Annotated in this window: 412 protein-coding genes, 3 tRNA genes, 1 pseudogene and 2 riboswitches (1 of these 418 only partly in view); of the genes and pseudogenes, 247 read left to right on the top strand and 169 right to left on the bottom strand. The window is 68.8% G+C overall.

Features of this window, described 5'->3' with window-relative positions; translation table 11 throughout:
* Positions 1-412: 412 nt before the first annotated feature.
* Genes DMP23_RS26400 through DMP23_RS26390 form a run of 3 tightly spaced genes read right to left on the bottom strand, consistent with a single transcriptional unit; the run spans position 413 to position 3,137 of the window.
* A complete protein-coding gene (locus DMP23_RS26400) occupies positions 413-1,336 on the bottom strand; it encodes a formylglycine-generating enzyme family protein (RefSeq protein WP_443111288.1) in 924 nt (307 codons plus the stop codon).
* Positions 1,321-2,139 (bottom strand): PfkB family carbohydrate kinase, encoded by an 819-nt coding sequence (locus DMP23_RS26395; protein WP_337822847.1) that lies wholly within the window; start codon positions 2,137-2,139, stop codon positions 1,321-1,323. Before DMP23_RS26395 ends, DMP23_RS26400 begins: the two co-directional genes overlap by 16 nt.
* On the bottom strand, positions 2,136-3,137 hold the full coding sequence (locus DMP23_RS26390; RefSeq protein WP_337822846.1) for a nucleoside hydrolase: 1,002 nt from the start codon (positions 3,135-3,137) through the stop codon (positions 2,136-2,138). Before DMP23_RS26390 ends, DMP23_RS26395 begins: the two co-directional genes overlap by 4 nt.
* Before the next feature lie 58 nt (positions 3,138-3,195).
* On the opposite strand from DMP23_RS26390, the gene DMP23_RS26385 reads away from it, so the two are divergent.
* Together DMP23_RS26385 and DMP23_RS26380 are read left to right on the top strand one after the other, a co-directional pair.
* On the top strand, positions 3,196-4,719 hold the full coding sequence (locus DMP23_RS26385; protein WP_337822845.1) for a sulfatase family protein: 1,524 nt from the start codon (positions 3,196-3,198) through the stop codon (positions 4,717-4,719).
* 34 nt (positions 4,720-4,753) lie between these two features.
* Positions 4,754-5,506: a GntR family transcriptional regulator gene (locus DMP23_RS26380; protein ID WP_337822844.1), complete on the top strand. Its 753-nt coding sequence runs from the start codon at positions 4,754-4,756 to the stop codon at positions 5,504-5,506.
* Positions 5,507-5,548: 42 nt separating this feature from the next.
* Here DMP23_RS26380 and DMP23_RS26375 read toward each other — a convergent pair whose 3' ends face one another.
* Complete coding sequence (locus DMP23_RS26375; protein WP_337822843.1) at positions 5,549-6,874, bottom strand: MFS transporter; 1,326 nt, start codon at positions 6,872-6,874, stop codon at positions 5,549-5,551.
* Positions 6,875-7,000: 126 nt separating this feature from the next.
* Here DMP23_RS26375 and DMP23_RS26370 point away from each other — a divergent pair, with 126 nt between their 5' ends.
* Complete coding sequence (locus DMP23_RS26370; RefSeq protein WP_337822842.1) at positions 7,001-9,244, top strand: arylsulfatase; 2,244 nt, start codon at positions 7,001-7,003, stop codon at positions 9,242-9,244.
* Between the two features lie 1,351 nt (positions 9,245-10,595).
* Here DMP23_RS26370 and DMP23_RS26365 read toward each other — a convergent pair.
* A tRNA-Ala gene (locus tag DMP23_RS26365) sits at positions 10,596-10,671 on the bottom strand.
* A gap of 910 nt (positions 10,672-11,581) precedes the next feature.
* Here DMP23_RS26365 and DMP23_RS26360 point away from each other — a divergent pair.
* From DMP23_RS26360 to DMP23_RS26350, 3 genes are all read left to right on the top strand, one after another.
* Positions 11,582-13,189, top strand: a complete 1,608-nt coding sequence (locus tag DMP23_RS26360; protein ID WP_337824451.1) for a coagulation factor 5/8 type domain-containing protein — start codon at positions 11,582-11,584, stop codon at positions 13,187-13,189.
* A 108-nt stretch (positions 13,190-13,297) separates the two neighbouring features.
* Positions 13,298-14,950 (top strand): FAD-dependent oxidoreductase, encoded by a 1,653-nt coding sequence (locus tag DMP23_RS26355; RefSeq protein ID WP_337822841.1) that lies wholly within the window; start codon positions 13,298-13,300, stop codon positions 14,948-14,950.
* On the top strand, positions 14,947-16,374 hold the full coding sequence (locus DMP23_RS26350; RefSeq protein WP_337822840.1) for an ATP-binding protein: 1,428 nt from the start codon (positions 14,947-14,949) through the stop codon (positions 16,372-16,374). Before DMP23_RS26355 ends, DMP23_RS26350 begins: the two co-directional genes overlap by 4 nt.
* Positions 16,375-16,674: 300 nt before the next feature.
* Here the strand turns inward: DMP23_RS26350 and DMP23_RS26345 are convergent, their stop codons facing one another.
* Entirely contained in the window at positions 16,675-17,178 is a 504-nt protein-coding gene (locus DMP23_RS26345; protein WP_337822839.1) for a DUF2993 domain-containing protein, read from the bottom strand.
* A gap of 1,034 nt (positions 17,179-18,212) precedes the next feature.
* Here DMP23_RS26345 and DMP23_RS26340 point away from each other — a divergent pair.
* From DMP23_RS26340 to DMP23_RS26330, 3 genes are read left to right on the top strand one after another with little or no spacing between them, the layout of a single operon-like run.
* Positions 18,213-18,836 (top strand): pentapeptide repeat-containing protein, encoded by a 624-nt coding sequence (locus DMP23_RS26340; protein WP_337822838.1) that lies wholly within the window; start codon positions 18,213-18,215, stop codon positions 18,834-18,836.
* A 47-nt stretch (positions 18,837-18,883) separates the two neighbouring features.
* Positions 18,884-19,483, top strand: a complete 600-nt coding sequence (locus DMP23_RS26335) for a sulfite oxidase-like oxidoreductase (protein ID WP_337822837.1) — start codon at positions 18,884-18,886, stop codon at positions 19,481-19,483.
* Positions 19,453-20,196: a ferredoxin reductase gene (locus DMP23_RS26330; RefSeq protein ID WP_337822836.1), complete on the top strand. Its 744-nt coding sequence runs from the start codon at positions 19,453-19,455 to the stop codon at positions 20,194-20,196. The genes DMP23_RS26335 and DMP23_RS26330 overlap by 31 nt, the downstream gene beginning before the upstream one ends.
* A gap of 13 nt (positions 20,197-20,209) precedes the next feature.
* On the opposite strand, the gene DMP23_RS26325 is transcribed toward DMP23_RS26330, so the two are convergent.
* Together DMP23_RS26325 and DMP23_RS26320 are read right to left on the bottom strand one after the other, a co-directional pair.
* Entirely contained in the window at positions 20,210-22,867 is a 2,658-nt protein-coding gene (locus DMP23_RS26325) for a helix-turn-helix transcriptional regulator (RefSeq protein ID WP_337822835.1), read from the bottom strand.
* On the bottom strand, positions 22,864-24,006 hold the full coding sequence (locus tag DMP23_RS26320) for a molecular chaperone DnaK (protein ID WP_337822834.1): 1,143 nt from the start codon (positions 24,004-24,006) through the stop codon (positions 22,864-22,866). Before DMP23_RS26320 ends, DMP23_RS26325 begins: the two co-directional genes overlap by 4 nt.
* 304 nt (positions 24,007-24,310) lie before the next feature.
* On the opposite strand from DMP23_RS26320, the gene DMP23_RS26315 reads away from it, so the two are divergent.
* The 3 genes from DMP23_RS26315 (at position 24,311) to DMP23_RS26305 (ending at position 29,471) form a co-directional block, all read left to right on the top strand.
* Positions 24,311-25,684 (top strand): IniB N-terminal domain-containing protein, encoded by a 1,374-nt coding sequence (locus tag DMP23_RS26315; protein ID WP_337822833.1) that lies wholly within the window; start codon positions 24,311-24,313, stop codon positions 25,682-25,684.
* Positions 25,685-25,781: 97 nt separating this feature from the next.
* Positions 25,782-27,554: a dynamin family protein gene (locus DMP23_RS26310; protein WP_037811989.1), complete on the top strand. Its 1,773-nt coding sequence runs from the start codon at positions 25,782-25,784 to the stop codon at positions 27,552-27,554.
* 717 nt (positions 27,555-28,271) lie between these two features.
* A complete protein-coding gene (locus DMP23_RS26305; RefSeq protein WP_337822832.1) occupies positions 28,272-29,471 on the top strand; it encodes a GTPase in 1,200 nt (399 codons plus the stop codon).
* Positions 29,472-29,880: 409 nt separating this feature from the next.
* On the opposite strand, the gene DMP23_RS26300 is transcribed toward DMP23_RS26305, so the two are convergent.
* Positions 29,881-30,267, bottom strand: a complete 387-nt coding sequence (locus DMP23_RS26300; protein WP_337822831.1) for a pyridoxamine 5'-phosphate oxidase family protein — start codon at positions 30,265-30,267, stop codon at positions 29,881-29,883.
* A 99-nt stretch (positions 30,268-30,366) separates the two neighbouring features.
* Between DMP23_RS26300 and DMP23_RS26295 the strand changes: the two genes are divergently transcribed.
* From DMP23_RS26295 to DMP23_RS26270, 6 genes are read left to right on the top strand one after another with little or no spacing between them, the layout of a single operon-like run.
* On the top strand, positions 30,367-31,314 hold the full coding sequence (locus tag DMP23_RS26295; protein ID WP_337822830.1) for an ABC transporter substrate-binding protein: 948 nt from the start codon (positions 30,367-30,369) through the stop codon (positions 31,312-31,314).
* Positions 31,301-32,194, top strand: a complete 894-nt coding sequence (locus tag DMP23_RS26290) for an amino acid ABC transporter permease (protein WP_275292116.1) — start codon at positions 31,301-31,303, stop codon at positions 32,192-32,194. The genes DMP23_RS26295 and DMP23_RS26290 overlap by 14 nt, the downstream gene beginning before the upstream one ends.
* The gene (locus DMP23_RS26285) at positions 32,187-32,954 is read left to right on the top strand and encodes an amino acid ABC transporter ATP-binding protein (protein WP_037812163.1); all 768 of its coding nucleotides are present in this window, start codon (positions 32,187-32,189) and stop codon (positions 32,952-32,954) included. Before DMP23_RS26290 ends, DMP23_RS26285 begins: the two co-directional genes overlap by 8 nt.
* Positions 32,951-34,675 (top strand): aminotransferase class V-fold PLP-dependent enzyme, encoded by a 1,725-nt coding sequence (locus tag DMP23_RS26280; protein ID WP_337822829.1) that lies wholly within the window; start codon positions 32,951-32,953, stop codon positions 34,673-34,675. The genes DMP23_RS26285 and DMP23_RS26280 overlap by 4 nt, the downstream gene beginning before the upstream one ends.
* Positions 34,672-35,199, top strand: coding sequence for an aminoglycoside phosphotransferase family protein (locus DMP23_RS26275; RefSeq protein WP_337822828.1), 528 nt, complete (start codon positions 34,672-34,674; stop codon positions 35,197-35,199). Before DMP23_RS26280 ends, DMP23_RS26275 begins: the two co-directional genes overlap by 4 nt.
* Positions 35,163-35,561, top strand: coding sequence for an aminoglycoside phosphotransferase family protein (locus tag DMP23_RS26270; RefSeq protein WP_337822827.1), 399 nt, complete (start codon positions 35,163-35,165; stop codon positions 35,559-35,561). The genes DMP23_RS26275 and DMP23_RS26270 overlap by 37 nt, the downstream gene beginning before the upstream one ends.
* Here the strand turns inward: DMP23_RS26270 and DMP23_RS26265 are convergent.
* On the bottom strand, positions 35,521-36,687 hold the full coding sequence (locus DMP23_RS26265) for a macrolide family glycosyltransferase (protein ID WP_337822826.1): 1,167 nt from the start codon (positions 36,685-36,687) through the stop codon (positions 35,521-35,523). The two genes, DMP23_RS26270 and DMP23_RS26265, sit on opposite strands and share 41 nt — an antisense overlap.
* A gap of 275 nt (positions 36,688-36,962) precedes the next feature.
* Here DMP23_RS26265 and DMP23_RS26260 point away from each other — a divergent pair, with 275 nt between their 5' ends.
* The 6 genes from DMP23_RS26260 (at position 36,963) to DMP23_RS26235 (ending at position 42,118) form a co-directional block, all read left to right on the top strand.
* Positions 36,963-37,865 (top strand): ABC transporter ATP-binding protein, encoded by a 903-nt coding sequence (locus tag DMP23_RS26260; RefSeq protein WP_337822825.1) that lies wholly within the window; start codon positions 36,963-36,965, stop codon positions 37,863-37,865.
* A complete protein-coding gene (locus tag DMP23_RS26255) occupies positions 37,862-38,596 on the top strand; it encodes an ABC transporter permease (RefSeq protein ID WP_037811977.1) in 735 nt (244 codons plus the stop codon). The genes DMP23_RS26260 and DMP23_RS26255 overlap by 4 nt, the downstream gene beginning before the upstream one ends.
* 54 nt (positions 38,597-38,650) lie before the next feature.
* Complete coding sequence (locus tag DMP23_RS26250; protein WP_337822824.1) at positions 38,651-39,298, top strand: hypothetical protein; 648 nt, start codon at positions 38,651-38,653, stop codon at positions 39,296-39,298.
* Positions 39,291-39,596, top strand: coding sequence for a transcriptional regulator (locus DMP23_RS26245; protein WP_037811975.1), 306 nt, complete (start codon positions 39,291-39,293; stop codon positions 39,594-39,596). Before DMP23_RS26250 ends, DMP23_RS26245 begins: the two co-directional genes overlap by 8 nt.
* A 1-nt stretch (position 39,597) precedes the next feature.
* Positions 39,598-40,917 (top strand): DNA polymerase IV, encoded by a 1,320-nt coding sequence (locus DMP23_RS26240; protein ID WP_043839278.1) that lies wholly within the window; start codon positions 39,598-39,600, stop codon positions 40,915-40,917.
* 79 nt (positions 40,918-40,996) lie between these two features.
* Positions 40,997-42,118, top strand: coding sequence for a CapA family protein (locus tag DMP23_RS26235; protein ID WP_443111287.1), 1,122 nt, complete (start codon positions 40,997-40,999; stop codon positions 42,116-42,118).
* 13 nt (positions 42,119-42,131) lie between these two features.
* Here the strand turns inward: DMP23_RS26235 and DMP23_RS26230 are convergent, their stop codons facing one another.
* On the bottom strand, positions 42,132-43,277 hold the full coding sequence (locus tag DMP23_RS26230; protein WP_337822822.1) for an MFS transporter: 1,146 nt from the start codon (positions 43,275-43,277) through the stop codon (positions 42,132-42,134).
* Positions 43,278-43,402: 125 nt separating this feature from the next.
* Entirely contained in the window at positions 43,403-44,425 is a 1,023-nt protein-coding gene (locus tag DMP23_RS26225; RefSeq protein ID WP_134663228.1) for a family 2 encapsulin nanocompartment cargo protein polyprenyl transferase, read from the bottom strand.
* Between the two features lie 515 nt (positions 44,426-44,940).
* Here DMP23_RS26225 and DMP23_RS26220 point away from each other — a divergent pair.
* From DMP23_RS26220 to DMP23_RS26210, 3 genes are all read left to right on the top strand, one after another.
* Positions 44,941-45,702 (top strand): bestrophin-like domain, encoded by a 762-nt coding sequence (locus DMP23_RS26220; protein WP_337822821.1) that lies wholly within the window; start codon positions 44,941-44,943, stop codon positions 45,700-45,702.
* Positions 45,703-45,705: 3 nt separating this feature from the next.
* Entirely contained in the window at positions 45,706-46,968 is a 1,263-nt protein-coding gene (locus DMP23_RS26215; protein WP_337822820.1) for a DUF6923 family protein, read from the top strand.
* Positions 46,969-47,059: 91 nt separating this feature from the next.
* Positions 47,060-48,619: an esterase-like activity of phytase family protein gene (locus DMP23_RS26210; RefSeq protein WP_337822819.1), complete on the top strand. Its 1,560-nt coding sequence runs from the start codon at positions 47,060-47,062 to the stop codon at positions 48,617-48,619.
* A gap of 6 nt (positions 48,620-48,625) precedes the next feature.
* Here the strand turns inward: DMP23_RS26210 and DMP23_RS26205 are convergent, their stop codons facing one another.
* On the bottom strand, positions 48,626-49,639 hold the full coding sequence (locus DMP23_RS26205) for an autoinducer 2 ABC transporter substrate-binding protein (RefSeq protein WP_337822818.1): 1,014 nt from the start codon (positions 49,637-49,639) through the stop codon (positions 48,626-48,628).
* 222 nt (positions 49,640-49,861) lie between these two features.
* Here DMP23_RS26205 and DMP23_RS26200 point away from each other — a divergent pair, with 222 nt between their 5' ends.
* Positions 49,862-50,320, top strand: a complete 459-nt coding sequence (locus tag DMP23_RS26200; protein ID WP_037811965.1) for a DUF4396 domain-containing protein — start codon at positions 49,862-49,864, stop codon at positions 50,318-50,320.
* A 3-nt stretch (positions 50,321-50,323) separates the two neighbouring features.
* On the opposite strand, the gene DMP23_RS26195 is transcribed toward DMP23_RS26200, so the two are convergent.
* Together DMP23_RS26195 and DMP23_RS26190 are read right to left on the bottom strand one after the other, a co-directional pair.
* Complete coding sequence (locus DMP23_RS26195; RefSeq protein ID WP_337822817.1) at positions 50,324-51,112, bottom strand: hypothetical protein; 789 nt, start codon at positions 51,110-51,112, stop codon at positions 50,324-50,326.
* Positions 51,113-51,164: 52 nt separating this feature from the next.
* A complete protein-coding gene (locus tag DMP23_RS26190) occupies positions 51,165-54,041 on the bottom strand; it encodes an AfsR/SARP family transcriptional regulator (RefSeq protein ID WP_337822816.1) in 2,877 nt (958 codons plus the stop codon).
* 956 nt (positions 54,042-54,997) lie between these two features.
* Between DMP23_RS26190 and DMP23_RS26185 the strand changes: the two genes are divergently transcribed.
* On the top strand, positions 54,998-56,959 hold the full coding sequence (locus tag DMP23_RS26185; RefSeq protein ID WP_443111286.1) for a S53 family peptidase: 1,962 nt from the start codon (positions 54,998-55,000) through the stop codon (positions 56,957-56,959).
* 105 nt (positions 56,960-57,064) lie between these two features.
* On the opposite strand, the gene DMP23_RS26180 is transcribed toward DMP23_RS26185, so the two are convergent.
* Positions 57,065-58,285, bottom strand: coding sequence for an MFS transporter (locus DMP23_RS26180; RefSeq protein WP_337822814.1), 1,221 nt, complete (start codon positions 58,283-58,285; stop codon positions 57,065-57,067).
* Between the two features lie 101 nt (positions 58,286-58,386).
* Between DMP23_RS26180 and DMP23_RS26175 the strand changes: the two genes are divergently transcribed.
* The 7 genes from DMP23_RS26175 (at position 58,387) to DMP23_RS26145 (ending at position 65,380) form a co-directional block, all read left to right on the top strand.
* Positions 58,387-59,760 carry a purine-cytosine permease family protein gene (locus DMP23_RS26175; protein WP_337822813.1) on the top strand — a complete coding sequence of 458 codons (1,374 nt, stop codon included), beginning with the start codon at positions 58,387-58,389 and terminating at the stop codon, positions 59,758-59,760.
* 43 nt (positions 59,761-59,803) lie between these two features.
* A complete protein-coding gene (locus DMP23_RS26170; RefSeq protein WP_337822812.1) occupies positions 59,804-60,478 on the top strand; it encodes an SDR family NAD(P)-dependent oxidoreductase in 675 nt (224 codons plus the stop codon).
* The gene (locus DMP23_RS26165; RefSeq protein WP_337822811.1) at positions 60,475-61,500 is read left to right on the top strand and encodes an S-adenosylmethionine:tRNA ribosyltransferase-isomerase; all 1,026 of its coding nucleotides are present in this window, start codon (positions 60,475-60,477) and stop codon (positions 61,498-61,500) included. The genes DMP23_RS26170 and DMP23_RS26165 overlap by 4 nt, the downstream gene beginning before the upstream one ends.
* Positions 61,501-61,614: 114 nt before the next feature.
* Complete coding sequence (locus DMP23_RS26160) at positions 61,615-62,670, top strand: ABC transporter substrate-binding protein (protein ID WP_037811955.1); 1,056 nt, start codon at positions 61,615-61,617, stop codon at positions 62,668-62,670.
* Between the two features lie 25 nt (positions 62,671-62,695).
* Positions 62,696-63,472, top strand: a complete 777-nt coding sequence (locus tag DMP23_RS26155) for an ABC transporter ATP-binding protein (RefSeq protein WP_037811954.1) — start codon at positions 62,696-62,698, stop codon at positions 63,470-63,472.
* Positions 63,459-64,343 carry an ABC transporter permease gene (locus tag DMP23_RS26150; protein WP_134727774.1) on the top strand — a complete coding sequence of 295 codons (885 nt, stop codon included), beginning with the start codon at positions 63,459-63,461 and terminating at the stop codon, positions 64,341-64,343. Before DMP23_RS26155 ends, DMP23_RS26150 begins: the two co-directional genes overlap by 14 nt.
* A gap of 47 nt (positions 64,344-64,390) precedes the next feature.
* The gene (locus DMP23_RS26145; RefSeq protein ID WP_337822810.1) at positions 64,391-65,380 is read left to right on the top strand and encodes a YdcF family protein; all 990 of its coding nucleotides are present in this window, start codon (positions 64,391-64,393) and stop codon (positions 65,378-65,380) included.
* Here the strand turns inward: DMP23_RS26145 and DMP23_RS26140 are convergent, their stop codons facing one another.
* From DMP23_RS26140 to DMP23_RS26130, 3 genes are all read right to left on the bottom strand, one after another.
* Positions 65,381-65,596, bottom strand: a complete 216-nt coding sequence (locus tag DMP23_RS26140; RefSeq protein WP_337822809.1) for a cold-shock protein — start codon at positions 65,594-65,596, stop codon at positions 65,381-65,383.
* Between the two features lie 62 nt (positions 65,597-65,658).
* Positions 65,659-67,113, bottom strand: coding sequence for a tachylectin-related carbohydrate-binding protein (locus tag DMP23_RS26135; protein WP_337822808.1), 1,455 nt, complete (start codon positions 67,111-67,113; stop codon positions 65,659-65,661).
* Between the two features lie 127 nt (positions 67,114-67,240).
* Positions 67,241-67,777: a hypothetical protein gene (locus DMP23_RS26130; RefSeq protein ID WP_051173163.1), complete on the bottom strand. Its 537-nt coding sequence runs from the start codon at positions 67,775-67,777 to the stop codon at positions 67,241-67,243.
* A 347-nt stretch (positions 67,778-68,124) separates the two neighbouring features.
* Between DMP23_RS26130 and DMP23_RS26125 the strand changes: the two genes are divergently transcribed.
* The 3 genes from DMP23_RS26125 to DMP23_RS26115 all read left to right on the top strand — a co-directional run bounded on the left by DMP23_RS26125 (position 68,125) and on the right by DMP23_RS26115 (position 73,374).
* Positions 68,125-72,357 carry a hypothetical protein gene (locus DMP23_RS26125; protein WP_337822807.1) on the top strand — a complete coding sequence of 1,411 codons (4,233 nt, stop codon included), beginning with the start codon at positions 68,125-68,127 and terminating at the stop codon, positions 72,355-72,357.
* A gap of 57 nt (positions 72,358-72,414) precedes the next feature.
* Positions 72,415-72,753 (top strand): hypothetical protein, encoded by a 339-nt coding sequence (locus DMP23_RS26120; RefSeq protein WP_337822806.1) that lies wholly within the window; start codon positions 72,415-72,417, stop codon positions 72,751-72,753.
* A 231-nt stretch (positions 72,754-72,984) separates the two neighbouring features.
* Complete coding sequence (locus tag DMP23_RS26115) at positions 72,985-73,374, top strand: hypothetical protein (RefSeq protein ID WP_337822805.1); 390 nt, start codon at positions 72,985-72,987, stop codon at positions 73,372-73,374.
* A gap of 32 nt (positions 73,375-73,406) precedes the next feature.
* Here the strand turns inward: DMP23_RS26115 and DMP23_RS26110 are convergent, their stop codons facing one another.
* A complete protein-coding gene (locus tag DMP23_RS26110; RefSeq protein ID WP_337822804.1) occupies positions 73,407-74,960 on the bottom strand; it encodes a DEAD/DEAH box helicase in 1,554 nt (517 codons plus the stop codon).
* 278 nt (positions 74,961-75,238) lie between these two features.
* Between DMP23_RS26110 and DMP23_RS26105 the strand changes: the two genes are divergently transcribed.
* Positions 75,239-76,567, top strand: a complete 1,329-nt coding sequence (locus DMP23_RS26105; RefSeq protein ID WP_337822803.1) for a serine hydrolase domain-containing protein — start codon at positions 75,239-75,241, stop codon at positions 76,565-76,567.
* 12 nt (positions 76,568-76,579) lie between these two features.
* Complete coding sequence (locus tag DMP23_RS26100) at positions 76,580-78,307, top strand: acyl-CoA dehydrogenase (protein WP_337822802.1); 1,728 nt, start codon at positions 76,580-76,582, stop codon at positions 78,305-78,307.
* 55 nt (positions 78,308-78,362) lie between these two features.
* Here the strand turns inward: DMP23_RS26100 and DMP23_RS26095 are convergent, their stop codons facing one another.
* The gene (locus DMP23_RS26095; RefSeq protein WP_337822801.1) at positions 78,363-80,786 is read right to left on the bottom strand and encodes a Tex family protein; all 2,424 of its coding nucleotides are present in this window, start codon (positions 80,784-80,786) and stop codon (positions 78,363-78,365) included.
* Positions 80,787-80,912: 126 nt separating this feature from the next.
* Here DMP23_RS26095 and DMP23_RS26090 point away from each other — a divergent pair, with 126 nt between their 5' ends.
* Entirely contained in the window at positions 80,913-82,409 is a 1,497-nt protein-coding gene (locus DMP23_RS26090) for a chitinase (RefSeq protein ID WP_337822800.1), read from the top strand.
* Here DMP23_RS26090 and DMP23_RS26085 read toward each other — a convergent pair.
* Both DMP23_RS26085 and DMP23_RS26080 read right to left on the bottom strand, forming a co-directional pair.
* Complete coding sequence (locus tag DMP23_RS26085; RefSeq protein ID WP_337822799.1) at positions 82,381-83,856, bottom strand: flavin-containing monooxygenase; 1,476 nt, start codon at positions 83,854-83,856, stop codon at positions 82,381-82,383. The genes DMP23_RS26090 and DMP23_RS26085 overlap by 29 nt on opposite strands.
* Before the next feature lie 80 nt (positions 83,857-83,936).
* Positions 83,937-85,028 (bottom strand): winged helix DNA-binding domain-containing protein, encoded by a 1,092-nt coding sequence (locus DMP23_RS26080; protein WP_337822798.1) that lies wholly within the window; start codon positions 85,026-85,028, stop codon positions 83,937-83,939.
* A gap of 79 nt (positions 85,029-85,107) precedes the next feature.
* Here DMP23_RS26080 and DMP23_RS26075 point away from each other — a divergent pair, with 79 nt between their 5' ends.
* The gene (locus DMP23_RS26075; RefSeq protein ID WP_337822797.1) at positions 85,108-86,124 is read left to right on the top strand and encodes an AraC family transcriptional regulator; all 1,017 of its coding nucleotides are present in this window, start codon (positions 85,108-85,110) and stop codon (positions 86,122-86,124) included.
* On the opposite strand, the gene DMP23_RS26070 is transcribed toward DMP23_RS26075, so the two are convergent.
* Positions 86,121-86,723, bottom strand: coding sequence for a TetR/AcrR family transcriptional regulator (locus DMP23_RS26070; protein WP_200864558.1), 603 nt, complete (start codon positions 86,721-86,723; stop codon positions 86,121-86,123). The genes DMP23_RS26075 and DMP23_RS26070 overlap by 4 nt on opposite strands.
* 163 nt (positions 86,724-86,886) lie before the next feature.
* Here DMP23_RS26070 and DMP23_RS26065 point away from each other — a divergent pair, with 163 nt between their 5' ends.
* On the top strand, positions 86,887-87,177 hold the full coding sequence (locus DMP23_RS26065) for a hypothetical protein (protein WP_037811929.1): 291 nt from the start codon (positions 86,887-86,889) through the stop codon (positions 87,175-87,177).
* Positions 87,178-87,255: 78 nt separating this feature from the next.
* On the opposite strand, the gene DMP23_RS26060 is transcribed toward DMP23_RS26065, so the two are convergent.
* Positions 87,256-88,569, bottom strand: coding sequence for an MFS transporter (locus DMP23_RS26060; RefSeq protein ID WP_337822796.1), 1,314 nt, complete (start codon positions 88,567-88,569; stop codon positions 87,256-87,258).
* On the bottom strand, positions 88,566-89,792 hold the full coding sequence (locus DMP23_RS26055; protein WP_238607954.1) for a M20 metallopeptidase family protein: 1,227 nt from the start codon (positions 89,790-89,792) through the stop codon (positions 88,566-88,568). The genes DMP23_RS26060 and DMP23_RS26055 overlap by 4 nt, the downstream gene beginning before the upstream one ends.
* Positions 89,793-89,911: 119 nt before the next feature.
* Here DMP23_RS26055 and DMP23_RS26050 point away from each other — a divergent pair, with 119 nt between their 5' ends.
* A complete protein-coding gene (locus DMP23_RS26050) occupies positions 89,912-90,943 on the top strand; it encodes an Lrp/AsnC family transcriptional regulator (protein WP_337822795.1) in 1,032 nt (343 codons plus the stop codon).
* On the opposite strand, the gene DMP23_RS26045 is transcribed toward DMP23_RS26050, so the two are convergent.
* Genes DMP23_RS26045 through paaI form a run of 4 tightly spaced genes read right to left on the bottom strand, consistent with a single transcriptional unit; the run spans position 90,912 to position 94,812 of the window.
* On the bottom strand, positions 90,912-92,513 hold the full coding sequence (locus DMP23_RS26045) for an SMI1/KNR4 family protein (protein ID WP_337822794.1): 1,602 nt from the start codon (positions 92,511-92,513) through the stop codon (positions 90,912-90,914). The two genes, DMP23_RS26050 and DMP23_RS26045, sit on opposite strands and share 32 nt — an antisense overlap.
* Before the next feature lie 39 nt (positions 92,514-92,552).
* Positions 92,553-93,143 (bottom strand): TetR/AcrR family transcriptional regulator, encoded by a 591-nt coding sequence (locus tag DMP23_RS26040; protein ID WP_037811921.1) that lies wholly within the window; start codon positions 93,141-93,143, stop codon positions 92,553-92,555.
* Positions 93,140-94,420 (bottom strand): phenylacetate--CoA ligase PaaK, encoded by a 1,281-nt coding sequence (gene paaK / locus DMP23_RS26035; RefSeq protein ID WP_337822793.1) that lies wholly within the window; start codon positions 94,418-94,420, stop codon positions 93,140-93,142. Before paaK ends, DMP23_RS26040 begins: the two co-directional genes overlap by 4 nt.
* Positions 94,417-94,812: a hydroxyphenylacetyl-CoA thioesterase PaaI gene (paaI, locus tag DMP23_RS26030; protein ID WP_037812143.1), complete on the bottom strand. Its 396-nt coding sequence runs from the start codon at positions 94,810-94,812 to the stop codon at positions 94,417-94,419. Before paaI ends, paaK begins: the two co-directional genes overlap by 4 nt.
* Positions 94,813-95,012: 200 nt before the next feature.
* Between paaI and paaZ the strand changes: the two genes are divergently transcribed.
* The 6 genes from paaZ to paaE are packed head-to-tail and all read left to right on the top strand — an operon-like array spanning position 95,013 to position 100,687.
* Positions 95,013-97,040 (top strand): phenylacetic acid degradation bifunctional protein PaaZ, encoded by a 2,028-nt coding sequence (paaZ, locus tag DMP23_RS26025; RefSeq protein ID WP_337822792.1) that lies wholly within the window; start codon positions 95,013-95,015, stop codon positions 97,038-97,040.
* Complete coding sequence (gene paaA, locus DMP23_RS26020) at positions 97,037-97,978, top strand: 1,2-phenylacetyl-CoA epoxidase subunit PaaA (RefSeq protein ID WP_043839221.1); 942 nt, start codon at positions 97,037-97,039, stop codon at positions 97,976-97,978. The genes paaZ and paaA overlap by 4 nt, the downstream gene beginning before the upstream one ends.
* Positions 97,975-98,259, top strand: coding sequence for a 1,2-phenylacetyl-CoA epoxidase subunit PaaB (paaB, locus tag DMP23_RS26015; protein WP_009073848.1), 285 nt, complete (start codon positions 97,975-97,977; stop codon positions 98,257-98,259). The genes paaA and paaB overlap by 4 nt, the downstream gene beginning before the upstream one ends.
* Positions 98,260-98,267: 8 nt before the next feature.
* Positions 98,268-99,125 carry a 1,2-phenylacetyl-CoA epoxidase subunit PaaC gene (paaC, locus tag DMP23_RS26010; RefSeq protein WP_337822791.1) on the top strand — a complete coding sequence of 286 codons (858 nt, stop codon included), beginning with the start codon at positions 98,268-98,270 and terminating at the stop codon, positions 99,123-99,125.
* Positions 99,119-99,610, top strand: coding sequence for a 1,2-phenylacetyl-CoA epoxidase subunit PaaD (gene paaD, locus DMP23_RS26005; RefSeq protein ID WP_037811915.1), 492 nt, complete (start codon positions 99,119-99,121; stop codon positions 99,608-99,610). Before paaC ends, paaD begins: the two co-directional genes overlap by 7 nt.
* Positions 99,611-100,687 (top strand): 1,2-phenylacetyl-CoA epoxidase subunit PaaE, encoded by a 1,077-nt coding sequence (paaE, locus tag DMP23_RS26000; RefSeq protein ID WP_337822790.1) that lies wholly within the window; start codon positions 99,611-99,613, stop codon positions 100,685-100,687. It begins immediately after the preceding gene.
* A gap of 177 nt (positions 100,688-100,864) precedes the next feature.
* Here the strand turns inward: paaE and DMP23_RS25995 are convergent, their stop codons facing one another.
* From DMP23_RS25995 to ccrA, 4 genes are all read right to left on the bottom strand, one after another.
* Positions 100,865-101,980: an adenylate/guanylate cyclase domain-containing protein gene (locus tag DMP23_RS25995; protein ID WP_134663193.1), complete on the bottom strand. Its 1,116-nt coding sequence runs from the start codon at positions 101,978-101,980 to the stop codon at positions 100,865-100,867.
* Between the two features lie 4 nt (positions 101,981-101,984).
* Positions 101,985-102,434: a universal stress protein gene (locus DMP23_RS25990; RefSeq protein ID WP_037811913.1), complete on the bottom strand. Its 450-nt coding sequence runs from the start codon at positions 102,432-102,434 to the stop codon at positions 101,985-101,987.
* Between the two features lie 57 nt (positions 102,435-102,491).
* Positions 102,492-103,772: a chromosome segregation protein gene (locus DMP23_RS25985; RefSeq protein ID WP_443111356.1), complete on the bottom strand. Its 1,281-nt coding sequence runs from the start codon at positions 103,770-103,772 to the stop codon at positions 102,492-102,494.
* A gap of 129 nt (positions 103,773-103,901) precedes the next feature.
* Positions 103,902-105,242 carry a crotonyl-CoA carboxylase/reductase gene (gene ccrA / locus DMP23_RS25980; protein WP_337822788.1) on the bottom strand — a complete coding sequence of 447 codons (1,341 nt, stop codon included), beginning with the start codon at positions 105,240-105,242 and terminating at the stop codon, positions 103,902-103,904.
* Positions 105,243-105,441: 199 nt separating this feature from the next.
* Between ccrA and DMP23_RS25975 the strand changes: the two genes are divergently transcribed.
* Positions 105,442-105,810 (top strand): SPW repeat domain-containing protein, encoded by a 369-nt coding sequence (locus DMP23_RS25975; protein WP_051173160.1) that lies wholly within the window; start codon positions 105,442-105,444, stop codon positions 105,808-105,810.
* Positions 105,811-105,844: 34 nt separating this feature from the next.
* Positions 105,845-106,438 (top strand): TetR/AcrR family transcriptional regulator, encoded by a 594-nt coding sequence (locus DMP23_RS25970; RefSeq protein ID WP_037811911.1) that lies wholly within the window; start codon positions 105,845-105,847, stop codon positions 106,436-106,438.
* 199 nt (positions 106,439-106,637) lie between these two features.
* On the opposite strand, the gene mce is transcribed toward DMP23_RS25970, so the two are convergent.
* Positions 106,638-107,099 carry a methylmalonyl-CoA epimerase gene (mce, locus tag DMP23_RS25965; RefSeq protein ID WP_037811910.1) on the bottom strand — a complete coding sequence of 154 codons (462 nt, stop codon included), beginning with the start codon at positions 107,097-107,099 and terminating at the stop codon, positions 106,638-106,640.
* Positions 107,100-107,239: 140 nt separating this feature from the next.
* On the opposite strand from mce, the gene DMP23_RS25960 reads away from it, so the two are divergent.
* Together DMP23_RS25960 and meaB are read left to right on the top strand one after the other, a co-directional pair.
* Positions 107,240-108,427 carry an acetyl-CoA C-acetyltransferase gene (locus DMP23_RS25960; RefSeq protein ID WP_037812139.1) on the top strand — a complete coding sequence of 396 codons (1,188 nt, stop codon included), beginning with the start codon at positions 107,240-107,242 and terminating at the stop codon, positions 108,425-108,427.
* Position 108,428: 1 nt separating this feature from the next.
* On the top strand, positions 108,429-109,391 hold the full coding sequence (gene meaB / locus DMP23_RS25955; RefSeq protein WP_037811909.1) for a methylmalonyl Co-A mutase-associated GTPase MeaB: 963 nt from the start codon (positions 108,429-108,431) through the stop codon (positions 109,389-109,391).
* Here the strand turns inward: meaB and DMP23_RS25950 are convergent.
* Positions 109,388-110,362 carry a trypsin-like serine peptidase gene (locus DMP23_RS25950; RefSeq protein ID WP_337822787.1) on the bottom strand — a complete coding sequence of 325 codons (975 nt, stop codon included), beginning with the start codon at positions 110,360-110,362 and terminating at the stop codon, positions 109,388-109,390. The genes meaB and DMP23_RS25950 overlap by 4 nt on opposite strands.
* Positions 110,363-110,479: 117 nt before the next feature.
* Here DMP23_RS25950 and DMP23_RS25945 point away from each other — a divergent pair, with 117 nt between their 5' ends.
* From DMP23_RS25945 to DMP23_RS25930, 4 genes are all read left to right on the top strand, one after another.
* A complete protein-coding gene (locus DMP23_RS25945) occupies positions 110,480-111,217 on the top strand; it encodes a peptidylprolyl isomerase (protein WP_043839211.1) in 738 nt (245 codons plus the stop codon).
* Positions 111,218-111,297: 80 nt separating this feature from the next.
* Positions 111,298-111,507, top strand: a complete 210-nt coding sequence (locus tag DMP23_RS25940) for a DUF6886 family protein (protein ID WP_337822786.1) — start codon at positions 111,298-111,300, stop codon at positions 111,505-111,507.
* Positions 111,508-111,573: 66 nt separating this feature from the next.
* Positions 111,574-112,032, top strand: a complete 459-nt coding sequence (locus DMP23_RS25935) for a carboxymuconolactone decarboxylase family protein (RefSeq protein ID WP_043839588.1) — start codon at positions 111,574-111,576, stop codon at positions 112,030-112,032.
* The gene (locus DMP23_RS25930) at positions 112,029-112,769 is read left to right on the top strand and encodes an isocitrate lyase/PEP mutase family protein (RefSeq protein ID WP_337822785.1); all 741 of its coding nucleotides are present in this window, start codon (positions 112,029-112,031) and stop codon (positions 112,767-112,769) included. Before DMP23_RS25935 ends, DMP23_RS25930 begins: the two co-directional genes overlap by 4 nt.
* Positions 112,770-112,827: 58 nt before the next feature.
* Here the strand turns inward: DMP23_RS25930 and DMP23_RS25925 are convergent, their stop codons facing one another.
* The 11 genes from DMP23_RS25925 to DMP23_RS25875 all read right to left on the bottom strand — a co-directional run bounded on the left by DMP23_RS25925 (position 112,828) and on the right by DMP23_RS25875 (position 123,983).
* Complete coding sequence (locus DMP23_RS25925; protein ID WP_134669956.1) at positions 112,828-114,459, bottom strand: solute symporter family protein; 1,632 nt, start codon at positions 114,457-114,459, stop codon at positions 112,828-112,830.
* Entirely contained in the window at positions 114,456-114,806 is a 351-nt protein-coding gene (locus DMP23_RS25920; RefSeq protein WP_337822784.1) for a DUF485 domain-containing protein, read from the bottom strand. The genes DMP23_RS25925 and DMP23_RS25920 overlap by 4 nt, the downstream gene beginning before the upstream one ends.
* A 72-nt stretch (positions 114,807-114,878) precedes the next feature.
* Positions 114,879-116,591 (bottom strand): sodium/solute symporter, encoded by a 1,713-nt coding sequence (locus tag DMP23_RS25915; RefSeq protein WP_337822783.1) that lies wholly within the window; start codon positions 116,589-116,591, stop codon positions 114,879-114,881.
* A 125-nt stretch (positions 116,592-116,716) separates the two neighbouring features.
* On the bottom strand, positions 116,717-117,067 hold the full coding sequence (locus tag DMP23_RS25910) for a membrane protein (RefSeq protein WP_043839204.1): 351 nt from the start codon (positions 117,065-117,067) through the stop codon (positions 116,717-116,719).
* Between the two features lie 154 nt (positions 117,068-117,221).
* On the bottom strand, positions 117,222-117,977 hold the full coding sequence (locus DMP23_RS25905) for a LytR/AlgR family response regulator transcription factor (protein WP_337822782.1): 756 nt from the start codon (positions 117,975-117,977) through the stop codon (positions 117,222-117,224).
* On the bottom strand, positions 117,974-119,023 hold the full coding sequence (locus tag DMP23_RS25900; protein ID WP_337822781.1) for a sensor histidine kinase: 1,050 nt from the start codon (positions 119,021-119,023) through the stop codon (positions 117,974-117,976). The genes DMP23_RS25905 and DMP23_RS25900 overlap by 4 nt, the downstream gene beginning before the upstream one ends.
* A 99-nt stretch (positions 119,024-119,122) precedes the next feature.
* Positions 119,123-120,124: an ABC transporter substrate-binding protein gene (locus DMP23_RS25895; RefSeq protein WP_275293080.1), complete on the bottom strand. Its 1,002-nt coding sequence runs from the start codon at positions 120,122-120,124 to the stop codon at positions 119,123-119,125.
* Between the two features lie 31 nt (positions 120,125-120,155).
* Positions 120,156-121,199, bottom strand: coding sequence for an ABC transporter permease (locus tag DMP23_RS25890; RefSeq protein ID WP_037811892.1), 1,044 nt, complete (start codon positions 121,197-121,199; stop codon positions 120,156-120,158).
* Positions 121,196-121,960 carry an ATP-binding cassette domain-containing protein gene (locus tag DMP23_RS25885; RefSeq protein WP_275293079.1) on the bottom strand — a complete coding sequence of 255 codons (765 nt, stop codon included), beginning with the start codon at positions 121,958-121,960 and terminating at the stop codon, positions 121,196-121,198. The genes DMP23_RS25890 and DMP23_RS25885 overlap by 4 nt, the downstream gene beginning before the upstream one ends.
* A 5-nt stretch (positions 121,961-121,965) precedes the next feature.
* Entirely contained in the window at positions 121,966-123,003 is a 1,038-nt protein-coding gene (locus DMP23_RS25880) for a class I mannose-6-phosphate isomerase (protein WP_337822780.1), read from the bottom strand.
* Positions 123,000-123,983: a LacI family DNA-binding transcriptional regulator gene (locus DMP23_RS25875; RefSeq protein WP_337822779.1), complete on the bottom strand. Its 984-nt coding sequence runs from the start codon at positions 123,981-123,983 to the stop codon at positions 123,000-123,002. Before DMP23_RS25875 ends, DMP23_RS25880 begins: the two co-directional genes overlap by 4 nt.
* A gap of 317 nt (positions 123,984-124,300) precedes the next feature.
* On the opposite strand from DMP23_RS25875, the gene DMP23_RS25870 reads away from it, so the two are divergent.
* The 3 genes from DMP23_RS25870 to DMP23_RS25860 all read left to right on the top strand — a co-directional run bounded on the left by DMP23_RS25870 (position 124,301) and on the right by DMP23_RS25860 (position 130,706).
* Complete coding sequence (locus DMP23_RS25870) at positions 124,301-127,558, top strand: GH92 family glycosyl hydrolase (protein ID WP_337822778.1); 3,258 nt, start codon at positions 124,301-124,303, stop codon at positions 127,556-127,558.
* A 77-nt stretch (positions 127,559-127,635) separates the two neighbouring features.
* Positions 127,636-130,023: a GH92 family glycosyl hydrolase gene (locus DMP23_RS25865; protein WP_337822777.1), complete on the top strand. Its 2,388-nt coding sequence runs from the start codon at positions 127,636-127,638 to the stop codon at positions 130,021-130,023.
* A 314-nt stretch (positions 130,024-130,337) separates the two neighbouring features.
* Entirely contained in the window at positions 130,338-130,706 is a 369-nt protein-coding gene (locus tag DMP23_RS25860) for a DUF3817 domain-containing protein (RefSeq protein WP_037811885.1), read from the top strand.
* A 51-nt stretch (positions 130,707-130,757) separates the two neighbouring features.
* On the opposite strand, the gene DMP23_RS25855 is transcribed toward DMP23_RS25860, so the two are convergent.
* A complete protein-coding gene (locus DMP23_RS25855; RefSeq protein ID WP_037811883.1) occupies positions 130,758-131,258 on the bottom strand; it encodes a MarR family winged helix-turn-helix transcriptional regulator in 501 nt (166 codons plus the stop codon).
* Between the two features lie 71 nt (positions 131,259-131,329).
* Here DMP23_RS25855 and DMP23_RS25850 point away from each other — a divergent pair, with 71 nt between their 5' ends.
* Entirely contained in the window at positions 131,330-131,635 is a 306-nt protein-coding gene (locus tag DMP23_RS25850) for a thiamine-binding protein (protein ID WP_043839187.1), read from the top strand.
* 1 nt (position 131,636) lies between these two features.
* Here DMP23_RS25850 and DMP23_RS25845 read toward each other — a convergent pair whose 3' ends face one another.
* Positions 131,637-132,098, bottom strand: coding sequence for a hypothetical protein (locus DMP23_RS25845; protein WP_337822776.1), 462 nt, complete (start codon positions 132,096-132,098; stop codon positions 131,637-131,639).
* 102 nt (positions 132,099-132,200) lie between these two features.
* Here DMP23_RS25845 and DMP23_RS25840 point away from each other — a divergent pair, with 102 nt between their 5' ends.
* A complete protein-coding gene (locus DMP23_RS25840) occupies positions 132,201-133,121 on the top strand; it encodes a tetratricopeptide repeat protein (protein ID WP_199817577.1) in 921 nt (306 codons plus the stop codon).
* 56 nt (positions 133,122-133,177) lie between these two features.
* On the opposite strand, the gene DMP23_RS25835 is transcribed toward DMP23_RS25840, so the two are convergent.
* Entirely contained in the window at positions 133,178-134,620 is a 1,443-nt protein-coding gene (locus DMP23_RS25835; protein ID WP_337822775.1) for a neutral zinc metallopeptidase, read from the bottom strand.
* 128 nt (positions 134,621-134,748) lie between these two features.
* Here DMP23_RS25835 and glgP point away from each other — a divergent pair, with 128 nt between their 5' ends.
* On the top strand, positions 134,749-137,292 hold the full coding sequence (glgP, locus tag DMP23_RS25830; protein ID WP_337822774.1) for an alpha-glucan family phosphorylase: 2,544 nt from the start codon (positions 134,749-134,751) through the stop codon (positions 137,290-137,292).
* Positions 137,293-137,436: 144 nt separating this feature from the next.
* Here the strand turns inward: glgP and DMP23_RS25825 are convergent, their stop codons facing one another.
* From DMP23_RS25825 to DMP23_RS25815, 3 genes are all read right to left on the bottom strand, one after another.
* Positions 137,437-138,327 (bottom strand): transposase family protein, encoded by an 891-nt coding sequence (locus DMP23_RS25825; RefSeq protein WP_238603392.1) that lies wholly within the window; start codon positions 138,325-138,327, stop codon positions 137,437-137,439.
* Positions 138,328-138,484: 157 nt separating this feature from the next.
* A complete protein-coding gene (locus DMP23_RS25820; RefSeq protein ID WP_337822773.1) occupies positions 138,485-138,880 on the bottom strand; it encodes a rhodanese-like domain-containing protein in 396 nt (131 codons plus the stop codon).
* Complete coding sequence (locus DMP23_RS25815; RefSeq protein ID WP_037811876.1) at positions 138,877-139,422, bottom strand: cysteine dioxygenase; 546 nt, start codon at positions 139,420-139,422, stop codon at positions 138,877-138,879. The genes DMP23_RS25820 and DMP23_RS25815 overlap by 4 nt, the downstream gene beginning before the upstream one ends.
* Before the next feature lie 282 nt (positions 139,423-139,704).
* On the opposite strand from DMP23_RS25815, the gene DMP23_RS25810 reads away from it, so the two are divergent.
* The 5 genes from DMP23_RS25810 (at position 139,705) to DMP23_RS25790 (ending at position 144,327) form a co-directional block, all read left to right on the top strand.
* A complete protein-coding gene (locus DMP23_RS25810) occupies positions 139,705-140,517 on the top strand; it encodes an ABC transporter ATP-binding protein (protein ID WP_037811875.1) in 813 nt (270 codons plus the stop codon).
* Between the two features lie 73 nt (positions 140,518-140,590).
* Positions 140,591-141,370, top strand: coding sequence for an enoyl-CoA hydratase/isomerase family protein (locus tag DMP23_RS25805; protein ID WP_337822772.1), 780 nt, complete (start codon positions 140,591-140,593; stop codon positions 141,368-141,370).
* Complete coding sequence (locus tag DMP23_RS25800; protein WP_037811873.1) at positions 141,367-142,332, top strand: class I SAM-dependent methyltransferase; 966 nt, start codon at positions 141,367-141,369, stop codon at positions 142,330-142,332. The genes DMP23_RS25805 and DMP23_RS25800 overlap by 4 nt, the downstream gene beginning before the upstream one ends.
* 1 nt (position 142,333) lies before the next feature.
* The gene (locus DMP23_RS25795) at positions 142,334-143,542 is read left to right on the top strand and encodes a class I SAM-dependent methyltransferase (protein WP_337822771.1); all 1,209 of its coding nucleotides are present in this window, start codon (positions 142,334-142,336) and stop codon (positions 143,540-143,542) included.
* Positions 143,543-143,565: 23 nt separating this feature from the next.
* Positions 143,566-144,327, top strand: coding sequence for an HAD family acid phosphatase (locus tag DMP23_RS25790; protein WP_037811871.1), 762 nt, complete (start codon positions 143,566-143,568; stop codon positions 144,325-144,327).
* Positions 144,328-144,384: 57 nt separating this feature from the next.
* Here the strand turns inward: DMP23_RS25790 and DMP23_RS25785 are convergent, their stop codons facing one another.
* The 3 genes from DMP23_RS25785 to DMP23_RS25775 form a co-directional block, all read right to left on the bottom strand.
* Positions 144,385-145,365: a chitinase gene (locus DMP23_RS25785; protein ID WP_275293069.1), complete on the bottom strand. Its 981-nt coding sequence runs from the start codon at positions 145,363-145,365 to the stop codon at positions 144,385-144,387.
* Positions 145,366-145,484: 119 nt separating this feature from the next.
* Complete coding sequence (locus DMP23_RS25780; protein ID WP_337822770.1) at positions 145,485-146,039, bottom strand: dihydrofolate reductase family protein; 555 nt, start codon at positions 146,037-146,039, stop codon at positions 145,485-145,487.
* 52 nt (positions 146,040-146,091) lie between these two features.
* Positions 146,092-146,529 (bottom strand): MarR family winged helix-turn-helix transcriptional regulator, encoded by a 438-nt coding sequence (locus tag DMP23_RS25775; RefSeq protein WP_337822769.1) that lies wholly within the window; start codon positions 146,527-146,529, stop codon positions 146,092-146,094.
* Positions 146,530-146,585: 56 nt separating this feature from the next.
* Between DMP23_RS25775 and DMP23_RS25770 the strand changes: the two genes are divergently transcribed.
* Entirely contained in the window at positions 146,586-146,912 is a 327-nt protein-coding gene (locus DMP23_RS25770; RefSeq protein ID WP_337822768.1) for a putative quinol monooxygenase, read from the top strand.
* Between the two features lie 165 nt (positions 146,913-147,077).
* Here DMP23_RS25770 and DMP23_RS25765 read toward each other — a convergent pair whose 3' ends face one another.
* Positions 147,078-148,751 carry a bifunctional NAD(P)/FAD-dependent oxidoreductase/class I SAM-dependent methyltransferase gene (locus DMP23_RS25765; protein ID WP_337822767.1) on the bottom strand — a complete coding sequence of 558 codons (1,674 nt, stop codon included), beginning with the start codon at positions 148,749-148,751 and terminating at the stop codon, positions 147,078-147,080.
* 90 nt (positions 148,752-148,841) lie between these two features.
* On the opposite strand from DMP23_RS25765, the gene DMP23_RS25760 reads away from it, so the two are divergent.
* The 3 genes from DMP23_RS25760 to DMP23_RS25750 are packed head-to-tail and all read left to right on the top strand — an operon-like array spanning position 148,842 to position 150,298.
* Positions 148,842-149,432 (top strand): helix-turn-helix domain-containing protein, encoded by a 591-nt coding sequence (locus DMP23_RS25760; RefSeq protein WP_205673046.1) that lies wholly within the window; start codon positions 148,842-148,844, stop codon positions 149,430-149,432.
* A gap of 30 nt (positions 149,433-149,462) precedes the next feature.
* Positions 149,463-149,807 (top strand): ArsR/SmtB family transcription factor, encoded by a 345-nt coding sequence (locus DMP23_RS25755; RefSeq protein ID WP_134669912.1) that lies wholly within the window; start codon positions 149,463-149,465, stop codon positions 149,805-149,807.
* On the top strand, positions 149,804-150,298 hold the full coding sequence (locus DMP23_RS25750) for an SRPBCC family protein (RefSeq protein WP_337822766.1): 495 nt from the start codon (positions 149,804-149,806) through the stop codon (positions 150,296-150,298). Before DMP23_RS25755 ends, DMP23_RS25750 begins: the two co-directional genes overlap by 4 nt.
* A gap of 609 nt (positions 150,299-150,907) precedes the next feature.
* Here DMP23_RS25750 and mptB read toward each other — a convergent pair.
* Positions 150,908-152,899: a polyprenol phosphomannose-dependent alpha 1,6 mannosyltransferase MptB gene (mptB, locus tag DMP23_RS25745; RefSeq protein ID WP_337822765.1), complete on the bottom strand. Its 1,992-nt coding sequence runs from the start codon at positions 152,897-152,899 to the stop codon at positions 150,908-150,910.
* A gap of 518 nt (positions 152,900-153,417) precedes the next feature.
* On the opposite strand from mptB, the gene DMP23_RS25740 reads away from it, so the two are divergent.
* Positions 153,418-154,077, top strand: a complete 660-nt coding sequence (locus DMP23_RS25740; RefSeq protein ID WP_037811855.1) for a response regulator transcription factor — start codon at positions 153,418-153,420, stop codon at positions 154,075-154,077.
* Between the two features lie 38 nt (positions 154,078-154,115).
* The gene (locus DMP23_RS25735; RefSeq protein WP_337822764.1) at positions 154,116-155,123 is read left to right on the top strand and encodes a sensor histidine kinase; all 1,008 of its coding nucleotides are present in this window, start codon (positions 154,116-154,118) and stop codon (positions 155,121-155,123) included.
* A gap of 1 nt (position 155,124) precedes the next feature.
* Here the strand turns inward: DMP23_RS25735 and DMP23_RS25730 are convergent, their stop codons facing one another.
* On the bottom strand, positions 155,125-155,988 hold the full coding sequence (locus tag DMP23_RS25730) for a 3-hydroxyacyl-CoA dehydrogenase family protein (protein ID WP_337822763.1): 864 nt from the start codon (positions 155,986-155,988) through the stop codon (positions 155,125-155,127).
* 99 nt (positions 155,989-156,087) lie between these two features.
* Here DMP23_RS25730 and DMP23_RS25725 point away from each other — a divergent pair, with 99 nt between their 5' ends.
* Positions 156,088-156,498 carry a hypothetical protein gene (locus tag DMP23_RS25725; protein ID WP_337822762.1) on the top strand — a complete coding sequence of 137 codons (411 nt, stop codon included), beginning with the start codon at positions 156,088-156,090 and terminating at the stop codon, positions 156,496-156,498.
* Here DMP23_RS25725 and DMP23_RS25720 read toward each other — a convergent pair.
* From DMP23_RS25720 to DMP23_RS25710, 3 genes are all read right to left on the bottom strand, one after another.
* Positions 156,482-157,387, bottom strand: a complete 906-nt coding sequence (locus DMP23_RS25720; protein ID WP_337822761.1) for a carboxymuconolactone decarboxylase family protein — start codon at positions 157,385-157,387, stop codon at positions 156,482-156,484. The genes DMP23_RS25725 and DMP23_RS25720 overlap by 17 nt on opposite strands.
* A gap of 1 nt (position 157,388) precedes the next feature.
* Positions 157,389-158,015 (bottom strand): TetR/AcrR family transcriptional regulator, encoded by a 627-nt coding sequence (locus DMP23_RS25715; RefSeq protein ID WP_337822760.1) that lies wholly within the window; start codon positions 158,013-158,015, stop codon positions 157,389-157,391.
* 100 nt (positions 158,016-158,115) lie between these two features.
* Positions 158,116-158,859: an SDR family oxidoreductase gene (locus DMP23_RS25710; RefSeq protein ID WP_337822759.1), complete on the bottom strand. Its 744-nt coding sequence runs from the start codon at positions 158,857-158,859 to the stop codon at positions 158,116-158,118.
* Between the two features lie 91 nt (positions 158,860-158,950).
* Between DMP23_RS25710 and DMP23_RS25705 the strand changes: the two genes are divergently transcribed.
* Positions 158,951-159,559 (top strand): TetR/AcrR family transcriptional regulator, encoded by a 609-nt coding sequence (locus DMP23_RS25705; protein ID WP_337822758.1) that lies wholly within the window; start codon positions 158,951-158,953, stop codon positions 159,557-159,559.
* A 3-nt stretch (positions 159,560-159,562) separates the two neighbouring features.
* Here DMP23_RS25705 and DMP23_RS25700 read toward each other — a convergent pair whose 3' ends face one another.
* A complete protein-coding gene (locus DMP23_RS25700; protein ID WP_337822757.1) occupies positions 159,563-160,087 on the bottom strand; it encodes a TetR/AcrR family transcriptional regulator in 525 nt (174 codons plus the stop codon).
* A gap of 58 nt (positions 160,088-160,145) precedes the next feature.
* Here DMP23_RS25700 and DMP23_RS25695 point away from each other — a divergent pair, with 58 nt between their 5' ends.
* Positions 160,146-161,105 carry an SDR family NAD(P)-dependent oxidoreductase gene (locus tag DMP23_RS25695; protein WP_337822756.1) on the top strand — a complete coding sequence of 320 codons (960 nt, stop codon included), beginning with the start codon at positions 160,146-160,148 and terminating at the stop codon, positions 161,103-161,105.
* 177 nt (positions 161,106-161,282) lie between these two features.
* Here DMP23_RS25695 and DMP23_RS25690 read toward each other — a convergent pair whose 3' ends face one another.
* Both DMP23_RS25690 and DMP23_RS25685 read right to left on the bottom strand, forming a co-directional pair.
* On the bottom strand, positions 161,283-162,383 hold the full coding sequence (locus DMP23_RS25690; protein WP_337822755.1) for a C40 family peptidase: 1,101 nt from the start codon (positions 162,381-162,383) through the stop codon (positions 161,283-161,285).
* Between the two features lie 515 nt (positions 162,384-162,898).
* On the bottom strand, positions 162,899-163,846 hold the full coding sequence (locus DMP23_RS25685; RefSeq protein ID WP_337822754.1) for a nucleoside hydrolase: 948 nt from the start codon (positions 163,844-163,846) through the stop codon (positions 162,899-162,901).
* Positions 163,847-163,898: 52 nt separating this feature from the next.
* Here DMP23_RS25685 and DMP23_RS25680 point away from each other — a divergent pair, with 52 nt between their 5' ends.
* Together DMP23_RS25680 and DMP23_RS25675 are read left to right on the top strand one after the other, a co-directional pair.
* Complete coding sequence (locus tag DMP23_RS25680) at positions 163,899-164,654, top strand: acyltransferase (protein WP_037712791.1); 756 nt, start codon at positions 163,899-163,901, stop codon at positions 164,652-164,654.
* A gap of 66 nt (positions 164,655-164,720) precedes the next feature.
* Positions 164,721-165,065 (top strand): nuclear transport factor 2 family protein, encoded by a 345-nt coding sequence (locus DMP23_RS25675; protein WP_337822753.1) that lies wholly within the window; start codon positions 164,721-164,723, stop codon positions 165,063-165,065.
* Between the two features lie 108 nt (positions 165,066-165,173).
* On the opposite strand, the gene DMP23_RS25670 is transcribed toward DMP23_RS25675, so the two are convergent.
* From DMP23_RS25670 to DMP23_RS25660, 3 genes are all read right to left on the bottom strand, one after another.
* A complete protein-coding gene (locus DMP23_RS25670) occupies positions 165,174-165,698 on the bottom strand; it encodes a GrpB family protein (RefSeq protein WP_337822752.1) in 525 nt (174 codons plus the stop codon).
* An 86-nt stretch (positions 165,699-165,784) separates the two neighbouring features.
* Complete coding sequence (ilvA, locus tag DMP23_RS25665; RefSeq protein WP_043839134.1) at positions 165,785-167,041, bottom strand: threonine ammonia-lyase IlvA; 1,257 nt, start codon at positions 167,039-167,041, stop codon at positions 165,785-165,787.
* Positions 167,042-167,102: 61 nt separating this feature from the next.
* Positions 167,103-168,527 carry a short-chain fatty acyl-CoA regulator family protein gene (locus tag DMP23_RS25660; protein WP_037811830.1) on the bottom strand — a complete coding sequence of 475 codons (1,425 nt, stop codon included), beginning with the start codon at positions 168,525-168,527 and terminating at the stop codon, positions 167,103-167,105.
* A 229-nt stretch (positions 168,528-168,756) separates the two neighbouring features.
* Here DMP23_RS25660 and aceA point away from each other — a divergent pair, with 229 nt between their 5' ends.
* The 6 genes from aceA (at position 168,757) to DMP23_RS25630 (ending at position 174,901) form a co-directional block, all read left to right on the top strand.
* Complete coding sequence (aceA, locus tag DMP23_RS25655; protein ID WP_037811829.1) at positions 168,757-170,046, top strand: isocitrate lyase; 1,290 nt, start codon at positions 168,757-168,759, stop codon at positions 170,044-170,046.
* A gap of 69 nt (positions 170,047-170,115) precedes the next feature.
* On the top strand, positions 170,116-171,720 hold the full coding sequence (aceB, locus tag DMP23_RS25650) for a malate synthase A (RefSeq protein ID WP_043839131.1): 1,605 nt from the start codon (positions 170,116-170,118) through the stop codon (positions 171,718-171,720).
* A gap of 836 nt (positions 171,721-172,556) precedes the next feature.
* Positions 172,557-172,874: a DMT family transporter gene (locus tag DMP23_RS25645; RefSeq protein ID WP_037811827.1), complete on the top strand. Its 318-nt coding sequence runs from the start codon at positions 172,557-172,559 to the stop codon at positions 172,872-172,874.
* Between the two features lie 34 nt (positions 172,875-172,908).
* Complete coding sequence (locus DMP23_RS25640) at positions 172,909-173,313, top strand: DMT family transporter (RefSeq protein ID WP_051728875.1); 405 nt, start codon at positions 172,909-172,911, stop codon at positions 173,311-173,313.
* Between the two features lie 132 nt (positions 173,314-173,445).
* Positions 173,446-174,237, top strand: a complete 792-nt coding sequence (locus tag DMP23_RS25635) for an alpha/beta fold hydrolase (protein WP_337822751.1) — start codon at positions 173,446-173,448, stop codon at positions 174,235-174,237.
* A gap of 202 nt (positions 174,238-174,439) precedes the next feature.
* A complete protein-coding gene (locus tag DMP23_RS25630) occupies positions 174,440-174,901 on the top strand; it encodes a MarR family winged helix-turn-helix transcriptional regulator (protein ID WP_134665620.1) in 462 nt (153 codons plus the stop codon).
* A gap of 68 nt (positions 174,902-174,969) precedes the next feature.
* On the opposite strand, the gene DMP23_RS25625 is transcribed toward DMP23_RS25630, so the two are convergent.
* The gene (locus DMP23_RS25625; RefSeq protein WP_337822750.1) at positions 174,970-176,223 is read right to left on the bottom strand and encodes a glycosyltransferase family 4 protein; all 1,254 of its coding nucleotides are present in this window, start codon (positions 176,221-176,223) and stop codon (positions 174,970-174,972) included.
* A 530-nt stretch (positions 176,224-176,753) separates the two neighbouring features.
* Between DMP23_RS25625 and DMP23_RS25620 the strand changes: the two genes are divergently transcribed.
* Positions 176,754-178,568 carry a glycoside hydrolase family 2 protein gene (locus tag DMP23_RS25620; protein ID WP_337822749.1) on the top strand — a complete coding sequence of 605 codons (1,815 nt, stop codon included), beginning with the start codon at positions 176,754-176,756 and terminating at the stop codon, positions 178,566-178,568.
* Between the two features lie 500 nt (positions 178,569-179,068).
* Here DMP23_RS25620 and DMP23_RS25615 read toward each other — a convergent pair whose 3' ends face one another.
* Genes DMP23_RS25615 through DMP23_RS25605 form a run of 3 tightly spaced genes read right to left on the bottom strand, consistent with a single transcriptional unit; the run spans position 179,069 to position 181,877 of the window.
* Positions 179,069-179,560 (bottom strand): glutathione peroxidase, encoded by a 492-nt coding sequence (locus DMP23_RS25615; protein WP_037811822.1) that lies wholly within the window; start codon positions 179,558-179,560, stop codon positions 179,069-179,071.
* 17 nt (positions 179,561-179,577) lie between these two features.
* A complete protein-coding gene (locus tag DMP23_RS25610; protein WP_037811821.1) occupies positions 179,578-181,107 on the bottom strand; it encodes a 1,4-alpha-glucan branching protein domain-containing protein in 1,530 nt (509 codons plus the stop codon).
* Positions 181,104-181,877, bottom strand: a complete 774-nt coding sequence (locus tag DMP23_RS25605) for a class I SAM-dependent methyltransferase (protein ID WP_337822748.1) — start codon at positions 181,875-181,877, stop codon at positions 181,104-181,106. Before DMP23_RS25605 ends, DMP23_RS25610 begins: the two co-directional genes overlap by 4 nt.
* A gap of 53 nt (positions 181,878-181,930) precedes the next feature.
* Here DMP23_RS25605 and DMP23_RS25600 point away from each other — a divergent pair, with 53 nt between their 5' ends.
* The gene (locus tag DMP23_RS25600; protein ID WP_037811819.1) at positions 181,931-182,362 is read left to right on the top strand and encodes a hypothetical protein; all 432 of its coding nucleotides are present in this window, start codon (positions 181,931-181,933) and stop codon (positions 182,360-182,362) included.
* Here DMP23_RS25600 and DMP23_RS25595 read toward each other — a convergent pair.
* A complete protein-coding gene (locus tag DMP23_RS25595; RefSeq protein WP_337822747.1) occupies positions 182,340-183,179 on the bottom strand; it encodes a DegV family protein in 840 nt (279 codons plus the stop codon). The two genes, DMP23_RS25600 and DMP23_RS25595, sit on opposite strands and share 23 nt — an antisense overlap.
* Positions 183,180-183,422: 243 nt before the next feature.
* Here DMP23_RS25595 and DMP23_RS25590 point away from each other — a divergent pair, with 243 nt between their 5' ends.
* From DMP23_RS25590 to DMP23_RS25575, 4 genes are all read left to right on the top strand, one after another.
* The gene (locus DMP23_RS25590) at positions 183,423-184,208 is read left to right on the top strand and encodes an electron transfer flavoprotein subunit beta/FixA family protein (protein WP_037811817.1); all 786 of its coding nucleotides are present in this window, start codon (positions 183,423-183,425) and stop codon (positions 184,206-184,208) included.
* Positions 184,209-184,236: 28 nt separating this feature from the next.
* The gene (locus DMP23_RS25585; RefSeq protein WP_037811816.1) at positions 184,237-185,196 is read left to right on the top strand and encodes an electron transfer flavoprotein subunit alpha/FixB family protein; all 960 of its coding nucleotides are present in this window, start codon (positions 184,237-184,239) and stop codon (positions 185,194-185,196) included.
* Between the two features lie 177 nt (positions 185,197-185,373).
* Entirely contained in the window at positions 185,374-186,156 is a 783-nt protein-coding gene (locus tag DMP23_RS25580) for a GNAT family N-acetyltransferase (protein WP_337822746.1), read from the top strand.
* Positions 186,153-187,040 carry a lysophospholipid acyltransferase family protein gene (locus DMP23_RS25575; protein ID WP_337822745.1) on the top strand — a complete coding sequence of 296 codons (888 nt, stop codon included), beginning with the start codon at positions 186,153-186,155 and terminating at the stop codon, positions 187,038-187,040. The genes DMP23_RS25580 and DMP23_RS25575 overlap by 4 nt, the downstream gene beginning before the upstream one ends.
* A 426-nt stretch (positions 187,041-187,466) precedes the next feature.
* On the opposite strand, the gene DMP23_RS25570 is transcribed toward DMP23_RS25575, so the two are convergent.
* On the bottom strand, positions 187,467-188,372 hold the full coding sequence (locus DMP23_RS25570; protein ID WP_337822744.1) for an NADP-dependent oxidoreductase: 906 nt from the start codon (positions 188,370-188,372) through the stop codon (positions 187,467-187,469).
* Between the two features lie 357 nt (positions 188,373-188,729).
* Here DMP23_RS25570 and DMP23_RS25565 point away from each other — a divergent pair, with 357 nt between their 5' ends.
* The 3 genes from DMP23_RS25565 (at position 188,730) to mnmA (ending at position 192,454) form a co-directional block, all read left to right on the top strand.
* A complete protein-coding gene (locus DMP23_RS25565; RefSeq protein ID WP_337822743.1) occupies positions 188,730-190,094 on the top strand; it encodes an MFS transporter in 1,365 nt (454 codons plus the stop codon).
* A gap of 64 nt (positions 190,095-190,158) precedes the next feature.
* Positions 190,159-191,355, top strand: coding sequence for a cysteine desulfurase family protein (locus tag DMP23_RS25560; RefSeq protein ID WP_337822742.1), 1,197 nt, complete (start codon positions 190,159-190,161; stop codon positions 191,353-191,355).
* Between the two features lie 4 nt (positions 191,356-191,359).
* Positions 191,360-192,454, top strand: coding sequence for a tRNA 2-thiouridine(34) synthase MnmA (gene mnmA / locus DMP23_RS25555; RefSeq protein ID WP_337822741.1), 1,095 nt, complete (start codon positions 191,360-191,362; stop codon positions 192,452-192,454).
* Between the two features lie 5 nt (positions 192,455-192,459).
* Here mnmA and DMP23_RS25550 read toward each other — a convergent pair whose 3' ends face one another.
* The 4 genes from DMP23_RS25550 to DMP23_RS25535 all read right to left on the bottom strand — a co-directional run bounded on the left by DMP23_RS25550 (position 192,460) and on the right by DMP23_RS25535 (position 196,354).
* Positions 192,460-193,734 (bottom strand): DUF222 domain-containing protein, encoded by a 1,275-nt coding sequence (locus tag DMP23_RS25550; RefSeq protein WP_337822740.1) that lies wholly within the window; start codon positions 193,732-193,734, stop codon positions 192,460-192,462.
* A 151-nt stretch (positions 193,735-193,885) separates the two neighbouring features.
* Positions 193,886-194,329 (bottom strand): GNAT family N-acetyltransferase, encoded by a 444-nt coding sequence (locus tag DMP23_RS25545; RefSeq protein WP_443111355.1) that lies wholly within the window; start codon positions 194,327-194,329, stop codon positions 193,886-193,888.
* Between the two features lie 52 nt (positions 194,330-194,381).
* Positions 194,382-195,425, bottom strand: coding sequence for an MBL fold metallo-hydrolase (locus DMP23_RS25540; RefSeq protein ID WP_337822738.1), 1,044 nt, complete (start codon positions 195,423-195,425; stop codon positions 194,382-194,384).
* A gap of 104 nt (positions 195,426-195,529) precedes the next feature.
* On the bottom strand, positions 195,530-196,354 hold the full coding sequence (locus DMP23_RS25535) for a hypothetical protein (RefSeq protein ID WP_337822737.1): 825 nt from the start codon (positions 196,352-196,354) through the stop codon (positions 195,530-195,532).
* A gap of 20 nt (positions 196,355-196,374) precedes the next feature.
* Between DMP23_RS25535 and DMP23_RS25530 the strand changes: the two genes are divergently transcribed.
* The 5 genes from DMP23_RS25530 (at position 196,375) to DMP23_RS25510 (ending at position 201,577) form a co-directional block, all read left to right on the top strand.
* Positions 196,375-197,409 (top strand): methionine synthase, encoded by a 1,035-nt coding sequence (locus tag DMP23_RS25530; protein ID WP_337822736.1) that lies wholly within the window; start codon positions 196,375-196,377, stop codon positions 197,407-197,409.
* Positions 197,410-197,481: 72 nt separating this feature from the next.
* On the top strand, positions 197,482-198,192 hold the full coding sequence (locus DMP23_RS25525; protein ID WP_337822735.1) for a hypothetical protein: 711 nt from the start codon (positions 197,482-197,484) through the stop codon (positions 198,190-198,192).
* A gap of 11 nt (positions 198,193-198,203) precedes the next feature.
* Entirely contained in the window at positions 198,204-200,363 is a 2,160-nt protein-coding gene (gene ligA / locus DMP23_RS25520; protein WP_337822734.1) for an NAD-dependent DNA ligase LigA, read from the top strand.
* Entirely contained in the window at positions 200,356-200,850 is a 495-nt protein-coding gene (locus DMP23_RS25515; RefSeq protein WP_037811794.1) for a GNAT family N-acetyltransferase, read from the top strand. Before ligA ends, DMP23_RS25515 begins: the two co-directional genes overlap by 8 nt.
* 322 nt (positions 200,851-201,172) lie before the next feature.
* Positions 201,173-201,577: a PASTA domain-containing protein gene (locus DMP23_RS25510; protein ID WP_337822733.1), complete on the top strand. Its 405-nt coding sequence runs from the start codon at positions 201,173-201,175 to the stop codon at positions 201,575-201,577.
* A gap of 228 nt (positions 201,578-201,805) precedes the next feature.
* Here the strand turns inward: DMP23_RS25510 and DMP23_RS25505 are convergent, their stop codons facing one another.
* A complete protein-coding gene (locus DMP23_RS25505) occupies positions 201,806-202,459 on the bottom strand; it encodes an amino acid-binding protein (RefSeq protein ID WP_037716711.1) in 654 nt (217 codons plus the stop codon).
* A 221-nt stretch (positions 202,460-202,680) separates the two neighbouring features.
* Between DMP23_RS25505 and gatC the strand changes: the two genes are divergently transcribed.
* The 4 genes from gatC to DMP23_RS25485 are packed head-to-tail and all read left to right on the top strand — an operon-like array spanning position 202,681 to position 206,515.
* Positions 202,681-202,980 carry an Asp-tRNA(Asn)/Glu-tRNA(Gln) amidotransferase subunit GatC gene (gatC, locus tag DMP23_RS25500; RefSeq protein ID WP_037811790.1) on the top strand — a complete coding sequence of 100 codons (300 nt, stop codon included), beginning with the start codon at positions 202,681-202,683 and terminating at the stop codon, positions 202,978-202,980.
* Positions 202,977-204,494, top strand: coding sequence for an Asp-tRNA(Asn)/Glu-tRNA(Gln) amidotransferase subunit GatA (gene gatA / locus DMP23_RS25495; RefSeq protein WP_337822732.1), 1,518 nt, complete (start codon positions 202,977-202,979; stop codon positions 204,492-204,494). Before gatC ends, gatA begins: the two co-directional genes overlap by 4 nt.
* Positions 204,491-205,996: an Asp-tRNA(Asn)/Glu-tRNA(Gln) amidotransferase subunit GatB gene (gene gatB / locus DMP23_RS25490; RefSeq protein WP_337822731.1), complete on the top strand. Its 1,506-nt coding sequence runs from the start codon at positions 204,491-204,493 to the stop codon at positions 205,994-205,996. Before gatA ends, gatB begins: the two co-directional genes overlap by 4 nt.
* On the top strand, positions 205,997-206,515 hold the full coding sequence (locus DMP23_RS25485; RefSeq protein ID WP_043827810.1) for a hypothetical protein: 519 nt from the start codon (positions 205,997-205,999) through the stop codon (positions 206,513-206,515).
* Between the two features lie 377 nt (positions 206,516-206,892).
* On the opposite strand, the gene DMP23_RS25480 is transcribed toward DMP23_RS25485, so the two are convergent.
* Positions 206,893-208,101: a PQQ-dependent sugar dehydrogenase gene (locus DMP23_RS25480; protein WP_337824450.1), complete on the bottom strand. Its 1,209-nt coding sequence runs from the start codon at positions 208,099-208,101 to the stop codon at positions 206,893-206,895.
* 58 nt (positions 208,102-208,159) lie between these two features.
* Here DMP23_RS25480 and DMP23_RS25475 point away from each other — a divergent pair, with 58 nt between their 5' ends.
* Positions 208,160-209,068, top strand: a complete 909-nt coding sequence (locus tag DMP23_RS25475) for a 2-hydroxyacid dehydrogenase (RefSeq protein ID WP_043827837.1) — start codon at positions 208,160-208,162, stop codon at positions 209,066-209,068.
* A gap of 105 nt (positions 209,069-209,173) precedes the next feature.
* Complete coding sequence (locus DMP23_RS25470) at positions 209,174-209,749, top strand: DoxX family membrane protein (RefSeq protein ID WP_043827811.1); 576 nt, start codon at positions 209,174-209,176, stop codon at positions 209,747-209,749.
* 584 nt (positions 209,750-210,333) lie between these two features.
* Here the strand turns inward: DMP23_RS25470 and ilvD are convergent.
* Both ilvD and DMP23_RS25460 read right to left on the bottom strand, forming a co-directional pair.
* Positions 210,334-212,178 (bottom strand): dihydroxy-acid dehydratase, encoded by a 1,845-nt coding sequence (ilvD, locus tag DMP23_RS25465; RefSeq protein ID WP_134665597.1) that lies wholly within the window; start codon positions 212,176-212,178, stop codon positions 210,334-210,336.
* 72 nt (positions 212,179-212,250) lie between these two features.
* A complete protein-coding gene (locus DMP23_RS25460; protein WP_238607918.1) occupies positions 212,251-212,841 on the bottom strand; it encodes a PH domain-containing protein in 591 nt (196 codons plus the stop codon).
* 324 nt (positions 212,842-213,165) lie between these two features.
* Between DMP23_RS25460 and DMP23_RS25455 the strand changes: the two genes are divergently transcribed.
* The 4 genes from DMP23_RS25455 (at position 213,166) to DMP23_RS25440 (ending at position 216,974) form a co-directional block, all read left to right on the top strand.
* A complete protein-coding gene (locus tag DMP23_RS25455) occupies positions 213,166-215,052 on the top strand; it encodes an acetolactate synthase large subunit (RefSeq protein WP_337822730.1) in 1,887 nt (628 codons plus the stop codon).
* Positions 215,049-215,555, top strand: coding sequence for an acetolactate synthase small subunit (gene ilvN, locus DMP23_RS25450; RefSeq protein WP_037811774.1), 507 nt, complete (start codon positions 215,049-215,051; stop codon positions 215,553-215,555). Before DMP23_RS25455 ends, ilvN begins: the two co-directional genes overlap by 4 nt.
* A gap of 42 nt (positions 215,556-215,597) precedes the next feature.
* Positions 215,598-216,611: a ketol-acid reductoisomerase gene (gene ilvC / locus DMP23_RS25445; protein ID WP_037811773.1), complete on the top strand. Its 1,014-nt coding sequence runs from the start codon at positions 215,598-215,600 to the stop codon at positions 216,609-216,611.
* Positions 216,612-216,710: 99 nt separating this feature from the next.
* The gene (locus tag DMP23_RS25440) at positions 216,711-216,974 is read left to right on the top strand and encodes a DUF397 domain-containing protein (protein ID WP_337822729.1); all 264 of its coding nucleotides are present in this window, start codon (positions 216,711-216,713) and stop codon (positions 216,972-216,974) included.
* A gap of 147 nt (positions 216,975-217,121) precedes the next feature.
* On the opposite strand, the gene DMP23_RS25435 is transcribed toward DMP23_RS25440, so the two are convergent.
* Both DMP23_RS25435 and DMP23_RS25430 read right to left on the bottom strand, forming a co-directional pair.
* Positions 217,122-217,946, bottom strand: a complete 825-nt coding sequence (locus DMP23_RS25435; protein ID WP_337822728.1) for a M55 family metallopeptidase — start codon at positions 217,944-217,946, stop codon at positions 217,122-217,124.
* Positions 217,947-218,184: 238 nt separating this feature from the next.
* The gene (locus tag DMP23_RS25430; protein WP_337822727.1) at positions 218,185-218,745 is read right to left on the bottom strand and encodes a TetR/AcrR family transcriptional regulator; all 561 of its coding nucleotides are present in this window, start codon (positions 218,743-218,745) and stop codon (positions 218,185-218,187) included.
* 104 nt (positions 218,746-218,849) lie between these two features.
* Here DMP23_RS25430 and DMP23_RS25425 point away from each other — a divergent pair, with 104 nt between their 5' ends.
* The 3 genes from DMP23_RS25425 to DMP23_RS25415 all read left to right on the top strand — a co-directional run bounded on the left by DMP23_RS25425 (position 218,850) and on the right by DMP23_RS25415 (position 221,192).
* Entirely contained in the window at positions 218,850-219,389 is a 540-nt protein-coding gene (locus tag DMP23_RS25425) for a cupin domain-containing protein (RefSeq protein ID WP_337822726.1), read from the top strand.
* Positions 219,390-219,486: 97 nt separating this feature from the next.
* The gene (locus DMP23_RS25420; protein ID WP_337822725.1) at positions 219,487-220,167 is read left to right on the top strand and encodes a HEAT repeat domain-containing protein; all 681 of its coding nucleotides are present in this window, start codon (positions 219,487-219,489) and stop codon (positions 220,165-220,167) included.
* A complete protein-coding gene (locus tag DMP23_RS25415) occupies positions 220,161-221,192 on the top strand; it encodes a HEAT repeat domain-containing protein (protein ID WP_337822724.1) in 1,032 nt (343 codons plus the stop codon). The genes DMP23_RS25420 and DMP23_RS25415 overlap by 7 nt, the downstream gene beginning before the upstream one ends.
* A gap of 288 nt (positions 221,193-221,480) precedes the next feature.
* Here the strand turns inward: DMP23_RS25415 and DMP23_RS25410 are convergent, their stop codons facing one another.
* The 4 genes from DMP23_RS25410 to DMP23_RS25395 all read right to left on the bottom strand — a co-directional run bounded on the left by DMP23_RS25410 (position 221,481) and on the right by DMP23_RS25395 (position 225,785).
* Entirely contained in the window at positions 221,481-222,377 is an 897-nt protein-coding gene (locus tag DMP23_RS25410; protein WP_337822723.1) for a nuclear transport factor 2 family protein, read from the bottom strand.
* Between the two features lie 91 nt (positions 222,378-222,468).
* Positions 222,469-223,956, bottom strand: a complete 1,488-nt coding sequence (locus DMP23_RS25405) for an ankyrin repeat domain-containing protein (protein ID WP_443111285.1) — start codon at positions 223,954-223,956, stop codon at positions 222,469-222,471.
* Positions 223,957-223,972: 16 nt separating this feature from the next.
* On the bottom strand, positions 223,973-224,599 hold the full coding sequence (locus DMP23_RS25400; protein ID WP_238607912.1) for a DUF1345 domain-containing protein: 627 nt from the start codon (positions 224,597-224,599) through the stop codon (positions 223,973-223,975).
* A gap of 352 nt (positions 224,600-224,951) precedes the next feature.
* Positions 224,952-225,785 carry a TIGR03620 family F420-dependent LLM class oxidoreductase gene (locus DMP23_RS25395; RefSeq protein WP_337822722.1) on the bottom strand — a complete coding sequence of 278 codons (834 nt, stop codon included), beginning with the start codon at positions 225,783-225,785 and terminating at the stop codon, positions 224,952-224,954.
* A 206-nt stretch (positions 225,786-225,991) separates the two neighbouring features.
* On the opposite strand from DMP23_RS25395, the gene DMP23_RS25390 reads away from it, so the two are divergent.
* The 9 genes from DMP23_RS25390 to DMP23_RS25350 all read left to right on the top strand — a co-directional run bounded on the left by DMP23_RS25390 (position 225,992) and on the right by DMP23_RS25350 (position 239,751).
* On the top strand, positions 225,992-226,591 hold the full coding sequence (locus DMP23_RS25390) for a TetR/AcrR family transcriptional regulator (protein ID WP_337822721.1): 600 nt from the start codon (positions 225,992-225,994) through the stop codon (positions 226,589-226,591).
* Between the two features lie 80 nt (positions 226,592-226,671).
* Entirely contained in the window at positions 226,672-228,270 is a 1,599-nt protein-coding gene (gene serA / locus DMP23_RS25385) for a phosphoglycerate dehydrogenase (protein ID WP_134665574.1), read from the top strand.
* Positions 228,271-228,521: 251 nt separating this feature from the next.
* Positions 228,522-231,854, top strand: a complete 3,333-nt coding sequence (locus DMP23_RS25380) for a S8 family peptidase (protein WP_337822720.1) — start codon at positions 228,522-228,524, stop codon at positions 231,852-231,854.
* 263 nt (positions 231,855-232,117) lie between these two features.
* On the top strand, positions 232,118-233,158 hold the full coding sequence (locus DMP23_RS25375) for a 3-isopropylmalate dehydrogenase (protein WP_337822719.1): 1,041 nt from the start codon (positions 232,118-232,120) through the stop codon (positions 233,156-233,158).
* A gap of 27 nt (positions 233,159-233,185) precedes the next feature.
* Positions 233,186-233,267: riboswitch (cobalamin riboswitch) on the top strand.
* A gap of 700 nt (positions 233,268-233,967) precedes the next feature.
* On the top strand, positions 233,968-235,041 hold the full coding sequence (locus tag DMP23_RS25370; protein ID WP_205670073.1) for a FecCD family ABC transporter permease: 1,074 nt from the start codon (positions 233,968-233,970) through the stop codon (positions 235,039-235,041).
* Positions 235,042-235,830, top strand: a complete 789-nt coding sequence (locus DMP23_RS25365) for an ABC transporter ATP-binding protein (RefSeq protein ID WP_337822718.1) — start codon at positions 235,042-235,044, stop codon at positions 235,828-235,830.
* Entirely contained in the window at positions 235,823-236,827 is a 1,005-nt protein-coding gene (locus tag DMP23_RS25360) for an ABC transporter substrate-binding protein (RefSeq protein ID WP_337822717.1), read from the top strand. Before DMP23_RS25365 ends, DMP23_RS25360 begins: the two co-directional genes overlap by 8 nt.
* 210 nt (positions 236,828-237,037) lie before the next feature.
* Positions 237,038-238,702, top strand: coding sequence for a citramalate synthase (cimA, locus tag DMP23_RS25355; protein ID WP_337824448.1), 1,665 nt, complete (start codon positions 237,038-237,040; stop codon positions 238,700-238,702).
* A gap of 278 nt (positions 238,703-238,980) precedes the next feature.
* The gene (locus tag DMP23_RS25350; RefSeq protein WP_037811749.1) at positions 238,981-239,751 is read left to right on the top strand and encodes a fumarylacetoacetate hydrolase family protein; all 771 of its coding nucleotides are present in this window, start codon (positions 238,981-238,983) and stop codon (positions 239,749-239,751) included.
* A 656-nt stretch (positions 239,752-240,407) separates the two neighbouring features.
* Here DMP23_RS25350 and DMP23_RS25345 read toward each other — a convergent pair.
* Positions 240,408-241,646 (bottom strand): FAD-dependent oxidoreductase, encoded by a 1,239-nt coding sequence (locus DMP23_RS25345; RefSeq protein ID WP_134665566.1) that lies wholly within the window; start codon positions 241,644-241,646, stop codon positions 240,408-240,410.
* A gap of 1,254 nt (positions 241,647-242,900) precedes the next feature.
* On the opposite strand from DMP23_RS25345, the gene DMP23_RS25340 reads away from it, so the two are divergent.
* From DMP23_RS25340 to DMP23_RS25330, 3 genes are all read left to right on the top strand, one after another.
* Positions 242,901-243,647 (top strand): HAD family hydrolase, encoded by a 747-nt coding sequence (locus DMP23_RS25340; protein ID WP_443111354.1) that lies wholly within the window; start codon positions 242,901-242,903, stop codon positions 243,645-243,647.
* A 49-nt stretch (positions 243,648-243,696) separates the two neighbouring features.
* Positions 243,697-243,768 (top strand) — tRNA-Gln (locus DMP23_RS25335).
* 91 nt (positions 243,769-243,859) lie between these two features.
* A tRNA-Glu gene (locus DMP23_RS25330) sits at positions 243,860-243,932 on the top strand.
* 76 nt (positions 243,933-244,008) lie between these two features.
* Here the strand turns inward: DMP23_RS25330 and DMP23_RS25325 are convergent.
* Entirely contained in the window at positions 244,009-245,064 is a 1,056-nt protein-coding gene (locus tag DMP23_RS25325) for an FAD-dependent monooxygenase (protein WP_337822715.1), read from the bottom strand.
* Between the two features lie 85 nt (positions 245,065-245,149).
* Between DMP23_RS25325 and DMP23_RS25320 the strand changes: the two genes are divergently transcribed.
* Entirely contained in the window at positions 245,150-245,638 is a 489-nt protein-coding gene (locus DMP23_RS25320) for a TetR family transcriptional regulator (protein WP_337822714.1), read from the top strand.
* Here DMP23_RS25320 and DMP23_RS25315 read toward each other — a convergent pair.
* The 6 genes from DMP23_RS25315 to DMP23_RS25290 all read right to left on the bottom strand — a co-directional run bounded on the left by DMP23_RS25315 (position 245,635) and on the right by DMP23_RS25290 (position 252,539).
* Positions 245,635-246,135 (bottom strand): MarR family winged helix-turn-helix transcriptional regulator, encoded by a 501-nt coding sequence (locus DMP23_RS25315; RefSeq protein WP_051728872.1) that lies wholly within the window; start codon positions 246,133-246,135, stop codon positions 245,635-245,637. The genes DMP23_RS25320 and DMP23_RS25315 overlap by 4 nt on opposite strands.
* A 156-nt stretch (positions 246,136-246,291) precedes the next feature.
* Positions 246,292-247,200 carry a glycine betaine ABC transporter substrate-binding protein gene (locus DMP23_RS25310; RefSeq protein ID WP_337822713.1) on the bottom strand — a complete coding sequence of 303 codons (909 nt, stop codon included), beginning with the start codon at positions 247,198-247,200 and terminating at the stop codon, positions 246,292-246,294.
* Between the two features lie 33 nt (positions 247,201-247,233).
* Complete coding sequence (locus DMP23_RS25305) at positions 247,234-248,118, bottom strand: ABC transporter permease (RefSeq protein ID WP_037811739.1); 885 nt, start codon at positions 248,116-248,118, stop codon at positions 247,234-247,236.
* Complete coding sequence (locus DMP23_RS25300) at positions 248,111-249,337, bottom strand: quaternary amine ABC transporter ATP-binding protein (protein ID WP_051728871.1); 1,227 nt, start codon at positions 249,335-249,337, stop codon at positions 248,111-248,113. The genes DMP23_RS25305 and DMP23_RS25300 overlap by 8 nt, the downstream gene beginning before the upstream one ends.
* Positions 249,338-250,066: 729 nt before the next feature.
* A complete protein-coding gene (locus DMP23_RS25295; RefSeq protein ID WP_037811736.1) occupies positions 250,067-250,690 on the bottom strand; it encodes an HU family DNA-binding protein in 624 nt (207 codons plus the stop codon).
* A 1,147-nt stretch (positions 250,691-251,837) separates the two neighbouring features.
* Positions 251,838-252,539, bottom strand: coding sequence for an IclR family transcriptional regulator (locus DMP23_RS25290; protein WP_009074079.1), 702 nt, complete (start codon positions 252,537-252,539; stop codon positions 251,838-251,840).
* Positions 252,540-252,684: 145 nt separating this feature from the next.
* Here DMP23_RS25290 and leuC point away from each other — a divergent pair, with 145 nt between their 5' ends.
* The 3 genes from leuC to DMP23_RS25275 all read left to right on the top strand — a co-directional run bounded on the left by leuC (position 252,685) and on the right by DMP23_RS25275 (position 255,619).
* Positions 252,685-254,109, top strand: a complete 1,425-nt coding sequence (gene leuC / locus DMP23_RS25285) for a 3-isopropylmalate dehydratase large subunit (RefSeq protein WP_037811734.1) — start codon at positions 252,685-252,687, stop codon at positions 254,107-254,109.
* 23 nt (positions 254,110-254,132) lie between these two features.
* A complete protein-coding gene (gene leuD, locus DMP23_RS25280) occupies positions 254,133-254,735 on the top strand; it encodes a 3-isopropylmalate dehydratase small subunit (RefSeq protein ID WP_037811732.1) in 603 nt (200 codons plus the stop codon).
* A gap of 242 nt (positions 254,736-254,977) precedes the next feature.
* On the top strand, positions 254,978-255,619 hold the full coding sequence (locus DMP23_RS25275; protein ID WP_337822712.1) for an HU family DNA-binding protein: 642 nt from the start codon (positions 254,978-254,980) through the stop codon (positions 255,617-255,619).
* Positions 255,620-256,726: 1,107 nt separating this feature from the next.
* On the opposite strand, the gene DMP23_RS25270 is transcribed toward DMP23_RS25275, so the two are convergent.
* The 3 genes from DMP23_RS25270 to cofC are packed head-to-tail and all read right to left on the bottom strand — an operon-like array spanning position 256,727 to position 260,773.
* Positions 256,727-257,674: an NUDIX hydrolase gene (locus DMP23_RS25270; RefSeq protein WP_037811730.1), complete on the bottom strand. Its 948-nt coding sequence runs from the start codon at positions 257,672-257,674 to the stop codon at positions 256,727-256,729.
* The gene (locus DMP23_RS25265) at positions 257,671-260,085 is read right to left on the bottom strand and encodes an RNA degradosome polyphosphate kinase (protein ID WP_337822711.1); all 2,415 of its coding nucleotides are present in this window, start codon (positions 260,083-260,085) and stop codon (positions 257,671-257,673) included. Before DMP23_RS25265 ends, DMP23_RS25270 begins: the two co-directional genes overlap by 4 nt.
* Positions 260,086-260,140: 55 nt before the next feature.
* A complete protein-coding gene (cofC, locus tag DMP23_RS25260) occupies positions 260,141-260,773 on the bottom strand; it encodes a 2-phospho-L-lactate guanylyltransferase (protein ID WP_337822710.1) in 633 nt (210 codons plus the stop codon).
* Between the two features lie 176 nt (positions 260,774-260,949).
* Here cofC and DMP23_RS25255 point away from each other — a divergent pair, with 176 nt between their 5' ends.
* From DMP23_RS25255 to DMP23_RS25245, 3 genes are all read left to right on the top strand, one after another.
* Positions 260,950-261,663, top strand: coding sequence for a lysophospholipid acyltransferase family protein (locus DMP23_RS25255; RefSeq protein WP_240691229.1), 714 nt, complete (start codon positions 260,950-260,952; stop codon positions 261,661-261,663).
* The gene (locus DMP23_RS25250) at positions 261,663-262,688 is read left to right on the top strand and encodes an NAD(P)H-dependent glycerol-3-phosphate dehydrogenase (protein WP_043835439.1); all 1,026 of its coding nucleotides are present in this window, start codon (positions 261,663-261,665) and stop codon (positions 262,686-262,688) included. The genes DMP23_RS25255 and DMP23_RS25250 overlap by 1 nt, the downstream gene beginning before the upstream one ends.
* 541 nt (positions 262,689-263,229) lie before the next feature.
* On the top strand, positions 263,230-263,709 hold the full coding sequence (locus DMP23_RS25245; RefSeq protein WP_337822709.1) for a cysteine dioxygenase: 480 nt from the start codon (positions 263,230-263,232) through the stop codon (positions 263,707-263,709).
* On the opposite strand, the gene DMP23_RS25240 is transcribed toward DMP23_RS25245, so the two are convergent.
* From DMP23_RS25240 to DMP23_RS25230, 3 genes are read right to left on the bottom strand one after another with little or no spacing between them, the layout of a single operon-like run.
* Entirely contained in the window at positions 263,710-264,696 is a 987-nt protein-coding gene (locus DMP23_RS25240) for an asparaginase (protein ID WP_337822708.1), read from the bottom strand. It lies immediately after the preceding gene.
* A 10-nt stretch (positions 264,697-264,706) separates the two neighbouring features.
* Complete coding sequence (locus tag DMP23_RS25235) at positions 264,707-265,528, bottom strand: class I SAM-dependent methyltransferase (protein WP_337822707.1); 822 nt, start codon at positions 265,526-265,528, stop codon at positions 264,707-264,709.
* On the bottom strand, positions 265,525-265,899 hold the full coding sequence (locus tag DMP23_RS25230) for a VOC family protein (protein ID WP_337822706.1): 375 nt from the start codon (positions 265,897-265,899) through the stop codon (positions 265,525-265,527). Before DMP23_RS25230 ends, DMP23_RS25235 begins: the two co-directional genes overlap by 4 nt.
* 138 nt (positions 265,900-266,037) lie before the next feature.
* On the opposite strand from DMP23_RS25230, the gene DMP23_RS25225 reads away from it, so the two are divergent.
* Positions 266,038-266,739, top strand: coding sequence for a response regulator transcription factor (locus tag DMP23_RS25225; protein ID WP_134727838.1), 702 nt, complete (start codon positions 266,038-266,040; stop codon positions 266,737-266,739).
* The gene (locus tag DMP23_RS25220) at positions 266,736-268,187 is read left to right on the top strand and encodes a sensor histidine kinase (protein ID WP_337822705.1); all 1,452 of its coding nucleotides are present in this window, start codon (positions 266,736-266,738) and stop codon (positions 268,185-268,187) included. Before DMP23_RS25225 ends, DMP23_RS25220 begins: the two co-directional genes overlap by 4 nt.
* Here DMP23_RS25220 and DMP23_RS25215 read toward each other — a convergent pair.
* Positions 268,159-268,833 carry a pyridoxamine 5'-phosphate oxidase family protein gene (locus tag DMP23_RS25215; RefSeq protein ID WP_238607897.1) on the bottom strand — a complete coding sequence of 225 codons (675 nt, stop codon included), beginning with the start codon at positions 268,831-268,833 and terminating at the stop codon, positions 268,159-268,161. The two genes, DMP23_RS25220 and DMP23_RS25215, sit on opposite strands and share 29 nt — an antisense overlap.
* 89 nt (positions 268,834-268,922) lie before the next feature.
* On the opposite strand from DMP23_RS25215, the gene pdxR reads away from it, so the two are divergent.
* The 4 genes from pdxR (at position 268,923) to DMP23_RS25195 (ending at position 274,466) form a co-directional block, all read left to right on the top strand.
* Positions 268,923-270,293 (top strand): MocR-like pyridoxine biosynthesis transcription factor PdxR, encoded by a 1,371-nt coding sequence (gene pdxR / locus DMP23_RS25210; RefSeq protein WP_037811720.1) that lies wholly within the window; start codon positions 268,923-268,925, stop codon positions 270,291-270,293.
* 106 nt (positions 270,294-270,399) lie between these two features.
* Positions 270,400-271,926: a serine hydrolase domain-containing protein gene (locus DMP23_RS25205; RefSeq protein ID WP_337822704.1), complete on the top strand. Its 1,527-nt coding sequence runs from the start codon at positions 270,400-270,402 to the stop codon at positions 271,924-271,926.
* 6 nt (positions 271,927-271,932) lie between these two features.
* Positions 271,933-273,030 (top strand): D-alanine--D-alanine ligase family protein, encoded by a 1,098-nt coding sequence (locus DMP23_RS25200; protein WP_337822703.1) that lies wholly within the window; start codon positions 271,933-271,935, stop codon positions 273,028-273,030.
* 95 nt (positions 273,031-273,125) lie between these two features.
* A complete protein-coding gene (locus tag DMP23_RS25195; protein WP_037811717.1) occupies positions 273,126-274,466 on the top strand; it encodes an MFS transporter in 1,341 nt (446 codons plus the stop codon).
* Here DMP23_RS25195 and DMP23_RS25190 read toward each other — a convergent pair.
* Positions 274,447-274,986, bottom strand: coding sequence for a DUF3515 domain-containing protein (locus tag DMP23_RS25190; RefSeq protein WP_134727841.1), 540 nt, complete (start codon positions 274,984-274,986; stop codon positions 274,447-274,449). The genes DMP23_RS25195 and DMP23_RS25190 overlap by 20 nt on opposite strands.
* Positions 274,987-275,005: 19 nt before the next feature.
* Positions 275,006-275,239: an Lrp/AsnC ligand binding domain-containing protein gene (locus tag DMP23_RS25185; RefSeq protein ID WP_037811714.1), complete on the bottom strand. Its 234-nt coding sequence runs from the start codon at positions 275,237-275,239 to the stop codon at positions 275,006-275,008.
* Between the two features lie 146 nt (positions 275,240-275,385).
* Between DMP23_RS25185 and DMP23_RS25180 the strand changes: the two genes are divergently transcribed.
* The 5 genes from DMP23_RS25180 (at position 275,386) to DMP23_RS25160 (ending at position 278,973) form a co-directional block, all read left to right on the top strand.
* Positions 275,386-276,345, top strand: coding sequence for a thiamine-phosphate kinase (locus DMP23_RS25180; protein ID WP_037811712.1), 960 nt, complete (start codon positions 275,386-275,388; stop codon positions 276,343-276,345).
* A 20-nt stretch (positions 276,346-276,365) separates the two neighbouring features.
* On the top strand, positions 276,366-276,854 hold the full coding sequence (locus tag DMP23_RS25175) for a GNAT family N-acetyltransferase (protein WP_037811710.1): 489 nt from the start codon (positions 276,366-276,368) through the stop codon (positions 276,852-276,854).
* A gap of 17 nt (positions 276,855-276,871) precedes the next feature.
* Positions 276,872-277,402, top strand: coding sequence for a gamma carbonic anhydrase family protein (locus tag DMP23_RS25170; protein WP_037811708.1), 531 nt, complete (start codon positions 276,872-276,874; stop codon positions 277,400-277,402).
* Between the two features lie 31 nt (positions 277,403-277,433).
* The gene (locus DMP23_RS25165; RefSeq protein WP_037811706.1) at positions 277,434-278,111 is read left to right on the top strand and encodes a uracil-DNA glycosylase; all 678 of its coding nucleotides are present in this window, start codon (positions 277,434-277,436) and stop codon (positions 278,109-278,111) included.
* A gap of 73 nt (positions 278,112-278,184) precedes the next feature.
* Positions 278,185-278,973, top strand: coding sequence for an alpha/beta fold hydrolase (locus DMP23_RS25160; RefSeq protein ID WP_337822702.1), 789 nt, complete (start codon positions 278,185-278,187; stop codon positions 278,971-278,973).
* Positions 278,974-279,025: 52 nt separating this feature from the next.
* On the opposite strand, the gene rpmB is transcribed toward DMP23_RS25160, so the two are convergent.
* Entirely contained in the window at positions 279,026-279,217 is a 192-nt protein-coding gene (gene rpmB / locus DMP23_RS25155; RefSeq protein WP_009074135.1) for a 50S ribosomal protein L28, read from the bottom strand.
* A gap of 134 nt (positions 279,218-279,351) precedes the next feature.
* Here rpmB and DMP23_RS25150 point away from each other — a divergent pair, with 134 nt between their 5' ends.
* Positions 279,352-280,938, top strand: coding sequence for a DAK2 domain-containing protein (locus tag DMP23_RS25150; RefSeq protein WP_037811702.1), 1,587 nt, complete (start codon positions 279,352-279,354; stop codon positions 280,936-280,938).
* Between the two features lie 2 nt (positions 280,939-280,940).
* Positions 280,941-283,094, top strand: coding sequence for an ATP-dependent DNA helicase RecG (recG, locus tag DMP23_RS25145; protein WP_037811700.1), 2,154 nt, complete (start codon positions 280,941-280,943; stop codon positions 283,092-283,094).
* Between the two features lie 60 nt (positions 283,095-283,154).
* On the opposite strand, the gene DMP23_RS25140 is transcribed toward recG, so the two are convergent.
* Positions 283,155-288,122, bottom strand: a complete 4,968-nt coding sequence (locus DMP23_RS25140) for an RHS repeat-associated core domain-containing protein (RefSeq protein ID WP_337822701.1) — start codon at positions 288,120-288,122, stop codon at positions 283,155-283,157.
* 293 nt (positions 288,123-288,415) lie between these two features.
* Between DMP23_RS25140 and DMP23_RS25135 the strand changes: the two genes are divergently transcribed.
* Complete coding sequence (locus DMP23_RS25135) at positions 288,416-288,940, top strand: GNAT family N-acetyltransferase (protein WP_337822700.1); 525 nt, start codon at positions 288,416-288,418, stop codon at positions 288,938-288,940.
* A 745-nt stretch (positions 288,941-289,685) separates the two neighbouring features.
* Here the strand turns inward: DMP23_RS25135 and DMP23_RS25130 are convergent.
* Positions 289,686-290,318: a TetR/AcrR family transcriptional regulator gene (locus DMP23_RS25130; protein ID WP_337822699.1), complete on the bottom strand. Its 633-nt coding sequence runs from the start codon at positions 290,316-290,318 to the stop codon at positions 289,686-289,688.
* A 31-nt stretch (positions 290,319-290,349) separates the two neighbouring features.
* Here DMP23_RS25130 and DMP23_RS25125 point away from each other — a divergent pair, with 31 nt between their 5' ends.
* From DMP23_RS25125 to DMP23_RS25110, 4 genes are all read left to right on the top strand, one after another.
* Positions 290,350-291,567 (top strand): erythromycin esterase family protein, encoded by a 1,218-nt coding sequence (locus tag DMP23_RS25125; protein ID WP_337822698.1) that lies wholly within the window; start codon positions 290,350-290,352, stop codon positions 291,565-291,567.
* A 246-nt stretch (positions 291,568-291,813) separates the two neighbouring features.
* A complete protein-coding gene (locus DMP23_RS25120) occupies positions 291,814-292,746 on the top strand; it encodes a S8 family peptidase (protein ID WP_107051010.1) in 933 nt (310 codons plus the stop codon).
* Between the two features lie 142 nt (positions 292,747-292,888).
* A complete protein-coding gene (locus DMP23_RS25115; RefSeq protein WP_134727847.1) occupies positions 292,889-296,266 on the top strand; it encodes a pyruvate carboxylase in 3,378 nt (1,125 codons plus the stop codon).
* Between the two features lie 119 nt (positions 296,267-296,385).
* Complete coding sequence (locus DMP23_RS25110) at positions 296,386-297,183, top strand: arginase family protein (RefSeq protein ID WP_037811692.1); 798 nt, start codon at positions 296,386-296,388, stop codon at positions 297,181-297,183.
* A gap of 146 nt (positions 297,184-297,329) precedes the next feature.
* On the opposite strand, the gene DMP23_RS25105 is transcribed toward DMP23_RS25110, so the two are convergent.
* Positions 297,330-297,716, bottom strand: coding sequence for a GntR family transcriptional regulator (locus DMP23_RS25105; RefSeq protein WP_037811690.1), 387 nt, complete (start codon positions 297,714-297,716; stop codon positions 297,330-297,332).
* Positions 297,717-298,442, bottom strand: a complete 726-nt coding sequence (locus DMP23_RS25100) for a hypothetical protein (protein ID WP_337822697.1) — start codon at positions 298,440-298,442, stop codon at positions 297,717-297,719.
* A gap of 350 nt (positions 298,443-298,792) precedes the next feature.
* On the opposite strand from DMP23_RS25100, the gene DMP23_RS25095 reads away from it, so the two are divergent.
* A complete protein-coding gene (locus DMP23_RS25095; protein WP_238607886.1) occupies positions 298,793-300,100 on the top strand; it encodes a PucR family transcriptional regulator in 1,308 nt (435 codons plus the stop codon).
* Between the two features lie 398 nt (positions 300,101-300,498).
* Here DMP23_RS25095 and DMP23_RS25090 read toward each other — a convergent pair whose 3' ends face one another.
* Positions 300,499-301,947: a DUF6801 domain-containing protein gene (locus DMP23_RS25090; protein WP_337822696.1), complete on the bottom strand. Its 1,449-nt coding sequence runs from the start codon at positions 301,945-301,947 to the stop codon at positions 300,499-300,501.
* Between the two features lie 243 nt (positions 301,948-302,190).
* Between DMP23_RS25090 and DMP23_RS25085 the strand changes: the two genes are divergently transcribed.
* Positions 302,191-303,225, top strand: a complete 1,035-nt coding sequence (locus DMP23_RS25085; RefSeq protein WP_337822695.1) for an RCC1 domain-containing protein — start codon at positions 302,191-302,193, stop codon at positions 303,223-303,225.
* A gap of 334 nt (positions 303,226-303,559) precedes the next feature.
* Here DMP23_RS25085 and DMP23_RS25080 read toward each other — a convergent pair whose 3' ends face one another.
* The 15 genes from DMP23_RS25080 to DMP23_RS25010 form a co-directional block, all read right to left on the bottom strand.
* Positions 303,560-304,171 carry a DUF6801 domain-containing protein gene (locus tag DMP23_RS25080; RefSeq protein WP_337822694.1) on the bottom strand — a complete coding sequence of 204 codons (612 nt, stop codon included), beginning with the start codon at positions 304,169-304,171 and terminating at the stop codon, positions 303,560-303,562.
* A 332-nt stretch (positions 304,172-304,503) separates the two neighbouring features.
* On the bottom strand, positions 304,504-305,139 hold the full coding sequence (locus tag DMP23_RS25075; RefSeq protein ID WP_037811678.1) for a hypothetical protein: 636 nt from the start codon (positions 305,137-305,139) through the stop codon (positions 304,504-304,506).
* 34 nt (positions 305,140-305,173) lie between these two features.
* Positions 305,174-305,644 carry a hypothetical protein gene (locus DMP23_RS25070; RefSeq protein WP_337822693.1) on the bottom strand — a complete coding sequence of 157 codons (471 nt, stop codon included), beginning with the start codon at positions 305,642-305,644 and terminating at the stop codon, positions 305,174-305,176.
* Positions 305,645-306,048: 404 nt separating this feature from the next.
* The gene (locus DMP23_RS25065) at positions 306,049-306,666 is read right to left on the bottom strand and encodes a hypothetical protein (protein WP_337822692.1); all 618 of its coding nucleotides are present in this window, start codon (positions 306,664-306,666) and stop codon (positions 306,049-306,051) included.
* Positions 306,645-307,850, bottom strand: a complete 1,206-nt coding sequence (locus DMP23_RS25060; RefSeq protein WP_337822691.1) for an MlaD family protein — start codon at positions 307,848-307,850, stop codon at positions 306,645-306,647. The genes DMP23_RS25065 and DMP23_RS25060 overlap by 22 nt, the downstream gene beginning before the upstream one ends.
* Positions 307,850-308,902, bottom strand: coding sequence for an MCE family protein (locus DMP23_RS25055; RefSeq protein ID WP_337822690.1), 1,053 nt, complete (start codon positions 308,900-308,902; stop codon positions 307,850-307,852). The genes DMP23_RS25060 and DMP23_RS25055 overlap by 1 nt, the downstream gene beginning before the upstream one ends.
* Positions 308,899-309,897: an MCE family protein gene (locus tag DMP23_RS25050; protein ID WP_337822689.1), complete on the bottom strand. Its 999-nt coding sequence runs from the start codon at positions 309,895-309,897 to the stop codon at positions 308,899-308,901. The genes DMP23_RS25055 and DMP23_RS25050 overlap by 4 nt, the downstream gene beginning before the upstream one ends.
* A complete protein-coding gene (locus DMP23_RS25045) occupies positions 309,894-310,877 on the bottom strand; it encodes an MCE family protein (protein WP_337822688.1) in 984 nt (327 codons plus the stop codon). Before DMP23_RS25045 ends, DMP23_RS25050 begins: the two co-directional genes overlap by 4 nt.
* Positions 310,874-311,875: an MCE family protein gene (locus tag DMP23_RS25040; protein WP_337822687.1), complete on the bottom strand. Its 1,002-nt coding sequence runs from the start codon at positions 311,873-311,875 to the stop codon at positions 310,874-310,876. Before DMP23_RS25040 ends, DMP23_RS25045 begins: the two co-directional genes overlap by 4 nt.
* Positions 311,872-313,113: an MCE family protein gene (locus DMP23_RS25035; RefSeq protein ID WP_337822686.1), complete on the bottom strand. Its 1,242-nt coding sequence runs from the start codon at positions 313,111-313,113 to the stop codon at positions 311,872-311,874. The genes DMP23_RS25040 and DMP23_RS25035 overlap by 4 nt, the downstream gene beginning before the upstream one ends.
* A complete protein-coding gene (locus DMP23_RS25030) occupies positions 313,110-313,952 on the bottom strand; it encodes an MlaE family ABC transporter permease (RefSeq protein ID WP_037712855.1) in 843 nt (280 codons plus the stop codon). Before DMP23_RS25030 ends, DMP23_RS25035 begins: the two co-directional genes overlap by 4 nt.
* Positions 313,952-314,725 (bottom strand): MlaE family ABC transporter permease, encoded by a 774-nt coding sequence (locus tag DMP23_RS25025; RefSeq protein WP_037811666.1) that lies wholly within the window; start codon positions 314,723-314,725, stop codon positions 313,952-313,954. The genes DMP23_RS25030 and DMP23_RS25025 overlap by 1 nt, the downstream gene beginning before the upstream one ends.
* Positions 314,726-315,014: 289 nt before the next feature.
* Complete coding sequence (locus DMP23_RS25020) at positions 315,015-315,818, bottom strand: alpha/beta fold hydrolase (protein WP_337822685.1); 804 nt, start codon at positions 315,816-315,818, stop codon at positions 315,015-315,017.
* Positions 315,818-316,813 carry an LLM class flavin-dependent oxidoreductase gene (locus DMP23_RS25015; protein ID WP_205673051.1) on the bottom strand — a complete coding sequence of 332 codons (996 nt, stop codon included), beginning with the start codon at positions 316,811-316,813 and terminating at the stop codon, positions 315,818-315,820. The genes DMP23_RS25020 and DMP23_RS25015 overlap by 1 nt, the downstream gene beginning before the upstream one ends.
* A gap of 39 nt (positions 316,814-316,852) precedes the next feature.
* Entirely contained in the window at positions 316,853-318,976 is a 2,124-nt protein-coding gene (locus DMP23_RS25010) for a HelD family protein (protein ID WP_337822684.1), read from the bottom strand.
* A gap of 125 nt (positions 318,977-319,101) precedes the next feature.
* On the opposite strand from DMP23_RS25010, the gene rsmD reads away from it, so the two are divergent.
* From rsmD to mutM, 8 genes are all read left to right on the top strand, one after another.
* Positions 319,102-319,668, top strand: coding sequence for a 16S rRNA (guanine(966)-N(2))-methyltransferase RsmD (rsmD, locus tag DMP23_RS25005; RefSeq protein WP_199817561.1), 567 nt, complete (start codon positions 319,102-319,104; stop codon positions 319,666-319,668).
* 52 nt (positions 319,669-319,720) lie between these two features.
* A complete protein-coding gene (gene coaD / locus DMP23_RS25000; RefSeq protein WP_037811658.1) occupies positions 319,721-320,203 on the top strand; it encodes a pantetheine-phosphate adenylyltransferase in 483 nt (160 codons plus the stop codon).
* 141 nt (positions 320,204-320,344) lie between these two features.
* Positions 320,345-321,064 carry a ribonuclease domain-containing protein gene (locus DMP23_RS24995; protein WP_337822683.1) on the top strand — a complete coding sequence of 240 codons (720 nt, stop codon included), beginning with the start codon at positions 320,345-320,347 and terminating at the stop codon, positions 321,062-321,064.
* Positions 321,065-321,218: 154 nt separating this feature from the next.
* A complete protein-coding gene (locus DMP23_RS24990; protein WP_037812104.1) occupies positions 321,219-321,944 on the top strand; it encodes a DivIVA domain-containing protein in 726 nt (241 codons plus the stop codon).
* 147 nt (positions 321,945-322,091) lie between these two features.
* Entirely contained in the window at positions 322,092-322,709 is a 618-nt protein-coding gene (locus DMP23_RS24985) for a YceD family protein (RefSeq protein ID WP_037811654.1), read from the top strand.
* 74 nt (positions 322,710-322,783) lie between these two features.
* On the top strand, positions 322,784-322,966 hold the full coding sequence (rpmF, locus tag DMP23_RS24980) for a 50S ribosomal protein L32 (protein ID WP_009074209.1): 183 nt from the start codon (positions 322,784-322,786) through the stop codon (positions 322,964-322,966).
* A gap of 14 nt (positions 322,967-322,980) precedes the next feature.
* Positions 322,981-323,721, top strand: a complete 741-nt coding sequence (rnc, locus tag DMP23_RS24975; protein ID WP_182892148.1) for a ribonuclease III — start codon at positions 322,981-322,983, stop codon at positions 323,719-323,721.
* A gap of 81 nt (positions 323,722-323,802) precedes the next feature.
* A complete protein-coding gene (gene mutM, locus DMP23_RS24970; protein ID WP_037811650.1) occupies positions 323,803-324,663 on the top strand; it encodes a bifunctional DNA-formamidopyrimidine glycosylase/DNA-(apurinic or apyrimidinic site) lyase in 861 nt (286 codons plus the stop codon).
* Positions 324,664-324,829: 166 nt separating this feature from the next.
* On the opposite strand, the gene DMP23_RS24965 is transcribed toward mutM, so the two are convergent.
* Positions 324,830-326,311, bottom strand: a complete 1,482-nt coding sequence (locus tag DMP23_RS24965; protein ID WP_337822682.1) for a nitrilase-related carbon-nitrogen hydrolase — start codon at positions 326,309-326,311, stop codon at positions 324,830-324,832.
* A gap of 138 nt (positions 326,312-326,449) precedes the next feature.
* Positions 326,450-327,031 (bottom strand): TetR/AcrR family transcriptional regulator, encoded by a 582-nt coding sequence (locus DMP23_RS24960; protein ID WP_134727859.1) that lies wholly within the window; start codon positions 327,029-327,031, stop codon positions 326,450-326,452.
* Positions 327,032-327,191: 160 nt separating this feature from the next.
* On the opposite strand from DMP23_RS24960, the gene DMP23_RS24955 reads away from it, so the two are divergent.
* Together DMP23_RS24955 and DMP23_RS24950 are read left to right on the top strand one after the other, a co-directional pair.
* Complete coding sequence (locus DMP23_RS24955; RefSeq protein WP_037811647.1) at positions 327,192-327,515, top strand: PadR family transcriptional regulator; 324 nt, start codon at positions 327,192-327,194, stop codon at positions 327,513-327,515.
* 45 nt (positions 327,516-327,560) lie between these two features.
* The gene (locus DMP23_RS24950; protein ID WP_037811645.1) at positions 327,561-328,781 is read left to right on the top strand and encodes an HAAS signaling domain-containing protein; all 1,221 of its coding nucleotides are present in this window, start codon (positions 327,561-327,563) and stop codon (positions 328,779-328,781) included.
* A 141-nt stretch (positions 328,782-328,922) separates the two neighbouring features.
* On the opposite strand, the gene DMP23_RS24945 is transcribed toward DMP23_RS24950, so the two are convergent.
* Positions 328,923-329,444: a general stress protein gene (locus DMP23_RS24945; RefSeq protein WP_009074217.1), complete on the bottom strand. Its 522-nt coding sequence runs from the start codon at positions 329,442-329,444 to the stop codon at positions 328,923-328,925.
* A gap of 238 nt (positions 329,445-329,682) precedes the next feature.
* Here DMP23_RS24945 and DMP23_RS24940 point away from each other — a divergent pair, with 238 nt between their 5' ends.
* From DMP23_RS24940 to DMP23_RS24895, 10 genes are all read left to right on the top strand, one after another.
* Positions 329,683-331,047, top strand: a complete 1,365-nt coding sequence (locus DMP23_RS24940) for a glutamine synthetase family protein (protein WP_275293301.1) — start codon at positions 329,683-329,685, stop codon at positions 331,045-331,047.
* A complete protein-coding gene (locus DMP23_RS24935) occupies positions 331,028-331,741 on the top strand; it encodes a gamma-glutamyl-gamma-aminobutyrate hydrolase family protein (protein ID WP_337822681.1) in 714 nt (237 codons plus the stop codon). Before DMP23_RS24940 ends, DMP23_RS24935 begins: the two co-directional genes overlap by 20 nt.
* A complete protein-coding gene (locus DMP23_RS24930) occupies positions 331,738-333,102 on the top strand; it encodes an aldehyde dehydrogenase family protein (protein ID WP_337822680.1) in 1,365 nt (454 codons plus the stop codon). Before DMP23_RS24935 ends, DMP23_RS24930 begins: the two co-directional genes overlap by 4 nt.
* 6 nt (positions 333,103-333,108) lie before the next feature.
* Entirely contained in the window at positions 333,109-333,876 is a 768-nt protein-coding gene (locus tag DMP23_RS24925; protein ID WP_037811639.1) for a 3-oxoacyl-ACP reductase, read from the top strand.
* A 254-nt stretch (positions 333,877-334,130) separates the two neighbouring features.
* Positions 334,131-334,230: riboswitch (glycine riboswitch) on the top strand.
* A 43-nt stretch (positions 334,231-334,273) separates the two neighbouring features.
* Entirely contained in the window at positions 334,274-337,105 is a 2,832-nt protein-coding gene (gene gcvP, locus DMP23_RS24920; protein ID WP_443111353.1) for an aminomethyl-transferring glycine dehydrogenase, read from the top strand.
* 35 nt (positions 337,106-337,140) lie between these two features.
* Positions 337,141-338,229: a glycine cleavage system aminomethyltransferase GcvT gene (gcvT, locus tag DMP23_RS24915; protein WP_312872138.1), complete on the top strand. Its 1,089-nt coding sequence runs from the start codon at positions 337,141-337,143 to the stop codon at positions 338,227-338,229.
* A 14-nt stretch (positions 338,230-338,243) separates the two neighbouring features.
* Positions 338,244-338,621, top strand: a complete 378-nt coding sequence (gcvH, locus tag DMP23_RS24910) for a glycine cleavage system protein GcvH (RefSeq protein ID WP_037811636.1) — start codon at positions 338,244-338,246, stop codon at positions 338,619-338,621.
* Positions 338,621-339,898, top strand: coding sequence for a serine hydroxymethyltransferase (gene glyA / locus DMP23_RS24905; RefSeq protein WP_337822678.1), 1,278 nt, complete (start codon positions 338,621-338,623; stop codon positions 339,896-339,898). Before gcvH ends, glyA begins: the two co-directional genes overlap by 1 nt.
* The gene (lipA, locus tag DMP23_RS24900) at positions 339,895-340,899 is read left to right on the top strand and encodes a lipoyl synthase (RefSeq protein WP_337822677.1); all 1,005 of its coding nucleotides are present in this window, start codon (positions 339,895-339,897) and stop codon (positions 340,897-340,899) included. The genes glyA and lipA overlap by 4 nt, the downstream gene beginning before the upstream one ends.
* Before the next feature lie 16 nt (positions 340,900-340,915).
* Positions 340,916-342,289: an L-serine ammonia-lyase gene (locus tag DMP23_RS24895; protein WP_037810147.1), complete on the top strand. Its 1,374-nt coding sequence runs from the start codon at positions 340,916-340,918 to the stop codon at positions 342,287-342,289.
* A gap of 31 nt (positions 342,290-342,320) precedes the next feature.
* Here DMP23_RS24895 and DMP23_RS24890 read toward each other — a convergent pair whose 3' ends face one another.
* Both DMP23_RS24890 and DMP23_RS24885 read right to left on the bottom strand, forming a co-directional pair.
* The gene (locus DMP23_RS24890) at positions 342,321-342,521 is read right to left on the bottom strand and encodes a hypothetical protein (RefSeq protein WP_337822676.1); all 201 of its coding nucleotides are present in this window, start codon (positions 342,519-342,521) and stop codon (positions 342,321-342,323) included.
* Positions 342,521-343,105: a winged helix-turn-helix domain-containing protein gene (locus tag DMP23_RS24885; RefSeq protein ID WP_337822675.1), complete on the bottom strand. Its 585-nt coding sequence runs from the start codon at positions 343,103-343,105 to the stop codon at positions 342,521-342,523. The genes DMP23_RS24890 and DMP23_RS24885 overlap by 1 nt, the downstream gene beginning before the upstream one ends.
* A 72-nt stretch (positions 343,106-343,177) precedes the next feature.
* Between DMP23_RS24885 and DMP23_RS24880 the strand changes: the two genes are divergently transcribed.
* Complete coding sequence (locus DMP23_RS24880) at positions 343,178-343,900, top strand: FadR/GntR family transcriptional regulator (RefSeq protein WP_337822674.1); 723 nt, start codon at positions 343,178-343,180, stop codon at positions 343,898-343,900.
* A gap of 52 nt (positions 343,901-343,952) precedes the next feature.
* Positions 343,953-345,776 carry a transglycosylase domain-containing protein gene (locus DMP23_RS24875; RefSeq protein WP_337822673.1) on the top strand — a complete coding sequence of 608 codons (1,824 nt, stop codon included), beginning with the start codon at positions 343,953-343,955 and terminating at the stop codon, positions 345,774-345,776.
* 1 nt (position 345,777) lies between these two features.
* Here the strand turns inward: DMP23_RS24875 and DMP23_RS24870 are convergent, their stop codons facing one another.
* Positions 345,778-346,587, bottom strand: a complete 810-nt coding sequence (locus DMP23_RS24870) for an ABC transporter ATP-binding protein (protein WP_037810152.1) — start codon at positions 346,585-346,587, stop codon at positions 345,778-345,780.
* 116 nt (positions 346,588-346,703) lie between these two features.
* Between DMP23_RS24870 and DMP23_RS24865 the strand changes: the two genes are divergently transcribed.
* Positions 346,704-348,035, top strand: a complete 1,332-nt coding sequence (locus DMP23_RS24865) for an aminotransferase-like domain-containing protein (RefSeq protein WP_337822672.1) — start codon at positions 346,704-346,706, stop codon at positions 348,033-348,035.
* A gap of 43 nt (positions 348,036-348,078) precedes the next feature.
* On the opposite strand, the gene DMP23_RS24860 is transcribed toward DMP23_RS24865, so the two are convergent.
* Both DMP23_RS24860 and DMP23_RS24855 read right to left on the bottom strand, forming a co-directional pair.
* Positions 348,079-350,040: an SDR family oxidoreductase gene (locus DMP23_RS24860; RefSeq protein WP_337822671.1), complete on the bottom strand. Its 1,962-nt coding sequence runs from the start codon at positions 350,038-350,040 to the stop codon at positions 348,079-348,081.
* A 64-nt stretch (positions 350,041-350,104) separates the two neighbouring features.
* Entirely contained in the window at positions 350,105-350,341 is a 237-nt protein-coding gene (locus DMP23_RS24855) for a hypothetical protein (protein ID WP_037810157.1), read from the bottom strand.
* Between the two features lie 180 nt (positions 350,342-350,521).
* Here DMP23_RS24855 and DMP23_RS24850 point away from each other — a divergent pair, with 180 nt between their 5' ends.
* Positions 350,522-351,766, top strand: a complete 1,245-nt coding sequence (locus DMP23_RS24850) for an NAD(P)/FAD-dependent oxidoreductase (protein WP_337822670.1) — start codon at positions 350,522-350,524, stop codon at positions 351,764-351,766.
* Here DMP23_RS24850 and DMP23_RS24845 read toward each other — a convergent pair.
* Positions 351,720-352,916 (bottom strand): multidrug effflux MFS transporter, encoded by a 1,197-nt coding sequence (locus DMP23_RS24845; protein WP_337824446.1) that lies wholly within the window; start codon positions 352,914-352,916, stop codon positions 351,720-351,722. The two genes, DMP23_RS24850 and DMP23_RS24845, sit on opposite strands and share 47 nt — an antisense overlap.
* Before the next feature lie 1,342 nt (positions 352,917-354,258).
* Between DMP23_RS24845 and DMP23_RS24840 the strand changes: the two genes are divergently transcribed.
* From DMP23_RS24840 to DMP23_RS24815, 6 genes are read left to right on the top strand one after another with little or no spacing between them, the layout of a single operon-like run.
* Positions 354,259-355,113, top strand: coding sequence for a fumarylacetoacetate hydrolase family protein (locus DMP23_RS24840; protein ID WP_337822669.1), 855 nt, complete (start codon positions 354,259-354,261; stop codon positions 355,111-355,113).
* Between the two features lies 1 nt (position 355,114).
* Positions 355,115-356,416 carry an enolase C-terminal domain-like protein gene (locus tag DMP23_RS24835; RefSeq protein ID WP_337822668.1) on the top strand — a complete coding sequence of 434 codons (1,302 nt, stop codon included), beginning with the start codon at positions 355,115-355,117 and terminating at the stop codon, positions 356,414-356,416.
* Positions 356,413-357,171, top strand: a complete 759-nt coding sequence (locus DMP23_RS24830; protein WP_134665473.1) for an SDR family NAD(P)-dependent oxidoreductase — start codon at positions 356,413-356,415, stop codon at positions 357,169-357,171. The genes DMP23_RS24835 and DMP23_RS24830 overlap by 4 nt, the downstream gene beginning before the upstream one ends.
* Before the next feature lie 39 nt (positions 357,172-357,210).
* Positions 357,211-358,251: a sugar ABC transporter substrate-binding protein gene (locus DMP23_RS24825; protein WP_037810163.1), complete on the top strand. Its 1,041-nt coding sequence runs from the start codon at positions 357,211-357,213 to the stop codon at positions 358,249-358,251.
* Positions 358,248-359,750 (top strand): sugar ABC transporter ATP-binding protein, encoded by a 1,503-nt coding sequence (locus DMP23_RS24820; protein ID WP_337822667.1) that lies wholly within the window; start codon positions 358,248-358,250, stop codon positions 359,748-359,750. The genes DMP23_RS24825 and DMP23_RS24820 overlap by 4 nt, the downstream gene beginning before the upstream one ends.
* Positions 359,743-360,759: an ABC transporter permease gene (locus DMP23_RS24815; RefSeq protein WP_134665469.1), complete on the top strand. Its 1,017-nt coding sequence runs from the start codon at positions 359,743-359,745 to the stop codon at positions 360,757-360,759. Before DMP23_RS24820 ends, DMP23_RS24815 begins: the two co-directional genes overlap by 8 nt.
* 575 nt (positions 360,760-361,334) lie before the next feature.
* Here the strand turns inward: DMP23_RS24815 and DMP23_RS24810 are convergent.
* Positions 361,335-362,051, bottom strand: coding sequence for a FadR/GntR family transcriptional regulator (locus DMP23_RS24810; RefSeq protein ID WP_037810166.1), 717 nt, complete (start codon positions 362,049-362,051; stop codon positions 361,335-361,337).
* A gap of 74 nt (positions 362,052-362,125) precedes the next feature.
* Here DMP23_RS24810 and DMP23_RS24805 point away from each other — a divergent pair, with 74 nt between their 5' ends.
* From DMP23_RS24805 to DMP23_RS24795, 3 genes are read left to right on the top strand one after another with little or no spacing between them, the layout of a single operon-like run.
* Complete coding sequence (locus tag DMP23_RS24805) at positions 362,126-362,458, top strand: L-rhamnose mutarotase (RefSeq protein ID WP_337822666.1); 333 nt, start codon at positions 362,126-362,128, stop codon at positions 362,456-362,458.
* Positions 362,455-363,429 (top strand): aldo/keto reductase, encoded by a 975-nt coding sequence (locus DMP23_RS24800; RefSeq protein ID WP_337822665.1) that lies wholly within the window; start codon positions 362,455-362,457, stop codon positions 363,427-363,429. Before DMP23_RS24805 ends, DMP23_RS24800 begins: the two co-directional genes overlap by 4 nt.
* The gene (locus tag DMP23_RS24795) at positions 363,426-364,256 is read left to right on the top strand and encodes an amidohydrolase family protein (protein WP_337822664.1); all 831 of its coding nucleotides are present in this window, start codon (positions 363,426-363,428) and stop codon (positions 364,254-364,256) included. Before DMP23_RS24800 ends, DMP23_RS24795 begins: the two co-directional genes overlap by 4 nt.
* A 100-nt stretch (positions 364,257-364,356) precedes the next feature.
* Here DMP23_RS24795 and shbA read toward each other — a convergent pair whose 3' ends face one another.
* Positions 364,357-365,013: an RNA polymerase sigma factor ShbA gene (shbA, locus tag DMP23_RS24790; RefSeq protein WP_037810171.1), complete on the bottom strand. Its 657-nt coding sequence runs from the start codon at positions 365,011-365,013 to the stop codon at positions 364,357-364,359.
* Between the two features lie 325 nt (positions 365,014-365,338).
* Positions 365,339-365,755, bottom strand: a complete 417-nt coding sequence (locus tag DMP23_RS24785) for a GtrA family protein (RefSeq protein WP_337824445.1) — start codon at positions 365,753-365,755, stop codon at positions 365,339-365,341.
* Between the two features lie 1,272 nt (positions 365,756-367,027).
* Here DMP23_RS24785 and DMP23_RS24780 point away from each other — a divergent pair.
* Both DMP23_RS24780 and DMP23_RS24775 read left to right on the top strand, forming a co-directional pair.
* Positions 367,028-367,351 (top strand): hypothetical protein, encoded by a 324-nt coding sequence (locus tag DMP23_RS24780; protein WP_337822663.1) that lies wholly within the window; start codon positions 367,028-367,030, stop codon positions 367,349-367,351.
* A 144-nt stretch (positions 367,352-367,495) separates the two neighbouring features.
* Positions 367,496-367,801 (top strand): hypothetical protein, encoded by a 306-nt coding sequence (locus tag DMP23_RS24775; protein WP_009074268.1) that lies wholly within the window; start codon positions 367,496-367,498, stop codon positions 367,799-367,801.
* Positions 367,802-368,034: 233 nt separating this feature from the next.
* Here the strand turns inward: DMP23_RS24775 and DMP23_RS24770 are convergent, their stop codons facing one another.
* The gene (locus DMP23_RS24770) at positions 368,035-369,162 is read right to left on the bottom strand and encodes a glycerate kinase (protein WP_337822662.1); all 1,128 of its coding nucleotides are present in this window, start codon (positions 369,160-369,162) and stop codon (positions 368,035-368,037) included.
* Positions 369,159-370,106 carry a 2-hydroxyacid dehydrogenase gene (locus tag DMP23_RS24765; RefSeq protein WP_337822661.1) on the bottom strand — a complete coding sequence of 316 codons (948 nt, stop codon included), beginning with the start codon at positions 370,104-370,106 and terminating at the stop codon, positions 369,159-369,161. Before DMP23_RS24765 ends, DMP23_RS24770 begins: the two co-directional genes overlap by 4 nt.
* Positions 370,107-370,539: 433 nt before the next feature.
* Here DMP23_RS24765 and DMP23_RS24760 point away from each other — a divergent pair, with 433 nt between their 5' ends.
* The 22 genes from DMP23_RS24760 (at position 370,540) to DMP23_RS24655 (ending at position 394,928) form a co-directional block, all read left to right on the top strand.
* Positions 370,540-371,349, top strand: a complete 810-nt coding sequence (locus DMP23_RS24760) for a CoA transferase subunit A (RefSeq protein ID WP_337822660.1) — start codon at positions 370,540-370,542, stop codon at positions 371,347-371,349.
* Positions 371,346-372,101 carry a CoA-transferase subunit beta gene (locus DMP23_RS24755; protein WP_043833033.1) on the top strand — a complete coding sequence of 252 codons (756 nt, stop codon included), beginning with the start codon at positions 371,346-371,348 and terminating at the stop codon, positions 372,099-372,101. The genes DMP23_RS24760 and DMP23_RS24755 overlap by 4 nt, the downstream gene beginning before the upstream one ends.
* Positions 372,098-373,279, top strand: a complete 1,182-nt coding sequence (locus tag DMP23_RS24750; RefSeq protein ID WP_337822659.1) for a thiolase family protein — start codon at positions 372,098-372,100, stop codon at positions 373,277-373,279. Before DMP23_RS24755 ends, DMP23_RS24750 begins: the two co-directional genes overlap by 4 nt.
* A 15-nt stretch (positions 373,280-373,294) precedes the next feature.
* The gene (pcaH, locus tag DMP23_RS24745) at positions 373,295-374,029 is read left to right on the top strand and encodes a protocatechuate 3,4-dioxygenase subunit beta (protein WP_037810181.1); all 735 of its coding nucleotides are present in this window, start codon (positions 373,295-373,297) and stop codon (positions 374,027-374,029) included.
* Positions 374,026-374,577 carry a protocatechuate 3,4-dioxygenase subunit alpha gene (gene pcaG / locus DMP23_RS24740; RefSeq protein ID WP_337822658.1) on the top strand — a complete coding sequence of 184 codons (552 nt, stop codon included), beginning with the start codon at positions 374,026-374,028 and terminating at the stop codon, positions 374,575-374,577. The genes pcaH and pcaG overlap by 4 nt, the downstream gene beginning before the upstream one ends.
* Positions 374,578-374,606: 29 nt before the next feature.
* On the top strand, positions 374,607-375,386 hold the full coding sequence (gene pcaD, locus DMP23_RS24735; protein WP_337822657.1) for a 3-oxoadipate enol-lactonase: 780 nt from the start codon (positions 374,607-374,609) through the stop codon (positions 375,384-375,386).
* Positions 375,383-375,784: a 4-carboxymuconolactone decarboxylase gene (pcaC, locus tag DMP23_RS24730; protein ID WP_337822656.1), complete on the top strand. Its 402-nt coding sequence runs from the start codon at positions 375,383-375,385 to the stop codon at positions 375,782-375,784. The genes pcaD and pcaC overlap by 4 nt, the downstream gene beginning before the upstream one ends.
* Positions 375,785-375,794: 10 nt before the next feature.
* A complete protein-coding gene (locus tag DMP23_RS24725) occupies positions 375,795-376,601 on the top strand; it encodes an IclR family transcriptional regulator domain-containing protein (protein WP_337822655.1) in 807 nt (268 codons plus the stop codon).
* A gap of 9 nt (positions 376,602-376,610) precedes the next feature.
* Positions 376,611-377,201, top strand: a complete 591-nt coding sequence (locus tag DMP23_RS24720) for a nucleotidyltransferase family protein (RefSeq protein ID WP_337822654.1) — start codon at positions 376,611-376,613, stop codon at positions 377,199-377,201.
* Between the two features lie 137 nt (positions 377,202-377,338).
* Positions 377,339-378,217 (top strand): AAA family ATPase, encoded by an 879-nt coding sequence (locus DMP23_RS24715; RefSeq protein ID WP_051172312.1) that lies wholly within the window; start codon positions 377,339-377,341, stop codon positions 378,215-378,217.
* A gap of 1,360 nt (positions 378,218-379,577) precedes the next feature.
* On the top strand, positions 379,578-380,693 hold the full coding sequence (locus DMP23_RS24710) for a vWA domain-containing protein (RefSeq protein ID WP_337822653.1): 1,116 nt from the start codon (positions 379,578-379,580) through the stop codon (positions 380,691-380,693).
* Positions 380,686-381,798, top strand: a complete 1,113-nt coding sequence (locus DMP23_RS24705) for an XdhC family protein (protein WP_037810189.1) — start codon at positions 380,686-380,688, stop codon at positions 381,796-381,798. Before DMP23_RS24710 ends, DMP23_RS24705 begins: the two co-directional genes overlap by 8 nt.
* A 987-nt stretch (positions 381,799-382,785) precedes the next feature.
* A complete protein-coding gene (locus tag DMP23_RS24700) occupies positions 382,786-383,310 on the top strand; it encodes a (2Fe-2S)-binding protein (protein ID WP_043833048.1) in 525 nt (174 codons plus the stop codon).
* Positions 383,310-385,748, top strand: a complete 2,439-nt coding sequence (locus DMP23_RS24695) for a xanthine dehydrogenase family protein molybdopterin-binding subunit (RefSeq protein WP_337822652.1) — start codon at positions 383,310-383,312, stop codon at positions 385,746-385,748. Before DMP23_RS24700 ends, DMP23_RS24695 begins: the two co-directional genes overlap by 1 nt.
* Positions 385,745-386,599, top strand: coding sequence for an FAD binding domain-containing protein (locus DMP23_RS24690; RefSeq protein WP_037810193.1), 855 nt, complete (start codon positions 385,745-385,747; stop codon positions 386,597-386,599). Before DMP23_RS24695 ends, DMP23_RS24690 begins: the two co-directional genes overlap by 4 nt.
* 134 nt (positions 386,600-386,733) lie before the next feature.
* Positions 386,734-387,435: an SRPBCC family protein gene (locus tag DMP23_RS24685; RefSeq protein ID WP_336160246.1), complete on the top strand. Its 702-nt coding sequence runs from the start codon at positions 386,734-386,736 to the stop codon at positions 387,433-387,435.
* Positions 387,436-387,656: 221 nt separating this feature from the next.
* Positions 387,657-388,871, top strand: coding sequence for a GGDEF domain-containing protein (locus DMP23_RS24680; RefSeq protein WP_337824444.1), 1,215 nt, complete (start codon positions 387,657-387,659; stop codon positions 388,869-388,871).
* 38 nt (positions 388,872-388,909) lie between these two features.
* Positions 388,910-389,965, top strand: coding sequence for an NAD(P)-binding domain-containing protein (locus tag DMP23_RS24675; RefSeq protein ID WP_337822651.1), 1,056 nt, complete (start codon positions 388,910-388,912; stop codon positions 389,963-389,965).
* A gap of 247 nt (positions 389,966-390,212) precedes the next feature.
* Positions 390,213-391,856 (top strand): discoidin domain-containing protein, encoded by a 1,644-nt coding sequence (locus DMP23_RS24670; RefSeq protein ID WP_337822650.1) that lies wholly within the window; start codon positions 390,213-390,215, stop codon positions 391,854-391,856.
* 9 nt (positions 391,857-391,865) lie between these two features.
* Positions 391,866-393,101, top strand: a complete 1,236-nt coding sequence (locus DMP23_RS24665; RefSeq protein WP_037810198.1) for an MFS transporter — start codon at positions 391,866-391,868, stop codon at positions 393,099-393,101.
* Positions 393,098-394,042 (top strand): hypothetical protein, encoded by a 945-nt coding sequence (locus DMP23_RS24660; RefSeq protein WP_337822649.1) that lies wholly within the window; start codon positions 393,098-393,100, stop codon positions 394,040-394,042. The genes DMP23_RS24665 and DMP23_RS24660 overlap by 4 nt, the downstream gene beginning before the upstream one ends.
* Before the next feature lie 67 nt (positions 394,043-394,109).
* Positions 394,110-394,928: an alpha/beta fold hydrolase gene (locus DMP23_RS24655; RefSeq protein ID WP_337822648.1), complete on the top strand. Its 819-nt coding sequence runs from the start codon at positions 394,110-394,112 to the stop codon at positions 394,926-394,928.
* 1 nt (position 394,929) lies between these two features.
* Here DMP23_RS24655 and DMP23_RS24650 read toward each other — a convergent pair whose 3' ends face one another.
* The 4 genes from DMP23_RS24650 to DMP23_RS24635 are packed head-to-tail and all read right to left on the bottom strand — an operon-like array spanning position 394,930 to position 398,626.
* Positions 394,930-395,700: an ATP-binding cassette domain-containing protein gene (locus tag DMP23_RS24650; RefSeq protein ID WP_337822647.1), complete on the bottom strand. Its 771-nt coding sequence runs from the start codon at positions 395,698-395,700 to the stop codon at positions 394,930-394,932.
* Positions 395,697-396,725 carry an ABC transporter permease gene (locus DMP23_RS24645; RefSeq protein WP_337822646.1) on the bottom strand — a complete coding sequence of 343 codons (1,029 nt, stop codon included), beginning with the start codon at positions 396,723-396,725 and terminating at the stop codon, positions 395,697-395,699. Before DMP23_RS24645 ends, DMP23_RS24650 begins: the two co-directional genes overlap by 4 nt.
* Positions 396,722-397,723, bottom strand: coding sequence for a sugar ABC transporter substrate-binding protein (locus DMP23_RS24640; protein ID WP_037810206.1), 1,002 nt, complete (start codon positions 397,721-397,723; stop codon positions 396,722-396,724). The genes DMP23_RS24645 and DMP23_RS24640 overlap by 4 nt, the downstream gene beginning before the upstream one ends.
* Before the next feature lie 30 nt (positions 397,724-397,753).
* The gene (locus tag DMP23_RS24635; RefSeq protein WP_337822645.1) at positions 397,754-398,626 is read right to left on the bottom strand and encodes a sugar phosphate isomerase/epimerase family protein; all 873 of its coding nucleotides are present in this window, start codon (positions 398,624-398,626) and stop codon (positions 397,754-397,756) included.
* A gap of 100 nt (positions 398,627-398,726) precedes the next feature.
* Here DMP23_RS24635 and DMP23_RS24630 point away from each other — a divergent pair, with 100 nt between their 5' ends.
* Positions 398,727-399,737, top strand: a complete 1,011-nt coding sequence (locus DMP23_RS24630; protein WP_337822644.1) for a LacI family DNA-binding transcriptional regulator — start codon at positions 398,727-398,729, stop codon at positions 399,735-399,737.
* Positions 399,734-400,735, top strand: a complete 1,002-nt coding sequence (locus tag DMP23_RS24625) for a Gfo/Idh/MocA family protein (RefSeq protein WP_337822643.1) — start codon at positions 399,734-399,736, stop codon at positions 400,733-400,735. The genes DMP23_RS24630 and DMP23_RS24625 overlap by 4 nt, the downstream gene beginning before the upstream one ends.
* Before the next feature lies 1 nt (position 400,736).
* On the opposite strand, the gene DMP23_RS24620 is transcribed toward DMP23_RS24625, so the two are convergent.
* Positions 400,737-401,333 (bottom strand): TetR/AcrR family transcriptional regulator, encoded by a 597-nt coding sequence (locus DMP23_RS24620; protein ID WP_037810210.1) that lies wholly within the window; start codon positions 401,331-401,333, stop codon positions 400,737-400,739.
* 61 nt (positions 401,334-401,394) lie between these two features.
* Between DMP23_RS24620 and DMP23_RS24615 the strand changes: the two genes are divergently transcribed.
* Positions 401,395-402,054, top strand: a complete 660-nt coding sequence (locus DMP23_RS24615; protein WP_337822642.1) for an SDR family NAD(P)-dependent oxidoreductase — start codon at positions 401,395-401,397, stop codon at positions 402,052-402,054.
* A 53-nt stretch (positions 402,055-402,107) separates the two neighbouring features.
* Positions 402,108-402,611, top strand: a complete 504-nt coding sequence (locus tag DMP23_RS24610; RefSeq protein WP_037810212.1) for a GNAT family N-acetyltransferase — start codon at positions 402,108-402,110, stop codon at positions 402,609-402,611.
* A 479-nt stretch (positions 402,612-403,090) separates the two neighbouring features.
* Here DMP23_RS24610 and asnB read toward each other — a convergent pair whose 3' ends face one another.
* The gene (asnB, locus tag DMP23_RS24605) at positions 403,091-404,932 is read right to left on the bottom strand and encodes an asparagine synthase (glutamine-hydrolyzing) (RefSeq protein ID WP_037810214.1); all 1,842 of its coding nucleotides are present in this window, start codon (positions 404,930-404,932) and stop codon (positions 403,091-403,093) included.
* Positions 404,933-405,356: 424 nt separating this feature from the next.
* Between asnB and kdpF the strand changes: the two genes are divergently transcribed.
* From kdpF to DMP23_RS24575, 6 genes are read left to right on the top strand one after another with little or no spacing between them, the layout of a single operon-like run.
* Positions 405,357-405,458 carry a K(+)-transporting ATPase subunit F gene (gene kdpF, locus DMP23_RS24600; protein WP_037358287.1) on the top strand — a complete coding sequence of 34 codons (102 nt, stop codon included), beginning with the start codon at positions 405,357-405,359 and terminating at the stop codon, positions 405,456-405,458.
* A 1-nt stretch (position 405,459) separates the two neighbouring features.
* Positions 405,460-407,121, top strand: coding sequence for a potassium-transporting ATPase subunit KdpA (gene kdpA / locus DMP23_RS24595; RefSeq protein ID WP_337822641.1), 1,662 nt, complete (start codon positions 405,460-405,462; stop codon positions 407,119-407,121).
* Entirely contained in the window at positions 407,118-409,211 is a 2,094-nt protein-coding gene (kdpB, locus tag DMP23_RS24590; RefSeq protein WP_337822640.1) for a potassium-transporting ATPase subunit KdpB, read from the top strand. Before kdpA ends, kdpB begins: the two co-directional genes overlap by 4 nt.
* A gap of 1 nt (position 409,212) precedes the next feature.
* A complete protein-coding gene (locus DMP23_RS24585; RefSeq protein WP_134668034.1) occupies positions 409,213-409,824 on the top strand; it encodes a potassium-transporting ATPase subunit C in 612 nt (203 codons plus the stop codon).
* A 4-nt stretch (positions 409,825-409,828) separates the two neighbouring features.
* Positions 409,829-412,387, top strand: a complete 2,559-nt coding sequence (locus tag DMP23_RS24580) for a DUF4118 domain-containing protein (RefSeq protein WP_238607842.1) — start codon at positions 409,829-409,831, stop codon at positions 412,385-412,387.
* Positions 412,384-413,082, top strand: a complete 699-nt coding sequence (locus DMP23_RS24575; protein ID WP_134727891.1) for a response regulator — start codon at positions 412,384-412,386, stop codon at positions 413,080-413,082. The genes DMP23_RS24580 and DMP23_RS24575 overlap by 4 nt, the downstream gene beginning before the upstream one ends.
* Here the strand turns inward: DMP23_RS24575 and DMP23_RS24570 are convergent.
* Complete coding sequence (locus DMP23_RS24570) at positions 413,045-413,740, bottom strand: hypothetical protein (RefSeq protein WP_337822639.1); 696 nt, start codon at positions 413,738-413,740, stop codon at positions 413,045-413,047. The genes DMP23_RS24575 and DMP23_RS24570 overlap by 38 nt on opposite strands.
* A gap of 181 nt (positions 413,741-413,921) precedes the next feature.
* On the opposite strand from DMP23_RS24570, the gene DMP23_RS24565 reads away from it, so the two are divergent.
* The 7 genes from DMP23_RS24565 to DMP23_RS24535 all read left to right on the top strand — a co-directional run bounded on the left by DMP23_RS24565 (position 413,922) and on the right by DMP23_RS24535 (position 420,662).
* Entirely contained in the window at positions 413,922-414,191 is a 270-nt protein-coding gene (locus DMP23_RS24565; RefSeq protein ID WP_337822638.1) for a hypothetical protein, read from the top strand.
* Between the two features lie 18 nt (positions 414,192-414,209).
* Positions 414,210-414,491 carry a hypothetical protein gene (locus DMP23_RS24560; protein WP_078870323.1) on the top strand — a complete coding sequence of 94 codons (282 nt, stop codon included), beginning with the start codon at positions 414,210-414,212 and terminating at the stop codon, positions 414,489-414,491.
* Between the two features lie 271 nt (positions 414,492-414,762).
* Complete coding sequence (locus tag DMP23_RS24555; protein WP_063697666.1) at positions 414,763-415,059, top strand: acylphosphatase; 297 nt, start codon at positions 414,763-414,765, stop codon at positions 415,057-415,059.
* 179 nt (positions 415,060-415,238) lie between these two features.
* Positions 415,239-418,841, top strand: coding sequence for a chromosome segregation protein SMC (gene smc / locus DMP23_RS24550; protein WP_336160369.1), 3,603 nt, complete (start codon positions 415,239-415,241; stop codon positions 418,839-418,841).
* A 136-nt stretch (positions 418,842-418,977) separates the two neighbouring features.
* Complete coding sequence (locus DMP23_RS24545; protein ID WP_337822637.1) at positions 418,978-419,520, top strand: hypothetical protein; 543 nt, start codon at positions 418,978-418,980, stop codon at positions 419,518-419,520.
* Between the two features lie 161 nt (positions 419,521-419,681).
* The gene (locus DMP23_RS24540; protein WP_134668037.1) at positions 419,682-420,023 is read left to right on the top strand and encodes a beta/gamma crystallin domain-containing protein; all 342 of its coding nucleotides are present in this window, start codon (positions 419,682-419,684) and stop codon (positions 420,021-420,023) included.
* A 135-nt stretch (positions 420,024-420,158) separates the two neighbouring features.
* On the top strand, positions 420,159-420,662 hold the full coding sequence (locus tag DMP23_RS24535; protein WP_337822636.1) for a hypothetical protein: 504 nt from the start codon (positions 420,159-420,161) through the stop codon (positions 420,660-420,662).
* A gap of 51 nt (positions 420,663-420,713) precedes the next feature.
* Here DMP23_RS24535 and DMP23_RS24530 read toward each other — a convergent pair whose 3' ends face one another.
* Entirely contained in the window at positions 420,714-422,279 is a 1,566-nt protein-coding gene (locus DMP23_RS24530) for a sodium:solute symporter (protein ID WP_337822635.1), read from the bottom strand.
* 9 nt (positions 422,280-422,288) lie between these two features.
* A complete protein-coding gene (locus tag DMP23_RS24525; protein ID WP_337822634.1) occupies positions 422,289-423,503 on the bottom strand; it encodes an anhydro-N-acetylmuramic acid kinase in 1,215 nt (404 codons plus the stop codon).
* A gap of 139 nt (positions 423,504-423,642) precedes the next feature.
* Between DMP23_RS24525 and ftsY the strand changes: the two genes are divergently transcribed.
* From ftsY to DMP23_RS24510, 3 genes are all read left to right on the top strand, one after another.
* Complete coding sequence (gene ftsY, locus DMP23_RS24520) at positions 423,643-424,998, top strand: signal recognition particle-docking protein FtsY (RefSeq protein ID WP_337822633.1); 1,356 nt, start codon at positions 423,643-423,645, stop codon at positions 424,996-424,998.
* Positions 424,999-425,120: 122 nt separating this feature from the next.
* Positions 425,121-425,438, top strand: coding sequence for a DUF4333 domain-containing protein (locus tag DMP23_RS24515; RefSeq protein WP_337822632.1), 318 nt, complete (start codon positions 425,121-425,123; stop codon positions 425,436-425,438).
* Positions 425,435-425,929 (top strand): GNAT family N-acetyltransferase, encoded by a 495-nt coding sequence (locus DMP23_RS24510; RefSeq protein ID WP_337822631.1) that lies wholly within the window; start codon positions 425,435-425,437, stop codon positions 425,927-425,929. The genes DMP23_RS24515 and DMP23_RS24510 overlap by 4 nt, the downstream gene beginning before the upstream one ends.
* On the opposite strand, the gene DMP23_RS24505 is transcribed toward DMP23_RS24510, so the two are convergent.
* Positions 425,922-426,686 carry an IclR family transcriptional regulator gene (locus tag DMP23_RS24505; protein ID WP_043833101.1) on the bottom strand — a complete coding sequence of 255 codons (765 nt, stop codon included), beginning with the start codon at positions 426,684-426,686 and terminating at the stop codon, positions 425,922-425,924. The two genes, DMP23_RS24510 and DMP23_RS24505, sit on opposite strands and share 8 nt — an antisense overlap.
* Before the next feature lie 108 nt (positions 426,687-426,794).
* On the opposite strand from DMP23_RS24505, the gene aceB (DMP23_RS24500) reads away from it, so the two are divergent.
* Both aceB (DMP23_RS24500) and DMP23_RS24495 read left to right on the top strand, forming a co-directional pair.
* On the top strand, positions 426,795-428,369 hold the full coding sequence (aceB, locus tag DMP23_RS24500) for a malate synthase A (RefSeq protein ID WP_037810234.1): 1,575 nt from the start codon (positions 426,795-426,797) through the stop codon (positions 428,367-428,369).
* Positions 428,369-429,565, top strand: coding sequence for a DUF6986 family protein (locus tag DMP23_RS24495; protein WP_337822630.1), 1,197 nt, complete (start codon positions 428,369-428,371; stop codon positions 429,563-429,565). The genes aceB (DMP23_RS24500) and DMP23_RS24495 overlap by 1 nt, the downstream gene beginning before the upstream one ends.
* 19 nt (positions 429,566-429,584) lie before the next feature.
* On the opposite strand, the gene DMP23_RS24490 is transcribed toward DMP23_RS24495, so the two are convergent.
* Positions 429,585-430,010 (bottom strand): nuclear transport factor 2 family protein, encoded by a 426-nt coding sequence (locus DMP23_RS24490; RefSeq protein WP_443111284.1) that lies wholly within the window; start codon positions 430,008-430,010, stop codon positions 429,585-429,587.
* A gap of 121 nt (positions 430,011-430,131) precedes the next feature.
* Between DMP23_RS24490 and htpG the strand changes: the two genes are divergently transcribed.
* Positions 430,132-432,018 (top strand): molecular chaperone HtpG, encoded by a 1,887-nt coding sequence (htpG, locus tag DMP23_RS24485; protein WP_037810239.1) that lies wholly within the window; start codon positions 430,132-430,134, stop codon positions 432,016-432,018.
* A 69-nt stretch (positions 432,019-432,087) separates the two neighbouring features.
* On the top strand, positions 432,088-433,425 hold the full coding sequence (locus tag DMP23_RS24480) for an 8-oxoguanine deaminase (RefSeq protein WP_337822628.1): 1,338 nt from the start codon (positions 432,088-432,090) through the stop codon (positions 433,423-433,425).
* Positions 433,426-433,429: 4 nt separating this feature from the next.
* Here DMP23_RS24480 and DMP23_RS24475 read toward each other — a convergent pair whose 3' ends face one another.
* The gene (locus DMP23_RS24475; RefSeq protein ID WP_337822627.1) at positions 433,430-434,824 is read right to left on the bottom strand and encodes an FtsW/RodA/SpoVE family cell cycle protein; all 1,395 of its coding nucleotides are present in this window, start codon (positions 434,822-434,824) and stop codon (positions 433,430-433,432) included.
* 162 nt (positions 434,825-434,986) lie between these two features.
* On the opposite strand from DMP23_RS24475, the gene DMP23_RS24470 reads away from it, so the two are divergent.
* On the top strand, positions 434,987-435,661 hold the full coding sequence (locus DMP23_RS24470) for a DUF998 domain-containing protein (protein ID WP_337822626.1): 675 nt from the start codon (positions 434,987-434,989) through the stop codon (positions 435,659-435,661).
* Here DMP23_RS24470 and DMP23_RS24465 read toward each other — a convergent pair whose 3' ends face one another.
* The 7 genes from DMP23_RS24465 to DMP23_RS24435 all read right to left on the bottom strand — a co-directional run bounded on the left by DMP23_RS24465 (position 435,662) and on the right by DMP23_RS24435 (position 440,284).
* On the bottom strand, positions 435,662-436,021 hold the full coding sequence (locus DMP23_RS24465) for a Sec-independent protein translocase subunit TatB (protein ID WP_037810243.1): 360 nt from the start codon (positions 436,019-436,021) through the stop codon (positions 435,662-435,664). It lies immediately after the preceding gene.
* A 36-nt stretch (positions 436,022-436,057) separates the two neighbouring features.
* Entirely contained in the window at positions 436,058-436,666 is a 609-nt protein-coding gene (locus DMP23_RS24460; RefSeq protein WP_134733139.1) for a TetR/AcrR family transcriptional regulator, read from the bottom strand.
* Positions 436,663-438,009, bottom strand: coding sequence for a nucleobase:cation symporter-2 family protein (locus DMP23_RS24455; protein ID WP_051728724.1), 1,347 nt, complete (start codon positions 438,007-438,009; stop codon positions 436,663-436,665). Before DMP23_RS24455 ends, DMP23_RS24460 begins: the two co-directional genes overlap by 4 nt.
* 25 nt (positions 438,010-438,034) lie before the next feature.
* Positions 438,035-438,925 carry a factor-independent urate hydroxylase gene (gene pucL / locus DMP23_RS24450; RefSeq protein ID WP_337822625.1) on the bottom strand — a complete coding sequence of 297 codons (891 nt, stop codon included), beginning with the start codon at positions 438,923-438,925 and terminating at the stop codon, positions 438,035-438,037.
* Between the two features lies 1 nt (position 438,926).
* Complete coding sequence (gene uraH / locus DMP23_RS24445) at positions 438,927-439,244, bottom strand: hydroxyisourate hydrolase (RefSeq protein ID WP_037810248.1); 318 nt, start codon at positions 439,242-439,244, stop codon at positions 438,927-438,929.
* Positions 439,241-439,726, bottom strand: a complete 486-nt coding sequence (gene uraD, locus DMP23_RS24440; protein WP_337822624.1) for a 2-oxo-4-hydroxy-4-carboxy-5-ureidoimidazoline decarboxylase — start codon at positions 439,724-439,726, stop codon at positions 439,241-439,243. Before uraD ends, uraH begins: the two co-directional genes overlap by 4 nt.
* Positions 439,727-439,807: 81 nt before the next feature.
* Positions 439,808-440,284 carry a helix-turn-helix domain-containing protein gene (locus DMP23_RS24435; protein ID WP_043833120.1) on the bottom strand — a complete coding sequence of 159 codons (477 nt, stop codon included), beginning with the start codon at positions 440,282-440,284 and terminating at the stop codon, positions 439,808-439,810.
* 108 nt (positions 440,285-440,392) lie between these two features.
* On the opposite strand from DMP23_RS24435, the gene allB reads away from it, so the two are divergent.
* Positions 440,393-441,721, top strand: coding sequence for an allantoinase AllB (allB, locus tag DMP23_RS24430; protein WP_037810251.1), 1,329 nt, complete (start codon positions 440,393-440,395; stop codon positions 441,719-441,721).
* A gap of 4 nt (positions 441,722-441,725) precedes the next feature.
* The gene (gene alc / locus DMP23_RS24425; protein WP_037810253.1) at positions 441,726-442,745 is read left to right on the top strand and encodes an allantoicase; all 1,020 of its coding nucleotides are present in this window, start codon (positions 441,726-441,728) and stop codon (positions 442,743-442,745) included.
* Between the two features lie 68 nt (positions 442,746-442,813).
* Here alc and DMP23_RS24420 read toward each other — a convergent pair whose 3' ends face one another.
* The 3 genes from DMP23_RS24420 to DMP23_RS24410 all read right to left on the bottom strand — a co-directional run bounded on the left by DMP23_RS24420 (position 442,814) and on the right by DMP23_RS24410 (position 445,454).
* Positions 442,814-444,823, bottom strand: coding sequence for a hypothetical protein (locus DMP23_RS24420; protein ID WP_337822623.1), 2,010 nt, complete (start codon positions 444,821-444,823; stop codon positions 442,814-442,816).
* A complete protein-coding gene (locus DMP23_RS24415) occupies positions 444,820-445,152 on the bottom strand; it encodes a type VII secretion target (RefSeq protein WP_051171583.1) in 333 nt (110 codons plus the stop codon). Before DMP23_RS24415 ends, DMP23_RS24420 begins: the two co-directional genes overlap by 4 nt.
* 125 nt (positions 445,153-445,277) lie before the next feature.
* Positions 445,278-445,454 carry a hypothetical protein gene (locus DMP23_RS24410; protein ID WP_167441866.1) on the bottom strand — a complete coding sequence of 59 codons (177 nt, stop codon included), beginning with the start codon at positions 445,452-445,454 and terminating at the stop codon, positions 445,278-445,280.
* A 69-nt stretch (positions 445,455-445,523) separates the two neighbouring features.
* On the opposite strand from DMP23_RS24410, the gene DMP23_RS24405 reads away from it, so the two are divergent.
* Genes DMP23_RS24405 through DMP23_RS24395 form a run of 3 tightly spaced genes read left to right on the top strand, consistent with a single transcriptional unit; the run spans position 445,524 to position 446,834 of the window.
* Positions 445,524-445,688: a ribbon-helix-helix protein, CopG family gene (locus DMP23_RS24405; protein ID WP_134668052.1), complete on the top strand. Its 165-nt coding sequence runs from the start codon at positions 445,524-445,526 to the stop codon at positions 445,686-445,688.
* 1 nt (position 445,689) lies between these two features.
* The gene (locus DMP23_RS24400) at positions 445,690-446,016 is read left to right on the top strand and encodes a glyoxalase (protein ID WP_037810255.1); all 327 of its coding nucleotides are present in this window, start codon (positions 445,690-445,692) and stop codon (positions 446,014-446,016) included.
* Positions 446,013-446,834, top strand: coding sequence for a class I SAM-dependent methyltransferase (locus DMP23_RS24395; protein ID WP_337822622.1), 822 nt, complete (start codon positions 446,013-446,015; stop codon positions 446,832-446,834). Before DMP23_RS24400 ends, DMP23_RS24395 begins: the two co-directional genes overlap by 4 nt.
* A gap of 94 nt (positions 446,835-446,928) precedes the next feature.
* On the opposite strand, the pseudogene DMP23_RS48085 reads toward DMP23_RS24395, so the two are convergent.
* The 5 genes and pseudogenes from DMP23_RS48085 to DMP23_RS24370 all read right to left on the bottom strand — a co-directional run.
* A pseudogene (locus DMP23_RS48085) lies at positions 446,929-447,183 on the bottom strand (DUF6228 family protein); the annotation flags it as partial.
* 69 nt (positions 447,184-447,252) lie between these two features.
* A complete protein-coding gene (locus tag DMP23_RS24385) occupies positions 447,253-447,729 on the bottom strand; it encodes a CoA-binding protein (protein WP_037810257.1) in 477 nt (158 codons plus the stop codon).
* The gene (locus DMP23_RS24380; RefSeq protein ID WP_337822620.1) at positions 447,726-449,012 is read right to left on the bottom strand and encodes an O-acetylhomoserine aminocarboxypropyltransferase/cysteine synthase family protein; all 1,287 of its coding nucleotides are present in this window, start codon (positions 449,010-449,012) and stop codon (positions 447,726-447,728) included. Before DMP23_RS24380 ends, DMP23_RS24385 begins: the two co-directional genes overlap by 4 nt.
* 11 nt (positions 449,013-449,023) lie before the next feature.
* Complete coding sequence (locus tag DMP23_RS24375; RefSeq protein WP_337822619.1) at positions 449,024-449,533, bottom strand: GNAT family N-acetyltransferase; 510 nt, start codon at positions 449,531-449,533, stop codon at positions 449,024-449,026.
* A complete protein-coding gene (locus DMP23_RS24370) occupies positions 449,530-450,363 on the bottom strand; it encodes a putative RNA methyltransferase (RefSeq protein ID WP_337822618.1) in 834 nt (277 codons plus the stop codon). Before DMP23_RS24370 ends, DMP23_RS24375 begins: the two co-directional genes overlap by 4 nt.
* A gap of 174 nt (positions 450,364-450,537) precedes the next feature.
* Between DMP23_RS24370 and DMP23_RS24365 the strand changes: the two genes are divergently transcribed.
* The 4 genes from DMP23_RS24365 to DMP23_RS24350 all read left to right on the top strand — a co-directional run bounded on the left by DMP23_RS24365 (position 450,538) and on the right by DMP23_RS24350 (position 455,105).
* Positions 450,538-451,905 carry an ammonium transporter gene (locus DMP23_RS24365; protein WP_238607822.1) on the top strand — a complete coding sequence of 456 codons (1,368 nt, stop codon included), beginning with the start codon at positions 450,538-450,540 and terminating at the stop codon, positions 451,903-451,905.
* Complete coding sequence (locus tag DMP23_RS24360; RefSeq protein ID WP_043827775.1) at positions 451,902-452,240, top strand: P-II family nitrogen regulator; 339 nt, start codon at positions 451,902-451,904, stop codon at positions 452,238-452,240. The genes DMP23_RS24365 and DMP23_RS24360 overlap by 4 nt, the downstream gene beginning before the upstream one ends.
* Positions 452,241-452,243: 3 nt before the next feature.
* Complete coding sequence (locus DMP23_RS24355; RefSeq protein WP_037810260.1) at positions 452,244-454,547, top strand: [protein-PII] uridylyltransferase; 2,304 nt, start codon at positions 452,244-452,246, stop codon at positions 454,545-454,547.
* 180 nt (positions 454,548-454,727) lie between these two features.
* A complete protein-coding gene (locus DMP23_RS24350) occupies positions 454,728-455,105 on the top strand; it encodes a hypothetical protein (protein ID WP_037810443.1) in 378 nt (125 codons plus the stop codon).
* Positions 455,106-455,304: 199 nt separating this feature from the next.
* Here DMP23_RS24350 and DMP23_RS24345 read toward each other — a convergent pair whose 3' ends face one another.
* The gene (locus tag DMP23_RS24345; protein WP_037810262.1) at positions 455,305-455,757 is read right to left on the bottom strand and encodes a MarR family winged helix-turn-helix transcriptional regulator; all 453 of its coding nucleotides are present in this window, start codon (positions 455,755-455,757) and stop codon (positions 455,305-455,307) included.
* A gap of 9 nt (positions 455,758-455,766) precedes the next feature.
* Entirely contained in the window at positions 455,767-457,560 is a 1,794-nt protein-coding gene (locus tag DMP23_RS24340) for an ABC transporter ATP-binding protein (RefSeq protein ID WP_337822617.1), read from the bottom strand.
* A gap of 209 nt (positions 457,561-457,769) precedes the next feature.
* Between DMP23_RS24340 and ffh the strand changes: the two genes are divergently transcribed.
* The 3 genes from ffh to DMP23_RS24325 all read left to right on the top strand — a co-directional run.
* Complete coding sequence (gene ffh, locus DMP23_RS24335; RefSeq protein ID WP_037810264.1) at positions 457,770-459,311, top strand: signal recognition particle protein; 1,542 nt, start codon at positions 457,770-457,772, stop codon at positions 459,309-459,311.
* Positions 459,308-460,381 carry an amidohydrolase family protein gene (locus tag DMP23_RS24330; protein ID WP_337822616.1) on the top strand — a complete coding sequence of 358 codons (1,074 nt, stop codon included), beginning with the start codon at positions 459,308-459,310 and terminating at the stop codon, positions 460,379-460,381. The genes ffh and DMP23_RS24330 overlap by 4 nt, the downstream gene beginning before the upstream one ends.
* Before the next feature lie 221 nt (positions 460,382-460,602).
* Positions 460,603-461,373 carry the 5' portion of a transposase family protein gene (locus DMP23_RS24325; protein ID WP_337822615.1) on the top strand. The gene runs 63 nt beyond the window's last position, so the window shows 771 of its 834 coding nt (coding positions 1-771); its start codon is at positions 460,603-460,605; its stop codon lies off the right edge, out of view.

Genomic DNA, 461,373 nt, shown 5'->3' with positions numbered 1-461,373 from the left:
ACGGTCGCCATACCGCTGGCTGTGCCGCGAAACCGGTCGATGGACCGTGTTGAGACCGAGAGCGCGCATTTCCCGCCGAGCGCGCTTCACCAGTCGGTGGCTGAAATCCGGGGTCCCGGCCTGGATGCCCTCGTCGAACTGCAGTTCGGTTCTGCCGCGAGCTCCGGCGGCAGGACCCAAAGCCCAACGTCGCTGCCGCGGGACGGATGGGGATACCCCCACATGAATGACGCCAGTCCAGGTTCCTGCGCCTATACCCCGTCTGCAACTGTCGGCAGCGTTCAGCTGAGGGCGCAGACGAGGCCGACCGGAAAGATCAGCCCGCAACCCGAGAAAGCCCTGAGGCCAGCATCAACTGCGTGATCAAACGGATGCCCCGAACGGGCGTCCGGGATGTGTCGGAGTGGCGGCTTTACGTTGCGGCGACGCGAAACCCGACGTTGCCGGAACTGCTGTCGGCCGTGTTGCTGGTGCGGGCGGCGACTCGGTAGCGGTTGCAGTACGAGTCATGGCACAGGTACGAGCCGCCCCGCATCACGTGTGCGTCGGGTTCCGAGTCCGGTGCGCGGAACGTGTCCGCGCACCACTCCCACACATTCCCGGCCGTCTGGTAGAGGCCGAATCCGTTGGGCGGGAACGCTTTGGCCGGTGCGGTGCCGACGAAGCCGTCGTCGCCGGTGTTGTGCTCGGGGAAGCGACCCTGCCAGATATTGCAACGGTGCTTGCCGCGCGGGGTGAGTTCGTCGCCCCACGGGTAGCGGGCTTGGACCAGGCCTCCGCGGGCGGCGTATTCCCACTCGGCTTCGCTGGGCAGCCGGGTGCCGCTCCACGCGCAGTACGCCTGTGCGTCGTTCCAGGACACGTGCACTGCCGGGTGTTCGGGCCGGTCGCCGATGGTCGACCCCGGCCCCTCCGGACGCTTCCAGTACGCCCCGTCCACGGGAAGCCACCATGGCGCGGCGGCGGGTGCCTGCGTGATGGTCTTCTGCACCGTCGGCGGGACGAACAGGTGGAAGACGAAGGACCATCCGTAGCGTTCGGCATCGGTCACGTAGCCGGTGTCTTTGACGAAAGCGGCGAAGCGCCGGTTGGTGACGGTGGTGGCGGCGATGCGCATCGCCGCGACCCGGACTGGGCGCACTGGTCCTTCGCCGTCGGCGGGGTTGGCGTCGGGGTCGTCAGTGCCCATCAGAAATTCGCCGCCGGGAAGCCGGATCATGCCGCGCTGGAGCCGGTTGCGCACTTCCTCATTCGCTGCCGGCACCGGCTGGGCGGAGTGTGCGGCCGGGGTTTCTCGGGCAGCCGCGCAACAGGTGTTGTTCACGAGAACTCCCATCCCTGTGCCCCGTGCCAGGTAGTGGCTTGCGCCCCCGCCGCGACCGCGGCCGCCAGCGCGGGTTGTTCGCTGACCCCAGCGGCGAGCAGACCGGCGAGCGTTCCCGCGAACGCATCGCCGGCACCGGTGGTGTCGACGACGGCCGTCCGCGGCGGTCGTTCGCTGTGCTCGCCCCAGCGGGCTCCGGCCGCACCCAGTGTCACACACACGGACCTGGGCTGAACGCGCAATCGCCGATGCTCGTGCTCGTTGACGATGACCGGATCCGCGAGCTGGAGAAGCCAGTCGGGCAGCGTCTCCGCGGGAGAGGCGTTGAGAACCAGTCGTGCCCCGGCTTCGGCAGCCAGTTCCGCGGCTCGCGCCACTGCGGCCGGAGGGCTCTCCAACTGGAGCAACACGACGGAGGCAGTGCGAATCGACTCGGCAGCCGCGGTCACCCCGTCGGCAGTGAGCGTGTCGTTCGCGCCGGGAATGACGACGATCGAATTCTCCCCGGCGTGGTCGAGCGTGACGTGGGCCCTGCCGGTGACGGACCCGGGCGTGCGCAGGACTGCGGAAGTGTCGACCCCGCGCCGGCGGAGACCGCGCAGGTACCGCCTGCCCTCCGGATCGTCCCCGACGCGGCCGATCATCCGGGCGGTGGCACCAGCGCGCGCGGCGGCAGCTGCCTGGTTGGCTCCTTTGCCGCCGGGCAGAATCCGCAGGCGCCCGCCGAGCACGGTTTCGCCCGGAGCGGGATGTTGAGCGACGGAAACGACGTGATCGATGTTGAGCGATCCGACGACGCTGACGATGCCGTTCACAGCGCGCCTTGCTCGCCCATGAGGGTGGACAGGAACAGGTCGCGGTAGCGGTCGGCGGCCACGTCGATCGCGACCTCGATCCGTGCGGCCGGATCGGCCATCCCGTGAAGTTCCTGCTCGCCCGGCCTCACCCGGCGGTCGACGAGCGTCTGGCCGCGGCTGTGTCCAGGGGCGAGTTCCACCTGGACGGGAAGGAGCGCGGTGCCGAGACCTGCTGGATCAGCGACCGCGCAGACCGCGCCGGCGTCGCCGATTGTGGCGGTGCCAGGCTCAGTGCGGCCCTCGCCGGCGCAGAAACGGAGTTGGTGGCGCAGCAACTGTTCGGCGAGGCGAGCACCGCGATCCTCGTGCGTGGCCAGCTTTTCGCAGTCGGCCGTGCGCACCCCGACGCGGTAGAACACGTCGAGCCCGTACATCGTCACGGGCACCCCGGCGGAGAAGACGATGGCGGCGGCCTCGGGATCGTGCCACGTGTTGAACTCGGCTACCGGCGTCGCGTTGCCTGTCGAGGCGGAGCCGCCCATCACGACAATCCGCTCAAGTCGTTGCAGCGCTTCGGGATAGATCCGAGCCAGCAGGGCGAGGTTGGTCAACGGGGCGAGCGCGATGAGCGTGATCGGTTCGGGCGCGTCGAGGATGGTGTCCCGCAGCAACTCGACGGCATGGCGGGGATCCGGTGCGCGAAGCGGGGCCGGCAGCCCGAGGCCGGCCAAGCCGTCGCTGCCGTGGACGTGGCTCGCGTCGTGCGGTGCGGCGATCAGCGGACGCCGGGCTCCCGCGGCGACGGGTATCGCGGGCGCATCGGCGTGGTCGAGCACGGTGAGCGTGTTCCGGACGACCTGGTCGACGGCGGCATTGCCGGCCACGCAGGTGATCGCCAGCACCCGGAGCCCCGGATGCCGGACAGCGAACAGGAGGGCGAGTGCGTCGTCCACCCCGGTGTCGACGTCGAGGATGACGGGCGAGCGTCCGTTCTGCTTGACAGGTCCCAGCGGCATGACTTCACTATGACAGGGAATAGGAAGGACGTCTAGACGTCTTGCGAAGGGTGGAACGGTGCGACCGGACATAGTGCTCGTGATGGTGGATCAGCTTGCCGCTCGCTGGCTGGAGCGGGCGTTCGAAGGGGTCGTCGCCGTGCCGAATCTGCGCAGGCTGGCCGAGAGCGGGGTCCGGTTCGCCAATGCCTTCACCCCCAACCCGGTCTGCAGCCCCGCGCGGGCGAGCATCGCGACCGGCCTGAGCAGCCAGGGGCACGGTGTCACCGAATGCGGTTACCGCCTCAGTCCTGACGTGCCGACTTTCATGCACGCCCTCCAGGGGGCAGGCTGGCGGACCGGCGCGTTCGGCAAGCTGCATTTCCAGCCGCAGCTGGCGGGCGTGCGCCCCGACTACCGGCCCTACGGCTTCGAGGTCACGCGGATCAGCGAGGACCCGCGTGCCGGGGAGTGGCTGGACTGGGTGCGGCGGGTCCATCCTGAGCACTACCGTGCCGCGCAGGCGACGGTGTGGATGACGATGATCCCGGAGCTGGCCGACTACGGGCCCGAGCACATCGACCTTGCCGAGGAAATCCGCCGCGCCAGGGAGTACTACCCGCAGACGGCGGGCGAGGCGTACCCGCTGCCTTTTCCCGCCGAAGTGTCCCAGACGGCCTGGATCACCGGCCGAGCGTGCGACTTCATCCGCGAAACCCCCGTCGACACGCCGCTGTTCGCGCAGGTCAGCTACGTGCAGCCGCACAACCCTTTCACTCCGCCGCAGGAATACGTGCCGCTGGTCTGCGACGCGTTGATCCCCGAACCGGTCGGGGCGGAATGGCAGGACGACGCGCGCGTCCCGTATTTCGCACAGGAGCGGTATGCCCGGCCGAGTTACGACATCGCGGACTGGAAACGCGACCGGAAGCTGTACTTCGCCGACCTCGCCCACCTCGATCACGAGCTCGGCGTGCTGCTGGACTGCCTGGCCGAGACCGGCAGGCTCGCCCGCACGCACGTTATTTTCACCTCGGATCACGGCGAATTGCTGCACGATCACGGTCTTCTCGGGAAATGGGAGCGCCATTACGACCCGTGCATCCGGGTTCCGCTGATAGTGTGCGGTCCCGGGGTCGAACCGGGCGTCCGCACCGATCTGGTCGACCTGTGCGATCTCGCTCCGACCGTGTTCGACTTGGCCGGACTGCCCCAGCCCGTGCTGCCGAAGCCCGATCTCGGGCGGCCGTACGAACCGGACACCCTGCCCCGGTTCGCCGGACGGTCGCTGTTCGCCTCGTCTTCGGAGTCGGAACCGCGCGACGCGGTTTACGTCCAGAGCAACAACAACCACTGGTCGGCGACACCGGGAAACTGGGCACGGACGTTGCGCACCGCGCGCTATCGCTACACGAGCTTTCTGGCCGGCGGCGGCGAGCAGCTGTTCGATCTGGAACGCGATCCCGACGAACAGCACAACCTTGCCGGCAAGCCGGAATCCGAGTGGATCCAGCGGGATCTGCGTGATCGGTTGTTCGAACGGATTGCGCTGGAGGGCTATCCGAACAGTCCGCGCGGGCTGTTCGGGATCGGGACATGGTGAGCCGGTGCGGGCCGGTGGGCTTTAGGGTGGCCGGGTGATTAAGCCCCCGAAGCGCGCCGCGACGGCCGCACAGGCGATCCGGCAGTTCATCGCCGACGAGCTGCAGGCGGGCGACCAGCTTCCCTCGGAGGCCGAGTTCGCCCGCCGCCTCGGCGTCAGCCGCGTCACGGTGCGCGAGGCGCTCGGCCAGCTCTGGGTCGAAGGACTGGTGACGCGTCGCTGGGGTGTCGGCACGTTTGTGCGCGATACTTCCGCGCCGCTCGGCGGTGCGGTGACGAACATTTACGTCGACATCGCCGACGTCGGGTCCCTGCCGCACAAGATCGAGGCCGCCGGCCACACCCCGGCGCTTTCGCACGCCAAGGTGGACCGGATCGACGGTGCGGACGAAGCGGCGCGCGAGCTGGGTCTTCACTCCGGCGACCCGATCTGGCGCGTCGAACGGTGCTTGACCATCGACGGCGTGCCCGCCATCGTCCTGCGGGATCACATTCCGCTTCGCCTCAACGGCGTCGACTTCCCGGCCGACCGGCTCACCGACCTCGACGCGGACCTGCCGAGCCTGATGCAGCGCATCGGGCTTCGCGTGGTGCGGGACGAGGCTCGGCTCGACGCGGTCGCGGCCGACCCGGGCGTCGCGCGGCTGCTCCGCCTCGCCGACGGAGCGCCGGTTCTGCATGCCCGCCAGGCCAGCCACGCGGACACCGGGGAGATAGTCGTTTCCACATCCGGGTACTACCGGTCCGACGTCTTCACTTTCATGCTGGTGCGCACGACCGGCACCTGAGAGGGAGAGGGGGAACACCGAACGGCCTTCCCCCTCTCCTTCTCAGGACCCTTGCTTTTCCGTCACCGCCGGATCGGTTTCCGCCGCGCCTGAGGAGCCGGCGAATCCGCGGGTCCGCACAAGCCCGACGCAGATCACCGTGACGACGCACAGTGCGGCGATGTACGCGGCGATTCCCCAAGGCTGGCCGCCGTTCGCGGACAACAGCAGCGTCGCGATCGTCGGCATGAGCCCGCCCCCGAGGACGGTCGCGGCCTGGAAGCCGAGCGAGATCCCGGTGTATCGGACGCGCGCCGGGAACAGCTCTGTGAACAGTGTCGCTTGGATGCCGTAAGCCAGGCCGTTGAACAGATTCACCAGGATCAGAGCGAGGAACAGCGCACCGGCGGTCCGTGCTTCCAGCACCGCGAAGAACACGAACGCCAACGGCACACGGCACAGCGCGACGATGACGAAGGAACGGCGCCGCCCGATCCGGTCGGAGAGCAGTCCTCCGAGCGGTGCCGCGAGCAGGTTCACGATATTGCCCACGAGCAGGGCGTCGATGACCATCGACCGGGAGAAGCCGAGCGGGGAAACGGCGTAGGAGGTCACGAAGACCATCAGGAACCCGAACGCCGCGACCGAGGTGTAGATCCCGATCGACAACAGCACGGTCGCCGGGTGGTGCCGCACCGTTTCCCACAGCGGCGAGCGCGGGCGCGTTCCGGTTGCCTTGATCCGCTCGAACTCCGGCGATTCGGCGATCCGCAGCCGTGCCCACAAGCCGACCCCGATCAGGCCGACACTGATCAGGAACGGGATGCGCCAGCCCCAGGCGAGCAGCTGGTCGGTCGTCAGCACGGCGAGCAACACTGTGATCGTCAGCGAGGAGAGCACCAGGCCGAAACCGCTGCCGGTTTGCACGAGACTGCCGTAGAGCCCGCGGCGCTTCGCCGGCGCGTGCTCGGTGACCAGCGTGACCGCGGCTCCCCACTCCCCGCCGATCCCGAAGCCCTGGACGAACCGCAGCACGGTCAGCAGAACCGGAGCCGCGATGCCGATGCTGTCGTACGTCGGAATCGCTCCCATCAGGACGGTCGCGCCGCCCATCACCATCAGCGTCCAGATCATGACCGGTTTCCGTCCGAACCGGTCGCCGAGATATCCGAAGAGCGCGCCGCCGAGCGGCCGGGACACGAACCCGACCGCGAACGTGCCGAATGCCAGCAGAGTGCCTGCCACGGGGCTGGCAGCAGGGAAGAAGAGGTGCGCGAACACCAGCGCGGTCATCGTCCCGAAGGTGTTGAACTCGTAGAACTCGATCGTGTTCCCGATGACGCTGGCCACGACGAGCCTGCCGTGACCACGAGCAATGAGGCGGTCCATCCGGACTCCTTCGACAATGGACGTCTAGACGTCTGTCAGTAGCTGGTTCATACTGAGACGGCGGTCACGGATAGTCAAGCCCGGCTGGGCGAGACGGTGGCGCGGAAACGACGGCGAGGAGGAACGGTGGCGGAACTGACCGGTGTGCCCGGGTACGGAACGGACCCGGCGTGGCAAGGACGGATCGGGCGCACCGTCGCCGAGTCGTCGTCGTACTGGCCGGAGCCGCCGAGCCGCCCGGGTGCGCCCAACGTGGTCCTGGTGGTGCTGGACGACACGGGATGGTCGGACTTCGGGTGTTTCGGCTCCGAGATCTCCACGCCCGCGATCGACCGGCTCGCCGCGGGTGGTCTGCGCTACACGAACTTCCATGTCACGCCGCTGTGCGCGCCGACCCGCGCGAGCTTGCTGACCGGCCGCAACCATCACGCTGCCGGGATGCGGTTCCTGCCGAGCGCCGACACCGGGTTCCCGAATTCCCGGGGTCGCGTCCACCCCGGCATCGAGCTGCTGCCGTCCCGGCTGCGCAGGGACGGATACGGCACCTACTTGGCCGGCAAATGGCATCTCGCGCCCCTGCCGGAGATCAGCCCGGCCGGACCGTTCGGCAACTGGCCGCTGGCCAAGGGCTTCGACCGCTTCTACGGTTTCCTGGACGGCTGCACCGACCAGTACGTTCCCGAGCTGTACGAGGACAACCATCCGGTCGACCCGCCGGGCGGCGCGGACTACCACCTGTCGGCGGATCTCGCGGACCGGGCGATCGGGTTCGTCCGCGACCACCTCGCGTTCCGGCCGGGCAGCCCGTTCTTCCTGCAGCTGGCTCTCGGCGCGACCCACGCCCCGTTCCAGGTCCCGCGCCCCTATCTGGAGCGCTACCTCGGCGTCTTCGAGAAAGGCTGGGACCGCACGCGCGAGGACCGGCTGCGCCGGCAACGGAAATCCGGCCTGGTGCCGCCGGAGACCGAGCTGACCGAACGCAATCCGGGCGTGCCGGCGTGGGACACCCTCAGCGCCGAACAACAGCGGCTCGCAGTCCGCCTGCAAGCCGCGTTCGCCGGCTTCCTCGAACACGCCGACGCACAGGTGGGCCGGGTGCTCGACGCGCTGCGCGACTGGGGCATCCTGGACGACACGATCGTGCTGGTGCTGTCCGACAACGGCGCGAGCCCCGAGGGCGGTGCCGCCGGAACCGCGGACCTCAACTCGGCTTACGGGCGGGTAGAACAAACTCTCGACCAGGAACTCGCCCGGCTGGACCGGATCGGCGGACCGGACGGCCCAGCGCACTATCCGCAGGGATGGGCGAGCGCCGGCAACACCCCGTTCCGCCGGTACAAGCAATTCGTCGACCTCGGCGGCATCCGGTCGCCGCTGGTCGTGCATTGGCCGGCCGGCATCGACGGGGGCGGGCAGACGCGGACGCAGTTCGTCCACGCGATCGACATCATGCCCACGTTGCTCGAACTCGCCTGCCTCGAACCGAGCGGTCCAGTCGACGGGCGCAGCATCGCAAAAACCTTTGCCGACCCGGACGCCCCGTCCGCGCGGGACACGCAGTACTTCGAAATGCTCGGCCACCGCGCCATCTGGCACCGCGGCTGGAAAGCCGTCACCATCCACACTCCTGGCGCCTCGTTCGACGCCGATACCTGGCGGCTCTACGACACCGCCGCTGATTTTTCCGAGTGCCACGACATCGCCGCCCATCGTCCCGAGCTTGTGAATGAACTGCGGCGATTATGGGAACGGGAAGCAGAAGCCAACGACGTTTTTCCGCTCGACGACCGGCCCCTCGTCACGTTGCTCGGCCTGCGGGCACCGCAGGGGCTGATGGCGCTGCGGCGTCTGGTGCTGCGTCCCGGGCAGAGTCACGTTCCCCTCGCCAGCCGGATCACCGGCACCGACCGGTCCATGCGAGTCGACGCACGAATCCGGCCAGACGCCTGGCCCGCGGAAGGCGTCATCCTCGCGAGCGGCGGTTCGTACGGAGGGTACGTGCTCTACCTGCTTCGCCAGGAGCTGGTGTTCGAACACCTGCTTCTCGACGAGCGGATCACCTGCCGGTCCGGACCGATCGCGGAAGCGCCCCGGCAATTAGGGTTCACCCTCTCCCGGAAACCGGATCGCACCGCGAAAGTGGAGCTGTTCCTCGGCTCCGAGACGGTCGGCGAAGCGCTGATTCCGGTCGCCGCAGGCCGCCTCTCCTGCTACGGGCTGGACGTCGGCCGCGACAAGGGAAGCCAGGTATCGACGGCGTACCAAGGAGAATTCGCGCTGCCCGACGGCGTGCTCGAAAGCGTCACCCTCGAATACCTGGACTCGTCTCAAGCCGAGGAGATCGCAGAGGGCCTGGAACGGGAACAATAGCCCGCCTTCCGGCCGGGAGCGCAGGCGCGCAACGACGTCGGCCTGGAACGTCGCTGCCAATTCCGCCCCGGCGCGCTGCAGGTGGCTTGTCCTGTCATCCGATCCTCGGCAGGCTGGGTTTTGGTTGCCGTGCACTCCGTGCGTACTCGGATCCGCTGCACGGTGACCGGGGCGGATCGAGAAAATGCCGGGTGCGTAGGCCAGCCCTGCGGAAACAGCAAGAGCGGCGGTGCACCCTGACCGGGATGCCGGATACCCATGCCAGCTCCGCCATGTTCATTCCGGTTCGGTGTCAGGCCCCTTGCGCAAGAGGACCACGACCACGCGGGACTGACCCGGCCGCATCGGTACCTCGTTGACGGCTGGGTGCCGAATGAGGCCCTCCCGAGCTTGGCGGACAGCTACCGGCAGGCGTCGCGGATCCAGTCTCTGAGCAATGGGCGGCTGGCGCGCGGGCCGATGATGTCCTGGACTCCGAATTGTTCGGCGGCCAGAACGGCGACGACAACGCCGAGCGTTCGGCTGGAATGCGAACCGGTTCGGTCGCCGGGTCAGTCTGCTCGACCTGCGCACGGAAGGCTGCCTCGATGCCGCCTTGCGAGGGAAGCCAGCCCCGAGCTCCGGACGGCCGAGCCCAGCTTCGGCTGGCTCGATGCCGGTTGGCGATCAGGAGGTGGAAGGTCTCGCACAGGTCTGTCAGACAAGTGACGGCCAGGGCTCCTCGGGCCGACGTGTCGGCCCGAGGGCCGGGTCCGCGGCGACCACGCCGAATGGAGGTCCGCCGAGCCGGGGCAGCACAGGCAGGGGCCGTCCCCGTCCCCGGCATGCCGCGGCGGCGTCGAAGATCGCGTTCAACCCCGCAGAGCGTGACGCCGATGGGCGTGGGGCCGCAGTCCATGCGAAGACGCCATTTCTGCGACCACCACCGAATGCTTGCAACCTGAGTTCGCCGAGAACAGCGGCCAGCGCGTCGGTGCCAGCCGTCAGCTTCTCGCACGCGGAGCGTGCCGGCGCGCAGGCGGCGAGCCAGTCGGCGGCAGCGGCGTGCTCACGGTGGCTAGCAACCGTGGTTGTTTGTTTCGGCCTCGTGGTTTTGGCTCAGCACGTATCGGCATGAACTGTGGTGCGGCGGCCTTGCTCACCCGCATTCGGAAGGGACCTCCGATAATCACCCGTTGGGCGAGATGCTCTGGAGCCTTGCGTGCGCCTGAACCGAAACGGGGCCGGGACTGCTCCCAGGATTGCTCAGCTACTGAACGGCAGCTGAAGTGTGGTGCCTCAAACTCAAGATCCATCTATGCGAAAAAACCGCCCTGCCTGGATTTTGCATCCGGCGGGCGGTGTTTCGTCGTGGTGGAGCTAAGGGGACTCGAACCCCTGACCCCCTCACTGCCAGTGAGGTGCGCTACCAGCTGCGCCATAGCCCCGAAGCAGAGGTGAACTCCGCATCTCGTATGGACATACAGTACACCCCGCCTTCGGTCCCTTCGTCAGGGGGTCGGTTACGCGCCGCAGCCACGCCGGAACGGCGTGCCAAGCTGCCCAAACCCGCCTCCCTGCGACCTGTGCCGAGCGCATTAGTGCAGGTCGCCTGCCCTATCTGACTTTTATTCAGGTTTGCGTTGAGTGTCAGTGTGCCCGCGATTACATTCCTCCGCAGTCGCGACGTCGAGCCGACCCTCGCCACGAGGCGAACCCCACCTCCGGCCGAGGTCGCCCAGCGGTCCCGTCTCGGCAAGGGAGGTGACGATGAACCCCGAATCACGGAAAGTGGCCGCGCTAGCGCCGACCCCTCCGAGTCCGGCGGACTACCCCTGCGGCCGGAACAGCGGAACGCCGTCCCGCCATCCCCTCGAGACCAACGCTGGTGCGTGGCCCGCCCAAACAGGGACCGCGAACGCCCGGCGAACCGCTGCTCGTCCGCCCGTCCCGCTGGCCCGCCCGTACACCGGAACCGGAACAAACGCGCACGATTGGCACTTCCACCTCACCCGCAAGGGCGATGCAGAGACGTCCACCTACCCCTCCTGGCACCCCGCGTTGGAACACGAGAACACCTCGGAAACCCACGACACCGCAGCCCCGCCGCGACTGCCGTCCACCGAGCCCGACCCGCAATGGCCAGCGCATCCGACTGCTGCAGTTGTCGATCTTCCCTCCGGCCAAGACCGTGAACCGCACCCGGCCGGACTGGCTGCCAGTCACGAGAAGCCGCAGCAGCACGGCCGTAATGACGCCGCCAACCGGTCGTTCACACTGATCTCCGTGGGTGGCACTACTTCTCCGCCGCCGGGACAAGTGGACCTGGGGCCGAACGTCGTCGTTTTCGATCCGTCGATGCCGAGCGCGAGCATCCAGCGCAAGCTCGACGCGATCTTCGCGGAGCAGGAGAAGAACCAGTTCGGCAGTCAGCGCTACGCCGTGCTGTTCAAACCTGGCACGTACTCCAACGACGTGAACGTCGGCTTCTACACGCAAATCCTCGGACTAGGCAGCACGCCCGACGCCGTGACGATCAACGGTGCGGTGCACGTGGACGCGGACTGGTTTCCCCCGAACAACGCGACCCAGAACTTCTGGCGCGGCGCGGAAAACCTGTCCGTGAACCCCGTCGGGGGCGCGGACCAATGGGCCGTATCGCAGGCGAGCCCGTACCGGCGCATGCACGTCCGCGGCGACCTCCGCCTCGACGACGGCGGCGGCTGGTCGAGCGGGGGCTGGATCTCGGACACGAAGATCGACGGCCGGGTCCGTTCCGGGTCGCAGCAGCAATGGATCTCGCGCGATTCGCACTTCGGCGGCTGGACCGGGTCCACTTGGAACATGGTGTTCGTCGGCGTGGACGGCGCTCCCGCCGGCGCCTTCCCGGACCCGCCGTACACGACGATCGACCAAGCCCCGATCGTCCGCGAGAAGCCGTGCCTCCAGGTCAACGAGTCCGGTCACTACCGGGTGTTCGTGCCCGCCCTGCGAAACAACACCTCCGGCGTCACCTGGGAACACGACAGCGCACCAGGCGTTTCGCTGCCGATCGACCAGTTCTTCATCACGAAGCCGGGCACTACCGCGTCCGAGATGAACGAGGCACTGACGGCGGGCAAGAACCTGCTGATCACCCCAGGCGTGTACCACCTTGATCAGCCTCTTCACGTGACTCGCCCGGACACCGTCGTCCTCGGCCTTGGCATCGCGACCTTGATCCCGGACGGCGGGATCACCGCGATCAACGTCGACGACGTGGACGGAGTGAAGATCGCCGGCCTGCTGATCGACGCCGGAACGACCTCGTCGGCCACGCTCATGCAGGTCGGCGATCCCGAGTCGAACGCGGACCATTCGGGGAACCCGACCTCGCTGCACGACGTGTTCTTCCGCGTCGGCGGCGCTGCCGCGGGCAAAGCGCACACCAGCCTCGTCATCAACAGCAACGACGTGATCGGCGACCACCTCTGGCTTTGGCGAGCCGACCACGGCGCCGACGACAGCCACGTCGGCTGGAACTCCAATACCGCCGACACCGGCCTGGTCGTGAACGGAAACGGCGTGACCGTCTACGGGCTGTTCGTCGAGCACTTCCAGAAGACGCAGGTGACCTGGAACGGAAACGGCGGGCGCACCTACTTCTTCCAGAACGAGATGCCCTACGACGTCCCCGATCAGGCAGCCTGGATGAACGGCGAGAGCGCGGGCTACGCCGCGTATCAGGTCGCCCCGGACGTGACCAGCCACGAAGCCTGGGGTCTCGGCAGCTACTGCTTCTTCAACACGAACCCCTCGGTGTCCTGCTCGCACGCCTTCGCCGCTCCTGTCGCCCCTGACGTGCAGCTCCACGGCATGGTGACGGTTTCGCTCAACCACCAGGGAACGATCACCCACGTGATCAACGACCTCGGTGCGGCCACCCCGTCGGGGACGAAGCCGGTGAACTTGGTGCGCTATCCATAGCCGCCACCTGAACAACCGGTGCCCGCCGCGGTGGCGGCCGCGACGGGCACCGGTCCCTGGTTCTGTCGTTTGCCACGACAGCCGACGGGACACCGTAGGCTGTGCCGTGTGAGCCAGCCGATCCTGATGACCGTCGACGACGACCCCGCCGTTTCGCGGTCGGTGGCGCGCGACCTGCGTCGCCGCTACGGCAAGGACTACCGCGTCATCCGTGCCGACTCGGGCGCCGACGCCCTCGACGCACTTCGCGAGATCAAGCTGCGCGGCGACGCCGTCGCGGCGATCCTCGCCGACTACCGCATGCCGCACATGGACGGCATCGTCTTCCTGGAGAAGGCGATGGACCTCTTCCCGAACGCCCGGCGCGCACTGCTGACGGCCTACGCCGACACCGACGCCGCGATCCAGGCGATCAACGTGGTCGACGTCGACCACTACCTGCTCAAGCCCTGGGACCCGCCCGAAGAGAAGCTGTACCCGGTCATCGACTCGCTCGTCGAGACCTGGCTCGCGGTCGGCGATCGTCCGGTGGAAGAGACGAAGCTGATCGGGCACCGGTACTCGGCGCCGTCGTTCCGGATGCGCGACTTCCTGGCTCGCAACGCCGTCCCGTACCGCTGGTACTCGGTCGACGACGAAGAAGCCGGCCGCATCCTCCAAGCCGCCGGCGCGTGCGAGACCGACATCCCGGTCGTGGTGACGCCGGACGGCACGGTGCTGAAACAGCCATCGGGAAGCGAGATCGCCGATGCGGTGGGCCTTTCTACGCAGCCCGCGCAGGACTTCTACGACCTGGTGGTGATCGGCGGCGGTCCGGCCGGACTCGGCGCCGCCGTTTACGGCGCTTCCGAAGGACTGCGGACCGTGCTGGTCGAGCGCAAGGCCACCGGCGGCCAGGCCGGAACCAGCTCCAGGATCGAGAACTACCTTGGCTTCCCGGACGGAGTGTCGGGCGCGCAGCTCACGGACCGAGCCCGGCGCCAGGCGCAGAAGTTCGGTGCCGAAGTGCTTACGGCTCGCGATGTCGTGGGTCTGGAAGCGCGCGGCTCGAGCCGGGTCGTGACCTTCGGCGACGGATCCGAGATCGCTGCGCACTCCGTGATCCTTTCCAGCGGCGTCAACTACCGAGCGCTGGAAGCCGAGGGAATCGCGGAGTTGACCGGCCGGGGCGTTTACTACGGCTCTGCCGCGACGGAAGCACCTGAGTGCTCGAACGATCACGTGTACATCGTCGGCGGCGCGAACTCCGCCGGTCAGGCGGCTGTGTTTTTCGCCCAGCACGCCGCCGACGTGACGCTGCTGGTGCGCGGCGCGTCGCTGGAGTCGTCGATGTCGCACTACCTCATCGAGCAGATCGCTGCCATCGAGAACATCCACGTTCGCATGCACACCACGGTGGTCAAGGCGCATGGGGACGATCACCTCGAGTCCATCACGGTCTGCAAAGACGGCGTGACCGAGAAACTGGACACGGAACACCTCTTCATCTTCATCGGAGCCGCTCCGCGCACGGAGTGGCTGGGAAAGAGCGTCCTCCGGGACGCCCACGGATTCGTCCGGACCGGCCCAGACCTCGTGGAGGACGGACGCAGGCCGCCGGGATGGAGCCTGGACCGCGACCCGCATTACCTGGAGTCGTCAGTGCCCGGCGTGTTCGTGGCCGGAGACGTGCGCTCGCAGTCGGTGAAACGCGTCGCGTCCGCCGTCGGCGAGGGCGCCATGGCCGTGACCCTGGTCCACCGTTACTTGGAGGAACAGTGACTCAGCCCGCCTTGTCGCGCGAGGAACTGCGCGGACTGTTCTTGTTCGAACATCTCTCCGACACGCAGCTCGACTGGATCGAGCAGAACGCGGTGCGCGAGGAGTTCAAGGCCGACTCCGTGGTGATCCGCGAAGGCGACCCGGCGACGTGCTTCTACGTCCTGCTCAACGGAGCGTTGCGGATGACCCGCGTGGTGGCCGGCGCAGAGGTCGAGATGAAGCGGTCCGATCAACGCGGTTCCTACTGCGGCGCAACGCAATTCTTGGCCTACCAGGACAGCGAAGCCACCTACGGCGCGACGATCTACGCCGTCAGCGACCTGACGTTCCTCACGCTTCCCGCCGCGGAGTTCGCCGTCGAATTCCGGCAATGGTTCCCGATGGCGGCGCACTTGCTGGAGGGCATGTACCTCGGCTGGCGCAACACCGACGCGCTGGTGTCGTCGCGCCGCAGGCTCGTCGCCCTCGGCGAGTTGTCCGCGGGGCTCATGCACGAACTCAACAACCCGGCCGCAGCTGCGGTGCGGGCCACGGCCGCGCTGCGCGAGCGAGTCGCTGGCATGCGGCACAAACTCGCGATCCTGGCGAAGAAAGACATCGACCCGAACCTGCTCGAGTTGCTCCTCGACGTGCAGGAACGCTTGGTGAAGCAGGTCGGCGACGCACCCAAGCTCTCCGCGATGCAGCAAGCCGACCGCGAGGACGAGATCGGCGACTGGTTCGACGACCACGGCATCGACCAGGGCTGGGACCTCGCCAGCATCTTCGTCGCTGCCGGACTCACGCCGACGAACCTCGACCACGTGCTGGAGTCGGTGGGCGAAGGACTGCTCGACGGCGCGATCCGCTGGCTCGCGTACGCGCTCGAAACCGAGATGCTGATGGGCGAGATCGAGGACTCGACCAGCCGGGTGTCCACGCTCGTGGGCGCGGCGAAGCAGTACTCGCAAATGGATCGCGCCCCGCACCAGTTCATCGACGTCCACGAAGGACTCAACTCCACGCTGGTGATGATGTCGGGCAAGCTCGGCGAGGGCATCCGCGTGGTCAAGGAATACGACTGCTCGATCGACCGGGTTCCTGCCTACGCCGCCGAACTGAACCAGGTGTGGACCAACATCATCGACAACGCCGTCGGCGCCATGGGCGGCGAGGGAACGCTGACCCTGCGCACGTGGCAGGTCGGCAAACAGGTGCGCGTCGAGATCGGCGACACCGGCCAGGGGATCCCGGAAGAGGTGCGCCAGCGCATCTTCGAGCCGTTCTTCACGACCAAAGGCGTGGGCGAAGGCACCGGTCTCGGGCTGGACATCTCGTGGCGGATCGTCGTGGAACGGCATTCGGGCGACATCAAAGTGACGTCGGAACCGGGCGACACGCGGTTCGAGGTCTGCCTTCCCGTGGAGGAGCAAGCGTCGCTCTGAACGCGCGGTTGCCCGCGGATGCCCGGCATGAGGCTGGGATCTTCGGGTTCTTCGGAGCAGTTCTGCGGTGGTTGTCATCGGCGGTATCCCCTCGGAGCGAACTGACGGCTCGATTCCGAGGTTAGCCGACCGCACCGACAGGATTTCGGGCTGTTTTCGAGTTTCCCTTGTGCGCCAACGGTTTTCGATCTTTCCCTGATCGGGTGATGATTGGGAACGCATGTTCGAGCACTCTGGAACACGGCAGCGCCGCGCCCATTGCTCGGACCCGCAGGGGGTCCGGTGGGCGCCGCCGCCGGTTCAGGGGAGGGACCGTGATCCGAATCCGGGAAGTGTCAGTGTCATTGCCGCTGTCGTCAGCCAGGTCAGCAAGTCCGGCAACGGAATCCGGGCGAGCCGTCCAGGCCATTCGTCGGCTGCGATCGTCAGTGCGAGCTCATCTTCGCCAGGCCGGATTCCGGTCAGGCGCAAGCCTTTCGGCAGATCCGGGAGGGGAAGCACGATCGGCTGGATCCGCTTCGGCGGGCACCTCGTCCACCGTCCGAGGCAGAGCGAGGTCGGGGTCAGCACTATTGCTTCGTCTTCGATGTCTGCGACGAGAGTCAAATATCCCCAGCGCGGACGTTTCCGCCAGCGCACTCGGAACCCGTCCGGATGCGGTGTCGCGATCAGGTCCGGACGTGCCGCGGCGACCCGATCCCGCACCACGGTTCCGCTCACTTCTATCTCGAGTTCGACAGATCCGGGAATCGCCGCTGGCGAAGGCAATCCTCGAAGCCGCACGTCCTTGGCGAGCACGGTCACGCGCCGCAACGGAATGCGTTCGACGTCTGGCTGCGCAGGCGGTCCGGCAGTGGGCCGCGTTTCAGGACTGGCTTCGCGAGCAGCGGACGCCCGTCCGGAGCTGCGTCGAGAAGTCGGTCGCTCGGATTCGTGCGGTCCCGCGTGTCCTGCGTCAGGTCCCGAGGTGGGTTTCCATGCTGCGGCACCTGGTGTGGCTTCCGCGATTCGGCGATCGCCTTGCGCCTGAACAGAATTCGACGATGCCGTGTTCTCTCGTGGACCGGATGGGCGTGCGTCAGTTCGGCCGTCGGCGGGCCGCGCGAGGTGACCAGGCGCAAGCCCAGCCGCATCCAGCGGGCCGTCCGTCTTGCGCGTTTCGCCGACGGGGGTGTCCGTCGCAGCAGGCATGCCGGACGCGTCCGCGATGGTCGGGTCCTTCGTTTCGCCACGCGCGTTCGACGCTGCTGAGGCCGCTGCAGTTCGAGACGAGCGGGCATTGCCGGCAAGGCTGCCAGCGCCGTGCGCAACGGGGTCCGCCGAGCTGTTCGGAACGGGCCAGTCGACATCTTCCGCGACGATACGGACGTCTCCCACTCGACCGGTGGCGAGACGAAGCGAGTCCGCTGGATAGTCGAGTTCGGTGAGAGTCAGGCCCACCTCGTGGCCTTGCACTGTGGTCGTAAGGCGACGACCCACCAGTTGCTCGGTGACGGTTCGGGCGAGCGCGGCCGGGGTCGCGGGCACTGCGGGCAGCAGTGCCCGGCCCGCGGCTGCCAGCCCCGACAGTTCGGGCCAGGGCACCCAGGCATCGAACCATCGGCCTTCGCTCATTCGGCCATCGTATGGCTGTCCCGAGGAGACCGCTCCTCGCTGTGGCATGAGCCGCGTAACGGACGGCAAGGGGCCGATCACTCAAGCCATCGGAGCAGCCAGCAGCCCGGAAGTTGCTCCGGCCTCGGTGATCCTGGCCGCCACCAGCCAGAATTCCGTCACAGCGAGCCGCTTGACGTCGCGTCTGGCACCCGATCCGCTGGGCGGCGAACTAGGCTTGCCGAATGTCCGAACCCGACCACGAGCCGTCCGGCATCGAGACAGTCGAAGACCGCGTTTACCGGCGAGAAGACTGGTACGCGGAGGAGTTCACCGCGCGTCGGTTCCTGCGCTGTGAGTTCCATCAGGTCGACCTGACCGAGGCAGTCACCCGCGGTGTCTCCTTCCTGGACTGTGTGTTCGGAAACGTCCAGTTCAACGCCTCCCGCCACACCGACTCTGCGTTCACGGGCTGCGTGTTCAAAGGATGCAACCTGTTCGATGCCGAGTTCACCGGCTGCAAGCTGGTCGGCAGCCGATTCCAGGACTGCGACCTGCGTCCGTTGCGCGTGACCGGCGGAGACTGGTCTTTCGTCGGCTTGAATGGTGCCGACCTGCGTGGAGTCACGTTCCAACAGGTGCGGATGCGCGAAGCGGACCTCACCAAGGCGAAGTGTTCGGGAGCAGTGCTCACCGACGTGGATCTGTCCGGCGCAGAGCTGCAGGACATCGACCTCACGCGCGCCGAACTCCGGGGCAGCGACCTGTCGTCACTCGATCTGACTCGTTCGTCGCTGACCGGCGCGATCGTGTCCCCGGAGCAGGCGGCGGTGCTCGTCACGTCGCTCGGACTGCAGGTCCGCGGGTAGTCTCGCTTCTGGGAACCGAGCCGTCGGGTATGTCCGGAGGGAGCGCGATGGGAGTCGTCACACCAGGCTTCACCGGACGCGCCCGCGGTGCCAACCCGCGGCTGCCGCCAGGGCAGTATCTCGCCGAAGACTTCCCGGTTCTCTCAGCCGGGCCGACTCCTCGAGTGAGCACAGAGCGGTGGGAGTTCGCGGTAGTGACCGAGAGCGGCGAACGTCGCTCATGGTCGTGGCCGGAACTCATGGCGCTGCCGAGCGAGAAGATCACTGTTGACATCCACTGCGTCACCCAATGGTCCAAACTGGACACTCGTTGGCGCGGCGTCCCAGTGGACGCGCTCGTCGGGGATCTCGATACGGCCGCTGATTACGTTATGGCGCATTCCTACGGCGGCTACACCACAAACCTTCCGCTCGCGGATCTCCTGGGCGGACAAGCCTGGATCGCCTACGAGTACGGCGACAAGCCGCTCACTCCGGAACACGGCGGCCCGGCTCGGCTGTTGGTGCCGCACCTCTACCTTTGGAAGTCCGCGAAGTGGGTGCGCGAGCTGCGGCTCGCTACGAAGGACGATCCGGGCTTCTGGGAAGCTGCCGGCTACCACGACTACGGAGATCCATGGCGGGAACAGCGGTATCAGGGAGACTAGCGTGGCGCGTCGCCCGGCTCGCCGAGATCCGGGAGGAGACACCGACCGCGCGCACCTTGGTCTTCGATATCCCAGGGTGGCCAGGCCATCTCGCGGGACAGCACGTCGACGTTCGCCTCACCGCAGCTGACGGCTACACGGCACAACGCAGCTACTCACTTGCTGCACCGGCGAACGGAGACCGGATCGAACTGACCGTGCAACGGGTGGCCGACGGCGAAGTGTCCGAACACCTCACCGGCCCCTACGCGGTCGGTGACCCGGTCGAAATCCGCGGCCCGATCGGCGGTTGGTTCGTGTGGCGTCCCGCCGAGTCGGCTCCGGTGCTGCTCGTGGCGGGTGGCGCAGGCATCGTCCCGCTGATGTCGATGGTTCGGGCTCGTCGCGAAGCTGGCAGCAAGGCACTATTCAGGCTGGTCTATTCGCTGCGTACCCCCGCAGAGCTGTACTACGCCGAGGAGCTCCGCCGACCCTACGCAGGCTTGGACATCACTTACGTCTACACGCGGGAGCTCCCGGAAGGGCGATCCGGCATCCCGCGGCGCATCGACGTCGCCACATTGAACACCGCTGCGTGGCCGGTTGACTTCGGTGCCACCACGTACATTTGCGGGCCGACCGGCTTCGTGGAGACCGCAGCGGACATCATGCTCGCGCTGGGACACTCGCCGCAGTCGATTCGGACTGAGCGTTTTGGCCCCAGCCGGGACTGAGGCCGTCAACGAATCAGTGCACGGTCGGTTTGGCGAGGAGTTCGCGCAGAGTCGCGAGCAGTTCGCGACGGTCTGCTGCACCGAGTTTGCCGCGGATGCGGGCCATGTGGTGTTCGACAGTCTTGCCGGAAATGAAGAGTTTGCTGCCGGCTTGTTTGTAAGTCAGGCCGTCGACGACCAGGCGGGCGACCTCGAGCTCGCGTTCGCTGAGTGCGCTTAAGCCGGTCGCCGCGCCCGGTGCCGGGGCGGCGGACTCAAGACGTCCAGTCGTGCCTTGGAACTGCCGAGCTGCTTCGAGGAGTTGGACCATCGCCTTGCGATCGGAGGTGCGAATCGCGGCTTGGCCCGCCAGCCTGGCCGCGTCCCAGCACAGGTCCAGTTCATGAAGTTCCGCAGCTGCCGCGGAGATTTCGCCTGGATCGAACGTGCTGCTGAGAACCGCAAGCCAGCATCCAGCGGCGCGCGCGAGCGCTGCCGGGTAGCGGCCGCAGTCGGCGAAGTGGTTCAGCGCTGCCAGTTGCTGCTCGGCAGTGGCGCGGTCTTCTGTGGTGATCGCGGCGTGCAGTTCATGCCAGCACAGCGACACTGTCCACAAAGGAGGGTTGCCCAGGCGATCAAGCATCGCGTGCGCGCGTTCTAGTCGGCGGGACAGCTTGGCGTGCGCACCGGTCCGAGCGGCTGCGATTGCCAGTTCTCCCAACGGCAGCAGCGTAAACAGGTCCACTTGCTGACGCATGGACGCCTGATACGCCCGTTCCCACGACTGTTGCAGTCCGACCAGGTCGCTCGCTCGCCGGGCGAGGCCGAGTTCCAGTGTCGCGAAGAACAGTTCGTCACGGGCCTCAAGTTTGGTGCCGGCGACGGCGTCGCGGTGTTCCGTTGCGGCGGCGAGATGGCCGCCGGTCATCGCGACCCAGCCGAGCAGCAGCCGGTGCCGGGTGGCAAGCAGGTCGCCGCCGACGCTGCTGGCTAATGCTCGTTCCAGCACCGATTCTGCGAGCGCCAGTTCGCCTGCGTGCAGGCCCGCGAGTGCAGCGAGTGCGGCCGGACTGTCCGGCAGGGGTGCGCCGCCGACTGCTGGTTCGAGCATTGCTGCGGCACCCACAAGCGTCGGCAGGGCCTCTGTTCCGCAACCGAACACCGATTCCACGATCCCGTTTGCTGTTCGCGCAGCGGCACCGGTGAACAATGTCGGCGCGGCTCCAGGCATCGGGACGTTGGAGACAGCTTGACCGTCGGTGGTCTGGCCGGTTCCGACGAGGGCGATCGTGGCGAATGCGTCCACCGCGCCAGGGCCCACCCAGCGATAGCTTTCGCCATTCGGTTGGGGCTGTCCGGAGAACGCGGGATTGCCGTTGGGTGCGGCGGGAGCGGGATCGGTCGGGGTTCCGGCAGCGTCCGCGCGGCGGGGGAGCGCGGAGGCTTGAGAGTCTGTCGAGCTGGCTAGCGTCCGTTGGGTTGCCGCTTGGTGGTTCGTTGCCGCGGCAGTGGGACTTTCGTTGCTGGAGTCATAGCCGCCGGAGTTGGATGACGGAGTTGCCGCATGTTGACGAGACCAGTTGTCCGTGGCTGCGGCCCAGCGGTACAGCTCAGCGGTTCGGGCCAGTTCGCCGCGGTGAGCCAGGACTGTCGCGGCGATCTCGGCGCCGGCGGCTCGTGCTTCCGGATCTTCGCCGGACAGCATGCCGTCGCCAAGGCGGAGGGCGGTGTCCAGGTCTCCGGACAGTGCGGCGGCGCGGGCCCAACCCGTCGTGGTCGCGGCGTCGCGGGCACCAGCTTCGGCGGCGGCTTCGAAGAGTCGTGCGGCGTGCTTTGGGTCGGTGGGGAGTGCTTCGCTCGCAGCGGTTGCGAATGCGGTTGCTGCGGAGGCACCGGAGCTGCCGGCGTCGAGCAGTGACGTCGCGAGGTCAAGTACGGGCAGGCCCCGAGTCAGTTGTGCTTCCACGAGTTGCTGCAACACAGCTAGGCGTCGAGCGGGTGGTCCGTAAGCGCGTACTGCTTCAGCGGCGGCAGGCAGGAGAATGTCTTCAGCATCAAGGAGGCCCGTCGCGCGGGCACCGTCGACGACTTCGGGCAGTTCGTCTGGTGTGCGCTCCAGCAACGAACACAGCAGGTCGAGGTTGCGGGCCGCGCCGGCTTCGGCGGCGATGAGGTAGCGGAGGACGTCGTCGTCCAGTGCTGCTAGTTCGGCGCGGAAGTCGGCGAGACGGCCGGTGACGACACGTTCCACGAGACGGGGGACACCGCCGGTGCTCGCGTGCAGGGCGGGAGCGTCCGCCGTGCGGCCTGTGAGTTCTTTCGCGAGCTTTCCGACTTCGTCGACGGTCAGCGGTGGCAGCAGCAGCGTTTCGCCGAGGGACCGCAACGCTTGCGCGCGAGGGTTCGGACGGTGTGCCACCACGAGTGGTCCCTCTTTGGCGGCCGCGAGCATGGTGAGCCTGGTCAGGTCTTCGTCGTCGAGCTGGTCTGCGTCGTCGACGACCGTGGCCTCGACGCCTGCTTCGCGGTAGCTGCGATCGAGGGCACCCAACAAGGCAGTCTTGCCGTAGCCGCCCGGCGCGACGACCACGAGCCGGACTGGGGCCGCGGGGGTGTCGGCGAGTTGTTCAAGGAGGCGGCGGGCTGCGGGGTGGACGGCGTCGTTGCCGGTTTTCGCCAGCAGTGCGTTCAACAGTGACCTTCACCGGAGGGAGCTGTGGCTGGGTGGGCGCACGAGCTCAGGACAGGGGGACGGGGAGAAACGGGTTCCTTGTCGGCGGTCGCTTCGTGTGACGTGAGGACCGCGATCAGGATCGAGGAGCTGATCGCCAGTACTGCCGCCGCGGCGGCGAGCGGTCGCCATCGACGCAACAGTTTGGCAGCGCCCTCGGGCTCCGGCAGCGTGAATGGAGTGATCTCCACCGGCGGCCGCTCGGGTCTTTCCGGAAGTTCGGGTTCGCGGTCGACTCGCGGCAGCAACGTGGTTTCGGGGGCGGGGGCTTCCCTTCGCGCGAGAGGCCTCGTCCGTTGGCTGGCGAGGATCCCGGCCCCGATGGCCGCCGTATCGGCAGGTTGAGGGCCGGTGAAGAACGGGCAGGGCAGACGTCCAGGGCGAGTGCCCGGGCCAGGTTCGCCGCAGAACACGATGCCGGCCAGTGACTCGGGGGCGACGTTGGCCGCCTGCGCGAGGCCGAACGCGGTCTTGACCGCGGAACCCGGCGCGACGCCTTCCGTGCTGTTCCGGGCGATCCAGCCGCTGGCTCCCGAAGCGGTCGCCAACGTGACGGTGACGCCGTCCGGGCCGAACTCGCACACTGCGGCTGTTCGGTCGCCTGCGCCGGGTTCCGGGAGGTGGGCGTAGAGCGCGGCGACCGCACTGGGAACGAGAGTGACCGCGGAGAAACCTGACTCCGCTAGCGACTGGCGCAGGAGTTCACGTCGGTAACCGCCCCAGTCACCGGGGTGGGTGACGACCAGCTGGCGCGGCGGTTCGCCGGTCTGGCTGGCTGCGACGTCGGCGATGCCTTCGATGAAGACGGTGGTCAGGGACTCCGGAGTGAACGGTTCGCTGCCGATGAAGGCCGGCACGTCGTCGCCGATGCGGCGATGGAAACCGGTGATCAGGCGGGAGGGCACGGCGGCGCCGGCTTGAGTTGCCGCGTCGCCGGTGAGCAGGTATCCCTCGTCGTCGAGGAAGAGTGCGGTCGCGGTCGCCGGGGACGTCTCGCCCAGCCACAACGGCTCGGGATCGTCCCACCGGTCACCTTGCCTGCGACGGAGCGCGGCGTGGGTCCGGGCAGCGCCGAGGTCGATGCCGAGCACGTAGGGCACCGCCGCTTCCTCCCTTCGTCGCAGTCAGGGTTCGGCCAAGGGGCGTAACTCACTGAACGGATACGCATCCTCACCCGTTCGGGTCAGACGGGCAAGAGTGGGGTGGGATTTAACCCAACCGGGTTCCGCGTGTCCGATCCCCTAACTCCCTAACGATCTCATATCGACCCCCTAACGGCTGAGCGAGGCGCGACTGGGTGTAAACCCCGATGTGAGCGGGGGTGCCCCGTCCCTACCTTGGGCGCCACGCCCGGCCGGGGAGGGCCGGGCATTCCCCGTAATCACTACAAGTGGAGATCCCCCCATGGATTCGGTGCAGACTCTGCACGACTTCACGCTCACCTTGCTCCAAGACCCGTCCGCGCTCGCCGCTTTCGGCCAGGACCCGCAGGCCGCGCTGGCCGCTGCTGGGCTGGGCGACATCAGCGCCGCCGACGTGAACGAGGTCGCGCCGCTGGTGCTCGACTACGTGCCGGTGGACCACCTGGCCTCGCTCGGCCAGCTGCCCCAGGCGGGCGACCTGACCACTGCGCTCGGCGACGGCCCGCAGGGCGCGATCGAGCAGCTGCAGGCACTGACCGCTTCGCTCGGCGTCTCGGCCGGTGGCGCGGAAGCGTCCGCGGCTACGCCTGGGCTGCCGGGCCTCGGCGAGCTGCCGGCGGTGCCGGGCGTGGGCGAGCTGCCCGGTCTCGGCGAGCTGCCGGGTGCGGGCGCGCTGCCTGCTGTCGGCGACGTTCCGGGTCTCGGTGACCTGGCGGGTGCGGTGCCCGCCGGAGACCTTCCGGGCCTCGGCGAACTGCCCGTCGTGAGCGACGTGGCTGGTGCTTCGGCGCTGCCCGCGGCCGGTGAGCTGCCGGGCCTTGGCGAGCTTCCGGCAGTGCCGGGTCTCGGCGAGCTGCCGGGTGTCGGCCAGCTGCCCGGACTCGGTGAGCTGCCGGGTGCCGGTGCTCTTCCGGGTGTCGGTGCGCTGCCTGGTGTCGGCGACGTCGCCAGCGCGGTTCCGGCGCTTCCGACGGCCGGCGAGCTGCCGTCGGTTCCGGCTGTGCCGGGTGTCCCGGCCGTTCCGGGGCTGCCCTCGGCGCCGGGTCTCGGCGACGTGCAGAACGCTGCCGCGTCCGTCACCGCGCTGGTGCAGAACCCGACCAGTGCACTCGCCCTGGGCAACGATCTGGCCAGCGGCCTGGACTCCAGCGCGGTCGCGCAGGCGAGCGGGCAGGCGGCCACCGCGGCCGACGGTGCCATCTCGCAGGTGCAGCACGTCGGCGGCGAGCTCGCGGCGGCTTCCCCGGTGAACGTCAGCGACCTGCCGGTCGCGAACTCCGGCTCGCAGGTCGCCGACCACGCGACCGAGGCCGGCGGCGGGATTGCCGGGCACGTCAGCGACGCGGTCGGGACCGTCACCGAGAACGTCGGCAGCCTGAGCAACACGCTCAGCGCCAACGGGCTGAACCACGCGGTGAACGGCGTGACCCAGCAGGCGCACTCGCTCATCTCGCACGGCGAGTCCGAGCGTTCCGACGCCGCGACCGAGACGCACACCGGGACCGACGCCGGCGTCGGCATGGTGCACGACACCGTCTCGACCGTCTCCGACCTCGGGCACCAGGGCCTCGGCCTTGACCTGCACGCCGGTGCGGAGACCTCGCACGGCGGCGGTGAGCTGCACATTTCCCTCTGAGCAAGGGTAATTCGGGGGTGGCTCCGCGGTCTGGGTGCGACCGCGGAGCCACCACCCGGTTCGGATACTCCCCGTACACGGGGGACACTGGTTCGCCGTGACGGCTCCAGCTTGGCTCGAAGTGCTCGCCGAGACCTCGGATGCCTGCCGGACGCACGGCCGCGAAGACCTGGCGCAACGCCTTCGCCGGCGTCAGGACCGGCCTCCGGGGGGCACGCGGGTCGCTGTGCTCGGCTTTCCCAAGCAAGGCAAGGGCTACCTGGTCAACGCGGTGCTCAACGCGCCGGTCTGCCCGGTCGGCGACGCGGCGACTCCCGCGGTGCCGATCGAAGTCGGGTACGCGGCCGAACCCGGCGCGACGCTCGTCGGACGCGCCGACGAACGCATCCCGGTCGAGATCGAGAAGCTGACCGGCGAGGTCGGTGCCCGGCCCGCCGGGTCGCTGCGACGAGTCGAGGTCGGCGTCCCGCGCGATCTGCTGTCCGCAGGCCTGGTGCTCATCGACACCCCCGCGATCGGCGACCCGAGGTCGCCGCGCACAGCTGCCGCTCTCGACGTTCTCGCGGACGCCGACGCGGTCATTCTTGTTTCCGACGCAGCCGCTCCGCTGGATCAGGCCGAGCTGGCGCTGGCGCATCACATCCGGACTTGGTGTCCGCACGTGGTCATCGCGCTGACCAAGATCGATGTCAGCGCAGGATGGCGCACGGTCGCCGAACAGAACCGGACCGCGCTCTCCGCGGCCGGGATCGACTCGCCGGTGCTGCCGGTGTCGGCGACGGTTCGGTTCGCCGCGGCCAAGGGCGGTGACCAAGACCTCAACGCGCGGTCCGGCTTCCCGGAGTTGCTTTCCTGGATCGCGACGCAGGTTTCGCGACCGGCGGAGAGTACGGCCGCATTGCTCGCCGCCGTGAGTGTGCGCGCTGCGGCGGCCGAACTGGTCGAGACGTTGCGAGCACGCGCCGAGGCGGCCGGGCAGGAAGCCGGCGTCGACCAGACGACGTTGCTGCAGCGTTCGCAACGTCGCGCCGATGAGCTGCGCCGACGCAACAGTCGCTGGCAGAACCTGCTGGCTGACGAGATCGCCGACCTGCAGTCCGACGCGGAATACGACCTGCGCGAACGCACCCGGAAGATCGTCGAGAGCATCGACGAGACCTTCGACCGCGGAGACCCGGTGAAGGTGTGGGACGAGTTCGGGCCGTGGCTGGACAGCACGCTCGCGGAAGCCGTCGAGACGACCTACACGTTCGCGGCCGAACGCGCGGAGTGGATCGCGCAGGCGGTCGCGGTGAGCTTCGGTGCGCAGTACGACCTGCCGGAATTGGCTTTGACCGACTCCGGCGCGGACCGGATCGCCGAGGTGCGGCAGCCGCGGATCGAGCGGTTCAAGATCGGGCAGAAGGCGTTCACCGGTCTGCGCGGTTCGTACGGCGGCGTGCTGATGTTCGGTCTGGTGACCGGGTTGGCGGGGCTGCCGCTGATCAACCCGGTGTCGATCGGCGCCGGCGTCGCGTTCGCTGCGAAGACGATCAGCGACGAGGGCGGGATGCGGCTGCAACGCCGGCAGGCGGTGGCCAAGATGACCGCGCAACGGCACGTCGACGACGTGTTCCTGCGGTTCAGCAAGGAATGCCGCGACGCGATCCGCCACGTGCAGCGACGATTGCGGGACCACTTCACCGAGCTCGCGGACAGTCTCGCCGACGAGCTGACACGGGAACGCGAGATGATCATCGCCGGGTCGGCCGAGCGGGAACGGCGCAGCGCGGCGCTGCGGCGGGAGATCGACCGGCTGGCTGGGTTGCACAAGCGGGCTGGAGAGCTGGGAATGCTGGCTAATCGGGTGCCCAAGGAGTTGCCTGCGTGACCTTGGCCTGGCGGCGTGGGTTGTGGCGGCGTTCGCGGCTGGACGGATCGGTGATGCTCGGCCGGTCAGGGGCGATGGAGTTGCCTGCGTGGTTTCGACTTGGTGGGCTGGGTGCGGTGTGCTTTTGGCGGTGCTGGCGGCTTTTTGGTGGGCTGGTGATGCTGGCCGGTCGTCTCGTATGCGGAGGGTGCGGCGGTTAGTTGTTGTCTGCGTGACATCGGATGGGAGAGCCGGGCGTCGCGCGCGGCGGCTCTCTGGGGCGGGCTGAGTTCTTCGGGTGGGACAGCTGAGGGGAAGCTGGCCAATCGGTCGTTATGGAGATGGTTGCGACTTCGGGTGGCTGTGGCGTTTGGTGCTGGACGGAAGAAGCGGGCTCTGAGCACTGGCGGCTGTGGTCGTGAGCGGGGTTCCGCATGGTGAGAGTGAGTTGGTCTTTGGCGCGTTGAGGCGTTTTGCTGCGGTGAAGGCGGTTTGGTGGGCGGGATCGGTTAGTGACGGCATGCTTCGGCGGGGTCGAATCGCGGGAGCGGAGCCGGGAGACGTGGCCGCGTGGTGGAAGATTCGGAAAGTGCCCTTCTTGGGCGGTTGAGGGCGTTTCGGGAGACATCTGCGGGGTTGATGGCGGCGGGCTTTGGGATTCGGTGAGCGGTGCGTTGCCGGGTAGTCGAGGATGTTCGGGGCTGTGCCGGGTGAGTCGAGTGAGGAGTGGTGTCGCGCGTGGGTGAGGACGTTCGGGCTCTTCTGGCGGATGCTTGTGCGTACTACCGCGACAGTCCGAGGGCTTCGGCGTTGCTGGGCGAAGCGCTTGACCATCTCGACGAGCCGCTTCGGGTGAGTATCGGAGGGCCTGCGGGGACGGGGAAGTCCACGTTGGCTGCGGCGTTGGGCGATTGGCCGACGCGGGCGTTGCGCGATCTGGAGTTTCTCGATGCGCCGCCGCCGTCGACGCTCACTGACGCATCCGTACGGCTGCTTCGTCACCTAGAACCCGACCAGTTGGCGACGTTGCGTCCGACAACGCCTTCAGCGTTCGCGCGGCAGACGGCCGTCGACACGATCCTTGTGCTTGCGCGCGCGGACGAGACTGGCGCGGGGCGGATTGACGCACTGCTTACCGCGAAGCAGATTGCGCGGCGCGCGTGGCGCGAAGATCCACTGTGCAGCGGGTTCCAAGGCGTGATCGCGGTGGCGGCGCAGCTTGCGTACGGGGCGCGCGCGTTCACCGATGACGAGTTCGAGCTTCTCGCTGCCTTCGCGGCTGTGCCTCGTGAGGAGTTGGAGCGGTATCTGCTTTCGGTGGATTCCTTTACTGATCCGGCGTTCCCGGGGCCGGTGTCCGTCGAGACGCGACGGTCGTTGGTGGTTCGTTTCGGGCTGTTCGGGGTGAAGCTTGCGCTGACGCTCATCCGTACGGGCTGCGATGACCGGGTGAAGCTGTCGACGGAACTGGTGCGGCGCAGCGGTCTTGGCGAGCTTCGCGACACTATTGCGGGTTGTTTCGCTGCGCGTGCGGACGCGTTGCGCGCTCGGACTGCGTTGATTCGGTTGGAGACGGTGTTGAACGCGGAGCCGCGACCGCACAGTGATCGGCTTGCTGCGCGGGTGGAGCGGTTTTCGGCCGGTGCACATGACTTCCGCGAGTTGCGGCTGATCGCGGACATCCGTGGCGGGCGTACGGCTTTAGCGGGGGAGTCGGCGGAAGAGGCTGTGCGGTTGCTGGGCGCGGAGGGGACGGCGTCGGAGGAACGGCTGGGACTTGCGGCGGGTACGGATCCACGCGAGATGTATGAGGCCGGTCTTGACGCGGTGATGCGGTGGCGGCATGAGGCGGAGCGGCTGGACCGGGCATTGGCGGAGCGCGCGGCGGCGCAGGTTGTGGTGCGGAGCGCGGAAGGGTTGCTGGCGCAGTTCGTTTGACCGGGGCAGTCGTCCGGGACGATCGCCCAGGACGGTTGGCCGGGACGACTGACCGAGGCGGCTGACCGGAGAGGGCGGCCAGGGCGGTCGCCCGGGATGACTGACCCGGGCGGACGACTGGGACGGTCGCCCGGGGCGACTGACCGGGGTGGACGCCTAGGACCGTTTGGTCAAGGCGACCGACCTACGCGACTTGACTGGGCAGTCGATCAGGGCGGGCGCCCGGGACGACCGACCGACTGAAGCAACGGGCTGGTGCGGCCGATGGTGTGGCTGATCAGGGCAACCAGCCAGGACAACCGACCAGGATGGCCGACCGGGGCAGCCGACCAGGGTGGCTGACCGGGACAACTGACCAGGGCGATTGACCGGGGTGACTGACCGGGGCGGTTGGCCGGATCTCGGAACCTCAGGCGTTGCCCAGCACCCGTCCGATGGTGAGTTCCAGGACTACTCGCTGCGGGTTTTCCCGCGGCTTCCGGTACCTCTGGGCGTAGCGCTCTTCGGCGTCGCGGACGGAAGCGGCGTCGTCGAGGAGGCGGATTCGACCCTCCAACGTGGACCAGGTCCGGCCTTCGAACTGGCATACCGCGGCGGCCAATCCGGTGTCGCCGGCGGCGCGGATGAGGCGGGCCTTGTACGAGGTCCCGGAGGCGATCACGCGGGCGATGCCTTGGTCGAAGTCGACCGTCACGCCGACCGCTACGACGTGTGGCGTTCCGTTGGGGCGGACCGTCGTGAGGGACGCGAGCCGTCGTTCGGTCCAGAACTGGCGGAAGCTCTCGTCGAGGGGCATGTCCGCACGCTAGACGAGACAGAAATTCAACTGGTTGTTGACCTCTTTAACAACCAGTTGTAGCGTTCCGCGGAACCAACGACGTCCTGGAGGATCCGCATGTCGTCGCTTCGTTCCCGTGCCTGGCAAGCCGCTTTGCTGGGCGGTCTGCTCGTGTTCGCCACCGCCTGCGGAGGAGGTCCTGACGGGGCCGGCGGCGGGCAGCAGCAGAAGCCGAGCGCTGTTCCGGACAACACCGCGTTGCTCGGGGCGATCAAGGCCGACCCGCAGCTCGCCGCGGGGTTGCCGCCGGCTGTTGTGCAGGCCAAGACGTTGCGGCTGGCGTCCAATATCCAGTCGGCGCCGAACAACTTCTACGCCGCGGACGGCAAGACGCCGATCGGCTACGAGGTCGACCTGGCCAAGGCGGTCGGGGCGAAGCTCGGGGTGACCGTCGCGTACCAGGACCTGGCGTTCGGTTCGCTGATCACGAGCCTGCAGTCCGGCCGCGTCGATCTGACCATGGCGGCGATGAACGACACCAAGGAACGACAGCAGCAGATCGACTTCGTCGACTACTTCTCGTCCGGCATCACGATCATGATCCGCAAGGGCAACCCGGACGGCATCACCGGGCCGGACACGTTGTGCGGCAAGAACGTGGCAGTCGTACAGGGCACCAGTCACCAGAAGTTCGCCACGGCGCAGAGCGCGAAATGCACCCAGGCGGGCAAGCCTGCCATCACGGTCACCGCGACTGACAGCGACAACCAGAACCAGAATCAGCTGCGCACCGGTCGCGTCGCGGCGATCCTGAACGACCTGCCGAGCGCGGTCTACATCTCGCGCACCGCGGGCGACGGCAAGTTCTTCGAGGTCGTGCCTGGCCAGCCGATCGAAGGCGGGCCGTACGGGATGGGCTTCGCGAAGAACAACTCGAAGCTGCGCGACGCCGTCAAGCAGGCGTTGCAGTCGCTCGTCACCGATGGCACGTACGGCAAGATCCTGCAGTCCTGGGGCGTCGAGCAGGGCGCGATCAAGGAGGCGGCCGTCAATGGCGGAAGCTGAACCGCTGCCGATCGTCCGGCTGCGGCATTGGGGTCGCTGGGTCAGTGCGGTGGTGATCGTCGCGCTCCTGGTACTGCTGGGTTTCGCGCTCGCGCAGGCGCAGATCGACTGGGGTTCGGTACCCGACTTCGTGTTCTACCGCGTGATGGCGCTCGGCCTGCTCAACACCGTTGTGCTGGCGGTGATCGCGCAGGCGGTCGCGATCGTGCTCGGCATCCTGATCGCGTTGCTCCGGCTCAGCGCCAACCCGGTCGCGAAATGGTTCGCGGCGGCCTACATCTGGCTGTTCCGCGGGCTCCCGGTGTTGTTGCAGATCCTGATTTGGTACAACCTGGCGCTGATCTTCCCGACCGTCTCGATCCCGCTGCCCTTCGGCGGCTACCTCGTGCACGAGCCGACGAACGTGCTGATCAGCGCGTTCACCGCGGCGCTGCTCGGGCTGGCGCTGAACGAGAGCGCGTACATGGCGGAGATCGTCCGCGCCGGGCTGACGAGCGTCGACGCCGGGCAGACCGAGGCCGCGAAATCCATCGGCATGACGCCTGGCGCGACGCTGCGCCGGGTCGTGCTGCCGCAGGCGATGCGCGTGATCATCCCGCCGACCGGCAACGACTTCATCAACATGCTCAAGGGCACGTCGATGGCGTCGGTGATCGGCGTGACCGAGCTGATCCACGCGGCCAACAACATCTCGTCCAACAACCTGCTGGTGATGGAGACGCTGATCGCGGCGGCGATCTGGTACATGGTCGTGGTGACCGTCGCCGGGGTCGGCCAGCATTACCTCGAACGGTCGTTCGGGGCGGCTGACCGGAGTCCCGTCGTGCGGGTCGGGAAGGCGTTCAAGGGGATGCCGCTGGTGAGGGGTGCGCGTGTCTGAACCGCTGCTGAAAGCTGTCGGGGTCCGCAAGAACTACGGGCACACCGAGGTGCTCAAGGGCATCGACCTGGAGGTCCGCAAAGGACAGGTGGTGTGCCTGCTCGGGCCGTCGGGAGCGGGGAAGAGCACGTTTCTCCGCTGCCTCAACCATCTCGAGACGATCGACGGCGGCCAGGTCTGGGTGGACGGCGAGCCGATCGGGTTCAAACTGCGCGGCGGCAAGCTGTACGAGCTGCGGGAGAAGGACGTCGCCCGGCAGCGCCGGGACATCGGCATGGTCTTCCAGCGGTTCAACCTGTTCGGGCACCGCACAGCGCTGGAGAACGTGGTCGAGGGACCGGTGCGGGTGCTCGGCGTCGACCCGGCGAAGGCCCGGAAAGAGGCGCTGGACCTGCTCGACCGGGTCGGGCTCGCGGACCGAGCGGGCGCTTACCCAGGGCAACTGTCCGGCGGGCAGCAGCAGCGCGTCGCGATCGCCCGGTCGCTGGCGATGAAGCCGAAGCTCATGCTGTTCGACGAGCCGACGTCCGCGCTGGACCCGGAGCTGGTCGGGGAGGTGCTCGCGGTGATGGGTACGTTGGCTCGGGAGGGGATGACGATGGTGGTCGTGACGCACGAAATGGCTTTCGCCGCGGAGGCCGCCGACGAGGTGGTGTTCCTCGCCGACGGCACGGTGGTCGAAACCGGGCCGCCGGAGCGCGTGCTGAAGTCCCCGGAACACGAGCGGACGCGGCAGTTCCTCGCGCGGGTCCTGTCGTGACCCGGATCCCGCCCCGGTACCTGCTCCAGTTCGACGAGCCCGCGGGCTACCTGGACTTCGCGCGGTTCGGGCCGCCGTCGCACGCCGTGCTCGACACCACCGCGCGGTTGCTGGAGGCCACGACCAAGGCCGGTCCGTCCACTGTGGACGAAGTGATGCGGCAGGAGATCCGCGCGAAGGCAGCGGCCGCGCGGCTCTGCGGCAGCGACACCGACCACACCGTCCTGCTCCCGCACACCAGCCTCGGTCTGTTCCAGGCGGCGTTCAACAGCCACGGCGAAGTGCTCGTTTCGGCCGCGGAGTTCCCGGCCAACACGTACCCGTGGGCACGCGCCGAGCAGGCCGGACGGGTGCGGATGCGGCGGCTGGAAGGCGGTTACGTCACTCCCGATCGGCTCGCGGAAGCTCTTACGCCGGAAACCACTGTCGTTTCGGTGAGCGCGGTCGATTTCCGCACTGGTTACCGGGCTGATCTCGCCGCGTTGCGCGAGGTGGTGGGCGATCGGCTGCTGGTGGTCGACGGGATCCAGGGCTTCGGGGTCGTCGACGCGCCGTGGGAGGTCGCCGACGTGCTCGTGGTCGGCGGGCAGAAGTGGCTGCGGGCGGGCTGGGGCACCGGGTTCGCGGTGCTGTCCGACCGGGCGCTGGCGCGGATGGACCCGATCCTGTCCGGCTGGACCGGCGCGCGCGACCCTGGTTTGTTCGACAACGAGATCCACCCGGCCGACCCGACCGCGGCGAGCTGGTCGATCTCGAACCTCAGCCCCGTCACGTCCGGCGCGTTCGCGGCGGCGCTCGAATTGGTCGAGGAAACCGGCGTCGCGGCGATCGCGGGCCGGATCGGCGAACGCGTCGGCGAGCTTGAGGACGTGCTGCGCTCACTCGGCGCGGAGATCGTCTCGGCGACTGAACGGCGCGCCGGGATTCTCGCGTTTTCGTTGCCGGACAAGCCGGCGGAGCAGGTCGGGGCGGCGTTGACGGCAGCGGGGATCGCGGCAACGGTGCGTCCGGAACATGTCCGATTGTCGCCGCACGCGTCGACCCCCGCCGCGGCTGCCGAGCTGGTACGGGATGCGCTGGAAACACTGCTGCGCCCGCGCCGGGTCGTGCCGGTCGCGTCGGCTGCGGGCACGGCGACGCATGAGCTGCTCACCGCGCTGATCCCGGCGGTGGACGGACTGGCGGCGATGCTCGGGCCGGGCAACGAGGTGCTGCTCCACGACCTGTCGCGGCTGCCGGATTCGATCGTCGCGATCGCGGGGAAGCTCACCGGCCGTTCGGTCGGCGGGCCGATGACGGATCTGCTGCTCGGGCTCGTCCGGCGCGGCACGACGCAGGACCTGTCCAACTACCGCACGCACAGCCCGGACGGGCGCGAGATCCGTTCGTCCACGTTGTTTCTGCGCGACGCCGACGGGGCGGCGATCGGGTGCCTGTGCGTGAACAGCGAACTGCCCGCGGCGGCGCAGACGTCGGAGGAACGGCGGGACGAGACGTTCCTGCCGGACGTCGACAGCCTGCAGCGGTTCCTCGTCGGACGCGCGATCGGGAAGTCCGGGATCCCGGTGGAGCTGATGAAGAAGCGGCACAAGTCGGCGGTGGTCCGGGAGCTGGACGAGGCCGGGTATTTCCTGATCAAGGACGCGGTGGACCACCTGGCCGGGCAGCTCGAGGTGACGCGGTACACGATCTACAACTACCTCAACGAGATCCGGGGATGACGAGGTTCGCCGTGCCGCCTGGATTGGCTGCGGCGGTGCGGCGGCGGGAGGGCAGCGCGGGCGAGGCTTGGCTGCGGGAGCTGCCCGAGGTGGCCGCGGCGGCTTGCGCGCGGTGGAGGTGTCGGATCGCAGGGGCTCCGCTGCATGGGGAGACCGCGCTGGTGCTGCCCGTCGAACGCGGCGGGCAGGCCGCCGCGCTCAAGATTTCGTTTCCCCGTCCGCGTTGTGCTGAGGAAGCGGCGGCGTTGGAGCACTTCGACGGTGCCGGAGTCGTGCGGCTGCTGGCGGTCTCCGCGGATCGTGCCGCACTTTTGCTCGAACGCGTCGGCCCCGCGACGCTGGAAACGGTGCGCGCGGAGGAAGCGACCGAGATCGCTGGCGAGCTGGCCCGTCGGCTCGCGGTGCCCGCGCCGGCCGGGACGCGGTCGCTCGCCTCGACGCCCGGTCGTGGCTCGCGCAGCTGGAACAACTGGCAGCACCAGGGCTGTTGCCGACGCGCGAGGTGGACTGGGCACGCGAACTGATCACCCAGCTCGCCGAGGACCGGACTGCCACGATGTTGCACGCCGATCTGCATTTCGGGAATGTGCTGCGGGCGGAACGGGAACCGTGGCTGGCGATCGATCCGATCGGGTGGCGTGGGACAGCGGCTTTCGACGCGTTCACCGTGGTTGCGAAAACCACGCCGACACGCGACCTGGCCGGGTTGATCACGCGGTTTTCCCATGCCGCACAAGTGGATCCGGAGCTGGCGGAGCGATCTTGCCATGCCCGGGCGGGCACTGCTTATCTGCACCAGGAGCACGTCGGCGGTGAATGGTTCGACCGCGACGTGCTCCTCGCGCTTATTTCAGGAACCTCTCCACCGCGTCCGTGGCCGCGGTAATCCCGCCGTTGGCTCGGATTTCCGCGCGCAGCTCAGCCAACCGCGTGGCGACGTCCGGCGAACTGCTGACCTCATCGACCGCTTCGCGCAGGGATTTGGCGGTCACCTGGTCCGCGGGCAGATGCTTGCCGACTCCCAACGCTTCCAGCTGCGCGGCGTTGCCGAACTGGTCGACGGCTTGCGGGATGGCGACCGTCGGGACGCCGTACCACAGGGATTCCGTGCAGCCGCCCATGCCGGCGTGCGTGATGAAGGCGGACGCGACGTCGAGAATTGCCAGCTGTGGCACCGTTTCGTGCACCTCGACCGACTCCGGCAGCGGGCCTAGATCGTCCTTCGAGACGTGCTTGCCGATGGAGAGCACGACGTGCCAGTCTTCGAACTCGGTGATGCAGTGCCGGTAGACGTCCAGTTGGTCGTTGTATGCGGTGCCGAACGACACGAGCAGCACGGGTTTGCCGTCGGACGGCGGCGTCCAATGCTCCGCTGCGCGCGCCGGGTCGAGGCACGGGCCGACGAACTGGACCCGGTCTTCCGGCACACGGTCGGCGTTCGGCTGCATCGCGCGCGGGATCAGCGACAGGATCGGCACCGGTCGCGCGAGCCACGTCCAGGCGTCTTCGGTCACTCCGTTTTCCGCCAGCCACTCGGTAAAGGCGCGGTGGTAGTCCACTCCGGACGGTGAGGTGCGGATCGGTTTGAGGATGTCGGCGAGTTCCTCCTCGTAGCCGTCCCAGGCGACGTAGGTGGGGGAGAGCTGCACCGCAGGCACGTCGTAGCGGAGGCCGAGCAGCGGTGCGCCGAGGCCGCCGATGTCGTAGAGCAGCAGGTCCGGGCGGTCGTGGTCGAAGGTTTCGATCAGCCGCGGGTGGATCGCGACGGCCTCGTCGAGGAAGACGCGCATCGCTTCGGCCGGGTCTTCCGGCCATTCCGCGTCCGGGCCGAGCGGGAAGATCGTGGGATGCGCGACGACGTCCGCGCCGGTCGCTTCGACGAGTTCGGCGAGCGGTTCGCCGACGACGTAGCTGACCCGGTGCCCGCGCCGCACCAGTTCGCGGACGATCCCCAGCGACGGGTAGACGTGGCTCGGCGCGGAGCAGCCGACCATGACGATGTGCTTGCCCATAAGGCGAAAGTGTCCTTTCCGGACGAGAGGCGGTCCGGCACGCAGAGCGGGGGCCGCCGGGTGGCGGGTGGCCCGGAAAGTCGTGCCGGGATCAGGACAGGCGGCAGCGGGCGAAGATCGTCATGAATCCGGACGGTAGTGCGGCTGATCTCGGGGAGCAACCGGATTAACCGGGCCGGACTTGCCATCGTGAACGACTCGGCGTCGCCCACTACTTTTCAACACAGTCGACTTTGTGTTACAAAGTTCAGGACAGCGAAGCACTGGGGGACGAGATGACGGAAGCGTTCAGGCTGACCGGCCTGGTGAAGCAGTTCAAGCAGGTCCGTGCGGTCGACGGCGTGTCGGTGGCCGTGCGGCGGGGTGAGGTTGTCGCGTTGCTCGGGCCGAACGGCGCGGGCAAGTCGACCACGATTGACATGTTGTTGGGGCTTGCCTCGCCGGACGAGGGGAGCGTGCGGGTGTTCGGCGGTTCGCCCCGGGCGGCGCTCGATTCCGGGCGGCTCGCGGCGATGGTGCAGAACGGGTTCTTGCTGCGGGATGTCACACCGGCCGAGCTGGTGGAGTTGCATCGGTCGATGTTCGAGAATCCGCTGCCTGCCAAGGAGGTTTACGCGCGGGCCGGGATCGGGGAGTTCGCCAAGAGGCGGTGCGGGAAGCTGTCCGGCGGGCAGCTTCAGCGGGTCCGGTACGCGCTCGCGCTCACCGGTGACCCGGAGCTGTTGGTGCTCGACGAGCCGACGGCGGCGCTGGACGTCGATGCTCGGCGTGAGTTCTGGGCATCGATGCACGAGTTCACCGCGGCGGGGCGGACTGTTCTGTTCGCGACGCATTACCTCGCCGAGGCGGAGGACTACGCGGACCGGGTCGTGTTGATGCGGCACGGGAAGGTCGTCGCGGACGGGGCAGTCGACGAGGTGCGCGCGAATGTGTCCGGGCGAGTGATCAGGGCAGTCGTACAGGGCGCTCGCCCGGAAGCCTTGGCCGCGCTCGACGGGGTCGCCAGGGCACGTGTACAGGGCGATCGTACGGAACTGGCCTGCACGGATTCCGACCTGGCGATCCGGGCGCTGCTCACGGCGTTTCCCCAGGCCAGCTCGATCGAGATCACCTCCGCGGGGCTGGAGGAAGCGTTCCTCGCCCTCACCTCCGACGAGCCGCAGGGAGCGCTCCGATGAACCTCGTCTACCTCCGCCTGGAGATCCTGCGCATCGTCCGCAGCCCGCAGTTCGCGTTGTTCACCATCGTGGTCCCGCTCGGCATGTTTCTCCTGTTCGGCGGGTTGTTCGGCGACCAGGTCGGACCGGACGGCATCAAGGCGAGCGTCACCACGATGATCAACATGGGCGCGTACGGCGCGATGAGCGGCGCGTTGTTCACCGGCACCCGCGTCGCGACCGAGCGGACGGACGGCTGGCAGCGGCAACTGCGGCTCACGCCGATGCGCGGGCCCGGCTATCTCGCGGTGAAGATCGCGTCCTCGATGGCGATGGCATTGCCGGTGGTTCTGGTGATCTTCGTGGCCGGTGCGGTGCGCGGGGTACAGCTCACCGCCGCGCAGTGGCTGCTCAGCGGGGTCTCGTTGTGGCTGGGCGCGCTGCCGTTCGCGGTGCTCGGGCTGCTGCTCGGGTTGTTCGGCAAGGGCGACACGGTCGGCGCGATGACCGGCGCGTTGATGCTCCCGCTCGGTGTGTTCGGCGGGTTGTGGATGCCGCTGTCGATCTTGCCGGAATGGATGTCCGCGCTCGCGCACTTCTTCCCCACGTACTGGCTCGGCCGCGTCGGCACGCTCCCGGTGGATCACGCCGGCGGGCTCGGTCTCGCGGTCGGCGTGCTGGCGGCGTGGCTGGTCGTGCCCGCGCTCGTGGTGGTGCGGCGGTTCCGGCTGGGCCCGGTGAAGGTCGCGTGACGTGTTAGCTTCCGTGCTGCATGCGGGGTCAGTACGGGGGAAGGGCGGTCCGGGGTGAACAACGACGCGGGGGACCCCGTCGAGGACGAAGGCGAGCCGCTGTCCGTGGCGGAATCGCTGGAGCTCATCGCCCGGCAGAACGAACGGACGCGCCGGGAGCTGCGAGTCAGCCCGGCGCGTCTGTTCGCCGTCTGGGCCTTCGCCTGGCTGGTCGGCTGGGGGCTCGTCTACCTCTCCGACGAGCGGTCGGCGGCGCTGCTGCCCGGGTGGGTCGCGGGCATCGTCGTCGCGGTGCTCATGGTGGGCGCGATCGTCTACTCCGCTTGGCACGGCAGCAAAGGCGGCCGCGGAATCCGCGGGCCGTCCCGGCGGATCGGCGCGATGTACGGCTGGGCGTGGATGATCTCGTTCGCCGGGATGAGCCTGATCGACATCCGGATCACCAAACTCCTCCCCGAAGGCTCGGACCTCGTGCCGCTGCTGTGGTCCGGCGCGTCGCTGCTGCTGACCGGCGCGCTCTACCTCGCCGGCGGCACGCTGTGGCAGGACCTGCGGCAGTACTTCCTGGGCGGCTGGATCATCGTGTGCAGCGGGGCGAGCGTCCTGGTCGGCGTGCCGGGCAACTTCCTCGTCCTCTCGCTCGCCGGCGGCGGCGGATTCGCGGTCGCGGCGCTGGTCTACGTGGTGCGGCCCCGTGACTGAGCTGCCGGAGCTCGACCCCGTCATCCACGCCCAGGCGCGGCTGCGCGTCACGGTCGCGCTCGCCGGGCTCCGTCCGGCCGACCAGATCACCTTCCCGCGGCTGCAGCAGTTGCTGGAGATGACCGCGGGCAACCTCTCGACGCATCTGCGCAAGCTCGAGGACGCCGAGTACGTCGAGATCACCAAGGCTTACGAGCACCGCACGCCGGTCACGCTGGTGCGGCTCACGAGCACGGGCCGCGCCGCGTTCGAGACCTACACCAAGGCGCTGCAACGGCTCCTGGACGCTGGAACCTGACATGTCTCGCTGGGTCGTGCACTTGGACCTCGACGCGTTCTACGCCTCCGCCGAGCAGCTCACCCGGCCGACGCTGCGCGGACGCGCGGTGGTGGTCGGCGGCACCGGGCACCGCGGCGTCGTCGCCGGGGCAAGTTACGAATCCCGCGAGTACGGCGTGCGGTCCGCGATGCCGATGTCCCAAGCTCGACGGCTGCTGCCGGCTGGCGGCGTGGTGCTGCCGCCGAGGTTCCGGTTGTACGAAGTCTTGAGCAAGCAGGTTTTCGACGTCGTCGGCGAGGTCGCGCCGGTGCTGGAACGGATTTCCCTCGACGAGGCCTTCGCCGAACCGCCCGCGCTCGCGGGTGCGTCGGTCGAGCAGGTGACCGAATGGGCCGAGGAGTTGCGGGCGCGGATCCGGGAACGGACCGGGCTGACTGCGTCGATCGGGGCGGGGACCGGCAAACAGGTCGCGAAAATCGGCTCGGATCGCGCGAAGCCGGACGGCCTGCTCGTCGTGCCGCCGGGCACCGAACGCGAGTTCCTGGCTCCGCTGCCGGTGCGCGCGTTGTGGGGGATTGGGCCGGTGGCGGAAGCGAAACTGCGCACGATCGGCGTCCTCACCTTGGGCGAGCTGGCGGCGTTGCCGGAGCCGGACGCGGTGTCGACGCTCGGTGGCGTGGTCGGCCGCGACCTGCGGCGGCTGGCGAGCGGGTTCGACGACCGTCCGGTCGCGGAACGGGGCGAAGCCAAGCAGGTGAGCGCGGAGACGACCTTCGACGTCGACGTGGTCGATCTCGTCCGATTGCGTGCTGAGGTAAGGAAGATCGCGGCTGGCGCGCATGCTCGGCTGGTGAAAGCGGGGCGAGTCGCGCGCACGGTGGTGATCAAGCTGCGGCATACCGACATGAGCACGGTGACTCGCTCCGAGACCACCGCGTCGCCCACCGACGACCTCGAACAGCTTGCGGCTACCGCGGAACGGCTGCTGCTCGACCCGCAGGAGTTCGGCGGAGTGCGGCTGGCGGGCGTCGCGTTCAGTGGGCTCTCGGTGCCGCATCAGGACGCGTTGTTCAGCTTGACCGTGCCCGCCGCGACCGAGGAGCCGGTAGTCACTTCGGCGCCGTCGCCGGGCGGGAGCGCGCCGGTGTCGTCGTCGGGATGGCGTCCGGGCGACGACGTGGTGCACGCCGAGTACGGGACGGGCTGGGTGCAGGGCGCGGGGCACGGCCGGGTGACGGTGCGGTTCGAGACGCGCACGTCCGGTCCGGGCGTCGCGCGGACGTTCGACCAGACCGACCCCGCGCTGACTCGCGGCGAGCCCGCTGACTGCCTAGCCTGAGCGTTTCGCCTGGTCACGACCGGGGTGCTAACCCACAAGAGTGATGAGGAAGGATGTGCCGGGCAGTCGGGCAAAGGGGATGATCATGACGAACATGCGCCGCGCCGCCGCCCTCGCCGGGGTCGCGCTGATGCTGACGGCGTGTGGGAGCGAAGCCGCCCCGCAACGGCCCTCGGCCGGACCGTCGTCGGCGGCGGCCGCATCGCCGGACTCGTTCACCGTCGTGGCGACCGGGGATGTGCTGATCCACCCGCGGCTCACCGAGCAGGCCGAGGCGGACGGCGGCGGGAAGATCGACTACCGGCAGCTGTTCGCCGGGGTCAAACCGCTGGTGTCCGGCGCGGATGTGGGGATCTGCCACCTCGAAACGCCGCTCGCGCCGGAAGGCGGGCCGTACAGCGGGTATCCGTCGTTCAGCGCGCCGCCGGAGATCGCGGACGCGTTGAAGGACACCGGGTACGACACCTGCTCCACCGCGTCGAACCACACGCTCGACCAGGGCGCGGCGGGTGTTCAGCGGACGCTGGACAAGCTCGACCAGACCGGGCTGAAGCATACCGGGTCCGCGCGTTCGGCCGAGGAGGCGGGGAAACCGCTGATCCTGGACGTGCACGGGGTGAAGGTCGCGCAGCTATCGTATTCGTTCGGGTTCAACGGGATCAAGCGGCCGGCTGGGAAACCGTGGCTGGCCAACGAAATCGACCCCGACGAGATCCTTTCCGCGGCGCGCGAGGCGAAGGCGGCCGGGGCGGAGGTCGTGATCGCGAGCCTGCATTGGGGCGTCGAATATCAGCACGACGTGACTGCTGAGCAGAAGCAGTTGGCGCAGAAGCTGACGGCGTCGCCGGATCTCGACCTGATCGTCGGGCATCACGCGCATGTGGTGCAGCCGTTCCAGAAGGTCGGCGGCAAGTGGGTGGCGTTCGGGCTCGGCAACGAGGTCGCGCGGCACGACGAACCTCGCGGATCCACCGAGGAAGGGGTCGCGGCCCGGTTCCGGTTCAGCCGGACGGGCGGGAAGTGGACGGTGGACAAGGCCGAGTACGTGCCGACGCTGATCGACCTCGGGCCGCCGATCCGGTTGCGGGACCTGACGACCGCGCCGCCGACGGAGCGCGGGAAGGAAGCGCTCGGGAACACCGACCAGGTGGTGCTTTCCCGGGGTGCCGGGGATGACGGGTTGAACCGACCGGGGCGGTGACCGGTCCGCGGCTTCAGGCGGCCGACGGCACGGGTGCTTTCAAGAACAACACCAGGCCGCCGGTGATGGTGCCAGCCATCACCAGTAAGCCCAGCGCGTCGAATCCGGACCAGGTCAGCAGCGCCCCACCCAGCGCGGCTCCCAAGAGGTACCCGGTTTGAGTAATCGCGGTCCTCGCGGTCATCATCGCGTCTGTTCGAGTCGGTTCGACCTGTGTGCCGATAAAACTGGCGACGGGGGTGCGAACTCCGCAGAACGCCGACATGACGCAAAACAGGACGGCTAGCAGTGCGGCGGGAAGAGGGAGTAAAAAGAGCGCTCCTCCCGTTATCGACATGCCTGCGGAGGAAGTGATGATGGCTGCTTTCGCGCTCGTTCTGGAGAGAAGGTTCTTGACGCGGCTGGAGATGATGAAGAACATGCTGGCACCGAGACCCAGGCAGACGCCTGCGAGGGTTTCCGGCAGCTGACCTCGTTGGATCAAAAGCGGGCCGACGAAAGTCATGGTGGCCGTCCAGGCGGTGTAGGCGGCCAGTTCGGCGAGAATCCACATTCGAGCTGGCTTCGCGGCCAGCAGTTGCCATACTGTTGATCTTTCGCTCTGGCTTTGCGTCTTGGTTGGGGGTACGTATCGTGCGCACCACATGGCGGTCAGGGCAAATCCTGCTGGCAGCAAGAAGGAAAACCGCCAGCTGAGCGTCTGGGCGAACAGTCCGGAAAGCGGGTTGATCGCTACCCAGGCCAGTGAGTTTGCCGCTGCCACGAGGCCGAGTGTCCGAACGGGGGACTCAGCGGCAGCGGCACCCGAGAACGAGGCGGAAAGAAGAAACGACACCGCCAAACCAACGATGAGATGTGCTAGCCAGAAAATCCACAGCGACGCGGAAAGTCCTACGACGAGGCAAGCGGCAAGCGAGAGCAAGCCGCCTGTTTGAATTGCTCGCCGTACTCCGATCTTGCTCAACCTCGGGCTGAGCCAGAAAGACGAGACAACTGCCGCGACGGCCGCTACTGCGCGAGCTTGGCTCACCGTGCCTACTGACGCGTGGAACGATTCGGCTATGCGAACCATTGCTGGTGCCAGAACAACCATGAGAGATTGCGACGCCATCGAGGCAAGCATGAGTCCGGCAATGCGACGCGACTCGAGATTGGCCACTGGCGAACCCTACCGCAGGCGAGGCCTTATCCGCCGCGTCTCAGCGGCCTGCGGCGGCTCGGTATGAGCTCCGAGCGGCAACCCTGGTGAAAGGGTGTCTGCCCGGATGCTGCGGTTTGCTCCCTTCAGTGGTCCCGGCGGGTGATGAGCTGGGCGATCGCGGTCAGTTCGGCCGTCGCGCGGGCGGCTGGGTGGGCGGCGGTGAGGGCGGTCAACGCGTCGGTGAGCAGTTCGTCTGCTTGGGCGTGGCTCCAGGAGCGGCCACCGGCTTCGTCGATCAGGGCAGCGGCTTTCGCGAGGCAGTCGTCCGGCAGCGGCTGTCGGTACAGCATTGCCAGTTCCTGTCCGGCTGACGTGCCTGACGTGAGCGCAGCGACCACGGGGAGGGATTTCTTGCGGCTGCGCAGGTCCGAGTAAACCGGCTTTCCGGTGACTGCCGGGTCGCCCCAGATGCCGAGGAGGTCGTCGACGTGCTGGAAGGCCAGGCCTAGTGATCGGCCGAAACGGCTGAAACGTTCGACGTGTTCGCCGCGGCCTCCGACTACCAGCACGCCGAGGGTGCAGGCCGCGCTCAGCAGGGCTGCCGTTTTGCCTTGGGCCATTCGGACGCATTCCGCCACTTCGACGTTCGTTCGCTGCTCGAACGCCAGGTCTTCGTGCTGGCCGTGCAGCAGGTCCAGCACCGCGGTGCTCAGCAGGCGGGCGGCGGCTGGGCCGTCCGCGGACAGGACGTCGAAGGCCAGTGCGAGCAGGGAATCTCCGGCCAGCACGGCTTGTCCGGTGCCGAACACGGTCCACGCGGTGGGGCGGTGCCGCCGGGTGCGGTCGCCGTCCATGACGTCGTCGTGCAGCAGCGAGAAATTGTGGGCCAGTTCGACGGCCACCGCGGCGGGGATCGCGTCTTCCGGGTCTCCGCCGCAGGCTTCCGCGCACAGGAGCACCAGCGCCGGGCGCAGGGCTTTGCCGCCGGAGGCGCTCGTGGCCGTTCCGGTTTCGTCCCACCAGCCGAGGTGGTAGCCGGCGATCCGGCGCATCGACCCGGGCAGCCGGTCGACCGCCGCCCGCATCGCCGGTTCCCAGCGGCCCCGGCTCCAGTCCAGCACCTCGGCCACGGAGCGGGCCCCGGTGCGCGCGTCCACCGTCGTCATCGTTCTTCCGCTTCCGGACGCCGCGCGGCGGCCACAGTGGACAGTGCGGAGGGGCTCGGGACGATCACTGCGAAACCACCTAACGTCGAAAACGCCGGAACACGGCGGAGCGGTGTTTTCCGGGAGAGGAATGCGAATGGTAAGCGGCGCCGTGCATCAACTTAGCAAGAAGGATGACCTCGATAATCACTCGATCGGGTAGGCGCGTTCGATTCACCTGTTTGCCGAAGCTCCTTTTCGGACATTGCCGGTGCTGTTGTCCGGCCGACAACGAGAAGCGCGTCACGGTGGGTCTGCTGCCGTAACCCGGTCGAGTGCGCGCCAGCGGTATCCGAGGCGTTTCCCTTGCCGAGCAAGAGCAATCGAGGGAACGCGTACCCGGCCCGCTGCTCCGATCCGGCGAACCGCGCGGGCGGTGGACGGCCACCCGGCTGAATCGCGGGTGGCGCCGTTGTCCGTTCCGGAATCGGCTGGATAGCGTCGGCCAGCGTATTCACCCGCGCGAAAGGAACCGGATGAACGTCTACGTGACCGGGGTGTTCTGGGTCGTCGGCGCGGCGATCGCGGCGGCGGTGATCGGCTATCTCGTCCGGCGCTTCGGCTGGGACGAGGGCCGCCGCGACAACAACGACGCCGCGGGCCAGGTGTTCACCATCGTCGGCGGGCTGCACGCGGTGCTGGTCGCGTTCGTGCTGATCTCGCTCTTCGACGCCGTCACGGCCACGCGCGAGGGTTCCTACACCGAGGCGGAGGGCCTGGTCGCCGCCACCTGGTCGGCCGAGGCGCTGCCCGGCGACTCCGGCGAGCAGGTGCGGCGCCTGGCCATCGCGTACGCGACGACGGTGTCGAAACAGGAATGGCCCCGGCTCATCGACAACGGACCAGTCCCGGACACCGGCTGGACGCAGCTCGACCAGATGCGCCGCGTCGTCGCCAACGCGCAAGCCAGCGACGACTGGACGAACGACCGGAAGAAAGACGCCGCCGCCCAGCTCTGGCAGGTGTACCAGGCCCGGCAGACCCGGCTCACCGGCGCGGAAACCGACGGCGTCGGCTCGGTCATGTGGTTCGCGCTCATCCTCGGCAGCGTCATCTCGATCCTGCTGCCCAACCTCTTCGGCGGCACGCGGATGGCCGCGCACCTGGTGATCGTGTCGACGCTGGCCGGCACGATCGTGCTGTTGTTGTACGCGATCTTCCAGCTGCAGAACCCATACGCCGGCGGCGCGAACGTGCATCCGGACGCGTTCACCTCGGCGATCTCGCGGCTCGGCTGACCGGTGCGAGGTTCCCGGTACCTGACTGTGGCGGCGACCGCGGCCGCGGTCGCCGGGCTGCTCGTCGCGTCGGGGTGGCTCGCTCCGGCTCGCCAGCGCGCGGCCGCGACGTCCTGCCGGATGCTCCAGGTCGAAAGCCGCGACGGGCAGTCGTCCGACATCGTGCGGTTGACCTTGCCCTCCGGTGCGCGACATCTGTTGCACCACAGTCCCTTCGCGCTGAATGCCATCGCGTATTCGGCGGCGCAGGACGTGACGTATGGCGTCGCCGACGGGCGCTTCCGCGACGGCTGGCACGCGGTGCGGATCGACTCCGACGGCGAGTTGACCGACCTCGGCGGGGTCGGCCGTGACACGCACCACGGAGTATGGAGCTGGGTGACTGGCGCGACGGCCGGGGCGATGTCCGGCAACTCCTGGTACGTGAAGCGGGCGACCAGTCTGTACACAGTGGACGTCGACCCGCACAGTTCCGGTTATCTCACCGCGACTGGGCCGGTGTTGCTGCATCCGTGGTGGCTCGCGTCCGGAGTGGACGATTTCGCGTACAACTCCGAAGACGGCCTGCTGTATGGGGTTTCGTCCACAGGGGAGGGCGCGGTGGTCACGGTGAATCCGGTGACCGGGAAGGTCGCGAAGGTGCCGGGGGAGCGGTTTCCGGAGGCGACTTACGGTGCGGTCGTGTTCGGGCCGGACCGCAAGCTTTACGCGACCGCGAACTGGGTCGACGGGCGGAGTGTCACGTACCGGCTGGACGGCGGATCCGCGGTCGAGGTGAGCACTGGGCCGCCGATGGTCATGTCCGACGGTGCCGGGTGTTTGGCAGAACCCCCGCCGCCACCGCCTCCGCCGCCACCGCCTCCGCCTCCGTCGTCCTCGGCCCCGCCGACGACCTCGTCCACGCCGACGCCACCACCACCCTCGACGTCGTCTCCATCCCCGACGCCATCGACCTCGGCGAGCCCCACGCCGTCGTCCACTCCACCGTCCCCACCGTTCTCATCGTCACCGCCACCCATCACGCCGAATCCGGTCACCCCCACCCCGTCCCGGCAACCGCCGGACGCGATCATCCCGCCCATCCCGATGCCGCAGCCCCCGGCGCCGTCGCGCGCCGCCCCGGTGAAGGCCATCCCGAAACTGCCCGAGAAACGCGCGGCGAGAGCACACGACAACGTCAAGAAGCAGCGGCGTTGGGGCATCACCGCGGTCCTGCTGATCGTCGGAGGAGGTGCGGTAGCGGCTCGAGCACGGCGCGCTCGTTAACGCGGCAGTCGTCTCGATGACGGACGCTGTCCAACTCGGCCGTCAAGACTCCCCCAGGCGTCGAAACGACGCCAGAGGAGGAGAAAGCCGAATGAAAAGCGTGAAGATCGGGTTGGTCGCGCTGGTGCTGCCGCTGGCCGCCGCGGGACCGGCCGAGGCCAAGGGCCGTCCGGACGACCATTACCGGGTGCGGGCCGGGCACACGCTGCAGGTGCGCGGCGACGCGCAGCGCGACGGTGCGGTGGTGCGGCACACCGATCCCGGGCACGGCGCGCTGACCATCGGCCCGGACGGGTCGTTCCGCTACACGCCCGCCGCCGGGTTCACCGGACACGACACGTTCACCTACACGGTGAGCGACGCGGTCCGGCTGTATCCGACGGACTTGCCGCCGCTCGGCACTGTCGGCGGCGTCAAGATCACCGGCGGCGGATACGGGTCCGCGCTCACCCCGGTGCCGGGTTCGCGGGACGAGTTCTACGGGCTCACCGACCGCGGCCCGAACGTCGACGCGCCGGACGGGTCCAAAGTGGAGCCGCTGCCGTCGTTCACGCCCGCCATCGGCAAGTTCCGGCTCAAGGGCGGGAAAGCTGTGCTGGAGCGGAACATTCCACTGCGCGCGGCCGACGGATCGCCGTACAACGGCCAGGTCAACACCCTGGCGAACACCGGCGAGACCATCGTGGACCGCGACGGCGCGAAACTGCCCGCGTCGCCGAACGGTTACGACTCCGAAGGGCTCGTCGCGCAACGCGACGGGACGTTCTGGGTGTCGGACGAGTACGGCCCGTTCATCACGCACTTCCGCGCGGACGGCCGGGCGATCGAGCGGCTCTCTCCGTTCGACGGGTCGCTGCCGAAGGAACTCAAGAACCGCGTGCCGAACAAGGGCATGGAGGGGCTCGCGCTCACTCCGGACGGCCGGACGCTCGTCGGCATCATGCAGTCCGCGCTGCAGCAGCCGGATCTCACGAAGAAGCCCAGCAAGGTTCCCGCGCTGCGGATCGTGACGGTCGACCTGAAGACCCGCGCCACGCACGAGTACGCCTACCTGCTCGACAACCCGGACGAGACCGGCACCGCGGTCTCCGAGATCACCGCGCTGTCGGCGACCCGGTTTCTCGTGGACGAGCGCGACGGCAAGGCTGAGCCCGGCGCGTACAAGAGGCTGTTCGAGATCGACCTGAGCAAGGCGACCGACCTTGGACCGGTGGCGAAGGTGCCGGGCGCGACCTACGACGCGGCGAAGGGCGGGCTGCTGGTTGACGGCGGCAAGAGCATCGAGGCGTACGTCGGCAAGGCCAGTACCGCGGAGGCTCAGGATGCGCTGGCGAAGGTCGGGGTGACTCCCGCGGCGAAGAAGCTGTTCCTCGACGTCGGCGGCCTGGTGACCGGGCTCGACCCGAGGGGCGGTTTCTTCGGGCACGACAAGGTCGAAGGCGTCGCGACGACCGACGGCGGCCGCACCGTGGTGATCAGCAACGACAGCGACTTCGGCATTGACGGCGTCGCGAACTCGGCGGCTCCCTACACCCTGCACGCCAAGACGCAGCCGAACGGCCGTCAGGACGACGGCGAGTACCTGAAGGTGGACATGACGAAGCTGCCGGCGCGGACGCGCACGTTGACCGTGACCATTGACGTGCGCTGAGGACCGTCAGTACTTGAACTGATCCACGTTGTTCTGCGTGATCAGCAGGGGATCGCCGAGCAGGACCGTCTGGGTGGCCGCGTCGTAGCGCACCGCGGGGAGCTCCGGGCTCACGTTGTTCTTGGGCCGGAGCGGGGCGCCGGTCGCGAGCTGCTCGGCGGTCCAGGCGGTGAGGTAGCCGAGGGATTCGACGTTCCACAGCACCGTCATGGAGCAGGAACCGTCGACCAGGTACGGCTTCATCGTCTGCGGCGTGCCCGTGCCGACGGTGAAGACCTGGCCGATCCTCTGCTGATCACGCACCGCTCGCGCGATGCCGGGCGTCGCCGTGGTGCATTGGCCGATCATGCCGGTGAGCTTCGGATGCCGGTTGAGGATCTCCTTCGCAAGCTTTGTGGCGGTGGTGGTGTCCTCGTCGGCGTACACCGTCTCGACCAGCTTCGCCTGCGGATAGCGTTGCGCCGCATACGTTTTCTCGGCTTCGATCCACGAGTTGAGGTTCGCTGCGGCGCGCCCGCACGAGACGATGGCGTACTCGCCAGTGCCGCCGGTTTTCTTCATCAGCGAGTCGACCAGCGCCGAACCGATGCCGTCGGCCGTCGTCTGGTTCACGAAGACCTCGCGCTGGGAGCCGGCGGCGTCGGTGTCGGTGGTGAGCACGTGAATGCCCTTCGCGCGCGCCTCCGCGATCGTCGGGGCCAGCTGCGCCGGATCGTTCGGGGCGACCGCGATGACGTCCACGCGTTCGGCGATGAGCTGGCGCAGGATCGCCGTCTGCGCGGCCGGATCGACTGACGCCGGGGCGCGGAGGAGCCACTTCGCGCCGAGCCGGTTGGCGGCCGCCATGCCGCCGGCGTTCATCGCGTCGAAGTACGGGATGCCGCCGATTTTCGGCACGAAGGCGATTTTCGCCTGCTCCGGGGGCGAGTCCGACAGAACCGGCGAGCAACTGGCCGCCATCGCCGCCGCGGTCGCCACGAGCGCCGCACCCAGCACGAGCGTTTTGGTCCGCCCTCGCATCCCCCACCGTTCCCCGGCTATGTGACCTGGCAGCCGAAGGTAGGGCCAGTGACGGCAGGGGGTCAACCGAACGCGACCAAACGGTTACGCAAGCGAGTTCAACCGCCGGACGGCGCAGCCTCGCCTCCGCCCGTCGGCTGGTTGGCGCGGCGGTGCCGGGCGACAGTCATCACATCGGGCGACCTTGCGTTCTTGATACCCCCAAGGGGTATAGTCGCCAGCATGAACGAACACCAGCACGGAGCGTCTTGGTCCACCGCCGCCCAGGCGACGCTGCACTGCCTCACCGGTTGTGCCATCGGCGAAGTGCTCGGCATGGTTCTCGGCACCGCGCTCGGCCTGCACAACGCGGCCACTGTGGTGCTGTCCATCGTGCTGGCGTTCGTCTTCGGCTACGCGCTCACCATGCGCGGCGTGCTCAAGTCGGGCCTTGCGCTCGGTGCCGCCTTCAAGGTCGCGCTCGCCGCCGACACGGTGTCGATCGCGGTCATGGAGGTCATCGACAACACCGTGGTCGTGGCGATCCCGGGCGCGATGGACGCGGGATTGTCGAGCGGCTTGTTCTGGCTGTCGCTGGCGTTGTCGCTCGCGATCGCTTTCGTGGTCACGGTTCCGGTCAACAAGTGGATGATCGGCCGCGGTCGCGGGCACGCCGTCGTGCATGCCCACCACCAGCACTGAGCCTCAGCAGGACGGCACGGCCGCGTCGGCTCGGAGGTAAGCCCCGGACACATAGTGCCCGGGGCCGATCCGGTTCCAGCGCGTGGTTCCGTCCACCGGATCGCCTTGCACGGAACACTCGATCGGCACCTGCGCGGAGTCGGCGGCCAAGCCGGCCGAGGGCGCGTCGTTGCTCGCGGACGTGCGCACGACCAGCGGGGCGCCGCCGGTCACCACGCCGGTGGCCGGAGCGCTGCCGGTCCACAGGAAAGTGACGTCCACGTAGCTGCTGCCTTTGAGGCCGAGACCGTCCCAGAACGTGCCGTCGGCCAGGTCGAGACCGGCTGGATTGCGCACGGTGCGGCCGCGTTCGTCCTTGCCGCCGTTGAACCCGTCTTGGTACGCCGCTTGCGCTTCCGGCACGCCTTGCGGCAGCGAACCGAACGTCGCGCGCCGGTCGGCGGGGTTCCAGTAATCGTCGTGTTCGTTCCACGGCCCGACATCCCACACCGGCGCGTACTCGCAGCGGGTGCCGTCGGTGCGGCAGACCCGGACGGTGAAAGTCCCCCTTCCCTTCGAGGACACCGTTTTCGTGGACGGGAGCGCGACGAAATGGTCCCGTTCCGTGATCCGGTGCCCGCTCGAAGTGGTGCCACCGACGAGTCCTTCTCGGGTCGCGTAGAGGCGGTAGGTCAGCGGTCTTTCCAGCGCTCTCCTGCCGTGCTTGGGTTTGGCGCCAGCGGGAGCCGGAGTCGACAAAGCGATAACCGCCACTGCGAGAAGGACGTGACCGGCCGCTTTCCTGGTGTTCATCTGCGCATCGTGGCCCGGCGCGCGGGTTTGGCCGCGCAACCGGGCCCGCGCGTCAGGCGGACACGATCCGGTGCGGTCCGGTCTTGCGGGGCTGGTCGTCGACCGGGGTGCCGGCGGATAGTTCGCGGCGGATGGCCCGGGCGCGTTCGGCGTAGCTGCGGGACCGTTCCGGCTGGCTGAGCGCGGAGTGAAGTTCGCCGAGGAGCTGGGACACCTCGGCCTCGGACCGGCGGTCGCCGTTGCGGCGGTGCACGCTCAGCGAGTTCACCAGCAGCAGTTGCGCGTGCGCGAGATCGCCGCTGTACAGGCACAGTGCGCCCAGGTTCTGGTTCGCGTAGCCGACACAGTGGTCGTCGCCGAGATCGGTGAACACGGCGATGGCGCGCGTGACGTGTTCGCGGGCTTCGGCGAGGTTGCCCTCGCGCTGGTTCAGGAGCCCGAGCCGTTGCAGCGCATGGGCTTCCCGGTGCCGGTCGCCGATTTCGCAGGACAGCTCGAGCGCGTCGGTGTACCAGCGGCGCGCGGTCGCGTAGCACTTGCGCGCGACCCAGATCGATCCGATCGCGATCCGGATCACCGCTTCGCCGTGCGGATCGCCCGCCTCGCCGAACAGCCGGAGCGCTTCGTGGCACGGTTCGAGCGCGCGGTCGGTTTTGCCTTGCATCCGCAGTACGGTGCCGAGACCGGCGTACGCCTCGCCGAGCCCTTGCTGGTCGCCGATCCGTTGGTACAGCTCGCGTGCTGCCTCGAAGGCGACCATCGCGTCCGCGTCGTTGTCTTGGTACAGCAGGACTTGGCCGAGGTTGCGCTGAACGACTGCCTCGCCGCGGATCGCGCCCGCCCGGCGTGCCGCTTCCAGTGCGATCAGGTGAGTGGCGTGCCAGTCGTCTTGGTGGCCGCGGAGGTCGAAGTACGGCGTGAGGGCCACGGTGAGCCGCCAGGTCAGGTCGTCGAACCCGCGTTCGGCGGCAAGCGCGACGGCGGCGACGCAGGTGGCGCGTTCGGCGGCGAACCAGGCGGCGGGGTCGGTCAGCAGACGGTCGGCTTCCGGCGGCAGGGCCAGGTCGGTGTCGTCGTGGTACTGGCCGAAGAAGTGGATCGGCATGCGTTCGGCGGCTTCTACTGCCAGCGCAAGGTATCCCTCGAGCACGCGGCCGATCGCGGCGCGGGTTTCGCCGGGCTCGGCCAGTTCCGCGGCGTAGACGCGCAGGAGGTCGTGCAGCCGGTAGCGCGGCTGTCCCGCGACGTCGGTGGCGACTAGCTCCACGAGGTGGGCGTCGACGAGCACGTCGAGGACGTCGTCCGCGGACGGGCGGCTCAGGACCGCGGCGACTGCCCAGGCGGGGAATTGCACGGGGCCCAGTGCGCCCAGGCGACGGAAGGCTGCGGCGGCGGACATCGGCAGGAGGTCGTAGCTCAGGGTCACGCTCGCCCGGACGGCCAGATCGCCGACGCGCAGCTCGTCCAGGCGGCGGTGCTCGTCGTGGAGGCGGTCGGCGAGGATGCGCAACGACCAGGTGGGCCGGTGGGTGAGTTTGGCTCCGGCTACCCGGATCGCCAGGGGCAGATGTCCGCATTGGCGCAGGATCGCCGCGGCGTCTTCGGGTTCGGCGGCTACTCGTTCGTGGCCGACGATGCCTTCCAGCAGCCGCGCGGCTTCCGGCTCGGGCAGGAGGTCGACGTCCACCGGGACCGCGCCGGCGAGGTCGGGCAGGCGGATCCGGCTGGTGACCAGTACGGCGGACGCGCCCGCGCCGGGGAGCAGCGGGCGTACCTGGGCGGCGCTGCCCGCGTCGTCGAGGACGATGCACATCCGGCGGCCGGCGAGCTGGGAACGCAGGAGCGCGGCGCGTTCGGCCAGGTCCCGGGGGAGGCCGGAGTCGGGAATGCCCAGGGCGCGCAGGAGTTCGGCAAGGACGCTCATGGGCGAGCGCGGCGACGACGAGGTTCCGGCGAGGTCCACATGCAACTGTCCATCCGGGAAAACGGTGCGGACGGCGTGCGCTACCCGTACGGCGATTGAGGATTTGCCGATGCCTGGTGCGCCGGAGAGGACGACGATCGTGGGGCGTTCCGCTTCGGCGTGGTGGCGGAGTTTCGCGACCAGGTGCTCGATGACTTCGCCGCGGCCGGTGAAATCGGGCAGATCCAAGGGGAGTTGGCAGATCGGCGGGATTTTGGCGCAGGGGACTTCGAGGGTGGTGCGGAGTTCGCGGAGTGCGGCGCCGGGGCTCGCGGACAGTTCGTCGGCGAGGGTTTGTTCGACCAGTTCGTACGCTTCCGCGGCTTCGGTGGTGCGGCCTGAGTCGCGCAGGGCGGTGATGAGGTGGTGCCAGAGTTCTTCGCGCAGCGGGTGCTCGGTGACGAGGGCGCGGAGTTCGGCGATGACTTCGTTGTGGCGGCCCAGATCCAGGCGGGCGCGCAGGCGTTGTTCCTGCACTGCCAGGCGCAGTTCGTCCAGGCGGGCGACGGTGGGTCCCCAGGTGGGGTCGTGGGGGAGGCCTTCCAGTACTTCGCCGCGCCAGAGGGAGTGGGCTTGGTCCAGCAGGGCCAGTGCGGTTTCCGGGTCGTCTTGGGATTCCCAGGCTTGGGTGGCCAAGCGGGTGAAGACGAGGTGGTCGAGTTCGTCTTCTTCGACGGTGAGGAGGTAGCCCGACGCTCGGCTGGTGATGCGGTCGGCGAGGTCGGGGGAGGTTTCCGCCAGGCGTCTGCGCAGGGAGTGGACGTAGGTGCGGATGTTGGCGGCCGCGGAGCGGGGGGCGGTGGTCGGCCAGAGGACTTCGACCAGGGCTTCGGTGGACACGACGATGTTGGGCTGGAGGGCCAGCGCGGCCAGCAGCAGACGGGGCTTCGGGCCGCCCAGCGGTACGGCCCGGCCCTCGGCGACGACCTCCAACGGCCCCAGGATCCGGAAGGTCAGCGAAATCAATTTACCCGCCTTGGCGGCAAGGTCCCCATGGTCGGCATGCTAGGAGCGTTTGGGGCGGTTGCCTAGATCCACTGGGGGAGGAATACCCCATATGGGGTGATATCGGGGGTGGATGTCACTTAGTGTTCGGCTGGGGTGGGGTGAATTGTTTTCATGTGCGGGGGCGATGGGCCTCGTCGCCTGGCGGCGACATTGGCCTGAGCGTGCGTGGGGCACCCCGAAGGTTGATTGTGCTGACGGTCTGGGGGTGCTTGTCAAGGCGGGAAAGATGCCTTGACAAGCACCCCCAGACCGCAGATGGGCTTCGTATCGGGGTGCGGGGGAGGGGCTGGGTGCCTCGCTCGTTGGGTGCACCGGTGCGGGTTTGGTGGGGGTGGGGCTAGCGCCCCAATGTGGCATTGGGTGCGTCAGATGCACCCAATGTGGCGTTCGGTGCGTGGGATGCACCCAATGCCGCATTGGGGCGGAACCCGAGCGGGCGCGCGGGTGGCGGGGTGGTCCGTGAAGGGCTCCTTGAGGGAATCCAGGTCCGGGAAGGGGTCCCTCACGGACCGCAGAAGGGTCGTGAGGGGAACCCTCACGGAATCAGAGTCAATGTGGGTGGCCCTCATGGCGACTTGGGCAGTGCGCTCGGCAGATGGGTGAGGTTCTGGTGTTGCTGAATGGGATTGTGCGACCTTCGTAGGTGGTGTTGCTGGCCGTCTAGTGCTGGGAGGGGGTTGTGGGGGAACGGGCATTCTTCTGATTTCTGGACATTCCGCTGTGGACAGTGCGGATGAAACGGACTTTGGTCGCAGTTGTCCCTTTGGTCGCGATGAGGGGAGCAGATAACGGTTCCGCACCGGGGAGCCGGACGCTTCCCTGGCGGGCCGGGCAGTCCTAATCTCGTTCCGGCGGCAGGCGGGGGTCGAGGGGCCGCGCAACACGAGGGAGTTGCTGTGCGTAGAAGCGTCACCATGTTTCTTTCGCTTGCGGTGGTGGGCGGTTTAGCCGCTTCACCCGCCGTGGCGTCGGCTCAGGGGCGGGCGGACATTCCGCAATCGCACCCGGTTTGGGCCAATCCGCAGTCCAAGGTGGCCGACACGGCCGGGTCGTCCACTATGGACTTTCGGGTTTACTTGAACCTCAAGGACCAGGGCGCGGCCGAGGCCGCGGCGCAGTCGGTGTCCGATCCGAACAGTCGCAACTACCGGCATTACCTGTCGCCGGACCAGGTGCGGGACCAGTTCGCGGCTACCGACCAGACCGTGTCCGCCGCGAAGAACTGGCTGTCCGCAAGCGGATTCGGCATCGGTGAGGTGCCGTCCAACCGGGCGTACGTCGAGGCGACCGGTACCGCCGATCAGGTCCAGCGCGCGTTCGCCGTCACCCTGGGCAAGTACCAGGTCAAGGGGCAGACGCTGCGGGCGGCGGACAAGGACCTGTCCGTTCCGGCTTCGCTGGCGAACGACGTGCTCGGCGTCGTCGGCGTCGACCAGGCGACGAACCTCTTCAAGCCGGACCACACCGACGGTGCGGACCCGACCGCGAAGAAGCAGTCCCGGGCACAGGCCAGCCCGTCGACCGCGCCGCCAAGCAACGGGTTCCGCAATTCTGGTCCGTGCAGCGCCTACTACGGCGAAAAGACCGACACGACTGACCCGGCGTACAACGGCAAGCAGCTTCCGTACGCGCCGTGCGGCTACACGCCCGCGCAGTTGCGTTCGGCCTACGGGCTGGACCAGGTCGCGAAGTTCGGTGCGGACGGCCGCGGCACCACGATCGCCATCGTGGACGCCTTCGCGTCGCCGACGATCTACGCCGACGCCTCGGAGTACGCCAAGCGCAACGACCCGGCGCACCCGCTCACCCAGCAGCAGTTCAAGCAGCACATCTTCCCGCCGAACCCGGTGCTCGAGCCGCCGGACCAGTGCGACGCTTCCGGCTGGTACGGCGAGGAAACCCTGGACGTCGAGGCCGCGCACGGGCTCGCGCCGGGCGCGAACATCCTGTACGTCGGCGGGCAGGACTGCGAGGACCTGTCGCTCGACACCGCGCTGAACTACGTCGTCGCGGGCCACAAGGCCGACATCATCTCCAACTCCTACGGCGACACCGGCGAGGACATCCCGGCCGCCGAGGTCAAGGTGTTCAACCACATCTCGCTGCAGGCGGTGCTCGAGGGCATCGGCGTGTACTTCTCCTCCGGCGACAACGGCGACGAGGTCGCGCGCCTCGGCACGCCGTCGCCGGACTTCTCCGCCTCGGCTCCGTGGGTGACCGCGGTCGGCGGGACGTCGCTGGCGGTCGGCAAGGACGGCAAGCGGATCTTCGAAACCGGCTGGGAGACCGGCAAGTCGACGCTGACCGACGGCACGTACGCCCCGGCGTTCCCGGGCGCGTTCAACGGCGGCGCGGGCGGCGGCACCAGCCGGCTGTTCGGCCAGCCCTTCTACCAGAAGGGAATCGTGCCGGACGCGCTGTCCACGAAGAACCAGACCGGCGGCGCGAAGGGCCGGGTCGTCCCGGACATCTCCGCGATCGCCGACCCCAACACCGGCTTCCTGGTCGGCCAGACGCAGACCTTCCCGGACGGCGTCTACTACGACCAGTACCGGATCGGCGGCACGAGCCTCGCGTCGCCGGTGTTCGCGGGCGTGATGGCGGTGGCCGACAGCCTCGACCACTACCACCACGGGTTCATCAACCCGGTGCTGTACCAGCTGACGTCGCGCACGTCGGCGATCCACGACGTGCAGCACGTCGACGGCGCGGTGCAGCGCGTGGACTTCGCCAACGGGGTCGACGCCACGGAGGGGCTGAAGACCTCCGCCCGGGTGCTCGACTACCCGAACCTGACGATCCACACGACGAAGGGCTACGACGACGTGACGGGCCTCGGCTCGCCCAACGGAGTGGCGTTCCTGTTGCTGGTGTGACCGAGGGGTGAAGGAAGGGCCTGCCGGGATTCCCTGGCAGGCCCTTCCTTGCGTATCGGTCCGTGAAGGACTCCTTGAGGGAATCAGATTCCCGGAAGGAGTCCTTCACGGCACGCGGACCGGCGGATGCCGCAGCGCGCGGACGGCGGGCGAGCGCAGCGGGGACAGCGCGGCGACGGCGATGACGATCCCGCCGACCAGCACCACCTGCGGCGCGCCGAACGCCGCCCCGAGCGGTCCGGCCAGCAGTTCGCCGAGGGGGATGCCCGCGTAGGAACCGAAATCGTCGAAGGCGGCCATCCGCGACAGCAGATGCCCGGGGATGTTCTCCTGCATCGTCGTGTCCCAGGCGACGCCCATGACGCCCGCGCAGAACCCGGCGGCGAAGGTCGACCCCGCCAGCACCGCGAACCCCGCGTGCAGGCCGAGCGCGATCAGCGGCAGCACGGTCAGCGCGGCACTCGCCAGGCCCAGCGGCAGCAGCCGGCGCGGCGCGAGCCGGTACATCACCAGGCCCGACAGCAGTGCGCCCACCGCGCGCACGCTCAGCACCACGCCCCAGCCGGCCGCGCCGATCGTGTCCTGCGCGATTCCCGGCCCGAGCACCAGCCAGCCGCCGGTGAACACGATGTTGTAGACGGTGAAGGCGCTGACCACCCGCCACAGCCACGGTATCCGCCAGAACTGCCGCCAGCCGGTTCGCACACTGCGCAAGACGCTGTCCGGCTCGGAGTGCTCCGCCGGGGGCAGCGTGATCGCCTGGTAGAGCAAGGCGGCGAGCACGAACGACACCCCGTCGGCGGCGATCGCCCAGCCGCCGCCGACCGTGCCGACCAGGACCCCGGCGACGGCCGGACCGGCCACCTTGGTGAGGTTCCGCCCGGTGGCCAGCAGCGAGTTCGCCTGCCGCAGCGATTCCGCCGGGACGATCTGCGGCACGATCCCGCGCAGCACCGGCGTGGTGAACGCGGTGCAGACCCCGCCGAGGAACTCGGTGCCGGCGAGGGCGGCCAGCGAGTAATTGCCGGTGAGCAGGATGGCCGCGGCGACCAGCTGCGCCGCGCCCGCGCCGAGGTTCGACAGCCGCAGCACGCGGTTGCGCGGGAACCGGTCGCCGACCGCGCCGCCGACGAGCAGGAACGCCAGCCGCGGCACGATCCCGGCGGCGAGCACGACGCCGAGGTCGGTCGGACTGCGGCTGCTGCCCAGCACGGCGAACGCGAGCGCGACCGGGGTCATGGCGCTGCCCAGCAGCGAGACCAGTCGTCCGGTGTAGAAAACGGCGAATGCCCGATGGCGCAGCGGAGTGCGCGGTCTTTCCCCCACCCCGCGATCTTGGCGAGAACGGGTCGGGAACGCCACAGAGTATTGGCGAGGCTGGGTACTCCGGTTCAGACTCACGGGTCAGCCGGGAGAAAGGGCACGAAATGAGCGGGATCGACGCCGAGGTCTTCGGGGGCCGAATGCCGTCTGGAGCAGGGGATTTCGCGATCGAAACGCACGGAATCACCCCGATCCCGCACGCGAACCGGTTCGGGCGGCCGTGGCGGCTCGCGGGCGTGTGGTTCGCCCCGAACCTCACCATGACCGCCGTCTTCACCGGCACCCTCGGCGCGACGCTCGGGCTCGGTTTCACCACCGGGTTCGTCATCGCGCTGATCGGCACCGTGCTCGGTTCGCTGCCGGTCGCGTGGCTGTCCACCTGGGGGCCGCGCACCGGAACCGGGCAACTGCCGCTCGCGCGGCTCCCCTTCGGCCGCGGCGTCGTGCTGCCCGGCCTGGTGCAATGGCTCGGCTCGATCGCGTGGGACGCGCTGGTCGGGCTGTTCGGCGGCGAGGCGCTGGCGCAGCTGACCGGGCTGCCGTTCTGGGCGGCGGTGCTGGTGGTGCTGGTGTTGCAGTGCACGCTCGGCGTGTTCGGCTACGCGGTGATCCACCGGGTCCAGGCCGTGATGAGTGTGGTGCTGGTTGTCGCATTTGTCGCGCTGGCGGTAAAGGTGGTGCTTGATCATCCGATTACGTTCACCGATTCCGCGACCGGCGGCGATTTCGCCGGAGCCGTCGTGCTGTTTTCCACCATTACGCTCAGCCTCGCTATTTCGTGGGCTCCTTATGCGTCGGATTTCAGCCGTTACCTGCCCGCCACGACCCGGTCGAGCGGCGTCTTTTGGTACACGCTGCTCGGACTGACCGCGTCGTACGCGATCGGCGAGGGGATCGGTCTCGCCCTCGGCACGGCATTGGGCGACCAGACCGCCGCCGGGGTGTCGACGCTGCTCGGCGGCGGCGTGCTGGGTGCGGTGGCGCTGCTGGTGATCGCGCTGGCGGCGGTGTCGTCCAACGCGATGAACGACTACAGCGGCTCGCTCGCGTTGCAGACTGTCGGCGTGCGGGTGCGTCGTCCGGTTTCCGCGGTGGTCGTGACGGTGCTGGCGTTCGCGTTGATCCTCTGGATGCACAGCGGCGATCTGGCGGCGAAATTCCAGAACGTGCTGCTGGTGGTGAGTTACTGGATCCCGCCGTTCCTCGGTGTCGTCGTGCCGGACTGGCTGCGGCGCACGCGTCGCGGCCGCGAGGTCGACGTGCTGGCTGAGCTGCGCCGACCGGTTCGCGGCTGGGCCGCGCTGGTGGCGTTCGTGGTGGGCTTCGCGGCGGCGGTGCCGTTCATGAACACGACTGTCTACACCGGACCGGTCGCCGCGGCGCTGCACGGGGCGGATCTGGCCTACTACGCCGGCTTCGTGGTTTCGCTCGTGGCGTATTTGGTGCTGCGCGGCCGCCGACCGGTTGACCTCCAGTAAGGTAGAGGTCGCACGCTGGCAGGCGCCTACTTCTGGAGGGACCATGCCAGTAGCTGTTGTCACCGGCGCTTCCGCCGGTCTGGGCCGGGCACTCGCCTCGGCTCTCGTCCGTCGCGATTGGACAGTGCTGGGCACCGGACGCGACCCGGGGACGCTGCGTGCGGCCGCCGCGGACCTCGGGTTCACCCCGGTGCCCGGCGACGTCACCGATCCCGCGCACCGCGCCCAGCTCGCCGACGCCGCCGGATCCCGGCTCGACCTGCTCGTCAACAACGCCAGCACGCTCGGCGTCAGCCCGCTGCCGCCGCTGGCCGAGTATCCACCGGACGAGCTGGAAACTGTCTTCCGCACCAACGTTTTCGCGCCGCTCGCGCTCGCCCGGCTGCTGCTGCCCGCGCTCGCCGCGGCAAAGGGAGTGCTGGTGAACATCAGCTCCGACGCCGCCGTCGAGGCGTATGAGGGCTGGGGCGGCTACGGTTCGGCGAAGGCCGCGTTGGACCACGTGAGCGCGGTGCTGGGCGTGGAAAACCCGGACATCGCGGTGTATGCCGTCGATCCCGGGGATCTGCGCACCGCCATGCACCAGGCCGCATTCCCCGGCGAGGACATCTCGGACCGGCCGTTGCCGGAGACCGCGGTACCGGCTTTCCTGCGGCTGCTGGACGAACGTCCGGCGAGCGGCCGCTTCCGGGCAGCGGATCTGCAGGTGCAGCCATGACCGCACCGCGCGCCCGGTTCGACCTGGCCGAGGACCGCAGCGCGTCCGCGCCGCCCGAAGCGCGCGGCCTCGCCCGGGACGAAGTGCGGCTGCTCGCTGCCGGTCCGGAAGGCGTGCAGCATGCCGTTTTCCGTGATCTGGCAGCGTTCTTGAATCCCGGCGATCTGCTGTTGGTCAACACTTCCGGCACGCTGGCCGCCGCGGTCGACGCTGTCCGGGACGACCACGTCATCACCATCCATTTCTCCACCGAGCTGGATGACGGCACCTGGGTGGTCGAGCTTCGCGCTCCCGGCGGCCCACTCCTCGACGGACGCGCGGGGGAGCGGCTCCGGCTGCCCGCCGGCGCCGTCGTCACGTTGTGCGAGCCGCACGTAGCCGGGGCGCAACGGTTGTGGCGCGCGAAGATCGAATTAGAAGGCGAGGTCCCGCGGTATCTTGCGAAGGTCGGGCGGCCGATCCGCTACGGCTATGTCCCGCGCGCGTGGCCGCTGCCGAATTACCAGACGGTGTTCGCCCTTGATCCGGGTTCGGCGGAGATGCCGAGCGCGGCGCGGCCGTTCACTGCGGAATTGGTCACACAACTCGTCTCGCGCGGTGTGTTGTTCGCACCGATCTTGTTGCACACCGGCGTCTCGTCGCCGGAAGCCGGGGAACCGCCGTACGGTGAGCGATTTCGCGTTCCGGCCACGACTGCGGCGTTGGTCAATTGGGTGCGTGACCAGGGTGGACGCGTTATCGCAGTAGGGACAACGGCGGTGCGCGCGATCGAATCCGCCGCGAATCCCGGCGGACTCGTCACCGCGGCTGCGGGCTGGACCGAACTGGTTCTCGGCCCGGACCGGCCGGCACGCGCGGTCGACGGTTTGCTCACCGGCCTGCACGCGCCGGAGGCTTCCCACCTGCTGCTTCTCGAAGCGGTGGTGGGTCCGGAGCTGGTGCAGCGGGCTTACGACGCGGCGGTGCGACGGGAGTATCTGTGGCACGAGTTCGGCGATGTCTCGCTCCTGACAAGCAGGTGAGGCCCAGGCCTGTCAAGTAATCCCGCACAATTTCCCGGGATGCGGATGCATATGCAGTCTCGCGGGTGAACGTGTCATTCTCGCCCCGTTCCGCTGACCGCGAAAGGGCCATTTGTGCGTACATTTCCGCGAACCCGATTGCTCGCTTCCGCACTCGCCGCTGTGACGGTGCTCGGGGCGCTCGCCGGGTGCACCCGCGCGGACCGCACCGAGGCCGCGACCAACCAGGGCGCCGCCGGGGAGGTGCGCGTCGGCTTCTTCCCGAACGTGACGCACACGCCCGCGCTGATCGGGGTCAAGAAGAACTTCTTCGCGCAGAACCTCGGCGGCACCAAGCTCACGACACAGACGTTCAACGCCGGTCCGTCCGAAGTGAACGCGCTGCTCGGCGGTTCGCTCGACGTCGCGTTCATCGGCTCCGGGCCGGCGATCAACGCCTTCACCAAGTCCAAGGGCGCGATCCAGCTGGTGTCCGGCGCGGTCACCGGCGGCGCGCAGCTGGTGGTCAAGCCCGGGATCACCTCGGTCGACCAGCTCAAGGGCAAGACGATCGCGACGCCGCAGCTGGCCAACACCCAGGACGTCGCGCTCAAGAAGTTCCTCGCCGAGAAGCACCTGACCGGCCAGGTCAACGTGACCAACCTGGACAACCCGAAGACGCTCGACGCGTTCCGCAAGGGCGAGGTCGACGGCGGCTGGCTGCCCGAACCGTGGTCGTCGCGGCTGATCGCCGACGCGGGCGCGAAGGTGCTGGTCGACGAGAAGTCGCTGTGGCCGCAGGGCCGGTTCCCGACGACCGTCGCGATCGTGCGCAGCGAATTCCTCAAGCAGCACCCAGACACCGTGCGCGCGCTGCTGAAGGGCGAGCTGCAGGCGATCGACTGGGCGAAGAAGAACCCGGCCGAGGCGAAGACCGTGGTCAACGGAGCGCTCAAGGAGCTGTCCGGCAGCTCGCTCAGCCCGGCCGTGCTCGACCGCGCGTTCGCGAACATCGAACTGACCGCCGACCCGGTGCCCGCGCAGTTCCCGCAGCTGGCCAAGGACTCGGTGACCGCGGGCGTGGTCGACCAGGTGGTGGACCTCAAGGGGTTCGCCGACTTCGGCCCGCTCAACGAGGCACTCAAGGCGCAGCAGCTGCCCGCCGTCAACGCGCCCGAACTGGCCAAATGACGTCCCGACCGGAAGGCGATCCGCGATGACCACCACCCTGGCCCGGCCAGTGACCGCCGCCGTCCACCTCGACCGCGTGGGCAAGGTGTTCGGCTCCGCCGGCAACGCCGTGACCGCGCTCGACGGGGTCGACCTCACCGTCGAACCGGGCGAGTTCGTCTGCCTGCTCGGTGCCTCCGGCTGCGGCAAGAGCACGCTGCTGAACCTCGTCGCCGGCCTCGACCAGCCGTCCGCCGGCGAGATCACTCTCACCACCTCGCGGCCGGCGGTAATGTTCCAGGAGGCCGCGCTGATGCCGTGGCTGACCGCGTCCCGGAACGTGGAACTGCCGCTGCGGCTCGCTGGCTTCGGCCGTTCCGAGCGTCGGGAAAAGGCCGCTGAGCTGCTGGACCTGGTGCGGCTGAGCGACGCGGCACGCAAGCGTCCGCACGAGCTGTCGGGCGGGATGCGGCAGCGGGTCGCGCTGGCCCGCGCGCTGGCCGCGACCCACCGCGTCGGCGGTGACGACGGCAACGCGCTGCTGCTCATGGACGAACCGTTCGCGGCGCTCGACGCGATCACCCGCGACGTGCTGCAGAGCGAGTTGCTGCGGGTGTGGCGCAGCACCGGTACGTCGGTGCTGTTCGTGACGCACGACGTGCGCGAGGCGGTCCGGCTCGGGCAGCGCGTGGTGCTGCTGTCGTCGCGTCCGGGCCGCGTGGTCCGAGAGTGGGACGACGTGCCGTCTGCCGACGCCGAACTGCTGGCCGAGGAGATCACGGCCGATCTGCGAAAGGTGATCAGCACCCATGCCGCAGCCTGATCAGGCGGCCCCCGAGCTCGACGAAGCCGTCGGCGCCGGCCTGGACCGGCTCGACACCCCCACCGGCGCGCGGCCGGCTTCGCTGCGCCGCCGGTTCGTGCGCGGATTCCTGCCGCCCGTGGGCGCGCTCGTGCTGCTGGTGATCCTCTGGCAGATCCTGTGGGCCGCCGCGTTCTGGCCGGAGACCACGCTGCCCGCGCCGCTGGACGTCTGGGCCGAGTTCTGGAGCACGGTCACCGACGGTTCGGTCTTCGGCTTCATCTGGACCTCCGTGCACCGCGCCGCCTTGGGTTTCGCCGCCGGGGTCGTGCTCGGCACGCCGCTGGGCATCCTGGTGGCGAAGGTCCGCGTGGTGCGCGCCGCGATCGGACCGCTGCTGAGCGGGTTGCAGAGCCTGCCGTCGGTGGCGTGGGTGCCCGCCGCGGTGATCTGGTTCGGCATCAACGACGCGGCGATCTACTTCGTCGTGCTGCTGGGCTCGGTCCCGTCGATCGCGAACGGCCTCGTGTCCGGCATCGACCAGATCCCGCCGATCCTGCCGCGCGTCGGCAAGGTGATGGGCGCCGGCCGCCTCGCCGCGGCCCGGCACATCCTGCTGCCCGCCGCGCTGCCCGGGTTCCTGGCCGGGCTCAAGCAGGGCTGGGCGTTCTCGTGGCGTTCGCTGATGGCCGCGGAACTGATCGCGCGCTCGCCGAGCCTCGGCGTCGGGCTGGGGACGTATCTCAACGACGGGTCGTCGTACAACTCGATGCCCAAGGTGATCGCGGCGATTTTCCTGATTTTGTTCGTCGGGGTGGCGATCGAGCTGATCGTGTTCCGTCCGCTGGAACGGTCGGTGCTGCGCGCGCGGGGCCTGACGACGTCACTCTGAGTACCTGCCCGAGCGCCGCTCGCGGGTGCCAGACAGAATGCTGGACCATGACTTCCGGGCTGTTCGCGCTGGCTTCCGCGCTCGTGTTCGTCGTACGGTTCGCGCGCGAGCCGCGGCGGGTCGGCAACGCGGTGTGGTTCCTGATCGCGCTCGGCTTCACCGGATTGTGGCTGCTGTCGTTTTTCAACCACGTCGAATGGGCGCAAGTCGCGATCATCGTGGTGGTGGCGCTCGTCGGCGGGCTCGGTGCTTTGGCCCTGCCGTGGGCACTGATCGCGAACGGCGTCGTAATGCTGCGCCGGGAAGGACGGCGGCTCGCGAACCTGTTGTCGCTGCTGGCCGGGCTCGGTCTGCTCGCGGTGTTCGCTCTCGCGGTGAGCTCGCTCATCTTCGACGATCAGCCGCTGCTGCGCGTGGCCGCGATGGCGGTGCTGCTCGTGACCGGTTATCTGGCGTTCCTGTTCACGGCGCTGTTGCTGTACTCGATCCTCTACAGCCGGGTCACCCGCCGCGCCAGTGCCGGAGCCGTAGTCGTCCTCGGCTCCGGGCTGCAGGGCGACCGGGTGCCGCCGCTGCTGGCCAGCAGGCTCGACCGCGCGGTGCAGGTGCAGCAGCGGTCGCCGGGAGCGTTGCTGGTGGTGTCCGGTGGGCAGGGCGCGGACGAACTGACGTCGGAAGCGGACGCGATGGCGCGCTATCTCCTCGCGGCGGAGGTTCCGGCGGAGCAGATCGTGCTGGAGGACCGGGCGACGACTACGAGCGAGAACCTGCGATTCAGCGTCGCTTTGCTTGCGCAGCGAGGCTTTTCCGGGCCGATCCTGGCGGTGACGAACAACTACCACGTGTTCCGGACCGCGGTGCTCGCGCGGCAGCTGGGATTGCGGCTCAACGTGATCGGCGCGAAGACGGCGTCGTATTTCGTGCCGAGCGCGTTCTTGCGGGAGTTCGTCGCACTGCTGCTGGAGTACCGGAAGACGAACGCGGCGGCGTTGCTGGTTTTGGGCGTGGGGCCGTTTTTGCTGTACCTGATGAGCTGATCAGACGACGCGCACCTGGATCGCGCGCCAGTGGCAGCCGTCCTGCTCGGCCCGTTCGACGGTGAACCGCACCTGGTCGCCCGCGGTCAGGAACCGGAACCCCTCAGCCTCGATCATCGAGTAATGCGCCCAGACCGGCCCGTCGACGGCCGCCGATTCGAGGATGCCCCAGCCCTCGTCGACTTCCCAGCGCACGACCTTCCCGAGATGCTCCACGACGGCCAGCTTAGGCAAGGACCGCCGCGCCGCACAGGGAATTACGGCACGGCGATCCTGTTCTAGCGAACCAAGGTGCAGGAATTGCGTTGCGCCTCGACGTCGGAGAACTGCTGCCACCCGCCGTCGCCGATCACGGTCGGGCCGGGGGACCAGGTGTCGCTGTAGGGCAGATAGCGGTACCAGCGCAGCTCGCCCTTGCCGGTGACGGTGTAGAGGACATCCGCGCCCGCGGAGGTGATGCGGGTGAACGCGTTCCAGCCGCCGTTGCCGACGAGCTTCTTTTCCTGTGCCCACTTGTGCCCGGCCTCGTCCCAGGCGTAGCGGTACAGGAAGCCGTCGGTGCTGCGGGCGTAGAGCACGCCGTCGCCGCCGCCGGTGATGAGGTTGTAGGAATTCCAGCCGGTGCCGAGGGTTTCGGACGACCAGGTCTTGGCGGCGGTGTCGTAGCGGCGGCGGGAGAGCGAGCCGTCCGCGTTGACGACGTAGATGTCGCCGCGGCTGTCGATGGTGATGCGGTTGTGGTTGGCCGCGTTGTCGAACCCGGTCCAGCCGGTGGCGACAACGGTGCGCGAGTCGGGTGTCCAGCCGGTGCCGTTCCACTGGTAGCGGTAGACGTCGCCGTTCGCGCGGATGCCGTAGAGCAGCCCGTCGGGTCCGGCGAGGAGCCGGACGTAGCCGTTCCAGCCGCCGGTGCCGATCGTGGACTGGCGGGGATCCATCGGACCGCCGTCAGTCGGGTTCGGATGCGGGTAGAGCTGCAGGTCGCTGGTGACGGCGAAGAGCGGAACCGTTGTCCGGCACTGGATGGCCAGCTCGGGTGCCTGCGCACGGATCCAGTCGACGAGGTCGTCGGTGCGGGTTTCGACGCTGCCCTGGCGGGGTTCGGTGACGGCGAGGCAGCCGTGCTGCCACGACCGCGAGCTGATCCCGACGAGCTCGGGAGTGTTGTTCGCCGTGGTGCGGATCGCGGGACCGCCCGCGTCGCCGAGGCAGGTGTCGTGCCCGTCGGCGTTGGTGATGCCGAAGGCGGTGGCAGCGACCGACGAAGTGGTGAACGGCGAGGTCGTGGCTTTGTCCGGAACCCAAGTGTCGGAGGTGCGGCCGAAGCCGGCGACGGTGAGCGTTTCGCCCGCTGTCGGCGCGGTCCGTCCCAAGGAGATCGGGGTGACGTTGGCGATCGGGGTGGCGAGCTTGGCCAGCACCAGATCCCGATCCGGTCGCGGAATCAGGGTTGCGACCTTCGCCGTGGCAGCGCCCGCCGTGACGGTGACCGGGCTTGCCGGTGTCCCGGAACCGGCTGGCACGCAACCGCTGGCGGTGACGATCCACTGCGGTCCGAGGAGAACGCCGCTGCAGCCGTGCCCATCGGCAGCGACGCGAACGACGAAGTCGAAAGCCTTGTCGGGGGCGGGAGTTCCGCCGCTGATGGCGTCCGCGGGCGGGACGATCAACAGGCCTGCCGCGACTGCGGCCGAGGCAGCGACGGCCAGCCTGAGGCGTGGGGGAGTAGTCACGGCTACGCTATCGATCTTGGGACCGCGGCATTACCGGATGTGCCGGTGAGCGGGAGTGCTATTCCCGGCTGCCGGGGCCGTCGAACGGAAACTGCCGGAGAAACAGTTTCCGCTCGACGGTGCTCGATCACGAGGAAGCGTCTAATTGGAGCAAGGTGGTCGGCGCGCCGGGCGGATTGGTTCCGACTCCGACCTGCGTCGTTCCGCTCGGATTAACGTCGACGGTGCTGTGCTGCCCGCTGTCGGTGGTCAGTTCCGCGCGCACCTTGTGCCCCGCCCCGGAATTGATCCCGTCGCCGCGGATGGAATAGACGGCCGGGATTTTCATCGTGAGATGACCGGTCGGCGCGATGACGTGGAAGCACACCCGGCCGTCGCTGCCCTGCCCGACCGGCTCGCTGGTCCGGACCTGGATCAGGCCGACCGTGTCCGGGCCGGAGGGGCAGGCGGCGAACAGAATGTGCCCGTCGCCGGAGAGCAGCTGGACGTGGTAGTCGGCGAGGATCTGGTCCGCACCGGGATAATGGAAGTCCTCGACGATCGCGGGCTGCTGGTCCTCCGCGGTGGCGGCGGACCCGGTGCCCAGGGTCAAGGTCGTGGCCGCGGCGGCGCAGACCGCTGCCGCGGCGGTGGCCGCGATGCCGGACTTCGTTCGGGTCGACAAGCTCAAAGGTTCCCCCTTGCGGACTAATAAACCGTGGCAAAGCGAGTAGTGAACCCGGTTCGGCGTGCTGGTTCCGGCGATCCTGGCGCGCGTTTTTCGGTGGAATCGGTCCCGGTGTTAGCAAGAATGTGATGCGGTTCACTTCTATTATTTTGGAAAAGGAATCGTAAAGTGTTCTTGACCGGGTTTCGGTTGGTAACTTTATGAATTCGAAATCGCTCGCGGGTGCTCGCGGCTGGCTAGTCTCGGGCGGAGACGCGTGGTGATCGGACGGTCACCGGGGATCGCGTGGCATTTCACAGGGGGAATCGATGCGTACGGCGAAAGCCCGCTTTCGTGCTGCTCTGATGACGTTCTTGACCGCCTCCTTGGCCGCGGGAACGGTGCAGGCCCCGGCCGTCGCGGCCGAGGCGCCGCGAGCAGCGGCTTCCGCCGCGCCGGCGGGCAGCACGGATACCGATCGGGCCAAGACCTGGCGGTTGTGGCAGTTCGGCGGTCCGGCGACCAAACGGGACGCGGCGGTCGCGCTGGTCGGTTCCGACGCAGACGTCACGCGATTCCTCACCGCGCAAAAGGATGTCGACGCGTCCATCGACCGGAGCATCCACGTCAACCAGCTGATGTCCTCCGGCGGTGTCGCGACCCGGACGGCCGCGCAGAAGGCACTGGACGCCAACAGCGACGACGCACTCGAAACCTTCCTCGACACCGGCTGGGAAGGCGCGCACGAGAACGATCTCGCGCTGCGCGTCAACCAGATGATGGCCGCGGGCGGACCGCAGCTGAAGCAGGCCGCTCAGAAAGCCCTGGACGCCAACAGCGAAGAAGCTTTGCGGACCTTCCTCGCCACCGGCTGGAAGGTTCCGTTCGGGACCGACCAGGCGGTCAAGGTCAACCAGGAAATGGCCGCAGGCGGACCGGAGGTGAAGAAGACCGCGCAGCAGGCGCTGGACGCCAACACCGACGACGCCCTCACCCAGTTCCTGGCCATCGATCTTCCGGTCGCGCAAGCTCGCGACGCTGAAACAGCGACCATCGCCGACCTCGTCGCCACCGCCAACTCGGCTTCGGCGCAGGCAGCGACCCAAACTGAGCTGGCGAAACAGGAATCCGACCGCGCAGTCGCCGAAGCTGCTGCGGCGGCGAAGGCCGCGCAAGCCGCCAAGGACGCTGCTGCGGCCGCGCAGGGACATGCCGGTCAGGCGACCGAAGCTGCTTCGCAGGCTGCGTACGCCGCAAACCAGGCCGCGATCACCGCTCGAGAGGCGATCGGGGCCGCGAACGCTGCTTCGCGCGCCGCACACACTGCGGCCGCGGCGGCGTCTCGTGCTGCCGCGGCGGCTTCCCGCGCGGGACAAGCTGCGTCGAATGCGTACGACGCAGCTGCGCAGGCATCGCTCGATAAGGAGCACGCGGACGTCGCGCGCAATGCCGCGCAGACCGCGCGCGATGCCGCTGTAGGTGCGGAGAAAGCAGCTGGTGCTGCCCGCGCGGCGCGGACGGCGTCGCAGCAGGCGGAGAACGCGGGTGCCGCTGCACACGATGCTGCACTGCAGTCAAGCAACGCTGCCGCTGCCGCCACGGATGCCGCTAACAACGCTGCTGCCGCAGGCGCGGACGCACGTCAGGCGCAAGCCGCGGCCGCGACGGCTCGCGCGCAGGCGGCCCGCGCCGTCTCGGCGGCGAACGCGAGCCAGTCGTGGGCACACCAGGCGAGCGATGCCGCTGATCAGTCTGCGAACGCAGCGCACGCGGCTGCCCTCGACGCGAACGCCGCTGCGCAAGCGGCCGACGACGCGGCGGCACACGCGGGCGAGGCAGCGGACGCGGCGAAGAAAGCCACCGAGCACGCGAACGCCGCGACAGCCGCCGCGAACGCGGCGGTCACCGCGGCGAACCAGGCCATCCACATCGCGCAAGCCGCGCGCAAGGCGGACGACGACCGGATCGCGCAGGCCAGCCAAACGGCTGACGACGCCGCCAAATCAGCGTTGGCCGCTTACGCCGCACAGCCGAAACCGAAGCGGTGGGACGTCGACCAAGTCAGTACCTGGGACGCGGAAACCACCCGGTTGATCGCCGAAGCGACGGCGGCAGGCGCTCCGCGGGCCACGGTGCTCGCCGACGCGCGCAAGGTCGCGCTGACCCTGGCCGACACCGGAGGACAGTGGACGAAGGCGGCCGCGCAGGCGGCGCTCGCCGCGACCGACGACGAGGCGATCGACTTCGTCACCACCGGTGTGCAGGCCGCCGCCGGACAGGACGACCGGTCGATCCTCCGGCAACTGTGCGAAACAGCGACGACCGGTTTCCAGAACGCGGCGAACACCGCGCTCGCCGGCAGCGACGCTCAGGTGCGCGACTTCCTGCGCAGCCGGGATTACGCGGGCCGGGAGCAGGACGACGCGCTGCAGGTCAACCAGATCATGTCGGGCGCTCGCACGGCCGGGCGCACGATCGTCGTCCAGTACGCGCAGAAGGCGCTGGACGCGAACACCGACAAAGCTCTGCGCGACTTCCTCGATGCCGGCCAGTACACGGCTCTCGGAATCGACGACCAGGTCAAGGTCAACCAGGTCCTCTCCGGTGCCCGGAACGCCGGGCAGCGCGAGGTGGCCGCCGGAGCGCAGGCCGCGCTGGACGGACCGCCGACCCTGGCCCACGAGTTCTTGGCCGTCGGGCAGTACAGCGCGGCGCGGCGCGACCAGAACACTGCCGCGCACAACGCTGCGATCGATTCCTTGCTGGCCCAAGCGTCCCGCGCGGCCGCGAACGCGACTCACGACGCCAATGAAGCCCAGGCCGCAGCCGCCCGCGCCCGTAACGCGGCGGACGACGCGAACAGGTACGCACAAGAGGCCAACGCGGCCGCCGCCCAAGCCGCGGACTACGCGAAGACCGCGCAGGCGGCCGCCGACCGCGCAGCCGCGTCCGCCAAGCAGGCGCAGGATTCCGCGAACGCCGCCGCCCGGGCAGCGGCCTCCGCGGTCGCTTCCGCGGACGCGGCCGGCCGCTCGGCGGCCTGGGCGCAGCATTCCGCGCAGGTAGCCGCGAACTATGCCCGCGAGGCAGCGGATTCAGCCGCGACCGCGCATCAGATGGCGGTCGACGCGGGCAAGGACGCCCACGATGCCGCGGTCGCCGCTCAGCAGGCCTGGGAGGCCGTCGCCACCAAGGCGAAGGCGGAGAAACAGCAAGCGATCCAGGACCGGCAAGCGTCCTGCCGAGACCAGTACCGGTCGCACGACTCGCTGCTCTACCTGAACAACCAGGACTGCAACCTGCTGTTCTCCGGCAGCAAGGCCGACCAGGAGCGCATTCTCGCGCACCTGCAAGAGGTCTGCCGGAACATGAACCCGGCAGGCAGCGCCGACACCGCGCGCTGCCTCGACCCGCACAACCTGCTGAGCTCCAACTTCGCGGCCCGGCCGTTCGACGGCTCCGGCCAGGAACTCTCCGAGTACGGCGGCTTCGTCCTGATGGGCTTGGTCGCACTGGCCTGCCCGGAATGCGACCTGGTCGAACTCCTGGGCGGGGCGGTCGCCGACCTGGCCGACGGGGTCGGGCTCGGCGAGATCTTCGCCGGGGACCTGCTCGACGCGGCCATGGGCAGCGCGCTGGACGCAACGAGTGTCCGCGTGACCGCCGAAGCGGGTGAAGCAGCGGACCTGGCCGCTGAGGCGGCGGCCGAGGAATCGCAACTTGCCAAGACAGCCGAGGAACTCTCGGAAGAACCCGTTCCGTGTGTGGGCAACAGCTTCCCTGGCGAAACTCCGGTCCTGCTGGCTGATGGCACCACCAAGCGGATCAGCTTGGTGAAACCGGGCGACGCCATCGCCAACTCCAGGCCGTACACCGCGCAGCTCCAGAAGCACGTGGTCACCGGTGTGCATGTGTCCGACGACGATAAGAGCTTCGTCCGGCTGAGCATCTCCGCAGGCCAGGGGAACGGGGTTGTCAACGTTACTTCCGGGCATCTGCTGTGGAACGACACGTCCAGGAAATGGATGCCAGCGGCGAGCTTCAAGGTGGGCGACTATCTTCACGTGCCGAACGGCGGCCGGGCAAAGGTCTCCGGCATGCGCGGTTACGTCAACCATCTCAGGACCTACAACCTGACTGTTTCCGTAACTCCGACATTCTATGTTCTTGCCGGTCGCACTCCGATTCTTGTGCACAATGGTGCTCAGTGCATCAAGGACCTCGGAAACGGGGTCAAACTGTACGATGACGGTTCGGTGAGAATTCAGGGCAGGTGGGCGGGCAGTACTGGTTCTGTCGTTGGCGCGGCCAAGGAGGCGCAGGCGTGGGATCAGCTGGAAACACAGGGGATGAAGGTGATCCGGGGCCGCATCTACACTCGGGGAAACGGTGTGCAGGTGCGAATCTACGACGGAGCGGTCGACCTGGGCAACGGCAAGTACCTCGGCATTGAGGTGAAGCCTACGGCGGACTACCGCGTGGAGCCCTGGCAGAAAGCTTTTGACGCCTGGGTCGAATCTGGCAATGTCGCGAAGGGGTATGGTGGGGCGGACGGGTACGACATCGTCGGCGTACTACCGGTGGTCGTGGTGCCTTAGCGGGCTGATGTCCGGCTGGTTGCTATGCGTTGGCCGATCGACGGGAGGCGTCACGGGATGAAGGCCACACTGCAGGCTTCGAATGGTGTGATCATCAAAAACCCCGTGGAAGCGAATGTGGTCGCAGTGCTCGAGTCGATGGCGCGCGGCGGAAATGCTGTCGTCTCCAGCGATGGCGACCCAACATTGGTATTCATTCAGGTATGGCTTCGAGATAACGGGGTATACCAGCTGGAATACCGTGACGGGAGGCCGACTCGGCAGTATCAGACCTTGACGGTGTCCCGGGAGAAGGTCTGTGCCGCTATTGTTGCCTGGCTCGCTGACGATGATTCCTGGAAGTCGTCTTTTCAGTGGAAATTCATCGGCGACTGGTTTGCGGACGAAGAGGAGTAAGCGGCTCGCATCGCTCGGGAGTCGAAAGCCGCAAAGTTCTGGGCGGATCGGGGGACTGGCAAGATTCTGGCTCCCGACCTATCCAGAGCAAACTGGGAATGATCATTGCCGGAGTTCGCGACGCGAACGTCTGAGCCGCGGGCGTCCCGGTGGAACGGGCGAGTTGTTCCGCTCGGGCCCCCGGGTATCTTGGGCAGGACTACGCAACCGAGGCGGCTGAACGCGACGATGATGCAGATTACCCGGGGGGCGGTTCGGCGGTACCTCCTCGAATACGGCGAGGAGTCCGCGGCGGAATGGATTGTCTCCACCTCTGACGACGAATTCATTCAAGTCTGCGGGATCGGTTCCTGGCTGCTCGTGGCCGGTCCGTCGACTCCGTCCGGCGCGAGCATGACCCTGGCCAACGCGGCGGCGATCGCCGCGGTGTGCGTGCACGACGGGCATCCGCGGAAACTGGCAAGGTCGCGACGGAGGAAACTGCCGGAATTGTCCGCGGAGGAAGCTCGCCGCATTCGTGCGGAGCCGTATCCGATGGAGTTGTCCTTCAGCGTTCCGAGTCATTACGGCGTGACTGAAGAGATCAAGGAATTCTGGGCGGACCCGGGGCCGGGCGCGTAGCCGGTCCCGGATCCGCCCGTCGGATTCTGTGCTCAGGCGCCCGGCTGCCGACGCCCGCCCGACGAGCCGTTGCGGCGGTTCCGCGGAGGCTGACCACCCGAGGCACCGCGGTCAGCACCGCCGGCGGCCCGGCGGCCGGTCGAGCCCGACCCGCGTCGCCCGGCCGAGGCCGAAGCACCCGAACCGCGGCGCTGGTCTTCCCGGCGGGCCTGGCCTGGCTGCCGTTCCGTGGAACGGGCCTCGCCGCCCTGTCGAGGTCCGCCGCGGCCGCTGGAGCGGCGGGGCTGCGAACCAGTCCGCGCGCCGAGTCCGCCTCGGTTTTCCGAGGGGGCGCCGCGGCGGCGGCCGGTGCCCGGTGCGGCACCGGAGGCGGTGACCGTCTTCGGGCGGTTGTCCACTACGGGGCGACGCGGCGAAGCGGTGAACGAGCGGTCCCCGGGGGCGAGTTCGGCCAGCAGCGGGTGGGTCGGCGAGATCCGCGTGGTGGTCGGCGAGATCCCGGCCTTTCGGGTGAGCGCACGGACGTCCGAGACCTGCTCGTCGGTCATCAGCGTCACCACGGTGCCCGACGCGCCCGCCCGGGCGGTGCGGCCGGAGCGGTGCAGGTACGCCTTGTGCTCGACCGGCGGGTCGGCGTGGATCACCAGCGTGACGTCGTCCACGTGGATGCCTCGGGCGGCGATGTCGGTGGCCACCAGGGTTTTCGCCGTGCCGGACGAGAACGCTTCCAGGTTGCGCGTGCGCGCGTTCTGGCCGAGGTTGCCGTGCAGTTCGACCGCGGGGACGCCGCTCGCGACCAGTTTGCGGGTGAGGGCCTTCGCGCGGTGCTTCGTGCGGGTGAAGACCAGGGTGCGGCCGGGAGCCGCGGTCAGGTCGACCAGTACCGGCAGGCGGTGGGTTTCCTCGAGGTGCAGCACGTGGTGCGTCATCGTCGAGACCGGGGACTGCGCCGAGTCGACGCTGTGCAGCATCGGGTCGTTCATGAAGCGCTTCGCGAGCACGTCGATGCCGTTGTCGAGGGTCGCGGAGAACAGCAGGCGCTGGCCGCGCTCGGGGGTGGCCGCCATGATGCGGCGGACCTCGGGCAGGAAGCCCAGGTCGGCCATGTGGTCGGCCTCGTCGAGGACGGTGATCTCGATCTTGTCCAGCTTCGCTTCGCCGGAGCGCATGTGGTCGGCGAGCCGGCCGGGGCAGGCGACGACGATGTCGACGCCGTCGCGCAGGCGGGTGATCTGCGGGTTCGCGCTCACGCCGCCGAAGATCGTGGTGGCCTTGAGGCCGAGCGGGCGCGCCAGCGGCACGATCGCGGCCTCGATCTGGGTGGCCAGTTCGCGCGTCGGGGCGAGGATCAGCGCCCGCGGACGGCCGGGGCGGCGCCGCGTGGGCCCGGCGGCGAGGCGGGCCAGCACGGGCAGCACGAAGCCGTAGGTCTTGCCGGAGCCGGTGCGGCCGCGGCCGAGCACGTCACGGCCCGCGAGCGTGTGCGGGAGCGTGGCGGCCTGGATCGGGAAGGGCTCGGTGACGCCCTGTGCGGCGAGCGCGTCGACAAGAGTCTTGGGCAGGCCGAGTTCGGTGAAAGTCGTCATGGGTTGGTGCGGACGCGAAAGCGTCCCGTATCTCCGTACGTAGCGCGGTTGTCCTGCCCGGCGCGGCCTCGGGTGGCTGCGGCGCGTGGTCGTCGACAACAGTGAAACGCGGTCCGAGGCAGAACTGAGCGGACCGCATCGCCCACTATACCGTCCCAAGATCCAGCGGGCTACGTGATATCGCCCGCAGGCCGCCACGCGCGAACCGACGAAGCGGGCGCGCGATGTTCGTCCGTTTCCACCATCGCCGCCGCGCACGCGGGTGCGAGGCTGGCCGCATGAGCACAGACGAACTCCGGGGACTGCTGGCGGAATGGGCGCGAGAAGCGAAAGTTCCCGGCGTCTCGGCCGGAATTTTCCACGAGGGCACGGAAACCCTGCTGACCGCAGGAGTGTCCAGTGTGGACACGGGAGCGCCGGTCGACGACGGCACCCTGTTCATGATCGGCTCCACCAGCAAGACGTTCGCCGCCGCCGCGGTGCTCGTGCTGGTCGAGGACGGCGTGCTCGAACTGGACCGGCCGGTGGTCGAGTACCTCCCGGAGCTGAGGCTCGCCGACCCGCTCGCCACCAAGACGGTGACGCTGCGCCACCTCCTCACGCATTCGTCCGGTTTCCTCGGCGACATCGAGGTCGACACCGGATGGGGCGACGACGCGCTCGCCCGCGCCGTGGGGCAGTTCGCCGAGCTGCCGCAGGTGTTCCCGGTCGGCGAGGTGTTCTCCTACTGCAACGCCGGCTTCCTGCTGGCCGGCCGCGTCGCCGAGGCGGTGTCCGGCGGCACTTACGAGGACCTGGTCCGCACCCGGCTGCTCGAACCGCTCGGGATGACCGACTCGTACTTCCAGCCCTGGGAGGTGCTGACCCGGCGGCACGCGGTCGGGCACGCGCTGCGCGAGGACGGTCCGGCGGCCGCGCACACCGTCGGCATCTCGCGGGCCGAAGCCGCGGCCGGCGGCCTCTGGTCGACCGCCCGCGACCAGCTGAAATGGGCTCGATTCCAGCTGACCGGCGCGGACGTGCTGAGCGACGAGACCCGCCGCCTCATGCACGCCGCGCAGCGCACGGGCGCGCTGCCGTTCGAGGAGGTCGGGCTGTCCTGGCTGCGGCTGAGCCACGGCGACGCCCAGGTGGTGCGGCACGGCGGCAACATCAGCAACCTGCAGCTGTCGGAGTTCGTGATGGTGCCGAGCGAGAACCTCGCGGTCACCGTCCTCACCAACAGCGCGGGCGGCGGCGCGCTCGGCCCGCGGATCGTCGACTGGTGCCTGGAGAACGTGGCTGACCTGCCGAAACCGGGCGGTCGTCCGACCCGGGCAGTCGACCCGGGCGACTGCCCTGGACGGTATCGGACCGGCTCGCTGATCTTCGAAATCACCGAACGCGACGGCTCGCTCTGGGCGCAGATGATCCTCGACACCGAGGATCCGGACATCCTCTCCGCGCCGCCGTTCGAGGTCGTCTTCGTCGACGACGACGTGCTCGCCCGCGCCTCCGACACCAGCAGGCCGAGCGCCCGTTTCCGGCGCGACGGCCACGGCCGGGTGGACGCGGTGGAGTTCGGCGGCCGCACCGCGCTAAAGTTACCGGGCAGTAATATCGGCTGACCTGGAGATGCGATGAGCGAAACGGCGACAGCGCTGCTGAACCCGCGCGACTACGACGCCCGGAAGTTCGACCCGGAGACCCAGCGGCTGCTGCGGGCGACGATCGACTGGTTCGAAGCGCGCGGCAAACGCCGTCTCGCGCAGGCGTACCACGACCGCGAGTTCTACGCCGACTTCCTGGAGTTCGCGGGCAAGGAAGGCCTGTTCGCCACGTTCCTCACCCCGGCCGCGGATTCCGCCGGCGACCCGGACAAGCGCTGGGACACCAGCCGGATCGCCGCGCTGGCGGAAATCCTCGGCTTCTACGGGCTCAACTACTGGTACCCATTTCAGGTCACCGTCCTCGGACTCGGACCGGTGTGGCAGAGCGGGAACGCGGCCGCCCGCAAGCGTGCCGCGGAGGCGCTGGCCGAGGGCGGCGTCGGCGCGTTCGGACTGTCCGAAAAGGAGCACGGCGCGGACATCTACTCGTCCGACCTCGTGCTCACCCCGGACGGCGAGGGCGGCTACCGCGCGAACGGGTCGAAGTACTACATCGGCAACGGGAACTGCGCGCGCACCGTTTCGGTGTTCGGCCGGATCGACGGCGTCGAAGGGCCCGAGCAGTACGTGTTCTTCTACGCCGATTCCGAGCACCCGAACTACCACGTCGTGAAGAACATCGTGCCGTCGCAGATGTACGTCGCGGAGTTCCGGCTCGAGGACTACCCGGTGCGCGCCGAGGACATCCTCCACACCGGGGCGGAAGCCTTCAGCGCCGCGCTGAACACGGTCAACATCGGCAAGTTCAACCTGAGCTTCGGCGGCATCGGGATGGCGACGCATTCGCTGTACGAGGCGATCACGCACGCGCAGAACCGGATCCTGTACGGCAACCCGGTCACCGATTTCCCGCACGTGCGCCGCGAATTCGTCGAGGCGTACGCGCGGCTGACCGGGATGAAGCTGTTCTCCGACCGCGCGATCGACTACTTCCGCTCGGCGAACCAGCAGGACCGCCGCTACCTGCTGTACAACCCGATCACCAAGATGAAGGTGACCACCGAGGCGCAGAAGGTGATCGGGCTGGTCGCGGATGTCGTGGCGGCCAAGGGTTTCGAGGCCGACACCTATCTCGCGATGGCCAAGAACGACATCGACGGCCTGCCCAAGCTGGAGGGCACGGTCGCGGTGAACCTCGCGCTGATCGCGAAGTTCATGCCCGCGTACCTGTTCGCGCCGCAGGAATACCCGGCGGTGCCGACCCGCGACGACGCCTCCGACGACGACTTCCTGTTCCGGCAGGGCCCGGCGCGCGGGCTGTCGAAGATCCGGTTCCACGACTGGAAACCGGCGTACGAGAACGCGAAGCACCTGCCGAACGTCGCCCGCTTCACCGAGCAGGCAGGCGTGCTGGTGCGGCTGCTTTCCGAGGCGACGCCGGACGAGGCGCAGCAGAAGGATCTGGACTTCGGCCTCGCGCTGACCGAACTGTTCACGCTCGTCGTGTACGGGCAGCTGATCCTGGAGCAGGCTGAGCTGACCGGCGTGTCAGACGATGTGCTGGACCAGCTGTTCGCGGTGCTGGTGCAGGACTTCAGCGTCGCCGCGGTCGATCTGCACGGCAAGTCGAGCTCGACCGAGAAGCAGCAGGAGCTGGCGCTGGCCGGGCTGCGGAAGCCGGTCGTGGATGCCGAGCGGTTCGGTCGCGTGTGGGAAAAGGTGCGCGAGCTTTCCGGCGCGTACGAGATGAATCCCTGAGCCCAGACAACGAAAACGGCCTCCCGAGCAGTTCGGGAGGCCGTTTTCCGTTGTGCTACTTGCCGAATCCGGCGCGCCGCAGCGCGTCCGCCATCGCGCCGCCGCCCCCGGAATCACGACGGTCCCGGCCGCCGCCGCGCTGCTGCGGCTGGTTTCGGCGCTGACCGCCGCCGCCCTGACCGCCGCCACCGCCGCCCTGGCCGCGATCACGTCCGCCGCCACCGCCGCGGTTGTTGCCCGCACCCGGCTCGTCGTCCAGGCGCAGCGTCAGCGAGATCCGCTTGCGCGGCACGTCGACGTCCAGCACCTTCACCTTGACGATGTCGCCCGGCTTCACGACGTCGCGCGGGTCCTTCACGAAGTTCTTCGACAGCGCCGAAACGTGCGCGAGACCGTCCTGATGCACGCCGACGTCGATGAACGCGCCGAACGCCGCCACGTTCGTCACCACGCCCTCCAGGCGCATGCCCGGCTTGAGGTCGCCGATCTTCTCGACGCCCTCGGCGAAGGTCGCGGTCTTGAACGCCGGACGCGGGTCGCGGCCCGGCTTCTCCAGTTCGGACAGGATGTCGGTGACCGTCGGGAGCCCGAAGGTGTCGTCGACGAACTCCGTGGGCTTCAGCGCCTGCAGGGTCCGGGCGTTGCCGATCAGCTCGCGGATGCCGGTGCCGGTGCGGTCGAGGATCCGCCGCACCACCGGGTACGCCTCCGGGTGCACCGAGGACGCGTCGAGCGGGTCGTCGCCGTCCGGGATCCGGAGGAAGCCCGCGCACTGCTCGAACGCCTTCGGGCCGAGCCGCGCGACGTCCTTGAGCGCGGTCCGCGAGCGGAACGGGCCGTTGGAGTCGCGGTGCGCCACGATGTTCTCCGCGAGCGAGGTCGTGATGCCCGAAACCCGCGTGAGCAGCGGGGCGGACGCGGTGTTCACGTCCACGCCGACCGCGTTCACGCAGTCCTCGACCACCGCGTCCAGCGAACGCGACAGCGACACCTCGGACAGGTCGTGCTGGTACTGGCCGACGCCGATCGACTTCGGGTCGATCTTCACCAGTTCGGCCAGCGGGTCCTGCAGCCGGCGGGCGATCGAGACCGCGCCGCGCAGCGAGACGTCCATGCCCGGCAGTTCCTGCGAAGCGAACGCCGACGCCGAGTACACCGACGCGCCCGCCTCGGAGACCACGGCCTTGGTGAGCTTCAGCTCCGGGTGCTTCTTGATCAGCTCGATCGCCAGCTTGTCGGTCTCGCGCGAGGCGGTGCCGTTGCCGATCGAGATCAGGTCGACGTTGTGCTTCCCGGCCAGCACGGCCAGTTCGGCGATCGACTGGTCCCACTTGTTCGCCGGCTGGTGCGGGTAGATGACGTGGGTGTCGACGACCTTGCCGGTCGCGTCGACCACGGCCACCTTCACGCCGGTGCGGAAGCCCGGGTCGAGGCCCATCGTCGCGCGGGTGCCCGCCGGGGCGGCCAGCAGGAGGTCGCGCAGGTTCGCGGCGAACACGCGCACGGCGTCGTCCTCGGCCGACTGGCGCAGCCGCATCCGCAGGTCGATGCCAAGGTGCAGGAGGATCTTCGTGCGCCAGGCCCAGCGCACGGTGTCGCCGAGCCACTTGTCGGCCGGACGGTCCTGCTGGCTGATGCCGAACCGGGCGGCGATGCGCTGCTCGTACTCGGTCGGGCCGACGCGCGGCGGGGCGTCCTCGGCGACCGGCTCGGAAGGCTCCATCGACAGGTCGAGGATTTCTTCCTTCTCGCCGCGGAGCATCGCGAGGATCCGGTGCGAGGGGAGCTTGGTGTAGGGCTCGGAGAAGTCGAAGTAGTCGGAGAACTTGGCCCCGTCGGTCTCCTTGCCCGCGCGGACCTTCGACGCCAGATGGCCCTCGATCCACATCTTCTCGCGCAGCTCGCCGATCAGGTCGGCGTCCTCGGCGAAGCGCTCGACCAGGATGGCGCGCGCGCCGTCGAGGGCGGCCTGCGCGTCCGCGACGCCCTTGTCCGCGTCGACGAACACCGCGGCGGCCGCCTGCGGATCGGTCGTCGGGTCGTTCAGCAGGCCGTCGGCCAGCGGCTCCAGACCGGCCTCGCGGGCGATCTGCGCCTTGGTGCGCCGCTTCGGCTTGTAAGGCAGGTAGATGTCCTCCAGCCGCGACTTCGTGTCCGCGGCGAGGATCTGCGCCTCGAGCGCCTCGTCCAGCTTGCCCTGGCTCCGGATGGACTCCAGGACCGCGGCGCGGCGCTCGTCGAGCTCGCGCAGGTAGCGCAGCCGCTCCTCGAGCGTGCGCAGCTGCGCGTCGTCCAGCTCTCCGGTGACTTCCTTGCGGTACCGGGCGATGAACGGCACCGTGGACCCCTCGTCGAGGAGGGTGACGGCGGCCTTGACCTGCCCTTCGCGCACCCCCAGCTCTTCGGCGATCCGCTGTTCGACCGACTGCACGCTCAAAACCAGGCTCCTGCTTCGTCTCGGGTTGCTCCGAGCCTGCATTGTGCCGCTGCCCGCCCCGCGCGCTGCGGATGGCCCGCCGAAGCACCTCCGGAAGTTCCTTGACATCCGTATTGGTCTAGTCCATTTTGAGGTGATCTGGCTCACTGCCCCTGCGGAGGTCTGCCCGTGTCCCCACACCCGTCCCCCCGGCGGCTGCCCGCCCTGGTGTCCCTGCTGGCCTCGGTCGCGCTCGCGCTCGGAGTCACGCTGGCCCTCGGCACCACCAGCGCGTCGGCCGCGAACATACTCGCCAACCCCGGCTTCGAGAGCGGCTCGCTCTCCGGCTGGACCTGCACCGGCACCTCGTCGGTCGTCTCGACCCAGGCACACGACGGCAGCCACTCGCTGAGCGCGGCGCCCTCCGGTTCCGACACCGGGCAGTGCTCCCAGCAGGTCACCGTGCAGCCCAACACCGCGTACAAGCTGTCCGCGTGGGTCCAGGGCAGCTACGTCTACCTCGGCGTCTCCGGTTCGGCCGTGCAGAACACCTGGACGCCTGGAGCGACCGGCTGGCAGCAGCTCAGCCTGAGCTTCACCACCGGCTCGTCCACGAGCCTCACGGTGTACCTGCACGGCTGGTACGGCCAGCCCGCCTACCTCGCCGACGACGTCAGCCTCGACGGCCCGGGCACCCCGCCCACGACCTCCGCTTCGCCGACGACGCCCACGACCCCGACCACTCCGACCACGCCGCCGACGACCACCACGACCAGCACTCCGCCGCACAACGGCGACCTGCCGAAGCACATCCTCACCGGCTACTGGCAGAACTTCGACAACGGCGCGAAGACCCTGAAGCTCGCTGACGTGCCCACGACGTACAACGTCATCGCGATCGCCTTCGCCGACGCCACCACGACGCCCGGCGCGGTGAGCTTCACGCTCGACCCGGCGTTGTCGTCCAAACTCGGCGGCTACACCGACGCACAGTTCCGCGCGGACATCAAGACCGTGCAGGCACGCGGCCAGAAGGTGATCATCTCGGTCGGCGGCGAGAAGGGCACGATCAGCGTCGGCGACAGCCAGTCGGCGAGCAACTTCGCCAACTCGGTGAAGCAGCTGATCTCGACCTACGGCTTCGACGGCGTCGACATCGACCTGGAGAACGGCATCAACGCCACCTACATGGGGCAGGCGCTGCGCAGCATCCACGACGGCGGCGGCTCGGTGATCACCATGGCGCCGCAGACGATCGACATGCAGTCCACCCAGGGCGGCTACTTCCAGCTGGCGCTGAACGTCAAGGACATCCTCACCGTCGTCAACATGCAGTACTACAACTCGGGCGCGATGAACGGCTGCAACGGGAACGTCTACTCCCAGGGCACCGTCGACTTCCTCACCGCGCTCTCGTGCATCCAGCTGCAGGGCGGACTGCGGGCCGACCAGGTCGCGTTCGGGCTGCCGTCCTCGGGCTCGGCGGCCGGCGGCGGGTACCAGTCGCCGTCGAACGTCGTGTCGGCGATGAACTGCATGGCCAAGGGCACCGGCTGCGCTTCGTTCAAGCCTTCGACGACCTACCCGGAGTTCCGCGGCGCGATGACCTGGTCCATCAACTGGGACGCGTCGAACGGCTACTCCTTCGCCAACACGGTCAGCGCGGGCCTGAAGAACCTGCCCTGATCGAACGCACCAGGTAGTCGGCCGGGTCGAGTGCCCTGGTCCGGCGGTCGTATTCGGTGACCAGCCCGGGCCAGTTGGTGCTCACCCGGCCGTTCTCCTGCCGGTACCAGCTGGTGCACCCGCTCCAGACGCTGTGCGAGAGCCGCGCCTGCACCTCGCGGTCGTAGCGCTCCTCGACCTCGGCGCGCACCTCCAGCGACGCCACGCCCGGCCGGGCGAGGTGCTCGACGGCCTGGCGGAGGTAGCGGGCTTGCCGTTCGATCATGTAGATGATCGAACCCGCGCCGAGGTTGGTGTTGGGGCCGTAGACGCAGAACAGGTTCGGGAATCCCGGCACCGTCATGCCGAGGTACGCCCGCGCGCCGCCGCTCCACGCCTCGGCCAGCGACCGTCCGTCGCGGCCGAACACCTTCATCGGACCGAGGAATTCCGTCGCCTTGAACCCGGTGCCGTAGATCAGCACGTCCGCCTCGTGCTCGACGCCGTCCGTGGTGCGCACGCCGCGCGGGGTGATCTCCTTGATCGAGGACGTTTCGACCGACACGTTCGGCTGGGCGAGCGCGGGCAGGTAGTCGTTGGTGAACAAGATCCGCTTGCAGCCCAGCGGATAGTCCGGCTTGACCTTGCGGCGCAGCGTGCGGTCCTTGAGGTGACGGCGGCGCAGTTGAGCGGTGCGCAGTTCGAAGGCCTTGGTCAGCACCGGGTGCCGCGTCATGCCGTAGGTCGCGTACTCGGCGAGCAGGAAGATCCGCGCGCGGCCGAACAGCTGCGTCTTCGGCACGCGGCGGAAAAGCCGCTTCTGCCAGGCTTTGTAGCGGCCGTCGTTCTTGGCCATGATGTAGGGCGGCGTGCGCTGGAAGACGGTGACGTGCGCGGCTTCCTTGCGGATCTCCGGCACGAACTGGATCGCGCTCGCGCCGGTGCCGATCACCGCGATCCGCTTGCCCGCCAACGGGATTTCGTGATTCCACTCCGCGGAGTGGAAGGCCGCTCCCGCGAAGGTTTCGCGGCCGGGGATCGACGGCAAGGCGGGCCGGGAAAGCTGGCCGACGGCGGGCACGAAGACGTCTGCCTCGAAGGTTTCGCCCTGTGCGGTCTCGACGCGCCAGCGGCCGTCGTCGTAGGTCGCGGACGTGACCTCGCGGCCGTACCGGATGTGCGGTTCGATGCCGTATTTCGCGATCACGCGCTTGAGGTAGGCGTGGATGTCCGGCTGCATCGCGTACCGCTTCGGCCAGTCCGGATTGGGCTCGAAGGAGAACGAATACAGCGGCGACGGGATGTCGCAGGCCGCGCCGGGGTAGGTGTTCTCGCGCCACACGCCGCCCGGTTCGGCCGCCCGCTCGAGGATCGTGACGTTCGGGAAACCGGCGCGCTTCAGCTCGATCGCGGCGCCGATTCCGCCGAACCCGGTGCCGACTATCAGCACCGACGGGGTGTCGTCCATAGGCCGAAGTTACGCAGGCGGCCGCCGGTGCGGAAGGCACGAACGGCCACTCGATCGAGAATTCCGGCCAGCGGACGCGACTACCCGGGCACGACCTGGACCTCGTGCGTCTTGCCGGGCTCGGCCCACGCGAGCAGCTTCCGCGCGGAGCTCTCCAGCGCGGCGGTGTCACGTTTCGCGAGCCGTTCGAACGGGGTGAGGACCATCGTCGCCGACGCGCGGTTGGTGGTGGTCTCCCAGATTCCCCGGACCTGGCCGTCGACCAGCAGGGTGCCTTTGACCAGGCCGTTGATGGTGATCACGCGTTTGCGGTGCTCGTCGCTGATCATCCGCGTGCGGTCGGCGTAGGACAGCAGCATCTGGTCGAACGGACCGAGCAGCCTCGTCGGCGCGGGCGTGTCCTCGTCGGGCAGCGTCGCGTCCGGCAGGTCGTAGAGCGTGCGTCCTTCGGGGTCGAGGTACGTGCGCAAGTCCATCTCCTCGACCACCTCGCCGAGCTTCGTGAAGCCAGCCCAGGCCTGCACGTCGGCCACCGTCGCCGGGCCGAACGCGGCGAGATAGCGGCGGACCAGTTCGGCGGCGGACTGCTCCGGCGCGTCGACGCCGTCGAGCCAGTGGTCCGCGACCTGGTAGGTGGGCTGCCCGGCCTTGCCCCACACGCCGCGCGGCGGGATCTGCACGAGCGGCAGGATGGCGCGGACCAGGAACATCAGCGACCCGGCCGGCGTCTCCGGATAGTGCTCGACCAGCGCTTTGCCGAGCTGATCGCTCGAATACGGCCGCTCGCGCAGCAGCTCGCTGGTCGTCTTCGCCACCGCGTCGTGGTCGAGTTTGGACAGCGGTTCCCGATGCTGGTTGGCCGCGGTCAGGGCGCGGTCCATGACGATCTGCACCAGCGGCCGCCACGCGAGCGCGTCCGCGGCCGGGACGAGGTGCACCGTGCCGCGCATCAGCACCGTCCGCACCACGCTGCGGTCGAGCAGCAGGCTCGCGAGATCGTCCGGCTGGAAGTCCTGCAACCGGCACCACAGCGCGTAGTACGGCGGGAATGGCGCTTGCGCTTGCAGCCCGGCGAGGTGGGTGACGGCGTCGAGCACCGGCATCTTGGCGGGCTTCAGGAGCAGTTGCCGGTGGAGGGTGGCGCGGTTGAGGACGCGGTGGGAAAGGTGCACGGCGGGAGCTTAACGAGCAACCCGGACAGTTTTGGCCCTCGAACGCACGCGGGCGGGCGGTTGATCCATAATTCCGGCCATGGCCGAGCTAGCCGCACCCGCCATCCGCGACTGGGACTACCCGCGCGGCACGGCGAGTGTGCTGCTCATGCACCGCTTCGCCGAGGAACGCGGCGTCTCGCTGCCCGGAGTGCCGGTCGAGGAACTGCGCGCGCCGGATCGGCAGCTCGACGCGCGGCAGGAGCTGGCCGTCGTGCGGGCATTGCTGTCGACGGTCGGCTCGGGGGACGACGTCGCGCTCAGCCTCGGCTGCCGGTACCGCGCGACGACGTTCGGCATCTTCGGTTTCGCCTGCATCAGCAGCCCGACGATGCGCGACGCGATGGTGTTCGCGTTGCGCTACCTGGATTTGTCCTTCACCTTCTGCATTCCGCACGTCGAGCTGGACGCCGCCGGACTCCGCCTGGTGCTGGACGATTCGCGGGTGCCGGACGACGTCGCCCGGTTCCTCGCGCTGCGCGACCTGTCCGCGATCTGCACGGTCATGCGGGACCTGCTGCCGGAGATCTCCTTGGAACGCCTGGAGTTCCGCTTCCCATCCTCGTCCTTTGTGGACTCTTATCGGATGGCCTTCGGTGTCGCTCCGGTCTTCGGCGCGGCCGAACACCGGGTCACCCTCGATCCGGAGCTGCTGAACCTTCCGCTGCCGCAGGCCAACGAGCAAACCGTCGCCTTGTGCGCCGCGCAGTGCGACGCTCTCGTCGCCCGCCGCCGCACGCGCTCGGGCGTCCCGCAGCTGGTGCGCGAACGACTGGTGCGGCTCGGCGGCGCGGACGCCGGGATGGACGAGATCGCCCGGCAACTCACCCTCAGCACGCGAACCCTGCGACGGCGGCTGACCGAGGCGGGTACCGGCTACCGGCAACTGCTGGACGAAGTCCGGCAGACGCTCGCGGAAGAAATGCTCGACACCGGCGTGCTGTCCGTCGACGACGTCGCCCTGCGCCTGGGCTACGCCGAAGCGTCGAGCTTCATCTACGCCTTCAAACGCTGGACCGGGACGACTCCGGCCGCGTACGCCCGCCGCAACCGTTAGTTCTTTTGCGCCAGTACCGCCGGATAGGTGACTTCCAGCAGCTGCACCAGCGATTCCACCAGGAACGCACGCAGTTCGGCCCGCTCCAGCGTGCCGCGGACCAGCCATTCCCGGGACGCGGCGCGCAACATCCCGCCGTACGCGCGGATCATCGCCCGCAGCTGCGGATGCCCGTTCTCGGGCAGCTGGGCGGCGGCGAGGACGCGGTCGGCGGCGATCTCGTCCGCCTCGCGCATGATCCGCTCGACCTCCGGGTCGTGCGCCGCGTCGATCACGGTCAGCCAGGCGTCGCGGTTGCGCTCCACGACGTCGATCCACCGGTCGATGCCGACCTCGAGCCGCAGCCGGGGCGGGCCGTCCGGCAGCGCGTCGACGACCGGGGCGGGCACGATCGTCATCTGCCGCACCACTTCGAGGTACAGCTCGCGTTTGCCGCCGAAATAGTGGTTGATCAGCGGCCGGGCGACTCCCGCGGCGGCCGCGATGTCCGAAGTGGACACCGAGGAGTAGCTGCCGGCGCCGAAGCACCGCCGGGCCGCGGCGAGGATCTCGGCGCGGCGCTGCGCGGGGTCCAGCCGCCGCCGAGATCCGCTGTTCACCGGGCCAGCCTCGCCGCCGGGCGAGGTCGTTGTCAACACGTTGCGAAGCGCCCGGCGGCGTCGGCGCCGGATGCCGTTACCCAACCGGAACAACCGGCCGGTAACTCCGGCCGCCCCGGGCGCGACCTTCAGCCGGGGGACGTGGGGCGAGCGGGAGCGGGCGATGGACGGCACGGACCAGCAGCCGCGGCCGTCCGGCCGATGGGTCGGGGTGCGGTTGCACTACCGGCATGTGCGGATGGACGACCGGCCGTGCGCGACCGGCTGCCCGGAGGACGAGCTGACGGTTTCGTATCCGGGGATACTGATCAGCAGCTACGACGACGGCGAACTGGTGGAGGAACGCTGGGTGCCGCTGGGAGCGGACCCGAGCGAGGACGACGACGAGGCCCTGATCGAACAGCTGCGCGCGGCACTGTGGTGGCAGCTGGGCGAGACTCAGGCGGACAGCTGACTCACGCCGACGGCCGTGCGGGGAACCCCGCACGGCCGCGTGGCGAACTGTCCACAAGCGACGGACGGTGGCTCCGCCCTACGCTCCTGACCCGGTGACCGCCCGGTCGGCCGTCTCAGTCTTCTCCCGCAGGTCCACGCCCCGGGTCTCCGGCAGCGTGAACACCACCAGCGCGCTGATCACCATCAGCACGATCCCGTAGACGATGAACAGCGACGGATGTCCGTTACCGGCGAACAGCGTCTGCAAGTACGGTGCCGTGCCGCCGAACGCCGCGACCGCGATCGAGTACGGGACTCCGACGCCCACCGCGCGGATGCGGGTCGGGAAGATTTCCGCGTAGACCGCCGGGCCGATGGAGGAGAACCCGGCCATGAAGATCAGCGCGATCGACATCGCCACGAACAGCTGCCACGCCTCGTGTCCGACCATCGCGTTCAGCGGGAAGCTCAGCAGGAGCAGGCCCGCGATCGCGATGAACAACACCGGCTTGCGGCCGATGCGGTCGGACACGATTCCCCACAGCGGCAAGGCGATCAGGAAGACCACGTTCGCGAACACGCCCGCCCACAGCGCGCCGGTCGGCGGGACGCCGCGCACAGTGATCGCGTACGACGGCGCGGCGACGGCCCACATGTAGTAGATGACCGTCGCGCCGACCGTCAGGCCGATGACCTGGGCGAGCAGCTTCGGGTTCTGCTTGATCGTCCGCCAGATCTGGCCCTTTTCCTTCCCGGCGTCCTTCTTCGCCGCCTGGAAGACCTCGGTCTCGCGCATGCGGAGCCGCACGTAGAGCGAGTAGATCCCGAAGACGCCGCCGAGGATGAACGGGATTCGCCAGCCGAAGGAGAGCATCTGCTCGTGGGTCAGCACGCCGGAGAGGACCGCGCCGAGCAGGGTGCCGACGAGGACGCCGCAGGTGCCGGAGAAGTAGATCAGGCTCGACCACAGTCCGCGGCGGGCCGGCGGGGCGACCTCGGCGATGTAGGTCTGCGCGGACGGCAGTTCGCCGCCGTGCGCGAGGCCCTGCGCCAGCCGCGCGACCACGAGGATCACCGACGCCCACACGCCGATTTGGCCGTACGTCGGGGAAAGCCCGATGACCAGGCTGCCCGCGGCGGCGATCGCGACGGTCAGCGCCATCGCCAGCTGACGGCCCTTGCGGTCGGCGATCCAGCCGAACACCCAGCCGCCGATCGGCCGCGCGGCGAACCCGACCGCGAATACCGCGAGCGTGCTTAGCAAAGCCGAAACGGCGCTGTGGGCGTTGAAGAACTGCGCGGCGAAGAACGACGCGAACGTGGCGTAGACGTTCCAGTCGAACCACTCCATCGCGTTGCCGGCGCCGAGCCCGAACAGGGTGCGGCGCCGGTCTGGAACCACAGAAGTCATCGCAATGCTCCTTCGGCGAACCGGTCGAGACGGCGGACGGCGAGTTCGGCGTAGACGGTGGCGGCGCGGGACAGCACGGACGGGTCGAAATCGGCATACGGGCTGTGGTTGTTGGGCGCGGTGTCCGGTTCGAGGCCCGGCATCAGCGCGCCGAGGCCGAGGAATGTGCCCGGCACCGCGGCGAGCACGCGGGAGAAGTCCTCGGAACCGGCGACCGGGTTGGGCAGATCGGTGTAGTACTGCTCGCCGATCGTCTCGCGGACGACCTCGGCACCGAACGCCGTTTCGTCGACATCCGTTACGGTCACTGGATATTCGTTCTCGAACACGACGTCCGCGGTGACGCCGTTCGCCCGCGCGACACCGTCGATCGTCTCGCGGATCGTGGTGTCCAGCAGGGCGGCGGTGTCGTCGGAGAAGCAGCGGACGGTGGCCTCGAACTCGGCGGTCGCGGGGATGACGTTGCGTTTCGTGCCGCCGCGGATGACGCCGACGGTGAGCACCGCCGGGTCGAAGATGTCCAGGCGACGCGTGATCATCGTCTGCAGCGCGGTGATCATCGCCGCGGCGGCGGAGATCGGGTCCTTGGCACGGTGCGGCATCGACCCGTGGCCGCCTTCGCCGTGCACGGTCACGAGCAGCTTGTGCGAGGCCGACATCAGCGTCCCGGGACGGCTCGCGAACTGGCCGCTGGGCAGCATCGACGAGAAGACGTGGAGCCCGTACGCGGCGTCGACGCGTCGGCCGGCGGCGTCGAGCACGCCTTCCTTCAGCATCACGCCCGCGCCGTCCCAGCCTTCTTCGCCGGGCTGGAACATCAGGACGACGTCGCCGTTGATCCGGTCGCGGTGCGTGTGGAGCAGCCGGGCAGCGCCGACCAGCGACGTGGTGTGCAAGTCGTGGCCGCACGCGTGCATCGCGCCGTTGGTAGCGGCGAAATCGAGCCCGGTCGCTTCCTGGACCGGGAGCGCGTCCATGTCGGCGCGCAACAGGACCGTGCGCGGCTGGGCCGAATCCCGGGCGGAGCCTTCGCCGCGAAGCACCGCGGTCACCGACGTCGTGCCGGTTCCGGTGGAGATCTCCAGCCCGAGCCCGTCGAGCTCGCGCAGGACCCGTTCCTGGGTGCGCGGCAGGTCGAGGCCGATCTCGGGCTCGCGGTGCAGTTCCTGGCGCAGCCGCGCCAGATCGTCCTGCTGGCTGCGGGCGTCTTCGTGGAGGTCCACCGGCTCGGCTCCTCTTCGTCGGGGAACGGCGTCTTGGTGGTCGAGTGTGCGAACTCACGCCTGATATCGCGTTAGAGTTGTCGGAATCGCTCGCGAACCGGCCCTCTGGAGAAGAAACAATGATCGACTCACTGGAGGAGGAAGACTTTTCGCTCATCCACGCACTGCAACTGCGCCCCCGCGCCACCTGGACGCAACTGGCCGCGGCGCTCGACTCCTCCCCGGTGACGCTGGCCCGGCGCTGGGAACGCCTGCGCGACGGGGGAGCGGCGTGGGTGACGGCATATCCGCACGTGCCCGGGCTGTACCAGGTGCAGGCGGCGTACGTGGAAATTCGCTGTGCGAGCGGCCAGGTACGCGAGCTGATTCGGGAGCTGGCGACATGGCCTTCGGTGGCCAGCATCGAGGAGGCTTCGCGCGAATACAGCCTGGTGCTGACCGTTTTCGGCCTCGGTCTGCGCGACCTGTCCGCCTTACTGCTGGACGCGATCCCCAGCCTGCCCGGCGTGCTCAACACTCGCTCGCACCTCGCGTCGCGACTGCACGTCGAAGGCAGCTCCTGGCGAGTAGGCGCGCTGGATCGGCGGCGCGTGCAGGCCCTGTCGCAACTACCGTCCATCGGCGGTGGGCGGATGGCCAAACTGCAGCCGTGGGAAGAGCCTTACGCGCCTTTGACTGTCGCCTTGGGCGAGGACGGTCGACGCAGCGCCGCTGATCTGGCGCGGATCACCGGCCGTCCGGTGTCGACCGTGCGCCGCCAGCTCGGACACCTGCTGAACGCGGATGCTTTGACGTTCCGCTGCGAGATCGCGCAGGGACTGACGCCGTCGCCGATCGTCGTGAACTGGTGGTGCCAAGTGCCGGTGGCCCACGTGTCGACGTGCGTGGACCGGTTGCGCGCCAACCCGACCGTGCGGCAGACGGCGAGTTTGCCGGGGCCGGCGAATCTTCTGGTGACCACGTGGATGCGGTCGATCGAGGAATCGATGCGGATGCAGGAACACCTGGAACAGGACCTCGCGCCGCTGTCGGTGGTGGACTCGGCGCTGATCCTGCGGACGGTCAAGCGAATGGGCTGGCTGCTGGACGATTTGGGGCGCAGCACGGGGTTCGTGGTGACTATGCCCGCTCCGGCTCGGGAGGAGCGCTGAGCGAACCGGTGAACTCCTGCAGGTGGACGTCGGCGTCGCGGAGCTGACGGAGGAACTCGACGGCGTCGGGGAGCAGGACGCGGCCGGAGACGGTCAGGGCGGCCAGCTGGGGGAGACGGTGGCCGGAGGCCAGGAGACGGGTGAGCTGGTTCGCGTCGAGGGTGAGCACGCCCAGGGCTGGCAGGTGGGCGAGTTGGTCGATTGCCGGGATGTCGAGTCCGGAGATGGCAAGCCGGGTGAGGTTCGGGAGGGTGGCCAGTGGGGACAGGTCGACTGGGTGGGTGAGGTCGCTGAGGGTGAGATCCCACAGGGTTGGATGACCGGCGAGTGCCTTGAGGTCGGTCTGTTCGGCGGCGATGGTGAGGGATTCCAGGAGCGGTAGGTTCGTCACAGTGGGAGTCACAGTTTTCGCGCCGCGCACGCCGATGTCGCGCAGCGAGCGGAGCGGCTCGAACACAGTAAAGTCGAGGTCTCCGTCGTGGCGGAGGTAGCAGGCCTGGACCAGTTCCGGATGTTCGGCACCGGCGATCGCCTCAACCGGATCCGCCCCATCGCGAACGCTCTCGGCGGGGTCCCGCACCGGCAGATCGGTAAAGGACGCGTGGACTTCGATCCGCTGATCGCCTTCGTGCAGGGTGTAGCGGCCCGCGCGCAGCGCTTTCACCACTTCCTCGATCATCTCGGTGACCGAAGTGCCGACCAGGCGCGGCGTTTCGGAGAAGTCGCCGTACGCGAGCACTTGGCCCGGCTTCCCCTCGATGTCCGGATCGAGGTCAACAGCGAGATACTCGCCGCCGTGGTTGCCGCCGAAGGTCACCCACCAGTCATTGCGAAACACGCGCTTGAGCCGCCCCGGCGGATCGGCGTCGAACACGGGGCAAGTGTCTTCCAGCGGGCTGTCGAACGAGACTCCGGCGCATGAGCCGGGCAGGCCGTCGTGGTACTCCCTGACCAACGTCTCCAGGGAATCGTGGGCGTAGTAGCTGAGCAGCCCGGTCTCACCGGAATCCTCGCCGACCAACCGGAAAAGCGCGCGCAGGTCTTCCGGCAGCCGAACCCCGACCTGAGTTTCCGCCGCGGCGATTTCCTCCTCGCTGGCTCCGGGAGCCCACTCGGGGGCGTGTCCCATGATCGCGGTGTACCGCTCGGCGAACTCTCCGACGAGAGCGCCGACTTCCCGCAGTACCGCCGGATCGGTCGGCCTCCCGGTCGGCTCGATGCCCGCTGGTCTCGGCATGCCGGGCACTGGGTGCCCCGGGTAGCGGAAATCCGGGTCGAACACGAAGCGGGCCCGCTCGGTCAGCAGCTCGATGTCGGAGCTGAACGAGAACCGGTAACTGCCGTCCCGGCGCAGCCGCATTTCGTACACTCCATGCGGCAAGTCGGGCGGGAACACCCCGAAGGTGTCGACGTACAGGTTCGGGTCCTCCGGCGGCCCCTCGTCCAGCCACTCCGCGGCCCGTATTCCCCGGCCGTGCCACGATATCTGCAGCACCGCATCCGACCGGCGGCCGCCGACCGCGTTGCGGACCCGTTCTGCCAGAGTCCGCCCGATCTCCCCCAAGTCCACAAGATCAGCCTAGCGAGAAACGCCCCCCGACAGAGGGGATCAAGCACGCAATCCGTCGAACGCCATCTTGCACACCGCGTCCGCCAGTTCCTCCGGGGACGACCCCCGCCGCGGCCGGTACCACTCGATCAGCGAGTTCACCGTGCCGAACAACAACCGCGCCGCGATCGCCGGGTCGATATCCGGGCGGACATCCCCCTCAGCTTCGGCCTGCTTGACCAGATCCGTCACCAGATGGTCGAACTCGCGCCGCCGCGCCAACGCCGCTCGCTCGGCCTTCGTATTGCCCCGCACCCGCAGCAGCAGCGTCACGAACGGCAGCCGGTCCGCCAGCACCAGCACGCTTCCGCGCACCAGGTGTTCCAGACGGTCGATCGCCCGTCCGTCGAGAGCTTCCGTCGATTCCGCGACCTCGAACAGTCCGTCCAAGGCCCGGCCCACCGCCAGCCGCAGCAGTTCTTCCTTGCTCGGCACGTGGTGGTAGATCGCGGATTTCGTGATGCCGAGCTTGCGCGACAGGTCCTCCATGCTGGTCCCGTCGTAGCCGCGGTCGTTGAAAAGCTTGACCGCGACCTGGAGCAGCGATTCCAGGTCGTAGCCAGGCCGGCCGCGGCGGGCGGGGGCGGTCACGAGCGTTCGTCCAGCACGCGGCGCATTTTACCGAGCGAGCGCTCGAGGGTGTCCGGGTCCACGACCTCCACCGAAACGCTCACGCCGACGCCGTCCTTCACCCCGGCGGCCACCAGCGCGGCGGCAGCGTTCCGGGCTTCGGCGGTCGTCTCGGCGCGGGCTTCGACGCGCACCGTCAGGTGGTCCAGGCGGCCTCGGGTCGAGCGGACCAGCTGGAAGTGCGGGCTCAATCCCTCGGTGCGCAGCACGATTTCCTCGATCTGCGTCGGGAAAACGTTGACCCCGCGCAAAATGATCAGGTCGTCGCTGCGTCCGGTGACCTTCTCCATCCGGCGGAACGCGGGACGCGCGGTGCCGGGCAGCAGGCGGGTCAGGTCGCGGGTGCGGTAGCGGATGATCGGCAGCGCCTGCTTGGTCAGCGACGTGAACAGCAGTTCGCCGCGTTCGCCCTCGGGCAGCACCTGATCGGTGAACGGGTCGATCACCTCGGGGAAGAAGTGGTCCTCCCAGATGTGCAGGCCGTCCTTGGTTTCCGCGCATTCCTGCGCGACGCCGGGGCCCATCACCTCGGACAGGCCGTAGATGTCGACCGCGTCCAGCGCGAACTGTTCCTCGATCTCGGACCGCATCTGCTCGGTCCACGGCTCCGCGCCGAAAATGCCCACCTTCAGCGAACTGGCCCTCGGATCCACGCCCTGGCGCTCGAACTCGTCGAGCAGCGTCAGCATGTACGACGGCGTGATCATGATGATTTCCGGCTTGAAGTCCGTGATCAGCTGGACCTGCCGGGCGGTCATGCCGCCGGACGCCGGGATCACCGTGCAGCCGAGCTTTTCCGCGCCGTAGTGCGCGCCGAGCCCGCCGGTGAACAGGCCGTAGCCGTACGCGACGTGCACCTTGTGCCCGGGCCGTCCGCCCGCGGCGTGGATCGAGCGCGCCATCACGGTGGCCCACGTGTCCAGGTCCTTCTCGGTGTAGCCGACGACGGTCGGCTTCCCGGTGGTGCCGCTCGACGCGTGCAGCCGGCGGATCTGGTCCTGCGGCACGGCGAACATCCCGAACGGGTAGCTCTCGCGCAGGTCGGCCTTGGTGGTGAAGGGGAACTTCGCCAGGTCGCCCAGTTCGCGGCAGTCGTCGGGGTGCACCCCGGCGTCGTCGAACTTCTTGCGGTACAGCGGGACGTTCTCGTACGCGTGCCGCAGGGTCCACTGCAGCCGTTCAAGCTGGAGTGCGGCCAGCTCGTCGGCGCTGACGTTTTCGGCGAGGGTGGGGGTCACTGTGCTTCCCGGGTCTTCTCGATGACGCGGCTGCGGCCGCGGAATTCGGCGACGACTTCGGGCCCGCCGGGGGTCTCCCGGTGCACCGTGACGTCGTAGATGCCGTTGCGGCCGTAGCGGGTGCGCTCGGCGGCCGTCGCGACGAGGTGGTCGCCCAGTTTCCCGGCGGCGACGAACGAGATCTCCGCGCCCGAGGCGACGGTGACCGGCCCGTGCGTGTTGCAGGCCAGGGCGAAAGCGGTGTCGGCGAGCAGGAACACGTAACCGCCGTGGGCGATGTCGTGCCCGTTGACCATCGTCTCGGTGACCTTCATCGTGGCCACCGCCCTGCCGTCGGCGGCCTCGACGAGTTCGATGCCGAGAGAGCGGGACGCCTCGTCGGTGTCGAACATGGCGTGCGCGGCGTTGCGGGTCACGAGCTAGCCCTCCGGGACGGTGACTTACTGACCGAATGGCCGGTAATCCCGGCTGGAGCCCAGTAAAGGCCGCGACTCCGGCGGTGTCAAGCAATGCGGGGGTTCCGATCAGCCGGGAGAACGGCTATCCTGCGAATTACTGAACGTCCGGTTGGTAATTCGGCGAGAGGGTCGGCATGGTTCTGCTCCGCAGCTACGTCTCCGGGGGATGGCACACGGCGCCGGGCGAGGGCGCCCCGCTGCACGACGCGGCGACCGGGGAGGAAGTGGCCCGGATTTCGTCGGAAGGGATCGACTTCGCCGCGGCGCTCGAGTACGGCCGCAAAGTCGGCGGTCCGGCGCTGCGGAAGCTGACGTTCCATCAGCGGGCCGCGCTGCTGAAGTCGCTCGCTTCGCACCTGCGCGAGCACCGCGAAGAGCTGTACGCGCTGTCAGCGCGCACGGGTGCGACGCTCGGCGACTCGAAGTTCGACATCGACGGCGGCATCGGCGTCCTGTTCAGCTACGGCTCGAAGGGCAAGCGCGAGCTGCCGAACGACACCGTGTACGTCGAGGGCGCGGTCGAGCCGCTGAGCCGCGGCGGCACGTTCGTCGCGCAGCACATCGCGACCCCGCTGCAGGGCGTCGCGATCCAGATCAACGCCTTCAACTTCCCGGTGTGGGGTCCGCTGGAGAAGTTCGCGCCCGCGTTCCTCGCCGGCGTGCCGAGCCTGATCAAGCCGGCCAGCCAGACCGCGTACCTGACCGCGCGGCTCGTGGAGCTGATCGTCGAGTCCGGCATCCTGCCCGAGGGCACGGTGCAGTTCGTCGCGGGCAGCGTCGGCGACCTGCTCGACCACGTCACGGCTCAGGACCTGGTGTCGTTCACCGGTTCCGCGTCCACCGCGCAGAAGCTGCGCGCGCACCCGGCGATCGTGCGGAACTCGGTGCGGTTCAACGCCGAGGCCGACTCGCTGAACTGCTCGATCCTCGCCCCGGACGCCCGGCCGTCGACGCCGGAGTTCGATCTGTTCGTCAAGCAGCTGACCACCGAGATGACGGTGAAGGCGGGCCAGAAGTGCACCGCGATCCGCCGCGCGTTCGTACCGGCCGAGATGCTGGACGACGTCGCCGAAGCGGTCAGCGCCCGGCTCGCCAAGGTGACCGTCGGGAACCCGAACGCCGAGGGCGTCCGGATGGGTGCGCTGGCCAGTCTGGAGCAGCGTGAAGAAGTACGTCGTTCGCTGAAGGCCCTGCTCGACGCGGGCAGCATCGTCTTCGGCGACCCGGAGCACGTCGACGTCGTGGACGGCGACGAGGCGACCGGCGCGTTCATCTCGCCGATCCTGCTCAAGGCCGACCCGGAGCGCGCCGAGCCGCACGAGGTCGAGGCGTTCGGCCCGGTGTCCACGCTGATGCCGTACACGTCGGTCAAGCAGGTCATCGAGTTCGCCGCACGCGGCGGCGGCAGCCTGGCCGGGTCGGTCGTGACCGGCGACCCGGTGTTCGCCCGCGACATCGTGCTGGGCGTCGCGCCGTATCACGGCCGGCTGCTCGTGCTCGACAGCGAAGACGCGAAGGAATCCACCGGGCACGGTTCGCCGATGCCGCAGCTGGTGCACGGCGGCCCCGGCCGCGCGGGCGGCGGCGAGGAGATGGGCGGCATCCGCAGCGTGCTGCACCACATGCAGCGCACGGCCGTGCAGGCCAGCCCGAGGGTGCTCGGCGCCGTCACCGGCCGGTGGGTCGAGGGCGGTCCGCGCGTCGAAGGCGAGCACCCGTTCCGCAAGTCGCTGGCGGAGCTGAGCATCGGCGACACCGTGGTGGCCGGTCCGCGCGCCGTCACCCGCGCCGACATCGACCACTTCGCCGAGTTCACCGGCGACACCTTCTACGCGCACACCGACGAGGCGGCGGCCGCGGCGAACCCCCTGTTCGGCGGCATCGTGGCGCACGGCTACCTGGTCGTGTCGTTCGCGGCGGGCCTGTTCGTCTCGCCCGAACCGGGTCCGGTGCTGGCCAACTACGGCCTGGAGAACCTGCGCTTCCTCACGCCGGTCAAGGAGGGTGACGCGCTGACGGTCACCCTGACGGCCAAGCAGATTACGCCGCGGATCGACCAGGAGTACGGCGAAGTCCGCTGGGACGCCGACGTCACCAACCAGGACGGCGACTCGGTCGCGAAGTACGACGTGCTCACCCTCGTCTCGAAGGAGCAGCCGTGACCGCTGTGGCAGAGCCGGAATTGGAAGCCCTGTTCGAGCACACCATCGAACGGGACCAGCGCATCGAACCGCGCGACTGGATTCCCGAGGGCTACCGCAAGACGATGATCCGCCAGATCGCGCAGCACGCGCACTCGGAGATCATCGGCATGCAGCCGGAGGGCAACTGGATCACCCGCGCGCCTTCGTTGCGGCGCAAGGCGATCCTGCTCGCGAAGGTGCAGGACGAAGCGGGCCACGGGCTGTACTTGTACTCCGCGGCGGCGACGCTCGGCGCGGACCGCGCGGACCTCACCGACAAGCTCATCACCGGCAGGCAGAAGTACTCGTCGATCTTCAACTACCCGACGCTGACCTTCGCCGACGTCGGCGTGATCGGCTGGCTGGTGGACGGCGCGGCGATCTGCAACCAGGTGCCGCTGTGCCGGTCGTCGTACGGGCCCTACGCGCGGGCGATGATCCGGATCTGCAAGGAGGAGTCCTTCCACCAGCGGCAGGGCTACGAGCTGCTGATGACCATGATGAAGGGCACCCAGCAGCAGCGGGACATGGTGCAGGAGGCGGTGAACCGCTGGTGGTGGCCGTCGCTGATGATGTTCGGCCCGCCGGACGCGGATTCGCCGAACACCGCGCAGTCGATGGCGTGGAAGATCAAGCGGCACACCAACGACGAGCTGCGGCAGCGGTTTGTCGACATGTCCGTGCCGCAGGCCGAGGCGCTCGGCGTGACGTTCCCGGACCCGGAGCTCAAGTGGAACGCCGACCGGGAGCACTACGACTTCGGCGCGGTCGACTGGGACGAGTTCAAGAACGTGCTCAAGGGCAACGGCCCGTGCAACGCGGACCGGATCGCGCACCGCAAGCGCGCACACGACGAAGGCGCCTGGGTCCGGGAGGCCGCGGCGGCGCACGCGGCCAAGAAAGAGGTTTCGGCATGAAGCACGACTGGCCGCTGTACGAGGTTTTCGTCCGCGGGAAGCGGGGACTGAACCACGTCCACGTGGGTTCGCTGCACGCGGCGGACGACGAGATGGCGCTGCACCACGCGCGCGATCTCTACACGCGCCGCAACGAGGGAGTGTCCATCTGGGTCGTTCGCGCCTCGGACATCACCGCGTCGTCGCCGGACGAGAAGGACCCGTTCTTCGCGCCCAGCGGGGACAAGGTGTACCGGCACCCGACGTTCTACGACATTCCCGACAACGTTCCCCACATGTGAGGTCTGGGATGTCTTTCGACAACGTCTACGAAGCCATCACCGAAGACAACGACGCCCGGTGGGCCTTCGGCACCGGGTTCGCCGATCCGCTGTCCGGAGTGGACACCTCCGTTCCGTCCGGAGTGGACGGTGCCCAGCTCGCCGCCTATTGCTTGATGCTGGGCGACGACGCGTTGATCTTCTCGCACCGGTTGCAGGAGTGGGTCGCGAGCGCGCCGGAGCTGGAGGACGAGGTCGCGATCGCGAACATCGGCCTCGACCTGCTCGGCCAGGCGCGGTTGCTACTCGCTCGTTCCGGCAAGGCGGACGGCACGGACCGGTCCGAGGACACGTTCGCGTTCTTGCGCGCGGAGAACGAGTTCCGGAACGTCCGGCTGGCCGAGCTGGGCGGCGGGCACTTCGGGCACCTGATCGCGCAGCTGTTCGTGTTCTCGACTTGGCGGCTCGCGTTGTTCCAGCAGCTGGAGTCCAGTGTGGACCCGGTACTGGCGGCTATCGCGGCCAAGGGCGTGAAGGAATTGGCCTACCACCGGGATTACGCCGCGCAGTGGCTGGTGCGGCTGGGCGACGGGACGCCGTTGTCGCACGAGCGGATGGCCGAGGGGCTGGCCGCGGTGTGGCCGTATGTCGACGAGCTGTTCTCGACGCATCCGTCCGAGATGGTCGACGCGGCTTCGCTGCGGCCGGAGTTCGACGCTGTGCTGGTTCAGGCGTTGGCGGCGGCTACGTTGGAACGGCCGGAGATCGGCGCTATCGCCGGGGTTTCCGGGCGGATGGGACGCGACGGCGTGCATACCGAGCAGATGGGTTTCCTGCTGGCTGAGCTGCAGAGTGTGGCTCGGGCGATGCCTGGAGCGTCGTGGTGACCGCGGTGGCGGTGGCTTCGACGGTCACTGATCCGGAGCTGCCGATGCTGACGCTCGCGGATCTGGGTGTGCTGCGTGAAGTGTCCGAAGAGGACGGTCGGGTGACGGTGTCTATTACGCCGACCTACACCGGCTGTCCGGCGATGGACACGATGCGGGACGACCTGGAGCACGCGTTGCGGGGCGCCGGGTACACCTCGGTTGAGATCCGTACGGTGCTGGAACCGGCTTGGACGTCGGATTGGATCAGCGCGGACGGGCGGCGGAAGCTGGCGGAGGCCGGGATCGCGCCGCCTGGGTCCGCGCCGCGGCGGGCTGCCGGGCCGATTCCGTTGACGTTGGGGCCTTCGGTGCGGCGGGTGGCTTGTCCGCATTGCGGCTCGATGGACACGGAGGAGCAGTCCCGGTTCAGCGCGACTGCGTGCAAAGCGTTGCGGCGGTGCCGGTCTTGCTGGGAGCCGTTCGAACACGTCAAGGAGATTTGAGTGACTGCCACCGTTTCCCGCCGTGCCGGGTTCCACCCGTTGCGGGTGGCTGAGGTCGAACGGCTTTGTGACGACGCCGTGGCCGTGACGTTCGACGTGCCGGAGGAACTGGCTTCGGTCTACGCGTTCGCGCCTGGGCAGTCGCTGACTTTGCGGCGTCTTGTCGACGGGCGGGACGAGCGGCGGTCGTATTCGATTTGCGCTCCGGCGGGGGAGCGGCCGCGGGTCGGGGTGCGGTTGGTGCCGGACGGGGTGTTCTCGTCGTGGCTGGTCAATGAGGTTCGTGCCGGGGATACGGTTGAGGTCTCCGCGCCGACTGGGTCGTTCACGCCGGATCTCGCTGCTGGCGGGCATCATGTGCTGATCGCTGCCGGGTCCGGGATTACGCCGGTGTTGTCGATTGCGGCCTCACTGCTGGCTACGCCGGACGCTTCGGTGACTGTGCTGTATGGGAATCGGCGTACTGACACGGTGATGTTCGCGGACGATCTGGCTGATTTGAAGGATCGGTACCCGGCTCGGCTGGAACTTGTGCATGTGTTGTCCCGGGAGCCGCGTGAGGCGGAGTTGTTCACCGGGCGGCTGGATGCGGACAAGCTGCGTGCGCTGTTCGAATCGATTGTGCCGGTTGAGGATGTGGACCATTTCTGGCTGTGCGGGCCGTTCGGGATGGTGACGTCGGCGCAGGATCTGCTTGGGTCGCTGGGGGTTCCTGAGGAGCGGATTCATCAGGAACTGTTCTATGTGGACGATGTGCCGCCGGAGCCGGTCAAGCATGTCGACCCTGCTGTTGCGGGGGCTTCGTCCGAGGTGACGTTGGTGCTGGACGGTCGGTCCACGACGATGAACCTGCCCCGGGAATCGTCGGTGCTGGACGGGGCGCAGCGGTTTCGGCCGGATTTGCCGTTTGCGTGCAAGGGCGGGGTTTGCGGGACCTGCCGGGCTCGGGTGACCGAGGGGGCGGTCAATATGCGGCGGAATTTCGCGTTGGAGAAGGCTGAGGTGGAGGCTGGGTTTGTGCTGACTTGCCAGTCTCATCCGGTTTCTGAGCGGGTTACTGTTGATTTTGATGCTTGAGGTTCGTAGGTGGGGTGGTTGCGTGGGGCACCCCGAAGCTTGATTGTGCTGACGGTCGGTGGGTGCTTGTCAAGGCGGGAAAGATGCCTTGACAAGCACCCACCGACCGCAGATGAGCTTCGTATCGGGGTGCGGGGGAGGTGTGGGTGCCTCGCTCGTTGGGTGCACCGGGTGCGGTTAGCGGCGTCGGCGGCGTTTGCGTGGAGCGGTGGGGGTGGGGAAGTCGTCTGGTTCTGGGGTTTCTGGCGTTGGCTGGTCGCCTAGGCCTAGCATTTCCGCGGCCAGTTGCTGCGACGAGGCGAAGCGGCCGGTGGGTTTGTCTTTCGCCCTCCGCAGGGCAGAGGGGCGTAGGCGGTTGTAGCCGCGTACTGCGATGGGGCGGCGGGTGCGGAGATCGAACTGCGGCAAGGGTTCCAGTTCCCCGGCCAGTTCTCGGTCGACCAGTACGGTTCCTGGCCTTGCGGCTGAAGTGAGTCGCGCGGCCAGGTTCACTACGGAGCCGTAGACGTCGCCGAAGCGGGACAGGACTCGGCCCGAGGCCATTCCGGCTCGGACTGCGGGGAGGCCGCCGTCTTCGCCGGTGCGTTCGGCTAGCGTCAGGGCGATTTCCGCGCCGTCGGCGGGGGTGTCGGTGACGAACAGGACTTCGTCGCCGATCATTTTCACGACTCGGCCGTGGTGTTCCGCGATGACTTCGGTGGCAAGGGATTCGAAGCCGTCCAGGACCTGGGTCAGTTCTTCCTCGTCGGCTTCTCTCGTGAAGCGCGTGTAGCCGACCATGTCTACGAAGCCGACTACCAGGGCGCGCGTTTCCAGGTCCTCGTCGGGGCTGGCGAAGGCGCGGCCGGCGAACGCGGCCAGGTGGCGGCGCCAGACGTAATTCTGCACTTGCTCCAGCTCGGGGAGCAGGCGTTCCACCAGGCGGGTGACCTGCCGGTCGCTGCGGGCCAGTTCCGGGTTTTCGGTGATCAGCGACCACAGCATGTGGACCTGCCACTCGGCCAGCCGGGACAGATGCTGGCCGAGGGCACGGGTCACCGCGACTTCCATGCCGGGCGCGACCAGGCCGGAACTCACCAGGCCGTCGGCGATGCGCATGGCTTCGACGTCGGCGTCGGTGAACACCACCTCGTCGTCTTCGACGGTGGCGAAACCCAGCGCCCGCCACAGCCGCCGCGAGCGTTCTTCGGGTACTCCGGCCCGTTTCGCTACTTCGAGCCGGGTGTAGCGGCGAGGGCCGCCCAGCAGGGCGCGTTCCAGCCGCTGCTGCAGGTCCCGGGAAGGATCGGCCACGGCCTCAGGTGGTGTGCACGATCAGCACGTCGACGCCCGACTTCCGGGCCACCTCCGACGGCACCGAGCCCAGGATCCGCCCGGTCAGGGTGTTGAGGCCGCGGTTGCCGACCACCAGAAGGTCCGCCTCGCGGTCCTTCACGACCTTGCGCAGCATGTCGACCGGCTGCCCCTCCAGCGCGACCGTTTCGATGTTCGCGGCGCCGGCCTTCGCCGCGCGGTCCCGTGCGGACTGCAGCGTGTCCTCAGCGGGCGCGGACCCGACTACCTGATAGGCCTCGTCGCCCAGTTCGTCCTGCGCGCGTTCCACGTCTTGGCGGCTGGCCGGGTGGTACGCGCAGACGACGACCAGCGTCGCTCCCGCGTCGGCAGCCACCCCGGCGGCCTTGTCCACCGCGGCGAAGGACGAGTCGGACCCGTCCGTGCCCACCACCACAGTCCGATAGACAGCCATCCACAACCTCCCGGCGAATCGGTCAGCGGGGCGGCGCGGCCCCTTCGCGGGGGAAGGTTACTCGCCAGTCGGTTTTCCCGCCGGGCGCGGTTGCGGCTGCGGCTTGGGCACGTCGGACGTGCGCAGCCGGACGGTCTGCTCGACGTCGCCGCTCGCCGCGGGCTTCCCGCTGTTCGCCGGGGCGTTCTTGCCGCCCTGACCAGCGGATTTCTGCCCGGCCGGAGTGCTGGGCTTGCTGTTCTGCGCACCCGCGTTGCCGCTCGGCTGGGCGCTGCTCGCCTTCGCGCCGCCGGCCGGGGATCCATTCGCGGACTTCGGCCCGGAGCCGTTGGCAGTCTCGGCGGCGGCCTTGATGTCCGCGGGCACCTCGCCGTCCATCTCGCCGAGCACGTGCTGCGCCTCGGCCAGCACGGTGCGCGCCGACCGGATCTGCTCGGCCAGGCTCGCCCGGACCGCGCGCAGGGCCTCGACCCGCTCGTTGGCCTGGGTGATCCGGCGGTTGGACTCGTCGGTGGCGGTGCGGACGCGGCGGCGGGCCTCGTCGGCCGCTTCCGCGAGCCGCGCGTTGGCCTCGGTGATCGAGTCCTGGCGGCGCTTGTTCGCGTCGGCGACCGATTCGCGCTGGCGACGGTCGATGTCGGCCTTGGCGGCCGTCTCCTCCTCCAGCACCTTCGCCCGGATCGCGGCCGCGTCCTCGGCGGCCTCGCGGACCCGGCGCTCGGCTTCGGCCTTGCTGGCCGCCTCCTGCTCGGCCAGCACGCGCATCGCCTCGGCGCGCCGGGTCGCCATCGCGATCTCGAAGTCTTCCTCGACCTGCGTGCGGCGGGCCTCGGACTCCGCGTCGAGCTTCTTGCGCTCGGCCTCGGCCTCGTCGGTGATCCGCTTGGCCTCGGCGCGCGCGTCCTCGAGCACCTTGCGGTGCTCGGCTTCCATTTCCTTGCGGCGCAGGTCGAGTTCGGTGAGCAGCTGCTCGTACCGGGCGCGCATGGCGCTGGCGTCGGTCTCCGCCTTGGCCCGGATGTGGCCTGCCTCGGCCTCGGCGCGGGCACGCGTGTCCGCGGCCTCGTCCTGCGCCAGCCGCAGCATCCGCTGGAGGCGTTCGGACAGGCCCTCGACGCTCGTCGGCGGCTGCGCGAGCCGGTCGACCTGACCGCGCAGATCGGCGATCTCGCCGCGCGCGACCTCAAGCTGCCGGGCCAGGTCGCCGGCTTGGGCGATGGCGGCGTCGCGGTCGGCGGTGAGCATCTTCAGGTCGCCGTCGAGCCGTTCCAGGTGCTCGTCGACCTGGGCCCGGCTGTACCCCCGCTTCGCTACGTCGAAGCCGGCTCCCAGCGGCACGAGTTCGCGTTCATCGCCAAGACTCATGACACCACCGTAGTCGCTCCGCGGTCACGGACGGGTGAGCACCCACGGGGTCCGGCCGCTCGTGCGGCGAGCGGCCGGACCGAAGAGGCAGGTGGTCTGCCCTCACGCGCCGCGGAAGGCGTTGATGCCGTCGAGGTGCTTCGCGCGCAGCTCCTCGTCGCGCACGCCGAGTCCTTCTTCCGGAGCGAGCGCGAGCACGCCGACCTTGCCCTGGTGCGCGTTGCGGTGCACGTCAAGGGCGGCCTGGCCGGTTTCTTCGAGCGAGTAGGTCTTCGACAGCGTCGGGTGGATGAGGCCCTTCGCGATCAGCCGGTTGGCCTCCCACGATTCGCGGTAGTTCGCGAAGTGCGAGCCGATGATCCGCTTCAGGTTCATCCACAGGTACCGGTTGTCGTACTGGTGCATGTAGCCCGACGTGGACGCGCAGGTGACGATGGTGCCGCCCTTGCGCGCGGCGTAGACGGACGCGCCGAAGGTCTCGCGGCCCGGGTGCTCGAACACGATGTCCGGGTCCTCGCCGCCGGTCAGCTCGCGGATCTTCGCGCCGAACCGCTGCCATTCCTTCGGGTCCTGCTCGTTCTCGTTCTTCCAGAACTGGTAGCCCTCGGCGGTGCGGTCGATGATCAGCTCCGCGCCCAGCTTCCGGCAGATCTCGGCCTTTTCCGGGCTGGACACGACGCACACCGGGATCGCGCCGCCGTTGAGCGCGTACTGCGTCGCGTACGAGCCGAGGCCGCCCGACGCGCCCCAGATCAGCACGACGTCGCCCTGCTTCATGTCCGCGCCGTTGCGCGACACCAGCTGCCGGTACGCGGTCGAGTTCACCAGCCCGGGGGAGGCGGACTCCTCCCAGGTCAGGTGCGCCGGCTTCGGCATCAGCTGGTTCGCCTTGACCAGCGCGACCTCGGCGAGCCCGCCGAAGTTGGTCTCGAAGCCCCAGATCCGCTGCTCGGTGTCGAGCATCGTGTCGTTGTGCCCGTCCGGGCCTTCCAGCTCGACGTTCAGGCAGTGCGCGACGACCTCGTCGCCGGGCTTCCAGTTGTGCACGCCCGCGCCGGTGCGCAGCACGACGCCGGACAGGTCCGAGCCGACCACGTGGTACGGCAGGTCGTGGCGCTTGGCCAGCGGCGAGAGCTTCCCGTACTTGCGCAGGAACTTGAACGTCGGGATCGGCTCGAAGATCGACGTCCAGACGGTGTTGTAGTTGATCGCGCTGGCCATCACCGCGACCAGCGCCTCGCCGGGGCCGAGTTCAGGCGTCGGGACCTCGTCCACGTGCAGCGAGCGGCGCGGGTCCTTGTCGCGGCTTTCGAGGCCTTCGAACATGTCGACCTCGTCGGCGTGCACGGTGACGCCCCGGTAGCTCTCGGGCACGGGCAACTCGGCGATCGCGTCGAAGCGGCCGTCGAGGATCGCCTGCTGGATCTCGTCGAGGTGCGTCATCGGGAACCTCCAGGGGTCGGTCGCGGCGCGACTGGACGAAATTACTCGTCGGTAACCGGGGGCCTCACTGTACGAGACAGACACCCCGTACACGAGTCGAAGTGTGACGCACGAATCTTGACCGGCTGGCCAGTCAAGGAGCATAGTCGGCAGTGGGAAATCTCCCTGAACGGCTCTTTTCCGGCGGAGGTGAGCACGAATGAGTGAAGTCTCGACGCGCGCCTGGACGCGGCCCTATGACTGGGCCGAGGTCGTGATTGGTGTTGTCGCCGCTCTTTCACCCCTTTGGCTGAGCACGAACACCACGATGGTGTGGACGATGGTGGTCCTCGGTGCGCTGATCGCGATCGACGGCCTGGTGTCGCTCGCGTCGCCGAGCATGGTTTACGGCGAGGGCGTGCAGATCGTCCTCGGCGCGTTGCTGTTCATCGCGCCGTGGGTGATGGGGTATACGCAATTCAACGGGGCGTCGTGGACGTCCTGGGTCGGCGGTGCGCTGACGATCATCGCCGGCGCGGCCGCGATGCCGGAGGCCAACGCCGCCCACCGGATGGCGGGCCAGCACTGATCGGGGCAGCGGAGCCCTGACGAGGAAGGCGGACATGACCGACGACTCGGCGAAAGAACGGATCCTGTGCGCGGCGGAGGAACTGTTCGCCGAGTCCGGCTTCGAAGCGACCCCGACGTCCCGCATCGCGGAGCGCGCCGGGGTCCCGAAGGGCCTCGTCCACTATTACTTCCGCCGCAAGTCCGACCTGCTGGCCGCTTTGGTCGACCGGCTGCCGGACGAACGCATCGAACCCGCCGCGGTCGTCGTTCCGGGCGACCTGGCGGGTTCGCTGCGCAGGCTGGTCGGCGAACTCGACCGCCGGTTCACCGGTTCGCTGGGGCTGTCGCACCTGCTGTGGCGCGAGGCCGACACCCATCACGTGGTCCGCGACGCGCTGTCCGAACGATTCCAGCAACTGGTCCGCCTGATGCGGTCGGTGATCGTGGCCGCCACCGGCGGACGGCTCCCTGGAGCGGACATCGACAACGCGTCCGGCCTGCTGGCCCGCGCGATCACCCACCGGCACGCGACGGCCCGCCACACCGGCGACGACCGCCCGGCGGAGTTCGACGGGGAGCTGACGTTCGTGGCGAACGCGCTGTCCGCCCGGGCGGCCAAGGGCAAGCCGCCCGCTTCGGCGGTGTGAGGTGCTCGTGGGTGTTTCTGCCGGTTAGAACCGGCATCGCCGCTCACGGCCTGGCCGCCACCGACTTCTCCCGGACACGACTTGCCCGGCTCGCTTCGCCCTGGCCCGCGGCGGTCCTGTCGCCGAAGCGCGCTCCGGCCGAGCTCCAATGCCGCATTGGGTGCGCTCAACGCACCAAACGCCGCATTGGGGGCGCGCTTCAGTGCGAGGCCGCAGGCTCCACTAGCTCGACCAAAACCCCGCCAGCGTCCTTCGGGTGCACGAAGTTGACCCGGCTGTTCGACGTCCCGCGCTTGGCCGCGTCGTACAGCAACCGCAGCCCCTGCGCGCGCAGCGCCTCCGCCGCAGCGTCCACATCGGACACTCGCAGCGCGAGCTGCTGCAGGCCCGGCCCGTTGCGGCCGATGAACTTGGCGATCGTCGAATCGTCGCGGGACGGGGCGAGCAGCTGGATCATCGTCTCGGTGCCCGCGGTACCCGGGGCGCGCAGCATCGCCTCGCGCACGCCCTGCTCGTCGTTCACCTCCTCGTGCGCGACCTCCAGGCCGAAGTGGTCGCGGTGGAAGGCGATGGCCGCGTCGAGGTCGGGCACGGCGATGCCGACGTGGTCGATCGCGGTCACGAACGGCTTGAGCACGGATGCGCTGGGCTCGGTGTCCATACCGGGGAGGATAAGCCCCGGCGGGCCTCGGGGAACCCCGCGTGCGCCCCCTCACACTGGCTCCATCAAGACGCGCCGGGAACCCCGCGCAGGCCGTATCGTGGGAACACTGCCAGTGCACCGATGCTTTGGAGGACGTCGTGTCCGGTTCCGTGATCCTGGGCGCTGCCCGTACCCCGATCGGGCGGCTGCTCGGCTCGTTGAAGGACTTCTCGGGAGCCCAGCTGGGCGGGATCGCGATCAAGGCCGCGCTCGAACGCGCCGGCGTCTCCCCGGACCAGGTCCAGTACACGATCATGGGCCAGGTGCTCACCGCGGGCGCGGGCCAGATCCCGGCGCGCCAGGCGGCGGTCGCCGCGGGCATCCCGATGGACGTCCCGGCGCTGACCATCAACAAGGTCTGCCTGTCCGGCCTCGACGCGATCGCGCTCGCCGACCAGCTGATCCGCGCGGGCGAGTTCGACCTCGTCGTCGCGGGCGGCCAGGAGTCGATGACGCAGGCGCCGCACCTGCTGCCGAAGTCGCGCGCCGGGTTCAAGTACGGCGACACCACGCTGGTCGACCACATGGCCTACGACGGCCTGTTCTGCGCGTTCGACCAGGTCGCGATGGGTGTTTCGACGGAGAAGCACAACGGCCGCTACAGCGTCACCCGCGAGCAGCAGGACGCGTTCTCCGCGCGTTCGCACCAGCGGGCCGCGGCGGCGATCGAGGCCGGGTTCTTCCGCGAGGAGATCGCGCCGGTGTCGATTCCGCAGCGCAAGGGCGACCCGGTCGTGTTCTCCACCGACGAGGGCGTGCGCGCCGATACCACCGGCGAGAGCCTCGCGAAGCTGCGTCCGGCGTTCGCCTCGGACGGCACCATCACCGCGGGTTCGGCGTCGCAGATTTCCGACGGCGCGGCCGCGGTGATCGTGGCCAGCCCGGAGAAGGCGGCCGAACTGGGCATCACGCCGCTGGCCGAGATCGGCGCGCACGGCGTCGTCGCCGGTCCGGACGCGAGCCTGCACGAGCAGCCGTCGAACGCGATCCGCGCCGCGCTGAAGAAGGCGAAGCTGGACGTCGGCGACCTGGACCTGGTGGAGATCAACGAGGCGTTCGCCGCGGTTGGCCTGGTTTCGAGCGAGAAGCTCGGGCTGGACGAGTCGAAGGTGAACGTCAACGGCGGCGCGATCGCGCTCGGCCACCCGATCGGCGCTTCCGGTGCGCGGCTGGCCGTGCACCTGGTGCACGAGCTGCGCCGCCGCGGCGGCGGTCTCGGCGCGGCCGCGCTCTGCGGCGGCGGCGGACAGGGCGACGCGCTGCTGATCCGCGTCCCGTCGGCGTAAGTTGGCCGGCCCGGACCTCGATGAGCTGGTCGGCCGCGCGCGGGAAGGACAACCGCGCGCGGTCGCCCGGCTCATTTCTCTTGTCGAGGACTCTTCGCCGCGAGTGGCGGACATCGCCCGTGCTCTGACGCCCTACACCGGGCGTGCTCGCGTCGTCGGCCTCACCGGGCCGCCTGGGGTCGGCAAGTCGACGTCGACGTCCGCGCTGCTCACCGCGTTGCGCGGCGAGGGACTGCGGGTCGGGGTGCTGGCGATCGACCCGTCGTCGCCGTTCTCCGGCGGCGCGTTGCTCGGCGACCGGATCCGGATGACCGAGCACGCCACCGATCCCGGCGTGTTCATCCGCTCGATGGCGACCCGGGGCCACCTCGGCGGCCTTTCGTGGGCGACCCCGCAGGCGGTGCGGGTGCTCGACGCCGCCGGGTTCGACGTGGTGCTGATCGAGACTGTCGGGGTTGGACAGTCCGAAGTGGACGTTGTGAAACTGGCCGACACCACGGTCGTCTTGCTGGCCCCGGGAATGGGCGACGGCATCCAGGCGGCGAAAGCCGGGGTGCTGGAGATCGCGGACGTGTTCGTGGTCAACAAGGCCGACCGCGACGGCGCCGACGCGACGGTGCACGACCTCAAGCAGATGATCAGCCTCGCGCGGCGCGAACTGCGCGGACCGAGCTGGCGGCAGCCGATCGTGCGCACGGTGGCGGCGAAGGGCGAGGGCGTCGACGAGGTGGTGTCGGCGTTGCGGACGCACCATGAATGGCTTGTGGCGCACGGGGAATTGGACCGCCGCCGCGCCGCCCGCGCCCGGGAGGAGGTCGCCGCGATCGCGTTGCGGAGGTTGCACGCGGAACTGGCGGACCTCCGGGACGGCGACCGGCTGGGCGACTTGGCGGCACGAGTGGTGGCCCGGGAACTGGACCCGTTCGCGGCGGCGGACCGGTTGATCGCGGAGCTGAAGGGCTAACGCGCGGCTTGCGCGACCTCGTACAACGGCTTCGTCACCTTGCCGCTGAACTGCGGCCCCACCAAATACCGCGTGCAGCCCGCATCGCGCTCGCACGGTTTCCCGTCCGCGGCAAAGAATCCCGCGTGCGTGTTGTCCCCGACGACCGTTCCCAGTCCCGTCGACGGGTTGAAGTCGCGTAACCGGGGCCCACCGCTCGAGCCGCCGCCCATGACGCACGCCGCGCCCCACAGATCGGGAGAGTCCGGATAGGTGGGCGTACCGGTCCAATGCCGTGCGGTGCCAGTGCAATATGCCAACCTCGCCCCGGTGTACTCCGGAAGCCCTTCGCGTGCCGGATCGGACGCCGCCCGCGGGTAGCCGAACTGCGTCACCTTCGCGCCGCCCGGCCGGTCGAACCCGATCTGCTGCGCACCGCCGACCGCGTCCTGCACCAGCTGTCCCGCTTCGTTCGGCCCGAGGACTGCGAACGCCTGGTCGTAGGTGTCGAACTTCTGCGCGTTCTGCTGGTCGTTCGCGAGCCAGGTGCGGTCGACGACGCCGATCCGGGCGGCGAACTTGCCGTACGGCGTCTGGCCGTCGTGGTAGCCGGGGACGAACATGACGTGCGCGTTCCAGGCGTTGTGCTCGCCGAGGAGGTCGGTGTTGTTGACGCAATGTCCGGCGGTGACGATCGTGCTGCGGTTCTTGCTGCGGACGACGGTTGCTGTGCAGCTCGCGTCCTCGCCGTGGTCGGTGTAGAACATCCGGCCGATCGTCTTCGGGAGCGGGTCCGGCCAAGGCGCTCCGTCGGGGCCGCTCTTCGGCGGGTTCTGCGACGACGGTTCGGTCAGCGCGGCCAGGCGTTGCGGGGTCCAGTAGGCGACCACCGCCTGCTGTTCGGCAGCGGAGGACGCGAGCGGTTGCTGAACCGGACCGGCGGGGACGGTCAGCAGTCCGGCGACCAGTCCGGCGAGGAGGGGAGTGATCATGGAACCGCACGGTAGGACGCGGGTGTCAGGAACCGGTCAGGATGCGACTTTCGCCGGAAGCGCAGGCGGTTTCCCGTCCCTATACTGCGATCCTCCGTGCACTGGGAGGGAACCGGAATGAAGAGACTGCTCGTGTCCGTGCTGACCGCGTTGTCGCTGGTCGCCGTCGCTGCACCGGCTTCGGCGGCTTCGGCGCCGCCGAAGGTCACCTCGGGGCCGTGCCAGTACACCTCGACTCCGGACGATCCCGCGGTGCGCCCGGTTTCCCTGCCGCGCGACCCGAAGCACACGCCGGACCACGGCAGTGTCGACGTTGCCGTGTTCTCCAACCAGGGCCTGCTCCCGCTGCGGCTCGACCGCGCGCAGGCGCCGTGCACCGTGCAGAGCTTCCTGCACCTGGCCGCGCACGGCTTCTACAACCAGACGACCTGCCACCGGCTCACCGCGTACCCGACGCTGAAGGTCCTGCAGTGCGGCGACCCGTCCGGCACCGGCGAAGGCGGCCCGGGCTACAAGTTCCGCGACGAACTCCCGACGACGCTTCCGCCCGCCCCGTCCGACCCGACCGGCAAGCGCCGCACGTACGCGCGCGGCCTGCTGGCCATGGCGAACGCCGGCCCGGACACGAACGGATCGCAGTTCTTCGTGGTGTACGGGGATTCCAGCCTGCTGCCGAACTACACGGTCTTCGGCACGGTCGGCTCGGCCGGTTTGCGCACGCTAGACCGCGTCGCGGCGGGCGGCATCCAGCCGGACGCGGACACCCCGCCGGGGAAGACGCCGGTGGACGGGAAACCGGTGCGGAAGACGGACCTGGAGCTGGTTCTGCCGTTGTGCCTGTTCTGCGGCCGCTGACGCCGGGCCTGGCCGTCGCGGTGATCGCCCGGCGGCCGCAACCCTGCGGCTGAACGCTCGACGCGGACCGCTGCCCGCCATTGCCCGCGGGCGATGCCGTAGACCGGGTCCATGCCGTCGAATACCGCTGGCTGGACACTCTCTGGGCGGTGAAATCGTTCGCCTATCGGCTTCTTGCGGCCAGGTTCCGGCCGTTCGGCGAGCCCCTCTCGAGCGGCTGCGTCGTCACGGATCCGCTCGGGCCGCCTAATTCGTGGGCGATCGCCTGCAACGCGCGACCGCGACCCTGACTGGCCCACGCCACCCACCTCGAACTGGACCACCCAGCTAGGCCAATCCCCATTAGCGTGGGCGGCATGACGAAGCGAATCGCGCTCGCCACCGGCGAGTTGTATCGAGCGATGTCCCAGCTGCAAGGCGAGGTGAAGAAGGCCAGCGCGAACGCGGGGCTCGACGTGAAGCTCATCGAGCTCGTCAAGATGCGCGCGTCGCAGATCAACGGATGCGCCTACTGCCTCGACATGCACGCGGCGGAGGCGGTCGCGGCTGGGGAATCGCCGCGGCGGCTTTACGTGCTCGAGGGGTGGCGCGAGACCGAGCTGTTCACCGAGCAGGAACGCGCCGCGCTTGCGTACACCGAGGCGATGACCCGGATCTCGGACCACAAGGACGTCCCCGAAGACGTTTACGCCGAGGCTGTCCGCGTCTTCACCGAGGACCAGCACCGCGCGCTCGCGTGGTGTGTCGTCGCCATCAACACCTGGAACCGGCTCATGGTCGCGAGCCACGCTGAGCTGCCGGAGCGTGCGGAGTGAGTGCTGAGGAGTTGCGGGCGCTGCATGTGCCCGGGAAGCCGTTGATTCTGCCGAACGCTTGGGACGCGGATACCGCGCAGGCGGTGGAAGCCGCCGGATTCCCGGTGGTGGCAACGAGTTCCGCGGCGGTCGCGGCGGCGCTCGGGCAGGCGGACCACGAAGGCGCGTCGGCGGACGAGATGCTCGCGGCGGCCAAGCGGATCGTGGACGCGGTGTCCGTGCCGGTGACGGTGGACGCCGAGGCCGGTTATGACCTGAGCTCGGCGGATCTCGCGGCCAGGTTGAAGGAAATCGGTGCGGTCGGCTGCAATATCGAGGACACCGACCATGGCAAGGGCGCGTTGCGACCGGCGGCCGAGCAAGCGGAACGGATTGCCGAGTTGCGTCGGGCGGCTGGCGACGGGCTGGTGGTCAACGCGCGAGTGGATTCGTTCCTCGGTGCACAGGACGAGCAGGCGGTGCTCGACGACGCCGTGGCTCGCGGGCGTGCGTATGTGGAAGCGGGGGCCGACTGTGTGTACCCGATTCTCGTGCGTTCGCCGGAAGTGCTGGCCGAATTCGTCCGGCAGGTGGGCGGTCCGGTCAACGCTTCGGCGCTTCCCGGCGGGCCGGGGCTGGCCGGGCTTGCCGAACTGGGGGTAGCCCGGATTTCGCTGGGGGCCGGGTTGTGGCGGTATCTCCGCCGGGTGCTGGAAGGCACGCTCGACGGGATCGCGCAGGGGAAGCTGCCGTATTGAAAAAACCGCTGGGCACCGCGGCGAAAGCGGCACCCAGCGGTTTCAGCGGGACGAAAACTCAGTGCTGCACGGCCTTTTCCGCGCCGGCACCGGTCAGTGCTCGTACTTCCATTTCGGCGAACTTAGCCTTGTCGTTTTCCTTCGACAGGATCGTGCCCAGCCAGCCGAGGATGAACGCGATCGGGATCGAGATCAGGCCCGGGTTGTCGAGCGGGAACCAGTGGAAGTCCACGCCCTGCAGCATCGACGCGCTCTTGCCGGTCTTCGGGTCGACCGGCTTCCCGGAAACGGCCGGCGAGAACACGATGAGCACGATCGTCACGATCAGCCCGCCGTAAATGCTCCACAGCGCGCCCTGGGTGTTGAACCGTTTCCAGAACAGCGAGTACAGAATCGTCGGCAGGTTCGCCGAAGCCGCCACCGCGAACGCCAGCGCCACCAGGAACGCGACGTTCTGCCCGTTCGCCAGAATGCCGCCGAGAATCGCGACGATGCCGATCACCACGGCGGTGATCCGCGCGACGCGGACCTCCGAACCGGTGTTCGCCTTGCCCTTCTTCAGCACGTTCGCGTAGACGTCGTGCGCGAACGAGGCGGACGCGGTGATCGTCAATCCCGCGACCACGGCGAGGATCGTGGCGAACGCGATCGCCGAGATCAGCCCGAGCAGGATCGGGCCGCCGAGGTTCAGCGCCAGCAACGGAGCCGCGGAGTTGACGCCGCCGGGGGCCTTCTTGATCGCGTCCGGTCCGACCAGCGCGCCCGCGCCGTAGCCGAGCACCAGGGTGAACAGGTAGAACACGCCGATCAGCACGATCGCCCACACCACCGAACGACGCGCCTCGCGCGCGGTCGGCACCGTGTAGAAGCGCATCAGCACGTGCGGGAGGCCCGCGGTGCCCAGCACCAGCGCGATGCCGAGGGAGAAGAAGTCCAGCTTCGTCGTGCCGTTCTTGCCGTACTGCTTGCCCGGCCCGAGCAGCGCTTCGCCGGCCTCGCCCGCCTTGTCGACCGCGCCCTGCAGCAGCGAGGAGAAGTTGAAGCCGTACTTGCCGAGCACCCACAGCGTCATCGCCAGCGCGCCGACGATCAGCAGCGCCGCCTTGATGATCTGCACCCAGGTGGTGCCCTTCATGCCGCCGATCAGGACGTAGGCGATCATGATCACGCCGACCACCGCGATCACCAGCGCCTGCGCGGCCTTGCCGTCGATGCCCAGCAGCAGCGCGACCAGCCCGCCCGCGCCCGCCATCTGCGCCAGCAGGTAGAAGAACGACACCACGAGCGTCGAAATCGCCGCCGCGGCGCGCACCGGACGCTGTTTCATCCGGAACGCCAGCACGTCGCCCATGGTGAACTTGCCGGTGTTGCGCAGCAGTTCCGCCACCAGCAGCAGCGCGACCAGCCACGCCACCAGGAAGCCGATCGAGTACAGGAACCCGTCGTAGCCGTACACCGCGATGGCCCCGGCGATGCCGAGGAACGACGCCGCCGACAGGTAGTCGCCGGAGATCGCGATGCCGTTCTGCGGGCCGGTGAACGCGCGGCCCGCCGCGTAGTAGTCCGACGCGGTCTTCGTGTTGCGGCTCGCGCGGAACACGATCACCAGGGTGATGACCACGAACAGCGCGAAGATCGTGATGTTGAGCGTCGGGTTGCTGCCCTCGACGCTCGCCGCGAGAGTCTTCACGCCTCCTCCTTCGCCGGGTTCTCGATGTCGTCCTTGATCCGCTCGGCGAGCGGGTCGAGGTTCTTGTTGGCGTAGCGCACGTACAGCCACGTGATGAGGAACGTGGACGCGAACTGCAGGAGCCCGAAGAGGAGGCCGACGGTGAAGTTGCCCGTGATCTTCGTGCTCATGAAGCCGTGCGCGTAGTCGGCGAGCAGGACGTAGAGCAGGTACCAGGCGAGGAACAGTCCGGCCATCGGGAACACGAACCGGCGGAGCCTGCCGCGGAGTTGGCGGAACTCGGCGCTGTCGTGCACCTGCTCCCAGGTCGAGTCCGGCGGGGCGCCGGACGGGTCGCCTGCGCTCATGGGATCTCCCTTGTGCGACGCTGCGGATGTGGTCCGCGACACAGTAGGGAGGACTCCGGGCCAGGGAAACCGTCAGCGGCTCAAACGCCTCGCCGCACGACGAACGGTTGACGAACGGTCACCGGGCGCGGACGAAGGGCGCTCGTCGAGGTGCAGCCGCAGCACCGCGGCCCCGGCCCAGGACGGTGGGCGCCCGCGCAGTGACACCGCGATCATCACGCCGAACGCGAGCGGTACCGACCAGGGTGCCGGTTGCGAGACCAAGATCGCCACCCAACCTTCCATCGACGGTCCGGCCAGCGCGAACAGGATCGACCCCGACGAGGCCGCCAGACCCGTCAGCACTCCGGCGATCGCGCCCGCCGCGGTGAGCCGCTGCCACCAGATGCCGAGCACGAGCAGCGGGCAAAATGTCGACGCGGCGACGGTGAACCCCCACGTCACCAGCACCCCGGCGTCGAGCCGCGCGGACGGCAGCGCGAGCAGCACCATCGCGATCGCGGCGAACACGACCGTCACGCGAAGACGGCGCAGGCCGCCGGGCATGAGGTCGTAGGCGAGCGCGCCGGACATCACCAGCAGCAATCCCAATGACGTCGCCAGAAACGCCGCGAACGCGCCCGCGGTGAGCAACGCGGTGAACAACTGCCCGGCCCAGCTGTGGTCGACCTGCGACGGAAGCGCGACGACCACCGTGTCGGTGTTGCCGGACAGATACAGCTGCGGCACGAGAATCCGGCCGAGGACGCCGTAGATGCCGGGGAAAAGGTAGAAAACTCCCAGCAGTGCCACGGTAATCGCAGCGGTGCGGCGTGCGGCGCGGCCGTCCGGGCTGGTGTGGAAGCGCATCAGGACGTGGGGGAGACCCATCGTGCCGAGGACGGTCGCGATGAGGACCGCCCAGGTGCCGAGCAGCGGGTAGCCCTTGTCGATTTCCAGCAGCGGACGCTGCCAGTCCGGCCCGCCGAGCGCGACCTCTCCGCTGACGCCGGGGACCTGTGCACCGGCGGCGAAGGTGAGCTGTTCTCCCTTGTGCACCACCAGTTGTCCGGGCGGCAACGTACCGCGGTCCTCGATCGCGGTGGGTTCGCGGAAGGTGAGGGTGACGTCGTGGTCGAACTGCACCGGGGTGGCGTGCGAAAAGCGGGTGAACTCGACCGGCGTGAGGCTCGCGTCGCGGGTTTCGGCGCCGACCTGGAGCACCAGCCACAGCGCGGGAACGAGGAACAGCAGGAGTTTCAGGAAGAACTGGAACGCCTGGACGTACGTCGCCGCGCGCATCCCGCCGAGCGCGAGCGTGACGCTGACCGCGGTGCCCGCGATGACGACGCCGACCCAGTACGGAGTCCCGCCGACCGCCGTGAGCACCAACCCGGCGGTGCGGAATTGCGGGACCACGTAGATGGTTCCGATCACCAGCACGACCACCGCGGCCAACCGGCGCAGCGCCGGAGAGGCGAGGCGCGCTTCGGCGAAGTCGGGGACGGTGAGTGCGCCGGATCTGCGCATCGGCGCGGCGACGAGGACCAGCATCGCCACGTATCCCGCGGTGAAGCCGACCGGGTACCAGAGCGCGCCGACGCCGTCCTTCACCATCAGCCCGGCGACGCCGAGGAATGAGGCCGCGGAGAGGTACTCGCCGGAGACCGCGGCGGAGTTGACGAAGGGCGAGATCCGCCGGGACGCCACCAGGAAGTCGGAGGTGGTGCGCATGGCGGCGACCCCGCGCACGCCGATGAGCAACGTGACGAGGACGACCGGGGCTACCGCGAGCGCGATGTCCATCTATCCGCTCCCGCCCGCCCCGGCTGCGGCCCCAATGTGGCATTGGGTGCATGCGATGCACCGAATGCCACATTGGGTGCGTGAGATGCACCCAATGCCACATTGGGGCGCTGCGGGCAGTCGGCTCACTGATCGTCCTCGATCTTCTCCGCGCGGCGCAGCTGCCACCACGAGAGCCCGGCCAGCACCGGGTACGGCAGGACCGCGATCAGCAGCCAGGACAGCGGAATTCCCCACAACCGCACGCTGTCGAGCGAAGGGGCGAGCGAGAACAGCACCGGCAAACCCAGCACCAGCACGAACATCCCCACCAGCGCGGGGATCCCGCGCCGCCGCTGGATCCGGTAGAGGACGGCCGCGCGTTCCGCTTCCGGCGCGCGCAGACGGGGCATCCGCCACCGGCCGCGTTCGAGCCGCCGCGACCGGGCGAGCCTCGTCTGCGGACTGGTGACGGCGACCCGTTTGGTGCGGCTCACCGGACGGCCCGCGCAATCCTTGTGCGCGGCGTCGCTTGCCGCTCACAAGGCACCGGTTGGCGAGCGGTTGCCGGGTGCAGTCGGGTTGTCGTGCGCGGCGTTGCCGGTTCTAACCGGCCTAGCCGCTCACGAGCCCCCAAGCACCAGCGCCCCCTCACCGGGCACTCCCGAGCTGCCCGCGCTGCGCCGCCTCCAGCAACCGGTCCCGGAGATCCCGCGCATGCCGTCGGCTTACCGGCACATCGCCAGCCTCCGTGTGTGCCAGCAAGCCGCCCGTCGTGTCGCTTCGCAGTTCCAGCACCGCACTCACCGCGAGCAGGAATCCGCGGTGTACCCGGGTAAATCCGGTCCCTTCCCAATATTCTTCGAGCCGCGAGATCGGCATCCGCACCGGATGGACGCCGCTGCGGGTGTGCAGGCGGACGTAGTCGCCGTTGGCTTCGGCGAACAACACATCGTCGCGGCGGACGTACCGGGTGCGGCCGCCGGAATCGACCGGCAGTGCGGCCATCGCATCCGGCGAGGACTGGCGACGGCCGCTCGGCACCAAGCGCGTCACCTTCGCCAGCGCGGCGGAAAGCCGTTCCGTGCGCACCGGTTTCAGCAGATAGTCGACCGCGCCGATGCCGTATGCGGTGACCGCGTGCCCGTCGTGCGCGGTGACGAACACGATCACCGGCGGTTCGGACAGTTTCGCCAGCAGCGACGCGAGCTCCAGCCCGTCCAAGCCGGGCATGGAAATGTCGAGGAAGACCGCGTCGAAATGGTCTGCCTGCAACAGTTTCAGCGCCTTCAACGCATCGCTCGCGCCGACGACCTCGCCGACCTCCGGCGCCTCGCGCAGCATCCGGCACAGTTCGTCCAACGCCGGCGCGAGATCGTCGACCGCCAGCACCCGCAGCCCGCTCACGGCAGCACCCCCGGCTGGAATCGCGGCACGCGCAGCACGACCCGGGTGCCTTCGCCGACCGCCGTTTCCACGGTCAGCCCGTACCAGGCCCCGTACACCGTGCGCAATCTTCTGTCCACATTGGCCAGTCCGAGTCCGGTGCCGTCGCCGCTGCCCGCGAGGATGGCGGCGGCGCGTTCAGGCTCCATGCCGACCCCGTCGTCTTCGACGCTGATCACGCAATCGTTCCCTTCCGCCTGTCCGTGCACCTGGACGAGCCCGGTGCCCGACCGCGGCTCGATGCCGTGCCGGATCGCGTTCTCCACGAGGGGTTCGAGTACCAGGTACGGCACCGCCACCGCAAGCACCTCCGGCGCGACCCGCACCTGCACCTTGAGCCGTTCGCCCAGCACCGCGCGCTGCAGCGCGAGATACGTCTCCACCGCGCGGAACTCCTCGGCGACGACGGTGTACTCGCCGTGCCGCGACAGGCTGTAACGGGTGTAGTCGGCGAAATCGAGCATCAGATCGCGGGCGCGGTCCGGTTCCGATCGGACGAACGAGGCGATCACAGTGAGCGCGTTGTACACGAAATGCGGCGACATCTCCGCGCGCAATGCCCGGAGTTCGGCTTGCGCCGCCTGGTCCGCCGAAGCTTCGAGCCGACCCCGTTCCAAAGACTGCACGACCAAGTCCGTCGCCTGCCGCGTCACCGCGCCGGGCACCTCGCCGACCAGCAGCAACGCGCCCGTCAGTTCGTCGTGGACGTGCAACGGGACCGCCGTGACGCCACGCGAGGTGATCGGCTCTTCCTGGTGCAGCACGTCGTCCAGGATTTGGGACACCGCGTCGTCGGCACCGGGGCGACCGGACCACATCAGGGTGCCGGACAGATCGGAGAGGCCCAGTCCGACGACGTCGAAGAGCCGTCGCAGACCGTGTACGGCGCGCCGGGCGCGGACTCCGGACAGGCCGTCTTTCAGGTCGTCGGCGACCTTCCGCGCCGCGCCGAGCACGCCGACGGCGTCCGGGCGGGAGCGCCACGGCAGCCGGGCACTCTCGGTCATCGACGGCCTCCCCTCGGGTACCTGGGGGAGTAGATACTAGCCCGTAACAAGGCGAAGGGGACTTTCCGTGCGGAAAGTCCCCTTCGGTCGAGCCCGAGGTTAGCAGCTCTGCTTGTAGAAGTACTGCGAATTCGCGTCCAGGTCGTCCTTGGTGATCGAGTGCAGCTGCGCGGTCAGGTCCCGTTCGGTCGGCTTGCCCTCGATCGCGGCCACCGCCTGGTCGACGCCCTTCGTACCGATCTGCGCCGGGTCCTGGGCGATGAGCGCCTGGTACTCGCCCTTCTTCAGACCGTCCACTTCGGACGGGCTGGCGTCGAAGCCGACCAGGTTGACCTTGCCGATCTTGCCCGCGTTGCGCAGGCCGGTCGCCGCGCCCTCGCCGGTGTTGAGGTTGGTGGCGAAGATGCCGACGAGATCCGGCGTCGAGGCCAGCGCCGCGGTCACCTTCGACGCTGCCTGGTCCGGCTCGTTCTGAGTGAACTGGATGCCCACCGACTTGAGGTTCGGGTGGTTCTTCAGCTCGTCCTCGAAGCCCTTCGCCCGGGCGGCGGTGGTGGAGGTGCCCGCGATGGTGTCGAGGACCAGCACCGAACCCGGCTTGTCGCCGACGAGCTTCGCCATGGTCTGCGCGGCGAGCTTGCCGCCCTCGGCGTTGTCCGAGGACACCGACGACACCGCGACGCTCTTGTCCTTGAGCGAGGTGTCGACCTCGACGATCTTCGTGCCGCGGTTTTTCACCTGCTGGATCGGCGCGAGCATCGCCTGGTCGTCGGTCGGCGCGATGAGCAGCGCGGCGGGCGGATTGGAGCCCATCGCGTTGACGATCGACGTCTGCATGGCCGCGTCGAACTTCTGCGGCGCCTGCGTGGTCAGTTCGTAGCCGAGCTTCTTCGCTTCGGCCTGCGCGCCGCACTGCATCGAGATGTAGAACGGTTCCGCCTGTACGCCGGGCACCAGCGCGAGTTTCTTGCTGTTCGCGGAGTTGCCGCCGGGCTTGTCCCCGGACCCGCTCTGCCCCACCTGCCCGGAGCCGCACGCGGCCACCAGCATCGCCGCGGACGCGAGCGTCCCCGCGGCGAGGACGGTTTTGCTGAATTTCATCGTAAGCACCTCTTTGTACTCGGGAACCGATTCAGCGGGAGTTGCGCTTGCGGCGGCGGCGCTGGTCGAACCACACCGCCGCGATCAGGACGGCGCCGACCGCGATCATCTGCCAGAAGTCCTGCACGTGCGTGATGTTGAAGCCCTTCTTCAGCACCGCCGGGATGAACACCCCGATCACCGTGCCGAGCATCGAGCCGACGCCGCCGAAGAGGCTCGTGCCGCCCATCACCGTCGCGGAGATGGCGTTGAGGTTGTCGTTGGTGTGCGCCGAGATCGTGGTCGACGCGTAATAGGCGAGCGACAGGAAACCCGCGATTCCGGCGAGGAAACCGGTGAGCAGGTACACCTTCAGCAGGTGCGCGGTCACACCGATGCCTGAGCGTCGCGCCGCCTCGGCGTTCGAGCCGACCGCGAACGTGTAGCGGCCGAACCGCGTGGTGTGCAGCAGCCACGCACCGATCAGCGTGATCACCACAGCCACCAGCACGAGGTTCGGGACCCCGCCGAACGACGTGCCGTAGCCGAGGGTCTTGTTCAGTTCGGTGGGCACGCTGCGCACGTCCGACCCGCCGTTGAGCAGGTACGACGCACCGAGCGCCGCTCCCATCGTGCCGAGCGTGACGATCAGCGGCGGAATGCCCGCCACCGCGATGAGGAAGCCGTTGATCAGGCCCCAGACCGTGCCCGCGAGCACCGCCGCGACAAGCCCGACGGTGATGACGCCCCAGCCCGCGTGCGAGGCGTCGCCGCCGCTGAGCGCTTCCATGGTCTTGCCCGCGACCATCCCGGCGAAGATCAGCACCGACCCGACGGACAGGTCGATGCCGGAGGTGATGATCACGAACGTCATGCCGACCGAAAGCACCAGCAGCACGGACGTTTCGATCAGCAGCGTCTGGAAGGTGAACAGCGTCGCGAACTCGGCGGGCGCGATGGCGGTGAACACCGCGATCAACGCGATCAGCACCAGCGCGATCCAGAACGTATTGGCCCCGATGAGCCGTTTCCCCAGCGGACGCTTGCCGAACCCGCCGTCCACAGTGGCCTGGATATCCTTCACCGGAGCGCTCATGCCGCCTCCTCCTGAACGAGAGCCCCGGTCATCGCCGCGACCAGGTCCTCGAGCTTCGTGTCCGCACCGGCGAATCGGGCCACCCGCTTGCCCAGCCGCAGCACCTCGATCCGATCCGACACCGAAAGCACCTCAGGCATGTTGTGGCTGATCAGCACGACCGCGATGCCCTTGTCGCGGACCTTCTTGATCACGTCCAGCACGCGTTCGCGCTGCACCACCCCGAGCGCGGCGGTCGGCTCGTCCATGAACACGACCTTCGAAGCCCACACCACCGACCGTGCCACCGCCACGCTTTGCCGCTGCCCGCCGGACAGCGAACCGATCGGCACGTCGGTGCTCTGCAGAGTCACGCCGAGCCGCTCGAACTCGACCACCGCCTGGCGACGCATCTCCGCCTTGTCCAGCATGCCGAGCTTGCCCAGGATGCCCTTGCGCGGGATTTCCCGGCCCAGGAACAGATTCGCCGCCGGGTCCAGCTCCGGCGCGACGGCAAGATCCTGGTACACCGTCTCGATCCCGGCCCGGCGCGCGGCCACCGGCGAGTCGAGATGGACCTCTTTCCCGTCGAGCAAGATCCGGCCCGACGTCGGCTGTTCGGCTCCGGACAGGCACTTCACGAGCGTGGACTTGCCCGCGCCGTTGTCGCCGATCAGTGCGGTCACCTCGCCCGCGCGCGCCTGGAAAGACGCGCCGCGCAAAGCTTCCACCGATCCGTAGTGCTTGGTCAGGTCCACCGCGTCGAGCAGGATCTCGCTCATCGGCGCTAACTCCTTTCCGGGGCGGGCGGACGGCAGCGGATGACAGTGAGCGAGCCGGACAGTTCGGTCTGGCCCGCGGCGAACGGCACCGCGTAGGTGTCGCCCTTGGTCACCGGGAACTCGCCGCCGTGCTCGGTGCGCAGGGTGCCTTCGCCGTCGAGCGCGACGAGCACGCTGAACGACGGGTCGAGCGAGAACGCGTTGCCGGACAACTGAATTCGGTCGGCTCGGAAGAAGTCCGCCGAGCCCGGCGCGAGCAAGTCCACTGTGGTCGCTTCGTCGCCGGAGGTGTGCTTCACGATCGTCTTGAGCCGGTCGTCGTCCCAGCCCGAGGTGTCGAGCGTCTCGATCGCGGTGTCGAAGCCGATCCCGAGGTGGCCCTTTTCCGGCGAGGCAAGGAAATCACGCCATTCCAGGGTCAGCGAGAAGTCCGTCGGCTGCTGCAGTTCGACCACGAAGACGCCTTCGCCGATCGCGTGCGGCAGCCCGGCCGGGATGTAGACCGTGTCGCCTGCTTGCACCGGGATGCTGTTGAGCGCGCCCAGCATGCTCGGCGCGTCCTGTTCGCGGGTCCACTCGGCGACGGTTTCCTTGCTCAGCGTCTCCCGGAAACCCGGGTAGACGCGCGGGTCGTCGCCGTAGGTGCCGACCACGATCCACGCCTCGGTCTTGCCGAAGTGCGAGTCGAAGTGCTTGCGGGCAAAGGAATCCGACGGGTGGAAGTGCACCGGAAGCCGCTGTCCGGCGTCGAGCAGCTTGACCAGCAGGCCGGTCGAGTCGCCGAGCTTGGCTACGTGTGCCGCGCCCAGCCACGCCTCCGGGTCGTTGCCGACCGCGTCGCGCAGCCAGATCCCGCTGGGCAGCTTGGTGAGACCGTTGGTCTCCTGGCCGAACATGGTGGTGACGGAACCGACCCAGTCCTCCGGCCCGAATTTCGAGTCGGTGCCGGTGGCGCCGCGCAGGGCGGCGATGGCGTCGCCGCCCCGGTAGAACTGCGGCGGCTGGTTGGCCGGGAGTGCGACCGGCTCGAGGTGCTGGGTCACAGGGCGGCCTCACCGGAACCGCGGGCGACTAGGTGCACGGGCAGAACTACCTTTCTCGGGGCGGACTGATCGCCCTGGATGCGGGCGAACAGCAGCTCGGCCGCTGCATGCCCGAGGGCGCTGACGTCGTGGGCGATCACGGTGACCGGCGGGTCGAGCAGGTCCGCCAGTTCGAAATCGTCGAAGCTCACCAGCGCGGGCCGGTGCTCGGCGTGCGCGAGCGCGCGCAGCAGGTGCACCGCGACGCGGTTGTTGCCCGCGATCACGGCGGTGGCCGGATTCGGCCCGCTGGCCAGCTTGCGCACCGCGGTGCCGACGGTTTCCGGCGTGGGCGTCTGCATCGCCACGAGGCTCTCGTCGTAGGAGATCCCGTTGCGCACACAGCCTTCCCGGAATCCGCGAAGACGCTCGGCGGCGGTGAAGATGTCCGGGCTGTCGCCGAGGAACGCGATGCGCCGGTGGCCGTGCCGCACGAGATGGCTGACCGCCTCGATGGTGCCGCCGAGGTTGTCCACGAGCACGGTGTCGGCCACGATGTCGCCGGCAGGCCGGTCGAGGAACACCACCGGCGTGCCCGCGCGCATTTCCGGCACGAGATAGCCGTGCTGCAGCCCGGCGGGCACGATCAGCAGCCCGTCCACGCGCCGCGCGCAGAACTCCAGCGACAGCTCTCGCTCGCGGTCGGAGTTCTCGCCGGACGACCCGGTCAGCACGTGTCTGCCGAAGGACGTCGCGATCCGTTCCACCGCGCGGTTCAGCTCGGAATAGAAGGGGTTGCCGACGTCCTCGACGACCAGGCCGATGGTGCCGGTGGTCGAGCCGCGGCGCAGGTTGCGGGCGCCGAGGTTCCGGCGGAACCCCAGCTGTTCGATCGCGGCCACCACGCGTTCGGCGGTGTCCGGATGCACCGCGGGCTCGTCGTTGACGACCCGCGACACCGTTTTGATGCTGACGCCGGCCAGCCGCGCCACATCGCTCATCGTGGCCCGCCTGCTGGCGGGGCGGGGAAGCCCGTCCGCGTCCCGGCCCGAGTGAGACAACGTTGTCATAATGCGGGGGATTGGACACCATCCGGCCGCTTCGTGTCAATGGCCGCCGACCGGCTGTGCCCTGGGCGACGAATCCGCTGGTGCGGATGGTGGACATCGTTGTCTCGAATCGGACAGGCTCTCACCGCGGTCTTGACGATCCGGTGAGCCATTGCCGAAGGTAGCCCGCATCGACGGTGCGCGACAAGGTTGTCATCGATGCCTCGAGGTCGGTGACGGCGGGTTCGCGCCGGACAACTGGAGAGGCGATGGCGATGGCGCGAGCGCGCTGGAGAGCCGGACTGATCTTCCTGACTTCCGCGGTAGTGGCGGCTGGGGCCTCCTTGGTCCCCGCTGCTCCCGCACTGGCCGACACCGGGGCGAACGCCGCGAAGACCGCTGACCTGGCGAAGTGGGTGAACCCGTTCGTCGGCACCCGGCCCGGCGGCGCGGACCACGGGACCGGCGGCGGCGCGGGCAACACCTTCCCCGGCGCGGTCGCGCCGTTCGGCATGGTGCAGTGGAGCCCGGACACGAAGAAATCCCAGCCGGGCGGCTATTTCTACGACGACAACACGATCACCGGCTTCAGCCTCACGCACCTTTCCGGCGCGGGCTGCACCACGTATCAGGACCTGCCGTTCATGCCGTACGTCGGCGAGATCAGCACGTCGCCCGCGACCGACCCGGGCCACTACACCTCGACCTTCGACCACAAGAACGAGCACGCGACCGCCGGCGCGTACGACGTCGCCCTCGACAACGGCGCCAAGGTCGAACTGAGCGCGACCCAGCGCACCGGTTCCGGCCGCTTCACCTACCCGGCGGGCGCGGCGTCGACGTTGCTGGTCAACACTTCCGGCTCGGTCAACGGCACCGACGACGCGTCGATCAGCATCGGCAAGGACACCATCAGCGGCTGGGCGACCAGCGGCCGATTCTGCGGCGCGAAGAACTCGTACCGGGTCTACTTCTCGGCGAAGTTCGACACCCCGTTCGAGTCGGTCGGGACGTGGAAGAACGGCGCGGTGACGCCGGGCAAGACCGCGGAGACCGGCGGCGCCAGGGCGAAGGTCGCCCAGCCCAACGGCATCGGCTCCTCGATGGCGCGCCCGGCGAAGGCCAAGCCTCAGGACACCACGGTCAGCGGACCGGGCAGCGGCGGGTACGTGACGTTCCCGAACCTCAACGGCGCGCAGGTCAACGTCCAGGTCGGACTGTCCTTTGTGTCCGTCGACGGGGCGAAGGCGAACCTGAAGGCGGAGAACAACGGCAAGAAGTCGTTCGACCAGGTGGCCGCGTCCGCGCGGCAGGCGTGGAACGACCAGCTCGGCAAGATCCAGGTCAGCGGCGGCAGCGACGCCGACACCACGACGTTCTACACCTCGCTGTACCACTCGCTGATCCAGCCGAACGTGTTCTCCGATGTGGACGGTCGCTACCCGGGCTTCGACGGCCGGATCCACCAGGCCGACCGCGGCCACGCGATGTACACCAACATCTCCGGCTGGGACATCTACCGCTCCGAAGTCCCGCTGCTGGCCACTATCGCGCCGAAGCAGACCTCGGACCTCGTGCGCTCGATGATGGCCTTCGCCGAACAGGGCGGTTCGTGGGACCGCTGGACGGTGGCGAACGACTACACCGGCGTGATGAACGGGGATCCTTACCACATCATCGTTTCCAGCGCCTACGCGTTCGGCGCGCGTGACTTCGACGCGCAGAAAGCGTTGCTGCTCATGATCAAGGGCGCGACGCAGCCGACGCAGGGCTACACCGAACGGCCGGGTCTGCAGGACTACCAGCGGCTCGGCTACGTGCCCGGCGCGGCGGCGGACACCCTGGAGTACACGAGCGCGGACTTCGCCATCGCCCAGTTCGCGAAGCGGCTCGGCGACAGCGCCACGTACACCACGTTCATGAAGCGGGCGCAGTACTGGCAGAACCTCTACAACCCGGGCAGCGGACACCTGCAGCCGCGCAACGCGGACGGCTCGTTCTCCGGGAACTACGACCCGGCCAGCTCGCAGGGCTGGGTCGAGGGCAACGGCGCGCAGTACGACTGGATGGTCCCGTACGACCTCGCCGGTCTCGTGACCGCGTTCGGCGGCCCTACCGCCACGCAGTCGCGTTTGGACACTTTCTTCACGAAGCTGAACGCCGGAACCCATGAGCCGTACGCGTTCTTGGGCAACGAGCCGAACTCGAACGCGCCGTACGTGTACTCGTTCGCGGGTGCTCCGGCGAAGACGCAGAACATCGTGCGCCGGGCGATGGACGAGCTGTACAACCCGCGTCCGGAAGGCTTGATCGGCAACGACGACCTCGGGCAGATGTCGTCCTGGTACGTCTGGTCCGCGCTCGGCGTCTACCCGGAGATCCCGGGCCGCGCCGAAACCGTGCTGACCACGCCGCGTTTCGCGCACGCCGAGGTGACCACCGGAGCGGGCAAGAAGATCACCGTCAACGCTCCCGGTACCGGCGAGTACACCAGCGGCCTGAAGGTGAACGGCGGCATGGCCACCAAGGCGTGGCTGTCGGAAGGGCTGATCTCGCAGGGCGGCAAGCTGGACTTCACTCGCTCGACGACCGTGACCGCGTGGGGTTCCGCGCCGGCTGACGCGCCGCCGTCGTTCCGCGAACAGGAGAAGCCGAGCCTGTCCTTTGTGGACCCGGCACGCGCGGTGGTGCCCGCTGGCACGACCTCGACCGCTTCGGTGGGCGTGCAGGATCTGTCCGGCACCGCGAGGACCTGGACCTACTCCGCGGGCAGCGCGGACGGCATCACGCTGACGCCCGCGACCGGTTCCGTCCAGGTTCCGGCGGCGGGCAAGGGCCACGCTGACGTGACGGTGAGCGTTCCGGCAGGCACCTCTGACGGTCCGCGCCGGATCCCGGTCACCTTCTCCTCGCCGGGTCTCGCGGACGTCCAGGCGGTGCTGACCGTCCTGGTGGCGAAGCCGAACAGCTGGCTGGCCACGGTGAACAACACCGGTCTGTCGCCGGACTCCAACTCGGCGGCCGGGAACTTCGACGGCGGCGGCTGGAGCTACTCCGCGGACGCACTGGCCAAGGCCGGCGCCAAGCCGGGCAGCACGGTGTCGAGCGACGGGCTGAACTTCACCTGGCCGTCGTTCCCGGTCGGCGACCCGGACAACGTCGTGGCCTCGGGGCAGACGATCAACCTGTCCGGTTCGGGACGGCTCGCGCTGCTCGGCTCCGCCAGCAACGGCAACGCGCAAGGCACGCTCACCGTCACCTACACCGACGGCAGCAAGTCCACTGCCACCATCGGATTCTCCGACTGGACGCTCGGCGGCGGCGGAGCGCAGCCGGCGTTCGGCAACCGGATCGTCCTGTCCACGCCGTACCGCAACTCCGCGGGCGGCGACCCGCAGCAGATCCGCACGATGGTGTTCGCCACCGCGCCGATCACGCTGGACGCGGGCAAAACCGTCGCGAGCGTGACGCTGCCGAGCGGCGTCAGCGGCGGCTCCCTGCACGTGTTCGCCATCGCCGCGGGCTGATCCACTCGTTCCGCAGAAGGGCTCCCGGCGGGAATTCCCGCGGGGAGCCGCTTCTGCGGACTTTTCCAAGGAGTCTCATGAGGAGCAGAGTTGTGGCGGGCGCGACGGCGCTCGCCGTGGTCGCGGCCGCGCTGACGCCGGTCGCGGCACAGGCGCGTCCGGCCGATCCGCTGGACGCGGTGAACACGTTCATCGGCACCCAGGACGAGGGCAACACCTTCCCCGGTGCGTCCGCGCCGTTCGGCATGGTCCAGTCCAGCCCGATCACCACGCACTACGCCGGATACCTCTACACCGACACCGCGATCCGCGGCTTCGGGCACTTCTTCCTGTCCGGCGCGGGCTGCTGGGAACAGGGCGGCCTGGTGTCCATGCTGCCCACCACCGGCGACATCGGCCCGGGCGCGGCGTTCGACACCAGCAAGCCGGCGACCTTCGACCAAGCCAAGTACGCCGCGCCGTACACGCACGAAGGCGAAGTCGGCAAACCCGGCTACTACAAGGTGCATCTCACCGGCTACGGCGGCATCGACGTCGAAACCACCGCCAGTACCCGCAGCGGCGTCGAACGGTATTCCTTCGACAAATCCGGCCCGGCCAACGTTTTCGTGAATGTCGGACAGGCCAACGCGAAGGAACCGGTCAGCGGCAGCAGCGTCCGGATCGTCGACGACCACACCATCGCGGGCACCGTCGAATCGCAAGCTTTCTGCGGCGGCAAGCCCTACACCACTTACTTCACCACGAAATTCGACCAGCCGTTCTCCTCGTACGGCACGTGGTCGCCAGAAGGCGGCACGCCCGGCAGCCGCTCGGCACAAGGCGGCGTGGGCCTGCGCGGTGCGTGGCTGACCTTCCCCAAGGGCGGTCAAGTCACTGCCACCACGTCGATTTCCCAAGTGGACGCTCGCGGCGCGGACACGAACCTCGCCGCCTCGCGCGTCCGTCCGTTCGACGCCGTGAAGAAGGACGTCCAGCGAGACTGGCGACGTGAACTGTCCAGTGTGGACATCACCGGCGGCACCCCGGACGACCGCACGGTCTTCTACACCTCGCTCTACCACGCCTTCCTGCAACCGCTGACCGCGAACGACGCCGACGGCCGGTACTACGGCTTCGACAAGAAGATCCACCGCGCGATCGGCTGGACGTACTACGACTTCTTCTCCCTCTGGGACACCTATCGCTCGCAGAACCAGTTGCTGGCGCTGCTGAAACCGGACCGTGCCCGCGACATCGCGAAGAGCATCCTCGCCATCCACGACCAGGGCGGCTGGCTCCCGCGCTGGGCGTACGCGAGCCAGGAAACGAACACGATGACCGGCGACCCGGTCACGCCGTTCCTGGTCGACCTGTGGCGGTTCGGCGCGCTGAGCGGCGAAGAAATGCACGCCTACCAAGCGCTGCTGCAGAATTCGACCGAGATCCCGCCCGCGTCGTCGCCGTTCCAAGGCCGCTCCGGCAACGCGAGCTACCAGGCCGACGGATTCGTCCAATACGACCCGAATTTCCCGAAAAAGGGCCAGGACACCGATCCGGCACACGGCGCGTCCGCGACGCTGGAATACGCCCTCGCCGACTGCTCCCTCTCGGTGATGGCCTCCGCGCTCGGCCGCAAGCAAGACGCGAAGCAACTCGCCGCCAAGGGCCGGACGTACGCGACGCTGTGGGATCCGTCCGTGACCGACCGCGGCTTCACCGGCTACTTCCGCCCGAAGGTCACCGGCGGCAGCTGGTACACCCCGGCTGACGGCCCGTACAGCCCGCAGGGCCAGGACGGCTTCCACGAGGGCACGGCCTGGCAGTACCAGTGGCTGGTGCAGCAGGACGTGCCCGGACTGGTCGCGAAGATGGGCGGCGCGGCCAACGCGGGCAAGCGGCTCGACGACTTCTTCGCCTACGACGACCTGGTGAAGGACCCGGCGAAGACCGCGCACGAGAAGTGGGTCGTCGGCCCGTACGACTACTACAAGCAGTTCCGCTACAACCCCAACAACGAGCCCGATCTGCACTCGCCGTGGATGTACACGCTCACCGGACAGCCGTGGAAGACCTCCGCGGTGGTGCGGGCCGCGCACACCTTGTTCACGAACGCCCCCAACGGAGTCACCGGCAACGACGACCTCGGCACCATGTCCGCCTGGTACGTCTTCAGCGCGCTTGGCCTCTACCCGGCCGTTCCAGGCACCGGCAACTTCGTGCTGAACGCGCCGCGGTTCGCCAAGTCCGTGGTGCACCTGCCGAACGGCCGCGACTTCACCATCAACGCGCGCGGCGCGAACGGGGCGCAATTGCAGTACGTCTCGGGGCTGCGCGTCAACGGCACGGCGTCGGACAAAACGTTCGTCAGTCTCGAACAACTGCGCCGCGGGTCCACTCTGGACTTCGCGCTGACCGCCGACGCGCCGAAGGCCACGTGGGGAACGTCACCCTCCTCCGCGCCGCCTTCTCCTTGTGCCGGTTAGTGTTCGCACGTGGACGGTAAGTGAAGGCCGCCTCCCGGATCCTGGGATCGGGAGGCGGCCTTTCCCGTTAACCGGGCATTTCCCGCCTGTTTCCGGCTCTCGTCCGGAATTGGTTCGGACCTTTGCCGCGATCGCTCGTGACCAGAGTCACGGGCCCCGGTGTTCCGGTGAGGCCGGTCACGCCTCACACTGGTCTCATACCCGTTCGACAGTGCTGTTGACGCCAGGCGGTTTCCGTCCGCCTTGGACAGTCCGTCGGACGTGTTTTTTGTGTGTGCAGTCAGCACGCACCGGGTGACGCACAGGAGGATGTCGTGTCCAGCAAGGCCGCTCTCGTGTTCCGCGTGGCCGCAGTCGCCGAGGCTCTGTCCTGGCTCGGCTTGCTGATCGGGATGTTTCTCAAGTACGTCGTCGACGCGTCTAACGAGGGCGGCGTGCCCGTCCTCGGCATGGTGCACGGCGTCGTCTTCGCCCTGTACGTGATCGTCTCCCTGTCCGTGGCCAAGCCGCTGGGCTGGCGCGGCAAGACCCTGGTGCTGGCGCTGCTCGCGAGCATTCCGCCGCTGTTCACCTGGCTGTTCGAGAAGTGGGCCCTGCGCAACGGCAAGCTGGACGGCCCACAGCGGCTGACCCACGGCGGCGTCGGCCTCTTCGTCCGCGCGCAGGAGCCGGTCGGCGTCTGATCTTCCGCTTTTGCCGAAGGGCCCGTGCGAACCGCGCGGGCCCTTCGTGCGTTACGAGGTGAAGTCGCCCGCGGACTTGCGGACCTTGGTGAGCAGGTCGGTCAGCTGCTCCACCTGCCGCTCGGTGAGCCCGGTGAGCCCGAAGTCGATGCCGGTGACCGCGGCGGTGGCGGTTTCCCGCAGCGCGCGCCCCTCGTCGGTGATCTCGACGAGCGTGGTGCGCCGGTCGGTGGGATGCGGCACGCGCTTCACGAGCCCGTCGCGCTCGAGCCGGTCTACTATGTTGGTGACGCTGGTGGGATGCAGCTGGAGCCGTTCGCCCATCACCCGCATCGGCAGCCGCGCGTTGCGGGAGAAGGTGAGCAGCACCAGCGCCTCGTAGCGGGCGAAGGTGAGGCCGTGCGGCTTGAGAGCGCCGTCGACCGCCGACTGGATGATCTGCTGCACCCGCATCACACCGGTGACCGCGGCCATGGTTCCGGCCGGGCCGATCCGGTCTTCCCACAGCTGCGCGGCACGGGCGATCGGATCGAACGGCAGCGGACGGTTCATGGCAACCGAAGCTACCAGCGGGTACCCCGGTCGTGGGGGTCGCCCTGCGAGAACAGCGAAAGGAATCCGGCATGATCGTCGCGTTCAGCGTGAGCCCCTCGGCGGGGGAACCGGACGGCGGAGTGAGCGAGGCCGTCTCGCGCGCGGTGAAGGTGGTGCGCGAATCGGGCCTGCCGAACTCGACCAGCTCGATGTTCACGGAGATCGAAGGCGACTGGGACTCCGTGATGGCGGTGGTGAAGAAGGCGGTGGAAGCCGCGGGGGAGGGCTCGGCGCGCGTCGGGCTGGTGCTGAAGGCCGACATCCGCCCCGGTTACGACTCCGGCCAGCTCACCGCGAAGGTCGAGCGCGTGGAAGCGCACCTGCGCGAGGACTGAGCTACGGAATCGGCGGCGTGAACGCGACGGTCCAGCGTCCCTTGGCGCTGGTCACCGCGAGCCGGTAGCTGAACTGCTCGCCCGCCCCGGTCTTCCCCTGCACGACGGCCGCGGTCGGCGAGCGCTCGTCCGGCGCGAGCCGCACGGAGATGTCGTGCGCGTTGCCGTCCTTGAGGACGCTGACGTAGTCCTTGGCGAGGTCGTCGCCGCCGGAGCCGGGGACGTCGAAGAGCCCGGCGAGCGCGTCTGCGTCCCGCCCGCTCAGCGCCGCGGTCAGCTCCGTGCGCAGTTCCGGCGGGGACGCCGCGCCGGGCGGGTCCTGGTGCGCGACGGGTCGCCGTGATGCTGGCGATCCACGCCACCGCGACCACGACGGCCGCGGCCACCGTGACGTTGCGCCGGCTGAGCATCCTGCGGCCTCCTCGTTGTCCTCGCGCAGAGCATGCCTCAGCGGAGTGCGCATGCCAAAAGCGAACCTCGGGGCTGCTGCTGAACTCTCGCGGCGAGGCGTGCCAGGATGGAGGGCGTGACACACCCACGCGGATCTGCAGCGAACTCAGCGGCCATGTCCGCCGCGTTGTCCGGCGCGGTCGACCTGTCCGCGCTCAAAGCCAGGGCGGAGGCGTCCCGGAACCAGCCGCCTTCGGGGGCGGGACAGCCGGGCGGCACGTCCGCGCCTCCGTCGGACACGGTGCTCGAGGTCACCGAGGCGACCTTCCAGTCCGTCGTCGAACTCTCCCTCAACCAGCTCGTGGTCGTCGACCTGTGGGCCGGGTTCTCCGAACAGTGCCAGCAGCTGACCGCGGTGCTGGAGCGGCTGGCCGGCGAGAGCGGCGGCGCCTGGGTGCTCGCGAAGGTCGACGTCGAGGCGAACCCGCGCATCGCGCAGGCGTTCGGCGCGCAGTCGGTCCCGACCGTGGTCGCGATCGCGGGCGGCCAGCCGGTGGACGCCTTCTCCGGCGCGCTGCCGGAGCCGGAGATCCGCAAGTGGCTGAACTCCCTGCTCGACGCCCTGCGCGACCGCCTGCCCGGCATCCGCGCCGCCGAAGAGGCCCGCGGCCCGGTCGAGGAGCCGGAAGACCCGCGCTTCACCGAGGCCGAGGAAGCCTTCGAGCAGGGCGACTACGCCGCCGCGCAGGCCGCGTACGAGCGCATCCTGGACGCCGAACCGGCCAACGAGCTGGCGAAGAACGCGCTGGCCCAGGTCAAGTTCACCGCCCGCGCCGAAGCCGCCGACCCGAGCGCCCGCGAGAAGGCCGAAGCCGACCCGAAGGACATCGACGCCCAGCTCGCGGCCGCCGACCTGGACATCGCGGAACAGGACGTGGAAGGCGCGTTCCGCCGCCTCGTCGACGTCGTCCGCCGCACCGCCGGGGACGACCGCAACCGCGTCCGCGAACACCTGGTCGCCCTGTTCGAACTCTTCGACCCGGCCGACGAGCGCGTCGCGAAGGCCCGCCGCGACCTGGCGAGCGCCCTGTTCTGAGCTGACGAAAAGGGCCGCACCGGAGCGTTCCGGTGCGGCCCTTTTTCATTACTGGCTCAGGGGTACTGCTTCGAGCAGGAAGACGACCCCTCGAGATAGCCCCGCCGCAGCGCCTCGACCCGGTCGAACCCGCTGTCCGGCCGCTCCCCGTTCACGTTCGCCGACACCAGCCCGTCCGGCCGGAGCAGGTCTGCGATCGCCTCGTCCAGGTCGCCGGACGACAGCTTCAGCCGCACTTCGCCGGTCGGGTGGTTCGAGAACGCCGCCCAAGCCCCCACGAGGCAAGCCGTGCGCAATCCGGCATTGGGTGTGTCGATCGACGCTCCCACGCCCTTCTGGACCCCGATCGCGTACCGCGACGCCAGTTCGGCGAAGGCGGCGAAGTCGCCCAACCCGCCCCCGGGCCGGCCGGCCATCTCGGCTTCCTGGTCCACCGGCTCGGCCAGCTTCTCCAGCGCCCGCTGGTCGAAAACCACCGTGTTGTCGTTGGGGCAATAAGACGCGGGCGGGGTGCTCGGCCCGCCGGGACAGCTGCCCGACCCGGCCCGGAACTGCGGCCCCTGCACGCCCGCTTCCCGGAACGCCTCGTCGAGGCTGCCCTTCAGCTTCGCCACCCGCTGCTCGTCGAACGGGGCGTCGCCCTTGCCCTTGTCGCCCGAGTCGAACGGCCGCTCGGTCAACCGCTTCTGCACGTTCTGCGCGTTCATCGCCGCGCATTCCTTCGGCCCCTTCTCGAACCCGGCCTGGAACGCGTACGTCCGGTCGAAGGCCGTGCCGTGCGCCTGCCGGTCCGTCGCGCTGGTCCCGGCCTGGTCGCGGATGAAGAACATCGCCGCCATGATCTGGTCGAGCCCCTCGGCGGTCGACACCCGGTAGAACTTGCTCTTGTCCTCGGCGACCCACCGGAAGTACCCGCCGGCGAAGCAGTCCGCCTGCTGTTCCTTCACCACCGTCGGCGTCGACTTCGAAATCCCCGCGGTCGCCCCGAGCCGGTACTGGATCGCGTGGCCGAACTCGTGCGCCAGCACGGTCACCACCGACATCGGCCCGAACCGCTTGCGCAGCATCGGCAGCAGCACGCCGCGGTCCCAGGCCACCGAATCGTCGCCCGCGCAGTAGAACGCGTTCACCAGCTGCTTGACGCTGCCGCACGCGGTGTCCTCGGTGTCGCGTTTCGAGTCGTACGACAGCAGCGACTTGACCGGCTCGAACCGCTTGCCGCCGAACTCGGCGGGCAGCGCCTCGGTCCAGTACGCCTGCACGTCCGCGATCGCGGCGGTGGCGAGCTGGTCGTCCTCGCTGCCGCTGGCGTTGCGCACCCGCAGGTCCGGCTTCGGCGCGTCGGTCCGCAGCCCGCTCTCGAAGTGCGTGACCGGCAGCCCGGCGACGTTCCCGGCTCCCGGCGTCGCCGGGGGAGTCTTGTCCCCGCACGCGGCTGTCCCCAGCACGGTCGCCGCGACCAGCGCGACCAGCGCGTACCGGCGTCCCCCTCGGCTCATGTTCCCTCGTTCCCCATCCGCGTCCGACAACGAACCGGGACATTACTGACCCGGATGGCGCACTGCGCGGACAATCCCCGAAGTGGGGTGCGAGCGCTCGCGCGGCGGGCCGGATATCGTCGCTGACCATGCGTGCAGTCCGCCGGTTCACCGTCCGTGCCAGCCTGCCCGAGCCGCTCGCCGGGCTCGGGGCACTCGCGACCAACCTTCGCTGGACCTGGCATCCGCCGACGCGCGACCTGTTCGCCTCGATGGACGCCGAACTGTTCAACAAGATCCGCGACCCGCTGCGCATGCTCACCGCGCTGCCGCCGGAGCGGCTCGAGGAACTGGCCAAGGACGAGGACTTCCTGAACCGCACCCGCGAGGCCGCGGCCGGGCTGGAGCGCTACCTCACCGAACCGCGCTGGTACCAGCGGCGCACCGACGACGGCCTGCCCCAGGCGGTCGCGTACTTCTCGATGGAATTCGGGGTCACCGAGGCGCTGCCGAACTACTCCGGCGGCCTCGGCGTGCTCGCCGGCGACCACCTCAAGGCGGCCTCGGACCTCGGTGTCCCGATGGTCGGCGTCGGCCTGCTGTACCGGTCCGGCTACTTCCGCCAGGGCCTGTCGCTGGACGGCTGGCAGGTCGAGCACTACCCGGTGATCGACCCGAACGCCTTCCCGCTGGAGCTGGTCACCGAGGACGGCCGCCCGGTGCTGGTCGAGGTCGCCATGCCCGGCGGACGCGACCTGCGCGCGCAGATGTGGCGGGCGCGCGTCGGCCGGATCCCGCTGCTGCTGCTCGACACCGACATCGAGGCCAACGACGAGGACCTCCGCTCGGTCACCGACCGGCTGTACGGCGGCGACGCCGACCACCGGATCCGGCAGGAGATCCTGGCCGGCATCGGCGGGTTCCGCGCGGTGCGGAAGTTCTGCGAGCTGACCGGGCATCCGCAGCCGAAGGTGTTCCACACCAACGAGGGCCACGCCGGATTCCTCGGGCTGGAGCGCGCCCGCGAGATCATCCAGTCCGACGGTCTCGCCTTCGACGAGGCGCTGCCCGCGGTCCGCGCCGGCACCGTGTTCACCACGCACACGCCGGTCAGCGCGGGCATCGACCGCTTCCCGGTCGACCTCGTGCAGCGGTATTTCTCCGACGGCAGGCTCGTCCCGGACGTCGACGTCCGCCGCGTGCTGCAACTCGGCGCGGAGGACAACCCCGGCCTGTTCAACATGGCGCACATGGGACTGCGGCTGGCGCAACGGGCGAACGGCGTCTCCAAGCTGCACGGCCGTGTCACGCGCCGGATGTTTTCCCGCCTGTGGCCCGGTTTCGACGACGCCGAGGTGCCGATCGCGTCCATCACCAACGGCGTGCACGGGCCGACCTGGGTGGCGCGTGAGCTGAGCGCGCTGCTCGGCGGCAACCACGAGGAGTTCGGCCACGAGGGCCGCACGCCGGACAGTTCGCTGCGCGACGGCGTCAGCGACCAGCAGCTGTGGGAACTGCGCCGGGAACTGCGGGGGAAGCTGGTCGGCGAGGTCCGGCGGCGGGTGCGGGCGGCGTGGATGCAGCGCGGCGCGTCAGCGCTGGAACTGGGCTGGACCGACCGCGTTTTCGACCCGGACGTGCTGACCGTCGGCTTCGCCCGCCGCGTGCCGACGTACAAACGGCTCACGCTGATGCTGCGCGACCCGGACCGGCTGCGCGCGCTGCTGCTGGACGAGAAGCGCCCGATCCAGATCGTGATCGGCGGCAAATCGCATCCCGCCGACGAGAACGGCAAACAGCTGATCCAGCAGATCGTGCGGTTCGTCGACGATCCCGCGGTGCGCCACCGCATCGTCTTCCTGCCGGACTACGACATGTCGATGGCCCGCTACCTTTACCGCGGCTGCGACGTGTGGCTGAACAACCCGGTGCGGACGTTGGAGGCGTGCGGCACGTCGGGGATGAAGTCGGCGCTCAACGGCGGCCTGAACCTGTCCATCAAGGACGGTTGGTGGGACGAGTGCTACGACGGCTCCAACGGCTGGGCCATCCCCACCGCGGACGGCGTCACCGACCCGCTCCGCCGCGACGACCTCGAAGCCGCGGCACTGTACGACCTGCTCGGCCAGCAGATCGCGCCGCTCTACTACGACACCGGCGAGGACGGCGTGCCGACCGGCTGGCTCGCGATGGTCTGGCACACGCTCGAAACGCTGGGCCCGCGCGTGCAGGCGTCGCGAATGGTGCGCGAGTACGTGGATTCCGGTTATCTGCCCGCATCGAGGATGGTTGCCGCCGCCACCGACAACGGCCACCAGGGCGCGCTTTCGCTGGCGGACTACCGGACCAAACTGGAAGTCGCGTGGCCGCGCGTGCGGATCTTCGACGCTGAACTCCAGTACGACCACACCGAACGCCTCGTCGTGGGCACCGAGGTCACCATCCGCGCCCGGATCGACCTGGCCGGCCTCGAACCGTCCGAAGTGGACATCCAAGCCGTGGTGGGCCAGGTCGGCGACGGGGACGAACTCGCGGACGCCGTGCAGGTCCCGATGACACCGGACGGAATCGGCGCGTTCGCCGCGACCCTGCGCCTGCCCCGAGCGGGCTCGGTCGGCTACACGGTGCGGGTGCTGCCGAAACACCCGCTGCTGGCTAGTCCGGCGGAGCTGGCGCGCGTCGTGCTCGCCTGAGCCCGCTCGCGCCCCAATGCCACATTGGGTGCATCTGACGCACCCAATGTGGCGTTCGGTGCGTGGGACGCACCCAATGCCACATTGGGGTTTTTTCATCCTGGTTTGTGCTGGTCATGGCGGGTTGGCGGGGTGTGGTAGTTGTCAGGCCGGGGTGGGCTGGGCGGTGTCGCGGGCGTGTTGTTCGTGCTGGGTGAGGACGAGCAGGGCGCGCAGCAGTGTGGTGGCGTGGCGTGGTGCCATGCGGAGTTTGTCGAGGATGCGCCAGTTTTTGAGGGCGGCGAAGCCGCCCTCGACCGCGCAGCGCATCGCGGCGAACGCCGCGTTCGCCTGTTTCTGGCCTTTCGTCAGCGGCCGGTTGGTTTCGGCTTTGAACGGGGTGAGCACGATCTGCTCGCAGGGCCCGCCGCAGTGCGGGCAGTCGCGGGCGGTGCGGACGTCTTTGTGCCAGCCGTGGAAGCCCTTGTCCCCGGCCGGGGACAGGCCGCGGGCGTGGAGCCGTTCGCGGATCCGCAGCCGGCGGGCGGCGGTGATGTCGGCGGTGCGGCCCGGCAGGACCGCGGAGATCCACAGCAGCCGGCCCGCCTCGTCGGTCAGCCCGAGCACGACCAGCCCGTGCTGTTTGTGCTTGCCGCTGTAATGGGCCCGGTTGGCGCGCCCGGCCCGGCGGCGGGTCCGGATCAGCGTTCCGTCCACCAGCGCCACCGCCGCGCCGCGGGCGGCCAGCCGGTCCAGGACCCGGTCCAGCCGGGCGGCGCGGGCGGCGAGCAGGCCGACGGTTTCCAGCACCCACCGGCGCACCGTGGAGGCCGAGACGCCGTGACCGCCGGCGATGTGCGCCAGCCGCGGATCGTGGCGCAACACCGCCAGCACCACCAAAGCCTGTCCGGCCGGGCCGGCTTTGCGCCAGCGGGACCGCAACCGCCGCCGGCGCCCGCGGATCAACTCGGCGACCAGCTGCAGGGTCTGCCGCGAAAGAGGAAGAACGACCTGGTAGGAAAGAGGGTCGAAGCCCTCGGCGGATGGTTGACTCACATCTCGATCCTGCCGAGGGCTTCACCCATGCCCACGCCGCCACGCCGGGCCCCGACAGCACTTCCCCCTTGCCCCACAACCCAACCAACCCGCAACCACCGCCCCCACCAGCCACAACCACGATGAAACAACCCCATTGGGGCGCTCGCGACCCAGCTCAATCGACCGCCGGGGTTCCGCCTTCCCGCACCGGCAACCCAGCCGCCGCCCAAGCCCGGAACCCGCCCACCAGATCCGTAGCCCGCGCCAACCCGAGCCGCTGCAAATCCGCCGCGGCCAGACTCGACGCGTACCCCTCGTTGCACACCACCACCGCGACCGTCTCCGCCGAAACCCCCGGCAGCCGCCACTCGCTTTCCGGGGCCAGCCGCCACTCCAGGTGGATCCGCTCGACCGCCACCGACCCGGGGATCTCGCCCTCGGCGACCCGGTTGGCGTACGGCCGGATGTCGACGATCAGCGCGCCGTCGGCCTGCAGTTCGGCGGCGCGCGCCGGGTCCGCCCGGTCCAGCGTGGACCGGGCGGCGGCGAGGAAACCATCAAGTGCGCTCATGACCGCACAATGGCAGGAAGCGGCGGGATCTCGTTCGGCACGTCGGCGAGGCTCGTGTACTCGCGCGTCGGCACCAGCGGCGGCGAGTAGGCGTGCACGCTGGCCGCCGGTTCGCTGCCGACGCCGAGTACCTGGTGCGCGCGCCCGGCGCCGAAGCCGATGCCCTGGCCCGCGAGGTGCGTGCGGCGGCGCACCGGGCCGCCGGGGTAGCGGTACTCCTCGCCGAGTTCGCCTTGCAGCACGGTGAACGAACCCGACGCGCCGCCGTGGTCGTGCGGCTTCGTGGCCTGGCCGGGCAGCCACGACAGCAGCCACAGTTCGACGCCGTCGGTCAGCGCGAGGCGCGCCCACCAGCGCCGGTCCTCGTCGAAGCGCAGGACGTCGCGCAGGCTGGTGGTCAGTTCGGTGGTGACCGTGCGGGTCAGATCGACCAGTTCGCGCGGCGTCCACAGCAGCCGCGACGGGTGCAGCAACTCGGGCAGCAGCGGATCGGTCAGCTGGGGGTGGATTTCGATTTCCGGACGGACGATGGACGTGGTCAACGCGGGTGCTCCTGGAATGAGTCGGTGCCGGGACGCGAGGCAGCGCGGCACGCCGACGGAGGATCAGCGTGCGTGCCGCGCCCGGCTACATCCGCTGGAAGCCACCAGGAGCAGGTCGATCGCGCGACGGCGCCACAACACGGGGCGCGCGGACCTGGACATGCCGGGGATGCTGCCACAGCCACGCGATCACGGCCGCTCGTCCCAGCGGCTGGACGCCCGGCGCGCCGTTAGCCCCGGGCGGGTGCGAGTCCGTGCCCGGGCGACCGCCACAATGGGCTCGTGAGCGAGCCGATCCTGCCCAGCGATCCTGACGACCTCGTCGTGCGGATGTCCGGTGTCGGCGTCCGCCGTACCGGAAACGACCTCCTCGCGGCCCTCGACTGGGCGGTCGAGCTGGACGAGCGATGGGTGGTGCTCGGGCCGAACGGGGCCGGCAAGACCACCCTGCTGCGCCTGGCCGCCGCCGAACTGCACCCCACCTCCGGCACCGTCGACCTGCTCGGCGACCGGATCGGCAAGGTGAACATCTTCGACCTGCGCCCGCGCATCGGGTTCACCTCCGCCGCGATCGCCCAGCGCGTGCCCGGCGACGAGCTCGTCGGCGACGTCGTGGTCAGCGCCGGGTACGCGGTGATGGGCCGCTGGCGCGAGCAGTACGACCGGATGGACCTCGACCGGGCGACCGAACTGCTCGGCACGCTCGGCATCGCGCACCTGGCCGAGCGCACGTTCGGCACGCTGAGCGAGGGCGAGCGCAAGCGCGTGCTGATCGCCCGCTCGCTGATGACCGACCCCGAGCTGCTGCTGCTCGACGAGCCCGCCGCGGGCCTCGACCTCGGCGGTCGCGAGGACCTCGTGGCCCGGCTGTCGGTGCTCGCGATGGACCCGGACGCGCCGGCGATGGTGCTGGTCACCCACCACGTCGAGGAGATCCCGCCGGGCTTCACCCACGCGCTGCTGCTGCGCGAGGGCCGCGCGGTGGTGTCCGGGCTGGTGGACGACGTGATCACCAGCGAGAACCTGTCCAAGACGTTCGACCAGGACCTGGTGCTGCAGCGTTCGGGCGAGCGGTTCTTCGCCCGCCGCAGGTAGGTCGGCTAGGTTGGCCTTACCGGCCGGTAGCCTGCTGGCGCTGCGTCAACGCCGTTAACGAGGAGGAGTTCGCGTGGGAGAGTTCGTAACCCTGGAGGTCGAGGGCGGGGTCGGCACGATCCGGCTGGACCGGCCGCCGGTCAACGCGCTGAACAACCAGGTGCAGGCCGAGCTCGCCGAGGCCGCGCGCGAGGCGTCCGACCGCGACGACGTGCGCGCGGTGATCCTCTACGGCGGCGAGAAGACCTTCGCCGGCGGCGCGGACATCAAGGAGATGGCGTCCCGCACCTACCCGGAGATCGCGAAGTTCGGCGCCGAGCTGACCGCGTCGCTCGCCCGGGTCGCGAACATCCCGAAGCCGGTCGTCTGCGCGATCACCGGCTACGCCCTCGGCGGCGGCCTCGAACTGGCGCTGACCGCGGACTGGCGGATCGCCGGCGACAACGTGAAGGTCGGCCAGCCGGAGATCCAGCTCGGCATCATCCCCGGCGCGGGCGGCACGCAGCGGCTGACCCGGCTGATCGGCCCGAGCAAGGCCAAGGACTTGATCTTCACCGGCCGGTTCGTGAAGGCCGAAGAGGCGCTCAAGCTCGGCATCGTCGACGAGGTCGTGGCCCCGGACGACGTGTACGCGGCGGCGCGCAAGTGGGCCTCGCAGTTCGCGAACGGCCCGGCGGTGGCGCTGCGCGCGGCCAAGACCGCGATCGACTCCGGCCTCGACGTCGACCTGGCGACCGGCCTCAAGATCGAAACACAGCTGTTCACCGCGCTGTGGGCGACCGAGGACCAGAAGAACGGCATGCAGTCGTTCATCGACAACGGCCCCGGCAAAGCCAGTTTCGAGGGGAAGTGACTTCCGTGTCCGACCCGGCGCCGAACCCGCACGCCACCGAAGACGAGGTCAAGGCGGCCTACGCCGACCCGAAGCTCGCGAACGTCCTCTACCACGACTGGGAAGCCGGGACGTACGACGAGAAGTGGTCGATTTCCTACGACGAGCGCTGCATCTCCTACGCCACCGACGTGTTCAACGCGGTGGCGGGCGACGACGGCCAGCCGTACCAGCACGCGATGGAACTGGGCAGCGGCACCGGCTTCTTCCTGCTGAACCTGATGCAGGGCGGCGTCGCGAAGAAGGGTTCGGTCACCGACCTGTCGCCGGGCATGGTGCAGGTCGCGCTGCGCAATGCCGAGGGCCTCGGTCTCGACGTCGACGGCCGGGTCGCCGACGCGGAGCGGATCCCGTACGACGACAACACGTTCGACCTCGTGGTCGGGCACGCGGTGCTGCACCACATCCCGGACGTGCGCCAGGCGTTCGGCGAGGTGCTGCGCGTGCTCAAGCCGGGCGGGCGGTTCGTGTTCGCCGGCGAGCCGACGAAAATCGGCGACCGCTACGCGCGCCGCCTCGGCCAGCTCACCTGGTACCTGACCACGAACATCACCAAGCTGCCCGCACTGAGCGGCTGGCGGCGTCCGCAGTCCGAATTGGACGAATCCTCGCGTGCGGCGGCGCTGGAGGCCGTGGTCGACATCCACACCTTCGACCCGTCGGAGCTGGAAGCGATGGCGCGCGGCGCCGGCGCCCAGGACGTCCGCGCGGTCACCGAGGAGTTCTCGGCGGCGCTGGCCGGCTGGCCGATCCGCACCTTCGAGGCCGCGGTGCCGCAGGAGAAGCTCACCGTGCGCTGGCGGCTGTTCGCCTACCACCTGTGGCTGCGGCTGTCCGCTTTGGACAAGAAGCTGCTGTCGAAGGTGCTGCCGCGCGAGCTGTTCTACAACGTGATGATCACCGGGACCAAGCGGCCGTCCTGAATTGCCCTACAGTTTCACGCTCGACGACGTCGCCTTCCTGCGTTCCGGCGCGGGACGGGCGGCGCTCGCCGAGTGCTCCGCTTTGAACGGTTCGCGGATCGCGGACGTCACGACCGCTCGTCGCCTGGTCGGGGAGCACGCTTCCCCGGTGCTGGAAACCGTTGCGCTGCGGCGTAAATCGGTTCTGAAGCTGGCTTCGTCCGAAGATTGGCTGTTCACTGGCGACGCCTTGCAGCAGGCGAGCGCTACGCCAGTGGCCCGGCATCGCGCTTCCCGGCTCGCGGGGTTGCCGGTGCACGACGTCACCTGCTCGGTCGGCGCGGACCTGGTTGAACTGTCTCGCGTCGCCCCGGTGGCGGTCGGGTCCGATGTGGACCCCGTACGGCTGGAAATGGCTCAGCACAACGCTTTCGCTGCCGGAGTCTCCCCGCTCATCGCCCGGGCCGATGCCTTGCGGCCGATTTCCCGGGCCGCCGCTGTGGTCGCCGATCCCGCCCGCCGCGACTCCGCGGGTCGCCGGGTGTGGCGTCCGGCCGACTTCCTGCCGCCGCTCGACGAACTCGTGGCCGCGTATCCCGGCCGGATCCTGTCGGTGAAATGCGCGCCCGGCATGGATTTCTCCATCGCACCGTGGGCGGACGAGGTCGAACTCGTGTCGCTCGACGGCCAAGTCCGCGAAGCCTGCCTGTGGCGCGGACTCTCGTCCGGGGTCACCCGTCGCGCGACAGTGTTGCGTTCGGACAGTACACAGTGGACTCTCACTGACGCGGAACCGGACGACATTCCTGTACGGGCGGCGGGGGAGTGGCTGGTCGATCCGGACGGCGCGGTCGTCCGAGCCGGGCTCGTGCGGCATTACGCGGCGCGGCACGGCTTGTGGCAACTGGACGAACGCATCGCCTACCTCACCGGCGACACGCCGCCGCCCGGAGTGCGTGCCTTCCGGGTGCTCGAACAGTTGCCGTACCGGGAAAAGACGCTCGGGCAGGCGTTGAAGAAGCTCGACGTCGGACGGCTGGAGATCCTCGTCCGCGGCCTCGACGTAGACCCGGACGCCTTGCGTCGCAAGCTGAAACCGCGCGGTCGCGAAGAGTCCACTGTGGTGCTGACGCGGATCGGCCGGTCGCCGGTGGCGTTCGTGTGCCGCGCCGAGCGCATCCCGATGGAGGGTTCCCAAGCCGGGGAACGCGGCGTAAGTTCTGCGGGTTGACGCATCATCACTGGAGGGTCGCTGTGTCTCGTTTTCCCGCTCTCGTCAAATTGGCCGCCGCCGCGGCCATCGGAGCCACCGTCGCAGGCGGCGCGACCGCGCTGGCCGGGTCCGACGCCGTCACTGCCGCGCACGGCCGCGAACCGGCCAACATCGGCCAGGTGAAGAACGACGTCAAGGCGTACTACGGCGACTGGCTCGACGCGTCCGGCAAGCACCACTACTCCGAAACCAGCCGGTTCGTCACCGACACCAAGCGCGTGGTCGCCGACGCGAAGCGGTACCTGCAGCAGAAGCTCGGGAAGGTGAAGAACCCGGCGATCGTGCTCGACGTGGACGACACGTCCGAGATCACCTACGGCTGGGAGGCCGACAACGACTTCGGCTTCGACCCGGTGAAGCAGCAGAAAGCCATCGACGACGGCACCTTCGAAGCCAACAAGCCGGTGCTGGAACTGGCGAAGTGGGCCGCCGACCGCGGGGTGCGGATCTACTTCCTGACCGGCCGCAACGACAAGCAGGGCCCGCAGTCGCTCAAGAACCTCGCCAACGAGGGCTACCCGACCCCGGCCGGCGCGTACTTCAAGCCGAAGACCACCCCGCCGGACTACCTGCCGTGCGGGCTGACCTGCAACACCGTCCAGTACAAGTCGGGCACCCGCGCGCACATCCAGTCGACCGGCGCGCACATCGTGCTCAACCTCGGCGACCAGTTCAGCGACCTTGAAGGCGGCTACGCGGACCGCCCGGTGAAGCTGCCGAACCCGATGTACTACCTGCCCTGAGTTCCTTGCCGGAAGCAGCCCGGGTCCCGCGCCGGGCCCGGGCTGCTCCGTTTCTCCTCAGCCGGAGTACCCGGCGAAGATCTTCGAGAATTCGTACGGCTGCTGGGAAATGTTCGTGCACCGGTACAGCGGCCCGCTGCACGCGTTCGCGTCCCGGCCGAGTTCCCAGAACGACAGCATTCCCAGGTGGACGCTCTGCGCGAAGCTGACCACGGCGCTGGCGTCCTTCTGGTAGAAGATCTCGTTCTGCGAGTCGTTGACGCCGAGCATTGGCGTGAGCCCGACCTTCTGCCAAGCGTCCGCATCGGACAGTCCGAGCGCCGATTTCAGTTGCGCCTGCGTGGATCGCGCGGCCTGGATCGCCTTGGCACCCTGGTCGCCGGAGCCCTGGTAGTAGTCCATCGCCATGACGTTCACCAGGTCGAGGTTGACGCCCGCGTCCCGCGCCGAGGTCACGACGTTCAGCCCGTCCGACGTGAGCCCGGTCGGAAGCACCGGCAGCGTCAGGGAAATCTTGAGCCCAGGATTGTCGTCCTGCACCTTTTTCAGTGCCTGTGAACGAAGTTTGATCGAACCCGGGTCGGCGACCGCCGCGCCCTCGATGTCCACGTCGATGTACTTGAGGTCGTAGGCTTTGATCACCGCCTCGTACTCGCCGACCAGCGAATTGACGTCCCCGCACGCCTGCGCGAGCTCGACGCCGGACGCACCGCCGAACGAGACCTTGACGTCTCCGCCAGCCGCGCGGATCTTCGCGATTTCGTCGGACTGCCAGCCCTGGCGCGGGTCGTAAGCAGCGAACCAACTGGCCTTGCAAGCAGCTCCGGTGACGAAGCCGAGGGTGAAACTCTTGATGCCGCTCTGCTGGGACATCGAAGACAGCACAGGCGACGGCCACGCGCCCATGTCCACATAGGGCGCGAGCGCGATCGACGAGCCGCTCGCCGCGGCCGCGGTGCTCGGCGGCGCCGCGAGTCCGGCTACGGCCAGCAACCCGCCGAGCGCGGCCGCCAGTTTCCGGGGGGAGGGGAGACGCATAGGTGGAACCTCCACGGTGAGGACCGAGGGGCGGTAAACCCCTGTCCAAATGGTATAGACCAATAACCCCGTGGGGGCCATACGCCATTAGTAGGCCGATCAGTCCCGCTGACCGGGATTCAGCGTCGCGCGGCGAGCCGGTATCGCAGGTCGACCGCCAGCGCCGGATCCCCGTCGTGCACCCGGTCCCACCGAACCGGTTTCCCGTCCGGATTGTCGAACAGCCGCACCCCGGAGCCCAGCATCACCGGCATGAGATGCACCTGGAACTCGTCGAGAATCCCCAGCTCGACGCATTGCCGCGCGATATCCTGGCTGTGCAGCTCAAGATCCTTCCCGCCGGCCGCCGCGAGCCCGATCTCGACCGCTTCCCGGACGTCGCAGCCGAGAAACGTCACCCCGTCCTCGGCCGGAGCGTCCTCCGGATGATGGGTGAGCACGAAAACCGGCCCGCTCCACGCTCCGCCATACGGCTGCCTGGCGACCTCCCCGGGCACGCGGGCGACGAGCGCGTCAAACCCGCGCCGCCCGCCCAGAATCGCCCCGATCCGCGCGATGGATTCCTCGTGCACCCCCGGCGTGACGCGCATGCCCGACATCCAGTCCATCGCATGCCCGTCCGCGGCGACGAACCCGTCCAGCGACATCGCGACGTGCCACAACACCTTGCCCATGGGTCCTCCTCGTGTGCTCAATAACGAGGTAGACCGGCGGGGCAGCGAAAACTCATCGGTCCCCTGGCGCCAGGTTCTCCGAACAGATGCTCAGCAGCTCAGCCAGCCGATGCCGCTCGTCCTCCGGCATCCCGGCGAGCATTCGCTCCTCGACCTGGTCGACCACCCGATGCGCCTCTGTCAGCCGGTCTTCGCCGGACGCCGTGAGCCGCACCGGTCGCGCCCGCCCGGTCGACGCTTCCTCGGCAACCGCGACCAGCCCGGCCGTCTTCAGTCCGGCCAGGACGTCCCGCAACGACTGCCGCGTCACGAAGCAATGCCGCGCGAGTTCAGCCGACGACGCTCCCGGGTTCTCCGCCAGCGCCGCCAGTACCGCGTACTGCGCCATCGACAGCCCGATCGGCCGCAAGAGCTCGTCGGACGCCTGCCGGAACGCCTGCTGCACCCGCTTCACGAGGTACCCCGGCCGTCGCGTCGTCTCTTGACTCATGACAGGAACCTTACACATAATGACTCTTGTCAGGAACCTGTCATAGGGAGAATCCGATGCCGCTCACCACCATCAGCACCGACGCCGACGTCGCCACGCTGGTGAACGTCTTCACCGTCGCCCCGGAAAAGCAGCAGGCCCTCGTCGAGGTCCTGACGACGGCGACGGAGGAGGTCATCCGCCACCGGCCCGGCTTCGTGTCCGCGAACATCCACGCGAGCACCGACGGCACCCGCGTGGTGAACTACGCCCAGTGGGCGAGCGCCGAGGATTTCCAGGCCATGCTCGCCGCCCCGGAATGCCGCGACCACCTGTCCGCCGCCCTGGCCCTGGCCGAGAGCGATCCGCACCTGTGCACCGTGGAATCCGTGCACCACGCCTAATTCATGCTGGGTCAACGGCTGACCCCGGTGCCTGTGTATGCGGACGCGCGAGCCCTGCCGACCTCGCCCCGACATGACGGCGCTGCCTCACACCACCCCTCGGCAACGCAGCTGCGGCCAACCCCCGGCCTGGCAGGGTTGCCCGTAGCCAGACCGGGGGAGCCGTCACCTCTTCCGAGCCACCAGCACGGTGTCCCGAACCACCATCTCCGCCCCGACCGCAGGCCTTTCACGATTGTCCGCGGCCACCGACGCCCACGACTGGTCCAGCGTCGCCGCCACTTCCTCCGCCGTGAACATCATGTCCGGCATGTGCGGCCGCCCAGCGTGGTGATCCGCGGGGTCGTGCCCCACTACCAGGAGCGTGCCGCCCGGAGCCACCGCGTCCGCGAGCCGCGCGAACGCGGCGGTACGGGCCGTCGACGGAATGTGCAGGAAATGCGACGTCACCAGGTCGTACTTCGACTCGGGCACCCACTCGCCCAAGTCCGCCGCAACCCACGTGATCCGGTCCGCCACCCCGAGTTTCGCCGCTTGCACACGTCCACGTTCGATGGCTGTCGTGGAGAAGTCGACCGCCGTCACGCGCCAGCCCTGCTGCGCGAGCCACAGCGCGTCGCCACCCTCACCACAACCAGCGTCCAGCGCGTGCCCCGGTTCGAGACCGCGAGCCTCGGTCACGAGCTGATCGTTCGGGCGTCCGCTCCACATTCCGTCCTGCGAGCGATACCGCTCCTCCCAGGAAGCCCGGTCGAACGGCGGTGCCTCCGTGTGGTGGTCGTCGGCTCGTACGCTTTCGCGGTCTTCGGTGTGGTGGTCGTCGGCTCGCACGCCCTCCCGGTCCTCGGCGAGGCGCTCGTTAGCCCGCGCAACCTCCCGCTCCATCTGATGCGAAAACGGCATTTCCCGCAGCCGCACGGCCTCCGCGGCCTCCTCCTCGACCAGTTCGCCATTGATCGCCGCCCCGGCCATCAACCCCGCCGCGGCTGACACGACGACCTGCGCCCGCATGTCCGTGACGTTCCCCGCCACCCACAAACCGGGCACGGACGTCCGCCCAGCCGCGTCCGCGGGAACCCGCGTGCCGATCACGAAACCGTTGAACTCCACCGGTTCCGGCTCGATCCCGAGCGGCGCGAGAAAGTCCGCCCGCGTCCTGGCCGGCGCCGCGACCGCCAACGCCTCGCGTGCCACGACCTCGCCCGATTCGAGCCGCACCCCCGTCAGCTGGTCGCCTTCGGCCTCGACCGCGGCGACCGCCCCGTCCACTATCCGGACCCCGCGAGCCAGCAGCGGGGCCTCGTCGAAATCCCGGTGCGTGTGCCGGAAAACGACCACGTCATCGGTCAGCTGCCGCCACATCAACGCCTGGTGCACGGTCATCGGACCAGTCGACAGCACGCCGACCGCCCGGTCGCGGACCTCCCAGCCGTGGCAGTACGGGCAATGCAGCACGTCGCGCCCCCACCGCGCCGCCAGCCCGGCGACCTCGGGAAGCTCGTCGACGAGACCGGTCGCGACCAGCACCCGCCGCGCGCGCGTGCGTCGCCCGTCGGCCAGTGAGATTTCGAACCCGTTGTCCCCCTTGGCAATCGAGGTCACCGTCGCTGCGACGACCTCGCCGCCGTACCCGGCCAGCTCCGCGCGCCCGAGCGAGAGCAGCTCGGCGGGCGGCGTGCTCTCGCGGCCAAGATAGTTGTGCACGTGCCCGGCCGGCGCGTTGCGCGGTTCGCCGGAATCCACGACCAGCACCGACCGCCGCGACCGAGCGAGCGCCACCGCTCCGCTGAGCCCGGCCGCACCGCCGCCGACCACCACCACGTCGTACTTCTCGTCCACTGGATCCTCCTGTCAGTCCCCGTGCCACGGACTATCCGGAGAACGCGCCGACTTGACAAAGTTCTTTGCCGAAGTGGCAAATTGAACGGCATGAGCGAAGACGACCAGGACCTGGGCGACGTCCTGCACGCGGTCGGCCCGAGGCTGCGCGCCCTGCGCAAACAACGCAACGCGACGCTGACCGGCCTCTCGGAAACGACCGGCATCTCGGTGAGCACCCTGTCCCGCCTCGAGGCAGGCCAGCGCAAACCGACCCTGGAGCTGCTGCTGGCCCTGGCCCGCGCGTACCAGGTACCGCTGGACGAACTGGTCGGCGCACCCCCGACCGGCGACCCGCGCCTGCACCCGAAACCCTTCGTCCGGCACGGCCGGACCTATTTGCCGCTCACCCGTCGCCCAGGCGGTCTGCGCGCCTACAAGATGATCCTCCCGCCAGAACGTTCGCCCGAACCCCCGGACCAGCGGGTCCACGAGGGATACGAGTGGATGTACGTCCTGTCCGGACAGCTGCGCCTGATGCTCGGCGAACACGACGTGATCCTCCGACCAGGCGAGGTCGCCGAGTTCGACACCCACGTCCCGCACTGGTTCGGCAACGCGGGCGACGAGGTCTGCGAGGTCCTGGCCCTGTTCGGCCCGCAAGGAGAACGCTTCCATGTCCGCGCCCGCCCAGCCTCTTGACGCATACCCATATCGGAATATGATTGCCGCATGGCACGGGCAGCAACCACCGCGGACGTCTTCAACGCCGTCGCCGAACCACGGCGCCGGGAAATCCTGGACGTCCTAGCCGAGGGCGAACGCCCAGTGAACGACCTGGTCCGCGTGCTGGGCTTAGGCCAACCGCAAGTGTCGAAGCACCTGCGAGTTCTGCGCGAGGTAGGCGCGGTCGAGGTACGAGACGAGGGCAGGCAACGCCTCTACAGCCTGAACGGCCGCGCCCTCAAACCGATCCACGACTGGGTACGCCGCTACGAACGCTCCTGGGAGGAACGGTTCGCCTCGCTGGACGCCGTGCTGGAAGAAATGGACACGACCGAGGAGGAAACCCCATGACCGACACGACGACCGGCACCGCGAAGGTGACGCTGCCCGCTGACGACCAGATCCTGATCACCCGCGACTTCGCCGCCCCGCGACAGCACGTCTACCGCGCCTGGATCACGCCGGAGCTGGTGAAACGCTGGTGGGCCGGCAAAGGAGGCACCGTGACGTCCGTAGACATCGACCTGCGCGTCGGCGGCCAATGGCGCTACGTGATGCTGGCGAACGGCAATTTCGAGGTCGCTTTTCACGGCGAGTACCGAGAGATAACGCCCAACGAACGCCTGGTCCACACCGAGGTCTACGAAACCCCCGGTGCCGAGGATATGGAAGCCCCCGTGGTCACCGTGACGTTCGCCGAATCGGGCGGCCGCACCACAGTGACCATGCTGACCGAAACGCACACCAAGGAACTCCGCGACGCCATCCTGGAATCCGGTATGGAGGGCGGAATGCAGACGTCGATGGACGCACTGGAGGAAGTCGCGGTTTCGCTGAATTGAGCCAACGGGTTTTTCTCGTTGACTCTCCTCCCTGGAGCTTGGCCCGGCTGCGCGCACGCGCGACCTGAACCCGTGCTCAGCCGGCCATGCTCAGCGTCGTCGCTCTTCCGTGTCAGCACGACGGTCGCGCCACTCCCGGCTGAGCTCCCCAGCGATCGGTCTTGGCGGCGTTCATGCCCACACCGCCGGACCCTCCACCTACTCCCTTCCGTCCCACCTTTCACCTACTCCCTTCCGCCCCAACTGTGCGGCCGCTGCTTGCCTTCGCACCTCCTTTTCCCGCGCTGCTTGTCGCAGGTTTCGTTGTCTGGCTGCGGTTTGTTGCCGGTTCGGCTGTCCGCGCGCTGCTCGCCGTGGCGCGGGCGTCGAGCATTTCGCGTGCCGCGCGCACGCTGGTTTCGCCGTCTGGCTGCCGCTTACTACCGGTGCGACTGTCCGCACGTCTACTACCGGTGCGACTGTCCACACGTCGCTTGCCGTACTGCCGGTGCGGCTGTCCACACGTCTCTTGCCGCTGGCCCTTCTGCCTGGCTGCCGCCCATTATCGGCCTTGCTGTCCGGCTGCCGTCCATTGTCAGTCAAGCTGCGCGGCTGCTGTCCATCGCTGGCCTAGCTGCCCGTGCGCCGCTCATCACCGATCCTGCTGCTCGTGCGCCGCTCACCGCCGACCCTGCTGTCCGTGCGCCGCTCATTGCTGTCCTCGCTGCCCTCCCGTCGTCTGTCCTCGATCCTCCAGCCTGCGCACCGTCCGTCGCTGGCTTGACTGTCCGCTCGCCGCTTGTCGCCGATCCACCTCTCCGCACACTGCTCGTCGCCCGCCTTGCAATCCGCCCGCCGCTCGCCGCCACCCCATCCGTCCGCCCGCGGCCCGACCGGCACCGCCTCAGCACTGTCGATCACCGCCACGGCAGACCGCGGTGCAGTAACCGCAACACGGTCACGATCCTTGAACGCCACACTCAAACCGGCACACAGACGCGCACGAATGGCAAGAAATCCATTGATGGGTAAAGAAGAACCTTCGAAGGTTGATGCCACCACTCTACCAGCCCCGGCATCACCCAACCGTGCGAACTTCCCGCGCACAGTCAGCACGCCCACAACGACCGACAGCACCGCCAGCACCCCAAACCCCCATGGTGGCAACAAACTCTTGCCATCAGGATGAGTGCTGACCACCAACCACGTGGACGCAGCGGCCGCAACGGTGACCCGCGAAAGAGGCCACACAGCAGCACTTCCCAGAACCAACGGCCACGTGAAATACCAGGGAAGCGCCACCGGAGCCAGCACAACAGTCGCAAACAGCGCCACAGCAGCTCCGCGCACCGCACCCGCGCCGCCCGCTCGCGAACGCCACCACAACCAGGCGACCACAACCACGAGCACAACACGGCCCGCAACCCGGCTCACCGCAACAACTTCCGCCGGCTCGCCTGCGAGTAAGCCCACGATCTTCCCGACCGAAGTCGACGCCGACAACCACGGTTCGAGCTCCGAATTTCCGCTCAGCGCACGAATCCACCCGAGGCTGACCCCGGCGAAGACACTGCAGAGACCCATCGTAACGACCACAATGGACACCGCGGCGACGAGCGTGAACCCATAGCCGCGAACGGAAAACCGCCCACCCGATCGACGACGTGCCCACTCCCACCAGAGAAACGGCAACACCACCGCAGCCGGAATTTTCACCGCCGCAGCAAGTGCTACCAAGACGAACCCGAACCCTGGTACAGTGGTGATCACCAACGCCGCGCCCGCACTCAAGAGCCCGATCATCAGCAAATCGTTGTGCCCGCCTGAAACCACGCACAGCACCGTCAACGGGTTCGCAGCCGCCATCCACAGTGCGCATTCCGGCCGCGCGCCCAGTCGTCGGCACAAGATCGGCACAGCGACGCACATCAGCGCCAAACCCGCCGTCATGGCAAGGCGGGTCAGCAGCGCCCCGAGAATCACGTTGTCACCAGTTATCGAGAGGACGCTTTTCACGATTAAGATATGCAACGGCCCATAAGGCGACGGAATACGCAGCCAGCCGCCAGCCGCATTGTCGGTGATCGGACCCGGAAAGTCCGCCGCAACGCGGGTGTAGGGATCAAACCCGGACTGTGCCACCACGCCCTGCGCGAGGTAGGTGTACAGGTCCGTGCTGAACAACGGCGGCGCGCAAAGCAGCGGTACACACCACATCCAGGTGGTCCGCACGATCTTCCGCGAGTCCGCCTGTTCCGCACGCGTGGAATGTCCTAATCGGACCCAAGCTGATACCAGGAGGAAAATGCCGAGATAGACAACAGCAGTCGCCAGCAGGCGGCCATGGCCGAAGCGCATGGCGCTCAACACGGTCCCGGACAGCACGGGATCATGCCGCACCGTCGCGCCCGCGCCGAACGCGCCGAGCGAAACCAGTACCGATCCAGCGAGCCCGACGGCAGACGCTCCGCACCCGGGAAACCGCCCAGCCAAGGCGCGTTTCCCAGAGGGCACCGAGACGGAAGCGCTTCTTCCGGTGAACGCTGGTGTGGACACGCGTTTCCCGGCGAGACCGGCGGCAGACGCGCTCGCTCGAGAAGACCTCGCGGTAAAGGCGCGCATTCTCGGGAGCGCAGAGGTAGCCGCGTGTCTTCCGGCGGCCTTCGGGGCTGGCGCGTGTTTTCCAGCGACTCGTGCGTCAGGCCAGGCCCGTGCGATCGATCCGAGCCACGCCACGAATCCGAACGGCCCAAGGAACCCAGGCTGCGCCAAAAATCCAGACGGTTCGAGCCGTCCGGCGCTCCCTGTGCCTGCTCCGGATGACAAACTGGACACGGCCACCGCAACCCGGCTGAGTGACCTGACCGGCGAGGTGCATCGGCCAAGAGCGCGCGGCTCGAGCAGTGCACGGGACCGGGCTCGCGCACTCGGCTCGCGCTGTGTCCTGCGCGGAAATCGCACGGCGGACCAGAATCTCGCGACAGAGCCGCCTGTCCCTGCGACCCGTGCACCAGACGCGCGTTTCCCGGCGAAGATCATCCCGCAGGTCTAGTCAGCGCGTGGTCCCGGGCAGTTAAGATCGGCGTTTATCCGGTCTTTATCCGCCTGGCGTTGTACTGGCGCTCGTGAGGAGAAGCTGAATGCGAGTGCTCGTGGCCGAAGACGAGCGGATGCTGGCCGACTCCGTCACGGAGGGCTTGCGGCACCTCGGCATGGCAGTCGACGTTTGCTACGACGGTGACGCCGCGCTCGAACGCGTCGCCGTCCATCGGTACGACGTCGTGCTGCTGGACCGAGACCTGCCGCGGGTGCACGGCGACGAAATCTGCCGAAGGATCGCCGGCGACGGCAGCGAGACCCGGGTGCTGATGCTGACCGCCGCGGCGGGTATTCGCGACCGGGTTGAAGGGCTCGGTCTCGGCGCGGACGACTATCTCACGAAGCCGTTCGCGTTCGCCGAACTTGTCGCGAGGGTGCACGCCCTGGCGAGGCGGGCACGACCCTCGTTGCCGCCGGTGCTGCACGGTGCGGGCGTCGAGCTGGACCCGGCCAAGCGGTTCGCGTCGCGCGACGGTCGGCCATTGTCCTTGTCTCCCAAGGAATTCGCCGTGTTGGAGGTGCTGCTGCGGGCCGAGGAGCGGGTCGTCAGCCCGGAAGAGCTGCTGGAGAAGGCATGGGACGAACACGCCGATCCGTTCACGAACACAGTGCGGATGACGGTCATGACGCTGCGGAAGAAACTCGGCCCGCCGCCGATAGTCCACACGGTTCCCGGCGCTGGCTACCGTTTGGCTACCTGAAACGGGCCCGAGCCTCGCTGCGCGGTCGCATCGAGCTGGTGTTCCTCGGCGGGCTGCTGGTCGCGCTGGTCCTGGCGTACCCGGTCGGCAAAGGAGTCTCCATGGTGCTCGGGACCTACGTGGACACTTCGTTCTGCCCGCGCGGTACCGCCTGCCGCAACCCGCTGGGCACGATCTTGTGGTTCCTGCCGCTGGCCCTCGTCGTCGTTCTGGCGATCCGCAGCTGGCGGCCGGTGGTGTCGTGGGTGGTGCGGCCGTTGCTGGATCTTTCGTCCACCATCGACCAGCTCGGGCCGCGGAACCTCGGGCAGCGCATGCCGCCGCACCAGACCGAGCGCGAGCTGCGGGTCCTCTCGACAGCGGTCAACGGAATGCTCGACCGCGTCGCGGCCGGCTTCGAAGGTCAGCGCCGATTCGCCGCGAACGCGTCGCACGAGCTGCGCACGCCGCTCGCGGTGCAGCGGACGCTCGCGGAGGTCGCGATCGTCACCGGCGGGGGAGAGGACGTGCGGCGGCTCGCGGCGCAGCTGCTCGTCGTCAACGAACGCAACGAGCAGCTGATCGAGGGCTTGCTGGTGCTGGCCGAAGCCGACCGCGGACTGCCCGGCATGGTCCCGGTCCGGCTTGACGAGCTGGTGGACGCCGTCGTCACCCGGTACGGCGATCAGCTGACCGAGCACGAACTGACCCTGCGCCGCCACTCGGCCGAGCGCACGGTGCCCGGCGATCCCGTCCTGCTCGAACGGATGATCGCCAACCTCGTGCACAACGCGATCAAGTACAACCGGCCCGGCGGGTGGGTCGAGGTGAACGTCGGCGGCGAGCCGGCGCTGAGCGTCCGCAACTCCGGCGACCGAGTGCCTGCCGAGGCGGTCGATTCGCTGTTCCAGCCGTTCCGCAGGCTGACCGCCGAACGCCTGAACCATCGCGACGGAGCCGGCCTCGGTTTGTCAATCGTGAACTCGGTAGCCACCGCACACCGCGGTCGGGTGTCCGCGGTCGCGGTGCCGGACGGCGGACTGCGGGTCGACGTCGTGCTGCCGTGATTCAGCCGTACGAGTAGAACCCCTCGCCGGTCTTGATCCCGAGCTTCCCCGCGTCGACGTAGCTGCGCAGCAGGTCCCTCGGGCCGGCAGGCAGGTGCGGATTCTCGTCCGCGTAATGGTTTTCGATGTCCAGCACGACGTCCAGGCCGACCTGGTCCATCATCTGGAACGGCCCGTACGGCAGATGCCAGTTGATCTTGAACATTCCATCCACGTCCTCCGGCCGCGCGACACCCTCCGCGACGACGGCCAGCGATTCCCGTTTGATCGCCGCCCACACGCGGTTGAAGATGAAGCCGACGCTTTCCTTTCGCGCCTCGAACGGATGAATGCCGAACTCCGGCAACACTCCGAGCAGCGTGTCGAGCACGGTCCGGCCGGTTTCGCCGTCGGACATGAGATCGACCGCGTTCGCCGTCGGCGGCATGTAGAAGTGGATGTTGCACAGCCGCGATTTGTCGCGCACCTTCTCGGCCATCATCCGCGACGGATACGACGACGAGTTCGTGGCGAAGATGGTGTCAGCGGGCGCGGCTTCGTCGATTTGGCCCCACAGCGGGATTTTGATGTCCAGTCGCTCTGGCACCGCCTCCACGACCAGCCACGCGTCACGCAGCGCGTCCTCGATCGACGCCGCGTCCTCGACCTGGCCGACCTCGCCGCTGCCGCGCTTTTCCAGCAGGACAGGCAGCGCCTCCGCCACGTATTCCGCCGCGGCGGCGACTTGTTCGGCGCTCGGGTCGCTGATCCGCACGGTCCCGCCGCGCGAGGCGAACATCAGCGCGATGCGCCTGCCCAGCGTCCCGGCACCGAACACGGTGACCGGCCGGTCGCGGATCTGGTCGAATGTGTACGCGTACGGCATGGCGGCTCACCTTTCGATCTTGAGCCAAGAAGACCACCCGTCCTCGCCCGCCGCAATTCCGCGCCCACCGCCGGGGGACCGGCCGCGTAGAATGCGGCGGTGGTCGAGGTTCGCGAGGTTCGCCGTCTCTGTTACGACTTCGCCCGTAGCACCGGCGGAACCCTGACCGATTTTCGCGTCCCGACCGTCACGCCGAATTTCTGGCAAGCCGTCATCGAGTATCCCGACCGCACAATCTCAGTCGTCGCCGCCAACGACGCACCAGTGGTCGCGCTCGCTCGGCCCCGCTCGTTCGACTTCGCGCCAGCGCGGGAATGGGGCCCGCTGGAGTTCGTCGACGAACCGGACCTGATCGCGGTGCTGGCGCAAACCGAGCAGTTCCAAGTGCTCACGCCAGCCGACCTCGATCGGTCCTTCGTCGCCAAAGATTGGCCACACCTCACGCGGTCCGACGTCGCGTACTGGAAACCATCGACCGTCGGCGAAGCCCTGTTCAATTACTGGGACTGACCTCCCGAACCCCGGTCAGCGGAAAGGTGCCCCCACCGGACACCGTGACGGAGCCGGAGAACAGATCGCCGTCAACCGTGCCGGTCACGCTCACCTCGAAGCGCGCCGGATCAGTCACCAGCGCGGTAAAGGCGACCTCTTGGCCGTCGACCGTCCCCGACACGATGGGGACCGTGACCTTCAGCTGAGTGTCAAAAATGGAACCGGACACCCTGGTGCCGTCGGTCGCGAGTTCGAGGAGCAGATCTTTGCTTCCCGCCGGATGCGTGAACGTGATCTTCCAGCTGCCGTCCGGGCCGGTTTCGCCGCTGGCGGGCCAAACCTGCTGAGAAGCGACAGCCACCGGCGCCGGAGGCTCGCCGAGCGCCGGTTGTCCAGGCTTCACCGGAACGCCCGCGGAATTCAGAAACCCCGCCATCATCCGGTAGTAGCCGACGAGGAACAGAATCTCGATGATCTCGGCATGGTCGCGAGTCGCAGCGAGAGCGGCCCAGGTTCCGTCGGACACAAAGACATTCGCGCACAGCTCGTCGACGGCACGCAGCACCGCCTCGTCCTCGGGCGGCCAACTGGCGTCCGGATCGGAGAGAGCCGCGATCTCCGCCTCCGTCGCGCCACCGCCGAGCGCGGCTGGCGCATGGTTGGCCCACTCGTACGGCGCGTCGCACCGCAGCGCGACGCGAAGAATTGCCAGCTCGCGGATCCGCGGATGCAGTTTTCCCTGGCTCAACAGGTAAGCGCCCAACGCACCGGACGCCTGCATCACTTCCGGCGCGCGGGCGAGAACCTGGATCACGGTGTCCGCACCGAGTTTCGCCAGCTTTTGCTTCTCGGGATCCATCTCGTCGAGTTCGAGCGGCGGGATGCGGGGGATCGTCGCGTGCGGCATGTCAGTTTCCTTCCGCGGGCAGGCGGTCGAGCGCCGCCTGCGCTTCCTCGAGGCTGAGCTGCGGATGCGAGTAGATGTCGATCAGCGCGCGGGCGAGCATGTTGTCGCCAGCCGGACTGAGGATGTCGATGCCCGCCGCACGGGAAATGTGCTGGTGCAGCACGGTGATCGACAACGCCATCGCGGTGCCGATCGCGGCGCGGATCTTGGGTTCGACCGTCGGCGGATCCGTCCGTTGCCGATCAGCGGCGACAAGCCGGTTCGTGCCGAGTTCGACCATCTCGTCGAACAACGGCGCGACGCCGCCCTCGACCAGCGCCCGGACGAGATAGTCGCGGTACGGTCCGACAGCGACCCGTGCCGCCGCGACAGGATTCGCGGTGACGCTGGTGGCCAGGTCGTCCGGCACCTGGTCGTTGAGCTCGCGGAGGAGCTTGATCAGGTGTGCGTCGCACGCCTCGCGGAGTGCCTGTTTGGACCCGAAGTGGTGCCGCACCAAGCCCAGCGACACCCCGGCTTCCACCGCGATGCCGCGGATCGTGGCGCGCTCGAAGCCGTGCTCGCCGAAGTGCCGCATCGCCGCGTCGCGGATACGGGCACGCGCGGTCAGGTCGTCGGGGTCGGTCATGACATCTTCGCTATACGCATGAACAGTACGCTACACGCACGTATAGCCTTCGCGCTACTGTGAAGCGGCGGGAACCCCGTTGTCCCCGCGCTGACGCTGGTCAGAACTGCTTTTCGCCGCCGTCGACGTAGATGTTCGCGCCCAGGATGAAACTGCTCTGCTCCGACGCGAGGAACAGCACGGCCTCCGCAACCTCGCGCGGCGTTCCCATTCGCCCAAGCGGAACCCGTGCCGCGAAACTCGCCCGGGCCTCGTCGACCTTGTCCGCGCCGACCGCCTTCTCGAGCACCGGCGTGTCGATGGTGCCGGGCGACACCACGTTGACCCGGATGCCGCGGTCCTTCAACTCGTTCGCCCAAGTCCGGGCGTAGGAGCGGAGGGCAGCTTTCGACGCCGAATACGTTCCGAACGACGCGAGACCGTCATCCGCGCGCACCGACGAATTCAAGATCACCGACGCACCCTTGTTGAGCAGCGGCAACGCTTTCTGCACGGTGAAGAGCGTGCCGCGGACGTTGGTGGTGAAGACCTGATCGAAGTGTTCCGGAGTGGTCTCCTCCAGGCTCGCAAAAGATCCCGTCGCTGCGTTGGCGAAAACGATGTCGAGTCCCTTGCCCCGGGCGCGAACCGCGTCGTAAAGCCGATCGAGGTCGCCCAGATCGGCGATGTCGCCCGCAACCGCGGTGGCCGAACCGATGGTCTTCGCGGCCTCGTCCAGCGCGCCCAGATTCCGGCCGGTGATGAAGACGTGCGCGCCCTCGGCAGCGAGCCGTTCGGCCGCGGCCCGGCCGATCCCGTTGCTTCCGCCGGTGACGACTGCTGTCTTGCCCTCAATCTGTCCCACTGCTGACCTCCGAATTATTCGGTACCGATCGGTACTTAAGGCGACCGTAGCACTTCTGAACCGATCGATACTGAAGGGGTATGCTGGCGAGGTGACCAGTCAGGACAAGGCGCAGATCGGCCGACCGCGCGGATTCGACGCCGGCGAGGCGCTCCGGCGCGCCATGCTGGTGTTCTGGGAGCAGGGCTACGAAGGGGCCAGTCTGGCCGATCTGACCGGGGCCATGGGCATCACAAAAACCAGCATGTACGCGGCTTTCGGCAACAAAGAGCAGCTGTTTCGCAAGGCATTGGCGCTCTACGACGAAGGCCCCGCCTCCTACGGCCCGCGAGCTTGGGCCGAGCCGACTGCCGCCAAGGTGGCCGCCGCGATACTCAACGGCGCCGTCCGAGCGACGACTGACCCCGATTGTCCGCCCGGCTGCCTGGGCGTCCAAGGCTCATTGGCGGCCGGCGAACTAGGCCACCCCGCGCGCGAATTGCTCGTCGAGTGGCGAAACGCCGCACGCCGAGCCCTGGAGAAGCGATTTCGACGCGCCATCGATGAACACGATTTGCCGCCAGACGCCGACCCGGCACGGCTGGCCCGCTACGTCATGACGGTCGCGTTCGGCATCGCCGTCGAAGCGGCAAGCGGCGCAACCCGTGAAGAACTGCAGGAAGTTGCCGACGCGGCCCTGTGCAACTGGCCGCCTGCCTGAGTCTCAGCCTTTGCAGTAAAGGTCGACCGCGATGGTCATCCGAGCGCGAAACTCGTTGCGGGTCTCCGCGTCGTACTTGATCCCGATCGCCGTGCTGATCAGTGTCCCAGCGACGTCGTCGGGTGAGCGCCCCCCAATCGCGTCGATGACGAGCGCACGGAACCGCTTCGGGTACTCGGCAGGCATTGTGCCGAGCAGATCGGGATTCGAGTCGATCAGAACGCTGATCTCCGCAGCCATCGGCCCCACGTACCGACCGGCCCAGTGGTCGAACGCCTCGATCAGCCGCTCGCGAAGCGGTTGCCGCAAATCGGCGAGAGCGACCCGAGCTGCCTCGATGCTGCCGTCGAGCGAATGCTGCACGGTCGCGCGGAACAGTTCCGGCTTGGACGAGAAGTAGAAGTACAAGCCAGGACGCGAGATGTCTGCGGCCTTCGCGACGTCGTCCATGGACGCCTTGCGATAGCCGTAGCGCGCGAACACCTCCAGTGCCGAGTCCAGTACGTGCGTGCGCCGATCACTGCTCATAGACACACTATACAAACTACGTACGATGCGTATAGTTCGAAGGGTGTCTCAATCCTCCTTGATCCGCACGGCCTTCGACGCCACCAGTACCGCCGACGACGTCATCGCAGGCCAGAACCTCACCGGTGTCCGCGCAATCGTCACCGGTGCCACGTCCGGCCTTGGTCGCGAAACAGCCCGCGCGCTCGCATCCGTCGGTGCGGACGTCACCCTGGCCGTACGCAACACCGCCCTCGGCGCATGCGTCGCCGAGGAGATCGCCGCCTCCACCGGAAACCGAGCCGTCCGCGTCGCCCACCTCGAACTGGCCGACCTCGCCACCGTCGCCCGCTTCGCCGCAAGCTGGGACGGCCCGCTGCACCTGCTGATCAACAATGCCGGCGTCATGCGTCCGACCCTGGGGCGCACTCCACAGGGTTGGGAACTGCAGTTCGCGACCAATCACCTCGGCCACTTCGCGCTGGCACTGGGCCTGCGCGACGCCCTGGCCGCAGGCGCGAATCAGCGAGGAACGGCCCGGATCGTCGCGGTGACCTCCGGCGCGCACATGTACTCACCCGTTGTCTTTGATGACATCCACTTTACCCGCCGGTCCTACGACCCCCAATTGGCTTACGGGCAGTCGAAAACGGCCAACTCGCTGTTCGCCGTCGAAGCGACCCGCCGGTGGGCAGCCGACGGAATCGTCGCCAACGCGGTCAACCCCGGCGGAGTTTCCACTGGCCTGCAACGGGATTTCACCCAAGACATGAAGAACCACTTGGACCGGCTCGAAGCCGCCGGAATCTTCGCCTACAAGACCGTCGAACAAGGCGCGGCCACCACCCTCGTCGCCGCGACCGCCCTGGAATTCGCCCATAACGGTGGCCATTACCTGGATGACGGCAACGAATCCGCGACCGTTCCCGACGACGTCGACCTGGCTGGCAACAGCCACTCCGTCAAACGCTGGGCCCGCGACGCCTCGCCCGCGCACCAGGTGTGGGAGGTGTCCCTAGACCTGGTCCGTCAACGCTGACGAGGCCCGCTGGAGATCCAACACCGTCAGAGAAAAGCACGTCAGTTGCCACAAGCGCGTGTCTCACGTTCGCTAGGTTTTCGCCGTGCACACGACAGATTGAGCCGCGGACCTGTGGTTGCCATCGCAGGTCGCACCAATCCGCGGAACGGCATTCTCGAGAGATCACCGCGCAAGTCAGGCCGTCGGCCGTCCCGCCCCCGCGTAGTCGTCGCCGGGCTTTCGATACGGATGAACTTGCACCGCCTGCCCAGTCTGCGGCGCGTCGATCATCTGCTGATTCCCGATGTACAGCCCCACGTGATGGATCTTCGAAGCGGGCGCACCGTAGAAGATCAAATCGCCCAGCTGGGGTTCGCTCACATGGGGAACGCTGCGGAATTGCGTATCCGCCGTCCGCATCAGCTTGACGTCAGCGCTCGCGTAAGCAGCGGTCGTCAGACCGGAACAGTCGAAGCCCGGATCGGCGTCTCGAGTGCCATTGCCGCCCCAGACGTACGGCAGACCAATCTGGTCAATCGCGAAGTCGACCGCAGTGAGCACCGCGGGATTAGGCGGCTGATCGCTCTGGCCAACCGTGCCGTAGACGTTGGTCGTCGCAAGCGTCCGATGCAAGACGACCGGCGCTGGCTCCAATGTGGCGACCCCGTTCCACCAATCCGTCGCCAGATCGCGGCCATTCGCACAGAGCGCGCGCCCAGCCGTGAGCGCCGAATCATCGATGTTCTGAATGTCAGGCTTGCCACCGGACGCACTGCGCTGCCACTTGCTCCACACCGCGGGCGAGAGCTGCAATGGCCCCGCTGCCCCCGGCGTCGAAACAGGCCGGTGATAGAAGTCGAGAACCGCCACCGTGCCAAGCGGTTTCGCGAGAGTCCCGTTTTCCCCGACCCGATTACCCTGCGCCCGCCCATGATCGCTGGTGATCTTCCCGATCGCGGCGAGGGTGATCCAGGACAGGTGACAGTCAGGCTGCTCCTTGCTGAGCGTGACGGTCGCCTGCGCGTACCCGTTCATCGCCCGCAATGGGATATCGAGCCACTGACTGGTCCGCGACGCCCACGCCCCGAACTCCCCAGCCCTCGGCACCCCAGGCTGGGACGGCACCACCGACGTCGGCGCAGTCGCGACCGGAGCCGTCTTTGATGTACTCGGAACCAACGACGACGTCGCCGCGACGTTCCCGGAATTCGCATCGCCGGCACCGCCGCCCGGCAGAACCCGCACCGCGACAACCAACGCCGCGACGACCACCACAACCGCCGCCAACGTCACCACGGCCCGCCGATTCCGCGCGAGAAAACCCTGCCTCGCCGAACGTGCGCCTCCTTCGCCCTCCGAGGCTTGGCCCCCGTCGCCATTTAACGGCGACTCGCCAGCCAGCCCGGAGGTTTCGCCACTCAGCGGCGACTCGCTGGTCGACCCAGCATTTTCGCCACTCGCTGGCGACGAGTCACCCACCGCCGAAGGACCGGAGCCGCCCGATTCGCCGTTCACTGGCGATGCCTCACCGGCGGACGAACCACCCGCGTCGACTGTTTCGCCACTCAGCGGCGACACGCTGGTCGACCCAGCATTCTCGCCACTCACTGGCGACGAGTCACCCACCGAGGAAGGACCGGAGCCGCCCGATTCGCCAGTAACCGGCGACGCCCCACCGGCGAACGAAGGACCGGAGCCAGCCGATTCGCCGCTAACCGGCAACGAACCCGAGCCCCCAGGCTCCCCACCGGCCACCACACCAGGCGTGACCTGCGATTCGCCATCCAGCGGCGATCTCCCGGCCCCGTCCATCACCGGCCCCCGGCAAGTCTGGACAGCACGAACTCGCGCAGCACGTCCAGTTCCGTATCCACCGCCACCTCGATCGGCCGCCCGGTGGGCCTGTTCGGGACCGCCCGCCGGTCGACGATCGTCATGCCGCGGGTCGGGCCGAGGCCGGCGTCGATGTCGACCGGGTAGGTCTCCGTGCGCAGGATGCCCGGGCGGATCGCCTCGGCGACGGCCACCGCGTCGTGCATGACGATGCCTTCGTAGCCGAGCACCTGGCGGTAGTGCGCCAGGTAGTCCGGGGTGAACGAGTTCAGCGCCTGCCCGACCGGTCCGGACGCGGCGAGTTTCGCCAGCCACGTGCTGTCGACCGCGCACCGGTGGGTGAGATCGAGGGGGACCATCACGCACGGAACGTCGTCCTCGGCGATCACGCGTCGGGCCGCGTCTGGGTCGGCCCAGATGTTGAATTCGGAGACCGCGGTCGAGTTGCCGAGGGCGATCGCTCCGCCCATCAGGACGATGCGCGCGATCTTCGAACGCACCCCGGGGTGGGCCGCGAGCAGGGCGGCGATGTTCGTGAGCGGGCCGATCGGTGCGATGGTCACCGGTTCGTCCGAGGCTTCGAGCAGCGAGACCATCAGGCTGACCGCGTCCGAATCCTCGAGCGGACGGGTGGCGTCGGGCAGCGAAGCGGCGTGTCCGGAAAGTCCGTCGGAGCCGTGGACGGTGCTCGACCGGTGCAGCTCGCGGTACAGAAGCGGCCGCGAGGCACCCGCGGCGACCGGGACGTCCGGGCGGTCGCACATCTGCAGCAGCCGGCGCGCGTTTGAGGTGGTCGTGGCCAGCGGCACGTTGCCGAAGACAGTCGTCACGCCCAGCAGGTCGACGTCCGCCGACCTCGCGGCCAGTGCGATCGCGAAAGCATCATCGACGCCGGGGTCGGTGTCGATGATCAGCTTGGTCCCCATCCTGCTCCCCTTGCGTGTGGCCGGCCGTCGTCCACAGGTTACGGTCAAGGGCATGACGTCGATGTGGGGTGCGCCCGCGTTGTCGCGCGTGCGCGCCTGGCGGCGGGCCCGGCGGGACCCGCACCAGGCGAAGTTCCTGACGGCCGACTCGCTGCGCTGGATCCTGCGCAATCGCGCGTACACGCCGTGGTACCTCGTGCGCTATTACCGGCTGCTCAAATTCCGCATCGCGAACCCGCACATCATCCTGCGCGGCATGCTGTTCCTCGGCAAGAACGTCGAGATCCACTGCCGTCCCGGATACGGCCGGATGGAGATCGGCCGCTGGGTGCACATCGGCGACGGCAACGCCATCCGCTGTCACGAGGGGTCCCTTCGCATCGGCGACAAGTCGGTGTTCGGACGGCAGAACGTGATCAACTGCTATCTCGACATCGAGCTCGGCGCCGCCACGCTCGTCGCCGACTGGGTGTACATCTGCGACTTCGACCACGTGACCGCGGACATCCACGTGCCGATCAAGGACCAGGGCATCGTCAAGTCGCCGGTCCGGATCGGCCCGGACACGTGGCTCGGCACGAAGGTCAGCGTCCTCAAGGGCACGCGCGTCGGCCGCGGCAGCGTGCTCGGCGCGCACGCCGTGGTGCGCGGCGACATCCCGGACTACTCGATCGCGGTCGGTTCACCGGCCCGGGTGGTTCGCAACCGCGAGGACGACTACGCCGCGGATGCGGCCCGGCGCGAGGCCGTCGCCGACATGGCGCGCAAGGCGAACAAAGCACTGCAGAAAACGCTCGGCGACAGCTGACGCCAGCGCGGTCGCACGTCGAGTTCGGCGCCGAAAATAACCTGACAGCGTCGATAACCTCGCCTTATGAGCGAAGCCCTCAGCCGACACGTCGCCGCCTTCAACAACCGTGACTTGCAAGGCCTCCTCGATGGCTTCACCGAGGACGCGGTCTGGATCACCGGCAGCAGCGTCGTGCGCGGACGCGAGGAACTCACCGAGTTGTTCAAGGGTGCCATGGAACAACTTCTTCCGACGCTGACGGTCGAGAACGTTCTCGCGGACGGTGATCAGATTGCCGCCCAATTGACCGAACGGCTCACCCACAACGGCGAGGACCAGGTTTTCGCCATCGCCGGGTTCTATCGGCTGTCCGGAGACCGCATCAAGTCGGCGAAGATCTACCGCGAGGGCAGCGCCGAACTCGACTGACCGGTGTTGCCGTTTTTTGGCGAATCGCGCTGACCTGCGGAAACGTGAGCCCGAGCGGCCCGATTAGCCGGTCGGCGGCAGGGGAGCGGCCTACCTGGACGCCCGTGACTAGACGTCCCGGCCCGACGGCTCCGACAGCGCCTTCGCTACTACATCGTCGATGAAGGCGGTCTTCGCTGAGGTGTATGCAGCACGATCGGTGCGGAAGCGATGGGAGAGTGAGCGCTTCAGCGTCGCGTAGTCCTGCGCGGTGCTCGGGTGGGTGCGCAGGAAGTCCCGGAACGCGAGTACCCGAGCGAGATTCTCGTTGTCGGCTGCGCAGACGTAGAGGTGGTGCGGTGGGCTGTCCGGAGGCCGAGCGAAGGCTTCTCGACCGGGAATGCCGAGATCGCCTCTATGCCGATAGCCGATCGCCTGAAAACTGGCGACAACAGCAGGCAGGTCGTCGCGGGTGGCGATCACGACGGCCAGGTCGATGATCGGTTTAGCGGCCAGCCCGGGGACCGCGGTGCTGCCGACATGCTCGACGCGTTGCGCGAGTCCGCCCACCTCCGCAGTGATGCGGTCGCTGAGGCTGGCGAAGACCTGAGGCCATCGTGGGTCGTAGTCCACGATCTCGACTGGCGCGTCCACTCAGATCGTCCTCTTGGTTCGTGCTCTCGTCGGGCCACCCATCTCCTGGTCACGGCTTCGCGGGGCGTCGGGTGGACACCGGCACCTCAGAGCAGGAAATGGAACAACGGACTCCCCGGCTCCACCCGCTCGACCTGCAGCGGGCTCTTCTCCAACCGCGCCAGCAGCCCGGGCAGGTCCGCGCGCCGCGGGATCTCGACGCCGATCAGCGCGGGACCGATCTCCCGGTTGTTGCGCTTCACGTACTCGAACCGCGTGATGTCGTCCTCCGGCCCGAGGATTTCGTCAAGGAACCGCCGGAGCGCGCCGGGTTCCTGCGGGAAGCTGACGAGGAAATAGTGCTTCAGCCCCTCGTGCATGAGCGAGCGTTCGAGGACTTCGCTGTACCGGCTGACGTCGTTGTTGCCGCCGGACACGATGCACACCACCGTCTGCCCCTGCTCGACCTGCACGCTGGTCCCGAGCGAAGCGGCCGCGAGCGCACCCGCGGGTTCGGCGATAATGCCGTCCGACTGGTACATCGACAGCATTTCCGTGCACACCGCGCCCTCGGCGACGGACGTCAGCTCCGCGCCGCTGTCACGGATCAACGGGAACGTCACCTGGCCGGCCTCGCGCACCGCGGCGCCGTCCACGAACGGATCCACCGCGTCGATCCGCACCGGTTCGCCCGCTTCAAGAGCCGCCGCCATGCACATCGCGCCTGCCGGTTCGACGCCGACGACCCGGATGTCCGGATGCCGCTCGCGAACCCACGTCGCGATCCCAGCCAGCAACCCTCCGCCGCCAACAGGAACCACCAGGACATCCGGCACGAAACCGAGCTGCGAAACCACTTCAAGCGCGACAGTGCCCTGACCGGCGACAGTGCGGACGTCGTCGAACGCCGGCACGAGCGTGGCTCCAGTGCGGTGGGCGTCATCCTTAGCCGCGGCGAAGGCGTCTTCGTACGTCTCGCCGACGACGATGACCTCGATGTGCGCGCCACCGAGAGCCGCAATGCGTTCACGCTTCTGCCGCGGCGTCGTGCCCGGCACGTACACGCGACCGTTCGCCCCTAAGCGGCGACACGCGTACGCGACGCCTTGCGCGTGGTTGCCGGCGCTCGCGCAGACGACACCGCGCTCCCGCGTCGAAGCGTCGAGCTGCACGATGAAGTTGTACGCGCCGCGGATCTTGTACGAGCGGACCGTCTGCTGGTCTTCGCGCTTAAGCCAGACGCGCGCGTCTACGCGGGACGAGAGACGCGCGTTGGGCTCCAGGGGCGTACGTGTGACCACGCCCGCGAGCCGTTCGGCGGCCTGTTCGACCAGTTCTGCGTTCACCGTGTCGATGTCGTGCACTCGGGTGAATGTACTTCGCACCCGGTGAACACGTCCGGGGCACTCACGTCACTGGCCGCGTTCACGTCTTCGGCACCGCCGGGTACGGGACGAAGGTGCTGGTGTTTTCGTCCACCGTGAGCGGTTTGCCGATCGCCGGAAACGCGCGTTGCGAACAAGCGGGCCGGTCGCACACCTTGCACCCCATGCCGATCGGCGTCGCGGCGGCGGGTTCGTCCAGGTCAAGGCCGGTCGAGTAGATCAGCCGGCCAGCGTGTCGCAGCTCGCAGCCGAGGCCGACGGTGAACGTCTTGCCCGGGCTGCCGTACCCGCCGATATTGCGCGACACCGTCCGCGCGACCCAGAAGTACCGCTTGCCGTCCGGCAGCGCCGCGATCTGCGTGAGGATCTTGCCCGGAGAGGTGAAGGCCTCGTAGATGTTCCACAACGGGCAAGCGCCGCCGACGCGCGAGAAGTGGAAACCCGCCGCTGACTGGCGTTTCGACATGTTCCCGGCCCGGTCGACGCGCACGAACGAGAACGGCACGCCGCGCTGTTTTGGCCGTTGAAGAGTCGACAGCCGGTGGCACGTCGTCTCGAACCCGACGCCGAAGTGGTCGCAAAGGCGCTCGATGTCGTACCGGAACTCCTCGGCCGCGGCCAGGAACGGGCTGTACGGCAGGATCAGCGCGCCCGCGAAGTAGTTAGCCAGGCCGACGCGCGCGAGCGTCCGCGCGGCCGGGCCGGAAAACGCCCACGAATCGGCGAGTTCAGTGATCAGGTCGTCGTATTCCAGCAACGCGATCTGGGACGCCATCCGGAACGCCTGCTGTCCGACCCGGAGGCTCGGCGCCAGCCGCAACACCCGCGTCGCCGGCTCGTACCGATGCTGTTCACCTGCGGATTCGTTGATGCCCTCGTTCGTCACGTCGACGCCGTAGCGCTGCCACAGCCGTTCCTTGAGCGACCCCAGCACTGATCCGCGCCGCAGCGGGATCTGCGCGGCCATCCGCTCGGCCCGCTCGTCCAGTTCGGCGACGTAGTTCTCCCGCTCGTAGAAGAAGTCGCGGACCTCCTCGTGCGGCAGCGGGGCAGCGGCGCTCCCGTGCAGGCCGAGACCGTTTTCCGTGGTCAGCGCGGCCGTGCTCTCGACCGCGTTCCGGTAGCTGCGATGCAGTTTCACCAGCGCCTGGGCGATGGACGGCAAGTTGCTGGCCAGGTCGTTCAGCTCGCTCGTGGTCGCTTCGACGCCGACAGCCTCGTCGAGCAGGGCTTCCTTCACATCGGCGACGAGCCGCGAGGTGTCGTTGTTGGCGAAAAACTCCGTGTCGACGCCGAATGCCTGCGTGATCCGCAGCAGCACCGGCACGGTCAGCGGGCGCGAGTTGTGCTCGATCTGATTGAGGTAACTGGGTGAGATCTCGAGCACACGGGCGAGATCCGCCTGGCTCATCGACCGGCTTTCGCGCAGATGCCGCAGCCGCGCCCCGGCGAAAGTTTTGTCCATGAGTGCTCCGTCCGGCCGGAAGGTTTCCGGGCCTGAACGATTACGTGAACGATCAAGCCCGCGAATTTTCGGTGTGGTTGCGAACAGCAGATTCGCAACCTTTGCAACATGCTAGGCAATCTTCGCAGAAATTGGCAAATTGGAGCAGTAGACCGAGTTTTCCCGCTCGTGTCAGGGTCGTGACCAGGCAAGGCGAGCAATCGCAAACTTCGCAACACGGGAGAGTCCGATGACCGAGCAGGCCAATCAGCTCGAGCAGGCGGCGGCCGAGCTGGCCGAGCAGTGGAAGACCGACCCCCGCTGGGCGGGTGTCCAGCGGACCTACTCCGCCGCCGACGTGGTGAAGCTTCGCGGTTCTGTCGTCGAAGAGCACACCCTCGCCCGTCGCGGCGCCGAGAAGCTGTGGGAGCTGCTGCACAGCGAGGACTACGTCCACGCGCTGGGCGCGCTCACCGGCAACCAGGCCGTGCAGCAGGTGCGCGCCGGCCTGAAGGCCATCTACCTGTCCGGCTGGCAGGTCGCCGCCGACGCCAACCTCGCCGGCCAGACCTACCCGGACCAGAGCCTCTACCCGGCCAACTCGGTCCCGGCCGTTGTCCGCCGCATCAACAACGCGCTGGGCCGCGCCGACCAGATCAACTGGGCCGAGGGCAACGGCGACATCGACTGGTTCGCCCCGATCGTCGCCGACGCGGAAGCCGGCTTCGGCGGTCCGCTGAACGCGTTCGAGCTGATGAAGGGCATGATCGCGGCCGGCGCCGCGGGCGTGCACTGGGAAGACCAGCTCGCGTCCGAGAAGAAGTGCGGCCACCTCGGCGGCAAGGTCCTTATCCCGACCAAGCAGCACGAGCGCACCCTGAACGCCGCCCGTCTCGCCGCCGACGTGCTGAACGTGCCGTCCCTGGTCGTCGCCCGCACCGACGCGCAGGCCGCGACCCTGCTGACCAGCGACGTCGACGAGCGCGACCGCAAGTACCTCACCGGCGGCCGCACCTCCGAGGGCTTCTACGAGGTCAACAACGGCATCGAGCCGTGCATCGACCGCGGCCTGGCCTACGCGCAGTACGCCGACCTGCTGTGGATGGAGACCTCCACGCCGGACCTCGAGGTCGCCCGCAAGTACGCCGAGGCGATCAAGGCGCAGTACCCGGACCAGATGCTGGCCTACAACTGCTCGCCGTCGTTCAACTGGAAGAAGCACCTCGACGACGACACCATCGCGCGGTTCCAGCGCGAGCTCGGCGCCATGGGCTACAAGTTCCAGTTCATCACGCTGGCCGGTTTCCACGCGCTGAACTACTCGATGTTCGACCTGGCGCACGGCTACGCCCGCAACGGCATGAGCGCCTACGTCGACCTGCAGGAGCGCGAGTTCGCTTCGGAGGAGCGCGGCTACACCGCGACGAAGCACCAGCGCGAGGTCGGCACCGGCTGGTTCGACCTGGTGTCCACCGCGCTGAACCCGGAGAGCTCGACCACCGCGCTCAAGGGTTCGACCGAAGAAGACCAGTTCCACTGACGCACCCGCGGGCCGGCGATTCCGGTCGCCGGCCCGCCCCTTCCCTTTCCCCCTTCGCGGAGGTACGAGATGGCTGACACGTTGAACACCCGCATCGAGGTCACCGGTCCCGCCGATGGCCGCTTCGCCGAGATCCTCACCCCGGCAGCACTGGACTTCGTAGCCAAACTCGACAACACCTTCGCCGGACGCCGCCGCGAACTCCTCGACGAGCGCCGCCGCCGTCGTGAGCGGCTGCAGTCGGGGGAGGAGCAGCTGGACTTCCTGCCCGAAACGCGGTCGATCCGGTCGGACGAGAGCTGGCACATCGCTCCCGTCGCGCCCGGTCTGGAGGACCGCCGCGTCGAGATCACCGGCCCGACCGACCGGAAGATGACGGTCAACGCGCTCAACTCCGGCGCGAAGGTGTGGCTGGCGGACTTCGAGGACGCGACGTCGCCGACCTGGCACAACGTCGTCGACGGCCAGCTCAACCTGTTCGACGCCATCCGCCGCAACATCGACTTCACCACCGAGGCCGGCAAGCGCTACACGATCGGCGACGACCCGGCGACGATCGTCGCCCGCCCCCGCGGCTGGCACCTGGTCGAGAAGCACATCCGCATCGACGGCCGCCCGGTTTCGGCGAGCCTCGTGGACTTCGGCCTGTACTTCTTCCACAACGCCCGGCAGCTCCTGGCGCGCGGCAGCGGCCCGTACTTCTACCTGCCGAAGCTGGAAAGCCACCAGGAAGCGCGCCTGTGGAACGACGTGTTCCTGCTGGCGCAGAAGGAACTCGGCATCCCGCGCGGCACCATCCGCGCGACCGTGCTGATCGAGACGATCACCGCGGCCTTCGAGATGGACGAGATCCTCTACGAACTCCGCGAGCACGCGGCCGGCCTGAACGCCGGACGGTGGGACTACATCTTCAGCGTCATCAAGAACTTCTCCGCGCACGGTGCCGACTTCGTGCTGCCGGACCGTGCTCAGGTGACGATGACGGTCCCCTTCATGCGCGCCTACACCGAACTGCTCGTCAGCACCTGCCACCGCCGCGGGGCCCACGCGATCGGCGGGATGGCCGCGTTCATCCCGAGCAAGGACCCGGTCACCAACGAGAACGCGCTGGAGAAGGTCCGCCAGGACAAGGAACGCGAGGCCGGCGACGGCTTCGACGGCTCCTGGGTCGCGCACCCCGGCCTGGTCCCGGTGTGCCGCGAGGTGTTCGACCAGGTGCTCGGCGGCTGGCCGAACCAGCTCGGCAAGCTGCGTGAGGACGTGACTGTCGACGCTTCGGACCTGCTTGACGTCGCGAGCGCCGGCGGCGAGGTCACCGAAGCGGGCGTGCGGGCGAACATCAACGTCGCCCTCCGCTACATCGACTCCTGGCTGCGCGGCACCGGTGCCGCGGCGATCCACAACCTCATGGAAGACGCCGCGACCGCGGAAATCGCGCGGTGCCAGGTGTGGCAGTGGATCCGCAACGGCACGAAGCTCGAGGACGGCACGGCGTTGACCCACGAGCTGGCCGTCGAATTCCTGGACGACGAGCTGACGAAGGTCCGCACGGACCTCGGCCCGTCGGCCCGCCTCGACGACGCCCGCGCGATCTTCACCGAGACCGCCCTCGGCGAGAAGCTGCCGAGCTTCCTCACGACTGTCGCCTACGCCCGCTACCTGACCGAGCGGTGACAGGCTCCGGTCGCCAGTGACCTGACCACCGGCGACCGGTTACCCCGCACCACATTTTGGGATGGTGCAGGGGACGGGTCCGGTGGCGGAGGCTCCCCGCCACCGGACCCGGGTCTTTCCGGACCCGCGCTCCTTCGCCGCTGAGCGGCGAGGGGCGCGGGTTTTCGGCTTCGCGGGTTCTCGATGCTTCGGGCTTGGGTCTTGGCTGGCTTGGCTTCTCGCTCACTTCCGCTCACACGCTGCCCGACCCCCGGGTGCTGTTCGGGTGTCGTGGCCGCTCAGTGGCGAATCCCGCGTACGCCCCAGGTCGCGCTTGATCTCGCCTCTCGTTCAGAGCACGCCGATCACCGCTCCCAGTTCGACCGCGTTACCCAGTTCGGACCGGCGCTCCAGCCCCGACGCCCGATGTCGCCGAGTCCCTGACACGCCCGCGCCGGATGGATTTCGCCCGCTCTCTTCAACCGGTCTCCAGCCTTGGCCGCGCCCAGCCATCGCTCCTCGAACGGCCTATCCCGCGGAGATCTCGGCTCCTCACCCGGTCCGCCCGAGAACGCGAACGAGCTGCGCCGATCTGCCCCACTCCGCCGTCGCCCGGCCGAACCACCGTTGCCGCTCAATGGCGAATGCCTGGTAGACGCCCATTTCAAGCCTTCGATCGCCCTCCTGGTCACGACGGCTCCCTTCCGCGGCAGGCACCCGAAGCCGCGCCGCCCACCTGCCGAACACCCCTTGCCTATTTGATTCGACATACATATATTGCACATGTAACTACCTGGGGAGCGTCGCCGGCGAGGGTGCCGGGCAGCTTCCGATCTGACTCGCATTCGGAGAAACCCATGCATTGGCTTTACCTCGGCATCGCTGTGCTCTTCGAGATCGCCTTCGCGCTCGGAGCCAACGCCACGGACGGGTTCACCAAGCTGTGGCCGTCGGTGTTCACGCTGGTCATGGCAGCCGGTGGCATCTTCTTCCTCAGCCGGGCCCTGCTGACCCTCGACGTCGGCGTCGGCTACGCGATCTGGACCGGTCTCGGCTCGGTGGGCATCGTGCTGCTGGGCGCGCTGATCTTCAAAGAGAAGCTCAACTGGCGCAAGCTCATCGGCTTCGGCCTGGTGATCTGCGGCATCATCGGTCTCCAGCTAACCGGTGCCTGACGCTCCTCTTCCCGCTCCCGAAAGGATTTCCGCCGTGTCCGTTCAGCCCGAAGCAGCACCAGCCATCACACCGGAGAGTACGCAGACTAATCGCCGAGCATGGGGCATCCTTCTCTTCGCCGGAGTCTGCGAAATCGCGTTCGCCGTCAGCACGGACGGCAGTCGAGGCTTCACCAACCTGCCGTGGTCGATCGCCACGGTGATTACGGCCGCCGCAACGATTTTCACGCTCAGCCTGGCCTTGCGCACCATCGATGTCGGCGTCGGTTATGCGGTCTGGACGGGTATCGGCGCGAGCGGTGCCGCGATCTTCGGCGCGATCATCTTCGGCGAAAGTCTGGGACCGCTGCGCATCCTGTTCCTGGCAGTGATCATCACCGGCGTCATCTGCCTCAAACTCGCCGGCGGATCCACCGACTCGGCGAAGGCCGACGACTGACCGTATCCAGCCCGCCGTCCCGCCAAATCCGCCAACTGGCGGCGAATCTGCCTAACTCTGGCGGCGGGCGCCGTGAGCACGTTTTCGTCACTACGCTGCACCATTGCTTGCGACGAACCTGGAGGCCAGCCAATGCCGATGGCGACCGTCAACGACCGCCCGCTCTTCTTCGCCGACACCGGGGGAGACGGACCGGTCTTGCTCCTGGGACACGGCTACTTCCTGGACCACTCAACGTTCTCGCCGCAAGCAGCGGTGCTCGCGCCCACGTGGCGCCTGATCACCTGGGACGCCCGCGGCCACGGGCAAACCCCGGACGACGACCCCGGCACCTCATACACCTATTGGGACCAAGCCCGAGACGCGCTCGGCCTGCTCGACCACCTGGGCATCGAACGCGCCGTCGCAGGCGGACTGTCCCAAGGCGGATTCATCGCGCTACGAATCGCTTTGCTGGCACCCGAACGAGTCGCAGGCCTGGTGCTGTGGGATACCGAAGCAACACCGTGCGACCCAGCCGACAAAGCAGCCTACGGCGATATGTTCGCCGCATTGCGCGAATACGGACCAATCGATGACCTCATCGTACCGTTGTCGACCCAGCTGCTCGGAGAATCCGACCTGCGTGACGAGTTGCGCGCACGATGGTGTGCCGCACCCGCACTGCCGCTAGGCCCGGCCGCGCACTGCCTGCTGGAACGAGACGACGTCTCGCCCCGACTGAACGAAATCACCTGTCCGACGTTGCTGATGTGGGGCGAGCAAGACGTTTCTCTTCCCCACGACCGCATGGACCTGCTGAGCGAACGCCTCCAGAACGCCGGAGACGTGCACGTAATCCGCGGCGCGGCCCACACCCCAACCCTGACTCATCCGGAGCAGGTCAACCCGTTGCTGCAACAGTTCCTGCAGACGCTGGCCTGACCGGTACCACCGAGCGGCCGAGACTGCTCGCGCAGCCCGAAACCCCGAATTCTCCCACCTCCCAGTGCCATGCAGACCACCGCGATCTCCGGACATGAGAGGCTTGACGAACGCACAATTGCATGCACGCACATGTGCTATACAAGAGGTCTCGGCGTCACTTCTCGACGCTGGACGAGGCTTTGCCGGAGAGGTCGTTCGCGTGACCACCACACCTTCCCCTGGCCGCAAGCAGGCCGGGGCGAAACTCACCACCCTCGGCGCGATGTGGCCCCGCATGATGGCACTTCGCAGCCGTATCGACCATGAGGTCGAGCAAGCCCTGCAACGGCAGCTGCACCTGGGCTTCTCGGAATTCGTCGCCCTGATGTCGCTGGCCGATCGACCCGACGGCGAACTCCGCATGCAGGAGCTCGCGGACGCGACGTCACTCAACCAGAGCTCCGCGACCCGCCTGGTGGGCCGGCTCGAGCGGACCGGTCTGACCGAACGACGTCTCTGCGAATACGACCGCCGAGGCGTCTACACCGGAATCACCGACGCCGGACGAGCCACGTTGCGCAAGGCTGTCCCGGTCTACGAAGCAGCCTTGGCGAACGCTTTCGACCGCGTGGCAGCGGACCCCGACTACCGCGACCTCATCGCCGCCGTCGATCCCCGCTGAAAGCGCCCTGACCAGGTATTCGCCACTGAACGGCGAATCTCGCCGACCACCTTCGACCAGCGCTTGACCTACACCTCGAACGCGTTGCCAGTCGCGATCTTCGGCCGTCCCAACTCTACCGGTTCGCCGACCCGAGCCCGCCGATAAACCTCGACGGTCGCCTCAGCGATCCGTCCCCAATCGAAGTCCGCGCTCAGCCGGGCCTGCGCCGCACGCGCGCGCCGGGTCGCAGCCGGGACGTCGCTCAAGACAGTCGTCACGGATGAGGCGAGACCCGCGACGTCACCTGGCGCGAAGGCCAAGCCGGTCTCCCCGTCGATGACAACCTCGCCGAGCCCGCCCGCGGTCGACGCCACCAACGGCGCTTTCGCGGCAGCAGCTTCCAGCGCGACGATCCCGAACGGCTCATACCGGCTCGGCAGCACGACTGCATCGGCCGCGGCGAGGAGAGCTCGCAGGTCACGGTCGGAAAGATGACCGACGAAGTCCACCGCCCGGCGAATCCGCAGCTTTCGAGCCTGCGCGACGAGTTCGTCGTGATGTCGCCCTTTACCGGCGACGACCACCCGAGTCCCTGGAAACCGCCGGCGGATCCGGGGCAGCGCGGCCAGCAGGTCTTGCACGCCCTTTTCCCACTCAAGCCGGCCGAAGAACAGCAGGAACGGAGCCCCGTCCGGGCTGTGCTGCTCCCGCATCCGCGCGACCTCGCTGGACGATACGCGCCAGCTGCGCCCCTCGATGCCGTTGTGGATCACCGAGACGTCAGCTGGGTCGATCTCGAAGAGGTGCGCGACCTCCTTGCGCATGGCCTGCGAACAGGTGATCACCGCGTCGGCGCGGTTGGCCAGCCACCATTCGACCGAATGCACCTGCTGGTTGAGCGGATGCGACAGCCACCCCGAATGCCGGCCCGCTTCGGTCGCGTGGATCGTCCCGACGAGCGGCACCCGGGCAGCCTCGGCGACCGCGATCGCCGGATGCGTGACCAGCCAGTCGTGGGCATGGACGACGTCGGGTTGCCACGTGCGGAGCAAATCCTGCGCCGCCCGGATCATGGCGTGGCCCATGGCGAGCGTCCACGCGACGAGATCCCGCTCGAAAGTCAGGTGCATCGGATCCTCGGCCACGCGGACGACCCGGACCCCCTCGATGACCCGATCGCTGCGCGGATGCGTCGAGGCGTCGGTGCCCGCGGTGTGCCGGCAGAGGACGACGACGTCGTGGCCCTGCTGCGCGAGGTGCCTCGCCAGCGCGTGAACGTGCCGGGCCAGTCCGCCGATGACCACCGGCGGGTACTCCCAGGACAACATCAGCACGCGCATGGCCCGAGGTTACTCGCCAGTCGCTTACCCCGGGGCGGCCGCCCGAACGACCGGCGGAAAGCCTCGCCGTCAGCTGGTGAAAAAGTGCCGGAGCAAGGAAGAATCAGCTGGTCAGAGCGTTTCGCCAAAAAACGGCAACAGGTCCGCCCGGCCGATTCGACGGCTCGTGACCACCGCATCCCCGCAGCTCAGCACCCCGCTGCGGCTCGCAGAGAGCACCAGGCCGAAGACATACGTTCCAGCTACAGCCACCCGTCGCGACGAGCAACCCTCACGCGCCGCGGCACACCCACTGCGCCCGCGGGCGAAGCGCGCTGGCGAGCTGCTGACCAGCGATTAGCCACTAAATGGCGAGGAGGTTGTCGACGGCATCTCCACCGTCTCGCCTGGGAAACCTCCACCAAGGACCAGTTGCCAGCCAGCGACCACCGACAGCCGACATGACCGTCGCGCAGGGCCTGGGTCGTCGGCTGCCCAGGTGGTGCCCAAGCCATGCCGCGGATCGCGATTCTCTGCCACCATGACCAGTGATGACTCCAACAGAGCCCGAATGGCAGCAAGCGGATCCGCCACTGACCACCCCGTGGACCGACCGAGTCGACCCGGCCGCGGTGCTGCCCGAGTACCCACGCCCCCAGCTCCGCCGGCTGGAATGGCTGAGCCTCAACGGCATCTGGGAGTACGCAGGATGGCCCGCTTCGCCCGCGGAGCCGCGCCCGGCCGGGTATAGCGAGCGCATCCTGGTTCCCTTCGCGCCGGAATCGGCGCTCTCCGGAATCGGCCGACGCGACGAAGTGCTCTGGTACCGGCGGTTGTTCGAGGTTCCGGAAAGCTGGCGCGGGCGACGGGTGTTGCTGCATTTCGGTGCAGTCGACCAGAAAGCTGAGGTTCGGGTCAACAACCAGACAGTGGTCACCCATGAGGGCGGGTACACGTCGTTCTCCGCGGACATCACAGACGCGCTCCGTGCATCGGGACCGCAGGAAATTACCGTTCGCGCAGAGGACCGGACGGACATCGAGCCGTACCCGATCGGCAAGCAGCGCAACGAACCTGGCGGTATCTGCTACACCCCGACGTCGGGAATCTGGCAGACCGTCTGGGTCGAGCCGGTGCCGAACGAGCGCATTTCCTCCCTCGAAATCACCTCGGACCTATCCGGCGTCTCAGTGTTCCCGCAGGTCACCGGTGGCGCTCAAGTGGAGCTGATCGTTTCGCCGCCAAACGGCGACGAGGCAGTACGCGTTCGGAGCACCGCCGGCGTGCGGCTGCGAGCAAACCTTCCGGAACCGCATCTGTGGTCTCCCGACGATCCGTTTCTCTACGACATCACCGTCCGGCTTCTCGATGCGCACGGTGATGTATTGGACGAAGTCGCCAGTTATTGCGGCCTGCGAACGGTAGAAATCGTCCCGGATGTCGACGGACAGCCACGGATCGCTGTGAACGGCCGGATCACCTTCCTGCACGGACCACTCGACCAGGGCTACTGGCCGGATGGCGGTTACACCGCGCCGACAGACGAGGCGCTCCGGTTCGATCTGGAGAAGACGAAGGAACTCGGGTTCAACCTGGTCCGCAAGCACGTCAAGGTCGAACCCGCGCGCTGGTACTACTGGGCGGACCGGCTGGGTTTGGCGGTCTGGCAGGACATGCCGTCACTGGTCGTCTCGTTCGCCGGACCGCCCGGGCACGCGCCGGATCCGCTGCCCGAAGGACAACAACGGTTCGAGGCCGAACTGCGGGAAATGGTCGCGCAGCTGAGCAACGTCACGTCGATCGTCGCCTGGGTGCCGTTCAACGAAGGCTGGGGAGAATTCGACACTGCCCGGATTGCCGCGCTCGTAAAGGAACTCGACCCGACTCGGCTGGTGATCGCCAACAGCGGCGTGAACTGCTGTTTCTCTCGCCCCGACACTGGTGCTGGCGACATCTACGACGACCACACCTACGTCGGGCCAGGGGAGCCGCACGAGGGGGACCATCGCGCCCTGGTGGACGGTGAATACGGCGGCCTGGGCTTGGTGCTCGACGACCGCATTTGGCCAGGTCCGCCCAACGCCTACGAAATGACGGCGGATTCCACGCATCTCACTCGCCGGTACGCGGAGGTGAGTGAACGCCTCGAACGGTTGGTTTCCGATCTGGGGTTGTCCGGCGCGATCTATACTCAGACCACTGATGTAGAGAACGAAGTGAACGGCCTCCTCACCTACGACCGCCGAGTGGAAAAGCTCGACTTCACCGACGCCGCGAACCACAACCGAGCGGTGATCGCGCGTGGTTCGTATCCCGACGTGAAGACCGCGGCCGAACTGGCTGGCGAGGCTTCGGACAGCCGTTGACCTGCAATTCGCCGTTGAGCGGCAACGCGAGACAGGCAGCCCTGCACTGGGCTGCGGCCTGGGGGACGAACCAGGCCGACTTGCGATTCGCCGCTCACTGGCGACGAACTGGCCAACGGTGTTTCGAAGCTGCCAGGGTTTCGTCCAGTTCGGACATGGCGGGTCACCGTCCACCGTGCTGTGCCGACGTCACTGCCGAATTAGCCTTTGAACGGCGACGGCATCCTCGGTCGTGGCACCGGCCTGACGTTGTGGTGCGCGGTGACGTCCACTCGTGGCGACTTATGGCGCTGGTCGTCAGTCGCCGATAAGTGGCGACACCACCGCGGACAAGCAGAGGTGAGGAACGCCGGATCTTTCGCCACTGAGCGGCAACGGCAGCAAACGGCTAGCGCTGTCTCCTTGGGAAGCCAGCCGCCTCGGCGTTTGCCAGCAGTTGCCGAAAAACGGCAAATGCCCTCCGGCCGCGATGAACGCTGGCCGGAGAGCAGGACCGGAGCTCAAGCAGGCAGCGCCGCTTCGATCGCCGCGACGATCGTCTCGTCTTCGGGCTCCGTGCGCGGCCGGAAGCGACCGAGCACCTTGCCGTCCGGGCTGATCAGGAACTTCTCGAAGTTCCACTGCACGTCACCGGCTTCGCCGTCCGCGTCGGGAGTTTCCGTGATGCTCGCGTAGAGCGGGTGCCGGTCTTCGCCGTTGACGTCGACCTTTTCGAACAGCGGGAAAGACACACCGTACGTGGTGGAGCAGAACGTCTGGATCTCCTCCGCCGTGCCTGGCTCCTGACCGGCGAACTGGTTGCAGGGGAACCCGACGACCGAGAAGCCCTTGTCGCCGTAGCGTTCTTGCAGGCGTTCCAGGCCGGTGTACTGCGGCGTCAACCCGCACTTCGACGCCACATTCACCACGAGCAGCGTCTTGCCGGCCAGCGGTCCGCCAAGAGTGGCGTCTTCGCCAGACAGAGTCTTGAGGGGCAGGTCGCGGATTCCCATGGAGTTCCTTTCGATCGTCATGCGCGAGGACGCCGCAGGGTGCGCGCGTCCAGATGTCCGAACGGGCCGTCGGCCCGGCGGTATTCCTCGGCCAGGGCGAGCGCGCGAGAGCGATCTCCGCTGCGCAGCAACCCTGCCAAGGCGTCGAACCGCTCGGTGTGCACACGAGCGCGCCGGCGGGCGTAGTCGGCGGCGGAGTCTTTGGTGACCATGAACGCCCAGTCGCTGGACAGTGCCATCATCGCCTCGGCGACGGCCTGATCGGCAACGGCGTCGCGAGTGGTCCCATCCTGCTTATCGACCAGGTCGAGCAGGCGGGCCTGCAGTGCGGTGTTGTCCTGCACCATGTCCGCGACCTGCTCGCCGTCCCATACACGCCAGTCCTTGCCGGAACCCCATGAGGATGCGGGCAGCTGGACCGGTTCGCCTAGGTGGCCAGCCTCGAGCGCGCCGCGCAACGTGGTCACCCGGACGCCTGCTTCGGGCAGTGCGCGCAGGATTCCTTCGAGCCACGCGGGCCCTTCGTGCCACCAATGTCCGAAGAGTTCCGTGTCGTATGCCGCAACCACTAGCGACTCGCGCCCATGTTGCTCGCGGAGAGACCTCAGACGCGCGACGACTGTCTCGACGAAATCCTTGACGTGCGAACCTAAAACGTCCGCGGCGAGCGCGGGATCGTAGGGAGCTTTGTCTTGTGGCTCAACGGTTTTGCCGGTGACGCGCGACGCCTTCAGCCCGACTTCATGTGCCCAGGTGTGGAAATCCCGATACGCGGCATGGCCTGGATAGCCGGCTTTCGGCGACCAAACCCGGTAGGTGACTTCGAGATCGCGGCCGAAGCAGACGACGTCGGAGTCTCCGACAGGATGCGCGGCCGAAGTGTCACCATGGAGTGAAGGACCATCGACAAGGAAGCGTCGCACACCGGCATCGTGATAATCTTGTTCCATCCCCGGTGCATAACCACATTCAGGTGCCCAAATACCTTCTTGTGCGCGGCCAATGCGCAGCGCGGTGTCCTCGAGCCCGGCCTGGAGAGCGAACCGTCGCACTCGCTGGTCCAGCAGCGGCTGGAACGGATGCGCCAGCGGTCCGCCGAGCAGTTCGATCGTGTCACTGTCTACAAGCGACCGAAGAACCGGCGAGAAACCGTGCCGCCAGCGCGTTTCCAGCTCCTCGGTGGCGTGCATAGCGGCCTGGTGCTCGGCGGCGGCCAGGTCGCGCAGCAATGGATCGCCGTGCCAGAGCGTCGATGCGTGCTGCGTGCGCAGCTGCCAATGGCCGATCCAGTCGTGGCAGGCGCGGATGGCGTACGGATCGTCGAGCTGTGCGGCGAGAACCGGTGTCATGCCGAGTGTCAGGACGTCGCGTCGCCCCTCAGCGGCGAATCGGCGCAGCAGGTCGACGACCGGCAGGTACGAATGCGTCCACGCCTGGTACAGCCACTCCTCGCCGACAGGCCAGCTGCCATGGTGCGGCAGCCATGGCAGGTGGCTGTGCAGGACGAGGCAGAACGTGCCTTCGTGGGCGGGATTCCGGGCGCTCACGGGCGCACCGCCACGGCCACCAGGTCGAGGCTCGCGTCTAGATCGTCGCTGTGGACGGCGAAATCGTCGGCCCGGATCGCCGCGACGTCCGCGAGGAGGTCGGCGGGCCAGGCGGCCTGTCCGGGGAGCGAACCCATGACCACGTCTAGTTGGGCGTCGATGATCGAACCGCCATAACGGGTTTCGATGGTGCGTAGGGATTCCGCATGGTGCAGCCCGTTCAGCGCCGCCACGGTGAATCCGGCTGCGCGCAGCAAGTCGTCCATTTCGGACGGTGCCAGTTCGCGCGTGTGGAACGGGTTGAGCGGAGTGTCGCTGTCCGGCGTGAAAGTGAGCCGATTCGGGGTCGTGACCAGCAGTTTTCCGCCCGGGCGCAGGACCCGGAAGCATTCGGCGAGGAAACCGTCCTGGTCCCAGAGGTGCTCGATCACCTGGAAGTTCGCCACCACGTCGACCGCGCCGTCATGCAACGGGAGGTACGCGAGGTTCGCGCGCGCGACGTCGACACTTGGGTACCTGCGTGCGACGTGCTCGGTGGTCGGTACGTCGTAGTCCAGTGCGAGCACTCGCCGGGCATGCTGGGCGATGAGCCCGGCGCCGTAGCCCTCGCCGCAGCCGGCTTCGAGCACCGTCGCGTCGGTGCAGTGGGGGAGGAGGGCGAGGTACGCGGCTTCATGGCGGCGGAACCAGTAATTTTCCTCGGGGATGCCGGGGACGGTCCGTTCGCCGGTGAGGTGCAGTGCCTCGGCCCGGGTGGCTGCGTTGGTCACCTGCGCGACCCTAGCGCCTGTCACGTTTCGCGCAGCCGTCTCGTTCCAGCGGTATGCAACGGACGATCACGCGCATCCTCCTGATCCTGCTCGGTCTCTACACCCTGGTGCAGGGGCTGTGGCCGCTGCTCGACCCGATGGGGTTTTACCAGGACTTTCCCGGTTTCCGGCACGGCTGGGTCTCCATGGACGGGCCCTACAACGAGCACTTCATCATCGATTTCGGCGGCCTCAGCCTGGCGCTCGGCGCGATGCTGGTGGGCGCTGCCGTGATGGGCACCACAGCTGTCGCGAGGCTGGTGGCGATCGCGGCGTTGCTGTTCGCCGTCCCGCACCTCGTCTACCACGCGGGTCACGTCGGGCACTATCCGCAGCTCGACCAGGTGCTCATCATTGGCGGGCTCGCGGTTACGGTCCTGCTGCCGCTCGTGGTGCTTGTGGTCCCGGGGCGGCGAATCGAGATCAGTTCGACGGCGACACCGTGATGCTGAGCGCACCCGGGCCGACGTGAGCGCCGATCACGGTGCTCGCGTCGCCCACCACGATCTCGCCCGCGCCCGGCACTCGCTCCCGCAGCCGCCGGACGATCTCGTTCTCGTCGGAGCCGAACCGGGTCACCGCGAGGTCCACTGGCTGGTCGCCCGCGGCCTTCACCGCCAGGTCGACGAGCCGGTTCATCGCTCGTTTAGTGCCGGGAACGCGGGCGAGCGGACTCACTTCTCCATTGCGGACGGTGAGCAGCGGCTTGATCGCGAACGCACTTCCGAGCATCGACTGGGCAGCGCCGATCCGTCCTGATCGTCGCAGGTACTCGAGCGTGTCGACATAGATCAGTTCGGTCGAGTTGCGCACTCGTCGTTCCGCGGCGTCCAACACCCGTTCGAGCTGCCCTCCGGCCCCGGCGACCCGAGCGGCGGACACCGCTGCGTAGCCGAGACTCATGCTCGCCGTCCCGCTGTCGAGGATGTGCACCGGAATCCGGACCTGCTGGGCGGCTTCGCGGGCGGCTTCGACGGGCTGCGAAAGCCGTCCGGAGATGTGCAGGCTCACGATGGCGGACGCGCCGGCGGAGGCCGCGTCCTGGTAGCTCCAGAAGAACGCGCCCGGATCCGGCGGCGAAGTCGTGACGGCCGCGCCGGATTTCATCGTCTGGATGAGCTCGCTCCGGTCGAAGCGGTGCTCGTCGTCCGTCTGGTCGCCGACATGCAGCTGGACCTGGACGACACTGATTCGCCACTGAGCGGCGAGTTGCTCGGGCAGGCACGAGGTCGAGTCGGTGACTACGGCGATGTGCGCGGACATGGTGCCGGAGCGTAACCCCTAACGGCCTACTGCGAGTAAGTGACCGTTGCTCCGATCGGGCGAGCGGCGCGCTGGAAGGGCTAACCGGCCAACTACTGGGACGATGGTCCCATTAGATTGCTCATCCAGGTGAATGCCGTCACCTCGAGGGGTCCGGCCGCGGAATTGCCCCTAATCTACCGCTCAGTAGAGCACTGTCCCGCGGCCGAGAGCCGGCCCCAACCGGGAGGTCGAAGAAGACCCATGACGAACATCGTTGTCCTGGTCAAGCAGGTACCGGACACCTACTCGGAGCGGAAGCTCTCCGGTTCCGACAACACCCTTGACCGCGAATCCGCCGACGCCGTGCTCGACGAGATCAACGAGAAGGCTGTCGAAGAGGCCCTCAAGATCAAGGAAGCCGGCGAGGGCGAGGTCACCGTGATCTCGGTCGGCCCGGACCGCGCGACCGACGCGATCCGCAAGGCGCTCTCCATGGGCGCCGACAAGGCCATCCACGTCTCCGACGAGGCGCTGCACGGTTCCGACGCGATCGCCACCGCGAAGGTCATCGCCGCCGCCGTCGGCAAGGTCGAGGGCTTCGACCTGATCCTGGCCGGCAACGAGGCGTCCGACGGCCGCGGCGCTGCCGTGCCCGCGATCCTCGCCGAGCTGCTCGGCGTGCCGCAGCTGACCTATGTGCGCCAGCTGACCGTCGAGGGCTCCGCCGTGAAGGCCGACCGCGAGACCGAAGACGGCATCACTCACCTCGAGGCGAACCTGCCGGCGCTGGTGAGCGTGAGCGAGAAGATCAACGAGCCGCGCTACCCGTCCTTCAAGGGCATCATGGCCGCGAAGAAGAAGCCGGTCGAGACGCTGACCATCGCCGACCTGGGCATCGACGCGGGCGAGGTCGGCCTCGCCAACGCGTGGTCGACGGTCGTCGAGGCCTCGCCGAAGCCGCCGCGCACCGCGGGCGAGAAGGTCGAGGACGAGGGCGACGGCGGCTCGAAGGTCGCTGAGTACCTGGTCGCGCAGAAGCTCATCTGAGACACGGTTTCGAGGAGGATTCCGGAAAATGGCTGAAGTACTCGTCCTCGTCGACCACGTCGACGGTGATGTCAAGAAGGTCACGCTCGAGCTGCTGACCGCTGCGCGCGCTCTCGGCGAGCCCTCCGCCGTCGTGGTGGGCCCGACCGGCACCGCGGCGAAGGCCAAGGAAGCGCTCGCCGGCCACGGCGCGGCGAAGGTGTACGTCGCCGAGGGCGACGACGCCGCCGGTTACCTGGTGACGCCGAAGGTCGACGTGCTCGCGAAGCTCGCCGAGCAGGTCTCCCCGGCCGCGGTGCTCGTCGCCGCCAGCGCCGAGGGCAAGGAGGTGGCCGCGCGGGTCGCGCTGCGGCTGGGCTCCGGTCTGCTCTACGACGCGGTCGGCGTGAACGCTGACGGCACCGTGGACCAGTCCATCTTCGGTGGCGCGTTCTCCGTCAAGGCCAAGGCCGCCAAGGGCGCGCCGGTCGTGTCGGTGCGTCCTGGCGCGGTCGAGGCGGAGGCCGCCGACGGCGCGGCCGCCGAGGAGACCGTCGAGATCCCGGCGCAGGACCCGGCGAAGTCCGCCAAGATCACCGGCATCGAGCCGGTCGTCGGCGGCGACCGTCCGGAGCTGACCGAGGCGTCGATCGTCGTGTCCGGTGGCCGCGGCGTCGGCTCGGCGGAGAAGTTCGACGTCGTGGAGAAGCTGGCCGACTCGCTCGGCGCGGCTGTCGGCGCGTCCCGTGCGGCCGTCGACTCCGGCTACTACCCGGCGCAGTTCCAGGTCGGCCAGACCGGCAAGACGGTGTCGCCGCAGCTGTACATCGCGCTCGGCATCTCCGGCGCGATCCAGCACCGCGCCGGCATGCAGACGTCGAAGACGATCATCGCGGTCAACAAGGACGCCGAGGCCCCGATCTTCGAGATCGCCGACTTCGGCGTGGTGGGCGACCTGTTCAACGTCGCGCCGCAGCTGACCGACGCGGTCGACAAGCGCAAGGGCTGACGTTTTCTTTTCGCTCGGAAGGCCGTCGCGTGCTCGTCACGCGGCGGCCTTCCGCGTTCTCCGGAAGTTTCCCGGCTGCCTGAGAGGAACCTGAGAACCCGCAATTAACTCAACGTGCACTGACCGGTCATCGATTGGCACTCTCCGAGGCCGCTTACCGGCAGGTACACCTTGACCATGACGTCGTCAGAGCTCCTCGTCAGTACTGATCAGGCGGGTGCCGACCTTCCCGCAGGCGCTCCGCGGTATTCGCTTCTGGTCGCCAACGGGAACGATGAAGTGCTCGCCGCACAGAAACTGCGATACCGGGTTTTCGCCGAGGAGATGGGGGCGGAACTGCATTCCCCGGAGCCCGGCCGGGACGTCGACTACTTCGACGAATTCTGCGACCACCTCGTCGTCCGCGACGACAACACCGGCGAGATCGTCGGCTGCTATCGCATGCTTCCGCCGGAGCGCGCCGCGCAGGCCGGAAAGCTTTATTCGGACAGCGAATTCGACCTGACGACGCTCGCTGCGCTGCGGCCGTCCTTGGTCGAGACCGGACGGTCTTGCGTCCACCCCGACCATCGCAGCGGTGCCGTCGTGAGTCTGGTGTGGGCCGGGATCGCGCGCTACATGCTCCTTTCCGGACACCGCTATCTCGCCGGATGCGCTTCGGTCCCGATCGACGACGGCGGCAGCTATGCCGCGGGCGTCTGGGATGTCTTGCGCACCAAGCATCACGCCGACGACTCGTTGCGCGTCTCGCCGTTGACGCCCTGGGAACCGGGCGCGATCCCACGTCCCGACCGGGCCATGCTTCCGCCGCTCATCAAGGGTTACGTGCGGCTCGGTGCCAAAGTGTGCGGCCCGCCGGCTCTCGACGCCGACTTCGGGGTCGCGGACTTTTTCGTCCTTCTTGATCTGCAGCAGGTCGACGAGCGGTACTTGAAGTTCTTCCTCGGGGCGCAAGGATGAGCCACGCATGGATGCCGACGTCGCCCTGCGGTGACGGTTGCCTCACCGACGGCGCACCGACGGTCGGCCTGCCGCGACGGATTTTGCGTTTCACCGCAGCGGTTTCAGTGGTCTTCGCGGCGCTGCTGCTCGCGCCGGCGTTGCTGGTGATTCGCGGCCGGAGCCGGGAACGCTTGGTGCGTCGGATCTTCCGGGCAGTGCTGAGGGCGTTCGGCGTGCGGATGTCCGTGGTCGGCGGCGGAGACTTCCTCGCCGCCCCCGCGGGTCGCGGTGCGCTCGTGGTGAACAACCACATCTCGTGGCTGGACATCATTGCGATCAACGCGCTGCGCCCGATGCGAGCCCTCGCGAAGATCGAGATCGCCTCCTGGCCGATCCTAGGGATGCTTGTCCGTCGCGGCGGCAGCATTTTCCTGGACCGCAACCGTTTGCGCGCTCTGCCGGACACCATGTCCGAACTTGCCGACAGCCTCCGCGCCGGCGCGCTCGTCAACGTGACTCCTGAGGGCACCACCTGGTGCGGCCTCGCCTCCGGCCGCTTCACGACGGCTACCTTCCAAGCCGCGATCGACGGCGGTGTTCCGGTCCGGCCGATTGCTCTCCGCTACCGCCTCGCCGATGGCCGCGAAACCAGCCAGCCGGCGTTCATCGGACCGGAGTCGCTCATCGCGTCTTTACGCCGGGTCGCCGCGCTGCGCGGCCTGGTGCTGGAAGTGCACGTGTGCCCGGAGATCGCTCCCGGCCGCGCAGAGGACCGCCGTTCGCTGGCCGCCCTTGCCGAGGCGGCTGTCCACTCGGCTCTCGGCACAGTCCGCATCCCGCCGCAGCGTCGCCGCCGGGTTCTGGTCGGCCGCCCTGCGGATTCCCAGCCAGTTGCGCACTGACGAAACCCCTGGTCACGGGGCCGCGGAGGGGAGTTGCCGTTTTTTGGCGACACCTTCTCCGCGGCTCCCAGCCCAGCCGCGGTTAGCCTTTCGGCAGACAGTGGACCAGCCCATTCGCCACTCAATGGCGACAGCCGCCCGACTCGCCTCGCCACCGGATGGCTACCCCGCTCGTCGCCTGTAACCGCCACCTCGTCATCCGCCACTCGCCTCCCAGCGGCGAATCACTCAGCTCGGCGCGCCTAATTTCCGCGACTCACATCTCTCGCCGCTGAATGGCGACAGTCGCGTATCGTCGGCGCGTCTGCCCACGGTGCTTAGCCTTTTCGCCACTGAGCGGCAACGGCCCACGCGCCGCAGTCGCCGTAAACCGGCAACACCAACTTGCCGAGCCGCGTCGTCCTCAAGCCTAGCCGACGATCATGGTCAAGAAATGGCAAGAGTCAGCTTCCCGCCGGGGTGCCCGTTCCGGCTCTCCTCTTGCGCAGCCGCTGCTTCCGCCAAGGGGAACGTCTTACCCTGCGCAATCCGCAACCCGTTGTGTACATATCCGAGGATCTCGTTCAGGACCTCTTGTGTCTGCCCGTCCTGGCCACCAGACGAAAACGGCACTCCGAGTTCGAAAGCCGCACCGTCGGCAATGGTCACGATGCGATCCTTCGACCCTCGGAGCTCGATCGATTCCGGCAAAACGCCATGGCCGGACGCGTCGAACACCGCATCGACCGGTCGGTCCGCCACCGCACGGACCCGCTCGAGCCACCCGTCGCCGTAACGCACCGGAATCGCACCCAGCGCTTTCACCTCATCGAGATTGTGCTGTCCAGCCGTCCCGATTACCGTCGCGCCCAATCCGACCGCGATCTGTGTCGCGAAACGACCGACAGCGCCACTCGCTCCGTGGACAACCAACAGTTCGCCAGCTTTGACGTCGAGCAGCCGCAACACGCGCAACGCAGTTTCGCCAGCAACCGGCAACGCCGCCGCGTCTTCCCAGGAGAGGCCGGCAGGCTTGCGAACGAGCGCATCGCCGAGCGCGAACTCCGCGTATCCGCCGGTCGCCGACCAGCCGAACACCTCATCTCCTACGCCGAACTCGGCACCGTCGCCCACCGCGTCGACCACTCCGGCGATCTCCAACCCCGGAATCTGCGGAGTTTTGAGCGCTGCACCGCCAGCCATCGCCCCCGAACGAATCTTCCAGTCGATCGGGTTGATCCCCGCGCGCCGGACCGCGACCCGGACCTGTCCCGGGCCAGGCTCCGGTGTCGGAACCTCGTTCAGTTGCAGCACTTCGGGCCCGCCGTACTCGGCGAAAGTGATGGCTCGCATCTCGGTTCGCACTCTCCTTCGGTCGCCGTACGTCCTACTTAAAGCCAGCCAGCATCCGGCGCATTCCGAACCGCACGCTCGATTCGCCAGTCAACGGCAAAATCCGGGCTCTGTCGCGCTCGACCACCAGCCCTGAGCCTGATCCATCGTTCTAGGCGACTGCAACGACGTCGCCAGTTACCCGGCGTCATCAACTTCCTGTGCCGAGCGCCCCTCGCTCGGCCCGCCGCCGCATCCACGGGCTAACGCCAACCTGAGGCAACGATCCGCCCTGGATGCGATGCGCCCCACTGTTCACCCCTGAAGACCTGCGGGTGGCTTGACCTCCAGAGCGCTGGAGGTTGCAAGCTTCCGATCATGAGCCAGGCCGTCGAAGCGCAGCCTCGAAAAAGTGTCCTCTGGAGTCGCGAACACCGCCTTGTCACCGTCGGGCTGTTGCTTGTGGTCACGCTGGTGGCCTTTGAAAACATGGGCGTCGCCACCGCGATGCCGACGCTCGTCGCCGAACTTCACGGTCTTGCGCTCTACTCGTGGCCGTTCACCACGTTCCTGGTGGCGAGCGTCGTCGCTACCGTCTTGTCCGGACGGCTAGGCGACCGTCGAGGTCCAGCGCCAGCGCTGCTAGTGGGGCCGGCTCTGTTTGCCGCAGGACTAGCTGTCGCAGGTATCGCCACGACGATGCCGATGCTCCTGGTCGGTCGAGCGCTGCAGGGCTTCGGCTCGGGATTTCTGCTGGTGTCCGTCTCGCTGCTGATCGCTCTGACGTTCACCGACCGCGAACGCCCTGTCATCTACGCGGCGAACGCAGCCGCTTGGGTCCTCCCCGCGGTCATCGGCCCGTCCGTCGCCGGCGTGGTGACCGTGACGGTGGGCTGGCGATGGGTCTTCCTCGGCCTGCTTCCGCTGGTCGGGATCGGAATTGCTCTGCTCTACAAGATCACTCGCCGCTTGCCCGCCCATGTGCCGCTCCCAGCCGGACGTCGCGCGGGCGTCATCGCCGCCGTCGTCGCCGCGCTCGGCGTTGCCGCCCTGAGCTGGGCCGCACAACACCCATCGCCTGCTGCAATCGCATACGGAACCTTGGGTCTTGTCGCGCTAGCCGTCGCACTGCGCAAACTCCTGCCTGCCGGAACGATGACCTTTCGCCCCGGACTGCCAACGGTGGTCGCCTCCCGTGCCCTCATCGCCGGCGCATATGCGGGAATGGAGGCGTATCTCCCGCTGACCATGACCGCCGTCCACGGTTACAGCCCTGCACTCGCTGGTCTGCCGCTCACCATCACCGCTCTCGGCTGGTCCGCCGCATCTGCCCTCCAAGGCCGGTTCCTCGACTGGTCCCGGGAGGCATCGCTGCGTACTGGCTTCGCACTCGTCGCGATCGGCCTGGTCGGCTTCGGCTTTGTCGCCCAATCGTGGTTCCCGGCCTGGGTGGCCTTCGCTGTTTGCGCGGTCGGCGGGGCCGGGATGGGAATCGCGATGCCCGCCATCTCGGTCCTCCTGCTGCGTTACTCCCCGGAAGGAGAGCGCGGCTTCAACACCTCCGCGATGCAGCTCGCCGACTGGGTCGGATCAGCGCTGCTCATCGGGCTCGGCGGGGTCCTCCTGGCCGCCGTCGCGTCCGCCGCCCAGCCGTCCTCCGCGATGGGACTGCTCAGTATCGCCCTCGTCCTGCTGGCGCTGCTCGGCGTGCAACTCACGAGCAGGTGGCCGAAACAGGTGTGACGTGCCACTCCGCGGCCCGGGGCGAGCTTCGTCACAGGCCGCATCGGTCTACCCTGATAGAGCGATGACCTATCTCGACCATGCGGCAACGACTCCGATGCTGCCCGAAGCCATTGCGGCGATGACTGAGGCTTTGTCCACCGTGGGCAACGCCTCTGCGCTGCATTCTTCGGGCCGTCGTGCTCGGCGGGCCGTCGAGGAAGCGCGCGAAGTGATCGCCGCCGCTCTGGGCGCGCGGCCGTCGGAGATTATCTTCACCGGCGGCGGTACGGAGAGTGACAACCTCGCGGTCAAGGGCATCTTCTGGGCTCGCCACGGCGAGGACTCGGCTCGGCGGCGCATCCTTTGCAGCACGGTCGAGCATCACGCGGTCCTCGACACTGTCGAGTGGCTGGAGCAGCACTCCGACGCCGAGATCACCTGGCTCGAAGTCGACGACAAGGGCCGGGTCTCGCCGGAAACGCTCCGCGCGGCGATTGAATCGGCACCGGAGACTGTCGCCCTGGCAACGGTGATGTGGGCGAACAACGAGGTCGGCACGGTCAATCCGGTCGCCGCCCTCGCCGCGGTCTGCAACGAGTACGGCATCCCCCTGCACACCGACGCCGTCCAGGCGGTCGGTGCAATTCCGGTCGACTTCACCGCATCCGGCGCAGCCGCACTCACGCTGACCGGTCACAAGCTTGGCGGCCCGTACGGCGTCGGTGCGCTTCTTCTCGACAGGGATACGTCATGCGTGCCGGTACTCCATGGCGGTGGCCAGGAACGCAGCGTTCGTTCGGGGACTCTCGACGTCCCGGCGATTGCTGGCTTCGCTGCTGCTGTCCAAGCGGCGATCAGCAGCCGCGCGGAGTACGCCGACCGAGTTGAGAAGCTGCGCGACGAACTCGTCGCCGCAGTCTTGCGGGAGGTCCCGGACGCGATTCTTAATGGTCGCGACGGCGAGCGCCTGCCGAGCCACGCTCACTTCACCTTCCCCGGCTGCGCGGGCGACAGCCTGCTCATGCTTTTGGACGCCAAGGGCATCGAGTGCTCCACCGGCTCGGCATGCACCGCGGGTGTCGCGCAGCCAAGTCACGTCCTCCTGGCAATGGGGGCAGACGCCGCCGCGGCTCGCGGTTCGCTCCGATTCTCGCTTGGCCACACGTCGACACTGGACGACGTGCACACGCTGGCGCGCGAGATCGGTGGCGTCGTCACCCGTGCCCGACAGGCCGGCCTCGCCGGCATGCGCAAGCAGACCCAGAAGCAAGAGGTGTAAAGCAATGCGGGTACTGGCCGCAATGAGCGGAGGAGTCGACTCGGCCGTCGCCGCCGCGCGTGCAGTGGACGCCGGCCACGACGTCGTCGGAGTGCACCTGGCGCTTTCAGCTCAACCTGGCACGCTGCGGACAGGTTCCCGCGGCTGCTGCACCATCGAAGATTCACACGACGCCCGCCGGGCCGCGGATATCCTCGGTATCCCGTTCTACATCTGGGATTTCGCGGAGCGCTTCACCGAAGAGGTTGTCGAGACGTTTGTCGGCGAGTACGCCGCTGGCCGTACGCCCAACCCTTGCGTGACTTGCAACGAGAAGATCAAGTTCGAGGCGCTGCTTGAGAAGGCGCTCGCTCTCGGCTTCGATGCTGTCGCGACCGGTCACTATGCGCGCCTGGCGACCGTTGACGGCGAATTGGAACTTCGCCGGAGCGCGGACGAAGGCAAAGATCAGTCGTACGTACTGGCTTCACTGCAGCCAGAGCAGCTGCGTCATGCGATGTTTCCGCTGGGCGGCTCCTGGAAGTCGGATGTGCGTGCCGAGGCGGAGCAGCGCGGGCTTTCCGTTGCGCGGAAGCCGGACAGCCACGACATCTGCTTCATCCCGGATGGCGACACCAAGAAGTTCTTGGAGAAGCGGCTCGGCGAACGTCCTGGCGAACTCGTCGATGCAGAGACCGGTGCGGTGCTTGGGCATCACACTGGCGTGCACGGGTTCACCGTCGGCCAGCGGAAGGGCCTCGGCATCGATGCGCCGGCCGCTGACGGGCGACCGCGGTATGTCCTTTCGCTTGAACCTGTTTCGGGCACGGTGAAGGTCGGTTCGTCCGCAGACCTCGGTGTCCACGCCATCGACGCGGACCGCCCGATCTGGCCGAGCGGACGAGCATTGGACGGGCCGACCGAATGCACCGTCCAGGTTCGCGCGCACGGAGGTATTGCCGATGCGGTCGCCGAAGTGGATGAAGACGGACGAGTCTCCATCCAACTGCGGGAGCCGCTGCGCGGTGTGGCACCTGGCCAGGTCGTTGTCCTTTATCGGCAAGACGACCAGGCCGGCGACCTTGTGCTCGGGAGTGCCAAGATCTCTGGCACGCGCTGATCTCCTTACGCGCCTAGGCGTTCCTCCTCAGGTTGCTCCGGCGTGGGCTGTGGATCGTGCAGTGGCGGAGGCGCGCTTTCAGCCGTCTCGCCCGTCGGAGTCGTGACGATCAGCTTCCCGTCCTGCATGACCTCGTAGCTCCAGTCGGCTCGATTCTTGAGACGACGGTGACGTAGGCAGTAGCTCAAAGTCGAGTCTGCGTCCGCGGAATCGGGGCCGGTCGGCTCCGTGAGGCAGTTGTGTGCGGGCCGCGGGCAGCCGGGCTGTCGGCACTCACGGTCGCGGACCCGCACGAACTCGTCGACATCGATGTTCGGCCGATACCGGAATTTGCCGACCTCGATCACTTGCCCGGTCAGCGGGTCAGTGATGACCCGGCGGACGATCGTGTCGGGACCAGTCGCGATGTGGCGCGCGAGTTCGGCGGGGATATGACCGTGACCGGCCAGCTCGGCGGGATTGTCGTTGAGGCCTAGGTATGTCTTCAGATCGACATAGAGGTACACCTCGGTCTGCTCGGGAACGCCGCCCTTGCCGCTGAGCAGCAGATCGATCGCGACGTCAGCGCGCAGCTGGTCGAGGGTTCGCTTTTCGTCGCCCGTCTTGAGCGACCGAGCGATCTTGTCGACGCGGAGGTAGGCCGCTGCAGCTTTGTCCGTCGAGGCGTTGTCGATGGAGAACCGCGAGATTCCTTCGCTCTGGTGCTGCAGGATGACGCGACGCTCGGCTTTCCGCTGAGACAGTCGGTTCATCGCCCCATCTGGGTCGATTTTCGTTGCGGCGTAAGCGGTCGCCTTGCGGACTTGGGTCGGGTTCTTGTCTTCCAGCCGGTGTTCGAGCAGGTAGTCGACCATCCGCGCGTGGTGGTCGGACAGCTGGCTGGTGCCGTCGGTGACTTTCATGGCGCGATACAGATCGAACTTGCCCTGGTCCATCAGCCGGAAAGTTCGAGGCAGACGGTGGGCCAGAGCTTCGGCCGCGTGGATCATCGCTCCGGCTCGGGTATCGGTGATATGCAAGGCAATCGCGAGCTCGCACGCCAGCTCGTGCGGGTCTGATCTTCGTCTTCGCATGCCCGCCATGCAATGCAACTGCAACGCCTGCAAGCGGGCGATCTGCCGGTTCGCGTCCTTCACTGCCGCTATCAACTGGTCTGGCTGCAAGCGATCGAAAAGGCTGAGGTTCGCGTGCATGGTGCGGAGCAGGAAGGCGAGGTCTGCGGTTTCGATGGTGGTGTTGGTCTGGCCGACGTGATCCGCCGGCGCGGTCGACTTGCTCATGATCGTCACGATACGCATTTATTCGAGCACAGTCAGCTAAATTGCACGAGGGGACCCCTCGCGCAATCGCTTGGCTTCCGCGTGGCAACTCTGGCACGGTGAAGGCAGGGCTATTGAGCGCGCGGACGGTTGAAGCTGCGGGAGGGAGTAATCAGAGATGCAGCTTGAAACCCGTGTGGCTCGCGACGAAGCCCAATCGTTCGTAGAAGCGGTGCGCTGCCGTCCTCGTTGTGTCCGAGGTGAGCTGGACCAGGTTGCAGCCGCGTCGTCGGGATTCGTCGATGGCCCACTGCACGAGTTGTGCGCCCATGCCCGAGCTGCGGTGATCGCGGTGCACGCGCACGGCTTCGATTTGCCCGCGAAGTGCTCCGCGCCGCGCGAGACCGGGGATGATCGTCAGCTGAAGTGTGGCTACCGGTCGGTCGTTTGACGTTGCGACGACCAGTAGCTGATTTGGGTCTGCATCAATGGTTTTGAAAGCCTGCAGGTAGGGCTCCAGGTCGGCCGGCGAGTCACGGGTTGCTCCCAGTTGGTCGTCCGCAAGCATCTGGACGATCGCTTCGACGTCGTCGGCTCGAGCTCGTCTCACAGTGATAGGATGCACGGTAGTTCAGTATTCCATTGGGCGATCGCTGGACGGTCGACCGCTACGTGGTCTTGTAGTGGCGAATGCCGTCGACTTCTTCGGCCGCGAGCTTATTCTGTGAGACCAGCAGATCCAGGTGCGCGCCGGTCTCCAAGACGGCGAGCATCTGATTGAAGGCGTCCATTTCGGACAGTTTGCGGCCGCGGCGGGTCCAGCCGAGGCGGTTGGCGGCTTCGAAAGCGGTGCTTGCCCCTGCTTCGATCTGGGCCGCCATCGTGCCGAGGCGTTTCCGGTGGTGTTCGAGTAGTTCGTCGACGCGGGCATGCACGCTGTCGGTGACTGGGCCATGAGCCGGCAGCATTCGCCGGTCCGGCATGCCTCGAACCAGACGGAGAGAGTCGAGATAGTCGTTCAGCGGCAACTCGGCCGGAACCGGCTGGAAGCCGATCGACGGAGTGATGTGCGGGAGCACGTGGTCGCCGGAGAACAGCAGGTTTGCTGCGCCGTCGACGAAAACCACATGTCCGTTGGTGTGCCCTGGGGTGTGGACCACGTCGAATTCACGGTCGGGCAGCACCGCTCGCCGGCCAGGTGTCAGCCATTCGTCCGGCTCTTCCCAAAGATTTGCCTCAGTGTGGCGAGGTTCCGAACCGAACAGCTTGCTGAGCGCGGTGATGACCTCTTGCCCGCCGCTGAGGCGAAGTAGATCGAGCTGGGCTTGCATGGGGAACTGGTTCGGGTTGGCGCTCGCGTCCAGTGAGGGCTGCTCGAGCTTGCCTAGGGCGATCCGGTTGCCGAACTCCCGCCGAAGCGCGACTGCCTGCGTGTAATGGTCGCGGTGGACGTGGGTGATGAGGAACTCGCGGACGTCGCCGAGTTCGGCGTCGATCGCCTTGAGTGCGTCGGCCAGCAACTGGCGAGATTCGGTGAGGGCCCATCCCGAGTCGACGAGCACGAGGTTCGTGCCGTCGGTGACGGCGTAGACGTTGACCGCGCGCAGGGCGTCGTTCGGGAGCGGCAAGGGGATCCGGTAGACGCCCGCGGCCACTTCGTAGACCCCGGGATCGGCCCAGTTCGAGTAACTGCCTTCGGGCAACGGCTCCACGGCGACCTCCGTCCAGGCGGGACCTCGGCGTCCCGGACTTTCCTTACATTGGGCCGTATTCCGGTCGCTGTCCACCTGGCGGGGCTGAGACACCGGTCACGTGATCAGCCGGATGGTGCGGTGAGCGCGAGGTCGATAGTCAACGTTGTCGCGATGAGCATGCTGGCCAGCGGCTCGGGGACCTGCTGCGGGATCTCTACGAGACAGGTGTTGCCGCTGAGCGGCGAAAGCTCCGGCGACGGAACTCCGACTTGGGCGACCTCTGCGCCGGCCGGGTCCTCGACCGTGACTTCCCAGCGTTGCCGGCCAGTGGCGATGACGGTGGCGATCGTCTTGCCTTCGGCGCGAAGCGTGAAACGGACGAGGCCTGCGTCGGCCGGGATGATTTCGCCGATTGGAGTTCCGTCCGCGCGTGTGACCACGAAGCGGGCCAACTGGTCCTTCGCGGGTTTCTCGACCTTGAGGACAGTGCTCTGGTTCGCGTCGCGGACCTCGAACCTGCGGCCGATGTGCTGGCCGGATTTCCACAGATGCTGAATGACTCTGCGCAGAAAACTGGGCGTCGTGACGGCCACGTCGCCAATGTGGAGGCCGTGGCGGTCGAACACGCCGTACTCCTGGCCGACGGTGGTCGGCTTCGGCTCCCGGCTGACGTAAAGGACCGGCTCGGTGAAGAGGGTTCGCTCAAAAGAGCGGCTTGAAGCCCGGCGGCCCGGTGCGCCGGGCATGCTGCTCCGCCGCGGCTCCCGGGCGGATGCGTCACCGGGTGTTTTGCCGGGCGGTGGCGGGGCGGAGCTGGTCATGACGATCCAGACTAACGCGGTGACCGCGAATTCGGTGCAGGCAAAGGGATATGCGGCGAATGTCCGGCTATTGCCGCGCGGCTGGGTGAAGCTTGTCCACAGGGGCGGTGCGGACGGCACCCGCACGTTCCGCGACAATCCGGCCTGTGACTGAACGACCTTGGCCCGCGGGCGCGGCAACGGGAATCGGGTCTATGCCGGGGACCGATCCCGTCGAGGCCGCTGCCGTGGTGTTCGGAGAGCTTCCCGGCTTCCCGTATGTGCCCGAATTGCCGGCTCGTGGCGTCGGTGCCGACCTGGTCGGCCGGACCGCGGCACTGCTGGTCGACCTGGCGATCGAGGTCGTGCCCAGCGGTTACCGCGTGGCCGGGAGGCCCGGTCACGAGCATCGTCGCGGGCGTGACCTGCTCCAGTGGGACCTCGACGCCGTCCAAGCTGCCCGAGAGAACGCTGGCGCGCCGGCCGTTCTCAAGACCCAGATCGCCGGGCCGTGGACGCTCGGCGCGGGGATCGAGCTTGCCCGCGGACACCGGGTGCTCACTGACCGCGGGGCGTTGCGGGACTTCACCGCGTCACTCCTCGACGGGCTTGCCCAGCATGTCGCGGAGCTGACCGCAAGGACTGATGCACCGGTGGTCGTGCAGCTCGACGAGCCGTCATTGCCTGCTGTTCTCGCCGGAAAACTGTCAACTCCGTCGGGTTACGGCAACGTGCCGGCGGTGCCTGAGCCTGAGGTTCGGGAGCTGCTTGCGACGACGATCGAACGGATCGGCGCGTTGACTGGGCAGCCGGTCATCGTCCACTGCTGCGCTCCGCGGCCGCCGATCGTGCTCCTCCGTGCCGCAGGTGCCGGGGCCATCGCGTTCGACGTCAGCCTGCTTGCCGGGGCGTCCGCCGAGCTCCTGGATGAGATTGGCGAGGCTTGGGACAGCGGTATCTCGTTCTTCTTGGGCCTCGTACCGGCTACGGACCCGGTGACGGCTCCGGGCCTGAAAGACCTCGCTTCGCCGGCGCTCAAGCTCGTGGACCGGCTGGGGTTCAACCGTTCAATCCTGGCCGAGCGTGCGGTTCCGACGCCGGCGTGTGGGCTGGCCGGTGCCACGAACGAGTGGATGCGCCGTGCGCTTGCTCTTAGTAGCGACCTGGGCAAAGGGTTCGTGGAGCCACCCGAGAACTGGTGATTTCGCGGACGCGCCGCTGCCGTGCCGCGTACCGTGGCTGGCGAAGAGAAACAACCGGGGGAATTCCGAATCATGCGTTTGTTCCGTCGTCGCCGCTCGGAAGCCGACACCGAGGCCGCGCCTCCAGATCCCCGTACGCCATGGCCTGAGCAGCAGGTGCCGTCCGACGCCGTCGCCGCGGCGGCTGCGTTCTGGGAAGGGTGGTACGACCTCCTGCCCGAAGTCAGTGCTGCGCTGGGCGAAGGCGAGCCGCATCGGGTCGAGCACGATCTGTGCGTGCTGGTCGAGGCGCTGCACCCGCGGCTGCACTTCTCGCTCGAACGCGGCCGGACCGCCATCTACGCGTTGGTCGTGAGCGGGCAGGAAGACCCGGAGCTGCGTCCGTACACCGACGCGTGGAAAGCGGCTGGACCGCCGGACGACGCGATCTGGGAGTACCACGATTCGGTGCCTCCGGTCCCGGACCCGACCGAGGTGACGGTGAACCTGGGCGAGCATCGGATCTCGCTGGCCGATGTCCGGGTCGTCGCGCAGGTGGACGACGGCGTGGTCGACGTCGCAGTCCATCATCCGGCGTTCGCGGAGCTGGACGAGGCCGCCCGCACCACGATGACGTTCCTGCCGCTCGACGCGACGCTAGGCGAGCGTCTGGCCGCCGAGCGGCTACGCCGGGTCGAGACCGCCGAGGCGGTGCCGGAGGGCACGATCGATCTGTTGGAGTTCCGGGAGCTGGTCCGCGGGCTGACCGAGCAACCGGACGAAAGTGTCGGTGCCTCCGGCTAGGCTCACCACCTGTGAGCAGCACCGACCTTCCCCAAGACCAGGCGGCCGTGGAGGCCGCCCAGGACGTGACCGACGTACCGGCCGACGTGCGCGAGCGGCACGGCGCGCTCGCCGAGGAGATCCGCGGCCATCAGTTCCGGTACTACGTGCTGGATTCGCCGATCGTCTCCGACGGCCAGTTCGACGCGCTCCTCGGCGACCTCCAGGAGATCGAGGACGAGTACCCGGCGCTGGTCACACCGGATTCGCCGACCCAGAACGTCGGCGGCACCTTCTCCACCGAGTTCGTCGCGCACGACCACCTCGAGCGCATGCTGAGCCTGGACAACGTGTTCTACACCGACGAGTTCCTCGCCTGGGTCGAACGGGTCGAGAAGGAAGTCGGGTCGACGGAGTACTTGGCCGAGCTGAAGATCGACGGGCTTGCCATCAACCTGCTCTACGAAAACGGCAAGCTCACCAGGGGCCTTACCCGCGGCGACGGGCGTACGGGCGAGGACGTCACGCTCAACATCCGCACCCTCGACCAGGTACCGGATCAGCTCACCGGCACCGACGAGTTCCCGGTGCCGAAGCTTGTCGAGGTGCGCGGCGAGGTCTACTTCCGCGTCGAGGACTTCCTTGAGCTGAACGCGAAGATGGTCGAGGCGGGCAAGCTGCCGTACGCGAACCCGCGCAACACCGCTGCCGGGTCGCTGCGGCAGAAGGACCCGAAAATCACCCGCGAGCGCCGGCTGCGGCTGATCTGCCACGGTCTCGGCAAGCGCGATGGTTTCGAGCCTGTCACGCAGTCGCATGCCTACGACGCGTTGGCGGCGTGGGGGTTGCCGGTGTCGCCGCACACGCGAGTGCTGCGGACCGGCAAGGAACTCACCGATCACATCGCTTATTGGGGTGAACATCGGCACGACGCCGAGCACGAGATCGACGGCGTGGTCATCAAGGTCGATCAGGTCGCTTTGCAGCGCCGGCTCGGCACCACGTCGCGTGCGCCGCGGTGGGCGATCGCGTACAAATATCCGCCGGAAGAGGCGATCACGACGTTGCTCGACATCCAGGTCGGCGTCGGGCGCACAGGGCGGGTCACCCCGTTCGCCGTAACCGAGCCTGTGAAGGTTGCGGGCTCGACGGTCGCGCGGGCGACGCTGCACAACCAAGAAGAGGTCAAGCGCAAGGGCGTGCTGATCGGCGACCGGATCGTGATCCGCAAGGCCGGCGACGTGATTCCCGAGGTGCTCGGTCCCGTCGTCGACGCGCGGACCGGCGACGAGCGCGAATTCGTCATGCCCACCGAATGTCCGGAATGCGGCACGGAACTCGCCTATCAAAAGGAAGGCGACAAGGACATCCGGTGTCCGAACACCCGGTTCTGTCCTGCGCAGCTGCGGGAACGGCTGTTCCATCTCGCCGGTCGCGGCGCGTTCGACATCGAGGTGCTCGGGTACGAGGCGGCGGTTGCGCTGCTCGACGCCAGGGTGGTCGCTGACGAGGGCGACGTATTCGACCTCACCGAGGACGCGCTCGCCGAGGTGGAGTTGTTCCGCACCAAGGCAGGCGACCTGTCGGCGAACGCGCGGAAGCTTCTGGCGAACCTCGATTCGGCGAAGGACCGTCCGCTGTGGAAAGTGATCGTCGCGCTGTCGATCCGGCATGTCGGGCCGACCGCGGCGCAGGCGCTCGCGCGCGAATTCGGTTCGCTGCAACGGATCGAGGACGCGAGCGAGGAGGAACTCGCGGACGTCGACGGCGTCGGCCCGACCATCGCGCACGCCGTGCAGGAATGGTTCGAGGTCGACTGGCACCGGGAAATCGTCGAAAAATGGCGACGGGCCGGGGTTCGGATGGAGGAAGAGCGCGACGAGTCCATCCCGCGGAATCTCGAGGGCCTGTCGATCGTGGTGACCGGTTCGCTGGACGGGTTTTCCCGTGACGAGGCGAAGGAAGTCATCATGGCGCGCGGCGGCAAAGCGGCGGGATCGGTGTCGAAGAAGACGGCGTTCGTCGTGGTGGGCGAAGCTCCGGGATCGAAGTACGACAAGGCTGTGCAGTTGAAGGTGCCGGTGCTGGACGAGAACGGGTTTCGCGCGCTGCTGGAGCGCGGCCCCGAGGCGGCTGCGGAATTGGCGCTCGACACCGGTTCGGACGAGGAAGCTGAGGACGGCGATGAGTGAAGTGGAGATCCGTCCGGCGCGGCCGGAGGAGTTCGAGGCGCTCGGCGAGGTGACCGTCGAGGCTTACCGGATCGAGGGATTTTTCGACACGGACGCGGCGTACGAGGCGAAACTCCGTGACGTGTCGGGGCGAGCGGAGCACGCCGAGCTGCTGGTCGCGGTAGATCCGGACGGAGAGGTCTTGGGCTCGGTCGCGATCGTTCAGCCCGGGAGCAAGCTGTCCGAGATTTCCCAGCCGGGGGAGTTGGAGTTCCGCATGCTGGCGGTCGCGGAGGCGGCGCGCGGGCGAGGGGTCGGGGAGGCGCTCACACAGGCGGTGCTGACCCGTGGCCGGGAACTCGGCGTCGACCGGGTCGTGCTGAGCAGCCTCGACGTGATGCGGAAGGCGCACCGGCTCTACGAGCGGCTTGGGTTCCGGCGCTTGCCCGCGCGGGACTGGCATCCGCATCCGGGCGTCAACTTGATCGCCTACGAATACGGCTTCTGACCTCTCGTTCTCGCTGGTCAAGGACTTTTGCCGTTTTTTGGCGAAAGCGTTGGAGAGGGTTCGTCGCCGGTTTTCGCCGTTGAGTGGCGACGGTTTGACGAACCCCGCCTGGGCTTCCGTCGGGTACTGGTGAGCGCTTTGGCGGACCTGGCGGTGAGCGTCGGTCGGGCGGGAATGGCCCAGGCTGTCGTTGGCGGACGGCTGTGCATTGGCGCGCCTGTTTGGCGAGCTTCGACTGGGTACGGGTTGTAACGTCTGGATGTCTGGCTTCGACTCAAGCTGTCACGCGTGAAGTACCGACTCGTACCGAGGAAGCGTGAGCATGGCGAAATTCGTTCAAGCCGCAGTACCGGTCGTTGGCGTTGCCGCGTTTCTTGCTGTTGCGTGCAACGCGGCACCACAACCTGGTGGCACCCCGACGACGACAGTCACGAGCGAGACCGTGACCGCGACGGCGACCCAGTCCTCGACAGCAACCGTGAGCGCACCGGTCAGCACTGCGCAGCCGGCGACGATCAAAGTCCCTGACGTGTCCGGCATGAATCATCAGGACGCGCAGGACGCCATGCAGGCGGCTGGGCTGTACAACCTGCGCGAGGTCGATTCGTCCGGGAAGAAACGGATGATGATCATCGACCGGAACTGGTGCCAGACCGGGCAGGATCCCAAGCCTGGGACCGTGGTTTCTGCTGGCACAGTCGTCACCCTCTATGCCGACAAGTGCTGATCGCCGCAGCCAGGGGAGCCGGTAGCCGTTTCACCTTCACGAGAGAGATTGTCTGCACTTGAGGACAGTCGACGGCGACTGAACTCCAGTGCAACGAAGGGCCGAGCCGGGCTTGGATTTCTGCTGGCTACGACCTTTTACCGGCCGATTCGCCGATTATCGGCAAGCAAGATCCGCCAGACGCTCCGCTCGGCCACCACCTTCAGGACACCTGACCCAAGTCCCGGGTCACCCGTCCAGAACCACCGCGACGATCCCGGCGAAGTGCGCCAGCCGGGCGACCTCCGCGGCACGGAAGTTGGGCCCGCCCGGTCGCGCGACGAGCATCGCTTTTCCCGGCTTGCCCAGCGGAGTGGCGGCCAGTTCGGTGCCGAGTTCCTTCCACGTCTCCGGGACCCACGAATCCTCGCCGTCCAAAACCGTCGCACGTTCCAGTGGCAGCCACGGCAAGTCCGTAAACGGGTTTTCCGGCGCCGCGCTCGACGAAGCCAAGCGGCGAGGGCCCGATTCCGCGTGCTCGACGATCACCGCCCACCCGGCGCGGATGATCTTCGGCACACCTTCGGCGAGCAAATCCAGCCCGGCCTTCGGCTGTGCGGCGATCTCCTCGACCAGTTCGAGCTCGCGATGGGTGTCGAGGATGCCCGCGTACGGCCGCACCGCGTCGACCTCGACGCCTTCCACGCTCTCGGCCGCGGTGATCAGCGCGTCCGGGAGCCTGCCCGACGGGAGTTCGACCACGAGGTCGTCGATCGCGAGCCCGCCGCCGCGTTCCACCACGTCCACGCTCAGGATGTCGGCCCCGACCGTGCCGAGCGCGGTCGCGACCGCGCCGAGGGTGCCGGGGGAGTCCGGTAGCTGGACCCGGATCAGGAACGACACCACGCGCCCCTCTCGCCTCAGGCGTCCCAGCCCTGTCGTGGGACGCGCTTGCCGGGCGCCGATTGTGACAGACCGGGTACCCGCGGGGGCCCGCTGTCCGGCAAGCGGGACGCCCTGCCCGGCGCCCGCGGCCCGATAACCCGGTCGAACCGTCCGACGCCGTCACCATAGACTTGCAGCTTCCGAGAGCACCCGCACAGCACACCCCGGGAGTCACCCGCGTGCCCAACATTTCCCGAGACGAGGTCGCACACCTCGCGAGGCTGGCCAGGCTGGCCGTGACCGACGACGAGCTGGACGTTTTCGCCGGCCAGCTCGACCAGATCCTGGATTCGGTCGCGAAGGTCAGCGAAGTCGCCGAGGAAGACGTCCCGCCGACCTCGCACGCCGTGCCGCTGACGAACGTCTTCCGTGAGGACACCGTCCGGCCCAGTCTCGAGCAGCAGGACGCGCTGGCCGCCGCGCCGGCCGCCGAGGACGGCCGGTTCCGGGTGCCGCGGATCCTGGGAGAAGAACAGTGAGCGAACTCGTCAAGCTGACCGCCGCCGAACTGGCGGCGAAGATCCACGCGCGCGAGGTGTCCGCCGTCGAGGTCGCGCAGGCGCACCTGGACAGGATCGCCGCGGTGGACGACCACGTGCACGCGTTCCTGCACGTCGACACGGAAGGCGCGCTCGGCGCGGCCAAGGCCGTCGACGAGCAGCTGGCCGCGGGAGACCAGCCGGCGTCGCCGCTGGCGGGCGTCCCGCTGGCGCTGAAGGACGTGCTGACCACGAAGGGCATCCCGACGACCTGCGGGTCCCGCACGCTCGAGGGATGGCTGCCGCCGTACGACGCGACCGTCACGCGGAAGCTGCGCGAAGCGGGCGTCGTGATCCTCGGCAAGACGAACATGGACGAGTTCGCGATGGGCTCCTCCACGGAGAACTCTGCGTACGGCCCGACGCACAACCCGTGGGACCACGCGCGCATCCCGGGTGGTTCGGGCGGTGGCTCCTCCGCGGCGATCTCGGCGTTCGAGGCGGCTCTCGCAATCGGTACGGACACCGGCGGCTCGATCCGCCAGCCCGGCGCTGTCACCGGCACTGTGGGCGTGAAGCCGACGTACGGCGGAGTGTCGCGCTACGGGCTCGTGGCGTTCTCGTCTTCGCTCGACCAGGCCGGGCCGTGCGCGCGTACGGTGCTTGACGCCGCGCTGCTGCACGAAGCGATCGCTGGCTACGACCCGATGGACTCGACGTCCATCAACACACCGGTGCCGCCGGTTGTCGCCGCGGCGCGCGAAGGCGCGAAGGGCGACCTGTCCGGCGTACGCGTCGGCGTCGTGAAGGAGTTCGGCGGCGACGGCTACCAGGCAGGCGTGCTGCGCTCGTTCCAGGCGGCCGTGGAGCAGCTTCGCGCTCTCGGCGCCGAAGTGGTCGAGGTGTCGTGCCCGCACTTCACGTACGCGCTGCCTGCGTACTACCTGATCGCGCCGAGCGAAGCGTCGTCGAACCTCGCGCGCTTCGACGCGATGCGGTACGGCCTGCGCGTCTCGGACGACGGCGAACACAGCGCCGAAGAAGTGATGTCGCTGACCCGCGAGAAGGGCTTCGGCGCTGAAGTGAAGCGTCGCATCATGCTCGGCACGTACGCGCTTTCGTCGGGCTACTACGACGCGTACTACGGCTCCGCGCAGAAGGTGCGCACGCTCATCACGCGCGACTTCACGCAGGCCTTCGAGAAGGTCGACGTGCTCGTGTCGCCGACGACGCCGACCACGGCGTTCAAGCTCGGCGAGCGCGTGGACGACCCGATGGCGATGTACCTCGCCGACCTGTGCACCATCCCGTCGAACCTCGCGGGCAACGCCGCCATGAGCGTCCCGAGCGGACTGTCCGACGAGGACGGGCTGCCGGTCGGCCTGCAGATCATGGCCCCGGCGCTCGCCGACGACCGGCTGTACCGCGTCGGCGCCGCGTACGAGGCCGCGCGCGACGCCGCTGCCGGCGGCTCGCTCGTGCACCAGGCTCCGGAGCTGGGAGGAACGAAGTGACTGCCGTGGCCGAGTTGATGGACTACGCCGAGGTCATTGAGCGGTTCGACCCCGTGCTCGGGCTCGAGGTCCACGTGGAGCTCAGCACGAACACGAAGATGTTCTGCGGCTGCGTCAACGAGTTCGGCGGCGAGCCGAACACCAAGACGTGCCCGACCTGCCTCGGCCTGCCCGGTTCGCTGCCTGCCGTGAACGGCAAGGCGGTCGAGGGCGCGATCCGGATCGGTCTCGCGCTCAACTGCGAGATCGCGGAGTGGTGCCGGTTCGCCCGGAAGAACTACTTCTACCCGGACATGCCGAAGAACTTCCAGACGTCGCAGTACGACGAGCCGATCGCGTTCGACGGGTACCTCGACGTGACGCTGGACGACGGCGAGGTCGTACGCGTCGAGATCGAGCGCGCGCACATGGAGGAGGACACCGGGAAGTCGCTGCACATCGGCGGCGCGACCGGCCGGATCCACGGTGCCGAGCACTCGCTGCTCGACTACAACCGCGCAGGCGTGCCGCTGATCGAGATCGTCACCAAGCCGATCACCGGCACCGGCGAGCGGGCGCCCGAGGTGGCGCGCGCGTACGTCACCGCGCTGCGCGATCTGCTGCGGGCGCTCGACGTGTCCGACGTCCGCATGGACCAGGGCTCGCTGCGCTGCGACGCGAACGTGTCGCTGATGGCCAAGGACGCGACGGAATTCGGCACGCGCACCGAGACGAAGAACGTCAACTCGCTGCGCAGTGTCGAGCGCGCGGTGCGGTACGAGATGACGCGCCAGGCGGCGATTCTCGCCGAAGGCGGGTCGATCCGGCAGGAGACGCGGCACTTCCAGGAGGCCGACGGCACCACGTCGTCCGGGCGCGCCAAGGAAACCGCGGAGGACTACCGGTACTTCCCGGAGCCCGACCTCGTGCCGATCGCGCCGTCGCGCGAGTGGGTCGAGGAGCTGCGCGCGACGCTGCCGGAGATGCCCTGGGAGCGGCGCAAGCGGATCCAGGAAGAGTGGAAGCTCTCCGACGAGGCGCTGCGCGACCTGCTGAACGTCGGTGCTGTGGACCTCGTCGCGGCGACGGTCGAAGCCGGCGCGACGCCGGACGAGGCGCGCGGCTGGTGGGTCAACACGCTGGCGCAGGAAGCGAACGCGCGCGAGGTCGAGCTTGCCGAACTGGCGATCACGCCGGCGCAGGTCGCCGAGGTGATCGGGCTCGTGTCCTCCGGGGAGCTGACGAACAAGCTCGCCAAGGAGGTCGTGCAGGGTGTTCTCGCGGGCGAGGGTTCGCCGCGCGAGGTCGTCGAGAAGCGCGGCCTGAAGGTCGTCTCCGACGATTCGGCGCTGCTCACCGCGGTCGACGAAGCTCTGGCCGCGCAGCCGGACATCGCCGACAAGATCCGCGGCGGCAAGGTCGCCGCGGCAGGCGCGATCGTCGGCGCGGTCATGAAGGCGACCAAGGGCCAGGCCGACGCCAAGCGGGTGCGCGAGCTGATCATCGAGCGCGTCGGTTCCTGAGTGGCTTTTTCGCTTCGACGCGTCACCTGGCGCGAGTGGCTCGGCCTGGCGGCCGGGCTGCTCGCGGCCGGGTCGACAGCCCTGCCCTGGACTGTGTTGTCGGCAGACACCGCGACGTCCGATGTCCGCGAGGCATTCAAGACGTTGCCGCACAGCGACGTCGTGCGCACGGCGTGGAATTCGGATCTCTTCTCGTGGGGTCCGCCGTTGCTGCTGGCCGTGGTCGGCCTTGCGGTCGTGCTGTTCGGGCAGGTCACGAAGGCACGGGTAAGCGGGCTGCCGCAGTTGTGGCTGGTGGGCGGCCTGGCGACGGTTTTGCTGATGGTGATCGGCTGGACGACGCTGGACTGGGTGTTCGACAGCGATCAACGAGCGTTCCTGGACGCTGCGGGCGTGTCGATCTCGGGCGGGGTCGGGCGGTATCTCGGGATGGCGTTCGCGGTCGGGTCGGTCGTGGTGGCGATCGTGGACATCCGGGCGGCTCGGGCGGAGAGCCGGGCTTCCCGTCGTCGCCGCTGAACGGCGACACGGGTCGGTTCTGGGCGGGCTTCTGGCAGATTCGCCGCTCAGTGGCGACGGGGTTGGGTTCTCGTTGGCTGGCTTCAGGGGATTCGCCGCTGGCTGGCGACGGGTGCTCGGATCGGGAGTCGGCGCTTAGCGGATTGGGCGTTGAGCGGCGACGCAAGCTCAGTCGGGAAGCGGGTTGGTGGATTCGCCGTTGAGCGGCGACTCTTGCCGGACTTCACGTCGGCTGGGCGCAGCGGGCCACGGCAAGCGGGCAACTCGAGCGGAAACAGAATGTCGCGTGACCGGGTCAGATGTCGCCACTAAATGGCTAACCGCAGGTCAGCTGGCCTATCGAGCCCCGGGAAAGGCTCTACCCGGCACCTTGGGCGTCAGTCCTTGCCGGGACCGCCGCCCGTGTCGCTCATCACGATCAGGACCACGCGGTCGTCGCTGGAGACCGGTTTGCCGCCGTCCTTGTTGACGGTTCCGGCGACGGCCAGCTGGGGGTTGATCATGCTCATGGCGGAGAGCCGGCCGTACGTCGTAGCGGCCTTGCTTTTGCCGTCGAGGGTGACCGTCGGCTTGCCCGTGACCGCGCCGTCCTTGTTGACCGGCACGTTCTGCATGCCGGTGGACGACGCGATGCCGAGGATGCCGTTCGCGTCGACGAAATCGACGCAGCCGCCGAGAGTGGGCTTGTCCTGCCAGGTCCACGCGGGTGTGATGAGGGGCTGTCCGGGCTGGAGGCGGTACACGGCGTCCGGGCCGTTGGCCGGGTGATCCGTCACCCACGTGCGCTTCCCGTCGGACGAACGGCAGATGCCGCCGGGGGAGTGCAGGCCGGCGGCATAGACGGCCGACCCGGACGCGGGATTGCCGGTGGCCGGCTTCCCTGACACGTCGATGCGCAGGACCTTGCCGGCCAGGGAATTCGGGTCCGCAGCTGCGGCTGGGTTGCCAGCGTCGCCGGTCGCGACGAGCAGTGCGCCGCTTCCGTCGCTGGCCAGCGCGCCGCGGTTGCCGGTCGGGCCCTTCGGGATTCCGGTCAGCACCGGCTTCGGGGCCTGGCCCTTGGCGAAGCGCACGACTCGGTTGTCCGACGCCGTCGTGACGTACGCGAAGACCAGCTGATCCTCGACATAACTCGGTGACAGCGCCAGGCTGGTGAGCCCTCCGTCGCCGTCGGCCTGGACGTCCAGTTGCGCGAACGACGTCGCGTCATGTCCGGAGCTGGCCAGCATCACCCGGCCGGTTTTCCGTTCACCGGCGAGAGCGGCGGGCGCGGAACCTTCGCCGGGAAGCCCGGCGACGGCGGCGACTGTGTCGAGGCAGGTGGCGATGACGGCCTTGTCGAAGTCCTTGCAGCCCTGCGGAGGCGGAACCGGCGAGGGCGGCGCTTGCGCGGGGCCGTTTCGGGGACCGCTGCCGGGGCCGTCGCCGTGCTCCTGGACGTGCGGCGGCGATTCCGGGCTCGGCACCGGCGCGGGGGTGAACGTCTGGCCGGCGGCGGTGTCGTCGAACCGGGCGCAGCCGGAAAGCACGAGGCCGCCGCAGGCGAGGAGGGCCAGCGGCGCCGACCACCGGAACCGGGTACGCATGATGCCCCAGCCTAGGTGGCGCGGCGTGAGCCACTGGTAAGTGGCTACCGTGGTGATCATGACAGTCACCGTGCTGGTCCCGGACGACGAGGGCGTCGCCGTGCTGTCCGAAATCCCCCTCGTCCACGCGGTGCGCTACGAATGGGGCCGCCCGTTGCCGCCGGAGGCTGCGAAAGCCGAGGTGCTCGTCCCGGCCATGGATTCGGCGGGCGACGACATCTGGAGCGATCTGCCGAATCTCAAGCTGGTCCAGCTCCTGACCGCCGGCGCGGAAGACTGGGTCGGCCGCGTCCCGGACGGCGTGCTGTTGTCCACCTGCCGCGGCGCGCACGGCGGCAGCTTGGCGGAGTGGGTCGTCGGCGTCCTGTTGTCGATGTACCGGAATCTGGACGTCTACGCGGCGGCGCAACGGGCTGGGCGTTGGGAGCAGTTGCCGTCCGACACGTTGCAGGGCCAGCGCGTGCTGATCGTCGGGGCGGGAGACGTCGGACGGCAGTTGCGACGGCGGTTGGAGCCGTTCGACGTCCGCTGCACGATGGTCGGGATGTCGGCGCGTGAGGGCGTGCACGGTGTCGATGAGTTACCGGAACTGCTGCCGCACCACGATGTGGTGGTCATGATGGTCCCCCTCACGTCGCGGACGCGGGGCATGGTCGACGCTGATTTCCTCGCGGCGATGCGTGACGGCGCAGTGTTGGTCAATGCTGCTCAAGGGCCTGTTGTGGTTACCGACGCGCTCGCGGCGGAGCTGGTGGCGGGAAGGCTTCGCGCCGCGCTCGACGTGACCGATCCCGAGCCATTGCCGGACGGCCATCCACTGTGGACGGCACCCGGTTTCGTGCTGACGCCGCACGTCGCCGGAGCAGTACGGGGCGTCCGGCGGCGCGCTTATTTGGTGGCTGCCGCGGAAATCGCCCGGTACGCTGGCGGAGAGCTACCTGGCAATCTCGTGCGCGGCGAATACTGATCATTTCCCGGATGTCGGCATGGCACTCAGGGTGAACCCTGAAAGAGCCCCTGACCTCGGCGTGCTCGCTCGCGGGCCACGGCTGAATCCCCTAATCTTCGCCGCGTGACCACTCAAGGGGACGACTACCAGACCAGCGTGCTGTCCGGTGTCGAGGACTCTGCCGGCAACGACTACGACGAACCGCGGCAGGGCGGTCTCGGCTTCGGCCTGCTCGTCTTGCGCCTGGGGCTCGGCGTGATCATGGGTGCGCACGGCCTGCAGCATCTGTTCGGCGCTTTCGGCGGACCGGGCGTCGGCGGGTTCGCGCACGTGCTCGAGATGTTCGGATACCACAAACAGACGACGCTGCTGTCCTGGATCACCGGCATCACCGAGGTCGCGGGCAGTGCGCTGCTGATCGTCGGCCTCTTCACCCCGCTCGCCGCGGCGGGGCTGCTGGGTGTGGCCGCGAACATCGTCTACGCGAAGTTCCACGGCGGCTTCTTCGAGGGCACCGGTCAGGGCTGGGAGTACGAGCTGCTCCTGGGCCTGTGCGCGCTGACCCTGATCTTCACCGGCGCGGGCACCATCTCGCTGGAGCGGAACACGCCGTGGCGGAAACGGCCGTTGCCGCTTGGGTTCATCTCATTGCTGCTGGCGGCGGCTGCGTCTGTGGTGGTCATTGTCCTGACTCGCTGACCGGGCCGGAGACTGCGTCGCTGACTGCGCGGAGGACGCAACGGTGGGGTTGGTGGGCTCGGGTCGTTGACCAGACCGTTCAGGCGTTGCCGTTTAGTGGCGAATGCCTGGTCGGGGCCGCAATCCGAGGCTCGCTGGACTGGCTCGTGGGTGGCGGCTGCAGATGTGGGTGCCGCGGCCGGAGGTTGGCGCGGGTGGGCGATCCGTGGCCGTTGAGTGGCGAATCGTGCCGCTCGGCGGGCCTTGGGCTGGCGAGAGCGAGTGTTCGCCGTTTGGCGGCGAATGTTGCGGCCTGGCGACTCGGGCAGGCCGCAGCGACTGCTCGCCGTTGAGTGGCGATTCGCGTTGACCCAGGGTGGCTTGGGCTGGTCAGGGGAGCGGTCGCCGTTTAGTGGCGAATGGGGCGGGCCGGGGGACTTGGGCTAGCCACGGTGACCGTTGGCCGTTCGGCGGCGAATTGTGTCGGCCGGGGAACGTCGGCGGCGCAAATCGGGATTGCAGCGGTGGAAGCCGACTGGCCGAGATACGGAAAAGGGGCCCGCGCACCACGCGCGGGCCCCTTCCGGCAAAAGCAAGCAGCAGGATCAGCGGTTCGGGTCCCGGACCGCGCCGGTGTCGGCCGACGTGGCCATCCGGGCGTAGGCCCGCAGCGCCGAGGTGATCGGGCGTTCCCGGTCCTTCGGCTGCCACGGACGCTCCGAAGCCTCCATCTTCGCCCGCCGTTCGGCCAGAACTTCCGGTTCGACCAGCAGCTCGAGCCGGCGCTCGTGGACGTCCAGGACGATCTGGTCGCCGTTCTCCACCAGGCCGATCAGTCCGCCCGCGGCCGCTTCCGGCGAGATGTGCCCGACCGAGATGCCCGAGGAACCGCCGGAGAAGCGGCCGTCGGTGATCAGGGCGCATTTCTTGCCGAGGCCGGATCCCTTGAGGAACGCCGTCGGGTGCAGCATTTCCTGCATGCCGGGGCCGCCTGCCGGGCCCTCGTACCGGATGACCAGCACCTCGCCCGGCTGGATCTCCTTCTTCAGGATCGCCGACACGGCTTCCTCTTGGCTTTCCAGCACCCGCGCCGGGCCCTGGAAGTGCCACAGCTCCTCGTCGATGCCCGCGGACTTGATCACGGCGCCGTTCTCGGCCAGGTTGCCGCGCAGGATCGCGAGGCCGCCGTCCTTCGTGTAGGCGTGTTCAACGTCGCGGATGCAGCCGCCAGCGGCGTCGGTGTCCAGCGACGACCAGCGGTTTTCCGTCGAGAACGCCTGCGTGGTCCGGACCCCGCCCGGTGCCGCGTGGAACAGCTCCAGCGCCTTCTCCGACGGAGACTCGGCGCGGATGTCCCACTCGTTCAGCCACGTCGCGATGTCCGGCGCGTGGACCGCGTGCACGCCGGTGTTCAGCAGGCCGCCGCGGTACAGCTCGCCCAGGATGGCGGGGATTCCGCCGGCCCGGTGGACGTCTTCCATGTGATAGTCGGAGTTCGGCGCGACCTTCGACAGGCACGGCACCCGCCGTCCGATGGCGTCGATGTCGCTGATCGTGAAGTCGACCTCGCCCTCCTGCGCGGCGGCGAGGATGTGCAGCACGGTGTTCGTCGACCCGCCCATGGCCATGTCGAGCGCCATCGCGTTTTCGAACGCCTCCTTCGTGGCGATCGAACGCGGCAGCGCGGACTCGTCATCGGAGCCGTACCAGCGCTTGCACAGCTCGACCACCGTGCGTCCGGCGTTGGAGAACAGTTCGCGGCGAGCCGCGTGCGTCGCGAGCGTGGAACCGTTGCCCGGCAACGACAAGCCCAGCGCTTCGGTGAGGCAGTTCATCGAGTTCGCGGTGAACATGCCGGAGCAGGAACCGCAGGTCGGACAGGCGGAGCGCTCGACCTCGGACAGGCCGGCCTCGTCGACCGCCGAGTTCGCGGAGGCCGCGATGGTGGTGATCAGGTCGGTCGGGGCGTGCGCGACGCCTTCGACGACCACTGCTTTGCCGGCTTCCATCGGACCGCCGGAGACGAACACGGTCGGGATGTTGAGCCGCATCGCGGCGTTGAGCATGCCCGGCGTGATCTTGTCGCAGTTGGAGATGCACACCAGCGCGTCGGCCTGGTGCGCGTTGACCATGTACTCCACCGAGTCGGCGATGATCTCGCGCGAGGGCAGCGAGTAGAGCATGCCCGAGTGACCCATCGCGATGCCGTCGTCGACCGCGATCGTGTGGAACTCGCGCGCGATGCCGCCTGCTTCGGCGACCGCCTCGGCGACGATCTCGCCGAGGTCCTTGAGGTGCACGTGGCCGGGCACGAACTGGGTGTAGGAGTTGGCGATCGCGACGATCGGCTTGCCGAAATCGCTGTCGGTCATTCCGGTCGCACGCCAGAGCGAGCGTGCGCCCGCCGCGTTGCGACCGTGGGTGGTGGTCCGGGAACGGAGGTGCGGCACGGCATTCTCCCAGGTCAGAAGGCTGAACCAGGCGGAGGGGAACTACGGCTCCGCAAACTGGTCCTACCAATTCTACTCGGCGGGTTTGCCGCTGCCGCCGCCGGTCCGTTCCGCGTCGGCGGAAGGCTCCGGTTCAGCGGGCTCGGGGGAGGACTCGGGAGAGGGCTCCGGCGCGGGTTCCTCAGCAGGTTCCTGGGCAGCATCCGGCGCGGTCTCGGCCGCCGGTTTGCGACCGGTGAGCTCCTCGTCGCTCAGCACGCCGGACGGGTCCTGGATCTTGCCCTCGCTCACCAGCGCCAGTACCGGAAGGTGCCGCGTCCGCACCGTGGGAAGACTGACCTGCGTGTCGTCGCCGAGGACCGCGCGCACGCGGGCCTTGTTCGTGATCGCCAGGCCCTTGAGCGACGACCACGGCAGGTCGCGCTTGCCGAAGACGGTCCGGATGTGCAGCCCTTCGCGGGTCGCGACGGTGCGCGTGCGCGCGACGAACACGAGCAGCGCGAGCGGGAAGACGTACAGCCACTGGAATCCGCCGATCTCGCCCAGTGCGATCGGTGTCACACAGACGGTCAGCAGACCGATCGCGAGATACGCCGTGGTCGGGATCCGGAACACGGCCTTCCGGCCCTCGTCCGCACGCTGGTCCTGCTGTTTCTTGGCCACGCAGGAATGGTGCACCGACGCCGGGAGTGACCTGCGTCCGGGTCGCGCGGGAGCAGTACTGGCCGTCCACGATGCGGAACCGCCGTCCCGTAGAGTTGACACTCGCCCGGGCGCGCGACTAACGTCGGGGCCGTGATTACGCAGACCGGTCTCGTACTTCCCCAGCGCGCCGACGCTTAGGAAGAGTCCTCTGCGTCGACGCGCGACCCTCGTGCGACCTTACGGTCGGCGAGGGTTTTTTGTTGCGTGAAACCGGTTCCCCGACCGGAAGTACGGCCCAGACAACCCGAACGAGTGACACCGAGAACCCACGAGGCAGAACCGATGACCAGTGCCACGTCGCGCAGCGACGCGAAGCCCGGGCCGACCGCGCCCGGTGTCCCAGGAGCACGTCCGAAGCCCGCCCCGCCGGCGGGTACGCCGGTGCGCGTCACCGGCGCGCAGTCGCTTGTCCGCTCGCTCGAGGCGGTCGGCGCGGAGGTCGTGTTCGGCATTCCGGGTGGCACCATCCTTCCCGCCTACGACCCGTTGCTCGACTCGACGAAGGTCCGGCACGTCCTCGTCCGCCACGAGCAGGGCGCCGGGCACGCCGCCACCGGGTACGCGCAGGCGACCGGCAAGGTCGGCGTCTGCATGGCCACCTCGGGTCCGGGAGCCACGAACCTCGTCACCCCGCTGGCCGACGCCAACATGGACTCGGTCCCGGTCGTCGCCATCACCGGGCAGCAGTCGCGCGCCCTGATCGGCACCGACGCGTTCCAGGAAGCCGACATCTGCGGCATCACCATGCCGATCACCAAGCACAACTTCCTCGTCACCGACCCGGCGGAGATCCCGCGGGCGATCGCCGAGGCGTTCCACCTGGCCGCGACCGGACGCCCGGGCCCGGTGCTGGTGGACATCCCCAAGGACGTGCTGCAGGAGATGACCTCGTTCTCCTGGCCGCCCGAACTGCGGCTGCCCGGCTACCGCCCGACGCTGCGTCCGCACGGCAAGCAGGTCCGCGAGGCCGCGAAGCTGATCGCGCAGGCCCAGCGGCCGGTGCTGTACGTCGGCGGCGGCGTGATCAAGGCCGAGGCGTCCGAGCAGCTGCGCGAACTCGCCGAGCTGACCGGCATCCCGGTCGCCACCACGCTGATGGCGCGCGGCGCGTTCCCCGACTCGCACCGCCAGCACGTCGGCATGCCCGGCATGCACGGATCCGTCGCCGCGGTCGCGTCGATGCAGCGCGCTGACCTGCTGGTCGCGCTCGGTGCCCGGTTCGACGACCGGGTCACCGGCCAGCTGTCTTCGTTCGCGCCGGACGCGAAGATCGTCCACGCGGACATCGACCCGGCCGAGATCTCCAAGAACCGCAAGGCGGACGTGCCGATCGTCGGCGACTGCAAGGAGATCATCGGCGAGCTGATCGAAGCGGTGAAGACCGAGTTCGACCGCTCCCGTCCCGACCTGAGCGACTGGTGGACGCAGGTCGACTCGTGGCGCGAGGACTACCCGGCGGGCTACGAATGGCCCGACGACGGTTCGCTGTCCCCGCAGTACGTCATCGAGCGGATCGGCGAGCTGGTCGGCCCGGACGCGGTGTACGCCGCGGGCGTCGGGCAGCACCAGATGTGGGCCGCGCAGTTCGTGAAGTACGAGAAGCCGCGCACCTGGATCAACTCCGGCGGCCTCGGCACCATGGGCTTCGCCGTCCCGGCCGCGATGGGCGCGCAGTTCGGCCTCCCGGACACGCAGGTGTGGGCGATCGACGGCGACGGCTGCTTCCAGATGACCAACCAGGAACTCGCCACGTGCGCCATCGAGGGCGCGCCGATCAAGGTCGCCGTGATCAACAACGGCAACCTCGGCATGGTCCGCCAGTGGCAGAACCTGTTCTACTCCGAGCGGTACTCCAACACCGACCTCGGCACGCACAAGCACCGCATCCCGGACTTCACGCTGCTGGCCGAGGCGCTCGGCTGCGCCGGCCTGCGCTGCGAGACCAAGGAAGACGTCGACGCGACGATCCGGCGCGCGATGGAAATCAACGACCGCCCCGTCGTGATCGATTTCGTCGTGGGGAAGGATGCCCAGGTGTGGCCGATGGTCGCCGCGGGCACCGGGAACGACGAGATCATGGCCGTCCGCGGCATCCGGCCGCTGTTCGACGACGACGAGGTTTCGCAGGAAGCCGCCGAGGCCGCGGCCGCGGAGGGAGAACAAGCATGACTGTCCACACGCTGAGCGTGCTGGTCGAGAACAAGCCCGGTGTGCTCGCCCGGGTCTCGGGACTGTTCTCCCGCCGCGGCTTCAACATCGAGTCCCTTGCTGTCGGGCCCACGGAGAACCCCGAGGTGTCCCGGATGACGATCGTGGTCGCCGTTGAGGAGCTACCGCTCGAACAGGTGACCAAGCAGCTCAACAAGCTGGTGAACGTGATCAAGATCGTCGAGCTGGAAACTGGCAGCGCGGTGCAGCGCGAACTGCTGCTCGTGAAGGTCAGGGCCGACGCCACCGTGCGCAGCCAGGTCCTCGAGACCGTCCAGCTCTTCCGCGCCAAGGTGGTGGACGTCTCGCCGGAGGCGCTCACCGTCGAGGCGACCGGGACGTCGGACAAGATCGGCGCGCTGCTGCGGATGCTGGAGCCGTACGGCATCCGCGAACTCGTCCAGTCCGGCATGGTCGCGGTGGGCCGCGGGGCCCGCTCGATCACCGCCGCTTCTCCCCGCTGAACCTCAGATTTCGTGTAAGTACGGAAGGAAGTAGTACCCCCCATGGCAGTGGAAATCTTCTACGACGACGACGCCGACCTGTCGATCATCCAGGGTCGCAAGGTCGCCGTGATCGGCTACGGCAGCCAGGGCCACGCGCACTCGCTCAGCCTGCGCGACTCGGGCGTCGACGTCCGGATCGGCCTTCAGGAGGGGTCCAAGTCCCGGGCGAAGGCCGAGGAGCAGGGCCTGCGCGTGCTGTCGGTCGCCGAGGCGGCCGCCGAGGCCGACGTGATCATGATCCTCGCGCCGGACACGAAGCAGCGCTTCATCTACGAAGAGCACATCGCGCCGAACCTCAAGGACGGCGACGCGCTCTTCTTCGGCCACGGCTTCAACATCCGGTACGAGCTGATCAAGCCGCCAGCGAACGTCGACGTCGCGATGGTCGCCCCGAAGGGCCCGGGCCACCTGGTCCGCCGCCAGTTCGTGGACGGCAAGGGCGTGCCCTGCCTGATCGCGGTCGAGCAGGACGCTTCGGGCAACGCCCAGGCGCTCGCGCTCTCCTACGCCGCGGCGATCGGCGGCGCGCGGGCCGGCGTCATCAAGACGACCTTCACCGAGGAGACCGAGACCGACCTCTTCGGCGAGCAGGCGGTGCTGTGCGGCGGCGCGTCCGCGCTGGTGCAGACCGGTTTCGAGGTGCTCACCGAGGCGGGCTACGCCCCGGAGATCGCGTACTTCGAGGTGCTGCACGAGCTGAAGCTGATCGTCGACCTCATGTACGAGGGCGGCATCGCGCGCCAGCGCTACTCCATCTCCGACACCGCCGAGTACGGCGACCTCACCCGCGGCCCGCGCGTCATCTCGCCGGCCGTCAAGGAGGAGATGAAGAAGATCCTGGGCGAGATCCAGGACGGCACCTTCGCCCGCGAGTGGGTCGCCGAGGACGAGGCCGGCCGGCCGAACTTCACGAAGCTCGAGGAGCAGGGCAACCAGCACCCGATCGAGAAGACCGGCAAGAAGCTCCGCGACCTCATGTCGTGGGTGGACCGGCCGATCACCGAGACCGCCTGACGGTTTTCTTGGCAGGAGGCCCCTGCCGTCCGTTCGCCGGACGGCAGGGGCCTCTTTTCGTTCCAGGCGTTGCCGCTGAATGGCGGATACGCTGTGCCGATGAGCCGCCCGACCGACGACAAGGCGCACATCCGGCACGAACTCGACCTCACCGGCGTCACCTGGATCCGCGCCGAACCGGCGGGCGTGACCCTGGAGCATTGCGCGGAGTACGCGTTCGTCCCGCACTCGGACGGGGTGACCTACGTGGCCATCCGGCAGCCGTCCGACCCCGACGGTGTGGTGCTCGTGTTCACGCCTTCGGAATGGGACGCGTTCACGCGCGGGGTCCGGGACGGCGAGTTCGAGCTGCCGGAGTCGTAGGGTTTTTCGCGGCCATTGCTGACCGGGAAACCGGCCTCGCTGCTTGGGGGCGGCTGTTGCCGTTTAGTGGCGAATCTGTGGTTAGCTGCGTGATTGCCCAGGTCAGAGGTCTGAGCGCGGCCGCGCGGTCGGGTCTGGCTGTCCGGATCAGACGGCTCCGAGCGTCGCGATGAGTTCAATGACCTGGTAGGCCGTCGGGAAGTCCGGTGCCCCGTAACGGAGGGTGCGGCCGTCGGCGAGTTCCATGCCCGGCACCAGCAGCGCGTGTTCGGTCATCCGGGGTCGGTGCACCTCGACTTCCAGGTCGACCGGGCCGTCGAAGCGCAGCGGGCGGACGTCCTCCCGGCCGGCCAGCGCTTCGGGTACCGCGTGCTCTATTTGGTCGCACGCCTCATCGGGATGCAGCATCGCGGCCGCGCCCGCCCCCAGCGCGCGTTTGACCACCACAGAGCGGATGCCCGGGGCGACTTCGGCCGCCTCAGCCGCCACGGTGTCATCGCCGCTGGCCAGCACCGGTGGTGCGCCGTAGTGCGCCGCGAGCGCGGTGTTCAGACCGATTTCGCCCAACGAACGGCCATTGCAACGCACGTCCGCGATGGTCCCGCCGGAGATGGTGTGCGCCATGACCGAGCGGGGCGTGCCGGCTTTGCCGTGGTAGCCGATAAACAGGACCGCGTCCGTGTTCTCGGCCAATCCCGCCATCATCCCGCCAGGCTTGGGAGTGCCGCGGAGCAATTCGGCACGTCGGTCCAGCAGTTCAGGCAGAAGGTTCCGGAAGCTCGCGTGCGCCTCGGTGACCTGGACCTGTGCGGCTGCGTCATACGCGAATACGCCGCGGACGGCTGCGTTGGCCTCCGCGGTGAGCAGCTTGCGGTTGCGCTCGTATTCGCTGTGCCCGGGAATGACCTCTTCGCCGTGGACCACTCCGGCGATTCCCTCCATGTCGACCGAGACGAGCACCCGCATCTCCATCACGCCCTTCTTGGCGACACATGGCCAGGAATGCCACCTTATCGAGCGATTCCGTGCACGGGTCGCGATCAGCCGCCTCGCGTTTGACGGGGTTCTCGGGTCTCCGGATGCTCGGTCGATCGCGAGTTTCGCCGATTCGCGGCTACTCCGATCCCGCCGGACCAGATTCGTGTCCCGTCGGATTCGCCACTGGGAGGCCAATGCTGCAGCGGCCGGTGCGGTGCGCGCGGGCTGGCCCTCAGGACGGCAGGAAGATCGCCGCCGCTGCGTCGGCAAGTGCGTCGGGACTTGGTGAGTCCGCTTCGGTCTGGGCCAGGTGCAGCAGCCCGAGAATGGCCGCGTAAGCGACTCGCGCCCGATGCGCCGCCTGATCCGGCGGTAAGCCGAGTTCGAGGTACGTGCTGGTCAGAAGGTTGAGCCGGGCTTGGTTGACGCGGCCGACCGCGTCCTTGACCCGCGGGTCGTTGCGATCGCCGAGCAGGCTCAGGTGTACCGACGGGGCCAACGGCTGGACTGCGCGCACGACGGCGGTGAGCAGTTCGCGCAGCCGTTGCCGCGGATCGACGATTGCGGCGTACTCGGCGAGCCCCGCTTCGCCGTGGTTTCGCCCCCAATCGGCGAGAGCCGCGGTGATCAGCTCGTCCCGGTTGCGGAAGTGCGCGTAGAAACTGCCCTTGGTCACGCCGAGCGTCCGCGCGAGCGGCTCGACTCCGACCGCGGCCAGTCCGCCGTCCGCGATCGCCTTCAGCGCGGCCCGCGTCCAGTCCTGGGCGGACAGCCGGGGCGAATCGTTCACCATGCGCGGAGGATACGCCACCGTATTGACGGCCCTGTCCACGCTGGATACGGTGGCGTATCCATACGCAACCGTATTCATACGCTGCCGTACTGAGGGGCGAAAAGATGGCACACGCGAAGGTTCGCCGGGTGGTCACCGGGCACGACTCCGACGGCAAGGCGCGGGTGGTCGCCGACGGTGCCGTCGAGCCGATCACCTCCGGCTTGATGCCGGGCTGCGCGATCTACCGGCTGTGGGGCAGGGACGAGCGACCGGTATTTCCCGACAACGGCTCGCCGGGGCAGGCCGAGGCGTATTACCCGCCGCGGGACGGTTCGCGGTTCATGATCAACACAATCGCGCCCGGCGAACTGACCCCGGCGCCAGATCTCGACGTGACGGCAGCCTGGGAAGAACTGGAGCGACAGGCACCGGGCGCGGCCGCCGCAATGGAGCCGGACGTACCGGGCATGCACACCACCGACACCCTCGATTACGTCCTGGTCGTCTCGGGCGAGGTCACGTTGGAGCTGGACGACGGGGAGCAGACGGTCTTGCGGACAGGCGACGTCGTCGTCCAGAACGGCACGCGGCACGCTTGGCGAAACCACGGCACCGAACCGTGCACGATCGTCGGCGTCGCTGTCGGTGCAGATCGGGCGTAGGCCGGATTCGCCACTGAGCGGCGACAGTTCCTTTTGCCCGCCGGGTTTGACATTGACATCGTGACAAGGTCTTCACTGGTCGCCGGAGGTGATCCCGATGAACTCGACCCAGATGAATTCCCAGCTCACACGGCTGATCGAGGCGTTGGGCGCGGGGGACTCGTCGACGCGGCTGCAGGCCGCCCTGACGATCGGAACGCGCCCGGACGGCCCTGGTCTCGTCGAGGCGCTCGTCGCACGGTGCGCGATCGAGCCGGACTTTTACGTACGCGACATGCTCACTTGGGCGTTGACCCGGTTCCCGGCCGGGGACACGGTGCCGCGGCTTCTCGCGGAGCTGCGGTCGCCGGTGGCGCAGGCCCGGAGCCAGTCGCTGCACACGTTGTCCAAAATCGGCGACCGGAACGTGTGGCCAGCGATCACCCGGTCGTTGCTGCGCGACGTCGACGACGAGGTCGCGAGAAGCGCGTGGCGGGTGGCTGTCGTCCTGGTGCCGGACGGGGACAAGCCCGGGTTGGCGGCTGAACTGGCGACACAGCTCGGTCGCGGTGACCGAACCCTGCAGCTCAGCCTCAGCCGGGCGCTGGTCGCGCTCGGCCCCACGATCGAGCCGGTGCTGGAGGCCGCAGTGACAAGTACCGACCCGGATGTTCGGGCGCACGCTGTTGCCACAGAGCGGCTGCTTCGCGACCCGGACGCCGGTTTCGACCAAGCCGTGGACGAGGCGAAACGGATTGTCGCACTCGGTCCGGAACGGGCTCGGGAAACCGCGTGCTGATCGGCGAGGTCGCCCGCCGCTCGGGGGTGAGCACCCGGATGCTCCGGCACTACGACGCCCTCGGCCTGGTGCGGCCGACCGGTCGCACCGTGGGCGGCTATCGCGAATACTCCGCCGACGACATCCGCCGGATCTTCCACGTGGAGAGCCTCCGGTCGCTCGGGATGTCGCTGCGGCAGATCGGCCGGGCGCTGGAAGATCCCGCTTTCGTGCCGTCGGAGCTGGTCGGCGACCTCATCCGGCAGACCGAAGACCGGCTGAAGCGGGAACAGGAGCTGCTCGACCGGCTCCGCGCGGTCGATGCCTCGGCACCCTCCGGATGGGAGGGTGCCTTGCGCATCGTCGAATTGCTGCGCGGGCTCAGTTCACCGGGTGCCGCGCGTCGGCAGCAGACCGTCCTGGCTCCGGCCGACGATGTTCCGGTCCCCGCAGAAGTGCTGGCCAGGGCGATCCTCGCCGAATCCGACCCGAACGTCGCCGGCGCACTCCGATGGGCCCTCGCCCGGACCGACGGCGACGCGGTGGCGAATGTGGCGTCCGGTCTCCGCTCGGAGGACGCCGACGTCCGCCGACGCGCGATCCTGGCACTCATCGAGTTGCCCGGCGACGAGGCGACCGCGGTGTTGATGGACGCGCTCGCCGGTTCCGATCCTGCGGTCCGTCGGCATGCGGCGCTCGCTCTGGGCGCGCGCGGTGTGGAGGAGGCTGTGCCGACGCTCGTCGAAATGGTCGTTGAGGGGCGAAACGACGTCGAGGCGGCTGAGGTCTTGGGCGCGCTGGCGGACGGGGGCGCGGACGACATTGTCGGCGCGTTGGTCGATGCGTCGGCGGCGCATCCTGCCGACTCAGCGGTGCGGATCCGGTTGACGCAGGCACTCGCGGAGATGCCGGGGACGCTCGCGCGCGAGGCGTTGCAGCAACTGGCGGGGGATGGGGACCGGGCGGTGGCGTTGGTGGCTTCGGCTTTGGTGAAGGTTGTTGAAGAGCGTGAGGATGTTGGTGGTGAGGGCTCGGGAAGTACCTAGGCGGGTGCCGGTGGTTGGCGGAGATTCAGTGGGTTGAAGCTGGTCAGGGGGTATTTGCCATTTAATGGCGAAAGTTGATCTGGGGTGACTTGCCGTTCAGCGGCGACCGGCGCGGCCGGTGGGGCGGCGGCTGTTGCCGCTTAATGGCAACGATGGGTTTCGATGCTTGATTGGCTGCGTCGGGATGTTGGTTCGCCGTTGAGTGGCGAATCTTGTGGCGAGCCGCCGTGGTGGCTGTGGATAGCGTGGGGGTTGCCGTTCAGCGGCGAGAGGCTGGAGGTGTTGCCGTTATTCGGCGACGCGGGCGATGAGGTCCGGCAGGCGTCCGGTGGCTGCGGCCAGGGCGAGGTGGTCGCCGTAGTCGCGGGATTCGACGATGTGGCCGTCTCGGATGCGCATGACGAAGATGTTGTTCACCTGGAACGGGGTCCCGGAGCTGGTTTCGCCTACGTAGGTCGATTCGCCGATGACGACTTCGGGATCGGTGCTCAGGTGGAGCACTAAATCGGTCACCTCGATGCGGAAGGCTGCTGCGGCACCGGCGGCGAAGTGGGCTCGCAGGTCGTCTCGGGTGCGGAGGACAGGGGCGCCGGGCAGGAATGGGTGGCGGACGTCGGTTTTTGCCGCATAGAGGTCAGGGAGTTCGGACCAGCGTCCGTCGGCGACGCCGAAGACGACTCGTTGGAATACGCCTTCGCGGCTGTTCGGGGAGAAGAGTTCAGCCGGGCGCGGAGCGATGGGGCGTGTTTCGTAAGCGGGTGCTTGGGCGTATGCCGCGCCTAAGCCGGCGGTCGCGTTTTGGATCGCGGCCAGGCGTAGGTAGTCGTGATAGTCGCGGGTGTGGGTAAGGAGTCCGTCGCGGGCGTGGAGGACTTGGATGTTGGCGGTCTCGGTGGTCCGGCCGGTTTTTAGCGATTCGGCGGTGTACTGGTATTCGGCCACGATGACGTCGGGGTCGGTGGTGTCGTGGATGGTCACGTCGTGGCGTTTGAGGCGAAGGGTTTGGCCCAAGCCGCTGACGAAACGGTCGTGCACTGCGGCGCGGCCTTCCAAGCGTCTGGGCCTGGGGACTGCGGTGGGGTGTTCCACGACGGTGTCTTCGGAGTAGAGGCGTGCGAGGTCGGCGAAGCGGCCGTCGGTGATTCCGGTGGAGAGCTGGTCGAAAAGGTCGCGTGCGGTCGGCATGAGGGTCTCCGCGGGGTCGGTTAACCGGAGTCTGTAGTCCGTTACGATACGGACTGCAGACTCCGGTTGTCTACCGGCTGGGAGTTGCCGATTAGTGGCGACTGAGGCGGTGTAGTAGATCTTGAGCGGCGGGGCTGTCGCAGGCTTCTGCCCAGCCTTCGGGGGTGCTGTCCCAGAGAGCGTCGCGGGCAGTGAGGTCGGCGCCAGCGTATACGAGGAGTTCGATGACGTCCAGTCGGTTGCTTTGGGCGGCCAGGTGCAGCGCCGTGACGCCGACGCCGTGGCGTGGGCCGCCGAAGGTGCCGACGTGGTTGACGTTCGCGCCCAGTGACAGCAGGGTTTCTGTTGCCGCTGAGTGGCCACACGTCGCTGCCCAGGTGAGGGCGGTGCCGCGGTAGACGTCGGCGTCCAGGTTCGCGCCGCGTGCGGCCAGGGTGCGGAGTGCGGTCGTTTGGTTGTTGCGGGCGGCCCAGGCTAGGGATTCGTCGAGGACTTCCGTGGGGTCGTTTGTGGGCTGCCAGAAGGGAAAACCGCTGTGTGGACGGTAGAACTCACGGTGTGCGCCGGCTGCGGGAGAAAGAGTCCCCTTTGGACTGACGAGTTCATCCAGTTGTGCGTCGTCGCCGAGACCGGCTGCGACGCGGAGGTTGTGAGGGGACCGTTCGTGCGTTGCCAGTTTTTCGGCAACAGCGCGATTTCCCCAAAATAGAGCCACAATGAGCGGGGTTCCGCCGTCGCCGCGGCCGGAGACGGCCAAGGGCGCGCCGGCGTTGATCAACAGGTCGGCGATCAGTGGTAAATTGCTGTAGGCGGCTTGGTGCAAGGCAGTCCAACCGTGTGCGTTGGCTCGTGCGGGATCGGCACCGTGGGCGAGCAGGATGCGGACGAGGCGTTCGTCATGGGTCGCTGAGGCCATGCCGAGCAGATCGTTTCCGTTGGTGCCGCGTGCGTGGGCAAGGTACGGGGCTTCGGTGAGCAGTGCGGTCAGGCCGTCCAAGTCTCGGGCTTCTACCAGCTGATACGCCCGGGCGAACGGTTCGCCGTTTTTCGGCAAATTCTCGACGTGGGCTGCCAAAGCCCGCCACGTCGGGAAGCCGTGCTCGCGGGCGATGACGGTTCGCGCGCCGGTGCGGGTCAGCGGTTGTTCGTGCCGGTCGAAGGCGGTGCGGGCGTCGGGAGTGCCGTCTTCGGCTGAGGCGAGGAGGCCGACGGCGCGGCCTCGGTAGTACTCGACGTCCTGGTGGTAGGCGTGCTGGACGTCCGGTCCGTGCTCGGCGATTCGGCGGACGTACGACTGAAGCTGTGGCCAGCTGGGAAATCCGTAGCGGCGGGCGAGCCGGAACTGCGCTTCCGACAGTGCGACCGCATCCGCGCGGGCGAGTTCCTTTGCCTGCTTGCGGAGCTGACCGAGGTCGGGGTTGGCGGGCAAGGCCGTCATCAGGGAGTCCTTCCTTCCCTTGTGCGCCCCGTGGTCCGCCGGCACCGGGCAGGGAAGAAGGAGAAGCTCGGCAACTCGTAGTACGGGGGTGGGCTCAGCCCTTTCCGCGGACAGGACGCGGCCCCTGCCGCGCGAGGACAACTGTAACTCAAAAGGGTCAACGTCCGCCGGTGATGACGCTGACTGCGATGCCGAGCGTGGCCGTGTTGTACATGAATGACAGGACGCTGTGCGCGAGGACGAGGGAACGGATCGACGTCGTCCTCGTTTCGACGTCCGAGACGGCGAAGCTCGTCCCGATGGTGAACGCGAAATAGGTGAAATCGGCCAGGGTGGGACGTTCCGTTTCGGGGAAGCGGAAGTGCTGCGTGGGGAGGCTGTCGTAGTACTTCTGGGCGTAGCGTTCCGCGTAACCGAAGTGCAGGATCGCCCAGGCCAGCAGGACCGCGGGGACACCGACGATTCTCGCCACGACCGGGTCGATGCCCGCTGTTTCCGGCAAGACGATCGACAGTCCAGCGGTGACGCCGACCAGACTGGTCAACAGGGTGAACAGCAGTCCCAGCCGGCGGCCAAGTACGCCTTTCAACCACCGGGCGTCGGTGTGGTCTTTTTTCCGGCTACGGGACACGCGCGCGATCCGGATGCCGAGATAGATCAGCGCGAGCAGATCCCAGGAGAGAAGGGCGAGGACGTTGTCGTCCTGGATGAAGGTGACGATCCCCAGCGCCAGCAGGACCAGTTCGACTGTTCGGGACGCGGCGATGGCGAGTTTCGTGAACACCGGCGGCTCCCGGGGCGAACGCGGGCGAGGCGTCTCGCGAAGATAACAGCGGGTGGTGGCCGCTGAACGGCGAAACGGTCCCGCCGGGGTCGCCCGTTCAGGGGAAGTGTTCGTCGGGATCACTGCGGCGGGCGCGGAGGCGGGAGAATGTCGGTGATGAACGAAAAAGTGCCCGTATGCAGGGGATGAACGGATTCGCCGTTTAGTGGCGAATCCGTGGTGAGCAGGGGATTCGGCGTCCGAGAGACGGCTTCGGCGAGTGCGGGCTGAACCGGTAGCCGGGTTTGGCGGAGATCTCGTGAGTAAGCCGGGTGGGGCTTTCGCGGGAAGTGCCGAAAGCCCCATCGGGGAGTCAGGGAACCAGGTCGGCGAGGCGACGCCAGCCGTCTACGGGAATCTCCGGCCCGTCGCCGAGAACCTGGACGCAGACGTGGTCCGCGCCGGCGTCGAGGTGGGCGCGGATTCGGTCGGCGATTTCCTGCTCGCTGCGGTACGCCACGATCGCGTCGACCAGGCGGTCGCTGCCGCCGTCGGCTAGGTCTTCCTCGGTGTAGCCGAGGCGGCGCAGATTCGCTCTTTGGTGTGGGGCGAGTCGCACGTAGCCGGCGACGTGTTCGCGGGCGATTCGCCGCGCCCGCAACGGGTCTGGGTCGAGGACGACGGCTTGTTCGGCGGCGAGGTACGCGTCGGGTCCCATCGTCTCGCGGGCGAATGCGGTGTGCTCTGGAGGGACGAAGTACGTGTGCGCGCCGTCGGCCTGAGTCGCCGCGAGTTTCAGCATTTTCGGGCCGAGGGCGGCTAGAAGTCGACGTGGCCGGGCGCTGGAGGCAAAGTCGAGGTCGGCTGCATCCATGGCGTCGAGGTAGTCCTGCATCGCGCTGCCTCCGCCGCCGGGCCGATGTCCGCCCAAACCCAGTGTGAACCGTCCTGGATACGCCTCGGCCAGCGTCCGTCCAGCAGCTTCGGCGGACGCCGCTGACCGTTCGGAGAAGCGTGCGATCCCCGTCGCCACAGTCAACGTCGTGGTCGCCTCGAGCAGCAGCGCGGCCTGAGTGAGCGCCTCTCGGCCGCGGTATTCGCCGAACCACAGGGCAGTGAAACCCAGCGATTCGACCTCGCGGGCCGCCGTGCGTAACTCGCCGATTTCCTTGCCGTCAAAGGCAAACGTCCAGATCCCGACGGTCATCGGGTCCCGCCTTCCGCGGCGGCGGGAAGCTTCGCGAACAGATCCACAACAGACTCCAAGAAGTTCCTGGCCGCGGAAGCGCGGCGTGATCCCGGCGCAGCCAAGGTCGATACGTCCACTGAGGACGCACCACAGAACCAGAGGCTGCCTCCGGTTACTATACGGAGGGTGCCTCCGATTTGTCACGGGATAAACTCGGACCCGAGATGACCGACGTCAAGCCGATGCGCGCGGACGCCCGCCGCAACTACGACCGCCTGCTGGCCGAAGCGAGGCGCGCCTTCGCCGAACGCGGCGTCGACGCCTCGCTCGAAGACGTCGCCCGCTGCGCCGGCGTCGGGATCGGCACCCTGTATCGCCACTTCCCGACCAGGGAAGACCTGATCGAGACGCTGCTGCGGGACCGGTTCGACACCCAGGCGGAAAAGGCGCGTGAGCTGCTGCTCGCCGACGATCCGCTCGATGGGCTGTACACCTGGCTGATCGGCTTCGGCGAAACGTCCGCCGTTTACCGCGGGCTTACCGAAATGCTGGCCCACGCGTTCGACGATCCGAAGTCGCGGCTGCATGCCTCCTGCGAAGCGATGCGCGAAGCCGCGTCTCACCTAGTGGACAGGGCGCAAGCGGCCGGCGTTTTCCGCGCCGACGTGACGGTCCGGGAGCTGCTTTTGTTGCTGCACGGCGCTTCCTGGGCCGGATCCCACCTTCCGGGAGAAGGCGGTACAGAGCGCCTGATGGGGCTTGTCTTCACCGGATTACGAACAAGTGAACAGCGGGGGCAGCGGGCTGTCAGTGCCCCGCGTTAAACTCCCGCCAGTCCGGGCACAACGACGTGCGCCGCGAGAGAGCGTCCTCGATTTCGTGACCAGATAGTGGGAGCCGCATCGTGACCAAGCCCAGCAAACCCGTAGTCCTCATCGCGGAGAAGCTCGCGCCCTCCGTGCTGAGTGTGTTCGGTGACGAGGTAGAGGTCCGGCACGTGGACGGCACCGACCGTCCCGCTCTGCTCGAGGCGGTGAAGAGCGCCGACGCGCTTTTGGTCCGATCCGCCACCAAGGTCGACGCCGAGGTGCTCGGGGCGACCACTCAGCTGAAGGTCGTCGCCCGCGCGGGCGTCGGCTTGGACAACGTCGAGGTCCCGGCTGCCACCGAGCGCGGCGTGCTCGTGGTGAACGCGCCGACGTCGAACATCGTCTCCGCCGCCGAGCACGCGGTCGCGCTGCTGCTCGCGGTCGCCCGCCGCGTTCCCGCCGCCGACCAGAGCCTGCGCGGCGGCGAGTGGAAGCGCAGCTCGTTCTCCGGCGTCGAGATCAACGGCAAGACGGTCGGCGTCGTCGGGCTCGGCAAGATCGGTCAGCTGTTCGCCCAGCGGCTCGCCGCGTTCGGCGCGAAGCTCATCGCGTACGACCCCTACGTCTCGGCCGCGCGCGCCGGCCAGCTGGGCATCGAGCTGGTCACCCTCGACGAGCTGCTGGAACGCGCGGACGCGATCTCCATCCACCTGCCGAAGACGCCGGAGACCAAGGGCCTCATCGACGCCGAGGCGCTCAAGAAGACCAAGCCCGGCGTGATCATCGTCAACGCCGCCCGCGGCGGTCTGATCGTCGAGGAAGCGCTGGCCGACGCGGTGCGCAGCGGCCACGTGGGCGGCGCGGGCATCGACGTGTTCGTCACCGAGCCGACCACCGAGAGCCCGCTGTTCAACCTGCCGAACGTCGTCGTCACGCCGCACCTCGGCGCGTCGACGGCCGAGGCGCAGGACCGCGCGGGCACGGACGTGGCGCGTTCGGTGCTGCTGGCGCTGCGCGGCGACTTCGTGCCGGACGCGGTGAACGTGTCCGGCGGCGGCGCGGTCGGCGAGCACGTGCGGCCGTACCTGTCGCTCACCCAGAAGCTCGGCCAGGTGCTGACCGCGCTGAACCCGAAGGCTCCGACGTCGCTGACCGTCGAGGTCAAGGGCGAGATCTCCAGCGAAGACACCGCCGTGCTGAAGCTGGCGGCGCTGCGCGGGCTGTTCGCGGGAGTGGTCGAGGACCAGGTCACCTTCGTCAACGCGCCGCGGCTGGCCGAGGAGCTCGGCGTGCAGGCGGAGCTGGTTTCCGAGTCGGAGAGCCCGAAGTTCCGCAGCCTGGTCACGCTCCGCGCGGTGCACGGCGACGGCGGGACGCTCACCGTGTCCGGTTCGGTCACCGGCAAGGACGAGGTCGAGAAGATCGTCGAGGTCAAGGGCAGGCACTTCGACCTCCGCGCCGAGGGCGACGTGCTCGTGATCGAGTACCCGGACCGCCCGGGCGTCATGGGCCGCGTCGGCACGCTGCTCGGCGAGGCCGGCATCAACATCGAGGCCGCGCAGATCAGCCAGAGCACGGACGGTTCCGACTCGATCATGCTGCTGCGCGTCGACCGGCACGTGGACGCCAACGTCCTCGAGCCGATCGGAGCCACCGTCGGCGCGCACACCATCCGCGCCGTCGACTTCAGCTAGTCCCGATTTCGCCGAACGGCCCCTTTCCCGGACTCCCGGGGAAGGGGCCGTTCTGTTGTTCGCCCGCACCGGCAACATTCGGGTAACGGAGCTTTTTCCGCACGAAAGTAGGGGTTTCGGACAGTTAGGTTCTTGCCGCGAGGCTGAACCACGCGCCGTGAGAGCACGGTGCGGCGCCGGTGCTCACCGTCGGGGGTGCGAATGGGGAGCGCGGGCAGGTTCGTGATCCGGGCCTCGAGAAGGGGTTACTCATGAGCAGAACCCGGTTGCCCGGGTGGGCTGCCCGCTCGGTGGTCGTGGGTTCCGCGGTGGTGCTGGCGGCGGCTGTCGCCGTGCCCGCGGCGTCCGCGCAGGGCGCGCCGCTTGCCGAGCCGGTCGCTCCGGTGAAGGTCGACGCGAGCAAGGTCCAGGGCAAGCTTTCGCCCCGGCTGAGCGCGGCCCAGGGGCAGATCACCGCGTTCGTCGAGCTGGCCAAGAAGCCCGCGGTGGACGCGTTCAAGGAGGAGCAGGGCAAGGGCAAGGAGAAGGCCAAGCAGGCAGCGAAGGCGGCCAAGGCCGACGTCGCCGCGGCGGTCAGCTCCGTCGTCGGGCAGCTTCGGTCCGCGGACGCGGGCACGAAGCTGGTCACCCAGACGGCCAACGCGGTGCCCGGCGCCGTCGTCACCGCGGACGCGGCCAAGATCCGCCAGCTCGCGGAACGGCCGGACGTCGTCTCGGTGCGCACGGTCGTGCCGAAGAACCGCACCAACGCCAGCGCCGAACAGCTCACCAACACGCTTGCCAGCTGGCAGAAAACCGGCAAGTTCGGCGACAACATCCGCGTCGGCGTGATCGACGACGGCATCGACTACACCCACGCCGACTTCGGCGGACCGGGCACGCCCGAGGCGTACAAGGCGGTCGACCGCGCCAAGCCGTCGCCGCTGTTCCCGAGCGCCAAGGTGGTCGGCGGCACCGACCTCGTCGGCGACGACTACGACTCGGCGGGCAAGACCGGTTCGCCGACGCCGGTGCCGGACCCCAACCCGATCGCGTGCGGCGAGCACGGCACGCACGTCGCGGGCACGATCGGCGGCTTCGGCGTGAACGCCGACGGCAGCACGTTCACCGGCGACTACAAGAAGCTGAACAAGAAGACGCTCGACGCCATGCGGATCGGGCCGGGCACCGCGCCGAAGGCTTTGCTGTACGCGATCAAGGTGTTCGGCTGCAAGGGTTCCACGAACGTCACGTCGCAGGCGCTGGACTGGGCGCTCGACCCGGACGGCGACGGCGACTTCACCGACCATCTCGACGTCGTGAACCTGTCGCTGGGCAGCGACTTCGGCGCGCCGGACGACCCGGACTCGCTGTTCGTGCGCAAGCTCGCGCAGAACAACGTGCTGCCGGTGATCTCGGCGGGCAACGGCGGCGACATCAACGACATCGCCGGTTCGCCGGGCAACACCCCGGAAGCGCTCACCGTGGCCAGCAGCCGCGACGCGGGCGAGCTGCGGGACGCGATCGAGGTCAAGGCCCCGACCGCCGGCCAGCAGCCTGGTCAGTACAGCCAGGAGTACACCGGCTACGACACCCTCGACCTCACCGCTCCGGTGGTGCCGATCTCGGCGAGCAACAACGCCGGTTGCGCCGCCTATTCGGCTGAGGACAAGGCAAAGGTCGCGGGCAAGATCGCGTGGCTGGAGTGGGACGACAACGACGCCACCCGTCCGTGCGGTTCCGCGGCACGGGCCAACAACGCGCAGGCCGCGGGTGCCAAGGGCGTGCTGCTTTCGTCCACTGTGGAGCATTTCGGCGCGGGTATCGCGGGCAACGCGGCCGTTCCGATGTTCCAGCTCACCGGCAAGGCCACCCAGGCCGTGCGGGCGGGTCTGACCGCGGGCACGCTGACCGTGCGGCTGTACGGAGCCGGTCGGACCACGCTGCAGACCTATGACCAGTCCATCGTGGACACTCCCAGCTCGTTCACCTCGCGCGGCGGACGCGGTCCGTCGGTGAAGCCGGACGTCGCCGCGCCCGGCGACACGATCACGTCGGCGTTCCGCGGCAGCGGCAACGAGCGGCTGGTCATCTCGGGCACGTCGATGGCCGCGCCGCACACGTCGGGCATCACGGCGCTGGTCCGCCAGGCGCACCCGGACTGGAGCGTCGAAGAGGTCAAGGCCGACGTTGTGGGCACCGCGGTGCACGACATCACAGACGGAGCCGGGCACACCTACGGCCCGCAGCGCGTCGGGGCCGGCCGGATCGACGCGAAAGCCGCGCTGGACAACCAGGTTCTCGCGTATGTGCAGGACGACCCGGGCGCGGTGAGCGTCACGTTCGGCACCGTCGAGGCGGCTGGGCCGGTCACCTTGAGCAAGACGATCAAGGTGGTCAACAAGGGCGTCAAGGCGGCCGAGTACTCGGTGGGCTACGAGGCGGTCAACAGCCTGCCCGGCGTTGAGTACACAGTGGACAAGAGCTCGGTGAAGCTGAACCCGCGCGGGGTCGCGACGGTGAAGGTGACGCTGAAGATCACCGACCCGAAGGCGCTGCGCAAGGTTCTCGACCCGACCATGGCGGCTTCGCAGGCCGGGCTCGCCCGGCAGTTCGTTGCCGACGCCTCGGGCCGGGTCGCGTTCACCCCGAAGAACGGCGCGACCGTTCCGCTGCGGGTGGCCGTGTACTCGTCGCCGAAGCCGGTTTCGGCGATCACCACCCCGGCCGGCGTGCGCTTCGGCGCGAACGCCGACCAGGCCGTGCTGAACCTCGGCGGCAAAGGCATCGACCAGGGCAGCGGCTCCCAGCGGTACCGCTCGCTGATCAGCGTCCTCGAACTGCAGGCCGAATCGCCGCAGCTGCCGGAATGCGACTCGCACGTCACGTCCGACTGCACCCTCAACCGCACCGCGAAGGGCGGCGACCTGCGCTATGTCGGCGCGGCGTCAACGGCCCCGCTCGCCAAGGCGCAGGGGGAGCCGGAGAACGCGACGCTGGCGTTCGGCATCACGACCTGGAGCGATTTCGCGAACCTCGGCAGCAACACGGTGCCGTTCGTGGACATCGACACCACCGGCGACGGCAAGCCGGACTTCGAAACCTTCGTGACGAAGGCGACGGGGTCGGACGTGCTGCTCGTCAACACGGTGTCGCTGACCAAGCCGGGCAACCCGTCGGTGGACCTGCAGGCGATCAACGGGCAGCTCGGCGACGTCGACACCAACGTGTTCGACTCGAACGTGATGGTGCTGCCGGTCAGCATCGCCGCGCTCGGCATCGACCCGAAGGAGGCGTCGCACCGGATCAGCTACACGGTCGGCACCGCCGGGTACTACGTCGCGCCGGGTACCTCGAACGGGTTGATCGACCAGGTCAGCACTCCGCTGTCGTTCGACGTGCTCGCACCGGCGTACTCCGCGCAGGGCGGCGGCGACGCGGCGCTGGGCTACGTCGCCAAGCCGGGCACGGCTCTGGTGGTCAACCGCAACAGGGCCGCCGTCGCCGGGGACAAGGCGAAGGGCCTGCTGGCGATCGAGCACCACAACGCGGCCGGGCAGCGCGCCTCGGTCGTGCGGATCGAATCGCAGTTCCCGCGCGGCTGACCCTGGTTCACCCTTTGAGGGGAACTTGAAGGGTGCCGCGCAGGCGGCCGCATAGCGGGACGCGGGGGCTTGCCAAGGCTGTCCGGCCTGGGCAAGCCCCCGTTTCCGTTCGCCCGAACGGGTGTCTCACCCTGTGGGAGGATGCGGCATAAGGGTGGTGCGGCTACGGCACCTTGTCTACGGCCGGTAACCTTCCGCTGCTGGCGTTTTTGTGCGAATGGGCCATCGGTGCGCCCGGTGGCCTGGGCTACGGAGGTGTGTGGATGCGGCTCGCGGTGATCCCAGGGGACGGGATCGGGCCCGAGGTGGTCTCCGAGGCGCTCAAGGTGCTCGGTGAGGTAGCACCGGCGGCGGAGATCACGAACTACGACCTCGGCGCCTCGCGGTGGCACGCCACCGGGGAGCTGCTCCCGGAGTCGGTGCTCGGCGAACTGCGCCAGCACGACGCGATCCTGCTCGGCGCGGTCGGCGACCCGACGGTGCCCAGCGGAATCCTCGAGCGCGGCCTGCTGCTGCGGCTGCGGTTCGAACTGGACCACCACGTGAACCTGCGCCCGGCGCGGCTGTACCCCGGAGTGCGCGGCCCGCTGGCCGATGCCGGGGACGTCGACATGGTCGTGGTGCGCGAAGGCACCGAAGGCCCGTACGCGGGCAACGGCGGCCTGCTGCGCAAGGACACCGAGCACGAGATCGCCACCGAGGTCAGCGTCAACACGGCCTTCGGCGTGCGGCGCGTGGTCGCGGACGCGTTCAACCGCGCCGAAGAGCGGCCGCGCAAGCACCTCACGCTCGTGCACAAGACCAACGTGCTGGAGCACGCCGGTTCGCTGTGGTCGCGGATCGTCGAAGAGGTTTCGCTGGAGCACCCGGACGTCACCGTCGCGTACTCGCACGTGGACGCCGCCACGATCCACCTGGTCACCGACCCGTCGCGGTTCGACGTGATGGTCACCGACAACCTTTTCGGCGACATCATCACCGACCTCGCGGCCGCGGTGACCGGCGGCATCGGCCTCGCGGCCAGCGGGAACCTCGACATCACGCGCCGGAACCCGAGCATGTTCGAGCCGGTGCACGGCAGCGCTCCGGACATCGCAGGCCAGGGCCTCGCGGACCCGACCGCCGCGGTGCTGTCGGTGTCGCTCCTGCTGGACCACCTCGGCCAGAAGGAAGCGGCACGGCGGATCGAGGCCTCGGTGGCGTTCGATCTCGCCACGCGCGACCAGGCGTCCCCCGGCGCGACCCAGGCGATCGGCGACCGCCTCGCGGCGCTCGTCTCGTCCAACGCGCGTCAGGCCGGCTGACCGCCTGATTTTTTCGGACCCCGCCGCGGAAGCCGGTCGAATTCCGGCGCTGACCCGCAACGGTAGGCCTTCGGCTCCCTCTCCCGGGAGCCGAAGGCGAGCCCGATACCGGCGGAGGTTCCTCGAACCTCGTCCCCTCCCGTCGTGGTCTGCGGGAGACGACACTCCCGCCGCCGGCGGCTGCCGTCTTTTGCGGGCCCAATGTCTCGATTGGGTCGTCGCCGGTGGTTTTTTCTGAAGGACGTTCTGCTTCTCCCGAGCCCGTGGTCGACGAGGCCAGGGATTCGCCGGTTTCCGGCGACGGTGGTTCTGGTGTTTCGCCGTCCAGCGGTGATGGAGGTACGCGCGGCTCGAGCCGGCAGGGTGGTTCTGCTCCCGCGGGCTCGCCACTTCGCGGCGACTCGGGGCAGTGCGGCGAGTCGCCGATCGGTGAGTTGCAGGCCGACAACTCGGCTCGCCGTGAGTTGGGTGGCTCCGGGGCTCGCGATGTCTCGCCGTTGGACGGCCAATCCTTGGGGGAGGGGCGGGGTTCGCCGTTGACTGGCGAATCTCAGAGCCGACCGGTTGTGTCGCCGTGGACTGGCGAATCTCAGAGCCAGCGGGTGGCGTCGCCGTTGAGTGGCGAATCCCCGGGCGAACGGGCTGTGTCGCTGTCGAGTGGCGAACCTGAGAGCCAGCCGGTTACGTCGCCGTTGGGTGGCGAACCCGAGAGCCAGCGGGTCCCGTCGCCGTCGAATGGCGAACCCCAGCACAAGCAGGTTGTGTCGCCGTTGAGTGGCGAATCGCAGGGCCAGCAGGCTGTGTCGCCGCTGAGCGGCGAATCCCAGGTCGGGGCCGTAGCCGTTCAGCGGCGACGGCCGTTGACGCCGGTGCTGCTCGGGCTTGGGGTGGCGTTGCTCGGGTCGATCGTCATCGCGGTCGGGATCGGGACGGTGGCGGTACCGGTCACTCACACGTGGGCCTTTCTCCGCGCTGGGTTGTTCGGCGGGACGATCAGCCCGGACGAGGTCGGGGAGTACCGGATCATCTGGGACCTTCGGCTTCCTCGCGTTCTGCTCGCGGTGGTCGTCGGTGCGGGGTTGTCGACAGTGGGCGTCGCGATTCAAGCGATGGTGCGCAACGCGCTCGCCGAGCCGTACGTGTTGGGGATTTCTTCTGGCGCGTCCGTCGGCGCGACGGCGGTGACGTTGTTCGGCGTCTTCGCGTCGCTCGGGATCTACGCGTTGTCGGTCGGGGCGTTCGTGGCCGCGCTCGCCGCAACTTTGATCGTTTACCTCGTCGCCCGTACGCGGCAAGGGCTCACACCGCTGCGTCTGGTGCTCACCGGAACGACGTTGTCTTATGGGTTCTTCGCGATCACCACGGTCATCGTCTTCCAAGCGCCGAACGGCGAGGCCGCGCGGTCGGCGCTGTTTTGGCTTCTCGGCAGCCTCGCCGGCGCGAATTGGGGCACGCTGCCGGTCGCCGCGATCGTGGTGGTCGGCGGGGTTTTGTTGTTGCTGGCGCTGGCCGGTCGGCTCAACGCGCTCGCCATGGGCGACGAAGCGGCGACGACTCTCGGCGTTGACGTCGGGAAACTGCGGATCCTCCTGTTCATCGTTTGTGCTGCCATGACGGGGGTTCTGGTGGCGGTGAGCGGGGCGATCGGGTTTGTCGGGCTGATCCTTCCGCATCTGGTGCGGCTGGTCGTCGGTGCCGATCATCGCCGGGTGCTTGCCGTGGCACCGCTGGCCGGTGCGGTTTTCCTGGTGTGGGTGGACGTCGCGGCGCGGGTGCTCGCCGCACCCGAGGAGTTGCCGATCGGGGTGCTGACCGCGGCGGTCGGGGTACCGGCCTTCCTGCTGTTGATGCGTCGTCGCGCCTACGTGTTCGGAGGTGCGTGAATGGACCTCTCGCTCAACGGCGTCAGCGTGACCGCGGCCGGTCGCACGCTGGTCGAAGACGTGACCCTCGAAGCACGGCAAGGTCAGTTCGTCGGACTGCTCGGCCCGAACGGCAGCGGAAAGTCGACGACTCTGCGCGCCGTCTGCCAAGTGCTCAAGCCGTCGGCCGGAGCTGTTTTGGTCGACGGTCGACCGCTGGATGGCATGGCACCGCGGAAGCGGGCGCGCGCGATCGCCGCGGTCGCGCAGGAATCGCACGCGGAGTTCGACTTCACCGTCGCAGAAGTGGTGGCGATGGGTCGAATGCCGTATCACGGCCTGCTCGACCGCATGAGCGCGACCGACCACCGGTTGTGCGCCGACGCGCTGGCCCAAGTGGGTCTGGCGCACCTAGCCGAGCGAGGCGTGCTCACCTTGTCCGGCGGCGAACGGCAGCGGGTGCTGATCGCGCGTGCACTCGCGCAGCAGCCCCGGATCCTGGTGCTCGACGAGCCGACTAACCATCTCGACATCCGGCACCAGCTCGAAGTCCTCGCGCTCGCACGCACCAGCGGACCTACGGTGCTGGCCGCACTTCACGACTTGAACCTCGCCGCCGCCGTGTGCGACGTGGTGCACGTGCTCGACCGCGGCCGTCTCGTCGCGAGCGGAACCCCGGCGGAGGTGCTCACGCCCGCTCTGCTCGCCGAGGTGTTCGGCGTGCGCGGGCATGTGGTGCCGCATCCCGCTACGGGCCGTCCGCAGTTGTTGTTCGACCTGCTCGAGTCCCAGGAGGACAGTCATGCGTAGGACAGTCGCGTTGCTCGTGACGGTCGCCCTCGTCGCCACCGGATGCGGCGCTCAAGTGTCCGAAGGGGACAGTCGAGCCGCACCGGCCGGGTTTCCGGTGACGGTGACCAATTGCGGGTCGTCGTTGACCGTGTCCAAACCTCCTTCTCGCGTCGTGACGAATGACATCGGCATCACCGAGTTGATGTTCGCGCTCGGCCTGGGCGACCGGATGGCCGGTTACGTGGTCGACAAAGGACAGTCCGGCGGCGTCGCCTCGTCGCCGTGGAAAGCCGATTTCGCCAAGGTGCCCAAGCTCGCGGAGAAGATCAACCGTGAGGTGGTGCAGGGCGCGGGAGCGGACCTCGTATTCGCGGGCTGGAACTACGGCTTCTCGGAAGCAACCGGGTTCACCCCGGACTCCCTCGCGAAGCTGGGCATCTCCAGCTACTTGCTCACCGAGGCCTGCCGCAACGGCAATGGCAAGCAACGGGGCATCATGCGACCGCTCGACGCGCTGTACACAGACATGCGCAATCTGGGGAAAATTTTCGGAATCAGTGATCGTGCAGAACGTTTGATCGAAGAGTACCGCGCACGGGTCGCCGCTGTCACGAACGCGGTCCCGGCGGGACGGCCGAAACCCAAGGTGTTCCTCTACGACGACGGCCGTGACCAGCCATTCACCTCCGGACGCAACGCGGGCCCGGACGAAATCATCACCAAATCGGGTGGTGCCAACATCTTCGCCGACCTCAACGACAGCTGGACCAGTGTCAGCTGGGAAGCCGTGATCCAGCGAGCGCCGGACGTCATCCTCATCAACGACTACGGCGGCGAGGTTGGCAGCGTGGCCGACAAGGAGAACTTCCTCCGCTCGCGTCCTGGCCTGCGCGACATCCCAGCGGTGAAGGAAGGACGCTTCTTCGCGCTGCCGTACGCGGCTTTGGTGGAGGGGCCGCGAAATGCGGCCGCGGTCGAGGAATTCGGCCGCTACCTGGCGAAACTGTCCGGCTGACGACTCTCAGAAGGTGGGATGCTTCGCCCGGCGTTTGGAAGCCGGGCGAAGCTGTGGCATGATGGCCGACATGACCGCCATCTCCGTCATTATTGCCTTGCGCGCCGGATAGACGCTCCACAAGAGCTACCGGCGCGCAACCTCTCGCACCCATGCGGGAGGTTTTTTTGTTGCCTGGACCAGGTTCTGCCCCGCCACAAGGAGAACACCGTGACCCGCACGGAACCCGCCGGCACGCCGCTCGGCGATGCCTTCCACCTCTACGACACCACTTTGCGCGACGGTGCTCAGCGCGAAGGGATCACCTACTCCGTCACGGACAAGCTGGCTGTTGCGCGGCTGTTGGACGAGCTGGGGGTCGGGTTCATCGAGGGCGGCTGGCCGGGTGCGTTGCCGAAGGACACGGAGTTCTTTTCCCGCGCGGCACAGGGAGAATTGCCGCTCAAGCACGCTGCGCTGGTTGCGTTCGGATCCACCCGCAAGGCCGGAACTGCGGCCGACAAGGATCCGCAGGTCCGTGCGCTCTTGGACTCGGCGGCCCCGGTTGTCACGTTGGTGGCCAAATCGGACCTTCGGCACATTGAGCGAGCGCTGCGGGTCGACGTCGACGAGGCATGCGCGATGGTGCGGGACACAGTCGCTTTCCTCGTCGGCGAAGGACGACGCGTTTTCCTTGACGCAGAACACTTTTTCGACGGTTATGCCTTCTCTTCCGAAACCTCGCTGCGGGTGCTCGACGCTGCGGCGCACGCTGGCGCGGACGTTCTCGTGCTGTGCGACACCAACGGTGGGCAGTTACCGCTGGGGCTTGCCGAAACCGTAGGCGAGATCAAGGAAAAGACCGGATTCCGGCTCGGAATCCATTGCCAGGATGATACTTCCTGTGCCGTAGCGAATTCTGTCGCTGCGGTACAGGCCGGTGCGACGCACGTGCAATGCACCGCGAACGGCTACGGGGAGCGGGCAGGCAACGCCGACCTGTTCGCCGTAGCGGGAAACCTCGTGACCAAGCTCGGAATGGACGTCCTCCCGACCGGAGGAGCCGCCGAGCTCACTCGCGTCTCCCATGCTTTGGCCGAAATCGCCAACCTCGCACCCGACACCCACCAGGCTTACGTCGGGTCGTCCGCTTTCGCCCACAAGGCGGGGCTGCACGCGAGTGCGATCAAGGTGGATCCGTTGTTGTACAACCACATCGATCCGTCTTCCGTCGGCAATGGCATGCGAGTACTGGTCACAGAGATGGCCGGCAGGGCCAGTCTCGAGCTCAAGGGACGTGAACTCGGGGTCGACCTTGCCGGCCGGCCCGACGCACTCACGAACGCGGTGCGGAAGGTGAAAGAACTCGAATCGGAAGGCTGGTCGTTCGAAGCGGCCGACGCGTCGCTGGGGCTGTTGCTGCGCCGCGAGGTCGAGGAGGTTTCCGGCGAAAAGTCGGATCCGCCGCCGTTCGAGCTCGAGTCGTACCGGGTGGTGCTGGACCACCGCCAGGACGGCGAAGTCGTCTCCGAGGCGACGGTGAAGGTGCACGTCGCGGGCGAGCGAGTCATCGCGACCGCCGAAGGGAACGGCCCGGTGCACGCCCTCGACGCGGCGCTGCGCCAGGCGTTGACGCCATATCTGTCCTGGTTGGACAGCATGGAGCTGGCTGATTACAAGGTGCGGATCCTGCCGTCGAACCCAGGGACGGACGCCGTCACGCGGGTGCTTCTCGAAACTAGCGACGGCGAACACGAATGGACGACGGTGGGCGTGCACGGCAACATCGTCGAGGCGAGCTGGCTGGCGTTGTGCGACGCGTTGGTGCACAAGAGCCTGGCAGTCGCGTCGGAACCGTCGGTGCCCGAGCTGGGGGTGGCTGCTGTGGGCGGGTGATTCCGGCTTTCCTGCTGGGGGCGTCGAGGCTTTCGGGTCTGGCCTTCGTGCGGGTGGTATTACGGCTCACAATCGGGTCGTTGGTGGCCGTGCGTGCTGGTGCTGAGGCTGGCTTGTATTTGCGGTCGTTTCTGGCCGGTGCGATGGGTCCTTTCGCGCCAGTTGTGTCACGTCAGGTCACCTGGTGCGAGGGGTCCGTTCGTGCGGAATGGAGCGAGGGGGACTGTCGCGCACGCTCGGGGTGCGCGACAGTCGGTGGGGGTACGTAGACTGGGGCCGTGCGTCTAGCTCGTATTGCTCATCCCAGTGGTGTCGCGTTCGCTTCGATCGAGGGGGACGGCGACGATGCCCAGGTCCTCGAGATCGCGGAACATCCGTTCGGCCAGCCGAACTTCACCGGCAAGCGCTGGCCGCTCGCCGACGTCCGGCTGCTCGCGCCGATCCTGCCGTCGAAGGTGATCGCGGTCGGCCGGAACTACGCGAAGCACGCGGCGGAGTTCGGCAACGAGGTGCCGTCCGCGCCGATGCTGTTCATCAAGCCGTCCACGACGGTCGTCGGGCCGAATGCTCCGATCCGCCGTCCGTCGGATGTCGGACGCGTTGACTTCGAGGGCGAACTCGCGGTCGTCATCGGACAGCCGGTCAAGAACGTGCCCGCGGCCCGCGCGGCCAGTGCGATCCTCGGCTACACGGTCGCGAACGACGTGAGCGCGCGCGACCTGCAGAAGTCCGACGGCCAGTGGGGTCGGGCGAAGGGGTTCGACACGTTCTGCCCGCTCGGTCCGTGGATCGACACGTCGATCGACCCGTCCGACCTGGCGCTCCGCAGCGAGGTCGACGGCGAACTGAAGCAGGACGGACGTACCTCCGACCTCGTGCACAAGGTGCCCGAACTGGTCGAGTTCGTGTCGCGGGTGATGACGCTCCTTCCCGGCGACGTGATCCTCACCGGCACGCCGGAGGGGGTCGGTCCGATCGTCAACGGGCAGTCGGTGTCCATCACGATCGACGGCATCGGGACTCTGACGAACCCGGTTCAGGACCTCTGAGCTGGGTGTCGCCGTTTAGTGGCGACAGCGGCTCGGCGGAGTGCGTTCGGGCGTTGCCGTTTAGTGGCGAATCCCTAGTCGGGGCTGGTTTTCTGGCTGCCGGGGTGAAGCTGCGGCGGCTTGGGCTGTTGCCGTTCGGTGGCTAGTGCCTGGGTTGGTGGCAGCCGTTGCCGTTGAGCGGCGAGAGGTGATCGCTGCTCTGGCGGGAGCGGCGGGTGTTGTTGCCGTTGAGCGGCGAGTGGTCGGCGTTGTCGCCGCGAGGCGGCGAGAGGTGACTGGTGATCGGGCTGGCTAGTGGTCAGCGCTGTTGCCGGTGAGTGGTGAATGGTCGCTGGCGCTTCGCTTGGCGAGCGGTCGGCGCCGTTGCCTCGGAGCGGCGAAAGACGATCGGTGCTGAGCTGGCTGGGAGTCGGTGCCGTCGCCGGTAGGTGGCGAGAGCGCAGCTGATCGTCAGTTGGCGAGTTGGTGGCGTTGTTGCCGTTGGGTGGCGAGAGCGCTGATGGTCAGTCGGCGGGTCGTTGGCGTTGTTGCCGCTGGGTGGCGAAACGCATTCCCGTCGTCGGCTTTGCCCACCGGCGGGTGATGCCGGTGGGCGGGTGCGTCGCGTGGGCGAGAGGTGCTCGGTCTTGCCGGTTGGTGGCGAATCCAGTGAGGGCTTAGCGGCTGGCCGGTTCTGCTGGGCGGCGGGCGAAGGCTGGGGCGGATTCCCGGCGGATGCCTACGCCGATGAGGTACGCCGGGACTCGAGCGAGTTTCGGGAAGCGCCTGAGCAGGGCGATCAATTGTGCGGGCGGGCCGTCGGCGTGGCCGGTCATTACGGGGCCCATTACGCGGCGGTGGAGAAGGCGTTGCAAGCCCTGAACGGCGACGGTCGGCAGGAGGCGACGGCGGCGGACTGCGGTGAGGTCCTTTTCGGTCGGTTTGCCGCGGAGGAGCGGCTCGGCCAGTAGCCTCGCGGCCGCGACGGCGTCTTGGACCGCCAGGTTGATTCCGACGCCGCCGACTGGGGACATCGCGTGGGCGGCGTCTCCGATGCACAGCAGGCCGTCGACGTGCCAGCGGTGCAGGCGGTTGAGGCGGACGTTGAGGAACTTGACGTCGTCCATGGACTTCAGTTCGTGCACTCGGTCGGCGAATTCCGGGCAGACCTCGGTGACGTCGCGGCGGAAGCTTTCGATGCCGGCGTCTTTCAGGTCCTTGCCCTTCGGCGTGAGGTAGGCGATCTGGTAGTAGCCCTTGCGTGGCAACGGCACTGCGAAACGGTGGTTGCGCATCCTCGGCATGAGCGTGGCTTCCTGTTCCTCGGGCTTCCGGGAGAGGCGGAACCACCAGGCGTCGAACGGGGTGTAGTACTCGCGCGGGGTGAGGCCGGCTGAGCGGCGGGCCAGGGACCAGCGGCCGTCGGCGGCGAGGACCAGGTTGGCTTTCAGTTCGCCTTCGGTGCCGTCTGCGGTGCGGTAGCGGACGCCGGTGACTCGGCGGCCCGAGCGGAGCAGGCCGGTCATTTCGGTTTCGAGGCGCAGGGTGAAGGTCGGCTCCTTCTGCGCTGTCTCGGCGAGCAGGTCCAGGAAATCCCATTGGGGGACCATCGCCACATACGGGCGGGGGACGTTCAGCAGGGACATGTCGGCGAGGGTCAGCGCGTCGCCGTCGGGAGTGGGGAGTCCGACGGTGGTCACCTTGGTGTGCGGGAGCGCTTCGAATTTCTCGCCCAGGCCCAGCTCGTCCAGGAGCCTGAGGGTGGACGGGTGGACGGTGTCGCCGCGGAAGTCGCGGAGGAAGTCTGCGTGCTTTTCCAGCACGGTTACCTCTACGCCTGCTCGGGCCAGCAGCAAACCCGCCACCATGCCTGCTGGTCCGCCGCCGACTATGACGCAGCCCGTGTGCTCGGTCATCTTCCCCAGCTCCCTCTTATTCATCGCCTGTTGAATAACACTGAGGATGCACCTTGGGCGGAGGGTGCGTCAAGTCGGCCGATGGGGTGGGGGTCAGGCGTGGGGTGGGTGTCGGGGAGTGCGGTTGGGGTCGGAGTTGGCGGAGGCTTCGGGCGGGCGAGGCAGGCAAGGCAGGCAAGGCAGGCATGCGAGGCAAGCGAGGCAGGCAAGGGGGGCCAGGCAAGGCAAGTGAGGCAGGCAAGGGGGGCCAGGCAAGGCAAGTGAGGCAGGCAAGGGGGGCCAGGCAAGGCAAGTGAGGCAGGCAAGGGGGGCCAGGCAAGGCAAGTGAGGCAGGCAAGGGGGGCCAGGCAAGGCAAGTGAGGTAGGCCAGGCAGGCAGGCAGGCAATGCGAGGCAGGCATGCAACGCGAGGCGGGCAGGCAAGGCGAGCGGGAGAGGGGTTGCCTCAGCGGCGATGGGCAGCAGCGGCGGGGTCGAGAGCATGTTTGCCCACCGGGGATCGCGATCAGGATCGGCTTTGCCCGCCCGGGATTGTGGGCGGGATCGGCTTTACCGCCGGGGGTTGTGGGCGGGATCGGTTCTGTCCACCGGGGATCGTGGTCGGGATCGGCGGGGCGCGGTGTCTTCAGGGAGAGCACGGGAACTGCCACTGGCTGGTGTCGGCAGCGGAGTTGATGTAGTCCGCGGGAGGCCAGAATGTGGGGAGTTTGCGTAATGGCACGTGGTTCGCGTATGTGGATCTCCGGCGGGATGACGGGTCGCTGCCATCTGGCCGGAAAGGTCACGGCGACGGTATTTCCGGAAAGGATTTCGGGTGGTTAGTTCGGTCGCGGAACTTATGCGTGGTTGTTGTTGCTTTGAGGACAGTCAAGGCTGAGGACGGCCGACTTTGTGAGCGGGGAAAGGGTTGTGGCTACAGGGTTTCGAGGCGGATGCGGGAGGGGGCAGTGGGGCGAGCACCGAGGGGGACCGTTCGGAATTGGTAAGTTTTCGAAGGGGAGCGTGGAGTAAGCGGCTTTCACCCGCTCGGCCCTCTGGGGCGGTGGTGAACGTCACGGGGCGGACACTTTGTGCACCGGCGGTAGAGCCGGTCAGCGGCAACGGCTCTGGGGTAATCACCTTTTTGGCCGCGTTGCGAACGCGGCGAGTGCCCTAGCCTCACGGGGTGGATTTCGCCCCGGCCGCTCTGTCGCGTGCTCGTACTGCCCCGCCGGCCGCTGCCGGTCGCGAACCGTGGGCTCCTCCTGAGTTGAGTCTGGTTTGCCTCGACATCGATGACACGTTGATCGACTGCACCGCCGCGATCCGGCGTACGTTGCACGCGCTCACGGGGCGCGACGATCTTTGGCCGTTGTGGGATTTGATCACCGAGGAGCACGTCGCGCTCGTGGTGGCGGGGAAACTCGGTTACGACGTCATGCATCACCGGCGTACTGAATGTTTCCTCGCCGAGTTGGGGATCTTCGGCGACTCCGCGCAAGTGAGCGCGTTCGAGGCGCGCCGGCGGGAGATTCTGGCTCGGTCCTGGCGGTTGTTCGACGATGTTCTTCCTTGCCTGGAATGGCTGCGCGCCGCGGGGCTTCAGCTGGCCGCCGTGACGAACGCCTCAGGGGTTCATCAGCGGCAGAAAATCGCGGAACTCGGGCTGGCGCCGTATTTCGACCACGTCGCGATCGCGGGGGAGGTCGGGGTCGCGAAACCCGATCCGGTGATGTTCCACTCGGTCTGCCTGGCGCTGGACTGCCCGCCGGAGCGCACGGTGCACGTCGGGGACAAGCTCGACACCGACGCGATCGGCGCGTTCGAAGCCGGGCTCGGCGCGGTCTGGCTCGATCGCGACGGGACCAGTCGCACCGGCGAGCGGGCGCCTGAGGGGGTGCACACCGTGGCGGGGCTCGGCGAGCTTCCTGAGCTGCTGGTTTCGGAGTACGCGACGGTCGGCGTGCCTGCCCCGCGGGCGGCGGGGACCCCCGCTGCGACGGTCCGCGGCGGGATGTTCTAGTATTTCTTCTCGTGCGGCACTGACCTGGGCAACCGGGAAAGTACCTCACTGGGGTATGGTGTAATTGGCAGCACGACTGGTTCTGGTCCAGTTAGTCTAGGTTCGAGTCCTGGTACCCCAGCTGCAGAGAGGACCCCCTCTCGGAAGTGCGAAAATCGCTTCTGGTAAGTTCTCTCTCGCAAGAAACGCCCCGGAAACGGGGAAGTTCCTAAGCCCCCGTCGTCTAGCGGCCTAGGACGCCGGCCTCTCACGCCGGTAGCGTGGGTTCGAATCCCATCGGGGGTACAGCCAGCCCGGTTGATCGATTAAAGATCAACCGGGCTTTGTTGTATTCGGCGGGAAAACCCAGGGCAATCCGCGATCACTCCTGCGCGCCGCCGAACATCGCTGCCGCCGCGCGGCCATTCGCCTGGTTTTCGGTCACATACGGCCGGAGTTCGGCCTCGTACTTGGCGAAAGCTTCCGGGTATGGAGCGTCCGCCAGATGCCGGGCCAGCGAACGGGTGCCGAGCAGGGCCTGCGAGGTGCCCATGCCCGCCGTCGGCGCGGCGCAGTATCCGGCGTCTCCCACCAGGGCGATGCGGCCGGTCGACCAGTGGTCCAGGTATATCTGGGTGCTCGAGCTGAAGTAGAAATCCGCGGCTTCCGACATCGCCTCGAGCAGGCGCGGCGTGTGCCAAGCGTCACCGGCGAAGGCGGCGCGGGTCGCTGCTTCCTGGTCGGCACGGGGGAGACGGTCCAGGGCTCCTGAGGTCGTTCCGAAGGACAGGCTGACCGTCAGGCGGTCGGGATCCGCTGAGTTGAACAAGTAGACCGCAGTGCCGTCGGCGGTGCGGAGGAGGCCGCTGTGGTCCAAGTTCAGGAAGTTCGGCATGGTGAAGCCCGCGCCGGAAAGGCCGAGGTGCTGCAGTACTGCTGAGTGCGGGGCGAAGGCCAGTTGGCGGACCTTCGAGTACACGCCGTCCGCGCCGAAGACCAGGTCGTAGGTCTCCGCGGAACCGTCGGTCAGTTCGGCGGTCACGGCGGCCTCAGTTTGCGTCAGCGACGTGATCGAGGTGCCGAAGCGGTACTCGACATGATCTACAGTCAGGGCGTACAGCAGCTCGTTCAGGACGTGCTTGGGCACTTCCAGCTCGCCCGCGAAAGCTTCGGCGGGCAGCAGGTCTACCTGGGTGCCGTCGCGGTCGACGATGGCGGTGCCGGTCATTTTCGTGTCGTGCCGGCGGACGTTGTCGAGAATGCCCAGCTCGGCGAGGACATCGAAGGCGGCGCCGCGGAAATCCACGGCGTAACCGGTGTGCCGGAGGGCGGGGGCGCGTTCGACGATCGTCACGCGGTGGCCGGCGCGGGTGAGCAGCTCGGCGAGGGTGGTGCCGGCGACGCCGGCACCGGAGATCAGGACGTTCGAGGAGGTCATGGGAGAGACCGTAGCCAAGGTTTGTCCATTTGGTCAAACCGTTTGGATAAACCATCTGGACAAGACTTGGGCTAGGCTGGGCGCCATGGGTAATCGCGAGGATCTGCTGGCCGGGGCGAAGCGCTGCTTGATCGAGCGGGGCTGGGGCACCACGACGGTGCGCGACATCGCGGCCGCCGCGGGGGTCAGTCACGCGGCGATCGGCTACCACTTCGGGTCGCGGGACGCGTTGCTGACGCAGGCGCTGGTCGCGGCTGTCGACGAGCTGGGCGGTCAGGTCGCGGATTCGTCCTTCGACCTGTCCGAGCAGGGGCTGAGCCGGCTGATCGACAGCTTCGGCGAGCACCGGGCGCTGTGGGTCGCGCAGCTCGAAGCGCTCGTGCGGGCCGAGCGGTCACCGGACGTGCGCCGGCATCTCGTGCAGGGGCTGCGGGAGGCGCGCGCGGGGGTCGGCGGGGCGGTGCAGAGCGCGTTGGTGATCGGGCTGATGGTGCAGTGGCTGCTCGACCCGGAGGAGGCCCCGTCGGCGAAAGAAGTCACCGACGGGATTCGCGCGGTGGCAGCGGAAAGCTAGACCCAGACGGAGTCGGCCGGGTTTCCGGCGGGCGGTTCGCCGCCTGCTTCGGCGAACGCGGTCAGCGCGTCGACCAGGCCGCGGCGGGCCGATTCGGGCATCTTCTCCACGACGGCGGCGATTTCGCGCCGCCGCCGTTGGGTGACGACGCGGACGATCCGGTCGCCTTCCTGAGTGAGTTCGATGACGACCTCGCGCCGGGACGACGGATTGCCCAAACGGGCGACCAGCTCGACGGCGACCAGCCGGTCGATCATCCGGCTCGCGGTGGACGGCGTGACGCCGAGATGTTCGGCGAGCGCGGCCTGTTTCAGCGGGCCGCGGGAATGCAGCACCACCAGGAGCCGGAATTGCGGCATCGTGATGAGGTCGCCGACGGAGGCGATGGACCGCGCGGACACCGCGACGAGCAGCCGCGAAGCGGTGAGCACGGCTTCGGTGACCGCGTCGACGTCGTCGGGTACGTCGGTGCGAGCGGAGATCGGCGCGCGAGACATATGCCCAGTGTGCCGCATCTCGCGGCGGATTCCGCTCGATAACGGTGCTGGGCAACGAATCAGGGGGAATCGGGCCGTCCCGGCTGCCCGGCCGGCGGGAAAAAGAAACGACCCCGCGTCCCGGCGAACGGGAGGCGGGGTCGTTCCGGAGCCTGCTCAGAGACCGGCGAAAGCCTGGTCCACGAACTGCTTGTGCTGATCCGCCCACTGCTTGGCGGCGGTCTTTTCCTGGCCCTTCGGAGCCTTCTGGATCGCGTCCTCGAGCGAACCGAGGTCCTCGTCCGACATCTTCAGCTTCTTGGCCACGCCGGCGAGCGCCGGGAAGTCCTTCTCGAAGCCCTTGCGGCCCAGCGCGTGGATCTGCTCGCCCTTGCCCATCGCGCCCTTCGGGTCCTGGAGATCCTTGAGCTGGTAGCGCGAGCACGCCCAGTGCGGGTGCCACAGCGTCACGACGATCGGCTTCTTCGCCTTGATCGAGCTGTCGAGCGCGGCCAGCATCGCGGTGGTCGACGAGTTCTGCAGGGTCATCGCGCCGTCGAGGCCGTACTGCGGGATCGCGTTCTTCTGCACGATGCCCGTCTCGCCCGCGCTCGCCTCGATGCCGGTGATCTTGCCGCCGAACATGCTCGCCTTGTCCTTGAGGTCGGCGATGCTGTTGACGTCCTTCACGTAGTCCGGCACGGCGAGGTTCAGGGTCGCCTTGTCGTACCAGACGCCGAGGTCCTCGAGCTGGTTCTTGTACTGGTCCCAGTACTGCTTGTGCGTCGCGGGCAGCCACGAGTCGAGGAACAGGTCGACGTCGCCCTTCGCGAGACCCGCGTAGATCGGGCCGACGTCGAGCATCTGCGTCTTGACCTTGTAGCCCTTCTCCTCCAGCACCGCCTGGTACAGGTTGGTGAGGGCGACGTCCTCGTCCCAGTTGATGTAGCCGATGGTGACGCTCTTGGCTTCCTGGCTGTTGCCCGACTGGGACTCCCGGCCGCCGCACGCCGCGGTGAGGCCGACCAGGGCCGTCACGGCGGCGCCGATGGCGATGATCCGGCCGAAGCGTTTCGATGTGCGCACTCGTTCGTCCTTTCTCGTTGCGGTGGAGGTGGATCAGGCCGCGTCGGCCCGGCGGAGGGCGCGGCCCACCGCCGAGCGCGCCCCGAGCGAAGAGGTGAGCCGGTCGAGGTAGATCGCCAGCACGACCACGCTGAGACCGGCTTGGAAACCCAGGTCCAGCTTGAGGCTCGTGACCGCGGCGTACACCTCGGCGCCGAGTCCCGGAGCGCCGACCATGCCGGAGATCACGACCATCGACAGCGACAGCATGATGATCTGGTTGATCCCGGCCATGATCGACGGCATCGCGAGCGGGATCTGGATCTCCCGCAGGATCCGCCGCGGCGGCGAGCCGAACGCCTCGCCCGCCTCGACCATTTCCGGGTCGACCTGGCGGATGCCGAGTTCGGTCAGCCGCACGCCCGGCGGCAGCGAGAACACGACAGTCGCCACCACGCCCGGCACCGCGCCGATCGAGAAGAAGAAGATGACCGGGATCAGGTACACGAACGCGGGCAGCGTCTGCATGAAGTCCAGCACCGGCTTCACGATCCGGCTCACTGTTTCGTTGCGCGCGGCCGCGATCCCGACCGGCACCGCGATCACCACCGCGACCACGCCGGAAATCAGCACCTGCGAAAGGGTCTGCATCGCGGAGGGGAACTCGCGGAGGCTGTCGATGAGCGCGAACCCGATCGCCGAGCCGAGGCCGAACTTCCAGCCTCGCAGCCACCAGCCGAGCGCCGCGAAGATCACGAGCAGCACGGGCCACGGCACCCAGGTCAGGGCCGAGGAAAGGCCGTTGATCGCACCGCTGACGACGGTTTCGACGAAATCGAAGAACGGGCCGATGTTGCCCTGCAGCCAGTCGATGATCGCCTTGAACCAGGTGCCGACGGGAATCTGCGGCAGATCGCCGAAGAGGACGCTGTCAGACACGGGCGTTCACCTCCTGTTCGTCGTTTTCTCCTGAGCTCAGCGCGTTCAGCAGCGCCTCCCGGGTCACCGCGCCGAGCAGCGCGCCCTCGGCGTCGACCACCGCGAGCGGCGCGGGCGCGGAAGCGGCGTGGCCGAACAGTTCGGCCATCTGGGTTTCCGGGCTGGTGCGCGCGGCGGAACGGTCGACGAGGCCGGCGATCGTTTCCGTGCCGTTGTCGGCGGCTTCGCTCACCGCGCGCCGGTCGACCGCGCCGGCGAACTTGCCGTCCTCGGTCACCAGCACGCCGGAGAGTTCGTTCCGGCGCATCGTTTCCAGCGCTTCGGCGACGGTCGTGGCCGGGGTGAACGAGATGTCCGCGGGCGCCATCACGGCGGACGCGGTGAGCACCCGGGAACGGTCGACATCGCGGACGAACTTCGCGACGTATTCGTCGGCCGGTTCGGTGAGCATCTCCTGCGCGGTCGCGACCTGCACGATCCGGCCGTCGCGCATCATCGCGATCCGGTCGCCGAGGCGCATGGCCTCGTTGAGGTCGTGCGTGATGAACACGATCGTTTTGCCCAGCTGCCGCTGCAGCGTCAGGAGCTGGTCCTGCATCTCCTTGCGGATCAACGGGTCCAGCGCGCTGAACGCCTCGTCCATCAGCAGGATCTCGGTGTCCGCGGCCAGCGCGCGGGCGAGGCCGACGCGCTGGCGCATCCCGCCGGAAAGCTGACCGGGCAACCGGTCCTCCCATCCGGTGAGCCCGACCATCTCGAGTGCTTCGGCGGTGCGTTCGCGCTGCCGCTCGCGCGGAGCGTTCTGCACGCTCAGCCCGTAGGCGACGTTCTCCGCGACCGTGCGGTGCGGGAACAGCGCGAAGTGCTGGAACACCATGCTCATCCGCCGCTGGCGCAGCTCGCGCACCTCGCTCGCGGACTTGTCGGTCAGGTCGATGTCGTCGACCAGTACCCGCCCGGAAGTGGCCGGGAGCAATCCGTTCAGCGTGCGCAGCAGGGTCGACTTGCCCGAACCGGACAGTCCCATCACCACGAAAATTTCGCCGCGCTCCACGGTGAAGGAGGCGTCGATCACCGCCGCGGTCACGCCGGGCAGCTCCAATTCGGCGCGGTCGGCGCCGTTCTCCAGCTTGCCGACCGCTTCTTCCGCCCGGCGGCCGAACACTTTGTACAGCTTCTCCACACGAACTATCGGCACAGTCGTCTCATGTTCTCGCATTCGGGGTCCTTGCCGGGCGTCATGATTGCATAGACCAACAGTGATCGGAGCCGATCGCGCGACCGCTTCACCGATGACGGCCGGTTTTCGTGGCCCGGCACCCACTTTCGCGGGCGCGGTGCGCGCGCCCGCGAGACACCGGTGCGGCGGCGGGGAAAAGACGGTGTGCGCTGGCGAAACCAGTCCGGATTCGCCGGTTCGCCCGACTGGATTACCGGTGGCGACAGTGCGTGGTTGTCACGTTCGCATAACAACCCGAAAGTCTGTTGTGGACCTTGCGCGGCCTGGGTGATCGCGGACACCTGGCGGCCACGCATGGTGCCGGGCCGGACACGGCAAGGAAACCCCGGAGACCGTTTCGCGCGGGCGTTCGCACTTGCTTGGGGGAACAGGTGATCGACTGGAGGCGGCGGCGAGATGGCCGGTGCGATCGGGAAAACGCAGAGGCGTTCCCTCGATTTCCTTCGCGCTGCGCCGTTGTGATGCGGCGGGGACAATGCCCGCCGCTGCGACCCAGCTGTCGCTTCATGGTCCGGGAGAGCCGTACGGGCAAGCGTGCCAACGGATCTTGACGGTCGACGCGCTGCTGGGGAATCGGGGTCGTCCGTGCGCCGTTTGCTCCGAATGCCGGAGAGCGCATGCGGCGCGGGAAAAAAGGGCAGAGATGCGGCAAGCCCCGCCCGGGGAGAAGCCGGGCGGGGCTTGCGGTCTGCTTCCGGAGAAGCGGAGTTACTTCTTCTTCGCGGCCGAGGTGCGCTTGGCCGGAGCCTTCTTCGCGGTCGCCGTGGTCTTCTTGGCGGCCGGCTTGGCGGCGGCCTTCGCCCGCGTGGTGGTGGCCTTCGGAGCCGCCTTGGCCGCGGTGGCCTTGGTGGCGGTCGCCTTGGCGCGGGTGGTGGTGGCCTTCGCGGCGGTGGCCTTGGCGGGAGCCTTGGCCGCGGTGGCGCGGGTGCGGGTGGCGGCCGGCTTGGCGGCGGTGGCCTTGGCGCGAGTGGTGGTCGTCGCCGTGGCGCGGGTGGCGGTCGCCTTCGCGGTGCTGGCGGTCGCACGCTTCACGGCAGTCGCCTTCGGCAGCTTCTTGGAGCCGGAGATGACGTCCTTGAACGTGGTGCCCGCGCGGAACGCCGGAACGTTGGTCTTCTTGACCCGCACGGCTTCGCCGGTGCGCGGGTTGCGCGCGGTGCGGGCGGCACGAGCGCGCTTTTCGAAGACTCCGAAGCCGGTGATGGTGACCTTTTCGCCCTTGTGGACGGTGCGGATGATGATGTCGACGAGACCGTCGACGGCTTCCGCGGCTGCCTTCTTGTCGCCGATGCGCTCCGACAGAGCTTCGATCAGCTGGGCCTTGTTGGCCATTCCAGTTCCTCCAACCAGAACTTGTTTTATACGGCCATACAGGCCGAACGCAGTCATTATCACCCATAGACTTCGCAAGTCCAATCGGGACCTGCCTTTTTCGTTGCCGTGTCGGCTAACCGGAGAGTGGGCGAGCCGCCCGAAGCGCCGGATTCTTTCACTGGCCGGAAGACCCGCGAGAGTGCTTGCGGCACCGGCAAAGTCGCATGTGGACAGCCGCTGGCCTGCGGTTTTGCCTTTTCTTGAGGTGTCGTGGCTGAGTGCGGCGGGGGCGCTCGGAGGGCCCGTGCAGCGGCCGGACGGTCTACTGAGGACGATCGAAAACCGCGCGAAAAAGGCTGCCTCGCACGGGCGTGGCGGAGCGGGGGCTGGGCGACAGAGGCGTTCCGCGGGGCGTCGTGGTTGGCGGCGGGGAGGGTCTTCGGGAGGGGCTTGAGGTCGTTCGATCGGGTCGGTGCGGCGGCGGGGGCGGGGAATCGCGCGGCGGGGCGGAATCGTTCGCGGTGCCGGGTTTGGGTTCGGCTGCGGGGTGCGTTGGGTTCGCGGGACGTCGCGTCGGTGGGATCGGTTGTGGGGGAAGGGCGGTTCTTGGCGGGGTGGCGGAGAGGTGGTTGGGGCTTTGGGTTCGTCGCGTGGGGTGAGGGGTGCGGCTTCGCGTTAGGGGAGGGCTGTCGGGGAAGGGTTGAGCGGCGGAGTCGTTCCCCGGGTGCTTCGGCGGCGGTGCTTTGGGTCTGGCTGTCGGGTGGGGTGTGTTCGCGGTAACCCGCGTCAGGATTGTCGATGGGAAAAGGCTGCCTCCTTCCGGTGCGGTGGAGCGGCGGCTGGGGTGGGCGGGCTTTGGATTCGGGTCTGACGGCGGGCGTCGATGTGAAAAGGCCGCCTCCCGCCGGGGTGGAGGAGAGGCGGTCGGGGCTTTGGGTTCGTCGCGTGGGGCGAGGGGAGCTGCCTTGTGTGAGGGGAGGGCTGTCGGGGAAGGGCTGAGCGGCGGAGTCGTTCCCCGGGTGCTTCGGCAGTGGCGCTTGGGGTCTGGCCGTCGGGCGGGATGTGTTCGCGGTAACCCGCGTCAGGGGGCGTCGATGTGAAAAGGCCGCCTCCCGCCGGGGTGGCGGAAGGCGGCCTGGGGTTGGCGCGTGGTGGGAGGCGGGCGTTAGAGGCGTTCCTGGAGCGCGTCGGCGGCGGCGAGGAGATCGGCCGCCCACCGGGCGCCGGGCTTGCGCCCTATGCGTTCGATCGGGCCGGAGACCGATACCGCGGCGACGACGGTTCCGGAGGAATCGCGCACCGGGGCGGAAACGCTCGCGACGCCGGGCTCGCGTTCGGCGACGCTTTGCGCCCAGCCGCGGCGGCGGACTTCGAGCAGAGTGCGTTCGCCGTAAACCGCGTCGGCGAGGATCGTCCGTTGCGTGTGCGGATCCGACCACGCGGCAAGGACCTTCGCGCCCGAGCCCGCCGTCATCGGCAGGCGCGAGCCGATCGGAACCGTGTCGCGCAAACCGCTCGGCGGCTCCGCGGTCGAAACGCACACGCGCTGCACGCCGTCGCGCCGGTAAAGCTGAACGCTTTCGCCGGTGATGTCCCGGAGCTTCGGCAGCACCGAACTCGCCGCGTCGAGCAACGGGTCGGTCGACCCGCCCGCGAGTTCGGCGAGCGCGGTGCCCGGCCGCCAGCGCCCGTCCGGGCCGCGCCGCAACAGGCGATGCACCTCGAGCCCGACCGCGAGCCGGTGCGCGGTCGCGCGCGGAAGCCCGGTGCGCGTGCACAGTTCCGCCAGCCCGCACGGGTCCTCGGCGACGGCCTGCAGCACGGCCACGGCTTTGTCCAGTACTCCGATACCGCTATGCTGTCCCACGACGCGATACTATCTTCCCGCAGTGTGGGAAGTCCAGAATCTGGGAAAAACGAAACCCGGGCCCGCGGCCAGCCGCGGCTCGCCCCTCCTCACCGGCTCTGTCCGGGTTCCGTGCTCCCGGCCGATCCCGTGGAAGGAGCCGGAGATGACCACCCCCACCGGCAAGGCTCGTACGCTGGCGGAGAAGGTGTGGGACAGCCACCTCGTGCGCCGAGGCGAAGGCGCCGAACCGGATCTGCTCTACATCGACCTCCACCTGGTGCACGAAGTGACCAGCCCGCAGGCGTTCGACGGACTGCGGCTGGCCGGGCGGCAGGTGCGCCGCCCCGACCTCACCATCGCCACCGAGGACCACAACGTCCCCACCGTCGACATCGACCTCCCGATCGCCGACCCGGTGTCCCGCACCCAGGTCGACACGCTTCGCCGCAACTGCAAGGAGTTCGGCGTCCGGCTGCACCCGATGGGCGACGCCGAACAGGGCATCGTGCACGTGATCGGACCGCAGCTCGGGCTGACCCAGCCGGGCACCACCGTGGTGTGCGGCGACAGTCACACCTCGACGCACGGCGCGTTCGGCGCGATGGCCTTCGGCATCGGCACTTCCGAGGTCGAGCACGTGCTCGCCACCCAGACGCTGCCGCTGCGGCCGTTCAAGACGATGGCGATCAACGTCGACGGCACGCTGCAGCCGGGCGTCACCGCGAAGGACGTGATCCTCGCGGTGATCGCCAAAATCGGCACCGGCGGCGGGCAGGGCTACGTCCTCGAGTACCGCGGCAAGGCCATCGAAGACCTGTCGATGGAAGCCCGGATGACCATCTGCAACATGTCGATCGAGGCGGGCGCGCGCGCCGGCATGATCGCGCCGGACGAGACGACCTTCGCCTACCTCAAGGGCCGTCCGCACGCGCCGAAGGGCGAGGAGTGGGACGCCGCCGTCGCCGCCTGGCGCGAGCTGCGCACCGACGAGGGCGCGGAATTCGACGCCGAGGTCCACCTCGACGCGGACCAGCTGACGCCGTTCGTGACGTGGGGCACCAACCCGGGACAGGGCCTGCCGCTGGGCGATTCGGTGCCCGACCCGGCCGCGATCCCGGACGAGAACGCGCGCTTCGCCGCCGAGAAGGCGCTGTCCTATATGGATCTGAAGCCGGGCACGCCGCTGCGCGAGATCGCGGTGGACACCGTCTTCCTCGGGTCCTGCACCAACGGCCGGATCGAGGACCTGCGCGCCGCGGCCGAGGTGCTGCGTGGGCGCAAGGTGGCCGATTCGGTCCGGATGCTCGTGGTGCCCGGTTCGATGCGGGTGCGCAAGACCGCCGAAGAGGAAGGCCTGGACAAGATCTTCGCCGAGGCGGGAGCCGAATGGCGGCAGGCGGGCTGCTCCATGTGTCTCGGAATGAACCCGGACCAGCTCGCCCCCGGCGAGCGGAGCGCGTCCACCTCCAACCGCAACTTCGAGGGACGGCAGGGCAAGGGCGGCCGCACGCACCTCGTCTCGCCGCTCGTGGCCGCCGCCACCGCCGTGCGCGGGACGCTGTCCTCGCCCGCCGACCTGCCCGCCTGACTTCCCCGAGAGGAGCTCCCACCATGGAACCGTTCACCCAGCACACCGGGATCGGGGTCCCGCTGCGCAGGTCCAACGTGGACACTGACCAGATCATCCCGGCCGTCTACCTCAAGCGCGTGACCCGCACCGGATTCGAGGACGGGCTGTTCGCCGCCTGGCGCGGCCAGGAGGACTTCATCCTCAACCAGGAACCGTTCAAGAACGGGTCGGTGCTGGTCGCCGGGCCGGACTTCGGCACCGGTTCGTCGCGCGAGCACGCCGTGTGGGCGTTGATGGACTACGGCTTCCGGGTCGTCATCTCGTCCCGGTTCGCCGACATCTTCCGCGGCAACTCCGGCAAGGGCGGCCTCGTCGCCGCGCAGTGCGAGCAGTCGGATGTCGAACTGCTCTGGAAGCTGCTGGAGAACGAGCCCGGCACCGAGGTGTCGGTGGACCTCGAAGCCAAGACCGTGCGGGCCAAGGACTTCACCGCGCCCTTCCAGATCGACGACTACGTCCGCTGGCGGCTGCTCGAAGGACTCGACGACATCGCGCTGACTCTGCGCCACGCGGGGGACATCGACGAGTTCGAGTCGAAGCGGCCCTCCTGGAAGCCCGCGACGCTTCCCGCCGCGACCTCCTGACCTGCGCCGCCGGGGCCGGATTCCCTGCTCGGAAAGGGAATCCGGCCCCGGCGGGCCCCCTCTTCGCCCACGCCAAACGGAGCCTCCCGGACCCGGAAACGGGTCCTTCGGGAGGGCGGAACCGTTCCCGTCGCAAGGGAAAATTTCGCGTGCCGTTTGGAATTTGTGCTGTCTTGGTAATACCGTGTGCGTTAGCCGGCCGACCTGGCCGTGGACGAAGAGTTCTTCTTGGAGGGACTGGAATGGCCAACAAGGCCCAGCTGATCGAGGCGCTGTCGGAGCGTCTGGGCGACAAAAAGGTTGCTTCGGAGGCCGTCGACGGTCTCGTCGACATCATCATCCGGACGGTCAACAAGGGCGAAAAGGTCACCATCACCGGCTTCGGGGTGTTCGAAAAGCGCGCTCGTGCCGCCCGCACCGCGCGCAACCCGCGCACCGGCGAAGCCGTGCGAGTGAAGAAGACGAACGTTCCGGCGTTCCGTGCGGGCACCACGTTCAAGGACGTGATTTCCGGTTCGAAGAAGCTGCCCAAGGCCACGGCGGCGAAGCGGGCCACGGCCAGCACCGCGAAGGCGACCACCACCCGCGCCGCCTCGACCACCGCCACGCGCAGCACCCGTGCCACGGCGGCGAAGCCCGCCGCCACGCGCACCCGCGCCACCGCGGCCAAGGCTCCCGCCAAGGCCACCGCGGCCAAGACGACGACGCGCGCCACGGCCGCGAAGTCCACCACCACCCGCGCCAAGGCGGCCCCGAAGGCCACCACCACGCGGGCGAAGGCCGCCGCCAAGCCTGCCGCCAAGACCACCGCGGCAGCGAAGAAGACCACGGCCGCGGCCAAGAAGGCCCCGGCGAAGCGCACCTCGGCGGCCAAGAAGAAGTAACAGCCCCGGTATTCGTTGCTTCGCGGCAGGGCCCCGACCTCGGGTGAGGTCGGGGCCCTGCCGCGTTTTCGGGCGTTTGGGCGGCTGGATGGGGGGAGTCGGGGCGAGGTGAGGTCGGGGCGCTGCCGCGTTTTCGGGGGACTTGGGAGGCTGGATGGGGGGAGTCGGGTGGTGGGAAGGGTTAGCTGGCGGGGGGAGTGGTGAGGCGTTGTGGGGCTGGGGTTTCGGCTGGGCTGAGCGGGAAGTCGGGGCGGGGTTGTTATGCGGGCGCTCGGCTGGGGGTCGGCTGGGCGGCGTGTTTGGGACGGTGAGTCTGCGCGGGGGTTGCTGTGCTGGCGTGGGGTTTCGGCTGGGTGGGTGCTTCGCGCGGTGAGCCGGGCAGGGCTGTTGTGCTGGTGCGGGGTCAGGTTGCGGCTGCGCGGGGTGCTTCGGGCGGGGAGTCGGACGGGGTTGCGGGGGCTGGGATTGTGGCTGGACGGCGGCGGGTCGCGGGTGGCTGAGCGGCACCCGGATGAGCGGACCGGGTGCGTTGCGGGGATGGCGCTGCGGGGGCGATTGCGGTGTCGACCTGCTGCGAGAGGGCGGGCGAGCTGTTGTGGCGGACGGGTTTCGAGGCCGGGCGAGCGGTGGGCCGCCAGACCCCGTTGTGGTCGCGGGGTTTCCGGGCGAGGCGGGACAGCGGGGCAAGCGAGCCGGTGTGGCGAGTCTCTCCGGAGGTCGCGAATTCGCTGCCCCGCCAGGGTTGCCGGAGCACCTGCCCGGATGGTGTTGGGGCAGCGGGAAGACCGCGTTTCCCGAGGTCGGCGGCCTGTTCGGGCTCCGGGGAGAACCCGCCGAATTGCTGATAAGACAACAGATTCGGGGCCGTCCGGGAAGGCGATCGGATTCCCCGAAGCGACGGGTCCGGGAGGGCTAATCCGACGCCCGGAGATAAATCCCCGCCGGGGGTAAATAAACCCCGCGAGCGTGTCTCGGACGTCGCTTATGCCGGACCCGCGGATAACTGCTGAGCGGCGCTCAGCAATACCGGTCTCTATAGAATCCGAATCGCCGAAGAGCGCGCACGAGAAGGGGCCCGGCGCGCACGCCGGGCCCCTGGTGAAAAAATCAGCCTGCCGAAGGCACCGGAGCGGGCAGCGGGCTCGGGTAATAGTCCGCGCCCACCAGAACCGGTCCGTCGTCGCCGGGGGAGAACGACAGGACCCACAGCGAGCCCTTCTTGCTCGGCACCACCCCGTCGCGGGCGGCGGGCAGTTCCAGGCCGTCCCGGTCCGCCAGCGCGCTCACCAGGTCCGGGATCACCCCGCCCTGGCTGCTGATCAGCGGAGTGCCCCCGTCGGCCGCGATCGCCAGCAGGCGGCGGATTCCGAGCAGCGGGTCGGGCCAGTAGCCCTCCTCCGACAGCAACGGCTCGTGCCGCACCTCGACGCCGAGTGCGTCCGCGATTCCGCCGACGGTCTGCACGCAGCGCAGCCGCGGTGCGGAGAACACCCGGTCGGGGCCGAAGAGCGGCAGCAGGTCTCGCAGTGCGGCCGCTTGGCGTTGGCCGGCTTCCGACAGCGGGCGGAGGTCGTCGTCGCCGGTCCAGTCTTCGCGTTTGCCCGCTTTCGCGTGCCGCACCAGCAACACCGTCGTCGGCGCGGGCGGGAGGGCGCAGAACTCGCGCAGCACCCGGACATCCGCCGGCCGGGTGAGCAGCTGCTCGGCCGCGATCGGGTCCAGCCAGCGCAGTTCGTCGACCTCTTCGTTGGGTGCGAAGGCTCCCTCGACGGCTTCGCCGCTGAAGTAGTCGACGCTCTTGCGCAGCAGCCGCCCGTTGTTCTTCGCGGGGACTTCGTACCTCGTCTGCGCGACATAGCGGCCCAGCACCGCGCGGAACCCGGTCTCCTCGGCGATCTCGCGCACCGCGGTGGCCGCGATCGTTTCGCCGGGGTCGACCTTTCCCTTCGGCAGCGACCAATCGTCGTAGCGGGGCCGGTGCACGACGGCTACCTCGATCCCCGCCCCGGCACGGCGCCAGAGCACCGCGCCCGCGGCCCGGACGTCCACGCTCATCCGACGGCCCCGTGCAGCTTCGCGAGTTCGAGCTGGTGGTCGCGCACCTGCGAACCGGCGGCCGGGAACGGCTGCCATTCGCCTGAGGAACTGAGCACCCAGCAGCGCGTGTGCGGATCGAGCGCCGAATCGAACACCTCGTCCAGCTGCCGTGTCAGCCTCGGGTCCTTGACCCGCACCAGCGCCTCGATCCGGCGGTCGAGGTTGCGGTGCATCATGTCCGCGCTGCCGATCCAGTGCGTGCCGCCCGCCCGGAAGTTGAACACCCGCGAATGCTCCAGGAACCGGCCGAGGATCGAGCGGACGCGGATGTTCTCGCTCAAGCCCTCGACGCCCGGCTTCAGCGAACAGATCCCGCGCACCACCACGTCGACCGGAACGCCTGCCTGCGACGCGTGGTACAGCGCGTCGATCACCTGCTCGTCCACGAGCGAGTTGCACTTGATCCGGATGCCCGCGTCGAGCCCGGCGCGCGCGAGTTCGATCTCCTCGCCGATCGCGCGCACGATGCCGCGGCGGATGCCGTGCGGCGACGTGAGGATCGTGCGGTAGGTGTCCTGGCGCGAGTAGCCGGTGAGGACGTTGAACAGGTCGGTGATGTCCGCGCCGATGCTCGGGTCCGCGGTGAGCAGGCCGAGGTCCTCGTACAGCCGCGCGGTCTTCGGGTTGTAGTTGCCGGTGCCGATGTGGCAGTAGCGGCGGATGGTCGAACCCTCCTGCCGCACCACCATCGACACCTTGCAGTGCGTTTTGAGGCCCACCAAGCCGTACACGACGTGCACGCCCGCGCGTTCCAGCGTGCGCGCCCAGGTGATGTTGGCCTGCTCGTCGAACCGCGCCTTGATCTCCACCAGCGCCACGACCTGCTTGCCCGCCTCGGCGGCGTCGATCAGCGCGTCCACGATCGGCGAATCGCCCGACGTCCGGTACAGCGTCTGCTTGATCGCCAGCACCTTCGAGTCGGCCGCGGCCTGTTCGATGAACCGCTGCACGCTCGTGGAGAACGAGTCATACGGGTGGTGCACCAGGACGTCGCCCTCGCGCAGCGTCGCGAACACGCTCTTGGGCGTCTCGCGTTCGCCGAACGCCGGATGCGTCGCGGGCACGAACGGCCGGTCCTTCAACTCCTTGCGGTCGACCGCGGACAGCTGGAACAGGCAGGTGAGGTCGAGGAGACCCGGCACCTCGACGACGTCCTCGGGATCGACTTCCAGCTCGCGCAGCAGCAGTTCGAGCATGTGCTCGCTCATGTCCTGCGCGACCTCGAGCCGCACCGGCGGGCCGAACCGGCGCTGCGCCAGCTCGCGTTCCAAGGCCTGCAACAGGTCCTCGTCGCGGTCTTCCTCGACCTCGAAGTCGGCGTTGCGGGTGACGCGGAAGACGTGGTGCTCGGTGACCTCCATGCCGGTGAACAGATCGCTCAGGTGCGCGGAGATCAGTTCCTCGAGCGGCAGGAAAGTCGCGGTCCGGTTGCCGCGTTCGGTTTCCACGCGCATCAGCCGCGGCACGTTGCTCGGCACCTTCACGCGCGCGAACCGTTCGAGGCCGCCCTGCGGATCCCGCACCGTCACCGCGAGGTTGAGCGACAGCCCGGAGATGTACGGGAACGGGTGCGCCGGGTCGACCGCGAGCGGCGTGAGCACCGGGAAGATCTGCTCGGAGAAGTAGCTCGACAGCCGGAGCTGGTCGGCCCCGGACAGGTCGGACCAGCCGACGATCCGGATGTCCTGCTCGGCCAGCTGCGGGCGCAGGTGCTCCTTGAACGCGGCGGTGTGCCGCTCGACCAGGTCCTGGTTGCGCTTGGCGATGTAGTCCAGCTGTTCGCGCGGCGTGAGCCCGTCCGCGCTGCGCACCGAGAGGCCGGTGCCGTCGCGGCGTTTCAGCCCGGCGACCCGGACCATGTAGAACTCGTCCAAATTGGACGCGAAAATGGCGAGGAACTTGGCCCGTTCGAGCAGCGGCTGCGATTCGTCCTCGGCCAGCGCGAGCACGCGGGCGTTGAAGTCGAGCCAGGACAGCTCGCGGTTGAAATAACGGTCGTCGGGAAGCGACTCGACGGCGGTGGGCGCGGACGTGACGGCGGGCGGGGCCGAGGGGACGGAGCGGAATTCCTCGCCGCTCTCGGTCGTGGTCCGGCGCGATCGCACGGCGGCGGGCGGCGCGGCGGGTTTCTTCGCCGAGGAGCGCAGCGCGCTCGACGAAGCGGTTTTGCGCTTGGCCGGTTTGGCGTTGTCCTCAGCCGGAGCCGCCTTGGGTTTTGCCCGGCGGGCCGCCGCGGCGTCGCCGTTCCCGCGCGAGGTCGCCTTCCCGCCCGCGGTGCGCGGGGCCGGGGACGAGGGGGACGCGCTGCTGCCGCTCTTCACGCGCCGCCGGGCCGGAGTGCTGCCGTCTTCTGTGCTCACGCTGCCCATTGTTCACTACGAAGCCGCGGTTTGCGCAGGCCGCGATGAAGGTCGAGTGAACACGTCAGCGCAATTGCGTCCGTTCGGCCGGGAGCAATGCCGCGGTGCGCTTCCCGAGACCGAGCCGCGCGGCGTGGCGGAGATCATCTTCGGTGTCGACGTCGCTGCGCAGCGACGGCAAAGCCTGGGTGAGCGGAATCGCACCGGACGCCCGATGCAGTTCCGCGGAGCCGGCGCCGAAGTGCGGGTCGAGCGGTTTCCCCGGCGCGGACAGCAACAGCGTGGTCCCGGTGCCCTGCCGGTCGAACACCACCGCGCGGCGGCCGGCGGCTTCGGTGAGCGCCCGTTCCAGATCCACCGCGCGCAACGCGGGGAGATCCGCTTGGAGCGCGCCGACGACTCCGTCCGGCGCGTCCGCGCGCAGCAGCTCCGCGCCGTGGCGCAACGCTTCGTTGAGCCCGCCCTCCGCCGGCTCGGCGACCAGTTCGACGCCGAGACCGGCCAATTCGGACAGCGCGGCCGGATCAGAGGTGACGACGAGCACGCGCCGGACCCGGGCGACCGACGTGACCGCGGCCAGCGTGTCGCAGGCCAGCGCCAGCACCAGTTCGGCGTGCCGGTGCGCGGCGACCGCGCCGCGCAGCCGCGACTTGCCCGCGCCCGGCGGTTTCAGCGGCATGACCAGGTCTGCGTCCACCTGTCCATCTTTACCCGAAACCGCTCGCGCGCGTGCGTGAGCGCACCCTCCCTGGACTGCGCGAACCGGCGCGCGGCAGGATCACCCGGAGCAGAGGCGACCCGAGGAGGAGAACTGTGGCACGGCGTGAGAAGGGCGGATTCTGGGTGGGGCTGGCCGCCGCCGCGTTCTACCCGATGACCGCGATCGGCAAGCGGGTGTACCTCGGCGCGGAGAAAATCCCCCGGCAAGGGCCCGCGGTGCTGGTGATGAACCACATCTCGCACCTCGACCCGCCGGTCGACGCGGTGTTCGTGCACCGGCAGAAGCGGGTGCCGCGGTTCTTCCTCAAGGCGAGCCTGAAGAACGTGCCGGTCTTCGGCCGGATCGTGACCGGGTCCGGGCAGATCCCGGTGGCGCGCGGGTCGAGCGCGGCGGGCGACAGCCTCAAGGCCGCGCACCAGGCGCTCGAAGAGGGCAAGGTCATCGTGATCTACCCCGAGGGCACCATCACGAAGGACCCGCTGGGCTGGCCGAAGGAGGCTTACAGCGGCGCGGCGCGGCTGGCGCTGCAGAACGACGTGCCGGTGATCCCGATCGCGCGCTGGGGAACGAACCAGATCTTCAACGGCTACACCAAGAAGTTCACGCCGTTCCCGCGCAAGACGGTGACGCACCTGGTCGGCGACCCGATCGACCTGTCGCGGTTCCGCGGCGCGAACCCGCGCAGCGCCTCGACGCTGCGCGAGGTCACCGCGGTGCTGATGGACGAGGTGACCCGGCTGCTGGCCGAGATCCGGCAGGAGGAACCGCCCGCGAAGAAGCCGGAAACGGACGCGGCGGCGGACACCAAGGCGGAGATCACCGCCGAGCCCAAGGCGGAGGCCGAGAAGCCGGAGGACGGTGCCTGATGGCGGGTTTCGCCGCCGACGTGCAGCGGGTCACCGTGCTCGGCGCGGGTTCGTGGGGCACCGCGTTCGCGAAGGTGCTCGGCGACGCGGGCCGGGACGTGACGATGTGGGCGCGCCGGGAAAGCGTCGCCGAGGAAATCCGGGAGCGGCACACCAACGAGTCGTATCTGCCGGGAACCACGTTGCCGGACCGGATCACCGCGACGTCCGACGCGGCCGAGGCGCTGGACGGCGCGCAAGCGGTCGTGCTCGGGGTGCCGAGCCAAAGCCTGCGCGCGAATCTCACCGGCTGGCGGCCGCTGCTGCCGCCCGAGGCGATCCTGGTCAGCCTCGCCAAGGGCGTGGAACTGGGCACGCTCAAGCGGATGAGCGAGGTGATCGCCGAACTCGCCGAAGTCGATCCGGGCGAGATCGTGGTGGTGTCCGGGCCGAACCTGGCCCGCGAGATCGCCGCCGGGCAGCCCGCCGCCGCGGTGCTCGCGTGCGCCGACCACGAGCGCGCGAAAGCGGTGCAGCAGGCGACGTCGAACCAGTATTTCCGGCCCTACACGAACACCGATGTGGTCGGCTGCGAGCTGGGCGGCGCGTGCAAGAACGTGATCGCGCTCAGTTGCGGGATGGCCGCCGGGATGGGCTTGGGCGCGAACACGATGGCGACGCTCATCACGCGCGGCCTCGCCGAAATGGCGCGGCTCGGCGCGAAACTCGGCGCGGACCCGCTGACCTTCGCCGGACTCGCCGGGCTCGGCGACCTGGTCGCGACGTGCTCGTCGCCGTTGTCGCGCAACCGCACCTTCGGCGAACGCCTCGGCCGCGGCGAGACGCTGGCCGAGGCGCAGGCGGCGACCGGCGGGCAGGTCGCGGAGGGTGTCGCGTCGTGCTCGTCGATCCGCGAACTGGCGCAGCGGCACGGGGCCGACATGCCGATCACGGACGCGATGTACCGGGTGTGCCACGAGGGCGTCGACCCGCGGCAGGCGGGCGCGGAACTGCTCGGGCGGTCGCGGAAGCCGGAGTGGCGCTGAGACTCGTGAGTGGCGGTGCCGGTTAGAACCGGCATTGCCGCGCACGAGGGTGTGAGGGGTGGCGGCCTCGGGGAAAGCTCGATCTGGTGAGTGGTGGTGCCGGTTAGAACCGGCATGAACACTCACGAGCGGCGAGGGCTTGTGGGGCTGAGCACGCTCGGCTTGGCGGTGGCTGGGGTCTCGTGAGTGGCGGGGCCGGTTAGAACCGGCATTGCCGCGCACGAGTTGCGAAGGCGGGAAGCTCGGCCTGGCGAGCGGGCTGGGTGTCGTGAGCGGCGCTGCCGGTTAGAACCGGCATTGCCGCGCACGAGCGGGTGCGCGAGGGTGTGAACCTGCGCTCACCTGGGCGGTCCAGGGGGTGAGACGGGTTGACCGGGCGGTCCGAGGCTGGTTCTCTGTGCGGCATGCTGACGTGCGAGATGACGATGCGGCCGGGGTCTGACGACCTCCGCCCCGTCATGGGCATGTCGTGTCGCTGTTGTCGGTGAAACCGTCCCGGCCCAGTTCGACACCCATCTTCTTCCCGTGAGGACTTCTTTTCATGTTCGCCGTTCCGGACAACACCCTGCTGCGTCCCGAGAACCCCGCCCTGCGGCATCCGGTCCGCGTCGCCGTCGACGTGGCCGCTGACCGGGAGCGCTGGGGCGCCCTGCTGCGCTACGACCCCGACCAGCGGTTCTCCGCCCTCGTCGAACGCACCGAGGACCAGGAGATCTGGCTGCTCAGCTGGCTTCCCGGCCAGCGCACCGACCTGCACGACCACGCCTTCTCGACCGGCGCGTTCACCGTCGTGTCCGGGCGGCTGACCGAAACCGTCGCGCGACGCGCCCCGGGCGGGCGTGCGGTGACCGAGGTGCACGGGCTGTCCGCCGGGCAGTCGCGCGTGTTCGGGCCCGGCTACGTGCACGAGGTGCGCAACGACGGCCCGGACCCGGCGATCAGCGTGCACGTCTACCGCCAGGGCGGCCGGCAGATGCGGTCGTACCAGGCGAATGCGGTCGACGGGCCGTTCCGGGCGTGATCAGCGGTCGAGGTCGCCGCGCAGCCTGAACTGCCGTTCGATCTCCTCCCGGGAGACGCCCGCCGCGAGCAGAACCTGCAGCAGGATCCGCGATTTCCGCGGGCAGAGCCAGCCGGCCATCGTCGCGCCCATCCGGATCAGGCTCGATTCGGAGCCGTGAAACCCGTAGGTGCCGCGGAAAGTCGGGCCCGCGCCGGTCCGGGAAGCGACGACCACCGGTACTTCGGCCGTTGCGATGACGTCCGCGGTTCCGGTCGACACGTGTCCGACGCCGTTGGCGGCCACCACGACGCCGCGCGCGCCGCCCTTGAGGACCAACGACAGCAGTTCGCCCGAATCTTCGAGGCCCGATTCCAGCAGCGGAACGAGATCGACGGTTTCGGCTCCCGGCAGCACCGGCAGGCGCGGCGGCGACGGGTGGAAGTAATGCACCGAGCCCTCAGCGACCATGCCGAGCGGGCCCGCCGGCCGCGACGAAAACGTTTCGACGTGGCTGGAATGCGTCTTCCGCACCCAGCGCGCCGCGTGCACATCGTCGTTGAACGCCACCAGCGCGCCCCGGCCGCGGCTGCGCGGATCGGCGGCGACGGCGAGCGCGGCGAGGATGTTCGCCTGCCCGTCCGGGCTGGGCAGGCTCGGGTTCCGCATCGCGCCGGTGATCACCACCGGCGCGTCGGACGGCCACGTGAGGTCGAACAGGTACGCCGTTTCCTCCAGCGTGTCCGTGCCCTGCACCACCACGAGACCGTCCGCGCCCGCCTCGATCTGCTCGACGCCCCACTGCCGGGTCCGCGCGAGCGTCGCGTAGTCCATCGACGAACTCGACAGCCCGGCGAGCGTCGCCGCGGTGATCTCCATCGGCAGCCGGGAACCCAGGTCTCCCAGCAGGTCCTCGGCGCTGAGCCGCGGCACGACGCCGTCTTCGATCGAACGTCCGGGAGCCATCGAGATGGTGCCGCCCAGCGCGGCGACGGCGATGCGAGTCATGCCCCGCACTCTATGCGGGGCGCCGCGCCTGCAGGGTGTAGCTCGCGGCGACCCGGCGCGGGTTGTCCCGCAGCCGCCATTCGCCGCCCCCGGCCTCTTCCATCTCGTGCGGCAACGCGTTCCACGCCGCGGTGTCGTGTTCGGTCAGCCCGGTCAGGATCAGGCCTTGGTCGAGCAGCGCGGTGACGATCTCGCCGAGCGAATGGTTCCAGCTGTGCGTGGTCGTCGTGCGCATCGGTTCGTCCGTGTCGACGTAGGTGGTGTCGTCGCTGAACACGAGCGGCTCGTCGTGCTCGAAGTAGTCGTACTTCGGCCACGCGCGTTCCGATTCGTCGTCGAGCGTCCACAGCATCGGATGGCCTTCGCGCATGAAGAGCCGTCCGCCGGGCCGCAGCAGCCGCGCGACCACCTCGGCCCACGGCGCGATCTTCGGCAGCCAGCAGATCGCGCCGATCCCGGTGTACACCAGGTCGAACGCGTTTTCGCCGAAGACTTCCACCGCGTCGTAGACGTTCGCCTCGTGGTAGTCGATGTCCGCGCCGGTGGCGTCGGCGAGCTCGCGCGCCTCGGCGAGCGACGCCGGGGAAAGGTCCAGACCAGAGATCTTGGCCCCGAGCCGGTGCAGCGAAAGCGTGTCCGTGCCGATGTGGCACTGCAGGTGCACGGTGCGCAGCCCGGAAACGTCGCCGAGGCGAGGCTGGTCGAAGCGCACGATCTGGCTCAGGTGCGCGGGATCGGCCTTGAACTTGTCGAACTCGTAGTACGCCGAGCGCGCGTGGATTGGCGCGCGGTCGTCCCAGTTGGCGCGGTTGATCTCGAACGAATCGGTCACGCCATCTCCGCCAGGCTGCGCTCGACGCAGAACTCGTTCCCTTCGGGATCCCGCAGCACGATCCAGCCGCCGCCGTCCTCGCGGCGGTGGTCGGCATGCAGCGTCGCGCCCAGCTTGAGCAGCCGCTCCACCTCTTCGTCACGGGTCCCGCCGTCTGGCTTCAGGCAGACGTGCAGCCGGTTCTTGACGGTCTTGGGTTCGGGGACGGCGATGAACAGGAGAGTGACGCCGGACTCGAGCCTGATGCCGATCTCCGGATCGCCTTGATGGTCGTCGTCGCCGACCGGGCGGCCGGTCACCTTGGTCCAGAACTGGGCCAGAGCCCACGGGTCGGCGCAGTCGACGGTGATGTTGTCCACGTAAGCAGTCATCGGGCTCCTCGGGCTATGGTTGCTGTCGGTCCGGAGTCTGCCCGGAATGCCCGATGCGCGCGACAGGTTTCCTGTCGAGTCGCTGTCAGCTGGGGGTTCGGCTCGCGCGCCCGAGCGGACGTCGCGGAGGATGGCGGGGTGGAGAATCCGAACCCGGTGCGGCTGCTCGTCGTGGACGACGAGCCGCACATCGCCGACCTGGTCGCGACCGTCGCCCGTTACGAGGGCTGGCAGGCCGTGACGGCCGGTTGCGGCGCCGACGCGCTCGCGCGCGCCGCGGAGTTCGCTCCCGACATCGTCGTGCTCGACCTCATGCTGCCCGATTTCGACGGCTTCACCGTGCTCGACAAGCTGCGCGAGAAACACGACGCGGTGCCGGTGGTGTTCCTGACTGCCAAGGACGCGACCGCCGACCGCATCGCCGGACTCACCCGCGGGGGTGACGATTACCTCGTCAAGCCGTTCTCCGTCGAGGAGTTGATGGCGCGGCTGCGTGCGGTGCTGCGGCGGACGTCCGAGAAACCGGATACCCGCACGGTGGTGCTGCAGGTGGGCGATCTCACCCTGGACGAGGAGACGCACGAAGTCCGCCGCGGCGGCCAGCTCGCCGAGCTGACGCCCACCGAATACGAGCTGCTGCGTTACCTGATGCGGCGTTCGCCCGCGGTGCTCACCAAGGCGCAGATCCTCGACCACGTCTGGGAGTACGACTTCGGCGGACGGTCCAATGTGGTCGAACTCGCGATCTCGCGGCTGCGGCGCAAGCTCGACACCGAGGCCGAACCGCTGATCCACACCGTGCGCGGCGTCGGGTATTCCGTGCGACAGGCGGGCCGGTGAACCGGGTCGGGCGCTGGGCTCGCCGCTGGTACCGGGCTTGGCGCGCTTCCCGGCTCGGCACGCGGCTGGCGTTCGGGCTGGGCGCGTTGTCGCTGGTGGTGTTCGCGATCGTCGGCGCGCTGACCGTCGAGCTGATGCACGACTACCTCAACCGGCGGCTCGACGAGCAGCTCAAAACCAGCCAGGTCGCGCAGGTGCCGCATCTGCGCGAGTCGAAGGACAATCCGGAAGTCGTTTACTCCTGGTACTCCGCGGTTTTCGACGTGCGGGCGGGGCACGCCGTCCCGCAGCCGGGCAGCACGTTGCCGAACGACGTGCGGCCGTTGGCGCAGGTCGCCGAAGAAGCGACCAGCGGCGACCTGTTTCGCACGATCGCCTTGCCCGGTCAGGGTTCTTACCGCGTCCGGGCCTGTCCGGTGGAGACCTCGCAGAACGGGACCGGCACCGTGCTGTTGAGCGCCGCGCCGCAGGCCGATCTCGACAACACCGTGCAGCAGCTGATGTTGATCGAAGTGCTCGCGTTTCTCATCGCGTTGGCGATCCTCGTCGTCGCGGGCCGCGTGGTGCTGCGGCGCGGATTGCGTCCGTTGTCGGACATGGCTGGCACGGCGCACGACATCGCCTCGCACGACCTCACCGCCACGGCGGATTTGCCGGTGCGCGCGTCCGGCACGGGTGGCGGAGCGGAGGTCGAGGAGCTGCGGACGGCGTTCAACTTGATGTTGAGCCACATCGAATCCTCGCTGGCCGCGCGCACCGAGGCGAACGATCGGCTGCGCCGGTTCGTCGCCGATGCTTCGCATGAGCTGCGGACGCCGTTGACGTCGATCCGCGGCTATGCCGATCTTTTCCGTTACGCCGCCGCGAACGAACCCGAGGAACGAGAGGCGCACCTGGAGAAAATCCGGGCCGAGACGGCGCGGATGAGCGTGCTGGTGGACGATCTGCTGCTGCTCGCGCGGCTGGACGCGCGCGATGTCGAACCGCCGGTGCGGCCGCAGCGGATGGATCTCACCGAGATCGCCGCGGCCGCCGCGGACGCGTTCCGGGCCGGTCGGCCGGGACATCCGCTGACGGTCTCGATTCCGGAGGAACCGGTGCTGCTGCACGCGGATCCGGCGCGGCTGCGGCAAGTCCTGGACAACCTGCTCGCGAACGCCGCCGTGCACACCGCGGAGGGAACGCCGGTCGAGCTGGCGGTGTCGGTGGCCGACGGGATGGCCGTCGCCACCGTCACCGACGCCGGACCGGGGATTTCCGCGGCGGATCAGCAGCGGATTTTCGACCGGTTCTATCGCGTCGACAACTCCCGCACCCGGGCCGCTGGCGGCACCGGGCTGGGATTGTCAGTGGTGCATTCGCTGGTGGTGGAGCACGGCGGGACGGTCTCGCTGGAGAGCCGCCCCGGACGGACGGTATTCACCGTGCGGTTGCCGCTGCCTTCGTGACGCGTGCGGTGACGTGTTCGGGCACGGCCCAGCCGGGTGGCAGGTCGGCGGACGGTTCCGGCTCGCCGAAGACCGTGCGCACCGGCAGTACTCCGGCCCAGGCGGCATTTGCGGTGACGTCTTCGGGCTCGTCGTCGGGTCCTTCTGCGCGGAGTTTCACCGACGCTTCGGCGAGATCGAGCGCGATGACCGACACCGCGGCGAATTCCTTCTTGTTCACCGCGCGAGCGTGCTCCCACGAACCAGGGGAGAGGTGGTCGGTGAGCACGTGCAGGCCGCGCATCTTCTCGTCCGGGTCGGTCACCAGCCGGGCCTTGCCGAGGATCACCGCGCTGCGGTAGTTGACCGAGTGGTTGTTCACCGAGCGGCAGTAGACGATGCCGTCGAGGAGGGTGACCGTCACGCAGACGTCGGTTTCTCCGGTCGCGGCTCGCAGACTGGCCGCGCCCGTGGAACCATGCAGGTACAGGGTGTCGCCGTCGCGGCCGTATCCGGTGGGCAGCACCAGCGGGACGCCGTCGCGGACCACGCCGAGGTGGCAGATCAGCGCCTCGTCGAGCACGGCGTGCAGGACCGCGCGCTCGCTGGCGGCGCGGTGGCGTTTGCGGCCGAGCGTGGTGCGTTCGGTGGGCGAAAGGCTGCTCATGCGTTCAGTGTGCGGCGGCCAAGTGGCTACGTTGAATGTCCACTTCTTCTACACTTGAGAAGTCCACTTCGCCGTAACGGAGGTCCGCCGTGTCCTACGCCGACACCGCCCTGCCGGTCAGTCTCGACCGCGAAGCGGCCACCCCGCTGGCCGTGCAGCTGGCCGACGCGCTGCGCGAAGCCGCGGCCGGCGGACATCTCCGCGGCGGCGACCGGCTGCCGTCCACGCGCGCGCTGGCGGAACGGCTCGGCGTCTCGCGCACGGTCACTTCCGCTGCGTACGAGCAACTTCACGCGGAAGGCTGGATCGCTGGCAGGCACGGCTCCGGCACCTACGTGACCACTCCGCCGACGCGCGCCGCCGCGTCCGTCACGGTGCCCGGTTCGCTACTCGCCGAGGCGGAACAAGCCCCGCTACTGGACCTCGCGCCGGGTACGCCGTGGGCTGGCGGCCTTGACCGCGCGGCCTGGCGGCGAGCGTGGCGGGCAGCCGCCGATCCCGAGCCGCTCACGCGCGCGCACCGCGCCGGGTTGCCGGAATACCGCGCGACCGTGTCGGAACACCTGCTGCGCCACCGCGGTCTGGCCGCCGGTTCGGTGCTCGCGACCGGCGGCACGACCGCGGCTGTCGTGGAACTCGCCGCCGCCGTGCTGCGCCGAGGTGCGGTCGTGGCCTTCGAGGAACCGGGTTATCAGCGTGCGGTGCAAGCGTTCCGGCAGGCCGGGCTCACCGTCGTCGGCGTGCCGGTGGACGAGGAAGGCCTGCGCCCGGACGCGATTCCCGCCGGGGCGCGCGCCGTTTACTGCTCGCCCGCGCACCAGTACCCGATGGGCAGCCGGATGAGCGCGGCCCGCCGCGTGCAGCTCGTGGAACGCGCTCGCGCGGAAGGCATGCTGGTCATCGAGGACGACTACGACGGCGAGCTGCGCTTCGACGTCGCCCCGTTGCCGATGCTGGCCGCGCTCGCCCCGGACGTCGTCGTGCACCTCGGGACCACCAGCAAAATCCTCACCCCGACCCTCGGCGCGGGCTGGCTTGTCGCGCCCGCTTCGGTGGCCGATTCCATTCTGGCGTACCGGGATCTCACCGGAACCCGTCCGTCGCCGGCGGGGCAGCGGGTGCTCGTCGAACTCGCCCGGACCGGCGATCTGGGCCGGCACCTGCGGAAGCTGCGCCGGGAAATGGCCGAACGCCGGACGGTGCTGGTGACCGCGCTGTCGAACGCCGGAATCCCGTTCGTCGGCGACGACGCCGGCGCGCATCTGGTGGTGCGGACGGAAAGCGCCGAGACCGAGGCCGAGTTGATCGCCGCGGCGGAACGGCATTCGATCCGGCTCGACGGGCTGGCGCGGCATTTCGCCGGAACGCCGACGGTGCACGGCATCGCGCTGGGTTACGCGGGCTGCTCGCGGGAAGCGTTGATGGCCGCGGTGCCGACGCTGGTCGATCTTCTCCGCTGACTACGGGGGCCAGCCCTACCTTCGGTCCGCCGGTCAGCTTCATGGTGCCGGATCCGCTGCTCCGCGAGGCTTTTGCCGATCAGTTCGGCGCGCGGAGGAGTGCGGGATGACTTGGCGGATCCGGGTAGCAGCGATGGCGACCGCGATGCTGGCGGTGTTCGCCGCACCGGCCTCAGCGCAGCCAGCAGACACTGCGGTAGCGCACTTGCGTGAAGAACTGGCGGGCGGTCCGCCGTCGTCCTACGCGCTGGTGCCCGCGGACGGCAAGGTGACGACCGGCGCGGTCGGCCCCGACGTGACGCCGCAGTCGCCGTTTCTGCTTGGCTCGCTGAGCAAATCGTTCACCGCCATGGCAGTCATGCAGCTCGTCGACGCGGGCAAAGTCGGCCTGGACACCCCGATCACCGCGTACCTGCCGTGGTTCCGCACCGCCGGATCCAACGATCCGATCACCGTGCGGCAGTTGCTGAACCAGACCAGCGGGCTGCCGACCGAAGCGGGCACCGTCGACCTCTATGAGCCGGAAACCACGCTGGAACAGCGCGTCCGCGCACTCGCCGACGTCGTCCCGGTGTCTCGCCCAGGCACCGCTTTCCACTACTGCAACAAGAATTACGCGACGTTGGGTCTGCTGGTCGAGCAGGTTTCCGGCCAGAGCTACGCCGACTACCTCAAAGCGCACGTCCTCGCCCCGCTCGGCATGAACCGCACCTTCACCAACCTCGCCGACGCCCGTCGCGCGGGTCTGATCGAGGGCTCGTCGGTGCTGTTCGGCCTGAACGTGCCGATGGAAACACCGGATTTCCCGGGCGCGCTGCCTGACGGCTACCTGGTCTCGACCGCCGAGGACCTCAGCCACTACCTCACCTTCCAGATGACCGGCGCCTACCGCGGCGTCCGTCCGCTGTCCGCCGAAAGCCTGCGCCTGATGCACAGCGCGGCCGTCCCGACCGGCGACGACCACGCGATCGACGGCATCGACCACTACGGATCCGGCTGGGGCACCGGCACTCTCCACGGCCAGCCGGTCGTCCAGCACGACGGCGACCTGACCCGCTACCACGCCAACCTGGGCTTTCTGCCGAACCAGCAGGTCGGCCTGGTGGTGCTGACCTCGCGCAACCCGGTCCTGCTGGACAACGGCGCGCCGTTCCACCACACCCTCGCGATGCTCGCGGGCGCACCGGCCCCGGAGATCGGCAACGGTTTCCTGCTCACCTACGGCGTCATCGACGGTGTCGCGCTCCTGGCCCTCGCTGCGATGGTCTTGGCGACCCGCCGACAGATCCGTCGCGCGCGAAAGCTGCCGGAACTCTTGCGGGACAAGGGTTTCCGTCGGGTGGCAGTACGGCCGCTGGTCGGACATCTCATCGCCGCAGCCGCGCTGTACGCGGCGGTGTTCGTCGGAGTCGGCCTGCTCAGCTACGGCGGCTGGCTGCCGGTGGACGTCGCGTTCCAGACGCTGCCGGACTTCACGGTCCTCGTCCTGGCCGGGACAGCGTTCCTCGCGGTGCGCGGGTTGGGGTGGTTCGCGCTGGCCGCCTCGCGGACTCGCCGACCAGCGGCTCGACCCTCCCGACCAGCGCAGACACCCCCGGCGCGCGCTGTTGGCGAGGCTCACCCGGTACGGTGACCGGCTATGAGCGCTGAAAAGATCCGGGTCGCGGTCGTGTTCGGTGGCCGCAGCAGCGAGCACGCCATCTCGTGCCTGTCCGCGGGCAGTGTGATCTCGAACCTGGATCCGGACCGCTTCGAGGTGCTCCCGGTCGGCGTCACGCCGAACGGCGGGTGGGTGCTCGGCACCGGCGACCCGAAGCAGCTCAGCATCCAGGGCCGCGAGCTGCCGTCGGTCGAGTCCGGCCGCTCGCTCGTGCTCGCCGGCGACCCGACCAGCCGCGAGCTGCGCACGGTCGACCCGGGCCAGGCCACCGAGGTGCTCGGCACCGTCGACGTCGTCTTCCCGGTGCTGCACGGTGCCTTCGGCGAGGACGGCACCATCCAGGGCCTGCTCGAACTCGCCGACATCCCGTACGTCGGCCCCGGCGTGCTCGCCAGCGCGGCGGCGATGGACAAGGAGTACGCGAAGAAGCTGCTCGCCGCGGAAGGGCTGCCGGTCGGCACCTACGCCGCGCTGCGCCGCGGACAGTCCACTTTGGCCGAAGCGGACCGGGAACGCCTTGGCCTGCCGGTGTTCGTGAAGCCCTCGCGCGCCGGTTCGTCGGTCGGGATCTCCCGGGTCGCCGACTGGGCGGACCTGGACGCCGCGATCGAACTGGCCCGGCGCACCGACCCGAAGGTGCTCGTCGAGGCCGCGGTGCGCGGGCGCGAGGTCGAATGCGGCGTGCTGGAATTCCCGGACGGCCGCGTCGAGGCGTCGCTCCCGGCGGAGATCCGGGTGCTCGCCGAGGGCGAGGACGCCTGGTACGACTTCGAAACCAAGTACCTCGGCGAGGACGCCGAACTGGACATCCCGGCCAAACTGGACGACGCGCTCACCGACCGGCTGCGCGCGATGGCCGTCGAGGCGTTCCGCGCGCTCGACTGCCAGGGCCTCGCCCGCGTCGACTTCTTCGTGACCGAGGAAGGCGACCTGGTGATCAACGAGGTCAACACGATGCCCGGGTTCACCACGAAGTCCGCCTACCCGAAGATGTGGGAGGTCACCGGGGTGGACTACCCGACGCTGCTGTCGACGCTGATCGACACCGCGCTCGCGCGGGGCACCGGCCTGCGCTGACCGCCGCGACAGCGGCGCGCGCGGCCGGACCAGGCCGGCGACCTTACGATGGCCCTCGAACGAACGGCCTGTCCCCACCGTAAGGAAAACAGCGCGTGCAGATCGCATCCCGGCTCGACCGGCTCCCGGTCACCCGGCGGCACCGGTACTTCGTCGCAGTGGTCGGCATCGCGACCTTCTTCGACCTCTACGACCTGTTCCTCGCCGCGACCATCAGCACCGTCCTCACCAAGGAGTTCGGCGTCACCCCGACGACGCTGAAGTACGTCCTGGCGTCGGCGTTCGTCGGCGCGTTCGTGGGCGCGGTGTTCCTCGGCAGGCTGGCCGACCGGCTCGGCAGGCGTCGCGCGTTCCTGCTCACCCTGGGCCTGTACTCGGTGTTCACGCTGCTCGGCGCGTTCAGCACGGACGTGTGGATGCTGGTGATCTGCCGGTTCATCGCCGGGATCGGCATCGGCGCGGAACTGCCGGTCGCTGACGCCTATCTCGCCGACCTGCTGCCCGCGCGCGCCCGCGGCCGGGCGACAGCCTGGGCTTACACCATCGGCTTCTGCGGTGTCCCCGCTGCCGGATTCCTCGCCCGTGCGCTGGTCGGCCACGCGCCGCTCGGCATCGACGGCTGGCGCTGGCTGTTCGTGATCGGCGCGCTGGGCGCGGCGGTCGTGTGGGCGCTGCGGTTCACGCTGCCGGAGTCACCGCGTTGGCTTGCGGCGCAAGGAAGAATCGGCGAAGCGGACGAGGTCGTGCGCAAGCTCGAAGCGAGTGCGCCGCAGCCGTTGCCCGAACCGGAGCCGGAACCGCCCGCGCCCGAACCCGTGCGCGCGTCGGCATTGCTGCGTCCGCCGTGGTTCCGTCGCACGGCGATGCTGTACGTCTTCCAGCTGCTGCAATCGTTCGGCTACTACGGATTCGGTTCACTGGTGCCGATTGTGCTGGCCGCCAAGGGTTTCGGCCTCGTCACGTCGCTGACGTTCAGCGCGCTCACCTTCCTGGGCTATCCGATCGGGTCGGCGCTGTCCATCCCGATCATCGAACGGCTGGAACGCAAGTGGCTGATCGTCGCGAGCGCGGCGGCGATGGCGGTGTTCGGGCTGGCCTTCGGCTACGCGACGTCCGGCGTCCTGATCGCGGTGTTCGGCTTCTGCTACACCGCCGTCAGCAACGTCTTCTCGAACGCCTTCCACACCTACCAGGGCGAACTGTTCCCGACGTCGCTGCGCGGCACCGCCGCGGGTTCGGCCTATGCGCTGTCCCGGTTGGCGACGGCGGCGATGCCGTTCGTGCTGTTGCCGGTTCTGCATTCGGCGGGTGCGACGACGATGTTCGCGGTGGTCGCGGGTGCGATGGTGCTGTTGATGGTCGACGTGGCGGTGCTCGGCCCGCGCACCACTGGCGAGTCGCTGGAAACGATCGCGGCTAGAACTTCAGAGGCTTGACCGGCAGCTTGGCGGAGATGGCGTCCGAAATGGCCTGCAGCGGACCGGTCCCGGCGCTCGCCGGGACGGTCAGCGCGACGTAGACTGGCCGGTCGACCGCGTACCAGGTGGCCGAACCGCCCTGTTCGATCTGCAGCCACTGCACCTTGTTGACCACGCGCAGCTGCGCGGTCTGGGTGAGCTCCGGCGGGCGTTCGAGGCCGCAGCGCAGCACGACCGGATCCGGTTCGCCCCACGCGACGGTGGCCTTCGGCGCGGGCTCGGCGAGCGTGCGCGGCGACAGTTCCTTGCCGTTCGACGTGAGCGTGGCCGGGACCCCGGCGATCAGCTTCGCGCAGTCCGGCGACCCGGCCTGCGGCGCGGGAACGGACACGAGCGCGAGCGGCTGGTTCGGATCGGGCTGTCCCGAAGAGCTCTTCGTCAGCGCGACGACCGCGACCGCGACCGCCAGCGCGGCCACGAGCAACGACGCGGTGACGAGGACGACCTTCGGAGGGGCCCCGGTGTCGGTGTCTGCCACCGCCTCAGTGGACCACGGCTCAGAGATGCACGACCGGGCAGGTCAGCGTGCGCGTGATCCCCTGCACGTTCTGCACGCGGGCGACGACGAGCTGGCCGAGCTGGTCCACCGTGTCCGCGGCGGCGCGCACGATCACGTCGTACGGGCCGGTGACGTCCTCGGAGCTGGTCACGCCCGGGACCCCGGCGATCTCCGCAGCCACCGCGGCCGCCTTGCCGACCTCGGTCTGGATGAGGATGTATGCGTGGACCACGGCGTGCCCTTTCGTCGGTGGCGGTCTAGTCGAGGTAGGAACGGTGTAGACGGTGTAGGAAACGTAGCGCCAGCCCTGGGAAAAACCTAGGGGATCCGATTGTCGGTGGCCGATCCGACACAGGCGAGGGAAACAGGAGGTGACCGGTGTCACCGGACGAGCACTCGGTGGCCGCGACAGGCGAGTTCGGCCTGATCCGGCGGGTCACCGAAGGACGCGCGCAGCCGCCGTCGACACTGCTGGGCCCGGGCGACGACGCGGCGGTTCTCGCCGCGCCGGACGGCCGCGTGGTCGTCACGACCGACGTGCTGGTCCACGGCGTGCACTTCCGGCTCGACTGGTCGAGCCCGGAGCAGGTCGGGCGCAAGGCGGTCGCGGTGAATCTGTCCGACGTCGCGGCGATGGGCGCGAAACCGACGTCGGTGGTCGTCGGGATCGCGTGCCCGGCCGACACCCCGGCGCAGGTCGTGACCGAGATCATGGACGGCATGTGGGCCGAGGCGAACGCGGCCGGGATCGGGGTGTCCGGCGGCGATCTCGTGAGCGCGGACCAGCTCGTGATCAGCGTCACCGCATTGGGCGACCTCGAAGACCGCGAACCGGTGACCCGCTCCGGCGCGCGCCCCGGCGACGTGCTCGCGGTGTGCGGGCGGCTCGGCTGGGCCGCGGCCGGGCTCGCGGTGCTGCGCCGCGGATTCCGGTCGCCGGTCGGCGTGGTGAACGCGCAGCGCTGCCCGGAACCGCCGTACGCGGCCGGTCCGCAGGCCGCGCACGCCGGAGCGACGGCGATGATGGACGTGTCCGACGGGCTCCTCGCCGACCTCGCGCACCTGGCCGCCGCTTCCGAGGTCGGGCTCGACGTGCAGACCGCGTTGCTCGAGGTGCCGACGCGGCTGAAGGAGGTCGGCAGCGCGCTCGGCGCGGACCCGATGCAGTGGGTGCTGACCGGCGGCGAGGACCACGCGCTGGTCGCGACGTTCCCGCCGTTCGACGACCTGCCCGAGGGCTGGCGCAAGATCGGCGTGGTCACCATGCCCGGATCCGGCGTCACCGTGGACGGGCGCGAGTACGACCAGCAGGGCGGCTGGGAGCACTGGCAGCAGTGAACCTTCATTAGGCTGGCGCCGTGGACATCCGTGCCGTCGCCTTCGACCACCCCGACGCCGCCAAGCTGATGGCCGAGGTGCAACTGGAGTACGTGCGCCGCTACGGCTCCGAGGACGAGACCCCGATGGACCCCGCGGAGTTCGCGCCGCCGCGGGGCCTGTTCCTGGTCGGGTACCTGGACGACGTGCCGGTGGCGTCCGGCGCGTGGCGCGCGCACGACGGTCCCGAGCCGACGTTCCGGCCCGGCGACGTCGAGCTGAAACGGATGTACGTGGTCGAATCCGCGCGGGGCCGCGGTTTCGCCCGCGCGATGCTCGCCGAACTGGAACGCACCGCGGTCGCCGCCGGACGCCGCCGCGTCGTGCTGGAGACGGGCACCGAACAGCCGGAAGCGATCGCCCTCTACCGTTCGTCGGGCTACGTCGAGGTCCCGGCTTTCGGTTATTACGGCGATATGCCGGAAAGCCGGTACTACGGCAAGGATCTGGCCCGCGACCGACAACACTGAACGACCCGGAGGCGGCATTGGCCATCTACGCGCTCGGCGACCTGGTCCCGACCATCCACCCGGACGCCTACGTCCATCCCGACGCCACCGTGATCGGCGACGTCCGGATCGGCGCGCGCGCCTCGGTCTGGCCGCAGACGGTGCTGCGCGGCGACCACGGGTACATCGAGATCGGCGAACGTTCGAACGTGCAGGACGGCTGCGTCGTCCACTGCACCGCGCGGCATCCGACGATCGTGGGCCCGTCCTCGGCGGTCGGGCACGCGGTGCACATCGAGGGCGCGACGATCGGCACCGGCTGCCTGATCGCGTCGGGTTCGGTGGTGCTGAACGGAAGCGTGATCGAGGACGGCGGCATGGTCGGCGCGGGCGCGGTGCTGTCGTACGAGTCGAGCGTCGGCACCGGCGAGATCGCACTGGGAGTTCCGGCGAAAACGCGGCCGAACAAGTCGTTTTCCGAAGACCAGATCGCCGCGGTGGTGGATTCCTACGTCCGGCGCGGGGCCCGGTTCCGGGCGGAGTTGCGCAGGCTGGACCCGCCCCGGTGACCTCGGGCACGTGGCGCTAGGCTCGCGGGCCGTGACTGGACGACCGCTGGACGAAATCGTCGAAGCCGGCTGGGCGAAAGCCCTTGAACCAGTGGCCCCGCAGGTCGCCGCGATGGGGGAGTTCCTCCGCGCCGAGATCGCCGCGGGCCGCACCTATCTTCCCGCGGGCGAGCACGTGCTGCGCGCGTTCAAGCAGCCGTTCGACGACGTCCGCGTGCTGATCGTCGGCCAGGACCCGTACCCGACGCCGGGGCACGCGGTCGGCTTGAGCTTCTCGGTGGCCCCGGACGTGCGGCCGATCCCGAAGAGCCTGATCAACATCTACCAGGAGTACTGCGAGGACCTCGGCCATCCGACGCCGTCCAACGGCGATCTGACCCCGTGGGCGGAGCAGGGCGTGCTGCTGCTGAACCGGTCGCTCACCGTGCAGCCGCACAAGTCGAACTCGCACCAGGGCAAGGGCTGGGAGCAGGTCACCGAGCAGGCGATCAAGGCGCTCGCCGCGCGCGGCGGACCGCTGGTGGCGATCCTGTGGGGCCGCAACGCGCGGAACCTGCGGCCGATGCTCGGCGAGGTGCCGTGCATCGAATCGGCGCACCCGAGCCCGCTTTCGGCGCGCAACGGCTTCTTCGGGTCGCGGCCGTTCAGCCGGGCGAACCAGCTGCTGGTCCAGCAGGGCGCGGAACCGCTCGACTGGAAACTTCCCTGACGCGGCGTGTCCAGTTCCGGCGATCGGCGCCGACCACCAGGGTAAGCAGCGACTGAAACCCTGGAGGAACGCCATGACCGCCACCGTCACGTCCGCCGACGGCACCCCGATCGCCTTCGACACCTACGGCACGGGTTCGCCGGTGCTGCTGGTCGGCGGCGCGGTGAACGACCGCACGACCGTCGCCGCACTCGCCGCGGTGCTCGCCGACGCCGGTTTCACCGCCGTCGCCTACGACCGGAGAGGCCGCGGCGACAGCGGCGACGCGCCGGTCTACGCCGTCGAGCGCGAGATCGACGACCTCGAGGTGCTGATCGAGGCCGTCGGCGGCTCGGCCGCGGTGTTCGGCCACTCGTCCGGCGCGATCCTGGCCCTGGAAGCGGCGGCACGCGGACTGCCGATCACGAAGGTGGCGGTGTACGAACCGCCGTTCATCGGCGACGACCGCCCACGGCCGGCCGAAGACCTAGTGGACCGGGTCAGCGCCTGCCTCGCCGACGGCGACCGGGACGGCGCGGTCGAGTTGTTCCTGGTCGAAGGCACCGGGACCCCGGCCTCTATGGTGGACTCGATGAAGTCCGCGCCGGTGTGGGGCTGGTTCGTCGGACTGGCGCACACGCTGCCGTACGACCTGACCGTGTGCGGCCGCGGCAACTACCTGCCGACGGACCGGCTGGCGGCGATCACCGTCCCGGTGCTGTCGCTGTCCGGCGGCGCGGGGGAGGCGTGGATGACGTCGTCCGCCAAGGCCGTCGCCGCTGCGGTCGCGCACGGGCGGCACGAGGAGATTCCGGGGCAGGACCACGGGGTGCTGAACGCGCCGGAGTCCTTGCGAGAGGTGCTGGCGAACTTCCTGCGGTGACGAAAAAGGGGCGGGTGCCGAAGCACTCGCCCCTTTCCGAAAGCTGCTGAACTCAGCCGCGCACGACCTTGCCAGCCTTGATGCACGAGGTGCAGGCGTTCAGGCGCTTGCGCTGGGACACGCCGACCTTCGCGTGCACAACCTGGATGTTCGGGTTCCACCGGCGGTTGGTACGCCGGTGGGAGTGCGAGACCGACTTGCCGAAGCCGGGTCCCTTGCCACAGACGTCGCACACGGCAGCCACGTCGAACTCCTCTGGATATGGGACAAAGAATGCGCGCCCGAACGTGCCGGGCAACTCGACCATAGTAACGAGTGGTCTCGGGGGCCTTGCCGCGGGGTCGTTACCCTCGCGGGGACCGGCTAGGAGGTTACGGGGTGCGGGTGCTGGACGCGGCGGCGGTGTCGGGCTGGGCGGCGGCCTCTGTGCGCAGCTTGGACAGGCTGCGCACGGCCATTGACGGCATCAACGTCTACCCGGTCGCGGACTCCGACACCGGCTCCAACCTGCTGTACACGATGACCGGCGCGCACGAGGCGCTCGCCGCGGCGGAACCGGCCGACGCGGCCGAGGCGCTGGCGGTGCTGGCGCGCGGGGCGGTGGCGCACGCGCGGGGCAATTCGGGCGTGATCCTGTCCCAGGTCGTGCGGGGGATGGCCGACTGGGCGGCCACCGGCGGCGACCTCGACGGATCGGGCCTTGCCGCCGCGCTGGGGCACGCGGACCAGGCCGCCACGGGCGCGGTCAGCAGGCCGGTCGCCGGGACGATGCTGACCGTCCTGCACGCCGTGGCCGCCGCCGTCCGAGACACGACGCGGACGTTGCCCGAGGTCGCGCGCGAGGTCGTCACCGTGGCGGCGGCCGCACTGGAGGAGACGCCCAAGCAACTGCCCGCGCTGGCCAAGGCGGGAGTCGTCGACGCGGGGGGCCGGGGTCTGGTCGCGGTGCTCGACGCGCTGGCCGGGGTGATCACCGGCGAACCCGAGGATCCCGGGCACGACCTGAAGGCGGTCGCTTCGCTGCCGGAGCAGGCGCCGTACGCGTGGGAGGTCATGTACTTGCTGGACGAGGTCGACGAGGCCCGGCTGCCGGCGTTGCGGAAGGAACTGAGCGGGTTCGGCGACAGCGTGACCGTGGCGGGCGACGGTTCGGGCAGCCACGCGGTGCACGTCCACTGCGCGGACATCGGCGCGGCCATCGAAGCCGGGCTGCAGCTGGGCCGGCCGCGGAAGATCCGGGTCGAACCGCTGATCACGCCGACGCCGATCGAACCCGGCGGCGGCATCGACCGGTCCGTGGTCGCGGTGGTGCGCGGCGGCGGGCTCGCCGAGCTGCTGCGGGCCGAGGGCGTCGCCGTGCTGGCGGTGCCCGAGGGCGAGACGCCGAGCGTCGAGGACATGATCGGGCTGTTCAACGAGGCGGCCGGACAGCACCTGAGCGTCCTGCCGGGCGGCCCGGATCTCACCGCGGCCGCCGACACCGCCGCCGGGCATCCGATGGCGGGCGAGCGCGACGTCGTGGTGATCCCGTGCGCGTCGCCGGTGCAGGTGCTGGCCGCGCTCGCGGTGCACGACAGCGGACGCCGGGTCAACGACGACGTCGTCGCGATGGCCGAGGCGGCCGCCGCGACCAGGCGTGGCGAGCTGCGGATCGCGCACGAGGAGTCGCTAACCTGGGTGGGCCGGGCCCAGTCCGGCGACGTGATCGGCCTGGTCGACGACGAGGTGGTGCTGATCGAGCCCGCCCCGGCGTCGGCGACGAATCTCGTCGCGGCGGCGGTCAGCGTGCTGAACCGGATGCTGGCGCTCGGCGGCGAGCTGGTCACCGTCCTGAGCGGGGCGGACGCTCCGCCGAGGGTGGCCGCCGAGCTCGCCGAGCAACTGCGGCTGGAGCACCCCGAGGTGGAGTTGACGAGTTACGCCGGCGGGCAAAACGACGCTGTGCTGCTGATGGGGGTCGAATAATCATGGCCGGGCTTCGCGACAAGCTCCCGCTGCTGCTGGGCGCGAAAACGGCGAAGGCGCTGTCGAGTGCGCTCGACATCGAGACGGTTTCCGATCTGCTGCGCCACTATCCGCGCCGCTACGCCGAACGCGGCGAGCTGACCGACATCGCCGGGCTGGAGCTCGGCGAGCACGCGACCGTGCTGGCGCGGATCGAGAAGATCAGCAAGCGCCGGATGAAGTCCCGCAACGGCACCATCCTCGACATGGTGATCACCGACGGCAAGCGACGGCTCGCGTGCGCGTTCTTCAACCAGGCGTGGCGCGAGAAGGAGCTGGCCCCCGGCAAGACCGGGCTGTTCGCGGGCAAGGTCACCGCGTTCCGGGACACGCTGCAGCTGGCCAACCCGGAGTACGAACTGCTCGACGCCGAACGCGAGGCCGAGGCGGTCGACAACTTCCTCGCCGAGATCATCCCGGTGTACCCGGCGGCGCAAGGCATGCCGACCTGGTCGATCGCCAAATGCGTGCGGCAGGTGCTGGACGTGCTGGAGGTCGGCGAGGACCCGATGCCCGAGGAACTGCGCAAACGGCACGGGCTGCCCGGCCTCGAGCGCGCGCTGCGCGGCATCCACCGCCCGGAGGACTGGGCGCACCTGGAGTCGTCGCGGCACCGGCTCAAGTGGGACGAAGCGATGGCCGTGCAGCTGATTTTCGCGCAGCGCAGGCATTCCGCGGTGTCGCGTCCGGCGAAGGCGAGCCCGCACGTCGACGGCGGCCTGCTCGACGCGTTCGACAAGCGGCTGCCGTTCGACCTCACCGCGGGCCAGCGCGCGATCGGCGACGAGATCGCGGCCGACCTGTCGACCGAGCATCCGATGAACCGGCTGCTGCAAGGCGAGGTCGGTTCCGGCAAGACGGTGGTCGCGCTGCGGGCGATGCTGCAGGTCGTCGATTCCGGACGGCAGGCGGCGATGCTCGCGCCCACCGAGGTACTGGCCGCGCAGCACGCACGCTCGCTGCGCGAAATGCTCGGCGACATCGGGATGGCGGGCGAGCTCGGCGCGGCCGAGAATTCCACCCGGATCACCTTGCTCACCGGGTCGATGGGCGCGAAGGAACGCAAGAAAGCGTTGCTGGAGACGGTAAGCGGCGAGGCGGGCATCGTCGTCGGCACGCACGCGCTGATCCAGGACACCGTGCAGTTCGCCGATCTCGGGCTCGTGGTCGTGGACGAACAGCACCGGTTCGGCGTCGAGCAACGGGACGCGCTGCGCTCGCGCGGTGCCGATTCGACGAGTCCGCACGTGCTGGTCATGACGGCGACGCCGATCCCGCGCACGGTCGCCATGACGGTCTACGGCGACCTGGAAATCTCGGCCCTGCGCGAAATGCCGGTCGGCCGCTCGCCGATCAAGACGACGGTCGTGCCGGTCGCGGAGAAGCCCGCGTGGTTCGACCGGGTGTGGCAGCGGGTCAGCGAGGAAGTCGGCAAGGGACACCAGGCGTACGTCGTGTGCCCGCGGATCGGCGACGAACCGCCGTCGGACAAGAGCGACAAGCGGCCGCCGCTCGCGGTGCTGGACGTGGCGCCGGATCTCGCCAACGGCGCGTTGAAGGGCTTGAAGATCGCCGCGCTGCACGGCCGGATGCCGACGGACGAGAAGGACGCCGTCATGCAGGCATTCGGCGCGGGGAAGGTCGAGGTGCTGGTCGCGACGACCGTGGTCGAGGTCGGCGTGAACGTCCCCAACGCGACGGCGATGGTCATCCTCGACGCCGACCGCTTCGGCGTGAGCCAGCTGCACCAGCTGCGCGGCCGGGTCGGGCGGGGGAGCGTGCCCGGATTGTGTTTGCTGGTCACGGAAACCCTGGACGGCACTTCCACCCGCGAACGGCTGGCGGCGGTCGAGTCCACCACGGACGGCTTCGAACTGTCCCGACTGGACCTGGAACTGCGCCGGGAGGGCGACATTCTCGGTGCGGCGCAGTCGGGCAAGCGGTCCGGGCTGAAACTGCTGTCGTTGCTGCGGGACGAGGACGTGATCACCGAGGCGCGGGCGCAGGCTCAGGAGATCGTGACGGCCGATCCGGAGCTGGCTTCGCTGCCGGGCCTGGCGCAGATGGTGGCGGACGTCGTCGACCTGGAGCGGGCGGAGTACCTGGAGAAGAGCTGAGCGGGGCGTGACCCGGGGGTTTCCCGGGCCACGCCTTCTTGCTCGAGGTTTCTCGTCGGGTCAGGCGTCGTAGAGGTCGTCGTCGGAGTCGTAGCCGTGGTTCCGGCGGCTGCTGCTGCCTCCGTAGCTGCTGCCGCCGCCGTACCCGCCGCTGCCGCCGTAGCCACCGCTGTATCCGCCGTGGCTGCTGGATCCGCCGCCGTAACTGCTGGAACCGCCGCCGTAACTCCCGCTGTACCCGCCGCTGTAACTCCCGCCGCCTGACCCGCGGTGGCCGGAGGACCGGCTCGGCTGCGGACTCACCAGATCCCAGTCGTGGTCCGGATTGCCGACATAGCCCCGGTGGTTCTTGTCCCAGTAGACCCGGTTGGAGTCCCGCGGGTCCGGGGCGCCGAACCGGGGTTCCTGGGATCCGCTCGCGGCGGAGTTGCTCTTCGGTTCGAGGTGCTTGAAGATCCGCACGTCGGAGTTGTGCGCGAAGTTCTGTTCGGGCGTGTTCCGATGGCCGGTCTGGTTGAAATGGGTTCCGGCCGAAGGGTTGTGGCCCATCACGACATTGCTGTGGCCGCGGACGATGCCGGTGGGATTGCCGAGGTAGTCGTGCGTCTGGTAGCGCCGGTTCGGGTCCATGTACCACTTGGTGTCGTCGCCGCGCCTGCGGAACTTCGGCGGCGGCGAAACGGCGTTCCGCTCGAACAGCGGCCGCATCTTGGAATGCTTGTGCGACAGGTTCTTGTAGCCGTAGTGCTCGCGCCTGCGCGCGCCGGACGCGAGGGTGGGCGGTCCCTCCTGGTAAACCCGGCCGCCGGGGGAGCGCACGCGGCGCTCCCCGTTCGGGCCGGGGCTGGGCGAGCGGGTGCGGCCCCGGCCGCGCTGGGAACCGCCGCCGGAGCCGCCGGACCCGCGCGGGGTGTTGCAGGATCCCCCGACGAGACCGAGCGGGTCGACCGAGACGTGCGGGTTGCTGACGTAGGCGTGCGGGTCGAGTCCGCCGCCGAGCCCGAGCGGGTCGGGGCTGAGGTACCGCGCGAGCACCGGGTCGTAGTACCGGTGGAAGTTGTAGTGCAGCCCGGTTTCCTCGTCGAAATACTGGCCCTGGAACCGGAGCGGGATGCCGGTGCCGCCGGACTCGGCGACGACGACGCCGAACAGGCTGCTGCGGGACTGCCACGCGATCTCGCCGCGGTCGTCGAGCAGTTCGGTCGGCGTGCCCGACGGTTCGGCCACGATGGCGAAGAACTGCTCGTCGACGCGTTTCTGGTCCGCGGAACCGGTGCGCCGGCGCTGCAGCAGCGGCACGAAGCTGCCCGGTTCGTAGTCCCACACCGTGGTTTCGGCGGCGCCGGGGCCGGAACTGGTCGCCTCGGCCAGCGTTTCGCCGTCCCACGCGAAATCGACGCGTTCGAGCAGCGTCGTCCCGTCGGCGGCGAAGTGTTCCTTGCGGATGCGGCGGCCCAGCGGATCGTAGGTGTAGCGCCAGGTCGTGGCGTCCGGGACCTCGACCGCGACGAGCCGGTTCAGCGGGCCCCAGGTGTAGGTCCAGGTCCGGCCGTCCTCGTGGCGGCGGGTGCGCATCCGGCCGGACTGGTCGTAGGTGTAGCGGACGCCGCCCGCCTCGGTGATCACCGAAGCCGGTCCCGCCCGCCTGCCGCGGCGGTCCTCGTCCTCGGGCGCGGGCCAGTCGGCGTCGACGAGCCGTCCGGTCGGGTCGTAGGCGTACTGCTCGTTCCAGCCCTGGGCGCGCACCGAGATCACCCGGCCGCGGACGTCCATCGCGAGCCAGCGCGACCCGGCCGTCCCGTCGTCGATCCGGTCGGGAAGGCCGTCGGGCCGGTAGTGGTACTGCCGGTCCTGGCCGAATTCGCCGGTCGCGGACCGGACCGCCTGCCGGGCGAGCCGTCCGGCCGGGGTCCAGGAGCGGACGATCGCCGCGTCCTGCCCGAACGCGCGGAGGGTTTCGCGGCCCGCCCGGTCGTACTCGAACCGGGTGGTCCGGCCGGCGGCGCGCACCGCGGCCGGGAGCCCGGCTTCGCGGTATTCCCAGACGCTTTCCGCCCCGGACGGCGTCTGCCGCCGGACCTGATTGCCCGCGGGGTCGAGTTCGGAGCGGACGGCGCGCCCGTTGACCGTTTCCCCGACGATCCGGCTCGCCGCGTCCCGGGTGTACTCGATGCGGGTCGTCCCGTCGTCGAGGGCGACGAGCTCGCCGAGGACGTCGTACTCGAAGCGGGTGTGCAGCGTCCCGGACGGTCCTTCGACGGTTTCCTCGACGATGTTGCCGCGCACGTCGCGGCGCAGGGTGACGACCTCGCCTTCCTGGTTGCGGATCTCGGTCAGCTCGCCGGCGGCGTTGTAGCCGTAGGACGAACTGGCCCCGCCGAAGTCGGTCTCGCGGGAGAGGTTGCCCGCCAGGTCGTATTCGTAGCGCCAGACCTGGCCCTGTTCGTTGGTCACCGCGGTGAGCCGCAGTTCGGTGTCGTAGGAGTATTCGAGCCGGGTGCCGTCCGGCCGGATCTCGGCCGAGACCAGGTCGAAATGGGTCACCTCCTGCTGGGCGATCGCCGAGGAGGCGTCGGAGTGCAGGCGGTTGTTGCCTTCTCCGTCGTAGAACCATTCCTCCGTCGAGCCGTCCGGCAGGCGGTGCCAGGCGAGCGCGCCGCTGACGGTGTAACCGAATTCCTCGGCCGCGCCGTTCGGATCGACGATCGCGGAGAGCCTGCCGAAGCAGTCGTAGGCGTAGGCGGTCGTCGCGCCGCGGGCGTCGGTGACGGTGATCGGGTTGCCCGCGTCGTCGGACACCACGGTCAGCGTCGAGCCGTTTGGATCGGTGACCGACGCGACGTGGCCCCACTCGTCGTAGGTGTAGCTGGTGGTCGCGCCGCCCGGTTCGACAACGCGGGTCACGTTGCCGCGTTCGTCGTACTCCCAGCGGGTTTCGACGCCGGGCGCCTCGGCCATGCGGACGGCTTGGCCGAAGTCGTTGCGCTCGATGGTCAATTCCGTGCCGTCCGGCCGCTGGAGGGCGACCAGGTTGTTCATTTCGTCGTAGCGGTAGGTCCGCTGCCTGCCCATTTCGTCGGTTTCGCCGACCAGGCGGTCCAGCGCGTCCCATTCGTAGGCGCGCGCCGCGCCCGTCGGGTCCACCTCGCGCACGACCCGGCCGGTTTCGTTCAGGTGGTAGGCACTGCGGCGGCCGAGCGAGTCGACGACGTGGGTGATCCGGGCGGCCAGGTCGTAGTGCATGGTGACGGTGAGGCAGTCGCCGGAGCCTTCGGTGCGCACGACCCGGCCTTCGCGGTCGTAGTGGAAGCGGTACCACTCGCCGTTGCGGTCGGTCCACTCGACGATCCGTCCCAGATTGTCGTAGGCGTAGCGGAACGGGAGGCCGGATTCGTTCGTGATCTCGGTGAGGTTGCCCGCGGTGTAGCCGTAGCGGACCAACGGCACCTCGTCCCCGTCCTTGGTGACGGTGGACAGCCCGGTCACGAGTCCGCCTTCGGTGGCGATCTGGATCAGGTGGCCGCCGCTGTGCCGCATCGCGACCGGCGTGCCGTGCTGGTCGCGCTGGAAGTAGATGTGCTCCTTGCCGCGGCCGCTGATCGAGCGGATCGGCCGGACCGGGCCGTTGCCGCGCTCGAAGGTCAGGACCCGCTCGCTTTCGCGGTCCTCGAGGACGAATCCGCCGCCGGGCTCCTCGGCGAGATACCGCGCGGGCCCGTGCTCGGCGGCGACCCACTGGTCTCCGCGCGGCCGGGGGAACACCTGGACGATCCCGTCCGCGCCGGCGAACCACACCTGGTCCTCGTGCACCTCGATCCGCTCGTCCAAAGTGGACACCCAGGCGGGACCGAGCCAGCCGCCCGCGCGGAACGACGAGAAGTGCGTGCGCTCGAAGACCATCGGCAGCGCGCTGAGGAAGGTCGCGTCGGTCTCGGCCATCACCATCTGGCCGCTCGCGACGTCGATCGGGTCGCCGGTGGTGCAGATGTTGTCGAGGCTGCGCGAGTTCTCGCCCTGTTTGCCGAGCGACCGCGAGGCGTCGCTGTTCCCCCTGGCCCCGCCTGAGGAGGAACTGCTGGAAGCCGACGTGTGCCCGCCCGCCCCTCCGCCGCCGCCGTGCTCGCCGCCGCTTTCGTGGCTGCCGCTCGAGTGGCTGCCGCCGTGGTGCCCGCTGTCCCCTCCGGCGCTGGAAGTATGCGTGCCCTCGTCTCCGCCGGGGTGAGACCTGTTCCCGGTTTTGATGTCCTTGGGAGTGTGCGTCGGCGCTGCCTTGCCGCTCTTGAGGCCCTTCAATGCTTTGCCGGCGTCCTCGAACAGCACGCCGGCCTTTTTCAGCAGCGGCACCAACGCCTTGAGCGCCTTGACCAGCTTCGAGGTGACCTTCGCGATGCTCGACGCGGTCTTGGCGACGGCGGTGACGACCTGCGGAACCACCCAGGCCATCCCGATCCCCGCGGTGAACAGCACCTGCAACGCCCACGAAATCAGGTGCCCGACGAGGTCGGCGATCGTGTCCCGCACCAGCGACCGCACGGCCGCGACGATCTCGCCCGCGGTCTTGACCCCGCTCGCCGCGCCCTCGCTGCCCTTCTGCGCGCTGGCGATCAGCGCCGAGGTGTCTTCCGCCTTCTGGCGGTAGGTGTCGGCCGCTTCGCCGTTCCAGTCCTGCAGGTCCTTCTTGACCAGTTCGGTCAGCTCCGCCGAGACGCTTTCGAGCTCCTTGGCGACATTCGTCCAGGTCTCCGCCTGGGACTTGATCTCGTCCGCTTTGCCGGTGAGCGCGTCGAGCGCCTCCTTGAGCGGCCCGACGTGCTCCATGAGCCACCCGACCCCCGCGGCGAAGATCGCGCCGAACGGATCCATCACCGCGGTGAGCACGTCGATCGCGGTGCCCACCGCCCCGATCGCGACGGCCGCCCAGTTCTTGCTCTCGATCGCGGTCTTGAGGCCGGTCGCGTCCTCCAGCAAAGGAATCCCGGACATCGCGGTCGTGGAGTCCTTCACCGGCGCGATCAACGGGTTGGTCATCGATAGTCCCATTTCCTGGTGTGCACGGGCATGACGAACGAGCGGAGCCTGACCCGCCAATCCGACGAGGCTATCGGCCGGATGCCCCGACGAGCCTCCCTGGCGGGGCGGCGATGCCTGAAGTCCCGGAACCCTTGCCCGAACACACTCACTCCCCGCTGGCCCAGCCGCCCTTGTCCGGTTCCCTGACTGTCCTTTGTGGTCACTCCGGTAAACCGCATGCGGGCCGACCTGCTTGTGTGCTGAACTGCTCCCAGCCCGACCGCCCGTCGTGCCGAGCCTCTGGAGGAATGGTGCCCGACCTGGTCATCCGCCCCGCGACCCCGGAAGACGCGGCAGACATCGCAGCCGTCCACGTCGGCTCCTGGCAAGCGGCCTACGCGGGTTTGCTGCCGGACGAGTTCCTGTCCGGCCTGTCGGTCGAGACGCGGGAACAGTTCTGGGCTTCGAGCCTCGCGGACACTTCCCGCCCGCACACCGTCCTGACGGCAAGCACCGGCGAGAAGATCACCGGCTTCGCGGTCTTCGGCCCCAGCCGAGACGACGACGCCACCCCTGCAACGGGCGAACTGTCGTCGATCTACCTCCTCCCGTCGGAGTGGGGCCAGGGGATGGGCCGAGCCCTGCACGAGGAGTGCGTACGCGGCCTGTCGTCCCAGTTCGAGTCGGCGACGCTGTGGGTGCTCTCGACTAATACCCGGGCCCGGAAGTTCTACGAACGGGCCGGGTGGGTTGCGGACGGAAAGACCAAGGTGGAATCGATGTCCGACGGAGCGGTGACCTTGGAGGAGGTCCGGTACCGGCTGCCGTTGGGCTAGCCGTGCTTCTTTGAGCGGGCTTCGGTTGTTGCCGTTTAGCGGCGTCTGCTTGCCTCTGCTCCCTGCCGTTCGCGCTTGTCGCCGTTTGGCGACAACGCACGTCGGGTTGCTCGGCAGCTAGCTCGGCCTGTTGCTGTTCGGGCTGTTGCCGTTGAGTGGCGATTGCCTGCTCAGCCTGGCTGCGACCTCTCATCGTGCGTTGCCGCTTTGACGGCGACTTCCTGCACATCTCGCCCGCCAGGGTCGCTCCGCATGCCGCTCGTTGGCGACCATCGCCCGGTGCCCGGTGCCCGGTGCCCGGTGCCCGGTGCCCGGTGCCCGGTGCCCGGTGCCCGGTGCCCGGCTTCGCCTGGTTCGTCCCCGCTTTGCTGCGAACGTTGAGCCAGCCCGTCCCTGAGCCGCACTCTGCTTTCGCCCTTTTGCGGCGAAACCAGAGCCGACCCGCCAACCGCTCTTCTCCGCCCGTCGTCTGGTGCCCGACGCCTGGCTTGCCCCGCTTCGCCGGGACCGTCGAACGGCCGTACCCTGCTTTCGCCGTTCAGCGGCGAAAGCAGAACCGAATCACCAACCGTGCCTCTCTTCCCGCCGCCCGGCTTCGCCTGCGTCGTCCCAGCTTCGCCGAGAGCATCGAGCCAGCCCATAGCTCAGCCGCACTATGCTTTCGCCGTTCCGCGGCCAAACCACCCAATCCAGCGGCGCCCTCCACCCGTCGCCGTTTTCCGGCAACAAAGCCCACACCTCGGAATCAACCCCGGTCGCCATCGCCCGGCAACCGCCTGCACAACACCCCCGCCCGGGCAGCCGCCGCCCCAGCCTCCGCCGCGATCTCAGCCGTCTCCTCCGACACCGGCTCCCGCGACACGAACAACCGGTAGAACACCGGCCCGCACACCGTCCGCGTCACCTCGTCCGGGTCCGTGTCGGCTGGCACCTCCCCACGCGCCACCGCCCGCTCCACGATCACCGCGGCCCGGGCATGCCGATCCTGATAGAAGTCCCGCAACGCCTCGGCCGCCCGTTCCGAGTGGAAGGCCGCCAGCACCGCGGCGGTCGGCAGCTCGCGTTGCCCGGGGGTGGTCAATATGTGCACCACGTCCAACGCCATTCGCCGCAAATCGGCGACAAGCGAACCGGTGTCCGCCGGGCTCCACGGTTCGCCGGTGCCGAACCGCAGTGCGGCCGCGACCAGTCCTTCGCGCGACTCCCATCGCCGGTAAACCGTCGTCTTGTGCACGCCCGACCGTTCGGCGACGGCCTCGACCGTCAAATCCGTGAACCCGACCTCCGCCAGCAGAGCGAGCGTCGCCCGCAAAACGGCGACGCGCGTGCGTTCCGTGCGCCCGCCCGGCCTGCTGGTTCCCGGTACCTCAGTGGCCAATCGCTACCCCTGTTGCATTAGTGTCCTCAGTATGACACCGCTGAGCACCCGTTCGCCGCTGGACGGCGACGTCGCCTCGATCACCGGCCTGATCGGCGACGCGCGCATCGTCGCGATCGGCGAGAACAACCACCACATCCGCGAGTTCGGCGAACTCCGCGCCCGGTTGCTCCGCCGCCTCGTCGAGGACCACGGGTTCACGGTGCTCGGCTTCGAATCGGGCTTCGCCGAGGGCGACCTGGTGCAGCAGTGGCTCGACGGTGGCCCCGGCACGGTTGCTGAGGTCGGGCGAGAAGGATTCACCTTTTCCCTCGGCGAGTCGGCCGAGGTACACGAGATGCTGACGTGGATGCGCAGCCACGGCGGCGTCCGGTTTTCCGGACTCGACCTGCCCAGTTCGAGCGGTTCGCCGCAGCCGGCGTTGAAGATTGTCCGCGGCTTCGTGGAGGAGGTCGATCCGGAGGTTCTTCCGCTGGTCGACGCCGCGATCGCCGCGTCCGAGCCGTACTCGGCGGTCAGCAACGCGGTCGCGCCTGGCCGTTATGCGGCAATGACCGCCGCGGACCGGGACGCAGCCACGGCCGCGTTGACGACTCTCGTCGCGCACCTTCGTTCTCTTTCGCCAGTTTATCGGCAACGGAGCGAGCCAGCCCGGTATGCGATTGCCGAGCACCACGCGGTCGGCGCGCTTCGCGTTGACGCGTACCTGCGCGAGTTGAGCGCCATGATGTCGGGAACGGCACCGTCGCTCCAGGGGTCGTCTCGCGACACGTACATGGCCGCAACCGTGAAGCTGCTTCGCAAGTTGTACGGCGAAGGCGAGAAGATCGTGGTGATGGTCCACAACGGACACCTGCAGCGAGTGCCGTTCGCCGCTTTGCCGACCATGACGTTCCCTTCCGCGGGCACCCACCTCGCCGAGGAGTTCGGCGACGACTACTTCGCGCTCGGCCTCACCGCAGGGACCGGTACGACCACCGGCCTCGAACCGGACGAGAGCGAGCGGCTCGGCTTCCGGGTCTACGCGCAGGAGTTGGAGCCACCCGCCGAGGGCAGTGTCGAAGCGGCATTGGCCGGCGCGGATCCGTGCGTGGTCGATTTGCGGCAAGACCGGGCGCAGGGCCTGACCGGACCGTCGAGCGTGCGGCACGCGCACATGTTCACGAAGGTCGACGTCGTGCAAGCCTTCGACGCGCTGGTCTACTTGCCGACGATGTCGGTGAGCGCGCACGTCCCGGCGGCGAAGTAATTGTCGGTCTGCCAACGGTTGGCCGGCTAGCGGCTAAAGCTCTCAGCCGGTCAACCGTTGGCCACGGAGCGGCGAAACGCGTCGGTCGGACAGCGGTTTGCCTCTTAACGGCGAGATAGGTGCCGTGCATCGTCCCCCTTTGCCTTTACCTATCAGTGCGCCGGGGCGGGCGGCTGCTGGACTGGGACCAGCCCATCGTGTGACGTCGAGTTGCCGCCGAATGGCCACCGGGATACGACCGCAGGCATGCGGAACCGAGCGGCGCGTGGCCTTTTTTCGGCAACTCTGACATTCCTGCTGGTCGCCGGGGTGCAACCGGCCGCGCTGGCGGCGAGCGGGACGCAGGACAACCCGCCGAGCTGGGCGCTCGACCGGATCGACCAGCGAACCGGCCTCGATCAGAAGTACCACTACGACTCGGACGGCTCCGGCGTCACCGTCTACGTGATCGACAGCGGCGTCGACGCCAAACACCCGGATCTGCAGGGCCGCGTCCTGCCTGGCAAGGATTTCCTCACCACCGGCACGGACACGTCGGACACCAACGGCCATGGCACCCGCGTCGCGGGAATCGTTGCGGGACACAGCTACGGCGTCGCCAAAGGCGCGCAGATCTTCCCGGTCCGAGTGCTCGACAAAGCAGGCGGCGGCGCGACCGACACGATCATCGCCGGGCTGAACTGGGTCGCCCAGAACGCCCACCAACCCGCGGTCGCGGTGCTGGGCATCGGCGGCGTGCCGAACGAGCAGCTCGACAACGCGGTCAAGGGAGTCGCCGCGGTGATGCCGATCGTGCTTCCGGCAGGGGAGGGCAGCACCGACGCCAGCCAAACCTCGCCCGCCCGAGTGCCGGAAGCGCTCACCGTGGGCGCGACCGACGTCCAGGACCAGGTCGCGCCGTTCTCGAACTTCGGCACGTCGCTCGATCTGTACGCGCCGGGCGTCGACATTCCCGCGCCGATCGCCGGAACAGCCGACGTCGGGACCTTGTCCGGCACAGCGATGGCCGCCGCGGTGGCCGCTGGCGCGGTGACCCTCTACCGGTCCGCACATCCCGACGCCGCGCCCAATGCGGTCGGCGAAGCAATTGTGCAGGACGCAACGCAGAACGTGGTCAAGAATGCGCCCTCCGGAACCGCGAATCGGCTGCTGTGCACACTGCCTGCGGGAACGCCCTGACGGTTGCGGCGCCGCGGTCCGACCAGCATCATGCATGCAGGTCGGCGTGCATGATGTCCATCACTTGGACTACGGCTCCCGCACCGCGGGACGAACCGGGTAACGTGCCTTCGATACCGATCCGAAAAGGGAAGGACCGGGCATGTTCCGCAAAGTGCTGGTGGCCAATCGCGGCGAAATCGCGATCCGGGCGTTCCGCGCAGGTTACGAACTGGGCGCGGGCACAGTCGCCGTGTTTCCGCACGAAGACCGCAACTCGCTGCACCGGCTGAAGGCCGACGAGGCCTACGAGATCGGCGAACCGGGCCATCCGGTCCGCGCCTATCTGTCGGTCGAGGAGATCGTCAAGGCCGCGAAGAAGGCGGGCGCGGACGCGGTCTATCCGGGCTATGGCTTCCTGTCGGAGAACCCCGACCTGGCCATGGCCTGCGAAGAAGCGGGGATCACCTTCGTCGGCCCGAGCGCCGAAATCCTCGAACTGACCGGCAACAAGGCGCGTGCGGTCAAGGCGGCGCGCGAGGCCGGGGTCCCGGTGCTCGGCTCGTCGGAGCCGTCCAGCAACGTCGACGAACTGGTCGCGGCAGCCGACGAACTCGGCTTCCCGGTGTTCGTCAAGGCGGTCGCCGGCGGCGGCGGCCGGGGCATGCGCCGCGTCGAGGACCCGGCTCAGCTGCGCGAGTCGATCGAGGCCGCCGCGCGCGAGGCCGAATCCGCGTTCGGCGACCCGACCGTGTTCTTGGAGAAGGCCGTGGTCGAGCCGCGGCACATCGAGGTCCAGATCCTCGCCGACGGCGAGGGCAACGTGATCCACCTCTTCGAGCGCGACTGTTCGGTGCAGCGCCGCCACCAGAAGGTCGTCGAGCTGGCCCCCGCCCCGAACCTCGACCCGGAACTGCGCGACCGCATCTGCGCCGACGCCGTGAAATTCGCCCGGCAGATCGGCTACCGCAACGCGGGCACCGTCGAATTCCTGCTGGACCGCGAAGGCAAGCACGTGTTCATCGAGATGAACCCGCGCATCCAGGTCGAGCACACGGTCACCGAAGAGGTCACCGACGTCGACCTCGTGCAGTCCCAGCTGCGGATCGCCTCCGGCGAGACGCTCGCCGACCTCGGCCTGTCGCAGGACAAGATCTACCTGCGCGGCGCCGCGCTCCAGTGCCGCATCACGACCGAGGACCCGGCCAACGGTTTCCGGCCGGACATCGGCATGATCAGCGCCTACCGCTCGCCGGGCGGCTCGGGCATCCGGCTCGACGGCGGAACCGCGTTCTCCGGCACCGAGATCAGCGCCCACTTCGACTCGCTGCTGGTGAAACTCACCTGCCGCGGCCGCGATTTCCGCACCGCGGTCGGCCGCGCCCGCCGCGCGGTCGCCGAGTTCCGGATCCGCGGCGTGGCGACGAACATCCCGTTCCTCCAGGCGGTGCTGGACGACCCGGACTTCCGCGAGGGCAACGTCACCACGTCGTTCATCGAGGAACGGCCGCACCTGCTGACCGCACGGCACTCCGCCGACCGCGGCACGCGCCTGCTGACCTACCTCGCCGACCAGACGGTGAACCGTCCGCACGGCGAGCGGCCGCGCACTCCCGAGGCCGCGACGAAGCTGCCGAAGCTGCCCGCGGATCTCGTCCCGCCGGACGGCTCCAAGCAGAAGCTGACCCAACTCGGCCCGGAGGGATTCGCGCGCTGGCTGCGGGAAACTCCGCAGCTCGGCGTCACCGACACCACCTTCCGCGACGCGCACCAGTCGCTGCTCGCGACGCGCGTCCGGACGAAGGATCTGCTCGCCGTCGCCCCGGTCGTCGCCGCGACGGTGCCGCAGCTGCTGTCCCTGGAGTGCTGGGGCGGCGCGACCTACGACGTCGCGCTGCGATTCCTCGCCGAGGACCCGTGGGAACGCCTGGAGCAGCTGCGCAAGGCCGTACCGAACATCTGTCTGCAGATGCTTCTGCGCGGCCGCAACACCGTGGGCTACACGCCTTACCCGACCGAGGTCACCACGGCCTTCGTCGAGGAGGCCACCGCGACCGGCATCGACATCTTCCGCATCTTCGACGCCCTCAACGACGTCGAACAGATGCGGCCGGCCATCGAAGCCGTCCGCGCCACCGGCACCGCGGTCGCCGAGGTCGCGCTCTGCTACACCTCCGATCTGTCGGATCCGAACGAAAAGCTCTACACGCTCGACTACTACCTCAAGCTCGCCGAGCAAATCGTCGGAGCCGGGGCGCACGTGCTGGCCATCAAGGACATGGCCGGCCTGCTGCGCGCGCCCGCCGCGGCTCGGCTGGTGACCGCGCTGCGCAAGGAATTCGACCTTCCGGTGCACATCCACACGCACGACACCGCCGGCGGTCAGCTCGCCACCTACCTGGCCGCCATCCAGGCAGGCGCCGACGCGGTGGACGGCGCCGTGTCGTCGATGGCGGGCACCACGTCGCAGCCGTCGCTCGGCTCGATCGTCGCGGCCACCGACCACTCCGATCGCAGCACCGGCCTCGACCTGCACGCGATCGGCGACCTGGAGCCGTACTGGGAGAGCGTCCGCAAGATCTACGCCCCGTTCGAGGCTGGTCTCGCGTCGCCCACCGGGCGCGTCTACGACCACGAGATCCCCGGCGGCCAGCTCTCCAACCTGCGCACGCAGGCGATCGCGCTGGGCCTCGGCGACCGGTTCGAGGACATCGAAGCCATGTACGCCGCGGCGGACAAGATCCTCGGCCACCTCGTGAAGGTCACGCCTTCGTCCAAGGTGGTCGGCGACCTCGCGCTGCACCTCGTCGGCGCCGGCGTTTCCCCGGCGGACTTCGAGGCGGAGCCGAACAAGTTCGACATCCCGGACTCGGTGATCGGCTTCCTGCGCGGCGAACTGGGCGACCCGCCCGGCGGCTGGCCGGAACCGTTCCGCACCAAGGCGCTCGAGGGCCGTTCGGCGGCCAAACCGGTCGCCGAACTGTCCGAAGAGGACCACAAGGAACTCGCCGACAACCGCCGCGGCGCGCTGAACCGGCTGCTGTTCCCCGGTCCCACCAAGGAATTCCTCGCGCACCGCGACGCCTACGGCGACACCAGCGTGCTCCCGAGCAAGGACTTCTTCTACGGTCTGCGCCCGGGGGAGGAGTACTCGGTGGACCTCGAGCCCGGCGTCCGGCTGCTCATCGAGCTGGAAGCCATCGGCGAGGCCGACGAGCGCGGCATGCGGACCGTCATGTCCACGCTCAACGGCCAGCTCCGGCCGATCCAGATCCGGGACCGGTCGATCGCCTCGGACATCCCGGCCACCGAAAAGGCCGAGAAGGGCAACCCGAAGCAGATCGCCGCGCCGTTCGCGGGCGTGGTAACGCTGCAGGTGGCCGAAGGCGACCAGGTGGCGGCAGGGGCGACAGTGGCGACGATCGAAGCCATGAAGATGGAAGCGTCGATCACCGCTTCGGCGGCGGGCAAAGTCGGTCGGCTGGCAATCACCTCCGTTCAGCAGGTCGAGGGCGGGGACCTTCTCATCGTGCTCGAATAACCGGCTCCCGCGCCACTTTTTCCTGTGCGAGGGGTCCCTTCGCCCCAAAACGGAGCGAGGGGACCCCTCGCACCATTTACGGCTCGCTTTTTCCGGGGTGTTCGCGCTAGCGTCGAAGCATGCTGATCAACGCGGTGCCGCAATGGCAGGGCGCGATCAGCCCCGGGGCGAAGGGGCTGATCGAGGGCTGCCGCGCACTTTCCGAACTGGCCGGGCACGTGCTCGGCAAGCCGGTGCACCACGTACGCCAGGACGCAGCGGCGTCCGACGTCGTCGCCGGGATAGCCAACCGGTCCGTGCTCACGGGCACGAACCGGCAGTTGCAGCTGGCTGCGCTCGAAGCGCCGGAAGGCCCGGTGCTCACGATCGGCGGCGACTGCGGCGTTGAGCTGGTCCCGGTCGGCGTCGCGCGTTTCCGTTACGGCGCAACGCTTGGCGTCGCGTGGTTCGACGCGCACGCGGACTTGAACACGGCGGATTCCTCGCCTTCGGGTGCGTATCACGGCATGGTGCTGCGGTCGTTGCTCGGCGAGGGCGACAAGGAGTTCGCCGCGAGTCCGGCGATCGAACGCGGCCGAGCGGTGCTGTTCGGCGCTCGCTCGCTCGATCCCGCGGAAGAGGAAGCCATTGCCGGCGGCCTCGCCGTGCGCTCCGACGATGTCGCCGGAGCGCTGAACGCCGCCGGAGCCGACCGCGTTTATCTGCATGTGGATTTGGACATTCTTGATCCCGGCGAGTTCCCCGGAGTGAATTATCCGGAGCCCGGCGGGCTCACGATCGCAGAATTGGTTGACGCAATCGACGGGCTTTCCGGAATGGAGGTCGTCGGTGCGGGCATCACGGAATGCGTCGGCACGGAAGTCGCCGCGCTGGAACCCGTGCTGGCCGCGGTGGGGAGGGTGCTGATGGAGGGCTGAACCTCCGCGCCGAGGCGGCGGGATCCGCGCCTCGTCCGGTGAGTGGACCACGGGAACGCACGGGCAAGAAGGAGGTGTGCCCGAGACCGTGCGGAAGACGGTTCACAGAACGGCGAAAACCGCGCCGGCCGGACGATCGCCCGGATTCACCGCGACGGTGCGTCCAGGCTCGCCAATGCCACGCGCACGGCGCCGACGGCTTCGTCCGGCGCGACCCCGAGTTCCCGGCTGTGCCGGGCGTATTCGACGGCCGCGTTGAGAAGCAGCGTGCCCGGATCCGGTCGTTCGGCCGGGCCGGTCACGACGGTTCCGCGTGCCCGTGCGGTGGTGACCCAGCCGGCGGCCTCGAGCTCGCGATACACGCGGGCGACGGTCCCGGAGGCGAGTCCGAGGTCCCTTGAAAGCTGACGGATCGGCGGCAGACGGGCGTCCCGGACGAGGGAGCCGGTCGTGATCGCGCGGATGATCTGGTCGTGCACCTGACGCCAGGGCGGAACCCCGCTTTCGGCGTCGACCACTACTCGCAGCGGCATCTACCGCGCTGCCGTGGTTGTCGCGCGCTGCTTGGGCGGCGGGCCGACGATCGCGAGGAACGCGGCGACGGTGGCCACGAACGCGAGGAACGAGGCGAGGTCGCCGACTGTCCAGCCGAGCGTGGCAGCCGTTCCGGTGCCGAGCCCGAGAGCGACGCGGGCGCTGCGCACGCGCAGTGCCTGGTCGACTTCCGGGTCGCCGGCGGCCGGACGCCGCACCGCGAGGAGCACGATGATCCACGACACCGCCGCCGCGCCGACAGTCACCGCCAACGGGCCCCATTGCCGCAAAACGGCGAGATGCACGACGGCGGCGACAGTGGCCAGCCCGGAGACGATGACCGTCCACAACGGAGCGAAATCGAGCACGGCGCGTGGTGCCAGCACGGCTTCCCTGCGGGGTTCCCGCGAGGGACGCTGAGCGAGGATTTCGGCGGCGAGCCCGCCGAGCAGCACCACGAACACGAGCGAGTTCGCTGTCCGTTCTCCGACGAGATTCGTCGCGCCCGGGATGAGGGGGAGACCGAGGAACAGCCACGGATACCAGAATCGACGACGGCGCAGATACCGCACGGCTACCGGCACCTGGTCGGCAGTCGGGTTCCGCACGCCCCATTTCGCGAGCAGCCGAGCGCCTTGTTTCTCGCCTGGCCACAACACGACGAGGATGATCAGCCCGAACGGGCCGGTAATGCCCGCGACGGCGAGCGCCGAGTCGAGTTGCATCGTGGACCCCTCCCTCTTGTATCAAGTACATGTTACAAGAGGGCCGCGGGCTTTGCCGCGTGACGCTCTGTGGTCGTTGTGGCGACCCGGCGGGCCGCCGCTGAAGGCAGGTGTCCAGGTTCGCCCGTTTGCAGGCATGGCGTAGCGCACCTGGTGGTGTGTTGTCGCGATGTGCCCCTCCGACCTCGTGAACTTGTCACGAACGTGACAAGAAATCGGTTTCTTCGGGGAGCGGTGACACGTTTGGCGTTGGTTTTTCGATGTGTCGGGTGTCACCCCTCAATGGATGCGGGGGCTTCCGGCGGCGCCGCGGCGCGGTCGGGGAACCGGGGCGGAGCGAAGGAGCTGCGATGTCGGTGGAGCGGGGACTCGATCACGCTGTGCCGTCGGCTGCGCTGCCGCGCAAACTCGCCGAGATCCTGCGGCCCGAGCTGGCGAGCCTGTCCGCCGAGATCGTCGACGAAATCCGCGCGACGATTCCCGCCTACGCGCGGCCGCTCGACGGTCCGTACGGGAGATCGATCCGTGCGGGCGTCGAGTATGCGATCACGTTGTTCGTCGCGCAGATCGCCGACCCGCGGGCGTCGAAGGAACAGTCGCACGAGGTGCACCATCGGCTCGGACAGAACGAGATGCGGGAAGGGCGGAGCCTCGACACTCTGCAGTCGGCCTACCGGGTCGGCGCGCGCGTGTCGTGGCGCCGGATCATGCGCGTCGGACGGCGGGCTGGCCTTTCGTCGGCGGTGATGTCGCAGCTGGCTGACGCGATGTTGGCGTTCATGGACGAATTGGCGTCGGTCGCACTGGATGGCTATTTAGAGGCGAAAGCTCGCACCGCCGGCGCATTGGACACTTGGCGGCGACGGTTGCTCGGTGTCCTGCTGGAGGTCCCGGCCGCTCCGCCGAAGGCGATCGCGGAGCTGGCCCAGCTGACCGGATGGGCCGTGCCGGAGCAGGCGTCGCCGATTGCCGTCCAATCGCCGCTGAACGGCAGGGCCCGCCGGCACGCGACGTTGGACTCGGACGTCCTGGCGGAGTTGGACTCCGCCGAGCCGTGCATCGTCGTGCCCGGCGCGGTCAATGGCGCGCGGCTGGCGACACTTCAGGCTGCGCTGCCGAATTGCCGACTGTCCGTCGGACCGTGTGTGCCGTTGGCGAGCCTCGCCGATTCCCTGCGCTGGGCACGCCGGACGCTGGTTCTCGCCGATCGGGGGCGAATCCCTGGTGAGCGGGTGCTGCGCGCGGAGGAACATCTCGCTTCCTTGCTGGTGCACTCGGACGGCGCGCTCACCGACCTCCTCCGCACCCGGCTTTTCGCCCCCCTGGCGGACATGACCGACAAGCAACAGGAGCGTCTGCTCGAAACGCTGCGCGCTTGGCTCGACAGTCAGGGGAACGTGGTCGAGATTGCCGAGCGCCTGCAAGTCCACCCGCAGACGGTGCGGTACCGCATGCGCCAATTGCAGGCGACCTTCGGCGAGCTGCTGCGCGATCCAGCCGCGCGGTTCGAAATGGAACTGGTCTTGCGCGCGGCCGCGGACGACCGGCCACGTTCGGGGCTGTCTTGGCCGCAGCCTCTCGCCGGGGCGAATATGGTGCCCGCCAGCCGTCGGCCGACTTCGCTCGAAAATTCGTCCGGTCCAAGGTCGGGCAGGTGATTCAGGTTCGCCGGTACTTCCGGGGTCGCTTTGTCTCGAGCAGAGGGCCCGGCGGGGAGGGAACGCAACCCGGCGAACACCAGGACGGACAGGACGAGCAGCGTCGGAATCGCTTGTAGCGGCCAACGTAGCCGCTCAATGGCGAATCTTGTGTGGTTTGCAGGTGAGGCTGGAGCAACGGCTCCCTGTCCGGCGAGCGGATGACCGATCGGCCGCGTGCCGCGATGCTGCTGGACGAGCGGCGACCGGTGCGGGTGCCGGGGTCGGGGCACCGGGCTCATGGTCGTGGTCGGCGGCCACCGGGTGAAGCAGCGGAGCGAAACCGGTGCTGCCCGGTCGTCCGCGGGCTGGCGGAACCTTGACCGAACACCGTTCCGGCAGCCGGGGCGTGTTCGGTCTCAGCCAGGAGGCGGTGTGCTGGGGATGGGCTTGCACTTGGTGTGATCCGGATAGTCTTTGGCGGGGCAGGAGCCGAAGTTGACGTTGACGACCTTGGCCTGGTTGACGTTCGTCGTGGTGGAGGCCATGCCGGTGAGCAGCGGGCTGAGCGGTTCGGCGGTGCCGCAGTGGACGAACGGCGGCAGGGCGAAACCCCGGTAGTCGGGGTCGGGCGAATTCGGGTCCGTGCTGAGGATGCCGCCCTTCAAGGCGCTGTACGCACCGGACAGGCTGAGCGAGATCGGCTTGGCGGTGACGCAGTCCGGGCCGAGGTCCAGCGGCACGCCGTTGATTCTGGCGTTGCTCATCCGGGCCATGACCTGGATGTGCGTGGTCAGGAAATCGCCGGAGAGGACGAGCTTGCCGGTGAACTCGATCAGCTTGGAGTTGCGGTAGTCGACGGGCAGGAACTCGACGGTGGCGGTCACCGGAACGAAGCCGAAGCCGAGGAACGTCGCGTCGACCGGGCGGAAGCCGACGTTTCCGCTGATCGTGCTCGGGTCGTGCTGGAGATAGTCGGGCGGGATGAGCAGCACCGTCCAGGTTCCGTTGAGCACGCCGGTCCGGGCGCTGGCGACGGTCGCGCCCAGCCGGTAGACGGACGAAGTCGCCGCGACCTGGACGTAGTCGAGCGGGGTGATGAGCGGGAAAGGAGGGTCGTCCTGCGGAGTAGCCGCGTCGCGGCGGGCTGAAGGCGGCGGCGACGGCGCGGTGCTCGGCTCAGCCGGCTTCTTCGGGACAGCCGTGGGCGCTCCGGTGGCGAGGATCGACGCGAGGGTGGTGGTCTGGTCGGGAAGAAGGGTGCAGGCGACCGGTGCGGTCTCGGTGGCACCGTCGGCAGCCGGTTTCACCGCGATGGTCGGGGCTCCGACGTCGAAGCTGACCTTGCCGGGAACGGTAATTGCCTGTTCCGGCAGGTCCGCGGTCGCGGTGAGCTTCACGTCGCCAGCCGGCGGCATCGGGGTTGCGGCGATCGTGAACGGAGCGGGGATCGCGGTGCTCTTGTCGCCTTGGCGCGCGGTGAGGTCGAGGGTCAGGCCGCCGCGGATGCCGTCTGGGGCGCCTGGCGGCAGCTGGACGGCGACGGCGCGCGGAAGCGTGAAAGACGCGGTCAGGGAACGGAATTTCAGCGCGGACCCGACCGGCACCGTCGCGGGCACGGTCGCGGAGACGGTGAGGGTGATCTGCTGCGAGCCGGCGGGGGCGGCGAACGGGCAGTCGAGGACGATGTCCTTGCTGACACTCTGTTCGCCGGCTGACACCGGGGGCGGTGCGGCGGGGGTGGGTGTCTCGGTCGAGGCGGAGCTGACGCCGGTGAGGGCGCCGGTGCCGATCGACAGTGCGCCGAGTACTGCAAGGGCGAGGAAAGCTGGGCGGCGGCGGGCGGAGTGCCCGCGTGGGTTCGGCATCGTGCGCCTCCTCGCCCTGCGGTCCGGAAAATGGGTTCCGAGCGAAGTTACCGGTGAGTTTCGCCGGTGCGCAAGCATGGGTGGCGGACGGTCGTTTTCCGTTGCGGGAAAAGGGTTTTCTTATGGCCGGGAGCTAGTCTGGAGCCGGTTTTTCATCGGAAACTGACAAAGAATTCGCGCGTTCCCCGCGCAGGCCGCGGGACTGGGAACATCTCTGCGGGAAGCACGGAGGAAGGAGCTGCGATGGCGGCCGGACGCCGGAGATGGGGCAAGGCAGCGACGGCGGTCTTCGCGGTCGTCGTAGTGGGGGCAGGGACCTCGTCGAGCGGTCCGGCAGCCGCGACGTCGGCACCGCAGCCGACGCGACCGAATGCGGCGGGAGCGCAGCGGGAAGCGGGCAGTGCGGCCGGCGCGGCGGACGTGCCGCAATTGACCGCCGCAGGCGGGCTCTACCAGTGGGGGACGCAAAAAGCGCCCTCGCCCATGCCACCGGCCCTGACCTCGGGTCTCTCCGCGGTTTCGGCCGGAGGAGAGTTCGGAATGGCGCTCAAGAACGGTGCCGTGCTCGCCTGGGGCGACAACAATTTCGGCGAAAGCGAGGTGCCGGCGGAACTGTCGTCGGGCACCAGCCAGATCGCTGCGGGCTGGACGCACGGCCTTGGGCTCAAGAACGGCAAGGTGTATGCGTGGGGGAACGACTGGTACGGCCAGACGGAGCTTCCCGCGTCGGTCTCCAGCGGGGTCACGGCGATTTCCACCAGTGCGGTGCACAGTCTCGCGTTGCTGGCGGACGGCCGGGTGGTCAGCTGGGGGAACCGGTCGGACGTTCCGGACTTCGCGCAGTCCGGCGTCAGCGCGATCTCGGCGGGCGGGGATTACAGCCTCGTGCTGAAGAACGGCTCCGTATTCGCCTGGGGCAGCAACACTTTCGGCCAGGCGACGGTTCCCGAGGCGGCGCGGTCCGGGGTGACTGCGATTTCGGCCGGGTATGAGCACGGTCTCGCGCTGAAAGACGGCGGAGTGATCGCCTGGGGGCACGACAACGACGGCCAGACCGAGGTCCCCGCGGCGGCCAAGAGCGGGGTCGTCGCCATTGACGCGGGGTGGAACCACAACCTGGTCGTCAAGGCGGACGGGTCGATGGTCCTCTGGGGCAACAACACCTACAGCCAGGCGACGGTGCCGAAACCGCCGGTGTGCGGGCCAGTGACCGGTGCGTCGGCGGGCTACGAGTACAACCTGGTGATCACGGATCTGTCGATCCGCTGCCGTCGGTGAAGCGCCAGGCGGCGAGGGCGCATGGCCGCGTTTCCGGTGCGCTGGAACGGGGTCATGACTGTTCGTCTCGAGTCGAGCCGGTTCCCGGACGCTGAACGGAGCCGATTTCCGGTGCGCTGGGAAGCTCGGGTGTTGAACCGGTTTCTCGTTCGCCGCACCAGCGGATCGTTGCCCGCATGCTGAGGAAGGCGCTTCTCCGTGTCACGACGGGAAGCGGTTCACAGGTGCCAGACCGAGCACACGGCTGGGCGGGAGTTGGTCTTCTGGTTGCCTGCGCAGGTCCTGGATACGACGGCGGAGGGGCGGCACTCGGCCGCCCCTCCGCCGGAATGGGTCAGGAAATGGTGCCCGAGGGGCTGAAGCTGGTGCCCGACGGGGCGCTGCACTGCATGGTCCACGGGGTCCAGCTGCCGTCTGACGCCTTGTGGAACTCGAGTTGCGCGGAGAGTCCCGTGTCGAGGCCGAACGTCACCGTGCCGGGGGTGCTCGGCGCCGTGTAGGTCGGGATCGACGACGTCGAGGTCTGGGCGATGTTCACCGTGATCGCGCCGCCCGCCGGGTAGATCTGCTCCGGGATCTGCAGGCCGGAGGCGTCCGACGGGGAGAGCGAGCCGTTGTCGACGGTGATCGGGACGTCGGCGGTGCCGCGGATTCCGTCGTATCCCGCGGCGGTGAGCAGCGCGTGGACCAGCGCGGTGATGGTCGCGGTGCCGGAAACGTTGGACGGCGTCGTGGTGCCGTTGACGGGGATCGTGTCCGGGCCGTCGAACTGCGCGGTGATCGCCACGTTCTGTGCCGGGATGGCCGGGAACGTGCAGCTGTAGTTCGCGGGGCCGGCCTGGTAGGTCGCGGTGGCGGCCGAGGCCGTGCCTGCGGTGAGGACCGCGATCGCGCCTACCGCGACGCCGGTCACCACGCCCGTGGACAGTTTGCTGAGCCGGGGCATACCATTCTCCTTAGATCGGACTGCAGTTTTCGCGGCGATCCTGCGCAGTGGGGACGGAGGTTTCCGCGGATTCCGTTCCGGACCAGGTTTTCGGGAACGGGGATCGGCTCGGTGAGCGATACCGGCCGCGAGCCCAAGGTTACCCGTGAGTTCAGTCGGCAACAACCCTGGTCAGCGCCTTGTCCGCGAGTCGGCGACTGGACCGATTCTTTTGTCACCGGCCGCGTAAACAGTATCGGCGTCTCGTGCGAGCATGATAATTGTACTCAGGCCGGATATGCGAAAACGGAGTGCCGGAAACACTTTCCGGCACTCCGTTTTCGGATGGTTGATCAGTTCTTGGAGGTCAAGGTCAGCGAGATGGTGTTGTCCGGTCCGGACACCAGTGCGCCGAGCGCGAGGTCGGCGATGAAGCAGTTCTTGAAGTCCGGGATGGTGTAATTCCCGGTGAGTGTGATCGGCTTGGTGATGTCGACGTTCGCCGCGGTCAGGGTCAGGTCGATCGGCTTGACGGTCGTACAGCTGCCGGGCACGGTCGGGACCGGGAAGACCGGCACGATCGGGCCCGCCCAGATGTCGCTGATCTCCATGTTCGCGGTTTCGTGCGTGGTGAGGGTGCCGTTCGCGAGGGTGCCGGTCGCGGGTGCGGTCGGGGTGACAGTGACCTTTGCTTTGATCTTGAAGCCGCCTGCGAGCAGCGAAATGTGCGCGGTGGCCGGCGGCAATTGCAGATTGGCGTTGAGACCGACGGCTCCGGTTTGATCGTCGACCAGCAGATTTCCGGCGAGACTTCCGGGGCCGAGGTCGAGGGTGCTTCCGGTCTTCTTCACGACCGTGCTGCCCGTCACAGAGTAGGAGATCGGAATGGGTATTTCGGTCGCTGATGCGGGAACAGCGGAGGCGAGGCTGACCGCGGTCGCGGCGGCCGCTGCGAGCACGCCGATTCTGGCGATCCGGGAAATGGGCATGACGGTACTCCTTCGGCGGTGAGGAAACAGAATTTCATCGGGGAGCGAGATCGGTGACGAACCAGTTTCCGTCAATGCGCTCAGCGGTGACGGCCAGTTGTGCGGCGGCTGTCTCGGGAGTGGCGGAATTCCCCCTCGTGGCGGACTGGTCGAGGAAAACGAGCAACTGTGCGTGATCGTTCGTGAGCTGCTGGACGGAGGCGGCGGAGACGCGGGAGGTGAGAGTCAGGCATTGGCTCGGGGCCATTGTGCGGACTTGGGCGAAGAGTTTTCCGTAGGAATCGCGGGCGTGGCCGCGGAGCAGGGTGGCGGCGGCGTTCTCGGTGACGTCGGTTTTGTCGTAGGTGTAGGAGAAGATCTTGTTGAGGGTGAGGCTGATGGCGGAAGTGACCGCGGCGGTCGCGGGCTGATCGGTCAGCGCGCGGTTCGAGGCGGCGGCGGACGCGCTGGTGGAGCGGGCTTCGGCGGTGCACCAGACGCCGACGGCGGTGAGCAGGACGGTCAAGGACAGGAGGAGAACGAGGAGGCGGGTGTGACGGGGATGCTCGGCATTGGGGTCGCGAGCGGGATGTTCGGCGGGTTCGGTGTCGGCGGGTGGTTGGTGGGAATCGGAGGTTGTTGTGGCGTGGGGAGTTGAGTCGGTGCGGGAGGAGGTGGCGGTCGCGGGGGAGGGTGGGTGAGTGGTGATGTGTGCTGGCTGAATGGCTGCCGCGGTGGTTCGCTGGTCGGTGGCCGAGGCTTGGGCGGGGTTCGCGGGTGGCTCGGCGGATTCGGCTGGTGTCTGGTCGGTGCCTGCCGCATGCGGCTGCGCGGAATCGTCAGCAACAGCGCTCGGCGGCGCGGAGTCGGTTGCGGCCACAGCGGAATCAGCGGGTTCGGTGCGTGGCTTCCGCCGGTGCAGGGAGAGCTTCATGACCCCGCCACCCCCAGTTGCTCCAGTGAGCTGAGTTTCCAGCCGGATGCTGTGCGGGTCATCGTCGCGGCCAGGCGGGTGCGGCGGATGGGCTGTGCGGCGCCGTCCTTGGTGACGGTGATTTCCACGGAGGCCAGGAGTTTCGCGGTACCGGCGTCGGCGTCTAGGTCGGAGAGTCCGGCGTCTAGGACGTGGCCTGTGGTGGCGGAGCCGTCGGAAGGGACACTGCTCGGCAGGGTCGTCTGGAGGGCACCGGTTGTCGCGGATTGCCAGTGGGTCAGGGTTTGGTCGCGGTGTTGGGGGTCGAAGGTGGTGACTGTGGCGATCAGGGTGCGGCCGGCGGTGACGGCTTCGTCGCGGGTCGCGCCTGCGGTCGAGGCGGGAGCGGTCGCGGCGGCGTGCCACGACCAGGCTGACCAGGCGGCGAAAGCGGCGGCTGCGGTCAGGGCGATTCCGGCGGCCCACGTCCACCTGCGAGGGGATTTTGCGGTCGTGGGGGAGGCGGTTGTGTCAGTCGCGGAGTCGGCGACGCGTGAGGACTCCGCGTCAGGCGGCAAATCGTCGACGGAGGAAGCCTCGTCCGCTGAGACCGTCAGTTTCCCCGGCGTAGCCACAGCATCTCCTCCAGATCAGTCGACGTCGGAAGTCCGGCAGCCGCCGCGGGGAGGCCGCCTGGGTGGGCGGGCTCTGGGACTCCGGGGTGTGGTGCGTGCTGGGAGCCGCGCACCGACGACGGGTCTCCGGCGGGCAGCGTGCAGGCCGCTGAGGTGTTGAACGGGAGCACCGGCAGTTCGGCGCTGCTGCGGATCTTCGTGCTCTCGTAGCCTTTCCGGCACGGCGGCGGGTCGAAGAACGTCAGGGCCAGTGACAGCCGTCCGCTGTCGGGGGTGATGGCTGACGACGTTGCGGCTACGGTTTTCGGCAGCGTCACCAGCAGTTGCTCCAGGCCGTCGGTACGGGCGCTGAAGACGTCGGCTGTCGTCAAAAGATTGGCCATCAGGATGGGGAGGCCGGGGCTGTTGTCGCGCAGCAAGCCCGTCACCTGGGTAGCAGCCGGCGGGGCGGTCGCGATCAGCTGGCGCAGGTCACCGTCCGACGAAGCCAGTTGCGAGGCGAACAGGTGGGCGTTCCGGCTGAAGTCGCGCCACGCGGTTGAGGACGCGGCTTGCGTTTTCAGGACTGTCGAGCCGTCGTCGAGGAGTTTTGTGGTTTGGGGCAGGTGGGCGGAGGCGGAATCGGTGAAGGACCTCGCGGTGTCCATCAGCAACTGCAGGTCTGGGCCGCTGCCTTGCAGGGCGTTGTCCAGCTCGTTGACCACGGTGCGCAGGTCCTCGGTCGGGACCGAGGCCGTCAGCGAGTCCACGTCGGACAAGAAGGTCTGCACGGGAAGGGGCAGGGTGGTGGAGCTGCGGGGGATGACGCTGCCGTCTTCCAGGTAGGGACCCCGGTCGTTAGTCGGTTGCAGGTCGACGTACTGCTCGCCGACGGCGGAGCGGTTCGCGACGATTGCGCGGGCGTTCGACGGGATCTGCGGGGCGGAGGTGTCCAGCAACAGGTCCGCTTCCATGCCGTGTTCGGTCAGGCGTAGTTGGCCGATCCGGCCTACCGCTACGCCTCGGTAGGTGACCTCGCCGTTGGTGAAGATGCCGCCGCCTTCGGAAAGTTCCAGGTGCACGGTGTAGGTGCCGGCACCGAAAAGACGCGCGATCCCGGCGTATTTCGCGCCGACGAACGAAGTCGCGGCCAGCGCGACTATCACGAAGGCGATGACCTGGATCCGGATCCGTCTGGTGAGCATCACTGACCCCCGGAAGGGGGAGGCAGCGTCGGAAGGCTTGGTGGGACGCCTTGATCCGGCGGCGGCAGCGGGACACCGGCACCGGGCGTGACCGTGGCGTAGACGTTCAGGTAGTCGCCCTTGATCGCGTCCAGAACGGGGTCGGTGAACGGGAACGACGGCAGGATTTCCAGCGCCTTCGGCAGGTTCTGCCCCGCATCGGCCAGGCGGCGCAGGATGGGAGCGAGTGCGCGCAGGTCGGCGGCCAGGTCGTCGCGGCTCTTGTTCGTCACATCAGTGGCCACTGTGGACAGTTGGTCCAGCGATTGCAGCATCGTTACCAGTTGCGGTCGCTGGTCGGTGAGGGTCTTCAGACCGGGGGTCAGGTCGGTGAGGGCGTCGGCGATCTGCTGGTTCCGGTCGGCCAGCGACGCCGACAGGTGGTTGAGGCCGTCCAGCGCGGCGGTGATGTCGCGGCGGTGCGCGTCGAGGTTCGTCATCAGCTGGTTGACCCCGGACAGGAAACTGCGGATTTCCTCCTCGTTGCCGTCCATGGCCTTCGTCAGTTCGCGGTTGATCGTCTGCAACTGCCCGATCCCGCCGCCGTTGAGCAGCAGCGACAGTGCGCCGAAGATCTCCTCGAACTCTGGGTTCCGGTTGGTTCGCGACACCGGGATGACCGCCTTGTCGCCCAGCTGCCCGGAAGGGGACGCGACCGGCGCGGCCAGTTCCACGAACTTCTCGCCCAGCAGCGACGATTGCCGCAGTCGGGCGACGGCGTTCGCGGGCAGGTGGACGTCGCCGTTCACCGCCAGGACGGTTTCGGCGGTCCAGCCGTCCGCGCCCAGGCGGATCGATTGGACGCGCCCGACCGGGACGTCGTCCACCTTCACCGCGGCTTGCGGGACCAGGTCCAGGACGTCGGCGAATTGGACGGTGACCTCGTACGGATGCGCGCCGAGGTCCGCACCGCCGGGCAGCGGGAGGTCGTAGACGCCCCGGAAGCCGCCGGGTGCGGCGCAACCGGCCAGCGTGCTCACCGCCAGCGCAAGGAAGAGCCTTCGCGCCTTCATCGGCCGCCTCCCGTCACGGCCGCGTCCGTCGTCGGGAACGGCAGGTAATCCAGCAGGTCAGCGCGGCCTTGCAGACGTCCGGTTTCCGGATCGACCGCGTTCAGCACGTTCTGCGCGGCCAGCGGCGCGACGTCCAGCGCTTCGGCCAGCGACGCGCGTTGGTCGACCAGCGTCTGCGTCGTCTTGGCCAGTTTGTCTACATTGGACTTGATCGCGGCCCGGTTGTCCCGGATGAAGCCCTGGACCGAAGCCAGCGCGCCGCCGAGCGAGCGCAACGCGTCGGACAGCTCGCCGCGATTCTCCGCCAAGGTGGCCGACACCTTGGCCAGCTGCTGGTTCACGTCGGCGACCTGATGGTCGTTCGTGGCGAGCATGGTGGTGAACTTCTGCAGTTCGTCGACGGTTCCGAACAGGTCCTGCGAATTGCCCGCCAGGGTGCGGGCGAGGCGGGCGAAGTCGCGGACGGAGCTGTTGAACGCCTTGCCGTTGCCGTCCAGGTTCGCCGCGCCGGTGCGGAGGAGGTCGGACAGCGCGCCGTGGGAGTTCGCGCCGTTCGGGCCGAGCGCCTTGCTCAGCGTGTCCAGGCTCGAATACAGCTGGTCCAGCTCCACTGGCGTGCCCGTGCGGGCAGTACCGATCACCGCGCCGTCGGCTAAACGTGGGCCGCCACGGGCGAGTTTGCCCAGCTGGACATAGCGGTCGGCGACCACGCTCGGCGCGATGACCAGCGCGGTGGTGTCGGCGGCGACGGGGATGTGCGGATCTACCGATAAGTCGACACGAACCTGACTGCCCTGCGGAAGGACCGCGGTGACCTCGCCGACCTTCACCCCGAGCACCCGGACGTCGGATCCACTGTAGACACCGACTGCCCGCGAAAAGTACGCCGTGACGCGGTATCGGCCGGACCCGGAGAACACCCACCACAGGACGCCGCAGATCACCAAGGCCATGACCAGCAGGAAGACGACGAAACGGTATGCGCGCGTGGTCATTTCGCGCCTTCCTTCGGCGGGGTGCACGGATCGCGGTTCTCCGGCAGGAGGCCGCACAGGTAGCTGTCGATCCAGCGGCCGTTGCCGGCGGTGTTGGTCAGCACGCGGAAGTACGGCCCGGCGAGCTTGAGGCTTTGCGCGAGGTTCTCGTCCTGCCGTTGCAGCAGATCGGTCACGCGGTCGAGCTGCTGCAACGCCGGTGCGAGCTGCGCGGTGTTGTCCGCGACGAGCCCGGACAGCTGCTTCGCGAGCTGCTGGGTGCCGACGAGCAGCTGGTGGATCGCGTCGCGGCGGTGGTCCAGTTCGGTGAGCAGCAGGTCGCCGTCCTTGACGAGTTTCTCGAAGTCGTCGTTGGAGTTGGCGATCGTGGTGGTCAGTTTGCGGGCATTGGCCAGCAGTTCGGCGATCTCGTTGTCACGCGAGGAGATCGTTTTCGACAGCGCGCTCAGCCCGTCCAGCGCGGTGCGGACATGCTGCGGCGAGTTGCGGAAGGTGTCGCTGATCGTGGAGAAGCTGGTCGCGAGCTGCTTCGTGTCGATCGCGCCCGCGGTGTCGGCGAGGCCGTTGAACGCGTCGGTCACGTCGTACGGGGTCACCGTGCGGTCGCGCGGGATCGGCTGGTCCGGGTCCTGCTCCGCCCGCCCGGCCGGGTCGAGGGCCAGGAACTTGCGGCCCAGCAACGTCTTGATCTTGATCTGCGCCGACGTCCGGTTGCCGATCCAGGCGTTCTTGACCCGGAAGCTGACCAGCACGTGGTCGTCGTCCAGGTCCACCTGGGACACTTCGCCGACCTTGATCCCGGCGATCCGCACCTCGTCGTCCGCCTGCAGCCCGGCGGCCTCGCTGAATTCGGCCTGGTAGGTGGTGCCGCCGAGGAACGGCAGGCGGTTGTAGTTCAGCGTGCCGGTGAGCACCGCGGCCAGCGCGAGGCTGCCGACGACCCCCAGCACGAGCGGATTGCGCTCCCGGAACGACTTCACGCGCCACACCTCGCCGCGGTCTCCGCCACGCCGCGCGGCGGCGACGTCTCCAGGACGGCTTTGCACAGATAGAAGTTCATCCACGAGCCGTACGACCCGAGCGTGCCGATGCGGTCCATCTTCTTGGGCAGCGTGGTCAGTGCCTTGTCCACGTCGGCCTCCCCCTTGTTCAGGTTCCGGGTCAGCGCGTCGAGACCGGAGATGCTGTCCTTGAGCCCGGGCCGGATCTCGGTGAGCAGGCCGCTGGTGGACTGCGTCAGCTCGGCCAGCCCGGACACCGCGTCGCCGATCGCCGTGCGGTCCTCGGCGAGCCCGGACACGAGCTGGCGCAGGGTCGACACCAGCGTCGCGAGCGAATCTCCCTTGCCGTTCACGGTTTTCAGCACCGAGTTCAGGTTGCCGATCACCTCGCCGATGACCTGGTCGCGGCTGGCGAGCGTGCTGGTGAGCGATCCGGTGTGCTGCAGCAGTTCGGTCACCGTGCCGCCTTCTCCTTGCAGCACTTGGACGATCTCGCCGGACAGGTCGTTGACGTCCTTCGGCGAGAGGGCCTGGAAGAGCGGTTTGAAACCGTTGAACAGGTCGGTCAGGTCGAGCGCCGGAGTCGTGCGGTCCAGCGGGATTTCGCCGCCGGACGGCAACACCCCGGCCGGGTCGCGGGGGCGCTCCAAAGCGAGATAGCGCTGGCCGACCATGTTGCGGTACTTGATCACCGCGGTCACGTTGGCGGGCACCGTGCGGCCGTTTTCCAGTGAGAAGCTGACGTGCGCGCGGTTCTGGTCGACGACGTCGAGGCCTTCGATCTGCCCGACCTTCACCCCGGAAATCCGCACGTCATCGCCGACATTGAGCGCGGTGGCGTCGACGAAAGTGGCTCCGTACCGCTGGCTCCCGCCGACCGAGCCGCCGGTGATCGACAACGCGAGAATGACCGTCGCGAGCACGGTGACCAGGATGAAGATCAGGCTTTTGACCAGGGGAGCGGCAAGGTTTCTCACTTCGCCGTCACCTCCGTTCCGCGATAGAGCGGGCCGACCAGGACGCTGCTCCACATCGGCACGTCAGCGGTCGGAACACCCAGCTGGGGCGCGAGCAACGGGCCCAGGAACTGCTGCTCCTGCGGGGAATTCGCGATACCGAGGTCGCCGGTCGACGGCACGGTCGCCGGAGTGCCCGCGGTCGGCGTCACCCCGCTCGGGTAGCAGCGCGGGCCGGTCTTCTCGGTGTACGCCGGATCGTCCTTGCCCGGCACGTATTTCCCGCGCGACTTGGACACGGTGACCTCGACGTGCAGCCCGGGTTCTTTCGTTCCGGCACCGAGGACCTTGTCCATCGACGGTTTTAAGTCGGTGAGCGCCTGTAGAGTGCAGGGGAAGCTGGGGGAGTACTTAGCACCGATTTCGAGCGGACGGCGGCTGTCCGCGGACAACGCGATGATGTTGTTCCGGTTCTGCTGCAGGAACGTCGTGAGGTCCTGCGACGACGTGGTCACCTGCTGATACAGCGAGCCGAGGTCAGTGCGCTTGGCGTTGATTGTGCCGAGGGTGACTGACGAATCGGTGAGTGCGTCGAGCAGATCGGGTGCGATGTCGCCGTACATCTGGGTGACGGTGGCGAGGTCGCGCACGTTTCGGTCGAGCTGCGGCAGGTTCGGGTTGAACCGCCGCAGGTAGTCCGACGCGGTCGCCAACGTCTTGCCCAGCTGTTCGCCGCGGCCTTGCAGTGCAGTGGAAACCGCGGTCAGCGTGGTGGCCAGTTTCTGCGGCTGCACGGCCTTCAGCACCGGGAGCAGGTTGTCGAAGACGCGCTCCAGCTCGATCGCGTTCGCCGACCGGTCCTGCGAGATCACGTCTCCGGCCCGCAACGGGCGCTGCCGGCCGGTGTCCGGAATGGACAGTTGGACGTACCGTTCGCCGAAGAGGGTCTTGGGCACGAGCAACGCGGACACGTTGACGGGCAGCCATTTCACCTGATCCGGGTCCAGCGCGAGCGAGATCTCCGCACCGCCGCGGATCGCGTGCACGCCCCGGATCTCGCCGACCACGACGCCGCGCGCCTTTACCTGACCGCCTGCGCGCAGCTGGTTGCCGACGCGGTCGGCTTGCAGCGTCACCGGGACCGTCGTGGTGAAGTCCTTGTTGTAGATCTTCACCGTGAGCAGCACGAACGCCGAGAGCGCCGCCAGGAACAGCACCCCGGCGGTGCGGACTCCGGTCTTGTGCCAGCGCCGGTTCATCCGGCCACCTGCACGGTCGTCGTCGCGCCCCAGATCGCGAGGCTGAGGAAGAAGTCCAGCACGCTGATCGCGACGATCGCCGTCCGCACCGCCCGGCCCACCGCGACGCCGACGCCGGCCGGGCCGCCGCTCGCGCGGAAGCCGTAATAACAATGCGCGAGCACCACGACGACGCTGAAGATCAGCACTTTCCCGAACGACCACAGCACGTCGCCGGGCGGCAGGAACAGCAGGAAGTAATGGTCGTACGTGCCCGCTGATTGCCCGAAGCCCCACACCGTGACCTGCCGCGACGCGAGATACGACGACAACAGTCCCACGGCGTACAGCGGAATCACCGCGATGAACCCGGCGATCACCCGCGTGGTCACCAGATACGGCACGCTCGGGATGCCCATCACTTCAAGCGCGTCGATCTCCTCCGAGATCCGCATCGCGCCCAGTTGCGCGGTGAACCCGCAGCCGACCGTCGCCGACAATGCCAGCCCGGCCACCAAAGGCGCGATCTCGCGGGTGTTGAAGTACGCCGAAATGAACCCGGCGAACGCCGACGTGCCCACCTGGTTCAGCGCCGAATACCCTTGCAGCCCCACGACAGTCCCGGTCGCGACGGTCATCCCGACCATCACGCCGATGGTCCCGCCGATTACCGCCAGCGCGCCGCTGCCGAAGCTCACCTCGGCCAGCAGCCGGACGATCTCGCGCAGGTACCGGCGCACCGCGCGCGGCACCCAGCCGAGCGCGCGCAGGAAGAACAGGATCTGGTCGCCGAGGGTGTCGAGGAAGCCCAGCCTGCGGTCGATGGCCTCGAGCACGCGCGTCGGAGTCGGGGTGGCCATCAGCTTCCCTTCGGCGGCACGAGCTGGAGGTAGACCGTGGTGAGGACCAGGTTCAGCACGAACAGCAGCAGGAACGTGATCACGACGGACTGGTTCACCGCGTCGCCGACGCCCTTCGGCCCGCCGCGCGGGTTCAGTCCGCGATACGACGCGACGACCGCGGCGACGAACCCGAACAGCAGCGCCTTGATCTCGCTGATCCACAGGTCCGGCAGCTGCGCCAGCGCGGAGAAACTCGCCAGGTACGCGCCCGGGGTGCCGCCCTGCATGATCACGTTGAAGAAGTAGCCGCCGAGCACGCCGACCACGCTGACCATGCCGTTGAGGAACACCGCCACGCCCATCGCGGCCAGCACCCTCGGCACGATCAGCCGCTGGATCGGCGAAACCCCCAGCACCTCCATCGCGTCGATTTCCTCGCGGATGGTGCGGGAACCGAGGTCGGCGCACATCGCGCTGCCGCCCGCGCCCGCGATCAGCAGCGCGGTCACGATCGGGCTGGCCTGCTGGATAATCGCGAGCACGCTCGCCGCGCCGGTGAACGACTGCGCGCCGATCTGCGTGGTCAGCGACCCGATGTGCAGCGCGATCACCGCGCCGAACGGGATCGACACCAGCGCGGTCGGCAGGATCGACACGCTCGCGATGAACCAGAACTGCTGCACGAGTTCGCGGAACTGGAACGGACGGCGGAACGTCAGCCGGACGACGTCGAGCCCCAGCGCGTAAAGCCGGCCGGTCTGGTGCAGTGCCGCGGCGCCGGGAAACGCCATCGCCCGACCTCCCAGCAATTTCCGGGCACGGCGGAATGCCCGCCGAACGCCCGTTCCGGTGCTGGTCCAAATGGCGGACCGGTCCGGTGCGGAAACTCCGGCGGGGTTACCGTGCGGTTTCGTTACTGGTCAGTACGCTAACGAGGGCCTTGCCCGCAGACAAGAACTTGCCCCGTCATCCGGGGTCACGGCGCAGTAACCGCCGAATTCTTGTGCGGTTGTGACAACTGCCGGGAATGCGGTTGTCAGTGCCGGAAAATAAAAACCGGTGCGGCGGTTTTCGGGGATTTCAGCGCGCGAGCCAGCGGTGCAGCGAAGCGGTCAGCGCCTCGGGTGCGTCGAGTTGGATGAGGTGTCCGGCCGAACGGACCAATTCCAGTCCGGCGCCCGGGATCGTCCCGGCGAGCCGGTGTGCGCGATCGACCGGGATCCAGGTGTCCTCGGTGCCCCACACGACGAGCGTGGGCACGCTGACGTCGCGGTAGCGCGGCTCGATTTCGTCGGTGTACCGCTGATCGGCCTGCGCGATCTGCCGGTAAAAGGCGGCCTGCCCACCTTCGCCGAGCCACGGTGCGACGAGCATCTCGTGCGCTTCGGCGGACAACGGACGATGGGCGGCGCCGGCGATGTACTCCCGCACCAGCGCCTCGTGCAGATTCGGCGGCAGTTGCGCGAACACGGCCGCGTTCTCCGCCACCAGACGGAAGAATTCCGAACCCCACGGGGCCAGCGCGACGACATCCACCAGCGCCAGCGAGCGGTAAGCCGCTCCGTGCAACAGAAACGCGCGCAGGCTGACCGCGCCGCCGTAGTCGTGCGCCACCACGTCCGGCTCATCAAGGCCCCAGTGGTCCAGCAGCGCCGCGAACGTCTCGCCTTGCGCGGCCAGCGAGACGTCCTGTCCCTCGGCCATGGTGGAACAGCCGTAGCCCGGCATGTCCCACAGGTACACGGTGAAGTCCGCCGCGAACGTCGCCGCGATCGGCTCCCACAGCTTCGACGACCACGGCGTGCCGTGACAGAACACGAGCGGCGGCCCCGAACCCTGCCGGGACCACCGCACCTGCTGGCCGCGCCAGTCGAAGACCTCCATCAGCGCTTCAGATCGGCGACGATTTCGTACGAACGCACCCGGTCCTCGTGCCCGTGCACCATCGTGGTGATCATCAGCTCGTTCGCGTCAGTGTCGGCCAGCAGCTGGTCCAGTCCCTTGCGGACGCTCTCCGGACCGCCGACGATGCTCGACCCGAACCGCTCGGCGAGGAACGCGCGGTCCATTTCGGTGTACGGGTACTCGGCGGCGTCCTCCGGCGTCGGCAGCGCGATCGGGCGGCCGCGGCGCAGGCTCAGGAAGGTCAGCCCGCTCGGTCCGGCGAGGTACTCCGCGCGCTCGTCGGTCTCGGCGGCGATCACCTGCACGCCCAGCATCACGTACGGCTCGGAAAGCACCTCGGACGGCTGGAAGTTCTCGCGGTACAGCCGCACCGCCGGAAGCGTGTTCTCCGCCGCGAAATGGTGCGCGAAGGAGAACGGCAGCCCGAGCCGTCCGGCCAGCTGCGCGCTGAAGCCGGACGAGCCGAGCAGCCACACCGGCGGCTTGTTGCCCTCGGCGGTGACCGCGTTGACGCCGCGCGCCGCGTCCGGCTCGAAGTAGCTGATCAGCTCCATCAGGTGCTCGGGGAAGTTCTCCGCGGACAGCCCGCCCGGCCCGCGCAGCGCGAGCGCGGTGCGCTGGTCGGTGCCCGGCGCGCGGCCGATGCCCAGGTCGATCCGGCCCGGGTGGAACGCCTCCAGCGTGCCGAACTGCTCGGCCACCACGAGCGGCGCGTGGTTCGGCAGCATGATCCCGCCGGACCCGACGCGGATGCTCTCGGTGGCGTCCGCGACGTGCCCGATCAGCACCGCCGTGGCCGAGCTGGCGATGCCCGGCATGTTGTGGTGCTCGGCGAGCCAGTACCGGTGATAGCCCAGCCGCTCGGCGTTGCGGGCGAGATCGAGGGTGTTGCGCAGCGCCTCGCCGACCCCCTTCCCTTCGGAAACGGGGGAGAGGTCGAGCACGGACAGCGGCACGTCAGGCAGGGAGGTCACGTACAGCCGTAACGCATGCGGCGGCGATTCCCTTCCCGCCTACGCGTGCGGCAGCCAATCCGGGTTCGAGGCGAGCACGATGAGCTGCTGGGTCGCGCGGGTGAGCGCGACGTACAGCACGCGCCGCCCGGTCGAGGACTCGGTGACCAGGTCCATCGGCTCGACCAGCACGACCGCGTCGTATTCGAGGCCCTTCGAATCGAGCGACCCGACGACCTTGAGCCGCTCGTCGGTCTGCCCGGCGAGCCAGCCTTCGACCTCTTCGACGCGGTCCATGGCGGTGATCACCCCGACGGTGCCCTCGACCGCGCCGAGCAGTTCCTTCGCCGCGGTCTGCGTCGCCGTCGCCAGCGCCGCCTGGTCGACCGGCCGGACTTCCGGCTCGATTCCGGTGGTGCGCACGGCCTTGGGCAGTTCGTCGGCCTGCGCGTGGCCCGCCACGACCTTCGCCGCCAGGTCGAAGATCTCCGCCGAGTTCCGGTAGTTCGTGCGGAGCATGAAGCGCCGCCGCGTGGTCTTCACGCCGAACGCCTGGTCGCGCGCCTGCGCCGCCTCGTCCGGATCCGGCCACGAACTCTGCACCGGGTCGCCCACGACGGTCCAGCTCGCGTACTTGCCGCGACGGCCGATCATCCGCCACTGCATCGGCGAAAGGTCCTGCGATTCGTCGACGACCACGTGCGAGTACTCGTCGTAGTGCTCCGGACGGTGCGGCGCGCCGCCGGAACTGCCGCGCTCCGGGGCCACCTCGACGACGGTCTGGCGACGGCGGCGCTTCGGCTCCGGACCGACCAGCACGCGCAGCTCGTCCAGCAACGCGACGTCGGCGACCGACCAGCCGCGCGAACGGTCCGCGAAATCGGCCGACAGCAGGCTGATCTCGGTGCGGTTCAGGATGCCCTTCGACGCGGCGGCCATCCGCTTCTCGTTGCCCAGCCACTTGAGCACCTGCGCCGGGTACAGCACCGGCCACCACACCACCAGGAACCGGTGGAAGTCGATGCGCTCGCCGAGATCGTTGATCAGCTCCGCGCGGTCGATCTCCTTGCCGTCCGCCTTCGCGTACTCCTCGGCCTTGTCCGCCAACGCGGCCAGCAACAGCTCTGCCACGCGTACGCGCGACCGGTTCGGCGGCGCGCCCTGCGTGTGCGCCTTGCGCCGTACCTTCTCCAACTCGCGCGCGGTGAGCTTCAGTACTTCGCCGCGATAGACGATCTTCAACTCCGTCGGCGCTTCGGGCGGGGTGTCGCGCAACGCGCGCAGAAGCACCTTTCGCATGCGAAGCGAACCCTTGATCGCGGCCAGCGCGGCCGTGTCCTGCCGCGTCGCTTCGAGACCGTCGAGGACTTCGCCGAGCGCGCGCAGCTCTACGTTCGTTTCGCCCATCGACGGCAACACGCGCGAGATGTACGTGGTGAAGACGCCCGAAGGACCGATCACGAGCACGCCCGCGCCGCCGAGCTGACGGCGGTGCCGGTACAGCAGGTACGCGGCACGGTGCAGCGCGACGGCCGTCTTGCCGGTGCCCGGACCGCCGGTGATCTCGGTGACACCGCGCCACGGCGCCCGGATGACGTCGTCCTGTTCCTTCTGGATCGTCGCCACGATGTCGCGCATCTTCTCGCCGCGCGAGCGGCCGAGCGCGGCCATCAGCGCGCCCTCGCCGACGATCTGCATGTCCTCGGGGACGGCGTCGGCGATCAGCACGTCGTCGTCCACGTCCAGCACCGTCTGCCCGGAGCAGCGGATCACCCGGCGGCGCACGACGTCCATCGGCTCTTCGGCGGTGGCCTGGTAGAACGCGGCGGCGGCGGGCGCGCGCCAGTCGGTCACCAGGTTGTCGAACTCGGTGTCGCGGATCCCGAGGCGGCCCACGTAGATGTGCTCGCGGTCGAGGTGGTCGAGCCTGCCGAAGACCAGTCCCTCGTACTCGGCGTCGAGCGTCTGCAGGGTCTGGTTCGCGTGGTAGACCATCATGTCGCGCTCGAACAGCATCGACGCCTGCTCGAAGATCGCTTCGCGCTGTGCGCCCTGGCCCAGCTCGTAGCCCTTGGCCCGCATCGCCTCGGCCTGGGTCCGCAGCTCGGCGAGCCGCGTGTAAACCCGGTCGACGTGTGCCTGCTCGACGGCGATCTCAGCCCGTCTCACCCGGGGTTCCGACACGCAACGCTCCCTTGAACTCCATCAACGCGCCTCTGAAGGGCGAAGGACGACTCTACGCGCCCGCGCGCGCGGGTTCGGCAAGTCCTGCCCAACGCCACATCGCGACCTTGGGCGAAGATGGCCGGGTGACGAGGATCGTGGCGGGGAAGGCGGGCGGACGGCGGCTGAAGGTGCCGCCCAAAGGCACCCGCCCGACGTCGGAGCGGGTGCGGGAAGCACTGTTCAACGCCCTCGAAGTGGCCGGCGAGCTGGACGGAGCCCGCGTGCTCGACCTCTACGCCGGCTCGGGCGCGCTCGGTCTCGAAGCGCTTTCGCGCGGTGCCGCGGACGCGTGGTTCGTGGAAGCCGACCGCCGGGCCGCGGACGTGCTTCGCGGCAACGTCGCCGAGTTGCGGCTGGGCGGCACGGTGCGAGCCGGGCAAGTGGAGACAGTGGTCGCCGCGCCTGCGACGGTGCAGTTCGACGTGGTGCTGGCAGATCCGCCGTACGCGGTCGACGCTGCTTCGCTCGGCACAGTTCTCGCTTCGCTACACAGCGGCGGCTGGCTCACCGAAGGCGCGTTGGCAGTAATCGAACGCGCAGCGCGCGACGGTGCTCCGGACTGGCCGTCGACCTTCAAGCCGCTTCGCGACAAGCGCTACGGCGACACGGCGCTGTACTGGGCTGAGTACGACAGCTCATCTGAGGTGTGACGCAGTCGTCACGAGAGCGCGCGCGACGGCGGGGCTTGATAGCGTCCGCGCCATGCGGCGTGCGGTCTGTCCCGGCTCTTACGATCCGGCCACCAACGGACATCTCGACATCATCGAGCGGGCTTCGGCGCTCTTCGACGAGGTTGTCGTCGCCGTGGGGGTGAACAAGAGCAAGAAGGGCCTCTTCAGCGTCGAGGAACGCATGGAGATCCTGCGCGAGATCACCGCGAAACTGCCGAACGTGCGCGTCGATTCGTGGCAGGGCCTGCTCGTGGACTACTGCCGCGAGAACGACATCGCCGCGGTCGCGAAGGGCCTGCGCTCGGTCAGCGACTTCGACTACGAGCTGCAGATGGCCCAGATGAACCGCGAGCTCACCGGCCTCGAAACGCTGCTGATGGCCAACAACCCGGCGTACGGCTTCGTGTCCAGCTCGCTGGTGAAGGAGATCGCGGCGCTCGGCGGCGACATCGAGAACCTGGTGCCGCCGGTGGTCTACGAACGCCTCGTCGCGGTCTACGCCAAGCGGGACTGAGCACCGCGTCCGGCCGGAAGGCCAGTCCAGCGGCCGATTTAGCCTGAACGGATTACTGCCTTCGTCGGGACTTCGGCCGCGGCCCGAAGCTGTTCACCTCGCGTCATTCTGCAGACCACCCGTCCGGGTTACCGTCCGAAAATGACCAACAACCGCAGCCGCATAGTCGGTGTCCTTTTCGCACTGCTGGTCGGTTTCCTGGGGTTCGGCACGGCCGCGGAGGCCGTCCCGCTGTCCCCGGCGGCTCCGGCGTCCGTGCAGCCGAAGCAGAACTCCTGCGGGGATCTGTCCGGCTTCACGCACGTCAAGCTGTCGGCGCTGCCCGCGCAGGCGACTGACACCTACAAGCTCATCCAGACGAACGGGCCGTTCCCGTACCCGAAGAACGACGGCGTCGTCTTCACCAACCGCGAGGGGATCCTGCCCTCCTGCGCGTCGAGCTACTACCACGAGTACACCGTGCCCACGCCCGGTTCGAGCAACCGCGGCACCCGCCGGATCGTGACCGGCCAGGGCGGCGAGTACTTCTACACCGGCGACCACTACGAGTCCTTCCAGGTCATCGACATCGACGGCGGCAGCACCCCGACGAAGTGCGGCGACCTGTCGAAGCTGAGCCCGGTCGGCTACTCGACGCTGTCCGCCGACGCCAAGAAGGTCGTCGACGGCGTCCGCGAGGGCACCCTCAACGACGGCACGACCTACGAGAACCGCGAGGGCGTCCTGCCCGCGTGCGACGCCGGCTACTACACGCTGTACGACGTCGGCTCGGAAGACCGCGTGATCTCCGGCGAGGGCGGCGAGCTCGTCTACACGCCGGACCACTACGCCACCTTCAAGAAGATCGATCTCAACGGCTGACGCTGGTGCGGGAGGGGCGGTCTCACCGACGAGTGAGGCCGCCCCTTCCCGTGCGCACCAGGACACGCCCGGTCGGGTGCTCGTTCACCGGTTCAGGCTGCGAAGCGGGCAGACTGGAAGCCAGTGATCGGGGAAACTGCTTGAGGGAGTGGCCGTGTACCGGGTTTTCGAGGCACTCGACGAGCTCGTCACGATCGTCGAAGAGGCCCGTGGGGTTCCCATGACGTCCAGCTGCGTGGTGCCCCGCGGCGACGTCCTCGAGCTGCTCGACGACGTCCGCGACGCGCTTCCCGGCGAAGTGGACGACGCGCAGGACGTGCTCGACAAGCGCGACGACCTGCTGCTTGCCGCGCGCAAAGAGGCGGGGGAGACCGTCTCGAGCGCGAACGAGGAAGCCGAGCGGACGGTGTCGGACGCCACGTCCGAGGCCGAGCGCATCCTCGCCGACGCGCGCGCCCGCGCCGAGCAGATGCTGGGCGACGCGCACAACGAGGCCGAGCGCATGGTCGCGGGCGGGCAGGCCGAGTACCAGAACCTCACCGAACGGTCCCGCGCCGAATCCGAGCGGATGATCCAGGCCGGCCGCGACGCCTACGACCGCGCGATCGAGGACGCCCGCGCCGAACAGGCCCGGCTCGTCTCGCAGACCGAGGTCGTGCAGGCCGCGCACGCCGAGTCCGCGCGGATCGTCGACGAGGCGCACGCCGAAGCCGACCGTCAGCGTGCCGACTGTGACGCGTACGTGGACGGCAAGCTGGCCGAGTTCTCCGAGCTGCTGGCGACCACGCTGCGCACCGTCGACTCGGGCCGCAACCACCTGCGCTCGCCCTCGACCGGCCACGGCGGCGGTCGCTCGACGCTGTACGACTACCAGGTCTGACTCGCGGCGGCGCTTGGCGCGACCGGCTGAATGCGCGCCCGGCGGGGTGAGCCTTGCAGGTGCGGATGCCGGTCGGAACCGGCTTCACCGCGCACTAGCCCCGGCCAGCTCTAACGAGGTTGCGGGCGCTGCGTACGCTGGTAGGCGATGTCCGAAAACCCTGCCCAGAACCCCCGCCCCGCGCAGCTCGACGACCGCAGCCCGTGGGTGGTCGACACCCGTGAGCTCGGCCGCCGCGCGGGACTCAGCCGGGAGTTGCGCCGCAGCGCGCCCGTGCCGACCTCGCTCGGCGTCCCCGGCGTGCTCGAAATCCGCGAAGGCGAGCCGGTCGAGCTCGACCTGATGCTCGAATCCGTCGTCGAGGGCGTCCTCGTCACCGGCACCGCCTCGGCGGTCGCCACCGGCGAGTGCTCGCGCTGCCTCGACCCGGTCACCGAGGACGTCGAAGTCGACCTCACCGAGCTGTTCGCCTACCCGGGCTCGGCCACCGAGGAGACCACCGACGAGGACGAGATCCCCCGCCTGGTCGACGACCGGATCGACCTCGAGCCGACCGTCCGCGACGCCGTGGTGCTGGCGCTTCCGCTCGCCCCGCTGTGCCGCGAGGACTGCCCGGGACTGTGCATCGAATGCGGCGTCAAGTGGGCCGATCTCGAGCCCGGACACGGGCATGAGAAGATAGATCCTCGGTGGGCCGCGCTGGTCGAGCGATTCGACGAGAACGCGGGCGAAAAGCCTGCGCACGGCTCCGGAGAGCAAGCCTGACGAGCGTCCAGCTCGATCCGGGAGAAGTAAGTTCGCTCGCATCCGCGAGCAGACCGTTTGAAGGAGATCTACTCGTGGCCGTCCCGAAGCGGAAGATGTCGCGATCCAACACGCGCTCCCGCCGCAGCCAGTGGAAGGCGGCTCCGGTTCAGCTGGTGCCCTGCTCCAACCGCGCCTGCCGCCAGCCGAAAATCCAGCACGTCGCTTGCCCGGCTTGCGGCCAGCACAACGGCCGCCAGGTCGTCGAGCCCGCCTGAGCGGGCAGCCGACCATGGGGGGTAAGCCCGTCGGAGGACCCGCGGCCGATCCCGCATCGTTGCTCGAGGCGCTCGGGGTCGTTCTCGACCCCGAGCTGCTCCGTCTTTCGCTCACGCACCGCTCGTACGCGTACGAGCACGGCGGCCTGCCGCCGAACGAGCGACTGGAGTTCCTCGGAGACGCGGTGCTCGGCCTCGTCGTCACCGACCACCTCTACACCACCCACCCCGACCTGCCCGAGGGCCAGCTCGCGAAGCTGCGCGCCAGCGTCGTCAACATGCACGCGCTGGCCGGCGTCGCGCGCGGGCTCGGCGAGGGCGGGCTCGGGGCGCATCTGCTGCTGGGCAAGGGCGAAGAGCTCACCGGCGGCCGGGACAAGGCGAGCATCCTCGCCGACGGTCTCGAAGCCGTCATCGGCGCCACGTACCTCGCGCACGGCATCGAGGTCGCGCGCAAGCTCGTGCACCACCTCTTCGACGGGTTGCTGGCCGAGGCTCCGCTGCGCGGGGCAGGCCTCGACTGGAAGACCAGCCTGCAGGAGCTGACCGCCTCCGGGGGACTCGGCGTGCCCGAGTACCGCGTCGAGGACAGCGGTCCCGACCACCGCAAGGAATTCACCGCCACCGTGCTGGTGGCGGGCCGTGCGCTGGGCGAAGGCAACGGCACCACGAAGAAGGAAGCCGAGCAGAAGGCCGCGGAGACCGCCTGGCGGGCCCTGTCGGAGGAACTCGGCACGGGCGACGACGCGAGCTGACGCGTCGCACTCTTCCCGGGGCCGGTCGACCTAGGTCGACCGGCCCCGTTTTTTGTCGGTGGCTCCGGGCAGAATGAGCGCATGCCCGAACTACCCGAGGTCGAGACCGTCCGCGCCGGTCTCGAAGCGCACGTCGCCGGCCGCACCGTCCGGGCCGTCGAGGTGCTGCACGACCGCGCCATCCGGCGGCACGCCCAGGGAGCCGCCGACTTCACCGGACGGCTCGCCGGAGTCACGATCGAAGCTGCCCGGCGGCGCGGCAAATACCTGTGGCTGGAACTGTCCGACGGCGAGGCGGTGCTGGCGCATCTCGGCATGAGCGGCCAGATGCTGGTGCAGCCCGAGGACGCGCCGGACGAGAAACACCTGCGCGTCCGGGTCCGGTTCGCCGACGACGGACCGGAACTGCGGTTCGTCGACCAGCGCACGTTCGGCGGACTGGCCCTGGATGAACTGGTCGAGGTCGACGGCGACAGCCTGCCCGGCACGATCGCGCACATCGCCCGGGACCCGATGGACCCGAAATTCGATCCGGAGGCGGCGGTGCGCGCGCTGCGCTCGCGGCGGACCGAGGTGAAGCGTGCGCTGCTGGACCAGACGTTGGTGTCCGGGGTGGGCAACATCTATGCCGACGAGGCGTTGTGGCGGGCCAAGCTGCATTGGTCCCGGCCGACCGAGAAACTCACTGCCGCGCAAGGGCGAACGCTGTTGTCCGCGGCCAGCGACGTGATGTCGGCGGCGTTGCTTGTGGGCGGGACGTCGTTTGACGCACTTTATGTGAATGTGAACGGACAGTCTGGGTACTTCGAGCGCTCGCTCGATGCGTACGGCCAGGAAGGGATGCCGTGCCGTCGATGCGGGTCGCCGATCCGGAGGGAGCCGTTCATGAACCGGTCGTCGTTCTCGTGCCCGCGGTGTCAGCGGCGGGCACGGGCCGCTTAGTCGCGCGGAGGCGGGTGAAGGCCAAGTCAGCAAGGGTTGTCGCGTGTGTGAGCCATGCGAACCGGTCGCCGAAGCGGGTGTGGAGTGTCTGGCCGGGATCGGCGGGAACGTCGGTGGCCGCCAGTGCGGGTTTCGCCGAGGACGCGGGTGTAGTTGGCGGACTGCGTCAGGCTGCCGTTCGCGTCGCGGTGTCGGCGGCGGGCGCGGGCCGCTTAGCAGCGCGGAGTCGGGTGAAGGCCAAGCCAGCAACGGTCATCGCCAGCGCGAGCCAAGCGAACCAGTCGCCGAAGCGGGTGTAGAAGGTCTGGCCAGGACCCGCCGGGACGTCGGTGGTGACTGACGTGAACGGGGCTAGGCCGCCGGTGCGGGCTTCGCCGAGGACGCGGCCGTAGCCGTCGGACAGCATCAGGCTGCCGTTCGCGTCGGAGAGGGCTATCGACTGTCCACTTTCGACACCTCGGAGCAGCGCGTTGCGGGTGTGCTGCCAGCCGCCCTCGTCGTTGGTGCCCGGTGGGACCGCCAGTTCCGCGGGGACGGCGAGGATCCTCGAACCGGCGGCGGCGTAGTCGCGGCTGGGGGAGGGGAACGTCGTGTCGCCGCAGATCACCAAGCCGGTCGGGACCTTCGCGCCGGGGACGAACACCAGGTCCCGGCCGGGCGGGCTCACCAGGTCGTGGTGCTTCAGGTAGCGAGCGGGCGCCGAGCCGTCGGCGGGGAAGGCCAGTGCGTAGTCGTAGTTGTGCCTGCCGGGGCGGTCGTAGTACTCGAAGCCGACCACGATCGCCGCACCACGGGCCTTCGCCGCGCGTCGCATCGGATCTACCAGTGCGGCGGGCCATTCTTCTTCGGCGCTGAAAGCGGCTTCCGGCAAGACAACGAGTTGCACGCCGTCGGGCATGGCGGAGATCTGGTCGATGTACTCCTGCACCAGAGCGCGGCCGCGAGCGGTGCCGAGTTCAGGACCCCAGTGGTAGCCGGCGTTTTGCGTGATCGCGGCCATCCGCACCGTCGGGCCGCCCGTGCCGGAAAGTCGTAGGGCACCGCCGCCGAGGGACAGTGCCACGATGACTGCGGCGACAACACCGGTGCGCAGCCGGGAAGCGCCGGGTGCGCACATCGCGGCGACCGCACAGGCGGGCAGCAGCACCAAAAACTCGACGCCCCACATTCCGGCCCACGACGCGGTTTGCAGTACGAGCGGCGCGTCGCCTTGGTCGTTGGCGAGGGAACCCATCATTCCCATCGGGTTCAAGGTCGCGATCAGGTACAGGAGGGCGGTCCACGCCGCGGGGGCGGCCAGGCTGGCCAGCAGCGCCCGGCGGCGGCGCGCCAAGGCCCAGAAAAGCCAGACCGCGAACGTGAACACCAGCGACATCCCGACATCGATGGCGGCGCCGAACGGCCACAGCGGTTCGTCGCCGGAATGTGCTTGGTAGGCCCACATATTCGCGGTGCCGAGCAGGAAAGCGCCGAACGCGGTGCCCGCGGCGGTCCATCCGCCGACGCGGGTTGCCAGCAGCAGCACCGGAAACGGCGCGAGCCACGTCAACGCGGCGATCGGCGCGAGGCCGGTGCCGAAGTAGAAGAGTGCCGCCGAAGACAGGAGCGCGGCTGGGATTTGCCAGCGGGCATGAGGTTTTGAGGTCATCGGAGGCCCTTCGGGGGCTCCGATGGCCGAGGTTGCGCGGCCTGGATCTCTCGGCGGGCGTGAGGTTTTGAGGTCATCGGAGATCCTTCGGGGGGCTCCGTTGGCATAGGGTGCGCGGCCTGGATCTCTCGGCGGGCATTACGTTCTGAGGCCATCGAAAATCCTCCGGGAAGTACGCCGGCACAGTGCGCGGAACTCGGGTTCCGCCACCCCCATCCGGCCGGCGAGATAGTGCAGCACCATGCCTTGCGTCTGCGTGCTCACGGTCAGCGCGGCTTCGAGCGGATCGTCCTCGCGCAGGACGCCGTCGCGCATGCCTTCTTCGATCAAGCGCACCAGCGCGGTGAACGGCGGCGAGCCGGGCTCGCGGAAACCGTCCGGGTACAGCCGGGCTTGGGCGCCGTCGTCGGTCATCAGGAAGCGGTACAGGTGCGGCTGGCCGAGTGCGAAATCCAGGAACCGGGCCAGCAGCGCGTCGAAGCGGTCGAACCAGTCGCCGTCCGGGGCCGGGTCTTTCCATGCCGCGCCCAGTTCGCGGCCGGTGGCGTCGGCGACCGCGCGCAGCAGGACCTCTCGGTTCTCGTAATGCCGGTAGATCGCCATCGCGGTGACTCCGGCGGCTTCGGCGACCCGGCGCATGCTGACCGCCGCCGCGCCCTCGGCGGCGATGATCTCGCGCGCCGCCGACGCGAGCCGTTCGGCTGTCGGGATCTCGACCATGTCTACACTGTAGACCAGGAGGTCTACGCTGTATACCTGGCCGTTTGTCTCCCGCTGACCTGGCCGGATGGGCAGCGATACCGCCGGATGGCCGCTCGCTGCGCACACTACTGCGCTATGCGTGGTACCTTCTCTCGCGTAACACCGGGGAAGGAACGCCGTGGAGATCAGTCAGCTGCTCAAGGGAGTGCTGGACCTGGCGGTCCTCGCGGTGCTGCGCGACGACGACGGGTACGGCTACGACGTGCTCCGAAGACTTCGCGTCGCCGGCCTGGACGAGGTCGGGGACGCATCGGTGTACGGCACGCTGCGGCGGCTGTACAAGGCGGGGTTGCTGACGTCCTATGTGGTTCCGAGCGAAGAAGGCCCGCACCGCAAGTACTACAGCTTGAACGACCGGGGCCGGGCGCGGCTCGCCGAATCGGCGCGCACGTGGCGCAGCTTCGCGTCCACTATGGACAGTTTGGTGAAAGAGCGGGCCTGACCGCGCGGACAGGCGGAACGCGGCACGAATCGGGGAGAGGCAGCAATGAGCACGGACAAGCCGACGGCCGCGCGGGCGTACCTGTCGAGGGTGCGCACCGCGCTCGCGGATCTGCCCGCGAACGAGATCGAGGAACTGCTCGAGGACGTCCGGCCGCAGCTGGCCGAGATGGAGACGGAACTCGGGGCGGCGGCGAAGGTCGAGGACCTCGTCGCGCGGCTCGGCACCCCGGAGAGCTACGCGGCCGAGCTGCGGGCGTCCGGCGGCTACCCGCCCGCCCCGGCGGCTCCGGAAGCGGCGACCGAGGTGCTCCCGGCGGCGAAGCCGGGCCGGGTCGGACCGCGGCTTGCCCTGTGGGGCTTGCTGTTCAGTGCGGCGGGGACGGCGCTGGTGGCGTTCTCCGCCGCGGTGCGTTTCGACGCCGAGGTGCTGATCGGGATGCTCGTGCTCGCCCCCGTCTTCGCGGTGAGCGTGGCTTTCCTGCTGCTCCGCGGGGTCGACGCGATGCGGGAGCTGCCGGAGGTGGTCCGCGCCAAGGCGATGGTGAAGTCGATGCGGGAGGACCGGTCGGCCGACCGCGCGCTCACGTATCTCAACTCGCTGAAGCCGGCGTGGTGGGTGGTCTGCGGGTTCGCGCTGCTGGCGTTCGGGCTGCTGCTGATGGTCCGGAACCTGCACGCGATCCTGCTGCTGCCGGTGCTGCTGGTCGGCGCGGGCCTGGTGATGTGGGCGGGCCCGCGCACCAAGGCCGACGGGCGGATGCTGTGGATCGCGGTTCCGGTGTCGGCGTTCGTGGTGGGCAGCGCGTTCGGCGGCCTCGGCGCGGCGGTCAACCTCGTCCGCGACCGCTCGTACTCGTCGAACTCCACCCCGATCTACACCTCGTCGATGTACCAGGACTCCCACGGCAACGACTCGCTGCGCTACGGCCAGCACGAACTGACCAACCTGTACGTCTTCGACGCGAACGGCAAACCGCTCGAGAACGTCTACCTGTACGACGACCGGGGCCGCCCGCTCACCATCACGCGCTACGGCTGCGAGAAGGACACCGGCACGAGCCAGATGACCGGCCAGGACAACCAGTTCCCGCGCCCGAAGGTCGTCGAGGGAGTGCAGGACGACCACGGGAACGTCAACGGCTACAACGGTTATCGCGGATACTGCCGGGAGGACGCGGGGGTGCCGTTCGCGGCGGTGATTCCGAAGGCCCCGACGCCGGTTCCGCCGACTGCTCCGACGAAGGCCGCTCCGCCGACGCGGTAAGCGCGCCCTCGTGAGCGTTGATTCCGGTGAGAACCGGCTTCGGCACTCACGAGACCCCGCCTCCCGGAAAAGCCCCGGAACGCGAAACCGGGCGCCCAGGCCGCGAACGGCCGGGGCGCCCGGGAGGCGAGTCGCCGGAACTCAGTGGTTGAACGCGGAGCGCGCGGCCAGGTCCGCCAGCAGCTGGCGGCCCTTCTCGGCGTTGCGCGGCTGCGACAGCACGTCGTAGCGCTGGGCGACCAGCTGGCTTTGCGAGATGAACCCGCGCTTGTTGCGGTTCGCCGCGTAGCCCAGTGCGCCGAAGGCCACGTTGAACACGACACCCGCGGCGAGGCCGAGCACGATCGACAGCAGTCCGGCGGCCGGGTTGAGCATGCTCAGCACCAGGCCCAGGAACAGGCCGAACACCGCGCCGGACATGGCCGCGCTGCTGAGCATCCGGCTCCAGCTCATCTTGCCCGCGATGCGCTCCACCAGCATCGGCTGGACCCCGACGATCGTGACGTCGGTGACCGGGAAATCAGCGTGCGCGAGGTGGTCGACGGCCTGCTGGGCCTGTTCGTAGGACTCGTACGACCCGATCGGCCACCCGGTGGGCAGCGTCGGGAGCTGCGGCCGCGCCTGCTGCTGGCTGAACGTGGTCTGCGTGAATGCTTCAGTCATCCCTCTCACCTCTCTTGCCCGGTCCAACGCACGAGGCGGCGGATTTGGTCCCGGACGCACCCGATTCACAGTATCTTCTCAGCCGGGCAACCCGGACATAGCAGGCGCCGCGCGGGGGAGGCTGGTCGAGCGCGTGTTTAAAGGTATGAGAAAATACCTTTCAGTGGATTGACCGAGGCCCGACGGCCCGGTAGGAAGAAGCCGCAAAGGACCTGATCCGAACCTTTGGGGCGATGCGATGGCGGCCAGGCGAGGAATGCTCACGCTCGAAGAACTCCGCGAACGGGTGACGGCGGGCACGATCGACACGGTGCTCGTCGCGCTCACCGACATGCAGGGGCGGCTCCAGGGCAAGCGCTGTTCGGCGGAGTACTTCCTCGAAGAGGTGGTCGGCCACGCGACCGAGGCGTGCAACTACCTGCTCGCGGTGGACGTCGACATGAACACCGTCGACGGCTACGACATCTCGTCCTGGCAGAGCGGTTACGGCGACTTCGTGCTCCGGCCGGATTTCGCGACGCTGCGGGAGATCCCGTGGCAGGAGGGCACCGCGCTGGTGCTCGCGGACGTCGAACGCGTGCAGGGCGGCCCGGTTTCCGTTTCCCCGCGCCAGGTGCTGCGCCGTCAGCTCGACCGGCTCGCCGAGCACGGCCTGAAGGCGTACGCGGGCACCGAACTCGAGTTCATCGTGTTCGACGACTCCTACGAGTCCGCGTGGGACAAGCGCTACCACGACCTCAAACCGTCCAATCAGTACAACGTCGACTACTCCATGCTCGGCACCGCGCGCATCGAGCCGCTGCTGCGCCGGATCCGCAACGAGATGGCGGGCGCGGGCCTGTATCCGGAGTCGGCGAAGGGCGAGTGCAACCCGGGTCAGCACGAGATCGCCTTCCGCTACGCCGAAGCGCTCGCGACCTGCGACAACCACGGCATCTACAAGAACGGTGCGAAGGAGATCGCCGCGCAGGAGGGCAAGAGCCTCACGTTCATGGCGAAGTACAACGAGCGCGAGGGCAACTCCTGTCACATCCACCTGAGCCTTCGCAGCAAGTCCGGCGAAGCGGTGCTTCCCGGCGACGGTGACCACGGCTTCTCGAAGCTGATGCAGCACTTCCTCGCCGGACAGCTGGAAGCGTTGCGCGAGCTGACGTACTTCTTCGCCCCGAACATCAACTCCTACAAGCGTTACGTCCCTGGCAGCTTCGCGCCGACAGCGATCGCGTGGGGCACGGACAACCGTACGTGCGCGTTGCGCGTTGTCGGACACGGTGACGGGTTGCGCGTCGAGAACCGCGTACCCGGCGGAGACGTGAACCCGTACCTCGCTGTCGCCGCGATGGTCGCTGCTGGGCTGCACGGCATCGAGAACGAACTGCCGTTGGAACCTGAGTTCGTCGGCAACGCGTACGCCTCTGACAAACCGACCGTGCCCGTCACGCTCGCTGAAGCGGCTGAAGCCCTCGAAGGCAGCCGTATCGCGCGAGATGCCTTCGGTGCCGATGTAGTCGACCATTACCTCAACGCCGCGAGGATCGAGCGCGAAGCGTACGAGCGAGCTGTGACCGATTGGGAGCGCATCCGTGGTTTCGAACGACTCTGACCCGCCCGTCATCGGGCTCAGCACGTATTCGGAACAGGCGAAGTTCCTGGCCTGGGACACCGAAGCGACGCTGCTGCACCGGGTGTACGCGGACTGCGTGGTCAAGGCGGGCGGGATCCCGGTGCTGCTGCCGCCGGTAAGCACGGCCTACGACGCGCTCGTCGGGCGCATCGACGGTCTTGTCCTCACCGGCGGCGCGGACGTCGAACCCAGCCGGTACGACCAGGAGCCGCACCCCGCGACCTACATCCGCCCGGAGCGCGACGCGTTCGAGTTCGGCCTGTTCGCGGCGGCGCGCGCGGCCGGGAAGCCGGTGCTCGGCGTGTGCCGCGGGCTGCAAGTCATGAGCGTCGCGCTCGGCGGCACGCTCTCTCAGCACCTGCCGGAAACCCTGGGCGACGCAACGCATCAGCCCGCCCCGGCCACGTTCGGCACCAGCACCGTCAACCTGGTCGACGGAACCCGGGCGGCCGCGATTCTCGGCCGGGAAACGAAAGTCCAGTGCTACCACCATCAGGCGATCGACCGGCTCGGCTCCGGCTTGGTCGCGTCCGGCCACGCGGCGGACGGGACGATCGAGGCCGCCGAAGTGCCGGGGGAGTTCGTGCTCGGCGTGCAGTGGCATCCGGAGCAGGACGGCGACGACGTCCGGCTGTTCGCCGCGCTGGTCAACGCCGCGCAGGAGGGGAAATGACGACGTTCGAGGTGCGCAACCCGGCGACCGCGGAAGTGGTGCGCCAGGTCGAGCTGACCACCGAGGCGGAGACCGACGCCGCGATCGCCCGCGCGCACGCCGCGTTCCCGGCCTGGCGGGCGGTCGCCTCGGGCGATCGGGCGCGGCTGCTGCGCCGGTTCGCCGACGCGGTCGACGCCGACGTCGAGAACCTGGCCCGGCTGGAGGTCGAGAACTCCGGGCACACCATCGGCAACGCCCGCTGGGAAGCGGGCAACGTGCGCGACCTGCTCGAATACTCCGCGGGCGCGCCGGAACGGTTGCTGGGCAAGCAGATCCCCGTCGACGGCGGCGTCAACGTGACCTTCCACGAGCCGCTGGGCGTGGTCGGCGTGATCGTGCCGTGGAACTTCCCGATGCCGATCGCGGGCTGGGGCTTCGCGCCGGCGCTCGCGGCGGGCAACACCGTCGTGCTCAAACCGGCCGAGCTGACGCCGCTCACCGCGTTGCGGCTGGCTGAACTCGCTCGCGAAGCGGGTATCCCGGAGGACGTCTTCCAGGTGCTTCCGGGCAAGGGATCCGTTGTCGGGCAACGGTTTGTCACGCATCCGGCGGTGCGCAAGGTCGTGTTCACGGGCTCCACCGAGGTCGGCAAGCAGGTGATGGCCGGCTGCGCGGCGCAGGTGAAACGGGTGACGCTGGAGCTGGGCGGTAAGAACGCCAACATCGTGTTCGCCGACGCGGATCTGGAGAAGGCCGCGGCGACCGCGCCGTACGGGGTGTTCGACAACGCCGGGCAGGACTGCTGCGCGCGGTCCCTGATCCTGGTGCAGGACACCGTTTACGACCGGTTCCTCGAACTGCTGGAACCCGCGGTGCAGGGCGTGGTCGTCGGCGATCCGGGCGACGAGGCGACCGAGATGGGCCCGCTGATTTCCGCGGACCACCACGCGAAAGTCTCCTCCTACGTCACCGAGCGGACGCCGGTCGCCTTCCGCGGCAGCGCCCCGTCCGGGCCGGGTTACTGGTTCGCGCCGACCGTCGTGCTCCCGCCGGGACTGGACGATCCGCTGGCCCGCGACGAGATTTTCGGCCCGGTCGTCGCGGTGGTCCGCTTCCGCGACGAAGCCGAGGCGGTGCGGATGGCGAACGACACCGAATACGGCCTGTCCGGTTCGATTTGGACCCGCGACGTGGGCCGTGCCTTCCGGGTCGCGCGCGGCGTCGAATCCGGGAACCTGTCGGTGAATTCGCATTCCTCGGTCCGGTACTGGACGCCCTTCGGCGGCTTCAAGCAGTCCGGTCTCGGCCGCGAACTGGGCCCGGACGCCGCGGCCGCTTTCACCGAAACCAAGAACGTTTTCCTGAGCACGGAGGAATGACCCACGATGGTGCAGCGTTTTGACGGCCGCGTCGCGGTGATCACCGGCGGCGCGAGCGGCATCGGCCTCGCCACCGCCAAGCGGCTGGCGAGCGAGGGCGCGAAGGTCGTGATCGGCGACGTCGCGCCGGAGCAGGGCAAGGCGGCCGCCGACGCGGTGGGCGGAGCCTTCGTCCAGGTCGACGTCACCGACGCGGACCAGGTCGAAGCCCTTTTCCAGACGACCGTCGACGAGTTCGGCGCGGTCGACGTCGCGTTCAACAACGCGGGCATCTCGCCGCCCGAAGACGACTCGATCCTCACCACCGGCATCGAAGCCTGGGAGAAGGTGCAGCGGGTCAATCTGACCTCGGTGTACCTGTGCTGCAAGGCGGTCTTGCCGCACATGCAGCGCCAGGGCCGCGGTTCGATCGTGAACACCGCGTCGTTCGTGGCCGTGATGGGAGCCGCGACGTCGCAGATTTCCTACACCGCTTCGAAAGGCGGGGTGCTCGCCATGACGCGCGAGCTGGGGGTGCAGTTCGCGCGCGAGAACATCCGGGTCAACGCGCTGTGCCCGGGGCCGGTCAACACGCCGCTGCTGAAGGAACTGTTCGCGAAGGACCCGGAACGCGCGGCTCGCCGTCTGGTGCACGTTCCGGTCGGCCGGTTCGCCGAACCGGAGGAGATCGCCGCCGCGGTGGCCTTCCTGGCGAGCGACGACGCCAGCTTCATCACCGCCGCGCAGTTCCTCGTCGACGGCGGCATCTCCGGCGCCTATGTAACCCCGCTGTGACCGTCCGTGAAGGGCTCCTTGACGGAATCTGATTCCCTCATGGAGCCCTTCACGGACGGTTGGCAAGGGGGTGTGGCGTAGGCCTGGCGAGGTAGACTGGCGCGTGAAGCGGCAGGTAAGGTGGCCGCCACCACGCAGTACTCACAACTGAACACAGGGCCGTTCGAGCCGGAGCGGGAGAGTCCCATGCGATCAGTGGGACACCGAAGGAGCAAACTCCCCGGAATCTCTCAGGTAACCGCTACCGCTTTTGGCGAGGCCACTCTGGAAAGCAGGCGCACCCGCGCCTCACCCAAGGTGAAAGCCGCGCCGAGCGCGGTGAAACTCTCAGGTGCCCATGACAGAGGGGGAGTTCCCAGTGCACCGCCGCGCCCGGTGCCCGTCCCGAGGAGCTCCCATCACCTCCACCCCCTTCGACACCCGCCATATCGGTCCCGGCGAGGCCGAGCGGGCGAAGATGCTCGCCGAATGCGGTTACGGAAGCCTGGACGCCCTCGTGGAAGCGGCGGTGCCGTCCGCCATCCGCACGGCCGGTGACCTGGCGCTTCCCGCGCCCGCGTCCGAGGAAGAGGCCACCGCCGAGCTGCGTGCGCTCGCCGCGCGCAACCGGCCGATGACGCAGATGATCGGCCTCGGCTACTCCGACACCGTCACCCCGGGCGTGATCCGCCGCAACGTGCTGGAGAACCCGGCCTGGTACACCGCGTACACGCCGTACCAGCCGGAGATCTCGCAGGGCAGGCTCGAAGCGCTGCTGAACTTCCAGACCGCGGTGTCCGACCTGACCGGGCTGGCGATCGCCAACGCCTCGATGCTCGACGAGTCCACCGCGGCCGCCGAGGCGATGACGCTGATGCGCCGCGCGTCGAAGTCGAAGTCCAATGTGGTCGTTCTCGACGCCGAATGCCTTCCGCAGACCATCGAGGTCGTGCGGACGCGTGCCGCCGGCCTCGGCATCGACGTGCAGGTGCGCGACCTGCTCACCGGGCTGCCCGAGGAGTTCTTCGGCGTCATCGTGCAGTACCCCGGCGCGTCCGGCGTGCTGCGCGGGCGCGGTTTCTACCACGCGGTTTCCGAAGCGGCGAAGGCCGCGGGCGCGCTGTACACGGTCGCTGCCGACCTGCTCGCGCTCACCTTGATCGCCGCGCCCGGCGAGTTCGGCGCGGACGTCGCTGTCGGTTCCACGCAGCGCTTCGGCGTGCCGCTGGGCTACGGCGGTCCGTACGCCGGGTACATGGCGGTGCGCGCTGGCCTGGAGCGCTCGCTGCCGGGTCGGCTTGTGGGCGTGTCCGTGGACGCGGACGGCAACACTGCGTACCGCCTCGCGCTGCAGACGCGCGAGCAGCACATCCGTCGCGAGAAGGCGACCTCCAACATCTGTACCGCGCAGGTGCTGCCCGCGGTGCTCGCGGCGATGTACGCGGTCTACCACGGTCCCGAGGGGCTGAAGGCGATCGCGACGCGGGTTCACGAGCTCGCGGCCGGTCTCGCGAACGCGCTGCGCGCCGGTGGCGTTGAAGTCGCGCACGAGGCCTTCTTTGACACTGTCGTCGCGAAGGTGCCTGGTCGCGCCGCTGAGGTGCACGCGGCTGCGCGCGAGGCGGGGATCAACCTCGGCCACATCGACGCTGACCACGTGCGCATCGCCTGCGACGAGGTCACGCGTCCCGACACGCTCGCGAAGGTGCTTCGCGCCTTCGGTGTCGACAGTGCGTGGGAAGCCGCGCAGGCGCTCCCGAACGGTCTCGCTCGCGAGAGCGGCTACCTGACGCACGAGGTGTTCAGCACGCACCGGTCCGAGACGTCGATGCTGCGTTACCTGCGCCGCCTCGCCGACCAGGACTTCGCGCTCGACCGCGGGATGATCCCGCTCGGCTCCTGCACGATGAAGCTCAACGCCACCACCGAAATGGAGCCGATCAGCTGGCGCGAGTTCGCGGGCATCCACCCGTTCGCGCCCGCCGAGGACGCCGAGGGCTACCACGAGCTGGTCCGCCAGCTGTCCGGCTGGCTGGCCGAGGTCACCGGCTACGACCAGGTGTCGCTGCAGCCGAACGCGGGCAGCCAGGGCGAGCTCGCCGGGCTGCTGGCCATCCGCGCCTACCACCAGGCGAACGGCCAGCCCGAGCGCGACGTCTGCCTGATCCCGTCGTCCGCGCACGGCACCAACGCCGCGTCCGCGGTGCTCGCCGGGATGCGCGTCGTCGTGGTCAAGTGCACCGACGAGGGCAACGTCGACCTCGAAGACCTGCAGTCCAAAGTGGACGCCCACAGCAGCGACCTCGCCGCGATCATGGTCACCTACCCGTCCACGCACGGCGTCTACGAGCACGGCATCGAGCGGCTCGCCAAGATCGTGCACGACGGCGGCGGCCAGGTGTACGTCGACGGCGCGAACGTCAACGCCCTGCTGGGCCTGGCGAAGCCGGGCGAGTTCGGCGGCGACGTCTCGCACCTGAACCTGCACAAGACGTTCTGCATCCCGCACGGCGGCGGCGGTCCCGGCGTCGGCCCGGTCGCGGCGCGCGAACACCTCGCCCCGTACCTGCCGAACCACCCGCTGCTCGCGCAGGCCGGACCGGACACCGGCGTCGGCCCGATCAGCGGCGCGCCCTACGGTTCGGCGTCGATCCTGCCGATCTCCTGGGCGTACGTGCGGATGATGGGCGCGCCCGGGCTCACCGAGGCCACCAAGGTCGCGGTGCTCGCGGCCAACTACATCGCCGCCCGGCTCGCGCCGCACTACCCGGTGCTCTACACCGGGCAGGACGGCCTGGTCGCGCACGAGTGCATCCTCGACCTGCGCGGCATCACCAAGGAAACCGGCGTGACCGTGGACGACGTCGCGAAGCGGCTCATCGACTACGGCTTCCACGCGCCGACCATGTCCTTCCCGGTCGCGGGCACGCTCATGGTCGAGCCGACCGAGAGCGAGGACCTGGCCGAGATCGACCGGTTCTGCGAGGCGATGATCGCCATCCGGCACGAGATCGACGAGGTCGCGGCCGGCCGCTGGACCGCCGAGACGAGCCCGCTGCGCGGCGCGCCGCACACCGCGTCGTCGATCGTCGGCGAGTGGACCGCGGACTACGACCGCGAGCTGGCGGTGTACCCGGTCGGCGTGGCGCGCAAGACCAAGTACTGGCCGCCGGTGCGGCGGATCGACGGCGCGCGCGGCGACCGCAACCTCGTCTGCTCCTGCCCGCCCCTCGACGCGTACGACGCGTGAGCGCGACCTCCGCTCGCGACAACGAAAGGCTTCCTGTGACGGAAACCCCCCTGCACCAGGTCCACCAGGACCTCGGGGCGCTGTTCACCGATTTCGCCGGCTGGTCGATGCCGGTGCGCTACGCCAGCGAGCTGGCCGAGCACAAGGCCGTGCGCGAGGCGGCCGGGCTGTTCGACCTGTCGCACATGGCCGAGATCCACGTCCGCGGCGCGCAGGCCGCCGACGTGCTCGACTACGCGCTGGTCGGCAACCTGACCGGCGTGAAGCCGGGCCGCGCCCGCTACACGATGATCTGCGACGCCGACGGCGGCGTGCTGGACGACCTGGTCGTCTACCGGCTCGCCGACGAGGAGTACCTGGTCGTGGCCAACGCGGGCAACGCGACCGTGGTCGCGGACGCGCTGGCCGAGCGGGTCGCCGGGTTCGACGCGGTGGTCGAGAACCGGTCCGCGGACACCGCGCTGATCGCGGTACAGGGCCCGAAGGCGGTCGACGTGCTCGCCGCGGTGACCGACGCGGACCTCGCGTCGCTGAAGTACTACGCGAGCGTGCCCGCCGTCGTGAAGGGCATCGACGTGCTGCTGGCCCGCACCGGCTACACCGGCGAGGACGGCTTCGAGCTGTTCGTGCCCGCGGCGCAGGCTCCGGCGCTGTGGCAGCTGCTGACCGAGGCGGGGCAGGAGCACGGCCTGGTCCCGTGCGGTCTCGCCTGCCGCGACACGCTGCGGCTGGAAGCCGGGATGCCGTTGTACGGCAACGAACTCAGCCGCGAGCTGAACCCGTTCGCCGCCGGTCTCGGCCGGGTCGTGAAGTTCGAGAAGCCGGGCGACTTCGTGGGCCGCGCGGCCCTGGAGGAGCTGAAGAAGGCCGACGTCCCGCGCGTGCGGGTCGGCCTGCGCGGCACCGGCCGCCGCGCCCCGCGGCACGGGTACGCCGTGCTGTCCGGGGATGCCACTATCGGGGAGATCACCAGCGGCGCGCTGTCGCCGACGCTGGGCTACCCGATCGCCATGGCGTATGTAGACCGGGAGCACGCCGAGCCCGGCACCGCGCTGTCCGTCGACATCCGGGGCCGCGTCGAGCCGGTCGAGGTCGTCGCCCTGCCCTTCTACTCCCGAGCCTGAGAGGCCCTAGCACCGTGAGCATTCCCCAGAACCTGTCCTACACCAAGGAACACGAGTGGCTGTCGGTCAACGACGGCGTCGCGACGGTGGGCATCACCGCGTTCGCGGCCGGCTCGCTCGGCGACATCGTGTTCGTGCAGCTGCCCGGCGTCGGCGACACCGTCACCGCGGGCGAGGTGTTCGGCGAGGTCGAGTCGACCAAGTCGGTCAGCGAGCTGTACTCGCCGGTCAGCGGCGAGGTGGTGGCGGTGAACGAGGCCACATCGGACACCCCCGAGGTCATCAACTCCGACCCCTACACCGAAGGATGGCTGCTGCAGGTGCGGCTCTCGGGCGACGTCCCGGAGCTGCTCGACGCGTCCGCGTACGCCGAGCTGACCCAGGAGAACTGATGACCGCCCCGTTCGACGCCCCCCTGTCCGAGGTGGACCCCGAGGTCGCCGCCGCGGTGGCCGCGGAGCTGGACCGCCAGCAGTCGACGCTCGAGATGATCGCCTCGGAGAACTTCGCGCCGGTCGGCGTGCTCGATGCGCAGGGCTCGGTGCTGACGAACAAGTACGCCGAGGGCTACCCGGGCCGCCGCTACTACGGCGGCTGCGAGCACGTCGACGTCGTCGAGCAGCTCGCGATCGACCGCGCCAAGGCGCTGTTCGGCGCGGAGCACGCGAACGTGCAGCCGCACTCGGGCGCGCAGGCCAACGCGGCGGCGATGTTCGCGGTGCTGAAGCCGGGCGACACGATCCTCGGCCTCGACCTCGCGCACGGCGGCCACCTGACGCACGGGATGAAGATCAACTTCTCCGGCAAGCTGTACAACGTGGTCGCCTACCACGTCGACAAGGAAACCGGGATCGTCGACGTCGCCGAGATCGAGCGGCTGGCGGTCGAGCACAAGCCGAAGCTGATCGTCGCCGGCTGGTCGGCCTATCCGCGCCAGCTCGACTTCGCCGAGTTCCGCCGGATCGCCGACCTGGTCGACGCCAAGCTGATGGTCGACATGGCGCACTTCGCCGGCCTCGTGGCCGCCGGGCTGCACCCGTCGCCGGTGCCGCACGCGGACATCGTCACGACCACCACGCACAAGACCCTCGGCGGTCCGCGCGGCGGCCTGATCCTCTCCCGCCAGGACTTGGCGAAGAAGATCAACTCGGCGGTGTTCCCCGGTCAGCAGGGCGGTCCGCTGGAGCACGTGATCGCGGCCAAGGCCGTGGCGCTGAAGATCGCCGCGACCGACGGGTTCCGCGAGCGCCAGGAGCGCACCCTGGAAGGCGCGAAGATCCTCGCCGACCGGCTGTCGCGCACCGACTGCGCCGAGGCGGGCGTCCGCGTCCTCACCGGCGGCACCGACGTGCACCTGGTCCTCGTCGACCTGGTGAACTCCCAGCTCAACGGCCAGGAGGCGGAGGACCGGCTGCACTCGGTCGGGATCACCGTCAACCGCAACGCGGTGCCGTTCGACCCGCGTCCCCCGATGGTCACCTCGGGCCTGCGGATCGGCACCCCGGCGCTGGCCACCCGCGGCTTCGGCGCCGACGACTTCACCGAGGTCGCCGACATCATCGCCGAGACGCTCAAACCGGACTTCGACGAGGCCGCGCAGCAGGCGCTGCGCACCCGGGTCGAGCTGCTGGCGAAGAAGCACCCGCTGTACGCGGACCTGAGCCGATGAGCGCGCAGCCCGAGGGGCGGAAGTTGTTGCGGCTTGAGGTGCGCAACAGCGAGACGCCGATCGAGAAGAAGCCGTCGTGGATCAAGACGCGGGTGCGGATGGGTCCGGAGTTCACCGAACTCAAGGGCCTGGTCAAGCGCGAGGGTCTGCACACGGTTTGTGAAGAGGCCGGGTGTCCCAACATCTACGAATGCTGGGAGGACCGGGAGGCCACGTTCCTGATCGGCGGGGACCAGTGCACCCGGCGCTGCGATTTCTGTCAGATCGACACGGGCAAGCCTGCTGCGTTGGACCGGACGGAGCCGCGGAAGGTCGCGGAGTCGGTGCAGGCCATGGGGCTGCGGTACTCGACCATCACCGGCGTGGCTCGTGACGATCTCGAGGACGGCGGCGCCTGGCTGTACGCGGAGACGGTGCGTCAGATCCACGCGCTGAACCCCGGTACCGGTGTCGAGTTGCTGATCCCGGACTTCAACGCGGAGCCGGACCAGTTGGCTGAGGTGTTCGGGTCGCGTCCGGAGGTGCTGGCGCATAACGTGGAGACGGTGCCGCGGATCTTCAAGCGGATCCGCCCCGGTTTCCGTTACGCGCGGTCGTTGGACGTGATCACGCAGGCCCGCGCGGCCGGGCTCGTGACGAAGTCGAACCTGATCCTCGGCATGGGGGAGACCCCGGACGAGGTCAGCGTGGCGTTGCAGGAGCTGTTCGACGCGGGCTGCGAGATCATCACGATCACCCAGTACCTGCGGCCTTCGCCCCGGCACCACCCGGTCGACCGCTGGGTCAAGCCGGAAGAATTCGTCGAGCACGCCAAGACCGCTGAGGCCATTGGGTTCCCGGGTGTGATGGCGGGACCGCTGGTGCGGTCGTCGTACCGCGCGGGCCGGTTGTACGCGCAGACCAAGGCGCACCGCGGCGAGGAACTGCCGGAGAACCTCGCCCACCTGACCGCCGAAGGACCGGCGGCGCAAGAAGCCAGCAGCGTGCTGGCGAGGAACTAAGAGAAGGGGCGGATCAATGGCGATCAGCGTCTTCGACCTGTTTTCGATCGGCATCGGGCCGTCGAGTTCGCACACGGTCGGCCCGATGCGCGCGGCCAAGACCTTTGTGGACGGTCTGGTCGAGGACGGCGTGCTCGAGACGGTCGCGCGAGTGCAGGCCGAATTGTTCGGCTCCCTCGGCGCGACCGGGTTCGGGCACGGCAGCGACAAGGCGGTGCTGCTCGGGCTTTCCGGGGAGCGTCCGGAGGAAATCGACACCGACACGGTGCCCGCCAAGGTGGCGGCGATCCGGGAGTCCGGGCGGCTGGCTGTCGGCGGGACGCACGAGGTCGCGTTCGTCGAGGACACCGACCTGACGATGCACCGGCGGAAGTCGCTGCCCGCGCATCCCAACGGGATGGTGTTCCGCGCGTTCGCCGCCGACGGTTCGCTGGTGCGGGAACGCACGTACTACTCGGTCGGCGGCGGCTTCGTGCGGGACGAGTCGTACGAGACCGACACGGTGTTCGTGGAGGATTCCACGCCGGTCCCGTACCCGTTCCGCACCGGGGCGGACCTGCTGAAGCATTGCTCGGACACCGGGCTTCCGGTCAGCGAGATCATGCTGCAGAACGAGCTTTCCTGGCGCAGCCGCGAGGAAATCCGGGCTGGGCTGCTGCAGATCTGGCAGGTGATGGCCGAGTGCGTGCGCAACGGGTACACGCACGAGGGCGTGCTGCCGGGCGGTCTGAAGGTTCCTCGGCGGGCCAAGTCGTTGCACGACAAGCTGCTCGCCGAAGACGGTGCGGACGATCCGTTGTACGCGATGGACTGGGTCAGCCTGTACGCCCTCGCGGTCAACGAGGAAAACGCCGCGGGCGGACGCGTCGTCACCGCTCCGACCAATGGCGCGGCCGGGATCATTCCGGCGGTTTTGCATTACTACCAACGGTTTGTGCGCGGGTCTTCGGACGACGGCATCGTCACCTTCCTGCTCACCGCGGGCGCGATCGGCTCGATCCTCAAGCAGACCGGCTCGATCTCGGGCGCCGAGGTCGGCTGCCAGGGCGAGGTCGGCTCGGCCTCGGCGATGGCGGCTGCCGGGCTGACCGAGGTCCTGGGCGGATCGCCCGCCCAGGTCGAGAACGCGGCGGAAATCGGGGTGGAGCATCACCTCGGATTGACGTGCGACCCGGTGGGCGGGCTGGTGCAGATCCCGTGCATCGAACGCAACGCAGTCGGCGCGTCCAAGGCGATCCACGCCGCGCGCATGGCGATGCGCGGCGACGGAAGCCACGTGGTGACGCTGGACAAGGCGATCAAGACCATGCGCGAGACCGGCGCGGACATGTCGGTGAAGTACAAGGAGACCGCCCGCGGCGGGTTGGCCGTGAACGTCATCGAGTGCTGATTTTCGTTCCGTGAAGGGCTCCTTGCGGGAATCAGATTCCTTCGAGGAGTCCTTCACGGCGTTTCGGGGTGGCGAGGCGAAGGCCCACGGTCATCAGCCACCAGCCGAACCGTTGCCGGGGAGAATCCTTCGGCGTGGACGGCGGTTTGTGCCGGGTGAGACGGCGCTGGTCCGCGTCGGCGCGCAGTCCGTCCTGATATTGGGTGACGAAGGCCAGCAGGTCTGGGTTCATCAGTCTTGGTCCTCTGCTTCCGGTCTGGGCGCGTAGGGAAACACCGACCACTGGGCGAACACAGTGGTGTCGCCGGGACGGCTTTCCCGGCGGTAGCTCTCGATCAGTTCTTGGATTTGCTTGCTCAGCCGCCCGGTTTCCTCCGGGGTGAGCTGGAGTCCGGTGTCGCTCAACGTCGCGTTGCTCTGCCAGGTCTTGCCCCAGCGGGGCATGTCGGCGACGAACCGCAGCGTCTCGCGATAGCGCTGGTTGACGACGTGGTGCAGGAACGCGGTGACTGTGCCCGCGAGGTCGGGATCCTCCAGGAACTCGCTCGTCTTGAGCGAGGTGCCCTGCTGCGCCGCCTTCCACCACCGTTCGCGCTTCGAACCGCGTTCGGGATCCTCGACCACCAGTCCGGCGTCCGCGAGCTGGCGCAGATGCCAGGACGTGGTGCCGGAACTCTCGCCGACGCGTTTGGCGAGGCCGGTCGCGGTGGCCGGGCCGTCCATCGTCAGCAGATCCAGCAGTTCCATCCGCAGCGGATGGGCGAGCGCGCGCAGGGCGCGGGCGTCGATCTGCCGGTCGTGGTGTTCCGAAGGCATGCGTCCACCCTAGAACCGCAGAGAACTCTTTGCAAAGACTTCTCTGCAATCAGGCAGCATAGAATCGGGCAGGTGGAGTCGACCTCGGTGGTGAGCGCGAACGCGGCCCTGTTCCGGCCGGTGCGTGCCGGGAACGCCTTCGAGGAGACCGTCGAGCGACTGTTGCAGGCGATTCGGCTCGGGGTCGTCGGTGCGGGGGACCGGTTGCCCTCCGAGCGCGAGCTGGCCGAACGGCTCGGTGTGAGCCGGGTGACGCTGCGGGAGGCGATTCGCGCGCTGGCCGACGCCGGGTACGTCGAGTCGCGGCGCGGGCGGTACGGCGGCACGTTCGTGAACGAGAACCTGCCGGAACCTGCCGAACGGGCGGTCGGCGAGGTGGACGCGGCCGGGCTGGAAGACGCGTTGTGCCTGCGGCATGTCCTGGAGACCGGTGCCGCGGAGGCGGCCGCGGCGCGCACGTTGAGCCCGGCCGATCGGCAGCATCTCACCGGCACCCTCGCGGAAGCGTCGGCGGCCAGTCTCGCCGATTACCGGCGCAAGGATTCGCGGCTGCACCTGGCGATCGCCGAGGTCACCGCGTCCGCGTCGCTCACCAGCACGGTCGCCGACGCGCGAACCCGGGTCAACCAGCTGCTCGACCGGATTCCGCTGCTCGAGCCCAACCTGGAGCATTCGAACGCGCAGCACGAGGCGATTGTCGACGCGATCCTGGCCGGCGATCCGGTCGCCGCGCGGCAGGCGATGGCCGAGCACATCGAGGGCACCGCGTCCTTGCTTCGCGCGTTCCTCTCGTGATCAATTCACCGGGTCGACAGAACCTTGTCACTAGTTCAGCCGTCCTCCATTCGTGGAGCCAGGCCCGGAGAGTGAGCAATCCGCTGTTGCCCGTAGCACGTGGCGCCGCATCCGCAAGGGTGCCTACTACCTGACCGGCTTCGCGGTCGGCGTGCCGCTGATCGCGTTCTGGATCGCCTACCTGCTGCTGGACGTCCGCAGTCCGCAGGACGTCCTCGCCTCGCTCGGCAAAACCGTCACGCTGAAATACGCCGACGGCAGCGAGCTGCTGCGCGTCGTGCCCCCGGAAGGCGACCGGCGGTTCGTGCCGTTCGACCAGATCCCGCAGAAGCTGCGCGACGCCATCGTCGCCACGGAAGACCCGACCTTCTGGGCCAACTCCGGCTTCGACCCGACCGGGATCGGCCGCGCGTTCCTGACCGGCGTCGGCGGCGGGTCCGGGATCACCCAGCAGTACATCAAGAAGTCGACCGGCGACGAGGATTCGACGCTCTCCCGGAAAATGCAGGAACTCGTGCTCGCCACGAAGATCACCCAGGAGCAGAGCAAGGAACAGATCTTCGAGAGCTACGTCAACATCATCTCCTTCGGCCGCAACACTTTCGGCCCGGCGGCGGCGATGAACGCGTTCTTCGGCCGCCCGCTGGACAACAGCATCACCTGGAGCGAAGCCGCGTTCCTGGCCGGGATGATCCAGTCGCCGTCGGTGCACGATCCGGCGGTGTCCGGCGACGAACACGCGGCGAAGCGCTGGCGGTACGTGCGCGACAAGCTGGTCGAGCGCGGTTATCTCAAGAACTCCGACGGCATGGCTTATCCCGGCGCGGAGATCAAGCCGCCTGCCGAGACCCGGGTAAGCCTGAATTACGACCAATACCACCTCAAACAGCGAGTGCTCACTGAACTGGAGGCCGCCGGGTTCTCGCTTTCCCGGTTGCAGCAAGGGAATCTGACCGTCCAGACCACCCTGGACCCAGGGTTGCAGACCGCCGCGCACGCCGCGCTGAGCGACCGGTTGAAGGGCGAACCAGCGGAGTTCCGCGGTGCGCTGGTCGCCGTCGATCCGGCCAGCGGCGCGGTGCGGGCGTACGACGGCGGCAACCACGGGGTCCGGGATTATGCGGCAACCGGCCATCCGCTCGGCTCCGCGTTCTACCCGTTCACCGCGGCGGCCGGCTTGAAGAACGGGATGTCGCTGGACGAGAAAGTGGCTGCTCCCCGGGAGATCCAGTACCTCGGCGAGAAGTTCGACTACCCGCCGAAGTGCCCGCAGCCGTGCACCTTGCGCACCGCGTTGACGTCCGGGGCGGACACGCCGTTCATCACGGTCTCGAAGAAGATCGGCGTCGACGAGGTGAGCGAGGCGGCCCGGTCAGCCGGAATCCCGGACGAGGTGGACGGCGCGCCGACCATGCGCGAACAGGACGGCGCCACGATCGGCTCGGGCATCGTCGTCGGCCGGTACCCGATGCGGCCGCTCGACGTCGCCGGGGCGTATGCGACCTATGCCGCCAACGGGATGCACGCGCCGGTGCACCTGGTGGACAAGGTGCTCGATCAGTCCGGGAAAGTCGTGTGGCAGCACGAAAACCAACCGGTCTCCGCCGTTCCGGAGCAGGTCGCGCAGGACGTGACTTCCGTTCTGCAGACGACGTTGCCGGACGGGCGCGCGGCGGCTCTGCGCACGGGCGAGTTCGAGCGCGGCAATTCGCGGGACAACCAGGACGCCTGGGCGGTCGGCTACACACCGCAGTTGGCGACGGCGGTGTGGCTCGGTACCGATGACAACCGCAAGCTGCTCGACGCGACGGGCAAGAAGGTGACGGGTTCGTCGGTCCCGGCAGACGTGTGGCGGTCGTTCATGTCCCGCCGCTGAATCACGCCGCGCGGCGGCTGACCTTCGGGATCACCATCGGGCTCCCGCTCTCCGGGCACTCCATCACCCGGCACGGCAGCTCGAAAATCCGCTCCACGTTCTCCGCCGTCACGACCTCCTCCGGTGTCCCGGTGGCCAGCACCTTCCCGTCGCGCATCGCGATCAGGTGCGTCGCGTACCGGGCCGCGTGGTTGAGGTCGTGCAGCACGGCGACCAGCGTGCGGCCCTGTTCGCTGTGCAGGGTCGCGCAGAGGTCGAGGATGTCGAGCTGGTGCGCGATGTCCAGGTACGTCGTGGGCTCGTCGAGCAGCAGCAGATCGGTCTGCTGGGCCAGCGCCATCGCCATCCAGACGCGCTGGCGCTGCCCGCCGGACAGTTCGTCGACCATCCGCTCGGCGAGGTCGTCGACGCCGGTCGCGCGCATCGAATCGGCGACCACGGTCGCGTCCTCGCGGGACCATTGGCGCAGCAGTTTCTGGTGCGGGTACCGGCCGCGTGCGACGAGGTCGGACACGGTGATCCCGTCCGGCGCGATCGAGCTTTGCGGCAGCAGGCCGAGCCGCCGCGCGACCTCCTTCGCGCCGTAGCTGGAGATCACCTCGCCGTCGAGGTAGACCGAGCCCGCGCGCGGCTTCAGCATCCTGGCGAGCGCGCGCAGCAGCGTGGTCTTGCCGCAGGCGTTGGGGCCGACGATGACCGTGAACGACTTGTCCGGGATGACCACGCCGAGCCGTTCGGCGACCGTGCGGCCGTCATAGGCCAGCGTCAGGTCCTCGGCGTGCAGTCGGGTGTCTTCGCTCGTCCGTGCCACACAGGTAAGGCTAACCTAGTGACCCCCGTCCGGGGAGTTCCGTGGGTCGCATTAGCGAACAGTGACCGGCCGGTGCCATGATGCGTCCGGGAGAATCCCGGCAGAGCGAGGGTGGGATGGACGACTACCGCGTCGTCGCGGACGAACTCGCCGCCGACATCGAAGCCGGCCGGCTGCGGCCCGGCGACCGGCTGCCGCCGCAGCGCCGGTTCGCGCGCGACCGCGGCATCGCGGGCTCCACTGCGGCCCGCGTGTACGGCGAACTCGTCCGCCGCGGCCTGGCGGTCGGCGAGGTCGGCCGGGGCACCTTCGTGCGCGCGGCGAAGCCCGGCCCGGAACCGGCGCTGTCCGAACCCGGCGACGCGCGCGTGGATCTCGAACTCAACTTCGCCGTGCTGCCGACCCAATCGGCCAAACTGGCGCAGGCACTCGAACCCGTCTTGCGTGCGGACGTCTTCACCGACGCCCTGCATCCGCTCGGCGCGGCCGGCACCAAAGCGGTCCGCGAGGCGGCGGTCTCGATGCTCGCCCGGGGCACTTGGCGGCCGGATCCGGACCAGGTGCTGGTCGCGGGAAACGGGCGGCAGGGCATCGCCGCCGCGCTCGCGGCGTTCGTGCCGACCGGCGAGCGGCTGGCGGTCGAATCCCTGACGTATCCGGTGGTCAAGGCCGCGGCGACCCGGCTCGGCATCGAGCTGGTGCCGATCGAGACCGACGCGCACGGCCTGGTCCCGGCCGCGCTCGCGGCGAGCGCTCCGGTGCGGGCGCTGTACGTCCAGCCGACCCTGCACAACCCCCTCGGCACCACGATGCCGCCGCGGCGCCGCGCCGAACTGGCCGAGACCGTCCGCAGGCTGGACCTGCCGGTGATCGAGGACGGCATCTACACGTTCCTCCGCCCGGACACCGAACCGCTCGCCGCGCTGATGCCGGAGCGGACGGTGTTCGTGGACAGCCTGTCGAAACGCGTCGCGCCCGGGCTCACCGCCGGGTTCCTCGTGGCGCCGCCGCCGTGGGTCGCGCGGCTGGCGAGCGCGATCCGGTCCGGCGGCTGGTCGGCGTCGCGGTTCTCGGTGGAGGCGGCGCGGCGGTGGATCACCGGCGGCGTGCTCGCGGAGGTCGAAGCGGCGAAACGCGCGGACGCCGGCGCGCGGGCGCGGATCGTCGCGGAGCGGCTGGCGGGTTTCCAGGTGTACGGCGACGCCTCGGCCTACCACCGGTGGTGGGTGCTGCCGGACCAGTGGCGGGCCGAGACGTTCGTGGCCGCCGCTGCTCGCCGGGGAATCGCGTTGTCCCCGGCGGCGGCGTTTTCGGTCGTGCCGGGGCACGCGCCGAACGCGGTGCGGATCGCGGTGTCCGCACCCTCGGAGGAGACATTGGCGAGTGCGTTGGACGTGCTGGCCGGGCTGGCCAGCGGATCGCCGGACGACCTGCTGGTGGACTCGTGAGTGTCGTTGCCGGTTCTCACCGTGCTGAACACTCACGACGTCCTTAGGCCTTCCGCCGCCACACCAGCCGCGTCAGCGTCGCCGCGACCTTTGCCGAAGCGGGCTGGCGGGGCAGCTTTTTGGCTTCCGGCGCGGATTCCGGCATCACCCGGTAGACGAGGTGCGCCGCGAACCGCGCGAGGTCCGGCGCTGCCAGCGAGGCCAGTTCCGCGGCCCGGCCCTCGGGGAGGCTCAGGATCTGTGGTCGCCGTTCGATCGCCTTCACCACCAGCGCCGCGGAGCGTTCCGGTGAACTCGCGGGCAGCCCGCGGTACGAACCGGTCGGCGCGATCATGTCCGTGCGCACCAACGGCATCCGGACCGAGGAGAACGTGACGCCGTCGGACAGCGTCTCGCGCCCGGCGGTCAGGCTGAACTCCTCGAGCGCGGCTTTTGAAGCCAGGTAAGCGGAAAACCGCGGGGTGTCGGTCTGCAGGCCTTGCGTGGTGACGTTCACGATGTGGCCGAACCGGCGTTCGGTCATCGACGGCAGCAGCCCGAGGATCAGCCGCACCGGGCCGAAGTAGTTGATGGCCATGGTGCGTTCGTAGTCGTGGAACCGTTCCGTCGACAGCTGCACCGAGCGTCGGATGGAGCGTCCGGCGTTGTTCACCAAGACGTCCACCGCGCCGTGGTCGGCGAGGACCGCCTTCACGAGACCGTCGAGCGCGTCGCCGTCAGTGAGGTCGCACGGGTACGTCGCTGCTTCGCCACCTGCTGCGGTGATCTCGCTACGCACGTCTTCGAGTTCTTCGGCACGACGCGCGATGAGAAGCACCTTCGCACCGCGTCGTGCGACAGCGAGCGCACTAGCGCGGCCAATGCCCGACGACGCACCGGTAATGAGGACAACGCGTCCTTCAAGCCCTGGGCGGCGAGCGTGGTCCGGATCAAGATGCGCGCGCCAGTAGCGGTAAAGCGGTTCTGCGTAGTCGCGAAGCTCGGGAAGGTGGACGCCGCTGCCGTACAGCTCCGAAGTGGTGCGCGCGGTGTCGAACTCCACCTCCATGTTCAGGTGGGGGAGTACTTCGAGCGGAATTCCCAGCTCGGTCAACACTGCTGCGCGCGTCGCACGTCCAGTCGGCAGGCGGTCGACAGCGGTCGCGAGGCGAGACGCTGTGCTGCGAAGCAGACCGGACGGCACCGTCGTGCGTACGCGCGGCGCTCCGGCAACGCGGGCGAAGGCGTTGTAGACCTCGTGCAGCTTCTGCGGTCGCGGCGAAGCGAGGTGATACGTACTGCCCGAAGGCGCTTCGCGGTGCATGAGGTTTTCCATCGCGGCGACGACGTAGTCGACCGGGACGAGGTTGGTGGCCCCGAAATCGGGCGCGGCGAGCGGCAGCTGCTTCGGCAGCGCGGCAAGGCGCGAGATGGCGGGCAGGAAGTAGTACGGACCGTCGATCTTGTCCATCTCGCCGGTGCGCGAATCGCCGACGACCGCGGAGGGCCGGTAGACGCGAAACGGCACGTCGGACTGTGCGCGGACCAGCTTCTCGGCCTCGAACTTCGTGGCGTGATACGGAGAACTGAAGGACTGTCCGAGGTCGAAATCGGCTTCGGTGAAGCGGCCGGCGTGATCGCCCGCGACGGCGATCGACGACACGTGGTGCAGCAGTCCCGCGCCCGCAGCGGCGGCGAAGGCGAGCAGGTTCCGGGTGCCCTCGACGTTCGCGGCCTGGTTCGCCGCGTCGTCGGCGGTGAAGTCGTAGACCGCGCCGAGGTGGACGACGTGATCGACCCCGTCGTAGCCGGCCGGGTCGAGGCCCAGCAGCGGTTCGGTGAGGTCGCCGACGGCGGGGACCAGGCGGTCGGCGTTCGGCCAGTCCCGCGCCAGCGCGGCCAGGCGGTCGCGCGAGGTGTTGCGGACGAGCACGTGGACGGCGGTCGTGTCCCGCCGCGAGAGCAAGCGGGCGACCAGGCGCTTCCCGAGGAAGCCCGTCGCGCCCGTGACGAAGTAGGTGGTCATGGCCGGCACCTTTCGGGGTCTGCGGGTGCCGACTCTACCTACTCATGAGTAGGAACGGTAGTTGTCAGTCGGTTCCGGTGCGTCGCGCCGACGTCGCGGTGGCCACCACGGCGTCGCGCAGGGCCGCGCGCAGCCGCCCGACCTCCAGCGGCCCCAGCACGGCCGCCTCTCCCGGCGGCGCGACCAGGACGACTTTGTCGTCGCTGCTCACGAACACCGTCACGTCGCGCCGCCTGCCCGCCAGGTCCCGGCAGCCGACCGTCCACTCGTTCCGCACCGCACTGTCGTCCCGCGCTGTCACGGCCCTCGCCTTCCGATCACGTAGCACCCGTGTCCTTCGTGCGGGGGTGTGACCGCGCCCTCCGCGGCGGCTTACGCCGGTTCACCCGAATTGCCTACCGGCCGGTTTTCCACGGGGTGTGACCAGCCGCATACCGGAGTAGCGTCGGCCACCGCACGCCGCGGGCACTCAGGAGGACGCATGTCGGAACCTCGGAAAATCGTCATCGTCGGAGCCGGACTCGCCGGTGCCACCGCGGCGGCGACAGTGCGAGAACGCGGCTTCGACGGCGAGATCCTGCTGCTGGGATCGGACCCGCACCGGCCGTACGAGCTGCCGCCGCTGTCGAAGGCGGTACTGCTCGGCAACGCCGACGAGCCTGACTGGGTGCGCGAAGAGGGCTACTGGAGCGAGCACGACATCCAACTGCTCTTCGGCACCACCGCAACCCGGGTTGAACTGGGTGCCCGACTGGTCCTCGACGACGCTGGCGACGAACACCGCTACGACCGTCTCGTCTTAGCGACCGGCTCACACCCGCGGACGCTGAAGGTGCCCGGCGGCGACCTCCCCGGCCTCTACATGCTTCGCACTCTCGACGACTCCCTGCGGCTGCGCGCGGCCTTCGAGGCTGCGAAGCGCGTACTGATCGTCGGCGCGGGCTGGATTGGTACCGAAGCCGCCGCTGCCGCGCGTACGCACGGTGCCGAGGTGACTGTGGTCGCCCCGGAGAAGCTGCCGCTCGCGAATGTGCTGGGCGACGAAGTGGCCGGAGCGTTCTACCGCCTGCACGAAGAACACGGTGTGCAGTGGCGTCTCGGCGAAGGCGTCGCAGCGATCACCGGTGACACCGCAGCGACCGGCGTCCGACTGCCGAGCGGCGAAGAGCTGTACGCCGACGTTGTCCTTATCGCTGTCGGCGCGGCCCCGAGCGTCGAACTGGCGCACGCCGCCGGTCTCGAGTTGGCAGACGACGGCGGTGTCGATGTCGATGCAGGTCTGCGTACAGCGGCACCTGACGTTTACGCGATCGGCGACATCGCTTCGCAGTTCCATCCGCGCTACGGCCGCCGCGTACGCGTCGAGCACTGGGCGACAGCGCGTACGCAAGGCGAGCACGTGGCGGCCAACCTCTTTGGCGCGAACGAGCCGTACTTGAACAGCCCGTACTTCTTCTCCGACCAATACGACCCAGACCGCGGCGGTCCGGCGATCGGGTGCGAATACCGCGGCCTGCCCGTCTTGGACCGAGACCGCGTCGTCGTGCGCGGGGACCTCGCGACCTACGACTTCACGGCGTTCTGGGTGACCCCGGAGAGCGAGGTCTCGGCCGCGATGAACGTCAACCAGTGGGACGACGGGGACGCGCTCCAAAAGCTGGTCGACGAACGCATCGCGGTCACCGACGACCAGCTGCGGAGCGGAAATCTCGCCGATCTGGGCTGACCGCCAGCGTCGCGAACGACAGCCAAGCGACCACCCCGAACCCGGCCATCACCGCGGTCATCGGCACCGCCGTGCCCGGCCCGCCGAGCCCGACCAGCGGCGTCGCGATCCCGCCGATCGCGAACTGCAGCACGCCCAGCAGCGCCGACGCCGACCCCGCCGTGCGCGCGTGCCCCGCCAGCGCGAGCGAACTGGCGTTCGGGTTGATGATTCCGATGCAGGAAACCATGAGCAGCAACGGAATCAGCAACGCAGGCAACGGCAGCCGCATGACCGCGGCCGCCAGCGTGGCCAGACCAGAGAGGGTCGACACCGTCAGCCCCGTGCGCAGCAGCACCCGTTCGGGGAACCGGCCGACGAGCCACCCGTTGAGCTGCCCAGCGAGCACGATGCCCACCCCGTTGAGCCCGAAGACGACGCTGTATTCCTGCGGACTCAGCCGGTAAACGTCCTGCAGGGCGAACGACGATCCCGAGATGTACGCGAACAACGCGGCGAAGTTCAGCCCGGCGGTGAGCGCGTAACCAAGGAACGTGCGGTCGGTGAGCAGATGCCAATACGTCCGAAGCACCCCACCCAACCGCGCCGGATGCCGCCGCTCGACCGGCAAAGGTTCCGGCAGCGCGAACGCGACCGCAGCGAGCAACAGCGCACCGAACCCGGTGAGGACGACGAACACCCCGCGCCAGGACGTGAACGTGAGCAACTGCCCGCCGAGCACCGGAGCGAGGATCGGCGCGAGACCGTTGACCAGCAGGAGAAGCGAGAAGAACTTCGTCATCGCCGTACCGGTGTAAAGATCGCGGACGGTCGCGCGCGCGATCACGATCCCCGCCGCCGCGCCGAGCGCCTGAACACTCCGCGCCGCGATCAGCAGCTCAACGCCCGGACTCACCGCCGCCGCGACCGACCCGGCGATGTACAACCCCAACCCGACCAGCAACGGCCGCCGCCGCCCGAAGGAATCCGACAGGGGCCCAGCGACGATCTGCCCGACCGCGAGCCCGACGACGAACGCAGTGAGCGTCAGTTGGACGGTCGTGTCGGAGGCCCGGAAATCCCCCGCCATCCGGGGCAGAGCGGGGAGATACATGTCGATGGAGAGAGGCCCAAAGGCGGAGAGGCCGCCGAGGATGAGAAGACGCCGGATCTTGCCCCGGCGGGGGTGCTCGGGGAGGGTGACGGAGTGTTCGAGGGAGGGATATTCCGCGCTGGCCGCGGTGGGGTGGTCGGCAGCGGAGTGATCTGGGGCGGGGTGGTCGGCTGTGGATTGATCCGCCGCGGAGTGACGCGGGGTGGGGTGGTTTGCCGCGGATTGATCCGCCGCGGAGTGATCCGGGGCGGGGCAGTCGGCTGCGGAGTGATTGGCTGCGGAGTATTCCGCAGTGGAGTGATCCGCGGTGGAGGGTTCGGCAACGGAATGCTCCGCGTCGGAGTATTCCGTTGCGGAGTGGTCTGCCGTGGGGCGGGCGGCTTCGGAGTGATCAGGCGTGGGGCACTCGGCTGCAGATTCATCGGGCGCGGAGTGATCGAGTGTGGAGTGCTCCAGGACGGATCGCTCCACTGCGGAATGCTCCGCGCTGGAAGCACCCGCGACGGAGTATTCCGTTGCAGAGTGATCGGCCGTGGAGTGGTTTGGCATGGGCTGATTGGCCGTGGAGTGATCGGGCGTGGCACGGTTCGCCGTGGGGTGGTCGGCCCTGGAGTGATCGGGCGTCGAATGATCCGCCACCGATCCCTGAGCCCTGGAATGCTCCGCGCCGGAGGCACCAGCGGCGGAGTATTCAGCTCCGGAATGATCCGACGGCACGCGGTCCGCCGTGGAGTGATCCGTCGCGGAATGATCAAGAGCCACCTGATCGTGCGCCGAATGATCAGCAGCGGAGCGTTCCGGAGGGAGCATCCACGAGCCGTCCGGCAACGGCACTGCCCGCTCAGCGGCACACCATTCGCCGCCCGTGCCGCCCGTGCCGCCCGTGCCGCCCGTGCCGCCCGTGCCGCCCGTGCTGTCCGAGTCGTCGGAGCTGTCCGCGCCGTCCGCCGGAGCGCCAGCCATGTTCGGGTCCTCCCGGCGATCGCGCCGGTTCCCATCGCTGGGCTCACGCACCCGACCCTCGTCCCCGACACCCCGCAGGCCTCCCTCGTCGCCGACACCCCGCACGCCTCCCGCATCAGAGCTGTCCCGAGGCCCCCTCGTCGGCCCCGACTCTCCGCCGCTGCCCGCCCGCGCCTCGCTGCCTTCCTCGCCGTCGCGCGAACCGCCGCTCGCACGTCCCCGCGGCCCAGCCGCATCCCCGCTCGCCATCCGCGCCGCACCGTCTCCCTCGCTCTGACGGGACCACCCCGCCAGGACGAGTGTCCGTTATCCACCCGCCAGCCCGGTGATCGGATCAATTTCCGCACCAAATCCCGCTTCCCTCTAGATCTGTCGCCCTCCGGTGCGCTATACATCGGATGTATCGCGAGAACGGTGTCGAGAGAGGGGTTCGTCCGTGCGGTTTGTGCGTCTCGGGGCAGCGGGGGCTGAGCGTCCGTTCGTCCGTGCCGGTGACGGCACCCTCCACGACCTCTCCGGGGTCACGCCGGACATCGACGGCGCGTTCCTCGCCGGCGACGGACCGGCCAAGGCCGCGCGGGCGCTCGAAGCCGGGGAACTGCCGGTCGCCGACGGGGCCGGGCTGCGGTTCGGCGCGCCGATCGCCGCGCCGGGCAAGATCGTCTGCATCGGCATGAACTACCGCCGTCACGCCGAGGAAACCGGCGCGGCCGTGCCGACCGAGCCGGTGCTGTTCATGAAGGCGTCCGACGTGATGGTCGGACCGTTCGACGAGGTGCTCGTCCCGCGCGACTCCACGGCCACCGACTGGGAGGTCGAACTCGGCGTCGTCATCGGGAAAACCGCGCGGTATCTGGAAAGCGTGGACGAAGCGCTGGCGCACGTCGCCGGGTATGTCGTGTCCAACGATGTCTCCGAGCGCGATTTCCAGCTGAACCGCGGCGGCCAGTGGGACAAGGGCAAGAACTGCGAGACCTTCAACCCGCTCGGCCCGGAGCTTGTGACCGCCGACGAGATCCCCGACCCGCAGGCGCTCGGCCTGCGCACCTGGGTCAACGGCGAGAAAGTGCAGGATTCGTCCACAAAGGACATGGTGTTCGGCGTCGCCGAGATCATCCATTACCTGAGCCAGTTCATGGTGCTGCGCCCCGGCGACCTGATCAACACCGGCACCCCGGAGGGCGTCGCGCTCGGGCAGCCGGAGCCGAAGCCGTACCTGCGCGCGGGCGACGTCGTCGAACTGGAAATCGACGGCCTCGGCAAGCAGCGCCAGACCTTCGGGCAGGCCTGACATGGCGAAAATCGTGGCCATGGAGGTCCGGGACGTCCGCTTCCCGACGTCGCGCGACCTCGACGGTTCGGACGCGATGAACCCGGATCCGGACTATTCGGCGGCCTACGTCGAGTTGCACACCGACGCCGGACCGGACGGTTACGGCCTCGCGTTCACCATCGGCCGAGGCAACGACGTGCAGGCCGCCGCGATCCGCGCGCTCGCGCCGCATGTGGTCGGCCGCGATGTTCCTGAAGACGCAGAAGCGCTCGGTGCGCTCTCTCGGGCCTTGGTCGGCGACTCGCAATTCCGTTGGCTGGGACCGGAAAAAGGCGTGGCGCACATGGCGATCGGCGCGATCGTCAACGCCGCGTGGGACCTAGCCGCCCGGCGAGCCGGACTTCCATTGTGGAAGTTCGCGTCGCGGATGACGCCGGAGGAGCTGGTGTCCCTTGTGGACCTCCGCTACCTCTCCGACGCGCTCACCGAAGAGGAAGCGCTCGACATCCTGCGCGCCGCCGAACCCGGGAAAGCAGAGCGGATCGCCAAACTCGAAGCCGACGGCTATCGCGCGTACAGCACGTCGGCGGGCTGGCTCGGTTATTCCGACGCGAAACTGGTGCGGCTGGCCGAACAAGCCGTTGCCGACGGTTTCGAGATGATCAAACTGAAGGTCGGCGGGAATCTCGAAGACGACGTCCGGCGAATGAAACTAGCCCGCGAGACTGTCGGTCCTGACATCCGGATCGCGGTCGACGCGAACCAGCGCTGGGATGTCGCGACGGCAGTGTCGTGGATGACCGCGCTGGCACCGTTCGATCCATATTGGATTGAAGAGCCGACATCGCCGGACGATGTTCTTGGCCATGCGGCCATCGCGAAGGCGCTCGCGCCGATCAAGGTCGCCACCGGCGAGCATGTCCAGAACCGTGTGGTGTTCAAACAACTACTGCAGGCTAACGCGATCGACGTGCTGCAGCTGGACGCCGCACGCGTCGGCGGGGTGAACGAGAATCTCGCGATCCTGTTGCTGGCAGCCAAATTCGGCGTCCCGGTGTGTCCGCACGCCGGTGGTGTCGGATTGTGCGAACTGGTGCGGCATCTGTCCATGTTCGACTTCGTGGCAGTGTCCGGTTCGGACAGTGACCGGTCCATCGAATGGGTCGACCACCTGCACGACCACTTCACCGACCCGGCCGTCGTGCGCGACGGTCGCTACCTGGCCCCGACCGCACCGGGCTTTTCCGCGCGCATGCACGACGCTACGCTGCGCCGGTTCAGTTTCCCGGACGGTCCTGAATGGACGGAGAACGCGCAGTGAGCGAATTCGACGGCCTGGTCGCCGCGGTCACCGGCGGCGCTTCGGGCATCGGCCTGGCCACGGCGAACCTGCTGGCCCAGCGCGGCGCGCAGGTGGCCGTGCTCGACCTCAAGACCGACGAGGTACCCGAGCCGCTGGCCGGATTCCGCTGCGACGTGACGTCCGACGCCGAGGTTCGCGCCGCCGTCGACGCGGTGGCCGAACGCTTCGGCCGCCTCGACATCCTGATCAACAACGCGGGAATCGGCGCGCAGGGCGACGTCACCGCGAATGACGACGACGAGTGGCACCGCGCGTACGACGTGAACGTGGTCGGCATGGTGCGCACGGCCCGGGCTGCCTTGCCGCACTTGAAAAACTCGCCTGCGGCAGCGGTCGTGAACACGTGCTCGATCGCCGCGTGGGCCGGGCTGCCCGCGCGGGCGCTGTACTCGGCCACGAAGGGCGCGGTGCTGTCGCTGACCCTCGCGATGGCCACCGATCACCTGCCGGACCGGATCCGCGTCAACTGCGTGTGCCCCGGCACCGCGGACACCCCGTGGGTCGGCAGGCTGCTCGACACCGCCGCGGACCCCTCGGCCGAGCGGGAGGCGCTCGCCGCCCGCCAGCCGATGGGAAGGCTGGTGACCGCGGACGAGGTCGCGAACGCGATCGCGTATCTGGCCAGCCCGCTTTCGGCATCGACTACCGGCACCGCGCTCGCGGTGGACGGCGGCATGTACGGCCTGCGCCCGCGCGGACCCGTGCAGAACTGATCTGCTTAGCCAACAAGGCCTGTCATCAAGGAGGATGCGGTGCGTACGAAGGTGATCCGGCTGGCCGCCGCGGTGGCCGCCTGCGGTTTGGTGCTCGGTGCGTGCGGGTCCACTAAGGACAAACCGGCGGCCGCGGCGAGCGGCGGCGGCACCGGCAAGGTCGGGGCGACGCTGCCCCTGCTGACCTCGCCGTTCTGGCAGGCCTACAACAAATACGTGCCGCAGATGGCGAAGGAGCAGGGCCTCGACGCGCTGCCGACGGTGAACGCCGACAGCGACCCGGCGAAGCTCATCACCGACATCGGCACGCTGCTCAGCCAGGGCGTGAAGGGCCTCGTCGTCACCCCGCTCGACTCGGCCGCGGTCGTCGCCGGGCTGAAGCAGGCCGAGAACAAGGGCGTCCCGGTGGTCGCGGTGGACGTCGCGCCGGAGAGCGGCAAGGTCGCGATGGTGGTGCGCGCGGACAACAAGGCGTACGGAACCAAGGCGTGCGAGGAAATCGGCAAGCGCGTGAAGAGCGGCAAGGTCGTGCAGGTGATGGGCGACCTCGCGTCGGTCAACGGCCGCGACCGGTCGGCGGCGTTCCGCGAGTGCATGAAGCAGAAGTACCCGGACGTCAAGGTTCTCGAGGTCGCCGCGGAATGGAAGGCGGACAAGGCTTCGTCCGGTTTGGACAGTCTGCTGACCGCGAACCCGGACATCAAGGGCGTGTACATGCAGGCAGGCGGCGTCTACCTCGCGCCGACCGAGCAGGCGCTCAAGCGCAAGAACCTGTTCTTCCCGGTCGGCGACCCGAAGCACGTGGTGCTGGTGAGCAACGACGGCATCCCGCAGGAGCTCACCGCGATCCGCAACGGAGAATTGGACGCGACCGTCTCGCAGCCTGCCGACGCTTATGCCAAGTACGGGATGTACTGGCTCAAGAAGGCGATGGCGGGCGAGACGTTCAAGCCCGGCCCGACCGACCACGACTCCACGATCGTCGAGATCAGCCCCGGCATCCTGGAAGACCAGCTGCCCGCGCCGGTCGTGACCAAGGACAACGTGGACGACAAAGCGTTGTGGGGTAACAACCTGTGAGCGCGCCGGTAGTGCAGGCGGACGGCGTCGGGAAGCGGTACGGGCCCACCGTGGCGCTGCACGACGTCAGCCTCACCGTGCGGCCCGGCGAGTCCCACGCACTCGTCGGCCGCAACGGGGCGGGCAAGTCCACGCTGGTGTCCATCCTCACCGGACTGTCCGAAACGGACACCGGCAGCGTTTCCTTCGGCGGCGTACCGGCACCTTCCCTGTCCAAACAGGACGACTGGAAGGCGCACGTGGCGTGCGTGTACCAGCACGCGATGGTGGTGCCGCAGCTGACCGTCGCGGAGAATCTGTTCCTGAACCGGCAGGCCAGGGGCGGATTCGCGATCGGCTGGAAGAAGCTTCGCCGGCAGGCGCGGGAGCTGCTGGACTCGTGGGATGTGCGGGTCGATGTGGACACTCCGGCAGGCGATCTGTCCGTTGAGGACCGTCAGTTCGTCGAGATCGCGCGCGCGCTGAGTTACGGTGCCCGGTTCATCGTGCTGGACGAGCCGACCGCGCAGCTGGACAGCCAGGCTATCGAGCGGCTTTTCGAGCGCATGCGGCAGATGCAGGAGAACGGTGTCACGTTCCTGTTCATCTCGCACCACCTGCACGAGGTTTACGAGGTGTGCCAAGCGGTTACCGTCCTGCGCGACGCCCGCCACGTGCTTACCGCACCCGTCGAGGAGGTCAGCCGCGCGGCATTGGTCGACGCGATGACGGGGGAGCAGGGCGGCCTCGCCGTCCGCGACGCCGCCACCCGCGACCCGCTCGCGGTCGACGCCGAAGAGGTCCTCGCCGTAGATGACCTCTCCGGCGACGGATTCCACGATGTCTCGCTACGGATCCACCGCGGTGAGGTCGTCGGACTCGCGGGCAGCAACGCAAGCGGCAAGCACCAGGTAGCCGAGACGGTCTACGGCCTGCGCAAGCCCACCGCGGGAACCGTTGCGGTGAACGGAAAACGCCTGCCCTCCGGGGACATTACCGCTGCCCTGCGTGCAGGCATCGGCTGTGTCCCGCGGGACCGGCACCATGAAGGTCTGGTGCTGGAACACTCCATTATGGACAATGCGACCCTGTCGGTGCTCGACCGGATGGGCCGCGGCGGTCTGGCGTCCCCGAAGGCCCGCCGCGAACGCGGATCGCGCGCCCTGGCCGACTACGACATCGTCGCGGCCGGCCCGGACCAGCCGGTTTCGGATCTGTCCGGCGGGAACCAGCAGAAAGTCGTGCTCGCCAGGGCTCTGGAGAGCGATCCGCGCGTGGTGGTGCTGATCAACCCCACCGCGGGAGTGGATGTGAAGTCGAAGGAGGCCCTGCTCGCGGTCGTGGACCGGGTGCGGGCCGAGGGGAAGGCGGTGCTGCTCGTGAGCGACGAGCTGGACGACCTGCGCCTGGCCGACCGGGTGCTGGTGCTGCGCGCCGGCGAGGTGGCCGCCGTTCACCAGGCCGGCTGGTCCGACGGGGACCTGGTGGCGGATATCGAAGGAGTCGGGCTCCATGACTGACCTGATGAGCGACCCGCAGACGGCGCTGCCCGCGGCGGCGCCGAAGCGCCGGAAGTCGGCGTGGCTGCGCGAACTGGCGCTGCTGCCCGCGCTCGTGGTGGTGTTCGTGATCGGCGGGCTGATCAGCGACACGTTCTTCACCTTCGACAACATCATCAGCATCCTTTCCGCGGCGGCCGCGTTGTCGCTGGTCGTGCTGGGCGAGTCTCTGGTGCTGCTGACCGGCAAGTTCGACCTGTCGCTGGAATCCACGATGGGCATCGCCCCCGCGATCGGCGCGATGCTGGTCATTCCCGCGGCGTCGTCCGGCTTCGGCACCGAATGGCCTTCGGTGCTCGGCTTGGTGGCGATCCCCGTGGTGGGTGCCTTGATCGGCTTCGTGAACGGCTTCCTGATCGTGAAGCTGAAGCTGAACGCGTTCATCGTGACGCTGGCGATGCTGACGGTCCTGCGCGGAACCCAGATCGGCACGACGAACGGCAAGACTCTGTTCGACCAGCTGGACGCGTTCACCGCGCTGGCGACCACGACGTTTGCCGGCTTGCCGATGTCAGTCTGGCTCGCGGCGGCCCTGTTCGTGCTCTTCGGGCTGGGCTTGCGATACCACCGAGTCGGCCGCTCCCTGTACGCGATCGGCGGCAACCGAGAAGCCGCGCGGGCCGCGGGCATCCGAGTGGACCGGATCTCGTGGGCGGTCTTCGTGGTGGCCGGAGTGCTGGCTGCTATCGGTGGCCTGGCATACACCGGCTATGTCGGTGCCCTCGGCGCTGACCAGGGTGACGGCCTGATCCTCCAGGTCTTCGCCGCGGCGGTCATCGGCGGTGTCTCCCTGGACGGCGGGCGAGGCACGCTGGTCGGAGCGCTGACCGGGGTGCTGTTGCTGCAGTCGGTGGACAGCCTGCTGCGCATCGCCCAGGTCCCGGCGGAATGGCTGAAGGCGATTTACGGAGGGATCATTTTGATCGCCTTGATCATCAGCCGGTACGCCGGCGGAAAGCCCCAGACCTGATCGGCGGAGGTTCGGTGATCATCCGACCTTATGGGGGCTTGCGCTCGGTCTGGTCGGCGGCTTCGTCTCCGACCTCGGTGCTGCCGGGGCCGGGGTGGCCGCTGCCGTCGGGTTCGGTGGGCGAGCGATTGGCTGGTGCCAGTGCCAGTGCCAGTGCCAGGGCCAGTGCCGCAGCTGGTGCCGGTGCCGTAGCTGGTGCCGCAGCTGGTGTCGGTGCCGGTGCCGCGACTGGTGCCGGTGCCGTTGCTGCCGGTTGCGCTCCCGTTTCCGCCGCACGGCCCTTCGCCTCTGCTGGTGGTGCGGCGGAAGCAACCTCCGCATCACCAGCGCCGGAGTTAATGAAGGGTCCCTTCATTCCGCCCGTCGACGAGCGAGTCCCCACCACTTCAGCCGAGCGCGCGCGATGGGTCCCCTCGCCGTTCCCATTTCGCCGCTTGCCGGTCTACGCCGCGCCCGCTGCGCGAAAGTCCCCCTCGCGTCCACCGCACAAAAGTGACGGGTCCCTTCACTCCTATCAGCAAGGAGTGAAGGGACCCGTCACTGCAACAAACCGCTCAGGAGCCGTCGCCGTTCGGTCAGGAGGCAGCGGGTTCGGCCTCATCGCCGGGCGCGTCGTCTTCGACCAGGGTGCTTCGCAGCCACTGTTCCACTCCCGCGACGTGCACCGTCGCCCACGAGCGGGCCAGTTCTGGTTCCCGTGCGGCGATCGCGTCGTAGATCGCGGCGTGTTGTTCCCGGGTCCGGGCTACCGCGCCTTCCTGGGTGAGGCCGCGCCAGATGCGGGCTCGCGCCGTCGGGCCGGAGAGGCTTTCGAGCAGCGAGCACAGCACCGGGTTGCCCGAGCCGTCCGCGATTTTGCGGTGGAACTGCAAGTCGTTGGCCACCAGCGCCTCGACGGTCGGCGAATCCTCCAACTCGCCGAGCAGCGCGCCGAGTTCGGCGACGTCCTCGTCGCGCATGTGCAGCGCTGCCATCGCGGTGGCGGCGGGCTCCAGAATCCGCCGCACAGCAAGGAAATCGAGCACGGTGTCGTCGCGGTGGAAGTCGACGACGAAGGTCATCGCGTCGAGCAGCAGGTTCGGTTCCAGACTGGTGACGTACGTGCCGTCGCCCTGGCGCACGTCCAGCACCCGGATCAGGCACAGCGCCTTCACCGCTTCCCGCAGCGAACTGCGGGAGAGTCCCAGCCGCTGCGCGAGCTCGGCCTCCTTGGGGAGCCGGTCGCCCGGGGCCAGCTCGCCCGAAATGATCATGTCCTTGATCTTGTCGATCGCGACATCGGTGACGGGCATCGGGACCGCCCTCCCTGCAGAGACCTCGGATGTTTACCCCCTACAGCGTGCCACGACTCCCGTCAGGAGGAACGATGACCCACGGCCCGGCGCCGCAAACGGTCGCATTGCGCATCCGGCTCAAGCCCGGAATGGAGAAAACGTACGAGGAGGTGCACGCGGTGATCCCGCAGGACCTGGACGCCGCACTGCGCCGCGCCGGCGTGCGGTCGTGGCGGATCTGGCGCGACGGGCTCGACCTGTTCCACTTCGTCGAGGTGGACGATTTCGAGCGAATGCGCGCGGAACTCGCCGGCGACCCGGCCGACATCGCGTGGCAGAAGCGGATCAACGAACTGCTCGACCTCGACCACTCCGACGTCGCGCACGGCCTCGGGCTGGTGTGGCAACTCCCGGCGGAGGCGTGACCGTGGACCTTCCTCCGCTGGGGCTCGGCGGCGCACAGCTGGGCAACCTCTACCACGCGGTGCCGGACGAAACCGCGGCGGCGAGCGTGCGACGGGCGTGGGACGAGGGGATCCGTTATTTCGACACCGCGCCGCACTACGGGCTCGGGCTGTCCGAACGCAGGCTCGGAGCCGCGCTGGCGGCGTATCCGCGCGGCGAATACGTCCTGTCCACAAAAGTCGGTCGCGTCCTGGAACCGCGTGCGGCAGCCCCCGGGGAACGCGACGACCAGGGCTTCGACGTCCCGGGGACTTACCGGCGCCGCTGGGATTTCAGCCGCGACGGGGTGTTGCGTTCGCTGGAATCAAGCCTGAACCGGCTGGGTCTCGACCGCGTCGATCTCGTGTACGTGCACGATCCGGACGATCATTTCGAGGAAGCGGTTTCGGGTGCGTTTCCGGCGTTGCTGGAGTTGCGCGAGCAGGGCGTCGTGGGGGCGATCGGGGCTGGGATGAACCAAGCGCCGATGCTGGCGGAATTCGTGCGCCGGTTCGATCTTGACCATGTTCTGATGGCTGGTCGCTACACTTTGCTGAACCAGCCGGCGTTAGACGAGTTGTTGCCGCTGTGCGTCGAACGCGGCGTCGGCGTCGTGGCGGGCGGGGTGTTCAATGGTGGAATCCTCGCCACGGAACAACCCGGCGCGATCTACGATTACGCGGCCGCACCCGCGGATCTCGTGGAGAAAGCGCAGAAGATCGCGGAAATCTGCGCGCGACACGGTGTTTCGCTGCCCGAGGCCGCGCTCGCGTTGCCGCGTACGCACCCGGCGGTGGTGTCGGTGGTCGTCGGGGCGCATGACGCCGAGCAGGTGTCGCTGAACGTTCGCCGCGCCGCGGCGAAAATCCCGGCCGTACTGTGGGACGACCTCGCCGACGCCGGCCTGCTGCGGTCGGCCGCCCGCCCCGTCGTGTCCGGAGGAACCCAGTGATCGATTCGCATCACCATCTGTGGGATCCCGCGCATCGCGAGTACCCGTGGATGTCCGGCGACGCACTGGCCCCGATCCGCAAGCCGTACACCGTCGACGATCTGCGCGCGGTGGCCACTGCGGCGGGCGTTCACGCCACCGTGCTGGTGCAGACCGTCTCGGACGAGGCGGAAACCGAGGAATTCCTTGCCACCGCCGCGTCCGAGCCCGTGGTGGCCGGCGTCGTCGGCTGGGTCAACCTCACCGCTCCGGACGTGGCCGACCGGATAGCCCGGCTTCGCGAACTCGGCCCGCTGGTCGGTATCCGACACCAGGTCGAGGACGAACCGGACCCGGATTGGCTGCTGCGCCCGGAAATCCTGCGCGGGCTGACCGCGGTCGCCGCCGCGGGCTTGGTCTACGACCTGCTGGTGGCACCAGCGCAGCTCTCCGCCGCTCGGCAGGTCGCCGAACGCCTGCCGGACCTGCGCCTGGTCCTCGACCACGCCGCGAAACCTGGCATCGCAGCCGGCGAATGGCAGCCGTGGGCGGACGGCGTGGCCTCGCTCGCCAAGCACGGCAACGTGCACTGCAAGCTGTCCGGCTTGGTGACGGAAGCCGACTGGCGCGAATGGCAGGTGGGCCATCTGCGCCGCTACGCAGACCACGTTTTCGAGTCGTTCGACGCGAACCGGGTCATGTTCGGCTCCGACTGGCCAGTGTGCGAACTGGCGGCAGCGTACGAAGTCGTACTGGACGCGGCGGTGTCGCTGACCGGTGCGCTGAGCGACCCGGAACGGCTCGACGTCTTCGAGCACACGGCGGCACGCGTTTATGAGTTGAGCTGAAAGATGCGGCGGGTAAAACCAGAGTGCCGCGCGAAACCGAGCCTGTCGACCTATTCGGCGGTCCGCGACGGCGTTCCAGCCGTTCGAGTGACCAAACGGCTCAGAAGTCCTGGCCCTGCACCATCTCGCGGAGCTTGGACAACGCACGGTGCTGCGTGACGCGGACGTTGCCGGCCGAAATGCCCAGCGTCTCGGCCGTCTCGTTCGCGCTGAGGCCGACGACGATGCGCAGCGCCAGGATCTCCTGCTGCAGCGGGGCAAGGCGGGTGAGCAGTTCCTGGAGGCGGCTGCCGAGGTCGAGGCGCAGCGCGTGCGATTCCGGCTCGTTGCCGCCGGAGAGCGGGTGCTCCGGAAGCTCGGGCACCGGCTCGGACCGGTCGCGCGCGACCGCCCGGTAGGCGTCAGCGACCTTGTTGGCCGCGATCGCGTGCACGAGGTAGAGGAAGGAGCCGCCGCGGTCCTGGTAGTCCGGAAGGGCCTTGAGGACGGCCATGCAGACGTCCTGTGCGACGTCGTCGGCGGCGAGGTAGGAGAGGTCGCGGCCGCCCATCCGAGCCCGGCAGTAGCGGGCGACGACGGGGCGGAGCACGTGCAGCAGGTCGGCGACCGCGGCTTGATCGCCCTGTCCCGCCGCGCGTACGAGCGGGTCGAGGTCTTCTTTGGTCAGGCGTCCGCCGGACCGGGGCAGCGTCGCGGGGCTCACGTAGCCCTCGACGCCGGACACCGCAGTTCGGGACGTCTTCGACGGTGCTGTCATGGTCGTCTCCCCGGCAACCCTGCGACCGTCGCTGTCTTGGGGTCAACACTCTGTGATGTTGCGGTCGCAAGTACTCCAATCGAACGGGGGGAGCACTGCGATCGTTGCGACGCTCCGTAACCTTAAGCGGCCGGAGGCCGACCGTCCACATTTCAACTACGAATACCCCGTTAGCAGCAGTGGTCTTGACACAAACGAGACCAGCCGACGCACAGTACGAATCCGGTCTCGCAGCATGTGCGGATGTCCGGTTTCGTACGTCACGAAGAGTGATAGCGGGGTAGCGCAACAGAGAGTGGTCGCACTGCGGGTAGAACGGGTTCCACTACCGTTGGTGATCTTGTGCCGCGTCCGCTCGCCGAGCCCGTGCGAACACCCACCATCGCAGAACGGCGAACCGGACGACCCCGCCGACGAAGCTGGCCGCGAGAAGCACAGCGGTTTGCTGCCCGGCGGACGGATGCGGGACGACGGCGTCAAGGGCCGCGAGCACGACCGATCCGTAGCCAGCGTAGAAGGCAAAAGTGACGAGATCCTGAAGGTGGCGCTTGCCCGCGCGGCTGCTCCGGTTGGCGAACGTGACGCGGCGATGGAACTCGGTGTTGCCGACCGTCGTGATCGCGAGCGCGGCGAGATTCGCCCATTGCGCGCCGATTTCCGGACGGAAGGCGAGGAAGAGGACTGCCTGGAGCCCGGTGGTGACGACACCGGCGGCCAGGTACCAGACAGCATGACTGCCCATCTCGCGGCGGCGGGTGGCGCGGTCTTCGGGGTTTGGCCGATTATCGGCAACGCTCGTGAGCGCTGGGTGCTTGGTGGGAGCAGCGGCGGGAGTCAGGTGGGGCTGGTGGTGACTGGGCTCGACTGCTGGAGCCGTCGCTGCTCGCGGTTGGCGGGCTTCGGCGGCGCTGTAGTTGGCGGGTTGTGGCGGCAGGAGGTCAGTGTCGCTCGGCGCGTGGGTCGGTTTCGCCGTTGAATGGCGACGGGGTTGGTCGCTGGACCCCCGCAGTGGCTGTTCGGCGGAGTCGGTTGCCGTTTCACGACGAAGGACGCTCGTGTTGGGCCTGGAGCGCTGACCGCTGGCCTTCGCTCGCCGCAGCCTGGTGTTGCTAATCGCGGCTTCATGGCGATCGGCCTGGGCATTCGCCGGTGAGCGGTGACTGGCGTGGGCGCTGTTGGCTTCCGGCCGGCGCGGTTCGGCGTCGGCGGACGGCGTCGCATGGTGAGCGACGTTCGGATCCGCCGGTGAGCGGCGACTGGCGTGGTCGCTGTTGGCTTCCGATCGCGGCAGCTCGGCGTCGTCAGTTGCTAGCGGAAGGCGACGGGCGTTCGTAGTTGCCGCTGAGTGGCGACTGGCGGTCGCCGACGGGAGCAGCTCGCCCTCGCTGGTTGCCGTTTTGTGGCGATCGGTGCTCGCGTCGCTCACCCGGTCGTGGCTGACGGCGTCGGGGACCGGCACCGAGTCAGTTGCCCTTTCGTGGCGATCGGAGCTCGAGTTCGCCAGCAAGCGGCGAGGGCTGTTGTCTCCGGGATTCGCCGGTAGCTGGTCAGCGTCGGGATCAGTCGCGGCCTGGCGGTCGGCGCTCGGATTAGCCGCTGAGGGGCGACGGGTGCTCTCGGCGGGGCGGTCGGCGGCGGAGTCCAGCAGGTCGCGGCGAGTCTCGATTTCGTCGGCGAGTGCGGCCAGTTCGTCGTCGGCTGCGCGGTGCTGGTCGGCGGCCTCGTCGAAGTCGGGGGAGCGGTGGCTCGGAGTCTCGTCGAGCGTGCGGAACTCCGGCTGCGCGTCATCGCGGACCGGGTCGTCGCTGGCTTTGCGCCGGGGGCGGAGACCGATCCGGCCGCGCGGCTTCCACCGGGTGGTGGTCATGTCCTGACGCTAGCTCTGCTTCGCCTGCTGACGCCCTGGCAGACCCAAGGAAACGCTGTGATTCCGACGACAGCCGTTCGGCCCGTTTCACTCGAAGTCGCCTCGGGTAGCTCACCACGAACAAATCCGGACTTTCGGGAGGTGCCCGTGAGCGATCCCGGTGACGACACTCTCCGCGAGAGTGAAGTGCCCGGTGCGGACGGCTCTCGTGCCGACTCGTTTCGCGCGTCCGGCTCCATGGGCGCGGCAGCTTCTGGCGAGGTCCGGGAAAGCCAGCGTGCCGGGGACGAGCCGGAGGTTCGGCCGCCGGTCCACGCTGCTGGGGAGGCCGACGGAGGCGACCCCGAATTGGGGCCGCTCGGCTCGGCCGGAGACGACTGGCCCCCGGTGCCCGGACAGGGCGAACGGGTCGACCACGGAGGAGGCACGGTTGCCGACGCGATCCGGTCGGCCATGGCCCGAAGATCCTGATCTCAAACGTATTTGTGACAGGTTCCACCGTCGCGGCAAACGGCCTAGCGCTCACACTGCGCGACCGTCATGCCGCCTTTAGCGTGAAAAACCACCCTGCAACCGACCGCGCGCATCCGACTGCGACGAAGGGAAGGCCGAAAGATGCTGACCGTTACCGAAGCCGCCGCCGAGGCGATCACCGCGTTGACCGCTGAACAAGGCAGTGACTCCGAGAAGAGCGGCCTGCGCTTCGCGCTGCAGAGCATGGAAGGCGACGGTGCCCAACTGGCGCTGTCGGTAGCCCCGGCCCCGGAGGACGGCGACCGCATCGTCGGTGCCGACGGCGGAGCCAAGGTCTTCCTCGAGCCGCAGGCAGCGGCATTGCTCGACGACAAGGTCCTCGACGTTCAGCAGGACGACACCGGCGACGTCGCCTTCGCCGTCCTGCCGCAGCAGCAGTCCGCCTGACGGGCTGCGCGAGCAAGCTCCCGGCCACGGGGGTCGGCGCGGCGGTGTCCGTCCGCTGATCCTGTGAGCCGCTCGCCGGTGCCTCCGGAGGTCTCAGGACGTCCGGGGCCGGTGAGTTGATTCATGGCCGATCCCTGGGCGGTGCTGCCGCCCAAGACGCGGGTTGTCCAGACGACGGGGTGGCTGCGTTGTTGTGTGGAACGCTCCCGCGGCTTGATCGCGGGAGCGTTCTGCTACCTGGTGCGCAGCCAGTCCCGCACTAGCACTCCGGCCCGTTCGCGCAGCAGTTCCGCGGCGTGCGAGCGGGCGTAGTCCAGCGACGGTGCGTGGTCGATCAGCGCGCTGCTGCCCACGACTCCCAATCCGGCCAGCGCGTCCGCGTCCAGCTGGATCCGTCCGGCGAGCACCAGAAGCGGGACGCCCGTCTGTCCCGCGCGAGCCGCGATGCCTGCCGGGGCCTTGCCGGACAGCGACTGTTCGTCCAGCGAGCCCTCCCCGGTGATCACCAGATCCGCACCGGTCAACGCGGTGTTGACGCCGGTCAACGCGGCGATCAGGTCGAAGCCGGACTCGACCGTCGCGTCGAACCCCGCGATCGCTCCCGCCGCGACACCTCCGCCAGCCCCGGCTCCGGGCAGGTCGGAGACGTCCGGTGCGCCAGCCTGCACAAGCGCCTTAGACCAGTGCGACAGGCTTTCGTCCAGCGTGCGGACGTCGTCCGGCACCGCACCTTTTTGCGGCCCGAACACGGCCGCCGCCCCGTTCGCGCCGAGCAGCGGATTCGTCACGTCCGTCGCGACTGCGACCGGCACTCCGCCCAGCCGCTCCCGCACCGGGCCCAAGTCGACGCGCGCGACCTGCGCCAGCGACCCGCCGCCGAGACCAACCGGCGCACCGGACGCGTCGAGGACCTCGGCACCCAACGCAGCCAGCATCCCGGCACCGCCGTCGGTGCTCGCGGTGCCGCCGACGGTCAGCACGAGCCGCCGCGCTCCGCGGGCGAGGGCGTCGTTCAGCAGCTCGCCGACGCCCCACGTGTGCGCGGCCAGCGCGACTTCCCGGCTCGGCGTCACGAACTCGATCCCGCACGCCCGCGCCGATTCGACGTAGGCCGTGCCGTCGAGCAGCACGTACCGAGCATCGACCGGTTCGGCCAGCGGACCGCGCACCGACAACCGCACCATGGAGCCGCCCGCGTTCTCGAGGACCTCCAGCGTCCCTTCGCCGCCGTCGGCGACTGGGCACGCGGAGATCTCGGCATCCGGCAACGCATCGCGTACGCCGTGCGCGATCGCTTCCGTCACCTCGACCGCGGTCAGGCTTCCTTTGAACTTGTCCGGTGCGATCACGACCCGAGTCATCGGCCCACCTCCGTCAGCGGATCGGCGCCGGCGAGCACTGAGACGACGTTGCGTGCGGCCAGCACCGCCATCGCTGTACGCGTTTCCACCGTCGCCGAGCCGAGGTGCGGTGTGACCACCACGTCGTCGCGCTCCAGCAACCGGGGCTCGACGTCCGGTTCCTTTTCGAACACGTCCAACGCCGCGCCCGCGATCTCTCCGGCCGCGAGCGCGTCGGCCAGCGCCGACTCGTCAACGACCGGACCGCGAGTGGTGTTCACCAGGTACGCACTCGGTTTCATGGCCCGCAAGGCATCCGCGTCGACGAGATGTCGGGTCTCGGGAGTCAGCGGACAGTGCAGCGACACGAAGTCGGAACGCCGCAGCAGTTCGTCGAACGACACGAACTCGCCGTCGAAGTCCGGTTTCGCCGACCGTCCGGAGTAGACGACCCGCATCCCGAACGCCGCCGCCCGCTTCGCCACCGCACGGCCGATCTGCCCGAGCCCGACGATGCCGAGCGTCTTGCCCTGCAGTCCGGACCCGAGCAGGAAGCCGAGGTGGAACGACCACGGCTGCCGCGCGCGCAGCAAACGTTCGCCTTCGCCGAGCCGCCGCGAGACTGCCAGCAGCAATCCGAACGCGAGATCCGCGGTGGCGTCGGTGAGCACGCCCGGCGTGTTGGTGACCACGACCCCGCGGTCGGCCAGTGCACTGACCTCCACGTTGTCGTAGCCCACCGCGACGTTGGCGACGACTTTCAGTCCGGGACCCGCCGCGTCCGCGACTGAGCCGTCGATCCGGTCGTGCAGCATCGACACCACCGCGGCCGATCCGGCGACGAACTTCCGCAGTTCCTCGGGCGTGAGTGGCCGGTCCTCCGGCGAGATTTCGACTTCGCCTGCTTCGCCGAGAACCTGCACGGCCTCGTCCGGGATCCAGCGGGTGACAGCGATCTTCGGCATGCCGAGCAGCCTAATGCCGACAGTGCCGCCCGAGCGAGGTTCGCGGCGCGCTCACCGCCGGACACCCGCCTGAGCTGCGACGGAGCGTCCAACTGCGACAGAACGCCACTGACGTTGACAGGGCCTGAATTCCGCATTGCGGTACCACGCAACGAAATCCCGGTCTGCCGACGGCCGCGCCGCCCTGTGCCGCCGCGAAACCCGTTCGCCGACTCCTAGCGCACCGTGTTGTCTTATCGCATCACCTCTCTTCCCTCGCAGTTCGCAAAACCTCGCGTCGTCTTGTGCCGTCTCTCCGGACGTCCGCTTCACCCTTTGGCACTCCCGCGGGCGGCCGGATCGTGCTATGTTCTCATCTAGAACTTCTGTGCGCTATGCGAACACGCTAGCACGGAACGGCAGAAGCAGGAAGATCCAGACGGAAGGGCTCGTGATGGCAAGGGTGCTGTCGCTCGGCGAGGCGGTCGCCGAGCTGGTGCACGACGGAGACACTGTCGCTCTCGAGGGCTTCACGCACCTCATCCCCATGGCGGCCGGGCACGAGATCATCCGTCAGGGCAGGCGGAACCTCACGCTCGTGCGGATGACGCCGGACATCGTCTACGACCAGCTCATCGGCGCGGGCTGTGCGAGCAAGCTGATCTTCTCGTGGGGCGGCAACCCCGGGGTCGGCTCGCTGCACCGGTTCCGCGACGCCGTGCAGCACTCGTGGCCGGTGCCGCTGGAGATCGAGGAGCACAGCCACGCGGGCATGGCGAACCGTTATGTCGCAGGCGCTTCCGGGCTTCCGTTCGCCGTGCTGCGCGGGTACACCGGCACCGATCTGCCCGCGCAGACGGACACGATCAAGCCGATCACCTGCCCGTTCACCGGCGAACAGCTCACCGCTGTGCCCGCGCTGAACCCGGACGTCACGATCGTGCACGCGCAGCGCGCCGACCGGGCGGGCAACGTCCAGCTGTGGGGCATCGCGGGTGTGCAGAAGGAAGCGGTGCTCGCGGCGAAGCGGTCACTGGTCACTGTGGAAGAGGTCGTCGACGAGTTGGAGCCCCGGCCGGGCGCGCTGGTCCTTCCGTCCTGGGCGGTCACCGCGGTGGCCGAGGTGCCGCGCGGCGCGGCGCCGTCGTACGCCGCTGGGTACTACGAGCGGGACAACGCGGCGTACCAGGCGTGGGACGAGATCGGGCGGGACCGAGAGGAATTCGCCCAGTGGCTGAACGATCTGACCGGGGTGAAGGCATGAGCGAGTACACCGCCGACGAGATGATGAGCATCGCCGCGGCCCGCGCGCTCGGCGAGGGCATGTCGTGCTTCGTCGGGATCGGATTGCCCAGCACGGCGGCGAACCTGGCCCGGCGCACGCACGCCCCGAACCTCACGCTGATCTACGAATCGGGTTGTCTCGGCGCGAAACCCAGCAGGCTGCCGCTGTCGATCGGCGACGGCGAGCTGGCCGACACCGCCGACGCGGTGGTCAGCGTGCCCGAGGTGTTCAACTACTGGCTGCAGCCCGGCCGGATCGACGTCGGGTTCCTCGGCGCCGCGCAGCTCGACAAGTTCGGCAACATCAACACCACGGTCATCGGTTCCGACTACCACGATCCGAAGGTGCGCCTTCCCGGTGCGGGCGGGGCACCGGAGATCGCCGCGTCCTGCAAGGAAGTGTTCGTCGTGCTGCGTCAAAGCAAGCGGACGTTCGTGGACAAGGTCGACTTCGTGACCTCGTTCGGCCATGGCTCCGGGCGCGGCGACCGCGAACGGCTCGGCCTGCGCGGAGCCGGGCCGACGCTCGTGGTCACCGACCTCGGCCTCATGCGGCCCGACCCGGACACCGCGGAGCTCACGCTCACCGAACTGCACCCCGGGGTCGAACTGGACCAGGTCGTGGAAGCGACGGGGTGGACACTGAAGACGGCCGCGGATCTCAAGACCACCCCCGCGCCCACCGAACGCGAACTGACCCTGCTCCGCGAACTGAAGAAGGCCGGCGAATGAGCGACGCTTACGTACTCGACGCGATCCGCACTCCCTTCGGGCGCTACGGCGGCGCTCTTTCCGGAGTGCGTCCTGACGACCTGGCCGCGGGTGTCCTGCGCGCGCTGGCCGAGCGCAACGGGCTCGATCCGTCCACTGTGGACGAGGTCGTGCTCGGCGACGCCAACGGGGCGGGCGAGGACAACCGCAACGTGGCGCGGATGGCCGCGCTTCTCGCCGGCTGGCCGACGTCGGTGCCCGGTGCGACGGTGAACCGGCTGTGCGGGTCCGGCGTCGAGGCGACCATGCAGGCGAGCCGGGCGATCCAGGTCGGCGACGCTTCGCTGGTGGTCGCGGGCGGCGTCGAATCGATGAGCCGCTCGCCGCTGGTGATGCCGAAGCCGGACAAGGCTTTCCCGGCCGGCAACCAGACGTTGTACAACACGGCACTCGGCTGGCGGATGGTCAACCCGGCGATGCCGTCGCAGTGGACCGTTTCCCTCGGCGAGTCCACGGAACTGCTCGCCGAGCGCTATGGCATCGGCCGCGACGAGCAGGACGCGTTCGCCGCGCGCAGCCACGTGAACGCCGCACGGGCGTGGGACGAGGGCTTCTACGACGACCACGTGGTCCCGGTCGAAGGCGTCGAGCTGACCCGTGACGAGGGCATCCGGCCGGATTCCTCGCCCGAGAAGCTCGCGAAGCTGAAAACCGTGTTCCGCAAGGAAAACGGCACCGTCACGGCGGGCAACGCGTCACCGCTGAACGATGGTGCGTCGGCGTTGCTGCTCGGCGACGCGGCCGCGGCCGAGCGGCTCGGCAAGGCGCCGCTGGCCCGCATCGCCGGGCGCGGCGCCGCGGGGGTCGACCCGGACGTGTTCGGCATCGGCCCGGTGCGCGCGGCGGAGATCGCGCTCGAACGGGCGGGTATCGGCTGGGACGACCTCGCCGCGGTGGAACTCAACGAGGCGTTCGCGGCGCAATCGCTGGCCTGCCTGAAAGAATGGTCGAAGCTGGACCCGGAGATCGTCAACGTCAACGGCGGGGCCATCGCGATCGGGCACCCGCTCGGCGCGTCCGGCGGCCGGATCATCGGCACACTGGCGCATCAGCTCCGCCGCACCGGCGGCCGCTGGGGCCTCGCGGCGATCTGCATCGGCGTCGGCCAGGGTCTCGCTGTCGTGCTCGAGAATCGCTGAGAAAGGGGAGGCATCGTGGCCACACCGACCGAGCGGCGCCTGCCGCAGTACCGGCCCGATCCGGAGGGTACCCACCCGCCGCTCGACTACGCGCCGTACCGCTCCACCGCGCTGCGGCATCCGAAGCAGCCGCTGGTCCTGCTGCCGCAGATGCTCACCGAGGTCACCGGTCCGCTGCTCGGCCCGGGGCGGCTCGGCGAGCTCGACAACGACCTCACCCGTCAGCACGAGGGCGAGCCGCAGGGCCAGCGGATCATCGTCACCGGCAGGCTTCTCGACGGCGACGGACGGCCGATCCGCAACTCGCTCGTGGAGATCTGGCAGGCCAACGCGGGCGGCCGCTACCGGCACACCGGCGACCGCTGGCCGTCCCCGCTCGACCCGAACTTCGACGGGCTCGGCCGCACGCTGACCGACGACGACGGGCGCTACGAGTTCACCACGATCAAGCCCGGCGCGTACCCGTGGAAGAACCACGACAACGCCTGGCGTCCCGCGCACATCCACTTCTCGGTGTTCGGCTCGGCGTTCACCCAGCGGCTCGTCACGCAGATGTACTTCCCGGACGATCCGCTGTTCTCGCAGGACCCGATCTTCAACTCCATTCCGGACGAGAAGGCGCGGCAGCGGATGATCTCCCGGTTCGACCTCGACCGCACCGAGGAGGAATGGGCGCTGGCGTTCCAGTTCGACATCGTGGTGCGCGGGCGGGAACAGTCGGTGTTCGAGGACGAGGAGGAGGACGAGTGAGGCTGGAAGGCACGCCTTCGCAGACCGTCGGGCCGTACCTGTCCATCGGGCTGCCGTGGGACGACGGGCCGTTCGTGGTCCCGGAAGGCACCGAAGGCGCGGTGTGGATCCGCGGCGGGGTGTACGACGGCGCGGGCAACCCGGTTCCCGACGCGATGATCGAGACGTGGCAGGCCGATCCGGACGGCGGGTTCGACCACCCCGACGACCCGCGCGGCAAGCCCTCCGGTGCGTTTCGCGGATTCGGCCGGTGCCCCACCGACGCGCAGGGCCAGTACCGGATCCTGACGCTGCTGCCGGGGATCGTGCCGGACGCGTCCGGGGCTCCGCAGGCGCGGCACATCGACGTCTCGGTGTTCGCTCGCGGGCTGCTGAACCGGGTCGTCACGCGGGTGTACTTCGAGGACCAGGACAACGCCGGCGACGCCGTGCTGGCGAGCGTGCCCGAGGAACGGCGGGATACGTTGCTGGCCAAGAAGGACGGTTCCGGCTACCGGTTCGACGTGCGTTTGCAAGGCGAAGGCGAGACGGTGTTCTTCGCGGTCTGACCGGCCGTGTCCATTGTGGAGGTTCAAGCGTGAGCAGTGTCCGGGTGCACCGGGTCGTCGAAGGCCCGGCGGCGGGTCCGGTGGTGGTGTTCTCCAACTCGATCGGCAGCGACCACCGGATGTGGGAGCCGCAGGTCGCGCCGTTGACCGAACGCGGGTTCCGCGTGGTCCGGTACGACACGCGGGGCCACGGGTCGTCGCCGGTGCCGCCGGGGCCGTACGACCTGGCCGATCTGGGCGGCGACGTGCTGGGGTTGCTTGACGACCTCGGTGTCGAGCGCGCGCATTTCGTCGGCCTATCGCTCGGCGGGATGACCGGGATGTGGCTCGGTGTCAACGCCGCCGAGCGGTTGTCGAGCCTCACGTTGTGCTGCACGTCAGCGCTGCTCGGGCCGCCCGAGATGTGGGCCGATCGCGCGCGGCTCGTGCGGGCCGAGGGCACCGGGGCGGTCGCGGAAGCCAGTGTCGGGCGCTGGGTCACGCCGGGCTACGCGCAGGCGCATCCGGACCAGGTCGCGTACCTGCGCGAGATGGTCGCGGCCCAGCCGGACGAGGGATACGCCGGATGTTGCGAGGTCATCGAGCGGATGGACCTCACCGGCGACCTGCCGAAGGTCTCCGTCCCGACGCTGGTGATCGCCGGTGCCGACGACCCGTCGACGCCCGCCGAGCCGCACGGTCGGGTCATCGCGGACGGGATCCCCGGCGCCCGGCTCGAGGTCGTCGCCTCCGCCGCGCACCTGGGCAGCTACGAGCAGCCGGAGGAATTCACCCGGCTGATCCTCGACCGGATCGCGGAGGAGCAGTGACCGGAGAGCGCTACGAGGCGGGCATGCGGGTGCGCCGCGAGGTGCTCGGCGACGACCATGTCGACCGGGCGGTCGCGCGGACGACCGAGTTCAGCAAGCCGTTCCAGGAGTACATCACCGAGGCGGCGTGGGGTTCGGTGTGGACGCGGGACGGCCTCGACCGGCGGACCCGCAGCTGCATCACGCTGGCCGCGCTCACCGCGCTGCACTGCCACGACGAACTGGCGATGCACGTCCGCGCGGCGGTGCGCAACGGGCTCACCGCGGACGAGATCCGCGAAGTCCTGCTGCACACCGGCGTATACGCGGGGGTTCCGGCGGCGAACACGGCGATCGGGATCGCCCAGCGCGTCCTCGCGGAGCTGGGAGAACCCACCGCTCAGCCGCCGGCCGGATAGGGTTCGCCGCATGGAATCCGACGACGAGGCCGAACGCGGTGCGCACCACGTGCAGTCGCTGGAACGCGGGCTGGCAGTGATCAAGGCGTTCAGCGCAGAGGCGCCGCATCCGACGCTCAGCGACGTCGCGCGCGTCACCGGATTGACCCGCGCGGCCGCGCGCCGGTTCCTGCTGACGCTCGTGGACCTCGGCTACGTCCGCACCGACGGCAAGTACTTCTCGCTCACCGCGCGCGTGCTGGAGCTCGGCTACGCGTATCTGTCCAGCCTCAGCCTGGCCGAGATCTCGCAACCGCACCTGGAACGGCTGTCGGCGGAGGTCCACGAGTCGAGTTCGGTGTCGGTGCTGGAGATCGCCGACATCGTGTACGTCGCGCGCGTCGCGGTGTCGCGGATCATGACGGTGAGCATCAACGTCGGCACGCGGTTCCCCGCGCACGCCACGTCGATGGGGCACGTGCTGCTCGCCGACATGGACCGGACCGAACTCAACACCTACTTCGTCGTCGCCGACCTCGACCGGTTGACCCCGCACACGCTCACCCACCGCACCGCGCTCGAAGCCGAGCTGGCCAAGGTCCGGGAGCAAGGCTGGGCGATGGTCGACCAGGAGCTCGAAGAAGGCCTGCGTTCGGTCGCCGCGCCGATCCGCAACCGGGCGGGGCGCGCGGTCGCCGCGGTGAACATCTCGACGCACGCGAGCCGGACGCCGGTGGAGACCGTCCGGACCCAGTTCGTTCCGCCGTTGCTCGAGACCGCGGCTGCCATTTCGGCGGAGCTCGCCGCGGTCGCGCCCGGGCGAGCGATCAAGGGCTGAGGAGCGCCGATGCCGGAACCAGTTGCCGGATTGCTGCTCGCCGCCGGGGCGGGGCGGCGATTCGGCGGGCCTAAAGCGCTGGTCGAGTACGACGGGGAGCCGCTGGTCCAGCGGGCGGTCCGGAACCTGGCCGAGGCCGGATGCACCTCGGTGCGGGTGGTCGTCGGAGCGTCGGCTGAGCAGGTCCGGGAGCTGCTGCCGCCGGACGTCACTGCGGTGTCCGCGGCGCGGTGGCAGGACGGGATGGGCGAGTCGCTTAAAGCCGGGCTCGAGTCGTTGGCGGGGGAGCCGTCAGCGGCCGTGCTCGTGCACCTGGTGGATCTGCCATGGGTACCGGCGGCGGCGCTCGCGCGGATCGTCGAGGAGGCTTCCGAGGACGCCGTCGTCCGGGCCGCGTACCAGGGGGTTCCGGGACATCCGGTGCTGTTCGGGCGGCGTTGGTGGGGAGAGATCGCGGAGTCGGCGCACGGTGACCACGGGGCGCGGGACTGGTTGCGCGGGCGCGGCGACGTGCGGCTTGTCGAGTGCGGTGACCTCGGGAGCGGCAGCGATGTCGATCGGCCTGGGGACCTGGCCGGGCCTGGCGCGGAGCGGCGATGAATGGTGCCGGTGCGGTCGGGTGCAGGGCTGCGTTGGGTCGCTGACGGAGCTTGTCTGGTCAGGACCGCGTGCGTCATGAGCCTCTGAGCGACGCGGTGAACGGCGAACTGGGCGGTCTCGGATCTACGATCGGGGGCGTGACAGAGTCCCTCGCCTCGCCCGACGCGCTCGCGGCCGCCCTCGACACCACCGGTTACCTCGCCGACGAGGGGCTGGCCACCGCGGGATTTCTCGCGACGCAGATGCAGCGGCCGCTCTTCTGCGAAGGCGAGCCCGGCACCGGGAAGACCTCGCTGGCGCTTGCCTTGTCCGAGGCGTTGAAGTGGCCGTTGGTGCGGCTTCAGTGCCACGAGGGCATCGACGCCGCGCAGGCGCTTTACGAATGGGACTTCCCCCGTCAGCTGCTGCACCTGCGTGCCCTCGAAGCGGCAGACGGCGGGCGGCTCGACGCGGAAACTGCCGAGCGTTCGCTGTACACGGAGCGTTTCCTGCTTGCGCGGCCGTTGCTGCAGGCGCTCACCACGACACCGTGTGTGCTGCTGGTGGACGAGATCGATCGCGCGGACGATGAGTTCGAGGCGTTCCTCCTGCAGTTGCTGGACGAGTACACCGTCACGATCCCGGAGTACGGCGAGGTGCGGGCGGAGCAGCCGCCGCTGGTCGTGCTGACGTCGAACCGGACTCGCGAGGTGCACGACGCGCTCAAGCGCCGGTGCCTCTACCACTGGCTAGAACACCCGGACCTGGCTCGGGAGATCAGCATCCTGCGCCGCCGGCTGCCGGGGATCGGCGAGACGCTCGCCCGGCAGATCGCCGACGCGGTGCACCGGCTGCGGGCGATGGACCTCCTCAAGCCGCCCGGGGTTGCCGAATCTCTCGACTGGGCAAGGGCTTTGCTCGCGCTCCAGCGCGACGAACTGGACGCCGCGACGGCCGCGCGGACTCTCGGTGCGGTGCTCAAGTACAGCGAGGACCTCGACCGGGTGCGGGCGAAGCTGGACACGCTGTTCTCTTGAGCTTCTGTCTACTATGGACGGTCAAGTAATTCCGTTGCGGCGGGGTGCGGGATCGGGCATGCTTGAAGCATCACTGGATGACTTCGCCGACTTCATTGATGAGTGCCTGATCTTGTGACTGCGACTGTGCCGGAAGGAGGGCTCGTGACCGACTTCGTCCGGACTGCCCTCCCGGCTGTCCGCTGAGTTCCCGTTCTTTCCTGAAGGTTCCGCGCGCCCGCCTTGCGCTACCGAGGCTGGCCGCTGCGCGCAACCACGGCTCGCGCACGCTGTCCCGGAGGCGGGACGGCGTGCGCGGCCGCCCTTCGTCGCCGCCGTGAGCGGTGTGGTGGGGCCTGGGGGAGTTTCGCGCGGCGGAGGGCTGGCTGAACGAACCGCCCGGGAACGCGGCGCGGGGTCTAGCTGCCTGGCGGCGGCGTCGGGATGCCTTGGCGTGGTGGCGCGGCTTGCCTGGCGGGTGGAAGTGCCCGGTTGCCTGGGCGTGGCGCGGGGGTTGGCTGGCGGGCAGAGATGTTGGGCAGCCTTGGTGCCGTGCGGAGGTTGGCTACGTGCGGAGGTTGGCTAGTAGGCGGAGATGCCGGGATGCCGCGTCGCGGGGTTGACCTGCGGGTGGAAACGTCGGGAAGCCCTGTCGCTGCGCGGGGTTGACTGGCGGGTGGAAGTGCTGGGATGCCTCGGTGCGGTGCGGTGCGGTGCGGTGCGGTGCGGTGCGGTGCGGTGCGGTGCGGTGCGGTGCGGTGCGGTGCTGGCTGGCGGGTGGAAGCGCCAGGAATCCTGCGCGCGACGCGGATGGCTAGTGGGCGGAAACGTCGGCAAGCCTTGGTGCGGTGTGGGGTTGGCCGACGGGCGCGGGATGTCTGCGGGCTTGCGCGCGGGCGAAATTGGGCTGGCGACGGTTCAGCTGGATGGCGCGGTGTGCGGGTCATGCGGAGCGGCGAGTTGGCGCAAGCCGGAACATCTGCGGGGCCGACGCGGTTCACACTGGAATGGCGGTGCGGAGGAACACTGGCGAGCTGGAGCAGCTCAAGCCGGGATCTTGGCGTGCCCAAGAACCCGCCCCAGAACCTTCGAGCGGCCGAGCGCTTGCCCCAGAACGTTCGCGCAGGCGAGAACTTGCCCAAGAGCCTCTGTACGAACCGGAACTCGGCCAAGAACCGCCGCGCGGCCGGGAGCCTGGCCAAGAACTCGATCAAGAACCGTTGCGTGCCAAGACCGCTGCCGGCGACTCGCAGCCCGCAGCCGGACGACCGCGGCTCCAGGAAGCTGAATCGGTCGCCGCCGGAGTGAGTGAAGGGCGTCTGAACCAGGCAGGATCGGCTGTCGCGGCGCGGTTTTCGGGGTTGGGGTCACAATGGGGAACATGAACACCGAAGTCGCTGACCCGCTTGCTGGCTATGCGGGGTTCGCGGCGGCATTGCGGGAGGCGGGCGTCGCCTGTGACGCGCGGCGGGTGCAGGCTTACCTGTCCGCGGTGGCGGAGGTCGATGTCGCCCGGCCGACGCAGTTGTACTGGGTTGGGCGGTTGACGCTCTGCTCCGACCCCGACGATCTGCCTCGGTACGAGGAAGCGTTCGCGCGATGGTTCGAAGGCGATGACAGTCCGAAGGCGACGTCGGGGACTCCGGTGCGGAAGCAAGCCCGGATCGCTCCGCTGGTCGCGGCGGCCGGGGACGGGGACAGCGCCGAGGAATCGCCCGACACGCTTCGGGTCGCGGCTAGTGATCACGAGGTTCTCCGGCATCGGGATCTCGCCGAGTTGACCAAAGCTGAGCGGGCGCACTTGCGGGAGTTGCTCGCGACGTTGCGTCCGGTGCTGCCCCGGCGGCGGGCGGCGCGGCGGGCGCCTGCGCATCGTGGTGCGCTTGACCCCGCGCGGACTCTGCGGGCGATGCTTGCGTCCGGTGGCGAGCCGGTGCGGCTGGCGCATCATCGAAGGGGGACGCGGGCGCGGAAGGTCGTCTTGCTGATCGACGTTTCCGGCTCGATGAGCCCGTATGCCGACGCGTTGCTGCGGTTCGCGCACGTCGTCGCGCGGGCTGCTCCGATGTCGGTCGAGGTGTTTACGCTGGGTACTCGGATGACGCGAGTGTCCCGGCAGCTCCGGCAGCGCGATCCGGAGCAGGCGATGCTCGCGGCCGGTACCGCGGTGCCCGATTTCGCTGGTGGGACACGGCTTGGCGAGACATTGCGGGTGTTTCTCGACCGGTGGGGACAGCGCGGGTTCGCGCGACGCGCGGTAGTCACCGTGTTCTCCGACGGGTGGGAGCGCGGCGACGTCAGCCTGCTGGCCGAGCAGCTCGGCAGGCTGCGCCGGCTCGCGCACGCCGTATTCTGGGTGAATCCGCACGCAGGGCACGAGGGTTATACTCCGGTCCAATCCGGCATCGTGGCCGCCCTGCCGCACATCGACCGCTTGCTGGCCGGGCACAGCCTGGCGACGTTGGAACGACTCCTCGGGGAGATTGCCGATGCGTGACGTACTGGACGACGTGTACCGCCGCTGGCAGGCGGGCGAAACGGTCGGGCTCGGCACGGTGGTGGCGACGTTTTCGTCGGCCCCGCGGGCGCCGGGTGCGTCGATGATGGTCGCGCCGGACGGCACGGTCGTCGGGAGCGTGTCCGGCGGCTGCGTCGAGGGCGCGGTGTACGAGCTAGCCAACGAGGTCGTCGCCGAGCGGAAGCCGGTGTTGCAGCGCTACGGCGTCAGCGACGACGACGCCTTCGCGGTCGGGCTGACCTGCGGCGGGATCATCGACATCTACGTCGAGCCGGTGGACCGCGAATCGATGCCGGAGCTGGAGCGCGTCGTCGAGTCGGTGCGCAGCGGCGAGCCGGTCGCGGTCGTCACGATCGTGGAGCACGAGACGCCGGGACTGGTCGGCGAGCACATGATTGTGTGGCCGGACCGGGTCGAGGGGTCCCTTGGCTCGTCCCGGATGGACGATGCTGTCGCGGACGATGCGCGTGGGCTTCTTGCCGCCGGACGCACCGGGACGCTCCATTACGGACCGGACGGGCAGCGGCGCGGCGAGGGCATGGCTGTTTTCGTGAATTCCTTCGAACCGCCGCCGCGACTGCTGGTGTTCGGGGCCATCGATTTCGCCGCCGCAATGGCACGGATGGGTGCTTATCTCGGGTATCAGGTGACGGTCTGCGACGCGCGTCCGGTGTTCGCGACCAGCAGCCGGTTCCCGGAGGCGCACGACGTGGTCGTCGACTGGCCGCACCGTTACCTGAAGGCCGAGGCCGACGCGGGCCGGATCGACGCGCGGACGGCGATCGCGGTCCTCACGCACGATCCGAAGTTCGACGTGCCGCTGCTGGAGGTCGCGCTGCGGCTCGACGTCGGGTATGTCGGCGCGATGGGTTCGCGCAAGACGCACGACGACCGGTTCGCGCGGCTTCGCGAGGCGGGGATCACCGAGGGCGAGCTGGAACGCCTGTCGTCGCCGATCGGCCTCGACCTCGGCGCGCGCACGCCGGAGGAGACGGCGGTGTCGATCGCGGCGGAGATCATCGCGCTTCGTTGGAGCGGCACCGGACGGCGGCTGGCGGCGTTGAGCGGGCGGATTCACAGCTGACCTGGCTGGTGGCCTGGAAAGCTGGGGAAGTGTTGCGGCTGGGCTAGGCGGCTGGCGGCGTTAATCAGGCGGATTCCTCGCCGACCTGGCCGGTGGCCTGGGAGGTTGGGGAAGTGTCGCGGCTGGGCTTGGCGGCTGGCGGTGTTGGGCGGGCGGATTCCTAGCTGACCTGGCTGGTGAGCTGGGAGGCCTGGCAAGCGTTTGCGGTCGCTCGGTGGCTGGTGCGGGCGGGCATGCGGGGCTTCGGCGGTGCTGCCTGGCCGGACTTCGGTGCTTGACGGCGCTGCGCACGTGGCCAACGTGGCAGCGCTTGCGGGGCCGGGATGTGGCAGCGGGGCCGTAGCAGGCCGGATGCGCAGCCGACGCGGCAGTTGCTGCGAGGACCCGGCAGCAGGTGCACCGAAGTTGGGCGGCCGCAGGGCGGACCATCCGGACCGAGGCTTGGCACTGTGCGAGGCGACCCGGAATGACGCATCCCCGGCGGCTGCGGCGGGCAGCAGCCGCCAGTCATGCAGCAGCAAAGGCGAGAAGCATGCCTGGGCACCCAGGCAACGCGGCAGATGCTGCGAGAACCCGGCCGCAGGTGCACCGAGGACGCAACTAGCCGGAAACACAGCACCAAGCCGAACCGTCCAGGCCGAAGCCCACGCAGCCCTGCCACGACGCACCCGCCATGCAGTGCGATCCGCGAGGAAAACCCCGTCCAGCAACGAAACCCGGTGAACCCCCGACTCGAAACCGCGGCCACTCGGGAAGATCCGCCGCTCGAAAAATCACCCGTCCGGCTTCACGCATCTGCGTCTCCAGAAATGCAAAAAACCCGCATCTGCGGAACCGTCAGGGCGACGTGCGACATCAGGACTTGTCCGCGCGCGAAAGGCGTAGCACGCTCCCCTGTGAGGCCGATCACGATCGCGCCTTGGCCGTTCCCGAACCGGCCCGCCGCCTCCGCCGGGGCTGGCGGGCATTTGCACTTGGAGGCCTTTGATGCGCATCACCGTCACTGTCGACGGCACGAAATACACCGATGACGTCGAGCCGCGCACCCTGCTCGTCCACTACTTACGGGAACGCGTCGGGAAGGTGGGCACCGTCGTCGGGTGCGACACCAGCAACTGCGGCGCGTGCACCGTCCATCTCGACGGGCACAGCGTGAAATCCTGTTCCGTTCTCGCCGTGCAGGCCGACGGATGCGAGGTCACCACCGTCGAGGGGCTGGCCCGCGACGGGCAACTGCACCCGGTCCAGCAGGCTTTCCACGACAACCACGCCCTGCAGTGCGGGTTCTGCACGCCGGGCATGATCATGCAGTCGATCGACCTGCTGGCGGACAACCCGGACCCCGACGAGCAGGCCGTTCGCGAGGGGCTCGAGGGCAATCTTTGCCGCTGCACCGGCTACCAGAACATCGTGAAGGCGGTGCGCGACGCCGCGAAGCACATGAGTCCCGGTGCGGGGCCCGAAGCCGAGAAGATCGATCAACCCAACCACGTCGGCGTGGGTGGTGAATGATGACTGCCACGATCGAGCCTGAGGTAGGGAAGTCCCGGCGCCGCAAGGAAGACGAGCGGCTGATCACCGGGCGCACCCGGTGGACGGACAACATCGCGTTGCCGGGGATGCTGCATCTCGCGGTGCTGCGGAGTCCGCTGGCGCACGCCAAGATCGTTTCGATCGACACGTCCGCGGCCAAGGAATCCGCTGGTGTCGTCGCCGTTTACACCGCCGCCGACCTCGATCCCGAGGGTGCTATCGGCATGCCGTGCGCGTGGCCGATCACGCCGGACATGGCTGCGCCGCGGCGTCCGGTGCTGGCCTCGGACCGGGTGAATTTCGCCGGCGAAGGCGTGGCGGTGGTGGTCGCTCGATCAGCCGCGGAGGCGCATGACGCGCTCGAGGCGATCGAGGTCGAGTACGAAGACCTGCCGCCGGTCCTCGACCTGGAAGCGGCGCTCGCCGAAGACGCGCCGCTCGTGCACGAGGAATTGGGCAGCAACAAGAACGCCTTCTGGGTGTTCGACTCGGCCGAGGCCGGGACCGGCGGGAACGTCGAGGAAGCACTGTCCTCTTCGGAGGTCGTGCTGAAACGGCGGTTCCGCCAGCAGCGCCTGGTGCCCGCGTTCATGGAGCCGCGCGCGTGCGTGGTCGACCCGACCGGCGCGCAGCTGACCATGTGGTCGGCCACCCAGGTGCCGCACATCCTGCGCGTGATGTCCGCGCTGACGCTCGGCATCCCCGAGCACAGGCTGCGCGTGATCGCGCCGGACGTCGGCGGCGGGTTCGGCGGCAAGATCGGCGTGCTGCCCGAGGAAATGATGGCCGTGCTGGTCGCGAACAAGCTCGGCAAGCCGGTGAAGTGGAACGAATCCCGGTCCGAGACGATGCTCGCCGCGCACCACGGCCGCGACCAGATCCAGGACATCACGATCTCGGCGAAGGCCGACGGGACGGTCACCGGGCTCAAGGTCGAACTGCTCGCCAACCTCGGCGCGTACAACGGCCTGGTCGGGCCGGGCGTGCCGATCCTCGGCGCGTTCATGTTCAACGCGATCTACAAGATCCCGGCGTACCACTTCGCCTGCACCAACGTGTTCACCACGACCACGCTCACCGACGCCTACCGCGGCGCGGGCCGTCCGGAGGCGACGTTCGCGATCGAGCGGATCATGGACGAGCTGGCCGACGAGCTGGGCATGGACCCGGTGGAGCTGCGCGAAAAGAACTGGATCAAGCACGAGGAATTCCCGTTCACCACGGTCTGCGGGCTCACCTACGACTCCGGCAACTACGAGGCCGCGACCGAGAAGGCGAAGGAACTCTTCGGCTACGACGCGCTGCGCCGCGAGCAGAAGGAACGCCGGGAGGCGAACGACCCAGTGCAGCTCGGCATCGGGATCTCGACGTTCACCGAGATGTGCGGGCTCGCGCCGTCGCGGGTGCTGGGTTCGCTCGACTACGGCGCCGGCGGCTGGGAGTACGCGTCGCTGCGGATGTTGCCGACCGGCAAGGTCGAGGTCACCACGGGTGCGTCGGCGCACGGTCAGGGGCACGAGACGGCGTGGAGCCAGATCGTGGCCGACCAGCTCGGCGTGTCCTTCGAGGACGTCGAGGTGCTGCACGGCGACACGCAGTCCTCGCACAAGGGCCTCGACACCTACGGTTCGCGCTCGCTGGTCGTCGGCGGTATCGCGATCGTGAAGGCGGCGGAGAAGGTGGTCGCGAAGGCGAAGCCGATCGCCGCGCATCTGCTGGAGTGCTCCGAGGACGACCTCGAGTTCTCCGGCGGCAAGTTCACCGTGAAGGGCACGGATTCGTCGACGACGATCCAGGACATCGCGCTCGCCGTGTTCGCCGCGCACAACCTGCCGGACGGCGTCGAACCGTCGCTCGATTCCGACGCCACCTTCGACCCGGAGAACTTCTCCTTCCCGCACGGCACCCACTTGTGCGCGGCCGAAGTGGACACTGAAACGGGCCAGGTGAAACTGCGTTCGTACGTCTGCGTGGACGACGTCGGCAAGGTGGTCAACCCGCTGATCGTGGAAGGACAGGTCCACGGCGGGCTCGCGCAGGGCATCGCGCAGGCGTTGTTCGAGGAGGCCGTGCACGACGAGAGCGGCACGCTCACCACCGGCACGTTCGCCGACTATCTGCTGCCCTCGGCGGCTGACCTGCCGTCGTTCACCACGGACCGGACGGAAACGCCGTCGACCACGAACCCGTTGGGAGCCAAGGGAGTCGGCGAGGCGGGCACGATCGCTTCGACGCCCGCCGTGGTCAACGCGGTGGTCGACGCGGTGCGCCAGTTCGGGGTGAACGACATCGAAATGCCGCTCACCCCGATGCGGGTGTGGAACGCGGTGCGCCATGGCACCGCCAATGCCGGCGGACCCGGCGGCGAGGCCGGCGGCGGCCTCGGTTCGATCGACGCCTCCGGAGGTGCCCAGTGATCCCGGCTCCGTTCGACTACGTCGCTCCGTCCACGGTGGACGAAGCCGTGCAGGCGCTCGCCGCGGCGGGCGAGGACGCCAAGGTGCTGGCGGGCGGGCAAAGCCTGCTGCCGGTGCTGCGGATGCGCCTGGCCGCGCCGACCACCCTGGTCGACCTCGGGAAAGTCGCCGAAATGCGCGGAGTGCGCGAGGACGGCGACGCGCTCGTGGTCGGGGCGATGACGACGCATTACGAGGTCCAGCGCGACCCGTTGATCGCCGAGCACGCCGCGCTGGTGAAGGAGGCGACGGACACGGTGGCGGATCCGCAGGTGCGGCACCGCGGCACGTTCGGCGGCGCGATCGCGCACGCGGACCCGGCGGGCGACCTGCTGGCCCCGGTGCTCGCGCTGGACGGCGAGCTGGTGCTGGCCGGGCCGAACGGGCGGCGCACGGTGTCCGCGGCGGAGTTCTTCCAGGACTACTTCACCACCGCGCTGGCCCCGGACGAACTGCTCGTCGAGGTGCGGCTGCCCAAGCACACCGGCTGGCGGGCGCACTACGAGAAATTCAACCGGGTCGCCCAGGCCTGGTCGATGTGCGCGGTGGCGGCCACCGTGCGCACCGAGGGCGGCGTGATCGAGGAAGCCCGGGTGGCGCTCACCAACATGGGCGCGACCCCCGTCCGGGCGACCGGCGTGGAGCAGGCGTTGCTCGGCGCGCAGGCCAACGCGGACACGATCCGGGCGGCCGCCGCGCACGCGGCCGAGGGCACCAACCCGGTCGCGGACGGCAATTCCGACGTCGAATACCGCCAGCACCTCGCGCGGGTGCTGACCGGGCGTGCCGTCGCGGCGGCGGTGGGCGCCTGAGCTGACCGGGACGTGAAGGACTCCTTGGGGGACTTTGATTCCCCCAAGGAGTCCTTCACGGACCGCTTCGCGGGAGACGGCCGTAAGGTGGACGGCAACGGCTCGAAGCAGTGTGCAGGAGAGGAGGTCGGCCCGTGCGGCTCGACCACGAATTCACCGTCCCCGCCCCGATCGGGGAGGTCTGGCAGGCCGTCATCGACCCGGAGCGCGTCGCCCCGTGCATGCCGGGCGCCTCGCTCACCAAGGTGGAGGGGGACACCTTCGCGGGCACGGTGAAGGTCAAGCTGGGGCCGATTTCGCTGCTGTACAAGGGAACCGGCGAGTTCCTGGAGAAGGACGAGGCGGCGCGCAAGGTCGTCATCAAGGCGTCCGGCAAGGACTCCCGCGGCGGCGGCACTGCGGCCGCGACGGTCACCCTCACGCTCACCGAGCGCGACGGCGGCACGCACGGCGCGGTGGCCACCGACCTGGCGATCACCGGACGTCCGGCGCAGTTCGGGCGCGGCCTGATCTCCGAGGTGGGCGGCAAGATCCTCGACACCTTCGCGGGGAACCTCGCGGCGTCGCTGGAGACCCCCGCCGAAGCGGCTCCCGCGGCGAAGCCGGAGGAGAAGGCCGAAGAGAAGCCTGCGGAAAAGCCCGCGGCCGAGCCGGTCGCCGACGAAAAGCCGCATCTGCGGAGCGTTCCGGCGGGCGGTTCGACCGGCGAGACCGAGGCGATCGACCTGCTCGACTACGCGGGCCAGTCCGTCGCGAAGCGGCTGGCTCCGGTGGCCGCGGGCGCGGTCGTGCTGCTGATCGTGCTGGCCGTCGTGCGGAAGCTGCGCCGCCGCTGACCCAGCCCGGAAGTTGCCCGCCCGCTCTACCCAGAGCGTGCCCGGTGGGCAGTTCGCGAAGGAGTTTTCGCTCGGTTCGGCTAGCTGCGGAGCGGACCCGCTACCCTGGGCAACTTCCGTAGGCCGAATTTCGCGTGGGGGCGCCCGTGACCCAGGCACCTGTCCCCATCGGGGTGCGCGGCGCGGTGACGTCCTGGAGAGGCTGGCCGCCGCGCTGGGCGATGTGGGCGGTCGCGCGGCGGCGATGGATCGGCTACGCGATGGCGTGCGAGGCCCTCGCCGTGGCACTCACGGCGACGGGCCTCGCGACCGGGTTCGGCGGGCCGGTGCAGTTCAGTTCGTTCGGCGTCCTCGTCGGGCTGGGCATCGCGCAGGCCGAGATGTCGCGCCGGATCGAGCGGCTGCGACGGTGGATGAGCGGCCAGACGCACATCAACGTCACGTCCGTCTGGTACCTCGCCGGTGCGTTCCTGCTTCCGCCGGCGTGGGTCGCGTTGCTGGCGTTGGTGCTGTACCTGCATCTGTGGCTGCGAGTGTGGCGACACGTGCGTACGCGGCCCGCACATCGCTTCGCGGCCAGTACCGCGTGGGCGATGCTGTCGTGCTTCGCGGCATCTGCGGTGTTGACCATCGGCGGTCTGGATCAAGCGCGGCTCGACACCGCGTACGGCGTCCTCGCGCTCGTACTGGCAGCAGCCGCCTTTGAACTGGTGAACGTCGTGCTCGTAGCGACGGGCATCTACCTGTACACGAACAGCCGCTCGCCCGCGGACCTCATCGGCACCTGGGAGGACAACGCCTTCGAGCTCGCGACACTGTGTCTCGGCGGGCTCGCTGCGCTGGCGTTCGTCCATCAGCCGGTGCTGGTGGTGTTCGTGCTGCCGCCGTTGCTGTTGCTGCACCGCTATCTCCTGCTGAAGCAGCAGTTGCAGGTGGCGGTCGTGACGGACGAGAAGACCGGGCTGCTGAACACCGCGGGCTGGCACGAGCTGGCGACCCGGGAATTCACCCGGGCCCGGCGGCGCGGGACCGGCAGCGGGTTCGCCGTGCTGATGATCGATCTCGACCACTTCAAGCGCATCAACGACACGTACGGGCACCTCACCGGCGACGAGGTGCTGGCCGCGGTGGCCGTGGCGATCGAGGCTTCGGTGCGGCAAAGCGACACCGTCGGCCGGTTCGGCAGCGAGGAATTCGTGGTCCTGCTGCCCGCGACCGGTGGCACCGACGTGCTCGGGATCGCCGAACGGGTGCGGGGCGCGGTGGGGGAGCTGACCGTCGCGGTGGGAGGTCCGCTGCGGATCAGCGGACTCTCCGTGTCCGTCGGGGTCGCGTGTTATCCGCAGGCGGGAAACACGCTCGACGAGGTGCTGCGGTCAGCGGACGCCGCGCTGTACCGGGCGAAAGACGGCGGCCGGAACCGGGTCGCGGTCTGAGCCGGAAATACCGGGCGCGGGCAATTGTTGAACGTTGTATGAGCACTGCGGATCACGAGACCGACGTCGTGGTGATCGGGGCCGGGCAGGCCGGACTGTCGGCGGCATATCACCTGCGGCGGGCCGGGTTCGCCAACGAACGCGGGTTCGTCGTGCTCGACCACGGCAAACGCGCGGGCGGGGCGTGGCAGTACCGGTGGCCGTCGCTGGTGGTCGGGAAGGTGCACGGGATCCACGACCTGCCGGGGATGGCGTTCGGGACCCCGGATCCGGCGCGCCCGGCGAGCGAGGCCGTGTCGCAGTACTTCGGGCGCTTCGAGAAGACGTATGACCTGCCGGTGCACCGCCCGGTCGACGTGACCGCGGTGCGGCGCGCGGGGGAGCGGCTGGTGGTCGAATCGCCCGCGGAGACGTGGGCGGCGCGCGCGGTGATCAGCGCGACCGGGACGTGGGACCGGCCGTTCTGGCCGCGTTATCCCGGCACCTTCGCCGGACGGCAGCTGCACACGGCGGATTACCGCGGCGCGGAGGAATTTCGCGGCCAGCGCGTGGTGGTCGTGGGCGGCGGGACGTCGGCGGTGCAGTTGCTGATGGAGATCGGTCCGGTCGCCCGTTCGACGGTGTGGGTGACGCGGCGTCCGCCGGTGTGGCGCGAGGAGGAGTTCAGCGAGGACTGGGGACGGATGGCGGTGGCGAAGGTCGACCAGCGGGTGCGGGCCGGGCTGCCGCCGGAGAGCGTCGTGAGCGTGACGGACCTGCCGGTGACGCCGCAGGTGCTCGCGGGCCGGGCGGCGGGATATCTGGACCGGCGGCCGATGTTCTCGCGCTTGGTCGCCGACGGCGTCGTCTGGGAGGACGGCAGTTTCGAGCCCGCGGACATGATCCTGTGGGCGACCGGGTTCCGGGCTTCGATCGACCACCTGGCTCCGCTGCATCTGCGGACTCCCGGCGGAGGGATCCGGATGGACGGGACTCGCGTGGTCGCGGAACCGCGGCTGCATCTGGTCGGGTACGGGCCCTCGGCGAGCACGGTGGGGGCGAACCGGGCCGGACGCGCTGCGGTGCAGGAAGTGCGGCGGCTGCTCCAGCACTGACGGTCCGTGAAGGGCTCATTGAGGGAATCTGAGTCCCTGAAGGAGTCCTTCACGGCACTTCCCCGGACGGGAGCGGGGCGTTCCGCTGATCGGGCGGTCTTGATCGTTTCACGTCCGTTCCGGGCTTGTCGGGGGAAACCGGGCCCGCTACTCTGCCGTTTTAGTTAGGAAACTTTCTTAACGCAACGAGACGCCGCAGAACCGTAACGCCGCCGCCCTGTTCCCGTCCGGCCCGAAGGAGTGCGACGTGTCCTCGTCCCGTGTCCGAAGTTTCGCCCGGTTCGCCTTGCCGGCGGCCGCAGTGGTGCTGTTGCCCGCCGCGGTGTCGCCCGCGCGCGACGCCAGTGCCGCTGCCGCCGATGTGCTGCTGTCCCAAGGAAAACCCGTCAGCACGTCCACGCTCGAGACGTCCACGTTGAGCGGCGAGAACGCCGTCGACGGGAATCTCAAGACCCGCTGGGCCAGTGCGGTCAGCGCCGACGCGCAGTGGCTGCGCGTCGATCTCGGCCAGGCCGCCACGATCCACCGGGTGAAGCTGAACTGGGAAGCGGCCTACGCCAAGAAGTACCGCATCGAGATCTCCGACGACGGCGAGAACTTCAAGTCGATCGCGACGATCACCAGCGGCGACGGCGGCACCGACGACCTCACCGGGTTGTCCGGGCACGGCCGCTTCCTGCGCTTCGTCGGCACCGAGCGCGCCACGAAGTACGGCTACTCCCTCTGGGAACTTCAGGCGTACGGCACGCCGGACTCGTCCGGCGACACGCAGGCGCCCACCGCTCCGTCGAACCTCGCCGCGGGCGAGATCGGCTCGAACAGCGTCGGGCTGACCTGGGCCGCTGCGACGGACAACGTCGGCGTCAGCGGGTACGAGGTGCTGCGGGACGGCAAGTCCATCGCTACCAGCACGAGCACGTCCTACACCGACAACGGCCTTTCGCCGGACACCGACTACACCTACACCGTCCGCGCGAAGGACGCCGCTGGCAACGCGTCGCCGGCCAGCAGCGCGGTCAAGGTGCACACCAAGCCGGGGACCGCGGGCAACACGTTCGTCCTCGCCGCGGCAGGCGACATCGCCGAACAGTGCACCGCCAGCAGCTCAAGCTGCATCCACCCGAAGACCGCGAAGCTCGTCCAGTCGATGAACCCCGCCGCGGTGATCACCATGGGCGACAACCAGTACGACGCCGAGGACACCGGTCTGACGCTGCAGAACTTCAAGGACTACTACGACAAGACCTGGGGCAAGTTCAAGAGCATCACGCACCCGATCCCGGGCAACCACGAGACCTACGACGACAACAAGCCGTTCGAGGCCTACGAGCAGTACTTCGGCAAGATCGCCACGCCGAACGGGAAGCGGTACTACAGCTGGGAAATGGGCAACTGGCACTTCATCGCCCTCGACTCCAACGGCTTCGTCGACGACAAGGACGGCGGCGAGCTCAAGGACACCGACCAGATGAACTGGATCAAGCAGGATCTGGCGAAGAACACCAAGGGCTGCGTCGCGGCGTACTACCACCACCCGCGGTGGAGCTCGGGCGACCACGGCGACCAGCGTGGTTCCAAGCAGCTGTGGGACCTGTTCGCGCAGAACAAGGTCGACCTGATCCTCAACGGCCACGACCACCACTACGAGCGGTTCGTGCCGCAGGACGCGAGCGGCAAGGCGAACCCGGCCGGCCCGGTCGAGATCATCGGCGGCATGGGCGGGGCGAACCCGTACCCGGTCCACTCCGCGCATCCGACCACGGCGAAGCTGCTGAAGGACACCTTCGGCGTGCTGAAGCTGACGATGACCGACAACACCTTCTCCGAGCAGCTGATCGGTCTCGACGGCAAGGTCCAGGACAGCAGCCCGACCTACACCTGCCACAACTAGGGGCCGGTCATGTACATCGCGACAAGCCGTAGTTCGGACGTCGCGGCGGGCACCGACCGGAAGGCCGGCCTGCGCCGGGTGTCGGCGAACGTCGTCGCACTCGGCGCGGTCAGCCTGGTCACCGACATCTCCTCGGAGATGGTGACCGCGGTGCTCCCGCTGTATCTGGTGCTCGGCCTCGGGCTGAACCCGCTGCAGTTCGGCCTGCTCGACGGGCTTTACGCGGGAGCCACCGCCGTGGTCCGCGTGCTCGGCGGGCATCTGGCCGACCGGTGGCGGCGGCTCAAGGCGGTCGCCGGGTTCGGCTACGGCTTGTCCGCGGTGTGCAAGCTCGGCCTGGTCGCGGCCGGTTCGTCGGTCGCGGCGATCGGCGTGGTGCTCGCCGCCGACCGGACCGGCAAGGGGCTGCGCACCGCCCCGCGCGACGCGTTGATCTCGCTCAGCAGCGAGCCCGACACTCTCGGCCGGTCGTTCGGCGTGCACCGCGCGATGGACACCGTCGGCGCGTTCCTCGGCCCGCTGGTCGCGATGGCCGTGCTCGCTCTGAGCCTCGGCAGTTACACGTCGGTGTTCTTCACCAGTTTCTGCATCGCGGGGATCGCGGTCATGCTGCTGGTGCTGTTCGTCCGCGATCACAAGCAGGAAATCGCCGACCGGGCCGCGGTGTCCGTGCGGGCGGCGTTCGGGCTGTTGCGCGAGCGGGGTTTCCGCCGCGTCGCGATCTGGGCGGCGCTGCTGGGGTTCGTGACGCTCGGCGATTCCTTTGTGTACCTGGTGCTTCAGCGGCGCTGGGACGTCGCGGCGACGTTCTTCCCGTTGCTGCCGCTCGGCACCGCCGGGGTGTACCTGGTGCTGGCGGTCCCGCTGGGCAAGCTGGCCGACCGGATCGGGCGCTGGCCGGTGTTCCTCGGCGGGCACGTCGCGCTCGTCGCCGCGTTGATCGCGTTGTGCGGGCCGGTGTCCGGGTTCTGGCTCGCGGCTCTCGCGTTGGGCCTGCACGGCGTGTTCTACGCGGCCACCGACGGGGTGCTCATGGCCGCGGCTGGACCGTTGGTGCCCGCTGACCTCCGGGCGACCGGCCTCGCGGTGGTCCAAACTGGACAGGCCGCCGCCCGGATGCTTTCGTCAGTCCTCTTCGGACTCGCCTGGACGTTGTGGGATCTGCAGCCCGCAGTTCTCGTGGCGGCCGGAGCGCTCGCTGTCGTGGCGCTCGGCGCCGCTTTCGCAAGGCCGGTGCGCAAATGAAAAAGGTTCTTCTCGCCGTTGTCGGAACTGTGGCGCTCGCGGCTGCCGCGGTGGTTTACACCGTTGCCGCGCGGCCCAGTCCGGCTGAGCCCGCGAAGGTGGAGCACCTTTCGCTCGCCCCGGGGCAGTTGTTCTTTCGTAGCACTAAAACGGGCAACGTCGGCGTTGTTCCGCTCGCGAATCCTGGTGCCGCGCCGAAGTTCAGCGATCTGAAGTGCGACCGGTTCGCCGTGTCCGCGTCGACGGGGATGTGCCTCGCCGTGCGACCCGGCACCTTGCCCGCGGTCAGCGATTTCAGCATTCTCGACCGGAATTTCGCCACTACGCACAAGGATTACCTGCCGGGGACCCCGAGCCGCGCGCGCGTGTCGCCGGATGGCAAGCGGGTGTACTGGACGGTGTTCGTCACCGGCGATTCCTATGCCGCCACCGGGTTTTCGACGCGTGCCGGGATTTACCAGCTGGACAACGGCGAACTGGAGAAGACGATCGAGGAGTTGCCGGTCCTGGTCGACGGGAAACGGTACTTCTCCTCAGACGTCAACTACTGGGGCATCACGTTCAGCAAGGACGGCAAGCGGTTCTACTCGACACTGGGCACCAAGGGCAAGACGTACCTGATCGAAGGCGACTACGACACCTACCGCGGCAAAGCGCTGCGGGAAAACGTGGAATGCCCGTCGCTGTCGCCGGACGAGACGCGGATCGCGTTCAAGAAGAAGGTCGGCGAGGGCGTCTGGCGGCTGTCCGTGCTCGACCTCAAGACGATGCGGGAGACCGCGCTCGCCGAGACCCGCAGCGTCGACGACCAAGCGCTCTGGCAGGACGACCACACGATCCTCTACGGACTGGACAACGCCGTGTGGTCGGTGCCCGCGGACGGCACCGGAGCCCCGCGAAAGCTGGTCTCTGACGCCGCGTCGCCGGCCGTCACCCACTGATTCGACATCTCTTTACGTCGTATAGTACCCTCGCGTCCGGCGATACTTTACGACGTAAAGAGATGAGATGGCTGAAGCGACTCTGCACGACGGAACGCGGATCGAAGCGCAGGTGCACGGGGACGGGCCGGTGCTGTTGCTCCCGGTCGACCCCCGGCCGGCGGAAGGACCGGAGGCCGAGGCGGCCCGGCAGTGGGGCGCCGATCCGGAGCTGGGCCGTTCGCTGATCGAGGGATTCGCCGGGTTCCGGGTGGTGGCCTTCGACTACCAGGGGCACCGGATGGCGCATCCGGCCGAGCTGACGCCGGACGCGATCGCGGCGGACTTCCTCGCCGTGGCAGATGCGGTCGGGGCGGCGCGGTTCTCCTATTACGGGTACTCGTGGCTGGCGCTTTCCGGGTTGCAGCTGGCCTTGCGGACGGATCGGCTGGACGCGCTGGTGATGGGCGGGTATCCGCCGCTGGACGGGCCGTATGCGGCCATGCTCGCGGTGACCCGGGCGACGCACGAGATGGCTCTAGCCGGGCCTACTGCTGAAACCAAAGGCGAGCCGGGGGACTGGGATTCGGTGGATGTCACGTTGTCCACCGGGCAGACGAAGCAGTTCGTGACGCTTTATGAGGCATTGCGGGATTTCGACGACCGGGCGGTCGAGCTGTCCTGCCCGCGGTTGTGTTTCGCGGGTTCGGAGGACCGGATCGTGTACAGCGAACGGTGGGGCGGGGTAACCGTCGACATCGCCGGGCCGCTGCTGCGCGAGCGCGCCGAACTGGAGGCGCGCGGGTGGACCGTCGAGGTGCTCGACGGCCTGGACCACATGAGCGCGATGCAGGCGGCCGCAGCGCTGCCGGTGGTGCGGCCGTGGCTGGAGAAAGCGGTCTCGTGAGCTATTGCCGCAGCTCGTGTTCCAGCGCCTCCAATTCCGCGCCACCGGCCATCTGCCGCGTCAGCTCGGGCAGCTCGATCTCCGACTTCTCGTAAGACCCGAGCGCCGTGCCGCGTTTGAGCAGCAGGAAGCGGTCGGCCACCGGGTACGCGTGGTGCGGATTGTGCGTGATCAGGACGACGCCCAGGCCCCGGTCGCGGGCCTGGGCCACGTACTTCAGCACCACCCCGGCCTGCTTCACGCCCAACGCGGCCGTCGGCTCGTCCAGGATCAGCACCTTCGCGCCGAAGTGGATGGCCCGGGCGATCGCGACGCACTGCCGTTCGCCGCCGGACAGCGTGCCGACTGGCTGCTCGACGTCGCGCAGGTCGATGCCGAGGTCGGCGAGGGCCTTCTTGGTCAGCTCCCGGCCTTTGCGCCGGTCCAGGGCGCGGAACGGGCCGAACCCCACGGTCGGCTCGGAGCCGAGGAAGAAATTGCGCCACACGCTCATCAACGGCACCACGGCGAGGTCCTGGTACACCGTGGCGATTCCGCGGTCCAGCGCTTCCCGGGGCGAGGCGAACCGCACCGGCGCGCCTTCGACGAGGAACTCGCCTTCGTCGTGCTGGTGCACCCCGGCGAGGATCTTGATCAAAGTGGACTTTCCCGCGCCGTTGTCGCCCAGCACGCAGGTGACCTCGCCCGCGTTGACCACAGTGGACACTTCGCGCAGCGCGACCACGGTGCCGTACCGCTTGCCGACGTTCTTGACTTCGAGAAGAGCGTTCATCGCCGGACCCTTTCCGCGCGCCGCCGCAGAGCGTTGTTGACCAGGACCGCCGCCAGCAGCATGATCCCGAGGAACAGCATGAACCAGTCGTTGTCCCACCCGGCGAACACGATGCCCTGGCGCGCCATGCCGAAGATCAGCGCGCCGATCGCCGCGCCGACGGCCGAGCCGAACCCGCCGGTCAGCAGGCAGCCGCCGATCACCGCGGCGATGATGTACTGGAATTCCAGCCCGATGCCCTGATTCGCCTGGACGCTCGCGAACCGCAGGATGTTGATCGAACCGACCAGCCAGCCGGCCAGCGCGGTGCCCATGAACAGCAGGATTTTCGTGCGCACCACGGGAACGCCGACCGAGCGGGCGCTGGTGGCGGAACCGCCGACCGCGAAGATCCAGTTGCCGAAGCGCGTCCGGACCAGCAGCCACGCGGCCACCGCGATCGCGCCGAGCCACCAGACGATGGAGATCTGGAACGGCGTGCCGCCGGCGTCCACAGTGGAGGCGAAGACGAAACCGGCGGACGCGTAGCCGTCGGTCGAGCGCATGCCGGAGACCTGCACGGTGCCGGTCACCAGCCGGGTGACGCCGAGGTTCAACCCTTGCAGGGCAAGGAAAGTGCCGAGCGTGACGATGAAGCTCGGCAGTCCGGTTTTCATCACCAGCCAGCCGTTGAACGCGCCGACCGCCAGTGCGAAGACCAGCGAGACGAGCAGCGCGAGCCACACGTTCCAGCCCGCTTGGGTGGCGAGGATCGCGGTGACCAGCGAGGTGGACGCGGTCATCACGCCCGCCGACAGGTCGAACTCGCCGCCGACCATCAGCAGCGACACCGCCACCGCCATGATGCCCAGCGTCGCGGCGTCGTCCAACCAGGTCGCGGCTCCGCTCGCGCTGAAGAACTTGTCGGAGGCGAAGGTGAAGAACAGGAAGACCACGACCGCGCCGAGCAGTGCGCCGATTTCCGGGCGGATCACCAGCCGGTCGGTCAGCCGCGGCTTCTCCAGCCGTTCGTCGAGGGTCGTCATCGGGTGCCCCTTTGCACGTACTGGCCGACCTTGTCCACTGTGGATTTGTCGACCAGGTCGGGTCCGGTGAGCACCGGTTTGCCGCCGCCGACGACGTTCGCGTTGTCCCGGTACAGCTTCAGGAACTGCACCGGGAGATAGCCCTGTTCGTACTGCTGCTGGTCGACCGCGAAGAGCACGTCGCCCGCCTTGATCGCGGCCACCACGTCGGAGTTGAGGTCGAACGTGGCGACCTGCGCCTTCGAGTTCACCGACTTGATCGCGCTCACCGCGCGGGCGGCGACCTGCGAGTTCAGCGTGAGGACCGCGTCGATCGACGAATCGGTCTGGACCGCGCCGCGGATGCGGGACTCGGCGTCGGTCGGGTTGGAGATGTCCACCTGCAGCGTCTGCACGGTGCCGGCGAACCCGGTCTTCGCGCCGTCGCAGCGTTGCGCCTGCCCGACGTTCCCTGCCTCGTGGATCACGCACAACAGCTTGTGCTTGCCGAGTTCCTTGAACTTCTTCCCGGCTTCTTCACCCGCGATCGACTCGTTCTGCCCGACGTGGGTGAGCGCGCCGTACGCCGCGCTTTTGTCCTCGCCGGAGTTGATGGTGATCACCGGGATCCCCGCGCGCACCGCGGCCTCAATGGACGGACGCAGCGCCTCGGGGTTCGCCATCGACACCACGAGCCCGCCGGTTTGCTGCGCGACCGCGTTGTCGATCAGCTTCGCCTGCGCGCCCGGATCGCCGTCCGAGGTGTATTCCACTTGTACGCCAAGGTCTTTGCCCGCTTGTTCGGCGCCGTTCTTCACCACGTTCCAGAACGCGTCGCCCGCGGTGCCGTGTGTGATCACCGAGACCTTCAGCGGTCCGGACGGCGTCGGCGCGGCGGCGGGCGCGGTCGTCTTCGGTTCGGCGGCCGGACCGGTGCACGCCGCCAGCAGCAAGCCCGCGGCCAGCAGGCCCGCCACCGCGCGGCCGGAGCGCCGTGCGCGCTCCCAGCGATGGGACATCGTTGTCTCTCCTCGCTTGTTTTTCCGACGTCAGCCGGTGATGGTGCGCAGGTACGAAAGGCTGGCCGCGACGTCGCGGCCAGGGCGGTCCACCGGGCTGTCGTCGCTCAGCGCGGTGTCCTGCTCCAGGACGTACCAGCCGTCGTAGCCCGCTTCGGCGACGGAGCGGACCATGGCTTCGATGTCGACGTCGCCCTCGCCGAGCGGCACGTAGAGACCCTTGCCGACTGCTTCAGCGTACGGGAGTTCGCCTGCCCGGACAGCGTTCGCCAGCTCGCCGCGGACGTCCTTGAGATGCAGGTGCCCGATCCGCTGGGGATGCCGCTGGGCGAGCGCGACCGGGTCGGTGCCGCCGATCAGCAGGTGGCCGGTGTCCAGGCAGAGCGGAAGGTCCGAATCGGCGAGGAATCGTTCCACCTCCGCCTCGGTTTCCACGTGCGTGCCGACGTGCGGGTGCAGGACTGTTGCCAGGCCGTGTTTTGCCGCTATGTCTCGGATCTTGCCTGCCGTGCGGACCAAAGTGGACCATTCGGCGTCGGTGAGAGTGGGCCGTTCGTCGTAGCCGTCGAGGCCGGTTGCCGCGGCGAGGACGAGCATCCCGCCGCCGCAAGCCGCGAAGAGCGCGGCTGAATCCTCGGCTTCGGCAACAGCCGCGTCCGGGTTCTCGTGCAGCGGCACCGCCAGGAACCCGCCGACGAGGTCGAGCCCATGGCTTTCCAGAAGCTTCTTCAACTCGGCCGGTTCGCGCGGCAGATAGCCGGGCGGGCCCAGTTCTGTTGCGGTGACGCCCAATTCGGCCATCTCGCCGAGCACCGCCGGGGCGTCGAGCACGCGGCCCCAGCCGGGAACCTCGCAGACTCCCCACGAGATCGGGGCGGCGGCGACGCGGATCTTCGCGGTCATGGATCCCTCTCCGGTCGGGGGACACGCTCTTGATTAGAGCGCTCTAATCTTGTAGCGTCCGACCCGTCGCGTCAAGCGCTTCTCCGGGGAGGTTTTCGAAATGGGGAAGCCCACCATGGAGGACGTCGCCGCGCGAGCCGGGGTCTCGCGGGCCTTGGTGTCGCTCGTGATGCGCAACGCGCCGAACGTCTCGGCGCAGCGCCGCGCGGCGGTGGCGAAAGCCGCCGAGGAGCTGGGTTATTCGCCGCACGTGATGGCGCGGTCGCTGGCGAGCCGGACGTCGACGGTGCTCGGCGTGATGGTGAACGACCTGCGCAACGCCTTCTTCGCCGACGTGGTGGAAGGGCTGGACGCGGCGGCGCAAGCGGCCGATTTCGATCTGATCCTCAACACCGGCGGGCGGATGCCCTCTCGGGAAGGCGCGGCGTTGCGCAGTCTTCTGTCGTTCCGTCCGGCTGGCGTCGTGCTGTTGTCGCCGGTGGTTCCGGCCGCTGCGATCGAGGCCGCGGCACGGCAGTGTCCGGTAGTATTGGTGTCGCGGACTTCTCGACTGTCCACTGTGGATACCGTGAACGACGACGGCGAGGCTGGCGCGGCATTGGCGGTCGAGCATCTGGTCCAGTTGGGACATCGGCGGATCGCGCATCTCGACGGCGGGGGAGCGGCCGGTGCCGCGGCCCGGCGGCGAGGGTTCCGGCAGGCGATGCGGGCGCACGGGCTGGAGCCGATCGTGGTGCGCAGCGAACACACCGACACCGCGGGCGAGAAAGCCGTGCAGGAATTGCTGTCCTCGTGCTCTCCGACCCCGACCGCACTGGTGGCGGGCAATGACTTCAACGCGGTCGGCGCGATCTCGGCGCTCGAGGAACACGGGTTGCGGGTGCCGGACGACGTTTCGGTGGTCGGCTACGACAACACGTCCTTGGCTTCCCTGCGGCACATTTCACTGACCACAGTGGACCAGCCGCGCGCGGAAATGGCGCGGTTGGCTTTCGACGCGCTTCTGGAGCGCATCCGCGGTGAACGCACTGAACCGGTGCGGCATCTGCTTCATCCGTCCCTGGTCGTGCGGGAGACCACGGGACCCAACTCAGGAGAGGCGCAGCGATGAGGGTGGGACTGGCAGGAGCCGGCCGGATCGGCGCCGCGCACGCGGAAACGCTCGCGGGATTCGACGAGGTCACGTCGGTGGTCGTAGCGGACGTGGATCCCGCGCGCGCCCAGTCGGTCGCTGCTCGGGTCGATGTCGAGGCGGCCGACGGAATCGACGCGCTGTTCCGGGCTGGTCTCGACGGCCTGGTCGTCGCGGCGGCCACGGACGCGCATCCGGAATTGATCATCCAAGCGGTCGACGCGCGGGTGCCGGTGTTCTGCGAGAAGCCGGTAGCCGCGGACATCCCTGGCACGCTCGCGGTGATCGACCGGATCGCGGACTCGGACGTCCCGGTCCAGATCGGCTTCCAGCGCCGGTTCGACGCGGGCTACCAGGCCGCGCGGGCCGCGGTGGAGAGCGGCGAACTGGGCTGGCTGCACAGTGTCCGGGCGACCACTTTGGACCCCGCGCCGCCGCCCGCCGCGTATATCGCGCATTCCGGCGGTCTGTTCCGGGACTGCGGGGTGCACGACTTCGACATCCTCCGGTGGGTGACCGGCCGGGAGGTCGAGGAGGTGTTTGCCTTGGGTCGCAACAAAGGCGAGCAGTTCTTCACGGACGCCGGAGACGTCGACACCGCAGCGGTCGCGCTGACTCTCGACGACGGAACTCTCGCGACGGTCTCGCTGACGCGCTACAACGGCGCGGGCTACGACGTGCGTTTCGAGGCCCTCGGGTCGCTCGGGAATGCCGTGGTGGGCCTGGACGACCAAGCACCGCTGCGGTCGGTGGAGCCAGGCGTCGAACCGTTGCCGGGACCGGCGTATCCGGGCTTCATGGAACGCTTCCGGACGGCCTACGCCGCTGAGCTGCGGGCATTCCTGGATGTTGCCGCCGGGCTTATCCCGTCGCCCGCGGGAGCGGCGGATGCGTTGGAGGCGTTCTACATCGCGGAGGCGTGCGAGGTCTCGCGGAAGGAGAACCGTCCGGTGCGGGTCGCCGAGGTGCGCCGGTAGGTCAAGCTCGCGGGCGAAGCAGCTTCTCCACCAACGTATCCACTAAATCTCCCGGCACCGCCGCCCCGGTGAGTGCACAGTAGACAATCGGCCCCAGCAGAGCGTCCATTGTGGCCTCCGGATCCAGCACCGGAGAAACCTCGCCCGCTTCGGCAGCCCGCGTCAGCATCTCGCGCTCCGCGATCTGCCGCGGCTCCAGGTAACGCTCGTGGAAGCGAGCCGCAGTCCCCACATCGTGCTGCGCTTCGGCCAGCAGGGTGAGCAGGCACTTGCCCGCCGGGTCTTCGGCGAGGAAGTGCGCGAAGTCGCGCAGGTACGCCCGGATGCTGTCGGCCGTCGGCAGTTCCGTCGGCACCGGCAGGCGCTTCTCGCTGTCCTCGATCAGCGTGTCCAGCAGGATTTCGACCTTCGACGGCCACCAGCGGTAGATCGTCTGCTTCGCGACGCCGGCCCGGCGTGCGATCGCTTCGACGGTCAGCCCGCCGAAGCCGTGCTCGACGAGCAGGTCGTCGGCGGCGTGGAGCACCGCCAGGCGAGCGGCCTCGTCGCGCCGGTTGCCGGAGCGTGCCCTGCGGGGCTGGGAATTGACTGCGGGCATACCGGGCACCTTACCGTGCTACTGTCTAGACGTGACGTTGCGTCTAGACAAAGGAGGGGTCATGGCGGCACGCCGGGCAGTGGTGGTCGGGGCTTCGCGGGGCTTGGGATTGGTGCTGGTCACCGAGTTGGACCGGCGCGGGTGGGAGGTCGTCGCGACGACCCGCGACGGATCGGTGCCGCGGGAAGGAATGCGGACCGAGCAGTTGGAGATGACCGACGACGCACAGATAGCCGCGTTGCGCGACAGAGTGGACGGCCCGCTCGATCTGCTCTTCGTGAACGCGGCGATCGACCGCGGGAATCTGCCGATCAGCGAAGTGCCCGCCGAGATGTTCGCCGAAGTGATGATCACCAATGCGTTGGGCCCGTTGAGAGTCCTCGAAGGACTGCACGGGTTGGTCGCGCCGGGCGGAACGGTCGCGGTGATGTCGTCGGAGCAGGGCAGCGTCTCGATGAACGTCGAACCCGGATACGAGCTGTACAAGGCGAGCAAGGCCGCGCTCAACCAGCTCATGCGCAGCTACGCCACTCGCCACGAGGGCGACGGGCGCACCAAACTGCTCATCGACCCGGGCCACAACCGGACGCGACTCGGCGGTCCGGACGCGCCGTTGCTGCCGGAGGAAAGCGTGCCCGCGGTCGTCGATGTGCTGGAAGCGCAGGCAGGCGAGCCGGGCTTGCGGTTCCTCGACCGCTTCGGCGAGCTGGTTCCCTGGTAACGACTGGGCCGATCGGGTAGCGCGGGACGGCTTCGCGTGCCAAGCTGCGGGGCGTGCCTGGATCCGGAGAATCCGAGATCGTGCTGATCCCGCTCGACGAGCAGGGGCTGGAGCGGCTTCTGGAAGCCGCGGTGGCCGACGCCGAACCGACCGAGGTCATGCCGCCGGTGGAAGGTCCCGCCGGGTGGACCGAAGCCCGCCGCGAAGCGTTTCTCGCATTCCACCGCCGGCGATCGCTCAATCCGGACACCGCCATCGAGACGACGTGGGTCGTGGAAGTCGACGGCCGGGTCTGCGGAGCCGCCCGGCTGCGCCCGGTGTCCGGACGGGCCGCGCTGGAGGTCGAGGCCGGAGTGTGGCTCGGCCGCTCGGCGCGCGGACGCGGAATCGGCCGCAAGGTAACCGCGGTCCTGCTGGACGCGGCCCGCGACGGCGGAGCGGCGAAGTTCGTCGCGACGACCACTGTGGACAACGCGGCGGCCCAGCGACTGCTGAGCGGAGCCGGCGCGGAACTGGACGTGCGCGGCACGGAGATCGACGCACACCTGGACTTCTGACTGCCCGGCTCGGTCCTGCGAGCGCCCGCTGGGGTTTTTCCGGCGGGCGCCGGAATTCCCACCCCAACCGCCGCCCGCCGCGCGCGATTCCGATGTCCGTGAGGGCCACCCTGAGGGAATCAGATTCCCTCAGGGTGGCCCTCACGGACGTTCGCACTGACCAGGGGCAGCTTCATGCGCCGCGCTCGCGGGGGTTTCTCGCGCGCGGCGGGCTGGCGAGGTCCGTGAAGGGCTCATTGAGGGAATCAGGTTCCCCCAATGAGCCCTTCACGGACCTCAGCGGGAGGAGCACCCCGGTGCGCCTCGTCGGCCGGTGCCCGCAGCGCCCTGGCAAGCGCCGCTACCGCGAACCCACCGCACACCGCGCTACTGAGAAAACCTCAATGCGGCATTGGGTGCGCTGAACGCAACCAATGCCGCATTGGGTGCGTCACATGCACCCAATGCGGCATTGGGGCGCTCGCCGGGCGAGCAGGAGGTCAGTTGAGTTCCAGCTCCGGCGAGTACATGTCGAACCAGTGGTGCAGGTCCAGCGCCCGGTCCATGCCGACCCGCTGGGCCTGGCTGATCGCCGCCGGGTCCGTCGCCGCCGACTGCTGCAGCCATTCCCGGCTGACCATCTGGAACAGCGGGTTGTCCTTCTGCGCCAAGGCTTCCTTGACCTGCTCCTGCAGCGCGATCGCGTACCCCGGGTCCTGAGTGGACGGATACGGGCTCTTCACCCGGTCCCGCACCGACGCCGGCAGCACGTGCTTCGTCGCGTGCCGCAGCAGGCTCTTTTCCCGGCCGTCGTAGGTCTTGAGCGACCACGGCGTGTTGTAGACGTACTCGACGAGCCGGTGGTCGCAGAACGGCACGCGGACTTCCAGGCCCACCGCCATCGACATCCGGTCCTTGCGGTCGAGCAGCTGCCGCACGAAGCGGGTCAGGTGGAGGTTGCAGATGACCCGCATCCGCGACTCCCGCTCGGATTCGCCGTCCAGCAAGTCCACTTGGGACACCGCGGTGCGGTACTGGTCGTCGATGTAGGAATCCAGGTCGAGCTTCGCGGCGAGACCCGGTTCGAGCAGCGAAGCACGGTCGTCCATCAGGCTGTTGCGGAACGCCAGCCACGGGAACGTGTCCGCCTTCACCGCGGCCTCGTCGTGGAACCAGCGGTACCCGCCGAACACCTCGTCGGCCGATTCGCCGGACAGCGCGACCGTCGACTCCGCCCGGATCGCCTTGAACAGCAGGTACAACGACGTGTCCATGTCGCCGAGACCCGTCGGGATGTCGCGGGCGCGCAGCACCTTGCGGCGCACCTCGGGGTCGCTCAGGTCGGCCGGGTTCAGCATCACGTCCTGGTGCGCGGAACCGACCAGCTTGGCGACGTCGCGGATGTAGGGCGAGTCGGGGGTGTCGCGCATTTCGTCGGGCTTGAAGTTCTCCTCCTGCCCGAAGAAGTCGACCGAGAAGGTGCGCAGCTGCTCGCCTTCCTCGGCCAGCCGCGCGGCGGCTAGACCGGTGACCGCGCTCGAGTCGAGGCCGCCGGACAGCAGCACGCAGCGCGGGACGTCGGCGACCAGCTGCCGGTGGACGATGTCGGTCATCAGCTCGCGCACGCGCTCGACCGTCGTCTCCTGGTCGTCGGTGTGCTGCTTCGCGTCGAGCTTCCAGTAGGTGCGGGTGTTGATGCCCTCCCGGGTCACCGTCACCACGGTGGCCGGGTCGACCTCGTGCATGCCCTTCCACAGCGACCAGCCCGGACGCTTCGTGAAGCCCATCAGCTCGCGCAGGCCGTCGCTGTCGACCGCCTTGCGCGCCAACGGGTTCGCCAGGATCGCCTTCGGCTCGGAGCCGAACAGGACGCCGTCGCGGGTGGGGTAGTAGTAGAACGGCTTGATGCCCATCCGGTCGCGGATCATCACGAGCTTCTGGTCGCGCTCGTCCCAGATCGCGAACGCGTACATGCCGTTGAGGTGGTCCACGACCTCGGCGCCCCACTGCAGGTACCCGTGCAGCACGACCTCGGTGTCGCTGTCGGTCTCCCAGCGGTGGCCCAGTTTGGTGAGTTCTTCACGAAGTTCGGAGAAGTTGTACGCCTCGCCGCTGTAGACCATCGCGACCTCGCCGTTCGGGGTCTTGACGCTCATCGGCTGGCGTCCGCCCGGCAGGTCGATGATGGCGAGCCGGCGGTGACCGAGAGCGACCGAGCGGCGGACCCAGGTCCCGCGGTCGTCCGGTCCTCGGCAGGCCATGGTCTCGGTCATCGCGTCCGCGATCTCCTGCTGCCGCGTGAGATCCGTGTCGTAGGAAACCCAGCCCGCGATTCCGCACATACGAGCCCTCCCTGAACCTAGTTAGTTAGTTGATACAACTATTGGTTACTCAGGTGTAACACGGACCCCCGACCGTTGTCTGCCCGAATTGCACTCTCTGTCCTTGATCCGCTACCAGCTGTGCCGCAAGTCACCCACCAACTACGGACCGTCACGTGACCCCGCTGACCCGGATGGCGCTTGACGCAGTGGCCCGGGTCACCGGCCGTCAAGATCGCGTAAACGCCCCCAGGTCGCGGCGTCAAGGAGGCGTCAGACGCGGGTGCTCACCCTCCGCGACGACCGCACAGTGGCTCTCGACCGACGGTCGCCCGTGCCGGGTGACCCTTCCTGAGAGGTGCCTCGTGGCGGATTTGCTGTACGCCCTATTGCTCATCGGCGTTTTCGCGGTGCTCGCCGGTGTCCTGCGCGGGCTGGAGAAGCTGTGAGCGGCGCGGGCACCGTGGCCAACATCGTCGGCGGACTGCTGGCGCTTGGCCTCCTCGGCTACCTGTTCGTCGCCCTCGTGAGGCCGGAGAAATTCTGAGATGAGTGACGTCGCGGCCGGCTTCCTGCAAGCCGGCGTGCTCCTGGTCGCCCTCGCGGTGGTCTACCAACCCCTCGGCGACTACCTCGCCCGCGTCTTCTCCACCGAGAAGCACCTGCGGATCGAGAGGACCCTGTACAAGATCGTGCGGGTCGACCCGAACACCGAACAGCACTGGAAGACCTACGCCTCGGGCGTGCTCGGCTTCTCGTTCGTCTCGGTGATCCTGCTGTACCTGCTGCAGCGCCTGCAGTCGATCCTGCCGTGGAACTTCGACCGCGGGCCGGTTTCGCCCGCCATCGCGTTCAACACCGCGGTTTCCTTCGTGACCAACACGAACTGGCAGTCCTACACGCCCGAGTCGACCATGGGCCACTTCGTCCAGATGGCCGGGCTCACCGTGCAGAACTTCCTCTCCGCGGGCGTCGGGCTCGCCGTGGCGATCGCGGTGACGCGCGGGTTCGTCCGCTCGCGCACCGACCGGCTCGGCAACTTCTGGGTCGACCTGACCCGCGGCACGATCCGCGTGCTGCTTCCGATGGCATTCGTGTTCGCGCTCGTCCTCGTCGCGCTCGGCGTCGTGCAGAGCCTGCGGTCCGGCGTCCCGGTGACGAACCCGGACGGCTCCAGCAGCACGATCGCGCTGGCCCCGGCGGCGAGCCAGGAAGCGATCAAGGAACTCGGCACGAACGGCGGCGGCATCTTCAACGCCAACTCCGCGCATCCGTTCGAGAACCCGAACGTCTGGACCAACGTCATCGAGATGTTCCTGATCCTCGTGATCCCGGTCTGCCTGACCCGCGCCTTCGGGCAGCTGGTCGGCAACCGCAAGCAGGGCTACGTCCTGCTGTCGGTGATGGCCGGTCTGTGGACGGCGATGCTCGCGGTGATCTGGACGTCCGAGGCGCGCACGAACAGCCCGTCGGCGCTGGCCGCGGGAGCGAATCTCGAGGGCAAGGAACAGCGGTTCGGCATCGGCGGCACGTCGCTGTTCGCCGACACCACCACCGGCACGTCGACCGGCGCGGTCAACGGGGCGCACGACAGCCTGTCCGGCCTCGGCGGCGGGGGCACGCTGCTGAACATGCTCTTCGGCGAGGTTTCGCCGGGCGGCGTCGGCACCGGGCTGTACGGGATCCTCGTCATGGCCGTGATCGCGATGTTCCTGGCCGGGCTGATGGTCGGGCGAACGCCGGAATACCTGGGCAAGAAGCTCGGCAAGCGCGAGGTCACCTGCGCGGCGATCTCGATGCTGGCGATGCCCACTGTGGTCCTGCTCGGCTCCGGAATCGCCCTGCTGCTGCCGGGCGCCCGGGACGCGCTCGGCAACTCGGGCCCGCACGGACTGTCGGAAGTCCTTTACGGCTACACGTCCGCGGGCAACAACAACGGCAGCGCGTTCGGCGGTCTCACCGCGACCAGCGACTGGTTCCAGGCGTCGCTGTCGGTGGCCATGCTGATCGGCCGGTTCGTGCCCATCGTCGCGGTGCTCTGCCTGGCGGGTTCGCTTGCCTCGCAGAAGAAAGTTCCCGAAACCTCGGGCACGCTGCCCACCACTGGGCCGCTGTTCGGGACGTTGCTGACCGGCACCGTCGTCCTCGTCGCGGCCCTCACGTTCATCCCGGCGCTCGCGCTGGGGCCGATTGCAGAGGCATTGGCATGACCATCACCCAAGAGCGGACTCCCGAAGAGGAGACGCAGCATCACGTAGAAAACGCTGGACGCGTCGGTGCCGGGGTTTTCAGCCCGAAGCAGCTGTGGTCGTCCATGCCGGACGCGCTGCGCAAGCTGAACCCGCGCCACCAGCTCAAGAACCCGGTGATGTTCGTGGTGTGGGCCGGTTCGGTCCTGACCACCGTCTTCGCGGTCACCGACCCGAGCGTGTTCTCGATCCTCATCGCGGTGTGGCTGTGGTTCACCGTCGTGTTCGCGAACCTGGCCGAGGCCGTCGCCGAAGGACGCGGCAAAGCGCAGGCGGAATCGTTGCGGCGGACCAAAAAAGAGACCGTCGCGCGGCGGCTCACCGAGGACGGTTCCGAGGAGCAGGTGCCCGGGGTGGACCTGCGGGTCGGCGACCGCGTGGTGGTCGAGGCCGGGGAGGTGATCCCGGGCGACGGCGACGTCGTCGAAGGCATCGCCACGGTCGACGAATCGGCCATCACCGGCGAGTCGGCCCCGGTGATCCGCGAGTCCGGCGGCGACCGTTCGGCGGTCACCGGCGGCACCACGGTGCTGAGCGACCGGATCGTCGTGCGGATCAGCACCAAGCCCGGCGAGTCCTTTGTGGACCGGATGATCGCGTTGGTGGAAGGCGCTTCCCGGCAGAAGACGCCGAACGAGATCGCGCTGACCATCCTGCTGTCGACGCTGACCATCATCTTCCTGCTCGCCGTCGTGGCGCTGCAGCCGATGGCCGCGTACTCCGGCAGCCAGCAGTCGGTGATCGTGCTGAGCGCGCTGCTGGTCTGCCTGATTCCGACCACGATCGGCGCGCTGCTGAGCGCGATCGGCATCGCCGGAATGGACCGGCTGGTGCAGCGCAACGTCCTCGCCACCTCCGGTCGAGCGGTCGAAGCCGCCGGAGACGTCTCGACGCTGCTGCTCGACAAGACCGGAACGATCACCTTCGGCAACCGGCGCGCGACCGAGCTGATCCCGGTCGGGAAGTCCACTATGGACGATCTGGCGCGCGCGGCCCGGCTCTCCAGCCTCGCCGACAGCACGCCGGAAGGACGCAGCATCGTCGAGCTGATCGCCGAGCAGCACGGGCTTCCGGGCGCGGCGGACGACAGCGAGAAGCTCGCCGAGTTCGTTCCGTTCACCGCCCAGACCCGGATGAGCGGCGTCGACCTGGACGGCCGCGAGGTGCGCAAGGGCGCGACCTCGGCGGTGCGCCAGTGGGTGCGCGACCGCGGCGGCGACGTTCCGGACGAGACCGAACGCGTCGTGGACGAGATCAGCCAGCAGGGCGGAACCCCGCTGGTGGTCGCGGAAGCGGCGAACGGGACGGCGTTCGTGCGCGGGGTCATCCGGCTGTCGGACGTGGTGAAGCCGGGCATGAAGGAGCGGTTCGAGGAACTGCGCTCGATGGGCATCAAGACGGTGATGATCACCGGCGACAACCCGCTCACCGCGCGCGCGATCGCCGAGGACGCGGGCGTCGACGACTACCTCGCCGAGGCCAAGCCCGAGGACAAGATGGCGCTCATCAAGAAGGAACAGGAGGGCGGGCGGCTCGTCGCGATGACCGGCGACGGCACGAACGACGCGCCCGCGCTCGCACAGTCCGACGTCGGCGTGGCGATGAACACCGGGACCATGGCGGCCAAGGAGGCCGGGAACATGGTCGACCTCGACTCGAACCCGACGAAGCTGATCGAGATCGTCGGCATCGGCAAACAGCTGCTGATCACCCGCGGCGCGCTCACCACGTTCAGCGTGGCGAACGACCTGGCGAAGTACTTCGCCATCCTGCCCGCGATGTTCACCGGCATCTTCGCCCAGCTCGGCGCGCTCAACATCATGCACCTGGCGACGCCGAAGTCGGCGATCCTCTCCGCGGTGATCTTCAACGCGCTGATCATCGTCGCGCTGATCCCGCTCGCCCTGCGCGGCGTGCGGTACCGGCCGTCGTCGGCGTCCGCGCTGCTGCGCCGCAACCTGCTCGTCTACGGCCTCGGCGGGATCGTCAGCCCGTTCCTCGGGATCTGGGTGATCGACCTGATCGTGCGCCACATTCCAGGGATTGGCTGACATGAACGTCTTGCTCAAGCAGACCTGGGCGGGCCTGCGCCTGCTCCTCGCGATGACCGTGCTGCTCGGCATCGGTTACCCGCTGGGCGTGTGGGCGGTGTCCCGCGTCCCCGGCCTCCAGGGGCACGCGGAGGGTTCGGTGGTGACGCTGCACGGCCAGGCCGTCGGCTCGTCGCTGATCGGGATCGACCCGGTCGCCGCCGACCCCGCGCGCGACCCGTGGTTCCACAACCGGCCCTCGGCCGGTTCGAAGGACGTGCTCGGGCCGGGCGACCCGTCGACGTCGGGGCCGTCCAACAAGGGGCCGTACAACGAGGATCTGACCAAAGCCATCGCGCAGCGGCGGGCGCTGATCGCCCAACGCGAGGGCGTCACCCCGGCGGAGGTGCCCGCGGACGCGGTGACCGCTTCGGGCTCGGGCCTCGACCCGGCGATCAGCGTCGCGTACGCCGATCTCCAGGTGCTTCGCGTGGCCCGCAACACCGGGTTGAGCGAGGAGAAGGTGCGGCAGCTGGTCGCGGACAACACGAGCGGCAACGGGATCGGGGTGCCGGGCGTGAATGTGCTCCGGCTCAACCTTGCCGTGCATTCGGCCGCTCCTGGCGCACACTGACACAGTGAGCACCCCTGACACACCCCCGAAGCCGCGCCGAGGCGAGCTGCGCATCTACCTCGGCGCGGCTCCGGGCGTCGGCAAGACCTTCGCCATGCTCGGCGAAGCCCGCCGTCGGCTGGACCGCGGCACGGACGTGGTCGTCGGCCTGGTCGAAACGCACGGCCGCGAGAAGACCGCCGACCTGCTCGACGGGCTGGAGGTCGTGCCTCGGCGCACGGTCAGCCATCGCGGGCACGAGTTCGCCGAGATGGACCTCGACGCGGTGCTCGCCCGCGCGCCCGAGGTCGTCGTCGTGGACGAGCTGGCGCACACGAACGTGCCCGGCGGGCGGCACGAGAAGCGCTGGCAGGACATCGACGAGCTGCTCGACGCGGGCATCGACGTGCTGTCCACGGTCAACGTGCAGCACCTGCAGAGCCTCAACGACGTCGTCGAGCGCATCACCGGCGTCACCCAGCAGGAAACCGTGCCGGACGAGGTCGTGCGCCGCGCGGAGCAGCTGGAGCTGGTGGACATCACGCCGGAGGCGCTGCGGCGGCGGCTCGCGCACGGCAACGTCTACCCGGCCGAGCGCATCGACGCCGCGCTGGGCAATTACTTCCGGCCCGGCAATCTCACCGCTTTGCGCGAGCTGGCGCTGCTGTGGGTGGCCGACCAGGTCGACGTCGCGCTGCAGCGTTATCGCGCCGAGCAGAAGATCACCGATACGTGGGAAACGCGCGAACGGGTGGTCGTGTCGATCACCGGCGGTCCGGAAAGCGAGACGCTGATCCGGCGCGCCAGCCGGATCGCCACCCGGGCGGGCGCGGAACTGCAGGTCGTGCACATCCTGCGCGGCGACGGCCTGGCCGGGCTCGGGCCGACCGCGATGGCCCGCTGCCGCACGCTGGCCGAGGAGGTCGGCGCGACGTTCCACGCGGTGGTCGGCGACGACGTGCCGACGGCGCTGCTCGATTTCGCGCGCGGGGTCAACGCGACGCAGCTGGTCATCGGCACCTCGCGGCGGTCACGAATCGCGCGGCTTTTCGACCAGGGGATCGGCGCGACCGTGGTGCAGCAGTCCGGGCCGATCGACGTGCACATGGTCACGCACTCCTACGCCGGCGGACGGCTGCGGGCGCGGCTGGGCACGAGCCCGCTGGCCCCGTCGCGGCTCGTGCTGGGCTGGGTGCTGAGCATCGTGGCACCGGTCATCGCGACCGGCCTCGGCGTGCTGCTGCGCGACGCGGTCGAGTTCTCCACCGATGTGATCCTTTACGTGCTGGCCACCGTCATCGTCGCGTTGGTGGGCGGGCTCGGTCCGGCGCTGGTGGCCGCGATTTTCGGGGCCGGGCTGCTGAATTTCTTCTTCACGCCGCCGCTGTACACGCTGAATGTGCACAGTCCGCAGAATGTCGTGACGCTGATCGTGATGATCGTGGTGGCGGTGATGGTGGCGCTGGTCGTCGCTTCCGCCGCCCGGCGGGGCGTGGCGGCGGCGCGGGCTCGCACGGAGGCGTCGTTGTTGGCGTCTTATGCGCGAACGGTGTTGACCAATCCGAACCCGATCGAGCGGTTGCTGGAGAAGGTACGAGAGAACTTCGGCCTCACTTCCGTGACGCTGCTGGAGAAACGCAATGGCAAGTGGGACAAGGTCGCGCTGTCCGGCGGGGAGCCGTGTGCGGATCCGGATGAGGCCGATGTGGACATTGCGGTGACCGCTGACGTCCACCTGACATTGCGCGGTCGCGCATTGCCCGCGGCGGACCGCCGGGTGCTGGAAGCCGTTGCAGGACAAGCGTTGCTCGCCTTGCGGCAGCAGCGTATGGCAGCGGCTGCGGCGGCCGCCGAACGCAAGGCCGAGGCGACGGAATTGCGCACGACGCTGCTGTCCGCGGTCGGACATGACCTGCGGACGCCGCTCACGTCCATCAAGGCGGCGATCGGCAGCCTGCGCGCGCCGGATCTTTCGCTGTCCGATGAGGACACTGAGGAACTGATGGAAGCCGTGGAGCTTTCCGCGGACCGGCTCGCCGGGCTGATCGACAACCTCCTCGACTCGTCGCGGCTGGCGACCGGAGCGGTCACCCCGCACCTGAGGCCGGTCGGCTACGACGAAGTGGTCGCGCATGCACTGTCCAATGTGGACAATTCGCAGCAAGTGCAGGTATCGGTGGACGCGCGATTGCCTTCGGTGCAAGCGGATCCCGGCCTGCTGGAACGAGTGATCGCGAACGTGCTCGACAACGCTCTCCGACACGGCGGCGGCGACGTTTCCGCGCGGGCGAGCGCACATTCGGAATTCGTGGAACTGCGGATCGTCGACCATGGAAAGGGTCTGCGGAAGGGGACCGCGGAGTCCGCGTTCGCGCCGTTCCAGCGGCTGGGCGGCGACCGGGACTCGACGCCGGGCGTCGGGCTCGGCTTGTCGGTCGCGAAGGGGTTCACCGAGGCGATGGGCGGTACCGTTCGCGCGGAGGACACTCCTGGTGGAGGGTTGACGGTGGTGATCTCGCTGCCGGCCTGTACCGGCCGGGAACTCGTGGAAGCCGAACCGGCGGAGGAGGGGGTGGCGCGATGACTGCCGATCCAGCGGCGACGGTACTGGTCGTCGACGATGAACCGCAGATCGTGCGGGCGTTGCGGATCAACCTCAACGCACGCGGGTACAAAGTGATCACCGCACACGACGGGACCGCTGCGCTGAAAGCGGTCGCCGAAACGAAACCCGACGTGGTGGTGCTCGATCTCGGCCTGCCTGATCTCGATGGCACCGAGGTGATCGCAGGCCTGCGTGGCTGGACGACGGTGCCGATCATTGTGCTGTCCGCGCGCGGTGATTCGGCGGACAAGGTCCAGGCACTGGACGCCGGTGCGGACGATTACGTCACCAAACCGTTCGGCATGGACGAACTCCTGGCCCGCCTGCGAGCCGCGGTCCGCCGCTCGTCGGTCGGCGGCACGGACGGCGCGGAAGCGGTGGTGGACACCGGCTCGTTCACGATCGACCTGGCCGCGAAGAAGGTGCTGCGCGAGGGACGCGAGGTGCACCTGACCAAGACGGAATGGGGAGTGCTGGAACTGCTGGTCCGCAACCGCGGCCGGCTGGTGGCGCAGAAACAGCTGCTGCACGAGGTGTGGGGACCGTCGTATGAGACGGAATCCCATTATCTGCGGGTGTATCTGGCGCAATTGCGGCGGAAGCTGGAGCCGGAGCCTTCACGGCCGCGGCACTTGCTCACCGAACCCGGGATGGGTTACCGCTTCGAGCTCTGATCCCGCGCCAGTAGTCGTGGTGGAGATCGCTGAATCGCACCGGGTCGACTGCCGCGGGGTCGGTCAGCAGTTCGATCACCGCCGCGCCCTCGGGAATCCGGCGGACGCTGGACTCCAGTGCCGTCGGCACGGTCGGCAGCAGCCGGTAGCGGTCGGCGTCGAAGTAGGTCCACCAGCCCAGCCGCCGCGGCCAGACGCCAACTGGTGGTGGGGCGTCGGACAACGGATCGGTCAGCTCGGCCCAGATCTGCGTCAGGGACCACTCGTCTTCGACGCGGCCGAAGAACGCGCCCGTTCGGGCTGCGACGGCCAGCCACAGGCCGGTGAGGAGACGGTGCAAGTCCCGGAACGGCTGGGCCCGCGGCGACGGCTCCCGGCAGCTGTGGACCGAATCGAGGTCCAGGCGCACCTGGTCCCAGCCTCGTCCGCGGCCCGGGCGGCTGTTCAGCCCGATGTCCGTCTCGGATCCGGTCCACAGATTGGTGGCCCAGGAGCCGGTGACCAGGCCACGGACCATCTCGTCGCGGTCGACCACGCGGTGCTCGCCCTCGTGCCCGGGAGCGTTGTCGAATCCGTTGCATCCGCCGCCCGGCCGGATCGGGGACAGGCCAGCGGTTTCCGCCTGTTCGAGAATCTGCTCGACAGTGCCAGTGGTCAACGATCCTTCAGGCAGCGCCAACGTCCAGGACCAGTTCGAACCCATGCCGCACATCTTGGCAGCGGCCACTCTTCGTAGCCAGACGGGCAAAGCACAAAGCCCCCATCGAAGAATGGGGGCTTTGCAGCGCAGATTAGAAGCGGGTTGCCGCAGCAGGAGCCTTCACGGACCTCAGCGGCTGGTGGAACTCGACGGGTTGGTGTCCGAAGTGGACGCACTCGGCGTCGACGAGGTGCTGCCGCCGGTGGAGCTGCTGCCCGGCGGGGGCTTCGGCGACGAGCTGTCGGACGGCGTCGGCGTCGTGCTGCTGTCCGGGGGCGTTGTCGTGTCCGGAGGCGGCGTGACGGTCTTCGTGGTCGGTGTGTCGCTGCGCGGCGTGCTCGAGGAACTGCCCGGGTTCCCGCCAGGGCCCGGCACCGGTTGCCCGCCACCCGGCTGTCCGCCAGGCTGACCGGCGTTCGGCGGAGGAGTGATCACGCTCGTCGTCGGCTTCCCGTCCGGGCCCACGGCCACCACCGTGGTCGGGGTCGGCGGGGAGGTCTGGCCGGGGGTCGGCGAGCCGGGGACGGTCATCGGGCCGCCGGGGACGGCGTTGCCCGGCACGACTACCTGGGAGCTGCCCTGCAGTCCGCCTTGGCCGCCGCCGGTGGTGTTCGTCGCGGTGTCGGTGACCGAGCCGGGGCCGGCGAGTTCGGCGACCGCGGCGAAGGCCGTCGCGACCACGAGGCCGCTGACGCCCAGGATCGCGTAGCCGGAGCGGCTCAGCCTCCCGCTTGCGCCCTTCGGCGGAGCGGTGGGGGCAGCGCTCACCGCGATCTCGGGCGACGCTGAGCTTGGTTCAGGCCCGTCGGGACGGGACATGCAGGCTCCTTAGAAGGGGTCAACGCTCAAGTCGAGGGGCGGCAACGGGGGAGCGGGGCTCCGGCCCCGGATGCCAGGCGGGAGGTTATCACTGCTCAGCACCCGTTCGCGCGACCGAGGGACGGGGCCGTCACCGTCCGCAGCCGGGGGTGTGCGGCAGGATGGGGCCGGTGAACGAGCAGGAATCGCCCGTCCGGCTGGCCGCCTGGGTGCACGGGCAGGTGCAGGGTGTCGGTTTTCGCTGGTGGACCCGGAGCCGGGCGCTGGAACTCGGGCTGACCGGATTCGCCAGGAATCTCCCGGACGGGCGTGTCGAGGTGGTCGCGGAGGGTAGCCGGGGCAACTGTGCGCAGTTGCTGAGCGCGCTGCGCTCCGGAACCTCACCCGGAAGAGTGGATCAGGTAGTTGAACGCTGGACCGCCGCCAAGGGCGGGCTGGACGGGTTCGCCGAACGCTGAGGCGGGTGGGGCGGCTGCGGCTGACGGGGTGCCTGGGGTTGCCGGGGCGGTCGGTCCTGTGCTAGGCGCGCCCGGGCGGCCCGGCCTCCCACGGCGCCGGAGAACCCCCGGGTAGCCTGTCCCGAACCGGGGGAACCGGTAGCCATCCAGTACCCGTGGCCAAGAGGGGTCGGCAGCACGTGCACCTGAAAAGCCTGACGCTCAAGGGCTTCAAGTCCTTCGCCTCGGCGACCACGCTGCGCTTCGAACCCGGCATCACCTGCGTGGTCGGCCCGAACGGCTCCGGAAAGTCGAACGTCCTCGACGCGCTGCGCTGGGTCATGGGCACCCAGGGCGCGAAGGACCTGCGCGGCGGCAAGATGGAAGACGTCATCTTCGCCGGCACCGCGGGACGCGCCCCGCTCGGCCGCGCCGAGGTCACGCTCACCATCGACAACGCCGACGGCGCGCTGCCGATCGAGTACGCCGAGGTCTCCATCACCCGCCGGATGTTCCGCGACGGCGCGAGCGAGTACGAGATCAACGGCGACCGATGCCGGCTGATGGACGTCCAGGAACTGCTGTCGGACTCCGGCATCGGCCGCGAGATGCACGTCATCGTCGGGCAGGGCCAGCTGTCGGCGATCCTGGAATCCAAGCCCGAGGAGCGGCGCGCGTTCATCGAGGAGGCCGCGGGCGTCCTCAAGCACCGCAAGCGCAAAGAGCAGACCCTGCGCAAGCTCAACAACATGCAGGGCAACCTCGACCGGCTCACCGACCTCACCACCGAACTGCGCCGCCAGCTCAAACCGCTGGGCAAACAGGCCGAGATCGCCCGCAAGGCCCAGTCGGTGCAGTCCGACCTGCGCGACGCCCGGCTCCGGCTGCTCGCCGACGACCTGGTCACCCAGCGCGAGTCCATCCAGCGGGACGAAGCCGACGAGCGCACCGCCCGCCAGCGCCGCGCCGAGGTCGAGCAGGCGTTGGAAATCGTGTCCGCGGAAGAAACCGAGCTGGAGGCTTCGCTCGCCGAGGACGCGCCGCGGCTGCAGATCGCGCAGGAGACTTGGTACAAGCTGTCCGCGCTCACCGAGCGGTTGCGCGGCACCGTACGGCTGGCCGTCGAACGGCAGCGGCACCTTTCTTCCGACGTCTCCGCGCCCACCGGCGGCCGTGACCCGGAGGAACTGCTCGCCGAGGCGGAACAGGCCGCCGAGCGCGAGCAGGAGCTGACCGAAGCGGTCATGGAGGCCCGCGAACTTCTCGCGGAAACCGTGCTGCGCCGGGAAGATCTCGAACAGCGGGTGCAGGCCGCGGAGCGCGCGCACTGGGCCGCGGTCCGGGCGATCGCCGACCGTCGCGAGGGCATGGCGAAGCTGACCGGTCAGGTCGAAGCGTTGCGCAGCAAGAACGGCGCGACCGCGGAAGAGGTCGACCGGCTCACCGTCGGGCTGCAGGAAGCGGCCGAGCGCGCGGAAATCGCGGTCGAGGAGCTGGAAGAAGCCAAAGCCGTTGGCGGCACGGAGGAATCCGACGACGCCGAGCTGCAGCAGCGCCACGACCGCGCGGTGGAGGCGAACAACGCCGCCAAGGCTCGCGTCGAAGAACTGGTGAAGGCCGAGCGCGGTTCCGAGCGCGAGATCGCGTCGGAGAAGGCCCGCGTCGAGGCCCTGTCGATGGGGCTCAAGCGCAAGGACGGCGCGGGTGCGCTGCTCGGCGCGTCCGCGGAATTGCCGGGCCTGCTCGGTTCGGTCGCCGCGTTGCTGACCGTGCAGCCGGGGCACGAGGTCGCGCTGGCCGCCGCGCTCGGACCGGTGGCCGACGCGGTCGCGGTGTCCGGCGGCGAGAACGCGCTGTCCGCGCTGAAGTACTTGAAGGAAACCGATTCCGGCCGCGCCGGGATCGTGCCGGCCGGTGCTGGGTCCACTGTGGACATCAGCTCGTGGCCGCCGCTGCCCGAGGGCGCCCGCTGGGCTCGCGAGGTCGTCAGCGCGCCGGAGCAGCTGCGTCCCGCGGTCGAGAAGGCGCTGGACCGGCTCGCGCTGGTGCCGGATCTGGAAAGCGCGCGCCAGCTCGTGGCGCAGCACCCGCAGGTGCGGGCGGTCACCGCCGAGGGCGATGTCTTCGGGGCCGACTGGATCGCCGGTGGTTCCGCCGCTCGTGAGAGCGTGATCGAGGTCCAGGCAGCGGTCGACGAGGCGCAGGAACGCTTGCGTACGGCCGAACGCGCGCTGGAGCAGTACTCCGCCGAACTGGAAGGCGCACGCGCCGAGCAGCGGTCCCGGCGCGAAGAGGTCGGGCAGGCGAAGGACGCGCTGGGCGAAGCCAAGGTGCGCAAGGCCCGTTCCTCCGAGCGGCTCAACCGGTTGCAGCAGGCGGCGCGGTCCGCGCAGGCCGAGGTCGAGCGGCTGACCCAGCAGCGTGCGAAGGTCGAGCAGAGCCGCGAGCAGGCGCTGGAACAGTTGGCAGAGCTGGAAGAACGCCTCGCCGCGGTCGCCGAGCAGCCCGTCGAAGACGACCCGGACACCGCCGAGCGCGACGAAGCCGCCGAGCAGCTTGCCGTGGTGCGGCAGGAAGAAGTCGAAGCGCGGCTCGCGCAGCGCACCGCCGAGGAACGCGCGCGCAGCATCGCCGGGCGCGCGGAATCGTTGCGCCGCGCGGCCTATGCCGAGCAGCAGGCCCGCGAGCGCGCGGCCAAGGCCCGGGAAGCGCGCGAGCGTGGCGCGGAAATCGCGAACGCTGTCGTCAACGCCGGTGAATTCGCGCTGGAGCGGATCGAACTGTCCGTGCAGCGCGCGGCCGCCGAGCGCGACGAAGCCCAGGCGCAGCGCCAAACCCGCGAAACCGCGCTCACCGCGGTGCGCGCGAAGGTGCGCGAGCTGTCCGGCGAACTCGAGAAGCTGACCGACGCCGTCCACCGCGACGAGGTGCTGCGCGCCGAGCAGAAGCTGCGGCTGGAAACGCTGGAAGCGAAGATCGCCGAGGACTTCGGCATCGGGCTGGCGGACCTGGTCGAGGAGTACGGGCCGAACGTGCCGGTGCCGCCGAGCGCGGGCGAGATGGCCGAGTACGAGGCGGCCAAGGAGCGCGGCGAGGACGTCACCCCGCCGCCGCCGATGCCGTACGACCGCGACACCCAGGCCCGCCGCGCCAAGCGCGCGGAGAAGGACCTGACCCTGCTGGGCAAGGTGAACCCGCTGGCGCTGGAGGAATTCGCGGCGCTGGAGGAGCGGTACAAGTTCCTCTCCACCCAGCTGGAAGACCTCAAGGACACCCGCAAGGACCTCGAGGCCGTCATCAAGCAGGTCGACGAGAAGATCCTGGAGGTCTTCACCTCGGCCTACGCCGACGTGGCGCGCGAGTTCGAGACCGTCTTCGGCGTGCTGTTCCCCGGCGGCGAGGGCCGGATGGTGCTCACCGAGCCGAACGACCTGCTCGCCACCGGCGTCGACGTCGAGGCGCGCCCGCCGGGCAAGAAGGTCAAGCGGCTGTCGCTGCTGTCCGGTGGCGAAAAGTCGCTGGTGGCGGTCGGCATGCTGGTGGCGATCTTCCGCGCCCGCCCTTCGCCCTTCTACGTGATGGACGAGGTCGAGGCGGCGCTGGACGACACCAACATGCGCCGGCTGATCGGCCTGCTGGAGCAGTTGCGCGATTCGTCGCAGCTGATCATCATCACGCACCAGAAGCCGACGATGGAGATCGCCGACGCGCTGTACGGCGTGAGCATGCAGGGCGACGGCATCACGAAGGTGATCTCGCAGCGGCTGCGCACCGCGGAAGAGGAACCCGTCCCGGCTTCCTGAGCGGGGTTGCGCCGTTCAGCCGATCCTGCCCGAACGGGCAGGCCTTGCCGGACTGCTGTCCGATCGGCCAACTGCTGCCGGATCCGTGCGTCTTCAGGGGTGTTCGCAAGCACCACATCCTGGAGGGGATTCGACAATGCGCACCATCGTGGCCCGCACCCTGATTTCCGGTTCGCTGCTCGGCGCCGCCCTCGCGGTCGCCGCGTGCGGCGGCGGCTCGCCGACCGGGCAGGCCGCAGCCGCGCCGACTGCGCTCTCGGCCGCGCCGACCGCTTCTTCCGTGGCCGCACCGACTTCTTCCGCGACGCCCACGCCGTCCGCCCAGGCCCCGGCGCACCAGAGCAAGCCCAAGCCGCACTCGACCCCGGCCAAGGAACAGCCCGGCGACCGCTTGCCGGGCAAGGGAGAACTCGGCAACGGCGCGGACTGCGGCCCGATCGACGGCCCCGGGGGCAAGGTCGACGTCGTGACCGAGGCGATGCCCGCCGGCACCGTCGGCTGCACCGAAGCGATCAACGTGATGTCCGACTATCTGGTCCAGGCGCCGACCAAGGCGGAGGGCACCGGGCGTTTCCTCGACGTCGACGGCTGGAACTGCGGATACGACGGCGGAAACGGCGGCAGCAAGCAGATTTTCTGCGGCAGCAAGGGGCTTTCGTTCCACGGCAAGGCGGTGTGAGCGCGGCACTTTTCTCTCGCGCCCCGGGTACGAACGGGTAGAAGCGGGTGCCGCGGCTGTCCGCTCGCCGTCCGGGGCTGGCACGGTCGGTCTTGTCCGGCGGTGCGGTTGAGCCGGGCGCACCTTCAAGGCAGCACTGGGAGAAAGGTTCCACAGCGATCATGCCTTCACTCGTCAAGAGACTCGCGATCGGCGGCGCCGCGGCGCTCGCGCTGGCCGTCACCGTTCCGGCCGGTCAGGCGTTCGCCATCGACCGGGTCGCGTGCAACGGCCGCACCGACTTCGTCCAGCTGCGCCTCGCGGGCGGAAGCCCGTGGGACGGCAGCGATGTCGCCTGCTTCGCCAACAGCGGCGCGACGTACGTGGACCTGGGCGGCGTCACCCGGGTCGACTCCGGCAACAACTCGGTCACCCTGTACTGGGACGGCGGCCGGACCGACCTTGGCCGCTGGCAGGGCGGCGACCTGAACTTCGTGCACGTGCGGCAGGTCGTGATCCACTAAGCGATTCCGCCGGCGGCCCGGCTTTCCCGCATCGAGGGGAGGCCGGGCCGTTCGCTGTCACACTGCCGACCCGGCGTTGGCCCCATAGAGTGAATCCGGCCGAACGGCGGCCGAGAGCCGGGGAGGTACTTCTTCATGCGCGCGATGGTGCCCAAAGCCGTTGTCACGGCGTCGATTCTCGCGTTCGGTGCCCTGCTCGCGGCTTGCGGCGGGAGCAGCGACCCGGCGGCCGCCGTCTCGTCCCCGCCGTCGGTCGCGCTCACTGTCACGTCCGTGCCGGCGAGCCCCCTGCCGAGCAGCAAAGCAGCGCCGTCGAGCAAGACGCACAGCCCGGGCGAATCCCAGGACAGCAGCTCGGACGCCGGGGAAACGGTCGGCCCTCCGGTCGACTGCGGCCCGATCGACGCGCCCCACGGCAAGGTCGGCCTGGCCGCCGCCGAGACCAAGGCCGGTCGCCCCGGCTGCACCGAGGCGATCAACGTGATCACCCAGTACTTCGAGGACGCGCCGAAAAAGGCCGAGGGCACCGCGCACGTGCTGAACGTGAGCGGCTGGCGGTGCATGGCCGACACCGGCGCGCAGGGCAGCGGCCGGATCGGCTGCGACAAGGACGGCATGGTCTTCTACACGCAGCCGTAAAACGCGCTCTCGCCGGGCTCCCGAGGGAACCCGGCGAGAGAAAAGCCCTTGCTAGGCAGGGGTTTCCGCGGGCTCCTCGACCTGCTCGACGTTCGGGTCCACACCGCGCCGCCGCAGCGACAGCAGCCCGCCCACGATCAGCGTGATCAGCACGCCGGCGAAGGTGTACCAGTAGGTCGCCAGCGGCACGAGCGTCTTCGTCGCCGCGCCGAACTGGATGTGCACCTCGGTGGTCGCCTTGTCGAATTTCACGAACAGGATCAGGAACGCCATCCCGACCACCGAGCAGGCGAACGCGATCACCGCGTCGGACTGGCGGGCCTTGCGCACCAGCAGGCCGAGGAAGAACGACCCGAGCAGCGCGCCGTAGGTGTAGCCGACGATCCCGAGGCCCTGCTGGATCACCGGGTCCTTCGAGTTGGTGAACATCGAGGCGAACACGGCGAACACGGCCGCCCAGATGAGTGTCCACATGCGACCGTGCCGGAGCAGTTTGGCGTCCTCGATCGATTTGTGCGTGAACCGCTGGTAGAGGTCGGCGATCGTGGAGGTGGACAGCGCGTTGAGCGCGGATGCGAGCGCGCCCATCGTCGAGGCGAGGATGCCGGCGATCAAGAGCCCGGCGAGGCCGACCGGAAGGTCGTTGACGATGAAGTTGGAGAACACGTCGTCGCCGGACATCTTCCCGGCCGCGACCGCGGTGGCCGTCGCGCCGGTCTTGCCGCCGGTGTAGACCCACAGCATCGCTCCGACGAGCAGGAACAGCGCGAACTGGATGAACACCACGATGGACGAGCCGATCAGCGCGCGCTGGCCGTCGCGCAGGTTCCGGCAGGAGAGCAGGCGGCCGACGATCAGCTGGTCCGCGCCGTGCGAGGCCATCGACAGGAACGCGCCGCCGACTACCGCGCAGAGGAACGCGTACGGGTTGGTGAGCAGGTTCGACGCGAAGTCGGTGAGCTGGAACCGGCCCTGGCTCGAAGCGATCTGCGTCCAGCCGGACGGCAGCTTCGTGGACAGGAAGATCACCGCGCCGATCGCGCCGAGGATGTAGAGCGACCACTGGATGACGTCCACCCAGATCACCGACTTGATGCCGCCGACGAACGCGTAGACCACGGTCAGCGCGGTCAGCAGCACGACGATGTGCCAGTACTCCGTGTGGATGCCGTAGTGGCCGAGGATCGCCTTGATCGGGATCGCCCCGGCGAACAGCCGCAGCCCCTCGGCGAGCAGCCGCGTCACCACGAAGGTGACCGACGCGGTGCCCTGCAGCCCGCGGCCGAAGCGGCGGCCGAGGAATTCGTACGCGCTCACGTAGTTGCCGCGGAAGTAGCGCGGCAGCAGCACGAACGCGGCGATCACGCGGCCGATGATGTAGCCGAACGCGACTTCGAGGAACAGGAAGGCGCTGCCGAACACGAGCCCGGGCGTCGAGATGACGGTGAGCGTGGACGTCTCGGTGGCCACCACCGAGAGCGTGACCGCCCACCAGGGCATGCTGCGCTCGCCGACGAAGTAGTCGTTCGCGGACTTCTGTCTGCGTCCGACCAGCACGCCGATGACCGGCATCGCCGCGAGGTACACGATGACGATCACCAGATCGACTGGATTCATGGGGTTCTCCTACCGTGGTTGCCCGGATTCCGCGACCCGGAGCCGGGTCGCGGCGCCCCCCAGCGGGGCGGGGAGATTCAGGGGCGCCGCACCCGGCGTCAGCGCGCCGAGCAGGCGGGGACCGCTCGCACCGGTGGCCGAGGGCAGCGTCGCCGGGACGCCGCACCAGCTCAGCCATCCGAGCAGCGCGGTCAAGTAGGCCTCTTTGCCGGAGCCGGGGAGGCCGAGGTCGTCGCTGGTGCGCAGCGCGCCTTCGGGAAGATGCCGCGCCAGCGCGGCCATGGTCGCCGGGTTCGCGACGCCGCCGCCGGACGCGACAACGGTTGCGACGCCGTGCCGCCGGCATTCCGCGGCGACCGTCGCGGCGGTCAGTTCGGTGAGCGTCGCCAGCAGGTCCTCCGCGGACAACGACGGCAGTCCGGACAGGGCTGCGTTCAGGTATCCGCCGTGGAAGTGCTCTTTGCCCGTGGATTTCGGGGGCGGGGCGGCGAAATAGGGGTCGGCGAGCAGCCGGTCGAGCAGGTCCTTCCGGACCGAGCCGGCGAGCGCGAGGCGTCCGTCGACGTCGGCGGACAGCTTGCCGTCGCTGACGTGGGCGGCGGCGAGATCGAGCAGCGCGTTGGCCGGGCCGGTGTCGTACGCGAGCACCTTGTCCGACTGCGTGACCACGGTGATGTTCGCGATGCCGCCGAGGTTGAGCGCGGCCACCGGACGTCCGGTGGCCTCGGCGAGGCCGCGCAGCCACATCGCGTCGAGCGTGCTCGCCAGCGGCGCGCCCTGACCGCCCGCGGTGATGTCGCGGATGCGGAGGTCGGCGATCACCGGCACGCCGGTGCGCTCGGCGATCCACGCCGGCTGGCCGAGCTGGAGCGTGCCGAGCGCGACGCCGTTTTCGACCCAGTGGTAGACGGTCTGGCCGAGCGAGGCGATCACGTCCACCGGCCCGTACGCGGCGATCCCGCGCGCGGCCGCGTCCGCGAACGCCTGGCCGACCCGGGTGTCGAGGACGGTCAGCTGCCGCGCGCTGCTCGGCCGCGGCGGGAACGCGTCGAGGAGGTCCGCGCGGAGGTCGGCGGGATACGGCACGTCGAGCTCGCCGAGCGGGGTGAGGACGACGGTCCCGTCGTCTTCGCGGATTTCGGCGACCGCGACGTCGATCCCGTCCACGGACGTGCCCGACAGCAGCCCGAGGACGCGGAAACAGTGGCCGGCGGGGGTGGTCATCCGATGTGGTCTAGTCAACGCGGAAGGGTGGCGCAAGACGCTTCGTGGAGTCTTGGCCGAATCGGAACCGTTCGCGTTACTCGTTGGCCTCGCGGTGGGGTGTCCGGTGGCTTGTGCACGCGGATGACAGGATGGTGGCGTGTCGAGCACCTGGTTCTGGATCGTTGTCGTCGCCGTCGTCGTCCTGGTCGCCGTGCTGGTGTCCGGGCTGCTCATCGCGCGCAAGCGGCGGATCAGCATCGCCGAACAGCGCAAGGTCGAGGAGAAGCCGAAGGGCGGCGGGTACGCCGCGAGCGGCGGGATCTCCTTCGCGTCCGGCGGAACTGCCGTCGAGGCGAAACCCGAGCCTGCTCCTTCGCCGGAGTCGTCGCCCGATCCGGTGGTCGAGCACCCCGTCGAGGACCGGCCGGAAGTCGACGGCCAGCCCGCGGTTGGCGACGACGCCGCGGTCCCGCGCGACTCCGACCAGCGCACGGTGCGCGACGTCAAGCTCCCCGAACCGGTCGAGGAAGAAGCTCCCGAAGCGGTCGTGCCGGGAACGGTCGAGCCGATCGAGGAGATCGAGTCCCCGACCGGCCGGCTCGAGCGCCTGCGCGGCCGCCTGTCGAAGTCCCGCTCGGTGTTCGGGCAGAGCCTGCTGGGCCTGCTCGGCGGCGGCGACCTGGACGAGGACTCGTGGCAGGACGTCGAAGACACGCTGCTCATGGCGGACCTGGGCGCCGCCACGACGACCCAGATCGTCGACCGCCTGCGCGACGAACTGAACCGCCGCGCGGTGCGCACGTCGGACGAAGCCCGCGAACTGCTGCACGAGGTGCTGACCGCGGCGCTGTCCACGGACGCCGAGCGCTCCGTCCGGGCCCTCCCGCACGAGGTAGACGGCAAGAAGCAGCCCGCGGTGGTCCTCGTGGCGGGCGTGAACGGCACCGGCAAGACCACCACGACCGGCAAACTCGCGCGAGTGCTGGTGGCGCAGGGCGGCACCGTGGTGCTGGGCGCGGCCGACACGTTCCGCGCCGCGGCCGCCGACCAGCTCCAGACGTGGGGCGAACGCGTGGGCGCCTCGGTGGTGCGCGGCAAGGAAGGCGCAGACCCGGCGGCAGTCGCGTTCGACGCGGTCAAGCAGGGCATCAGCGAAGGCGTGGACACGGTCCTGGTCGACACCGCGGGCCGCCTCCACACGAAGACCGGCCTGATGGACGAACTCGGCAAGGTGAAGCGAGTCGTGGAAAAGCAGGCGCGGGTGGACGAGGTCCTGCTCGTGCTGGACGCGACGACCGGTCAGAACGGACTCGCGCAGGCCCGGGTGTTCGCCGAGGTCATCGACGTGACGGGCATCGTCCTGACCAAACTGGACGGCACCGCCAAGGGCGGGATCGTGTTCCAGGTCCAGAAGGAACTGGGAGTGCCGGTGAAGCTGGTGGGGCTTGGTGAGGGGCCGGATGATCTGGCACCGTTCGAGCCTGGGGCGTTCGTGGACGCTTTGCTGGGCTGATTCGCCTGGCTGGGTGAATACGGGCTAAAGCGGACATCTCTCGCGGGGCTGCCTGCCACGGTGGGCGGCGGCACGCTGCGCGGGACGGTCCGCTCGGTTCAACCAGCCCTAGGAGAACCTCCATGCACCCTCGGATTCGCCCTGTCCTGCTCGCCGCCTGCGCGCTGGTTCTCACCGGTTGTTCCGCGCACGTGAGCGTCGGCAAGGAGGTCTCCAAGGAGAACTTCGAAAAGGGCATTTCCGACGCTCTCCAGCAGTCCATCGGCAAGCGGCCGGACACCGTCGCCTGCCCGGGACCGATCAAGGCCGTCGAGGGGGAGTCGATGCGCTGCGTCCTCACCGCGGGTGGACAGAAAGTCGGGCTCACCGCGAAAATCGGCGCGGTGAACGGCACCGAGGTGAAGTACGACGTCCAGGTCGATCAGAAACCCATGCAGTGACCCGGGTAACCCTCCGCCCGCTCACCGAAGCCGACCGGTCGCGAGTGCGCGAGATCCTCTCCGCCCCGGAAGTTTCGCAGTGGTGGGGCGATCCCGACGAGGAAACCGACGGGCTTCTCGCCAAGGACGAAGAACACGCCTACGCCATCGAGCACAACGGCCAGACCGTCGGCATCATCCAGAGCTGGGAAGAAACCACCCCCCGCTACCGGCACGCCGGGATCGACCTCGCTGTGCACCCTGGCCACTACGGACTCGGGCTCGGCTCGGAGGCGATCCGGATCCTCGCGCAGCGTCTGTTCGGGCAGGGGCACCACCGGATCACCATCGATCCGGCGGCGGCCAACCACCGTGCGATTCACGTGTACGAGAAGCTCGGTTTCCGCCGGGTCGGGATTCTCCGCGACTACGAGCAAGGGCCGGACGGAACCTGGCACGACGGTCTGCTGATGGACCTCCTCAAAGGCGAACTCAAGGGCGAACTCAAGTAACCGGCAGCTGCTGCGAAAGCCGGTCCGCCACCTTCTGCACCACCGGCGCGATGTGGCTCACCGCGTCCGCCGTCAGACGGCCGGACGGGCCCGACACCGACACCGCGGCGGGCACCGGGGCGCCGGGGATCGCGACGGCGATGCAGCGCACGCCCAATTCCTGCTCCGCCTCGTCCAGCGCGTAACCCTGTCCGGCGATCTTCTTCAGCTCCACCGCCAGCGCGTCCGGGTCGGTGAAGGTGTGCTCGGTGTACGCGGGCATTCCGGTGCGTTCCAGCAGCGACGCGACCTCGTCGGCGGGCAGTTCCGCCAGCATCGCCTTCCCCACGCCGGTGCCGTGCGGCAGGAGGCGCCGGCCGACCTCGGTGAACATGCGCATCGAGTGCTTCGAGGGCACCTGTGCGACATACACCACCTCGTCGCGTTCCAGCACCGCCAGATTCGCCGTCTCGCCGACCTCCTCGACCAGCTCCACCAGCAGCGGCCGTGCCCACGCGCCGAACTGCATGCTGGCGTTCTCGCCGAGCCGGATCAGCCGGGCGCCCAGCGCGTAGTGCCGGTTGGTGTTCTGCCGGACGTAGCCCAGCGACACCAGCGTGCGGATCAGCCGGTGGATCGTCGGCATCGGCAGCCCGGACAGGGTCGCCAGCTCCGACAGGCTGGCCTCGCCGCCGGTGTCCGCCAGGTGCTCCAGCAGCTCGAACGCGCGCTGCAGGGACTGGACGCCGCCGTCTCGTCCGCTCTTCTCAGCCGCCACCAGTGGTCCTCCTCACAGACCCGATTGATGTTCCGCTATGCAGAAACTATAGTCCGTCAGGTAAAAACCGTAGGGACGTTATCCAAAGCACTACTCGGGGTGTTGCGCATGTCTGAGGTCCAGGTTCTCGGCGGGTCCGTCGAGCGTGGGGACGAGATTCTGACGCCGGAAGCCCTCGCTTTCGTAGCGGGCTTGCACGACGAGTACGCCGCGCGGCGCGACGAACTCCTCGTCGCGCGGGGCAAGCGGCGCGAGGAGGCCCGGACCACCGGCCGCCTCGATTTCCTCGCCGAGACCAAGGAGATCCGCGAGGGCGACTGGCAGGTCGCGGGCGCGCCGGAAGCGCTGCGCGACCGCCGCGTGGAGATCACCGGCCCGACCGATCGCAAGATGACCATCAACGCCCTCAACTCCGGCGCCAAGGTGTGGCTCGCCGACTTCGAGGACGCCAACACGCCGCACTGGGCGAACGTCGTGGGCGGCCAGGTCAACCTGTCCGACGCGATCCGCGGCACCATCACGCTCGACCAGAACGGCAAGCACTACGAGCTGAAGCCGGACGTCGAGCACGCCACCATCGTGGTCCGCCCGCGCGGCTGGCACCTCGACGAGCGCAACCTGACCTTCGGCGGCCGCAAGGGCGTCGGCGCGCTGGTCGACTTCGGCCTGTACTTCTTCCACAACGCGCAAGAGCTGCTCAACCGCGGCAAGGGCCCGTACTTCTACCTGCCGAAGATGGAAAGCCACCTCGAAGCGCGGCTGTGGAACGACGTGTTCACGCACGCGGAGAAGGCGCTCGGCATCCCGCACGGCACCGTCCGCGCGACCGTGCTGATCGAGACCATCCCGGCCGCGTTCGAGATGGAAGAGATCCTCTACGAACTGCGCGAGCACGCCTCCGGCCTCAACGCGGGCCGCTGGGACTACCTGTTCAGCGTCATCAAGTACTTCCGTGACGCGGGCGAGAAGTTCGTGCTGCCGGACCGCAACTCGGTCACCATGACCGCGCCGTTCATGCGCGCCTACACCGAACTGCTCGTGCGCACCTGCCACAAGCGCGGCGCGTTCGCGATCGGCGGCATGGCCGCGTTCATCCCGAGCAAGGACCCGGAAGTCAACAAGGGCGCCTTCGACAAGGTGCACGCCGACAAGTCGCGGGAGGCCGGGGACGGCTTCGACGGTTCGTGGGTCGCGCACCCGGGCATGGTCGCACTCTGCAAGGAAGAGTTCGACAAGGTCCTCGGCGACCAGCCCAACCAGCTGGGCCGCACTCGCGACGAGGTGAGCGTGACCGCCGACCAGCTGCTGGACGTCGCCTCGACGCCGGGCAGCGCCACCGCGGCCGGTCTGCGCGCGGCGGTCGACGTCGGCATCCGCTACCTGGCCTCGTGGCTGGGCGGCAACGGCGCGGCGGCGATCCACAACCTCATGGAGGACGCCGCCACGGCCGAGATTTCGCGGTCGCAGGTGTGGCAGTGGGTCAAGAACGGCACGCAGCTGGACAACGGCGAGAAGGTCACCGCGGAGCTGGTGCGCGGCGTCGTCGCCGACGTCCGCGGCGAGCTGGCGGCGGAGGTCTCCGACGACCTGCTGAAGCCCGCGGTCGAGCTGTTCGAGCAGGTCGCGCTGGCTGACGAGTTCCCGGACTTCCTGACCCTGCCGGCGTACGAGCACATCCAGTAATGGCTGACGGACGACTCGCCGAGGACGTCTACCGCACCGCCGACGCGCGGTTGGCCGCGGCCGACGCGCGCGTGGCGGCGCGGTATCCCGGCGAGTCTCCGGGCCGTCGTCCGGTGCACACGGTGTACGTGCCGGCGTCGCAGTACCGCACCCGTCTGGTCGCCGATTGGGGCAAGCAGGCGATGCGGGTCTTCGTCGAGCACGGCGACCTGCTGAACCTCGACCCGGCGGTGGCCGAGCGGGTCCGCGAGAAGCTCCTCACCGAGCCGATCGAGGACCTCCGCATCGACTTCGAGGACGGTTACGGCCGTCCCGGCGACGAAGCGGAGGACGCGGCCGCCGAGGCCGCCGGGCGCACCCTCGCGACTACCGGCGGCACCCCGTTCGTCGGAATCCGGTTCAAGAGCTTCGAAGCCGCGACGCGGCGGCGGGGCATCCGGACACTCGACCTGTTCCTGTCCGGCTTGCTGTCCGAAGGATCGCTGCCGGACGGATTCGTGGTGACGCTGCCGAAGGTCACCGCGGTCGAACAGGTCGAGGTCGCCGCGGAAGTGCTGGGGCGGCTGGAAACCGCGTACGGACTGGCGGACCGCGCGCTGCGGTTCGAGGTGCAGATCGAGACCGCGCAGTCGATCCTTTCGACCGACGGCACGGTCTCGGTCGCGCAGATCATCCAAGCGGCGGACGGCCGGTGCTCCGGGCTGCATTACGGGACCTACGACTACAGCGCGGGTCTCGGGATCAGCGCGGCGTACCAGAGCATGGCGCACCCCGCCGCCGACTTCGCGAAGCAGTTCATGCAGGTCGCGGCTGCCGGAACGGGCGTGCGGCTGTCCGACGGTTCGACCAACCGGCTCCCGGTGGGCGACGACCTGCCGGGCGCGTGGGCCGAGCACCTGCGCCTGGTGCGGCGGTCGCTGGAGAACGGCTTCTACCAGGGCTGGGACCTGCATCCGCACCAGCTGCCGACCCGGTATGCGGCGACGTACGCCTTCTACCGCGAAGGCGCCCCGGCGGCGGCCAAGCGGTTGCAGGACTACGCGTCGAAGACCTCCGGGGGAGTGCTGGACGAGCCCGCCACGGCGGAAGCGCTGGCCCGGTATCTGCTCGGCGGATTCCACTGCGGTGCGCTGGCGGAGTCGGAGCTGCCGTTCGAACCGGCGCGGCTGGACGCGTACGCGCGGCGACAAGCCTGAACGGTCGCGAGTGCCTGTGCTACTCCGCGCAGGCACTCGCGATCGCTGCGGTGTCCCAGTAAAACGGCCGTACCTCGGCGATCCGCCCATTCTCGATCTGGATCGCCTGGAGGATCGGGAACTCCAGGTCCCGCCCGGTCGCCCGCGTCCGGGCGCGCACCTGGGTGAGCACCACCGACGTCGCGCCGACGGCGAGGAACTCCTGGTCGCCGATGTCGAACGACTCCCAGATCCGGCTCATCTCGAGGAAGAACTTCTCCAGCCCGGCGTGGCCGTGCCAGTCGCCGCCGAACGGCAGCCCGGCGGCCTGGTGCAGTACGACATCCTCGGCGAAATACGGGGCCAGCGGGGCAAACGAAGCCGAACCGGGGCCGCCGGCGGCGAAATACTCGGCTTCGGCTCGATACATGCCGTTGAGCACGGCTGCGGGATCAGTCACGGGCATCAGCCTGGCCGTCCCGGGCGGGCGCCGCTGGCGGCAATCGGACTTCGCGGTCTCCGCACGTTCTGTCGGTCGCGCTGGGTAGACTTCACGCCGGTCTTTTCAGGGGCGGGAAAGGAAACACATGGCTGAGGAAACCGGGACGGTCGAAACGCTGGAGTTCCAGTCCGAGGCGCGCCAGCTGCTGCAGCTGATGATCCACTCGATCTACTCGAACAAGGACATCTTCCTGCGCGAGCTGGTCTCCAACGCCTCCGACGCGCTGGACAAGCTGCGGCTGGAGACGTACCGCGACAAGGATCTGCAGGCCGAGACCGACAACCTGCACATCGAAATCCTCCTCGACGCCGAGGCGCGCACCCTCACCGTGCGCGACAACGGCATCGGGATGAGCCGCGACGACGTCGTCAACCTGATCGGCACCATCGCGAAATCCGGCACCGCCGACTTCCTGCGCAAGCTGAAGGAGTCGAAGGAATCCGCCGGACAGGACCTGATCGGGCAGTTCGGCGTCGGCTTCTACTCGAGCTTCATGGTCGCCGACAAGGTCACGCTGGTGACCCGGCGCGCGGGCACGGACGAGGGCGTCCGCTGGGAATCCACCGGCGAGGGCACCTACACGATCGAGTCCCTCTCCGACGCGCCGCAGGGCACGTCGGTCACGCTGCACCTCAAGCCCGCCGACGACGAGGACCACCTCTACGACTACACGTCGCCGTGGAAGGTCCGCGAGATCGTCAAGCGCTACTCCGACTTCATCACCTGGCCGGTGCAGATGGCCAAGGAAGCCAAGGATGACGAAGAGAGCGGTCTCGAGACCGTCAACTCCATGAAGGCGCTCTGGGCGCGTTCGAAGGACGAGGTCTCCGACGAGGAGTACCACGAGTTCTACAAGCACATCAGCCACGACTGGACCGACCCGCTCGAGACGGTCCGGATGCAGGCCGAGGGCACCTTCGAGTACCAGGCGCTGCTGTTCCTGCCCTCGCGCGCGCCGGTCGACCTGTTCATGCGGGACGCGAAGCGCGGGGTGCAGCTGTACGTCAAGCGCGTGTTCATCATGGACGACTGCGAAGCGCTGATGCCGAATTACCTGCGCTTCGTGAAGGGGGTCGTCGACGCGGCGGATCTGTCGCTGAACGTGTCGCGCGAGATCCTGCAGCAGGACCGGCAGATCCGCGCGATCCGGCGGCGGCTGGAGAAGAAGATCCTCTCCACGGTCAAGACGATGATGACCGAGGACGCCGAGAAGTACGCGACGTTCTGGTCCGAGTTCGGCCGCGCGGTCAAGGAAGGCCTGATCGACGACCCGGAGAACCGGGAGCAGATCCTCGAGATCTCGTCGTTCGATTCGACGCATCACGCGGACAAGCCCACCTCGCTGCGCGACTACGTGTCGCGGATGAAGGAGGGCCAGGAGCACATCTACTACCTGACCGGCGATTCGCGCACCGTCATCGAGAACTCGCCGCACCTGGAAGCGTTCCGCGCCAAGGGGTACGAGGTGCTGATCCTCACCGACCCGGTGGACGAGATGTGGACGGAGTCGGCGAGCGGCTTCGACGGCAAGACGTTCCAGTCGGTCGCGAAGGGCGAGGTCGACCTCGGCGACGAGACGTCCGACGAGAAGAAGGCCGAGTACGAGGACCTGCTGAAGTGGATGTCGGCGACGCTGTCCGACACCGTCAAGGAGGTCCGCCTGTCGTCGCGGCTGACGACGTCGCCGTCCTGCATCGTCGGCGACGCGGGCGATCTGACCCCGACGCTGGAGAAGATGTACCGCGCGATGGGGCAGGAGCTGCCGCCGGTGAAGCGCGTGCTGGAGCTGAACCCGGAGCACGCGCTGGTGACCGGGCTGCGCAAGGCGTTCGCCGAGCACCCGGAGGACACTTCGCTGGCCGAGACGGCGGAGCTGCTGCACGGCATGGCGTTGCTCGCCGAGGGCGGCGAGCTGAGCGACCCGAGCCGGTTCCTGAACCTGGTGGCGGATCGCGCGGCCAAGGCGTTGTGAGGGGTTTCGTGAGTGGCTGCCGCGGGTTCGGGGTAGCCACTCACGAGACCTTCCGGAGGTGAGTGTCGCATGAGGACAGTCGTCGAGAACGCCGCGATCGCGACGGTCAGCGGTCCCGAATACCGCAACGGACACGTCGTGCTCGAGGACGACCGCATCGCGGCTGTCGGCGACGGCGGCTTCACCGGCGAGGCGGACGAACGCGTCGACGCGAGCGGCTGCCTCGTCACGCCGGGCCTCGTGAACACGCACCATCACCTCTACCAATGGGCCACCCGCGGCCTCGCCGCCGACCACACGCTGTTCGAGTGGCTCGTCGCGCTGTACCCGGTGTGGGCCAAGCTGGACGAGGAGATCACGCACGCCGCGGGCACCGCCGGAATGGCGCGGCTCGCCCTGAGCGGCTGCACCACGGTCGCCGATCACCACTACGTCTTCCCGTCCGACGGCGGCGACCAGGTGGCCGCGCTCGTCGCCGCGCGGGAGCGGATCGGCTTGCGGCTGCACCTGGTCCGCGGCTCGATGGACCGCGGCGAATCGGACGGCGGGCTGCCGCCGGACAGTTTGGTCGAGACCGCCGATAACGCGCTCCTCGGCACCGAAGCCGCGATCGACCGCTACCACGACGCCTCGCCGGGCGCGCACCTGCAGATCGCAGCGGGCCCGTGCTCGCCGTTCACCGTCACCGGGCGGCTGATGACCGCTTCGGCCGAGCTGGCCCGGAGCAAGGGCGTCCGGCTGCACACGCATCTGGCCGAAACCCAGGACGAGGAAAAGCAATGCCTCGCCGAAACCGGCCTCACGCCCGCGGAGTACGCGGACAAACTGGGCTGGCTGGCGCCGGATGTCTGGTTGGCGCACACCGTGCACCTCGCGCCGGACGCGATCCGCCGCTTCGGCGCGACCGCGACGGGTTCCGCACACTGCCCCACGTCGAACGGCCGCCTGGGCAGCGGAATCGCCCCGGTGCGCGACCTGCTCGACGCCGGTGCTCCGGTCGGGTTGGGCGTCGACGGCGCGGCTTCGAGCGAGTCCGGCGGCTTGGCGGAGGAGTTGCACCAGGCGTTGCTGCAGGCCCGGCAACGCGGCGGGCCGAAGGGATTGACCACGCGAGAAGCGTTGTGGCTGGGCACAATGGGCGGCGCGCGGTGTCTCGGCCGGGAGCGCGACATGGGCTCGGTAGAGGTGGGGAAGCTCGCGGATCTGGCGGTGTGGGATCTGAACGGGCTGAACTACGCGGGCATCGAGGACCCGGTCGCGGCGCTGGTGCTGGCCGCGCCGCCGCCGCTGCGGAGGCTTTTCGTGGGCGGGAAAACGGTGGTGGAGACGGGTCAGCTCAGGACGGCCGACGCGACGTCGATTGCGGGCGAGTTGGCGAAGGCGAGCGCTCGGCTGAGGGAAGACTGACAGCTCACCGAGGCCGTTTGACCAGCACGGTCCCGGCCTCCGCCAGTGGGGCTCGCACCGTCTGCACTGGTTCCGTCGTGCTCGGCTGGCGGGCTGCGTCTGAGATCCGCAGCAGCAGCGCGACCAGGATGTAGTTTGCGAGCAGTGACGAACCGCCCTTCGACAGGAACGGTGCGGTGATGCCGGTTTCCGGGATCAGCTTCGTCACCCCGCCCACGACTACGAAAATCTGCATCACCACGGTGAACGCCAAGCCGCCGCCGAGGAGTTTGCCGAAGCTGTCGCGGACGGCGAGCGCGTGGCGCATACCGCGCAGGGCGATCAGCAGGTACAGCATCAGCACCGCGGCCAGCCCGAGGAAACCCAGTTCCTCGCCGATGCTGGCGGTGATGAAGTCGCTGTTCGCCTCGGGCACGATGTCCGGCCTGCCCGCGCCGAGGCCGGTTCCGCCCATGCCGCCGGTGCCGAGGCCGAACAGGCCCTGCGCGATCTGGTACCCGCCGCCGGCCTGGTCGTACGTCGCGAGCGGGTCGATCCAGTTCGCGACCCGCTGCCGCACGTGGTTGAACAGGAAGTACGCCAGCACGCAGCCGCCGGCGAACACCGTCAGCCCGGCGTACACCCAGATCACCCGCTCGGTCGCGAGGTAGATCATCACCAGCACGATCCCGAAGAACAGCAGCGAGGCGCCGAGTTCCTTCTCGAACGCCAGCACCGCCACGCAGCCGAGCGCGGCGAGCACAATCGGCCCGAGGTCGCGCGCCCGCGGCAGTTCGACGCCGAGCACCTTGCGCCCGGCGACCCGGAACAGCTCCCGTTTCGCGACCAGCGTCGTCGCGGCGAACACGATCAGCAGCAGCTTCGCGAACTCGCCCGGCTGGAGCGACAGCGGGCCGATTCTGATCCACACCTTCGCGCCGTTGGCCTCCGACAGCGACGACGGCAGCAGCGCGGGCAGGAGCACCGCGACGATCCCGGCCAGCCCGGCGAGGTAGCCGTACCGGGCCAGCACGCGGTGGTCGCGAACGAAACCGAGCACTGCCAGGAACAACGCCAGCGCCACGACGGTCCACAGCACCTGCTGCCCGGCGACGGCCGAGTACGTCTTGCCCCGCTGCACCGCCTGTTCGGCGAGCCCGAGGTCGATCCGGTGGATCACCACCAGTCCCAGCCCGTTGAGCAGCACGGTGCACGGCAGGATCAGCGGGTCCGCGTGCGGGGCCCAGCGCCGGACCGCGAGGTGCGCCGCCGCGACCACCGCGGTGAACGACGCGCCGTAGCCGACGACGGAGAAGCTGAGCCGCGCCAAGGCGTTCGCGTCCACGAGCAGGAACGCGCACCAGACGATCGCCACCGCGAACAGAAGCAGCCGCAATTCCGTACCGCGCGCGGCAGGCATGGATTTCCCGTCGGTAGAAATCAGTGAACCGCCGCGAGGGTAGTCGCGATTTCTGGCAGGACGCTGAGAATGCGCGGCAATTCGGGCGGACTGTCCGAAAGCGACGGGACAGCGGCCGGGATATGCTTTCGGGAAAGCGGGCGGGCGAGCGGAGAACCAGCGGTGACGACAGAACTGACTCCGGTGCTGGTGTCGGCCCCGTCGGCGAAAGCGACGAAACGCGCGCTCGGCGCGGCGGTGGTCGCGGTGCTGCTCGCCGCGGCGTTCCTGGTGGTGCTGCACGTCGACCGCTACTGGGGCCCGATCGACCCGGTCAGCGCGATGCTCAGCGACTACGCCTGGACTCCTGGCTGGTGGATGTGGGCGGCGGCGATGCTGCTGACGTCGGCCGGTTCGGTCGTGGTGGCCGTGGTCCTGCGCCGCCGCGGGCTGCTGCGCGGAGGGCTGACGGTCGTCGCGATGGCCGCCTGGTGCGCCGGGCTCGCGGCGGTCGCGTTGTTCACGAAGGACCCGCAGGGAAATGCGGTGTCGTGGGTCGGCAAAGTGCACCTCGGCGCGACCGGGATCAGTTGTGTGAGTTTGCCGTTGGCCGGATGGCTGCTCGGCCGGGCACACCGGAATTCGCCGGATTGGCGGGGTTATGCGCGCTGGTCGCGTATTCTGGGGTTGGCGGCCGTGCCGTTCTTTCTGCCGTTTCTCATTCCGTTCGCGGCCAATGTCGCATTCGGGCAGCATCTGCCGACCGTCGCGACCGGGCTCGTGGAACGGCTGATGGCCGTGCTGGAACTCGTCGAACTGCTCGTGCTCGCCGGATGGGCGTGGCGCGCGGCCGAATGATCAGGTGGCGTCGGGATCGACCGGCGGCCGCTCGTTCGCCCGCAACGGAACCGGAGCCGGAACCGGCGGGACCGGCGGCGGCGTCGCGGCCGGGGGAGTGTCGTCGAACAGATACCTCGTCACGGCCGCCCGGGGGTTGCCCATCCGCAGGGACTGCAGTTCCTGCAACGGTTTCCGCAGCTCCTGATACTCCGGGCCGAGTTCCGCCTCGAGCTGGGCCTTGGTGCCCGCGGCGAACCCGCGCGCGCGTTTCAGGGCCTGCGCGACCCAGTGCGCCGCCTCGGGCAGCCGCTCCGGGCCGAGGATGAACAACCCGGCGAGCAGCAAAATCACGATGTGGTCGATGCTGAGACCGAACACCGGCCACCTCCTGCGGACCCGGACGCTGGTTCCAGCTTAGCCGCCGGAGGGACGGCGTTTCCCGTCGTCACCCAGTTCGGTCAGGAGCCGTCGCGCTACGTCGACCACCGCCGCGCCCGCGACCGCCATCGGTTCAGTCGTCCGCATGGAGCGGCACAACACGAACGCGCCTTCCAGGCTGGTCACCAACGCGAGCGTGAGCGTGCGGGCGTGCTCCTCGGGAAGCCCGAACGCGGAGAACCCCTTGGTGCCCGCTTGGGTCCATGCCTCGAACACGTCCGCGGTGGCCTTGCGCAAGGGTTCGTTCGTGGTCGCCACTTCGAGCGCGACGGTCGCGATCGGGCAGCCCTCGACGTAGTCCGTGTCGAGCAGCGTGGTGACCGCGCCCGCGAAGAAGCTTTCGAGACCGGTGATCAGGTCCGGCGCGGGCCCGATGAAAACCTCGAACAGCTGCGCGTACTGCATCCCCGAGGTGCGTACCACTTCTTCGCCCAGCTGCTCCTTGCCGCCGGGGAAGAAGTGGTACACCGACCCGAAGGGCGCGCCGGCCTTTTCGACAATCTGCTTCATGCCGGTGCCCGCGTACCCGCCTTGCCGGAACAGTTCCGCCCCGGCGGCGAGGATCCGGTCCTTGGTGCCAGTCACGACACCGAGGATAGCTCCTGGACGGTAGAGCGTTCTATCAAGCGCGGCCGGAGCACCAGGTTGAGCACCACCGCGGTCACGCAGCCCGCGCTGATCCCGGAGTTGAGCACGACCTGCAGCGCCGCCGGGAACCCGGAGTAGAAGTCCGGCATGGCGATCGGGATGAGCCCGACCCCGAGCGACGCGGCGACGATCGCGACGTTGATCGGATGCTCGAACGACGCCTTCGCGAGCGTCCGGACGCCGCTGACCGCGACGCTGCCGAACAGCACCAGCCCGGCACCGCCGAGCACCGGCTGCGGCACCAGCGCGACGATCCCGCCGGTCACCGGGAACACGCCCAGCAGCACGAGCACGACGCCGCTGGCCGCGACCACGTACCGGCTGACCATGCGGGTGAGCGACACGAGTCCGATGTTCTGCGCGAACGCCGTGCAGGCGAACCCGCCGAAGATCGTGCCGACGGCGGTGGAGAGCCCGTCCGCGCGCAGGCCGTCGGCCAGGACGCGGCTGGTGGTCGGCCGGTCCACGATCTCGCCGAGTGCCAGCAGGTCAGCGGTGCTTTCCGCCATGATCACCAGCATCACGATGAGCATCGAGACGATCGCCGCGATGTCGAACGCCGGCGTGCCGAAATGGAACGGCGTCACGATGCCGAACACTGGGGCCTGCTTCAGCGTCGAGGTGTCGACCTGGCCCATCGGCCACGCCACCGCGGTACCGGCGACCAGGCCGAGCAGCAGCGCGATCCGGCTCCAGAACCCGGTCAGGAACCGGGTGAACACCAGCACCGCGACCAGCGTGATCCCGGCCAGCAGGAGCCCGCTGGGCTTGGCCGATTTCTGCTGCGCGGCGATCCACTGCACGGCGACCGGCAGCAGCGAGATCCCGATGAGCGTGATGACCGTCCCCGTCACCACCGGCGGGAAAAACCGCGTCAGCTTGGAGAAAAACGGTGCGGCGAACACGACGAACACGCCGCCGACGAGCGTGGCGCCGTAGACGACGCCCAGCGCGTTGCCGTCGCGATGCTGCGCCGCGATGGACAGGATGGGTGCGACAGCGGCGAAAGTGACGCCGTTGACCAGCGGCAGTCTCGCGCCGAAGCGCCAGAAGCCGAGGGTCTGCAAGAGAGTGGCCAGCCCCGCGGTGAACAACGCCGCGCTGATCAGCAAGGCGAGCTGGCCGGGGGAGAGGCCTACGGCCGCGCCGATGACGAGCGGTGGTGCCACCACTCCGGCGTACATGGCCGCTACGTGCTGGATTCCGCCGAGGATCAACTGCGGCAGCGGAGGCGCCGCGTCCACGGGGTGCCGAGAAGGTCGTTCCTGTGCAACTGACATGCGCTCTCCCGGAGGGGACTCGGGGCTAGAGCACGGCGTCGGTCCAGGCCGGGCCGGGCTCTTCGGCTTCGTCGCGGACCACCGTGCCTTCGATGAGGCCGTACGGGCGGTCGGCGGCGTAGAACACCTCGTTGTGGTTCTCGAGGCCGAAGGGGCTTAGATCGACGAGGAAGTGATGCTTGTTGGGCAGGGAGAACCGGATCTCGGCTACTTCCGGCCGTGCTTGCAGCACGGCTTCGCCCATCGCGTACAGGGTCTGCTGCAGCGAAAGACTGTGCTTGGTGGCGAACGTCTCCAGGAGCGTCCGCCGGATCTCCCGATGGCTCTTGGCCCAGTCGATCCCGGTGAATCCCTCGTAGCGCCAGCGCGCGGTGACGGCGGTGGCGAGAATGCGGTCGTCGGTTTCGACGAGCGTGGTGTATTCGTCCTTCGGGTATCCGTGGAATTCGGACCCGGTGGACTTGAGCACCACCAGACCGTCCACTCCGGACACCACCCAGGCGCGGTCGGCGTGCACGGTGACGGTCGTGGTGCGGCGTTCGCCGCCGGAACTGCTGAACGAATGGTCGTGCGGCGCGCCGTCCACGGTGATGCGGTCCCATTCCTGCTCTTCGACGGAAATCCGCGCACCGGTGATCTTTTCCTGCGTGCCGACGAAGTGCTGGCCGAGCCGCAGCGCGAAATCCTCGATCTCGCCGACGTCCTGCTGCTTGGCGAACGCGTACACCGTGTTCTTCTGCGTGTCGGTGGCCAGCACGGCGGAGTTGTCGCCGGTGAGGTGCGTGGCCGACAGGTCGCCGCGCAGGGCCGAGGACACCGTGAGGTCGCGCAGGTGGTGCACGCCGCCGGCGCGCCGGACGGTGACGAGGCGGACCTCGGCCTTGCCGTACTGGTTGGGGCCCAATGAGATTCCCATGTCAGCTCCCGCGATAGGTGGAATAGGCGAACGGGCTCAGCAGCACCGGCACGTGGTGGTGCGACGTGCCGTCGACGATCCGGAAAGCGATCGTGACGTCGGGGAAGAACGCTTCCGGGCCGAGGTAGCTCCCGGTGTCGAAGATCAGCCGGTACACCCCGGGGTCGAGCGTGTCCGGGCCGAGGTCGCGGATTCGGCCGTCGTCGTCGGTCTTGCCTTCGGCGACGAGCGAGCCGTCCTGGCGCTCGAAACGCACGGCGATCCCGGCGGCGGGTTTCCCGGTCGCGGTGTCGAGGACGTGCGTGGTCACAAGACTCATGCTGTTACCGCTTTCGCGAGGCGCAGTTGCGCGATCTTGGCCAGCTCCGCGCCGGCGACGTCGAGTTCGGTCTCCGGGTCGTTGCCGAGCCGGGAGCGCAGGTTCGCGAGCAGTTCCTCGCCGCTGCGCCCGCTCGCGCACACCAGGAAGACGTGGCCGAAACGGGCTTCGTACTCGGCGTTGGCGGCGGCGAATTCGTCCGCGTTGTCCACGCCGGACTGCTCCGAACGGGACCAGTCGGCGTCGCTGCCCTTGCTGGTCGGGCGTTCGCCGATCCTCGGGTGCGCGGCGATCGCGTCGCGGATCTCGTTGCGGCGCAACGGGGTCGCGCTGTCCGCGCTCTTGCTCAGCGCGGCGAAATCGGCGTACGGGCGGCCGTCGAGCACGGTGTCGACCCAGCGCGGCACGGCCAGGCAGGCGGTGAGCGTCGGCCGGAGTTCGGCGGCGGATGCGGAGTTGAACTCGGCGAGTGCGAGCGGCAACGGAATCTCCTCCGGGGAGGTGGTGTTCCGCTGACCGTACGGCCGGGTCGAGCGTGCGTCAACACTTTGTTGAATCGCGGCTCAGTCGGCTTCCCGGTTGAGGTAGTTGTAGACCGTGAACCGCGTGACGCCCAGTTCCTCGGCGACCGCCGAAACCGATTTCCGCAGGTTGAAGGCCCCTCGCTCGCGCAGGAGGCGGACCGCGCGCTGCTTTTCCGGGCGGTCGAGATCGCGGAGTTTCGAGCCGAGCTCGCGTTCCACGTCGGAGATCAATCGCGAGAGCGCGCTGTTGAGTTCGACCGCCGGAACGGTGTCGGAATCGTCGGTTCGGCGCAGTTGCAGCGTCACCCGGGTGGCCCCGCCTTCGAGGGCGGCGCGGGCGATCGAGGGCAGCGCGGCGAACAGCTCGTCGGCGGTGCCGCGGGCCAGGGTGCCGAGGGGGCCGAAGTCGGTGTCGAGCCCGGCCGCGTCGGCGGCGTCGCGGGCGCGGACGGCGTGCTCCGGCGGTGCGCCCTCGCCGCGAAACGGCTCGCTGGTGAACTCGGCTTCCAACTCCACCTGGTGACCGTAACGTGGGAGGGACGGCGTTGACGAGCCGGGAAGGACGTGTCTAATCTCGGTGAGCGAAAGAGTCTTTCCGTAACGTGGAAGTGGAGGAGACCGTCGATGGACCTCGTGGTGCGGGCCGCGCGTGCGGTGACCCCCGCCGGTCTCGGGCCGGCGACGATCGGCGTGCGGGACGGCCGGATTGTCGCCGCGGAACCCGGCGTTGTCGAGATGCCGGGCACGCGGCTCGTCGAGCTGGCCGAGGACGAGGTGCTGCTGCCCGGTCTCGTGGACACCCACGTGCACGTCAACGACCCCGGCCGGGCCGAGTGGGAGGGTTTCGAGACCGCGACGCGCGCGGCCGCCGCCGGTGGCGTCACCACGATCGTGGACATGCCGCTCAACAGCCTGCCGCCGACGGTCGACGTGGCCGCGCTCGAGGTCAAGCGCAAGGCGGCGAGTGGTCGCGTGCACGTGGACGTCGGGTTCTGGGGCGGCGCGATTCCGGGCAACGAAGGCGATTTGCGCGGGCTGCACGACGAAGGCGTCTTCGGTTTCAAATGCTTCCTGCTGCACTCCGGCGTCGACGAGTTCCCGCCCCTGGACGCGGACGGCCTGGAATCCGCGCTGCGCGAGCTGAAATCGTTCGACGCGCAGATGATCGTGCACGCGGAGGATTCCGACGCGATCGACGCCGCTCCCGACCCGCACGGCGAGAAGTACCACGACTTCCTCGGTTCCCGCCCGCGCGGCGCGGAAAACCTGGCCATCACGCACGTGATCGAAGCGGCGCGGCGCACCGGAGCCCGCGCGCACATCCTGCATCTGTCCTCTTCGGACGCGCTGCCGCTGATTGCCAGTGCTCGCCGCGAGGGTGTCGCGCTGTCGGTGGAAACCTGTCCGCACTACCTGTCGTTCGTCGCGGAGGAAATCCGGGACGGGGCAACGCAATTCAAGTGCTGCCCGCCGATCCGCGAGGCGGCGAACCGGGAATTGCTGTGGCAGGGTTTGGCGGACGGCGTGATCGACACGATCGTCAGCGACCATTCGCCGTGCACGCCGGAGCTGAAACGCTTTGACACCGGCGATTTCGGTCTTGCCTGGGGCGGTATTTCCAGCCTGCAGCTCGGTCTGCCCGCGATCTGGACGCAGGCCCGCCAGCGCGGCTTCGGCCTGGTCGATGTCGTGCGGTGGATGGCCGAGCGACCGGCCGCGCAGGTCGGGATGACGCGCAAGGGCAAGCTGGAAGTGGGCTGCGACGCCGATTTCTGCGTCTTCGCGCCGGACGAGGCTTTCGTCGTGGACGTCGCGAAGCTCAAGCACCGCAACCCGGTGAGCGCGTACGACCAGCGTCCGCTGGCCGGCGTCGTGCGCGGCACGTGGCTGCGCGGCGAGCCGGTGACCGGCGGCGAACCGAGGGGGACTCTGCTGACCCGGGGCAATTGCTGAAGAGATGGAGGAGCACGTGTCCGACCGTCCGGAGTGGACTACCCAGCCCGATCTGGCCTCGCGCCTGTTCGGGGGCACCGTGATGTGGGCGAGCGACGAACTGTTCGCCGAGAAGGAAAACCTGGTCAACCCGTGGCGGCCGGCCCACCGTGCCGAAACGTTCGGCCCGAAAGGCCAGGTGTACGACGGCTGGGAGACCCGGCGGCACCGCGAACCCGGCGACGACCACGCCCTGATCCGCCTCGGCCTCGGCGGCGTGGTGTCCGGGGTAGTGGTGGACACGGCGTTCTTCAAGGGCAACTACCCGCCGTTCGTGTCCGTGGCGGCGACGTCCGTCCCCGGCTACCCGAGCGCGGCCGAACTGCAGGACGCCGACTGGGACGTCCTGGTCGACCACGAACCAGCGGTCGGTGATTCGGAGAACTACTACAAGGTGACGTCCCCGCGGCGCTACACCCACGTACGCCTCACCCAGCACCCCGACGGTGGCGTAGCCCGACTGCGCGTACACGGTTCGCCGGTTCCCGACCCTTCGCTGCTCGACCCGCGCTCCCTGGACTTGGCGGCGCTGGAAAACGGCGCGGTCGTCACCGGGTGCAGCGACATGTTCTATTCGTCGCCGAACAACATGCTGTCGCCGGGCCTGGCCGCGCACCAGGCGGAGGGCTGGGAAACCGCCCGCCGCCGCGACGACGGCAACGACTGGGCGACGGTCTCCCTGGCGGGCGCGGGCTTGGTCCGGTTCGTGGAACTGGACACCAGCAACCTCAAGGGAAACGCCCCCGGCTGGGCGTCGGTGAGCGGCCGCCTGGACGAGGGCGAGTGGGTGGAACTGTTGCCGCGCACCAGGTTGCAGCCCGACACCCGGCACCGCTTCGCCCTGGCGGACGACGGCCCCGAGGTAACGGAAGTCCGCCTGGACATCTACCCCGACGGCGGCCTCGCCCGGCTGCGCCTGTTCGGCGAACTGAGCAAACGCGGCAGGGAAGCCATGACGGCACGGTTCGCGGAGACGTCCGACTGACCTCTCGGCGGTCACAGCCGTGCGGGTCACCCTGGAATTCCTTCCGGGTGACCCGCACGGTTTTTTCGTTACTCCGCGGTGCTTCCTTCGGCGGCCGGATCCGGATGCTCCTTGCGCCACTCCTCGTCGGAGGTCTTCCAGGCTTCCTCGGCCTGCATGTGGATGTCGGTGATCGCCTTGTCGAAGTTGATCGCGTCCTTGCCGATCCAGCCCACGAAGTTCTTGCTGCTCTTGGCATCGGCCAGGCCCTTGAGGAAGGGGTAGAGCTTCGGGTGCGTCTTGAAGTACTCGTCCGGGGCCTTGACGATGTCCTTCCAGACGTTCTTGCCCCCGGTGTACTTCTGAACCTGGGGGAGGTCGCACATGTTCTCGAGCCAGCTTTCGTGCTTCTTCATCCAGCTGAACTCGTAAGGCTTGAGCGGCGACTGCGGGCCTGGGGGACGACCGGATCCGCCTCCGTTGCCCTGGGTGTTGCCGTGCTCGCCGCCTTGGTTGTTTTCCTGGTGATTGCCGCCTTGGTTGCCCTCTTGGTGATTGCCGCCTGCGTTGCCTTCTTGGTGGTTCCCGCCTGCGTTGCCTTCTTGGTGGTTGCCGCCTGCGTTGTCGCCGTGGTGGTCGCCGCCGGTGTTCTCGTTGTGCTGGTTGCCGCCGCCCGCGTTGTCGCCGTGATGGTCGCCGTTGGTCTCGTGGTTCTGGTTCCCGCCCGGGTTGTCCTCGTGGTGATTGTTCCCGCCGGGAGTCTCGTCGTGCGGCGTGTTGCTGCCGCCGGGGGTGTCGTGGTGCTGGTTGTTCCCGCCGGGGGTGTTGTCGTGGCCGCCCGGCGTGTTCTCGTGGTTGCCGCCCCCGCCCGGGGTGTCTTCGTGGTGCGGATTGCCGCCAGGAGTGTCGTGGGGGCGGTTGGGCGGCGGGTTGAAGTGCTGATCCGCGGCCAGCCAGGTGTCGAACGGATCGTCCTCGTGCGGCTGGTTGTTCGGCCGCTCTTCGTGCGGGGTGTTGTTTCCGCCCGGGGTGTCGTCGTGGTGGTTGTTGCCGCCTGGCGTGTCGTCGTGCGGCGTGTTGTTGCCGGGGGTGTCCTCGTGTGGGTTGTTGTTTCCGCCGGGCGTGTCGTCGTGCGGGGTGTTGTTCCCGCCGGGGGTGTCGTCGTGGTGGTTGTTGCCACCCGGCGTGTCGTCATGCGGCGTGTTGTTCCCGCCGTGACCACCCTGCCCGCCCTGACCGCCACCGCTACCGCCGCTCCCGCCGCCATGGCCGCCGCCGTGGTTGCCGCCCAGGTCGGTCATCTCGTGGTTGTTCCCGCCGCCGTGCGAGCCGCCGCCGCGTCCGGGTTTCACCTTCTCCGCCAGTTGCGCCAACCGGCTCGCGGTCCGCCCTCCCAGGCCGACCACCCGGGCGATCTTGGACGCCATCGTCAGCGCCAGCGAGATCCCCGACCGGATCACGTTGCCGACCCCGACCACGATCGACGCGCCGAACGTGAACGCCGCCATCGCGAGCGCGATCAGCATCGTCGCGATGACGTCGCCGAGGAACGTCGTGATCAGGTCCCGGATCAGCGAACGCACCACGGTGACCAGGGCCATCGTCGTCTCGACGACGTAACCGGCGACGTCGACCGCCTGTCCGGCGCTGTCGATCTGGCCCCGCCGGTCGCCGATGTTCTTCTTGAACGCCTCGGCGCCGTCGCCCTGCCAGTCGGTGACCGTCTTCTGCAGCGTGGTGTCGAGGTCCTTCGCCGCGTTGCGCAGGTTCTGCGCGGTCTTGTGCAGTTCCTCGGCCATCTTCTTGATCGCCGCGGGGTCGCCGGCGAGCTTGTCGAGGCCCTCTTTGAGGAACGAGATGTGCTCGATCAGCCAGCCGAGCCCGGCCGCGATCAGTTTGCCGAACGGGTCGAGGACGAAGGCCGCGGTGTCCGCGATCGCGCCGACGATCGAGACGCCGATCTCGACCCCCACCGCGGCCGCGTCGGCGCCGTGCAGGTGCTGGATTTCCTGGATCGAAGAGACGACGCTGTGCCAGCTGTCCGCGACCCCGGCGCCGGTGGTGCTGTTCGCATCGGTGATGGGCTCGACGACGCTCATTTCACCTGCTCCGGCTTGAACTTGTCGAACGCCTTCGCGAGGTCCTGGTCGCCCTTGCTGTACTGCTCGCTGGCCTGGCGCGTCTTGTCCGCGCTGTCGGTCACGTCCTTCGCGACGCCGTGCAGATTGTCGGAGACGGCCTTCAGCGCGATGCGCGCCGGAATCGCGAGCACCTGCGCGAGCACGACGCCGAACGCGTCGATGTCCCCGCCGTTGGCGTCGTCCACCGCCTTCGCGGAGTCGTTCACCGTCGGCACGGTGGTCTTGTCCAGGTACTCGCTGAATGTGTGCAACTCGTCCGGGTGGACGGTGAAGCCGTTCCCTGCCACCAACACTCCTTCGCCTGCCGCGATCGGGCCGCGCCGAGTAGAGCAGCGGCGGCTGAACCGGAGGCGACGTGCGTGCGGACGAAGGCTGAACGAGACGATCTTCCTGCCCGGAAGGGACGGACGGGTCAGCCGCGCGCGCTGGGGCGGTTCAGGTAGGCGGAGAAGGACGACAGCAGGGCCGCGACGCCGACGATCGCGGTGACCCACCACGGGCCGCCGGTCACCAGGTTGAACACGAACGCGGCAGCCATCAGGACGGCGGCGATGATGTTCCTGATCTGCAGCCCGGAGGGTTTCGCCATGCCTCCACCTTCTCACGAGCGCCAGGGGCGGGCCTTGTCCGCCGCTGGCTAGATTGCTAGCATCCTAGAATGGCCGGTGAAGAGGTCAAACAATTCAACGTCTACCTGCCGGTCGAGCTGATCAAGCAGGTGAAGTACCGGGCGATCGAGACCGAGCAGTCACTGTCCGCGCTGGTCACCGCGGCCTTGCGGGCTTATCTCGGCACCTCGCCCGACCAACGAGAGGACGGCTGACATGAGCGACGGCATCACGATGTTCGTCATGGAGACGCACAACTGGGGCAAGACCGCGAAGTTCCTGCAGCGCGTGGGGTTCAGCCTCGATTTCGAGACCGACCACAACTCGGGCCAGCTCTCAAACGGCGACGGCGCGCCGGTGTTCGTCGTCGAGGTGCCGGAAAACCAGGAGCCGCGCACGGCCGTGGTGGTGGCGGTGCCGGACGAGTCGGTCGACGCGGAACTCGACGTCGTCACCCCGTTCGAAGACACTCACTACGGCACGCGTGAGATGACCGTGCGGGATCCGGACGGCCGGATCTGGACCCTGCGGGCCCCGAAGTGAGCGAGCCGGACCACACCGCGGTGCGCGTCGCGTTGTGGCGCGCGCTGCACGTGCTCGCCGATCCGCCGCCGCACGCGCTGGCCGACGAGATCGGGCTGCGGCTGGCCGATCCCGGTCCGGACTGGCGCTCCCGGCCGGACATGGACCTGGACTTCACCCGCCGGTTCCGCGCGGGAATCGCGTTGCGCAGCCGGTTTGTCGAAGATCTGGTGCGCGAACGCGGGGTCTCGCAGTACGTCCTGCTCGGCGCCGGGCTGGACACGTTCGCGCAGCGGGAACCGGAGCTGGGCGTGCGGGTGTTCGAGATCGACCAGCCGGGCACGCAGGAGTGGAAGCGCGCGCGGCTGGCCGAACTCGGGCTGCCCGCCCCGTACCGGTTCGTGCCGGTCGACTTCGAATCCGGCGAACAGTGGCCGGAACGCTTGGCTGCCAACGGTTTCGAGCTGGAGAAACCCGCCGTGGTGGCGTCGACGGGAGTCAGCATGTACCTGACGCGCGAGGCGAACGCCGCGACATTGCGTGCGCTCGCCGGTTTCGCGCCGGGCACCGTCGTGGCGATGACGTTCCAGATGCCGGAGGAGTATCTGGAGGAACCCGATCGCGCGGCCCGGGCAGCGGCGATGAAGGGCGCGAAGGCGGCGGGGACGCCGTTCGTGAGCTTCTTCGCGCCGGACGAGATGCTGGATTTCGCGCGGGAGTGCGGTTTCCAGGACGTCCGGCATGTCAGCGCAGCTGAGCTGAACAAGCGGTATCTGTCCGGTCGTTCGGACGGGCTGGAGACGTCGGGGGAGGAGTTCCTGGTGGCGACGGTCAGCTGAACTCGGCGTCGCGGTATTCGACCGGAAACCCTTCGGCAGTAAGGAAATCGTGCAGCTGGGCGGCGAGGTCGTCCTTCTCCGCGCCTGCCTCCATCGTGGTCGTGACGGTGGCTTCCCATTCGCCGTAGACGGACTGTCGCCACGGACGCAGCGTCCAGGCCAGTTCGATGCGGCCGCCGGAGTGGTGGGTCGCGCAGACGATCAGGTCGCGGTCGGCATTGACCCAGCGTCGCTCGCCTTCCCAGCCGCGGAAGTCGAGCCCGTCGAGAAACCGGGCGAGGCCGCGGCTTCGCCGAACCGCACCGAGACCTGGTCGCCGCGGAACACGACTTCCCGGTCGTCCAGGCAGGTCATCTCGGTTTCCGGCCGCGGCCAGCCGTGCGGGCAGTTCGGGTTCACCTCGCCGAACCTAGCGTGTTCAGGGCGCGGTTTGCCGCCGTGAGCTGATCACCCCGGTGTTGAACCCCGCGAGATGCAGCCCGCCCGCGAACCGCGCGTGCTCGATCTTCACGCAGCGGTTCATCACCACGTCCAGCCCGGCTTCGCGGGCGCGGTCCGCCACCGGTTCGTGCCACAGGCCGAGCTGGAGCCACAACGTCCGCGCGCCGGCCTCGATGACCTCCTCGGCGACCCCGGGGAGGTCGTCGTGCTTGCGGAACACGCTCACCAGATCCAGTTCGCCCGGCACGTCCGCCAGCGACGGATACACCGGCCGCCCCAGCAACGTGTCGAGCCGCGGGTTGACGAAGTTGACCTCGTAACGCGTCGAAGACAGCAGATACGTCGCCACGAAGTAGCTCGGCCGCGCCGGATTCGCCGACGCGCCTACGACCGTCACCGATTTCGTGCGCCCGAGAAGACGCCGCCGTTCGACCGCTCCGACGTCGTAGCTCACGCGTTCACCGCCTTGTCGAGAGCCTGGTCGAGGTCCCACAGCAGATCTTCGACGTCCTCCAGCCCGACCGACAGCCGGATCAGGTCCGCGCCGACGCCCGCCGCGGCGAGCTGGTCCTCGGACAGTTGCGCGTGCGTCGTCGAGGCCGGATGGATCACCAACGTCCGCGCGTCGCCGACGTTCGCCAAGTGCGACAACAGTTCCACCGATTCCACGAACTTCTCGCCCGCCGCGCGTCCGCCCTTGACTCCGAACGAAAACACCGCGCCCGGCCCCTGCGGCAGATACCGTGCCGCGCGCTCGTGATCCGGATGATCGGGCAGCCCCGCGTAAGACACCCACGCGACCCGCGGGTCCGCGTTCAGGTACTCCGCGATCGCCTGCGCGTTGACCACATGCGCGTCCATCCGCTGCGGCAGCGTTTCCACGCCCTGCAGCAGCAAAAACGCCGAATGCGGCGACAGCACCGCGCCGATGTCACGCAGTTGCTCTGCGCGCAGCCTCGTGCAGAACGCGTACTCGCCGAAGTTCTCCCAGTACTTGAGCCCGCCGTAACTGTCGACGGTCTCGGTCATCCGGGGGAATTTTCCGTTGCCCCAGTTGAAAGTCCCCGCTTCGACGACGACTCCGCCGAGCGTCGTGCCGTGGCCGCCGAGGAACTTCGTGGCCGAGTGCAGGACGATGTCCGCGCCGTGCTCGATCGGACGGCAGAGGTACGGCGTCGCGAGCGTCGCGTCGACCACGAGCGGGATGTCGTGCGAATGCGCGAGATCGGCCAGCCCGGCGAGGTCCGCGATCGCGCCGCTCGGATTGCCGATCACCTCGGTGTAGATCAGCTTCGTGCGGTCAGTCACCGCTTTGGCGTACTCCTCGGTGTCGCCGTGCACGAACGTCGTCTCGACGCCGAACCGCGCGAGCGTCCCGGTGAGCTGCGTGACCGTCCCGCCGTACAGCCCGGCTGCCGACACGATGTGGTCGCCGGCCTCCGCGAGCGCCGAGAAGGTGAGGAACTCCGCCGCCTGCCCGCTGGCCGTCGCGACCCCGCCGATGGCCCCTTCAAGGCTCGCGATGCGCTCCTCGAACGCCGCGACGGTCGGGTTGCCGATCCGGCTGTAGACGTTCCCGTACTTCTGCAGCGCGAACAGATTGGCCGCGTCGGCCGCGTCCTCGAACACGAAGCTGGTCGTCTGGTAGATCGGCACCGCACGGGCCCCGGTCGCGGGGTCGGGAGTGCCGCCGGCGTGCAGGGCGCGGGTGCGGAAGCCCCAGGTACGTTCGCTCATCGACGGTCACGCTAACCCAGCGCGGGCGGTGGCGGCCATTCCTCCCGGAGAGTGATCGGGCGGGCGCGCCAGACCACCGCGAGTGCCGGATCGCCTGCTGGGTCCGGCTCGATCCGCTCGACCGCGAATCCTTCCCGCTCGTAGAACGCCGCGGCCCGCTCGTTGGCGGCGAAGTGCTCGATGCGCAGCCGGTCGACGCCTTCCGGCAGGTGGCTGGCGAGGGCGTCGAGCAGTTGTGGGCCCAACCCGCGGCCGCGGTGTTCCGGGTCCAGGTAGAGCTTGTAGACGACGTGGTCCGGTCCGCGCTGACCGACGCCGACGACGCACCCGTCGAGTTCGGCGACGACGACTCGTCCGTCGGTCACGGCCGCGCCGATATGCGCTTCGTTCCACCACTGGCGGACTTGGCGCTGGGCCGCCGCTTCGCCGATCAACGGGGTGTAGTGCGGCGGGATGTGCGTCTCGCCGAAACGGCAGATCGCCTCGACGTCGCTCAGTTCGGCCCTGCGCACCCGGCTCACGGCCCGTCGTCCCTCTTCCGCCAAGTGCTCACCGAAACCGCCAGCGTCACGTCCCGGCCCGCCGCCGCTTCGAGCCGCTCCCGCCGTCCGTCCCGGTCGAGATGGAACCCGGCAGGCCCCATCGCCACCACATCCCGCACCTGTGCCGCGCTGAACGCCTGCGTCCGGATCACCTCGACCCCGGACTCCCGCACGAACAACCCGCCCAACGCGGCCTCGAGCCGTTCTTCCTTCCGCGCGTCCACCGCGAGCACCAGGTCCCCCAGCTCCGCGAGATGCCCCGGCAACGGCGACGCCACCACCAGCTTCCCGCCCGGCTCCAGCACCCGGTGGAACTCCGTGGCGTTCCGCGGCGAGAACACGTCCAGAACCACCGAAGCCACCCCGTCGCCCACCGGCCACGGTTCCCACAGGTTCCACACCGCCGCACCCAGCCGCGGATGCGCCCGCGCGGCCCGTCGCAGTGCGATCGCCGACACGTCCAGTGCGAGCCCGACTGCGTCCGGCGCGGCGTCCAGTACTCGCGAGAGGTAATAGCCCGGCCCGGCTCCGGCGTCGATGATCAATCCAGGAGCAGAACCAACCTCAGCGACCGCCTCGGCGAGCGGCGCGTACGCCCCGGAGGACAAAAACGCCGCCCGCGCGTCCACCATCGGCACGGTGTCGGCCGTTCCCGCCGGGATGCGTGCGTGGAGAAGATTGACGTAACCCTGCCGGGCCAGATCGAACGAATGCCGCCGTTCGCAGCGCAGCGTCCGGCCGGTCAGCGAGACCGGCTCCGCGCACACCGAACAGCGCAGCGCTTCGATCACCCGATCAGGCAAAGACATGGCGCTATTCGACCATGAGGTTGCCTGACCGGACATTTCACCCCGGCTCCCCGGAAACGTCCCCGTAACAACCCACGTGCCGGAGTTCACGCGAGGGAAACGTGAACCGAAGCCTGGTGAAACACCCGCGGCCAACACTTCCTCTGCAGTTGCCCACGGCACGGGAGGACGATTGTGCTGAACGCCGGAGACACCGCCTGGGTGCTGATCAGCGCCGCGCTGGTCATGCTCATGACCCCAGGCCTCGCGTTCTTTTACGGCGGCATGGTCCGCGCGAAGAGCGTTTTGAACATGTTGATGATGAACTTCATCGCACTCGCGATAGTCGGGGTGCTGTGGGTGCTCTTCGGGTTCTCGCTGTCCTTCGGCGACGACGCTTTCGGCGGCCTGGTCGGGAACTTCGACTACGCCGGCCTGACGGACGCGTTCGGCAAGCTCGTCGGCCTCGCCAGCGCGGGGCCGCCCGCCGTCCCGTGGCCCGGCCCGGACGCGTTGCCGCTGCTCGCGTTCTGCATGTTCCAGCTGATGTTCGCGATCATCACCCCGGCGCTCATTTCCGGGGCCATCGCGGATCGCGCGAAGTTCTGGGGCTGGACGCTTTTCGTGACGATCTGGGTCATTGTCGTGTACTTCCCGGTCGCGCACTGGGTGTTCTCGTTCGACGGATTCACCGGCAAGGATTCGGTGGGCGGCTGGATCGCCAACCAGCTCAAGGCGCTCGACTTCGCGGGCGGCACGGCGGTGCACATCAACGCGGGCGCCGCGGGTCTCGCCCTCGCGCTGGTGCTCGGCAAGCGCAAGGGCTGGCCGAAGGACACCGGCCGTCCGCACAACGTCCCGTTCGTCCTGCTCGGCGCGTCGCTGCTGTGGTTCGGCTGGTACGGCTTCAACGCCGGTTCCGCGCTCGGCGCCAACGACCTCGCGGGCGTCGCGTTCACCAACACCACCGTCGCGACCGCGGCCGCGGTGCTCGGCTGGCTCGTCGTGGAACAGCTGAAGTTCGGCAAGCCGACCACGCTCGGCGCGGCTTCCGGCGCGGTGGCCGGCCTGGTCGCGATCACCCCCGCCTGCGGTTTCGTGAGCCCGCTCGGTTCGATCGCGATCGGCGTGATCGCCGGGGTGCTGTGCGCGCTCGCCATCTCGCTGAAATTCCGCTTCGGCTTCGACGACTCCCTCGACGTCGTCGGCGTGCACCTCGTCGGCGGTCTTGTCGGCACCGTGCTGATCGGGTTCTTCGCCACCAAGAGCGTGAATCCGGCGGGCGCGGACGGCCTGTTCTACGGCGGCGGCTTCAAGCAGCTGGGCATTCAGGTGGTCGCCGCGCTTGCGGTGCTGGGCTACTCGTTCATCATGACCTTGATCATCGGCTTCGCGATCAAGAAGGCGGGCGGGTTCCGCGTCAGCACCGAACACGAGGTCAGCGGCATCGACGAGGGCCAGCACGCGGAGAGCGCCTACGACTTCACCGGCATGGGCGGCCTCGGCCACTCGGCGACGTTCCCGGCCAAGCCCGTCACGAAACTCGAGGAGACCAAGGCATGAAGCTCATCACCGCGATCGTCAAGCCGTTCACGCTCGACGACGTCCGCTCCTCGCTGGAGCAGCTGGGCGTGCTCGGGATGACGGTGAGCGAGGTCCAGGGCTACGGCAGGCAGAAGGGCCACACCGAGGTCTACCGGGGGGCCGAGTACTCGGTGGATTTCGTGGCCAAGCTGAAGATCGAGGTCGTGGTGGACGACGTCGTGGTCGAGAAGGTCCTCGACGCGGTCACCACCGCCGCGCACACCGGGAAGATCGGCGACGGGAAGGTCTGGGTGACGCCGGTGGAGACGGTCATCCGGGTCCGCACCGGCGAACGCGGCACGGACGCGCTGTAGCCGATGACCGACGGGGGCGAACTCGCCCGAGCCACTGCGCTGCTGCTCGAAGGACGGCACGGAGCGCCCGCGCTGCGGAACTCCCTGGTCGATCTCTACGAGTTCTGGCTCGGGAAAGGAGCGACGGCGGCCGGCGTCGACACCGCGGACCCAGGTGTCGCGCTGGTCGCCGTAGGGGGATTGGGACGGCGCGAGCTGGTGCCGTACTCCGATCTCGATTTGGTGTTGCTGCACAACGGAAACAACCAGGTCGGGGAGATCGCGGATGCGCTGTGGTACCCCCTGTGGGACGCGCGGGTCGGCCTCGACCATTCGGTCCGCACGCCCGGCGAGGCGCTGAAAGTCGCCGCGGAGGACCTGCGTACCGCGCTCGGTCTGCTTGATGCCCGGCACCTGGCCGGCGACCCGGGCCTCACCGAACGCCTCGCGTCCGCCGCCCGCGACCAGTGGCGGCGCACCGCCCGCAAACGCTTGCCGGAGCTGGCTGAATCCGTCCACGGACGATGGCGGCGCAGCGGTGAGATCGCCCAATCCGCCGAGCCGGACTTGAAACACGGCCGCGGCGGCCTTCGCGACTTCGGCGTGCTGGAAGCCCTCGCGGCCGGACAGCTCACCGCGCGACCGGGCGAAGAACTGCTGGCAGCAAAGCAACTCCTGCTCGACGTCCGCACCGAACTCCGCCGCGAAGCACGTCGCGAACGAGACATCCTCAGCGCGGCCGACGCCGACGTCGTAGCGCACGAACTGGAGCTGGGCGACCGATTCGCCTTGGCGCGCAAGCTTTCCGGCGCAGGCCGAACCATCGCGTACGCCGTCGATGTCGCTCTTCGGTCCACTGTGGAGCAACCGCGTCCACTCTTCGGCCGACGCCCGGTTCGCCGCCCGCTGGCGGAGGGCGTCGTACTGCACGGCGACGAGGTCGCGCTGGCCCGAGACGCACTCCCCGCCCGAGACCCCGCGCTTCTGCTCCGCGCCGCAGCGGCCTCGGCTCGGACCGGAAAACCCATCTCACCAGGCACTTTGCGTACCCTCGCGGAGTCCGCCCCGGAACTGCGTGAACCGTGGCCGGACGACGCCCGCAACGCCCTCGTCGAACTGCTGGGCGCGGGGGAGGGACTGGTCGACGCGGTCGAAGCCCTCGACCGCACCGGCCTGTGGGCCCGGCTGTTCCCGGAATGGGGCGCCGTGCGCGACCTGCCGCCGCGGTCGCCAGTGCACCAATGGACCGTCGACCGGCACCTCGTCCAGGCGTGCGTCGAAGCAGCGAAACTGACCACTACCGTGTCGCGGCCGGACCTGCTGCTGATCGGCGCGCTGCTGCACGACATCGGCAAGGGCCGCGACGCCGACCACTCCGAGCTGGGCGCGAAGATCTCCGCCTCGGTAGCGCAACGCCTGGGCCTGCCGCCCGCGGACGTCGCGACGGTCTCCGCGATGGTCCGCCACCACCTGCTGCTGCCGCACACCGCGACCAGACGCGACATCGGCGACCCCGCGACCATCTCGCGCGTGGTGAAAACCCTGGACCGCGACGTCGTCCTGCTGGAACTCCTGCACGCCCTCACCCGCGCCGATTCGCTGGCCACCGGACCCGGCGTCTGGACCGACTGGAAGGACCGCCTGCTCGCCGAGCTGGTCAGCGGCTGCGAGGAAGCCGTGCACGGCAAGGGTTTCACGCCGCCGGAGCCCTTGGACGACGACCAACGCGAGCTGGTCGCCGAAGCCACCCGGACCGGCGTCGGCCAAATCCGGATCTCCGCGCACGGCAAGGTCGTCACGGTGTTGCTGGCCGTCCCCGCGGACCGCGAACTGCTCGCTCCCGCGGCCGGGGTGCTGGCGCTGAACTCCCTGGAGGTCCACTCGGCGGTCCTGCGCGAGCATTACGGCCGGGCGGGCGTGTTCACCGCGTCGCCGAAGTTCGGGTCGCTGCCGGATCCCGCGCTGCTGCGGGAACAGTTCGCCCGCGCGGTCGCCGGGACGATGCCGCTCACCCAGCGCCTGGCCGCGAAGGAACGCGATTACGCGACCGCGTCGCCGGTCGTGGTCAAGCCGGTGGTGCGCTGGTTCGACGACGAAACGAGCGGTCCCGACGCCGTCGTGCTGGAACTGCGCGCCGCCGACCGGATCGGCTTGCTGTTCCGCGTGGCGAGCGCCCTGCGCCGCGCGGAGGCCGACGTCCACTGGGCGAAAGCCGCGACCCTGGGCGGCGCCGTCGTCGACTCGTTCGCCCTCTCGCCGCGCACCGGCCACGTCACCCCTTCGTGGCGCACCGCGATCACCGACGCCGTCCTGGCCGCCGTTTCCTGACCGTCCGTGAAGGACTCCTTGAGGGAATCAGATTCCTTCAAGGAGTCCTTCACGGACGAATGACCAGGGCAGACCCGGCCGCATTGCGCCATCCGGGCTCACCCGTCCGGGGTGTCGGCGGCGCCGACCCCGGTTCCGATGGCAGGATGGCAGGTCCGGGCAAGGGGCGAGGTGAACGCGATGCGAGGGCACGAGAACCTGCCGGAGCTTTCGCTGCCCCCGACAGTCGTGGCCGGGCACCTCCGCACCTGCGCCGAGGAGCTCTCCGCCCTGCTCCGCGGCGACGGATCCGCCGCCACCCTCGGCGAACTCTCCGAGGTGGTCACCCAGCTGGTCGCCGGCCAGCACGCGCTGTCCCACGCCCTGGCCGGTCTCGCCGGGCGCATGGACGTCCGCAATCCCGCGCTCGCCACGGTCTCGCCGTCCGAGGTCGAGGTCCTCACCGAGGTCCTGCAAGCCGCCGCCTGCGCGGTCAGCTGCTCCGCCGAGGAACTCGCCGACGCCGAACCGCTCTTCGAGTTCGCGAGCGACTCCGCGGGACCCGACACCCGCGTTTGAGTAGTCCTACTCAGTCCGGATTGGGGGACTTCACGCTGCCGCGCGCCCGCCCCCGGACGGCAGACTTCTCCCCAACGCCGGGCGGCCGAGGGGGAACCGCTCCGCGTGCCCGCGGCGGAAGGCCTCCTGGGGAGGTGAGCTCTTCCGCCACGGTTCCGGGGACGGCCGTGGGGAGCGGCCGCCCCGGAACTCCCGGGCCTCAGGAATCCGCGATCCGCGTCAGCAGCCCGGCCGCGAGCCGGAGCAGCTCCTGTTCGGTGGGGCTCAGCGTCCGTTCGACGGCCGCGGCCAGCCAGTTCTCCCGCGCGATCGAGTAGGTGCGCAGTTCCCGCAGCCCGGCCGGGGTGATCTCGATCAGCGACCGCCGCCCGTCCGCCGGGTCCGGGGTGCGCGTGATCCACTCGCGTTCGGCCAGCGAGGCCAGGATCCGCGTCAGCGACTGCGGATGGATCCGCTCGGCCTCGGCCAGCTCGCCCGGCGTGTGCGTGCCGCCGCGGTACAGCCGCGACAGCACCGCCAGCACGGCCGGTCCCGGGGCGGGCGAGCCCGCCTCGGAGCGCATCCGCCAGTTCAGCCGCCCGACGCCCTCGCGCACCGTCCGGGCCAGCGTCGCCAGCTCGTCGGCCCGGTGCGCGTCGGGTTCGGTCTCCATGCGGCCACATTAGGCGGTTTCTCCCCGCACCAGCGCGGCATACCTGCCGCCGGAGGCGAGCAGCTCCGCGTGCGTTCCCCGTTCGACGATCCGTCCCGCGTCCAGCACCGCGATCTGGTCCGCGTGCTCCACAGTGGACAGCCGGTGCGCGATCGCGATCGTCGTGCGGCCCGCGGCGAGCCGGTCCAGTTCCGCCTGCACCGCGCGTTCCGTGCGGTTGTCCAGCGAACTCGTCGCCTCGTCCAGGATCAGCACCGGCGGATTGCGCAGCAGGATCCGCGCGATCGCCATCCGCTGCTTCTCCCCGCCGGAAAACCGGTAGCCGCGTTCCCCGACGACGGTGTCGTACCCCTCCGGCAGCGCGGCCAGCGTGTCGTGGATGTGCGCGGCCTTCGCGGCGTTCTCCAGCTCCTCGTCGGTGGCGTCCGGCTTCGCGAACCGCAGGTTCTCCCGCACCGACGCGTGGAACAGATACGTCTCCTGCGACACCAGCCCGACCCCGGCGGCCAGCGACGCGAGCGTGACATCCCGGACATCCGTCCCGTCCACGCACACCTTTCCCTCGGTCACCTCGTACAACCGGGCGACCAGGTAGGCGAGCGTCGTCTTCCCCGAACCCGTCGACCCGACCAACGCCGTCGTCGTCCCCGCGGGCACGTCGAGATCGATATCGCGCAACGTCCACGGCCCCTCGTCGTCGTAGCGGAACGAGACTCCGCACATCGAGACCGCTCCGCCGCTAGGGTGCAGCGTCCGCGCGCCCGGCCGGTCGTCGATCTCCACCGGCAGATCGAGCACCTCGAAGATCCGCCCGAACAACGCCTTCGCCGACGAGACGTTCTGGCCCACCGTCTGCATCGCCGTCGCCGGCGCGAGCAGCCGGTTCAACATGCTGGTGAACGCGACGACCGTGCCCAGCGAAATCGGCGCCGCGCCCCCGGCGAGTTCCAGTCCGGCCGCCCAGTAGACCAGCGCCGGGATGATCGTCAGGCTCATCGACCGCGCCGCCCGCTGCCACCGCCCGGCCAGCGCGGCACTGCGTTCCAGCGCCGCGACCTCGCGCGATTCCTCGGCGAACCGGTCGCGCATCAGCTCCGCGTTGCCCATCGTCTTGGCCAGCAGCACGCCGGTGACCGACAGCGATTCCTCGACGATCGTGGTCAGCCGCGCCATCCGCCGGGTCCGGCCGCGGGCGAGCTTCCGCTGCTTGCCGCCAAGGCGCAGGGTGAACAGCAGGAACAACGGCACGACCACCAGCGACAACAGCGCCAGCTGCCAGTCCATCACCAGGATTGCCACCGCGATCGCCAGCGCTGTCGTGCCGTTCTGCACGATCGACGCGGCGGTCCCGGTGACGACGTTGTCCACGCCGCCGATGTCGTTGAACACCCGCGACAGCACCTCGCCGGTCTTGGTCCGGGTGTAGAAGCCCAGGGACATCCGCTGCAGATGGCTGTACACCGCGACCCGCAGCTCGTTCATCACCCGCTGGCCGATGGTGTTGGACAGCCCGGTGGTCCGCACGCTCAGCGCGCCCGACCCGAGCGCGGCGGCGATCATCCCGGCCGCCAGCAGGCTGACCAGCAGGGTGTCGCGGTGCGGCAGCGCGTCGTCCAGCATCTCGCGCAGCAGGAACGGCGAGGTGACGCCCAGCCCGGCCTGCACGACCAGCAGCGCGCACAGCCCGGCCAGCGCCCGCCGGTGCGGCCGGAAGAGGCCCGCGATGCGGCGGAACGGGACCTGGTCGTCCTCGTCCCCTGCCGGTTCGGCGAGCGTTGGACGCCGGGCAGTAGCTGATGTCATACGCCTATGTTTACTTAATTCCCGACGCCGGTCGAGCGGTTTTCGCGTGGTTGAGCTGTTGTCGTGTGGTCAATTACTACGCTTACGCGTAGTACCCTTCCCGTACCCGTGAAGGCCGGGTGGCCGGGGCGGCTACCCTCGGAAGATGCCGGGGGTGCCGAGCACCGCCCGGCACGCGAACTTTCGACCCAGCTGGAGCGTGCACCCCCGTGTTCGACACCCTCTCCGATCGGCTCACCTCGGCCCTGCAGTCGCTCTCGCGCAAGGGCCGGCTCTCCGACGCCGACATCGACGCCACCGCGCGCGAGATCCGCATCGCGCTGCTGGAAGCGGACGTCGCGCTCCCGGTGGTCAAGGCGTTCATCGCGAAGATCAAGGACCGCGCGAAGGGCGCCGAGGTCTCCCAGGCGCTGAACCCGGCGCAGCAGGTCGTGAAGATCGTCAACGAGGAGCTCGTCGGCATCCTCGGCGGCGAGACGCGGCGGCTGAACCTGGCGAAGAACCCGCCGTCGGTGATCATGCTCGCGGGTCTCCAGGGCGCTGGTAAGACGACGCTCGCCGGCAAGCTGGCGATGTGGCTGAAGAAGCAGGGCCACGCGCCGATGCTGGTCGCCTGTGACCTCCAGCGGCCGAACGCGGTCACCCAGCTGCAGGTCGTCGGCGAGCGAGCCGGTGTCGTCACGTTCGCGCCGGAGCCGGGCAACGGCGTCGGCGACCCGGTCGACGTCGCCCGCCGCGCGATCGAAGAGGCCAAGCACGCGCAGCACGACATCGTCGTGGTCGACACCGCCGGTCGCCTCGGTGTCGACGAAGAGCTGATGAAGCAGGCCGCGGACATCCGCGAGGCCGTGCAGCCGGACGAAGTCCTGTTCGTGGTCGACGCCATGATCGGTCAGGATGCGGTCACCACGGCCGAAGCGTTCCGCGACGGCGTCGGCTTCACCGGCGTGGTGCTCACGAAGCTCGACGGCGACGCCCGCGGTGGCGCCGCGCTGTCCGTCCGCGAGGTCACCGGCCAGCCGATCCTCTTCGCGTCCAACGGCGAGAAGCTCGAAGACTTCGACACGTTCCACCCGGACCGGATGGCCTCGCGCATCCTGGGCATGGGCGACGTGCTGACCCTGATCGAGCAGGCCGAACAGCACTTCGACCAGGAGCAGGCCGAACAGGCCGCGCAGAAGCTCACCAGCGGGCAGCTCACGCTGGAGGACTTCCTCGAGCAGATGCTCGCGGTGCGCAAGATGGGCCCGATCGGCAACCTGCTCGGCATGCTGCCCGGCGCGGGCCAGATGAAAGACCAGCTCGCCGCGGTCGACGACAAGCAGCTCGACCGGCTCCAGGCGATCATCCGCGGCATGACGCCCGCCGAGCGCGCCGACCCGAAGATCATCAACGGCTCGCGCAGGCTGCGCATCGCGAACGGCTCCGGCGTGACCGTCCGCGAGGTCAACGACCTGGTCAACCGCTTCTTCGAGGCGCGCAAGATGATGGCGCAGATGGCGGGCCGGTTCGGCTTCGGCGGCGGAGGCGGCGGGAGCAAGAACCGCAAGGGCAAGAAGGGGAAGAAGGGCAAGAAGGGCCCCACGCAGCCGAGGATGCGCGGCGGGATGCCCGGCGGCATGCCGATGCTGCCCCCCGGCGGCGGAATGCCCGGCGGGATGCCGGACCTGTCGCAGCTCGGCGGCATGAACGACGTGCCCGGCTTCGACCCGTCCAAGTTCAAGCTGCCGAAGGACCCGAAGAACAATTGAGCCCGCTGCACCTGCACGGAACCGTCCTGCCCGACGGCGAACCGCGTGACCTGTGGATCCAGGACGGAAAGCTGTCTTTCGAGCCGGTTCCCGGCGCGGAAACGCTGTCCAGCGGCGGATTCGTGGTCCCTGGGCTCGTCGACGCGCACTGCCACCCTGGCCTCGGCCCGAGCGGCGGACTGTCGGTGGAGGAGGCGGCGGACCAGGCCGCGACCGACCGCGACGCGGGCACCCTGCTGATCCGCGACTGCGGCCTGCCGCTGGACGTCCGTCCGCTGCAATCGCGCGCCGACCTGCCCACGATCATCCGCTGCGGACGCCATCTGGCGCTGCCGAAGCGGTACATCCCCGGCTTCGCGATCGAACTGGACGACCCGGCCCTGCTGCCCGAAGCGGTCGCCGAGCAGGCGCGCGACGGCGACGGCTGGGTCAAGCTCGTCGGCGACTGGATCGACCGCGGCCAAGGCGACCTCGCGCCGCTCTGGCCGGACGACGTGCTGGCTGAAGCCATCCGCATCGCCCACGACCTCGGCGCACGCGTCACGGCGCACGTCTTCGGCGAAGCAGCGCTGCCAGGCTTGATCGGCGCGGGCATCGACTGTCTCGAGCACGGCACCGCGTTGTCGCCGGATCAGCTCGCCGAACTCGCGCGCCGCGACGTCGCGTTGGTGCCCACGCTCATCAACATCGAGAACTTCCCGGGCATCGCGGACAAGGCAGGCAAGTACCCGACGTACGCGGCCCACATGCGCGCACTGCACGCCGGTGTGGGCGAGATGGTGTCCTCAGCGGTCGAAGCGGGCGTACGCGTCTTCGCGGGAACGGACGCAGGCGGCATGGTCGCGCACGGCCGTATCGCCGACGAGGTCGAAGCGCTCCACCGCGCCGGCATGTCGCGTACGCAGGCTCTCGCGAGCGCTTCCTGGGAGGCGCGCGAATGGCTGGGCCACCCCGGCATCGAACACGGTGCCCCGGCGGACCTGATCGTTTACGCCGACGACCCGCGCACCGACCTGGCCGCCCTGCACCACCCGACCCACATCGTCTTGGGCGGCACGGTCTTCCACTGACCACCCCAATGGGGGTTTTTCATCCTGTTGGTGCTGGTCAGGCGGGGTTGACGGTGGCGGGAGTGGTTGTGCGGCAACGGGCCTGCCGGTTGCCTGCCCGTGGCCGGAACGTGGCGGAGCCCCCGGATGTTGATCAAGTCGTGACTCAAGAAAAAACGTCCGGGGGCTCCGGTCCCACTGTCTCACAGCAGGTTCTGGCCTCGTATCGCAGCGTGTTGCCGGTGTCGCCGCCCACGATCGCGATGCTGGCCGGGTTGATCGGCCGCCGCCGCCGGGCGATCGGGTCGCGGTGGCGCAAGGCGTCCCCGGCCGAGCAGGCGGTGCTGGTGCTGGCGATGCTGCGCCACGACCAGCGGCTGCTGGACCTGTCCCGCGCCAACGCGGTGTCGGCCGCCACGATCCGCCGCTGGCTGCTGGAAGCCATCGACCTGCTCGCGGCCCGGGCGCCGCGGCTGGACCGGGTGCTGCGGCGGCTGGCCGCCCGCGGCGCGGCGGTGGTGCTGGCCGACGGGACCCTGATCCGCACCCGCCGCCGCACCGGCACAGACAATCGCCGCAACTACAGCGGCAAGCACAAACACCACGGCCTCAACGTCCAAGGCCTCACCGACGAACACGGACGGCTGCTGTGGGTCTCGGCCGCGCTGCCGGGCAGGACCGCCGACATCACCGCCGCCCGCCGCCACCGGCTGCGCGACCGCATCCACGCCCGCGGCCTGACCCCCGCCGCGGACAAGGGCTACCAGGGCTGGCGCAAAGACGTCCGCGACACCCGCCGCTGCGACCAGTGCGACGGGCCGTGCGAACAGATCGTGCTCACCCCCTACAAAGCCGAAACGAACCGGCCGCTCACCCACGCCCAGAAAACCGCCAACTCCGCGTTCAACGCGATGCGCTGCGCGGTCGAGGGCGGCTTCGCCGCCCTCAAAACCTGGCGCGTCCTCGACAAACTCCGCATCGCACCACGCCACGCCACCACCCTCGTCCGCGCC

It is taken from the genome of Amycolatopsis sp. A1MSW2902 (assembly GCF_017312175.1).
Classification (GTDB): domain Bacteria; phylum Actinomycetota; class Actinomycetes; order Mycobacteriales; family Pseudonocardiaceae; genus Amycolatopsis; species Amycolatopsis nivea.
Note: the sequence above shows the minus strand (reverse complement) of the source record. Positions and strands in the feature narration are given on the sequence as shown.

Coding starts and splice junctions, on each gene's coding strand:
- DMP23_RS25575 (WP_337822745.1), top strand. CDS start 186,153: ATGAGCCACGCATGGATGCCGACGTCGCCCTGCGGTGACGGTTGCCTC.
- DMP23_RS25740 (WP_037811855.1), top strand. CDS start 153,418: ATGCGAGTGCTCGTGGCCGAAGACGAGCGGATGCTGGCCGACTCCGTC.
- aceB (WP_043839131.1), top strand. CDS start 170,116: ATGGCTGACACGTTGAACACCCGCATCGAGGTCACCGGTCCCGCCGAT.
- DMP23_RS26150 (WP_134727774.1), top strand. CDS start 63,459: ATGCCGCAGCCTGATCAGGCGGCCCCCGAGCTCGACGAAGCCGTCGGC.
- DMP23_RS25365 (WP_337822718.1), top strand. CDS start 235,042: ATGGACCTCTCGCTCAACGGCGTCAGCGTGACCGCGGCCGGTCGCACG.
- DMP23_RS25265 (WP_337822711.1), bottom strand. CDS start 260,085: ATGGGCAGCGTGAGCACAGAAGACGGCAGCACTCCGGCCCGGCGGCGC.
- DMP23_RS26375 (WP_337822843.1), bottom strand. CDS start 6,874: ATGGACCGCCTCATTGCTCGTGGTCACGGCAGGCTCGTCGTGGCCAGC.
- DMP23_RS24545 (WP_337822637.1), top strand. CDS start 418,978: ATGCGCACCATCGTGGCCCGCACCCTGATTTCCGGTTCGCTGCTCGGC.
- DMP23_RS25050 (WP_337822689.1), bottom strand. CDS start 309,897: ATGACCACGCGCGCATACCGTTTCGTCGTCTTCCTGCTGGTCATGGCC.
- DMP23_RS26125 (WP_337822807.1), top strand. CDS start 68,125: ATGACGTTCTTGACCGCCTCCTTGGCCGCGGGAACGGTGCAGGCCCCG.
- DMP23_RS25775 (WP_337822769.1), bottom strand. CDS start 146,529: ATGAGTCAAGAGACGACGCGACGGCCGGGGTACCTCGTGAAGCGGGTG.
- DMP23_RS26170 (WP_337822812.1), top strand. CDS start 59,804: ATGCCAGTAGCTGTTGTCACCGGCGCTTCCGCCGGTCTGGGCCGGGCA.
- DMP23_RS26400 (WP_443111288.1), bottom strand. CDS start 1,336: ATGGGAGTTCTCGTGAACAACACCTGTTGCGCGGCTGCCCGAGAAACC.
- DMP23_RS26110 (WP_337822804.1), bottom strand. CDS start 74,960: ATGACGACTTTCACCGAACTCGGCCTGCCCAAGACTCTTGTCGACGCG.
- DMP23_RS25975 (WP_051173160.1), top strand. CDS start 105,442: ATGAGTGAAGTCTCGACGCGCGCCTGGACGCGGCCCTATGACTGGGCC.
- DMP23_RS24355 (WP_037810260.1), top strand. CDS start 452,244: ATGACCGACGGGGGCGAACTCGCCCGAGCCACTGCGCTGCTGCTCGAA.
- paaC (WP_337822791.1), top strand. CDS start 98,268: ATGTCTTTCGACAACGTCTACGAAGCCATCACCGAAGACAACGACGCC.
- DMP23_RS24940 (WP_275293301.1), top strand. CDS start 329,683: ATGGCGGCCAGGCGAGGAATGCTCACGCTCGAAGAACTCCGCGAACGG.
- DMP23_RS26340 (WP_337822838.1), top strand. CDS start 18,213: ATGTCCGAACCCGACCACGAGCCGTCCGGCATCGAGACAGTCGAAGAC.
- DMP23_RS24490 (WP_443111284.1), bottom strand. CDS start 430,010: ATGCCCGTGACTGATCCCGCAGCCGTGCTCAACGGCATGTATCGAGCC.
- DMP23_RS25160 (WP_337822702.1), top strand. CDS start 278,185: ATGACCGCCACCGTCACGTCCGCCGACGGCACCCCGATCGCCTTCGAC.
- DMP23_RS24655 (WP_337822648.1), top strand. CDS start 394,110: ATGGCTGAAGCGACTCTGCACGACGGAACGCGGATCGAAGCGCAGGTG.
- DMP23_RS26275 (WP_337822828.1), top strand. CDS start 34,672: ATGACGAGGTTCGCCGTGCCGCCTGGATTGGCTGCGGCGGTGCGGCGG.
- DMP23_RS24805 (WP_337822666.1), top strand. CDS start 362,126: ATGACCCACGGCCCGGCGCCGCAAACGGTCGCATTGCGCATCCGGCTC.
- DMP23_RS25105 (WP_037811690.1), bottom strand. CDS start 297,716: ATGCCGCTGCGAGTAGTGGTCGACGCCGAAAGCGGGGTTCCGCCCTGG.
- DMP23_RS25715 (WP_337822760.1), bottom strand. CDS start 158,015: ATGACCGACCCCGACGACCTGACCGCGCGTGCCCGTATCCGCGACGCG.
- DMP23_RS24530 (WP_337822635.1), bottom strand. CDS start 422,279: ATGAATCCAGTCGATCTGGTGATCGTCATCGTGTACCTCGCGGCGATG.
- aceB (WP_037810234.1), top strand. CDS start 426,795: ATGTCTGAGGTCCAGGTTCTCGGCGGGTCCGTCGAGCGTGGGGACGAG.
- ilvN (WP_037811774.1), top strand. CDS start 215,049: ATGACTGTCCACACGCTGAGCGTGCTGGTCGAGAACAAGCCCGGTGTG.
- DMP23_RS25025 (WP_037811666.1), bottom strand. CDS start 314,725: ATGGCGTTTCCCGGCGCCGCGGCACTGCACCAGACCGGCCGGCTTTAC.
- DMP23_RS24755 (WP_043833033.1), top strand. CDS start 371,346: ATGAGCGAGTACACCGCCGACGAGATGATGAGCATCGCCGCGGCCCGC.
- DMP23_RS24860 (WP_337822671.1), bottom strand. CDS start 350,040: ATGACCACCTACTTCGTCACGGGCGCGACGGGCTTCCTCGGGAAGCGC.
- DMP23_RS26100 (WP_337822802.1), top strand. CDS start 76,580: ATGAGCGAAACGGCGACAGCGCTGCTGAACCCGCGCGACTACGACGCC.
- DMP23_RS25950 (WP_337822787.1), bottom strand. CDS start 110,362: ATGATCACTCCCCTCCTCGCCGGACTGGTCGCCGGACTGCTGACCGTC.
- DMP23_RS25120 (WP_107051010.1), top strand. CDS start 291,814: ATGCGGAACCGAGCGGCGCGTGGCCTTTTTTCGGCAACTCTGACATTC.
- mce (WP_037811910.1), bottom strand. CDS start 107,099: ATGGACACCGAGCCCAGCGCATCCGTGCTCAAGCCGTTCGTGACCGCG.
- DMP23_RS25585 (WP_037811816.1), top strand. CDS start 184,237: ATGGCTGAAGTACTCGTCCTCGTCGACCACGTCGACGGTGATGTCAAG.
- DMP23_RS25300 (WP_051728871.1), bottom strand. CDS start 249,337: ATGCGAGAACATGAGACGACTGTGCCGATAGTTCGTGTGGAGAAGCTG.
- DMP23_RS25785 (WP_275293069.1), bottom strand. CDS start 145,365: ATGCGTCTCCCCTCCCCCCGGAAACTGGCGGCCGCGCTCGGCGGGTTG.
- DMP23_RS25410 (WP_337822723.1), bottom strand. CDS start 222,377: ATGCCGACCGCACGCGACCTTTTCGACCAGCTCTCCACCGGAATCACC.
- DMP23_RS25515 (WP_037811794.1), top strand. CDS start 200,356: ATGAGTGAAGTGGAGATCCGTCCGGCGCGGCCGGAGGAGTTCGAGGCG.
- DMP23_RS25565 (WP_337822743.1), top strand. CDS start 188,730: ATGAGCCAGGCCGTCGAAGCGCAGCCTCGAAAAAGTGTCCTCTGGAGT.
- DMP23_RS26330 (WP_337822836.1), top strand. CDS start 19,453: ATGGCGGGAACAGCGGTATCAGGGAGACTAGCGTGGCGCGTCGCCCGG.
- DMP23_RS25895 (WP_275293080.1), bottom strand. CDS start 120,124: ATGAAATTCAGCAAAACCGTCCTCGCCGCGGGGACGCTCGCGTCCGCG.
- leuD (WP_037811732.1), top strand. CDS start 254,133: ATGGAACCGTTCACCCAGCACACCGGGATCGGGGTCCCGCTGCGCAGG.
- DMP23_RS25095 (WP_238607886.1), top strand. CDS start 298,793: ATGTCGGTGGAGCGGGGACTCGATCACGCTGTGCCGTCGGCTGCGCTG.
- DMP23_RS25660 (WP_037811830.1), bottom strand. CDS start 168,527: ATGGACAAAACTTTCGCCGGGGCGCGGCTGCGGCATCTGCGCGAAAGC.
- DMP23_RS25700 (WP_337822757.1), bottom strand. CDS start 160,087: ATGAGCAGTGATCGGCGCACGCACGTACTGGACTCGGCACTGGAGGTG.
- DMP23_RS25380 (WP_337822720.1), top strand. CDS start 228,522: ATGAGCAGAACCCGGTTGCCCGGGTGGGCTGCCCGCTCGGTGGTCGTG.
- DMP23_RS24725 (WP_337822655.1), top strand. CDS start 375,795: ATGGAATCCGACGACGAGGCCGAACGCGGTGCGCACCACGTGCAGTCG.
- DMP23_RS25935 (WP_043839588.1), top strand. CDS start 111,574: ATGACGAAGCGAATCGCGCTCGCCACCGGCGAGTTGTATCGAGCGATG.
- DMP23_RS24380 (WP_337822620.1), bottom strand. CDS start 449,012: ATGAGCGAACGTACCTGGGGCTTCCGCACCCGCGCCCTGCACGCCGGC.
- DMP23_RS24455 (WP_051728724.1), bottom strand. CDS start 438,009: ATGTCAGTTGCACAGGAACGACCTTCTCGGCACCCCGTGGACGCGGCG.
- DMP23_RS26115 (WP_337822805.1), top strand. CDS start 72,985: ATGCAGATTACCCGGGGGGCGGTTCGGCGGTACCTCCTCGAATACGGC.
- DMP23_RS24930 (WP_337822680.1), top strand. CDS start 331,738: ATGACGACGTTCGAGGTGCGCAACCCGGCGACCGCGGAAGTGGTGCGC.
- DMP23_RS24765 (WP_337822661.1), bottom strand. CDS start 370,106: ATGCCGAAGATCGCTGTCACCCGCTGGATCCCGGACGAGGCCGTGCAG.
- DMP23_RS26085 (WP_337822799.1), bottom strand. CDS start 83,856: ATGGACGACACCCCGTCGGTGCTGATAGTCGGCACCGGGTTCGGCGGA.
- DMP23_RS26265 (WP_337822826.1), bottom strand. CDS start 36,687: ATGGGCAAGCACATCGTCATGGTCGGCTGCTCCGCGCCGAGCCACGTC.
- DMP23_RS24540 (WP_134668037.1), top strand. CDS start 419,682: ATGCCTTCACTCGTCAAGAGACTCGCGATCGGCGGCGCCGCGGCGCTC.
- DMP23_RS24475 (WP_337822627.1), bottom strand. CDS start 434,824: ATGCCTGCCGCGCGCGGTACGGAATTGCGGCTGCTTCTGTTCGCGGTG.
- DMP23_RS25620 (WP_337822749.1), top strand. CDS start 176,754: ATGACTCCAACAGAGCCCGAATGGCAGCAAGCGGATCCGCCACTGACC.
- DMP23_RS26220 (WP_337822821.1), top strand. CDS start 44,941: ATGAACGTCTACGTGACCGGGGTGTTCTGGGTCGTCGGCGCGGCGATC.
- DMP23_RS25970 (WP_037811911.1), top strand. CDS start 105,845: ATGACCGACGACTCGGCGAAAGAACGGATCCTGTGCGCGGCGGAGGAA.
- DMP23_RS25205 (WP_337822704.1), top strand. CDS start 270,400: ATGACTTGGCGGATCCGGGTAGCAGCGATGGCGACCGCGATGCTGGCG.
- mutM (WP_037811650.1), top strand. CDS start 323,803: ATGCCCGAACTACCCGAGGTCGAGACCGTCCGCGCCGGTCTCGAAGCG.
- DMP23_RS25600 (WP_037811819.1), top strand. CDS start 181,931: ATGCAACGGACGATCACGCGCATCCTCCTGATCCTGCTCGGTCTCTAC.
- DMP23_RS25595 (WP_337822747.1), bottom strand. CDS start 183,179: ATGTCCGCGCACATCGCCGTAGTCACCGACTCGACCTCGTGCCTGCCC.
- DMP23_RS25030 (WP_037712855.1), bottom strand. CDS start 313,952: ATGGCCACCCCGACTCCGACGCGCGTGCTCGAGGCCATCGACCGCAGG.
- DMP23_RS25240 (WP_337822708.1), bottom strand. CDS start 264,696: ATGACTCGCATCGCCGTCGCCGCGCTGGGCGGCACCATCTCGATGGCT.
- DMP23_RS26225 (WP_134663228.1), bottom strand. CDS start 44,425: ATGACGACGGTGGACGCGCGCACCGGGGCCCGCTCCGTGGCCGAGGTG.
- DMP23_RS25685 (WP_337822754.1), bottom strand. CDS start 163,846: ATGGGGACCAAGCTGATCATCGACACCGACCCCGGCGTCGATGATGCT.
- DMP23_RS25870 (WP_337822778.1), top strand. CDS start 124,301: ATGGCGATGGCGCGAGCGCGCTGGAGAGCCGGACTGATCTTCCTGACT.
- lipA (WP_337822677.1), top strand. CDS start 339,895: ATGAGCGCGCAGCCCGAGGGGCGGAAGTTGTTGCGGCTTGAGGTGCGC.
- DMP23_RS25345 (WP_134665566.1), bottom strand. CDS start 241,646: ATGACCGAGCACACGGGCTGCGTCATAGTCGGCGGCGGACCAGCAGGC.
- DMP23_RS25085 (WP_337822695.1), top strand. CDS start 302,191: ATGGCGGCCGGACGCCGGAGATGGGGCAAGGCAGCGACGGCGGTCTTC.
- kdpA (WP_337822641.1), top strand. CDS start 405,460: ATGAGTGACGTCGCGGCCGGCTTCCTGCAAGCCGGCGTGCTCCTGGTC.
- DMP23_RS26360 (WP_337824451.1), top strand. CDS start 11,582: ATGCCGAGCGCGAGCATCCAGCGCAAGCTCGACGCGATCTTCGCGGAG.
- DMP23_RS24945 (WP_009074217.1), bottom strand. CDS start 329,444: ATGACTGAAGCATTCACGCAGACCACGTTCAGCCAGCAGCAGGCGCGG.
- DMP23_RS24710 (WP_337822653.1), top strand. CDS start 379,578: ATGAACACCGAAGTCGCTGACCCGCTTGCTGGCTATGCGGGGTTCGCG.
- DMP23_RS24695 (WP_337822652.1), top strand. CDS start 383,310: ATGACTGCCACGATCGAGCCTGAGGTAGGGAAGTCCCGGCGCCGCAAG.
- DMP23_RS24760 (WP_337822660.1), top strand. CDS start 370,540: ATGGCAAGGGTGCTGTCGCTCGGCGAGGCGGTCGCCGAGCTGGTGCAC.
- DMP23_RS25510 (WP_337822733.1), top strand. CDS start 201,173: ATGGCGAAATTCGTTCAAGCCGCAGTACCGGTCGTTGGCGTTGCCGCG.
- DMP23_RS26050 (WP_337822795.1), top strand. CDS start 89,912: ATGATCGACTCACTGGAGGAGGAAGACTTTTCGCTCATCCACGCACTG.
- DMP23_RS25550 (WP_337822740.1), bottom strand. CDS start 193,734: ATGAGCAAGTCGACCGCGCCGGCGGATCACGTCGGCCAGACCAACACC.
- DMP23_RS25455 (WP_337822730.1), top strand. CDS start 213,166: ATGACCAGTGCCACGTCGCGCAGCGACGCGAAGCCCGGGCCGACCGCG.
- DMP23_RS25885 (WP_275293079.1), bottom strand. CDS start 121,960: ATGAGCGAGATCCTGCTCGACGCGGTGGACCTGACCAAGCACTACGGA.
- DMP23_RS24885 (WP_337822675.1), bottom strand. CDS start 343,105: ATGCCTTCGGAACACCACGACCGGCAGATCGACGCCCGCGCCCTGCGC.
- DMP23_RS25245 (WP_337822709.1), top strand. CDS start 263,230: ATGTTCGCCGTTCCGGACAACACCCTGCTGCGTCCCGAGAACCCCGCC.
- DMP23_RS26145 (WP_337822810.1), top strand. CDS start 64,391: ATGACTTCCGGGCTGTTCGCGCTGGCTTCCGCGCTCGTGTTCGTCGTA.
- DMP23_RS26290 (WP_275292116.1), top strand. CDS start 31,301: ATGGCGGAAGCTGAACCGCTGCCGATCGTCCGGCTGCGGCATTGGGGT.
- mptB (WP_337822765.1), bottom strand. CDS start 152,899: ATGCGCGCCTTTACCGCGAGGTCTTCTCGAGCGAGCGCGTCTGCCGCC.
- DMP23_RS24720 (WP_337822654.1), top strand. CDS start 376,611: ATGCCGGAACCAGTTGCCGGATTGCTGCTCGCCGCCGGGGCGGGGCGG.
- DMP23_RS24835 (WP_337822668.1), top strand. CDS start 355,115: ATGGCGAAAATCGTGGCCATGGAGGTCCGGGACGTCCGCTTCCCGACG.
- DMP23_RS24630 (WP_337822644.1), top strand. CDS start 398,727: ATGGGGAAGCCCACCATGGAGGACGTCGCCGCGCGAGCCGGGGTCTCG.
- DMP23_RS25425 (WP_337822726.1), top strand. CDS start 218,850: ATGGCACACGCGAAGGTTCGCCGGGTGGTCACCGGGCACGACTCCGAC.
- DMP23_RS25090 (WP_337822696.1), bottom strand. CDS start 301,947: ATGCCGAACCCACGCGGGCACTCCGCCCGCCGCCGCCCAGCTTTCCTC.
- DMP23_RS26240 (WP_043839278.1), top strand. CDS start 39,598: ATGTCTCGCTGGGTCGTGCACTTGGACCTCGACGCGTTCTACGCCTCC.
- DMP23_RS25560 (WP_337822742.1), top strand. CDS start 190,159: ATGACCTATCTCGACCATGCGGCAACGACTCCGATGCTGCCCGAAGCC.
- DMP23_RS24345 (WP_037810262.1), bottom strand. CDS start 455,757: ATGGAGACCGAACCCGACGCGCACCGGGCCGACGAGCTGGCGACGCTG.
- DMP23_RS24370 (WP_337822618.1), bottom strand. CDS start 450,363: ATGTCTTTGCCTGATCGGGTGATCGAAGCGCTGCGCTGTTCGGTGTGC.
- DMP23_RS25635 (WP_337822751.1), top strand. CDS start 173,446: ATGCCGATGGCGACCGTCAACGACCGCCCGCTCTTCTTCGCCGACACC.
- DMP23_RS25755 (WP_134669912.1), top strand. CDS start 149,463: ATGGCACGGGCAGCAACCACCGCGGACGTCTTCAACGCCGTCGCCGAA.
- DMP23_RS26255 (WP_037811977.1), top strand. CDS start 37,862: ATGAACCTCGTCTACCTCCGCCTGGAGATCCTGCGCATCGTCCGCAGC.
- DMP23_RS26295 (WP_337822830.1), top strand. CDS start 30,367: ATGTCGTCGCTTCGTTCCCGTGCCTGGCAAGCCGCTTTGCTGGGCGGT.
- DMP23_RS25680 (WP_037712791.1), top strand. CDS start 163,899: ATGACGTCGATGTGGGGTGCGCCCGCGTTGTCGCGCGTGCGCGCCTGG.
- asnB (WP_037810214.1), bottom strand. CDS start 404,932: ATGTGCGGAATCGCGGGCTGGGTTTCCTACGACACGGATCTCACGCGG.
- DMP23_RS24665 (WP_037810198.1), top strand. CDS start 391,866: ATGTACATCGCGACAAGCCGTAGTTCGGACGTCGCGGCGGGCACCGAC.
- DMP23_RS25060 (WP_337822691.1), bottom strand. CDS start 307,850: ATGCTCACCAGACGGATCCGGATCCAGGTCATCGCCTTCGTGATAGTC.
- leuC (WP_037811734.1), top strand. CDS start 252,685: ATGACCACCCCCACCGGCAAGGCTCGTACGCTGGCGGAGAAGGTGTGG.
- kdpB (WP_337822640.1), top strand. CDS start 407,118: ATGACCATCACCCAAGAGCGGACTCCCGAAGAGGAGACGCAGCATCAC.
- DMP23_RS24645 (WP_337822646.1), bottom strand. CDS start 396,725: ATGACGACCCTCGACGAACGGCTGGAGAAGCCGCGGCTGACCGACCGG.
- DMP23_RS24675 (WP_337822651.1), top strand. CDS start 388,910: ATGAGCACTGCGGATCACGAGACCGACGTCGTGGTGATCGGGGCCGGG.
- DMP23_RS24410 (WP_167441866.1), bottom strand. CDS start 445,454: ATGGCGAAACCCTCCGGGCTGCAGATCAGGAACATCATCGCCGCCGTC.
- DMP23_RS25875 (WP_337822779.1), bottom strand. CDS start 123,983: ATGAGCGATGTGGCGCGGCTGGCCGGCGTCAGCATCAAAACGGTGTCG.
- DMP23_RS25200 (WP_337822703.1), top strand. CDS start 271,933: ATGAGCGCTGAAAAGATCCGGGTCGCGGTCGTGTTCGGTGGCCGCAGC.
- aceA (WP_037811829.1), top strand. CDS start 168,757: ATGACCGAGCAGGCCAATCAGCTCGAGCAGGCGGCGGCCGAGCTGGCC.
- DMP23_RS25395 (WP_337822722.1), bottom strand. CDS start 225,785: ATGACCGTCGGGATCTGGACGTTTGCCTTTGACGGCAAGGAAATCGGC.
- glyA (WP_337822678.1), top strand. CDS start 338,621: ATGACCGCCCCGTTCGACGCCCCCCTGTCCGAGGTGGACCCCGAGGTC.
- DMP23_RS24615 (WP_337822642.1), top strand. CDS start 401,395: ATGGCGGCACGCCGGGCAGTGGTGGTCGGGGCTTCGCGGGGCTTGGGA.
- DMP23_RS24700 (WP_043833048.1), top strand. CDS start 382,786: ATGCGCATCACCGTCACTGTCGACGGCACGAAATACACCGATGACGTC.
- DMP23_RS26195 (WP_337822817.1), bottom strand. CDS start 51,112: ATGAACACCAGGAAAGCGGCCGGTCACGTCCTTCTCGCAGTGGCGGTT.
- recG (WP_037811700.1), top strand. CDS start 280,941: ATGGCCGGGCTTCGCGACAAGCTCCCGCTGCTGCTGGGCGCGAAAACG.
- DMP23_RS26200 (WP_037811965.1), top strand. CDS start 49,862: ATGAACGAACACCAGCACGGAGCGTCTTGGTCCACCGCCGCCCAGGCG.
- DMP23_RS25230 (WP_337822706.1), bottom strand. CDS start 265,899: ATGACTGCTTACGTGGACAACATCACCGTCGACTGCGCCGACCCGTGG.
- DMP23_RS26185 (WP_443111286.1), top strand. CDS start 54,998: ATGTTTCTTTCGCTTGCGGTGGTGGGCGGTTTAGCCGCTTCACCCGCC.
- DMP23_RS24515 (WP_337822632.1), top strand. CDS start 425,121: ATGCACCCTCGGATTCGCCCTGTCCTGCTCGCCGCCTGCGCGCTGGTT.
- paaI (WP_037812143.1), bottom strand. CDS start 94,812: ATGTTCGACACCGACGAGGCGTCCCGCTCTCTCGGCATCGAACTCGTC.
- htpG (WP_037810239.1), top strand. CDS start 430,132: ATGGCTGAGGAAACCGGGACGGTCGAAACGCTGGAGTTCCAGTCCGAG.
- DMP23_RS25035 (WP_337822686.1), bottom strand. CDS start 313,113: ATGAACCGGCGCTGGCACAAGACCGGAGTCCGCACCGCCGGGGTGCTG.
- DMP23_RS24770 (WP_337822662.1), bottom strand. CDS start 369,162: ATGACTCGGGTCGTGATCGCACCGGACAAGTTCAAAGGAAGCCTGACC.
- DMP23_RS25055 (WP_337822690.1), bottom strand. CDS start 308,902: ATGAAGGCGCGAAGGCTCTTCCTTGCGCTGGCGGTGAGCACGCTGGCC.
- DMP23_RS25820 (WP_337822773.1), bottom strand. CDS start 138,880: ATGAGCGCACTTGATGGTTTCCTCGCCGCCGCCCGGTCCACGCTGGAC.
- DMP23_RS25420 (WP_337822725.1), top strand. CDS start 219,487: ATGAACTCGACCCAGATGAATTCCCAGCTCACACGGCTGATCGAGGCG.
- DMP23_RS26260 (WP_337822825.1), top strand. CDS start 36,963: ATGACGGAAGCGTTCAGGCTGACCGGCCTGGTGAAGCAGTTCAAGCAG.
- DMP23_RS25435 (WP_337822728.1), bottom strand. CDS start 217,946: ATGGAGATGCGGGTGCTCGTCTCGGTCGACATGGAGGGAATCGCCGGA.
- ilvC (WP_037811773.1), top strand. CDS start 215,598: ATGGCAGTGGAAATCTTCTACGACGACGACGCCGACCTGTCGATCATC.
- DMP23_RS25320 (WP_337822714.1), top strand. CDS start 245,150: ATGGGTAATCGCGAGGATCTGCTGGCCGGGGCGAAGCGCTGCTTGATC.
- DMP23_RS24750 (WP_337822659.1), top strand. CDS start 372,098: ATGAGCGACGCTTACGTACTCGACGCGATCCGCACTCCCTTCGGGCGC.
- DMP23_RS24950 (WP_037811645.1), top strand. CDS start 327,561: ATGAGCACGGACAAGCCGACGGCCGCGCGGGCGTACCTGTCGAGGGTG.
- DMP23_RS26095 (WP_337822801.1), bottom strand. CDS start 80,786: ATGCAGGCTCGGAGCAACCCGAGACGAAGCAGGAGCCTGGTTTTGAGC.
- DMP23_RS25915 (WP_337822783.1), bottom strand. CDS start 116,591: ATGGACATCGCGCTCGCGGTAGCCCCGGTCGTCCTCGTCACGTTGCTC.
- DMP23_RS25845 (WP_337822776.1), bottom strand. CDS start 132,098: ATGCGCACTCCGCTGAGGCATGCTCTGCGCGAGGACAACGAGGAGGCC.
- DMP23_RS25580 (WP_337822746.1), top strand. CDS start 185,374: ATGACGTCGTCAGAGCTCCTCGTCAGTACTGATCAGGCGGGTGCCGAC.
- DMP23_RS24535 (WP_337822636.1), top strand. CDS start 420,159: ATGCGCGCGATGGTGCCCAAAGCCGTTGTCACGGCGTCGATTCTCGCG.
- DMP23_RS25255 (WP_240691229.1), top strand. CDS start 260,950: ATGACCGCGATCGGCAAGCGGGTGTACCTCGGCGCGGAGAAAATCCCC.
- DMP23_RS25730 (WP_337822763.1), bottom strand. CDS start 155,988: ATGCCGTACGCGTACACATTCGACCAGATCCGCGACCGGCCGGTCACC.
- DMP23_RS24625 (WP_337822643.1), top strand. CDS start 399,734: ATGAGGGTGGGACTGGCAGGAGCCGGCCGGATCGGCGCCGCGCACGCG.
- DMP23_RS24575 (WP_134727891.1), top strand. CDS start 412,384: ATGACTGCCGATCCAGCGGCGACGGTACTGGTCGTCGACGATGAACCG.
- DMP23_RS26235 (WP_443111287.1), top strand. CDS start 40,997: ATGATCATGACGAACATGCGCCGCGCCGCCGCCCTCGCCGGGGTCGCG.
- DMP23_RS25275 (WP_337822712.1), top strand. CDS start 254,978: ATGGCCAACAAGGCCCAGCTGATCGAGGCGCTGTCGGAGCGTCTGGGC.
- DMP23_RS25375 (WP_337822719.1), top strand. CDS start 232,118: ATGCGGCTCGCGGTGATCCCAGGGGACGGGATCGGGCCCGAGGTGGTC.
- coaD (WP_037811658.1), top strand. CDS start 319,721: ATGCGGCGTGCGGTCTGTCCCGGCTCTTACGATCCGGCCACCAACGGA.
- DMP23_RS24960 (WP_134727859.1), bottom strand. CDS start 327,031: ATGGTCGAGATCCCGACAGCCGAACGGCTCGCGTCGGCGGCGCGCGAG.
- shbA (WP_037810171.1), bottom strand. CDS start 365,013: ATGACAGCACCGTCGAAGACGTCCCGAACTGCGGTGTCCGGCGTCGAG.
- glgP (WP_337822774.1), top strand. CDS start 134,749: ATGCGTGCAGTCCGCCGGTTCACCGTCCGTGCCAGCCTGCCCGAGCCG.
- DMP23_RS24850 (WP_337822670.1), top strand. CDS start 350,522: ATGTCGGAACCTCGGAAAATCGTCATCGTCGGAGCCGGACTCGCCGGT.
- DMP23_RS25720 (WP_337822761.1), bottom strand. CDS start 157,387: ATGCCGCACGCGACGATCCCCCGCATCCCGCCGCTCGAACTCGACGAG.
- DMP23_RS26065 (WP_037811929.1), top strand. CDS start 86,887: ATGGACGGCACGGACCAGCAGCCGCGGCCGTCCGGCCGATGGGTCGGG.
- DMP23_RS25615 (WP_037811822.1), bottom strand. CDS start 179,560: ATGGGAATCCGCGACCTGCCCCTCAAGACTCTGTCTGGCGAAGACGCC.
- DMP23_RS25780 (WP_337822770.1), bottom strand. CDS start 146,039: ATGGGCAAGGTGTTGTGGCACGTCGCGATGTCGCTGGACGGGTTCGTC.
- DMP23_RS24775 (WP_009074268.1), top strand. CDS start 367,496: ATGCTGACCGTTACCGAAGCCGCCGCCGAGGCGATCACCGCGTTGACC.
- paaB (WP_009073848.1), top strand. CDS start 97,975: ATGAAGCACGACTGGCCGCTGTACGAGGTTTTCGTCCGCGGGAAGCGG.
- allB (WP_037810251.1), top strand. CDS start 440,393: ATGGACCTCGTGGTGCGGGCCGCGCGTGCGGTGACCCCCGCCGGTCTC.
- DMP23_RS25250 (WP_043835439.1), top strand. CDS start 261,663: ATGGCGGGTTTCGCCGCCGACGTGCAGCGGGTCACCGTGCTCGGCGCG.
- DMP23_RS25750 (WP_337822766.1), top strand. CDS start 149,804: ATGACCGACACGACGACCGGCACCGCGAAGGTGACGCTGCCCGCTGAC.
- DMP23_RS24995 (WP_337822683.1), top strand. CDS start 320,345: ATGACCAACAACCGCAGCCGCATAGTCGGTGTCCTTTTCGCACTGCTG.
- DMP23_RS24360 (WP_043827775.1), top strand. CDS start 451,902: ATGAAGCTCATCACCGCGATCGTCAAGCCGTTCACGCTCGACGACGTC.
- DMP23_RS24635 (WP_337822645.1), bottom strand. CDS start 398,626: ATGACCGCGAAGATCCGCGTCGCCGCCGCCCCGATCTCGTGGGGAGTC.
- DMP23_RS26105 (WP_337822803.1), top strand. CDS start 75,239: ATGAGCACAGACGAACTCCGGGGACTGCTGGCGGAATGGGCGCGAGAA.
- DMP23_RS25525 (WP_337822735.1), top strand. CDS start 197,482: ATGCGTTTGTTCCGTCGTCGCCGCTCGGAAGCCGACACCGAGGCCGCG.
- DMP23_RS24925 (WP_037811639.1), top strand. CDS start 333,109: ATGGTGCAGCGTTTTGACGGCCGCGTCGCGGTGATCACCGGCGGCGCG.
- DMP23_RS24400 (WP_037810255.1), top strand. CDS start 445,690: ATGAGCGACGGCATCACGATGTTCGTCATGGAGACGCACAACTGGGGC.
- pucL (WP_337822625.1), bottom strand. CDS start 438,925: ATGGGAATCTCATTGGGCCCCAACCAGTACGGCAAGGCCGAGGTCCGC.
- DMP23_RS24895 (WP_037810147.1), top strand. CDS start 340,916: ATGGCGATCAGCGTCTTCGACCTGTTTTCGATCGGCATCGGGCCGTCG.
- DMP23_RS25675 (WP_337822753.1), top strand. CDS start 164,721: ATGAGCGAAGCCCTCAGCCGACACGTCGCCGCCTTCAACAACCGTGAC.
- DMP23_RS25855 (WP_037811883.1), bottom strand. CDS start 131,258: ATGAACCGTCCGCTGCCGTTCGATCCGATCGCCCGTGCCGCGCAGCTG.
- DMP23_RS25075 (WP_037811678.1), bottom strand. CDS start 305,139: ATGCCCATTTCCCGGATCGCCAGAATCGGCGTGCTCGCAGCGGCCGCC.
- DMP23_RS26390 (WP_337822846.1), bottom strand. CDS start 3,137: ATGCCGCTGGGACCTGTCAAGCAGAACGGACGCTCGCCCGTCATCCTC.
- DMP23_RS25945 (WP_043839211.1), top strand. CDS start 110,480: ATGAAGAGACTGCTCGTGTCCGTGCTGACCGCGTTGTCGCTGGTCGCC.
- mnmA (WP_337822741.1), top strand. CDS start 191,360: ATGCGGGTACTGGCCGCAATGAGCGGAGGAGTCGACTCGGCCGTCGCC.
- uraH (WP_037810248.1), bottom strand. CDS start 439,244: ATGAGTCTTGTGACCACGCACGTCCTCGACACCGCGACCGGGAAACCC.
- DMP23_RS24865 (WP_337822672.1), top strand. CDS start 346,704: ATGGACGACTACCGCGTCGTCGCGGACGAACTCGCCGCCGACATCGAA.
- DMP23_RS26335 (WP_337822837.1), top strand. CDS start 18,884: ATGGGAGTCGTCACACCAGGCTTCACCGGACGCGCCCGCGGTGCCAAC.
- DMP23_RS26205 (WP_337822818.1), bottom strand. CDS start 49,639: ATGCGAGGGCGGACCAAAACGCTCGTGCTGGGTGCGGCGCTCGTGGCG.
- DMP23_RS25770 (WP_337822768.1), top strand. CDS start 146,586: ATGCCGCTCACCACCATCAGCACCGACGCCGACGTCGCCACGCTGGTG.
- DMP23_RS24350 (WP_037810443.1), top strand. CDS start 454,728: ATGCGAGGGCACGAGAACCTGCCGGAGCTTTCGCTGCCCCCGACAGTC.
- DMP23_RS25390 (WP_337822721.1), top strand. CDS start 225,992: ATGACCGACGTCAAGCCGATGCGCGCGGACGCCCGCCGCAACTACGAC.
- DMP23_RS25270 (WP_037811730.1), bottom strand. CDS start 257,674: ATGAGCGTGGACGTCCGGGCCGCGGGCGCGGTGCTCTGGCGCCGTGCC.
- DMP23_RS24810 (WP_037810166.1), bottom strand. CDS start 362,051: ATGCCCGTCACCGATGTCGCGATCGACAAGATCAAGGACATGATCATT.
- DMP23_RS25890 (WP_037811892.1), bottom strand. CDS start 121,199: ATGAGCGCTCCGGTGAAGGATATCCAGGCCACTGTGGACGGCGGGTTC.
- DMP23_RS24620 (WP_037810210.1), bottom strand. CDS start 401,333: ATGCCCGCAGTCAATTCCCAGCCCCGCAGGGCACGCTCCGGCAACCGG.
- DMP23_RS25590 (WP_037811817.1), top strand. CDS start 183,423: ATGACGAACATCGTTGTCCTGGTCAAGCAGGTACCGGACACCTACTCG.
- DMP23_RS26315 (WP_337822833.1), top strand. CDS start 24,311: ATGGATTCGGTGCAGACTCTGCACGACTTCACGCTCACCTTGCTCCAA.
- DMP23_RS24555 (WP_063697666.1), top strand. CDS start 414,763: ATGGGGCCGGTGAACGAGCAGGAATCGCCCGTCCGGCTGGCCGCCTGG.
- DMP23_RS25295 (WP_037811736.1), bottom strand. CDS start 250,690: ATGGCCAACAAGGCCCAGCTGATCGAAGCTCTGTCGGAGCGCATCGGC.
- DMP23_RS26165 (WP_337822811.1), top strand. CDS start 60,475: ATGACCGCACCGCGCGCCCGGTTCGACCTGGCCGAGGACCGCAGCGCG.
- DMP23_RS25625 (WP_337822750.1), bottom strand. CDS start 176,223: ATGCGCGTGCTGATGTTGTCCTGGGAGTACCCGCCGGTGGTCATCGGC.
- DMP23_RS24495 (WP_337822630.1), top strand. CDS start 428,369: ATGGCTGACGGACGACTCGCCGAGGACGTCTACCGCACCGCCGACGCG.
- DMP23_RS26210 (WP_337822819.1), top strand. CDS start 47,060: ATGAAAAGCGTGAAGATCGGGTTGGTCGCGCTGGTGCTGCCGCTGGCC.
- DMP23_RS24420 (WP_337822623.1), bottom strand. CDS start 444,823: ATGAGCGTCGTCGAGCCCATCACCGATGCGAACAGCACCACCGGCGCC.
- DMP23_RS25215 (WP_238607897.1), bottom strand. CDS start 268,833: ATGAGCAGCCTTTCGCCCACCGAACGCACCACGCTCGGCCGCAAACGC.
- DMP23_RS24890 (WP_337822676.1), bottom strand. CDS start 342,521: ATGAACCCAGACCTGCTGGCCTTCGTCACCCAATATCAGGACGGACTG.
- DMP23_RS26060 (WP_337822796.1), bottom strand. CDS start 88,569: ATGACTTCTGTGGTTCCAGACCGGCGCCGCACCCTGTTCGGGCTCGGC.
- paaZ (WP_337822792.1), top strand. CDS start 95,013: ATGGTTCTGCTCCGCAGCTACGTCTCCGGGGGATGGCACACGGCGCCG.
- DMP23_RS25360 (WP_337822717.1), top strand. CDS start 235,823: ATGCGTAGGACAGTCGCGTTGCTCGTGACGGTCGCCCTCGTCGCCACC.
- DMP23_RS25430 (WP_337822727.1), bottom strand. CDS start 218,745: ATGGTGAACGATTCGCCCCGGCTGTCCGCCCAGGACTGGACGCGGGCC.
- DMP23_RS25480 (WP_337824450.1), bottom strand. CDS start 208,101: ATGCGTACCCGGTTCCGGTGGTCGGCGCCGCTGGCCCTCCTCGCCTGC.
- DMP23_RS26155 (WP_037811954.1), top strand. CDS start 62,696: ATGACCACCACCCTGGCCCGGCCAGTGACCGCCGCCGTCCACCTCGAC.
- DMP23_RS25125 (WP_337822698.1), top strand. CDS start 290,350: ATGACACCGCTGAGCACCCGTTCGCCGCTGGACGGCGACGTCGCCTCG.
- DMP23_RS25100 (WP_337822697.1), bottom strand. CDS start 298,442: ATGCAACTCGACTCGGCGCTCGCCGTCGCGGGCATTACCGGCCCGTTC.
- DMP23_RS26120 (WP_337822806.1), top strand. CDS start 72,415: ATGAAGGCCACACTGCAGGCTTCGAATGGTGTGATCATCAAAAACCCC.
- DMP23_RS24985 (WP_037811654.1), top strand. CDS start 322,092: ATGTCCGAAAACCCTGCCCAGAACCCCCGCCCCGCGCAGCTCGACGAC.
- DMP23_RS25325 (WP_337822715.1), bottom strand. CDS start 245,064: ATGACCTCCTCGAACGTCCTGATCTCCGGTGCCGGCGTCGCCGGCACC.
- rnc (WP_182892148.1), top strand. CDS start 322,981: ATGGGGGGTAAGCCCGTCGGAGGACCCGCGGCCGATCCCGCATCGTTG.
- DMP23_RS25850 (WP_043839187.1), top strand. CDS start 131,330: ATGATCGTCGCGTTCAGCGTGAGCCCCTCGGCGGGGGAACCGGACGGC.
- DMP23_RS25115 (WP_134727847.1), top strand. CDS start 292,889: ATGTTCCGCAAAGTGCTGGTGGCCAATCGCGGCGAAATCGCGATCCGG.
- DMP23_RS24650 (WP_337822647.1), bottom strand. CDS start 395,700: ATGAACGCTCTTCTCGAAGTCAAGAACGTCGGCAAGCGGTACGGCACC.
- DMP23_RS24965 (WP_337822682.1), bottom strand. CDS start 326,311: ATGACCTCAAAACCTCATGCCCGCTGGCAAATCCCAGCCGCGCTCCTG.
- ccrA (WP_337822788.1), bottom strand. CDS start 105,242: ATGACGCACCTCGACGAGATCCAGCAGGCGATCCTCGACGGCCGCTTC.
- DMP23_RS26175 (WP_337822813.1), top strand. CDS start 58,387: ATGAGCGGGATCGACGCCGAGGTCTTCGGGGGCCGAATGCCGTCTGGA.
- DMP23_RS25645 (WP_037811827.1), top strand. CDS start 172,557: ATGCATTGGCTTTACCTCGGCATCGCTGTGCTCTTCGAGATCGCCTTC.
- DMP23_RS25835 (WP_337822775.1), bottom strand. CDS start 134,620: ATGAGCCGAGGGGGACGCCGGTACGCGCTGGTCGCGCTGGTCGCGGCG.
- DMP23_RS24680 (WP_337824444.1), top strand. CDS start 387,657: ATGTGGGCGGTCGCGCGGCGGCGATGGATCGGCTACGCGATGGCGTGC.
- DMP23_RS25990 (WP_037811913.1), bottom strand. CDS start 102,434: ATGGCTGTCTATCGGACTGTGGTGGTGGGCACGGACGGGTCCGACTCG.
- DMP23_RS25440 (WP_337822729.1), top strand. CDS start 216,711: ATGAGCCGCCCGACCGACGACAAGGCGCACATCCGGCACGAACTCGAC.
- DMP23_RS24525 (WP_337822634.1), bottom strand. CDS start 423,503: ATGACCACCCCCGCCGGCCACTGTTTCCGCGTCCTCGGGCTGCTGTCG.
- DMP23_RS25110 (WP_037811692.1), top strand. CDS start 296,386: ATGCTGATCAACGCGGTGCCGCAATGGCAGGGCGCGATCAGCCCCGGG.
- DMP23_RS24815 (WP_134665469.1), top strand. CDS start 359,743: ATGACTGACCTGATGAGCGACCCGCAGACGGCGCTGCCCGCGGCGGCG.
- DMP23_RS25315 (WP_051728872.1), bottom strand. CDS start 246,135: ATGTCTCGCGCGCCGATCTCCGCTCGCACCGACGTACCCGACGACGTC.
- DMP23_RS24785 (WP_337824445.1), bottom strand. CDS start 365,755: ATGGGCAGTCATGCTGTCTGGTACCTGGCCGCCGGTGTCGTCACCACC.
- DMP23_RS25080 (WP_337822694.1), bottom strand. CDS start 304,171: ATGCCCCGGCTCAGCAAACTGTCCACGGGCGTGGTGACCGGCGTCGCG.
- DMP23_RS25760 (WP_205673046.1), top strand. CDS start 148,842: ATGAGCGAAGACGACCAGGACCTGGGCGACGTCCTGCACGCGGTCGGC.
- DMP23_RS24660 (WP_337822649.1), top strand. CDS start 393,098: ATGAAAAAGGTTCTTCTCGCCGTTGTCGGAACTGTGGCGCTCGCGGCT.
- alc (WP_037810253.1), top strand. CDS start 441,726: ATGGAGGAGCACGTGTCCGACCGTCCGGAGTGGACTACCCAGCCCGAT.
- DMP23_RS25920 (WP_337822784.1), bottom strand. CDS start 114,806: ATGAGCGCAGGCGACCCGTCCGGCGCCCCGCCGGACTCGACCTGGGAG.
- DMP23_RS25140 (WP_337822701.1), bottom strand. CDS start 288,122: ATGACCAACCCGTTGATCGCGCCGGTGAAGGACTCCACGACCGCGATG.
- DMP23_RS26300 (WP_337822831.1), bottom strand. CDS start 30,267: ATGCCCCTCGACGAGAGCTTCCGCCAGTTCTGGACCGAACGACGGCTC.
- DMP23_RS24340 (WP_337822617.1), bottom strand. CDS start 457,560: ATGACATCAGCTACTGCCCGGCGTCCAACGCTCGCCGAACCGGCAGGG.
- DMP23_RS25865 (WP_337822777.1), top strand. CDS start 127,636: ATGAGGAGCAGAGTTGTGGCGGGCGCGACGGCGCTCGCCGTGGTCGCG.
- DMP23_RS25020 (WP_337822685.1), bottom strand. CDS start 315,818: ATGGAGGTCTTCGACTGGCGCGGCCAGCAGGTGCGGTGGTCCCGGCAG.
- DMP23_RS24480 (WP_337822628.1), top strand. CDS start 432,088: ATGAGGACAGTCGTCGAGAACGCCGCGATCGCGACGGTCAGCGGTCCC.
- DMP23_RS25570 (WP_337822744.1), bottom strand. CDS start 188,372: ATGCGAGCCATCACTTTCGCCGAGTACGGCGGGCCCGAAGTGCTGCAA.
- DMP23_RS25900 (WP_337822781.1), bottom strand. CDS start 119,023: ATGACCGAGAGTGCCCGGCTGCCGTGGCGCTCCCGCCCGGACGCCGTC.
- DMP23_RS24585 (WP_134668034.1), top strand. CDS start 409,213: ATGAACGTCTTGCTCAAGCAGACCTGGGCGGGCCTGCGCCTGCTCCTC.
- DMP23_RS24640 (WP_037810206.1), bottom strand. CDS start 397,723: ATGTCCCATCGCTGGGAGCGCGCACGGCGCTCCGGCCGCGCGGTGGCG.
- DMP23_RS25840 (WP_199817577.1), top strand. CDS start 132,201: ATGTCCGCCGCGTTGTCCGGCGCGGTCGACCTGTCCGCGCTCAAAGCC.
- DMP23_RS25475 (WP_043827837.1), top strand. CDS start 208,160: ATGACAGTCACCGTGCTGGTCCCGGACGACGAGGGCGTCGCCGTGCTG.
- DMP23_RS24705 (WP_037810189.1), top strand. CDS start 380,686: ATGCGTGACGTACTGGACGACGTGTACCGCCGCTGGCAGGCGGGCGAA.
- DMP23_RS24405 (WP_134668052.1), top strand. CDS start 445,524: ATGGCCGGTGAAGAGGTCAAACAATTCAACGTCTACCTGCCGGTCGAG.
- DMP23_RS26075 (WP_337822797.1), top strand. CDS start 85,108: ATGGCCGAGCTAGCCGCACCCGCCATCCGCGACTGGGACTACCCGCGC.